Genomic DNA, 461373 nt, shown 5'->3' with positions numbered 1-461373 from the left:
GATATTACTGAATTAGACAATGTGGAGTTACCCTCCAGCTTTACGCTATATAGTCAGACAACCAAATCCGTTGATAAGTTTTACGAGATTAAAGAAGAACTGATCAAACGCGGATATGATGTCAAAGCTAATGATACAATCTGTCGTCAGGTGTCAAACAGATACGAAGATCTGGGTGACTTTGCACGTCAGTATGACAAGATCGTGTTTGTCTCCGGAAAAAAATCATCTAACGGCAAAGTGTTGTTTGATGTTTGTCAAAAGGCAAATCCTAACAGCTATTTTATCTCCGGTACAGATGAGATCGATAGCAGCGTCTTTGCTGAAAATGACAGTGTCGGTATCTGTGGTGCGACTTCTACACCTATGTGGTTAATGAAAGATGTACAGAAAGCGATAGAAGCACTGTAGTGTCCCGTCATGAAAGTTTCATATTCTCCTAATAAAGGCGACTCAACCTTTATTTATCCTTATTTTTGTTGGCTATGACTAAAAAAGCAACCAAAGGCATTCTTCTGGTTCAACTTGGAACTCCTGATTCTCCTAGTACTCCGGATGTTCGTAAGTATCTGACCGAATTTCTGATGGATGGTCGCGTAATTGATATTCCTTATTTCAACCGTATGTTACTTGTGAAGGGAATCATTGCTCCTACCCGTGCACCCAAATCCGCAAAGGTATATAAGACAATCTGGGATAAAGAGACAGGATCTCCGTTAATGTATTACAGTGTACTGCAGGCGGAAATGCTACAGGAGCAGTTGGGAGAAGAGTATCATGTCGAGTTGGCCATGCGTTATCAGAATCCGTCTATAGAGCAGGCACTCCAAAAGATGGAAGGCATGTTTTTAGAGTCTATCCGGGTCATTCCGTTATTTCCTCAATACGCTTCTGCGACTACAGGATCTGTTATTGATAAGGTCATGGAATTAATGCGCAAGTGGCAATACTTTCCTGAAGTAAGTTTCGTTAGTAATTATTGTGATCATCCGTTAATGATCGATGTGTTTGCAGACCATGCTAAAGCATTGGATTTGTCTCAGTATGATCATTTTCTGTTCAGTTATCACGGACTTCCTGTACGTCAGTTGGGAAAAGTAGATCCTACCGGTACCTTAAACTGTCCGGATACAGGTTGTGACTCATGTAAAGCAGAGGTGAATCCGTATTGTTATCTGTCACAATGTTATGCAACTTCCAGAGCCATCATTCATAAACTGGGGTTACAGGAGGGAAGTTATACGATTTGTTTCCAGTCGCGTCTCGGTAAAACACCCTGGATACAACCCTATACTTCAGATGCCTTGCAGCGTCTGGCGAAAGAAGGTGTAAAGAAGCTGCTTGTATTCAGTCCGGCTTTTGTCGCCGATTGTATTGAGACGCTGGATGAGATTCAGGTGGAATATGCTCATGAATTTAAGGCCGCGGGCGGAGAAGAAGTTCATTTGGTCGAAAGTCTGAATGATGATCCTAAATGGATAGAAGCGTTGAAAAATTTGGCGCTCAATAACAAAAATTAAAGCAATAGAAGATGTTGATTATTAATGCCGTCATACTTTTTATATTAGATTTTTATATTTTTTTCGCACTACATGCTACAAAAATTAAACTGGTACATAAGAAATGGTTTGGTTATGCGTGGTGGGCATATTCTATCTTGTTATTAACCGGCGTATTTATCGGTATGAAGTATAATATTCCACTTACCTACCGTTCGATTATACTGGTTGCATTTTTTCTGACAGCTACCTGTAAATTCTTCTTTTTTCTGGTTATCCTGATTGATGACATCAGGAGAGGAGGCGTATGGATCTCGAGATTACTGAGACCCATCCGTAAAAAGGAGCAGCTGGAAGATCGGATCAAAGAAATAGAAAAACCTTTGCCGGAGGAGGCTAAGAAAGGGATTTCGAGATCAGAATTTTTAATGAAATCCGGGATTGTTATTGCTTCATTGCCTATTCTGCCTTTAGGCTGGGGGATAGTTTCCGGAGCGTATGACTATCGAATCCGCAGAAAAAAACTTTATTTACCCAATTTGCCGGCTTCCTTTCATGGCATGCGTATCGCACAGATTTCGGATGTGCATTCCGGAAGTTTTTATAATAAAAAAGCAGTTACCGGCGGTATAGATATGTTATTGGGAGAGAAACCTGATGCCATCTTTTTTACTGGTGATCTGGTTAACAATGTGGCTTCAGAAATGCGGGATTATCAGGATATCTTCACCCGTGTCAAGGCCGATTTGGGTGTGTTTTCAACCTTAGGTAACCACGATTATGGAGATTATTATTACGGCAAGGAAGATTCGCCTGCAAAAAGAAAAAATCTGCAGGATGTAATCGATACGCATAAAGTAATGGGTTGGGACCTTCTGATGGATGAAAACAGAACATTAAAGGTTGGTAACGAAGAGATTGCGATAGTAGGTGTTCAAAACTGGGGGACAGGCCGGTTCCCGAAAAAGGGAGATCTCAAAAAAGCGCTTATGGGTACTGAAGAACAACCTGTTAAGTTGCTTCTTTCTCATGATCCTTCTCATTGGCGCGCAGAAGTGCTGGATACAGATGTAGATGTTATGTTTGCAGGTCATACACATGGTATGCAATTTGGTGTGCGAACTGAAAACTTTCAGTGGAGCCCGGTCAAATATATTTATAAGGAATGGGCCGGACTTTACAGAGAAAAACAAAATAAGCAGCTCTATGTCAACGTTGGCTATGGTTTTCTGGGTTACCCGGGACGTGTGGGGATACTTCCGGAAATTACCATTTTTGAATTGATCAAAGGAACAAAACCTGTAGTTTAAGAGCTCTTCTGAACAGGATTTTTCCTGAGCTGATTTAATCACGGTTTGTTATTTTTTTAATAATTTATAGTAACTTATTTGCTTCATAAATTTAACTTTACATATTGATGTAATGGTCAAATTATAAAGTAATTGTAAGTAATGAATAACCTAAATCTATCCTTTGCTGATATTCCGCACAGCAGAACTAATATGCTGACAGGAGAGAAAGTCTTGATTTCTCCTCACCGTAGTAAACGCCCATGGCAGGGACAGATAGAAGATTTGCCGGCTGACAACAGGCCTGCATATGATCCGAAATGTTATCTGTGTCCGGGTAATGTGCGTGCAGATGGAGCGATAAATCCACCCTATAAAGAAAGCTTTGTCTTTGTTAATGATTTTTCGGCATTACTGCCGGATACGGCATCAGGAGCTGAAGATGAAGAAGGATTATTAGTCGCTGAAGCAGAAAGAGGTATCTGTAAGGTGATCAGTTTCAGCCCCAGACATGATCTTACATTGCCGGAAATGAATATTCCATCGATTAAAGCTGTGGTAGATGTATGGCAAAGCGAATTTGATACTTTATCGCAAGAGGAGTGGATCCGGTATATCCAGATATTCGAAAATAAGGGGGCCATTATGGGCTGTAGCAATCCACATCCGCACGGTCAGATCTGGGCACAGGGGAGCCTTCCTGTCGAAATCCAGAAGGAAACAGAACAACAGCGCTTATATTTTGAAAAAAAAGGTGTATCTCTGCTAGGGAACTATCTGCAACTGGAACTCCGGAAAAAAGAGCGCATTCTTATCAACAATCCACATTTCGTAGCGTTGGTGCCATACTGGGCAAGCTGGCCTTATGAAACCATGATTATCAGTAAGAGACATACACAGTCTATAGCTGACTTTACTGAAGAAGAAAAGCTGGATCTGGCCACAACTCTGCAGGAGCTCACGATCCGGTATGACAACCTGTTCAAAACATCATTTCCTTATTCCGCAGGAATGCATCAGGCTCCGGTCAATAGCGGAGACTATCCGGAGTGGCATTGGCATATGCATTTCTATCCTCCGTTATTGCGTTCTGCAACAGTCAAAAAGTTTATGGTAGGATATGAGCTTCTCGCTAACCCACAACGTGATATCACTCCTGAATATGCAGCAGAAAAGTTAAGAGAATTATCCGACATCCATTATAAACAACAAAGTAACTAAGATGAATATCCAGAATATCCAAGATAATTTTTATAATCATTTTCAGCAACACAGTTCAATTATTGTTAAATCTCCGGGACGCATTAATATTATCGGAGAGCATACCGATTATAATGATGGTTTTGTGCTGCCTGCAGCGATCAATAAGGCTGTGTATGTAGCCGTCGCACCGAGACAGGATAATGAAATCTGCCTTTACGCAGCAGACTTCCGGGAGATGTTTCAGGTGTCTGCAGCAGATCTGCAGCCTGCTGAAAAGGGATGGCCAAATTACATTTTAGGCGTGGTGGATCAACTTCAGAAGCGGGGATTACATGTCGGAGGATTCAATCTATTTATTGACGGAGATGTACCTGCAGGAGCGGGGCTTTCTTCCTCTGCAGCAGTAGAGTGTGCCACAGCTTTTGCTTTAAATGAATTGTTTTCGCTTAATCTTTCGCGGATAGATATAGCCAGAATAGGGCAACTTGCTGAACATACCTATGTCGGTGTAAAATGCGGAATCATGGATCAGTTCGCTTCTGTACTCAGCGAGAAAGATCAGGTATTCAGACTGGATTGCCGTTCTTTAGCATATGAATATTTTCCTCTGGAGCTCGGTGATTACATGATATTGTTATTGAATACGAATGTCCGACATTCACTGGGAGACTCTCAGTACAACAAGCGTCGTGAAAAATGTGAACTTGGCGTTTCCTTGATCCGTGAAAGATATCCTGAGGTAAAAAGCCTTCGGGATGTTACAGTAGAGATATTGGATGAAGTGGTGAAGAACAGAGATGAGGATGTGTATATCAAGTGCAGGTATGTTGTCGAAGAAAATCTTCGGGTTGTGGCGGCCTGTCAGGCGATGGAAAAAGGGGATTTGATCTCTTTAGGACAACATATCTATGCTTCACATAAAGGGCTTAGTAAAGCTTATCAGGTGAGTTGCGAAGAACTGGACTTTCTTGTAGATACTACTTATGCATATCCTGATGTATTAGGTGCACGAATGATGGGTGGTGGCTTCGGTGGCTGTACGATCAATTTAGTAAAAAAAGACTTTTTAGACCAATTTGTAAAGGAAATCAGTGCATCATATCAACAACAGTTCGGCGTATCGCTTACCCCTTATGTGGTCGAAACTGCAGATGGTACTACTCGTATAGCCTGAAATTGTAAAAAATAAGATTTCAAAGGCATTTCATACCCATGAAATGCCTTTTTTATTATCGTATTGCTTCTATAATTTGGTTAAGTAAAATAAAATGCCAATTTTAGTTAAAAGAATATTCTTGTATCCTAAATTGATCAATCTATTTACAAAAACTCATTTTAATTCAAGTGAAAAATCGGATATCTGCCTCTGGCAGTCAAGGTTTTGTCACCTTCTAAAACAAATTATATACGAATGAAAATAAGACTCCTTTTTTTCTTGCTGTTATGTACTACAGTAACCGGATGGGCACAACTTAAATCTCCTGCAGAATTTTTGGGATACCCTGTCGGGACTAAACTGACTCCACACTGGAAGCTGATCAGTTATTATAAACATGTGGCCGAACAGAGTCCTAAAACAGTGCGCATGCAACAGTATGGCACTACAAATGAGGGGCGACCACTGTATGTGGCATTTATCTCATCAGAATCTAATATAAATCGTCTGGAAGAAATCCGCCAAAACAATCTAAGGCTGGCTCATTCTTTAAATGATGGAAAACAAGCCAATGAACAAACTCCGCCTATTATCTGGATGAGTAATAATGTTCACGGGAATGAATCGTCATCTGCCGAAGCATCTCTGCTGACACTCTATGATCTGGTTAATCCGGCAAATCAGAAGGCTCAACAGTGGTTAGAGAAGACGGTAGTCGTTATCGATCCTTGTCTTAATCCTGACGGGACTGACCGGTATGTCAATTGGTATAATAGTGTTGTCGGTGATCAGCTGAATGCCAGACGTGACGCCAGGGAACATCATGAGCCGTGGCCAGGAGGACGACCAAACCACTATTATTTTGATCTGAACAGGGACTGGGCCTGGCAGACGCAGGTGGAAAGTCAGCAACGGGTTGCCTTTTATAATAAATGGTTGCCACAGGTGCACGTAGATTTTCATGAGCAAGGAATTAATAATCCTTACTTCTTTCCTCCTGCAGCAGAGCCATTACATGAAGTAATCACTCCATGGCAGCGAGCTTTTCAGGAAACAATAGGGCGGTTCAATGCCCGTTATTTCGACGAGAAAGGCTGGCTGTATTTTACAAAAGAAAGATTCGATCTGTTCTATCCCTCTTACGGAGATACCTATCCGACGTATTCAGGTTCTATCGGTATGACGTATGAGCAGGCAGGTAACGGGTCTGCAGGTTTGGGAGTGGTCACGGATGAGCTGGATACGCTGACACTGGTAGACCGGGCAATACATCACCATGCTTCCGGAATTAATATTGTGCAGGTATCCGCTGAGCATGCACCTAAACTGATCAAAGAGTTTAGAGATTTCTACAATCAGGCTGTAAGTGGTAAACTCTCTTCTTATCAGTCCTACGTCATTAAATACGAAGATAAGCATGCTGCAAAGCTGAATGCCTTGCAGACTTTCCTCAAGAATAATGATATTCAGACCTATACCGCAAAAGGAAGTTTTAAAGGATATAACTATACCACTGCAAAAGAGGAAAGCTATTCCTGCACTGAAAAAGATCTGGTGATCCCTGCAAATCAACCCAAAGCAGCTCTGATCCGGGTATTGTTTGAACCGCACGCAAAATTGAATGATTCAGTTACCTACGATATCACGGCATGGGCGATGCCTTATGTATATGGATTGGAAGCATATGCTACCAAATCTCCTGTTGCGCTTGGTAAGCCTTATGAGAGAGATAGTATTCGTAATCAATTATCCGCAACAATGGGCTATGCAATGAAATGGAATGGTTTTGCCGTTGCGCAGATTACTTCCGAACTGCTGAAGAAAGGTTATGCTGTCAAATATTCGGAGGAATCCTTTACCATTGGCAATGAAGTTTTCCCTTCCGGATCTGTCGTGATTCTCAAGAAAGGGAATGAGAAATTCACAAATAGCATTGCTCAGGAATTAACGGTGTTGGGAGACCGGTATCAGATTCGTATTTATAGTCTGCAATCCAGTTATGTAGATAAAGGACGCGATTTCGGTAGTCCTTCAGTCGTGAAGATCAAAGCACCTAAGGTTGCGATGTTTACAGGAGAGGGAACCTCTTCCATTAATAGTGGCGAAATCTGGCACTATTTCGACCGGCAATTAAAGTACCCGATTACATTGATCAATGTCGGAGATTATGACCGGACAGACTGGTCAAAAGTTGATGTGTTGATACTTCCTTCCGGTAAATATCCATTCCTGAAAGATAAAGCACAGTCCGAGCAGTTTACAAAATGGATACAGGCCGGAGGTAAAGTAATCGCTATGCAGACAGCGGTTGACCAGCTCAGCAGTCAATCGTGGAGTTCGATGAAATTAGTAAAGAAAGATACCATACTGCCGACTACACCTAAAACGACTGTCAAATATGGCGACAGGGAACGAAATGCACTGACAAACTATACTGCTGGTGCTATCTTCAAATTGACGATTGACCCTACCCATCCGCTTATGTTTGGATATGAAAGCTATTATACGTTAAAACAAGACGATAAGATCTACCAGTTTGCGGGAAATGATAAAGGATGGAATGTGGGATATATCGGAGAAAATGCCAGAACAAGTGGTTTTGTAGGGGAGAAACTAACAAAATACCTCAAAAACGGGGTTGTATTTGCTGTACAAGCTGTAGGAAAAGGATCAGTAACCTATCTGACAGATGATATTATCTTTCGAAACTTCTGGGAGAATGGTAAATTGATGATGGCTAATGCCACATTCTTTGTCGGTAACGCGCAGTAATAATCAGGGTAACATATCCTGGTTGTCCATTCTTTAATGTAATTAAGCGTCTGCTGTTTCTTTATACAGCAGACGCTTAATATTTTAATACTATACTGAATATTTCCCTTGCAGATCTTATTTACTCATATCCCGTAAAAGGTCAAGTGCTGCGCTAACACTGTAAATGTTTTCAAAAGCAATACGGAGCTGCCCTTTTACTTCTTTGAGATTACAGATTGTAGGGTTAGTTTGTACAAAAGCCAGTACTTTACCAAACTGATCGGATTCAAAATAAGATGATTTCGGATTATTAAGGAAAAAGCCTTTAAGTGTGTTTTTCTTGTATGAAATTTTTTCTAGACCAATCTGCTTGCCATACCATTGCAGACGCAACGTATTAAACAATTCAAATACCTCACGGGGAATGGGCCCGAAACGGTCTTCCATAGAGCGTGCAAATGCAGTTAACTGTTCTTCGTTTTCCAGTTTGGACAATTCCGTGTACAGATTATAACGTTCTGAGATATTGGTTACATATTCATCCGGAATAAGGACTTCCAGATCCGTGTCGATCTGTGTAAAGGATACATATTTACGCTCTTTTTCGTCAGCGAAAAGATCTGTAAACTCATCGTCTTTAAGCTCCTGAATAGCTTCATCCAGAATTTTATGATACATTTCAAATCCAATTTCAGCGATAAAACCAGATTGCTCGGCACCAAGCAGATTTCCTGATCCGCGTATATCCAGATCACGCATGGCCACATTAAATCCTGATCCGAGTTCCGAAAATTCTTCAATAGCTGATAATCTCTTATAGGCTTCTGAAGTAAGGGTTGATAACGGAGGGCTTAATAAATAGCAAAATGCTTTTTTATTGGATCGCCCAACACGTCCCCGCATCTGATGCAGGTCACTCAGACCAAACATATGTGCATGGTTGATCATAATAGTATTGGCATTAGGAATGTCAAGCCCTGCTTCAATAATGGTGGTAGCTACCAATACATCAAACTCATGGCTGATGAATTTTAGCATTACATCTTCCAGGTCATCGCCTTCAAGTTGGCCGTGAGCTACACCTACGCGGGCTCCCGGAACTAACTTTTGGATCAGAGCACCCAGTTGTTTCAGGTCTGCAACACGATTGTGGATAAAGAATACCTGCCCTCCGCGGTCCAGTTCATAACTGACAGCTTCCTGAATAAGGGTTTCATTAAACACGTGAAGCTCGGTCTGTACCGGTTGTCTGTTAGGCGGAGGTGTGGATATAATGCTAAGATCACGCGCTCCCATCAGTGAAAAATGAAGTGTGCGCGGTATCGGAGTTGCTGTAAGAGTCAGTGAATCCACATTTGCCCGCATTACTTTGAGTTTCTCCTTGACAGAAACACCGAATTTCTGCTCCTCGTCAATGATCATCAGACCCAGATCTTTAAACTTCACATCTTTACTGACCAGGCGGTGAGTACCGATAAGGATGTCTATTTTTCCTTCAGTCAGTTTTGCTAAGGTTTCTTTGATCTGTTTAGTGGTCTTGAAGCGGTTGACGTAGTCAATATTGCAGGGGAGGCCTTTCAATCTTTCTGTAAACGTCCGATAGTGTTGCAGCGCCAATATGGTTGTAGGAACAAGGACAGCGACTTGCTTGCTGTCTGCTACAGCTTTGAAAGCTGCACGAATAGCTACTTCCGTTTTACCAAAGCCCACATCTCCGCAGATAAGGCGATCCATAGGATGCGGAGATTCCATATCACGCTTCACGTCGGCTGTAGCTTTTTCCTGATCCGGAGTGTCTTCATAGATAAAGGAGGCCTCCAGTTCATTTTGCAGATAGGTATCCGGGCTAAATGCATTTCCGGTCTGAGCTTTACGCTTTGCATAGAGCTTGATCAGATCCCTGGCTATATCTTTTACTTTACGTTTGGTCGTTTTCTTTAATTTCTCCCAGGTATCGGTTCCCAGTTTGTTCATTTTGGGAACTGTGCCTTCTTTTCCGGAATATTTTGATATCCGGTTAAGAGAATTGATATTGACGTAGAGAAGATCATTGTCTGCGTATACAAGACGGATCATCTCCTGCGATTTGCCGTTGACATCTACTTTTTCCAGACCGGCATATTTTCCTACCCCATGATCGATATGGGTGATATAATCTCCCGGTTTCAGATCACGAAGTTCTTTCAGCGTAATGGCTTGTGTACGCTCATAGCCTTTCTTGCGCTTATACTTATAATACCTGTCAAAAATCTGATGATCTGTGTAGCAGGCCAGTTTCAATTCATCATCTCTAAATCCTTCCCGCAGAGCTTTATGCACAGGGATAAAGGTGACTGTCTTATCCAGATCTTCTATGATAGTGAAGATCCGCTCAATCTGCTTGGTCGAATCTGAAAAAATAAGATTCTGAATATGTTGTTTTTCGTTCTCTTTGAAATTGTGAAGAAGGAGGTTGAAATCTTTATTAAAAGAGGGTTGCGGATGGATATCAAAAGTAATGGTCTGATCTGCTTTGTAGAAAAACTGCTTCCCGAATTCTACTATTGGAAAATCATGGAGCATCGCCGCCAGATTTCGCTCATCACTAAGGCTATATTCCGGATTGATCCATTCCGGATTTTGTGTTTTTTCCTTTTCTGTCAGTGCTTTCCAGAATTGATTTGCTTTCTTAAACCCGTCTTTGACAATGTCTGTCAGAAACTGAATATCCTTTACCCAGATAACGGTGTCCTGATCGATATATTCCAGAAGTGAGATATGTTGAGCGCTCAGAAACTTAGCCTGTACATTGGGTACAATCGTGACAGTATGTATCTTACTGACCGATAGCTGATCTTCGATGTCAAATGTTCGTATACTTTCTATATCGTCCCCAAAAAACTCAATCCGATAGGGCTTGTCATTAGAGAATGAAAAGATATCAACGATACCTCCTCGTATAGCAAACTGTCCCGGTTCGTAGACAAAGTCGACGCGTTCAAAATCGTATTCGGATAAGAATTCATTTATAAATTCTATGGAGAGCTTACTGTTTTGTGTTATTTCAAGTGTATTTTTTTGCAGGTCTTGTCTGTTAATGACTTTTTCTGCAAGCGCTTCCGGATAGGTAACTACCATTTTTGGTAGCTCGGAGGCATGGTTCAGTGCACTAAGTGTTTCGGCACGTTGCAGAACATGTGCAGCATCCAGCTGTGTAAAATCAAAAGCTTTGCGGAAGGAGGAAGGGAAGAAAAGGACCTGTTTGTCCAGTAAACTTTCGAGATCACTCAAAAAATAAGAAGCTTCTTCATGTGTAGGCAGAATAAAGACGTAGGGGCGTTCCTGTAAATAATAGGACGCAACGGCTACCACCGCATCTGATGATCCGACAAGACCTTTGAGTTGAACTTTAGGGTTTTTAGCCTGAATAGCTTTTGTCAGTGCTTGTGTTTGCCCGCTCTGACCATATTTTTCTAATATTTCTTGAATTCCCACGCGCGAAGTATTTTGACATCGCGAAGTTACTTAAAATGTAGGGTTTGACTAAATTTTCACCTGAAAATTAGTCACAATCCTCATTAATTTTACGTAAAACCGTTCTTTTATTTTTGGGCTCATCTGCTCATGATAAAACAACATATATCCTATATCAGGCCTGTTTTACAGCTCAGTCTGCAGCTTAAGATCACGTATATAGCTATGAAGAGCGCTTTTGGTAGCCACATCAAGGATACGTTGTAAATCTTCTCTGAAGTCAAACTGCAGATCCTCATGTAGCTTGTCATATTTGGTCAGTACATGCTTAAGGCGTCCACTGATATATTTATGCAGCTTGTGCGCAGCAGATTGATAAGAAGACTGAAATAGCTCCGGATATCCTTCGATCGCACGGCTGAGAATGTATATCCTGAATTCTACTTCGCTGACTTTGTCTTTAGTCACCTTTTCGTGCTCATTGACCATTCCGCTGGCTTGTTTGACCAATCTGTTGAGGCCTGTGAAATTGCTGAAGTTGGGAGAGCCGCCAACTTGTGAGGTGCCGGTATTAAATAGTTGCTGCAGCTGTGCACGCAAGCTGATAATTCGATCCTCCAGATCATTTTCATCTTCGAGGAGTTGATAATGAAGTTGTTTGATTAACATTTTGTCCTTACTGATGAGCCGGACCAATAGTTTATCTTTTTCCTTTTGCGGAAGATTGAGTACGGCTTTTTTGAGTTCAGGATCCTGATGTAGTGACATAATAATAAAGGTAGATATAAATGAAATAAAGTGCTGTAATTTTTATCAATTAAGTAGGTGTTGTCTGAAATTTAATATAAAATGAAAAGTAATGTAAGGATAATCACTAATATTTATAAAAAAGGATAATATATTTGTATCTTCCTTAAGAATATAATATTAACCTGCTAATAATAATATGTCGTGAAGTTACTGTATTTGCTTTTTCCTTTTTTGATAGCTGGTTTTTATGCGGAAAGTCAGGAATTAAAATTACAAAGTTTTACTACCCGTAAACAACAGCTTGAATCTATACTGGCTACAGAACATACACTTCCTGCAGATACGTCCCGGCTTAAGACCTATCTTCTTCCCATTATCCGGCAGGCAGATAAGGACAGGGACTCCAGTTTGAGGGCTGCCTATTATGGACTGATGGCTGATGGCTATGCCTTGTTCTATGATGATATCAATCCTAAGAGTACACAATTATACCTGCAATCTATACATACAGCTTCTGTCAATAAAAAACCGGATGTAGAGCTCTGGGCGATACTCAATTATGCTCATTATCTGTATAATTACAGAGATATGTCTGCCGCTCTTCCGTTATTTATGCAGGCAATTGATCAAATTGGTAAATTAAAACAGGAAAGCATTTTGATTCCCTGTGAATCATTCAGGCATATCGGTTATTTCCTGGGGACGATCGGCGATTATGATGAGTCGATTGTCTATCTGAAAAGAGCGGAAGAATATGCCGCTGCCCTGTCCTGTGACAGAGCTGCTCTTCAGGATAATATCGGCCAGTATCTGTTGAAAAAGCAGGATACGGTAAGTGCAGAAATGTATTTCAAAAAAGCAATGTATACGGCAAGGCGGGTAAATGATGAGGTGCGTTTGGGTAAAGCAATGGGCAATATGGCACTTATTTATCAGGGAAGGGGACAGATAGATAAGGCTATTCGTTTTGTACAACAGGATCTTGTCTACTCGACCAAATATCAGAGTGATCAGAATACAATGTATGCATTGATATTGTTAGGTAAGCTGTATCTGGCCAACCACCATATTTCCGGTGCGGAAAAAGTGATCAGTGAGGCTGAAAAATATGCTGTGGCCAAACCTTATTTTAAGAGATCCGAATATGAGATTGTACGTCTGCGGCTGGATATTGCCTTGATGCAAAAAGATGTACAGGAAGAGTTAATAGCACGCCGGAGACTGGCGGTGCTGGATGATTCTCTGGCCAATTCGGATGGGGATATGATCCTCAGGCAGACCAGATGGCTTGCACAGAAAGAAAGATATGCGCACAATATCGAACTTGCTCGTCAGAGCTATGAGAAAGAGAAGTTTAAAAAGGGAACTTATTTAGTTCTCGTCGTTATCTTATTGATCATTATAGCGTTGATCTTCAATATTTTTAAGCGGAAGAATAAAGCACGTCAGGATAATTATGACAAGCGTATCCTTCAGCTTCAGGTTGAAAAGGTGCTTTCAGATCAAAGACTATTGAAAGCGAACGAGACTATGGCTTCTTATCGAAGTTATATGGCTGAAAAAAATGAACAAATCGATCTGCTTGCCAAAGAAATAAAGGAGATCAGTAAATCATCTTCAGCTTCTTTAAAACAGCAGAAAGGTCAATTGCAATCCTTGCTGGACTCTCATCTGATGACTGAAGAAAACTGGACCAATTTTAAAACTGCTTTTCAAAGAGAATATCCCTTTTTTATTCAGCAATTGCGTAAAAATTATCCGGAACTTACAGAGTCTAATCAGCGTATTATACTGTTGCTGAAGTTAGGCCTTTCCAATAAAGAGATGTCTAATATGTTGGGCGTTACTGTAGATGCAGTGAAAAAATCCAGACAACGGTTACGTAAGAAACTGGGGGAGAAATCAGACGATCTTTTCAATATTGTGTTTGATCGGGATACTTCAGATTCAGACAACGGTTAGCGTAATATTTTTGTTGATAACCATTCGTTTACAAGACAGACACAGAAAATTTTCAGTAGAAATGAGTAGCTTTAGGTCCAAACCTGATCAATTGATATGAGAAAAATATTTCTTCTTTTACAGTTCTTTTTTACAGTTGCTGTATGGGGACAAGAGTCCAAAAATTTGCGTGTTCTTCAGTTTAATATATGGCAGGAAGGAACAGTTGTGCCGGGTGGTTTTGAAGCTATAGCAAATGAAATCGCACGTTTGAAACCCGATCTGATTGCATTTAGTGAAGTGCGAAATTATCACGATACAAAATTTAATGAGCGTATAGTCGAAGCACTTGCACAAAGAGGTCTTACCTATTATTCTTTTTTTAGCAATGACAGCGGCCTTCTGAGCCGTTATCCGTTGGCTTCTTACGGACGTGTGGGTGATGACAGCAAATTTAAAGGAACTATACACAAAGCTGTTGTTTCTCCTTCGGAGGGAAAGACGATTGCATTTTACACTGCTCACCTGGAGTATACGAAAGGCGCAAATTATCTGCCACGAGGTTACCATGCGGATACATGGGCAAAACTTGAAGCACCTATTGTAGATGCAGACGCTATTTTAGCTAACAATAATTCATCCAGTCGTGATGAAGCTATTCAGATTTTCATGGACGATGCTGCGAAAGAAATCAGTGTAGGACATGAGGTAATCCTTGGAGGCGATTTTAACGAACCGTCTTATCTGGACTGGACCGCTCGTACCAAAGATAAATATGATCATAAGGGGTTGATTATTCCCTGGACGATTACCAAAATGCTTGCTGAAGGAGGGTTTCAGGATGCATTTCGTAAAGTATATCCAAATGAAGTAACTCATCCCGGTTTTACTTTTCCTTCGTACAATAAAGATGTTGAGATCAGTAAGCTGGTGTGGGGAGCGTCGGCCGATGAGCGGGACAGGATTGATTTTATCTTTTACAAATCAGGTCAAAGGCTAAAGCCTGTCAAGGCTGCCGTTGTCGGCCCTAAAGAATCTATCTTGAGAGGAGAGAAGACAACCGAAGTATCAAAAGACAAATTTATACTACCACTGGCTGTATGGCCGACGGATCATAAAGCATTGTTAATAGACTTTCAATGGAAATAATAAACAAAGAGGCTGAAAAATATTTTTCAGCCTCTTTGCTTATTATCCGATTGGGTTTTCTTTAAGATATTTTTCCCATTTCCATGAACTGGACATCATTTCTTCAATACCTAATTCTGCTTTCCATCCCAGTTGCTCGGCAGATTTAGTAACGTCTCCCCATACTTTGATGATATCTCCTTCACGACGCGGGCCGATTACATAATTAAGCTTCTCTCCGGATACACTTTCAAAAGCTTTAATAGCTTCTAATACCGTATACCCATTTCCGGTGCCTACATTGAACACATCATATTTGCCATTTGGATTTCCTTTTTCAAGAAGTTTAATAGCCGCAACGTGTGCCTTTGCAAGATCTATCACATGAATATAATCACGTACGCATGATCCGTCCGGTGTGTCATAATCGCCTCCGAACACGGTTAATTTTTCTCTTTTTCCAATTGCTGTCTGTGTGATAAACGGAAGCAGGTTTTGAGGTACTCCTATCGGCAATTCACCAATCAGTGCAGAAGCATGTGCACCTACCGGATTGAAATAGCGCAAGGCGATAATGTTGTAATTGTCGTATGCTTTGGCCGTTTCTTCGAGTATTTCTTCTGCGATCTGTTTCGTATTTCCATATGGAGAAGTTGCTTTCTTGACAGGCGCACTTTCAGTAACAGGCAGGGTGTCCGGTTCTCCGTATACTGTACAGCTGGAAGAAAATACAAAGTTGACAGGACTGTTGCGGTATGTTTCCAAAAGATTGATCAGCGAAAAGAAATTGTTGTGGTAATATTTCAATGGATCAGCGACAGATTCACCCACCGCTTTGGAAGCTGCGAAATGTATGATTCCTCTGATATCCGGATTCTTTTTGACAAATTCAGATACAGCATCTGCATCGCATAAATCAAACTGGTGAAATTCGGGCCTGCTGCCCGTTATCTTCTCAATCTGATCCAGAATAAGGATGTTTGAGTTAGAAAGGTTGTCAATAATTACAGGTGTATATCCTGCGTTGAATAATTCTACTACAGTGTGCGAACCAATATATCCGGTTCCTCCTGTTACAAGTATTTTGCTCATTATCTATTATTATAGTATGTAAAATCTTTATGTTCTAAATGCGTTAGCGGTAGAGTACGGTAGTATGCTATGGTTTGTTCCAGTCCTTGCTTTCTGGATATGACCGGCTCCCAGTTTAATATTCTTTTTGCCTTACTGATATCCGGTCTCCTCTGCTTGGGATCTTCGGCAGGGAGTGGCTGATAAATAATCTTACTTTTGCTGTTTGTAATCAGCAGGATCTCTTTCGCCAGTTGCTGTAAAGTGATTTCTTCCGGATTTCCGATATTGATCGGGTCTGCACAGTCAGCGTGCAATGTTTTGAAGATTCCTTCCACCTGATCACTGACATAGCAGAATGACCGTGTCTGTTGACCGTCCCCGAATACTGTCAGATCTTCTCCTCTCAGCGCCTGAGCGATAAAGGCGGGAACTGCCCGTCCGTCGTTGAGCCGCATACGTGGTCCAAAGGTATTAAAAATGCGTACAATACGGGTTTGCAACTCATGGAAATTATGGTATGCCATAGTCATTGCCTCCTGAAAGCGCTTCGCCTCGTCATACACTCCTCTGGGCCCCACGGGATTGACATTTCCCCAGTAATCTTCTGATTGCGGACTCACTGTCGGATCGCCGTAGATCTCTGAAGTGGAAGCCACCAGTATGCGTGCATTTTTGGCTCTGGCAAGTCCGAGTAAATTATGTGTACCTAAGGATCCTACTTTCAGTGTCTGAATCGGGATACGCAGGTAATCCACAGGACTGGCAGGTGAAGCGAAATGCAGGATATAATCAAGGTGTCCGGGAACATGGACAAATTTGGAAACATCGTGGTGATAGAATTCAAAATGATCCAATTTATACAAGTGTTCAATATTGCGTATATCTCCTGTGATCAGATTGTCCATGCCGATAACGTGATAATCTTCCAGAATAAAACGATCACAAAGATGAGAGCCCAGGAAACCTGCTGCTCCAGTTATCAGAATCCGTTTGCGATGCTTATTTTTCACTTCTATCCGCTAATTCAGAAAGGGTTTAATATCTTTGACCAAGATAAGCAATAATTTGCGAACATGCGTCTGATCTATTCTTTGGGAATCCTACTTTATGGCAGTATTTTACGTCTGATAGCACCTTTTCATACGAAGGCGAGACTATGGACTGAGGGCAGGAAGGACTGGTATCTGCGCATGAGTCAAACGGTTGAAACAGGTCAAAAACACATTTGGTTTCACTTTGCATCTCTTGGTGAATTTGAGCAGGGAAGAGCCGTTTTGGAAGAGATAAAAAAAAAATATTCTGACAAAAAAATTATCATAACTTTTTATTCTCCTTCGGGATATGAGATTCGCAAGAATACAAATCTTGCTGATTATGTGTTTTATTTGCCAGCAGACACTGCGGGGAATGCAAAACGGTTTACAGATCTTATACAACCTGAATTTGTGGTATTTACCAAATACGAGTATTGGTATTATTACTTTCAGGAGCTGGCACAGCGGCAGATTCCGTTGCTGATGATTTCTGCAATTTTCAGACCTGAGCAGATTTTTTTCCAGCCTTATGGCGGTTTTTTCAGAAAAATTCTGGAATGTGTCAGCTATTTTTTTGTTCAGAATGAAGAAAGCCTTCACCTGTTAAAGGAGAATGGTTTTCGTAATGTCGGTATAACCGGAGACACCCGTTTCGACAGGGTAATACAGTTGCCGTTACAGAAAAAGGAAATACCTGAAGTGGCTCAATTTGTGGCGGATCATCCGGTATTGATTGCGGGGAGTACCTGGCCGGATGATGAAGTATTGTTACATGATCTGGCCGGCCAATATGGAGAATGGAAGATGATAATAGCTCCACATGAGATTCATGATAAGCATATTCAATCTATTCAGGAATTATTTCCGGCAGCCCTTAGATTTTCCGGTTTCTCTGTATATTCTCCTGAGGTTATCCGGAGTGCACAAGTGTTGATTATTGACAATATCGGGATGTTATCTTCGCTATACGGATACGGAAATGTCGCTTATATAGGCGGAGGCTTCGGAGCAGGCATACATAATACACTGGAAGCCGCCACTTACGGAATACCGGTGATCTTTGGACCTAAATATCATAAATTTCAGGAAGCGAAGGATCTGATTGAATGCGGAGCCGGTTTTTCAATTTCCGGTACAGCAGAGCTACAAACTGTTTTTGCTGAATTTCAACAATTAGAAAAACGGGTGTTTGCAGGAGAGGAAGCCCGGAAGTACGTGCGTCAGCGTGCGGGAGCGACAGCCGTCATCATGAAGTACCTGATCTGTAAAAAACTGCTGTGATCAGATTCTCTGATTTTAAAAACCAGTAGTGAGTAGTTCCGGGATATACATACTCACTACCGGACTATAGCTCAATATGAGGTACTGCTAATAGTAAACAAATCTTCTTACACCCGCAATATGTCTGGACAGGCGCATGACCTGCTGCGCATATCCATATTCATTATCATACCAGACATATAATACGATACTATGACCATCTGCTGATACGATAGTGGCCGGAGCGTCTACAATAGAGCATGATGAATTGCCTACGATGTCAGAAGAAACCAGTTCTTCATTAACAGCGTATTTGATCTGTTCTACAAGATCGCCTTTTAGCGCTGCGGCTTTGATCAATTTGTTCAGCGTCTCTACATCAGTTGCTTGTTTGATTTCCAGATGTAGAATAGCGAGAGATCCGTTCGGGACAGGCACCCGGATTGCATTGGAAGTAAGTTTGCCTGCTAATGAAGGGATTGCCTTGGATACCGCACTGCCGGCACCTGTTTCTGTGATGACCATATTCAGTGCTGCAGCACGGCCTCTTCTGAATTTTTTGTGCATATTGTCCACCAGATTCTGATCATTGGTATAGGCGTGGATTGTTTCAATATGGCCTTTGATTATCCCCAATTTGTTTTCGATAATGTGCAATACAGGAGCGATAGCATTTGTTGTGCAGGATGCTGCAGAGTAGATTGCCGTTTTGCTGATATCGATTTCATCCTGATTGATACCGTAGACAATATTGGGCACAGCTTTGCCGGGTGCTGTAAGCAATACATTTGCTGCGCCTTTTGATTTGAGATGACGGCTGAGCTCTTCTGCATTACGAAAAGCTCCTGTATTATCTATAACCAGAGCATTTGAGATCTGGTACGCTGTGTAGTCTATTTCTTCAGGTGCCTGTGCCGACAGGATATATACGGTCAATCCGTTAATAATAAGGGCCTTGTTTGTAATGTCTATCTCTACAGTGCCTTCAAAATCACCGTGTATGGAGTCGTGCTGCAATAAAGCAGCTCTTTTGCGAAGTGTGGTTTCGTTGACCTGATCTCGCGTTACGATTGCACGCAGCCGTAGTTGCTTGCCGGAACCGGCCTTGGCAATGAGTTCGCGTGCCAATAGTCTTCCTATTCTTCCGAATCCGTAGAGGACAACATCTCTTGGCGTAATCTCTTTGGTCTGATGCGCTTTGCAGAGTTTGCGAATCAGAAAATCATGAAGATCGGTTGGTGCGATGCCTTCATTCTTCATTTCCATTGCCAGTGTTCCTACATCTATCCGCGAAGGTGGAAGACGGAGATCTTGCAGAGTATCTGCCACTGCCAGACTATCAAAGATACTGATGTTGTTTTCTGCAAAGACTGTCGCTTCATGGTGAAGGTTAAGAATGTGACTGTTTTGTCTGTCAATCAGTTGATTTCTGAAAAGCACAAGTTCAATCGCTTGTTCATACCATAGCCGGCTGATAATATTGATGAAAGTTGTAGCAGCTTCCGTTTTTTTTGTATAGGAAGAGATTTCCTGTTCAAACAGAACTTTTGAGGACATAATTAAGGTTTGTTTTGTTTAAAAAATATAGGGTTATTTATTGCCTACAAACCTAATAAATAATAGTGTTGAAAATGATTTAAATTACATATTTGATAAAAACGAACCTTTTTAGCAGTGTTTATTTTGTTATTTGTCAATAATTTAGTGTTTTGTTGTCTTTATGGTAATTTTTTATTGATTTTATGATACGCTCCCGACCGCAAAAAAAGACCCGTATCCAACGGAGTACGGGCCTTAACTAAACTAAACATATAACAGATCTTTACTCATCCCGGAGACTATTTGCAGGATTGCGTCTGATAGCCCTTATGGCCTGTATACTTGTTGTAATATATGCGATAAGAATACCTGCAATACTTGCCAGTATAAATACCCATGGACTTATGGAGATACGAAATGAAAAATCTTCCAGCCATTTTCTCATAAAATAAAGCGCAATAGGGGTGGCAATTACAGATGCGATCAGCACCAGCCATATAAAATCTTTAGTCAACAAGATAAAGAGTTGCTTGTTTTTTGCTCCAAGGATCTTGCGTATGCCGATTTCCTTTGTCCTTTGATAGGAGGTCAGTGTGATCAGTCCGAATAATCCCAGACAGCTGATAAAAAGTGTAATCGTTGCCGAGATATTAATCAGTTTTGCTGTTCTTCTGTCATCTTCATACATATCTTCTATTTGCTGTTCATAGAATTTGTATTGAAATGTTTGATCCGGATAGCTGTTCTTCCATTCCTTTTCCATGACTTTAATAGCAGATTCCCATTCACCTTTATTGGCGCTGGAAAGTTTGATGCTGATGTTTGATAAATTGTCCGGCTTACCATAATAAAACGCAATCGGCCCCACTGTGCTTCTGAAATCAAACTGATTAAAATCATTAACGACACCTATTATGCGTATATCCTTATCTGATCCATCTTTCAGCAATTGTCCTACTGCTTGCTGTGGTGAATCAAAACCATAGCTCTGAACTGCTTTTTCATTTATAATGATGTGCCTTGAACTGTCACTGCGATCAATAAAATTTGAACCTGCAAGGATATTGAGTTTATAAAGATCCAGATAAGACTCATCGATAAACTTTAAGTTGATCTGTGTCTGTAATTTAGTAGTATCTACCATGCGGTAGTAGGTATTGCCCCACATAGAACTGCTGAATGGGGTGTGACCCAATGCTACGGAAGCAAATTCCGGATGTTTTTTAAGCGCCTCTGCATAGGTACGAGGATTCGTGACGTCTTTTTGGGAGAGTCTGTGAGGAATTTCCTGAATAATTACTGCTTCATGATCGAAACCTAGGTTGGCATTAAGTGCATAATGCAATTGTTGCCCGATAATGATAGTACAGATAACAAATAGCTGGGATATTGTAAACTGGAAGATAATGAGAACTTTTCTTAACCAGATTTTTTTTCTGCCTTCACCTAATGAAGATTTAAGAATTTTGACGGTATTGACTCTCGTGCTGAGCCATGCCGGATATATACCGTTGATCAGTGTCAGCACTACTATAAAGATGATTATAAAACCTGTAACTTCTCCAGCGCTTAGAAAATCCGCTATATCTGTTGGAATAATATCTTTAAAGGTATGATTAAAGAAGAGAGAAAACGGGATCGCTATTACAATGGCACAGACCAGCGTCACAAATGTTTCGGTAAAGAAAATCTGCATAATTTTATAACTACTCGCTCCGAGAGATTTCTGAATGCCTATTTGTTTTGCACGTTTAGGCAATTGTGCTGTGGTGAGATTAATATAGTTGATACAGGCCAGTACGATCAGAAAAATGGCAATACTTAATAATACGTATAGAACAGACCTATTTATAGAATGTGCTCCGTTATTGGCTGAAGGAGTGAAGTGCTTATCTTTTAAAGGAAGCAGTTCAAACCAGCCCTCATATTTATATTTATTTTTTAATTCTCTTGTTTCTTCATCCAGCTTTTTGTTGATAGCCTGAAGTAATCTTTGTTTTTTATTTTCTGAATTTACCTTTACAAACAATTGATGGTTAGAGTTTCTTGCATTCCAATCTTTACTTTTGAGTTCTTTTTCCGGAATCGGAAAAAACTCTTTTCCTTCAAAACTGGACGGATAATCCAGATCCCGGATCACACCCGATACTGTATATAGCAGACTGTCATTATAGACAAGCACCTTTCCTATAACCTGTTGCGGATCTGTATCTTTGAAATAGTAAGCTGCTCTGGAAGCTGTGAGTACAACCTCATTTGGAGACTTCAGGACATCTCCCTTGTTTCCGGCCAGCCATTTATAAGCTACCAGGTCAAAATAGGATCCGTTCGTTGAGACCAGCAATGTGGGAGATGTAAAATCTTCTTTATTTTGCTCCGTATTTACATTATAGAAATATCGTACGTATACAGGCACAGTCAGTTCTATCTCCGAACGTTGATCTTCGAGATAGGATGAGAGCGGGAGGGGAACTCCTCCGAAATTATTGCTGACACCCTCGAACCGGGAGTAAGACATAATCTGATAGATCTGATCGAGATCCTGATGGTTGCGGTCAAATTTGAGCTCATAATCGATGATTCGGGCAATGGAAAAACAGCCGGCAATTCCAATGGCCAAACCCAAGACATTCAGTACAGTAAAAAGCTTTTGCCTCCAGAGTTGACGAAATGCTAATTTTATAGATAACCAGTTCATAATTGTAGTGTTAAATAGAATTAATTATTCGTCTCTCAGGTGGTTCACAAGTTTCTGATGTAGCAACTGTCTGGTCTGCAGGGACACAACCAATGCTGTAATGGTTAAAATTCCAAGGGCTACAATCCCGAAAACCATCCAGGATAATGGAATTCTATATGCAAATTTGTCCAGAAAACGTTGCATGATGTAGGTCGTAACAGGATAGGAGATAAGTATGGAAATACCAGCTATTAGCATAAATTCTTTTGAAAGAATACCTGTAATAGCACGATTAGAGGCTCCCAGAATTTTACGTATTCCGATTTCTTTTTTCCTTCTTTCGATTTCAAAAGCTGTCAATCCAATAAGCCCGAGGAATGAAATAATAAGGGATAAAACGGTAAAAAATGATAAAATCTTGCTTAGATTCTGCTCTGTCCGGAATTTGGAATCATATTGCTCTGACACAAGTTCATATTGAAGCGGATATTCAGGAGAAAAGGTCTTGAATATTTTTCCGATTGATTTGATATTACTGTCAGTAGAATTGTTTTCATTCATCCTGACCGTCAGAATACCTAAATAGGAAGCAGGACCAAAGATGACAATCGGTTCTACCGGTTGATAAGGGGAATTGATAACGAAATCTTTTATCACTCCGACTACAGTCCATTTTTTGAAATTATCGTCGATGACAGCACCTAACGGCTCTTTGAGATTCATTGTTTTGACTGCCGATTCATTCAATACTGCAGAAGTGGAGTCAGCAGGATACTTGTTAATATCAATATCTCTTCCCTGTATAATGGTCGTACCTGTCGTTTTGGTGAAATCTTTATCCACACCAAACCGGTAAATAGAGGTTTTGTCATTCTCCGGACGCTCCGGCCAACTGATAGCAGTGGAGCTGCTCCATGTCCGGGACATCGGAGAACCTGTCCGTGTAATAGAAGTCGCTGCACCGGATTGGAGGATAGCATTGCTGATAAGTCCGGCTTTTTCCAGTTCCGATTCATTAAGGTATATGGTCAGTAAAGGATCTTTCTCAAAATTTAAAGGACGCTGTCCGGCAAATTCGACCTGTTTGATAATAAAAAGTGTTGAACAGATCAATACGACTGAACAGGTAAACTGAATGGTGACCAGAATACTTCTGGGTGTAAATCCGGAAGAAGAGGCAGAGCCCTTCAAAGCACGCTGTGTCTGCAGTGACGAAAGATAGAATGCAGGATAACTGCCCGCCAAAACACCAGTTACTATAATGAAAACCACTAACAGTATCCATGGTAAAGGGTTCGTGTAAGGAATAACAAATTGCTCCTCAATCATTTTTTCATAATGAGGGAGAAGTATTACAGTCAGTATAATGGCTATGATCGTTGAGAAAAAGACAATAAGAATGGATTCTATCAGAAATTGTCCTATAAGCATCTTGCGGGTTGCTCCCATAGTTTTGCGGATAGCGATTTCTTTTCTTCTTCTCTCGCTTCGTGCTGTACTCAGGTTCATAAAATTGATACAGGCAAGGACAAGTGTCGTTAAAGCTATAAACCCCATAATGTAGAGGTTGTCTATTCGTCCACCGTCATTCTTTCCGTTTTTGAATGAGTTATACAGGTAACTTTGCATAAATGGATACAGCACCACCTCCAGTGAAGAACTCTGGTCATGCTCTTTACTGATGTTTTGAATTTTAGTGTTGACTTTGTTTAGATCTGCTCCTTCTTTGAGAAGTACATACGTACTCACGTAGCTATTGGTCCATGGTCGTGTCGATTGATCATTGTATCCCAGACTTGCTCTGAGATTCCAGTCTGCCAGAACTTCAAAATACACAGAACTGTTTGACGGGGGATCCTTGACAACTGCGGTTACGGTAAGCGGATATTTGTTCTGCATTAAAATAGTGCGTCCCAGAGGATTTTCATCTCCAAATAATTTGGTTGCAGTTTTTTGTGTGACTGCAATCTGATCAGGTTTGTCAAACGGGATTTTGCTGCCGCTGATAATTTCAAAACTGAATATTTTGAAAAAAGAAGAATCCACAAAAGTGACAGGTTGATTCAGGAGTCTCTCTCCTAATTTAAAAGTAAGGCTGTAACCGTTATCAATGCGGCTACTGGACTGGACTTCGGGATAATCCGCTTGTAAAGCAGGACCCAGGGGTTCAGAAGTAGCGGATCCGATCTTTATTTCTCCATTAACATCCCTCTTATGCTGAGCAATATAAATCCGGTCTTTACGGGCATGGAACTGATTATAGCTTATCTGGTGTTGAATCCAAAGTCCTATTAATAAAAAACCTGTAATACCGATAGCAAGACCAAATATATTGATAAAGGTGTATGCCTTATATCTGGCAAGAAACCGAAGGGACGTTTTGATATAATTTAGAAGCATATTTTTATAGGTGATGTATGATTTGATGTATTATTCGTCTCTCAGACTATTGATAGGGTTGGAGTTTGCTATTCTGATAGCCTGAAAGCTGACTGTCAGCGCAGTTATCAGAACTCCGATTACAGCGGCAAAAAGAAATACCTCCCATCTGATCTCTGTTCTGTAAGCAAATCCCTGTAACCATTTTTGCATGATCCACCATGAAAATGGCGTAACTATTATAAGAGAGAGCAGTACGAGTTTCAGAAATTCGGAGGATACTAATTTTACAATCGAAAACATAGATGCACCAAGTATCTTACGGATCCCGATCTCTTTGACCCTTCTTTGTATCACTAGTGAAGACAGTGCAAATAAGCCCAGTCCTGATACTAGAATAGTGGCAACGGAAAACAAAGTCAGGATTTTTAGTGTGCGTTCTTCTGTGCGATAAAGTCCGTTATACTCTTCCTCGAGATAGTGATATTCAAAGGGTTTATCTTTGCTGAACTTTTTCCAGGTATCTTCCAGAAACCCCAGTGTTTCCTGTGTATGCTCAGTATCCTTTAGTTTGATCATCAATTTACCAAACCAGCTATATTCTACGAATAGCACGATAGGCCCTATTTTTTGGTGAAGAGACGCAAAATTAAAATCTTTTGAAACGGCTTTGATTTTACCTTTTCTACCGTTAAGGTTGACAGGTTTGCCTATAGCTTCATCCGCTTTCAACCCTAATTGATCTAATGCGGTTTTATTAATAATAAAGGCATATTCAGGCGCTGTATCTGTTGTGCCGGAGCGGGTCACATCGCTTTCGTTAAAGCTTTCTCCTGCCATAAGTTTTATGTCAAAAACAGATAAGAAATCTTTTTCGACAGGAATACCCGTGATATTAATGCTTTTCTCAGATGAATTGATGTTGGTTTCCAGAGTATAACCACCATTAATGTTGACCGGAGAATCATAGGAAGCCGTTACTCCTTGTATATTATTGTTGCTTGCAAGCGTATTTTTAAAAGATATCAGATTAGTGACTGCAAGCTCGGAGGCATCCAGTACGATTACTTTTGAACGGGCTATCCCAGTATCTTTGGATTGCAGATAACGCATCTGTCCGTTGACAATAAGTGTAGAAATAATAAACAGTAGGGATAAGCTGAACTGAAATATGATCAGAATCTTACTTAGTAAAGCTCCTTTTTTACTGTTCGAAATCTTTCCTTTCAGACTGTCCGTGGGTTTGACAGAAGACAATATCCATGCTGGTGCTCCGCCTGAAATAAAGGAAATGCACAGAAACAGGAGAATAATGATCAGGATGAACCACCCTCCCTTCCAGGATTCCAGACTAAGCTGTATGCCTGTATAACTGTTGAATACCGGAATAAGCAGAATCGCTCCGACAGTACCCACTAACAAGGCAATAAAGGATGTAAAGAAGGATTCGGTCACGAATTGTGTAAAAATGTGTTTTCTGGAAGCTCCTATTACTTTTCGTACGCCTATCTCATGAGCTCTCTCACTGGACTTGGTCATAATAAGATTACCAAAATTGATACAGGCAATCAATAGTAAAGAGATAGCAACTACAGAAAGGAGATAGATATAGATCTGTTTAGGACCACCCATTACCGACGAATGCAGCCTTACATCAAGCAACTTTTGTAAAGGGAATTTCGCCTGATAGCCAGCTGCAATCTCCTCTGCAAACTGTTCTTTCAGATAGTTGTCTATCTTGGACTGTACAGCAGCGATATCATCGGGAGATTTGAGCAGGAGATAGGAAATGTCATTGGCGGCTCCCCATGAAACATTTTTAAATCTGGATAAGGAATGGTAAGGTCCGATAATATTGAACTGTATCTGGGAATAAGAAGGAATGTCTTTGATGACACCTGTCACTTTCCACGGTGTATTATTCATAGTCAGACTTTCTCCCAATGCTTCCTCCTCTCCGAAATAGCGTTTTGCTGTAGATTCGGTAATAACGATAGAATTTGGCTCCTTGAGTGCTACAGCCGGATTTCCTTTTATGAAGTCGAAGCTGAAAACGTCAAAGAAAGGTTCGTCTGCAAAGACAAGGCCATCTTCGTTGAATACTTTTCCTTTGTACTGAACGGGTACTTTATGTTCTTCACTTCCCCGCTTATAGAGCCGCACACCTTTTTCAATCTCCGGAAACTGCTCTGCAAATGCCGGTACAGCAGCATTGGGTGTCCACGGAGTTTCTGTAAATTCCTCCTCTGAAGGGGCTTTATAACCAAAGGACATAAAGACAATCCGATCAGCTTTTTTATGAAAACTATCAAAGCGGAGTTCGTTTATAATATATGTTCCCAGCAAAAAGAAACAACATATTCCCAGAGCAAGACTCACAATACTGACGAATGAAGTCGTTTTATTCTTGAGCAGATTTCGCCAGGCGAGTTTGAAATACGTGTACAGCATGATGTTTAGAATTGAGTTTCCATTATTACTTCTCCGTCCAGCATGCGGATGACACGATGCGCAAATTTGGCGTCATGCTCACTGTGTGTCACCATGATTATGGTCGTGCCACTTTCATTGAGTTCCGTCAGTAGTTGCATGACTTCATTACCATTGTTCGAATCCAGGTTTCCTGTAGGTTCATCGGCAAGAATAAGTTTGGGGTTGTTAATCACAGCTCTTGCTACAGCCACACGCTGTTGCTGACCTCCTGACAATTGCTGTGGAAAATGGTTTCTGCGGTGTGCGATCTGTACTTTTTCCAATACTTCCTCTACCCGTTTTTTTCTTTCAGCAGCGGGTACGTTGGTGTATATCAATGGCAGCTCAACGTTTTCATGAACTGTCAGCTCATCAATCAGATTAAAACTCTGAAATACAAAGCCTATAGCATGTTTGCGCAGGTCAGATCGCTTGCTCTCGTTGAATTTTGCAACTTCCGTTTCATTAAAAAGATAGCTGCCTTCCTCAAAATCATCTATCAGGCCCAGTACATTTAACAGGGTCGATTTGCCACAACCGGATGGACCCATTACGGCTACAAATTCACCCTCAGCTACATGGATATCAACATTATTAAGCGCTAATGTCTCGATCTCATCTGTACGGTAAAATTTCTTTAGTTGATGTATTTTAATCATTATTTAGATATTAGAGTGTTAATTACTTTTGAATTTTTAATTCCTGTACCTTGTCGTAATTTTCATAACTCGAGGTAATCACTTTATCTCCCGGTTTCAATCCTTTGAGGACTTCATAGTATTCCGGATTTTGCCTTCCCAGTTGTATATCTGTGCGATAGGCTGTACTCCCATCTTCGGATAATTTAAAGATCCAGTTACCTCCGCTCTGTTGATAGAATCCCCCACGGGATAATAACAGGGCTTTAGTCTCATCACTCAAAGCGAGCTTGATCTGTAATGTCTGTCCTCTGCGTATACCCTGAGGAATTTCTCCTACAAACTCCATGTCCACCTGAAAACGTCCGTTGTTGACCTGGGAATATACCTTTCTGACCCTTAGTGTATAGGTCTTATTACTGATATTTATGCTTCCCTGCAGATCATTATATATTCTGGAAATGTAATGTTCATCGACATCAGCCCTTACCTTAAAACCGGTAAGCACATCGATCTGTCCCAGACGCTCTCCTGAATTTTTATTTTGCCCGATTTCAGAATCAAAGGAGGTCAGTTGTCCGTCTACCGGCGCCCGCACAACCAGATCATCTACTTTCTTTCGCATAAGCTCCAGAGCGCGCTGTGTACGTTCGTACATCTGTCTGTCTTGTTTCACCTTTTGATTGGTCGATAGCGAATCCTGCTGCAATATTTTGCGTGTTAATTCCATTCTTTCCTTTTGATAAAGATAATCATTGACTGTTTTTTGGTATTCCTGAGAGCCAATTGCTTTTTCTTCAAACAATTTTTTATTCAGCTGATATATCCTCTGTGCTTCTTTAAGCCCGTTTTCAACATCGGCCAGCTGATTCCGGTTATTGATCGATACTTGTTGTGCATTGGTCTGTGCGATCTGAGATTGGGTTAGGAGATTCAGAACGGATGTTTCCTGATTGACCAGGCTGAGTTCCTGATCCGTATTGGATAAGCGCATAATAGGATCTCCTTTTTTCAGAAAAGCTCCGTCTTCAACATATTTTTCTTCCACACGTCCTCCTACAGACGCATCAAGGAATATACTGTTAATCGGTAATACCGTACCGTTTAAAGGAATAAATTCCTGAAATGTATCTTCTTTTATTATCTGTATACTCAACCGTTCAGCCTTTACATTCAGATTGCTTTTACCCCGGATAAGATAGACACTGAAACCGATTAAAAAAATAAGTAAGAAAATGCCGGCAAGCATCAGTAGTCTTTTGCTTGTCCATGTTTTCTTTTGTATGACTTTATCCATATAGTATGTTATCAATTTTATAATCCTGTATATTCTTTAGTAAACGATGTGCCAATATTGTAACTATTTAAATGTCAGTGTTTTGTTTGTTGTTTGGAATGTTTCAGGTGTTCGATATCGGTCAGTTTCTGTTCGCCAGCGCACATGTTTTGATTTTCTTTGCCGGATTGAAGAAATAAGATGTTAGCCTTAGGATAAAATAAAAAAAACACATATGTTGTAAATGGACTCCTTAAATTTTATATTTATAACAATAATTGAAAATAATCTATAAAATGAGTAAGTCTGATAAAAATAAAAATACAGGATTTGATTTTGAATTTTTAGAGAAACTGATCGTAGGCATAGGAGAAGTATCTCAGATTACCGGAATTCCTACCAGACAAATCCGGTATTGGGAAGATAAGAACATCATCAGTAGTCTGACAGAAGAGGAGGGGAAAAACAGAAGGTATGACTATAAGAATATTAAAAAGATGTTGCTGATCAAAGAATTGATGGAGGAGGGTTATACACTTGATGCCGCTGCGGAGAAAGTCAGAAAGCGTATTGTCCTTATTGACGAAACCTTCGGGAAACTAAAGAGTAAAGCAAAGTAGACGATATGTTAAAAAAGCCGGGAGAAGAATTCATTTTTGAAAAATTTGATCAGGATGATTTTGAATTATACTATTCATTAGTGCGTGATGAAAAAGTAATGGCTATGATTACAGAGCGGGCTATTCCCTTGTCAGAAGCTAAGGCAGATTATGAAAAGATTTTAGGGATAAATGGTTTACACTCTTCTTTTGGCTATTTCAAAGTTAAGACAGCTAAAACTCGGGAATTTGTCGGTTTAGCTAAACTGGAGGTCATAGCGGGAGACAGTACGGAGGCGGAACTTGGTTATATTTTACTCCCTTCTCATTGGGGAAAAGGCTTTGGAAATCAGATGGCCAGCGAGATGTTAATGATAGCAAGGAAAGAACCTCAAATCAATAAGGTTACGGCCATTATTGATCCTCAGAATATTCCATCCAGAAAAATTCTGGTCAATAATGGGTTTGTTTCAGAAGGGTTCAGAGATTATGACGGACTTCCCGGAGAAATCCTGAGCCTGGTATTTTGACGAACTTTCGAAATTGTCGTCCGACTGTCCGCTAACGGACAGTTTTTGTCCGATGACGAACACTGTAATATTTTGATTTTGATATAAGGTATTGATTTTTAGTCGTTTATTCTTTTGGCATATGCTGTGTGTAAGAGGATTGTATTACACATTCTCATTACTTATACAGCATATTTATGCATTACAGATATATTGTTTCGGTATTATATTTTTTGGTAGGGTCAGGTTTTGCTGCTTTGGGTCAGGTACGTGATCTGCAATCCTGTATTTCTCAGGCTTTGCAATACAATCTGGCCGTTCAGCACAGCGAGATAAAAGCGCAGCGTTCTTCTATCGCCTATACCAGATCATGGCAGGAACGCCTTCCTACATTGAATGCCCGTCTGGGACACGGAATCAATGAAGGAAAAAGTATAGATCCCTCTACTAATCAGTTTATCAGCAAACGCTTTACTTCCGGTAATCAGGAACTAACGACCTCTATGGTGCTGTTTGATGGACTGGGGATGTTGTATGATATACGACAACAGTCCAAAAGATGGGCGGCTGATCAAAAGGATCAAGAAGGGGCTTTAATTGCTTTGAAAATGGATGTTATACTGGCGTATATACAGGTGCTGACATCAAAAGATATTTTGCAACAGGCAGAAGTTAACATCGAAACAACCCGGGCACAGCTTCAAAGATCGGAGACACTACACAAACAGGGTGCAATTGCACCGGGAGATTACTTTGATATCAAAGGTCAGTATGCTGCAGAATCTTCCTCTATTAACGGATTAAAGAAAACACTTTTCGACAGACGTATCGCTCTTTCGGGATTTATGAATATAGCAGAGAGTGAATTGGGAGAACTTGCCCCTTTGGAAGGTCAGACAAATGATATGGATGTATTGACTGCTGATGCAGATCAGTTATATCAGGAGGCACAAGATAAACTGCCCGACTTTCAGTCTTTACAGCTCAAAACGGATGCAACAGAATATGCTGTAAAATATGCTAAGTCGGCTTATTATCCACGACTTACGTTTGGTGCCGGTCTGAATAGTCAATATGCAGGGACTTCCAGTGATTCTTATCTGCGTCAGATTGATAATAATCTGGGTAAATATGTTTCATTTGGTCTTAATATTCCGATATTCAATGGATTTAAAGTTCGTAATCAGGTGAAACTGGCCCGGTTGGATCAGCGGAGTCAGCAGGTAGAAAACGATCAGAAACGTCTTGAGCTTCGTCAAAATACCAGCAGAGCAGTTTTCGAATATAAACAGTCTTATGAAAATATTGCATTATTGAAAAGCCAGGTTACAGATTATAAGGAATCTTTCAGAATTGCACAGGTTAGGTTTGATGAGGGCGACATAAATTCAGTGACTTATATTATTGCAAAAAATAAATATGAACAAGCTTTGTCACAGCTTACAGTATTACAATATCAGGCTATATTGCAGCAATATACATTAGATTACTATCAGGGAAAACTTGGGTTTTAAGGTGATCTGCAGAGAAAACTGCGGGATTGGTTTTTTTTCTTTTACTTTTTAGTCTTATTTTGAAATATGAAAAAGTCGACCATAGTGGTTGTAGATGATGATAAGGATCTGCTTACAGCAGTACGATTGTTGCTCAAGCCTCAGGTAGGTGAAGTGATCATCGAACATAATCCGGAAAAAATATTATCCATATTGGCTAAGAAAAGTGTGGATGCTGTGCTGTTAGATATGAACTTTAAAAGCACCATCAATACCGGTAATGAAGGTTTGTACTGGTTGTCCCGGATCAGGGAAGAATATCCGGTATTACCCGTTGTCATGATCACGGCTTACGGTGCTGTAGATCTGGCGGTCAAATCTCTCAAAAACGGAGCCTCTGATTTTATTGTCAAACCCTGGCAAAACGAGACATTGCTAAAAAGCCTGGAGGAAGCACTTTCTGTAAATAAGGCAAAAAAAGCAGATGTAAAGGGTATCTTAAATTCTTATACATCGACTCAGCTGCTTGGAGAGTCTGAGATCATGCAGGATCTGTATTATAAAATAAGCAAAATAGGTCCAACGGATGCCAATATCCTTATTCTGGGAGAAAATGGAACTGGTAAAGATGTCATTGCACGGGAGATTCATAACCGGTCACTCCGATATCAGAAGAATTTTATAAAGGTAGATGTGGGGGCGTTGACAGATACGCTTTTTGAGAGTGAATTATTCGGACATAAAAAGGGGGCATTTACCGATGCACGTGAAGATCGGAAAGGACGGATAGAGCTGGCTCACGAAGGAACATTATTTCTGGATGAGATCGGAAATATCTCCTTACAGCAACAGGCCAAATTATTGACCGTACTCCAGAACAGGCAGGTTACGCCTTTGGGAAGTAATCATGCTGCAGACGTAGATATCCGGTTATTGTGTGCCACAAATATTCCTATCCGGGAACTGGCCAACGAAAGCCGGTTCAGAAAAGATCTGATCTACAGGATCAATACGGTCGAAGTACAGGTTCCTCCGCTGCGGGAAAGAGGAGAGGATATCATGCTGCTGGCCACACATTTCCTGAATATATACGCCAAAAAGTACAATAAGTCTGTAGCTGATTTTTCGGATGAATCTGTATACAAGCTGAATGGTTATCACTTCCCGGGTAATGTAAGAGAGTTGCAGTACAGTATTGAGCGTGCGGTCATTATGTCTGAGACGGATAGGGTGGAGGGGAAAGATCTGTTGTTCTCCCCCTTAGAGAACTCGGTCCAACCTGTCGTATCCGGGAGCAGTGAACAGAATCTGGAAGTATTGGAAAGAAATACAATCAAGAAAGTGATCGAAAAGTATAATGGTAATATCAGTAAGGCTGCCCGAGAACTGGGGCTTACGCGTTCGGCATTATACAGACGATTGGAAAAGTATAACCTTTGATTATGACACGCTTTAAATGGTGGATAGCATGTAGTTATGTATTGCTTATAGGGTTGGGAGCAATATGTTGCTTTGCCCTGATGTCTGAATGGTATCTGCTGGCATCTCTGGCCGGTTTATTAGCTATTGTCACTTTCACCGCCGGACTGAAAGCACAATTTGAGATCTATGATGTATTTATGGATTTTGTACAGTCTACCAGGCAACGCGATTTCACACGCTATTACGTTACAAAAAAAACAAGCTCTACGAAGCGCAGGATTCACGAGACCTTCAATGAGATAAATGCCGCATTTAAAGAAATTACGGTATCAAAAGAATTGCAGTATCAATATCTCAATCAGATTGTGAATATGCTTGACACAGCTATCTTTACCTATTATCCGGATAAGGATAAAGTGATCTGGATGAATGAGGCTTTTAGGGTTATGTTTGATATTCCTTATGTAGGAAAGTTCACTTCACTGGAAAAGCGGAATAAAGAACTTTTCAGGATTATTAATAATCTTCAGCCCGGACAGCAACATATTGAAGCGGTATCTTCTGCTAAAGGTAAGGTCAAACTACTTATGCAATTGTCCGAACTGGTGACACAGGAGGGGCGGTGTCAGATCGTGGTATTTCAGAATGTCAACGAAGCTATTGATGAGACAGAGACTAAAGCCTGGCATAAACTATTGCGTGTGCTGACGCATGAAATTATGAATTCCATTGCTCCTATTTCGTCCCTGGCAGAGACGATGAGCCAGCATCTGGATCACCTGGAGCCGGCAGAAGAACTGGAAGATGTACGTATAGGTGTAGATACTATTCGCAACAGAAGTGAGGGGCTGTTGAAATTTGCAAAAAGTTATCGTACAATCAATAAGGTGGATAAACCCAAAGTGCAGGAAATCATGGTCTCTGATCTTTTTGAAAATATTTATCAGTTGCTGGAGCCGACCTTTGTACAGAAGAATATTGAATTTGATGTGATACTGAAACCTACCCGGATTCAGTTATTTGCAGACGCCAATCTGGTGGAGCAGGTGCTTATTAATCTTGTTCTCAATGCTATGGAGGCTGTAAAAGATGTAGAAAAACCATACATCACCATGTCCGCAATAGAGAAAGGCGGTAATGTACAGATCCATGTCAGTGATAATGGAATCGGTATAGATACGGAACTCATGGAAAATATCTTTACACCGTTCTTTACCACACGAAAAACAGGAAGTGGGGTCGGTCTGACATTGAGTAAACAGATCATGCTGATCCATGGAGGCAATATTCTGGTAGAATCTGCGGTAGGTAAAGGCAGTACATTTACTTTGCAGTTTTGAAAGGAAAACATGCAGCCACATTTTAGTAAAGTAACCGCTAATCTTCTTCTTCCAGAAACAGCTCGGATGCGATATGGTCGGCAATAAGTTTTCCCTTTGCTGTAAGATAATAGTGTCCATCCTGCAGGCGCACTTCTCCTTGTGCGATAAAGGGTTGGATCGTATTCGTGAGCTGCTTAAGGGTATCTGATCCGAATGCTTCTTCGATTTTGGCAGTATCCATTCCCCACATAGTACGCAGCGAAGTCATAATATATTCATTGACTTTGTTTTCGAAACTCAGCTGTTCGACTTCAGCAACAGGTGTTTTTTCAGATATACCTTTTATGTACAATGCATTATTAGCAATATTCCAGGATCGGTTATCTCCGTTAAAGGAATGAGCGGAGGGACCTATACCGATATAAGTATCGCCTTTCCAGTAGCTGGAGTTATGTCGGGCATATCTGTCAGGTTTTGCGAAGTTGGAAATCTCATAATGCTCAAATCCGCTGTTTACAAGTTTATCTATCAGGATTTCAAACTGTGCGGCAGACTGAGATTCATTCATGGCCGGCGATTTACCTTTTTTGATAAAATGATCCAGAGCTGTTTGTGGCTCTACCGTCATACTGTACGCAGAGATATGTGGGATTTCAAATTCCAGTAATTTATCGATATTGGCATTCCACTTTTGATCAGTCAGCAGCGGATAACCGTAGATCAGATCTGCTGTTATATTCTCAAATCCGGCATCCTGTACTCGCTTAATTGCCGCATCTGCTTCACTGGCATTGTGCGCACGGTTCATCCAGCTCAGATCTTCTTCGTAGAAAGACTGTATGCCTATACTGAAACGATTGATATCTGTATGTCGGAGCTGCTGTACTTTTTTATGATCCAGATCATCCGGATTGGCCTCTAGAGTAATCTCTGCATCTTCAGCAATGTCATAATACTCGGATACAGCATCAATGAAAGACTGTATATGTCCTGCATCCAGAATAGACGGCGTTCCTCCGCCGAAATACAGGGAGGTCAGCTTTTTGGTATCTCCTGACTGACTACGTAATTCCAGTTCCTGTCTCATTGCAGCCATCATTTCGTCCTTGTATCTGAGGGACGTAGAAAAGTGAAAATCACAGTAGTGACAGGCTTGTTTGCAAAATGGAATGTGGAAGTAGATACCCGGCATTTTTTGTATAAATCTTTTCCAAATATAAGCTAAAATATAGCTTTGATAAGGACTAATAATAAATTGCCTTCATTTTACACCGGAGTGCTTTTTTCTGTTGATTAGTTCTTTTAATCCTTGTCTATTCGCTGTCTTCTATTTTGTTAAGAATAGACTCATCCCCGTACAAAAATGCTGTTCTATGCGTGTTTATTAGGGATGTTGCAACTCATTATCATGCAGTATTTGCCTCATGATCTCATCCAATATTGTTTAGCACAATCGATTGCTTAAATTACGCAAACGATTTCGTTGTTTTAGCATGCCGGATTATCCCCATTCTCTGTATATCATTGTTCCATCAGTTAACCTAGTAATCACCATTTCTTAATAAACGGAACAGGGTGAACTAACTAATTACGAATATAACCTAAGTATGCACTTATGATGAAAAGATTCTATTGCTTTTTAATCTTAGTTTTTCCTGTATCTTTCCTGCAAGCAGCCGATTTTCCGGAAGGATATACTGCAAATACTAACCGATATCTTTTACAGGATACCGTGAGTACCGATACGCTCCTTCTTCAGCGGCTTAATCCTACAGCTGTCAAATTGGGGACTGCTGATTCGGTACATATTCAGACGGTTTCTACATTTCCTTTCCACAGTGTAGCTCAATATCTCAAAGGGGAAGTAGCGGGTGTGTACGTTCAGGAAAATACCGCTGAACCTGGGACAAACAGAAATATTGTCTTACGCGGATTGGCAGCACCGTTATTCTCCAATAAGGATATCAACGCTTCCCAACCCACTATTTTTGTCAATGGCGTGCCGCTGACTCAGGAAAATAACTTTTCGTATGGTATTCAGAAATACGATTACAACAGACTTGGGCCGGGAACAGATTTCGCAAGTATCTTTAATATCAATGCGATAGAATCTATCGAAGTCATTAAAGATCCGGCCAAATTAGCTGCATTGGGACCATTGGCTGCAAATGGTGCTATCTGGATCACAACTAAAGGGGGTAAATCAGGACCGAGTGAAATCAGTCTTAATTCTTACTACGGAATGAATACCCGAAAATCTGTCACTCCGGTCAATGCACAATATGAGAATATGTTCAGACAGCAGTTTTACTCCAAATATGGAACAGAACAAGACCGGCTCACGTACCCTTCTTATCTGGGAGATTCCACAAATGTAAATTACTATGGTCCGTCAAACTGGTCCGAAGAATATTATAAAAATCAGCCTTTATATTCTATTGACTTATCTTTAAGAGGAGGTTCAGACAGAGCCAATTTTAACTTTCTGGGCGGTCATACCAGTAATACTTCCAGTGCAGATGCTGCTAATTTCAAGCGTTATAATGCGACTTTCAATGTCAATATGGCACCGGCTGAATGGTTTAATTTTACAGCATATGTCAATGCTTCCAGAGTGGAGCGTAAGCGTAACCGTTCTTTAAGGGACAGAATTTCGGAGACGGGATATTTGCCTGATCTGAGTATCCCGATGTCACCCAATCGTGATGTATATGCACGTTACCTGAAGGAATTTGACAAAAACGTGGATGGTAATGTCATGAATGCTGTGCAGGCTTTTATATCGGCAGATTTCTCCATACTAAGCAATCTTCGTTATACTACTAAATTCTCAATCGACTATAACGAGGGATTAAGAGATGTGTTTTATGCATCTTCCCTGATGGATGACAACAACTATGTCTCCAATTACAACGGTTATAACCAGCGGTACAAATTTGATCATGCTCTAAATTACAAACTTGGAAAAGATACTGATCATCAGTTAGATCTGACTGCAGGGATGGAATATATGGAAGACCTGTACCGGTTTACATACACCAAAACGTATGATGGGCCTAATGATTTCATCAAGTTAAACCTTAAAGAATCTACTCTTCCTACTTACAGATATACGAATCGTGAGGACCTGAGAGTGTATTCCTTTTATGGAAATGCAAAATATAAGTATAAAAATCTTTTGGATCTGAATGCTGTATTGCGCTATGATGGTTCATCTACAGTCCAGAAGGACAACAGATGGCTGTTCACGCCGGCAGTGAGTGCAAAATGGAATGTGAAAAATCAGTTCTTCACTACGAATGACGGGATTAATGAACTTTCGATCAAAGCCGGATGGGGAAGAATCGGAAAATTACTGACCATCAGTCGCTTTGCAACAGGACCTCAGTATGCAACCGATCTTAACTGGAGTACAGAAGCCGGACTGGTTTCATATAATGGCTTCGCAGCTATCTCAAGACCATATACATTAGGCTGGGTAGGCTATGATGTAGCATGGCCATATACAGATCATTTTAATATCGATCTGGAAGGTTCATTCTTTTCAAACCGGTTATCTGCGGGAATCTCGTTATACAATAAAGATGACAAAAATCAGATCGCATCCATTCCTGTCCCGGCTGAATACGGATATACAGGTCGTTATATGAATGGTCTGAATGTCAATAATAAAGGGGTGGATGTTGCTTTGGGATTAAATCTGCTGACCAACCCGGACAAACTGCAATGGTCAAGTTCATTTAATTTTAATATCAACAAAAATACCCTCAAAGCCCTTCCTAATAATCTGCAGACATTAATTGTAGGTGATCGCAAGCTTGAAGTAGGAAAATCTGTTGATCAATTCTGGATATATCAGAATGCAGGTATTTACAATGCAGAAAGCGAAATCCCGGTTAATCCGAATACAGGACGTAAAATAATGTTTCAGGGCGTCGAAATGAATGCGGGTGATGCCAAATGGATAGATCAGAACGGAGACTATGATGTAAATGAAGATGACAAAATATTGGCAGGAAATGCAATGCCTAAGTTTGTCGGAGGATGGAGTAACCAGTTCAGGTACAAAAACTTTGATCTGGGTTTTCAATGGTATTTCGCATTAGGACATAAAGCATTGAATCAGCGTGTTTCCAATCGTTACGACTTCATCAACAACGAATCTAACAATACCATTAATTCTGTAAAGGAGATTTTTCACTGGCAGCAGGATTTTGATATCACAAAATATCCGATTTACAACCCATGGAGCAGCAGTGTACCTTACCGTGTAGATCAGGATCTTTTTCTGGAAAACGCATCCTTCTTAAAATTAAGATCTGTCTCTGTAGGATATGAAATAGCGGGACTTAAAGAAAAGGTCAAAAGACTCAGAAAAGCGTATGTGTATGTAACAGGAACAAACCTGCTCACCATTACCAAATTCACAGGTGTAGATCCTGAACTTATAGACTTTAATGGCTATTACTCCGGGTACGGACTTCCGTTATCACCGACATTTACGCTGGGTTTCAAGTTAGATCTCTAACCAATTGATTACGATTTTATGAAAAGATATTTTAATAAAAAGAATGTTTCCTGTTTTTTGATGTTGATGACAGGGTTGACAGGAATGATAACCATTTCCTGTGAAAATAAACTGGACATCGATGCTGCGAATGTTGCTTCTGAAACAAAACAATGGACGGATATTTCAGATACCCGCTCTTCGTTGATGGGGTTGTATGGCCTTACCAGAGCCGCATTACAGGATAATAATGCACATTGGGTTTATGGTGAGATGAGAGGTAAAGATTTTGTGTCTTACAAACGCTCTGATCTGGAGGCCGTTTACAAAAATGATTTAAAAGCATCGTATCCAATGATCTCCGCATTGTCAAACTGGAGAAGATTTTATGCTGTGGTAAATGCAGCTTCCATCTTCATAGAACGTGCTCCGGAGGTATATGCAAAAGATGAACGCTACACAGAGTTGAATCTTAAATATGATATCGCACAGGCACGTGCTATTCGTGCATTTGCCTATTTCTACATGGTTCGTATCTGGGGAGATGTGCCTTTGCTGACCAAATCCTATGATGACGGTAAATTTACAGAATTCGGAAGGACAGATCAGGCTTCCGTACTGGCTTTTGCAAGTCAGGAATTGTTAAAAGCGGCAGAAGATCTGCCTTACCTGTACGGGGTGAATCTACAGACCTATTACGGGGTCACATCCGTAGAATGGAGAGGTGTATTATTCAACAAGCTGACAGCGTATGCGCTCTTGGCACATATTGCGGCATGGCAGGGGAAATACATTGATGCAGATGTGTTTTCAAAATTTGTTTTGGATAATTACGGTAAAGTAGGCTTGTTCTATTCCAATATTTCTCAACTGACGGGTCGGACAGGAATTTTCTCTTCTTCAGAAAAATATTCGCAGTTGCTTAATTTTCAGTCCTCTTATGCCTTTAATGAGGCAACAGCTACCGGGCATATCGAACAGTTGACGCTGGCCAAGCCGTTGACAAACAAGACTATGCCGGATATTTTTGTCCCTAAGGACAGTGTGATTACCATTTTTAATGACCCTAATGATACCCGTTTTGGTATTGACACGATCTCAGGGCTGACAAGGACCAATTACTTTACAAACTTCAGTGGCGAGATTCCGATTTTCAGTAAGATCAAAGTGATCAGAGACGGAGACGGAGACAGTGATTTCAATATTTTCGGATCTAATCTGGTTTTCACCCGACTGGAAGAAATCACGCTGTTAAGAGCTGAAGCCAAAGCAGCCTTAGGAGAGATCAGTGAAGCCCGTACACTATTGAATGTGATCAGAACAAGCCGTGGATTACCGGCTTTTCATGAAGGAAGAACAGAGAATATTGTTGATGTAATCTTCGAAGAAAGACGGAGAGAGCTGATGGGTGAAGGCTGGAGATGGTATGATATCATTCGTTTCAATAAGCTAAGGAAAAAAGATTCCAACGTCGTAAAACTGATAAATGATGGAGGAATTTACTGGCCTATCGCTACAGATGTGCTAAGGAACAATTCACAACTTGTACAAAATCCATATTGGAAATAAAGATTATAACCACCTCATATTATGATTAGAATTCAACATATCTGGTTTGTATTCGCGCTGTTTATATTGACTGCAACCGTTTCCTGTGAGAAAGGTGACGAATACTATAAGGATTATCAAAACAATACCAAGGTTTATGATGGTACTATACTGAAGTATCTGGAAAGCCAAAGGGGAACTTATGATTCCTTGCTTCTGGTGCTGGATCGTGCGCCCGGACTTCGCTCCAAACTGATGGGTACAGAAAAATTCACATTTTATGCGATGACCAACCGGAGCTTTGAGATTGCCGTGAAGGCTCTCAATGCTACCCGTAAGTTGACAAATAAAGCACCTCTATATCTGGAAGACGTAGATCAGTTGGAGCTGGACTCCCTGATGGGAAGATACATCTTTGAAGGTGAAGTAACTACAGAAACACTGTACCCCTATATAGATGGCCTGAAAGCCAAAAGTATCTATGGATACGATATGCATATGTACTATAATGTCACAAATGCTTCCGGCTTTGTTTCCGGAGGACAACAGGAAATCGAGTTTAGCGATGTCAACAACTCCATTTTCAAAAGATATTGGCAAACGACGACGACGACTGCAGTCAATCTGAAGACAACTAACGGAGTCATTCATTTCCTGTCGGCAAGTCACGATTTTGGGTTCAATAAGTTCACTTCTAAGTTTTCTCAATAATGTATATGAATAGAAATTATATAAGCAATACGATAAAAGGCGCTTTAGTTCTGTTATCTGTTATACTACTCTCTTCGTGTAATAAAAATCTGCCGGATCATCTGGATGCATTGGATAATGATGTGACATACACTACCACTACTTATGAGCCGGTATTAGGAAGAACCACTTTATTCAATAATAATGTGAATGTGGGTAAAAATTCTACCCTTCCTTTAGACTTTAAAATTTACAGTATCCGTACTGCTGACGGAGATCCTGCACCGGAACTAACCAGTAAATTTCCTGTCAAAGTATGGAAAAAAGCGTATACAGGAGCTGAAACTACATTGGCTGAGATCGAGAGTAAGCGTGAAGTGCAGTACAGACCTCTGTTAGAGATCCAGGAAAAATCCGGAGAGATCACGATGTGGAATCCGGGAAGATCCAGCTTCGTAAAGAATAGTCCTGATCCGGGTTATGTTTTCGATGTAGAGATAAGTAATACTGGAGGTCGCAAATTTGCAAGAAATCTGAAATTAAAGCCTTACAAAGAAAGACCTTACGAACCATCAACCATCGATCCTGCTACAGGATTGTCTCTTCGTCCGTATGTGTTTCCTTCTTTAATGGTCAATACCGTTGGCGAACGCACGGGGCAGTTTCTAGGCTTTGGAGATATGGTTGTTTATTTCTTTAAAAATGAAGAACAGGCCGGAAATTCCCTGACCTTCAGTTTTGTAGATTCTTTAAACAATTATATCAATCCGGATAAGTTTAATGCTACAAACTGGGAAAAACTGATTCACGGATTTGATATGGTCAAGACCAATCAGAAAGTAACGTATAAGGTTGCTTATCCTATTCCATTGATTAATCAGAGAACTGACTATACGAATATAGATGGTACAAGAGCCAGCGTGACCTTTGCATACAGACGACTTGGTTTCGGAGGGGGCAGTGTGCTGGCAAGACTAGGGTTAGATTTTGCAATTTTTGAAGAAGGCAATTGGGAAATTCAATTCCGTTTTACGGGCGAATCACCAAGATTTACTAATGAATAACCCCCAACTTATTAATCAGAAATTATGAAAAGTATATATATTATTTTATGTTTTGTGTGCACGTTCTGTAGTTCCGTTGCTTTTGCGCAGAATGTTACAGTGAGGGGGATTGTGAAGAATAGTGCAAATGGCGAAACACTAAGTGATGTCTCTATTTTGATAGAAACACCAAGAAGAGCAATCGGTACTTCCGGAAGAGACGGATCTTTTGCCGTGACTGTTCCTGCGAATTCCACATTGTTATTTACATTTCAGGGAACACAGGTTCGCCAGAAAATAGAAGCCGGAAGAACCGTGTACAATATCAACATGGCTATTAAGGAAAATGTGATAAACGAAGTAGAGGTGACCGTAGGATATCAGGCACGTAAGAAGACATCCTTTACAGGATCTGCAGTAGTCATTTCCGGAAAAGAAATACAGGATCAACCCGCTGCAAACTTTACCGATTTACTACAGGGAAAGGTTGCCGGACTTAATGTACAGTTGAATAACGGTACTCCCGGAGTTCGCGGATCCATGGCTATCCGTGGTATTTCCAATATCAATGTGCAGGGATCGGGAGATAATGCTTTCCTGACACCCACATCTCCTTTGTTTGTTATTGATGGTATTCCGATCGAAGATAACGCAAATTACGAATATGGTTTTCAGTCGGCAGGCCCTGGTATCAGTCCTATAGCCATGATTCCTACTGAAGATATTGAAGACATTACCGTATTAAAGGATGCACAGGCAACTGCACTTTACGGATCAAAAGGTGCATATGGTGTAATCCTGGTGACGACCAAGCGCGGACGTTCTAAAGTGCCGATTGTATCTTACGAGAGTAAACTGTTTATTAATGCGGTACCGGGATTGAGAAACGTAATAGGAGGAAAAGGGGAACGTTATCTTCGTTTGCAACAGATACTTGGTTACGATTCAACCTATAATTCTGCATTGCAGCATATCAATGATTCGCCCATGCTGGCGGACAGTTTGAACGCTTTCTATAATAACTCTACAGACTGGCAATCCTATTTTTACAGACCGACTGTCAATAATAGCCAGAATGTGAATATATCCGGAGGGGATCAGGCCTTCAACTATAAAGTGAACACCGGCTATTATGATGAAAATGGTATTATCAAAAATACTGGATTTACACGCTATTCTCTTCAAATGAATATGCAATATATGCCTTCTTCTAAATTTAGATTAATGGCATATCTGAACAGCTCTTTAGCTAAAAACAGTACAGGATCAGGCAATGCGCTGCAGCAGTCGGGTGTCGGCAGCTCGGCTAATACTTCTTCTCTGTTGCCATCACCGTCCTTATTTACAGGGAGTAGTGATGCACTGGCAGCCCTCAATGTCCTCAATGACAGTAAAACCGGTAATCTCTCTTCTCAGGTAGAAATTCAGTATGAGCCTATACCTGGTGTACGGGCGTCATCTACGCTTAATTACAATTACCTCAGAGGGACACAGGATCGTTTTACACAAGGTGCTTTGAATGCGGATAAATCTGAAGTGTACTCTTATAATGACAGGACCAATACATTGTACAATAGAAATCTATTGGCCTATAACAAGACGTTTGCTGAAAAACATAATCTGAGTGTATACGGGTTTGCTGAATTTGAAGTGGTAAATAAGAGAGGAGATGAAATGAGTATTACGGGTACACCAAATGATCAGATAACAGTCGGATTAGGATATGATACCCGCAATCAGAAAGGTGGAACATTATATAAAATCACACAGGAAAAAAGAACGGTCGGTTATGCCGGAAGTTTCTCATACAATTACGATGAAAAATACTATATAGATTTTACATACAGGGTCGACGGTACATCTACTACAGGAGGGCTCAATCCGTGGACATATCTTCCTACAGGAGGACTTCGCTGGAACTTCAGTAACGAAAAATTTGCTGAAAACTGGGATTGGTTATCGCTGGGATCCATAAGAGGTACTTGGGGTAAGAATATCATCCCCGTAGGTACCATTTATGATGTGTATGGTAAGTATTTTCAGGATGGCAGAACCTACAATAACCAGCCCACCGTATCTATTGATCTAGGAGCGATACCTAACGTGAACCTGCAGCCACAGACGAAAACAACACTCAATTTGGCTACAGACTGGGCCTTCTTCAATAACAATCTGACATTCACATATGAGTATTATTACAGCCAGAGTGATAAAATGTTAAGGAAAAAACTAATATCTACAGAGAATGCGTTTGAAGCGGTTAATTCCAATGAGACCAGCGTTGTTAACAGAGGACATGAATTCCAGTTTAACTACAGACCACTTAACAACAAAACATGGTCTCTGTCCTTCAACGGAAACTTTGCCATCAACCAGGATATTACAGCAGCATTGCCGGATGGTGTAAGGCAACTGTTGATCAAAGATGAATCCAACTATTATCAGGATATTCTTTACCAATTGGGAACCAATACATTATCTAACGTATTATTTCACTACAGAGGTGTTTACAGAACAGATGATGATGTGCCTGTAGATCCGCGTACCGGAATGAAATACCGTACCGGCGGAATCTTTGGTGCAGACAGAGAATTCAGAGCAGGTGATCCGATATGGACCGATCTGAATGGTGACTATATTCTGGATGAAAAAGATCTGGTTGTAGTTGGTAACTCGCAGCCTAAAGTAACAGGAGGTTTTGGTGCATTTATTAAATACAAACAATTCTCCCTGCAAACAAACTTTGTTTTCACAATCAAACGTGATATCCTGAACAATGCGCTGGCGGATCGTTTCAGAAGCTATTCTAACCCCAGAGGACTGGTTACTTATGACGGCAATGGCAAACCGATTATGCCGGGAGCATTAGTGCCGCTTAGTCAGTACAATATCTGGACACAACCGGGAGATGATGCCTATTACCCGAATCCGTTTGATTTTATCCGAAATGAACTGAATGATTTTTACAGATATAACCAAACCCTGTTCCAGGAAGACGGATCATATCTGAAGTTCAATTCGGCAACATTTTCCTACAACTTTGACAGAGAGTGGACCAGACGTATGGGAATTTCAGGTGCCCGAGTTTATTTCTCCGGCAATAATATCTACACATTCTCGAAGTATTCAGGACCAGATCCGGAGTTAGTCTCCGATTTAGGAAGAGACTCGTCAAAGGGATATCCGAGAGCACGTAATTATACATTAGGTTTAAGTGTCCAATTTTAATTCAGAAAATTATGAAACGATTATTATACATAGGTTTTACGCTGATTACCACATTATTTGTGACATCATGTGGAAAGGACTTTCTAAATGTAACACCAATCGATAACCTCTCCGGTAATAATTATTGGAAAACTAAGGCCGATTTTGAACAATTCACAGGAGGGATCTATTCCACTTTCAGAGAAGCGACAATGCGTCAGATCTTTTTTCCGGCTACCGGAGATTTCAGATGTGCGCCTATTAACAGAGCTCCCGGATCCAACGGTGCTGGTGCGACATTCAATCATCTGACCTATTTAAAGTTCAATGATCTCAAAAGCTTATTCGCACAGTATTATAAACCGGAGCGCGCATTTGGAGAGAACAATGATTATTTTGGTTTTCAGCAGGTCCGTAAATGGAATAATTTTTTCCTCATGGTACAGAAGGCCAATATTCTGTACTACCAGTTAGAGAATGTAGAAAGCGGAATCCTGTCTGAGGCGGACATCAAAAAATATAAAGCTGAGGCGGTATTTTTACGTAATCTGGCTTATTTCTTTATGGTCAGAGTATGGGGAGACGTTCCGTATTATACACAAGCTTTTCATAGTACCCCAAGTCCCCGCGTAAATTTTGTAGAAGTATTGCAAAAAGGTATTGCAGATATGTCTGCCCATTATAAAGATCTGCCCTGGACATACGAAGATCAATCTATTGTGGCGATACGGGCGATGAGAGGAAGTGCTATTGCGCTGATGATGCATATGAATATGTGGGTAGCCGGATTTTCATCCAACAAAGCTCCGTTTTATGAAGCTACAGCAGCATTGGGAAAAGAAATAATGGAAGAAAATGGTGGCGCTTATACCTTATTACCACTGGAAAGAACCAAGGAGATCTTTAAAGGTCGTACTAAAGAAGGGCTATTCGAAATTGCACAAAACTTTAACTACGGAGAGTCTTTCCATTTGTCATCTACTTTTTCTGACTATGTATTGCGTGCACCAAATAAGGTTGTTACACGGTCATATATCTATTACTCCAGTAAGTTCTTGGAAAAACTTTATCCTCCTGGAGAGCGTGATCTGAGAAAATCATACTGGTTTGACGAATTTATGTACAATACAGAAGGTCAGTTTCAGATGTTGAAATTTGTCAATGTCTTTATGGAAGAAGGGGAAGATAACAACCCGGATGATAATCAGGTCGTTTTTCGCTATAATGATGCTATCATGCTGCGCGCAGAAGCATTGGCAGAGCTGGAAAGAGACGGAGAAGCCAAACTGGTTATCAATGAGGTGCGTAGAAGAGCCGGAGCTAAAGAAGCTGCTTCTGAAAATGGAAAAGACCTCAAAGATCTGATCTGGTACGAACGCGCCAGAGAATTGATGGGGGAAGGGCATTGGTTCTATGATCTGGTACGAACCAGAAAAGTCATCAACGCCGAATATACAGAAGCGCCAATGTCTGTAGATGCTTTTAATAGAGGAGGATGGACCTGGCCTATCGATCAATCTGCTTTTGCAAATAATCCTTTTATGACATACAATGCTTATTGGAACTAATCAGATAGAAATTATGAAACTAAAGAATATATTTTTTCCGGCCATTATTTTTATAATCATTGGTCTTAGCGCATGTAAAAAAGAATATTACGAAGAGACGGGGAAGCATGATCCTAACTACAATGGTACCATATGGCAATATCTGCAAGGCCGCAAAGACCTCTTTGATACATTGACCAAAGTAGTTGAATATGCGGGGATGAAAGACATTCTTGACAAAGAGAGTGTTACCTTCTTTGCTCCGCCTGATATGAGTATTGTGAAAGCGATGAAAGAACTCAATGAATATCTGGTAAGTCGCGGTCAGGATACGGTCACATCCTACAAACAGGTAGATCAATCTGTCTGGAAAGATTTTCTGGGTATGTATATCATTAAAGATAAATATGTATTAAAGGACTTTCCGCAATTGGATACAATTAATCTGGAAACTTTTGGCGGGCAGGGATATACGAGCTACTCCGGCAGGGTAATGAATATAGGGGTATTGTATAATGATACCAAGACTGTAAATTCTAACGGCGATATACAGATCATTAAATATAGCGGTTACAGACAGCTTTACCTTAATTATGTGGAGAACTATTCGTCATCTAATAATCTATTCAGTATGACAACAGGACCTGTTGCTACTTCCGATATTCAACCGACTAACGGAGTGCTCCATGTTCTGCAGTTCAGCCGGCATATTTTTGGATTTCAGCGTCTGGATTTTGTAAGAGCAGCAGTAGATAAAGGAATCAAACCTCTAAACTAATATTGACCAAGATGAAATACAGATATATACAGATTTTAGGAAATCTCCTTTTATTCATGACAATTAGTTCTATCCTAACTGTCGGATGTAGCAAAGATAATTTAGTCGGGGAGAATCCGTATGCCGGTGGTAAAGAACCTCTGGGCGTATCTTTCAAAAGTAAATATGCCGATCCCGAATCAGCATTTCCCGGAGATTTAGTGACATTTGAAGTCAAAGGATTGAAACAATACGAAGGAAAATTTGACTTTTTTATAAACAGTACAGCTGTTGGTATAGAAGAGCTGACAGACTCAACAGTCACGATCAGAATTCCTGAAAAAATCAGTTCAGGAGGAGCAACGATCAAAATAGGAGAACAGGTGTTCTTTGGTCCTACACTTAAGATAGAAGGAAGCGTCTCTATAGATGCAACATTTGACATTATCAACGGATTCAATAATACTGTACTCGATATTCTTTCTGATGGCGGAGGATATATTGTTGCGGGAGGATTTACAGATTTCGAAAAGTCAGCGACAAAAGCTAACCCTATCAATGGGTTACAATTTTTGAACAGTAATGGAAAAGCCAGTACAAATATGACTTTCGGAAAAGGAGTAAATCCATTTGGGAATGTCAACTCAATACTGAAGATGAGAGATGGTTCCTTTATTATCGGGGGCAATTTTGTAAGTATGAATCAGAGAGAAGCGATGAAAATTGCAAAGCTTAATTCAAAAGGCCAGCTGGATACCGTGATCGTAGAAGTTATCAATTCGACTGAAGACAAAAAGAACGATGTTGATACCGTATCTGCCTTTAATGGTGGAATAGAGTCCGGAACAATACTCAAAACATTCGTTACTGCAGATAATAAGATCATCGCCGTAGGAAACTTTGACCGCTATTCTAAAGTGGATTATACCTATTCATCCCGCAAAAATTATCGCTATGTCTATACACCTGTACGGAACGTGTTCAGATGTGATGCAAACGGAAAGCTGGATTCAACATTCGTATACAATAATAAAGGAGCAAACGGAATTGTAACCAGTGCCATTCAACAGAATGACGGAAAGATTGTTCTCGTAGGACAATTTACAACATATAATGACAAGCCTGCTAAAAATATTGTCCGTCTTAATCTGGACGGCACTGTTGACGAATCCTTCAATGTAGGGTCAGGGGCAGATAATAGTATTGTAGAGATAACATATGATTCGGCCAAAGATAAAATTGTACTGTCCGGTGTATTTAAAAACTTCAATGGTACAGTGGCTAATAATGTAGTTTTCCTCAATACAAATGGTAGCGTAGATCAGTCGTTCCGTATGCGTGAGGTTGAAGGTGGTGGTGTAGTATACGCCAAGATCCTGAGTTACGGAAAGGTGCTGGTAAACGGATCATTCAAGAAGTATGATGGTATTAACAGATCCAATCTTTTGATCCTAAATATGGACGGATCTGCCGATCAGCGCTATAATCATATCGGTAGTTTCAATGGTGTCATTTACGATGCTGTAGAGACGACTTCTGCTCTTGGATTACCGGCAGTAATATTAGGAGGATTTATATTTTCTGTAGATGGAAAAGCAACAGGGAATATTGTAAAATTAGAGTTAAACCCAAATCTGAACTAACATGATGAAAAGTAATATGTTTGCAATCTACGCAAAAAGAGTATGCCGGATCGGATCTGTCATTGTTGCTTCTGTAATCGTAATGAGCTGTAATAAAGATTTTCCGAATCTGTTAAACGAGCAGCCGGTCAATCAGAATACGGAAGTCGGAAAGCCTAAGGTACTTTATATCATAGTGGACGGGTTAAGAGGAAATGCAGTACTCAGTTCAAATGTCAAAAATCTGACTTTGATGCAAAAAAATGCACTTTACACGTTCAATGGTCTTACGGATTATAAAACAAATCCAATGACCAATGAGATTGGTTGGGCATCCATGCTGACAGGCGTGTATCAGGATAAGCATAAAGTCACTTCTTCGGATTTATCAACAGTAGATTTAAAAGATTATCCAACCGTGTTCACAAGGTTGAAAAGCATAGATAAGGATGCAACTTCCAGTGTATTTGCATCGTCGGATCCATTAGTGACATATCTCGGAGGAGCAGCTACTGCTAAAAAGGGATTTGCAGGAAATGATGAGGAAATGAGTAAAGCCGGACTGGAAGAATTAAAATCCGGAAAATCAGATCTTATCGTTATGCAGTTTCACGGAGTAGATGATGCCGGCCAGAAGTCATCTTATGAATCGACTGATGCACAATATATCAGTGCAATAAATAAAGTGGATCAGAAAATTGGAGAAGCTGTAGAAATCATCCGCAACAGACCCAGTTACAGCAGTGAAAACTGGTTAATTATTGTCAGTTCATCCAAAGGAGGGAAAGTTCTTGATCCAACCAACGATCAGACAGTATTTGGGGATGCAGTGAGAAACACATTCACGATGTTCTATTCCCCAAAATTCAGGCGTAAGCTTATCGCCAAGCTGAATACCACAGATATGCCTTTTGTGGGTAATGCAGTAGGTCTTACTTATGGAGAAGGAACATCGACATTAGCTACACTTGAAAATGCTTCCCAGTATAATTTTGCAAATAACAAAAACTTTACTGTGGTATTCTTTTTTAAATATAATGAAGCCAATGCGGTCTGGAATTATCCTGTTTTCTTCTCAAAAAGGGAAGAAGGATTTGGCGGAGCAGGTTGGAATTTCTTTGGTGAGAGCGGCAAGTGGGGATTTAACTCCTCCATCGGAGGGCAGGTCTTTGGACCAGTCGTAAATGACGGGAACTGGCATGCGGTAACTGTTGTTGTGAATCGGACAACCGGATCTATAAAAGCCTATACAGATGGTGTATTTAACAGTACAGCTACAACGAATGGCAATAATCTGGATAATACAGCACCTCTGCGTATCGGAAAAATACCCGGTAGTTCTAACAATAGTGCAAGATTTACCCTTTCTAACTTACAGATTTATAATGTGGCCTTTACAGACGAACAGGTTAAAAATCTGTCAGGGATAACACAAGTCGATCCGACACATGATCAGTATGCCAATCTTATCGGATACTGGCCGGGATACAGTGATGTAGGTACGGCAAGATTGAAAGAAAAAAGTGGTAAAGGGGCAGATTTTGTATTGACAGGCAGATATGACTGGCTGAATTTCAGTGATAAGGTAGATTATTTCAGATCACCTCTGGGTGGGGATTTTTATCATATGGTTCCTAATTCTGTAGATGTGCCTTTTATGATCTATCAGTGGTTTGGAACAAGTGATATTTATCAGTGGTCGCTGGACGGAAAAGGCTGGACACCTAACTATATATTGGTAAGAGATTAAGATCTAATGCTAACGATTAAAGAACTTATTATGAAAAAGAGCAATATTAAAATATTCATAGCATTGTGCATAGGGACTTTATTATTGTCCTGTAAAAAGTATGGATATGATTTCCAGGATGGGCATCAGGATGGAGATCAGGATCCTTCAGCAATAGATACTACAATGTTTGTCGCAGACAAAAGCTTGTACGATCGTGCCCGTGTATTTCCGGGTCTGGTAGGGGAGAATGTACCACGTATCAAAGATACAACTGTCATCATAGACATGAATAAGAATGTCATTTCCTCCAGAGACTACAAGATCAGTGTAGCTCCTCAGGCCATATACAGTACAGGATTGTATGCCCCTCCCGGTGAAAATGTCAAGATCACCGTACCGGAGGGACTTATCGGACTGACTGTGCAGATAGGAGCACACATGGACAATCTGACTGGGAAGGAAACATTAAAACGGGATCCGGTGATCTATACCGTTAAAGAGCTTGCTCCGGGAGTCAACTATGTGCGTAATCTGTATGGTGGTACCATATGGGTACGTTCCAATGTGGCGCGTCCAATCCCGGTAAACTTAAAATTCAGTGGTCCTGTAAGAGCTTCAGATTTTGTTCACGGACAGAGCGATATTGCAGCATGGAAAAAAGATGTATTGGCGAATAATGTTCCGTGGTTAGAAATCCGGGGTAAACATATGGTGATGACAGTTCCGCGTGCGAATGTAGTTACTTTCATTAATCAGGGACGATTCAATGATCTTAATGAGGTAATGGCCGAATGGAATATCGTATATGAGAAAGATTATTACGACTGGATGGGACTGAGTGCCACCGCTGCAGAAGTGAAAAACCGTTATCCGGAATTTCCTCAACGTGTTGTACTGGATATACAACCTTCGCTGGGATATGCACATAGTGGTTTCCCTTGGGTAGCACAGAATGATCTGCAGTGGTTAGATGAGCTGACCAATCTGACGACCATACACAATGGTAATTCATGGGGATCTTATCATGAAGTCGGGCACAACTTTCAGCAGACTTCTACATGGAGCTGGTCAGATCTTGGAGAAACATCCAATAACCTGTTTATTTTTAACGGAGGACATAGAAGAGGTAATGCAACTATCCTCAATTTTCACCCGGCACTAAAGACAGCTATACCAACAGCATTGACTTTTGCAGCTTCACTGACAGGAAAGAATTTCTCTAATCTGGATGGAGTAATTGCCGATGGAGAAGCTCCGTTTTTCAGATTGACACCTTTCCTGCAGCTATTTGATAAAATACAGGGAAAAAATGGAGAATCCGGATGGGCATTTATGACTTATTTATATAATAAATCCAGAAATTCAGACTATCAGTTCTCATTGGATCAGGCTAAAAGAGATTATTTCTACCGTTCATTATGTGAGTTTACAGGCCGTGATTACTACCGATTTATGGTAGCATGGGGAATGGCGGTCAGCAACGTAGCTAAGAAAGAGATGCGTGCCAAATATCCGCCAATGGAAATGACGACATGGACATACGACCCTATTAAAAAGACGGGAGGCAACTCTGCAATGAATCCAAAGTATGATCTGCCATCAAGTCCTTTTGAGTATACCTCTAACATGGCTACAGCAACTAATGAGAGTACCGGGAAATTTACGGCTATCAATGATGGTAGCATTACAACTTACTGGCACACCTGTTACAGCAGTTGTAATCCTGTTACTTCACTTCCGGTTACCATTACCATAGATATGAAAACTGCCGGAGAAATCAGAGGATTCTTTATTCAGAACAGACAAGGAAATACATATGCAACGCGTGTCAAAGTATATACCAGTGCCGATAATATCACCTGGACACAACAGGGAGACTATAAACTGGCACAATCAAGTGAAGCTACGGCACAACGAAATGCAAGAAGAGATTTTTACTTCCCTGCTTTAGTAGAGCCGAGATACATAAAATTTGAATTTCCGGATAAAAATCTGGGAGGTGAAAATCATGTGGCTTTGGCCGAGTTGGGTGTTTTCTTTGATATTAATTAATGACTATTATGAACTGTAAAAATATATACATCTCTTTTGCAACAATAGCATTTGCTTCCTTGGCACTGCTTTTCAGTTGTTCAAAATATGACAATCCCGGGCCGAATTTTGAAGAATATGAACTGCCACCGGATACCGTTGTACAGCGCAAAGTATTATTAATCTCTATAGATGGTACCGTAGGTAAGGAATTGAAAGAAATCATGCCCGAAACGATCAAATCTCTTATTCCTAACAGTAAGTATTCTTTCAGAGCAATAGTCGGTGAAAATACAGGTGATGCACCTACCTGGACGAGTCTGATGGTTGGTCAGACTTCAGCGACACATCATATCAGTAATGACGATTATTTACCTGAGCAGGGAGAGGATGAACATGCGGAATTAGTTTATCCGACTTCTTTTATAAACAGAATTGAGAAACTAACGCCGGAGAAAAAAACATATGCAATTTCTCAATCCACCGGTTTAGCTAATGTTTTGCTGCTGGACGCTGATGAAAGTGCTTTGGCGGCAAATGATGAAGATGCCAAAAATAAGGCCGTTGATTATCTGAAAAACAGAAATGTAGACATTATGGTTTTGCAGCTTACAGATGTCATCAAAGCGGGAGTAAATTCCTCTTTTTCGGCAAGTAGTCCGGAGTATGTGGCAGCAGTCAAAAAAGATGATCAATATGTAGGAGAAATTATCAATGCCCTTAAAGCAAGAGCCAACTATAAATACGAAGACTGGTTAATTATCCTTACATCCAATCACGGAGGTACGGGGAATACGTATGGAGGAAGCTCTTTCCAGGAGCGTAATTCTTTCACATTATATCATAATCCCAATTTTGCTTCCTCAGAGCTTAATGGCGAAATGATCACTCCTGTCAATTTCTACGGTTTCGATGGCAGTGAAACCAATTCACCGACAGAAGGAGTAAGAGCACGGAATGCGAATATAGGAACTACAGAAGATGATTATAATCCTGCTAAAACCAAGCAACTGACCATTGCAGCTAAAATCAAGATCAATAAGAATAAAGCACGGGGTGATTATTATTTTGACGTTCCTCCCTTCCTGAGTAAGACAAATGCCAGGACCGGGCAGACGCCGGGATGGTCATTCTTTAGAAATGGAAACGGTGTTTCTTTCTTTACAGCGGACGGCAGCGTAAAAAATGAAATGAAAGTAGATAATATATCACGTAACGGAGAGTGGGCACATATCACAGGAGTTATATATCAGGAAGGTGAAAATGTAGTGTCTAAATTTTATCTCAACGGAGTATTATCCGCCACGCAATCCAATAAAATGGATATTACAAAAGTATTATCCCCTAGTGCACTGACATTCGGTTTTCAGGGATCTACTTTCTTCAATCAGTATGTGGATTTCTATATGTGTGATGTCATGATTTTCAACAAGAGCCTGGAAGAAACAGAAGTGCGGGCTCTTGCCAATAAAATGGGTATTGCAGAAAGCGATTCCTATTACGCTAACCTGAAAGGCTACTGGCCGATGCAGGACAATGACAAGAGCGGCAAATTTAAAAATGCTATTTCCGGAAAACCTGATATTACCCTTCAGGGAAAGTACAGTTATAAAGTTTCGGCGAATACCTTACCTTTTGTAGATGCAAATAAAAGTATACTGTTTCAGGATATTGACATTACTCCGCAGGTCTATTACTGGATGGGAGTAAAAACTCAGGATACATGGAAATTGGAAGGAAGTGTTTTCTTAAACAAATTTGAAGTAGAGTTTTTAAAATAGACCATTATTAAAGACAACCAATTATGAAAGCATATATTCAACACCTATTTATTCTCTTTATCTCGGGACTGCTCCTGTTCACTTCCTGTAAACAGGATGAACTGATCTTTCCGGATGTTGTTCAGACAGAGGAGACGGTTACCACTACAAGACCAACCGCTCGCCCCAATAATCTGACGCTGTTCAGCAATTACAATCAGCAGATAGAGATCTTCTGGCCTGCTGTGAGTGACAGAGTCAAAAAGGCAACGGTTACCTACCAGGAAGCATCCGGAACAAAGTCCGTAGATGTCGTGAGTTTCGACAAACCTACAGTACTGGCTGTAGAACAGGAAAAAGAATACAGTATTAATATTGTCTATTACACAGCAGACAATACACCGTCAAAAACCAGTACAATCAAAATCACCTCCAAACCATTTGAAAATGAATTCAAAGCAAAAGGAGTTACCATGTTGGCATCTCCGGGAGGAGTCAGGTTTATATTTCCATCTACTACCGCAAAACAATTTGAGTATAAGATAAAATATCAGGCTGACGGACAACCAAAGGAAAAGGTAGTTACAAGCAGCGATCTGGATGTTATTGTAGAGGTAAATGGGCTTAGTGATGAAACCAAAGCCTATGAGTTCGATGTTACAGTTACTGATAAGGTGCTTAATCTGACTTCCAAAAGCTATCCTTACAGTCAGAAACCGGGCATTCTTCCTTACAAAGAGATTGCAGCGTCAATATCGATGTCAGGCTATTTCAATAAAGGGCAGATATTCTGGAGCAACGGAAGTGGTAAAAATGTTAATTTTGAAATCAGTTATTCATTAAACGGTACACCTCAAAAGCTAACGATCCCGAATACAGCTGTTGAAAACGGGAATTATATTTTCGCTATCAATTCTGCTGCGACAGCCATAGCCGTTAAAGTCACTGGAGAAGAAGGTTTGAGTACCGTTGTCAACGGATCAGTTGCACCAAGTCAGCTTAAAGCATTCAATACTGCTGATGCACGTAAAGGATGGACGCCATATGCTTCTAATTCAAATTCCACTTCCGAAGGTCCGCCATCCTTTATGCTGGATGCCAGCACATCTACCATATGGCATACACAATGGTCTACGACGACGACTTCTTCGCATCCGGCAGATCAAAAGTATCCTTTTACTTTGATCTTCACCTTTACGAAGACAAGAGCAGCCTCAGCCTCAGGACTCTTTAATGAGACTGCCCTCAGAACTCCGGCAGCTCCATTTGATCCGATTGTTGTAAAAGAAATCTCTTTACTTCACAGAAGTGCCAGTAACAGAGTAGTGAAAGATGTAAGAGTCTATGGAATAGATCTGCAGGGAAAAGAGATAGACTTTGGACAGTTTACATTGTCTAATACCGTGCAGGAGACCAAGCTGGCATTGAATAATAATGAAATTCTTAAAGCCGTAAAAATAGTCTGTCTCACCACATTCTCGACTACCAACCAATTTGCCAATTTCAATGAAATCTACATAACAGGTTATCCTGAAAAATAGATCTATTCTCAATAATCAGTTAATAAGTAAGGCCGGATATTCCGGCCTTGCTTATATCATAAGATCTTGCAGAATCCGAATGGATAGAACAGGGATACATCAGTTTGGGCTTACTTTAAAGATTTCAGATATGTCAGCACGAATTGATCAGCTTTTTGCAGAAAGATCTCCGTACGATCACATACAAGGTATAAATTATGCCCGTCAACCTCATAACTCGGAGAGTCTCTGAATTGTCGGAGACTATCACTTAGATTTTCTATTATTCCTCGTTCTTCCGGAACACTCAGACAGAAAATCTCCTCAGCAATGGGCGTTATGCATGACATGAGGTCGAACAGATAGACCAGATCTTTGACAGGAGGAGAATATCTTAACAGAATCAGAATCATGCCGAGGCAGATCTGTTCCAATGCAAGACTAAGCATTACAGCTACAGCTTCGTCATATCCGCAACCACATCCCTGTGAAGCCGAGGCTAACAGCCCTTTTGCATTGTTGTAGCGTATTTTCCAGATCTGTTCATCTGTTTTGTGTAGTACTAGTGGTCTTATCTCATGTGGATCAATATCAATAGAGTGTTTGTTATCCGTTACCCATTTTTCGGAACTGACTAAAATATGTTGATAAAAGGAATTGTTGTAATTTGCTTTTTCTCCCAACTCGTCAAGAGATTCACAAACCATTATAACCCGGATATGCTCAGGAAGTATGCTGTTGACTTCAGCCTGCTTTTGAAGGAATTCTTCTCTATGAATTCCGTTTACGACAAGTAAGTAGTAATGATGTAACTCTGTACTTTCAAGACGACTAATAACAGGGTTGCTTGCCCGTTGAGACCGGATAAGATAACTGAAGCAATAGATATGTAAACTATCCATAGAAGAGCGGATTGCTTGTATAATAAGCTCTTTATGCGTAGAAGCAGGATTTTCAGAAGGAGTATTCATATTGATTATAGATTGATAGTGGATAATGATGTCCGATGCAGAAATATATTAAGCCTCATCGGACAACAGCCTGATTCCAAAAGATGATTACCTGGTAACCTCTTTGATAAGATAAAGGATAGCCATAGCAGAATACTATACAGCATTCCTATCCTGTATGTCGTAACAGGACATGGAGTTGTATGACATATGCAATAAGAAGGGAGGGCGTTGATCCGCTATTCGGGTCTGTAGACCAGGCGGATAATAAAGAGTATCATTGAAGTCCTAATGTAATATGGTTCTTGGAGTAGGACTTATCTTCCTGAGGCATTCACTTGATCAAAAGATGATATAATTGATGTTTTTATTCCATTAGATTTATTAAGTTATACGATAGAGGAAATGAGATAATAACAACAGATACATCTGACAGATCTTCTGATTGTTTGGATTTTAAGTTATTTTTTGTACTTTTCATGAATGAAATATTTTAACTGGGTTGAGAATTTGTTTCTAAAACTAAGTTAGGATATTATTTTATCTTTTTCAAATAAAAAGTCAAAATAATGACTAATATTAAAGAACGTATTTTGGAGATAGCGGAATTTAAGAAGATTAACAAGGTTGATTTCTTTAAAGACCTGGGGCTTTCTTATGCTAATTTTAAAGGAGTGCAAAAGAATTCGTCTTTAGGTTCGGATACTTTGGTTACTATTTTAGCTAAATATAGTGATATAAATGAAGCCTGGCTTCTCAAAGGAACCGGAGAAATGCTTAAGGATGGTATCGGCGTAGCGCTAGATGATCCGGATGGATATGTGAGTATGCGGCATATTGACTCCACCATTGAAGCACTGAATAAAGTTGTTGAAACTCAGGAGATCACGATCAGGTCACAACTAAAGACCATAGCTGCCCTTGAAGCACAATTAAAACAACTACAAAAAAGAAAATAAAAAAACAGGGCTTTTAGAAAAGCCCTGTTTTTTTATTTAACAAAATTATTCTTCAAAATTCCCTAGAGAATAGGAGTAATCGTAATGTTTCTGAATTCAATTGGAGCATGGTCACCTTGAAGATAGATAGGTCCCGGTTCACCCTCTTTACTATCCAGAGCCCCTCCCGTGATACCAGGTATCTCTTGATTACTGATAATAGTTTTGCCATTAGCCACTATAGTTACCAGACGACCACGCAGAGTGATTTCATATTTCTGCCACTCATTAGGGCCTAAAGTCACCATCTCATTTGGAGCAATGAAACCATATACACCACCGAAATAAAGTGCTCCCGGATGTTTGTCTTTCGGACTATCTTCAATCTGAACTTCGTAGCGTCCGCGAAGATAGATACCACTGTTCCCACCTTCCTTATATCTGAATTCGGCAGTCAATTTAAAGTCTTCGAATTTTTGATCACTGATCAGGTTTGCACCCGCCTTTTCACTTGTCAGCACACCATCGACCACCTTCCATTGGTTTTCCGGTGCAGATGCTTTCCATCCGGTCAGATCCTTACCATTGAAAAGTGCTATAGGAGATCCCCACTTCACTTCCCCTGTACGATTCAGGTAAGGAGCTTTTACTCCGGTAAATGTAAACTTCTCATTCTTATTTGTCGTTACAGTACCTTTCAGATTGCCCGCATCCAGCTGACCCTCTATTGTAAAATCACCTTCGCCGCCTTCCCATTGAGGAGGAATAGCAAAGGAAAACTTACCATCTTTCAGAATAACATGAGAGACAGGGCGCTGACTACCGCTGTCGCCAACATAAGCACCTACCAATGTATTGAATCCCGAAAGTTTAATCTCAATCCAGGAAGGAGCCTCCTTGCCGTTTTTATCAACAGTAAGATCCCATCTGCCGATAAGGTCTTTGTATTCTTCCGGAATAGTCTGTGTCGCAGGATTGTGCACTTCTTCTTTGGCTACTGAATCCTGAGTAGCAGAACCATCTTTGGCAGTTGGATTACAAGATACCAGACCGGCACTGATTGAAGCCACAGCCAGAGCGCTGTACATAAATTTTTTGATCATTTTTATTGGTTTTTGGTCAACTAAAATTATTTAATGATGTATTCGGTTCCTCAGTCACGGATAGGTGTGCCGAATGAGGCCTTATACAAATCTACAAATTGCAGATGCCTTTTAATAACTTCGATCGTAACTTTTATATATTATTCTTCAGAATGTGTACCTCACTTCCATTAAATAAACATCGCCTCCCTGAGAATAGAAGAGGCGATGTCATCAGAGGTTACGGATTATAATATATTGCACTTATATCGTTCATGTTCTGCTATTTCAGGAGATTCTGAATAAAAGGGAGCATTTCAGGATGATCGAAATCAACACCTCCTATATGTTTTGTTACCATCTTTCCCGATTTGTCAATGATAATAGTTGTAGGGATCGAATTAGTGCTGAACTCTTCAGGTAAATTACCCTCTACAATATAATTAGGCAGGCTAAAACCCTTTTCCTTGATATAGGAGGTTGATTGTTTTAATTTGCCATCCACATCCATCATAATAAATACAATGTTGGGATTACTTTTAAGTTTATTGTAAAGATTGTTTAGAGAAGGCATCTCCTTTTTACACGGAGGGCACCATGTGGCCCACATATTTATAAAAATTACTTTGTTGCGTATATCCTTTAACACAATCTTTTCGCCTTTTGCATTTTTAAATACCGCATCAGTCTTTCCTAGAGCCTGTATCTCTGTCTTGCTATCCGTATAGTCGGGCTCTGTTAAAGGAGTATTCTCTGTTTTCAGTTCGTTAACCTGATTGCCCAATGCGTAGAGGCTGATTCCTGTGATCAATACCAAAGAAGTCATGATCCCAAGAATAATATGGAATGTTTTTTTGTTCATATAGAATATCAATAGAGTTGATTAATCAACGTAATAAATAAAGTGAAATTATACCGGATGAAAAGTATGATTAGGCTAAATCAGCAGGGTGCGGTTTAAGAGATAGGTGGGAGTGGGAGAACTGTAGTATCCAGCTGCGGTTGTATATTGTTTTACCGGAATGGCACGACAAAGTGAACCAAGGTCGTGAAAATAACGGATAATGGATGGAGCAAGGAAAGTAGGGGAGGAATGGCCGCTATGTGATCGCACACGGGTCATATTTGCACAGGTGACAGAGATAGTGCCTTTAGTCAGAGCGGTAGTTGTACCACCTGAAGGAAGAGCAATGTCTTCCTGATGGCTGTTCAGCGCTTTGATAGCCAGTTTGAAAGGACAGGAGCTGAATACACTGATAAATAAGATGAAGACCATATAAATAATGATCTTTGCCATATTTGTGTATTGTCTGTTATCTCTTCCTGACATGATAATAAAGATATCAAACCCTTTATATAAAGACAAATTGTAAGCCCTATTTTACAAACAGAGCTTACAAAAAGCTGTTCATTATTTTACTTCAAATACATTATTGGTATCATTGACATCGGCCAGACGGGCTGTTACATCAATGGTTGCCTTTTTTACAGCTTTGGAGACTTTAAACGTATAAATTGGTTTAGTCCAGAACCAGTCTTCCAGTACTGTTCTCTTGATACCCTGATAGACTGAAAAATTTTCAGCAGGTTTTTCTCCCCTCATCTCACGTAACGGAATATAGAACAATTCTTTGCTGCCATCCTGATATTCGACCAATACATCCAGAGGCATTGCGAAATCCGATTTATTGATCAGGTTGATTTCATTGTTTTCACCAGGAGTAATTGCATAGTCAATCTTGCGGGTCGTATTGATAAACAAATTAAAGTACCACTTCAGATTGATACCAGACACCTCCTCCGCTACGCGTTTGAAATCATTCGGAGTAGGATGCTTGAATTTCCAGAGCTCATAGAATTTTAAAAATGTAGCTTCCAGATTCTGCTGCCCAATAATATAACCCAGTTGTTCAGCAAGTACCTGACCCTTATTGTAAGCCTCATTGCTGTATGCATAGTTTGTATTATAATAATCTGCTAACAAGCTGGCAGGCTCTTCCTTACCGGACAGTGCCAGTTTAATATAGCTTTTGTATGCAGGAAGAACCGGATTGTCCGGCATAGGATTGGTCTTTTTGAATAAATGCTGAAAAGCCAATTCCTCGATATAACTGGTAAATCCTTCATCAAACCACTCGTCTACCGTCTCATTGATTCCGAAAAGATGCTGATACCAGGAGTGTGCTGCCTCATGGTAGATAACTCCTACCAGACTCTCTAATGATCTTTCACCAGTCACTAATGTCGTTGTACCATATTCCATTCCGCCGTCACCACCTTGTACCACAGTATAAGTAGACCATGGATATGCACCAAACTTGCTGCCGCAAAAATCAAAAAATGCGGTTGTATATTCCATCGCACGCGTCCAGCTTTCAGTGGTTTTAGCTCCGGGTTTATAGACCAGATATACATCCACGCCACCTTTGCTGCGCGCATGATTTACTAAGAACTGCTTATCCGCTGCCCAGGCAAAATCATGAATATTCTCTGCTTTGAATCGCCACGAAGCCTTACCTTTTGTCGACTGGACTTTAGCATTTTTGACATATCCTTTTACCTGATCCGGATTCTGTAAAGCGCCTGACCCCCCGATAACGTAATCCTTGTCTATGTTGATGGTGACATCAAAATTGCCGAAAGGCGCAATAAACTCACGTGCCACATACTCATCGAGATGCCATCCGAATTCGTCAAACTGGGCCATCTTCGGGTACCATTGCGTCATAGAAAGCTCAACACCCTCTTTTGAATTACGACCGCTGCGGCGGATTTGTTCAGGTATCTGCGCTTCCCATGTCATATCAAAGGTAGTGGAAGAATTAGGTTGTATCACTTTTGCAAGAGTTACTTCCAGTATAGTTCCGTCTACTTTGTAAGTAGTACCCGCGCCGTCCTGAGTCAGAGACTTTATCTTTTGATAACCAATCTGGTCAGGCTTTAGTGTCGCTATGCGGCTTTGGTATACCGGTTTTTCTTTCGTGCCGATATTGCTTGTCATCCGAGAATCCGGATCTGCAATATTTGCTAAACGATAATCCATCATACTCCCCGGCTGGAAAGCATTGAAATATAGGTGAAAATAAACTTTCTTAAGTTCCTGTCCGGAATTATTGGTGTACAGCAATTTCATTTTTCCATCATATTGATAAGATTTCTCTTTTACATCAATAACCATGGTGTAATCTACTTTTTGGTCCCAATAACCTTTACGTTGAGCAAATGCATTGGTACATAGCAATGCAATAAGAAATAAGAAGTACAGTTTTTTCATTATAAATGATGAATCGATTAATACTGCCAAACTTACGAAAAACCATTTAATGATGAAGTGCAGGATGTCTTCAATATGTACAATTCTTTCATTGGGGAGAGTAAAAGGCAATCCGGAAGCTTTCACAGAATTTAGCGAAGTCCTTCGCTTACCCTTCAGAACGAATTACATATTATAGTACTCTATATTATGATGTTGAATAAATTGAATCATAGCCTGTAATTCATCTTCATTCTGAAATAGTTTGTTTCTCCAGAAGCGGTATGAATGACCTTTACGCTGATATATAATCAATAGGTTTCCGCCTGATCGGGGGAGATTGCGGATATGAGAGATATTCGCCAGTGGCAGCTCTATATGTTTTTCACTTTTTATGATAGTCAGTTTCTGATCATCAAATGTCCAGTGAGAAGGAATACGGCTGTAACGTACTGCCAGAAAAATAACCAAAGGAATGGACACTAAAGTGATCAATACTTTGACGATTTCCTGAAAGGGAGTGAATGCAAGTAAAACAGCGATTAAAGTAATGCCGCCAAATATAAGAGCCATGTACTTGGCGCGGTGTAATGTTGAAATGTAATACGTTTGATCAGACATATATGTCAAGTTACTTTGGACAACCCCTTAAGGAATAAAAAAAGTGCCAAGTTTATAGGATTGGCACTTTTTCAGGTATTTTTATTTTAATCTTCTTCTTCCATATTCACGGTTTCACCTTTTTGATTGATATAGAAAGAATTTTCATGTTCATCAGTGACATAGGCGACTCCGTCCGAAAAAGCGCTGGCCAGACGGTATTTAAACGGAATCAGCACCTTACCATGCTTATCTATATATCCGTGAAGATTATTTTTTTCAGCAACGAGGATATCATTATCTATTCCTACTTCCAGATAAGTGTATCCGGCTAAGGTCGGATTTGATTTGTTAAATTCCTGAAGATAATACTTTGAATCCTGCATACCTATAAAATAGCTGTCCCTTATCTGAATAATACTTTCATAGGTAAATGGAAATACAATCTCATTTTTGAGATTGATAATACCCATCTTATTATCTTTCATTGCAGCAGTGAATTGCCCTTCAAATTCGTTGAGATATTCATATTGAGCCGGAATAAGAACTTCCCCCTCACGGGTTAGACAGCCATAGAGATTGTTTTCAGTGTATATAACAGGGCCTTCTGCCGTCCATAGCAGACTTTCATATCTGAACGGGATCAGGACCTTACCTGTCAGATCGATTGCTCCGTATTTTTCATTTGAATCGGACGCGATCAGAACATCCTCTCCTGTCACCAGGAGTTGGGTATAAGCTGCCGGAATAACGATATTACCTTCCAGATCCTGCACACCAAACAATTCGGTAGTTTCATCCTGAAAAGAAACCAGTGAATCGCTAATATAATTGTCCATCATAGCACTGTCAATGGTAGCATCCATAACAGAATCATTCCAGGCTTCTGTTTGAGGATATACCTGTTCCTGCTCTGTATAATCGGAAGGAATTTCAAATACTTTAGAGTCGTTTTTTACTTCCTTGACAGCAGAAGCCTGCAAGCCAACTCCATTGATGGTCATTAAAAGCATTGTTCCCGGAATTTTCTGAAGATATGTATTATCTCTCCAAAACAGTCTGGGAAGATCTTTGGTATACCATATTTCTGCTGTAGGGTCAAAGCCGTCTAATTCGTCAATTCCGGATAAATCAAAAGTAAGTGTGGCTTTGTTACATGTATACCCCAGAATCTGCTTTTGTTCCTTATCATCAAAAGATAAAGTACCAACTATAGAATAAGCATTATCAAATGTTTTTTTTACAAAAGTTTTATATGTCGGACGTAATAAAACAGTTTCTTTTTTAGCAATATCGATAAGCTCTATCTTAGCATTTTTGTTTTTGCCCTCAACCCGAATAAAATCTCTATTATAGATAATATCATTAAGCAGGTCTCCGTCATTTCCTATCATACTGATTGTTTGAACCGTTCCTGATTCACTTTCGGATAATTTCTTCTTTTTCTCCGCTAATCTGTTTTTAAATTCTGCAGATGTAAAAAAAATATATTTAATATTATATGTAGGGGACTGAGATTGTGCCGAATAGCTTACAAGAAGCAAGGCTATTAATAAATAAAATTTATTCATGTAGTGTGGTTCAATTCCAAGTAACAAAAGTCTTGTTAAATAGCGAATAAAACAAACGTTTTCGTGAGCATTTGCGATATTTTATACCGCTAAAGTTACAGTTTCTGTAATCAAAATCGCATATTTGGAATATAATACCTAACCATGATGAACAGATACCTGCTAATTTGTTTTTTTATTTTGATCAACAGCATCTCAAATGCACAAAATAAACCGAATATTCTGATTATTATTTCAGATGACCACTCTTTTCAGACTATCGGAGCATATGGTTCTGCCGTAGCACATACTCCGAATATTGATCGTATAGCGAAAGAAGGAACTGTCTTTGACCGTGCCTATGTTACAAATTCGCTTTGTGGTCCCAGCAGAGCGACATTGCTTACCGGAAAGTACAGCCACAAAAACGGCTTTAAGGATAACGAGAATTCACATTTTGATCATAGTCAGGCTACATTCGTCAAAGATTTACAGGGAGCAGGTTATCGCACAGCCTGGATCGGCAAACAACATCTGGGAGCCAAACCGCAAGGGTTTGACTATTACAGTATACTGGATGGTCAGGGGCATTATTTTAATCCCGTTTTTATTAATCAGGGAGACAAACGCGAACAGATAGAAGGATATGTTTCGGATATTGTGACCGAGAAAGCGGAGCGATGGTTAGATACCTTGAATAAAGATAAGCCATTCTGTCTGATATTAGGCCATAAAGCTACTCATCGTTCATGGCTGCCTGATCCCAGGGATTTCGGAACCTATGATCAGGCTGAAATTCCGTTGCCGGACAACTTCTACGATCAGTATGACAAAAGAAAAGCTGCAGCCGTACAGGAGATGAGTATTGCAAAAGATATGTTGCTGCCCTATGACCTGAAGATGTATCCTACAAAAGAGGATATGCGAAAAGATTATGATTTTTCCCGCTTTACAGAAAGTCAGTTTGAGAAATACTATGCTTACTACAAACCTATTCAGGACGATTTCTACGCACGCAAACTCTCCGGCAAACAACTGGAAGAATGGAAGTACAGACGTTATATGATAGATTATCTTAATACGGCCGCTTCTCTGGACCGGAATATAGGCGAGGTGCTGGATTATCTTGATACGCACGGACTGAAGGATAACACGATTGTAATCTATCTGTCTGATCAGGGATTTTATATGGGAGAACATGGCTGGTTCGATAAACGTTTTATGTATGAAGAATCTTTTCGTACACCTATGGTTGCACGGTATCCGGGAGTGATCAAGCCCGGCACACATACAGAAGCCCGGGTAATGAATATCGATATTGCTCCGACTTTATTGGAAATTGCAGGGGTCAGAATACCGAAAGAAATACAAGGCAAATCATTCTATTCTGTACTGAAAGATGCGAAGAAACCTTTCAGAAAATCCAGCTATTACCATTATTATGAGAACGGTACACACGCTGTATCTCCGCATTTTGGAATCAGCGATGGTAAGTACAAGCTTATCAGATTCTATAAAAGAGTAGAATCATGGGAATTATATGATCTGGAAAAAGATCCTCATGAAATGAATAATATCTACGCAGACAAGTCATCCGAGGCAATTATCGGCCGGATGAAAAAGAAACTGCTTGCAGAAATCAGACAGGTAGAGGATAATGAAGCAGAAGCTATTTTTGAACAAAAACTATGAGTGTGAAACATATATGCAGTTATATCAGTCTGACTGTTTTCCTTTTTGTGGGTCAGCAGATACAGGCACAGGATAAACAAAAACCTAATGTACTGATGATCTACGTGGACGATCTGGGCTATGGCGACCTCAGTATCTATGGCGGGCAGGATATAGAGACACCTCATCTGGATGAATTGGCGACCTCCGGAATAAGATTTACAAATGCGCATGCTGCAGCCTCTACCTGTACGCCGTCCCGTTATGCACTGATGACCGGTAATAATCCTTATCGTGCTAAAGGTACCGGTATCTTACCCGGTGATGCGGCACTTATTATTCCTCAGGATAAAATCACACTTCCCAAAGTATTTCATCAGCAAGGCTATACTACAGGGATTGTTGGGAAATGGCATCTTGGATTAGGAGAACAGGTAGAAAAAGACTGGAACGGCAAGATTGCACCCGGACCATTAGAGGTTGGATATGATTATTCCTTTATCTTCCCGGCTACAGCAGACCGTGTTCCCACAGTTTTTCTCGAAAACCATTACGTACTTGCAGCAGATGCTAAAGATCCTATACAAGTAAACTACCGGCAAAAAATCGGGAACGAGCCCACAGGAAAAGAAAATCCGGAATTACTCAAACTGCATGCTTCTCCTGGTCAGGGACATGATAATACTATTGTAAACGGAATAGGACGCATAGGCTGGATGACAGGAGGAAAGGATGCCAGATGGGCAGATGAAGAGCTAACACTGACATTTTTTGAAAAGGCGAAGGAATTTATCAAAACCAATCAGAAGAAACCATTTTTCTTATGTTACAATGCTACAGAACCTCACGTACCGCGTATGCCGGCAACCTTATTTAAAGGCAAAAGCAAACTCGGGCTTCGTGGAGATGCTATTCTCCAGCTGGATTACACTGTGGGACAATTGGTACAGGAGCTAAAAAATAACGGTCTCTATGAGAATACTATCATTATTTTTACCAGTGACAATGGTCCGGTTTTAGATGATGGATATGCAGATCAGGCAGTGGAGAAATCCGCTAATCATGATGCATTCGGCGGATGGCGAGGCGGCAAATACAGTGCATTCGAAGCAGGTTCACGTGTGCCCTTTCTGGTGAGCTGGCCTGCGGTCATCAAAGGAGGGCAACAGTCAGATGCACTGATCGGACAAGTAGACTTGCTGGCTTCGTTTGCCGGCCAGTTAGGAGTTTCTTATCCCAAAGACCAGGCTGTAGATAGTCAGAACCAATGGAAAACTTTAATAGGAACAGACAAAAAAGGCCGGACCTATCTGGTAAAAAGTTCCGGAACGTTTTCCATTATACAGGGCGATTATAAGTATATCAAACCGCGAAAAGGAGCCAAAATTGACAAAGCTGTAAATATCGAACTGGGTAATGACGAGCAACCGCAGTTATATAATCTGCGTACCGACAAAGCGGAAAAGGAGAATATAGCTGCTAAGCATACAAATAAAGTGAAAGAACTGGAGCAATTGTTACAATCTCAGCTATAATGATAGTTTGATTTCTGACATTGCAAAAATCTTCCCAACTTTGTGTCTATGTCCTTCTCAAAAAGATTAATTGCCTGGTATGATCAGCATGGACGTGATTTGCCCTGGCGACATACACAGGATCCTTATATCATCTGGTTATCTGAGATTATTTTACAACAAACCCGTGTAGAGCAGGGAATGCCTTATTTTATGCGGTTTTCAGAGCAGTATCCCACTGTTCAGGATTTCGCTTCCGCAGATGAGGATCATATACTCAACCTGTGGCAAGGTCTGGGGTATTATTCCCGGGGACGAAATATGCATAAGGCTGCGCGAATGGTTGTTTCTGATTTCGCAGGAATTTTTCCAACAGCGTATGATGAGGTTATTAAGCTTCCCGGAGTAGGAGAATATACTGCAGCAGCAATTTCATCCATTTCCGCAAATCAGGCTAAAGCAGTACTGGATGGGAATGTTTTCCGTGTATTATCCCGGTATTTTGGAGTAGAAGTCGAAATCAATACTCCGGCAGGAAAGAAGGTTTTTACCGAACTGGCAAATGAAATGCTGGATGCAGATGATCCTGCGCGGTATAACCAGGCTATTATGGATTTCGGAGCTATGCAATGCAAACCCAAATCACCAGCCTGTGGTATCTGTATCTTTAATCAGGAATGCGTAGCCCTGAAAGAAGATAAAGTACATCTGCTACCCCTTAAAAAGAAAGGAAAAGGCAGCAGAAACAGGTATTTCCATTATTTTATTATAGAAGAGGATGATAAGATTATGATGTCCAGACGTGGTGAAGGAGATGTATGGCAGAACCTGTATGAATTTCCGATGATTGAAACGACAGAACCGCTTTCGGGACTCGATATTCTGAAAGATGAGCGTATAAAAGAATATTTTTCGGAAGATCTTTCCCTTGAATTAAAAGGCAATGTAATCAAACATATACTCAGTCATCAGAATATTTATGCACAATTCTATAAAGTCAATAATCCTTCAGCATTAAAGTTGAAAAAAAAGTCTTGGAATTATGTATTCTTAAAAGATTTAAATAAATTAGCTCAACATAAGTTGATTTTTAGTTTTATAGAAACCAACATTAGCTAATTACTAAACACCTAAATTTATATCATGTCAGGCATTAACAAAGTTATCTTGGTTGGGCATTTGGGCAAGGACCCTGAAATCCGTTACTTAGAAGGCAACGTCAGCGTTGCCAGTTTCCCGTTAGCAACTTCAGAAACATTCAACAAAGATGGTCGAAAAGTAGAACAAACAGAATGGCACAATATCGTGATGTGGAGAGGCCTGGCCGATGTTGCAGCCAAATATTTGAACAAAGGGCGTCTGGTATACATTGAAGGACGTCTCAGAACGCGGACTTATGAAGATAAGGAGGGGATTCGCAGATACACTACAGAAGTAGTAGCTGAGAACTTTACTTTACTAGGTCGTAAATCTGATTTTGAACAACCAGCTCAGGGTGGAACCACTGCTGCGTCGGCAGATAAAGCAGTAGAAAATAAAGAGCAGCAGGTTGACTTTAAAGAGTTAGATGATGACAATGACGGACTACCGTTTTAAAAGAAAAGAGACGATATAATGTTACTAAAGGATTCTGCTAAAACAGGATCCTTTTTTAGTTTGTATGTAAAATACAGCGTTATCCTGATCAGGTGTAAATCTTCAGTTAGACGGGTAATATGACAACCAGGTGTCGGTATTCGTAAAACTAATGCGCAATCAATACCGATGTCATTTTAACTTTTTTAATTTTTGCTGTATCTTTGGCCTTATGTTGCAAGATAAAATAAAGCAGTATACTGAAGAGATCGAGCAGTTCAATCCGCAGACTTCAGCTGATGTAGAAAATTTCAGATTGAAATTTTTGGTTTCCAAAGGAATAGTCAAGAGTTTATTTGAAGAATTTAAGGCCGCTCCTGCTGATGAAAAGCGTGTTTTAGGTAAAGTACTAAATGATTTCAAACAACTGGCTGAAGGTAAATATCAGCAGGCACAGGAACAATTTGGTTCCACAGGAAAAGTAAGTCAGGCTAAAGCTGAAGGAGATCTTACCCTTCCGGGCGATGGCTTTACGTTAGGTGCCCGTCATCCCTTATCTCTGGTTAGAAAAGAAATTGTTGAAATCTTCAAGAAGCTGGGTTTTATCGTTGCAGAAGGGCCGGAGATCGAAGACGACTGGCACAATTTCTCTGCACTGAACTTCCCGCCCGAACATCCGGCAAGGGATATGCAGGACACTTTTTTTATCAAAAAACAAGATGGTAATGATATTGCTCTTCGTACGCACACCTCTTCTGTACAGGTGCGTCTGATGGAGGCTGGTCAGCCACCGTTCAGAGCTATTATGCCGGGACGAGTATATCGTAATGAAGCTATATCTGCACGTGCACATTGCTTTTTTCATCAGGTAGAAGGACTGTATGTCGATGAGAATGTATCATTTGCAGATCTTAAGCAGACCCTGTATCATTTCGTACAGGAACTATACGGAGAAGGTACAAAAGTACGGTTCAGACCGTCTTATTTTCCATTCACAGAACCGTCGGCCGAGATGGATATTTCATGCACCATTTGTAAAGGTGCCGGTTGCCAGTTATGTAAATATTCCGGCTGGGTAGAAATCCTGGGTTGTGGTATGGTTGATCCTAATGTGTTGGAAAACTGTGGTATAGATAGTACTAAGTATTCCGGGTTTGCATTTGGCATGGGTATAGAACGCATCACAAATCTGAAATATGAAATCAGAGATTTACGTCTGTTCTCTGAAAATGATGTTCGTTTTCTGAATCAGTTCCAAACAGAAATTATATAAATGAAAGCATTGCTCAGACTTGGTATAGTTGCATGTATTACTTTATTAGTATACTCCTGTTCTAAGGGAGGTTGTAATGTTGTACCAAGTGTGAGTGTGCACTATAGATTCAGTCAGTCAAGCAATCCTAAGCTGTTTGCTGCGGGAGGAGCAGATGTGATTAATGGAATCGGTGTTGCAGGTGTTATTGTATACAATACGGGCAATAATACCTTTATTGCTTATGACCGATGCAGCACAGTCAATCCGGAACAGCGAAACAAGGTGGTGCTGGATGAAAACCCAAATGTTGCAAAAGATCCGGTGAGTGGTGCTAAATGGCTCTTGCTGGATGGATCGCCGCTGGATATTGCAGAATGTCCGCTGAAGCCCTATTATGTGATGAAGCAAGGTGAGACCTATATTATCCAAAATTGATATATAATGGAGCCTGAAAAAATAGTTACATCCATAAAAAAGGCTGCCAGAGAGCTGTTCAGACGATACGGCTACAACAAGACCAGTGTCAACGAACTGGCAAAAATGGCCAATGTTTCCAAAGCCACCGTCTATAAATATTTTATCAGCAAGGAGCTTATTCTCCATGCGATCCTGATGGATTATATCCGTGAAAATGTTAAGGACATTCTTGATAAAAATGTAAATCAAAAAGATCTTTCCACTTTTCTGGCCAATACCATTCTGCGTGTCAGTCGTCTGACGTATACCGTATGTAATGAGTTTGTCGGATGGGAATTTATACGGGAATCTGCCAACGCACAGGAATATCTAAAAACCCTGTCTGAAGATCTGGAATTTTTACTGTTGAGCTCATTTATACAGAATGAGGCTATCGCCAGCGAAGTTCCTGAAGAAAAGCTAACCTTCCTTATCAAGACCAGTAAAAACGTCGTTTTTTCATTTGCTTTCACGGCGGTATCTGATGCTGACGTTCGCAAAAATTTTATTTCTTTCCAAAAAGAAATACTCCCATATCTTGTACAGGCAGCATTGATCTAATCTGCTTCCAGTTATGATCGCATTGAAGGTCTGATTATTTCCGGTAAAAACTGTATTTTTGCGCCTATCATGAGAAGAAGAATTCCACAAGAGAAAAAGTTTATTTCGGATATTGCTGTTATTGATATCGCTGAAGAGGGAAAAGGGGTAGGTAAAACCGATGAATTAGTGTTGTTTATTGATAAGGCCATACCCGGTGATGTAGTAGATGTGGAATTGATCAAGAAAAAGAAAAATTTCGCTGAAGCGAAAGTCGCAGCACTTAAGAAGGCTTCCGAATACCGCATAGATCCCTTTTGTGAACACTTCGGAGTATGTGGTGGTTGCAAGTGGCAGCATATGGATTATAATGGCCAGTTGAAATTTAAACAACAGACTGTTGATAATGTACTTGCACGAATAGGTAAGGTAGATACTTCGCTTATGGAGCCTATTTTGGGATCCGGAGAGACCGAGTATTACCGGAATAAACTGGAATATACATTCTCAAATAAAAGATGGCTGACTTCTGTAGATGATGCTAATGAGGGACTGGAAATGAATGCACTGGGATTTCATGTTCCCGGACGTTTTGACAAAATTCTCGATATAGATCATTGTTATTTACAGCAGGATCCTTCCAATGCTATCCGTAATCATATACGTGCATTTGCGATAAAGCATCAGATTTCTTTTTATGACCTCCGCGAACACGCCGGAGCATTGCGTAATCTTATTATACGTACGGCTTCTACAGGAGAATTGATGGTGATTGTTGTATTTGCCTATCCGGAAGAAGGACAGGTAGATTTACTGATGAATGATATAAACAGTAGTTTTCCGGATATTGATTCTTTGCTGTATATCATCAATCAGAAAAAAAATGATACCATCTTCGATCAGGATATTCACATCTTCAAAGGAAGAGATTTTATCTATGAAGAGATGGAAGGATTAAAATATAAAATCGGACCAAAGTCATTTTATCAGACAAATTCACTTCAGGCATACGAATTGTATAAGATTACAAGAGAATTTGCAGGATTGACAGGAGATGAGTTAGTGTATGATCTTTATACAGGTGCAGGTACTATTGCCAACTTCGTTGCCAAAACGGCACGCGAAGTGATCGGTGTCGAATATGTACCTACAGCTATTGAAGATGCTAAAATCAATTCCGCTATCAATCAGATCGGCAATACAAAATTCTATGCCGGCGATATGAAAGATGTGCTCACAGCAGATTTTATAGCCGAGCACGGAAAACCGGATGTTGTCATTACAGATCCTCCGCGTGCAGGCATGCATGGAGATGTGGTACAACGATTGCTGGAAATGGAAGCAGACAAAATTGTATATGTAAGCTGTAACGCTGCTACACAGGCACGTGATCTTGCATTATTGAATGAAAAATATACGGTGGATCGTATCAAGCCTGTTGATATGTTTCCGCACACGCAACACGTTGAAAATGTGGTGCTATTAAAATTGAAAAGGTAAGCGTATGGATTTGGAACAATTATTGAAAAATCAAGCCGGAGGAGACGGACAGAAAGAACAGAAAAGTCCTTTGGACAGTCTGAAAGTAGATCTTGATTTTTATGCAGAATCAATCAAAGAAGTGGCTACAGAAATGCTGTCCGAAGGATATACCCTGTTCCCTATTTTTGTAGCGCATCAGCATCAGGTGAGTGTGGGAGAGGTGATCTTAGATAAGACTGATCTGGATACCAAATGGAGTATAAATGCCTCTTCTCTTGAAGAATTTGTAGAAAGAGGGTTGATAAAAGAAGATCGGAAAGCTTATTTTGAGCGTACCTACAAAAAACCGGAAGACTATATGTGTCTGTTTGTAATTGTGCCGGAAGGAGCGAATTTTGTATTCTATCCGTACAAATAATCCGTTATATTCTTTTAGGTATTTTTAACATTTTGATTTATTAAAGTATTGTTACTTTTAGCCTGTATGTATAAGTTAACAAAGTATAAGTTTGGATTTTATCTGTTGATTCTTTTCTTTGGATTCAATATCCAGGCATCTCATTCCCAGACCATGAGTCAGGTTAGCGGTTTGGTTATGGAGAAAGGAACCGGTACCAGACTCTCAGATGTTAATGTTACCAATCTGCGTACCCGAAGAGTGGGTATTACAAATAATTTTGGAGTCTTTAATATAGATGCATCTGTTGGAGATAGTTTATACTTCTCAAAAATCGGATATGGACCGGTGAAGACAATTCTGTATAGCAAAGATGATATTCTGATAGATATGCAGGCCGGGATCAAGCTGGAGACAGTTGTCGTCGAACGTATGACCAAGGAAGCGGAAATGAATAATATCATGCGCGATTATGAGAAGAAAGGTATTTATAACGGAGGGAAGAATAAGACGATGACCTATCTTGCAAGTCCCGCTACAGCGCTGTATAATCTTTTTGGCCGTGAAGCAAAAAATGCAAAACGTTTTCAGGGATATATGGACAGGGAGATCGAAGAAGCCAAAGTCGACAGAGTTTTTACCCGGTCTACAGTCACCAATATTACTGCCCTGCAGGGAGAAGATCTGGAATCTTTTATGTCTATATACCGGCCGTCTCCCGATATGGTGCAACACTGGGGACAGTATGATATTATGAATTATGTCAAAAAATCGTTCGAAAAGTTCGAAAAAGATGGACGGCCGAAGCCCGAGCGACTTCCGAGATTAGCAATTCCTCCACAGGAGAAATAAAAAAAATAGAATGAAAACCTTGTTGATCATAGATTTAACAAGGTTTTTTTGATTACTGGTATATTTCAGAGCGATTTTGGCATATGCTTTGTTTTGATAATATACACAACACACAGGATTGGAATTAGTAAAAAATATGATTATGAAAGTAAATAAGAAAATAGCTGTTTTTGGTTTGACATTAGCTACCTCTGCAATGTTATTTGGAAGTTGTTCTACTATTCAGAACATGAACAGTACAACTAAAGGTGCCGCTATCGGTACTGCAGGTGGTGGTGCCCTGGGAGCGCTTATCGGAGGAAAAGCTGGTAATACAGCAGTAGGTGCAATTGCCGGTGCAGTAATCGGTGGTGCAGCAGGTGCATTGATCGGTAAAAAAATGGATAAGCAGGCTGCTGAAATCGAAAATACAGTAGCTGGTGCGGAAGTAATCAAATCTGATGAAGGTATTATCGTTAAATTCGATGAAGGTATTTTATTTGATTTTAACAAATCTGATCTGAAAGCTTCAGCAAAAACAAACATCAGCAAATTAGTTGCAACATTGAATAAAGAACCTGATACCAAAATTTTGGTTATCGGTCATACAGATAACGTTGGTTCATTAGCGGCTAATCAGAAAGTTTCTGAAGCTCGTGCAGCAGCAGTAAAAACATATGCCGTTTCACAGGGATTGAACGGTGGTCGTATCAATACAGAAGGTAAGAACTACTCTGAGCCATTGGCAAGTAATGATACAGATGCTGGTCGTGCTGAAAATCGTCGTGTAGAGATTGTTATCGTAGCAGGCGATAAAATGAAACAAGAGGCTATTAATGCAACAAAATAAATAGTACTTTTTAAACTTTTACCGGAAGGGCATTGTCGCGAGGATAATGCCCTTTCTTTTTGGAATGTTAAATTTTAGTCAAAGCTTGTTTATCCTGCCAATATGTCACGTTTTGTGATTTTTTATTCCTAACTTTGTATTCTTTGAATTTTGACAATGATAGATTTATCACATAGCACTAAAGAGCATGACGAATCCCGTCAGGGAGAGGCTTTGCAGTTGGAGGCAAGCGCAGAAAATAGTAACGGAAGAAAACTTTATATCGAGAGTTATGGCTGTCAGATGAACTTTTCTGACAGTGAAATCGTAGCTTCTATTTTAATGGATAAGGGTTTTGAGACGACTAAAGACTTCAATGAAGCTGATGTCGTATTTATCAACACCTGTTCTATCCGTGAAAATGCCGAAACCCGCGTGCGTAATCGTCTGAAGGAGTTTGAATTTGCAAAATCCAAAAATCCGGGCATGATCGTAGGCGTATTGGGCTGTATGGCTGAACGTTTGAAATCTAAGTTCTTAGAAGAAGAAAAACTGGTCGATGTCGTAGTAGGACCGGATGCATACCGTGACCTTCCCAATCTGATCGAACAGGTCGATGACGGAGCAAAAGCTGTCAATGTATTGCTTTCCAGAGAAGAGACCTATGCAGATATTAATCCGGTACGTCTGAATACCAATGGAATTACAGCTTTTATTTCTATTATGAGAGGCTGTGACAATATGTGTTCTTTCTGTGTCGTACCGTTTACGCGTGGTCGTGAGCGTAGCAGAGATGTTGATTCCATTATTAAAGAAGCACAGGACCTGTTCAATGCCGGATACAGAGAAGTCACTTTATTGGGGCAGAATGTAGACTCCTATAAATTTACTGCTCCGGTAGCCGAAGGAGAATCTCCGGCTGAACCTGTTAATTTTGCTCAGCTACTGGCCAAAGTAGCGGATGTAAGCCCACTGTTGCGCGTTCGGTTTTCGACCTCCCATCCTAAAGATATTACAGACGAAGTATTACATACCATGGCCAGATATGAAAATATCTGCAATTATATACACCTTCCTGTACAGTCCGGTAATTCCAGAGTGTTGGAGTTGATGAACCGTACATATGACAGAGCCTGGTATATTGATCGTGTTGATGCGATTCGTCGTATTCTGCCGGAATGTGGTATTTCTACAGACGTTATCACAGGATTCTGTACAGAGACAGAAGAAGAACATCAGGAAACACTTTCCATGATGGACTATGTCAAATACGACTATGCATATATGTTTGCATATTCAGAAAGACCGGGCACACTGGCGGCCAAACGTTATGAAGATGATATTCCGGAGGAAATCAAAAAACGTCGTTTGACAGAAGTTGTAGCTAAACAGCGTTTACACAGTCATTACCGCATTCAGAATTTTGTAGGTAAAGTGCATAAAATACTGATTGAAGGATATTCCAAAAGATCAGATCAAGACTTTGCCGGACGAAATGATCAGAATGCAATGGTCGTATTCCCTGTAGATAATCGTTATAAAGTCGGAGATTATGTAAATGTAATTGGAGAGTCTTGTACTTCAGCTACTTTACTTGGTCGTATCGTAGAGTAACGAAACAAAATTAATCTTCAAATTTCTTAAAGAAATAAAACTGTGGATAATCAAGATATAAAAAACAGATTTGGTATAATTGGCAACTCTCCTTTACTCAACAGAGCAATCGATGTGGCCAGACAGGTCGCTCCCACAGATATTTCCGTATTGATTCAGGGAGAGAGTGGTAGTGGTAAGGAAGTATTTTCACACATCATACATCAGTTAAGTTCCCGTAAACACGGCCCCTTTATTGCCGTCAACTGTGGAGCTATCCCCGAAGGGACAATTGATTCAGAGCTTTTTGGCCATGAGAAAGGATCTTTCACAGGAGCACATGAAGCACGTAAAGGATATTTTGAAGTCGTAGACGGAGGTACCATCTTTTTGGATGAAGTGGGCGAATTACCTTTAGGTACTCAGGCGCGTTTGCTGAGAGTTCTGGAGACCGGAGAATACATCCGTGTCGGATCTTCAAAAGTTCAGAAAACAAATGTGCGTGTAGTGGCTGCTACAAATGTGGATATGTTTGAAGCCGTAAAAAAAGGTAAATTCAGAGAAGACCTGTACTATCGTTTGAATACCGTTCCATTGCGCATTCCCGCATTGCGGGAGCGTAAAGAAGATATTAATCTGCTTTTTAGAAAGTTTGTCGTTGATTTTGCTGATAAGTACCGCAGTCCGGGTGTACAACTTACAGATGATGCGCAGCAGTCGCTCATGAACTACAGTTGGCCGGGGAATGTGCGTCAGCTAAAGAATATTGCTGAACAGATTGCGGTTTTGGAAAAAGAACGTATTGTAAATGCGGCTATCCTTCAGAATTATCTTCCTGCAGAGCATTCAAATTTGCCGGTTTTCGTGCCTCAAAATGCACCAAAAGATGACTTTTCAGAACGCGATATCTTGTATAAGGTATTGTTCGATATGAAAAAAGATATGGTCGATCTGAAGAAGCTTGTGGTCGAATTAATTCAGAAAGGAGTTAATCCAAGTACTTTTGATCAAAATTCGCCTTACATCAATCAATTGTATCAGGAAGTGCAGCCTGCATCATCCATGCTGGCTGAGCAATCCGAATCCTCATGGACGATACACAATGCGCGTCCGGCTCATTCGCCTAATGTTGACTTCAATTCGTATGAAACACAGGATGTGGAAGAAGTGGAAGAATCTCTTTCATTGACAGAAAAAGAGTCCGACCTGATCAAGAAAGCGTTGAAAAAGCATAAAGGTAAGCGTAAAGCTGCTGCTCAGGAATTGGGTATTTCAGAGCGGACACTCTATAGAAAAATTAAAGACTTAAATTTAGATTAATACTCGACCCGATGCGTAAGTTAAAGCAAGTCTATCTAAATCTGATAATAACGGCAGCTGTAATGCTGTTTACCGTTTCCAGTTGTGGTGTAAAATATAGTTTTACAGGAGGTTCCATTCCTGCGGATATGAAAACTGTAAATGTACAGTTCTTCGAAAATATCGCACCTATGGTATATGCTACATTGAGTCAAAACTTTACGGAGGCTCTCAAAACCCGTTTTCGTAATCAGACCAGACTTAGTCAGGTCAACACAGGCGGGGATGCTATCTTCGAAGGATTTATCACAAATTATACAATTACGCCAGCTGCTGTGGAGGCTCGTACGGATATGGCAGCGTTGAACCGGCTGACAATCACAGTCAAAGTAACTTATACAAATCAGAAAAAACCGGAAGATGGTTTCAGTGAGCAGACTTTCACACGTTTCAAAGATTTTTCAGGAACGGTTCAGTCGCAGGAAGAGGGATTGACGAAAGATATTATTGAAATGCTGACGGAAGATATATATAACCGCGCATTTGCGAATTGGTAGCCGATACATTATGGAAAATACAAGTAAGTCTAAGGTTGAAATATTTCATCAGGCATTGGTAGATCCCGGACAACTTCCGGCTGAAGATCTGCAACGCTTAGTGGAAGAATATCCTTATGCGCAACCTATTCGTTTTGCATATGAGCGTCAGCAGTTTCTGTCAACAGGAACCTTGTCGCACAATTCATTAGCATTATTGTATGCTCCCAATGCAGCCTGGTTATCCGAATATGTAAGCAGACAACCTCTCTTTGTACCGGAGTTGGAAGCAGAATCGGATGGCTACATTGCCTTTGAAGATCTAGACCAGCTATCTGCGGAACCAGAAGAGGAAACGCTTAGTACAGATAACGAATCCTATATTGAAACAGAGGAAGAAACTGTTCCGACCGAATATGTGGAGGAGGAAGATATAGAAGAAGAGCAGGTGGAAGTTGTAAATGACATACAAGAGGCTCAGCTTGAAAAGGAGTATTTTCCGGAGTTTCAGTTATCCGATGAAGAGATTGTACCGGATCCACAGGAGGAAGGAACGACCGAACTTGAAAAAGAATATTTCCCTGAATTTCAGCTGTCCGGTGAAGAAATTGTACAGGTTTCTTCGGAAGAAGAAGAAAGAGTCAGTCTTTATCATGATGATCTGATGCCTTATAGTTTTCTGTGGTGGTTACACAAGACACGTTTGGAACATGCCGGTACGTACAGACCATTTGCAGAAGTCAAATTGCCAAAACCGCAGAAAGGACAGTTTGATCCGTCCAAATTGGATGAGCATATTCTGGATCAGCAGATTCGCGAACATGTTTTCCGTTCACAATCACCTGAAGCAAAATTGAGCGAGGAAGTAAAGCATAAGCCTGTGCAACCTCTTCCGAAGAAGCTGGATGATGTTATTGAAAAATTTATTCGTGAAGAACCACAGATTAAACCTCCTCAGGCCGATCAGCTGAACATGGAGAACAAAGCCAGAAAAAGCGCCGAGGATCAATTTACGCTGGTTACCGAGACATTAGCGATTATTTATGCAGATCAGGGCTTGTTTCCGAAAGCGATTGAGGTGTATAAAAAATTAATTTTGAAATTCCCGGAAAAAAATGCTTACTTTGCTGGCCGCATTAAAGAATTAGAGCAAAAATTAAACTAAATAAATAATAAAAAGAAATGCAAACATTATTAATTGTCTTGATCATATTAACCAGTGTACTGTTGGCACTTATGGTGTTGATTCAAAATCCAAAAGGAGGAGGTCTTTCTTCAGGATTTTCTGGAGGATCAAATTTGATGGGCGTAAAGCGTACAGGTGACTTTCTGGAAAAAGGAACATGGACATTGGTCATAGCTTTAATGGTATTTTGTCTGGCTGTCAATATCCTGGGCCCGTCTAAAGGCGGAGCAGCTTCAAAGGGTGGATTAAGTGATCAGATTGAAGCTCCGGCTCAGCAAGGTCCTTTAAATCTGAATCCTGCACAGCAACAACAAGCACCTGCTGCAGCTCCTGGTAAAACAGATTCTGCAAAGTAATAGTCTTTTAAAGACAACAATATTCAAGCCCTGTTCAACATGAACAGGGCTTTTTTTTATGTCATCTGTGGCTGACATCATGACACTGAAAAAAACATCTCTGTCAGAAATTTCAGGCTTTTTGTGAAAAATTGACAACAAAACTTTAAAAACATCCTTTGGCATAATTGATGTTGACTTGTTCATGTAAACTTTTACATAAACAATCAATTAAAAATAATAGGAGAATAATATTATGGCATTAAACATTAAACCTATCGGAGACAGAGTGGTAATAGAAGCTGCTCCTGCAGAAGAAAAAACAGCATCAGGTATTTATATCCCTGATACGGCAAAAGAAAAACCTCAAAGCGGAACTGTTGTAGCTGTAGGTAGTGGTAAAGTAGACGAGCCTCTAACTGTTAAAGTTGGCGATAAAGTGTTATATGGCAAGTATGCAGGTACAGAGATTACTTACGAAGGAAAAGAATATCTAATTATGCGTGAAGCTGATATTTACGCTGTTCTTTAGTCTTTTAATTTAATAACAACATCAGAGTAAAAGGGATAATAAGGCAACATCTTCTTATCTAAATACTAATAATCTAAAATAAAATGGCAAAACAAGTAAAATATAACGTTGAAGCTCGTGACGCACTGAAAAAAGGTGTAGACACATTGGCAAATGCTGTAAAAGTAACATTAGGTCCTAAAGGTCGTAACGTAATTATCGAGAAAAAATTTGGTTCACCGGCAATCACTAAAGATGGTGTGACGGTAGCTAAAGAAATCGAATTGAAAGATGCGTTGGAAAATATGGGCGCGCAAATGGTGAAAGAAGTAGCATCTAAAACAGCTGATCAGGCTGGTGATGGTACGACTACAGCTACAGTATTGGCACAGGCTATCATTGCTCCGGGTATTAAATCTGTAGCAGCTGGTGCTAATCCGATGGATCTGAAACGTGGTATTGACAAAGCTGTAGCTACTGTTGTGGCTAACCTGAAATCTCAATCTCAGGTTGTAGGTCAGGACAACAATAAGATCAAACAAGTGGCTACAATCTCAGCAAACAATGACGAAGTAATCGGTTCATTGATCGCTGAAGCAATGGAAAAAGTAGGTAACGATGGTGTTATCACAGTAGAAGAAGCAAAAGGTACTGAGACAGAAGTAAAAACTGTAGAAGGTATGCAATTTGACCGTGGTTACTTATCTCCGTATTTTGTTACTAATTCTGATAAAATGGAAGCAGAATTGGATAACCCTTACATTCTGATCTACGATAAAAAGATCAGCAATATGAAAGAATTGTTGCCTGTATTGGAAAAACAAGTACAGACAGGTAAACCATTATTGATCATCGCTGAAGATCTTGACGGAGAAGCATTGGCAACATTAGTTGTTAATAAAATCCGTGGTTCATTGAAAGTTGCAGCTGTTAAAGCTCCGGGATTCGGTGACCGTCGTAAAGCAATGTTAGAAGATATCGCTATCCTTACAGGAGGTACGGTTATCTCTGAAGAAAGAGGATATAAATTAGAGAACGCTGAGCTTTCTTACTTAGGACAGGCTGAAAAAGTTGTTGTTGATAAAGACAATACAACTGTGATCAATGGTGGCGGAAATGTTGAAGATATCAAAGCCCGTGTAAACCAGATTAAATCTCAGATCGAAACTACTACTTCTGATTACGACCGCGAAAAATTACAGGAACGTCTTGCTAAATTAGCAGGTGGTGTTGCCGTTCTTTACGTAGGTGCTACTACTGAAGTAGAAATGAAAGAGAAAAAAGACCGTGTTGATGATGCTTTACATGCTACTCGCGCAGCAGTGGAAGAAGGTATCGTTGCTGGTGGTGGTGTTGCATTTATCCGTGCAACAGAATCTTTAGCTAACCTGAAAGGTGAAAATGAAGATGAAACTATCGGTATTGAGATCATCAAACGTGCTATCGAAGAGCCTTTGCGTCAGATTTGTAATAATGCAGGTGTAGAAGGTGCGGTAGTCGTACAAAAGGTAAAAGAAGGTACTGCTGACTTTGGTTACAATGCACGTACAGATAAATACGAAAACCTGATCGGTGCAGGTGTTATCGATCCGACTAAGGTTTCACGTGTCGCATTGGAAAATGCAGCTTCTATCGCTTCTATGCTATTGACTACAGAATGTGTCCTTGCAGATGAGCCTGAAGAAAATGGAGCTGGCGCTGGTGCTCCTCCAATGGGTGGCGGCATGGGCGGAATGATGTAATATCATACAGCTATATATAAAAAGAGGGCGTTGCAGAATTCTGCAACGCCCTCTTTGCGTTTATTCTTTTTTATTAGTGATGCCCTCTGAATCTGCGGTAATAAATGTCGTAATCTTCCGGAGAATAACTCTTTTTAGTTCCCCACTCCTGTAGTTCGTTATTAAAATAGAATAACCAATATTGTCTGTAGATTGTTGTCGAATCTATGACAACTTCAGGTTGCCACGTATAGTATTCATGAACCTCTAAGATGCCATCATCGTACTTTTTTGAGGATACAATAGCCCCTGGTCTGCCTATTTGTTTGATTACATCCTCTTTAACCATGCCTACATGTATTTTGGTGAAATCAGGTCCCGATCTTCCGGATATCATTGCACAGCTTCCAAAAATAAAGAGAGTAAGCAGTATCAAGACTGCTCTTAAAAAAATGAAGTTAGATAGTTGAATCATAATGTGTAAATATAACCTATGTTAATATAGAGTATATTTTCTGTAAAAAGTTTAATCTTAAAAAAATAATTAAATACTGTTTTTCTTGATTACATCTTTTAAATGATCCATAGTAATAGGTTTAATAATAAAGTCGCTCATCCCCATCTGAAGATAGTTGGAACGGTCGATTTCTAAAGCATGGGCAGAACACCCGATGATTACAGGAGCTTCTTCCTGACGTTGGTTGTATAGCTCCAAAATCATTCTGGTCGCCTCTATTCCATTCATAACAGGCATCTGAATATCCATGAGTATAATGTCAAAATGTTCTTTCTGAACCTTTTCTACAGCCTCTAGTCCATTCTCTACAGCATGATACGAATATTGCAGCTTTTCCAGCATTTTACAAAGTACCAATTGATTGATTTTATTATCTTCTACAACAAGAAAGCGTTTTTTTTCCATGAATGATAAGTCTGGGTTTTGTTGATATATTTTTTGGGGAATTTGGTTGTGGGGAAGTAATACCGGCAGCCGGAAGGTAAATGTAGTTCCGATCCCATACACACTTTCTACTTCAATATGTCCACCTAATATATGCAGTAATCTTTGACAGATTGCCAGCCCAAGTCCGATTCCTTTATTGTCCGGGATCTGTGGCTCTTCAATCTGTGAAAACTGATCAAACAGGCGGGAAATATTTTCTTTTTTTATACCGATTCCGGTATCCTTTACTTTGCATTCAAGGACATATTTATCATGGAGTAGTATATAACTGATATATAATGTGATACTGCCCTTAAGGGTGAATTTGATGGCATTGCTTAATAAATTTAACAGAATCTGTTTGAAACGGGCCTCATCTGTAATGAGTTCAGCAGGCGTATTTTCCGCCATCCGGATATTCAGTGTTAAATCTTTACTTTTCAGCATGGGATCAATGACATGCTTCAGAGAGATCAGGCTTTGATGTAGATCGAATGAGGTATAATTTACTTCAAACTTATTGGTTTCAATCCTGGAAATATCCAGTAAATCGGTAACCAGATCAGAGAGAATATGGCTGCTGGCCTGAAGATTTTCTATAAGTAATTGTTGGTTTTGATCCAGTTTGGTTGTTTTCAGAAGATCGATAGTCCCTATAATACCGTTAAGAGGGGTTCGTATCTCGTGGCTCATCGTCATGATAAATTTTGATTTAGCCTTTGTTGCATCTTCTGCCAGCTGCTTGGATATGATTAGTTCTTTCTGTGAAAGCTTCAACATCTTTTTCTGAAGGAGCAGTACCTTTTTTTCATATTCGTAAACCCTTTTATAAGAGGAGATCATAATGGTAGAAATCACCAGAGTCAGCACAAATGAAAACAGCATATCCATATGTTTTTCCTGCTGGCTGGCATAAGGCACAATAAATTGAGGAAAAAAATGATCAATGACCAGACAAAAAAGAGAAACGATGAGAAAGAATGTACCAAACCGTAATCTGTAAGGATCGGATAAGGAGAGCAGACCTGCCATAAGATAAAATACAAAAAATAGTGGTATGCTACTGTCTAAACCGTTATTCAGCGCCCATATGACAGCAAGACATCCGGTTAAATAACAGAAATACCAGAATTTAATGCGTTCTGTTGCTTTATTCTGAAGGGCCAGCTTCAGAATATACAGATGGAGCGATATTACAGTCACAATCAGAAGATTGATGCCAATCGGAAACACAATATTCAGATTGAAAATAATATTGCTTACCCCGCTGACGATAAGGCATATGCTCAATATCGCGAGTTGTTTGTTTTCTACGCTGATTTTTCGTGACCTGAAGTTATATTTCCCAAATAAATTCAACATGTTGCAATAGGTTGCATAAGTTTAGAGGTCGTTGATTATAATATATTCCTCAAAATTGTGAATATAATAATACTGATACTGAGCAGAATCATCGCACGATAACCAAACAGCCGGTTTCGCCATTTAAACTGTTGCGCTGTAAGAGATGGCCTGGTAATAAAATATAAATTGAGGAATAAATAGGGAACGGCAAAGAAAAGTAAGGGATTAAAAGCAAATGCAGCTTTAAAATCTGCATGTAAAATTGCATGAATAGCCCGTTGACTTCCACAGCCGGGGCAATCAAAGCCAGTCAGACTTTTAACAGGGCACTTTGGAAAAAGTGCGTATTCCTGAGGGTCGTATGTTCTGTAAATATAGATAAATACTCCCCCCAGAAACAAGAGGATGGAAGCCAGTAAGTATTTGTTAATACGAATAGTCACTGTTAGTATCCAATGTGGATCCGAAATAGGCCAAACCTCCGAATATTGCAATATAAAGTATCCAGAATACAACACACCCAATCAGTGAAATCGTAATCCATTTTTTAGCACTCGCCGAATCTGCCTGTGCACCAGCTTTATCCCCTCTGTAGAACTTATTCTCTACTTTTGCTGCATATATAATTGCTGGTATTCCTAAGGGCCAGCAACACAATACAGTGACAAGAATGGATTCAATAAGGTATGTTTTGGGAGGTTGTTCGAATAAGGAGGATGGAGGTGTAAATTGACCCCCGGTTCCTGCATTATGCTGAAAAGTCGGTTGGGCAGGGGCAGAAGGTATCTGTGGCGGAGCTGAAAGACTCTGACTCTCCTGTTTCAAAAGTTCCGCCAGTTCAGGCAATTCACCGGCTTTTTTCCAATCGGTCAATTCCGGAGTCCACACATAAGTGTCTGCAGTTATATTTTTTGTTTTAAGTTCTTCCAAAGAAAAAGGCCCGAAACTGTTAACCCCATCGGTATAATGATATTTTTGCATATGTATTGTGGATCAAATTAATTAAGTGATTGAAGTTATAAAGATTAATTCTACTCTACAAGATTAAATGCGAAAAATAAGTATTTTAGCAGTATGCAGTATAATCCGGTCGTTGTTGTAATTATCATCTTTATAATAGGAGTAGTGCTAGTGTACTACGTCATGAAGAATGTGTCCAATAAGAAAGTTGTTGTTGATAACCAGTCTGTTAGTCTGGATGAAATTCAGCAAGTACTTCAGGAGGAAGTCGAATTTTACAGGCGGTTGAAACCGGATGAGCAACTCAAATTCTGCAACCGTGTTTCTTATTTTTTGAATACGACCAGGATCTCTGCGGAGAAAGGAGTACAGATCGTCAATGCAGATAAGATACTAGTCGCAGCAAGTGCTACTATTCCCTTGTTTCATTTCGAAAACTGGTCATACGAAAATCTGGATGAAGTCCTGATTTATCCGGGAACGTTTAGCGAAAAATTTGATACAGAAGAAGGAGATCGCAATATCCTTGGGATGGTGGGGGACGGAGTCCTGGGACGGAAGATGATATTATCGTTATCTGCACTTCGTAATGGATTCCGCTCAGGGAGTGGTGAGAATACAGCGATACACGAATTTGTGCATCTGATTGATAAAGCGGATGGAGAAACAGATGGTATTCCGGAATATCTTATTCCAAAATCACTGATCCATCCCTGGCTGAAAGAGATGCATAAAACCATCAGCATGATCAAAAGGGATAAATCAGATATTCGCGAGTATGCAGCAACTAACGAAGCCGAGTTTCTGGCTGTAACTTCTGAGTATTTCTTTCAAAAACCAAAACTGCTGAAGGAAGATCATCCGGATCTGTTTGAATTGCTTACGGAGATTTACGAGAAAAAGGACGCATAATTTCAATCTTACATCAATCGGATGCATCTGCTGCGGAAAGGTTCTCCGATTATTTATTATGCAGCGCTGATAAAATATCAACTAAAAACGGGAGAAGTAATTCTACAATCACGTCTCCCGTTTGTTTTAAGGTTTTCCGGGTCTGATTAATAGCCTGTATTTTGTTTCAGATTAGGATTGACCGCAATCTGCTGACTTGGGATAGGATATACCAGTGTCTTCGGATCTGCATCTGCAGCTTTTTCCTGCCATGCCAGTAAAAATTTTCCAAAGCGGATCAGATCCTGTCTGCGCCAGCCCTCCCAATACAATTCGCGGGCACGTTCATCCAATAAGGTATCTAAAGTTATAGTCGTAAAAGAGCTTACACCTCGTTTCGTCCGTATGCTGTTTACAAGAGCAAGCGCATCTCCCGGCGCTCCAGTGCCACCTCTTAGTATGGCCTCTGCCTGCATCAGCAACACATCCGAATAGCGAAATACAACCCAGTCGTTATTTCTTTGTCCTGTAACCGCATAATCAAATGCATATTTCATAGGACGTATACCTGCAGTCTCAAGAGTGGCTCCGGAAGTACGTATGGTAACTTCACGAGTGAACACAAGTGGCGCATTAGCCGGATTTCTGGCCATTAGTGGTCTGTTTGTAGACCAGTTATATTGTTGTCCTGCAAAGAATCCTACATTCTGGCGATGATAGCCTTTACTCTTGTTGGAAGTTGTATCTGCCGGATAATCATAATAGATACCTCTTCTTTCATCAGAATCCGTAAACTTATCGTAATAGTCTGACAAAGTACACCAGCCATTCCAGCCTCCGGGATTCATATTGTAATGAGCAATCGTATTCCATGTTCTGTCCACATTACCTCCTCTTTCACCGTTTTTGTTAAAAAGAGTATAGATATTCTCAGTAGACTTTACATCATTGTCAGGAGCAAAATTGTCAAAATATTTTCCTGCTGCAGAGACACTATAGGCACCTGTTGCAGTAATTTCTTTTGCCAGGCTAATGACCTGATTCATATCCTCTGCCGCGAAAGAAGGGGCCTGTCTGTTGAGAAAAGTTCCTTTGTTCAGGTAAATTTTCATCAGGAGGACTTTAGCTGCATTTTTATTCGCCACATAAGCCTCTCTTGGACCATTGGCAGGCAGACTGCTTATTATTTCATTCAGGTCTTTTACCATATAATCTATGGCTGCCTGTGGTTGTAATACATCAGGTGGAATTCTGAAGTCTTCGACCGAAGCGCCCTCACGTATAGGAACTACACCATACAGATCCAGCATATCGAACATAGCCAGGGCACGGATAAACCGGGCTTCTGCTGCCTGCTGTGCGCTGGGTTTGTAGCGCAATACATTTCCTGCATTGTAAATCGTTGTGCCAAGGCTGACAAAGGTATTGTTCATATAGCCATTGTCGGCATTCCAGGTGTGCAGGTGAATGGCACGATGCATCCCGTTATCATCCCAGTCACCGCCCCGGGTAGGAGCCATAGCCGCATCTGTAGATACTTCCTGCATCACCCAGCGCTGTTCCTGTTGATAAGGCGTATTCAACGAATTGTAAGCCGTTACCAGTAAAGCCCCGGGTTCTACATTAGACGTTCCTTCCTCCAGTTCTCCCTTGAACTCTTCATTCAGCTTTGTACAGGAAAATGTACCTGCCACCATTGAACCCGCGATTGTTATATATATTAAAGATCTTAATTTCATCTGTTTGTGTTTTTAATGATTATCAATTATGAGGTGATACATGTCTAAAGTGAGAAATTGACTCCAAAAAGAATATTTCTCGCCGGCGGATAAGGCAGATACTCAATCCCAAGAGATGGAATACCATTGTTAGCACCGTCTGTATTCACTTCAGGATCGAAACCTGTATACTTCGTTATAATAAAGAGGTTCTGTCCTGTTAAAGAAACATTCAGATTTTTTAATGTTTTACCAATATCACCCACACGATAGCTCAACGTCAGATTGGCCAATTTCAGGTAATCGCCTTTTTCCAGAAATCTTGTAGAAGGAGCCGATGAATTGGATGTAGATTCTTTAACTGAAGTATCGAAAAATGCCGACCCTATATTTCTGGAAGACAAGTTACTTAGCCCTAATGTTGTCGCAGCTGTATTGTTGAACAGATAGTGTCCCATCGCTCCATTCAGATTGGCTGCCAGAGAAACTTTCTTGTAAGATACATTGGTCGAAATACCCAATAAAGTAGTAGGATTAGGACTATTCGAATAAAACTTGTTAATAGCCGGATCATTTGCACTGCTGATACTGCCATCAAGTCCGCGATACATACTCATACCTGTCTGCGGATCTATCCCCTGATAGTCTGCCAGATACCATACATTCAGAGGCTGTCCGTTAACCATTCTTTGTCCCAATACTCCTGAAAATCCTTGTCCTCTGAGTGCTCCGGTTTCATAATAACCGACTAATCCGCTTACGCTGTTTTTCAGGAAAGTAGCATTTCCGGTGAGATCCCAGGTCCAGTCCCTACTCTTAACAATAGTTCCTGTTAATGAAATTTCGACCCCCTTATTTACAATTTCACCATCCAGGTTTACCCATATACGACCTGCAGGTGCCGGTTGAGCCAGTGTCTGCTCGAATAAAGCATCTGTAGTCTTTTTATTGAAATAATCGATCGATCCGTAAATACGGTTGCCCAAAAATCCAAAATCTATACCCGCATTGAAGGTAGTGGATGTCTCCCATTTTAGATCATCATTACCATAATTGGCCTGACTGATACTTTGATTACCAAAAATAAGTCTGTTTAATGAAGCTCCGGAAGGAAACTCCTGATTTCCGGTTTTACCCCATCCCAGTCTTAGTTTCAGCTGATTCAGATTCCCATTGGATTTGAGAAATTCTTCCTCCGCAATATTCCAGGCAAGTGCCAGAGAAGGGAACATTGCATATTTGTTGTTTTCTCCGAATTTGGTCGAACCATCTCTTCTTACTGTAGCGGTAAACAGATAACGATTCAGATAATTAACACCACCACGGGCAAACAGGGATTGCAGCTGATTAGTAGGACTCCTATAGGATGAGATCTCACGCGTAGCAACAGGAGAATACTGCATATAGTCAAAATAATCAAGTCCCATATAGCGAAATCCTCCGCCGAAAGATATGTTATTGTTGAAATTATAATCCAGGTATTCATAACCAACTACAGCATTTACATTCCAGTCAGAGTTAATCTGCTTGTTATAAGAGAGCATATGTGTCATCTGGAGATTGGTCTCTCCGTTATTTGAAATAAATGCCTGTTCATTATTTACAGCAGAAGGGTCAATAAGGCCTGCTCTGTACATTCCCTGGCGGTTACCGGTTTGTCGCATGGCACTATAGATGAAGCGGTACTCCAGATCATCCGTAATTTTGTAATAAGGAGCGATATTAACGACCATAGTGTTTGTTACGGCCAGATCTTTAAATGCTTCAATACTTGTCAGGGGGTTGCGGGTTGTTGTACTTACAAAAGTCAGATTTCCCTGATCATCCCTGATCGGCCGCGTGGGGTTCCATTGCAGCGCTTGTGATATTACGTTACCTTCCGAACCCACCATGGCATTGATGGGTGCATACTTGTTATCCATTTGGGTAAGGAAAACAGAGAAATCGAGTCCCAGTTTTTTGCTTTCCAGGAATCTGAAATTACCGGTAAAGTTGGCGGTATACTTCTTTAACTGAGATCCTTTTATAATACCATTTTGGTTTAAATAGCCACCAGAAAGGCGGTATTTGCCATGTTCAGTACCACCGGACACATCAGCATAATAGTTTTGAGTGACAGCATTGCGTGTAATTGCTTTAAAAGCATCCTCTTCTGCTCCGAAATCCGCATTTGCAGCTTCAGAAGGCGTGTAATAGTTTAATGCTTCGCGGAATCTTGCGGCAGTCAATACATCCGGATATTCACGCATGCTTGAGATGCCTGTTGAAGCACCGACAGAGACTTCCGGTGATCCTATTTTTCCTTTTTTTGTGGTAATAATGACAACCCCATTGGCACCTCTTGACCCATAGATAGCAGTCGCTGAGGCATCTTTAAGAATGTCCATACTTGCTATATCACCCGGATTGAGATAGGTGAGGGGATTACCCCGGTCTGACGAAAAACCTCCGCGTCCTTCCGGCAAAGGAGAATTTCCGGACATAGGAACACCATCTAATACAAATAGCGGATTGTTGCTTGCCCGGATAGATGAATTTCCGCGGATACGTACCGTAGTGGAACCTCCCGGTTGCCCGGTGTTATTGATCACCATTACGCCCGGAGTTTTTCCCTGTATCAATTGATCAGGGCTGGTCATCAGCCCTTTGTTAAAGTCTTTTGCCCCAATTGTTACCATAGCACCTGTCAGATCTTTTTTCCGGGCGGTTCCATAACCGATGACCACTACTTCATCGAGTCCGTGATCCGCATTTGGTTCCAGTGCTATTGTTATATCGTTGCCGCTGATAGGCACGTCTTTAGTAAGATATCCGATAAAAGATACTTCAAGAGACTTTGCGTCAGTGGGTATTTCTACAGAGAAATCCCCGCCCGCATTTGAACTTGTGGCTACCGTGCTCCCTTTAACTTTAATCGTAGCACCAGCAAGCGGACTTGCATTTTCATCTACAACCTTTCCCGTCAGGACTCTTGTCTGAGCAACAACGATAAATGATACGAACAGTAATGACATCGTCATCATGCATTGTACAAGTAGTTTTTTTTTCATACATTTTTTGATTGATGGTTTAATTGAATACTTATCCTTAAGCAACCAGATGACATATCCTCCCAGATTGAATCAGGGAAATATATAGTTCATCTTTACTTTTTTATAATTGATTAAATACTACTCAGCAGATGTTCTGATCGGTTATTGAACAATACTTTCAATAATCAACACATCAAATGTGCATTCGAATTATGGTTATCCTTAAACTATTGCTACAGTCTTCTGTCAGCAGCTAACGGATTGAAAAACAAATGCCCAGATATCTTCCGGTAAAATTTTACGGCAAAGCATACGTTTATATTTGGTTACTATAATTACATAAAAATCAGCAAAGCAATGTTGTAAGTTCAATCACAGCGTCTCAATTTTATATCATATCGTATCAGCAAAATTATTTTTTGTCCTTTTATTGGTTATTTTAGCTTAAAGGAATCTAAATTGGAAAGGCGTATTTTTAATTGTGTGGTCTATATGCTGCTTGTAATGAGTACTGTACAGGCACAGCCCACCTATTTTAAAAATTACCAGACTAATGACGGACTTTCTAATAATACCATAACCTGTATTACACAGGACCGGCAAGGCTTCTTATGGTTTGGCAGCAGAAATGGTCTGAACAGGTTCGATGGCAACCGGTTTAAAATATTCAGACACGATGTATCTGATTCGCTGAGTATAGGTAGTTCATCTATTCTGAGCTTACTGACCGACAGAAAAGGACTGATGTGGGTAGGAACAACGCAGGGCGTCTATCTTTACAATCCTGTAAAGGAGAATTTCAGACTTTTCAATAAAATACCTTTGGGAGAGGTCAGAATCATAAAAGAATCCGGTGGTTTTATCTGGCTTACTTCCAATAACAAACTTTACAGATACAATCCGGATGATGCTGCGATAGTGCCGGTTGAACATGACAAAGGTGAAATTATCGCAGCTACATGCAACCCGGATGCCGGGCTCTGGATTGTCAATAGCAAACATGCTGTAAAACGTTATAGCCCAAGTCTTAATAAATTCATAGAAATCAATCTCCAATCCATACACGAAAATATTCGTTCCAATATCAAAACCGTATATGGTATCAATGATTCTCTTCTGATTATCGGAACGACAAATACAGCTTATTTATTTGATTTGAAAAAAGGGAAACCGGTTGATTTGTTTGCGCAGGTATTCCCCAAAAAAGTAATTCAGATCAATAGTATTATCCATCAGTCTGCATCCGTATTCTGGCTTGGAACAGAGACCGGAATTTATACCTATGATTTGGAGACCGGGAGTATTCACCATATAAAAAAGGATCTTCTTAACCCGTTTACGATATCAGATAACGTTATTGTGGACTTTTACAGAGACAAAGAAGGGAGTATGTGGACAGGGACATTCTTCGGTGGTTTAAATCAATATATCAATCAATTTGACAATTTTAAGAAGTATCTGTCTGGCTCCGGGAAATCTGCACTTTCAGGAAATATTGTACATGAGATTATTAAAGATAAGTATGGCAATTTTTGGGTGGGTACAGAAGATGGCGGACTTAATAAAATCGATTCCAAATCCGGAATCATTCAGCATTTCATTGCGGATGGAAAGTCCGGAAGCATCACGCTCAACAATATTCATGGTCTGGCGATCAGAGATGATGAATTGTGGGTAGGTTCGACGTCGCACGGGCTCGATATTTTAGATATAAAAACCGGAAAACTCAGGCGCCACTATAATGAGATCGGAGAGGGGGCGCTGCAAAGTAAGTTTGTTGTATGTCTCTACAGGACAAGAGATAATACGATGTTATTGGGAACTGATCGCGCATTATATGCCTATGATAAGAATAGTAAAGGATTTAAACTTCTTCCTCTCAAGTCAGCGTGGATACAAGGTATTCATGAAGATGCAGACGGACTGCTGTGGATCAATACGTATGGAAGTGGTGTGTTGATTTATAACCGGAGATCCGGCGCTGTACAACAGCTGTATAGTGAGCCAGGAAAACCGAATACATTAATCAACAACTATGTAAACGGGTTATTGGAGGACAGTAAAAGGAATATCTGGCTCTGTACAGAAGGCGGACTTTCAAAGTATGACAGAAATGGTCATTTTACCAATTATTCGTCTGAGGCAGGTTTGTCTTCCAATCAGGTTTTTAAAGCTTTGGAAGACGATAATAATACGATCTGGATATCTACAGGTAAAGGCCTGGTCAGACTGGAGGAGAATAAATCAAAAAGTGTTATTTATACGGCCAGAGATGGTCTGCCAACAGAACAGTTCAATTACAATTCTGCATTCAAAGATACAGACGGGACGTTGTACTTTGGAACAATAAAGGGAATGGTAAGTTTTAATCCGGCCAGATCCATTAAAAACCATTTTGTACCTCCGATATTGATTAGCAATATACAAATCAACAATGCGGATGTTGCGGTCAGAGCAGATGGATTTCTGAGACAATCTATCTCCATGTCAGAAGAAATCAGACTCACCTATGATCATTCCAATCTCAATTTTAATATTGCGGCATTGAGCTATGTATCTCCCGAAAGCAATGCATACCGCTATATTATGGAGGGATATGACAAAGGCTGGACGGAGATGACCGGTAATCAAAAGATTTATTATAATAAATTACCTCCGGGCTCGTATACATTTAAGTTCACGGGCTCCAATAATAATGGAGTCTGGAATAAGGAGGTAAAAGAATTACGAATCATTGTTTCGCCTCCCTGGTGGTTTTCTACCTGGGCATATTTGCTGTATATATTGACACTAGGAACTATTGTTTTGCTGGTTCTGAGATATTATTTTCTATGGATCAAAGCGAATAATACACGTAAAATGGATGTATATGAGCGGAGAAAAGAACAGGAGATTTACAACCTGAAACTGGAGTTTTTTACCAATCTTGCACATGAGATCCGGACACCGCTTACACTGATACGGATGCCGCTGGAAAAGATCATACGCACACAAAAAATTGTAGATAAGGAGACTGTCAGGGACTTGAATCTGATCGAGAAAAATACATTACGCCTGATCCGCCTGACCAATCAGTTATTAGACTTTAGAAAAGCAGAAAACAATAATATGAGCCTTACTTTTACCAAAACGGATATAAATGCATTATTGTCCGAAGTATTTAACGATCTGAATTATCTGGCAAAAGACAAATCATTGCAGTATGAACTTTCTTTACCGCGGATAAGTCTGACGGCTTATGTGGATGAAGAAGCATTTAGAAAAATACTCACGAATTTGATTCATAATGCAATCAAATATGCTGACAATGAAGTAGGGGTAAAGCTTCTGCCTTTCAACAGTGATGATATCATGTTTAACATTGAATTCAGAAACGACGGAAAGATCATTCCGCCAGATAAAAAGGAAAAAATATTTGAACCTTTCTACAGAATCAATGATACAGAAAAGGATACAGGCACGGGTATAGGACTACCGCTTTCCCGCTCATTGGTTGAGTTACATAAAGGTGTACTGTCACTGGTCTATACAGAGGAAGACCGAAACCTGTTTTTGCTTTCCTGTCCTATTTTACAAGATCAGTCTCTGGATATAAAATCGCTCGATGATGAAGCTACAGAGCAGGAATACAATACAGATGACCAGGATAGCTATGAGGACACAGACAAGCCGGTTATTCTGCTCGTAGAAGACAATAAGGAAATACTGGCGTATCTGAATAAGGAATTAAAAGTCAGTTATACAATTCTGAGAGCCACTAACGGAGCTGAGGCTCTTGATATTCTCGACAGTAACAATGTACAGCTGGTCCTGACTGATATTATGATGCCGGTCATGGATGGTTTAGCTTTGTGTAAGCGGATTAAGTCAGATATTCTTTACAGCCATATTCCGGTGATTTTTCTTACAGCTAAAAATGCACTGGAAGCCAAAATAGAAGGAATAAAGATCGGAGCAGATGCCTATATCGAAAAACCATTTTCAATGGAGTATTTACTTGTACAAATACGCAATACGCTAAAAAACCGAATGATTATCAGAGCATATTTTACAAATTCACCGACCTCAAAATTGACTGAAATCAACGTTTCCGCCAGGGATAAAGACTTTATCAGTCAGCTCAATACTGTTATTTACGACAATATCTCGGATATTGATCTTAATGTAGAAGAGCTGGCCAAATTGATGAATATGAGCCGTCCTACTTTATATCGCAAGATTAAGGGACTTTCTGATCTTACGCCTAATGAACTGATCAATATATCCCGATTAAAAAGAGCTGCAGAGTTGCTTCTGCAAAAAGAATATAACATCAGTCAGATAGCGGCCATGGTTGGTTACAGCATACAGTCCAACTTTTCGCGCGATTTTCATAAACACTATGGCATGACACCAAGTGTATATATTGCTACCAGTGGTTCAGAAGATTCCGGATCATAAAACAGTCCTTATTTTGATTTTTTGAGTTGGAAAAATGACAGGTCCGATTGAAGTATCTGATACGTACTGTTCAATTCTTTATCATCTGTTACGAAGCGTAAAGTGGTATCATTGACAATGTTCCACGTGCCTGAAAATTGCAGCGTATCATTAGGGATGTTTTTCTCACCAAGGGTTGATCTCCCATCTTTATGTCCATATTGAATGATCTTCGTAAGCCTGATTTTCCGGTCATTACGGAAATCCAGATAATTGAATTTACGTATTACCCCTTCAGGTAAATTATCAGGGCCGAAACTACGCAGGTAATTATCTGTATATTGTTCATACAAACTGTAAAAGTTTTGAAATTTGGAGGTTGTATACAGTTCTCCCAGTTTAGAATGTACCAGGTACAAGGTGTCCAGTTGCTTGTTTGCGCTTAACAACCAGTCTCCATGTAGTATTTTGGGTATATTGATCTTTTCATCTGTTTTCCTCAGATAAATATTTCCTATCTCCATTTTAGCACCTTTGCTTCTGCCGCCGCCAAATGTGCTGAACATTTCAATCGCATCAGATTCATATCCGGCTTTTTCTATGACCTCTCCTACATGCAGAGGCGGAGCTTCCATGTAAAACATTTCAGTAAGAAGAAAGGCATTGTATCTCCGCTCCGGCAAAATAAAGTTTCCCAGACTATCTGTTACGACTTCTCCGACATTACAGTCAGGGATAGGATTGTTATCGTAATCCATCACTTTTCCTGTGATCTCCGGTCTGCTTAATCTGGAAATACAGGAGGTGAGCAAGACACAAGTCAATGCAGACACAATACTAAACAGGCGCTTTTTGTTCATCTCGTTTTTATGGGTGAATATGTAACTCATCGTAGCAAACAAAAGATGCTATGGTTGTAAATTTACTGCTTTCATTTGCTGTTTTATACTATTCCTGATAATAGGTTTTGAATTTCTGTAATTGCAAATCGTACATAATAGCCAGTTTTACATCTTCAGCCCGAAGAATAATTCCATCTGCAGGAGCCGGTGTAAGACCTGGAGTATTCATAATAACTTTTGCTCCTTTTTTGAAAGAATTAACCTTCATCTTATCGGAATAATTCTCTGAGAATGCCAGATACTTTTCCTGCGTCGCTGTATTTGTACAAATAATAAGCAATCTGCTTTTTTGCATTTCATTGTTATCCGTAATAATGGCGACATCCTTTTTGCCGTCAGCATCAAAATCGCCAAAGCAAATGGTAGATCTGGCTCTTTCCGCATTTTGCGTAATCTTATAGGTGGTCCCGTTGCTGTAAGTCTCGGAAAGCAGCAGCTTTTTAGTTTTCAGATCGAGCTCACTAAATGGTGAAAGGGAAAAATACTGTCTGTATTCTTCATATTGAGATTCCGAAACAAGTATTTCGCTATTTATGGGCAGAGCTGTCGCGGAAAAAGAACCTGAAGATGTCCGAAGGTAGATAAAGGATTTTTCATCATCTGAGCGTTCATCATTTACAAATACTTTATCACCGAATCTGAAATGACGCCCGTTAACTGTTGCCGGTTGGATAACGTAGCGCTCACTGTAGGCTGTCGGTTCTTCTTCAGTTTCGGAAGGGAGAGGATTCTGTTTGATAATCTCTCTTTTAGTGCTGTCGGATAACAAGGTATCCATCTTTAAGCTGTCAGTTTTTTCCTTTTTTACTGTCGCTAAAGGCTTCCTGTTGTCTTTCTTATAGAAAAAATAACCGGCAGAACCGCCTGCCAGTATGAGCAGGATTATGATCACGACAATCCTTTGTTTACGACGGTTCTTATATGATAATATAGGTTTCTGATGTTCCATAATGTTCTTTTTATTTAGGTATTTCCCTGATCATCTCCGTCTTTGCCTGACTGTCAGGTAGCGCATTTATAAATCCTTTTATTAACGGTAAAGCATCTTTTCGGTTCGCAAATGTTTGTTTGAGTTTTTTTGCAATTTCCTGAAATGTAAGCGTCAGGAAATCGTCCTGAAGCAGATTTGCTGTATCTGTATGGAGCTTCTCTGCATCAAATACTGTTGAAAATAACGCTGTCAACTCTGAAAGTAAAGATCTGTTATGCTGTTTGGACTTGCTCCATTGGTCCAGATATTCATCCAGAGCCAGATAGAATATGATTCTTCTTATTCCTTGATTTTGTCTGTAATCCTTTGTGTTTGGATTATCCCGCACCCAATTTTGTGCCATCGCTTCTGCCTGAACTGTATCCTTCAGCATATATTTTCCCCGGATTTTTTCCTCCTCACTCAAACCGGGGTATGCATAGAGCAGCGACTCAAAATTCTTTTTGTACGCAGGTTGCAGAGACAATATTTCATTCATACGATTTAATGTACTGATCCATGTCCCCTCTCTTTTGTGAGCTGTATTCATAAGTGTCATATACAGGCTGGTCATACGCTGCCAGTCAGGTTGAATGGGAATATTCTTGAATACTTTCAAGGAAATTTCGTACAAATAGGATTGATACAGATTGCTGCGTTCATCATCCATATTGATATTTTTAGCGACTGCTGTTGTTATATCGTATGATCTGAAGAATATTTCATAATGTTCAATAGCTTTAGTCGGATCACCTAAAGTCATATAACTTCTGGCATACAGGCTTTGCACATCTGCCGGCAAAGGAATACGTGCATTATCTAATATCTGAATACAGGCATTTGTTTTTCCGGCATTATTTGCATGAGAAGCTGCATTGAATAGCGTCAGATCGGTCTCTTCTGTTTCCAGAGCCCGCCGGGCATAGTCATAAGCCCTTTCCCAGTCCTCCAGATTCGCATAGGCAGCACTCAGGTTTGTAAAATACAATGCTTGCTTCTGTGGTGCATATAAGATCGCAAGTCTGAATTTTTCTTTGGCCTTATGATAATCTTTCAGATGGTAATAAGTGGTTCCCGCATTGTTGAGATACCGGCCGTTTTTGGGTGCAATCTGTAACAGTTCCTCATACAGACTGGCTTTTAAAATATTATCCTGCTGTTGGGATGCGTTTTCTATTTCAGCTTCCAAAGCCTCCATACGTACACTGTCTTCCTTGCTGTATTGTGCAAAGACAGATGACAGTGTCATCATAAGTATATACGTAAGGATCAATTTCATATGATACATGATGAACAAATATAAAGCCGCCTCTCTGATGTGAAATGGACCGATCCATATCTGTTGCCTTCGGGTCTATATCTGTTATAATCTGTCCTTTATTTGAAGGATACACAAATATGATGGTATCCCACACGTATATAAGGCGAAAGCCATCAAATATTTACCCGTTATTCTTTCGGAAGTTTTCTATTTTTACTTTTAAATCAATTCCATATAAATTCGGTACAGAAAGCTAAATAATCTGAATACAGTTGTTTTTAGCTTAGTTATAACGTATTACTTATGATTGCAAGAAAAGCATATTTTATTTTTCTGATTTTATCTTTACTGTTTGTCTTTTCTTGCAGGCAAAAAGAAGAAAGTAGGCAGGATGAAAAGGTAATAGCGAATGCTATTCCTCAAAAAGATTATCTGTCTCTGATTATTGCGATGGATACATTATCCTCACTAGAATATAAAAAAGTGGTTAAGCGTGAATACGACCTGCTGAATCACAGTGCAGATACGGCGAATAATCCGTTCTACCATTATTTCAAGGCGAGAATGTATATGCAGGATAAGCTGCGGGACAGTGCATTGATGGAATATGAGAAGATGACCGGGAAAAGTACAGATGATGATATTGAATTATTGAAAAAAGTCAATATTCTGGATTATACAATCAATAATGGTGTGACTGTGAGTGCATCTGTTATGAAGAAGATCCTTAATGTACTGGAAGCCTCGGAGCGTCAACACAGTCGTTTTATATACCGTTTTTATGATCTGTTAGCCAAGGCTTATTTTCAGAATGATAATGAAAAGGAATCCTTGGGTTATGCGGAACGTTATTATGAAAAGCATCCGTATAAATCACATCCTGTAATTGAACAGCGCTATTATGATATTTCATTTCTGCTGGCCTCCGGCTTGGGAGATTACGAAAAAATGAAGCTGTATAATGACAAGGCCCGCAAGCTCGCAAAAAGTATACACGATAGTCTTGCTATAGCCCGTACATATGACAATGAAGCCCAGGTATATGTACGCCAGATGAAATACGATAAAGCACTGGCCAGTAGCCGGACTTATTTTAATTACCTGAAGAAGACCAATAATCTGAATGATATTGCTTATAATAATCTGGCTACCAGTTTTATACATAACAGACAACCGGATTCGGCAATTTATTATTATAAAGAAGCTATTTCTTTTGCTAAAAAGAACCCTTCCGGAAAACAAAAGCCGGTTTATTACCGCGGGCTGATCAATGCATATAAGATGGTGGGAGCTTATGTGGAGGCATTGGGAGTCGCTGAACAGGCTTATGATCTGGAATTGAGTAATCTGAAAGAGATTGATGCTGTAAAAGTTGCAGAAATACATGAAAAGTATGAAGCGGAGAAAAAGGACCGTAATATCGCCGAACTCAGTAACCGGAATGTACTGAATGAAAAGATCATTCAGCAGCAAAGATGGACACTCATACTGGCTTCCCTTGTATTCATTGGTATATTGTCATTCCTGTATATCATCCAGCGTCAGTATCGCCTGAAAGAAAAGAACAAACTCCTGCAATCAGAAAATCAGCGATTGAATATTGAACAGAAGTTACTTCAGGTACAGCTCAATCCTCATTTTATTTTCAATGCCATTGCAAATTTGCAGAGTCTTATTGCGACCGGAGACAGCAAGGAATCAGTACGTTACCTGACGGCTTTTTCAAGATTGCTCCGCAATGTACTGGAACAAAACAGACAAGACTTCATTAGTCTGGAAGAGGAAATCACATCGCTTCGGAATTATCTTGAACTGCAGCAAATGAGATTTGTCGGGCTTTTCGACTACGAGATCAGTGTTGATGAGGATACTTCTGCAGAAAATACATTTATTCCGCCCATGCTGATCCAGCCGTTTGTTGAAAATGCAATAGAACATGGTTTCAGAAATATTCCGTACAAAGGCTTGTTAAAGTTATCTTTTAGTGTCAGAGACCAGCAGATGCAGATTAGTGTGGATGATAACGGTACCGGATTTACTGAAAAAGGTAAAAGCGAGCATAAGAAACAGTCTCTTGCGAGCATTATACTTAAAGAAAGATTAGAAGTACTCTTTAAATCCAAAGGAGAGGAAGCAAAATTTGAAACACAGGATAAAAAACAATTTGGAGAAAATGGAGTAGTAGTACATATTGTGATTCCTGAAATGAAAGATTAACCTGAACAAAAACTAAAAATATATGAAACTTTATATTCTTGAAGACGAAACACGAATTCTGCAACATCTTTTAAAAGTTGTTCGGAACATCTCCTATGTACAGGTAGTAGGAACTTCTGCGGAAGTTTCCAAAGCTGCCAAAGAGATACCTGAACTGAAACCTGACCTCATTCTGGCGGATATCCGCCTGAAGGACGGAGACAGCTTTCAGTTGTTTGATGAAATTGGCAATGAAAATTTTCAGGTGGTGTTCCTGACCGCTTATGATCAGTATGCTATACAGGCGCTTAATATGGGTGCCTTTGGTTATCTGCTCAAACCTATAGATGAGACGGCTCTGGAAGAAATTCTGGATAGATGTTATCATCACCGTACTCAGGAACATTTCGATCGGCAGCAACTGGAAATTGCACGGCATCATTATACAAATCAGGGCGTAGCGAGTACAAAACGTATTGCACTAAAAAGTGTGGAATATATTGAAGTCGTGCCTATTGAAGATATTATGTATTGCAAAAGTGATAAAGGATATACCACTTTTTTCCTGAAGGATAAGCGCGAAATCCTGGTCTCAAAAGGACTGATTGAGTATGAAGGAATATTGGTGCCTTTTGGATTTCTCCGTTGTCACCAGTCCTATCTGGTCAATTTTCACTATGTGATCAAATATTACAGAGAAGGATTTTTGCAGATGCAAAATAATCAACAGATACCAGTGTCTAGCCGTAAAAAGGAAGAAGTACTGAAATATCTGGAGAATATCCTGTAAAATGATATCTGTAGTATAGATATTAAGCGTATGGTTCGCATTTCCGGTTTGTAATAATCCATCGTAGGGGATAGTTTTTGTGTGGATATTAGAGTTTTATCTGGTATATGGTCATAATTTCCGTTGATAATTTAGAATTATTGAACTTTTGATTGCGTGTATATAAAAAGCGTAGAGTCGGCATCATCTTTTCCGGTCTTTAAATATTGCTGGGTTTTCCAGACTGTACGTATAGTGCTAAAGTCTGCTTTTTGCAACAGCTCTATATCTTTTTTAGGATAATTTATATCGAACTTGAATTTGATTGTGTTTGCTTCATTCATAATGCTTGCAGGGTATCTTTCTTGTCCATCCTGTGTAAAAACAGTTTGATCAAAGTCACCATCAAAGTTTAGGAATACACTTCACGGTCTCAACAGACGGAATGCCTCCTGATAACACTTCTGCAGATTGGGAATTGTCTAGGTCATAAGCTGCGTGAAAATAAAATCGAATTCTCCGTCAGCAAATGTTAATTGTTGTGCATCCTTTATTGTAAGTGATAGCTTGTCTAAAACGTATAAGATACATATCTTGTGTAAGAATTAACAGAATGTAAGATGGTAAAACAGTGGAATTCCTCCTTTAATTATGAGACTGATGCATGTCAAGAGAAGGATCGACAGATTGCCCATAAGGCTATACTTGAAATATTTGGTAATATTCACCCACTCAGTTTAGGATTGAAAGAGTCCATCCGAGAAAACAGTAAACTTATTTACTGTAAAAAGAAACATATTCTTACTAATTTTAACGAAGTCCATAAAAATATATATTTTATAGTACGTGGAGGAATCAGGACATATTTTATAGATAAAGAAGGTTCCGATATCACTTCTTGGTTATTATTTGAGAATGATTTAGCCGTTTCTGTCTTAAGTTTTTTTAGCCAGAAAATAGGCTTGGAGGCAATGGAAACAATCGAAGATAGTATTTTGCTTAGTTTGAGTCATACTACACTAACAAAAATGTATACAGAATTTATTGAATTTAATTTCATAGGTCGTATTCTGACCGAACAGTATTATATTCGAAGTGAAGAAAAAACTAATGCTTTTCGAATTCTAAACGCTTCAGAACGCTATCTGGATTTACTAAAGAAGCGACCTGATATTATCAACAGAGTCCCTTTAGGATATATTGCTTCTTATTTGGGTATTACCAACTCTACACTTAGCCGTATCAGACGGAGAAGATGATTGTTTAGATAATAAAAAATTTTCTTTTTGCTTTTTGTCAAAAAAAGTATATTTTCTTCTGTGTAGTTTTGTGTGCGCATATGTTAATATTTTAAGTATGAAAAGAAGGAGTTTTGTTAAAAAGACATTGATATTTAATCTTTATTTAGGATTGGGTATTCACATGGTATCTTGTATTAAAGATGAAAATGTTAGGCCATCAGACAATTCGGCTAATAAATCAGAAAATCTTGATGTTCTCAGGGAAAGATTAGGAGCCGAAAGGATCATTTATATTACTCAAGAACAGAAAGAGATTGAATTTGGAAGAAAAATTAGTAGGCAAAGATTTAGAATACAATTAGATTCTAAGCTCTATAAAAGTTATTCAAGATCTGAACATATTACTAGAAGAAGAGACATAGGGACTTATATAGTCGGGGTCTTAGTTCAAAGAAAAGCTATCAATGTAGATAAGCTTCGGAATACAAAATACTCCAATACTCTTGAATTTATTGCGGAAGATATTGTTCGCATAAACTATTCAAATCCTGCGCCTCTTTTAAAGTCCAGAAAGCAAAAATGTATCTTGAATTGTATTCAGAAGGATAGTCTCTTTGCTAATAAAATAAATCTTCACAAAATTAATATTTAAAAGTTATGAGTCCTTATGGAACATCTAATCCCGACTATCTTCTAGATAATATAAGTTTAAACCAAGAGGCATGTGATGGTTTGGGTTACTGTCTTCCTGCATGCCCTATGATGTCCCTTTCATTGGTTGAAGGGTATGTTAATGGTTACTTCAATTCCCAAACACTCTTTGTAGATCTTGGTACGTGTATTATATGTGGCCTCTGTGCTGAAGTTTGTCCAAATCAAGCTATAGATGTAGATGTTCCGGGAGGTGGTGGAAGTTCTACGCCAGGAGGTACAGATAACGGAGGAAGTGGTGGCGGTAATGCATCTGGGAGTAATTTCAACGCTTTAGGACCTACTAATCCTATTAATCTCGAGAAGGATCTTGATTGCTTTGATAAAGTCCCTTCCAATAATAATACTGTTTATAAAATTACAATACATGTACATTCTGCACATGAAGGATATCCAACACAAGAATACTGGCAAGGTGACCCTGGCCATGCATATATCACAATGGAAAAGAGTAACAATGCTAATGTGCATAGGTTGTCATTTGGCTTTTATCCGAAGGAAGATACTTGGGTGACGCCAACTAAAAATGCAGTTGCAAGTGGAATTGGTGAAGAATCATCAAATGATCTTAGGCGTAGTGATATCCGATATACGATGATAGTAAATGAGCAGAGTTTTAATAATGCAAAATTCAGTGCTATCGTAAATAGTAATAAACCATATGATTTGAATGATTTTAATTGTACTGATTATGCAATTGAGGTATTTAATGCGGCTATGCAAAATGGAGAAAAGCTAAATGTGCTAAATAGCAATATAGGTTTTACTACACCAGCTGGCTTGTATAGCAACTTAGACCAATTAAGACAAAATGGTAATACAAAAATTTCAAAGTCAAAGTTCTATCTTCCCTTTAGCAATTCTTGTAATTAGTATTTATATAAAACCGAAATGCAGATGCTTTCCATATAGCAAATATTATTTGTTTTGCTATCTATTAATGTAGTGATGATAACTAATTTATATTATGCCTAAAATTTATACTTAATTGTAAAAATAAAGAAATGAAATATATCAAAAGATCGCTCTTAGTATTTATGGTAATTATTATTTTTAGTAATCTGCCATTTGTTGACAAATTGGTGCTTAAAACAATTGATGGAAATACTTTTAGATATTCTAATCGTAATGGAGCTTATACCCGTGTGCAAGGTTTTGACTTTAAGGACGGTTATTTTAATCCGCGGATGATTCAGCGGTATGTTGAACAAGAAAAACCATTGGCAGAAAATAAAAAATTATATAGGTTATATAAAATCAATCCTTTATGTTTTTGGAGATGGGGGTATTATTATGCTTCAAGTAAAGATTTTGAATACTTGGATTGGGAGGAAATTGAACCTACAAGAGTTTCATACCATCCTGATGGTAGATGGCAAGATTTTTAAGATATATAGTATCCATAGCTATAGTAACAAGCTTCTTTTGAAAGTTTTGTTTTCTATTGAATGGCAAAGCAATATTCTACGAAAATAGCCCAGTCAAGTAATATTTTTCAAAACAACGTCCAAATGGCATAAAACCAAACGATATACTAATCGCTTATGATGTTGGCTCAGGGAAGATATTGTCTGTCTATAAAGCCAGCTCTTTTCCTCAGAAATGTACGGAAGATGATATTTTAGAATATCCATGATTAGAAAGATTGCCTTGGTATGTAGAAGCGGAGAATGTTACTCCCGATTTTGGGAGCCGATGGTTTAGTACTAATTTATACATCTGCGCTATTTTGCGGGAATATTTAGATAAGTTTCCAAACGAACTCATTACCTCAGTAGGCGATAAAACACTTGGGAGACTTAATTTTGGTAAGGATAAACTAAAGCTTGCCTTAGGTTTTGCGCGATTTGTTATGGAAAAATAGTTAGGACAACGGTTTCCGCATCACAAAAATAGATATGTGATTCGAAGGTTGTCAAATTGCTTCAAGAAAAATGAAAATGGATAAAAGATGAAACTTTTCTTTGCCATAAACTCCTGTACAGTCATCTTCATAAATCCCATATAGGTTTTCATTGGTGTCGTATCTTATATCTCTAATGTCAATTTTCTTAATCACATATTTTATGGGGTTAGGTTCAGTATCCCATACTATTGAAACCGTTTCCCCGGTATTAAACGCATTAACTGGAGCATCGAGGTTCTCTCTTTTTATATACATTAATCCATCTAGGTCTGCGGTTGAATAACATCTACCGTCAGAACAGTTAAAAACAAAACGAGGATAATGCTGTAACTCGTTAATTTTCATTCTTTTATATTTTTATAAAGATAACAGTTTTTTTAAAAAAGCGACAAGTTTTCTTATAGGGTTTAGGAATTATACTTGTGCAATGGTTATTTAACGGAGTTTTTCTTTGAGGTAACCTCGTTACGGATTTTCTGCGCGAGCCCTTTTACCTGATGCATCGCATTTCTGACACGTGTACCTGCTGCTCCATTGCCGTTTCGTAAAATTTTGCCACATCGTCTTCGGTAGTGACAATCAGTTCTTTCTTTATTAAGATATGCCCATTTACGTATAACTGTAGTTGAAATGAATAGAAATTAAAAAACAATCTCAGGTAAAATCTTTAAAAAACCATTTATCTTACAATTTTTAGGGCAGTCTCTCCTTTAGGAATATATAACAACATGTCTACAAATGTTCTTCTACTCATACCATTTTTATCATCTTCGTACCCCAGCAAAGACTCGCCCTTATTGATTCCCTCTCTCGGTTCCAACCGAACCATTCTTCCGTCTCCGTAAAATCTTAAGATATAATTTTCAAGCGGAAAAAATGTCCTTGAATTTTGTTGTGAGCCTGATAACATTGTCATCACAGACTTCGCTTTTCTACCTTTTGTTGTTTGGAATCTTGTGATGATATCTTCGGAAAAGTACATAGACTGATACCACTCCGCATCAGCCTTCAAAAAATGCGAATTTAAAGCATCGTAATCATTTCTTTCAAACGCTGATATGATCTGTTTATAAAAATGGAGAACCTGCTGTTCTAGTTGTTTTCTATCCAATTGAGTTAAATCTTTTCCATTTTTCCATCCCTCAAGCCGATAGGGAACAGAGGCATTAAAACTGATGTCTCTTTTATAGGTTTGCAATTTCGTCAGATCAGTCGTTTCATCAGCAGTTTTGTACGACAAAATTTCTTTTGATATGTTTTGGTGACCATCTTTTCCCCAACCTGTTTTTTCTATTTTAAGGATAAATTTACTTCCGTTTTCAAGATACGGTTTGCGCACGTTTTGATGATCGTAACCTGGATAAAGCTCAAGAGTAATGAGCTGCTTCCCACTTTTAAGAATATACGGATTGATATCCAGTCTTACCATTCCGGAGATTTTGTCAAAATTGGAATAAACAGGACAGCCATTTATCAGAATACTGAAGCTAAACAAACTTTCTACCTCAAGCTGATACAATGGTTCTTTGTTAAATCTGTGTACTTTTTCCGAAAGGTAACTAATCCGGTTTGCGGTTGACAATACACTATCTTTTATCTCCTGCGCATATCCATAACCAGAGCACACTGTCAATAAAAGCACTATAACTATTCTTATCATATTTTTCGTATTACAATCTTACTGATCACATTGCCAGAATACAAAGTAAACGGGTATTTATCACTTTCAGGAAGATCTTTTAAAATTCGTCGTAGTTGGTTTAATATCCGCAAAAACTCCACAATCAGGCTCCTTAGATAACCATTTAGCTTTAAGCAGTCAAAGATTAAAGTGAAATAAACTGTCAGCCTTTATATTTTGTTCAGAATAATCGGAGGTTTAGATAAAAAAGTGATTTTAAATGAAAAAAGCACCAATCTGATATGATTGATGCTTTTTCTGTAGCCCGTAGGGGAATCGAACCCCTGTTTCAAGAATGAAAATCTTGCGTCCTAACCCCTAGACGAACGGGCCTTTTTGTGTTTCGGTGTGCAAATATAGAAACATCATTTTATTATCCCAAATAAAATTGAAAATATCTTACTATTTTTTTTAATTATAACCTCTTTAATCAATTTTGTGTATTTTAATGCGTTAAAAATCAATGATCATAGCGATATAGAAATATGAGAAATAGAAATTGGGCAAGTCTGGCCGTAACTATATTGATGGGATGTTCCTATCAGGCACAGGCGCAGGACATTGCTTTAAATAAAGCCTTGCAAGTGAATTGGAAGATTGATGATACAAAGTCTGTTGATGAATCGTCCAGATCCATGTTTATAGTTAAGAATGTAAGCAAGAAACCGGTGAATCTTAAGGATTGGACATTAATGTTCAATTATTTGTTTTTGGTAAAAGAAGACAAAGGAAATACCAATTACAGGATAGAGCACCGCAACGGGGATCTTTATGCTTTACAGTTTCTTCAGTCCTCCTATCAGGAAATAAATCCGAATGACTCTTTAATAGTATCCTTCGATGCCATTGCTCCTTTACGTAACACAAGTAAGGCTCCGGGAGGATTATATTTCATTAATCAGAAGGGCAAAATATATGATGTCCCTCAATATGCCGTATTAGCACCTAAGCGTACAAACACTGAGGTGTTGGAGATATTAGGTAAGCAATATGAGTTCAATACAAAGGGCAATACCCAACAAGGGCAACTGATCTTACCGACTCCATTATCTTTAACCAAAAGTGCCGATAAAACATTTGCCTTGCCTTCAAAGCTGACTGTTAAGGCCGATCTTTCTTTCCGGACAGAAAGTAACCTTTTTGTTAACGATTTGAAAAATCTGGGCTACAAGTCTTCACTATCTTCAGGAAATGATGCTGCTGTCCGTTTGGAGAGAGCAGAGGGGATGGAGGAAGAAGAATATACATTGACTGTTGATGGCAGTGGCATCCTGATCCGTGCCTCATCTGCAGCAGGAGCATTCTATGGATTGCAGTCACTGAAATCTATACTTCCACCGGTCTCGAATAATGCGGACATTACGTTAGCACATCTTCAGGTAAAGGATAAACCCCGCTTTAAGTATCGCGGATTTATGATGGATGTATCCCGTAATTTTCAGGATAAGCAAATGGTGTTGAAGATGCTGGATGCTATGGCTATGTATAAACTGAATGTTTTTCATTTTCACTTTACGGAAGATGAAGCCTGGCGAATTGAAATTCCTGGACTACCCGAACTTACTGAGGTAGGAAGTCAGCGATCGGCATCCTTTGCGGATGGCCTCTCTTTACAACCTGCATACCGATCAGGAGCAGCCGGTAAAGGAAGACAATATTATACGACAAAAGATTACATTGAAATCCTTCGGTATGCAAAGGCCAGACATATTACCGTGGTTCCGGAAATCGAAACTCCGGGCCATGCGCGTGCTGCGATCAAGTCCATGCAGGCACGCTATGAAAAATACATGAAGCAAGGTAATCAGGCTGAAGCAGAAAAATACCTGTTGTATGATTTACAGGATAAATCCGAATACAATTCTGCCCAAAACTGGAACGATAATGTAATGAATCCGGCTTTGCCATCGACCTATACTTTTATTGCAAAAGTAGTAGATGAACTCAAAGTGATGCATAAGGCTGCCGGAGTAGAATTAAAGACTATTCATCTCGGAGGAGATGAAGTACCTGTAGGTGTTTGGGAGAAATCTCCGAAAATTGCGGAATTAATGAGTCGGGAAGGGATTAAATCTGTCAATCAGGTCTGGCCATATTACGTCAGCAAGATCAATAATCTGGTTCATGAAAAGGGATTGATCATGGAAGGCTGGGAAGAAATGGGAATGCATAATGAAGGAAAGGGAATGGTTGTCAATCCTAAATTGGCAGATCAGCGTATTCAGGTAGACGTCTGGAATAATCTTATTGGCGGAGGACAGGAAGATCTGGCGTATAAATTAGCCAATGCAGGTTATAAAGTTATATTTGCCAGCGCGAGTAACTTCTATCTGGATATGGCCTGGACACCGTTATTTGAAGAACCGGGACTGAACTGGGCTGCTTATATCAACCTGAGAGAAGCCTATTCATTTGCACCTGAAAACTTCTTTTTAAATGTATTGGAGATCGCAAAGGGAAAAGCAAAAGGAGCTGCATATTTTAAACCGAAGGAAAGACTGACTGCTGCAGGCAGAAAGAATTTCCTGGGTGTAAAGGGAGCTCTTTGGGCGGAGACAGTAGAAAGTCCTGCGCATTTGGAATACCTGATTTTTCCGCGTTTTATGGCAGTAGCAGAAAGAGCATGGTCTCCGGAAAAGAAATGGGAAGTGACAGATACGTATGATGTCAGGGATTTTGACAAGGATTATGCTGCATTCTCAAAAAAGCTGGGTGCTGTAGAATTACCCAAACTGGATAAACTAAACGGAGGGTACCAGTATCGTATGCCGGCAGTCGGTGTCAGGATCGAGAATAATAACGCATTGATAAATACAGAATACCCTACAGGAAGTGTTCGTTATACCACAGATGGTACAGTACCGACAAAAACGGCTGCTACAGTGGAGAATGGAATGCTTAAACTGGAGAAGGGGAAAACATATTCCTTACGAGCTTTTAGCTCTACAGGAAGGGAAGGAAAAGTAATCAGGTTTACTTACTAAATGAAAAGGGCTCTTGTTAAAAGAGCCCTATTTTATGAGGTAAAGAATTTAGCGATATCTGCCATATCAATATCTTCATGTGAGGCATTATATAGGGCTTCAGTTCCTTTTATGACCAGTACCTGCGGAGACTCATGTCTGATGTTCCATTTCTCGGCAATGGCATTAGATACATCACGGTGTGCAATCAGATCCAGATAAAAAATGCTCGCACCTTCCGGCAGTAAATCTTCATTGAATTCCAGCGATCTTTTAGCCATGCTGCTTACCGGGCATCGTGTACTGTGTTTGAATATCGCATGGATCTGGTTATCTGCTATGATTTCGTCCAATTGGGTTACTGATGTTATGTTTTTCCAGTTCATATTACAAAAAAAGCTAAAGAGTTGTAAACTTTGTTAATTCCATATCAACAAAAGCAGCTACTGTGCTGAATATAACACTTTTGCTGTTGTCGGTGAGTGATTTGAAAGTCGTAGGAAGAATCAGTCCGTCACCTATATCCTTAAAATTGTCTATCAGATATTGTACGCTGTCATCTTCTGCATTGAGTTCCCAACGACGAATTTTACCACTTTCAGAATTAAAGAAAAGTTTGCCATTTAGTTTTACATTAAGATCTGTTGTCGAGTTGACAGTTACCACGGTTAACTTCTCTGCATCCACGATCTTTTGTTGAGCATCTCCTGTTTTGAATTGCTTGCTCCCTAAAACGGTAGGCAGAAATAGCAATGATACATCCTGTTTAAACTGTCTGACGATGAGCGGGTAATTTTTAGCTGAAAAATTATCCAGATTTGTCTGCTCTACTTCATTGACATACAGCTTACGTATCTTATTGGTTCTGTAGTTAAATAAAAGTGTAATCTCGTCTCCTGAAGAGGTCGCTCCTTCAAATCTGCAGTCGCCGTTCTGTCTGTTGATCAGAAATTTGCGTGGATTTTCAATAAATGTAGAGGTGTTATTACCTGCTGCTGAAAATAAAATAAAATGAGTTTCATCCCATTTGCTTTTTCCTCCGATTCCTTCCCACAGCTTGTTTACAGTAGGAGTAGTATCCTGTCCGTAGCTGAGTTTGGAAAATAAAGAAGATGATAAAAGAAGGGTGAAGTATAATAATATTCTGAATGCTTTCATATTATATTCAAATTGAGTGTATGTGTTATCAATCAATGTAACAATTAATAACACATCTGTGTAACCACCGTAATGCGGTTATCTCGTTCTGTGCTTTTTCTTAGGGTAAGAACTATATGCGGCACATTGCTGTGTCGATGAACAGGAAGACAGGATAGTGGATCCGATAAACAGAATTCCAACTGCTAAAATAAAGTAACGTTTCATCGTTTCTGATCTTTTAATTCACTATGCATACTTTGCACTGATATGTGCCATTTGGATAGCAGTAATCGCTGCTTCTTCTCCTTTATTCCCATGAATTCCACCGGCACGATCCAGAGCTTGCTGCAGATTATCTGTGGTCAATACGCCAAAGATTACTGGTTTTCCATATTTCAAAGCGGCATTAGCCACACCATTGGCTACAGCATCGCAGATAAAATCAAAATGTCTGGTTTCTCCCTGAATGACACATCCGAGGCAGATAACGGCGTCAAAATCTTTATTTCTCAATAAAATGTCCGCACCGGAGATCAGCTCATAGCTTCCGGGTACTTCTACAATCTCAATATTGCTTTCCAAAGCATTGTGTTTCAACAGTCCTTCAACGGCTCCGTTTAAGAGTGCACCGGTTACCTGAGCATTCCACTGAGATACTACGATCCCGAATTTAAACTGCTTTGCGTCACCGACCTGTATATGAGAAAAATCGGATAAGTTTTTAAGATTACTTGCCATATAAATACAAATATAATGAAAAAGGCTGCTATTAGCAGCCTTTAAATTTTTAGTACCAGAGTTAAAGCCTGTTATTGCTCAGCTTTTACACGAGCGATCAGACCTTCGATCATCGCTGCTTCCTGGCTTTCAGGATAACTGCTTTTGATCTTGGTATAAGCTTCTTCAGCTTTTTTATTTTCTTTTAACTGCTCATATACCAGTCCTAATTTTTTGAGGAATAAAGGAGCTGTGTATGAGTTGTCAGCTTTATCAGCCGCTTTTTTGTAAAAAGTAGCTGCTTTATTATAGTCTTTTTGTTCAGAATAGGCGTCTCCTAACATTCCAACAACAAGTGGATCCAGGATCTCACTGCCTGTATCAGAATATTTTTCAAGCGCTTCGATCGCTTCAGCAAATTTGCCTTCTCTCAAATACAGACCTCCAAGGTATGCATTTGCAATATTAGCAGATTTGGTGTTGGAATATTCTTCAGCAATTTCTTTGAATCCCGGATAAGCTCCGTCTCCGGAAATTGCTCTTTTCTGTAACGAATCATCTGTGGAAGCAGCATATTCTTCTGCTTTGAAGATCTGGTTAGCAGCTTTTTCGGCACGAGGAGCCAAATAAAGTTTTTGATATCCAAAATATAACACTACCAATACAAGGATACCTCCAATTATGAAAGTAAGGCTTTTTTGGTTTTCAACGAAAAATGAACCTTTTTGAGGTTTATATGCAGATTCCGCTGCACGGGTTTGATTATTTGACATTTTCAAAAAATAAAATTCGGAACGCAAAATTACACTTTTAAAAATTATTTGCAAGTGTTTTAGATTTAAATTATTAAGGATGATTAAGTTATTGAATCTGAATATCCTTTTTGTCTAATGCCTCATAAATGGAGTTCTGACTCTTGAATTCCGGTACAATTTGCTTCATCTGTCGGACAATATTAGTCTCGTTTTGTGTCTTAATAATAGTGAAAAGAGTATCTAACTCGCTTTGTACAAATGCAAAATCATTTTCGCGAACCTTGGCGATCATAATCTTTTCATGATGTGTAGCCATTGTGTTTTCCAGATCATTCAGCAGTTCTTCGTAGAGTTTTTCACCCGGACGCAGGCCTGTAAACTTGATTTCAATGTCCTGATTTGGTACAAATCCGGATAATTTGATCATTTTTTCAGCCAATTCGACAATTTTTACAGATTTTCCCATGTCGAATACAAATATCTCACCTCCGTTACCCATATTGCCGGCTTCAATAACCAGCTGACAGGCTTCCGGAATAGTCATAAAGTATCGGGTAATCTCCGGGTGGGTCACTGTTACAGGTCCCCCTTTTTCGATCTGATCTTTAAACCTTGGAATAACGGAACCATTGGATCCCAATACATTCCCAAATCTGGTCGTAATAAAGCGGGTATGTTTCTTTTCTGATCTCTCCAGATGGTTATTCAGGGATTGTACATATATTTCAGCGATTCTTTTCGTTGCGCCCATGATATTAGTCGGATTGACCGCTTTGTCAGTCGATACAAATACGAATTTGTCAACTCCGAAATCTACGGCAAGATTGGCCAGGTTAAATGTTCCCAACACATTCGTTCGTACCCCCTCAATAGGATGGTTTTCCATCATAGGTACATGCTTGTAGGCGGCAGCGTGATATACAACATGTGGCTTGAACGTATCGAACAGATTCTTCATACGTTCATAATTTTTCACATCCGCTATAAAACTGTGATATACCTGATTTTTATAGAGATCCTGAAGATCCAGTTGCAAATTATGAAGAGGAGATTCGGCCTGATCGCAAAGGATAATCATTTGCGGATCGTATTTTCCCAGTTGTTTTGAAATTTCGCTTCCTATAGACCCGGCAGCTCCAGTTACCAGCACACGTTTACCTTTCAATTGCTCCAGAATATTATTGTTGGATATCTTGATAGAATCACGCTCCAGCAGGTCTTCTATTTTTATTTTTTGAATCTGATTGGGATTAAGATCTCCGTTAATAATTTTTTGTACAGGAGGTAATGTTAATACATTGACATTATGCTCCAGACAGATATCTGTAATCTCATTCTTGCGAGTGGCAGGTATATTGGGAGATGCAATGATAAGCTCTTCCACATTTAGTTTGGGGATCAGCTTGTCCAAATCATCAGGTGAATAAATTTTGATACCATCGATTGATTTTCCGATTTTCTGATCACTGTCGTCCAGATAGCCGATAATAGTATTTGCAGCTCGCAGATCATGATCCATCGTTCTTTTGACAGCAATACCCAAATCGCCCGCTCCGAATACCAGTGTATTCTTTTTACTGTCCTGTGCTACTTTGGTGTATTGAAAAAATACTTTTATAGAGGTTCTGTAGATGAAAAGGCAGACAAAAGCGAATAACGAATACAGAATAATAAGATTAGTCGGTAATATCGTTGGTATACGCATTGCAATCAGGAATAATTTGATTGCAAACAGTACGATTACAATAAACAATACTGTCGATAAGAATCTTATGGAATCTACAGCACTTGTGTAGCGGATAATGCCCGTATGTGTTTTGAAAATCAAAAAAGCAACAGCCGTTATAGACATGCAATACATAAACTCCATTGCCAGCGCCGGTCTGTAAAATGCTTCCAAAGAGAAGTTATAAAAGACAGAATAGGCTAAAAAGAAGGCAAATGAAGCACAGGCAATATCAAAAAGAAAAATTATCCAACGAGGGACAATGCTCAGTTGATTGACTGAATTTAAAATTTTCATGTGTTAGGGGGTGGGTAAAAATTTATACAAATCTACTTTTTTTAATAACCAAATTACATTTTATATGCTAATATTGTACCATCTTATTAAAAGCGAGCATATTTATTGTAATAAACCTTAATAAATACCTAAATTAGTGACAGATAATTTTTGAATAAATGGGTAGTATTTCCAAAATCGCTCAACAGGCAATGATGCAGCCTCAGGAGGCATTAATGACTGTTGGCAAATCAAAAAACAGTCTTACAATCGGCATTCCGAAAGAAGTGTCCTTTCAGGAGAACAGGATTGCCTTGACTCCGCTGTCTGTTGCGTTATTAATTGAGAACGGACATAAGGTCATTTTAGAATCTAATGCCGGTGCAGGATCTAATTTTTTAGACCAGCATTATAGTGAGCAGGGGGCATTGATCGTGTATAGCAGCGAGGAAGTGTATAAGGCCGATCTGATCATTAAAGTTGCCAGTCCGACCTTAGAAGAGGTCAGTCTGATGAAAACAGGGCAGGTATTGTTTTCCTCCCAGCAGCCATCTATGATGGATTTGGCTGTATTACAATCCCTGATCAAAAAGAAAGTCACAGCATTATCCTATGAGTATCTGCAGGATGAAGGATGTCATCTGACAGTGGTTCGTGCAATGAGTGAGATTGTAGGGGCTACAGCCGTACTTATAGCCGCAGAGTATCTTAGTAATGTATTTGACGGAAAGGGACTTATGCTTGGAGGAGTTACCGGTGTCCCGCCTACAGAAATGGTTATTATCGGAGCAGGTACTGTAGGTGAATTTGCAGCACGTACAGCAATTGCGCTTGGGGCGCAGGTCAAGGTATTTGACAGTTCTGTATACCGTCTCAGACGACTGCAGAATAACGTAGGCAGCAGAGTATTTACTTCAGTCATCCAGCCCATCGTATTGAATAAGGCGGTACGGTCCTGTGATGTCGTTATTGGCGCATTAAGGGCTGTAAATGGTCGCTCACCCTGTATAATCTCGGAAGAGACCGTTTCGCAAATGAAGCCCAATTCCGTACTGATTGATGTGAGTATCGATCAGGGAGGATGTTTTGAAACTTCAGAAGTGACCAGCCATGATAAACCTGTTTTTCGTAAATATGATGTGATTCATTATTGCGTGCCCAATATCGCTTCCAGAGTGGCCCGTACAGCTACGTATGCACTTACCAATATTTTTTCGCCGATCTTACTTCAGATTGGTGAAGCAGGAGGGATGAACAAAATGATCTGGGCCAATCAGGGAATACGCAGTGCCATATATCTGTATCAGGGCAACCTGACCAATAAGGATATGGCCAATAAATTTAATCTTCCTGCCAAAGATCTGGATCTTATTATTGTTTCCAATCTGTAAGTCTATGAAAATCTTAATTGTAATAAATCTTGTATTGATGATTGCTTTGCGTGCTGTAGCCCAGGAAAAGATTCCCCTTTATCCGGAAGGAATTCCAAACAGTAAAGGAGAAAATAGTGAAGAGTATCAAAAAAATATTCCTGAATTATTTATCTATAAGCCTACTGTGGCAGATAAACATGTAGGAATATTAGTTATACCCGGAGGAGGATATGCCCATGTAGCGATCGGGCATGAGGGGCATGATGTGGCTCGTGAATTAAATAAAAACGGCTATACAGCTTTTGTGTTAAAATATCGGTTACCCAGCGATCAGATTATGAAAGATAAGAAGATCGGGCCCCTGCAGGATGCACAGCGCGCTATGCAGCTGATCCGGGAGAACCAACAAGTATTGGGAGTTGACATTCGCAAACTCGGTGTAATGGGTTTTTCTGCAGGAGGTCATTTAGCTTCTACATTATCCACGCATTACAGAAAAGCATATATTGCCAATGACCTGAATACCGATCTCAGACCGGATTTTTCGATTCTGTGTTACCCTGTGATCTCTATGGATACCACTATTACACATGCCGGTTCCCGCAAAAATCTGCTTGGGCCAAATCCTGGGAAAGAAGATGAGATTTTATTTTCAAATGAACTTCAGGTTGATAAAAATACAGCTCCAGCCTTTCTGATGAGTGCAAAAGATGATAAAGCTGTGCCAGTTGAAAATATGTACCGTTATCAGCGGGCATTACAAAAATATAAGATTCCCAATGAAGTGTTTACCTATGAAAATGGTGGACATGGATTCGGACTGAACAACAAAACAAGTGAAGTAAAGTGGTTGGCACCTTGTCTGACCTGGCTGGAAAAATTAAAATAACATGAAACAACTTGTCCTATTATTGATATTGACAATATCTGTCCCTGTATTCGGACAGGAATGGAAAGTAAAGATTGGAGAGCAAACTCCCGTTTTTGAATGGAAGGATAAAAAGGAAGAACGGAAAGACATAAGTATGCTCAAAGGCAAAGTTGTTCTGATCAATTTTTTTGCTACCTGGTGCCCACCTTGCAGACAGGAATTGCCCAGAGTCGAAAACGAAATATGGGCTAAGTACAAATCCCGGGCGGATTTTTCCTTATTGGTATTTGCCAGAGAAGAAGGTTGGGATAAGATAAACCCTTTTATGAGCAAACAGCAATATACGTTTCCTGTTTTTCCGGATCTGAAAAGAGAAATATTTTCCAAATATGCAGATACAGGGATTCCGCGTAATGTTATCCTGAATAAAAAAGGAGAAGTAGTGTATCAGTCAATCGGCTATACCGAAGATGAGTTTAGACATCTGCTGACTGTCCTGGAATCTGAATTAGCCAAATAAAATCAGAAGCTGATATACTTGTCAATGGAGATATCAACCGATGCTCCTAAATCCTATGAGGAGAAAAAAATTATTAATTTTTAGGCAACAAAGAGCTCTACTCTAATGCTTCTGGAAAAATAAAACACCTATTTTAATTGTAGTTATATGAGAAAAAAATATGCAATGAAAGGACTTAAAGACTACTTCTCAATGACTTTTTACAATGTGGAAGAAAAGGCTATTTCCAGAGTTTGTATACGGTACCAAAAAGGCTATTGATTGAGTGAATGCAAAGGGGTACAGTGTAGGCACGCTATGTTATAGGAATGTGTTCTAGTAAAAAAAATCGAATAACTAATTTTGTTTAATTTTATTTAAAATTATTTAATTCTTTTTAAAAAAATATTTATATTTAACCAATTATATAAACTTAATAGATTTTAAATTATGAAAAAGACTATTTTTTATTAAAAACAACTCTTCAATTTGTCGCAGTTTGTTTATTTTTTATGGCTTGCCAAAAGGATGTAGACAATTCTGTAGATATAGTTGCAAACGAAATTTCTTTTAAGTCTGGAAGCAAAATATCACTGCTACAAGAATCTTTAAAAGCAGGTATATATCAGATTGATGCCGAATTATATGATAATAAAATTATATATACCACAAAAATTGCACACACTTCAATGTTAAATGGAAATAAAGTGGATTTTTCAAACTTTGCTATTGAATTAAGTAATGGTAAATTGATCTTAGATAATGACTATTCAATTTTTCGAGTTGATGGTGATTTGTTTTTGAGCACACCTCTCTATAGTGGTTTCATGAAAGATGGTAACGATGATAAACTTATAGACACTAAAACGGCAGCTCTGATTCTATTTTATAATGAAATATCGGAAAATTCGAAAAATATTGAAAAGAAAACATACTCAGTATTTTTAAATCAATTTGATAAAGAAGTTCAAAATATTACATCAAAATCTACCCTTAAAAAAGCTGGAATTCCGTTCATTACTCGAGGATGTGGAATGAACCATGCCATAAAATTCGGTTTTAGCGCCTCATCTGCGGAATTATCTCTCAAAACTGAATTACGTGAAACTAGGTTTTATGAAGGATGTGTTGTTGTAACACCTATAGAGGTATCTTGTTATACTGACAAATACATATGTGTAGCCACACAAACGTTCTATTGTAAAACTTGCTAAAATAAATATAAAAATGAATACTCTATTTATTAATATTGGTTTTATAGAATCAACGATATTAATCGTAATATTTGTAGCAACTCTTATTAGTGCTCTTTATCTCATCATAAATAACGAAAAAGGTGCCACAAGGATTTTATGGATGTTTTTTGTTTTTATTGCCCCGATATTAGGTCCAATAGTTTATATTATTTCTTATTTTCTATCAGGTGTAAATAAAAAAAATAATTATCAGCAGTAGAAAGTGAGGCTTTATCATAAATGAAAATTACGATTGAAATCAGAATTAAATTTTTTCTCTTTTCATGTAGGCTAATAAAGCTTCAAAATTTTATTTGGTACCAAGTTGGTAAAATAGACTTTTGATACAGTTTCTTTCGTAGAAGGCTTCAAAGTCGTGGTTGGATTTTCGCAAAAACGCTAATAAACCCGCAAGCGATTCAACGCATTATTGAGATTTGCCTTTTCAAACTTGAACGGTAAAAAATTATCCGATGCAATCAAAGATAGTTACAAAGGGGAAACTGCAATTCACAAAGATGCTGTAAAATTCATTCTTATAGTTATTACCAGAAATCATGAAGAAACTTGCCAATGAAACTATTTTCGAATTAACAAAATAATCAGAAGCTGATATACTTGTCAATGGAGATATCAACCGCTGCTCCTTTTTCGATAGAGGAAATAGGATAATCAATCAGGTGGAGAGATACGTGCTCATTGCCCACAGTGAGTTCATTATAGAATCCTCTGAAGCGAATATCTTTAACCTTCAGCAAACCGGAAGTATTGCTTTTGACTTTGATCCATTCCTGATGGATGGCAATTTGCTGTGTCGTCTGAATACCTATTGCATTCGCCTGTTCCGGAGACAGAAGATTACTCTTAGCCAGCAATTGTGCTGTATACGAATGTGTGGGATTATAATATAATTCTTCAGGGCTTCCCTGATCAACAATTTTACCCTTTTTCATCACCATCAGTCTGTCTGATAGCGAAAGTACTTCTGCAGGGTCATGGGAAATCAGGATAACGGTAAGGCCTGTCTCTTTTACAATCTGCCTGATATCCTGCTGCAGATTATCTCTGAAAGCGGCATCTACCTGATTGAACGGTTCATCCATTAACAGCACCTCCGGTTCATTGATCAGGGCTCTCGAAATAGCTACTCTTTGCTTTTCACCACCGCTAAGATCCGCTACCCGCTGATTCGCAAGATGTGCAATGTTCAGTTTTTCGAGCACTTGCTGTGTTTTATCCTGCTTGCGTTGAAGATTGGTGTTGGAAAGTTGCGAAGCAACATTATCCCATACTTTAGCATACAGATTAAGATCATCGAAACCCTGCGAGACCAATTTCATAGCCGGATGCCCCGGTATTAATTTGTCCTTTCGTGTGGGTACAAGCCATCCCCGGTAACGTATAGATCCGGACTGCGGTTCCAGTAGCCCGTAGATCAGCTTAAGCAATGTACTTTTTCCGCTTCCCGACTCCCCGATAATGGAAGTGATCGCACCTTCATTAACACTGAAGTTGACGTGATCTACAGCAATTATCTTTTCTTTGTTCTCGAAAACACAGGACACATTTTCCCCATATACCAAAGGTAGTCCGGGCTGTTGTACGTCTGAGGGAATAAATTGACAGGATGAAAGCTCTTGCATAAAATAAAAGTGTCGAATTTTAATTTAAAATTCGACACAAAATTACGTTTTATTTATGGGGTAATCAATTATAGGAACAAGGTTAAGCCAAATGTGAAGTTATTAAGACCTTTCTGATTCGGACTGTTTTCAAAGACATCATTGAAATAATACTTAGTGAAAAAGCCTACGTCCCGGAATCCGGCTCTTACGAAAGCACCATACTGAAAGGATTGAAGATTGTAATCATCACGGAATTTTTGTTTTCCGTTTTCTTCACTTTTCAGGCGTTGAGATCCTTTCAATAATACTCCTCCTATAGGTCCAAATGCTAATTTAAGTCTGTCCCCGTTAGCCATTTTTCTACTTCTCAGCTCAAATGTCAATGGAATACGGAGATAAGTAGATGTTAGTCTGTTTTTTTCAATATTCACCTCATTTCTATCCAGTATTTCATAATCCAGAGGAGTCGTATTTTTTTTCAATATCACGTTTTCTTTGAGTCGTGTGTAATTCCACTCAAAACCTGTAGAAATATACATTCTGAAATTATCATTCATCCGCACACCGAACTGGGCAACATCAAATCCGAAATTAGTTGTCTTTCCTTTTTTATAGTTCAGGAACTGGTTGTCATCCGATAGCGTAAAACTGCCATTGTCTATCATTCTGGAAAATCCCCAGTCTACACGTGCGAATGTAATACCGTAAAAAGTTCTGGGATATACAATATGCGATTCTTTATCACCTTTTCCTAAGGTATACGAATGCTTGTGTGTTTTAGCTGACGGGCGTGCCTCTTCTGTCTTTGTGGAATCTGCTTCCTGTGCATGTGCCTGCATGCCTGAAAATAAAAGCAGGCAACTAATGGTTAATATATGGATTGGTTTCATATGCTGTATAATTTATTGTTATTGTTTATTTTTCTTTCTGTTTTTGGTAATATATTGAATACTCAGAGATCCTTCTTCATCTGTATCAAAGTGTAGTTTTTTACCATCCGATCGGTCTGCCTTTCCGATCAGTGAATTGAGGATCGTTCCGATACCGAATGTTTTCTGCTTCTCCGGTTCATGGCTTGCCATCATTGTTTCTTCTACTTCCGGACTCTCGATTAATGCCTTAAGAGGCGGTACATCGGTAACACTTGTTGTCAGGTCAGGTAATGAAATATTGCTCGGTACGGTATCCATCTGCTGAAGATTCAATGCCAGCAGATGAGTGCTTTCATTAGTTGTACTTATTTCTATCTGCTGCGGGCGCTCAGCAACCTCTCCTGGTATATCTCCCTTTTTTTTACTTGACTTCTCCTGTACGAATGCGAATCTTTCATTATCCTTTTTCTCTGTCAGAATCGGGTCTGATGGTATGGATTCAACATCCTTACTCCATTCTTTGTCCTGAGGAGGTGTTGCATGATGTTCGGTCAGGTGTTCCGACTCTTGTTCACCCTGTTGAAAATACCAGGTAGAGAATATTCCTGTCGCCACGATTGCGGCTGCAGCTGTCCATTTCCAAAGCGGATAAATACTTGTTTTTTTGATTGTAACTTCTTCTTTTGGCAGCTGTTGTTCAATCTTGTCCCAGATGTCGGGACTTGGTGTTGATTCTGCATTTTCAAGCTGCTCCCTGAAGAGTTTATCCAGTTCTTTATCTGTCATCTTTCTGTTTCCTCCAGTTTTTGCAGTTTATCTTTAAGCCATGTACGTGCTCTTGATAGCTGCGATTTTGAATTTCCTTCACTTATATGGAGAGATTTTGCAATCTCATGATGTGTGTAACCCTCTATGGCGTAAAGATTGAAGACCGTTCTGTAACCCACAGGTAGCTGCTTGACTAGCTGCATAAGATCCTGATAGGCGGATTGATCCGTTCCGATAGAACTCTTTAGCATATGTGCCTGGAGATTTTCATCAATGTCACAGAAGCTAACTTTGTTTTTTCGATGAATCTCTATAGCTGTATTTACCATTACCCGTCGGATCCATCCTTCTAATGATCCTCTTTCGTCAAAGAGGTGATGTTTGGCAAATACTTTTATAAATCCAGTCTGTAACATATCTTCAGCTTCCAGAGTGTCTACGGCGTAGCGTATACATACAGCATACATTCTGGGAGCAAAGTGTTGATAGAGCAATGATTGCGACTTTCGGTCCCCCGTTTTACATTTTTTCCATACTTCATCAATGTCATGTTGTTTCAAGGTTTTTATCGGTTTGTTATAAAGAAGACGTGGATTAGGATTAAAGGGTTGCGTCAGGATATAAAAAAATCAGGAAATTAATTTAATAACCTGATTCTTAATGTTTTATTTTACCTCAATGCTGCGGATATATTCGTCGATGGCCGCTATATGTATAGCTCTGGCATCTTCCGGCAGCAGATTGGGTATCTTTTCAGGCCATTCGATAAAGCAGTAATCGCCGGAATAAAAGTATTCCTCATATCCCATATCGAAGGCTTCCTGTTCATCTTTTATTCTGTAGAAATCAAAATGATATACATTGCCTTGCGGGTAGCTGTATTGGTTTACAATAGAAAAGGTCGGACTGGAAGTGCTGTCCGTGACACCGAGTTGCTCGCAGATAGCTTTTACAAAAGTTGTTTTGCCGGCCCCCATACTTCCATACAAAAGAAACACCCGGGTATCAGCAAATGCAGAAAGTATTTGGCTGGCAGCTCCGGGTAATTCAGATAAGTTTTGAACATGCAATTTCATGTTTCAAAAATACTTATTTGGACGAATACGTTGCAAACGGGATAATCATTTCCTCCAAAGAAATACCTCCATGCTGGAATGTACCATGAAAATAATTGACAAACTGATTGTAATTGTTCGGATATACAAAGTAGATGTCCTCTTTTGCAAATACAAAAGTTGAGCTTACATGCAACTTTGGTAATTGAGCATCGTGTGGATTTTTGATCACGAATACATCTTTGTCCTGGTAATTAAGGTTTTTCCCCTGTTTGTATCTCAGGTTGGTGTTGGTATTACGGTCGCCGATTATTTTACTTGGTTTTTTGACCCTGATTGTTCCGTGATCTGTCGTGATAATCACCCTTACATTGCGTTGGGATAACCATTTCAGTGTCTCCAGCAAGGGAGAGTGTTCAAACCAGGAAAGCGTCAGAGAGCGGTATGCCGCTTCATCATTGGCCAGTTCGCGGATCATAGCCATATCTGTACGTGCATGGGAAAGCATATCAACAAAGTTGTAGACCAATACGTTCAGGTCATTTTGCATGAGGTTGTTGACATTTTCATAAATATCTTTCCCCTGCTCCAATGTTAGTATCTTATGATAGGAATGTTTGATCTCCCGACGGTAAAGTCTTTTTATCTGATCTGCCAGAAATTTGTCTTCGTGCAGATTTTTCCCGCCTTCGTCTTCGTCATTCTGCCACAGATCAGGGAATCTCTTTTCCATTTCCAGAGGTGTTAATCCACTGAAAATAGCATTTCGTGCATACTGGGTAGCTGTTGGCAGGATGCTAAGGTAATGATCTTCTTCATCCAGACGGAAATAATCCGTAATAATATCGTTAATGATCTTCCATTGATCATACCGCAGGTTGTCAATCAGAAAAAAGAAAGTCGGTTTGTTTTCCTGCATTCCGGGAAATACTTTTTTCTTAAACAGCTGATGTGAGAACACCGGGCCTTCATCCGGATTTTTGATCCAGTTGATGTAGTTTTTCTCAATAAATTTTGAAAATAACGCATTTGCCTCGGATTTCTGCATCGTCAGAATTTCATGCATATTGGAATCTTCCAGTTTTTCAAGAGAAAGTTCCCAGTAGATCAGTTTTTTATACACATCTGTCCATTGGTGTACATCCAGATTATCATTGAGGATCATACCGAGATTACGGAAATCCTGCTGATACGCCATAGATGTCTTTTCACTCACCAGTCTTTTATTTTCTGTGAACTTTTTGATGGTCAGAAGTATCTGTTTCGGGTTGACCGGTTTGATCAGATAATCATCAATCTTACTTCCGATAGCATCTTCCATAAGGTGCTCCTCTTCATTCTTTGTGACAAGTACGGTGGGGATGGACGGATTGATAGACTTTAATATGGCCAATGTTTCTAATCCGGTAAGTCCTGGCATGTTTTCATCGAGAAAGACCAGATCGAAAGGCTCATTCCTGAAAGCCTCGACAGCATCGTGACCATTGTTGACTGTCTTTACCTTGTAATCCTTTTCTTCTAATAACAGAATATGGGGTTTCAGAAATTCAATTTCATCATCTGCCCAAAGTATATGTGTTTTTTGCATGAGAATTTTCTTAATTGATAATCACAAATCGAATACATAGGATTCTGTGAAGGATTCAAATTACTCCAAATGTATGTAGAATATAATCAAAATTATAACAATCGATTTGTCATAGAGTTACGAACTTACCGCTTTTGGGACTTTATTTGTTGTTTTTTAACATTTCTTAACGGGCAACTCCGTATCTTTGCACTATCTTAGCTTCGTAAGATAATAGTATCTACCTCTTCCTTAATATATATCGGAGATGGTTAATTTTATTTCGCTCAGATTATTTTTTAAATAAATATATACGTGCAATCTACATTGAATAAGAGAAAAATAGTCAACGATCCGGTTTACGGATTTGTTACCATTCCTTCGGGATGTGTATTTGACCTTATTCAGCATCCTTATTTTCAAAGACTGCGCTATATTAAGCAGGTGAGTATGACTCATCTGGTCTATCCGGGAGCGTTACATACACGTTTTCAGCATGCTATAGGAGCTATGCACCTGATGTCTCTGGCTATAGATACATTAAGGAGTAAAGAAGTCCGGATCTCTCTGGAAGAAGAAGAGGCCGCTTTGGTCGCGATCTTATTACATGATATCGGACACGGACCTTTTTCCCATTCTCTGGAACATACTATTATAGAAGGTGTGTCCCATGAGATGCTTTCTTCTTTGTTGATGGACAGGATGAATGATGAATTTGGATGTAAACTGGACCTTGCGATTACTATTTTCAATAATAAATACGAAAGAAAGTTTTTTCATCAGCTTGTTTCCAGTCAGCTGGATACCGACCGCATGGATTATCTGAACAGGGATAGTTTCTTTACAGGGGTTTCAGAAGGAGTCATCTCTTTTGACAGGATTATCAAAATGCTGAATGTGCATAATGATGAACTGGTCGTCGAACTGAAAGGTATTTATTCGGTAGAGAAGTTTTTGATTGCAAGAAGGCTTATGTACTGGCAGGTATACCTGCACAAAACAGTTATCGGTGCAGAGCAAATGCTTATTAAAGCATTGAAAAGAGCGAAGGCTTTAAGTGATCAGGGTGCTGACTTGTTTGCTACACCGGCATTCTCTCATTTTCTGAAGAACAGAATCACAAAAGATAATTTTTTACTGGACGAGTCACATTTACAGTGGTTTACTCGTTTGGATGATACAGATATTATGTCGGCTATTAAAACTTGGGCTGATCATGAAGATAAAATCTTAAGTATGCTGTGCCGCAAATTGATGGCCAGAGATCTGTTCAGGACGGTTATGAGCAATGAGCCTTTTTCAGAACAGGCTGTAGAAGCGGTGAATCAGGCCGTAATCGATTACTTCGGAATTACACAAGATGAACTGGAGTATTTTGTCTTTATACAGGAAGTGGAGAATAGTGCATACAGCCCTTCACAGGGAGGAATAAAGATTGTAGATAAACAAGGAGAACTAAAAGATATAACAGAGGCATCAGATCTTTCAAATTTGGAAGCTTTGGCCCGGAAAGTACGAAAATTCGCTATTTCATACCCAAAAGAGGTTGGATATCCCCGGATAAAGTAAAAACTTAAAGAAAAATTAACAAAAAGGCATACATTTGTACAATGCAATTTTCTGCGCAACAAATAGCAACATTATTAAAAGGCAATATCGAAGGTAATCCGGATGTTGTGGTGAGCCAGTTGGCCAAAATTGAAGAGGCGCAGTCAGGCGATCTTTCCTTTTTAGCGAACCCAAAGTACGAAAACTTTATCTATACGACAAATGCTTCTATCGTTATTGTAAATGCTGATTTTACGCCGTTAAGCGAAGTTTCCTGCACGTTGATACGCGTCAGGAATGCTTATTCCTCTTTTTCGGAGTTATTGTCCTACTATAATATGATGAAACAGGATCGTTCAGGAAGAGAAGAACCTGTTTTTGTACATGATTCCGCCAGCATTGGTGAGCATGAATATCTGGGCGCTTTTTCGTATATCGGAAAAGATACGACTTTAGGTAAACAAGTGAAAGTATATCCGCATGTATATATTGGTGATAATGTACAGATCGGTGATAATGTAACACTCTTTCCCGGAGTAAAAGTTTATTCAGACTGTGTTATCGGTAATAATGTAGTCATACATGCCGGTGTTGTGATCGGGAGTGACGGATTTGGTTTTGCCCCGCAGGAGGATGGTACGTATAGTAAGGTGCCTCAAATAGGTAATGTCATCATAGAAGATGACGTGGAGATCGGTGCTAATACAGTGATCGACCGGGCGACTATGGGATCTACTGTTATACGTCAGGGTGTTAAACTGGATAATCTGATTCAGATCGCTCATAATGTAGAGATCGGTAAGAATACCGTTATTGCTGCGCAGACCGGAGTATCAGGAAGTACCAAGTTGGGAGAACATGTTGTACTAGGCGGACAGGTTGGTGTGGTAGGACATATCACTATTGCAGACCGGTCGCAGGTGCAGGCACAGTCCGGTATCAATCGTTCAATTACTGTAGTTGGCAAAAAATGGGGAGGTTCACCAGCGACTCCTTATCAATCTCAATTGCGTTCACAGGTCATTTATGCAAGATTGCCCGAACTGGAAAAAAGAATTTCCGAGTTAGAGCAATTGCTGCAGATGCAAAATATAAAATAAACAAAAAGAAAACTCAATATTGCTTAATACAGAATGTTAGATATGAATGTAAAACAAAGAACCATTAAGTCTGAAGTTTCGATTTCAGGTGTTGGTTTGCATACTGGAAAATCTGTTACCCTTACGATCAAACCTGCTCCTGAGTACCATTGGTACAAATTCAGAAGAGTAGATGTCGAAGGGGCTCCCGTTATCGCTGTAGATGCGGATAATGTAACAGATACTTCTCGTGGTACCACCATTTCTCAGAATGGAGCTAGTGTCAGCACCATTGAGCATTTGATGGCCTCTTTGGTTGGTTTACAGATTGATAATGTTTTGATTGATATTGACGGACCTGAAGTACCTATTCTGGACGGAAGTTCTTCTCCGTTTGTCAAACTGTTTGAAGAAGTAGGTTTTCAGGAACAAGATGCTGACAGAGACTTTTATGAGATCAAATCTAATATCCATTACTCGGAAACAGATCGTAAGGTCGAGATTGTAGCAATGCCTCTGGATGGTTATCGTCTGACGTGTATGATAGACTTTAACTCTCCGGTTTTGGGCAGTCAGCACGCTTCTGTAAGTAATATTGGTGAATTTGTTAGAGAAATATCAGCTTCACGTACGTTCTGTTTTCTTCATGAGTTAGAGACACTGGTCAATCTTGGCCTTATTAAAGGTGGTGATCTGTCCAATGCAATCGTGATTGTAGACAAAGACGTCGATAAAGAAGAGCTGGATAAGCTTGCGCATTTATTTAACCGTGATGATATCGATGTAGCGAATGAAGGTATCCTGAATAATATTCAACTTCGCTATCAGAACGAGCCTGCCCGTCATAAACTTCTGGATATGATCGGTGACCTGGCTTTGGTAGGACGTCCTCTGAAAGGTCATATTATGGCAGCACGTCCCGGACATGCCGCTAATGTTGCTTTTGCGAAAAAGATCAGAGCCGTTATTAATAAAGAGAAAAACCGTAAACATGTAAAGGTTTACGACCCGAATATGACGCCTGTATATGATACAGTGCAGATTATGAATATATTACCCCATCGTCAGCCGTTTTTGATGGTGGATAAAATTCTGGAATTGACAGAAAACCATGTTGTAGGGCTTAAGAATGTAACTATGAACGAAGATTTGTTTATGGGACATTTTCCGGGATCACCTGTATTTCCGGGTGTTCTGCAGATTGAAGCTATGGCACAGACAGGAGGGATCCTTGTATTAAATACGGTTCCTGATCCTGAAAACTGGTTGACACTGTTCCTGAAAATTGAAAATGCAAGATTCAAAAACCAGGTTGCTCCCGGTGATACCATTATTTTCCGTTGTGACCTTATGGAACCGATACGAAGAGGTATAGCGCGCATGAAGGGCATAGGAATGGTAGGAGAGAAAATTGTTAGTGAGGCAGAGCTAATGGCTCAAATTGTAAAAGTAAAGTAAGATGATACAGCCTTTAGCTTATATACATCCTGAGGCACGGATAGCCCAAAATGTTGTTGTAGAACCTTTTACTACGATCCACAAGGATGTTGTAATAGGAGAGGGTACCTGGATTGGGTCTAATGTGACCATTATGAATGGTGCACGGATAGGAAAAAACTGTAAAATATATCCGGGTGCTGTTATCTCAGGAGAACCGCAGGACCTCAAATTCGAGGGAGAAGTTACGGTGGCTGAAATCGGTGACAACACTACTATCAGAGAGTGTGTGACGATCAACAGAGGTACAAAAGACCGCTATAAAACGGTGATTGGCAAGAATTGTCTGATACAGGCATACAGCCACATTGCACATGATTGTATAATTGGCGACAACTGTATTTTTTCAAATTCAAGTACTCTTGCAGGTCACATTACCATCGGAGATTATGTTGTACTGGCGGGTATGGTCGCCGTACATCAGTTTGTGAAGATTGGTTCGCATGCCTTTGTTTCCGGAGGTTCTTTGGTCCGTAAAGATGTGCCACCGTTTATCAAAGCCGCACGTGAGCCGATTACCTATGCCGGTATTAATTCTGTGGGACTTCGCAGAAGAGGGTTCTCAAACGAACAGATAAATGAGATCCAGGGTATTTACCGTGTTCTCTTTATCCAGAACGGAAATCTTTCCAAGGCGCTGGATATTGTAGAAACAGAATTTAAAGCTACTGAAACCAGAGATGAAATCCTTACGTTCGTTCGTAACTCGAATAGAGGTATTATCAAAGGATTTGGTCAGGGAAGAGCAAGTTTGTAATTGTATAATAAAGTATAAAGTGTTTTGAAGATAACACTGCAAGACATCGGGAGAAGGTATAATCGGGACTGGATTTTCAGGCATATCGATTATACCTTTTCTGTTGGACATAAGTATGCCGTACTCGGCCCTAACGGATCCGGTAAGTCTACTTTACTCAAAGTTCTGTGTGGCAATCTGACCCCTTCTGAGGGTAAGATTATCTATCATCATGAGGAAACAGAAGTTGCTGTAGACCGGATTTTTCATCATTTATCTATTGCGGCTCCTTATATAGAACTGATAGAAGATCTCACTCTTCATGAAATGATAACCTTTCATTTCAAGTTCAAGAATTTTCAAAAAGGATTTGATCAGGATTCCCTGCTGGATTTATTAGGACTCAATGCTTCTATAAATAAAGAGATCCGGTATTTTTCTTCCGGAATGAAACAACGGGTCAAACTGGCATTAGCATGTTGTTCAGATTCGGCACTTGTATTTCTGGATGAACCCACCAGCAATCTGGATGAAAAGGGTGAAGCCTGGTATCTGGAGCTTATAGAAAAAACGATTAGTGATGACCGCCTGCTGATTGTCTGCTCTAATCAGGCAAAAGAATACAGTTTTTGTGATCAGCATATCAGCATCAGCGATTATAAAAATAATATATAACGAAGGCTAAAGCTGCCTGAACGTTGTATACGGTACACATACGTATACTAAAAAGTCCTTTTCGCGATTCAAACTATTTTTCTTGTCCTTAATTTTTATATACAGCAAGAATTTTTGTAGTTTTGTCGTCTTAAAAAAACAAAAGAAGTAACATGGCAAAAGCATCTGACGTAAAAAGTGGAAATGTCCTTCGTTTCAATGGTGAATTAGTTGCTGTTGAAGAATATATACACCGTACTCCGGGAAACTTGCGTGCTTTTTATCAGGCAAGAATGCGTAATGTGAAAACCGGTAAATTGGTTGAATATCGTTTCCGTGTGGATGAATCTGTAGAAATTGCACGTGTAGAAACGAATGATTATCAGTATCTGTATGAGGACGGAGAATTTTATGTCGTAATGGATAACAGTACTTACGAACAATTTAATATTCCGAAATTTTTATTTGGTAATTCGGCACGATTCTTGAAAGAAGGAATGAGTGTAATTGTGGCATTCGAAAGTGATGAAGCAATTATGGCGCAGGCTCCGAAAAGTGTTGAATTAGAAATTACATATACAGAGCCGGCAGTAAAAGGAGATACTTCTACCAATGCTTTGAAAAATGCAACTGTGGAGACAGGAGTAGAGATTAAAGTTCCTCTTTTTATTAATCAGGGAGATAAAGTAAAAGTTGATACACAGAGCGGTGATTATATCGAGCGTGTCAAATAAATAAAGATTTTAGGTTTAGGTTGATTATTCGGTCTTGTTAGCTCCCAGCTGCAAGGCCGTTTTTTTTGAAAGTAACTATTATGACTAAACAGGAATTAAGACAACTTTACCGGTCTGAGCGTCAGCAATTGTCAGTTGACGAACTTCGGACATTTAACCATCAGCTTCTGGCCCACTTAAAGGGGTTCGACTGGTCAAAATGTCAGTATTGTCATGTCTATTTACCTATTGTCCGTAATCAGGAGCCGGATACACTGGCCTTCATAAGCTGGATGCAGGAAGTTTTTCCATCTGTCAGATTGGTGATTTCGCAGAGTCATGCTGAAGACCGTTCGATGTCTCACTATCTCCTGGATAATACGACAACCTATCTGGAAAATAAATGGGGTATTCCTGAGCCTGTCTCAGGCACTCGGGTAGATGAAATGCTACTTGATGTGGTATTAGTTCCTTTACTGATCTGTGATCAAAGCGGAAACAGGGTAGGGTACGGTAAGGGATTCTATGACAGGTTTCTGAAGAAATGCAGACCGGATGTGCAGAAAACAGGACTTTCTTTTTTTGAACCGGTAGAAAAGATATCGGATGTAGATCCGTATGATATCGCTTTGGATTACTGTATTACACCCCGACATGTTATTTATTTTAAGTCTGGAGGGTAAAGTTTACTATAAGTCTTCACGTAATAGCTGGCCGGGACGCCAGCTGATGCAGGGCTGAGTAAAAAAAGAGTGGGCTTTTAAAAGCCCACTCTTTTTTAATATAATATCCTGAACTTGATGGTATTATCTATTTTCTTGAGCTGTTTGATCAGATCCTTTTCATATTCTACATTCAGATCTGTGACAGCATATCCGATTTCACCACGTGTCATCAGAAACTGAGCAACAATATTAATGTTGTTCTCTGCATATATATTATTTATCTGTGCCATTACACCGGGTACATTTTTGTGAATATGCAGCAGACGATGTGCTTTGCTTAATTTCGGCAAAATGAGATTTGGAAAATTACGGCTCTGATCGGTATCCCCGTTATTGATAAAATCGGCCATTCTTCTTGGAATAAATTCCGAGTTCCTTTTTTTACCTTTTTTGTCATCAAATACCACAATTCCTTTTTCATTGCATATATTTTTACTGATATGTCCTCTGATATCTCCCAAAAAGCCTATTGTTTTTAGCTTGTCAGCGCGGCTCAACTGTTCATCAGATACATCTACATCCGGTCCTAAAAGCAACATGCCGACATCTTTGGTGTATTTCTCCTCAAAGCTGTCTTTTATACGGATTGAAAATCCGTCTCTTTTCAGGATATGTGCAGCTATTTCGGGTACATCACCGACAATAAGACATAAGATCCTGTTTTTAGGATATGATATTGCTCTGGGAAGATCATTCACATACAGAAACTCATCAAAACTTGGTGTTACATGGTCTGCTTTTTCAGTAACACTTTGTCTGGCTATATTTTCAGTGAATGCAAAGAATTTTTCAATGAGACCCGATTCTTTCAGCTGAAAATCCGAATAGCCGTCACCGATACCGAAAATACGTCCGTCGATTTTCAATTCCTGCAGTAATTTTACCTTACCGCCTTCATCTGACAGCGGGTTGTTTTCATCATAGCCGATGATATTTCCTTCCTGGTCAAATTTAAACGTGTTAGCGTAGATGTTTTCCTTCTTGATATGGTAAGGGGTGACCACTGGTATAATAAACTCTTTAAAGCCTCCTGAAACGATCCATGCGGTGTCCGAATTCTGGTTGAAAAACTCACGGTTACGGCTAAATGATCTGGAAACTTTCTTCTTAAGATGAGAGACGAGTTTGTCTAGATGGCTTTTGTTGGCTTTCAGCAGTTTGATTCTTCCTGCAAGGCTTTCACGGAAGGAGATTTTACCTTCCATTGCCAGATTGGTATAACCTTCGATCTGTTGGTATATCTTTTCTTGATCAGGATGACCTTCTAGTGATATCCTAGCGAGTTCATCCAAGGCTTCGACTTGCGTAAATGTACTGTCAAAATCAATGATGTAATAGTTTTTCACTGTTTATTCGGTTTTAGTTTGATATGTTGAGGTAATTTCTTTGAGCGTTTCGTCCAGTGGCTTGAAGCTGTATTGAGTAGCTTCAATAATTTTTTTATTGGAATAAGCCAGTTTTGCGGATGACGCCCGGGCAGAATCTTTGGTGATTGCCGGTGGTTTATTATTAAAGTAGGAGACAAATTTTGCTGCCCGCCATGCGATGCTCAGCAGCGTTGGTGATGCTGCTATAGTTGGCTCTGGCTTCTGCATCAGTATGCTGATGCGATCCAGCAGCGCTTTATTTGTCAGGTTTTCCGTGTTGAGAATAAAACGTTCACCGGAGATTTCAGTTTTATTCATCAGAATGATCATCAGTTTTGCGACATCTTCCACATCGACTACTCCCACACTTCCGGTCGGATAGACTTTTAAGCCTTTATCTACCAGAGAAAAAATCGCTCCCGAGCCTTTTTTACCTGCAGTGGCACCTATGATCACAGAAGGATTTACAATGACAGCATCCAGTCCTTCTACTACACCTCTCCATACTTCAAGTTCACTTTCATATTTAGAAAGCGAATATTTGGATATTTTCGAATCATATTCCCATTTGTCCTGCTCGGTTACCGGCTGCCTGGATTTACTTGTGCCCAATGCTGCAATAGAGCTGACATGCACAAGTCTGGCGCTGTGCTGCAGACATAGGTTGACGATATGACGGGTGCCTTCTATATTGACTTTCATCATTTGCGAAGCATCTTTTGGCTGATAAGAAATCATCGCCGCACAATGAAATACATGTGAGATTCCTTCAAAAGCTTCTTCAAGCGCAAAATAGTCGTTAATGTCAGCGTCGACCCACTGAATAAGGGAAGATGATTTTAAGTATTCCGGAATGACAGATTCTGATCTTTTGGTCGCCACCACAGCGACACCTTCGTCGATGAGCTGCTTGATAAGTGTCGATCCTAAAAATCCTGTTCCTCCGGTTACTAATATCACGGTTTAAGGGTGTTGATAAAATAATGTTTTCAAAAGTAAGCTAATAAATGGATATTTGCGAAATACTCCCTACATTGTTTCACACAATTTGTTAAATATTGTAGGTAAAATAACAACTTTATGTCTTTATCCGTATTCTTTTCTCCTGTTTCCGTTAATCAATTCTCTGCGAAAGATGGTTTTTACAAATCTCAGTTTGGAGACAGTATCGTCGCCTTTGAAGAAAGTTTTCCGGAGCTGGAAGGAGATGAAAAGCCTCAATTGGTTATTTTCGGAGTAGAGGAAGAACGTGGAGCGGTGAATAATGCCGGAACTGCTCAGGCTCCGGATGAAGTACGTAAACATCTGTACCAGCTTTATCAGGGTGATTACAAAATAAAGATTGCGGACCTGGGTAATATTAAGGCCGGTAATACCATTCGCGACACCTATTTCGCTGTTAAATCTGTTGTAGAAGAACTGGTGAAAATGGATATAGTTCCCATTATTATCGGTGGAGGGCATGATCTTACTTATGCTCAATATATGGCTTATGAGAATCTGGAACAACGCGTTGAAGTTGCTATAATAGATCCCCGCTTTGATCTGGATCAGGAACAGGTCGAGCACACTCCGCTTAATTCCCAGACTTTTCTGAATCATATTATTCTGCATCAGCCGGATTATCTTTTCAACCTTAATAATATCGCGTACCAAACTTATCTGGTCAGCAAAGAATCCGTCAACATGTATGACAAGTTATTCTTTAATGCTACCCGTGTAGGTGCCATTGCTGGTAAGATGGATCAGTCGGAGCCTTTGATCCGCGCAGCGGATATGGTAAGTTTTGATATCGGTGCTATCCGTTCTTCTGAAGCCTGTGGCAATGCCAATACCAATCCCAATGGTCTCTTTGGTGATGAGGCTTGTCAGTTGGCACGCTATGCAGGGATGTCAGACAAATGCAGTTCTGTAGGGTTTTATGAGTTTAATCCCAAATATGATCCGCGCGAACAGACTGCTATGCTGGTTTCTCAGATGATCTGGTGCTTTGTTGATGGCTATTATAACCGTAAGCAGGATGCGCCTTTAGTACCGAAAGCATCCTATATTATCTACCGTACGACTTTGGAATCTATGGATCACGAGTTGGTATTTGTGAAAAGTAAAAAATCGGATCGTTGGTGGATTCAGGTGCCTTACTTTGGTTCCAAGTCTGTCAACGAGCGATATTATCTGGTTCCTTGCCGGTACGAGGATTATCAGTTGGCCGTATCCGGAGAGATGCCCGATCTGTGGTGGAGGACTCATCAGAAGTTGCAGTAATTCAATTATAAAAATAATATACAAATCGATGGTCTGCAAAGGCCATTTTTTATATCAGGAAATAGTATGGAGTGGATGTTAGTGACGATCATAGCGCTGTTGACAATAGTGCTTGTCGTCTTGTTCTTGAAACGTAAAGAGGGTTCTGGAAAGGAAGATTATGAGCAGTTACGTCGTCAGAAGGATGAAATGGCTTTGGAATTAGCCCGCAGTCAGCAACGGGAAGAAAATCTTATCGGCGAGCGTGCAGACCTGAAAGAAGAACTGGAGAAAGAGCGTGGCGAAAGGCTGAAAAGTGACCGTGCTTTGGAGAGTGCTCATGCCTATTTGCAGGCACAACAGGAGAAGCTGGAAGGGCAGAAGAAAGAGATAGAAGAGACGAAAAAACAATTTAATCTGGAGTTTCAGCATATTGCCAATCAGATTCTCGAAGAGAAGACCCAAAAATTTACAGAGACGAACCATAGCAGTATCACGCTTCTGCTTGATCCGTTGAAAGAGAAGATCAAGACTTTCGAAGAGAAAGTTGAAAAGACTTATCAGCATGAATCTGCGGAAAGAAATGTGCTTAAGGGGGTGGTCGAACAGCTGATGCAGCAGAGTATGCAGATCCGTAACGAAGCCAATAACCTGACAAGGGCCCTGAAAGGAGATAGTAAGAAGCAGGGTAACTGGGGGGAAGTGATCCTGGAGCGGGTGCTGGAACGTTCCGGTCTGCTCAAAGATCAGGAGTTCCGGTTGCAGGCTTCTGTCATTGATGAAGACGGAAAACGCTTGCAGCCGGATGCTATAATCGATCTTCCGGATGATAAACACCTTATTGTAGATGCTAAAATATCACTGGTAGCTTATGAGAAATGGGTGAATGCGGAATCAGAGGAGGAGCAAAAGATATTTGCCAGACAGCATATTCAATCTGTAGAAAATCATGTGCGGGAACTTTCTGCCAAAAATTACCATGAGTTATACCGTATTCAGTCTCCGGATTTTGTACTGCTCTTTATGCCGATAGAATCGGCGTTGAGTATGTCCGTTCGGGAAAAGCCGGATCTGTTTAGTGATGCCTGGGATCGTAAAGTGGTCATTGTGAGTCCGTCGACCTTACTTGCTACACTGCGAACGATAGCCAGTATGTGGAAGCAGGAACGTCAGACCCGGAATGTACTGGAAATAGCACGTGAAGCCGGTGCACTGTATGACAAATTTGTTGGTTTTCTGCAGGATATGCAACAGGTAGAAGGACAATTGCAACGCGCAATGGAACGTCATCAGGAGGCAACAAAAAAATTAGGAACCGGTGCAGGAAATATCATCAGACGGGTCGAGAACCTCAAAGAACTGGGTGCAAAGGCAAATAAACAGATTGACCGGAAGTATCTGGATGAAGAAGAATAGTAAAAGAGAATTTTTTATAAATAGTTATCCCTTTTAGCATATCTTATTACATATAATATGCTAAAGGGGATAGTTTTTAGTAGCCCATTGCCGTATCATCGCCTCGTGGATCTGCTCCTGTCTGGAGTTTTCCGTTAGGCAGTACAATAATATTTTCTACACGTCCTATTCTTCCCCGTGGAGAAATTTTATATCCCTCCTGCTGCAGTTTCTGACGCACGGCAGGTGATATTGCTTCTTTTTCCACGTCGATCTGATCAGGCAGCCATTGGTGATGAAATCGGGAAGAATTTACCGATTCCTGTGCATTCTGGCCAAAATCAATAACATTCAGCAAGGTTTGAAATACCGAAGTAATGATTGTAGATCCGCCGGGTGTGCCGACTACCATATACAATTTACCCTCTTTTTCGACGATAGTGGGTGTCATGGAGCTCAGCATTCTTTTATTGGCCTGTACTGCATTCGCTTTTCCTCCTACCAGACCATAGATATTGGGAACTCCGGGTTTGACCGAAAAATCATCCATCTCATCATTGAGCAGGAATCCGGCTCCTGCTACGAATACACGTGAGCCGTAGGATGCATTGAGGGTAGTTGTAATTGAAACGGCATTTCCGTCTTTGTCAACAATACTGAAATGCGTTGTTTCTTCTGATTCGTAACCTGGAAATTGAGCTGCCCGGACAGCTGAGCTGGGGGTAGCTTTTGACAGATCTACACTTTTCATGCGATTGGTATTGAATACGCTGTCGGTCAGTTCCGCAACCGGAACCTTTATAAAATCAGGGTCGCCCAGATACCGGGCTCTGTCTGCATATATCCGGCGTTCGGCTTCCACCATTACCCTTATGGTAGAGTCAGACTGAAATCCCCATTTTGATAACGGAAATTGTTCCACAGATTGTAACAATGCGACCAGAGCCGGACCTCCACTGGATGGAGGAGGCATACAGATAATCTTATTTCCTCTGTAGTAGCCTGTAACCGGAGTACGCCAGATAGCTTCATAATTCTGGAGATCGGTATGCGTCATTATCCCTTTTCCACGCCCCATTTCTGCCACGATCAGGTCGGCAGTTTTGCCTTTGTAAAATCCGTCACGTCCCAGATCTGATACACGTTGTAATGTTTCTGCGAGATCTTTCTGAACAAAAAGATCTCCCTTTTTCCAGATCTGTTCCTTCAGTATGGGTGCGCCTAACGGGTTATATTTCTGGAAACTACTTTTGTATTCATTGAATTCATTAGCCTGTTTCTCCGTGATACGAAAGCCTTTAGCTGCAAGTTCTATTGCAGGAGCCAGGAGGGCGGACCATTCCAGTTTGCCATATTTTTTATGGGCTTCTGCCATCCCGGCTACAGACCCCGGAACACCAGCTGCCAAATGTCCGTATACACTCAGATCTTCTATTACATTGCCGTTGGCATCCAGGTACATTTTTTCTGTGGCTCTGGCCGGAGCTTTTTCCCGAAAATCCAGGGAATTAGTAGCACCAGTATGATCTCTGTAGACCATAAAACCACCTCCACCGATATTACCTGCATTGGGGTATACCACAGCAAGTGCAAATTGTACAGCGACAGCTGCATCTACGGCATTTCCACCTGCTTTCAGTATAGCTACTCCCACAACGGAAGCAAGAGGGTGTGCGGTCACAACAGCGGCTTTTGAGAATGTATTTGCACGGTAAACCTGTCGTGGAGCATGACATGAGGTTAAGATAAAACCCAGAATAAGGATATGGAGGATTCTTTTTTTCATCCGTTTGATTTGTTATTTAAAAGGTGATGAAGGTTTGGAGCATGTATGTCCTAATTGATTATCTGATCTAAGGTAAGAAATTTTTAAACTGAATAGCTTCCTGAATTTTTTTTCGTATCTGTGGCTTTTATGAAATATTTATTGATAATGCATGCTAAGGATTTCATTATACGCTGCAGGATTATGAATCCAGGGAATATGTCCTGATCTTGTAATCGTAACGAAGGTGGCGGTTGGATAGCGGTTGGATACAAAATCCTTACTGGCTTTGTAAATATCATGTTCACCATATGTAACGGTTATCTTAAAATCAGGATTTATTAATCCGGTTAATAAAGGATACTTTACAATTTCTTTTCGTGTTTTATTAATAGGAGCCGCTTTCAGAAGATCCAGATCTGCATTGACATTTAGACTATCTTTTTGCACAAATTCTTCATTATAGTTAATCATCACCTGTTTGAAAAGACGTTTGTAAGCTTTTTCGCTTCCCAACATTCCAAGCAGACTATTTGTTCCCATCTGTGTCCATTTCCATCTGGAGGTTTTGGATTTGTTGAACAGCAAGACTTCTTTTTCCGTCATTTTCCATTGCTCATTAGTTCCTGAACCCGGACTGCATAAGAACAGGCTTAACAAATTGTCCGGATATTTTTCGGCATAGACCTGTGCATAGAGTCCACCCCAAGAGTGTCCCCATAAATGAAATTTGTCGATTTTATAGAATTGGCGAACAGCTTCTATATCACTCAGATAAGCCTCCATGGTATAATTTTTACTTTTGCAAGGTGATTTTTTTGTTCCCCTTTGGTGAAAAGTTATAATCTGAAAACGTTCATTTAACATATTAATGACCTGAGTTAGATCTCCCGGATAACCAGGACCTCCATGCAATAAAATCAATGTTGGTTTATCAGGATTTGCGTACAGTTCAGAGAATATCTTATCTGTATCATTAGCTACTAAATTTGTATTCATCTGTATATGTTGTGTCGGAGGTTGATTTGAGATTAGTTTTCTTTCCACTGCTTTATTCTTCTTTTTCAGATCTATTACACCACCCAGTCTAAGTTGTACAAATATCGAATTGATTGGATCGGTGAAAATAGAGGGGTTTTTATCGATTCCGTTTTTCCATGCATCATTTTTGTTTAGTGATAAATTATATCCGGTCTTGATACCATAAAATAAACCGGATTGATTAGTCAGCGAAAAATTCAAGGAGGGGACAATAGCTGTGCTACTTTTTGTAAAATAGGTCGATTGATTGTTTTTGATGTCATCTCTTATTATTTTATTATTCAAGGATGCAAGTCCTATAGCTGGTTCAAGGTGCCATTTCCCTGATGGAAAGAGATTGTATCCTATAGAAAGAGAGGAATTGATACCAGAGAGGGTTAATTTGTTCTCTACATTTGATTTTCCTCCATTTAGGAATTGGAATTCTGTTTCTAAAAAGAGATTCCTGAAATAAATACTGCTGCCGGCACCCAAAGCACAGGTATTGATACCTGTGCTTAAGTTTGTATTGAACTGAGAAGCAGAAGTGTTGAACTGTGATCCTGCAATTGCGCTTAATTTTAGCTGTTTCTTACTTTGGCCAAAAACAGTGTTAGTGAGCAGCATGACTAGTGCTAATTTGTACCATTTCATTTTTTGAAGTTTTAGTAAATGATTGATACAAATATCTCTTTGATGAAATATTAAAAAGTTATCATTTGATAAAAGCGTACAAATTACCGGGATAATTCATTTCTTAGTCTGCTAAATGAAACATGGGTGATGCCAATATAGGAGGCTATAATGTTGTGTGCAACTAAATTTTCAATGTTTGGGTATTTTTTTCGTAATGTCAGCAGTCGTTCTTTGGCATTAAAAGAACGAAAAACAACTTCGTTATAGAAATGGTTAGCTAATTCTGTTTCACTGATATGTCGTCCGAAAGCCTGGAATTCTTCCTCGGAGTACCGTAGTTTGTCTAGCGCCTTTACCGGAATAACAGCGATGACAGCATCAGTCAAGGTTTGCAGACTGAATATGTTTCTTCCTTTATTCGTCCGCGCAAAATGAGGCGTAATGACAGATTCAGACATATAAAATCCCGTAGTGACAGTCCCTGTTTTTTCAGAAATATTGTAACGATGGGCGACCCCGGAGAGCAATAAATATTCAGACTGATTTCTCATTCCTTCCAGAAATATGTTTTCGTTTCTTGGCAATTTCACAATTTCTGAGCGCTGTATAAATAACTCTTTTGCACGAGTGGATTGAATCTTGAATTTATGCAGCATGCTGATGAGTTTGTTTTCCATGTCTGAAAAAAAATAATGTGTTATTAATTTACATGTATCGGCTCAGCTTACAATGTAAATGAAATTTACCTAAAGTGCAAAAAATTAATTGACTTACAGGTTGTGAAAAACTCATTTTGTAGTATACAGACATTCAGGCTAAATAGGATGAGAAAATGATCTGACCATTCGAAAATGCATAAACATGCACGCTAAAATTTTCATTCTCTTCAAAGGCTCAGAAATTACCGGCCTTCCTTAATAGTAACTAAACGAAAAGATAACATGTATCCAAAAATTAGTTAATATAAACTTCCTTACTTCGTGACATTGTTAGAATCATAAATTTAGTTTGTATATTTAGTATTACTATACCAATTTAAATTTAAAAGTATTTAAAAACTATGAAAAACGAGCCTAAACCAGCTCTTGACCGATATTGGAATCGGTCAAGGATCGCTGTTGCTTCCAGCACCTGTTTTCTGTTGCTAAGCTTATCATTTCACCCGGAACGAGCCTTTTCAAGCTCCTTTATCACTACTTCTGCATTTGTGCAGACACCTGTGCGGGGAACGGTAGCAGATAAAAGCGGAAATCCGCTTGTTGGTGCAACAGTAACAAACCAAAACAGCAAAAAGTCTGTTCAAACAGACGAAAGTGGAACCTTTTCAATTGATGCTCGTCCGGGAGATGTGCTTAAAGTATCTATCATCGGATTTGACGGACAACAGATTTCTGTAGGAGAGAGCCGTACGGTTACATTTACCCTTGAAGACAACAGTCAGATACTGGAAGATGTGGTCGTCGTGGGGTATGGCAGGCAGAAGAAAGTGAATCTGACAGGAGCTGTCAGTCAGATTGATTCCAAAGTCCTGGAAGACCGCCCGGTCTCCAATGTGACTCAGGCCTTACAGGGTGCTATGCCCAATGTAAATGTCAACTTCTCCAATGGAAGACCCGGAAGTGAAGGGACCGTGAATATCCGGGGATTTGCTTCGATCAACAGCAAGAATGCTTCGCCGCTGATCCTTATTGACGGAGTCCCCGGTAGTATCAATAATATCAATCCGCGTGATGTAGAGACTATTACTGTCCTAAAGGATGCGGCTGCCATATATGGTGCAAGAGGTGCATTCGGGGTGATGCTCATCACCACGAAAAAAGGTAAAGCCGGAAAAATGAGTATTAATTACGGTAACAATTTTGCTTTTTCAGGACTCACCGTAAGTACAGATTTTATAACATCCGGATATGATGCCGCCATTCTGAATGATGAAGCTTTCATCCGGGCGACAGGTAACAGCTACACCGGATATACAGAAGCGGACTATGCAGAATTGCTGAAACGTAAGAATGATCCTTCACTGCCGAGTGTGGTTATTCAGAATCGTAATGGCAAAGATCAGTACGTCTATTATGGAAATACAGACTGGTGGGATTATTTCTATCGGGATGTACAGCCTTCTCAGGAACATGCCCTGACGATGACCGGAGGAACGGATAAAATCGATTTTTATCTGTCCGGAAGATTGTATGAGAAAAAAGGTATTATGCAGTTTAATCAGGATAAGTTCAATTCTTATAATCTGAGAAGTAAGATCGGTGCACAGCTCTCCAAATGGCTGAGAGTAAGTAACAATTCACAGTTGAATTATAAGAATTATACCTTCCCGGGCTGGAACTCAGGAGATAAACCTGAGGAGTCGAATAACAATTTTATTTCGACTACAGTACATGCATTGCCTTCCTATGTTCCGGTCAATCCGGATGGCACGGCAACCTATCGTACCGAGCTGAATAATTATACGGTAGGTGATGGTATTTTTGCCGACCTGTTGTATGGTAAATCACGTGGAGGTAAAAAAGAACATGAGTTTGTCAACCATCTGGAAGGTGTGGCTACCATTATGGATGGTCTTACCGTTACAGGAAATTATACATTCAATTATAACCCTGTTCAGACATTTGTAAGACGTACGCAGGTTCCCTGGTCGATTTTTCCGGGTGTAATTAATTACCTTGGAAATGATCGTTTGACAGAAAGGCAGATTACCTATACCAAACATGCTATTAACCTGTTCGCCAATTACAATAAGACAGTTGGTCAGCACAATTTTGGAGCTGTATTAGGCTACAACAGAGAGCAGCAAAAATGGGATGCTATCGGTGGCGTCGTAGACGGATTGTTGTCAGAAGATCTGAATGATTTTGATCTGGGCTATGGCAATATGCAGACTACCGGCGGAAGCCGTACATGGGCACTGGAAGGATATTTCGGAAGATTCACATATGATTATGCCGGTAAATATCTGTTTGAGATGAATGGCCGATATGATGGTACATCTAAATTCCCAAGTAAGCAGAGATTTGGATTCTTCCCTTCTGTATCTGCAGGGTGGAGAGTAACGGAAGAGTCGTTTGCAGAAAATCTGAAACAGTATGTAAACGAATTCAAACTCCGTGGTTCGTACGGAGAACTGGGGAATGCACAGGAAGCGGATGAATATGGTTACATCTCGTTGATGAACAGTGGCCGGTCCAATTATATCACAGGAGGGGGAAAGACACAATATATATCTGCCCCTACCCCTATATCCAGTAATCTGACCTGGGAGCGTACGAATACGTTGAACTTTGGTACAGACATGGCTTTTCTCAACAGCCGTCTGAATGTGACTTTTGATTATTTTATCCGCAAGACGCTGGATATGCTGATTCCGGGACCAACATTGCCTGCTGTATTCGGAGCGGCTACTCCGAAGATGAATGCAGGAGATCTGGAAAACAGAGGCTGGGAACTTGCTGTAGCCTGGAATGATTCCAGAACATTGGCTGACAAACCCTTTAAATATAATTTTTCAGTAGGTCTGTCTGATTCTAAAGCTAAAATTACCCGTTTTGACAACCCTAAAATGTTGCTGAGTAACTATTACGTAGGGCAGACGCTGGGTGAAATCTGGGGATATCGCGTAGATGGTTTATTTGCTTCTGATGCAGAAGCTGCCAGCTGGAAAATCAATCAGGACTATGTAGATGCTGTTCGTCTGTCTGCTCCGGGAGAGTGGTCTAAGCTCAAAGGCGGGGATGTCAAATTTGTAGATGTAAACGGAGATGGTGTTGTGAATCAGGGGGATAATACGCTTAGCAAACCTGGAGACCAGGTGATCATCGGGAATGATCGGGCCCGTTATACATTTGGTGTAAATCTGGGTGCCAGCTGGAATGGATTTGATGTATCGGCATTCTTTCAGGGAATCGGACGTCAGCATTGGTATCCGGGAGCTAATTCAGATAAATTCTGGGGGCCTTATTCCAGACCTTATTATTCCTTTGTGCCGAAAGACTTTGCAGACGATGTGTGGACTCCTGAAAATCCAAATGCTTACTATCCGCTTATGAGAGGATACATTGCCCTGAATAACAGGGGATCGCTGAATGTGAAAAATGACCGTTATCTGCAGGATCTGGCTTATATCCGGCTGAAAAATCTGACTATTGGCTATAGCCTGAGTGATAAGATGCTGCAACGTGTCAAACTATCAAGAGCAAGAGTATTCGTATCCGGAGAGAATTTCTGGACAGCGACCAAATTGAGATCCGATTATATTGATCCGGAACAGGCAGCGCAGGAAGTAAACGGCAGATCGTACCCGCTTTCCAAAGCATTTTCGTTTGGTATTGACTTAACTTTTTAGGCTTAACATCATGAAACTATATTCATATATTTTAGTTGTTGCAGGATTGATTGCGGTCACTTCCTGTGAAAAAAATTATCTGGATCGCTCTCCGGAGGATAAACTGACTCCGGAAAACTATTTCAGATCAGAAAATGATCTGGCATTATACTGTAATTCGTTTTACAATTCTCTGCCTGATGCAGAAGGCGTGTATAATGAGGATATTGATAACATTGTAAAAAATACCCTGCCGGATCAGGTGACAGGTAAGCGTCAGGTACCGGTGAGTGGTGGTGGCTGGAACTGGGATAATCTGCGGAATATTAATTTCTTTTTAGAGAATTACAACCGGACATTAGCGCCTGAAATAGCGAATAAATACGGAGCAGTAGCCCGCTTCTTCAGAGCCTATTTTTACTTTGATAAAGTCAAGCGGTTTGGAGATGTGCCCTGGTATTCTAAGGCTATCGATCAAAACGATATGGAAGCTTTATTGAAGAAAAGAGATTCCAGAACACTGGTAATGGATTCTATTATAGCGGATCTGGACTTTGCCATAGCGAATCTGAGTACTACCAAATCATCAGAAAAAGTAACCAAATGGACGGCTTTAGCTCTGAAATCCCGTGTAGCATTATTCGAAGGTACTTTCCGTAAATACCACACAGACCTGAATTTGCCGGATTCCAAACGTTTTCTGGAGCTTGCAGCTGCAGCTTCCAGGCAAGTGATGGACGGCAATGTCTACAGCATCTATCAGGGAACAGACAATATGGGTTATCAGCAACTGTTTTCATCTGTCAATGCTATTGACGGTGAGATCATACTGGCCCGTAAGTATAGTGACGGATTGCAGATCTGGCACAATGTCAATTATTATACCATCACGGCTTCCTACGGTAAGCCGGGGCTCAATAAAGATCTTGTCAATACCTATCTGATGCGTGACGGTTCCCGTTTTACCGATAAACCTGGATATGCAACGATGTCCTTCTATCAGGAGACACAGAATCGTGATCCGCGTCTGTCACAGACCATCCGCACACCTGGATATAAGAGAATCGGTGGTACAGCGGTGCAAACACCTAATTTTGGTAATTCGGTGACGGGTTATCAGCTGATCAAATTCGTTGGAGATGTCAGATATGACTCCTATAACCGTTCTGAAAATGATATGCCTTTGTTTCGTTATGCTGAAGTACTTCTAAATTATGCAGAAGCAAAAGCCGAACTGGATGATCTGTCTCAGGCTGATATTGACAGATCTGTCAAATTACTTCGTGACCGCGTGTCTATGCCCAATATGCTGCTTTCAAATGCAACAGCTAATCCTGATGCTTATCTGATGGCACAGTACCCGAACGTAAAGGGAAGCCAGACAGGTGCCGTACTGGAGATCCGTCGCGAAAGAAGAATTGAGCTGGTGATGGAATCTTTCCGCTGGGATGATATTATGCGCTGGAAGGCAGGTCCTGTTCTGACCCGCCAGTTTAAAGGGATGTATTTCCCTTCTACAGGACAGTTTGATCTGGACGGAGACGGCAAGATGGATGTGTGGATATATGAGGGGAATAAGCCTACAGCCTCCGGTATTCAGCTTTTAAAACTGGGAAGTGAGATCATATTGGAAAACGGAACTTCGGGTAATGTAATTGTCAATGCACACATTGCAAAAGTATTTGATGAAAAGAAAGATTACCTCTGGCCGATACCGACTCAGGAGTTGCAACTGAATGAAAATTTGGTTCAGAATCCATTCTGGGAATAGCTATATTTGAATAACCTAAAAGACCGGTTTATAACCAGCCGGTCTTTTTGATACCTTAAATCTATTATGAATACAAGAAGATATTTTCTAAAATCAATGGGCGTTGCTTCGGCAACATTTGCATTATCTGCTCATCAGCAGGCATTCGCACAGACTATACAACAACAGGATTTTGATTTTCGGGTGAGACCTTATCTGCAGGATTTGCAGGGAGATCGGGTGACAGTGATGACCCATATCAATCGTAAGGGCTTTACCTGGCTGGAAGTCAGAGCACAGGGCGAACAACAGTTTCGGAAAGTAGTACAGTCTGAAGACGGACTTATTAATGCCAATACCCTCAGTACGGTGCTGACTATACACGGTCTTCAACCCGGAAAGACATATGAGTATCGGGTATATTCAAAGGAAATCCTCACGTTTGAAGCCTATAAAGTCGTGTATGGCAAAGAGATAAGCAGCCCCTTATATGCATTTAAAACCCCGGATGAGAATAGTCAGGCTACATCCTGTGTGATCTATAATGATGTTCACGGAAGAGCACATTCCTACGGACAGTTGCTGGATAGTGCTGGTAAGCCGGAATTTGATTTTGCCATTCTCAATGGAGATATGTTTGACTACGTTACCAATGAAGAAGACCTTTATGATAAATTGCTTACTCCACTGGGAGAGCGGTTTGCCAGCGAAAAACCGTTTTTTATGCTAAGAGGTAATCATGAAACAAGAGGTGCTTATTCGAGAGATTTTAAAACCTTTTTCAGATATGAGGACAACACGTATTACGGAACATTTCGCAGAGGGCCGGTCTCCTGGCTGATGCTGGATACCGGAGAGGATAAACCGGATACAGCAGAAGTTTATGCCGGCGTAGTGGACTTTGATCAGTATCGTATTGATCAGGCAAAATGGGCTGAAAAAATAATGGCTTCAGATGCATTCAGAAAGAGCACTTTCCGGGTAGTAGTTATGCATATTCCGCCGTTTTATTCCGGGGAATGGCATGGACCAATGGAAGTACAACGTTTATTTGCGCCCTTATTTGATAAATATAAAGTGGATGTCGTGATCAGCGGACATACCCATACTTACGGGTTTCATGAAGCTACGGCCAAGCACTCCTATCCTGTCTTTATAGGTGGCGGACCTAAAGAGGGAAACCGTACACTTATTCATGTTAAGGCGGATAACCGGAAACTGGAAGTAAATATGATTCTGGATAATGGTACCAACGTCGGGACATACAGCAAAACACGCTGATAAAAACTTTTTAAAAGCACAAAACAACGAAGGGATATCTGCATCAGATATCCCTTTTTTTATAGCACAATAATGATTACTGTGTTATTGTTATTTTGGTTTACTAATAACGGATTCCGTTATCTGATATTGTATAGCAGATATGAGGAATCTCAAGGAGTTTAATCGAATTGAATAATTTTTTATATTTTCTTTCTGCCTAATGCTTATTTAGTAAATGTATTAATACGATGTTAGCTGTAGTCTTTTTGTTTTAAATTACTATCTTTACCACATTCTATACTAAGTAGACATATCATCAAACCTTTATTCTAAAGGTTCTTTACAACTGTTATATACAGTTGCGGTTTCCTATTTATATCATTTTATTTTAATTGGGCGTTTTCTACGCAAAACTTAGTATGAGAAAAACTAATTTAATCAGTTCATCTATTGAACGTTTTTATAATAAAGCATCCGAAGAGGACAGACTTTCTAAAGGAATGGGCATCTTCGAATTTGAGAGGATTAAATCCCTCATGGAATTACATTTAAAACCGCAATCTATCATTCTTGATATTGGTGGAGGTACAGGAAAATATTCCGAATGGTTATCAAAATTGCAACATCAGGTTTATTTGGTAGAACCTATTGACAAGCATCTTCATATTGCAAAAGAAAGATCCAGCAAGCTAAAGAATAAGTTTCAGGTTATCAAAGGCGAAGCCCGTAAACTGGAATTTCCGAATAATTTTGCAGATGTGGTTATCTTACATGGACCTCTGTATCATCTACAAAAGGAAGAGGATCGGCTTCTTGTGATAAAAGAAGCAAAAAGAGTTGTAAAAAAGGGCGGAATTATATTGGGCTTCGGGATTAATTTCACAGCTTCTACTTTAGCAGGTTTATTAAACGGACTCATTTACAAATCCTCTTTTCTTGAAATGTGCAAAAGTGAATTATTGACCGGAATCCATAATCCTCCGGATGATTTTCCTTGGTTGTTGGCAGAAGCATTTTATCATAAACCCTCAGAATTTAAAAATGAATTTTTAAAATGTAATTTAAAGATTGAGAAGATATATGCTGTTGAAGGAATTATTTGGCTTGACAGTAATTTCTTTGCTAATATGTTGGATGAAGGAAGAAAGAAAGTGCTGAAAGAGCTTTTGTCAACAACAGAGAATGAAGAATTCTTATTGCCTTTTAGCCCTCATATGATGATTGTAACCACAAAAGAAGTTTAATTTTAGTAAGAAAATGGGTTGTATTCTTCATCAAAGATGGAAAATCTCTAATGGAAAAGTGAATTTTCTATTAATGAAATTTCCGGATAAGTTCAGAATAATCGGATTTGAACCGGCGAATGTGAATGTTAGTAATCTTAGCCATTTTTCAAATGCATTAATTTTTAACTCTCAAAAAAATAATGAGATTTTTGTAATTGATGATTTACCATTAATGTGGAATGTAGATCAAAATATATTATCCGGAACGCCAGATTTTTACTGGAAAGTTTATCAAAAGTTTCAAAATTTCTGGTTGAATAATACGGAAAAGAATGAAATTGCAAATTTTGATAATGATAGAATTTATTATCCAAATAAGTCTCATGGTGTAGATATGGTTAGGGTATCGGGCACGAATAATTACTATGTGCGATTAAAGACCAGGACAACTATTAATGCAAATAATGATTATCAGGATGAGGTTATATTATATCCTATCAAATTAGCGGATATTCCAAAATATAAATTTACAACAGAGTTTCTGGTCAGTATACCGAATACAGACGGCGCACAGATAGGCCCTGCATTTTAAAAAAATCTAAAGCATGGATACATTCGTTTATTATTGTATATTCATGCTTTAGTTTATATAGTCTCAAATGGTGTCGAAAGCGATAAAATCTCTTTATTATGTACTGTTACTACTGCTCTCTCTTACAGTAACCCGTACTGTAGTATCCGCGCAGAACAATATTGATATTTCTGTTTACCCTAAGGTCGATCTGATTAACAGCAACTGGTCTATCGCCGGAAATATGGAAGGTAAGAATCCGAATATTCTTTCAGAGCTGACCTGGAAGGATAATGTGGCGTGGGGTGCAGGGACCCGGTTTTCTGTCATTTTGCATCCGCGAATTAAGCTTACCTTGCAGGCGGAACATAGCTTTATTGTATCCGGTACTGTCCGTGATGTGGATTATTCCGGAGACAACAGAACCCTGGTCGATAGAGATATGACATACGATAGCGGAGAAGGGAATGTGTCTTTTGCTACACTGCAACTCAATTATCTGCTCTGGAGAGGCGGAATAGATGTAGAAGGCTATGTATTTCCTCAATATCAATATACCTCATTAACGATGATTGATCCTACTCTGGATCTCAGAAGTACATATAAAAGTAAGCTGCTGGGAGGCGGTATAGGTCTAAAGTTGGGCAAAGTGATAAATCCAAAATGGAAAATGTCTTTAAGTCCGCAGTTTGCTTTAAATAAGTATACTGCTGTTGCCAATTGGAATCTGAGAGAGGAATTTGCCCACCCGGTGAGTTTTAAACACAAGATTGATGCTCCTCAATGGTCCGGAGTATTTGATGTGACTTACAGCCCTTCGTCTAAATTTTACTTTTTAGCTTCTGCACGATATAATAGTCTGCTAAATGCTAAAAATGGTACAGATCAGTTATTCTACTCAAATGGAGAATCGACACATACCAGATTAAATGAAGTCGGATCTTCTATTGCTACATTTTCTTTAGGTGCCGGCATTTTGCTGAATTAATAAAATAAAAAGGGAGTTGTATACTTACAACTCCCTTTTTATAAAATATATTCGGATTACTTTGCGTATTTCTTGTATTTAATAGTATAAGTACCAACACCATTCGCTGCAACTACTTTATCTGCCTGTAATACATAGATTTCATCTGCTTTTTCTGAAAAATCAGAACCTTTATAAAGTACGACATATCTATTTTTGATCGGTGTTACTGTGTAACCATTCTTGTGATCATAATATACCCAAGTTGGAGCAGTCAGAGGGGCGCCTGCGCTTGTTGCATCTACTATTAAAGACGGTGTTTCTTTCAATTCGACTTTCTTCAGTATTTCTAAATTGATAGCATCTACAGATGTATTCTCGCGATCAAAATATCCAAGCTTGTACGTGTTTGGGTGTGAAGGTTTTAAAGTGCTTCCAAATATATCAGACATATTAATTGTACTGTTAATACTATCTGTCTTAGTATTTGTATTAAGATTGTAAAATCCTTTTGCAGATGCAGATGCAGCAATTGTAGCTGTCTGCACAGTTGCTTTACTGTCTTCGAGTACTACCGGTTTAATTTCTTTATCATCATCTGAGCAGGAACTAAATCCAAAAGTTGTTAGCGCTAAAAGTGAAATAGCAAAACTATGTTTAAGGGTTTGAGTAAATTTCATTTTTTAAAAATTATTTAGGATAAGATATTTGCATTAAAAGGTTGTCCGAAAGAAGAAAATGTTTGCTGAGCTGCAGTAATAGCTTCTTCGATAGCTGACGACTCTGTTACTTCCGCATTGATGATTCCAGTAAACTTAGCCCAGTTTTGGTGCGATTGTTCCCCATAGCCATTGAAGAAATTAAAACCTGTTTCAATGCCTCTTTGTTGCAGCATTTTCACAATATAGGGTCCACCCATAATAGAGCCTTCCAGCACGTATAGTGCGCCTATAGCCTGTGTTGCATTGTGCAGAGGAGGAAGAACTACTGAAGGAAGTTCTGTCAGCGATCCGCCCAGCGCTTCAATATCCTGTGCAATATGAGATGCATTTCTTCTCCCAGCATAATAAGATTTCAGACTTTCCGGTAATAAATGGTCGATCTGCTGTTCAATCCCCGAAAAGAATACATAGAAATGCTTTAGCACATCAGCATAGTCTGCGTTGTTTTCAATAGCCTTTAGTTTATACACAACAGTTTTTTCTAATTCCTGATGACCTTGTTTTGTCGCTTCTTTGATTTGCTCGTTTAACATATCGTATTAATTTTTAGAATAAATTACTTGGTTTTTAAATTTTTGGAACCGTCTTCCTGGACGAAATATTTGAATGTAAAGTATGGTGCAGGCCAGTTCAGATCAGTGACAGCTGGTGGATTGCCTTTATAGATATTGACAATCTGTAGTTTGGCATATTTTCCGTTCGTTAATCTGATTACATAAGTTCTGTTAGGTACTACAGCTACCAGATGATTAGTGACATTGTAATCATACCAACCTTGGGAGTCTTCGTTTATTATCATCCCAAAATCATTGAGTTGACTCTTGTCAAAATCAGCATCACTTGGAGCTGTACTGACTCTGTCATAGGATTCTTTGACCAGTATCACCTTATGTCGTGATGTATTTCCAGACGCGGGATTTCCATTTAACTGACCATTATTCACATACAGCGTACTGTTGTATAAGCCGGAGAAAGCAATATCCCAATCTGTTCCTTTAATATATTTAGCTGAATCGGCTGCTGTTTTTAACCAGGTTTGTTTCTGGTCCGAAAAGCGGAAGAGAAAAGTATGGAAATCACGCTTTTCCTTCCCGGGAGCGCTGTTACCTACAGAAGCGTCTACATCTCCTGCCAGGTCAGCAATCACTGTACTGGTACCATCACTCAGTTCGACATTAGGGCCGTCATTGGATTTGGAACAGCCTGTCCATAGAGTCACTGCTGTAAAGCAAATAATAGCGTATCTGAATTTGTTCATCATTAGTGTTTTATTAATCTGTAAGATACCCCTGCAATCAGTGTCCTTCCGACCTGACCGGGGATGAGATAATTTATATAGTTGGATAAGTTTTCCCCGTTCAGCCGGATCGTTAACGGAAGCTTATCAAATTTCTTTTCTATAGTTGCATTGTAGAGGATATGGTCATTGACAAATACATCATACCTATCTATAAACTGGTTGCCGTTTGCATCTCCGAAAGGATAACGGCCTCTGAAATTAGCTCTGAGGTTGAGGGTCAGATTCCAGGGTTTGAAGGTATACATAAGCCCCACATTGAATTGATGTCTCGAGCGGTTTTCGAGTCCCCAGTAATCTTTTGCTGTAGGAGCGTAGGAGTTGCCTGTAGCTGGATCGTGTATATTCTGATTGTAGGGCCAGTTCCCTGCACGTATACTGTCTTCTACACTCAGATCTTTAGCGATAAGGTATTGATAGCCTGCATTGACTGTCAGATGCTCTAAAGGTTGAGCTGTGACTGTTACATCAAAACCTTTGTTGACTGATTCAGGCAGATTCTGGTAAGAATAAACGGCCATATTCCGAGTGCCGGTAGCGACCTGTATGCTGTTGATCTGGTTTTTGAGTTTGTGGTTAAAATAGCTGCCTTCTACCGTATATTGTTTACTGATCTGCCATGTAAATCCGGCATTGAACGATGTATTCTTCTCTGCCTGAAGATTGCGGTCTAATTGATTGACTACATATTTTCTGATTTCCGAAATCTCGCCGGCTTCCTCCATTTTTGTCAATGTTTCCCGTAATACTTCATTGCCTATGACATAATAGTTAGCGGCAGGATTATAGAATACCTGATATCTGGATTTAAAGTCGGGCGCTTTAAAACCGCTTCCGATACCAGTTTTCAGGATCAGTTGCGGGATTACAGTATACTGAAGTCCTAAGCTGGGACTTAGTTTTCCGCCAAATCCTTCCGTATTGTCATAACGGAGTCCTGCTGTTAGCCTGAGCTGCTCCAGAAGTTCTTTGTTAGCCTGAGAATAAGCAAAGTAAGAGTTCTGGCTACGTGCTGCAAAGTTATTGACAGCTTCCATATGTTCCTGATTAAATCCGGCTCCGAAAGTTGCATTAAAGGTTTCACTGGTATATGCAACCTGCTGTTCCAGGCGGTGGATGTACTGGCTAAACTGATCATTAGTCAGCGTTGCCTGCTGTTGCTGCGTCCGGACATTGATATCAGACTTATAGTAAGAGAAATAATAAGTTGATAATGATTTCCACTGTTCATTAAATCTTTTGTCAAAATAGACCGAAGTGTTGAAATCATGTTCGCGTTGTCTGTCCTCTGTCGCATAATCCTGACTGTAGACCCGCGTCATATCCGAAGATCGGGTATTCAGTCTGGCATTCCATCCGATGTGCTGCTGATCACTTCCGACCTGATGGCGCACTTTTCCCTGGACAGCCATGTTAGTATACGGAGGAACGCTAGTTCCCCCTTCCATATATTGTTTATTGTTATTAAATCCATTGGTGTGATAATAATTTGCAGATACAAGAGCAGAGCCCTTACCGTTATTAAATGATGTTTCTCCTTCCAGTGTGGCATCCAGAATCTGGAAACTTCCATAGTTGAGACTAGCATGCAATTGAGGGGTGATCGCTCCCAGACGGGTAATAATATTGATGGCACCGCCCAAAGCATCGCTGCCGTAGAGACAGGAAGAAGCCCCTTTTATAATTTCTATGCGTTCGATATTGGCCACCGATATGCGGGACAGATCAAAGTTTCCCGAGTTGCGTCCCAGCATAGGCTGTCCATCGATCAGGATCATAATATACTGACTTGAGAATCCCTGCATCTGCACACCTACAGAGCGTGCACCACCGGAAGTATTATTTACAATAGCAATACCGGTCTGTTCTTTCAGTATCTCATCCAGTCTTCTGCTACCCATCAGCTCGATTGTTTTACGATCTATTACCGTTACAGGCATGGCTGCATTGGCCGGATCTATAAGCGTCGGTCTGGCTTTATTGGTCTGCGTGATAGCGACTTCATCCAATATCCTGTTTGATTTTCTAAGTACAAATTCGCGTTGTTCGCCGCCGGTACCCTCAATATATACGGACCCTGTGTCCGTTACGAAACCAATGGCTGATATACTGTACTGATAGGTGCCCTGAAATAGCTTGTTAAACCTAAATACTCCTTTTTCATCTGCTGAAACTACAATATGATCCGGCTCCAGAATAACAGATGCACGAGACACAGGATGACGGGATTCATCAAGGATTACTCCTGTGAATATGCCTTTTTTCTGGGCTTGTGCAAGCTGCGTATTTCCTGCAACAGACATCATGATGAGAATAAAAGAAATAAAATACTTCAATTTTTATTTGTAATAAATCTAAATAACTTTGCAAGTATCATCAAACTTTGGCATAAAGTATTTATGTTATCTGTAATTTTATTTGTTTGTTCTGTATTTTATTTTGTTCGAAACGTATTTTATTGTTTTGGTAAGAAGAAGTCCAGTTGCTTGTAATTAATTGTTTATCAGTTTGTTGTTTTTAAAATTTAGTTGTTTTCACATTCTCTTTCAGATGTATTCTTAAGCAGTAATCTATTTGGAATTGGTTTAAATAAAGAGTTGCTTTGTTCTATTCAAATACATGAAAAATATCAAATCATATTAATATGCAGAGGTTAAACATTTTTTTTATTGCACTTATACTGTTGTTTTCCGGGGAGGTAAGTCTTGCTCAGCAATCTGTTCCCAAACGTATTGTCAGTCTCAATGGTACGCTTACGGAGGTAGTGGATGCGCTCGGATTAAGTAAATCTATCGTTGCTACAGATGTGACAAGCGATTATCCTGCATATGTAAAGTCACTTCCAAAAGTGAGTAAGAACAGATCTGTATCTGCAGAGGGTGTATCTGCATTTCGTCCTGATCTGGTATTGGCTATAGAGGGTGAACTCAGTCCGGATTTACAGAACCAGTTAAAAGCGCTGAAAATAAGGGTAGCATTAATAAAGCAGGAATTTACCGTTAACGGCGTAGTACAATTAGTCAAATCAGTAGGTAGTGCTGTAAATATGAGTACACATGCTAATACTCTGGGGGCACAATTGCAGAAAGATATCAATCAGGCCGTTGCCGCTTCGAAATCCAAAAAAGCAGTAAAGACAATGTTTGTCTATGCGCGCGGTGCCGGAGCGATGAGTGTGGCCGGAGATAATACAGCCGTCGACGCTGTTATTAAACTGGCCGGAGGTCAGAATGCATTGAAAGGTTTCACCGGATTCAAAACGTATAACACGGAAGCATTAGTAGCGGCCAATCCGGACGCTATTTTACTATTTGACTTTGGTCTTTCGAGTCTTGGCGGAAAAGAAGGTATTCTCAAAATGCCGGGAGTCAATCTGACGACAGCCGGTAAAAACAAACGGATTGTGACGATGGACGCCACATTGCTTAATAATTTCAGCATTCGTCTGCCACTCGCGATCCGTACATTGCACGAAAAAATATCGGCTAATTAGTATGTCCGGAATGAAATATATCCTGATTTACAGTTTGCTGAGTATACTACTCGTTCTGGTACTGATCTTTTCCCTGGGTATGGGATCTATACGTATCCCGAGTCAGGATGTGGTCGTGATCCTCTTACAGAAGCTACATCTTTTTTCCGACAGACCGATGGATGAACTGAATGCGAATGTTATCTATCAGATACGTCTGCCACGAATTTTGCTTGGCGTACTGGTCGGAGCGGCATTGGGTGTAAGTGGAGCTGCTATACAGGGTGTATTCCGAAATCCGCTTGCCGAACCGGGCCTTATGGGTATCTCTACAGGCGCTTCACTATTTGCAGCTATTGTCATTTCTTTTGAAGCTGCGCTTGCAGCAGCGGTATCTGCAGCATTCAATTCGTATATGCTGGCCTTTGCGGCTTTTCTGGGAGCCTCATTAGCAGTGTTCTTCGTATACCGCATTTCTATTACGGATGGCAAACCTCATATTGCAACCATGTTGTTGGCTGGAATTGCTATTAATGCATTTGCAGGAGCACTTACCGGATTACTGAGTTATCTGGCGACGGAGCAACAGCTTCGTTCCATTACCTTCTGGTCTCTGGGTAGTCTGGCCGGGGCAAACTGGGATAATATAAAAATTTTATTTCCTTGTGTGCTCCTTCCCATACTAGCTTTACCCTTCTTCGGGAAGAAGTTGAATGTATTTGCCTTAGGTGAATCACAAGCGGAGATGATGGGCGTCAATACTGGAAAGTTAAAGGTACTGGTGATTACTTTTTCTACATTGGCTGTAGGAGCTGCGGTCGCCTTTTCGGGCGTTATCAGCTTTGTAGGACTGCTGGTTCCACATGCCATACGGCTTGTAGGGGGAGTTGATAATCGCTATGTACTGGTTGCTTCGGCACTGGCAGGAGCGCTGGTTCTTACCTTGTCAGATCTGGTCGCACGTACCATTATTCAGCCGTTAGAACTTCCTATAGGAGTGATCACGGCGCTGCTGGGGACACCAGTGTTTTTATATATATTGATTAGGGATAAAAGTAAAATGTAAGTATGATGATGTTGCAGGCACATTCTTTATCTTATCAGGTCAAAGGAAGAACCATTGTCAGGGATTTTGATTTTTCCGTTTCTGAAGGCGAGTTCTTAGCGATCATCGGAGCAAACGGGGCAGGGAAGACATCTTTGCTTCGTCTCATTGCCGGTGATTTGAAACCTTCGGAAGGAGAACTACTATTCAAAGGCAAGCCGGTAAAGAATTACAAACTAAAAGAACTGGCTTTACACCGGGCCTTGCTTCACCAGTCGAATGCCATGAGTATGCCCTTTACTGTCGAAGAGATTGTAAGAATGGGGCGTTATCACCTCTCAACTTCAGTTGAGCAACACGAAGTAGCGGTAGCGGAGACCATGAAAATATGTGCTGTAGATCATCTGGCAGATCGTAAGATCCAGCAATTATCCGGAGGGGAGCAGCAACGTGTACATCTGGCACGTGTATTAGCGCAGGTATGGGATCAGAAGAATGTATTGCTTTTATTGGATGAGCCCATCAGCAGTATGGATATGCAGTTTCAGCATAAAACACTGGCTATTGCAAAGGCACTCACGAAAGTGGGCTTTACGGTTGTGGCTATTCTGCATGAGCTTAATCTGGTTGCTCAATATGCAGACCGTGTACTGATGATGAAATCAGGCCGCAAATGGTGGGACGGGGCGCCTATGGAAGTCCTTACTCCGCAAAATATATTTACCATATTTGGCGTACATTCTCAGGTTTCTATTATCCCCGAAACCCTGACACCTCGTATAGATCCGCTGACAGTCGAATTTACGGCTACAGCATTCAATTCAAATTATAAACACTACCAGCATATGGAACTTAAATTAAAATACGAAGCATATAAAAAGGAAAATCCTAAAGCACGGATCTACGATTGTGCCAAAGCTTTGGGGGTGAGTGAAATGCAATTACTGCTGACCCAGCTTTCGGATGATGTCGTTCTGTTACAGCCTGAAATGCTTTCCATTTTACAGGAGATAAATCAGCTTGGCTATGTGATGGCTCTGACCCGCAATGAAAGTTGTGTACATGAACGTAAAGGTGTATATCCCGTACCCACAGCGACAGATCATGTGCTGTTATTCAATGACGAAGATATAGATCTCCGTATATTTCTGAGCCAATGGCAATACGCATTTGCCGTACGGATGGGCGCACTCTACGGTTTGCAGTTTTTTGATCAGAACGGTACAGCTGTACACAAAATATATCTGACGGAGGAGAGCGACCATAAAGCTTATCACCGTCTTGTCGGCAGATTTAAAGCTGCAGATCAAAACTACTTTACACTGGAATCAGAAAAAGAATATGTAGATGTTCATATCCCGGATACGGAAGTGGATGTGACAGGTTTTCAAAAGGACTGGTTAGCTATGAAGGACAGCCATGAATTTTTTGGAATATTAAGAAAATATAATCTCAAACGTACGCAGGCTTTGCGTCTGGCTCCTGAAGGCAGAGCTAAGCAAATAAAAGTAGAGTCTTTGGCTGAACGTATAGAATCTGCCGGTACTTTACAGGTGCCGTTGATGATCTTTGTTGCCAATAAAGGTTGTATTCAGATCCATACGGGACATGTAGACAAGATCGCCAGGATGGCAAACTGGTTTAACGTGCTTGATCCCAAATTTAATCTTCATCTGAATACAGATCAGATCCGGGAAGTCTGGATAGTGAGCAAGCCATCTACAGACGGAGATGTACATGCCCTCGAGGCCTATGACAGTCGTGGCGAACTGATTGTTCAGATTTTTGGAAAACGTAAGCCTGGTGTGGAAGAATTGCAGTCCTGGCGGGATTTGGTAGCTGTCAGAGAGGGAAGTACGTATTAACCTCTGACAAGTTCACTCGGAAGGATTCCGTAATATTTTTTGAAAGCATGTGTGAAGCTGGCCTGGTGTTTAAAACCCACTTTTATCCCCACTTCATACATGTTTTTTTGTTCCTGTATAATTAAGCGCTTGGCCTCCTCCATACGGATGCGCGTGATGTAGTTGTATATTGTCGTACCGAAATGCTGCTTAAATCCGTTCCTGAGTTTAAATTCATTCAGCAATACCAGTTTTGAAAGTTGCTTGTGTGTAGGCGGGCTGACAAACTGATTTCTCAGTATACGCAATACTTCTTCCAGTTTCTGGATATCTTCAGCCCTGAGGCTGTCATCCAGCTTGCCTCCCACATGATTGAACTGCTCAAACTGCAGCATAATCAGTTCCAGTACCCGGGCATTGACAAAGATCTGCTTGAGCTCATTTTTGGTCGTGGTGGTGCGCAGATCTTCTATGATCTTGATCATCTCTGCAGTAGCAAAGAGATCATCCTCTACGATAGAAGTAACTGTTTTGCTTTTCATACGCTCTTTGAAAAGCGCATGTAAAGGACTCGGGATAGTCACCAGATTATTGTAGAACTCCGGTGTCATAATCAGCAGAAAATACAGGAATTGTTGTCCCGGCTCTACCTCATGTTCTTCGTAAAGAGAGGGAATATAGCGGATATTATGCTTACTGAAGGTATAACCTCTTCCGGAATCATTTTTGGAAAGAATAAACTGGCTGACAATAGCCTCACTGTCAATTTCGGATATAATTTTGCTCTGTTGCGCAAATCGCATATCGGCCTGCAGGATAAAGATACCCCGGCTTAAAATCTGATACGTAGAGATATCAATCGGGAACTTGTTGATGGCTATATGTTTTTCCGAAATTGCGGTCTGGGCAAGCGGATGCTCGGGCAATTCCTCCCAGAATAACCATTCGTTATGTTCCTTTATTTTAGCCTTGATAACCATCCTTATCTACAAATATAATCTATTTGTATTTATTCTAAATAAATCCTGCTGTTAAAACTTTGTTACTTGAGCTTTTCGTTGTTTTTATGGCGGTCAGCATCCCGTATAGATTTCTTTTCCAGGTTCTTTTGCAGGGCATCCGTCAGATCTATTCCTGTCTGATTTGCCAGACACATAAGAACAAACAGGACATCAGCCATTTCGTCCGCCAGATTCACTTCTTTATCCGACTTTTTAAAAGACTGCTCTCCATATTGCCGGGCCATTATCCTGGCCACTTCACCTACTTCTTCCATCAGCATAGCTGTATTGGTCAGTTCATTAAAATAGCGGATTCCTGTAGTATTGATCCACTGGTCAATGGTCTCCTGTGCTTCTTTGATCGTCATGATAGTGTTGATTTAAAAATTCAATAATATCCTTTGTAAATAGTTTTGGTTGTTCAAAATGAATATTGTGTTCAATCCCCGGATACCTTTTATGTATTACCCAGGGTTTGAACTGCTTCGTAAATATACGGTTCTCCTCATCGAATGGTAATGGATCAGTATCCGAACAGGCTTCCATAAGTAATACAGGGACACTCAGGTTACGATAGATAATCATCGGATCTATAGACGTTATAGAACGGGCAAACATGGGACTCTTGCTGGGTCTAAGCACTATGTTTTTGAAATCTTCTGCTGTGGAAAGCCCCAGAAACGGTTCCAGATCTTTATAAATAATCCACTTGTCCTGTTTATTTCTGGAAATCCAGGAGAGGAGTTCAAATTGTGGGGACTGATCCGTTGAATCTTTTAAAAAGTCAAAAGCAGCCTGTTGGGAGTCAAACTCCTGCAGGTAAGGATTGCTTTGTGAAGAAAGAGCAGTCTGTTTTTGAATAAGGCTGTCTAATGTAGCATCACTGAGTCTATGAAAGTAACTGTTAAAGGCGACAGTGCCGCCTTCTTCAAGAATAAGTCCGCGAACGCTGGAAGGATAGCTGTCATAAAAGGCTGTCGCTATGTAAGCACCTCTTGAAAATCCGCCGATATACGCTTTTGAAATGTTTAATTCGTTCAGGAGAAAATGTACATCATCTGCCGCATGATAAAGGGATACCTCATGTGCCGGAATCGGGGTCTGCCCGTGTCCGTAATAATCCATCGCAATGACAAAATATCCTGCATCTGCCAGCTGAGGGGCAATGGACATCAGCTCATATGCATTTGTCAGACTGCCGTGCAGCCATACGACAGCCGGATTCTTGCGGTCGCCCCAGCTGAGATAATGAAGACGTATGTTTGGAGTTTGTATATAATTACCGTGTCTGGCTTCATAGGCGGTATAAAGCTGATGTGCCTGAGTATATGAGCTCAGGCCAGTCTGTTGCTGAGATGTGGCAACCAGATGAACAGATATCAGGGCCATGAGGAGGAGTAAAGGCTTCAGACAGATATGATATGACATTAGAAATTATCTTTATCCTGTGTATTCATAATGATCGTCACAGGGCCGTCATTGCGAAGGTCAATTTTCATATCAGCACCGAAAATACCGCATTGTACTTTTTTGCCTAGCAACTGGGACAGAAAAGCCGACATGGCTTCGTACATCGGAATAGCTTTATCCGGACGTGCAGCACGTATAAAGGATGGTCTGTTCCCTTTTTTAGTCTGTGCAAATAAAGTGAACTGGGAGATGAGCAAAATATTGCCATCAATATCCTGTACAGATTTGTTCATGAGCCCGTTTTCATCAGAGAAAATCCGCAAATTGACAAATTTCTGTGCCATCCATTTCATATCCTCTTCTGTATCTGCATCCTCGATACCAATCAGGATCAACAGACCCTGATCAATTTTTCCGGTGACGGCATCCGCTACTGTACATGATGCCTGTGTTACACGTTGTATTACTGCTCGCATCCTGCAATATTAATAAAAATCATAAGACAAGCATTCAAAAGAGACAAGGCCTGACGAGTTTTTAAACAAAACCCGACTCATCAGGGTATCTGATTGTACCTGCCTTCCAGTTTCCAGAAGTCGCTCAGCTGGTCGATAGATACCGGTTGAGATTTCCATTCGTTAAGGACAAGAGAGATCTCCGTTCCGCTTTGTTGAAATTTACCAATGAAAAAATCTTCTTTGCTAAAGTATAAGCCAAATTTGTCTGCCAGCGTATGCAGATTATCAACCTGCAGCATGCCGAAGAACAGAATGTTGTTTTCTTCATTATTAGCCTCTATATGTTTGGGTATAAAGTGACTGTTTTCTACAGCGAGATAATTTTCCTGACCGTATAGAGGAAAGAAGATTTTGGGAATACTTTCGAGGTTATGGTGTAATTCTTTAGCCAGAAATACACGTTCACGGGAAAGGAAAGGAATGCCTGCTAAATTTTTTGGTGGAGCAATGGAAGTATTTGCCTCAAAATAGTCGTTGAAATTGAGAATTTCATTCACAGAAAGCTTTTTGTCGATCAGATTGCTGAGTGGTATGCTAAAATAATTTGCAATTTTGAGCGCGATGTCTATTTTTGGTTCAGCCCGCATTTCTTCATACGAGGAAATGTTACCTCTTGTTAAGTTAAACAATTCTGCAAAAGCCTGCTGACTGAGGCCTTTTACGTTTCTTAACTTTTTAATATTATAACCTATATTCGACATTTTTTGAAAAAATATGTAAAATTAATTTGCAAAATATTTTTGCATTATTTAACTTTATGCAAACAATATGTGCAATATATAAAAAATAAATTATGAGCTTCTCAAAAATTGAAAAATATATCACAGAAACAGGATATAAGATTGTTCATAAAAATGAAGATGAAGGAGTCTTTGTTATAGAGAATGAATTGGATGGTATCCGCAATTTAATTGTAGGGGTAGCTATGCCGATTATCATTTTTGAACAATACCTGTTTACAATCCGAAATGAGAGTCTGGAGATGTTTAAAGAGTTGCTTGTAAAGAATCGTGATATTATTCACGGAGGATTTGCGCTGACAGAGGATGGTGAGAAAGTCATTTATCGCTATACCCTTCAGATTCATAATCTGGACCTCAATGAATTTCAGGCGGCATTGAGTTCTCTGAGTCTGTTGATGAGCGAATATAAAGAACAGTTAATTAGTTTTTCAAAACATTAAGATAATGAATATTTTTAAGAGAATTTTCCGGATAGGACAGGCAGAAATCCATTCGGTAGTAGAGAAGATGGAAGATCCCATCAAAATGACGGAACAGGGTATCCGTGAAATGAAAGATGATCTGGCGCAGGCTTTAGAGGCATATGCCAAAGTAAAAGCACTGGCTATCCGTACGGAGAATAATACGGACAAGAAGCGTGCAGAATCAGCTGAATTTGAGCAAAAGGCAATTTTGCTGTTGCAAAAAAATCAAAAAGGAGAACTGTCCGCTGAAAAGGCAGAGTCACTTGCTAAAGAAGCCTTATTGTTGAAAAACCAACTGCTGGCTGAGGTGCGTGAGCTCGAAAAGCAGACTGTTATTCACAAAGCTTCTGCTGAAGAAATTCAGAAAAATGTAGATATCCTGAAGTTCAATATCTCTAAATGGGAAAATGAGCTGACAACACTCAAGGCACGGGTAAAAGTGTCTGCAGCTACTAAGATGGTAAATAAGCAGTTGGCAAATATTGATTCCAACAGTACCATCAGTATGCTGGAGCGGATGAAAGAAAAGGTAGAAGAAGATGAAGCGCTGAGCCAGGCATACGGAGAGATCGCGAAAGGCAACAAAACGACTCGTGAAGAAATTGACGAAGCAATCGGTGGTCCTGAATCCGTCAGTAATGAACTGGATGAGCTGAAACGGCAGCTGGGAATTACACCGGACAATCCGGCATAGTATACAGGAGCCGTCTGCTGGCGTTGCTTCCAAAAAGATAAAGTAAGACCGGAATAGCGTATCTGCTGGAGAGGTGCGATCTGCCGGGATAATGTTTTGAAGGTTTTACTATCTTTTGGAGATCCGGTGAATACAAGATAAATTAAAAAACGATGAAAGAAATTATTGACCTGCTTTTTAACCCCCTGTCCAATGCAATAATGACCGCATTGACAGGTATTTCTCTGATATACTGGCTCTTCACCATGCTGATGGGCGACGGATTTGATTTCGGAGATACCCATGTCAATATGGATGTTGCGGCAGATGTGCCGGATACGGATGTAGCAGATGACGGTGCTGTAGACGCCGATGCTGAACCTTCATTTTTCACTAAAATGATGGATTACATCAACATCGGAAAAGTACCGATAATGGTGATCGTCACGCTTTTTAAATTTATTGGCTGGATCATAACACTGGTTTCATCTCTCGTTTTTCATCTTGCGGAATACGGAACCAAATCTGTTTTGATTCTGATTCCCGTATTTATTGTGACCTACTTTATCCTTCACTGGGTTTCAAAACCGCTGGTCAGAGTATATGCCAATGTCGGATACAATGGTGAAGAAGCACTTGACCTGATGGGAAGGGTAGGTAAGATGAAATCGTCCATAGAGGGAGAGCACATCGGTTCTGCAGAGTTTGTGATTCAGCAGGATGTAATCCGGCTGAATGTGGTGAGCAACGACAAACAAAAGATCAGCTACGGAGACCGGGTCATTATTGTAGATGAGTCGGCAGACAAAAAATATTATTACGTAACAAAAGATATTAACTTAGATAACATTTAATCACTAAAACCAAATTAACCAATGACTAGTAATACACTTTTATTTATAGACGGATTGACTATGGTGGTCCTCCTGGGTATCGGTATAGTCTTTTTCCTGATCTTTGCTTTTTTCATTATCCTGAGCATGTTCTACAAAAAAATCCCGCAGGGGAAAGCCATTGTCAGGACAGGTATCGGAGGTACAAAAGTGGCTTTCAATAAGGGGATGTATGTCATTCCGGTATTTCATAAAATGGAGATCATGGATATCTCTGTCAAGAAGATTGAGATTAGCCGTATGCAGCAGGAAGGGCTGATCTGTAAGGATAATATCCGTGCAGATATAAAGGTTGCCTTTTTTGTCCGGGTCAATAAGTCCGTCGACGATGTGATCAATGTAGCGCAGAATCTGGGATGCGAGCGCGCCAGTGACCCGGAGACCTTAAAAAGTATTTTCGAATCGAAGTTTTCTGAAGCATTGAAGACTGTCGGGAAGAAGTTTGACTTTATTGAACTCTATGAAGCGCGTCGCGAGTTTAGGGATGAAATCCTTAATATCATTGGTACGGATCTGAATGGTTATATCCTGGATGACTGTGCTATCGATTACCTGGAGCAGACGGAACTCAAATTTATGAGTCCTGAGAATATCCTGGACTCGGAAGGTATCAAAAAGATCACTGAATTGACAGCAAAACAGAATATGAATGCCAATCTGATCCGTCGTGAAGAAGAAAAAGTAATCAAAAAACAGAATGTAGAAGCACGTGAGGCAATATTGGAACTGGATCGTCAACTGGCAGAAAAAGAAGAGCGTCAGAAGAGAGAAATTGATAATATCCGTGCAAGGGAAGAAGCCGAGATCGCTAAAGTGCGTGAAGAAGAACGCTTAAAATCCGAAACGGTCCGTATTTCGACAGAAGAATCCTTAGCTGTACAGGAAGAAAATAAACTCCGTCAGATCATTATTGCGGAAAAAAATAAACTCCGTACAGATGCTGTAGAAACAGAGCGTGTAGAGAAAGACCGTGCACTCGAAGAGACGGAGCGTCTGCGTATTGTGACATTGGCCCAGATTGACAAAGAGCGTTCTATTGAGACCGAGAAAAAAGGTATACAAAATGTCATCAAGGAACGTGTACAATTAGAGAAAGGCGTAATAGAAGAACAACAAGGGGTTAAAGATCTGGAAGTATTCCGTGAGGTGGAGCGTAAGAAACAAGCCGGAGTGATTCTGGCATCGCAGGAAGCAGAAGAAAAATTAATTGCTACAGTAAAAGCTGCTGAAGCTGCTAAAATAGCGGCAGAACAGGAAGCAGAGAAAAAAGTAATCGATGCGGAAGCAGCACGTAAAATTGCAGAGAAAAAAGCACAGGAGTTGCTGATTGAAGCAGAGGCTAAAAAAGAAGCTTCTTCAAAAGAAGCTGAAGCAAGAAAAATCATTGCGGAGGCGCAGGCAAAAGAAGAGGCTGCAATCGGTCTTTCGGAGGCAGAAGTAATGATTGCTAAGGCCGAAGCAGAAGAACGTCAGGGAACAGCTGCAGCGACGGTAATTGAGAAGAAAGCCGAAGCAATGCGTAAAGAAGGATTAATGCAGGCGGAAGTCGTACGTGAGAAAGCATTGGCAGAAGCATCCGGTATCGAGGAGAAAGCAGAAGCGATGAAGAAACTGGACGGTGTAGGTAAAGAGCATGAAGAGTTCAAATTGCAGTTGCAGAAGGAAAAAGATGTAGAACTGGCACACATCCATATTCAGAAAGATATTGCTCATGCACAGTCCGCAGTACTGTCTGAAGCACTCAAATCGGCGAAGATCGATATCGTGGGGGGCGAAACGATGTTCTTCGAAAATATTGTCCGTCAGGTGTCTAACTCCAAAGGGTTTGATCATCTGATTGATAACTCCAAACATGCATTGGATATCAAGAACTCCCTGATAGGACCTGATGGCAACGGAGATCTGGCCGAAAAGATCAAAGGACTGGCTGATAAATATGGTATCTCATCCAATGATATCAAGAATCTGACTGTTTCTGCTGCATTGATCAAACTGCAGCAGGCGGCAAAAGAATCTAATGATGAGGAAAATGCCGGGTTTATAAACTCACTGTTTGGAATGGCCAGAAATCTGGGTATATCAAATAAGAAGCTGGGACTTTAATAGCATAAACATGTTGTATCCGAGGTGCATTCTTCTACGGAAGGGAGTGCCCGGATACAATCTGTCAACTCATTTAGAAAGAGGTTATTAATACTTTTTTATCTGGTGAGAAGACTCTTTATCAAAATGGTAGAGAAATAGAATTTAAAGAAATCAAATAATTCGAAGATTTCTACTTTAATCTTATGGAAGGAAAAAAAGATTTTCAACAACATAACAATACATTGGATTCAGGGGCTTACGAAATCATAAGGAAGCGTCTTCTGGCTCAGCAGGAAGATCTTTCCGCGCGGTTGCGGGAATTGAATCAGGCCAGAAAGGAAGTTTTTAATTCCACCAGTTTTGTACTGAAAGCCAATCAAAGAATCACGACCGATAACAATTGTGTAGCGCGCGGGATTATTGCTTTTGATAAGCTCTGTATTTTTGGCTATAATGTACATTTTGGATTGCGTACTGAAATACAACTGAATGATGTATTCAGTATATATCTGTTCGAGAATGATCAGTTCGTAACCCAGCCCCTGGATCTTATTAATGATCCTGATTTTGTGGCAGATTATCAGAATCTGTACAAATATTACCGGGATTCTATCTTTTCGAAATTTCGTCGTACAGAGAACTATCTGTATATGATATTTCAGACGAGTAAGAATGCGGACGATCTGAAAGCTTTTAAATGGCTGATCAAAGATGGGAAACTGCATTACCAGGATGACAGAAGTATACATGAAGTCAAAAAGCCGGCTCAGCATGAATTTGAATGGATAAAGACGACACTTGAAGACAGAAGATTGGGTAAATTTCCGCATATCTCCATTCTGGATAAGGTCTTTATAGAAGCACTGCATGGTGATATTACCTTCAAAATAGAAAATAATACAGATAGTGGCAAAGGGATTTACGCAGAGAAAGTAACAAATCTCGATCAGCAGCTTGATGATGCAGAATACTATTATGCCGATCTGGGCAACCTGATTGCTATCCGTATCAAACCCTATCAGGAAGAATTCAGAGCCTTTATTTTCAACCTCAGAACTAAAGAAGTTGTCAATCTCAGGTCTCTCAATGAATCGGCTATCCTGCTGCCTGACAATCAGGGGATAATCTTCTCCAACGGATACTATCTGCAGAATGGAACAAACAAGACATTTGATGCACAGCTGGATGATGTACAATTTCTGAGAAAGATCGCTTCTCCGAACGGAGAAGATTTTCTGTATGTCTTTGTTCAGGATAAGAGCAATACTTATATCCTGATGTCCTACAATATTATACAGCAATCTGTAGAGACACCGATTATCTGTAACGGATTTACCATCTTCAAAGACGGGAGTCTGATTTATTTTCGTACCGAAGCCGAAGCTACACGACATCATCAGGTGCAGATATGGGAAACACCATATATGGCCGTACTGAAGGAAAATGAATCCCGTAAGGATGACCCTCTGTATAAAGTAGGCAATAAACAGATTGTACAGGCTATGGCGGAAGCCCAGGAAGTAGTACAACTGGTAAATAAGGAAGATTCATACGAGGGTCTTTACGAAGATATTCTTAAAAAGTCTAATGCACTGCTGGACTCCTATTTCTGGGTCCACGACGATGCATTGATGGATATAGGGGCACCTTTGACGCAGATCAGGGAAGTGGCCAATACCGCTATCGATGAGTTTGTCAAAGTACAGGCACAGCGCAAGCATGCAGAAGAAGTCATGCAGGTAACTTCCAAAAAACTGGAAGAACTGATCTTTAGTGTAAACAGTACGGTATACGAATCGCTGGATCAGCTCGTGCTACATCTGGCAAATGCGCGCAGACTGCAGGGAGAAATTATTGATCTCAAGAATGTGAGATACATCGATTTGACTGCTGTTGATAAGCTGACCGAGCAATTGGGTGCAATTATTGCCGACTTATCAGATAAAACTGTTGCTTTCTTATTGCGCGAAGAAGCCCTGGCTCCATACGAAGCAAAAGTCAATGACCAGAGAGTAAAAGTCGATGCTATCACAAAAGTGTTTGATGCACAGTCAATCGAAGAAGCCAATGGCACGATATCGGGAGATCTTGAATTATTGATTGATATCCTGAATAGTCTTAAGATAGAAGATGCTACGCAGACCACTAAAATCGTAGAGAAGATTTCGGTTATATTCTCTATGCTTAATGAGGTGCGGGCACAACTGACACGTAAACTCAATACACTCAAAAGCCAGGAGGCAGTTGCCGAATTTTCGGCCCAACTGACCTTGCTGGAGCAATCCGTTGTAAACTATCTGGAACTGTCCACATCTGCGGAAAAGGCAGATAGCTACTACACCAAAATAGTCGTACAACTGGAAGAACTGGAAAGTAAGTTTTCAGGCTTTGATGATTTTGCACTTAAGATAGCGGACAAAAGGGACGAGATCATAAAGGCATTCAATACGAAAAAAGAGCAATTGGTCGAGCAGATCAATAAGCGGACTTCCTCGCTGGAACAGATTGGCTTAAGGGTATTGAAAAATATTGAAAACAAATCAAAAACACTGGCCTCCCGGGAGGATATTCTGAGCTTCTATGCATCAGATCTGATGATTGATAAAGTACGTCAGCTGGTTTCTGAACTGCATACACTACAGGATGTCTCCAAAGCAGAAAATCTGGAAAATCAGCTTAAGAAATCTCAGGAAGATGCGTTACGTACACTTCGTGATAAGTCTGAGCTATATGTAGACGGGGAAAACATCATTGCATTAGGTAAACATAAGTTCACAGTAAACAATCAATCTCTCAGTCTTACTTTATTAAGGAAGCAGAATGAACTGTTTTATCATCTTACGGGTACAGGATTTTATCAGCCTGTCAAAAATATAGAACTGGCCAATTATCAGGATGTATGGGATCAGGAAGTAGTCTCTGAAAATGCAGTAGTCTACCGTGCTGAATATCTGGCTTATCAGGCATTTTTGGCTTCAGGACAGCCTGATTTTAATGCGGAGCAGTTTATTAATCAGTATGTTGAACAAAAATATACCGAATCCTATATCAAAGGAGTGCATAATGTGGATGCGCTGCAACTGTATACTGTCATCAAACAGATGGATGACAAGCTGGATCTGCTGCGATATAATGTACATGTGCGATCTGTGGCCTGTTTATTCTGGCATAGTTTAGCCGAAGATGAACTGCAGAAATTAACTGCATTGATCCATAGTGCAGGAACGGTGTTAAAGACATTTCCGCAGACAAACCGCTTTCAGTCGGTGATCGATGATATCCTTTTCAGATTAGAAAATTGGGAAGCTCCTGTTGCATTAGAGCGCGAAGAGAAGCAAAAGGTAGCAAATTACCTGTTTAGAACATTCGTCAGGTATGATAAATTTGCGATGAGTGAATCCGCTCACCTGTTGCAGCAGGCATTTGTACGGTTTCTGGAAGATAAGAAACTGTTAAAAGCGTTTGAAGCCGATCTGGATCATACACAATTCGATCTTTTGGATCGTTTTTATCTTATCCTGAACTGGCTGCATTCTTTTGTTGATGAGCATGTCAAATTTGAGGCCGACCGAAAATATCTCGAAGAAGCGGCTACAATTCTGTTGTTTCCAAAAGATGCCTACGAATGGATTTATGCGAAAGATACAGTAGTGATCGAGGGATTAAAGGGCAATCATCCGGTTCTCGATCAGGGAATCTATACCCTGGATTACCATCAGTTTATAGAGAAACTGGAAAATTTTGCAGCAGTAAGTGTTCCGCGTTTTGAAGCCTTTTCCAAATGGAAGGATGAACTTGGGAAGTCGTATGAAAAACAACTGAAGATCAATGAATTTGAGCCGAAAGTGCTGACTTCATTTGTAAGAAATAAACTGATCAATGAGGTTTACTTTCCTTTGATCGGAAACAATCTTGCCAAGCAGCTGGGCGCTGCGGGAGACAACAAGCGTACTGCCCGTATGGGTATGTTGCTGCTTATCTCTCCTCCGGGATACGGAAAGACAACATTGATGGAATATCTGGCTAAAATCCTGGGCTTACATTTTGTGAAAGTCAACGGGCCGACTATCGGACATTCCATTACCTCGATAGATCCTGTAGAAGCCAAAACATCCGGTGAAAGGGAAGAACTCAAAAAGATAAACCTTTCTTTTGAAATGGCCGATAATGTCATGCTCTATCTGGATGATATTCAGCATCTGAGTGCAGAATTCCTGCAGAAGTTTATCTCTCTGGCAGACGGACAGCGTAAGATAGACGGCATCTTTGATGGTGAGAGCAAAACCTATGATCTGCGGGGTAAACGTTTCTGTATCGTTATGGCCGGAAATCCGTATACTGAAAGTGGTTCGAAATTTCAGATTCCGGATATGTTGGCAAACAGAGCAGATGTCTACAATCTGGGAGATGTAATAGGCGATACTGCACATCTATTCAATCTGAGTCTTATTGAAAATGCTGCCATTGAAAATCCGTATCTGGAAAAAATAGCAGGTAAATCTTTTCAGGATTTTTATGCTTTGATCGGGTATGTGCAGCAGGGGAGTGAGCAACTTCCGGATCTGGAAGGCAATTACCTGAAGCAGGAGATTGATGATTTTATACATGTGTTAAGACATATCCTTAAAATCAGAGATATCGTGATTCGTGTCAATCAGCAGTATATTCAGAGCGCAGCTATGCAGGACAGTTACCGTACCGAACCTGCTTTCAAAATGCAGGGATCCTACCGTAATATGAGTAAGCTGGTTGCGCCTGTATTACCCATGATGAATGATAAAGAGATTGACCAGTTGATTCTGGCACATTATGAAAGTGAATCGCAGACCCTTACAGCAGATACAGAATCAAACCTTCTGAAACTAAAAGAGGTGGCCGGGCTGATCACGGATAAGGAGCAGCAGCGACTGGACGAGATCCGTGAAATTTTCAGAAAGAATAATAAGCATGGCGGTATGGCTAAGGATGATAAAGTCTTTGCACAGCTGTTAGAATTTAATGAAAATCTGGAAGGTATAATCCGAGCTATCAAAGGTAATTAGATATAAGAAAAGGGGTATTTTCAACTGGAAAATACCCCCTTTCTTATTCCTGTCCGCAGGATGCTAAAGAGCGAAGTGTCTAAAATCTGACATTAAGTCCCAGCATAAAATTAGTCGTTGCCTGTGGTGTGTAGAAGTTATAATAAAGACGATCTTTATTATCATCCAGGTAGCCCCAGGTATATCCGCTGGTTTCATATTTTTCATTGAAAATATTATTGATACTCAGACTCAGGTCAATTTTCTGTATTCCCCACATACTGAACGTATAATAGGTGCGAAGATTGTTGACAAAGAAAGCGTCAATACTTCTTTCTTTTGCAGAAGAATTGTCCAGATACTGTCTGGATACATACTTGGATGCAAGTGCAAAAGTCAACGGTGTTATCGGACTGTAGGCCAGTTCATTTGAAAGGATAGCGGAAGGGGACAAAGCAATATTAGTTTTGTTGTACTGTATAGTCTCAGCACCGAGATACTCCACAAAATTTTTGATTTTATTCTGACTCAGACCGGCAGTTGCTTTCCATGTAAACTGGTCGGAAATACGCCATGCACCGTCAAATTCGAGTCCTATACGGTAACTGTCCGGTACATTCTGCCTGATGGCAGATCCCACGTCGTTAATAGCTCCTGTAGGGATAAGCTGATCTTTATAAAACATACCGTAGCCATTGATGCCGATATTGAAGTATTCATTTCTGAGACGGTATCCAAACTCCACATCCTGCATCTTCTCCGGCTTAGGATCTGTTCCGCTGGTATTCTCTACGAAATCCTTACGTACCGGTTCTTTGCTGCCGTAGGCATAGGAAGCATATACGTTAGATGTTGAATTAATCAGGTAAGTAAAGCCAACCTTTGGATTGACAAAGTTGAATGTAGAATGAAAGTCCATGTTTTTGATCTTGTCATCATTTCCGCGGATCTTGTAATCTATATTACGGTATTGTACATCAGCCATCAGCAGCCAGTTGCCGATCTGATAATCTGTTTTCAAAAACACACTCAGGTCATTCTTTTGCGCATCACCTGCATAGTATTTATACCCGGGAGTACTTACGGTATCATACCTGGCCCACATGACCTGCCCGTAGTGATCACCTTTATACTGATTGTAAGCGCCGCCCAGTGTAAATTTAAGGTCATTGCTTGGATTGTAGTTCAGCGAGTAAGTTGCTCCGTAGAAATAATTGTCCAGCCAGCGGCGACGGATAAGATCTGTTTTCTTGTATGTCGTATTACCGATTGTGATGTCCGGAAGGCCGTATTTGGCTAACTTATCATTTTCTTTAAATTCTTCATAGTACCCGGCTCCACGTGTGTAGTGAAGAGCAGTATTCAGAGTCAGCTGGTCATTTATGAAATAGGTATAATGTAACTGATGGTGCGTCTGGGTATAATTGTCCGTTTGGTTATCATATGTATAGATATTGTATCGACGATCTGCCTGCAGCAGACGATTGATATCCTCCGGTTTGGATAATTCCATTGCTGTTGCATAATCACCCAGAGCTGCACGATCACCCTTTATTAACGGTTCAGGCGTACCATACCAGGCCTGATAGGTCTTTTCCTTACCGGAAAAGACGATTGCTTTGATAATATGCTTTTTACTGTAGTATCCTCCATCGATATAAAAGGATTTTAAGTCCGAAGAAGCACGTTCGATATAACCATCACTCAGGATGCGCGATAACCGGGCATTGAATGCAAACTTATTATTGATAAGCCCCGATCCGATCTTGAGTGTATTTTTCCAGGAATTGTAGGATCCGAATGAATTATTAAGTTCTACATATGGATTTTCTTCTAAAGTATTGGACTGGATATTCAGAGACGCACCAAAGGATCCGGCGCCGTTGGTAGATGTGCCGATTCCGCGTTGTATCTGTATATTCTCTACAGAAGATGCAAAGTCAGGCAGATTTACAAAAAATGAACCCATACTTTCAGCATCATTCAGCGGAATACCGTTCAATGTTACATTTATACGTTGGTTGTCAGATCCTCTGATCGTCATATTCGTATATCCTATACCTGCCCCGGCATCCGACCCGACGACAACCGAAGGGGTCTGATCCAGCAGATAGGGGATGTCCTGTCCCAGATTATTCTTAGCAATATCCTCTTTACTCAGGTTTTTATACGTTGTGGCTGAGTTGTTTCGCGCACGGGTGGCCTGTACCAGTACTTCTTCCGTATGAATGGAACGGGGTTCTATTTCAATCGTGATTTGTGTCTGCTGACCTGCGCGAACTGTTTGTTGTACAGTGTTGTATCCTATATAGCTCACTTTAAGAAGGTAGTCATCAGACTGCAGATTTGTGAATTGTACGATACCGGTACTATTGCTTGTCAGTGTCTGTTTGGTGCGGCCGGTCAGGGTGACGGTAGCATCCTGAAGTGCCGTAGATTTTAATTTGTCCTGAACTTTTACAGTCAGTGTCTGCTGTGCAACAGTGATAGTTGTGAGTGCGCAGAGCCACAGAACAATGATTAATGATTTAATCATGATAATAAAGATGAATTTTTTTGAGTTAAACAAACTATTGCAAGGGGCTACAACAGTGTTACAATTTAACTAACCTTTTCCCTCCGCCAGCATTATCTGGATCAGGTGCACAAGAATACTCTTGTTGGGTATAATCTCAGCCTTAATTCGTGTTCATAGAACAAGGCACCCCTATTTGATGGTTCGAAGGTAGCAAAATTAATGATGAATAATGAGGTATATGTTAAAATAATGTGAAAAAAAAAGCTTGGCACGGTTCTTTCTTTTTATTTAAAAGTTTTATTAGTAGGCTTTAGTTTTTCTTTTATAGTACGATTTAAAAAATTGTTTATTATCAGGGATTTTAGAATAAATTGAGTACTTTTGTGTATCACATTAAGTAAAACCTCCTACTCTTAGGACATTTTATAAACAAAGAAAAATGGTTAAATATTATTCTGGCGATTACGTATTGCCGATTACTAATCTGCCTATTAAGCGGGGTGTCGTTGCTATTGACGACTCCGGGGTGATTCAAGGGGTGTATGCCAATGATGCTGTAGAATTGGTTGGTAAAAAGATCGAATTGTTAAATGGAGTCTTGATACCAGGATTTATTAATGCACACTGCCACATTGAATTGTCTTATCTTAAAGGCGCGATTGCGCAACGCACTGGCCTTCCCCAGTTTATCAGTGCGGTGATGACATCAAGAAAAGAAAATGAAAAGACAGTTATTAAACACATCGAGAAAGCTGACAAGTTGATGTATGACAATGGTATCCAGGCTGTAGGTGATCATGTCAATACTTCTTTTTCCGCTGCTGTAAAGGAAAGAAGCAGTATTAAATATCACACCTTTGTCGAAGCAATGGGATTAAACAAAGATCAGGTCGAATCCCGGCTCGAAGAGGCACAGGAAACAAGATATCATTTTAATGACACACACTCTTCCATTACTCCACACGCACCTTACTCTTGTTCCAAATTACTGTTAAAAGCTTTCAAAAAAATTACCCAGGGTGATAGCCTTATCAGTATTCACAATCAGGAGAGTGAAGCGGAGAATAAACTTTTCCGTTATAAACAAGGTGAGTTTCTGAAGTTTTACGAACAGATCGGATATAATATTGCTGACTTCAAAGCACAAGCCCGCAATTCGATCCAGTCGTATCTTCCGAATCTTCCTGTCCGTAACAAACTGATGCTCGTGCATAATACCTATACCTCCCTGAAAGATCTGGACTTCGTACGTCGTATGGATCGTGAAGTTGTATGGTGTTTTTGTCCGAAAGCAAATCTGTACATTGAAGGAGCATTGCCTAAAGTGATGAATTTTGTCAATGATGATCAGAAAATTGTGTTGGGTACAGACAGCTTTGCTTCTAACGATACACTGGATATTCTGGAAGAATTGAAAGTTATACATGAGGCGTTTCCAGCATTGGAATTTACGAAAACGATTACTTGGGCTACTATTAACGGAGCTGAGTTCCTGAATTTTGATGATAAGCTGGGTTCTTTGGAAGTAGGTAAAAAACCGGGGTTGATCCTGTTGGAAGGCATGGAAAACCTGAGATTGACTTCCAATGTAACTGTTCAACGAATAGCGTAGCAATTCCTCAAAATCTTCTGTACTTTTGTTTCTGATATGAAACATTGGAATATTTCTGTTAGGGGAAAAGTACAGGGGGTTTATTTTAGACTTACGACTAAGGCGGTCGCTGATCAATTAGGGGTAAAAGGCTTTGTGAGTAACTTGCCTGACGGATCTGTATATATAGAAGCCGAAGGGGATGACTTTGCTTTAGCGTCTTTACTTGAGTTTTGTGAAGAAGGACCCGAAAGAGCAGAAGTTGCGGAAGTCTCCGCAACAGATGGCGAATGGAAAGGCTTCAGGAATTTTGAAGTATTAAAGAAAGTCAGTCATTAAAACTTAGATCGTTGTCAGTTCTCAAAAAATTTGCCGGTCAAACGATGATTTATGGATTGAGTACCATCTTTTCGAGGTTACTCTACTTCATCATGACCCCGCTGTATGTCAGTAAATATCCGCCGGCAGCATATGGGATATTTACGAATATGTATGCCTGGGCTTCTATGATCAATGCCGTACTGGCATTCGGAATGGAGACCACCTATTTTCGTTACCTTCAGAAAGTAGAAGAGAAGGATAAACAACGGGTATTTAATAACAGCTTTATTGTTATTGCTTTTTTCGCACTGCTGTTTCTCATCAGTGCAAATGTATTCTCCGGGCAAATTTCCGCTCTACTTAACAAAGGACAGTTTGATCAGGACTACCAGCGATATATTCAATATTTTGCAATTATCCTGACGGCAGATGCACTTGCCGTTGTGCCTTTTGCCAAACTCCGTTCACAAGGCCGACCTGTTCGCTTTGCTATCATCAAACTGGTCAATATCCTGACCATGATAGGGCTTAACCTGTTTTTCATTCTGATCGTTCCAGTAATAATATCAGATGGGGGAGTCGTCGGAGAGTGGTTTGCCGGATGGTTTAAGGATGGCTGGATCGGATATGTCTTTATCTCAAATCTGGTAGCGAGTGTGCTGACTCTTGTCCTGATGTTACCAGAAATGAGACAATTTAGCTTTCAGCCGGACAGGAAGCTGATCAAAAGCATGCTTTCCTATAGCTTCCCGATTCTCATTGCCAATATCTCTTTTATTATCAATGAGAATCTGGATAAGATCGTAATGCCGATGTATCTTCCGAAAGAAATCGGAGACCGGGATAATGGTATATATGGAGCGGTATCCAAACTGGCGATGTTCCTGAGTATTTTTGTACAGGCATTCCGGCTGGGAGCAGAGCCGTTTTTCTTTTCGTATTCAAAGAATGCTAATGCGCGGTCTACCTATGCTTTTATAATGGAATATCTGGTCATTGCGATGATGATCGTGATGGTGGGTATATCTGCTAATATAGAGTGGCTCAAATTTTTTATCAAGGGAGATGCTGCCCATCGTGAAATTTTCTGGTCCGGACTGTTTATTGTTCCCTTGCTGCTGTTTAACTACGTGCTTCTCGGGATATATATGAATCTGTCTGTATGGTACAAGCTGTCTGATCAGACGAGATATGCACTTTATATTTCAGGAATAGGGGCATTGATTACGGTTGTTGCCAATTATTTTCTGATTCCCAGGTACAGCTATGCAGGAGCAGCCTTTGTTACTTTTCTGGCTTATGCGTCTATGGTGATCCTGTCTTATATCTGGGGACAGAAAAATTATCCTATACCCTATAAAGTCGGGAAAATGCTGGTATATATGGTGATAGGTGCCGGAATTACGTATCTGTCTAATTTTGTATTTGACCGTAATCTGATTATTGGTAACGGATTGTTTGTGGTATTTCTGGCCGGTATTTTTATTGCAGAGCGCAAGAAAATAAAAGCTGTTCTGAAACGATGAGTATATTTTCCCTCTCCTTTTTAAGGATTGAGTTAGGGAGAGGTTCTTTTAATCTAAGAAAATTTGCTGATTAAATAATTTCCTCAGCAAACTGATGCTGAATTTCATCCAATACCTCATGAATTTCATGGTGAGACTGAAGCCCTACTAATTTCATTCTGTATTCTTTGAAGTTGGGAATGCCTTTGAAATAATTGGCGTAGTGTCTGCGCATTTCAAAAATACCTGTTTTTTCACCTTTCCATTCAATAGATTTGGTGAGGTGTGTGCGGCATACTTCTACACGCTCAGCAATAGTAGGGCCTTCCAGACGCTGTCCGGTTTCAAAGAAATGCTTGATTTCTCTGAAAATCCACGGATATCCGATAGAGGCACGACCGATCATGATTCCATCTACTTCAAATTCTTGTCTCCATGCAGCGGCTTTCTCCACCGAATCTATATCTCCGTTTCCGAAGATCGGGATCTTGATACGTGGATTGCGTTTTACATCTCTGATCATAGACCAGTCTGCCTGTCCTTTGTACATCTGTGCGCGTGTACGCCCGTGAATAGAAAGAGCTTTGATCCCTACATCCTGAAGACGTTCAGCGACTTCGTATACATTCTTGGTATTATCGTCCCATCCCAGGCGGGTCTTGACAGTCACGGGAAGGTGAGTAGCTTCCACTACAGCCTTTGTCATGGCGACCATCTTATCTATATCCTGAAGAAGGCTGGAACCCGCTCCTTTACAGACTACATTTTTAACAGGGCAGCCATAGTTAATATCAATCAGGTCAGGGTTTGCCAATGAACATATTTCAGAAGATTGACGCATATGCTCGATTTCTGATCCGAAGATCTGAATTCCGATAGGTCGCTCATATTCAAAAATATCCAGCTTCTGTCTGGACTTGGCCGCATCGCGGATCAGCCCTTCAGAAGAGATAAATTCCGTATACATCATATCTACTCCATTTTGCTTACAGACATAACGGAAGGGAGGATCACTCACATCTTCCATGGGAGCTAATAATAACGGAAAGTTACCTAAATCAATATGATCACCAATCTTGACAGACATCTTTTGAAAATTTTTCCAAAGATACGCAATTTTAAATTTCTAACGTAAAAGTGATCTGTTCAGATACAGATATGGCAAATGGCGGCTGTATAGTAAGGATAATAATGTATTACAGAAAAAGCTCCGACAGAAGGGGAGATTTGTAAATCATCCTTTTTGCCGGAGCCTTGTTCGTATTTCTGTATCCTACAATCTGTTTTTAATATCCTCGCTACTTGTACTTCTGTCTTTTCCGGAAGAGAAGTCCCCTCCGAACCGGTAAGTAAAGGTCAGCAAGGCTGAACGGCTATCACGGTTGATCTTTCCGAAGGTGCGGATGTCCGTGTAATTCGTCTCATATCGACGTTGATTAGTCATGAAGATATCGTTAATCACCAGCTTTAGCATAGCTTTGTTCCGGAGAAAGTTTTTCTGTATTCCGCTGTACACCAGACCGTAGCTTTTTAGCTCGTGAACACCGACTGTCATCCCTGAAGTATAATTGCCACCTAGCTCAAATCTCCAGTTGTGCGGCAGCGAAAAGGTATTCTGCCCGTTGAATGCTAATGTATTCCCGGCTCTTATACTTAAAGATTGGCCCATAGGAAGTTCATACTTATTGCGGTAGAAGTTACCAAAATATGTAGCAGTCCACCATTTGGTAAGTTGCAGGGGAACTGTGAGTGATAGCCCCATATTGGTAAATGTTCCGAGGTTTGCCGGGCGTTCAAAGACAGTGTTGGGTTCGGATGGATCACGACCTACGATCTCATTTACAACATCTTCCGAATGGCTGTAATTTGCAGTCAGGATATATTTTCCCAAAAGGGTATAACCTAACTCAAATGAATTGGCAAAGGACGGATTTAATCTGGAATTACCTTCGTAGTATGAAAATGGATCTGTGTATACTCTGAAAGGATTCATATCCCAGAAAGAAGGACGTTTTACCCGTCTGCTGTAATTAGCCTGCATTTTATGCTGATCGTTAATGGAATAGGTTAAAAATACAGATGGGAACAGGTTAAAATAGTTTTTAGTGAATGTTTTATTTGTGGTTAGCTGTTCGCCCTTTGTATCTGTATATTCTCCACGCAAACCGATTTGTGTATTGAATTTACCCCATTCTTTATTTACATTGATATATCCGGCCTGAATGCTTTCATGATAAATAAAATGATTGCTTGTTTTCAGATCCGGTACATATTGACCCAGCTGAAGGGTGTCGTAGCGCAGGTCATTTTCTGTTTTTACGAGACTTCCTTTATATCCGGCTTCGAATTTCAAACCGTTTTCAAAAGGTAATGTATAATCTAATTTCCCTACATATACCTTGTTCCTGGAAGGGATATCACCTATACGACCCGATACCGGACGGATTTGCTGCTGGGCTTCGTCGTTGTAAGTGGTAAGGAGGGACTGATCCATTTTGGAATAATGGTATACATGGTCCAGATCTACGGTTAGCTGATGACCATTTTCATTAAACTTGTGTACATAATTAATATTATACAACATGTCTTCCCAGCGTTCGCGTCCTTCCGTTAGGGTGTTGGCTCGCCATAAGAGCTTTTGAGTGGCCGCATTGCTGAAATCATTTTGCGTAGGTTCGTATTTCGGAAATTTGCCAAATCCACCGTTGACAAGAAAACCGATGCTGTTTTTAGGAGATAAGATAAAATCAGCTCCGATGCGGAAATTATTAGATCTCAGTTTCGGTTTTTCCAGATTGGTCTGTTTCGAAATAAATTCAGGTTCACCGGACGTATTGTCCAGCAGATAACGTGTCAGTTCCATCCTGTTCTCCAGATTTTGATAGTACTGATTATAGATAGCAAAAAAGTTTGTTTTGGAAGTCCGGTAATTCAGGTTGATACTTCCGCCGAGCTGTGCACCTCTTCCCGCCCCTCCGTTGAGATTTACTGTCCCGTTGAATCCTTGTTTCAGGCCTTTTTTAAGCACAATATTTATAATGCCACTCTCGCCCGCTGCTTCATATTTAGAAGAAGGATTTGTCATCACTTCAATCTTGGTCACATCCAGTGAAGAAGTACTGCGAAGAAGATTGGCCAACTGATCTGCAGACAGATAGGTGAGCTTGCCATTGATCATGACAGATGCATCAGACTTGCCTTTGAGCGTTACTTTTCCATCAGCGGATACGGATAGTCCGGGTATTTTATTCAATAATTCGAGACTTGAACTTCCGTCAGAGAGAGCAGAGTTTTCGATATTGACAATCATTTTATCTGTCTGCTGCTCAATAAGGTTTTTTTTCTTTTCAATAATTACTTCATCCATAACATTGGATTTGCTAACTAGCTGGATAATACCCATGTCATGATTGTTGCCGGGAGGATTAATATTAAAGCGGTTTCCGATATGATCCTGATGAGCCATACTCTTGATGGAGATATAATATTTTCCTGATATAATATTTTTAAACGTAAATGTTCCGGTACTATCCGTTACCGTTACTACAGTTTGGGTTACATTCTCTGCATTATGCAGACTGACCGTCATATAGGGAAGTGTCTTTTCTCTATGATCGACCACTTTCCCTCTGATACTGAATCCGGATTGCGCAAAAGCCGGTGAGGCCTTTACTAATGCTGCGGCTATAAATAGAAATAGTATATATGTAGATCTCATGATATGGATACGTGCAATTCGTTGTGGTACGGACAAGATGTTAGGGTATAAAAAATACATCAGGTCGCCTGTAATACAGTTTTTGTTCTTTTGTTTGAAGTTCCCCGACGATTGTTACGGGTGGTTGTTTTCTTGCTTTTTTTACCCCACCAGATGTAAAATCCGGTTATAGGCAGACTGGCACAGATAAGACTGGCCAGGAAATAGAGGATCTTGGTGGTCATACCTCCGATGAATCCGGTATGCAAAGCATAATTGTTACGCATCAGCCATTCTGTTCTGTTAGAATCTTCCATCTTTTTCTGCGTACGCGGGGTGAGCGCCAATGTTTCCCGATCAAAAGAGAGATCCCTCCAGCTACCCGCATGCATATCCGTGCAGGCATATATTGTCTTATCATCCCCTTCCGGAATGTGTATGATCACAGCCTCTTTATTGTGTAAGGCAATCTCCTTTCGTACTGTAAACCATATCTTGTCTACTTTTTGAAGATCTTCTGCGTGTGAGAATGTGATTTTCTGTTCCTCATCTGTTTTTTTGACTTCCGTTTTTGGTCTTGGAGGGTAACCACCGCTCAGCCATACGATAGATTGTCTCATCCAGGGGAAACTCATTACTAATCCCGTCAGCGACATTAAGAGGGCAAGAAGTAAAGAATAAAAGCCCAGTACATTATGCAGATCGTAGTTTATTCTTTTGAAGCGGGCTTTCCAGTTGATAAAGAAACTTTGCTTTGCTGATCTTTTATTCCATTTTTTTGGCCACCAGAGTATAATTCCTGTAATAAGGAGAGAAAAGAAAATAAGTGTGCTGTATCCTACTACTTTCTTTCCTATTTTACCGGGAAACCACAGATGACGATGGCCCTCGTCTATAAAATGGAAAAAATCTTCATGATGTGCTGTTGCCAGTACTTCTGCGTTATAAGGATTTACGTATAAGATACTGTCGCTATCATGCAGACTGACTTTGACAGACTTATTAAGCCCATTGTACCAGAAGCTTTCCGCTTCTTTTTCAGGAAATGCTTGCTTTATACTTTTGTACAGCACGGAGGGAGGAAGCTGCTCGTCGGCAGTTTTCTCTTCTACAGCAATATAATCTGTTGTCCACATTCTGATTTCCTGTTCGAAAACCAGTACGCAACCGGTCAGACTGATGAGGACTACAGGTATTCCGGTTACTATTCCTAACCAAAGGTGTAACCATGCATTGAGTTTACTTAATCTTTTTTTCACTTATTTCTTTTATAAACCGGGAGATAAGGACTTCTCCCGGTTTGAATGTTAATGCTATTGATGTTAATATTTTAATTTGGGCACAATTCCTAATTCAATGATTCCGGTTTTTACCGTATATACTTTCCCTACTGTAATGAAAGGACTTATGTCTTCAAAACCATTCATTATTCTGTCGCTGTAATTCAATATTCCTTTACCCAAATCGTCAGATGTATTATTGACCTTTAGATTGATCGTCTCACTACGTTGCTGATTCGTACTTCCGGATGCTTTTGTGGTTACACCAATCTTAAATATGGAGAAGCCTCCGGAAACTTCCCAGTTACCGGAATAAGAAGAGGATGTATAAATGTTTTTCTCTGAAACAGATCCGGGATCTATTTCTTCTACATAGAAGCTCCAGGTGTCACCATATTTATAAAGATCCCATTCGATAATGGGTATTGGAGTAGGAAGGTAGTATACACGTGGTTTATTGGTAACAGGATCATTTTTAAATATTTCATTTGCTTCCACACTTATGACCTTGCTGGTACTTTCCAAACCTCCGTTTTTGTTAATAAAAAACACGTGAATAGCGATTTCCAAGACTCCGTCGGTCCAGTCTCTTTGGTCATCTATGACGTAATTTTTGGATAAATCTGATGTAAATGAAATGGAATTTATACATTCAATATAGTTCGCTACGAAGGCTCCTTTATCCGTATTTGATTTAATATTGTAATAAATATAATCACGTTGAAAATCCGTATAGGTTTGTCCGGCAGTCATGAGTTTTACATTGTCTACTCTCCCGTAGTAGATACTGGATGGTGAAGCCCAGTTTATCCCTCCCGCAGGGTGAATGAAATAGGATTGATGACCGATTACCTGATCTGTGAGCTGATATGTTCGTTTTGTATTAGCTGTTGTCTTTAACAGCAAAGGGCCATTGTTCTTCTGAACGGAAGATAGCTCTGCTGTAGCGGATGCATTGTAATCTTTATTGATAAAGGAAGAATCCAGAAATACAAAGTCACTAAGATGAGTACCTGTGACAGCGCTGACAGCCATTTTTTTTGATGAGGTGTGAGCTTGTAAAGTGTTATCGGTTTTTCTTTTTTCTATTCTTTCATTATCCTTCACCACTATGACCGGAATATCTGGCTCGGTGGTGTAGCTCAGTTTTATTTCAGCATTTTTACTGTTGTAAGCAATGATGTTATCCCCTTTTATTTTTCTATCCAGATCTCGGACAGCTACAACAGGTACCTGATTCTGTACATTCCATCTGGTTGCACCAAAATTTTTCAGATCCGGAATATAAATCGTTAACAGCGGGTTGCTTTCTAACGCTTCCAGAAATTGTTGAGGATCTTCTGCATATTTAGAAATGGCTGTACTGAAAATCTGATCGTTATTCAGTTTTTTATCTTTTATTATCTGATACAGCACATCATAGTCATTATCAAATTTCTTAAGAGATTCATTTCTAAGAAATGATCTGATGTTTTCATCTTCAACTGCTTTTGCTAATACTTTTGCAAATAGTGTATTGACTGGCTGATCAGCCGAATTTTGTGTCGTGTTTACTAATCCTGACTCCTGTTTGGAACAAGAATTAAACATACAGAGCAAACCTGTACAAATGATAATTAAGTATTTCATGATAGTATTGTTAAATATTGATTAATGAAACTCTTGTATATGTTTGGATAGGTTGATAATAAAAGCAGTCGCATTTAGTGAATACTGCTGCCTAAGGATAGGGATAATCAGGTCGGGGTAATCTGCCCGATCCCCGACCTGATTTATAAACGATTATTTCAGATTGTATAATACCGGAGTGTCATCTGTACCGCCATCTACTTTAGCACCTTTGGTCAGCTTATCTGTTTTGGAATCGTAAGACCAGATATAGATTGCATCCGCTTTTGGATCATTTACTGCAATGTAAGCGACTCCATTATCCACTACTGCAGATGTAGAGTTTAACAACGGAGGGAAGTCCAGTCTGCGAATGATCTGCTGCGACCTTACATCTACAACATAGTATTCCCACATCGCAGCGTACCACCAGTCATCTTTTGTTTTGACCATGTTTGCAGCATCTTTGGCATTTGCAATAATCACTTTGCCATTTCCAAGATTTGCTACTCCAAGCTGGTGATCTCCATTCAGACTTTTGCTTGTGTTGAAGAAGTAGTTTTTATCAAATTCTGTTTCACCGTTTTTGATCCGGAAGAAAGCTGTCGGTAAGTGAGGTTTTCCACCACCTAACATTTTCATTGGAAGAGAAAGAAGGTATGTATAGCCTTCATCACTGAATTTGTGGAAATATCCGTTTCGTATAGCACCGATCGGAGCGGAGCGACTTTCTGTACCTGTGATCTTAAAGTTATCAAAGGTGTTGATATCCATTGTCGCGGTATAGGAATTATCTAAAGTGGTATTTGTTTTCAGATCTTTCAGTGTAAGTGTCACAAGCATCTTGTTACCTTGAGGAATAGCCGAATTAATACCTATACTGTGATCTGCCGGAATCTGCGTACCTGTCTGGATTTTTCCGCTTTTTAAGATTTCAAGAGTTGTCGCGTTCATGATTGCAAATTCATCTCCGTTACGTGTACCGAATGCTAATGTATTATCATCAATCCAGGTATGCCATCCTAGGTATGGATAAGAAAACTTTGTAAAAGGCACAACCTTTTCTGTAACCAACTCACCGGATTCAAAATTGTATTTTCCGAATTTTGAACCTTCCGGATCCAGGTGAAAGAAATACTTACCCTTTTGGATCTTATTTTCTGACCAGGTAAATATGCTTGTTACATCTGTACCTTTTCCTACAGGCGATATGGTACCACTCATCAAATCCTTTATCGGAAGTAAGTAATAACCATTAGTTGTGCTGTACGTAATAGCATAATTTGCTTTTGAATCCTGCGGTTCGGTAGTGCCTCCGTCAGATTTGCTACATCCTGTCATCGAAGCGGTAGCCAGACTTAATCCGGCTAACATTGCCAATGAATTTTTAATTGTACTGATCATCTTATTTTATGTTAAATAATTATTATTGAATGCTGTATCTAAGTTTCACGGAAAAGGAACGTCCCGGTTTTTGTTGTTTGAAAACATCATAAGCTATCTGATCTGTCAGATTTTTACCTTCCAGTGTGATATGATATTTGTTGTTTTTCATTGAATAGGTTACGGCGAGATTGTTTAACCACTGTTCCGGGATATAGTCTTTTGTTTGTTTACCTCCCAGTTTGGACCAGCTCAGCGAATAACTGTTGACAAACTGCAGGTAGTAATTGACAACCAGTGAGCTTTCTTTGGTACCGAATGGATTGCGGAACAGTGCACTGACATCTGCATTTCCGTATAACCAGGGTTCATTTGGCGTGCGGCTTCCATAGGTAATATCTACTCTGTTTTCTGTACCTTTTATATACTTTTCTCTGTTTTGAGCATTATAATAGCTCATGTTTACCATCGCTTTCAACCAGCTTTGGTATGTGTATTTTGCTTCAAAATCGGCTCCGTTTATTTTGACTCCACCCTGGTTTTTTGATTGGCTTTTACTTCCGTTGCTACCTTCTTCATATTGCTGGGAAATAATGTAATCCTTTGCATTTCTGTAGAAAGCCGAAGCATCGAAAGATAGGCTGTGGTCTCCGAATGCAGTGTTGTAAAAGAGATTGACATTGTAATTGTCACTGTTGGCTGGTTTCAGATTCGAATTGCCTTCAATCTCTAACCCATTCCCGTATAACTCGGTAAATGTTGGCAATCTGTATGCATGTTCATAAGATGCCTTGATTCCAAATCCACCGAATATGGTATAAGAAGATGCAATTCCATAGCCCGTAAAGCTGCTGTTTTCCCGGGTACTTTTGCCTGAGACATCATCAACCTTACCCGAAAGGGTATAGTTCTTTAAAAAATAGCTGTTGACCCATTTATCCCCGAACAGGTTTTGCTGATAATTTAATCCGAGTATATGTCTTGCTATCTTATTAGTTTTATTGTAGTATTGATTGTACGGGTCAATTTCATTAAATCGTTCCCGTTGATTGATATTGAGGTTGTAATTTAAATTAAGGATATGATTCTTTATGGGAGTATAATTCAGATTAGCCTGAGTGAGTGTATTATAGGATTTATCATGTGAAATAGACTTAGTTGAATTAAATTCTCCGGCATTAGGACGATATTCCCGGGCCTTGCCATCCCAGAAGAAGGGTGCATAAGAACTTGTATCTGTGATGATTCCCTTGCTGATATTAATATTTGAGAACAAGGTCGCAGAAAGGTTATCAATGAATAATCTGTTCTTACGATAACGTATGCTCGGAGTTATACTATGAGACTTATTGTCCACCAAGCCGATCACTTTCTCCTGTGTAGCTCCGGTCTGCTGCTGTTTGTAGACATCATTATAAGTGATTCCCAATACAGCAACATCTGCCCATTTTTTATCTGCTACTCCTACCTCTAATTGACCCATTGCCGAACGGTACTGGTCGTGGAATCTTCTTGCAGTAGCTAAAGTGTCAAAACGGGAATCGTCCTGAAGATTGGGTACAGTCAGGTAAAAATTTGCTTTGGGATTGGATTTCATGAGATAGTCGTTGTCCGAATAGTTATAGTAAGAGTTTACATTAACCATAATTCCGTTTTTATCCTTAAACCCGCCACTCACAGCTGCCCGGTGTGTGTTGAATGAACCATAGCTGTAACTTACATCCAGAAACTTTTTCTTATCCCGGTTGGTGACGATATTTACGGCTCCGCCGAGAGCATCTGATCCGAGGTGCGCCGGAATAACACCTTTATACACTTCTATACGCTCCGCAATATTGACGGGCATATTATTCAATGTCATACCCGATCCGAAGGATTCAATAGGTATTCCATCAATGAAAAATTTGATATAATTGCCGGAAAGGCCATTTAAAGAAAATGTGAAATCTGAGCCTAAGCCGCCCTGTTCACGAATCCGAACACCGGTACTTCTGTTTAAGATCTGATTGATATCTGCGTTTGTATTTGCATATTGTCTGGTCTCAATAATATTGACATTAAGACCTGTCTCTTTGATTTTTTTTGATTGTGTTTTTCCGTTAATATTGACTTCCGAGAGTTGGTTGAGGTCCTTTTCTAAAGGAATGCGCAATGTTGCAGGTATTGAAGCCGTATTGATTTTGACGCTTGTCTTTTTGAAACCTACTGCAGAGATAAGGAGAACATGCTGGCCATCTGCTAATCCCGAAATTTTAAAATCTCCGTTTTCAATAGATTTAGTGCCGATAGTTGAATTTTGAATTTGAATACTTGCATCAGGAATTCCTTCATTTGTATTATTGACAATACGTCCTTTTACTTCATTCCGCTGTTGAGCTACACTGATCATCGATATGGAGGCAAAGATGATATACCATACCGTTTTTAAATACGACATTCTTATTTAGATTAATTATATATAAGATATGTTGCTCTTCTGCGGATTTACCGAAGGCTACATACAAACTTATTTTTAAATTAAAATGTAAGTAGTTGCTGCTTAATGATATGTATGCATTATTTTTTAGGAAAAATAACTGTTTGGCGGGCTATAATGGAACTATCCCATTCGGTTGAATAAAAAAAGCATGACCATTGGCCATGCTTTTCTTTTGATCGGTTTCAGGAGAATTTTGCAATGTATCCTACAAACTATCCATACGCAGAATAAAGTCTACACGTTGAGAGAGTCCGGTGCCTTTGCTGATTCTGGCTGCTGGTATATCATACACCCAGATACTATGTGTATCTGTAGAATCATCTATTCCGATATATGCCTTATTATTTTGTACGATCACAGATTCTTTTCGGGTACCTTTATCAAACGGAAGGTCAAGTTTGACCATATCTCCATTCCTAAGATTGACGCGGTAATATTCAAAATGGTAAGTGGAATGGTGATCCTGAAAATTATGATAACGGTCTTTACGTTCACTGCGGATCAGTGCTTCCAGATTACCCAGATACCACATTCCATAAGCATGATTGTTTATCTTTTCAGAGATATTGATCATATAGTCAGGGTCTATCTTATTAGTTTTAGCATCGATTCTAAAGATTGCAGTAGGTTTTTTTAGATTATTGCCTAATGCTATTCCCGGACAGCTCATAAAGTAGAAATCTTTATTTTCATCTTCAAAACTATAGGACTGGACTGTATTGATGCCGCCGGGATATGTTGAACGGAAATCTTTCTGAATACTGTTTATCTGCATGGTCTGAACATCTACGGTAGCTACATACATCGTATCTATCGTTGTGTAATCATTCTTGGCCATGGTCTTGTTAAAGGAATAACCAATAAACATTTTGTTGTCCCGTATATAGTTAAAGCCGATAGATAAAAACGGAAATTCTTTATTAGGAAAGGTCACAGGAATAATTCCGGAAGATAAGATACGGAACGACTTTGTATCTATTTTGTAATATTCCAGTCTGGAGTAAGTCCGGTCATCGAGCGTCAGCAATAGCAATGTATCTCTGGCAATCCAATACTTATTTTCGATATGTTTGTCCTGCATAGGGATGGAAGCTACCTGCTGAAGTCCGTCAGTCTGCAGGGAATATTTATTAAAGCTGTTTTGACCGCCATCCATATGATAATAAAAACCATCTTTGATAATAATCGACCGGTCAAATGTACTGTTCGGAACTGTGATCATCTGTTCGGAATCGGTTACGGAGTTTGACGCTAAGCTGTCAAGTGTCATAATGGCGTGACCGCCATCTTTAGTCATCAAATAAAGGGAGTATGTTCCGTCCGTTTTGATTGTAGATTTTGTTCGGCTGCAGCCGGCTGCGAGCAGGGCAAGAATAATTAAAAGATTGTAGACTGATATCTTTATAGCGGACATATTCTCGACTAAGAAATATTAAATTGTATTTTTAACTGGTTCTGTAAGATAGGAGATAAGAAAGTCAGTTCCTGCTTTGTCAGTACAATATGCTGGCAGCTTTGATTTTGATCCAATAAAATATAAGTTTCTCCCGATTTAAGTTTGATCCGGTGGTTTCGGTCACACACATTAAGAATAATATCTTTTTTGGGCGTAAACATAATATCTCCTTTGACATCCAATTCCCCTGTTTCTGTATTGATACGTGCAAAAGATTTTTTAGAGAGCGTTATATTATAGTTATGCTCATCATAATTCCGGATCTGATCTCCGGAGAGATTATCAAATGTAAATCGGTTTGTAAGAGAAGGCTGATTATTAATAAGTATTGCCCGCACGCCGACAATAGCGATCAGTATAGCTGCAACTGCTGCCCAGGTACCGGGATGAAATATGCGTAAGTTTTTCTTCCGCTTAATATCCTGTCGGATATTCGACCACATTTCTGCTTTTACCTGTCCCGTATTCTCTACAGATTTTATGTCACCTTCTATCTCCAGATCATCATTTTCCAGCCATTGCTCTACTAACCCCTGTTCTTTTTCAGAACATAAGCCGAGATGATATTTTTCTAAGAGCTGTTTGCTGATCATGCAGATAGTGATACTATGAATAGATAAAGATAAAATTATTTTATGTAATCCGACAAATGAGTTTTTAATGTAGAGAGTGCCCTGCTGATATGATATTCTACTGCTCTTTCCGAGATATAAAGCCGGGACGCAATCTCCTTGTTTGTCAGGCCTTCGTGCCGGCTCATCTTGAATACATTCTTGCATTGATTTGGAAGAGATCCGATCAGGTTGTTGATCTTACTTGACAGCTCCTGTACTTCTACAGAATTTTCATGGTACTCCTCTTTGTAAGCATTCAGAATCACCTCATGGTGTTGCTGGCGTGTCACTTTATTGCGTATATATTCAAATGCTTTTAACTTTACAGATCGTATCAGATAACGCTCCACTTCCTTAAGTTCCAGTTTATCCTTACGTTCCCAAAGCGATTTGAATACTTCCTGTACGATCTCTTTCGCAATCTCTTCGTCCTGGATGGTTTTCACGCAAAAAAAGAACAACTTTTCCCAATGATCGAGATAAAGTTGTTCAAAACTCTGATGCGTAATAATGAACTTTGTTTCCTCCAAAATCTGATAGATCAAATACGTGAATAAAACGTACCCGTCTGCAAATATACTTTATTTAGATTAGTTATAAATAATAATTATAATTCTTTGACAAAATTTGAAATCGCTACTGAGGGATTTTCAGTTTTCATAAAATTCTCCCCAATCAGAAAAGCTTGAAAACCAGCTTTTTTAAGATTTTTTATGGTTTCAGGATCGGATATTCCGCTTTCCGAAACCTTAATGTACTGCGAAGGAATCTTATTGACAAGATCATAGGAATGATCCAGAGAGACCGAAAAATCTTTCAGATTACGGTTGTTTACGCCTATAGCATCTATCGTATCGAAGATACTACGGTTCAATTCCTCTTCGTCGTGTACTTCCAGTAATACATTTAACCCCAGTTGCTTGGCATAGGTGGAGAAATCCTGGATCTCCTCTGTTGTCAGGCAGGCGGCGATCAACAGAATAATATCAGCTCCATATGCCTTAGCTTCAGCGATCTGATACTTGTCTACAATAAATTCTTTTCGTAACAATGGAATGGTCAAAGCCTTCCGTGCTTCTGTCAGATCATCAAGTGTCCCCTTAAAGAAATCAGTGTCTGTCAGTACAGATATGGCGGAAGCTCCTGCAGCCTGATAACCGCTGACGACCTCTGTCACAGATGACACCCCATTGATAAGACCTTTGGAAGGAGAAGCTCTTTTATATTCAGCTATGATACCTGTTCGTTCCGGATGCAGGATGCTGTCTCTGAGTACATAGCAGCTACGTCTGAAGAGCGGATAATTTTCAAGCTTTTCCAGCGGAACTTTGGTTTTAGCCTCTGCTACTTCCGTTTTTTTACGCTCAACGATTTTATCTAATATAGTCATGTTAATACTTTAACCAGTTTTCGATTAATATTTTACCATTTTCTGTCAGGACAGATTCCGGATGAAACTGCATGCCTTTTACATCCAGTGTCTTATGCGAAAGAGCCATAATAGTTCCGTTTTCATCTAATGCCGTAATATGCAGACTTTCCGGCAGTGATTCTTTCTCTACTGCCCATGAATGATAACGACCGATCTTTGATCCGTTCGGAAAATCCCTGAATAATGATTCTTCAGGATCCGTTACAATAATATCTGTGGCAACTCCGTGCAGAGGTTTTGTCATATTAAACAATTTGCCACCAAAGACCTCTGCAATGGCCTGCTGGCCCAGACAGATACCCAGTATACTTTTATGTTCTGCATATGTACGGATGACATCCAGCAATAAGCCCGCTTCTTCAGGGATACCCGGTCCCGGTGATAATAAGATCTTATCAAATGCTGCTACATCCTCAATCTTGAATTTGTCGTTTCTCCACACTTCATATTCTTGTCCGCATTCTTGTAAAAGATGCACCAGATTATAGGTAAATGAGTCGTAATTATCGATTACTAATACTTTGCTGCTCATTGAATTTATTTAATTCTTCGTTTATAAAATAATTTACAATATCACTAAAAATGCCTTCCACAAAGGACGCTTTCAGTCCAAAACCTTTAGCCAGTTCCAGACGGTCCTTTAGCATTTGGTTGACACGCTCTTCAGCGATTACTTCTTCGGTGCTGTTTTTAAATTCAGCTGCTTTTGCTACATAATCCTTGCGGAGAGCGATCAGTTCCAGGATGCGATAATCAATCGTATCGATAGATGAGCGTACATGAGCAAGATTTTCACAGTATTCTAAAGGCCTGATCATAATGTTTCTGCTAATTCCAGCGCTTTTCTCAACGCTGCTATTTTGTTATTTACTTCCTGCAACTCCATTTCAGGGTCAGAGTCGAGTACAATGCCTCCGCCAGCCTGATAATGTAAGAGGTTTTGTTTACTAAGAAAGGAGCGGATCATAATAGCATGATTGAAGTCGCCGTTAAATCCCATATAACCTATTGCTCCGCTGTAAAAAGATCGCTGCTGTCCCTCATATCTGTCGATGAGTGTCAGGGCCATATGTTTGGGAGCTCCGCTTAGTGTACCGGCAGGGAATGTATCTCCCACCACATCAAAGGGATTGATATTATCTTTCAGTTTACCCGTTACTTTGGAAACCAGGTGAATAATATGCGAATAATACTGCGCTTCTTTGTAAGAGCGTACTGTCACCTGATCACAGTGTCTGCTCAGGTCATTTCGGGCCAGATCCACCAACATTACATGTTCAGATGTTTCTTTCGGGTCATTTTTTAATGCTTCCGCGATTTTCTCATCTTTTTCCATATCTCCGGTTCGTTTGAATGTACCGGCAATAGGATAGATTGCAGCTTCACTTTTGCGGATAGTCAGCTGAGCTTCGGGAGATGATCCGAAGATCTTGAAATCCCCATAGTCAAAGTAAAACAGGTATGGAGAAGGGTTGATAGAGCGTAATGCACGGTATACATTAAATTCGTCACCCAGAAAAGGTGTTGCAAATGCACGGGAAGGAACAATCTGAAAGACATCTCCACGTTGAATGTGCTTGATCATCTTGCGAACAAGCTCCCGGTGTTCTTCATTTGTGCGGTTAGACGTTTCTTCTCCGTTGGTACGGAAATCATATTCCGGAAAGTTCTTGTTCTTAATCAGGTATTCCATTTTTTCCAAACCGGATTCTTCTCCATTGAGAAGATGTTCAAAAATATAGAGCTGATTCCGGAAATGGTCAATAGCGATGACATACTTGTACACGTGATATTGTAAAAACGGAATGTCACGTTTAGGGTCAATAGCAGTGGTCAGTTTGATATCCTCGAAATGCTCAATGCAGTCAAAAGTAAAGTAACCAAATAATCCATTCGAAATGACATTGACTTCGGGAGTTTCAATCTGACTGAACTTTTCTCTGAAAAGGGAAATTTCACTTCTCAAATCTATTTCATCGGCCTTTTTATATTCGACCTCCTGATTCGGATAGTGTATTTCAAGATTTTGTTTATTCAGTCTGATGCCTGCCAGTGGCTGGCAGCAGATATAACTGATATTATTGTCTCTGCTGTGATAGTCCGAGCTCTCCAGCAACAGACTATTAGGGAAGGCATCCCGGAGACGCAGATAGATACTTACCGGTGTCGTGGTGTCTGCCAGTATCTTTTTAAAATTCGTTTCGAAATTGTATAACATGTATGCTCTATTTTTTTCTAATTTCCAGTAAAAACAAAAAACCCGACGTTTTCTGCGTCGGGTGAACTTCCATAAGTGGTTTTGGTTGATTATGAAATATTATGACAATACATTAGCACCCGATGCAATTTGCTCCAGGCCACCACCACGTATTGTTTAATTGAATTGTCAACATAATATCACAAATTTATAAAAAAAATTCATAATGCAAATTTTATGTGACAAAAAAATAAAAAAAAGCCTTTTTCGTTAGTCATTTAATAAATCCGGACGTCTTTCTTTAGTTCTTTGTAACTGCTGTTCGTCTCTCCATGCTAAAATCTTAGCCTCATTACCGCTCAATAATATGTCCGGTACCTTGTGACCCCTCCAGTCTGCAGGACGCGTATAGATAGGAGCATCCAAAAGACCATCCTGAAAAGAATCAGATAGTGCTGATGTCTCGTCGGACAAGACTCCCGGGATTAGACGAATAATGGCATCGGTCAGAATAGCTGCCGGAAGTTCTCCTCCTGACAGCACATAATCACCAATGGATATTTCTTTCGTAACATAGATATCACGTATGCGCTGATCAATACCTTTGTAATGTCCGCACAGGATCATCATATTCCCTCTTGTCGAAAGGGTATTGGCAATCTCCTGATTCAGCGTTTCACCATCCGGACTCATAAAGATAATCTCATCATAATCACGCTCAGCCTGCAGATGTTCAATACATTTTGCAAAGGGCTCGATCTGCATGACCATGCCCGAACCTCCACCATATGGATAATCATCCACAGACTTTTGTTTGTTGGTTGCATAGTCTCTCAGATTGTGAACAACGATCTCGGCCAGGCCCTTCTTTTGTGCCCTCTGCAGAATAGAATGTGCAAAAGGACTTGTCAGTAAATCAGGTAATACCGTAATAATATCAAAACGCATGCTGCAAAGATAGTGAATCGCTGCACAAGAGGGAATAGCCTGTAAAAATTAGCAAGATAATGCCGGATTATAAAGTCATTAATGTATAGTATGAGGAGAGAAATGTGATTTTTTAAGAAGAATATTTTGGTATTTAAGAAATAATTTAAATCTTTGCAGCGATATTAATGGTTTAACCCTTTTAAAACGAAGAAAAAATGTTTGTACTACATTCTACAGCTTTAGCTTCATCAGCAATTGGAATTGCTGAGGCTCTTCTTCGTGCTTCTTTCTCCTCTTAAGATTACTTAACGAAATATAAGAAAAGGCCCGAAGATCATTCGGGCTTTTTTGTTTATTCCGGACCCTTCACAGATTTTCCCGAATGGATATGAATCAGGTCGACTCCGATCGGCCGACAGTAACGCCTGTGGATCATTGTATCCACAGGTATCGTATTGATTTGAATAAAAAATAACATGGGAAAGAAACTTTCCGGGAAGGACCTTATCAAATTGGGCTTCCCACAGAATAATGCAATAAATATTGCCTTAGGGCAAATACAACGCTATAGAAAGCGTGATAAAAAAGAAGCAATACTGGCGGATGCCAGACAGGTACTCCTTTCGCCCGAACAATTTCTGGGTGATGGAATATGGGGCAAAGTAGCGGAAGGACTGGTCAGACCCGTCGAAGTACGCTTGCAGCAACTGAGAACTTCAAGAGTTCCCTTCAGCATATTCGGGGAGAATGAAATCGACGAACAGGCAAAACGCCAGCTCTATGATGCATTGAAGCTCCCTGTAGCGGTTAGCGGAGCATTGATGCCTGACGCGCATTCCGGTTACGGACTGCCGATAGGCGGAGTTCTGGCAACAGATAATGCCGTGATTCCGTATGGTGTTGGTGTAGATATCGGTTGTAGAATGAGTCTCTCTGTCTTTGATCTGCCTGCGAGCTATCTGAAAGGCAAGAGATTCCAACTGACGAATATGCTTTTAGAACAGACCTGCTTTGGGATGTATGAGACGCATAAGAATAGGGCAGATCATGAGATCTTTTCCCGAAAGGAATTTCAGGAAATACCACTTCTCAAAAATCTGCTGGGTAAAGCCTGGAAGCAGTTGGGGACTTCGGGAGGCGGCAACCACTTCGTCGAGTTCGGGGTAGTAAATCTGGACAATCCAAGACCGGAGTGGAAACTCCCGGCGGGTGAATATGTAGCCTTATTGTCTCATAGCGGCTCCAGGGGATTAGGGGCCAATATCGCTAAACATTATACCTACCTCGCTGCAAAGCAATGTCCTCTGCCGCGGTCTGTACAACATCTGGCCTGGTTAGATCTGGATACACATGATGGCCAGGAGTATTGGATGGCCATGAATCTGGCTGGTGACTATGCCAGTGCCTGTCATGATGATATTCACCGGCGCATAGCTAAGGCTTTGGGTAAACGTCCGGCATTTAAGGTAGAGAATCATCACAATTTTGCCTGGAAACAGCTGATCGACGGAAAGGAATGTATAGTACACCGTAAGGGAGCTACTCCGGCAGCAAAAGGAGAGCTGGGGATTATCCCCGGATCTATGACTGCTCCGGGATATATTGTGGAAGGGAAAGGAAATGAGAGTAGTTTGCAATCTGCATCGCATGGGGCAGGAAGACTCTTGTCGAGGGCTGCATGTAAAGCTTCATTCACATCTGGTCAGGTGCAAAAGCTACTTAAAGATTCCGATGTAGAGCTTGTAGGGGGAAGTGTGGATGAAGCCCCGATGGCTTACAAAGATATCCGCAAAGTAATCGCACTTCAATCCGAATTAGTGGATATACTGGGGAAGTTTACACCCAAAATTGTGCGGATGGATAGATAGTAAAATAAAGCAAGTGTCTGAAAAGAAATCCTTTTTGGATACTTGCTTCAAACAAAAAATAAAATGGACAAAATAATAGGCGTCACCGCAGGACGCGGCCCCGAAGAATGCAGTTGGGTCGTGGCACAGGTGATCAAAAAAATAATACAGGAAGCAGCCACTTTTGATGTGGAGGTTCGGGTGCTCGACCGGCAGGAGGGAAGTATAAACGGAACTGTAATTTCTGCAAGTCTGCAGATCAGCGGAGAGAATTGTATGGCATTTGCCGCTTTATGGACAGGTACGATCCAATGGATCGGGAAAAGTGATTTCCGAAAATCACATAAACGCAAAAACTGGTTTATTGAGGTCTTTGAAATTAAACAATCTGCCTCGTGGATATTTGATGAGAAGGATGTCGGGTATCAGGCCATGAGAAGTTCTGGAGCGGGAGGACAGCATGTCAATAAGGTGAGTTCAGCGGTACGGGCCACACATATCCCTACAGGAGTATCAGTGGTATCCATGGATAGCCGGTCGCAACATCAAAATAAGAAAATCGCAACAAAACGGTTGCAAAAAAAAGTTAACGAATTGAATCTTCTGCATTGGAAGGAAGACGAAAAGTACAAATGGTTTAATCAGATTCAGGTGGAACGTGGAAATGCGATCCGAACCTTTGTCGGAACGGATTTTAAATCTGAGAAAGTTGATAAGTCCTACAAGGCAAAGCGAAAGGCTCAAAAACAACGTTTCAGACAGGAAATGAAAATAGAAAAATACAACAATGAAAGCAATTGATAAATATTTGTCTCAGGCACTGGACAATTACCCTTATTCGCTGACAGAGACAATAGAATCTCTGGAGTATGCCTTGTCTTATGATGAGACCAATACAACAGCGCTGTGTCTGACGGGTCGGCTATACGCAGAACAGCTGATGAATTATGAGGAAGCGAAGAAATATTTTCAGGAAGCACTGACCTACAATCTTTATGCACTGGAGATATATCCTCATTTTGCACAGACACTTATATGGAATGATGATTTTGAAGAAGCACAAAAGTTAATAGATTTTGCATTAACCATAAAAGGAATTAATAAGACGGAAATACTGCTGAAGCAGGTACAATTGTTAGAAAAGCAGATGAAGGTAAAGAAGGCGCTCAGATTGACAAAAGATTTGTACTTCACAAATTGTTATTCTTCTTATGATCAGGAAATCAAAAACGCAGAAACGAGATTAGAAGATAAACTGAAAAGGGATAAAAAAAAGAAAAAGTAAGATTTTTAGATTGATAATCATTGTTTTATATTTTTTTTATTCCGGAATATGTAACATTTTGCAATGTGTGTTACTAATTCCATAAAACGCTAAAACATTTGAATTATGAAAAGAAATAATATGAAAAATCTGGTTGCCTTTATTGCAGTTGTCTGTTTTTTGATTAACTCTGCTTTTGCACAGACATCATCTGTAAAGGAGAAGTCATTGCTGTGGAAAATAGAAGGAAAAGATCTGAAAGCACCATCTTATCTGTTCGGTACAGTACATATGCTGGCCAGAAAGAATTTTGAAATGTCAGCGAAAGCTACTGATGCTATGGATAAGACGTCAAGAGTGTATCTGGAAATCAACATGGCGGCGCCAAATCTTGCAGAAGAATCTCAAAAATACATGATGAGTCATAAGACAATATCTTCACAGATCAAGCCGGAAGAAATAGCCCTGGTAGATGAAGTCTTAGGGAAAAAACTCGGTCTTACTTTGGCTCAGGTGGATAAAGTAAAACCTATGTTTTTGATCGCAATGATTATGCAAAAATCCTTCACGGAACCTATGGCTTCGTTTGAAGAAGAAATTATTAAACATACAAAGCAGCAAGGCAAAACAATAGAAGGCCTTTCGAGTATTGAAGAACAATATTCTTTTGCAGATAAGATCTTTGAAACATCCGATTTCCCTTCCTATCTGAAGTCTATGGATGAATTTGATATTCAAAGTATTCTATCTCATATATATCAACTTTATAAGGACGAAAATATTGCAGGTATGGATGAGCTGTTATTAAAATATACTTCATCTAATCCGGAAACGTACCGACAATTGTTACCGGTTCGTAATCGCCTGTGGGCAGATCGTATGCCTGCATTAATGAACGAGACTCCGACTTTCTTTGCTATAGGCTCCGCACACCTGTCCGGTGAAGAAGGCGTGATCAATCTTTTGCGTCAGAAAGGATACACAGTTACACCGGTCTATAATTAAGACCTCCATTTCAGATGAAAAGATAAGGTATGATCTGAAAAACTTTCATCAAGAGGAGTTCGAAACCGGATTTAGCAGTGATGTTGACTGCATGTAGACATATCCGATATAAGGCGAAGCTGTCTAAAAAGTCAAGTCAAACCCTTTGAGAATTGCATATCTGAAATGATGCTATAGGGAGATACATATAAAATCGTATACAATTGGGGCCATCCAACCTTTTGGACAGCCCCAATTGTATTGTAGTGGCCTTGTTATAACTTTTTTTAAGATATCTTCACAGTAGAGATTAATTTTTATTTCCTCCGAATAATTTAGCCAGTATCCAGATCAGAAGGGCTACTACTACAACTACCATGATCACTCCGGACCATACACCTGCTTTGAAAATTCCTTCGATCGCAGCACAGCTGGTCAGAAGGCTTGTCATTAAGATAACTAATGTTATTGGGAATATTCTGTTCATAGGATTCATATTATTTGTCTCCTAATAACAAATGAGGTACTGAAAAGTTCTGGTAAGGCTGTTTTTTAATAATGAGACGGTGGGATCAGTTTGCGATGTATTACTCTTTTAAAGCAGCATGCTGCACTTTTTTAATGGAATGACATCAGCGTATATATAACAAACAGCCCGTAGTGTGTTGTACCTACGGGCTGTCGTGATTTTAATATTACTAATACTTAAAGGTTATTCAGCTCTAAGGATTTTAGCGGCTTCAACCATAGATTCCAAAGCTGCTTTAGTTTCCGGCCATGCACGGGTTTTCAATCCACAGTCAGGGTTTACCCAAAGTTGTTCTGCAGGAACTACAGCCTTAGCTTTGCGTAATAAGTTGACCATCTCATCTGTACTTGGTACACGAGGAGAGTGGATGTCGTATACACCCGGTCCGATATCGTTAGGGTATTTGAAATCACCTGCGAAAGCATCCAGTAATTCCATTTGAGAACGTGATGTTTCGATGGTGATTACGTCAGCATCCATAGCTGCAATATCCTCAATAATGTCATTGAATTCAGAGTAGCACATGTGGGTGTGAATCTGTGTATCATCGTCTACATTAGATGAAGAAACGCGGAATGCACGTACAGCCCAGTTCAGGTAATCCTGTTGATCAGCTTTACGCAATGGTAATCCTTCGCGGATAGCCGGTTCGTCGATCTGAATAATTTTGATTCCAGATTTTTCCAATGCCTGTACTTCATCCAGGATCGCTAATGCAATTTGGTATGTCGTAGTCGAGCGTGGTTGATCATTACGGACAAATGACCATTGTAAGATCGTAACAGGACCAGTCAACATTCCTTTTACAGGACGGTTGGTCAGAGATTGTGCATATGCAGACCAGCGTACAGTCATATCTGCAGGACGGTATACGTCACCGTAGATAACCGGAGGTTTCACACAACGTGAACCGTAAGACTGAACCCATCCGTTTTTAGTGAATGCATATCCGGCCAATTGCTCACCGAAGTATTCAACCATGTCATTACGCTCGAATTCTCCGTGTACCAGTACATCGATATCTAATTGCTCCTGAAGACGGATAGTACGTTCTGTCTCTTCAGCGATTTCTTTGTCATATTGTTCTTGCGTGATACTTCCTTTTTTCAGGTCTGCTCTCCATTTACGGACATCTTTCGTTTGCGGGAACGAACCGATGGTAGTTGTTGCAAATGAAGGTAAGTTAAATTTAGCCTGTTGTGCAGCTTTACGGTTTGCAAATGGTGAAGTACGGGTTGCATCATCATCTGTAATGTTTGCAGTACGTTCTTTTACTTCCGGTTTATGGATAAGGGGAGAAGTACGGCGGCTTTCAGCAGCAGCTTTATTTGCTTCAAAGCGTTCAGCTGTTTTCGCATCCACTTCACCTTCAGCAAGAATAGCAAGGTCTTTTACTTCTGCTAATTTTTGTTTAGCAAATGCTAACCAGTTTTTAACTTCTTTTGGTAAAGACTCTTCGTTGTCTTCATTATCCAAATCAAACGGCACATGTAGCAATGAGCTGGAAGGAGCAACCCATACACGGTCTTTACCTAATGCATCAACAGCTTTTTTGATCTGACCTAATGATTTTTCATAATCATTTTTCCAGATATTACGGCCTTCCACAACACCTAATGAAAGTGTTAAAGAAGCGGGAACTTTTGCTAAAACAGTATCCAGTTGATTTTCTCCGCGTACCAGATCTAAGTGTAGAGCATGTACAGGAAGATTTAAAGCAGTTTCCTCATTATCACGAAGCGCTTCAAAATAAGTCGCTACAATAAGTTTGATACCTTTAGCTGCTGCGGATAGTTTTTCAAATACCGTCTGATATAAAGCGCGTGTTTTGCTATTGATATCTAAAGCAAGGAAAGGCTCATCAATCTGTACATATTGTGCACCTGCTTCTGCAAGTTTGCCAAGAATCTGTTCGTATACAGGGATCAGGTTTTCGATAAGGTCGATACGGTCAAATCCTGCTTCTTTCTCTTTTCCTAATAACAGGTAAGTGATAGGGCCGATCAGTACCGGTTTGGTCTCGATACCTGATGCTTTTGCTTCATTGTATTCGTTTAAGAATTTTTCAGAAGTCAATTTGAATTCCTGATTCTTTGTAAATTCCGGAACGATATAGTGGTAGTTGGTATCAAACCATTTGGTCATCTCCATTGCCGTTACATCGACACCTTCCTGCTGGAAGCCACGTGCCATTGCAAAATAAAGATCCAGATTGTAGTTACGATCGATTTTATTCAATAAAGAATTGTAACGCGCAGGAATAGCACCTACTGTCAAAGATAGGTCTAACACTTGGTCATAGAAAGAGAAATCATTGGAAGGAATAAGGTCTATACCCGCATCTTTTTGAGTTTTCCAGTTTCCTTCACGGATTTGTTTTGCTGCATCTAATAATTCCTCAGCACTAATCTTTTTTGCCCAATAGGCTTCATTGGCTTTTTTCAATTCGCGGAATGCGCCCACACGAGGGTAGCCTAAATTGTTAGTTAATAACATAAAAATGATTGTTGTTTAATTTTTCTTAACTCCATAAAACTACTTTGCTAAAGAGGAAGGACACCAGATGCAGTGACTTCGGCTTATCTTTCCCTCCTGTGTCCAAGCGGGGTAGAATTTAGCACCTTGTCAAGTGACAGGTTGCTAAGGCTTCTTCGGGTCTAGTCCCTCGGCCTTTCTCTATAAGCGATGCTAATATCGGGATTAGGTTTCTAAATCCCAAAAATATTTTAATAAATCGTCAGAATAGTCTGCTGTTGATCAGAATTGGACGCTTGCAGACAGTCCGGTTTGTTTTCCATTATAAAAAGGTGTGACGACTGTAACAGAAGAAGAGGGATTATGCTGCAGGTGCTTGTCCACAAGAGGGAGTAACCAGTATCCTATCTTGGTACTGAGCATGCCGATACCTGCTCCCATGACTACGTCCGAAAACCAATGTTTATTATTGTACATTCTGAAAAATCCGGTTCCGGCTGCTACTGTATACCCTGCAATTCCATACCAGATAGACTGGTCTTTATACTCCTGCCATAATAATTCTGCTCCGGCAAATGCTGTAGCAGCATGTCCGGAAGGAAAAGAATTATTCGCAGAGTTGTCCGGACGCCAGACATTGCCTGTACTTTTGATGGTATATACAGTTGTGGCCATAATGGCATAAGATACACCTGAAACAAACAGCCGCTCTTTGAGGTTATGCCGGGCTTTTATGCCTGCCAGATCCAACACATAAATACTAAGTAACGGTGTGTACTGGCTAAAATCATCTATGGTAAATTTTTCGTCTATATTTTTTCGCAATACATTGTTGATATCATTGTCCTGATGAATAAGGAAATGGCTTTCCCTTGAAATAATACCATAGGTCAGTAATCCTGCAGGCATCGCAATTTCCTTGTAAGGGATTTGTCTCCAAAAGCTTTTTTTGAGAGTCGTATTTTGCAGGGTATCGCTGTATTGTTTGGTTGTGTCTTGTTGTGCTGGCAGCGATTGGCCAGAACATATTAGCAGGATAAGAAAAGTAATGACAGTGCGCATTAATGTCATAGGAATTCGTTTGTAAGTGTGATAACAACCACCGGGGTGGCTGGATAATCTTATGGATAAAAACTCAGAATACCTTCATATACCAGATTATGATCCTGTTAATGAAGATGATGTTAGTGTGTGTTGCGATTTAAGGATAATTATTGCCTCCTGAAATCATAAAATTAAGAGACAATAATTATCTGTATGTTTTTATATTTTGTTAGCTGACGAGCAGCTTGTAACCTTTACCGTGTACATTGACGATTTCTACACTCGGATCCTCCCGCAGGTATTTGCGGAGCTTACTCAGGAATACATCCATGCTTCTTCCTGTGAAGTAATTGTCATCGTGCCAGATTTTTAAAAGAGCCTCTTCGCGGGTAAGGACATCATTTTTCTTCAGGCACAGTAAGCGTAGTAATTCTGCTTCTTTTGTTGACAGTTTCTGCTGTTGACCCTTATAAGAAATCTGCTGACTGGTATAGTCAAAGAAGTAATCTCCGATTTCAAACTTATCCGCAGTTTCTTCTTCTTTATCTCTGGAGCTTCTTTTCAGAAGAGCATTTATGCGAAGTAAAAGTTCTTCTACCCGAAATGGCTTTGTAATATAATCATCTCCGCCTAATTCAAATGCCTGAGTTTTATCCTCCATCATTCCTTTGGCAGTAGCATATATCACAGGCACTGTAGTGTTTGTTTTGCGGATATCTTTTCCAAGCGAAAATCCATCTTTTTTGGGCATCATGACATCCAGGATACATAGATCATACTGGTCTTTATGGAAGGCGACAAGCGCTTCTTCTCCATCCTGACAAAGTGTGACATCGAATTTACCTTTCAGTTCCAGATAGTCTTTCAGAAGCTCACCCAGATTAGGATCATCTTCCGCTAATAATATTTTTTGCATAATTTGCATATTTTTCTGATTGATAATAACTGTTGCCGGAGCAGCAGCATTTCTAATTATAATTTGTGCCCTTTCAGTGGCAATGTAATATCAAAATTTGTGCCCTTATCCTTTTCACTTTTCACCTGTATCTTACCGTCCAGACGTTTGATAATATCATTTACATAACTCAGTCCGAGACCAAACCCTTTTACATTGTGAATATTACCTGTAGGAATCCGGTAAAACTGATCAAAGATCTTCTGCTGCTGGTCGCGCGTCATACCGATTCCCTTGTCACTGACGGATATCACTATCGTATTTTTATGGTTGTGGGTTCTGACGGTAATATGCGGACTGTCTTTACTGTATTTGATGGCATTGTCGACCAGATTAAACAGTACATTGGAGAGGTGTAATTCGTCACCGATCACGACATCATCCTTTGCCTCCAGAAAAGTTTCCAGTGTGCCTTTGGATTTTTGAATCTGCAGCTGCATGCTGTCCAGTACCGCATTGGTCAGGTCATTGATCCGGACATCCATGCGGTCTATTTTCAGATTCTCTTTTTCCAGTCTGGCGATATTGAGTACCCTTTCAATATGATCTCCCAATCGGACATTCTCATCGTAAATAATATTGGCCAGGCGATTTACTCTTCTTTCGTCTGCAATTATTTCCGGATCCCGGAGAGACTCACTCGCAATCATGATGGTCGCTACAGGAGTTTTGAACTCATGGGTCATATTGTTGATAAAGTCGGTCTTCATCTCTGAGATTTTCTTTTGACGGAAGATCGTGGTCAGTGTATAGGCAAAGCAACCGATCAGTAACACAAGTAAGGCTCCCATCGGAAAGAAGAGGTATCCCATATTGTCCATGATAATATTACGCTTGTCCGTAAAGGTAATGGTCAGTTTGCCGGGTGCATTTCCGACATCTCCCTGAAACAGCAGCGTAGAGTAGCTGTTGTGCTTCTGAGGTTTATCCAGTTCACCAAGTGTATTAATATTGTACAGAATACTATTATTCTCTTTGACTTCAATATTGAATTTAGAGTTAATATCCCTGTTGGAAAGTTCCCGTGTAAGCTCTTTCTTGAGGAAACTAACATCGATACGACTCTTTAACGGACGTTTGGAAAGCTCCATACTGGCAGCAAAATCTTCAATTACATCATTTTTCTTACCGCCGATTACGGCGATAGAGTCATAGAGATTGCTGGCATCATCAAGTTGAGACAGTTTGAGTTTATTCTCTAAGGCATGTATACGAAGTGCAATCTTCATATCTGCTTTTGGGGGTAATGTCTTGATCGTAAAATCCAGTGAGTTTAATTCATACGGGTTCAAGAAAGCAAGGTATCGGCAGCTATCGTCTTTTGCTGCAATACGCGCGATTTTATCACCCACTGCATATACCTCGATGGAGTTGCCAATAGAATTGTCCTCATATACACCTTGCGAAATCAGAAGCTTGACCAGATAATTGTATTTTTTGCGCCGGATATACGTTTCATAAAACCAGTTTTCCAGAGGTACTATGATCGGATAGCTCATTTTGAGCACATCTTCTGCATCTTTAAACTTTTGCTGGACTTCATACTGCTGAAGTCGAAGGGCTTCGATCTGCTTCTGAATATTGATCTGGTCTTCCAGGCGTTTTTGTTCACGCTCATACTTAACCTGGTTATTTCTTTGCTGGGTTTTGGCAAAAGCCATAACCTCGTGTTTCTCTATTTTAGAGGCAACTGTCGCCAGAGAAGCATTGACCGATTCATCGAAGAGTTGTGATTTCTGACGGAAAGAATCGCGTATAAAAAAGTATTGCATAGCCATTACTCCGAGCAGAGCAATAGACATTAATCCGATAATGACAGTAATACTTCTTTGTTTCATTTGTTACAAAAATATAAATGCTTTACCTTCAAAACTTTCATTTAACAATATTTAACAGGCAATGTAGCGTATTATGATTTGGAATTGAGAATTGTTGCTTAATTTTAAGGTAATACATTTCACATGTTATGAACTTGAAATATAGCATATTTACAGCACTTTTCCTAAGCATTTGGAGCTATTCTTCTGCTCAGGATTTTAAGTATCAGGAGAAGAAAGGACGTAAAGTTTTTCCGGATCAGCAGCTCCCGTTATTGGATACAGTAAAGAGGTTGCAGGTGTATCCTGTGAAGCCAGATGAGGTGAAAGACAGAAAAGGGGAGATCCCGACGTTGAAGTTATATGGCAGGGATTCGGCCCGGATGCCGGGCACAAAAAAACTGGATGAGCTGGATCAGCAACCCTTAAAAGAGGCGTATAACTTTCGCCCCCTGTTACTAAAGGATTCTCTGCTAAAAAAATAAGGTGGCTGAATATTCAACCACCTTATTTTTATTTATTTTACTTCGGATACCCGGATTGTATTTGTTCTTCCTTTTTCGCGGAGCGGTGTTGAAGATGTGTTGATTACGATCTGTCCCGGAGATACCAGATTCTTTTCTGTAAGCAACTTGTTTACATCCTGAATTGTACCGTCAGTACTTTCAAATTTTTCATATACAAATGCACGTACACCCCAAACCAGACTTAATGATCTCAGCAGGTTTTTATTTCCTGTGAAAATGTAAATATCTGCATCCGGTCTGTAGCTTGAGATTTCAAATGCAGTATAACCTGAAGATGTCATCACGGCGATAGCTGAAGCTTTTGTTTTTTCAGCCAGGTATATCGATGAACCACAGATCGCATCAGGGATCTTTGTCAGATCTGTATGTTGATCACTCTTGTCACTGTAGTAGTTGTATGATGTCTGTTCTACATGCACAATGATTTTAGCCATTGTTTCGATAACGATTTCCGGGAATTCTCCTACGGAAGTCTCACCGCTAAGCATTACAGCATCTGCACCATCCAATACAGAATTGGCCACATCGTTGACCTCTGCACGTGTTGGACGAGGAGTAGTAATCATACTTTCCAGCATCTGTGTAGCAATGATAACCGGTTTGGAAAGGTCACGACATTTTTGAACGATGATTTTTTGCAATCCCGGAACTTCTTCCATTGGCATCTCAACACCCAAATCACCACGTGCAACCATGATCCCGTCTGTCGCTTCGATGATCGCATCGATATTTTCGATCGCTTCAGGTTTCTCGATTTTCGCAATTACACGCGCATGACTTCCTTTTTCTTTGATGATCTTTTTACACTGGTAGATGTCTTCTGCCGAACGTACAAAAGACATAGCGATCCAGTCTGCACCATGATCAAGAGCAAAGTTCAGGTTGTCCAGATCTTCTTCTGTCAGTGAAGGGATTGATACTTTTGTATTTGGAAGATTGACACCTTTTCGGGAGGTCAATACACCTCCGTGAACAACCTGGCAGAATACAGTATCTTTATGGTTGGTAGAGATTACTCTCAATTGTAATTTACCGTCATCCAATAAGATAATCTCATCTTCCTTAACATCATTAGGGAAGTTTTCATATGTGATGTAGATACGTTTCTCGTCACCGATCAGTTCCTGAGTAGTGATTTCTACCTCAGAACCGTTGATTAAGATAGCGCCTCCCTCTTTCATTTTACCGATACGGATTTTGGGTCCTTGAAGATCGGCAAGAATAGCTACGTTAAAGGGATGTTCATTGTTGATTTCGTTGATTGTGTTGATCACTTTCAGGTGATCTTCCTGGCTTCCGTGGGAGAAGTTAAGGCGACATACATCAACACCTTTGGCAATCATATTTGTCAAGACAGTTTTATCTGCTGATGCCGGCCCAAGTGTTGCCACAATTTTGGTCCGTTTTTGAATTTTCTTCATGTAATATTTTGTTTTAAAAACTACTTATATTCCTGTTTGCGGTTACCCTTCTTTTTACAAAGGATAACGTCTTATTTGAAGTTTATAATTTATAGTGTAGTATGTACACTCTTCTTTCAAGTGCGCTAAAATATGAGATTTTCTTTAGATTTCAATATTTTAGGCATTATTTCTTTTACCATTATGACATCATTTATGCGATTCAGATTCTGAATAAGGAGGCGTAAATCTTCTTCATGTATAAAGTTTTTGATGACCAGAAAAAAGTCAAAATTTGCTATTTCAGGTATTAATAAACCGCCTTCCTGGCTTCTGTTATTAATAAGATAATACTCGTATTCATAGTCGATATCGCAATATCTGTAGATGGCAAAATGATGTTTCAAAGCGGGCTTTTTGCCTTTACTTTTTTCCTGTATGATGTGGTATTCATACTCTTCTTTTCCCCCTTCTTTCATATTCCCCTTGTGGTCAATATTACTTTCTTTACCATATACAAACTGGAGGCCTGTAGTTTTGTTGATAAAATGACATAATCTGTAGTCCCGTAAAGGGGAGCTAATACCCAGAAGAACAAAATCCAGTTCTTCTTCCATGTCCATTTCCAATTTAAATACAGTTATTTTATTCAATTTTGCTGAGATGTTTTATACGAAATTAGTATAATTTCACGTATCTTGCGGCTATTCTATGTAAAATTTGCATTAACAAAGTAGAATATTTGTAAATAAAGCCAAAAGTTAGTATTATTGGATACGGTTAAGTATTAGTCTTTTACAGTTTGAATATTGGATTAACATGCTTACTTTTGCTGCGCCAAAAAATCAAAAAGATTTGATAATTGGTGAAATTTATTTTTCTTTGCACAGATTTATTAAACAATTAAACTATAAAATCATGTCAGATATCGCTTCAAGAGTAAAAGCAATTATCGTTGAAAAATTAGGTGTTGACGAAAACGAAGTAACGCCAGAAGCTTCATTCACTAATGATTTAGGTGCTGATTCACTTGACACAGTCGAGTTGATCATGGAGTTTGAAAAAGAATTCAACGTAGCTATTCCTGATGATCAAGCTGAGAACATCGGTACAGTAGGTCAAGCAATCGCTTATTTAGAAAAAAACGTTAACTAACTAATTTAATTAGGCCAATCATCATAAATGGAGCTTAAAAGAGTAGTAGTAACAGGGTTAGGCGCTCTTACACCACTTGGCAATACTGTCCCGGAATACTGGGAAGGATTGATAAATGGTGTAAGCGGTGCTGCTCCTATTACAAGATTTGATGCATCAAAATTTAAAACCCAATTTGCGTGCGAAGTAAAAGATTTCGATCCGCATGATTTCATGGATCGTAAAGAAGCACGGAAGGTAGATCCTTTTGTTCAATACGCCATGGCATCTACGGAAGAAGCTATAAAAGATGCAGCATTGGATTTTGAAAAACTTGACACTAATCGGATAGGAGTCATCTGGGGTTCGGGGATTGGTGGATTAAAAACGTTTTTGGACGAAGTTTCGAACTTCGCCACAGGAGATGGAACACCTCGTTTCAATCCTTTCTTTATTCCGAAAATGATCGTGGACATTGCTCCGGGTCATATCTCGATGCGTTATGGATTACGCGGACCAAACTTTTCGTGTGTGTCTGCATGTGCATCTTCCACTAATGCAATGATCGACGCATTCAATTACATTCGTACCGGTCTGTGTGATATTATCGTTTCCGGTGGCTCTGAAGCCATTATCAATGAAGCGGGCATAGGCGGATTCAATGCATTACATGCATTGTCTACCCGTAATGACGATCCCAAGACAGCATCCCGTCCTTTTGATAAGGACCGTGATGGATTTGTCGCAGGTGAAGGTTCGGGCACGATTATACTGGAAAGTCTGGAACATGCATTGGCACGTGGAGCAAAAATTTATGCTGAAATTGTAGGAGGAGGAATGAGTGCAGATGCAAATCATATCACCGCACCACACCCGGAAGGGTTAGGCGCAAAACTGGTGATGTCAAATGCTTTGCGTGATGCCCGGATGGATGGACATGAAATTGATTATATCAATGTGCATGGTACGTCTACACCTCTTGGAGATATAAGTGAAACAAAAGCTATTAAAGAATTATTTGGGGATCACGCTTATGAATTAAACATTAGCTCGACCAAATCGATGACAGGACACCTTTTAGGTGCTGCCGGTGCGATTGAGTCTATTGCTTCGATCCTGGCTGTCCAGAATGATATAGTACCTCCAACAATCAACCACTTTAACGACGATCCTGAACTGGATAATAAATTGAATTTTACATTCAATACGGCGCAAAAACGTGTGGTAAATGCAGCAATGAGTAATACTTTTGGGTTTGGCGGGCACAATGCTTCCGTTATTTTCAAAAAGTATCAGCCCTAATTGCCTGTGTGGATTGTAGAGGGATCTTGTAATGGTAGAAAGAGGTTCTTTCCTCTCATCCTTTTTTGAGTAGCATGCCCTTTTCGCGGATTTATAATTTGTATTTCTCGCCGCATAGAGCTTATGTGCGGAAGCTGAAAAACCTATTGGGGTTTGTCCCTGAAAACGTACGGCTATACCAGATGGCCTTCAGACATAAGTCTGTGGCTACCGCTATAAAGGAAGGCGCCAAAAACAGCAATGAACGATTAGAGTTTCTGGGTGACGCAATCTTAGGATCTGTCGTCGCCGAGTTACTGTTTAAAAAATACCCCTACAAAGATGAAGGATTTTTGACCGAGATGCGGTCAAAAATCGTCAGTAGGGCCAACCTTAATCAACTTTCCCGAAAACTTGGTTTGAATGAACTGATTCAGTACGACGCTCGTATGATCAGTTTTCCGAATAAGCAGGGATCTCTGCTGGGGGATGCTTTTGAGGCGCTCGTCGGAGCAGTATATCTGGACAAAGGCTATGCATTTACCAAAAGTTTTCTGCTGAACAGAATTATCAAAACCCATGTTGATATTCAGCTGCTTGAAGTAACGGAGACCAATTTTAAAAGCCGATTAATTGAATGGTGTCAGCATCTGGGCAAAGACGTTCAATTTCTTCCTACCGCTAATCCTGAAGGAGAATCTTCCAAGATGTTCAGTATAGAAGCGATTGTCGAAGGAGAAGTATGTGGCATAGGCCGGGACTTCAATAAAAAAAGTGCCGAAAAGCTTGCTGCAGAAAAGGCCTGCGAATATCTCAAGATATTTGAGACCGAGTAACCTGTAAATTCTAATTTCACCGCAGGTGTTTTCATAAAATTTCATATTTGTATAATTTGATTTTCAATGGTCATATGGGAATATCCAAGCTATGTTCATTGATATTTGTGCAGCCTGTATTACATGGATATTTCATTTGTATACCTTACCTTTGCCGTGATATGGCAATAGTAAAACCTTCATTGGCTAAAGGCACGCGTGATTTTTCACCTGCCGAAATGGAAAAACGTAATTATATTTTTAATACGCTGAAATCCGTATTCCGTAAGTATGGATATCAGGAAATTCAGACACCTTCTTTTGAAAATCTACAGACATTGACCGGTAAATACGGTGATGAAGGTGATAAATTGATTTTTAAAATCCTGAATTCCGGAGATTATCTCAGTAAAGCTCCTGATGCTCTTTTAGCAGAAAAAGCTTCTAATAGTCTGATTCCGCATCTTTCGGAAAAGGCATTGCGATATGATCTGACGGTGCCATTTGCCCGTTATGTCGTCATGCGTCAGCATGAAATCAGTCTTCCTTTCAAACGTTTCCAGATTCAGCCGGTATGGCGTGCAGATCGTCCGCAACGCGGACGCTACCGTGAATTCTATCAGTGTGATGTGGATGTGGTCGGTTCGGAAAGCCTGCTGAATGAAGCCGAATTTATTCTGATCTATCAGGAAGCGCTGCGTGCACTGGGTCTCAAAGATTTTGCAATCAAGATCAATAACCGGAAGATTCTTTCGGGAATTGCGGAAATAATCGGCAAACCGGAGCTTATCGTAGATATGACTGTTGCCATTGATAAGTTGGATAAAATAGGGCTGGAAGGCGTAAATAAAGAATTGCTGGAAAGAGGATTTACAGAGGCCGATCTTGCTATCCTGCGCCCGATCATTTTGCTGGAAGGATCTACTGCTTCTAAAATAGAGCAGCTTCGTTCGGTGCTGGCAAAATCAGAAACAGGACTCCGTGGTGTGGCAGAACTGGAAGAAGTGTTTGCGTACCTCAATCAGCTGGATGTATCCGGAGAAGTATTTGATAAATATGTAGAACTGGACATCACATTGGCCCGTGGTCTTAATTATTATACGGGTTGTATATTTGAGGTGAAAACTAACGAAGTGTCTATGGGGAGCATCGGTGGCGGAGGTCGCTACGATGACCTGACCGGAATGTTTGGTCTCAAAGGATTGACCGGTGTAGGGGTGTCTTTCGGTGCAGACCGTATATATGATGTATTGGAAGAGCTGAATCTGTATCCACAGCATGAGTCTGATAATACCAGATTGTTAATCGTCAATTTTGAGAAATCTATAGAGGCATTTACACTTCCGTTGCTGAACCGGTTACGTCAGGCAGGGATTGCAGTGGAACTGTATCCTCAGGCTGTCAAACTCAAAAAGCAGATGAGTTATGCCGACGATAAACGCATACCTTACGTGCTTTTGGTAGGTGAAGAAGAAGTAAATACCGGACAGCTTTCTTTAAAAAATATGAACAGCGGTGAGCAGCAAAAACTTTCAGAACAAGAAATAACGGCATTACTTAGCAAATAGAGAACTGACTCAGGGATCGGCCAAGACAAATAGACCGGTTACCGGGGTCTTGAAAAAGAAATCGGACAGCAGGAAGCAAATCATCCGATTTTGAAAAGCGACCATTTGAGAAAATATCAAATGGTCGCTTTGATTTTACAGAAAATATTCAAAAGGAAATCTGCTGTTATTTAGCTGTTAAATTTTGTTAATCAATCGTGCAGAGCGTAATTAGAATGTTTTTACACTGTAATAAAATTGCAGTCTATGACAAAAATGTTGTAAATATTGATTAGATTTGTAGTCAGTTAAGTCAGAAATTCAATACTTGAAAATGAGTTCAACACCTATAACAAAAGAGACATATTTAGAGTGGTATAAATCCATGCTACTCATGCGTAAATTCGAAGAAAAAGCTGGTCAGCTTTACGGTCAACAAAAAATTCGTGGATTCTGTCACCTTTATATCGGTCAGGAAGCAGTAGTAGCTGGTACCATGTCGGTAATCGGTCCTGAAGATTCATTGATCACAGCATATCGCGACCATGCTCACGCATTAGCTAAGGGCGTATCTGCAGATGCTTGTATGGCTGAATTATATGGTAAAGCAACTGGATGTTCAAAAGGTAAAGGTGGTTCTATGCACTTTTTCTCTAAAGAGCACAAATTTATGGGTGGCCACGGTATCGTAGGTGGTCAGATTCCTTTAGGTGCAGGTATTGCATTCGCTGAGATGTACAATGGCACCAAAAATGTTAACGTGTGTTACATGGGTGACGGCGCTGTTCGTCAGGGAGCTTTCAACGAGACGCTGAACATGGCTATGTTGTGGAAACTTCCTGTGATTTTTGTTTGTGAAAACAATGGTTATGCAATGGGAACTTCTGTACAGCGTACGACTAATATGATCGACATCTACAAAATGGGACATGGTTTTGACATGCCTTCAGCAGCTGTTGACGGAATGGACGTAGTGGCGGTTCACAATGCTATGGATGAAGCTGTTCAACGTGCACGTGCAGGCGAAGGTCCGACTTTCCTGGAAATCCGTACTTACCGTTATAAAGGACACTCTATGTCAGATCCTGCTAAATACCGTACTAAAGAAGAATTAGAAGAGTATAAAGGCCGTGATCCGTTGTTGTCTACTAAACATGCGATTCTGGAAAATAAATATGCTGATGATGCCTGGTTTGCAGAGGTGGAAGCTGATGTGAAAAAAGTGGTAGAAGATTCTGTGAAATTTGCAGAAGAGTCACCATATCCGGATGCTTCAGAAATCTATAATGATGTTTACGTACAAGAGGATTATCCTTTTGTAATGGATTAATTGATAATTACTTTAACTAAATATAACGAAGCAAACAAATGGCTGAAGTAGTAAAAATGCCTAAAATGAGTGACACCATGACTGAAGGTGTTATCGCAAAATGGCACAAAAAAGTTGGTGACAAAGTAAATTCTGGAGATCTTGTTGCAGAGATTGAAACAGATAAAGCTACAATGGACTTCGAATCTTATCAGGAAGGAACATTGTTATATATCGGACCCAAAGAAGGTGAAGCTGTAGCTGTGGATGCAGTGATCGCTGTGCTTGGGGAAGAAGGAGAAGATTTTCAGGCATTGCTTGACGGATCTTCGGACGCTTCTGCAGCTCCTGCTGAGGATAAGAAAGAAGAAGCTAAAGAAGAGACTCCTGCATCAGAAGAATCTTCTTCAGCAAGTGTGTCTGCAGAAGACCTTGGTGTCACTGTAATCACTATGCCGTTGTTGAGTGATACCATGACTGAAGGTGTCATTGCTCAATGGAACTTTAAAGTTGGAGATACCATCAAATCTGACGATGCTATTGCTGACGTGGAAACAGATAAAGCGACCATGGAAGTGACTGCATACGCAGACGGTACTTTATTATATGTTGGTCTTGAGGCCGGACAGGCAGCGAAAGTAAATGATATCATTGCTATCGTAGGTCCTGCAGGAACAGACGTAACACCTTTACTGAATCAAAAATCTGCAGCTCCTAAAGCAGAATCAAAAGAAAGCAAAAAAGAAGAAGCTCCTAAGGTTGATGCTGAAAGTGCTCCTGCTGAAACTGCTGGTTCTTCTGCTGATGATTCAAGAGTAAAAGCATCTCCTTTGGCTCGTAAAATTGCTAAAGAAAAAGGAATCAATCTGAATGATGTAAAGGGTTCTGCAGATGGTGGACGTATTGTAAAGAAAGATGTAGAATCCTTCGTACCTTCTGCGAAGCCTGCTGCAGCACCTGCGAGTACAGGAGCAGCACCTGCTACCGAATCTAAAACAATCACATTGCCAACATATGTAGGCGAAGAAAAATATACAGAACAGCCGGTATCGCAAATGCGTAAAACAATTGCACGTCGTCTTTCTGAAAGTTTATTTACAGCTCCACACTTCTATCTGACTATCAGCATCGATATGGATAATGCTATCGCTGCCAGAACACAGATTAATGAGGTAGCTCCTGTAAAAGTATCCTTTAATGATATTGTTATCAAAGCTGCTGCTGTAGCCTTGAAAAAACATCCTGCTGTAAACTCCTCATGGGGTGGCGACAAAATCAGATTCAATGAGCATACAAACATTGGTGTTGCAATCGCTGTTGAAGATGGTTTGTTAGTTCCTGTGGTCCGTTTTGCAGATGGTAAATCATTATCGCACATCTCTACTGAGGTTAAGGATTTTGCGCAAAGAGCGAAGTCTAAAAAATTACAGCCTTCAGATTGGGAAGGTTCTACATTTACGGTATCCAATCTGGGTATGTTTGGTATTGATGAATTTACTTCTATCATCAATTCCCCGGATGGAGCAATCCTTTCTGTAGGAGCGATCCAGGCTATACCGGTTGTTAAGAACGGAGCTGTAGTACCGGGTAACATTATGAAACTTACTTTGGGATGTGATCACAGAGTAGTGGATGGTGCAACCGGAGCAGCGTTTTTACAAACATTAAAATCATTGATCGAGAATCCGGTAAGATTATTAGCATAATCCGGATCTGTCAACAAATAAATAGGAGCCACTTTAGCAATAAAGTGGCTCTTTTATTTGTCCATTACATACTAAATTGTTATTTTTTGGCATTATAGATATATACCTCAAAAATTTAAAGAAAAACTTGTGAAATTGATTGTTGCGAAAGTCCTATTAGGTGTAAGTATTATGAGTTTGATCGGCTGTACATCTGCCGAAGAACGTAAAATTAAAGATGAAAAAAATCAGGCAGAACAAGATAGTATACGGCTTCTGTATAACCCGAATGAAGCGGATAAGGCAGTAGACGCTTTTATGCAGAATCTTCATAAAAAGGCTGGTTTCAATGGTAATGTGCTAGTCGCAAAGAAAGGTAAAATCATATATGAAAAATCGTTTGGATGGGCCAATTATTTATTAAAGGATAGCTTAAATATTCAATCTCAGTTTGAACTGGCTTCCGTTACGAAGCCAATGACTTCGATAGCAATCCTGAAATTGGTAGAAGAAGGGAAGTTAAAACTGGATCAGACAGTAAATGATTTCTTTCCGGATTTCCCTTATGAAGGAATTACGGTAAAAATGCTGTTGACGCACCGTTCAGGACTACCTAATTATGTTTATTTTGCGGATGGTGTATGGAAAGATAAAAAGAAAGGGATGAGTAATATGGATGCTATCCGTCTGCTGACGGAGCATAAACCCGGAAGATACGGAAAACCAGACGGCCGTTTTCATTATAACAACAGCAATTTTATGGTTTTAGGGGCTATCATAGAAAAAGTTTCTAAACAGGATTATGCTGTATTTCTAAAGGAGAATGTATTTGATCCTGCAGGAATGAAACATACTGCAGCTTATTCCAAAGCTGTTTATGAAAAAATACCTGTCAAAGTAATCGGTCATGATAAGATATGGAGAAGATCTGTTGTACAGAATTTCCTGGATGGCCCGTTGGGTGATAAAGGAATATACAGTACGGTAGAGGATATGTTCCTTCTGGATATAGCGCTGCGTGAAGGCCGGTTATTAAAACAGGAAACACTGGATTCGGCTTATGTACCCCGAAACGACCCGAGTAAAAAGGGAGCATTCGGATACGGATATGGATGGAGAACATTTAATCATAATGATCAACAGGTGGTGTATCATACTGGATGGTGGCACGGATTTCGCAATCTGTATGTACGCGATCTGAAAAATGATGTAACCATTGTATTATTGTCCAATATGACCAACGGTAGCCTGGTCAAACTGGATGAATTGTACAAAATTCTGGGGATGCCTATTCTTCGGAAAAATGCATATAATGCGGATGGCGATTTTATGGTAGATTAACAACTAACAGATAGTACAATCGTATGAAAAAGACATTAATAATAGGGGCCAGTACTAATCCGGAACGATATTCATATAAAGCCGCTCATATGTTGACAAGGTTTGGACATGATATTGTCAATGTAGGATTGAAGAAAGGTGTTGTTGCCGAGCAGCCGATAGAACCTGCGGAGACTATACATACCGATATTGATACCATAACCATGTATATGGGCGCCCAAAATCAAAAACCGTTATACGACTACATCCTGAAAACTGCCCCCAGACGTATTGTCTTTAATCCCGGAGCAGAGAACTGGGAGCTGGCACAACTGGCACAAAAGAAAGGTATAGGGGTAGAAAATGCCTGTACATTGGTTCTGTTAAGTACAGGTCAGTATTAACGATTTTTGAACTGGAGTCTGTACATACATATATGTCTCCAAAGAATATAGGTCTGCCGGGATAATCACCGGCAGACCTTTTAATAATATATGCTGACGTGAGTTTTGGGTCTTATTTTATATTACAGATGGTTTTTTATCCATCCGGGAATAGCTTGTGCCTCTATAGTCTTACCGGTGCGGATACTGGCAAATGCATTAGCTGCGTCTGTTGGTGGAGAGACCAACAGTTTAGCGGTGAAGTGGCACTAAGTAGCAGAAGTATATGTTTGCCAAATAAGTCTTTAACCTCTCTCCCGGTAAACCGGGATCTCTCCTTGGAGAGTTCGGTTTAACCTTTATCCTTGTTTTGGCGCACGCATGAGCGTAGCGGTGCTTGAGTCTCTACCCTTTGTATCAGGATGGATTGGAGTCATCCTCTTTTGTATAATCTGAAGGATTTGACCCAAAATGTTTCTTAAACTCTTTGCTGAAATACTTCCGGTCGCTGAATCCTACTTCATAGGCTACTTCAGTGATAGAATATAATCCTGTCTTTAACATTTTAGCAGCCTGATTCATCCTTACCGATTTGATAAAATTGATCAACGAGAGGTTGGTGATCGCTTTCAGTTTTTTGTGAAGTACAGGTTGGCTCATACCCAGTTCTTTACATAAAAATTCTACGGACAGATTTTCGTAGGGAAGATTGTCAATAATGATTTTTACAGCCTTGCTCAAAAGTTCATCTTCCTGCTGTTTATTCTTCGACCTTTTCTCAATAAACTTGTCCAGGCTGAACGATTTCCGGTTCTTTTCTGCCAGCGTAAGAAGATTGCGAATAGTGAGCAATACATAATCTCTGTCAAAAGGTTTGGTAATATATGCATCTGCTCCTTGTTCTAAACCTTTGATCTGTTTATCTATGCTTCCTAAAGCAGTGAGCAGGATAATAGGGATATGACTTGTTTTCGGTTCTGACTTGAGCCTGTTGCACAAATCCAGCCCGGATAATCCGGGCATCATAATATCACTTAGAATAAGATCCGGAATCTCTTCTTCGGCTTTGGCTACACCATCGAGTCCGTTGTAAGAAACGTATACCCGATATAGACCGGATAACATGTCAACCAGTAAATTGCTCAATTCCGGATTATCTTCTATGATCAATAGAGAAAGATTACTGTGCTCTTCCACAGGATTTCGGTTGTGACTTTCAAAAGGAGCTACTGCAAAGATTTTGTCTTTGTGGAGGATATTTACATGATTTTGGTTTTGAAAATGCTCTGTTCCTTTTTGCAGTTTGATCGTGAAGATGATTTTTGCCTGATAGCTGTTTACCTCCTGTTGCTGATGTGCCTGTATGTGTCCGCCATGTAATTGTACAATATGTCGGGACAATGCCAGTCCTATACCTGTCCCTTCATAGTTAATCTGGCTATCGGTCGTACGAAAGTATTGTTCAAATATTTTGTCAAGGTTGTCCTGAGGAATAGGTAGTCCGGTATTGCTGATATTTATTTCTACCTCTTTCTGATCCTGCATCAATGCAATGGAAACTTCTCCTCCGATATTGCTGTATTTGATGGCATTGGAAATAAGGTTGTAAATGACTTTCTCAAATTGAATCCGGTCAAAGTATATATCTGTCTCCATCGTATCCATCTGTGTGGTAAAGAGTAAATCTTTTTCCTGTGCAAGTTCGGTAAACACACTGCTGATTTCTGACAGAAATGGTTCCAGACTATAATTATAGACATTCAGTTGTAAGGTATTCTCTTCTATTTTTCTAAAGTCTAATAATTCATTTATCAGTGATAGAAGCCGGTTGGTGTTTTTCTCAATTCCGAGTAATTTGTGTTGTACATCCTGTGAAACTGCTGAGCTCTTGAGTAATTGTTTTAGCGGATGGATGATCAGTGTCAGCGGAGTACGTATCTCATGGGAGATATAGGAGAAGAAATTGATCTTAGCATATTGATCTTTTTCTGACTTTATCAGAAGAGCACGCTCTATGAGGAATCTGTTGAGAAAATATATAATCACTACCAGAATCAAAAAGTAAAGGATATAAGCCCACCAGGTTTTCCAGAAGGGTGGGTGAATGGTAATATAGATAAAACTGACATCAGACCATATGCCATCATTATTTGCGCCCTTGATCAGAAGCGTGTAACTGCCCGGACTCAGGTTCATGTATGTCGCTGTCGGAATATCTGTATAAATCCAGTCCGGATCCAGTTCTTTAATCTTATATGCGAATTGATTCTTATCGGAGCGGTCAAAATTAAGGAGTGCGAAGTCAAGAGAAAAAACGTTTTGGTCATACCTGAAATCCAATCGTCTGAGCTGACTGATTTCTCTATCAAGAAGCTGAGTTTTATCTCCGATCTGTACAGGATTGTTGAAGAGACGGAGATTTGTGAAAAGTACTTTTTGTTTCTTTCTGTTGTAAACGATTTTGGACGGATCAAATCTTACCAATCCATTTAATGTGCCGAAAAAAAGCTCTCCATCCTTACTTCTCAGGTATGAATTTTCATTGAACTCATCAGAAGGAAGACCGTCTGTAGTAGTCAGCAGGTGTTCTTCTCTGGTTTTGAGGTGAAAGGAGATTAATCCTTTTGGTGTCGTTATCCACAGGTTGTCCCCGGCCTTGATTACACTTAAGAAGGTAGATACATTTTTGACTGGAACAAATGAAATACTTTTTTTGGAAATATCGTATCGTATTATTTTACCGGTATTACTTGCGCACCATGCTATGTTATCTTCTACAAATATGCTCTTTATGGAAATGTCTTTTGTTCCGTCCACAAGAGTAAAGTGATCCTGTGATGCCCATTTTATATAGAGTCCTGATGTGCTGCTTACCAGCAGGTCCTGCTGAGGTGTTTCTAAAATGTTGGTGACAAAAAGCTTTTCAATTTCAGGATAAGTCTTGCTGATTTTTCTGTTAGATTCATCATACAGGTAGAAGCCGGCATTTGTTCCGATCCAAAGGTTGTTTTTGCTGTCTTTGCATATGGCATATACATTGTTGATAAAGTTTGTTCTTCTCTTTTCATCCAATAGGAAAATATCAACGTGACCCGTTTTTCTGTTCAGTATATTGAATCCGCCATTGTAAGTCCCGATGTATATACGATCATTATGATCCAGAAAAACATCCTTAACAAGGTTGGATGATAATTCCTTATTAATTGTCTTGATAGATCCGTCGGCCTTACTTATAAAGTTTAATCCCTCTTCTTCCGTTCCAACCCAGTAACCGTCCTGGTCCTCAGCCAGACTGCTGATAATATTACTGCTGATGGAATTGGTCATCCCCATTGGTTTATAGATACGAAATGGGTTTTTGGAAGGGTAGATCAGATTAATCCCGCCATAATAGGTACCGACCCAAATGATCTGTTGTTGGTCACGGTATATATCATAGATCGAATTCTGACTCAGGCTGGCAGGATTATCTATCTGATGTTTGTAGGTCTGCAGCTGATGGCTTTGTACATCCAGGGCAGTCAGTCCTTTAAGCGTTCCTATCAGGAGCTGCCCGTCATTGTCATAAATTAGCTTTCGGATCCGGTTACTGGCTATTGTAGAATTCTTTTCATTCCACTCCCTGAAGGATTGATCCTTCTTATTATATAAAATCACCCCGGAATCAAATGTTCCAAACCAGATATGGCCGTTGTCTATGAGTATGCTGGTGATATAATCCTTATGCTCTTTGTAGATCTTTTGGACAACAGGTGTCAGCACATGACTTTTCCACTTGTCGTCAAATTCATATACGGCATCTATAGAGCTGATAAGCACGTTTTTAGTTTTTTTATCTTCAGTAATGGCTTTTATATGTTGTCCATTTAGCAATTGACGGCATAGAGTATCTTTCTGATTGATGGATATCAGGTTTAACCCTTTGTCTGTTCCGATAAGAATATCCGAATTGTGCAATACCCGAATCGTGGTGATATTGGTACTGGTAAGCTTTTGCGTCTGCGTATAAAATTTTCCGATCTCCTGATTATAAATAAAAAGACCTGTGCCTGTGCCAATAACAATATTATTATTCGAATCGACTGCCAGAGCTGTAATGTAGGGATTGCCGTTAAGACGATTTGCTCCTACATACGATTCAAATTTGACAGCATCATATTTATATAGCTGAGCTCCGCCTCCTATCCACATAAATCCGTTTCTGTCCTGCACTATGGTTAGAATAGGTGTCCGGTACAATCCCTTTTTCTGATGGAGGTGATTGAATTGTATCGGATTCTGAGCAGCACATAAAGTCACACCCGCCCCTAAGAGAATAGCTAATATAAACAGTATAAGAGCAAAGACTTTTTTTGTCAGTTCCATGGAGATAAATGTTGTCATAGATTTTTACGGAATCGATGTACTACTGTAGATTTATGCTGTAAATCTACATTTTAATGAATTACTACCCCTATATTTTTTAAAAAATACCCCTTCTGCACCAAGCTTCCGGTCTAATTTTGGTCTATAAGCCTGGTTATATTATAACCTATTGACAATTATAAACTATAAAACAATTATTATGAATCACATTTACAAATGGCTCGCCCTATTGTGGCTGATCAGTATGTCTGCTATTACATTTGCACAGCAAAAGGTAATAGTCAAAGGAACGGTTAAAGATACTCAGGGTCTCGCTCTGGCAGGAGTGACTGTATCTGTTAAAGGTACAAATACGGCCACTTCGACTACAGCTGAAGGAAACTACCAGATCACAGTAAATACAAATGATGTACTTATCTATAAGTATGTAGGGCAAAATGCAGTTGAAGAACCTGTTAACGGACGTACCGAAATCAACGTAACACTATCCGGATCAGAGTCTGTCATCGATGAAGTAGTCGTTGTAGGTTACGGTACACAATCTAAAGCAAAGCTCTTAGGTTCTGTAAGTACGGTAGATTCCAAACAGATCGAAAACAGACCTGTGACGAATGTATCTACCGCTTTGAGCGGTCTGGCTTCTGGTGTGCAAGTGAAGCAAAGTACCGGCCGTCCGGGGAGTGATGGTGCTAATATCCGGATCAGAGGGGTAGGAACGATGAATAACTCCAGCGCACTTGTCGTTATTGACGGTATAGTAGGGACGATGGATGCTGTAAATCCAAATGATATTGAAAGTATCTCTATACTGAAAGATGCTTCATCTGCTTCTATATATGGAACACGCTCAGCTAATGGGGTAATCCTGATCACAACTAAAAAAGGTAAGGCAAATCAGAAAACACAGCTCAGCTACTCCGGTATCATGTCCAGAACAACTCCTATGGGAAGCCCGAAATTTGTGTCGGACTATGCGACACATATGGAGCTGATGAACGAAGGAACTTTTAACTCGGGCGTATCGGCTAAATATGCACAGTCTACTATAGATCTATGGAGAAAAGCCAATGCTGATCCAAATGGGGTATTAGCTCCTTCCGGATTGCCTAATCATATCGCTTATCCTAATACCGACTGGACGGATTGGATTTACAGTCAAAACTGGATACAGAGTCATAATATTTCTGCTGTCGGAGGATCAGAGACCACGACATATGCTATTTCAGGGAGACTCTTTGACAATCCGGGAATTATGAAGAATACAGGCGCTAAGAAATATGAACTGAGAACAAATATCAGTACAAAGATCGGTGATATGATCACTGTGGGAACAAATACGTTCGCATCTATAGAAAACAGAGATAAAGCTGCTGTACCCACACTTTATAATTTTCTGAGACAGTCCACGCCGGGCGTATATCCTATGTATGAAGGCAAATTCGGAGGAGCAGTAGCGAGTGAAGAGTCTGTACAGTTGAACAACCTTTTACAATATCTGTATGATCCGCGGGGGATGGATAAAGTGTCGAACTTTAACTCCACTCTGTTTGCAAATGTAAACCTGATGAAAGGTTTAACATTTGAAACGAAACTGAACTATCAAACCCGTTTCCGCGAAGAAACAGCGAACAGTATGCCTTCTGATAAATATAATTTTGCGACCAATACTATTGTTTTCCCGGGAACCACAACAGCTAACCTGACCTTATCACAATCTTTTAATAAGGACTATACCGTTACTATTGATAATGTATTACGCTATCAAACAGCTATTGATAAACATAATATCGGAGCATTGATCGGACATAATGAATTTGAATTCAAGTACTATACATTTTCTGCTACTAAAAAGGGGGTGATAGACCCAACTATTACAAATATTGGTACGGGTAATGAAATGTCCGAAATTAACGGAAATGAGTATGCGTATGGTATGCGTTCATTTTTCGGAAGACTTAATTATGATTATGACGGACGGTATCTTGTTGAATTTAACCTGAGACGTGATGGTTCTTCCAAATTTGGAAAAGACAGACAATACGGTACGTTCCCCTCAGTTGGTCTGGGATGGAATGTTTCCAGAGAATCCTTTATGGCAAGAGTTGAGCCTTATTTTCAGAATATTAAGCTGAGAGGTTCATGGGGTAAACTGGGTAATGACAGGAATAATGCAGATCCTAATCTTGAGAACTACTTTCCTGCAAAAGCTTTCTATGGCAATACACAATATTCCTTCGGAGGTACACAAGTCGGTGCTTTGGAACTTAGCCGCTTCGGAAACTCATTATTGGGCTGGGAGGAAACCGAAAATAAAGAAGTAGGTCTGGAGTTTTCTACATTTAAAAATAAGGCATATGTAGAATTGAGCTACTACAATAAACTGACTTCCGGGATCCTCATTCCTGAACAATTGCCACTGACAACTGGTACTACAGGAGCTCCGATTGTGAATTCGGCCTCTATGAAAAATTCAGGTATAGAACTGAATGTCATGTGGAAAGATAAGATCGGAGAAGTACGGTACAATATCGGAGGTAATATTGCCTACAATAAAAGTTCTGTCGAAAAATTAAAGGGACAGTTAGTTAGAGGATGGACTGAGGTGAATGGTGTAAATACATATACATCAAATATCGGCAATGTCTCTAATGCTGTTGGAACAAACCAACGCAATCTGGAAGGCCATCTTTTCCAGGAGTATTTCTTGAGAAAAAGATATAACGGAGACGGAAGCTATTATCATGCCGATGGATCCGTAAACGTGACAGGTGGTCCCCGTGATGGAATGATCCGTACAGAAGATGATTACAAATGGGCGCAGGCGATGCAGGCCGCAGGATACAAATTTGCTCCGGTCAATGTATTGGGGAAATCACAGTTGTACTACGGTGATTTTATCTATGCGGATCTGAATGGAGATAAGGTGTATGGTGATGTAAATGATCAGGATTTTACAAATACTTCTAATATTCCCAAATATGTATACGGTATAAGCCTTGGCTTTGAATATAAAGGCTTTGATCTGCAGATGATATGGGCCGGAGAAGGAAAATTGCAGTATTACTGGAATGATGAGGGATACAATAATAATATTGTCAGAGACGGAAATGCTATTGCACAGCGTATCGCTGAAGATCATTATTTCTATGATCCTGCTAACCCTTCGGATCCCAGAACCAATATCAACGGAAAATTTGCCAGATTGAAATATAATGGCGAAGCGATTAATAATGCCGCAAATGACTTCTATCTATATGATGCAGATTACATCAAGCTTCGTAATCTGCAGATCGGATATACCTTTAACAATAAACTTACCGAGCGCTTGCGTATCCGCAATCTGAGAGTTTATTTTTCAGGAGAAAACCTGTTGATGTTTACCAAATTCCCCGGAGCTGACCCTGAGATAGGTGCAGGAGCCAATTATCCTACAATGAAGCAATATGCTTTTGGTCTAAACTTTGGATTTTAAAAAATGAATGTTATGAAACCGATAAGGAAATTCGAAATATTGAAAAATCATTTATTTAATAAACGTAATAAATGGAGTATAATAATCGCAGTAGGATTATTAAGTACTGCTACAAGTTGTAAGAAAGATTTGCTGGATGCAACATCCAACACTCAAGTCCCGGAAGATAAAATGTGGACTACAGATAATTTTACGGATTTAGGCGTAAATGGTGTTTATCAGGCACTGAGACAAGGTATCAGTACCGGAGGGACTAATCACAGAGAGTTGTATCAGTATGACAGGTTGTCAAATACACTCATTCCCAGGGATGCTGATCCGCTGTTGAATGCTACTGCCAACCCGTCTACCGCTATATTCGGAGATGTATGGAGAGAGTTGTATGAAGGAGTTCACCGGGCCAATGATGCGATATACGGAATAACAAATATATCTCCGTCAGCGGCTGAGAAAAAGGCAAAACTATTGGCCGAAGTGAAATTTTTAAGAGCATTTCATTATTACAGACTGAATCAGTTATATCGTGGAGTACCTATTTATGATACACCAATAAGCTACAATGAAGCTACAAAGCCAAGGAATACGGAGCAGGAAGTCTGGACTTTTGTCCTAAAGGATCTGACAGATTGTATCAATGAACCTAATCTGCCGGCTAAGTTTCCTGCAGGAAGCAGCAATTTCGGACGCATTACAAAATCTGCAGCTTATGCATTACGCGGTAAAGTGTATATGTATCTGCAGGATTGGGACAAAGCTATAGCCGATTTTCAGGCAGTCAAGGATGCCGGACACAAGTTGTTCGCAGATTACAAAACATTGTTTACAGCCGCCAATGAGAAATCAGATGAAATGATCTTCTCTATTCAGAATATTGCTGTAAACGGATATGGTTCCACGACTCAGTTTTATTTCGGATCCCGATCAGCTTTCGGTTCCAACTGGGACAGTTATCTGGTGAGTCCGGATTTTGTAGACTTATACGAGAACAAGGATGGCAGTAAATTCAACTGGGACGATATTATCGCAGGCTACAACGCAATGGATCCCGCAAAACGTGAAATTTACTTTGTGCGGAATAATGTTCAGCAAGTTGCAACGGCCAATAACAAGCCTGCGAAGTATAATGATCTGGTTGCAAAAGGTTTGGATTTTGGACGGTATCTGAATAACGGAAATGAGGAGAGACTGAAAAATGCATATGCCAATAGAGATCCTCGTCTGTCAGCCAATATTATTCTTCCTTATTCTACGTTTGTTGGTATGAATGGAAGTGCTAATCAGACTTTCACGTCTCGCTGGCCACATATTGAACAGTTGAATAATGTCTTTGATCTGCGAACGGATATTGAGAGTCAGTTTTACTATTTACCCAGAAAGTTTGTGTATGAAGGAGGAGCTCCTCCGATTCCGAACCGTACCTCCGGAGATATTGATTACCCTGTGATCCGTTATGCTGATGTATTGCTCTTATGGGCAGAGGCACTCAATGAGAAAGGGGAGACCGGTACTGCAGCAGATAAGGTAAATGAAGTAAGAGCCAGAGCAGGTGTAGGATTATTGAATAGTTCGGCTGCAACTACTGTTGCCGGAAAAGATGATTTGAGAGTCCGTATTCAGAATGAGCGACGCAGAGAATTGTTTGCGGAAGGAGTAATCTACTTTGATGAGCTTCGGTGGAAAACATTGAAAACTCAGGTATTTGCGACCAAGAGCGGAAATAAACAACCCTGGGGAGCTGTAGTAAACCCTTATACGTATCTGGGAGATCAGTTACTGGTATGGCCGATCCCTGAAACTGAAAGACAGCGAAATACAGCGCTGACACAGAATATCGGCTGGTAAAACTGTAATTAAATGTCTGAAACACAGATGTTACAATATCCGTGTTTCAGACATCTCTATCTATGAAAAACTTGATTATATTGATATTTCATATGTCCGTTTATCGGCAGATATCAATAAACCATTAATGTAAACACTAAAAATGAAAAGAAGATCATTATTGCAGTTGCTTGGAAGTATAGGGGTAGGAGCAATGATTCCGACAGTGTCGGCAAAAGCGGATAGAACAGCATTGAGCATAGCGCAAAAAGGGTTAAATGACCGGGAATATTGGGTTTCCCTGTTGGATAAGATGGCTGCCCCGATACTGGATAATATCAGCAAGCAACAGTTGCGTAAAATCATGCCCATGGAAGTAAGCCCTGTTTTTGATTCACGGGATCCGGGTGTAGGCTATCTGGAGGCTTTTGGTCGGCTGATGTCCGGTCTGGCACCCTGGTTGGCACTTCCGGCAGATAATTCGTCAGAAGGACAACTTCGCGAGAAAAGAAAAAAACAAGCTTTATTAGGTATTCAATACGGAATGGATCCGAATTCTCCGGATTATTTCACATGGAACACCAAATCTTCACAGCCGCTGGTGGATGCTGCATATCTGGTTCAGTCTTTTATGCGCGCACCTAAAGCGCTATGGGAACCTTTACCAGCCGGTACAAAGGCAAATGTGATTAAAGAACTGAAAGGCTTACGACGTATAAAACCAAATGAAAGCAACTGGCTGCTGTTTGCAGCTATGACAGAGACATTTTTATATAAGATCGGTGAGGAATGTGTACGTGAAAAGATCGACTATGCAATTCATAAATTTGATCAGGATTGGTATGTCGGTGACGGATGGTATAGTGACGGAGCATCCTTTAGTTTTGATCATTACAATGGGTATGTTATACATTCCATGTTAGTAGATGTGCTGCGGGAGAATATACCTGCAGATAAAAAATACCAAACGCTGTATGACAGGGCTTATAAAAGAATGCAGCGATATGCACATCATCTGGATAGAATGATCTCTCCGGATGGTTATTTTGTAGTGGTGGGGCGTTCGTCAACCTACAGGAATGCCGCATTTCAACCTCTGGCTCAGCTTATCCTTGAGCAAAAATTACCTGAAGATCTTACCTATGGTCAGTTGAGAGCCTCATTGACCGCTGTTAAAAGACATGTTTTTGTTGAAGGGACTTTCTCTGCAAAAGGCTGGCTAACGATGGGGCTGGTAGGAGACAGACAAAGCAACCTGGCAGATTACTATACTAACGCAGGTAGTATGTATATGGCTTCCTTATCTTTCCTGCCGCTGGGATTACCTGCTGATCATGAATTCTGGACAACCCCTGCACAGGAGTGGACTTCCCGGAAAGCCTGGAAAGGTGAGCCATTTCCTAAGGACTATCATGTTACATATTAAAACCGTATTTCTATATTATGAACTTAAAAACAACGCACTTATCCCCCTTAATTTTATTTGTAACACTCGCGCTAACGTTTTCAGCTCACGCACAACAACGTAAAGCATCTGATAAATTCCTACTTACAGAAGCATTTGTTAATGAACAACTGCAGGATGCGGCTAAACAGATCAAATTTTTAGAATCGAATATTAAAGAATCGGATATCCCTACAACATACAAAGACGGTAAATACGTCAATTGGGGGTCCGGCTGGTGGTGTTCCGGATTCTACCCTGGCACAGCGCTCTATCTCTATGAAGGTACGCAGGACAAAGGCTTATTAGATATAGGTTTGTCCAAACTCAAGTATCTGGAGAAAGAAAAGAATAACAAAACGACACATGATCTTGGTTTTATGTTGTTCTGTAGCTTTGGTAATGCGCTGCGACTTACAGGCGATTCCACGAAATATAAAGAGATACTGTCCACCGGAGCAGAGTCTCTGGCAAGTCGTTTTAATCCCGTTACGAAGACAATCCGTTCCTGGGATGGTAAGCAGTGGTCGTATCCTGTCATAATTGATAATATGATGAATCTGGAATTTTTGTCTCAGGTTTCAAAAATAACAGGTAATCCTAAATATTTAACTATAGCAGAGACCCACGCAAATACCACATTGAAAAACCATTTCAGAAAGGATTACAGCTCATATCATGTCGTAGATTATAATAAGGAAAGCGGTGAGGTCATTGCCAGAAAAACAGCTCAGGGAGCTTTTGATGAATCCGCATGGGCAAGAGGACAGGCCTGGGCATTATACGGATATACCATGATGTATCGGGAGACAAAGAATAAGAGCTATTTAAATCAGGCACGTCATATTGCAAAATTTTATCTGAATCACCCCAACCTTCCGGCAGATCTGGTACCCTACTGGGATTTTGATCAGAATAAATTGCCTGCAGATAGTAAATATATCCCGTATAAAGATCTGAGGGACGTATCCACTGCTGCAATAGTTGCTTCAGCTCTGCTGGAACTGAGTACATATACCAAAGCAAAAGAAAGTCAGAATTATATTACACAATCTGAGAAAATGATTCAAAGCCTTTCAGGCGCACCATACAAAGCGGCTTATAAGGATAATGGCGGATATATTTTGAAGCACAGTGTAGGTTCAATTCCGCATAATACAGAGATTGATGTGCCTTTGACTTATGCAGATTATTATTACATAGAAGCATTGATCCGTTACGACAGGCTATTGAAAGGCATGCCGGTCATAAAAGAATAACAAGTGTAAGGTTAACAGGTATATATGAATTGTTAAATTATAATACGTATATTGTATACTCGATTACAAGGCTGATCTGACTATGTCAGCTTTGTAACTTAGTTATATAAATAAGCCTTCCAAATAAATAAGCCTTCCAAATAAACCATTTTATGAGAAATCTATATAGTTTACTATTCTTGATTGTTGGTTTGATTCATAATATTGAAGCGCAGCAAACTTCTGTATACCAGCCAAAGATTCAGCTTGCAAAACTGGGACAGACCATTTACGAAGGAGTTTTCACAGGAAACGGTCTGCTCGGAACGATGACATATCTTTTAAAGGATAGTGTCGTACGGATCGATCTGGGACGAACGGATGTATATGATCACCGCAGGGATAAAGAGAATATACTGGTCCACAAAGCCCGTCTACCAGTTGGTCATCTGGAATTGCTGCTGGAAAATGCCCGTATTACAGGGAGTCAGGGAGAGATGAATCTTACAGAAGCCAATGCAACAGCCGGAATAACTACCAGTATGGGAAATCTGCTCATTAAATCGATGACACTGTCTCAGCATAATATTATCCTGATTGAAGTGGATGATAAAGACTTTACAGGTCACTACAAGCTTTCATGGAAAGGAGAACCGGCCATCAGTCCGCGTACCTTTTTTGTAAAAGGTACAGCAGAAGAATACGATCCTAATCCCAAGGCAAAGGAAATGATACAGGGAGATTTAGTAATCTACAACCAACCGTTGAAAGCCGGGGGAGGTTATGCCGTTGTATATAAAACACATCAGGTAGGAAATGGTAAATATATTGTTGCAAGTATCGGGTATAGTCAATCTTCGGACACATATGTGAAAGAAGCAACACAACTTGTTGAAGGATGGGATCTTAAAAATCAAAAGGCGATACAAATCCATCAGCAATGGTGGAAAAACTATTTTGCTCAATCCCGCTTACAGATTCCAGATATAGAGATGCAGCAATTCTACCAGATGCAGTTGTATAAATTGGCTTGTGCTACACGTAGTGACAAACCTGCGATTGATCTGCAGGGGCCTTGGACAACTCTTACTCCTTGGCCGGCATATTGGCACAATCTAAATATTCAATTGACCTATTCGCCCGTCTATACCGCCAATCATCTGGATATTTCACAATCCTTGCTGGGTATGATCAATAAAAATGTCTCAAATCTGTCAAAGAATGTGCCTGCGCCATACAGAAGTGATGCAGCAGCGATCGGAAGATTGTCCTCACCCGATATGTTAAGTCCTGTTCCGTTAACATTAGATGACAAAACGGATATTTCAGCAATAGCACAGGCCGAGTTGGGTAACCTGACCTGGATGTTATATTATTATTATCAGCATTACAGGTACAGTATGGATCCCGAAACAGGAAATGCCTTGTTTCCGATTCTTAAGCGTTCCGTCAGTTATTATTTACACCTTCTAGAGAAAAATGAAGAAGGGAAATATCACATTGGAGTGAAAACATATTCTCCTGAATATCCCAACGGGTATGGGTATGATACCAATTATGATCTGGCTATTTTGCGTTGGGGGCTGAATGCGCTGATTTCTATGGATAATGATTTGCACAAACAGGATCCGCTTCTCACAAAATGGAAAGATGTGTATTCCAGTTTAATTGATTTTCAAAAAGATCAGCACGGATTTATGATTGCCAGAGATATATCTTATGCAACTTCACACAGACACTATTCGCATTTGATGATGATCTATCCGTTTTATGAGATCAATTGGGATCAACAGGAAAACAGAGCTCTGATCCAGAATTCCATTGATCACTGGCAAAGTATGAATACTGCATTGCAGGGATATTCCTATACCGGATTAGCTTCTATGAAAGCAATGATGGAAGATGGGGACGCAGCAAGAAAAGCGATAAAAACACTGTTGAAAAAATACGTCAAGCCCAATACATTGTATGCAGAATCAGGACCTGTTATCGAAACCCCTCTGTCAGCCATGACCAGCATACAGGAAATGTGCCTGCAATACTGGAACGGGCAGGTGAGAGTCTTTCCGGCAATACCAAATGACTGGCAAGATGTGTCATTCGAAAATTTCCGAACCGATGGCGCATTTCTCTTATCTGCAGTAAGGGAACATGGAGTAAATAAACAGATCACTATCCGTAGTGAAAAGGGAGGAAGAATAAAGGTCAGACCTAATCTGTCGGGCAAAATAAGCTGGAAGAAAAAAGGTAAGGTGAAACTGATTAAAGAATCTGATGCTGTTTATGAATTTGAAATGGACGCAAAGGCAGAAGTAAAATTGATTACAAATTAATAGTAAATCTGTGTCAGGACATTCTGCTCATCTCTTACTGCCGGCCATTATTTCACGATAACGATTTCGTAATAATCTATGGGCAGTTCATAAAATATCAGATATATTTATCGGGAAAAATCAAAATAAACCTGTTATCAACATATGTTTGTTAACACCGATACATAAATTTTAAACTGAATTTTTTAAACATGAATGTTAAGTCACAAGCCCTTGCTTTAGTTATTCTCTCCATCTCTGTAATATCGCCTTCTTTCGGTCAGAAGAAATCTGCTCTCCGTTTGAGCTCTTCCTTTATTGAAGAGAACCTTAAAGATGCAGCTAAGCAGATTAAAGTGCTGGCAAACCAGACCCCTGAAGGTAAATTTCCAAAGACCTTTGAAAACGGGAAAGAAGTATTTTCGGGATCAAGCTGGTGGTGTTCCGGTTTCTATCCGGGTACGTTGTTATATTTATATGAAGGAACCGGAGATAAGTCCTTGTTAAATTACGCAGAGGAGAAGCTGAAGTTTCTTGAAAAAGAGAAAAATAATAAGGGTACACACGATCTGGGATTTATGTTGTATTGCAGTTTTGGAAATGCATTACGCCTTACCGGTGACTCCAGCGATTATAAAGAGGTATTGGTCACCGGAGCGAATTCGCTGTCTTCACGTTATAGTTCCGTCACGAAAGCCATCCGATCCTGGGATCACGGATCATGGAAATATCCTGTGATCATTGATAATATGATGAATCTGGAATTCCTGACTCAGGTTTCCAGAATCACTGGGGATCCCCGATATTATAATATCGCCGTGACGCATGCCAATACTACGTTAAAAAATCACTTTAGAAAAGATTACAGTTCTTATCATGTGATTGATTATGATCAGGAAACCGGCAAGGTGATCGCCAAGAAAACACATCAGGGAGCCTTTGATGAATCGGCATGGTCAAGAGGGCAGGGCTGGGCACTCTACGGCTATACCATGATGTACCGTGAAACAAAAGATAAAAAGTACCTCAATCAGGCACGAAATATTGCAAAATATATATTGACAAATCCCAATCTTCCGGCGGACCTGATCCCTTACTGGGACTTTGATAAGGATAAGATCCCTGCAGACAGCAAGATGTATAAGAATAAAGATCTGCGCGATGTGTCCGCTGCGGCTCTGTATACTTCAGCACTGTTGGAGCTTGCGCAATACACAAAAGGCAAAGAGTCTGCGGGATACATAGAAAAAGCAGAGAAAATCCTGGAAAATCTCTCCTCAGCTCCTTACAAGTCAGCCTATGGCGAGACCGGAGGTTATATACTGCAGCACAGTGTAGGCGCTATCCCACTTAATTCAGAAGTGGATGTACCACTGACATATGCTGACTATTATTATGTAGAAGCATTAGTGAGATATCAGCGTCTGCTAAAAGGTGATCCCATTATTAAGGAATAACAGTTATTTCTCTTTGAATATTATAGCGGAAATTTTGGAGGCAAAGTTTCCGCTATTTTTTTTGCCGGGCGTATGGGAAAAAGGAAATGAAAAAAATAATTCACTAATTATTTGATAGTTAAAGAAATGTTTGTACTTTTGCAATCCCTTTAATGGGGATAGTATGTCTTGAGCGAAGCCCTACTGCTTCGAAGGACTTTAATTAATTAATTTATAACATGTCAGGAATTATTGGTAAAAAAGTAGGAATGACCAGCCTGTACAATGAAGAAGGAAAGAATATTCCTTGTACAGTAATTGAGGCTGGACCGTGCGTGGTTACGCAGATACGTACGGAAGACAAAGATGGCTATTCCGCTGTTCAATTAGGCTTCGGTGAAGCTAAAGAAAAGAACACGACAGCATCTTTAAAAGGGCATTTTGCAAAAGCAAACACAACGCCTAAGCGTAAGTTGGTAGAATTTAAAACTTTCCCAGACGAAAAACAACTTGGTGATGTAGTTGACGTTACTATTTTTGAAGAAGGCGAGTACGTAGATGTAGTCGGTACTTCAAAAGGTAAAGGTTTCCAAGGTGTTATGAAGCGTCACGGATTTGGTGGTGTAGGAGGTGCGACTCACGGTCAGCACAACAGACTACGTGCTCCAGGTTCATTAGGTGCTTCATCTTGGCCTTCACGCGTATTCAAAGGTATGCGCATGGCTGGTCGTACAGGTGGTGATCGTGTAAAAGTTCAAAACTTACAAGTGTTGAAAGTTTATGCTGAGCAAAACCTAATCGTTGTTAGTGGTTCCATTCCAGGAGCTAAAGGTTCTTATGTAATCGTAGACAAATAGGAAGATGGAAGTTAAAGTTTTAAATTTATCAGGTAAAGAAACAGGTGCCAAGGTGCAACTTCCTGAGTCGGTATTTGGGTTAGAGCCTAACGATCATGCGATTTATTTAGATGTTAAACAGTATTTGGCTAATCAACGTCAAGGTACCCACAAATCTAAACAACGTAACGAAATCGCGGGTTCTACTCGTAAATTACACAAACAAAAAGGTACAGGTGGTGCCCGTGCGGGTAGCATCAAATCTCCATTGTTTAATGGTGGTGGTCGTGTATTCGGTCCTCAACCTCGTGACTACAGTTTCAAATTGAACAAAAAATTGAAACAATTAGCACGTAAATCTGCATTAAGCTACAAAGCACAAGAGAACAATATCGTTGTTTTGGACGCAGTTAGTTTTGACACGATCAAAACAAAAAACTACGTTAGTTTGGTAGCTGCATTAAATGTTGCAGACGAAAAAACTTTGTTGGTATTGCCAGCATATGACAATAATGTTTATTTATCAAGCAGAAACTTGAAAAAAGCAAAAGTAGTATCAGCTGATCAGTTGAATACATATGATGTATTGAACGCTACTAAATTGTTATTGACAACAGATTCTGTTAAAACTTTGGAGGAGGCATTCGCTAAGTAATATGGAAATTATCAAAAAACCTATCTTAACTGAGAAAGCTTCAACCCTAACGGAAAAATTTAACCGTTACGCTTTCAAAGTGGATCACAGAGCAAACAAAATCCAAATCAAAACGGCTGTAGAAGCTATGTTCGGCGTAACAGTAGTTGCGGTTAACACTGCAGTAGTTGCTGGAAAAGCAAAAAGCCGTTACACAAAAGCAGGTTTTGTTTCAGGCAGAAGCCCTAAGTATAAAAAGGCCATCATTACAGTTAAAGATGGTGAAACTATTGACTTTTACAGTACTATATAATTAGAAATGGCAGTTAAAAGATTCAAACCGGTTACCCCAGGTACGCGCTTCAGAGTAGGCGCAGATTATTCTGATGTAACTACAAACGTTCCTGAAAAATCGTTAGTAGTAAAAATCAAGAAATCAGGCGGTCGTAATAACTCCGGTAAAATGACTATGCGTTATCTCGGTGGGGGACACAAAAAAGCATACCGATTAATAGATTTCAAACGCGATAAAAAAGATATCCCTGCAACAGTAGCTACAATCGAGTACGATCCAAATCGTACTGCACGTATTGCATTATTACATTATGCAGACGGTGAAAAACGTTACATCATTGCTCCAGCTGGATTAACAGTTGGTCAGACAGTGGTTGCAGGTGAATCAGTAGCCCCAGAAATTGGTAACACTTTACCATTAGCAAAGATTCCTTTGGGTTCTATCATCCACAACATCGAATTGAACCCTGGTCAAGGTGGTTCTATCGCTCGTAGTGCTGGTACATACGCTCAGTTGTCAGCTCGTGATGGTAAATATGCTATCATCAAATTACCTTCGGGTGAGACACGTATGATCTTATTGACATGTGTTGCTACCATTGGTTCAGTATCGAACCAGGAGAAATTTAACCAGGTATTGGGTAAAGCAGGTAGAAAACGTTGGTTAGGTCGTCGTCCTCGCGTTCGTGGTGTGGCTATGAACCCGGTAGATCACCCTATGGGTGGTGGTGAGGGCCGTACTTCAGGAGGTCACCCTCGTTCACGTAATGGCGTATTAGCTAAAGGCTTCAAAACACGCTACAAGAAGAAAACATCGAATCGTTACATCATTGAGAGAAGGAAAAAATAATGGCTCGTTCAATTAAAAAAGGTCCTTATATCGATCACAACTTAGAAAGAAAAGTTCTTTCTATGAATGAAACTAACAAAAAGTCAGTTATCAAAACATGGTCTCGTAGATCAATGATTTCACCTGATTTTGTTGGCCATACCTTCGCAGTGCACAACGGGAATAAATTTATCCCTGTTTATGTAACAGAGAATATGGTTGGTCACAAACTTGGTGAATTCGCGCCTACGCGTACATTCAGAGGTCACGCAGAAAAGAAAAAATAATAGGTAATGGAAGCAACAAGAAAACTTAAAAAGTCTGTTTTAATTAAGCAGCGCAAAGAGCAGGAAAAAGCTCAAATAGGAGGAGCTTCTACTGCCAAATTATTAAACTGCCCTACTTCTCCGCGCAAAATGCGTTTAGTAGTGGACTTAATCCGTGGCGAAAAAGTAGAAAACGCTTTATATATTCTTAAGCACTCTAGCAAAGAAGCTGCAAGCCGTGTAGAAAAATTATTACTATCGGCAATCAAAAACTGGGAGGCTCACAATGAAGGCCAGTCAGTAGAAGATAGCGCTCTATTTGTAAAAGAAGTGTCTGTAGGCGGAGGTCGCCAATTGAAAAGATTGAGACCTGCACCTCAAGGCCGTGGTTACAGAATTCGTAAACGCTCTAACCATGTAACTTTGGTAGTAGATAGTTTAAATAACGTAAACAACTAATATTTAGAAGAATGGGACAAAAAGCAAATCCAATAGGTAGCAGATTAGGAATCATCAAAGGATGGGATTCTAATTGGTTCGGAGGCAACAACTATTCCGATAAATTGGTTGAGGACGAAAAAATCAGAAAATATCTTTCTGTTCGTATCGCAAAAGGTGGAGTAGCAAAAGTTGTTATTGAAAGAACTTTAAAACGCATCACTGTAACTGTACATACAGCACGCCCGGGTATCGTTATCGGTAAAGGCGGTCAGGAAGTTGACAAGATCAAAGAAGAGTTGAAGAAACTGACTAAAAAGGATGTTCAAATCAACATTTTCGAGATCAAACGTCCTGAGTTAGATGCTAAATTAGTAGCTGAAGGTGTAGCTAAGCAATTAGAAGCACGTATTTCATTCCGTCGTGCAATGAAAACAGCTATCGCATCTACAATGCGTATGGGTGCTGAAGGTATCAAAGTAATGTGTTCTGGTCGTCTTGGTGGTGCTGAAATGGCACGTACTGAGCAGTACAAAGAAGGAAGAACTCCTCTTCACACATTGCGTGCAGATATCGATTATGCATTAGCAGAAGCATTGACTACTTACGGTAAAATCGGTGTTAAGGTGTGGATCTGTAAAGGTGAAGTATACGGTAAACGTGACTTGTCTCCTAACATCGGTCAGACATCTAACGTAAAAACACGTGGTGGAAACGAAGGTGGTGAACGTCGCGACCGTGATAACAACAACCGTAAAGGTGGTCGTGGTGGAAACAACCGTGGTGGAAACAACAACCGTGGTGGCGGAAACAACAACCGTGGTGGTGCAAATAGAGGTTAATTAAGTTTAATAGATTACAACAAATGTCCGCCAGCTGGCGGATTAAATAAAATACGAACATGTTACAGCCAAAAAGAACGAAGTTCAGAAAGATGCAGAAAGGCCGTATGAAAGGTAACGCTTCACGTGGAGCAGAGTTAGCTTTCGGGTCATTCGGTATCAAATCACTGGAGCCAGCATGGATCACCAGCCGCCAGATTGAGGCAGCGCGTATTGCCGTAACACGTTACATGAAACGTGAAGGTCAAGTTTGGATCCGCATTTTTCCTGACAAACCTGTTACCAAAAAACCTGCAGAAGTGCGTATGGGTAAAGGTAAAGGTGCTCCAGAATACTGGGTAGCAGTAGTACGCCCAGGCCGTATGTTATTTGAAGCAGAAGGTGTGCCTTTGGAAGTTGCCAAAGAAGCTTTACGCCTTGCAGCTCAAAAACTTCCGGTTCAAACTAAGTTTGTGATACGTAGAGATTACGTTGAAGCATAAAAATAGTTGGTAATGTCAATAGTTTAGCCTTACGGCCGTTACCCGTAAGGCATCATATAAACAGAATTGATAACCCAGCATAACAACTGAAACAAAATGAAAAATTCAGAAATTTTAGAATTATCAACAGAGGAATTATCAGCTCGTCTTTCAGAAGAAAAAGCTGCCCTTAGCAAATTGAAATTTGCACATGCTGTTTCTGCAATTGAGAACCCTAACGTAATCAAAGCAGCTCGCAGAACAATCGCTCGTCTTAATACAGAGTTGAGTGCTCGTAAAGCTGCCGCTAAAAAAGAAACAGCCTCTGAGGCATAAAATTTAAGTCGAAATGGAAAGAAAATTAAGAAAAACAAGAATCGGCTTAGTAGTTAGCAATAAGATGGACAAGTCTATCGTAGTGACTGTAGAACGTAAAGTGAAACACCCTATCTACGGTAAGTTCGTTAAAAAAACTACTAAATTTAAGGCTCATGACGAAGAGAATACCTGCGGTATCGGCGATACGGTATTAATCATGGAAACACGTCCATTGAGCAAAACTAAGAATTGGAGATTAGTAGAAATTTTAGAAAGAGCTAAATAATGGTACAACAGGAATCAAGACTAAATGTAGCGGACAATAGCGGTGCTAAAGAAGTTTTAGTAATTCGTGTATTGGGCGGTACGCGTAAGCGTTATGCATCGATCGGTGATAAAATTGTTGTTACCGTGAAAAGCGCTTTACCTTCAGGAAACGTGAAAAAAGGTTCCGTTTCTAAAGCAGTAGTAGTTAGAACGAAAAAAGAAATTCGTCGTAAAGATGGTTCTTACATCCGTTTTGATGACAACGCTGCAGTATTGTTAAATAATAATGATGAGCCACGTGGAACACGTATCTTTGGCCCGGTTGCCAGAGAATTACGTGAGAAGCAGTTCATGAAAATTGTATCACTAGCACCGGAGGTTTTATAATTATGGCACAGAAAACAAAAACAACTCACAAAATCAAGATTAAAAAAGGTGATTTAGTGAAAGTTATCGCTGGTAACTCTAAAGGTGTTCAAGGAAAAGTATTACAAATTTTGGTGGATGCTAACAGAGCTGTAGTAGAAGGCGCTAACATCGTTAAAAAACACACTAAACCAAGTGCGGCTAACCCTAATGGTGGTATCATCGAGAAAGAAGCAGGTATTCATATCTCTAACTTAGCGTTGATCGATCCTAAAACCGGAGCACCTACACGTGTAGGCCGTAAGGTTAATGAAGATGGAAAAATTGTTCGTGTAGCAAAAAAATCAGGGGAGGAAATTAAATAATGACTTACGTACCAAGATTAAAAGTGAAATATGCGGATGAGATCCGTACTGCACTTAAAGAAAAATTTCAGTATAAAAGCGTTATGCAAGTTCCTAAACTTGAAAAAATCGTTATCTCACAAGGTATCGGTGGCGCTACTGCTGACAAAAAGTTAATTGATAATGCTATCGCTGAGTTAACCCTTATTTCAGGTCAACAGGCAGTTGCAACTAAATCGAAGAAAGATATCTCAAACTTCAAATTACGTAAAGGTATGCCTATCGGCGCACGTGTTACTTTACGTGACAACAACATGTTTGAGTTCTTAGATCGTTTGATCGCGGTATCTCTTCCTCGTATCCGTGACTTCCGTGGTATCAATGATAAAGGTTTCGACGGTAGAGGTAACTACAACTTAGGTATCACTGAACAAATCATCTTCCCTGAGATCAATATTGATAGAATCAATAAAATCCAAGGTATGGATATCACATTTGTGACTAGTGCAAATACTGATGTTGAAGCTCTTGAATTGCTTAAACAATTCGGTTTACCATTCAAAAATCAAAATACGAACAACAATGGCTAAAGAAGGATTAAAAGCACGCGAAGTAAAACGTGCAAAATTGGTAGCAAAATATGCTGATAAACGTGCTGCCCTTAAAGCAGCCGGAGATTACGAAGCATTAGATAAATTGCCAAAGAATGCTTCTCCGGTACGTTTACACAACCGTTGTAAACTAACTGGACGTCCTAAAGGATATATGCGTCAATTCGGTATCTCTCGTGTAACTTTCCGTGAGATGGCTTTAGACGGAAAAATCCCGGGAGTAAAAAAAGCTTCTTGGTAATCAAAAAAAATATTTACTTTTGCCCCGGTAAACCGTAAACTGGTTTACCAGGGTTTTTTGTTTTGCATTTTTTAACCGACAAAAGGTCTTGGACTTAGGAAAGTCCGTGGAAACCATTGTCAAAATTTTATTATATAATGAATACAGATCCAATAGCGGATTACCTTACACGAGTAAGGAATGCCATCAAGGCCAACCACAGGGTTGTTGAAATTCCTGCATCGAACCTTAAGAAAGAAATTACAAAAGTTCTTTTCGACAAAGGTTACATTGCTAACTACAAATTCGAAGACAGTGCAGTTCAGGGAACAATCAAAATTGCATTGAAGTACAATCCAATTAGCAAAATTCCGGCTATTCGCACATTGACTCGTGTGAGTAAACCTGGTTTAAGAAAGTATGCAAGTGTTGACAACTTACCTCGTGTTTTGAACGGACTGGGTATCGCGATCTTATCTACTTCTAAAGGAGTAATGACAGATAAAGAAGCCCGTGTTCAGAATGTTGGCGGAGAAGTTTTATGTTACGTTTATTAATCTAGGAAAAACACACAGAGATGTCAAGAATTGGAAAAGCGCCAGTCGCTATACCTGCTGGAGTAACTGTTGCGGTGTCTGACAAAAACTTAGTTACCGTAAAAGGCCCAAAAGGTGAATTAACACAACAAATTGATCGTGACATTAAAGTTGCTCAGGAAGATGGTAACATCGTAGTAACTCGTCCAACAGATCAGAAAAAACACAAAGCATTACACGGATTGTACCGTTCTTTATTGAACAACATGGTAATCGGTGTTACAGAAGGTTACAAAACTACACAAGAGTTAGTCGGTGTGGGTTACCGTGCTTCAAGTAATGGTAATACATTAGAGTTAACATTAGGTTTCTCTCACCAGATCGTTTTTGTATTGCCACAGGAAATTAAAGTATCAACTACTGCTGAGAAAGGTAAAAACCCTACTATCACATTAGAATCTATCGACAAACAACTGATCGGTCAAGTTGCAGCGAAAATCCGTAGCTTCCGTGCACCAGAGCCATACAAAGGTAAAGGTATCAAGTTTGAAGGTGAAGTTTTAAGAAGAAAAGCAGGTAAATCAGCTAAAAAATAATAACCATGGCAGGACATAAATCAAGTCGCAGAGAGCGAATCAAAAAAGGAATCAGAAAACACCTTGCTGGATCAGCTGAGCGTCCACGCTTATCAGTTTTTAGAAGTAACAAAGGTATCTATGCTCAAATCATCGATGACGTAGCAGGCGTAACACTAGTTTCAGCTTCAAGCGTATCTAAAGATTTCGCAGCATCAGGTAACAAAGTAGATCAATCTAAAGCTGTTGGTAAATTGGTGGCTGAAAAAGCAGTCGCAGCAGGTATTAATAAAGTAGTTTTTGACCGTAATGGGTACTTATACCATGGCCGTATCAAATCTTTGGCTGAAGGTGCTCGCGAAGGCGGTTTAGACTTTTAATCAAAAGAAGAAATGGCATTAAGCAATATAAAAAGAGTAAAATCAAGCGAGATTGAACTAAAAGATCGCTTAGTAAGTATCCAACGTGTAGCAAAAGTTACTAAAGGTGGTCGTACTTTTAGTTTCTCAGCTATCGTAGTAGTTGGTGATGAAAATGGTATCGTAGGATACGGACTTGGTAAAGCTAAAGAGGTAACTGAAGCAATTACTAAAGGTATCGACGACGCTAAAAAGAACTTGGTAAAAGTTCCAATCATCAAAGGTACTGTACCTCACCCTCAGTATGGTAAATACTCAGGTGGTTCAGTATTGATCAAACCAGCAGTTCACGGTACAGGAGTACTAGCCGGTGGTGCAATGCGTGCAGTATTGGAGAGTGCGGGTATCACAGACGTATTGGCAAAATCATTAGGTTCTTCTAACCCGCATAACGTGGTAAAAGCAACTGTTGACGCTTTGGCTAATATGCGTGACGCTTATACAGTGGCACAGCACCGCGGTGTCGATTTAAACAAAGTATTTAACGGTTAATTATCATGGCAAAAATCAAAATCACCCAGATAAAGAGCGTTATCGACAGAAGCGAGCGCCAAAAGAAAACTATTGAGGCATTAGGTTTGAAACGTATCAACCACTCAGTAGAAGTAGAAGCTACACCATCCATCATCGGAATGGTAAGAAAAGTGAATCACTTAGTAGCTATCGAAGCAATTTAATTTTGACTTTGGAAAGAGCATCACACTCTTTCCATTGCATTTTTATTTATTATCTCATCGTTAGGACCTGTTTAGTGAGAGCGAAGGCCTGACACAATTTAGTTTTAAAATGAACTTAAGTAATTTAAGACCAGCAAAGGGTTCAGTAAAGAGTAGCAAACGTATCGGTCGTGGTACAGGATCAGGCCGTGGTGGTACATCTACACGTGGTCACAAAGGAGCGGGTTCCCGTTCTGGTCACAGTACTAAAATCGGTTTCGAAGGTGGTCAAATGCCTTTGCAACGTCGTGTTCCTAAATTTGGTTTCAAAAACATCAACCGCGTAGAGTACAATGGTGTAAACCTTGACGCTGTACAGGCTCTGATTGAGAAATTCAATTTGACAACTGTAGACTTTGAAGCATTAGTAGCTCACGGTTTAGCATCTAAAAATGATAAAGTAAAAATTTTAGGTCGTGGTGAGTTAACAGCTAAAGTTGAAGTTAAAGCACACGCTTTCTCCGCTACTGCTCAAAAAGCTATTGAAGCAGCTGGTGGTTCTATCGTTAAACTTTAATACATGAAGAAACTAATCACAACCTTAACCAATATTTGGAAAATTGAAGATCTGCGCAATCGTATTCTTAATACATTGCTTTTTCTTCTGATTTACCGTGTTGGATGTCATATAGTATTACCAGGAGTTAACCCTGCTGCTTTAGCTTCAGGCCACAAAGAAGGCCTTTTAGGGTTGTTGGATATGTTTGCGGGAGGATCATTCTCCCGTTCAGCTATTTTTGCTCTCGGAGTAATGCCTTATATCTCGGCATCCATCGTTGTCCAGTTACTGGGCATTGCGGTACCTTATTTCCAGAAAATGCAAAAGGAAGGAGAGTCTGGTCGTAAAAAAATGAACCAGATTACTCGTTATCTGACATTGGCAATCACACTTGTTCAGGCTGTCGCTTACGTGAAAACGCAAATCGAACCAGGTGCAAGAATAATTGCTGATCCGATGTTTACGATCCTTTCTACTTTTGTTTTGACTGCAGGTACTTTATTCGTGATGTGGCTCGGGGAGAAAATTACGGATAAGGGTATCGGTAATGGTATCTCATTGATTATCATGGCAGGTATTATTGCACAATTACCAAGTGGTATTACAGCAGAATGGGTAACGCGTATGAGCCCTAACGGTGGTGGACCTATTCCATTGTTGTTGGAGTTCCTTGCTTTATTCTTTGTTGTTATATTTACCATTTTGATTGTTCAGGGTGTTCGTAAGATACCTGTACAGTATGCTAAGAAAATCGTAGGTAACAAGCAAGTAGGTGGTGTAAGACAGTACATTCCTTTGAAAGTGAATGCTGCTGGTGTAATGCCAATCATTTTCGCTCAGGCGATCATGTTTGTGCCTATGTCATTAAGCCAGTTTTTCCCTGGTATGCAATCTGACTTTTTAACTTCATTAAGTAACTATACTTCTGTAGCGTACAATGTGACCTTTGCAGTGTTGATCATTGCATTTACATTCTTCTATACAGCTATCATGGTTAACCCTCAGCAAATGTCTGAGGATATGAAGAAAAACGGAGGTTTCATTCCCGGAATCAAACCTGGATATGATACGAACCTGTATATCGACAGAGTGATCTCTAATATCACTTTCCCGGGGGCAGTGTTTCTTGCTATCATTGCAATATTGCCGGCAATTGCGAGTTTATTTGGAATCAATAATCAATTTGCCCACTTCTATGGAGGTACGTCATTGTTGATTTTGGTTGGTGTGGTATTGGATACTTTGCAACAGATCGAAAGCCATTTATTGATGCGTCATTATGACGGATTGATGAAAACAGGCCGTATCAAAGGACGTTCTACGTCTGCGACGGTTGAAGGTATTGATCAGTCAGCAATATAATTTTCTTTAGCATGTCTAAAGTATATTACAAATCAGAGGATGAAATAGAGCAGGTGCGAAAATCAGCAGATGTGCTGTCGCAGTTGCTTGGTGAAGTGGCCAAGGTTATCAAACCTGGTATCACCACCCTGTCTCTTGATAAATTAGCTTATGATTTTATCCATGATAATGGCGGAACGCCAGCGTTTCTCAATTATCATGGATTCCCATACTCACTTTGTATTTCTGTTAACGATCAGATAGTTCATGGGTTCCCGAGTGAGTATGTCATAAAAGACGGTGATTTGGTTTCTGTGGACGGAGGTGTTAACCTTAATGGTTTTATCAGTGACTCCGCTTATACTTTCGGAGTAGGTGAGATCAGTGCAGAAGCACAACAGCTGTTGGATGTGACAAAAGAATCATTGAATCGCGGAGTTGCACAGGCAGTGGCGGGAAAACGAGTAGGAGATATCTCTTCAGCAATTCAGGAATATGTCGCTCCTTATAACTATGGTATTGTCAAAGAACTGGTAGGTCATGGTGTGGGTTTCCACTTACATGAAAAACCTGAAGTGCCAAACTATGGTAAAAGAGGATCCGGACCTAAATTGGAACAAGGATTGGTCATTTGTATCGAGCCGATGATCAATGCAGGAAAAGCCGGAGTGAAATTCTGGGATGATGGCTGGACAGTGAGTACTGTCGACGGAAAGTTATCCGCACACTTTGAACAGATGGTCGCAATTCGTAAGGGAGAACCTGATGTATTGTTAACATTTGAACACGTAGAGAAAGTTTTGAACAAAAAGTAATTGATTTACAATTATTTTTATTTATCTTTGCACTCCTGTTTGTGCAGGCTATTTAACAGTTAATAATCAAGAATATATGGCTAAACAAGCCTCAATAGAACAAGATGGAATAATTAGAGAGGCACTTTCTAATGCAATGTTCAGGGTAGAGTTGGAAAATGGGCATGAGATTATTGCTCACATTTCTGGTAAAATGCGTATGCATTATATCAAAATTCTTCCTGGAGATAAAGTAAAATTAGAAATGTCTCCTTACGATTTAACTAAAGGACGTATTACTTACCGTTACAAATAGGTAATACAGGCTTGGTTTACAGCTTTTAAAAATATAGATCATGAAAGTAAGAGCATCAATAAAAAAACGCAGCGCGGATTGCAAAATCATCCGTCGTAAAGGAAAAGTTTTTGTAATTAACAAAAAGAACCCTAAGTACAAGCAACGTCAAGGGTAATTATTAAAAATAATCGCTTAATAATATATGGCAAGGATAGCAGGTATAGATTTACCTAAAAACAAAAGAGGTGTGATCGGCCTTACTTATATTTTCGGTATTGGTCGCCAAACAGCGGCTTATATCTTAGATAAGGCAGGAATCAGTGAGGACGTTAAAGTTCAGGACTGGAATGACGATCAATTGGCAGCAATCCGTACAATCATCAATGATGAATTGAAGGTTGAAGGTGCTTTACGTTCAGAAGTTCAATTGAACATCAAACGTCTGATGGATATCGGTTGTTACCGTGGATTACGTCACCGTAAACATTTACCTGTTCGTGGTCAACGTACTAAAAACAACACCCGTACCCGTAAAGGTAAACGTAAGACAGTTGCAAACAAGAAAAAAGCTACTAAATAATAATTAAGAAATGGCTAAAACTAAAAAAGCTACAAAAAAACGTATCGTTGTTATTGAGCCTGTTGGTCAAGCTCACATTAACGCAACGTTCAACAATATCATTGTAACTTTGACAAACAACCAAGGTCAGACTATTTCTTGGTCAAGTGCTGGTAAGATGGGCTTCAGAGGTTCTAAAAAGAATACTCCGTATGCAGCTTCTCAAGCAGCTTCTGACTGTGGTAAAGTTGCGCATGACCTGGGATTGCGTAAAGTTGAAGTATTCGTTAAAGGACCTGGTGCAGGACGTGAGTCAGCAATCAGAACATTACAAACTGTAGGAATCGATGTGACTACTATCAAAGATATCACTCCACTTCCACACAACGGTTGTCGTCCTCCAAAACGTAGAAGAGTTTAATAATTTTAAAGATAAGATTCGTCAGCTATAGGTTGACTGATACTTTAAACGAAACAAAAAATGGCTAGATATACAGGACCTAAGTCCAAAATTGCCCGTAAATTCAGAGAGCCGATCTTCGGCCCAGATAAAGCGCTAGAAAAGAAAAATTATCCTCCAGGCCAACACGGTCCATCAAAGCGCAGAGGAAAACAATCTGAATATGCTATTCAGTTGTTAGAAAAACAAAAAGCAAAATACACTTACGGTGTATTAGAGCGTCAGTTTTCAAACTTATTCGTGAAAGCTGCAGCTAAACAAGGTATTACAGGTGAGAACTTCTTGAAATTGTTAGAAGCTCGTTTAGATAACACTGTATACCGTTTAGGTATTGCACCTACTCGTGCTGCTGCCCGTCAGTTAGTATCTCACAAGCATATCACTGTAAACGGTGGTGTTGTTAATATTCCTTCATACAGTCTGCGTCCGGGTGACGTAATCGCTGTACGTGAGCGTTCACAGTCTCTAGAAGCTGTAACTACTTCTGTTGAAGGAAGAAAGATTAACAAGTTTGCTTGGTTAGAGTGGAATGCAAATGAATTCAAAGGTACTTTCTTAAGTTACCCTGAAAGAACTGATATTCCAGAGAACATCAAAGAGAACTTAATCGTAGAGTTATACTCTAAATAATAAATAAAATAGGATCATGCATAATCATTCGGTTATGCATTATCCTATTTGTATACATAAGTATTATTACAAATAAAACTTTAATAGAAATTAAATGGCAATTTTAGCATTTCAAAGACCGGATAAAGTTATCATGCAAAAATCTACTGATTTTGATGGTACGTTCGAATTTCGTCCATTAGAACCAGGATTTGGCGTGACAATTGGTAATGCTTTGCGCCGTATTTTATTGTCCTCATTAGAAGGATATGCAATTACGTCGATAAGGTTTTCAGGAGTTTCTCATGAATTTTCTACTATTAAAGGTGTAGTAGAAGATGTAACTGAGATTATCTTGAACTTGAAGCAGGTTCGTTTCAAAAAGACTGGTGAACAAGGTGATAGCGAAAAAATATTTGTAGTAATCAATGGGCAAGAGCAATTCTTAGCCGGTGATATCACTAAATTCTCTAACAATTTTACAGTTCTTAATCCTGATTTTGTTGTTTGCAACATGGATAGCTCTGTTACTATTGAAGTTGAATTGAGCGTTGCTAAGGGACGTGGATATGTTAATGCTGAGGAGAATAAAGTAACGGACGGACCAGTAGGTCTGATCGCGATCGACTCTATCTTTACTCCGATTAAGAATGTTAAATATACCATTGAGAACTACCGTGTAGAACAAAAAACTGACTACGAGAAATTGTTGTTAGACATCACTACTGATGGTTCTATCCACCCAGAGGATGCTTTGAAAGAAGCAGCTAAGATTTTGATCCAACACTTCATGTTATTCTCTGATGAGAATATGCTATTGGAATCTCAAACAAAAGAAGAGACTAAAGTAGTAGACGAAGAAATCTTACATATGCGTAAGATTCTTAAAACTGAATTAGTAGATCTTGATCTTTCAGTTCGTGCATTGAACTGTCTTAAAGCTGCTGACATTCGCACATTGGCAGAGTTGGTTACATACGACGTTGCTGATATGTTGAAATTCAGAAACTTTGGTAAGAAATCTTTAAGCGAAATCCAGGAATTGGTAAAATCGAAAGGTTTATCATTCGGAATGAACTTGTCTAAATTCAAGTTAGACGAAGAATAATAATTAATTTAATTAAGCGACCTGTTGCATAATTCCCCTTTGCGGGATAGAAGAGCCTGAGGAAACAATAAAAGATAATTTTTATAATACTCTTTTTAATATTCCGGGACTTTATTCAGAAAAAGGACGGTATGCATAAACAACATTAAAAAAATGAGACACGGAAAAAAAGTAAATCACTTAGGCCGCACTGATAGCCATAGAAAAGCGTTATTAGCAAACATGGCTACATCATTGATCAAACACAAACGTATTACTACTACTTTGGCTAAAGCTAAAGCATTACGTACTTATGTTGAGCCTTTGATCACAAAATCAAAAGACGATACAACTCACTCACGTCGTACAGTTTTCTCTTACCTGAAAGATAAAGATGCTGTCACTATCTTATTCCGTGAGATCTCTGAGAAAGTAGCAAATCGTCCGGGTGGTTACACACGTATCATCAAAATGGAAAATCGTCTGGGTGATAATGCTGAAATGGCATTCATCGAGTTGGTAGACTATAACGAAGTATACGGAGCAACAGCTGCTACGGAAAAGAAAACTACTCGTCGTCGTGGTGGTAAGAAAAAAACTGAAGCTGCAGAAGGAGCTACTGAAGAAAAAACAACAGCGAAAAAAGCTGCAAAAGCAGAAGTTAAAGCTGATGATTTGACTATCGTAGAAGGTATCGGTCCTAAGATCGCTGAGATCTTGGTGGGTGCAGGTATCGACACATTTGCAAAATTAGCTTCAGCAGAAGTTTCTAAAATCGAAGAATTACTAGCTGAGGCTGGGTCGAACTACAACACTGCAGTTCCTACTACATGGCCTGAGCAAGCACAATTAGCTGCTGATGGTAAATTCGAAGAATTGGAAAAACTTAAAGCAGAATTAGACGGCGGCAAGAAAGCTGAATAATTTCAAGCCATAACGGTACATAAAAAAGTCCTCTTATATTCAAGAGGACTTTTTTTGTGTCTTTAATTGTCCTCAATTAGTTTTTACTTATTTATATTTGTATCTCATTCTGGGGTGGGTACATCCTTATTTTTACTTAAATCATAAATGGACTTATTTAACGTTTATCCCATTAATCCGATCAACATCGTAAAAGCAAAAGGTTCTACGGTGTGGGATGCAGCAGGAAATGCTTATTTAGATCTGTATGGTGGACATGCAGTCATTTCTATTGGACACACTCACCCACATTACGTGCGACGATTGACGGATCAGCTTAATGAGATAGGTTTTTATTCCAATTCCGTTGAAATCCCGATTCAAAAGGAGCTGGCGCATTTACTGGGAGAGGTGTCCGGCAAAACAGACTATCATCTGTTTTTGTGCAATTCAGGAGCTGAGGCAAATGAAAATGCATTGAAACTGGCTTCTTTCTATAATAAACGTAAAAAGGTAATCTCCTTTACCAAGGCATTTCATGGACGTACATCTCTGGCGGTGGCTGCGACGGACAATCCGAATATTGTAGCTCCTGTAAATGAAACGGATAATGTGGTCTTTCTTCCGTTTAATGATGAACAGGCTCTGCAGCAAGCTTTTGACTCCTATGGAGATGAAATATCTTCTGTGATAATAGAAGGCATACAAGGCGTTGGAGGTATACAGGAAGCTTCTGTTCCATTCCTGAGATTGATCAGATCTTTATGTGATCAGCATAATGCGGTATTCATAGCAGACGCAGTGCAGTGTGGCTATGGACGTACTGGATCTTTTTACTCGCATGATTATGCCGGTATCGACGCGGATATATATACTATGGCCAAAGGTATGGGGAATGGTTTTCCGATAGGTGCGATCAGTATTGCTCCGAAGTTCAAAGCTGTCTTTGGTATGTTAGGCACTACATTCGGTGGAAACCATCTTGCATGTGCAGCCGCAGTGGCTGTGCTAGAGGTAATAAAGCAGGACAACCTGTTAAAAAATGCGGAAGAAGTAGGTCAGTATCTGATAACAGAGCTGAAGGAAATAGACAGGATCAAAGAAGTAAGAGGAAGAGGTTTAATGATTGGTATAGATCTTCCGGAAGAATTGTCTACGCTCAAAAAAGAACTTCTGGAAAAAGAGAAAATCTTTACCGGTGAAGCTAAACCGAATGTGATCCGTTTACTTCCTGCATTGAACATAACAAAAGCGCATGCTGATCAATTTTTGGAAGCATTTGACAGAAGATTAAAAGCCCTTTAGAATAATAGCATATGAACAAGTTTTTTTCAGTAGACGATATCCCGAATCTCTCCGAGGCTGTTAAGGAAGCATTAGCTTTAAAGGCTAATCCAAATGCCAATGAAGAGCTGGGCAGACATAAAACACTGGGCTTAGTTTTTCTAAATCCGAGTTTACGTACCCGTTTGAGTACCCAGAAAGCAGCAATGAACCTGGGTATGAATGTCATGGTCATGAATATGGATAAAGATGGCTGGGCTTTAGAGACACAGGACGGTGTGGTAATGAATGGTACTACGGTAGAGCATATCCGTGAGGCAGCTGCAGTCATGGGTGAATATTGTGATATACTGGGACTGCGTTCTTTTCCAAAGTTGAAAGACAGAAAAGAAGATTACAGCGAAGATCTGTTCAGCAAGTTTATGAAATATTGTGCTGTACCCGTTGTTTCTTTGGAAAGTGCAACCCGACATCCTTTACAAAGCCTGACAGATCTGATTACGATCGTAGAACATTGGAACAAGCCGGGTAAACCGAAAGTCGTGTTGACATGGGCTCCTCATGTGAAAGCATTGCCACAGGCTGTGCCTAATTCATTTGCGGAATGGATGTGCAGAGCTCAGGAAGAAGGTCTGTTAGAGTTTACGGTTGTACAACCGGAAGGCTATCAGCTCGCGAAAGAATTTACGGAAGGAGCTACTGTTTCTACCAATCTCAAAGAGAGTCTTAAAGATGCGGACTTTGTATATGTCAAGAACTGGTCTTCATATGAAGATTACGGCAAGGTATATCCGATAGAAGAAGACTGGATGATGGATAATAAGAAGTTAAAACTGACTAATGATGCTAAGGTAATGCATTGCCTTCCGGTAAGACGTGACCTTGAACTGTCTTCCGAAATTTTGGACGGACCCAATTCTCTTGTTATTAAAGAAGCAAGCAACAGAGTATGGGCTGCTCAGGTAGTTATCAAAAGAATGTTGGAAAATTTAAAGAAATAAAACGAAAGCAATAAGTAGACTATGGGGGTTAGTACGCTGAATATTATAAAGATTGGTGGTAATGTAATTGATAATGAGCAGGATCTGAATGATTTTTTGGAAAAATTCTCTGCGTTATCCGGAAAAAAAATATTAGTACACGGTGGTGGAAAGATCGCTACAAGATTGGCTACAGAGTTAGGGATTGAAGCTAACCTGATTGATGGCAGAAGAGTTACTGATGCTGAAATGCTGAAAATCGTCACAATGGTTTATGCAGGTCTTACCAATAAATCCATTGTCTCTAAACTACAAAATTTGAATTGCGATGCATTAGGACTTAGTGGTGCTGACGGAGATACGATCCGTACGATGAAGCGACCTGTCAAAGACATCGATTATGGATTTGTTGGAGATATCATGCACGATTCCATCAATACAGGTTCCATAAAGAAAGTATTGGAAGCTGGGTTTGTACCTGTTTTCTCTGCTATCACGCACAATGGTGTCGGACAGTTGCTGAATACGAATGCAGATACCATTGCATCCGCTTTGGCAGTTGCATTGGCAGATTTGTATGAGACTTCGCTGATTTATTGTTTTGAAAAGAATGGTGTATTACGGGATGTGACAGATGAAAACTCTGTTTTTGAACGTATAAGTGCCAAAGATTTTGAACAACTTAAAAAAGAAGGCGTGATCCATACCGGAATGATTCCTAAATTGCAGAATGCCTTTGATGCTATCCGTAAGGGTGTAAAGCATGTATACGTAGGTAATGCAAATAATCTGCATCTGTTTCAGCAGAGCCATTTCGGGACCTGCCTGGTCGCTAAATAAGAAATAAATCAACCTACAACCATGAGTAAAATAACAATTATCGGAACAGGAAATATCGGGCTTTCCCTTGCAAAAGGGCTCGTTAAATCAGGAGCTTATCCGGCTTCTGCTATTACATTGACGAGAAGATCGTTGTCCGCACTGGATAAAGAGAAGCAAGAAGGCTTCGGGGTGAGTGATAACAATGCTGCAGCTATTGAAACTGCGGATATTATAGTTCTTGCGGTCCTGCCTCAGCAACTCAGGAAAGTGATGGAGGAGCTGGAACCAACTATCGGTGCTCACCAGCTTATTGTTTCTGTAGTTTCAGGCGTGTCCTGTGCAGATGTGAAAGCGATATTAGGCAGTACTATACCTGTGGTACGTGCTATGCCAAATACCGCAATTGCTATCGGGCAGTCTATGACTTGTATCGCTACCGATAATGCCAGCGAACAGCAGTTGGAACAGGTGCAGCAACTCTTCGAAACGGTAGGAGCTGTAGTGGTGATCAACGAAGATCTGATGACCTCTGCCACAGCTTTGTGTGCCTGTGGTATTGCGTTTTTCTTACGAAGTATACGTGCAGCATCCCAGGGTGGTGTAGAAATCGGATTTCATGCGCATGATGCTTTGAAAATGGCTATTCAGACTGCCAAAGGTGCTGCTGATCTTTTACTGCAGACACAAAACCACCCTGAAAGTGAGATTGATAAAGTAACCAGTCCCAAAGGCTGTACAATCGCAGGGTTGAACGAAATGGAACATAATGGATTCAGTTCTGCTTTTATAAAAGGGATAAAGCTTTCTGCTGCCAAAGCCGGCGGATTATATAATGAGTAATATGCTGACCCTGATCGATAAAAGTATTCGTCTGTTGCAGGAGCTGATTCGTATTCCGTCTTTAAGCAGGGAGGAAGCCGATACTGCAGATCATATTCAACGCTATCTGGAGTCATATGCTGTAAAGACGCATCGAAAGGGAAATAATATCTGGGCATATAACCGCTTTTACGATGCCGGTAAGCCTACTATTTTGCTGAATTCACATCATGATACAGTAAAACCGAATCCCGGATATTCCAGAGATCCTTTTCAGGCTGAGATTATCGGTGATAAACTTTTTGGTCTCGGGAGTAATGATGCAGGCGGTTGTCTGGTATCTCTTATTGCCGTATTCCTGCACTTTTATGAACAAAAGGATCTGCGATATAATTTTTGTTTCGCAGCGACAGCAGAGGAAGAAATCTCAGGACTCAACGGTATATCTGCTATCGTAGAAGATTTGGGAAGTCTGGATTTTGCAATAGTAGGTGAACCTACACTTATGGATCTCGCCATTACCGAAAAGGGCTTGATGGTGCTGGACTGTGAGTCAGAGGGTGTAGCCGGTCATGCTGCAAGGGAAGAAGGTGTAAATGCTATTTATGAAGCAATGCCGGATATCGAATGGTTCAGAACTTTTCGTTTTCCTAAAGAATCAGAAAGTCTGGGTCCTGTAAAGATGTCAGTTACTCAGATAAATGCGGGTTCCCAGCATAATGTAGTGCCGTCAACCTGTTCTTTTGTGGTCGATGTGCGTACGACTGATGCTTACAGTAATGAAGAAACGCTGGCCATTATTCAGCAACATGTACGATCATCTGTCAAAGCAAGATCTACACGTCTTACTTCTTCTTTTATTCCTAAAGATCATCCGGTTGTGAAAGCCGGTACAGCATTAGGACGCCATACGTACGGTTCGCCGACGATGAGCGATCAGGCATTATTACGTATACCTTCTTTAAAACTGGGACCAGGGGATTCTGCACGTTCGCATATGGCAGACGAATATATTTATGTCCATGAAATAGAACAGGGAATTCCTCTCTATATACAGATATTAGATCAAATCGTACATTAAAAAAAGCGCCATTAATATTTACTAATGGCGCTTTTTGGATGTATTTCTTTTTTTAGATCAGACTGATCTGTCTCTTAATACTTTCCTCCAGCGAGATGATAGTCTCTGTGCGCTGAATACCTTTTACAGATTGAATATCCTCATTCAGGACTTTACGTAAGTGTCCGGTATCCCGGCAGATAATTTTCGCAAAGATACTGTATTGACCTGTACAATAATGTAACTCAACTACTTCTTTGATTTTCTTTAATTGTTCTACAGCATCGGCATATTGAGATCCTTTATCCAGATAGATACCTAAGAATGCAGTGATATCAAAACCTACTTTTTGAGGATTGATAATCAGATTAGAACCACGGATGATTCCAAGTTCTTCCATTTTTTTCATACGAACGTGTATGGTTCCGCCGGAAACAATTAATTTTTTAGCTATTTCGGTGTACGGAATCGAAGCGTCCTCCATTAATATGGACAAGATCTGGATGTCTAGTGTATCTAAATCGTAGTTGGAATAATTATTTTCCATAAATCCTGTATTTGTGTTTAAAATATGTCTTTGTTAAGATCTTTATATATGTGACAGGATGAAAGATCGTAGATTTCTACGGCTTTCATCACAATTAAATTGTAAGTTTTTCATTCAAAAATATCCTGGTCTATATGTGGTTAGTACTACAGGTGATTGTTTTTAAGTCCCTTTCAACTATAGCGTATTCTTTTTTCAATTCTTTTATTTGATATTCTTGATAATTTTACAAAAATAATAAGATTTTTGGTTATTGAGGTATTAATTTCATAATTAATATGTCATTAGTTTAAAAAAATTACTAGTAGTCCAAGTCTATTAAATCAGTATATTTATAAAAAATACAGGCATGGAATACGATGACGTAAAGATATCAAGGAAGAAGCCGATATTTCCGGTAGGATCCGGACTGCATAAATATCTGAAAATGTACCAACGGGATGGTAAATTGCCTATCGCCTATAAAGATTTATTAACGTTTACAGAAACCGTTCCCGTAATGGATAAATACGGAAATGATACCTTTTGGGAAACACCCCTGTATCCGCCGTATTTACAGGATCAGTTGTATGAAGGACTCAAAATAATCTATGCACAGCTCAAAGCTTCCGGAAATACCCGAATAGTCCAGCACAAGTATATAGATCGTATAGAGTACTGCGCATTCGGAAATACGAGACCTTTCCGTATCCGTATTGTCAATCGGTTGAACGATGTATACGATTACTTTTATATAAAGCAGGCGGATGCCTCGCGCATCTATGGATTGGAATTAGAGGAAATCTTGTCTCCCAATCAGGTCAATTATCTGGTTGATCACGAAACATTGGTCGAAGAGCATATTGTAGGTATTCCCGGAGATGTATTTACTAAATCCCGAATGTACTCCCCGGACTATAATATGACCCGTATTGCCAAGGAATTTGTAAAATTCAATGAAAGATGTATTATTACCTTACTTGGAGATATGAGGGCTTACAATTTTGTGATGCAGATTACACCAGATTTTGACGATTTCCAGTTCCGTATACGGGCAATAGATTTTGACCAGCAGTTTTATGAGGGCAATCCTAAAGTATATATGCCCCAGTTTTTTAAAGAAAATTTCCCGTATGTGAAGATCTGTATGGATTATCTCAATGACCGCACTGTATCTCAGTATCAACAGGAAGAGCGATCATCTATTGTACACAGGGTAAGAAGCGAGCGTCATCGTATCGCAGACCTGCGTGATGCTTCCAAGACCCAACAACTATCTTCAGTAGAGAATATCAACCGTCTGAAAGAGGGATATGCCGAATTTCACGATAATAAGCAGTATCTCAAGTGTAAGTCTATGACAGATATCATAGAGCTGAATGTGAAGAATGTGATCCGGCAGGTACAGTTATAAATCTATTTGACACGTTTTTCGTTGTCTTTGATAAAAGCTTCCCATCCGCTGTAACTTTTTGATGTTCCGGAAGAAGACGTATTTTGTTGGAAAGAGTGGCAGACCGCAACTGCCAGGCCATCTGTGGCATCAAGAAATTCGGGAGTTTCGTTAAAGCTCAGTAAAGTTTTTAGCATGGCTGCGACCTGTTCTTTTGTCGCATTACCATTACCAGTCACGGATTGCTTTATCTTACGGGGAGAATATTCGAAGATAGGAATATCATGATTCAGTGCTGCTGCCATAGCTACCCCCTGAGCACGACCCAATTTGAGCATCACCTGAATATTTTTACCATAAAAGGGAGCTTCAAGGGCTACACAGTCAGGTTTGTATTCTTCGATAAGAGCAGAAGTCTTCTTAAAGATACGCTGCAGTTTCAAGGCATGATCGTCAAGGTGTCCCATTTTAATAACACCCAGAGAAATAAGGGATATTTTTTTGCCGGTTTCCTTTAACAATCCATAGCCCAACACCACAGTTCCCGGATCAATTCCCAGAATAATACGCTCTTTAGTCTTTTCCTTTTGCATGCTGGTACAATATTACGTTTTTCTTTTGTGAATTAACTTAACGGGATGTCATTAAAAATTAGTAAAATTGTGCCGTTCGCAACAAACTATTTTGACAAATAATACCCGGAAATATCTCAATTTAATTATCAAGATTGCTGTTCTGCTATTAGCGGGGTGGTATATATATTCTAAAGTCAGCAATCAGCATAATCTTTATGAATTCAAGCTCCTGATGAAAGGACTGGACAAAAATCTGGTTACCGGAGTATTGATTGCTGTTGTTTTCCTGATGTTCTGCAACTGGTTTCTGGAGATTGTAAAATGGAAGTTTATCAGCCGGCGTATCGAACAGATCAGTTGGTGGAGGGCAACGGAAGCTGTTTTTTGCGGTCTTACATGGGCTATTTTTACACCAAACCGGATAGGAGAGTATGGCGGTAGGGTGATGTATTTAAAAGCAGAAAACCGTGCATCCGGAGCAGTAGCGATGGGAGTCGGGCATTTTGCCCAGCTAGTACTGACCAGTATATTCGGGGCGCTGAGTATTGCCTGGTTTATGACGACATTTCTTTCTTTACAACCTGGGATGAAGATTCTTGCATGGGCGGCAGGAATAATCTATTCAGCTGTGTTTCTCCTAATTTTCTTCAATGTACACTGGGTGGACAAACTGGTTCGCAGAATTAACTTTCTTAAAAAAATACAACCTTTTTTTTCCGTTCTCGAAGACTATAACAGACGTGAACTTTTTGTTATTCTTGGGCTGTCATTATCCCGGTTTATTATCTTCACTTCACAATATATCATCCTGATGGAAGTAATTCTTCCGGATTTACCATTTTTATCAATGGTTTTGATGATTTTTATCTTGTTTTTTATACAATCTGCCGTACCTTCGCTTGATTTATTTGATTTTAGTGTCCGGAGTTTTGTTGCCAGTAATTTATATAGTTACATTACTACACAGGAGATTGCTGTTATGGCCATTGTTTCCTGTATCTGGTTTGTCAATCTGATTTTACCGGCGATTCTGGGCTCATTTTTTGCAATAAAAGTTAATTATTTAAGTGATAACAAGTCTTAGCGTTTTTCTCATTATAATGACCATCGTGTATGTCGCTTTAGTGCTGTATATGCGTAATGGATGGGCTTCTATTTCTACGTTTGTGACTTCGGATGCCACTCCTTCTACAACTGTTTCGGTATTGATTGCGGCACGCAATGAGGAACAGGTCATCGAGCGTACCATCAATTGCTTATTGAATCAGGATTATCCTAAGGAATTGTTGGAAATCATTGTTATCGATGATCATTCAACAGATCGTACGGCTGAGATTGTGAGGCTCTATGCCGTTAAAGGGGTGAAATTGCTGCAGATGAATGAGAGTGATAAACTGAATTCATATAAGAAGAAAGCTATTTCTAATGCTATTGATATTGCACAGGGTGAAATTATTGTCACTACAGATGCCGACTGTCGGATGGGACGTCACTGGTTGTCTACCGTGGTCGGTTTTTTTGAGGAATATGATTCCTATATGGTTTCATCACCTGTTGTGTATTCGGAAGAAAAGAATCCGTTTGAAGAAGCACAGACTCTGGAATTCCTCTATCTGATAGGATTAGGAGCTGCAGGTATCTGTAATGGTCATCCTACTACCTGCAATGGCGCAAATCTCGCGTATAGAAGAGATGTATTCTATGAGATGGATGGTTTCAAGGGTATTGATGATCTGGCATCAGGAGACGATGAACTGCTCTTGCATAAAGTTGCCGAAAAATATGCTGATAAAATTGGATTCTGTAAATCGCCTGCAGCTATCGTATATACAGATGCTAAGCCTAATATGGCATCTTTTATCAGTCAGCGTAAGCGTTGGGCTTCCAAAAGCACACGCTATAAAAATAAAAGTGTGATCGTATTAGGGGTGAGTATCTGGCTGTTCAATCTGGCCATGATCCTGAGCGGATTACTGGCATTTCTGTTCCCCTCAACCTTAGGTGCGTTGATCTTTGCCGTTATTTTAATCAAGTTTGCTGTCGAATTATACTTTATGAGACCTTTATGTGAATTTGCTAATCGTACAGATCTCTTAAAGTACTTACCTATACTCACTGTCGGACACATTATATACCTTGTGTATATCGGTGTTGCCGGTAATATAGGTAAATACGATTGGAAAGGACGGATAGTTAAATAGGATTTAACTTCCCTTTACCTTAGCGCGAATTGCCAATTCAGCCTCTTTCACGATTTCTTCAGCAGTCCTTCCTGCCGGTTCTATAGGCTGGAGAATTTCCCACGACATTTTTGTAAAAGGATTCAGCGGAAACATACCGTACTTTACCATTTCATATGAACCATTTATTGCGATAGGGACGACCAGTGCGGTTGGATTTTTCTTTAATATAGTCGCAATACCTCCTACAGAGAACTCTTTCATTTTTCCGGTTTTGGTACGTGTACCTTCCGGGAAAATAAACACAGACCAGTTTTTGGTCTTCATATTGTTGGCTAATTTTAGAATTTCACTGATAGACTGTTTTGAATCTTTTCTGTCAATATTGGCGGCGCCTCCATATTTGAGATTATAGGAGATACTCGGAATATTAGCCTTTGCAAGTTCAATCTTCGAAATAAATTTAGCATGATATTTACGAAGGAAGAAAATCATCGGAGGAATATCGAACGGACTCTGGTGATTGGCAACAAAGATAATAGGCTGTCCTGTAGGGATATGATGCTCATTAATAAATTTTACAGGATTGAAAAGTAGAAAATTGTCACTCAATAGCGTAAAATTTAACAGATCTACACTGCGTTTGTGCGCACTATATCCGCCTAATTTCAGACATAGCCATTGGATAGGGTGAAATATAACCAGTTCCAGGGCAAAAAATAAATAAAATATAGGTGAAAGAATATATCCAAGAACTTTTCTCATTTGTTGTGTGTATTTAATGCTGCAAACTTAGATAAACTTGCTTTTATATGCAATTATAATAATAGAGCAAGTATACGCAAGTTACTGATGTAAAATTCAATTGCCAACGTTAAAGTATGAATGACAAAAGAGAATGTAATGACTGTAATATTGAGTTTTTGTTATTATAAGTTTATGTATTGTTTTGAATTATTTATATATGTATTAATAATATTCATTTTTATATGAATAAAGTTTATATTTGTATCAATAATTATAGATACAAAAGTCAATATAGTATTACCTGAGTTGTTTGAGAAGAACGATTAGTGATTTCCGAACCATACAGTTATGATTTAAAAAAATAGAATGAAAAAAATACCTGTTACCTGTCCCAGCTGTGATGCCAAGCTTAAAGTATCCAAGCTAGTTTGTGAGGCTTGTGAAACAGAAGTTGTTGGCAAATTTTCACTTCCTGTTCTTATGCATCTTACCGTTGAGGAGCAGGAATTCGTACTGGGATTTCTGTATAACTCCGGCAGTCTGAAAGATATGGCCAGAGATCTGGGAAAGAGTTATCCTACAGTACGTAATATGCTGGATGATCTGATTCAAAAAATAAAAAGTTTAGGATATGAGCAGTAAGTTTAAGGAAGTACAATCTTTTTCACAATGGTGGCTGTGGATATCTCTGTTAGCTTTATTTATTCCTATATATAGTGCCGGTGCATCCCTGTCTTTTTCGGAAAATTGGTACAAGATGCTTATGGAAATTTTGACTTATATACCATTCTATATCTGGTTGGCACTGGTTGTGTTTTTTGTGGCGATTAAGTTGCGGACAGAAATTAGTGATAATGGAATATTCGTAGACTTCAAACCATTCTTATGGAATAAAACCTACAGGTTTGAAGATATCCATACGTATAAAGTCGTGAAATACTCCATTTTTGATTATGGAGGCTGGGGTATGCGGATTTCATCCGCCGGAATAGCCTATACTACAAAAGGTAAATACGGGCTTAAAATTGCCTTGAAGAATGGAAGTCAGATCTTAATAGGGACGCAGCGCCCGGAGGAGCTAAGCAAAATTATGGATGAATTTCTAAAATCTAAAAAAGCAGATGAAAGCAGGTAAAATATATCTTAAACCTTTTGATGATTTTTCTGAAAGATCATTATTTATTACGGGTGTCATTTTTTACTTTTTGGGAAGTCTGTTCGCCTATTTTTACCACATTAAGTATAATGGTTTTATTAATATACGATTTGGTGAAAGCACAGCATTATACTTTCCGTTTATTAATAATTTAGTTAATACGGTACTTCCTTCGGTGATATTGTTTTTGTTTGCGAAAATGATATACGCAAAAACAAGGTTTATTGATGTCCTCAATACAGTTTTGATAGCAAGAATAGTTATTTATCTGACCTCAGTTCTTGTTGTACTGGATAAATCCAAATCTGCTACCGAAAAAATTACCAAAGCAGTTGCAGCCGGAGATATAAAGCTGGAAACAGTTTCGAAATTAGATCTGTTTTTAGTGATATTTATTGGCCTGTTTTCGTTGTTGATAATGATCTATTATTTCTATATACTTATTCAGGGTATGAAAGTTGCAATGAATAATAAAAAGATAATTGTCAATGGAGCTATTGTGATTATTTTTTTAATAGCTGATTTGATTGTACAATTTTATTTTCCGTATTTCTAATGAATATTATAAAGTATATATATACTCTTTTCTTTATTTCGATGTTACCTGTAGCTTTCGGGCAGAATATCATAGGTACCTGGAAAGGTTCTCTGGATGCTTCGGGGCAGGAAATTCCTTTGGTTTTTCATATCCACCAGAGCAATGGCAAATTCTCCGGAAAAATGGATAGTCCACGACAAGGAGCAATAGGATTACCGCTCAGTGAGGTATCATTCGAAAAGAATCAGGTTACCTTTAAGATGGCTTCTGCCGGAATAGTATTTCAGGGAGAGCTCAGCAAAAATGTAATCACAGGATTGTTTCAGCAGGGGGGAGGTAATATTCCGCTGCGTTTGACCAGAAGTCTGGATACAGTTACTGTAATAAAGCGTCCGCAGGAGCCGGAAGGTCCGTTCCCGTACAAAGAAGAAAATGTGACCTTTGAAAATCCTGTATCCAAAGTAACATTGGCGGGTACTTTAACCCTACCTGCAAAGGGCCGGAATTTTCCGGCGGTTGTTCTGGTAACAGGAAGCGGACCGCAGAACCGGGACAGTGAGCTGTTTGGCCATAAACCTTTTAAGCTGATTGCCGATTATCTGACCCGCAGGGGATTTGCAGTACTGCGCTATGATGACAGAGGAGTAGGATCATCTACCGGATCATTTGGTACAGCTACGACACGTGACTTTGCAAATGATGCCCGCGCTGCAATCAATTTTCTGAGAATACGTACAGATATCAATATCCGAAAGATAGGAGTCATAGGACATAGTGAAGGAGGGATGATTGCACCTTTATTAGCATCTGAAGATAAAGATATTGCATTCATCGCTATGCTGGCGGGACCTGCTATTGCTATAGATTCATTAATGGTTTTGCAGAATTATGCTATTGGAAAAGCTTATGGCATGTCTGAAGAGAAGCTGCAACAGGCAAAGGCGCTCAATAATCGTGTATATAAAGTTTTGAAAAGCAATCTTTCGGATGAAGAGGTAAAGAAACAACTGGCGGATGTTGCAGCCAATGATAAAGCGCTTTCTGAATTTACATCCAAATGGTTTCGGTATTTCATCCGTTTTGATCCCGTTCCTGTATTGAAAGCAGTCAAATGTCCTATATTCGCAGTATATGGCGGAAAAGATTTACAGGTTCCGGCTGAACAGAATCTCAATTCGGTGTATAAAATTTCGGAAGCCAATAAACATAAGATGGATTTCATAAAAATGTATCCTGACCTTAACCATCTTTTTCAGCATGCACATACAGGATTGATAAATGAATACGGGGAATTGGAAGAAACATTCAGTGAGGATGTCCTTAAAGACCTTTTTTCCTGGTTAAAACAGGTTACGAAGTAGGTTCCCGCATAATTGATGACTGTATTATTGATGTGACACATAGATAAATTACATATTTTTACTACAACGTTGTATATGTGTCTTTAGATAGAGTAACCAAGTTTTTCATTCATAAGATACGAATCCACATACAATGGGTTTGCCGGCTTTATTTTCGAATAGATGTTGGGTTGATTATATTTGTTAGTCAAGAATATGGCTCAATTGCATCGAATGAGCCATATGAGAAAAACCTAATAAATAACATATACTGATATTAAAAATGATGAAGCTGAAACATTTCTATTGCCTGCTCTTGCTGACAATTTTTTCACAAGCAACTTTTGCCCGGGAGGTTATTCCGTTTAATAAAGAGTGGTCATTCAAGAAAGGACCTTTTACAACCGATCCGCTACAATATGCTGATATATTCACAGGTAAATGGCAAGCCGTTTCAGTACCTCACACCTGGAATGCTGTAGATATGCAGACTGTGAAAGACAAGTTTTATACAGGTGATGCGTATTACAGAAAAGCATTTAAAGCCGATCCTTCCTGGAAAGGAAAGCGTGTATTTATTCGTTTTGAAGGTGTTAATACCAATACAGAAGTTTATCTCAATACTGCTCCGGTTTCATTTTCAGCAGAAAAGAATGACGTCGTTTACAATAATTCGACTGTAAATGGTAAGTACAATATTGTAGGCAGACATAACGGGGGGTATTCCGCATTTACGTTAGAATTGACGGATATGTTGAAATATGGACAGGAAAACGAAATATTAGTCAAAGTAAATAATGAAGCACGTCCGGATGTTATTCCGGTAAATCATACGTTATTCCCGATGTACGGCGGTATCTACAGACCGGTTGCATTGATCGTTACGGAAAAAGTCAATATAGCGGTCAATGACTTCGCATCTCCGGGGATCTACATACGACAGGAGAATGTTTCGAAAAAATCTGCCGATGTAGAGGTAAAGGTGAAGCTGGAAAACAAAAATCATGATGCCCAGAAAGTAGAAGTGGTTACAACCGTATTTGAAAGAGATGGTACGGTTAAAGCCAAACAAACCACTCTTTATACGATATTACCGCAGGGAAGACAGCAGGTATTACAACGTATAGCTATCAGAAATCCGCACCTATGGCAGGGTCTGGAAGACCCTTATCTTTACAAGCTGGTCACTCAGGTCTTACAGGCAGGTAAAGTTGTTGATGAGGTTATTCAGCCTTTAGGTTTGCGACATTTTGAGCTAAAAGCAGGAGACGGCATGTACCTGAATGGTATTAAGACTCCGATGTATGGTGTGACTCGTCATCAGGACCACTGGGGCAAAGGATCGGCATTATCCAATGCTGATCATGATCAGGACCTCGCTATTATTAAGGAAATTGGTGCGACTACTATTCGTCTGGCACATTATCAGCAATCTGAATACTTTTACGCCAAATGCGACAGCATCGGCTTTATTATCTGGGCAGAGATACCATTTGTCAACCGTGTGACTACTCAGGAAGAGAATAACGCGAAACAGCAACTGACAGAATTGATACGGCAGAATTTTAATCATCCTTCCATTTACGTCTGGGGACTGCACAATGAGGTCTACAGCCCGCAGGCATATACAATAGAACTGACGACCAAGTTGAATGATCTGGCTAAAACAGAGGATCCGGATCGTTATTCTGTTCAGGTAAGCGGATACAATGTCATTGATCATCCTGTTAACAATAATGCAGATATACAGGGTATCAACCATTATTTTGGATGGTATAATGGTAAAATACAGGATGTGGAGCAATGGGCAGATAAGATTACGAAGGATTTTGCCGGATATAAAATTATTTTTTCAGAGTATGGAGCTGAGGCAAATCCAAAACATCAGCAGGAAGCAGTAGGAGATATTGGTAATCAATGGTCTAATCCAGCCTTTTTCCCGGAAGAATTTTCAACCAAATTTCATGAGATTCATTGGGGTGTAATAGCTAAACATCCGGTATTTGTGGCCTCATATCTGTGGAATACGTTTGATTTTGCTACACCAATCACTTTTCAGGTAGAGCCACGAAACTATAAAGGAATGGTAACTTTTGACAGGGCATTGAAGAAAGATCCGTTTTACTGGTATAAGGCCAATTGGAGTAAAGAACCGGTACTTTACCTGACACAGCGCAGAGTGGTGGAAAGAGGGAATCAGATTACTCCTGTTACGGTATATTCCAACATCGGTACCCCGCAGTTGTTTGTCAATGGCGAGGAAATTAAAACCTTCCGAAAAGGATATACAGACGTTCACTATATTTTTGAACAGGTAAAATTAAAAGAAGGAGAAAATATTGTGGAAGTCAAGGGGCTGAAAGACGGTAAAGCTTTTGAGGATAGAATAACCTGGCATTATGCAAAAGATAATGCTAAGTCTTCGGAGAAAGACGGACCAAAATCAAATAAATCAGAGCATATCGGTCTCTGATGTAATTCAAACAAAAAGCCAGACATAATCGTCTGGCTTTTGTTTTATTATATGTGCTCTTATTAGGGAGTTGTATTGGATACGGGTAATATTTTACCGTTATAATACTTGCTTCCGTTTTGTGCGAATTCGGCAATATATCTACCCATTTCAAAAGCCAGTGTACCTGCTTCTACGCCAGGAAAGGCTGTCTCAAACATTTCGGTCTGGGATGATCCAAGTGCGAGGCAGTTTACTTTGATACCCTGCTCCTTAAACTCTTCTGCCAGACATTCTGTCAATACGCCGAGAGCACCTTTACTTGCTGAATAGGCAGATAGTCCCGGGAACTTTACAGAACCCTGAAATCCTCCCATACTGCTTATATTGACGATATGCCCTCCGTTTTTCATCAAAGGTGCTACATGCCGGATCATATTTACATGTCCCAATAGATTGGTCTGAAGCATTGTCGCAAAGTCTTCTGCACTGGTTTCCAGAAAAGGCTTGTAAACCAATGCTCCGGCATTATTGATCAGAATATCTACACTGTCAAACTTAGACTGAATAAACGGAATCAATATTTCCGGATAATTATCATATACAATGTCGAATTGAGCCGGATATAGTTTTCCGCCATCGTAATTCAGGGAAGAAGCAATTTCATGTAATTTTCTGAGTTTATCTGCAGATCTTGCTAAAGCGATGACATTATTCTCTTTATTTGCTGTCAGATCGAGGACTGCTTCAAATCCGATTCCGCTGCTCGCTCCTGTTATAACTATATTTGCCATAATAATTTAATCTTCTTCTATTCTGCTCTGCTCAACCTCTTCTGCTGATGGTAACTTTTCTTCTCCAAGACCTTTCGGGTTGAAGACATAATAAGCACCGGACACTGAAACTAAAGCAGAAATAATATAAAATAATAAACTGATCAATACTGCAAGGTGCGAATCCAGATAAAAGATCTTTGCTCCCCACATATACACAATCTCACGCATACCCAGACCTCCCACTGAAAAAGGAATAATAGCAACCAGAGAAGAAGCCAGGAAAAGAAAAAGATAAGGAGAAAACTTTCCTTCAAATCCCAGTGCGTACAGGATCATGATCGCAGATAGAACCTGCATGGACTGCACGCCTATCGCTTTGATATGTGTTCTGAAAAACCGAGGCTTAAAATCCGGAAAAAACTTCCATATTACCAGATAATAGACTATCGTACCCGAGATAAAACATGCTGCTGTAAGTGCGTTTGGTATTTTCAGCTGAGGCATGAAGATAATCAGAGCAGATATAATCAGACATAGCGCCCATAGTCCGCTCAGACGGTCAAAAAACAAAGCGCTTAGTAATTTCCGGCCTTTGATTTTGAATTTTTTACGAAGAAAATAGATCTTATATCCGTCTCCTCCGATACCCCCGGGCAGAAAGAGATTATAAAATAAGCCCAGCTGATACAGTTTGAAGTTGTATTTTTCACTTACGTCCAGACCTATTCCTTTTAGAAAACTAAGTAATCGTGAAGAAGAAATAAAGATAGAAAGGAGGAAGGCTAAAAATGCGAGAAATAAAAATAACGGATTACTATTGCGGATGGCTTCTACCAGGTCTTTTATATCGACTTTGCTGAATACCCAGTATAAAGCTCCTATAGTGACAACAACTTTGAGTATATTTTTAAGGATATTCCAGTACTTCTTTTTGTTCATGTGTATGTAAAACTAATCACTTTCAGAGATTAGCGGCTCAAAGGTAATAAAAACTTAAGGTCCTTTAAAGGAGATTACATATTAAACATTGGATAAATTCGGGTGTAAAGCATAATCAGATACCCGATAAGCATTAATGCTGAAAGTGAAAAAAGCCAGTTGATGTCTGTTTTTTTATACTTCTCTTTAAGCATGGTTATCAGCAAAATAACGAATATGGTGAAAAGTAAAAATGGGAATACCAAAAACCATTTATGCTCAAAATATACATAAGATTTGTCCAGTTGCTGAGATTTTCCGGATAAAAATGGAAAAGCTGCAAGTCCCAGAATGATAATGAACAATCGCAATAAAACTTTTGCAACCAATTTGCTTGTGGTATGATTTTTGGAATGCTCGTTCATGGTGTTGTAATTTGTATATTTGCAAACATACAAAGATTGATTTATATAATTCTTAAACTATGCGTAAACATATTTTGACTTTCGTAGCGATCCTAGCAGGTGTTTTCTTGTTTTCATCGTGTGGAGCACAGAGAAAGACAACGTCTTCTTCAGGTAGCTCAAGTTCTTCCAGTACAGAAGTAAATGACGGACCGAGTGCCTCTCAGTGGAAAGGTGGTGTAAAGGGTACATGGATTCTTAATACCATTACCCGTGAGAACATCCCTGCAGCTTATACCATTAAAACTGTATTTGAAGAAGCTCCTGCAGAGTGCTTTGAAGGAAGTGTATGGAATTTTCCATCGAATGGTAAAGGAAGTATAGAATTTACAGCAGAAGGTACATTGTGTGCTAAAGGAGCTGTACGTAATATTGTATGGTCAATTTATAATCCAGGAAAAATGGGTGGTCAGCCGCAATTTCAGTTCAAAAAAATCTATTCAGGAGATAAGGCAAGAAATGTTACAACAGGATACCGTATGGACCTGTCCTTTTCTGACGGAGAGAAACTAGTGATGAAAATGCCTGTTGATTTGGACAATGGTACAGGTTATTTAGTCTTCAACTTTTCAAAAGCTGTAAGATAAATAGCTGATAACAGATAATAATACAAGGAACGCAGGCGCTACATGGCCTGCGTTTTTTTGTGCTTTACTGTCTGTAATTTGTGCAGAAAGACTCTTTTGCAAGTTGTCAGTGCAGAAAAGAAAAAATGGCAGTGGGAGACTAAATTTATTGTTTATTGTGTTGTAACATATATTTTTTGCTTGAATGGCCTAAATTGGAACATTTTTTGCTGTTGTCAAAGATGCAAATCATCCATCTATGAAAGCAGAAATGAATGGTAATTAATAATTATGGAAATGGTAGATGAAGTAAGGGAAAAGGAAAAAGAGGGACAAAGAAAAAGAGATAGTTCAAAGATTTATTTTTTTATAATCGCAATAGCTGCTTTGCTGGCAACTAATATCTATTTCTACGTAAAGTTCAGGTCTTCCGGTGAGAAAGTTTATACACTAACGGTGCAGAAAGAAAGTCTGCAGATTGAGATAGATAGAATAGAAGCAGAATTAGATAATCTGAATGAGGAGAATGTTGCTTTAAGTGAAGCGATGAAAAAATCCGAATTACAGGCACGTAAAATTATTGCAGATCTACGTAAGGAGTTAGAAGCAAATGTGCTGACTACAGAGCAACTCAATCAGGCACGGAAAATAGTAGCTTCCTTAAAAGTTGATGTCTCTGGATTGAAAACGGATATAGCCGATCTGAAAGCGAAGAATGAAATGCTTGAAAAAGAGAATGAAATTCTCAATAGTAAAGTTTCTGAGGGCGAATCAAAAATTAGTGGTCTGACGGCGCATAACTCCGACTTAAAAGATAAAGTAACAACAGCCTCTGCTGTAAAAGTATCAAATATTACTATCAATGGTCTGCAGGAAAAAAGAAAGGGACGTGTAGAAGTAGAGACCAGAGCCAAGCGCGTAGATAAGTTAGAGATCAATTTTACTATAGCGGACAATACGCTGGCTAAAACAGGAGCAAAGGAAATCTTTGTAAGAATTATTAATCCTCAGGGTAATCTTATTGCACAGTCAAACGACATTTTCTACGTACACGGAGAAAAACTGCAGTACACGTTTAAAGAAAGTATCAACTTTACAAACAACGGAGAAGAATACAAGTTTCTATGGCAGGAAGAGAGTAAAGATTTTGCTAAAGGCGCTTATACGATATTGCTCTATGCAGACAATGCTATAATGGGCAGATCCAGTGTAATACTGAAATAATAAAGGCCGTTAGTACAAAACTAAACTAAACAGTAAAAGGGCTTTGCATGTATGCAAAGCCCTTTTTATTTGTTAATAGGAGCAGCTATTATAGAGCTAGCGATTAGATATCCTTAATCATCGTATAGTAGAACGGGATATGTACAATAAATACAGTTCCTTTTCCGGGAGTAGTTTTGAAATCTATAGTTCCTCTCATACCTTCGATGGTTTGTTTTACAAAAGCCAGGCCCAATCCTGTTCCGGAACTCTTGGTTGTAAAGTTTGCCTGGAAAATCTTAGGTAATGCCTCATCCGATATTCCGTTTCCATTGTCAGTAATATGTATTTCTACCATTTCATTAGGGTTGGCATATATCTCAAAATCAATTTTGAGTTTTCTGCGACCCAGACCGGCTTCAATTGCATTTTTGATAAGATTATTAAAGGTTCTCAGCAACTGATCCTTATCCCCCAATACAAATATTTCATTAGAATCAGCATGATTGGTAACGCTGATCTTAGCCTGCGTATTTGTACTGTAAAATGAAACAGATTTGTTGATTTTTTCAATAATATTCACCTTTTCAAACCGGGTATCCGGAAGTTTGGCAAATGCTGAAAATTCACTGGCAATATGGGATAAGCTGTCGATCTGTTCAATAAATGAGGTGGAGATCCGATTAAAGCGTTCCTCAAAGCGTGGATCATTTTCCTTGTAAGATCTGGACAATTGCTGAATTCCAAGTTTCATGGGAGTCAGTGGATTTTTGATTTCATGAGCGATCTGTTTGGCCATTTCTCTCCATGCAGCCTCCCGTTCTATGCCCATCAGCTTTTTGGAGTTCTCCTCGAGTTTGATCAGCATAAAGTTGTATTCTTTGACCAATGCGCCGACCTCGTCATTCCGCTGCCAGAAGAGTGGTTCATTCTGTTTACCCACATTTGTCTGGGACAATTTCTTCCCTATCATTACCAAAGGAGCAGTAATCTTATTGGAGATATACACCGCAAAGAAGCCGAAGGCAATAATAATGATGGTGTAGATATTGATCAGCGTATTGAGCAAAAGATTGATACTGGTACTTTCTTCCTTTTTGGATGCAAAATAAGGGATATTCAGGTAATAAGCGATTTGATAATCGGCATTACGGATACTTGCATAGCTGGATGAAAATTCAAAATCGCCTACTCTTTCCGGTTCGATTGTCTCCGTCTTTTTGATTAACGATAATTTTTTGTACGCTGTAGGGTTGATAAAAGTCGAGAAGAGCTTCAAATCATAGATCTTCGGCTGAGAGGAATAGATGAGCCTTCCATTGCGATTGAACAAGGTAAAATCGGTGGTCATGGCCTGGGATAGAATATTCAGATAGGACTCTACTGTTTCCTTACTATTCATACTCTCTGCAGAGTTCATCATATTCTCCAGTTTCCTGGAGACTTCGGCAATATATTTTATACGATTATTTTCTCTTTCATGACTCAGCCTCGAGTTGATGTTGTAGAAGGCCAGTGCACCTGATATGAGGATTGCAAAAATGATGGATACGATAAATATGGTCTGGATCCTTGTACTATACTGTATTGTATTTTTAAGGATCATAAAATGATATTTAATACTCTTCAGCCTGAAGGATTTCTGGGTCATCGTCTGTATCAGGTAGATCACTATATCGACAACACTAAAGAATACAAACAGAAGTACAAAAAAGAAACAGGTAACAGCCAGATAGTCATAGAAATTCTGATTGGCCCGACTGATCACCAGCGTCGTATGGCTATCCGGGCGATACATAAGGTGAAAATAGTCTCCCGGTTCGTCGATCTCTATAAACTTGCCTACTTTGTCAGGGAATTTATTATCGGCACTGGGATAGGTGTATTTACCGTATTGGGTCACCAACTGCTTATCTTTATACAGCGCAAAAGAATTATTCAGAAAGGACTCCTGTTGTAACGAAGTGGTACGGCTGTCCGATAAAATCTCCGGGTAAGGCAGGATATAACTGAAGGCTCTGTTCTTAAGATTTAAGAAGATATTAGCAGTAGTATTGTCTCCCAAAGGCAGATTTAAGGTCATGAAATATTCATGTGTACCCAACTCACTTTTCACACGATAGAAGCTCTCTGTTACTTTGATAGAATTATTGATGACCTTCTCCCTGTACTCTTCAAATTTATTATTTGGATAATTATCAAGAGGGATGTTATTTGCATAGTAGTACCCGTTAAAATCAAACTTAGAAAGGTATCCGCTGAGGTATTTTTTCTTAATGAAGTCTGTTATTTCAATTGCGTTCTGCTGATTTGCAGAAAGTCGAAATAAGTGTTGTAGTTGCTCATCATTTTTCATGGATTTCTCAATATCCATAAATAAGGAAATGGCATTGGTGTCATCTTCAGCCTCCAGATTACTCAGTACCAATTTCATGCTCTCCAGTTTTTTGATTTTCATGTATTTATCATGATTAATGGAAGAGAAGAGAGCAACTATTACAAGTATGACAATATAGAAGGAAAAGCGGTACTGTCCCAAAGCGTATTTTCTCAGAAAAATAAGCAGTATCAGGATACCAAGAAGAACATTATTGATGCTGTTTTCTCCCAGTAAGGCATATACAATCATAGAGAATATCAATACAGCCAGTTGAATGTTTAGCTTGATACTGACCTGTTCGAATAACTGATCAATAAGCCGCAAAAGAATATCGATATAAAAGAACAGAGATAGTATCGCCAGACAGAGGTTAAACAGGTTTAACCAGCTGTATTTACTGAGATCTGCTATTTTTGAAAAATCATAACTCACAATAGAGGTATGTGTGATCAGACTGCCCAGATGCTTAAAGAGCAGGTTGTAGAAAAAGTAAATACTGAATACAAGAAGACCGGATACCAGATAAGGAATAATCTTCTTTTTCAGCTGAGGTGGCAGAATAAGTTTGTCCGAAACAGAATGTATAAATGCGAGGCACCAAAGGCAACTCAGATTGGTTAATGTAAGTGCCCACAGGTTAGGGAAAACAGAATTGTATGCGTAGTACTTCGGGTCGAATATTCCCAGGCTGGAGTGCATCGCCAGCCAGTTACTCTGCAAATCGATGAAGCGGAGGGAAGCCAGAACAGATACAAATATAAAAACCCCAAGCCAGGCAAAACCTTTTTTAGCCAGATTCAGACAGATATTATGGGTAAGGATAATAAAACAGAACATCGCAGATACCCAGCAAATAAATTGCAGAAAGATAAATACATTATCATGTTTTCCACTCTTTAGCTTTACCGAGAATAAATAGGTTCCATCCTTGCTATAGACATTCTGTATGTTCTGTATATCTGTATAGTCTGCTATCTCCAGATTAGAGTCGTCTATGAGCTGCTTATTGAAGGTGTTTTTCAGGTACTCATTATTACTGTTGAATAAGCGCTTGACGAGGACAAGAGCGAGTATATTGACATCGCCTGCAGTTTTCTTTTTTACGACAAAGGACCGGTTGTTTTCGATCATGTAAGTCGTATTTGACTTGAGTCCCGCATCTGTAATAGGTACATAGACATCCGTACTCCAGAGCACAGGTTTACTGTCTTTGTACAGATATAGGAATACGCCTTTTTCAGATGCAAATTTTTCCAGTATATCTGCCGATTGCAAAGGGAACTGTTCCACATTTTTAAACGTCTTCATTATAGTGGAATCTGCAAACAGATCCTCAATGATACTTTCTTTTTTGTGGATATTAGCGGTAAGCTCATTTTTATCCAGCTCCAGCATATCTTTGTCCGTAATAGTAAGATGTATCGTGAGGGCTGTGCCCATGAAGGAGATGGTAAGAATAAGAAGGAGTATACGTATTTTCGTCGTTAATTGCACAGCTATATAAGATTTACGTAAGTAAATATAAAAAAAAGTCCCCACATACTTTTATGTGAGGACTTGTGTATTTTACCTGAAAAGGAATTCTAGTTGTGAATATCTTCTTCTCTGAATAATTTTGCTGTTAAATATTCACGATTCAATCGTGCAATATTTGTCAGTTTGATACCTACAGGACATTCTGCTTCGCAGGCTCCTGTATTGGTACAGTTACCAAATCCTTCAGCATCCATTTGATCTACCATAGCCTGAGCGCGTTCATAGCGTTCTGTCTGACCTTGTGGTAACAATGCAAACTGAGAAACTTTTGCAGAAACAAAAAGCATTGCTGATGCATTTTTACAAGCCGCTACACAAGCTCCGCATCCGATACAGGTTGCAGACTCAAATGCTTCATCCGCAATTCTTTTAGGAATAAGGATTGCATTCGCATCCGGTACACCTCCGGTATTGACATTTACATATCCTCCGGCTTGTTGGATACGGTCAAATGCGGTACGGTCTACAGCAAGGTCTTTCAATACAGGGAACGCAGCCGCACGCCAAGGCTCGATGACGATTGTTTGTCCGTCATGGAAACTACGCATGTGCAATTGACAGGTTGTTGTTCCTTGTTTAGGTCCGTGAGGACGACCATTAATAACCAATGAACACATTCCGCAAATTCCTTCGCGACAGTCATGGTCAAAATAAATAGGATCTTCACCTTTACGGGTTAATTCTTCGTTAACAATGTCAAGCATTTCCAAGAAAGACATATCGTCAGCGATATTATTTGCCTGATAGGTTACGAACTGACCTTTTTGTTTATCATTTTTCTGACGCCATACCTTCAGCGTTAAATTCATATGTGCACTCATGACAATATTTTTAAGTAATGAATAGCGAACGGCGGTGCCGTCCGCTATATCTACTATTTATAACTTCTTTGTGTTAATTTAACATTTTCGAAAATTAACTCTTCTTTGTGAAGAACCTCTGGTTGGTTTTCGCCTTTGAATTCCCAGGCAGAAACATACGTGAATTCTTCATCATTACGTTTCGCTTCACCTTCTTCAGTCTGACTTTCCAGACGGAAGTGACCTCCACATGATTCTGAGCGGTTGAAAGCATCGTCTACCATCAATTCACCTAATTCTATAAAGTCAGCAACACGGCCGGCTTTTTCTAAGGACAGATTAAGCTCTTCGTTCTCTCCTAATACAGTGACATTAGACCAGAATTCTTTTTTAAGTTCCTGGATCAAACCTTTTGCTTTTGTCAGTCCTTCTGCTGTACGAGCCATACCACAGTATTCCCACATGATTTTACCCAGTTCTTTGTGGATATCATCTACAGTCTTTGTTCCTTTCAGTGAAAGCAACTGTTTGGTTTTAGCTTCTACCTCTTGTCTGGCTTGCTCAAATTCCGGACGCTTGTCGTCTACCGGTGCAAAACCTAATCCTGAAAGGTAATCACCCACAGTATAAGGAATTACGAAGTAACCATCAGCAAGACCCTGCATTAATGCAGATGCTCCTAATCTGTTTGCTCCGTGATCAGAGAAATTACATTCTCCTAATGCGTACAATCCAGGGATAGTCGTCATCAGGTTATAATCAACCCATACACCACCCATCGTATAGTGAACTGCAGGGTAGATACGCATTGGTTGTTTATATGGATTCTCATCAGTGATCTGATAGTACATGTCAAATAAGTTACCATATTTTGCACGTACTGTATCTTCACCAAGACGTTTGATTGCATCCGCAAAGTCAAGGAATACAGCTACTCCGGATTTACCAACACCACGACCATCATCTACCGCTTCTTTAGCATTACGGGATGCAACGTCACGAGGAACAAGGTTACCAAATGAAGGGTATTTTCTTTCCAGGAAGTAATCTCTGTCGTCTTCTTTGATGTCAGCTGCTTTTAATTCTCCGTTACGAAGTTTAGCCGATAATTCCTGAGTTTTAGGTACCCATACACGACCATCATTACGCAGTGACTCCGACATTAATGTCAGTTTAGACTGATGATCTCCTGTTACAGGAATACATGTTGGGTGAATCTGTGTGTAACAAGGGTTAGCGAAGTATGCACCACGCTTGTGTGCTCTCCATGCTGCAGTTACATTACATCCCATAGCATTTGTAGACAAGAAGAATACGTTACCGTAACCTCCTGTACACAATAATACAGCGTGTCCTGCGTGAGACTCAATAGCTCCTGTTACCAGATCACGCGTGATAATACCTTTAGCATGACCATCCACTTTTACTACATCAAGCATCTCATGACGGTTGAACATTTCAACTTTGCCCTTTTTGATCTGACGGTTTAATGCAGAATAAGCGCCTAATAATAATTGTTGTCCGGTCTGGCCACGTGCATAGAAAGTACGGGATACCTGTGCACCACCAAATGAACGGTTGTCTAACAAGCCTCCGTATTCGCGGGCAAAAGGAACTCCCTGAGCTACACATTGGTCAATAATATTTACCGATACTTCAGCCAGGCGGTATACGTTTGCCTCACGTGCACGGTAGTCACCACCTTTGATTGTATCGTAGAATAGACGGTATACAGAGTCACCGTCGTTTTGATAATTTTTTGCTGCGTTGATACCTCCCTGTGCTGCGATAGAGTGTGCACGGCGTGGAGAATCCTGATAGCAGAATGCTTTTACGTTATATCCCAACTCAGCTAATGAAGCAGCAGCAGAAGCTCCCGCTAAACCTGTACCAACAACGATAATCGTGAATTTACGTTTGTTAGCAGGGTTAACTAACTTAAGATTGAATTTATGATTTGACCATTTTTGGGCTAAAGGACCCGCTGGTACTTTTGAATCTAACATATCTCTATTATTTTATTTTGATAGATGTTTGCTTTCGCTCTTATCTTAAAATAGTTTATTTAGCAAAGAAAAAATATAAAGGCATGGCTGCAAATCCAATAGGGATAAGTACACCGAATACCCAGATACCTAAAAATCTAACAATTGGAATATATTTTCTGTGATTGAATCCAACGGTCTGAAAAGCCGATTGAAAACCATGTATCAGGTGAAAAGATAATGCTGCCATTGCTACTACATATAATAATACTAACCATACGTTTTGGAAAGCATAATCTACCTGTTTGTACAGGTCGCGTGCTTGTATCGTCTGTACACCATCTTTGACTTCTATACGGAAATCAGTGAATTCAGACTGGCTTAATTCTTTGGAGGTGGTCACATTGGTGGCCAGATCTGTTTTGTATTCTATATAAGGAGTCTGATCATTGTGATATTTCCACCAAAAGTTTGCCATGTGCGTAGCGATAAATACCAATAATACTGTTCCTAAAATTCCCATGTTTCTGGAATTCCACGCACTGTTAGCTGCTCCGTCGTACTTTGCGTACCCAATCGGGCGCGCTGCCTTATTTTTCAACGTCAATACCAATGCATAAATAGCATGGATAATAATAGAAGCATAAAGTAAATAAGAAACTACTTTAATAGGTGCAAAATGGGTCATGGTGTATGCGTATTGGTTAAACGCAAGACCTTCATCACTCTTAAACAGTTGTAGGTTTCCTATCAAATGGACGATCAAAAACGTACATAGGAAAAGTCCTGTTAAGCTCATGATCAGTTTCTTCCCCAACGAAGAACTTAAAACTGGCTTTGATTTACTCATTGTCCTTGTATTTTAATTTAATACGCAAAACTATCTATTTGCGTCATAAAAATGTAAGCAAGACCGTAAAAAGTACTAATTTAGAATTGTTCTAAGTTTGTGGACGACAAAAGCCCGGTAAACCGGGCTCTTATTATCGTTTTTGAGGTCTTGTGACCAGTGTTTTTTCTACAAGAAATTGTATCCTACACCAATTGACCACATTTTGATCTTGTCTTTGTTGTCACTAAGACTGGACAATCCATGTTCGTAACGAAGGTCTACAGTGAACTTGCTTATGTCAGCACCTATACCACCGATAATACCTGTTGATGCTTTTTTGTAATTCGCAAAGTCGGTGTATTTACTCAATGATCCGCCTTCACTTACTTTGAATGCAAATACCGGACCTGCCTGAAATCTTACACCGATAGGGCCTAATCCGACACGTGTACCTAACAATACAGGGACATCAATTGTCGTCAGATCAAAAGTTCCGTTTTCTGTGGATCCGTTTTCGGTCTGATATTCACCTTTTATTTTCTTTCCGGTGAAATAAGCCTCCGGCTGAACATGAAATCCTGCAGCACCAACTCTGGCCCACAAACCTGCCTGATAACCTGTTTTTGTATCCGAATTAAGCCATTTGCCTTCAGATTTCAGACTGGAGAAATTCAGTGCTCCCTTAACCCCGAATTTTAAACTTGGGATCAGCTGAGCATTTGCTGAAACGACTAACATCATAGAGGCAACTAAACTGAGTATAAACTTTTTCATAAAAAATGTATTTTTTGTTATAATTTTAATTTTTATTACTTTTCAATCTACGTACAAATTTTAAACCAAAAATGGCAACTATCAAAATAAGCGATTCCGATTGGGAAATCCTAAAGGTAAAGTTAAAAAGAAAATATAATAGTTTGACGCAGGAAGATCTTCTGTACAGAGAAGGACAGGAGGAGGAGTTGGTACAGCGACTGGCGAAGCGTATCCGTCGTAATACGGATTATATACTGTTTACATTGGGAAAAGAGCTGGAGGACTTAACGAGTAATCGTTTGTAGGTATGGAGGAGATTAGTTGGGCAGACTTTGAGAAAGTTGATTTAAGAGTGGGGACAATTCTCGAAGCTGTGGATTTTCCGAAAGCCAAAAAACCTGCTTATCAGTTGGTCGTAGATTTTGGTGAAGAGATCGGTATTCGCAAGTCCAGTGCACAGATTACAGTACATTACACGAAAGAGAGTCTGATCGGCAGACAAGTCGTGGCAGTGATCAATTTTCCGAAGAAGCAAATCGCTAATTTTATGTCGGAGTGTCTCGTAACAGGATTTGCAGATGAGAATGGAGATATAGTATTGACTGCTGTTGAGCGTCCGTTGCCTAACGGATCGAGGTTGTGTTAGTAAATCAGATATGAGATATATTAATTTTGAAGAAGGTAGCAACATAGATCCTGATGAGTTTTATATGAAGGCTGCTTTGACTCTGGCAAAGAAAGCGTATGAAGAAGACGAAGTCCCGATAGGTGCTGTCATTGTAAGTCAGGGGAAAATTATTGGGAAGGGATATAATCTGACAGAACGTCTTAATGATGTGACCGCGCATGCCGAAATGCAGGCTTTCACAGCAGCATCCAGTTATCTGGGCGGCAAGTATCTGAAAGATTGCACCTTGTATGTCACTGTAGAACCCTGTGTGATGTGTGCCGGTGCATCCTACTGGACGCAGGTATCGCGAATCGTGTACGGAGCTCCGGATGAAAAAAGAGGCGCTTCCAGATATGGTAAATTATTCCATCCAAAGACGGAAATCATATCCGGAGTATTGCAGGAAGAATGTGCAGAATTGATTACATCATTTTTTCGTCAGAAAAGATAGGACAAATCTCATTTCTTGTCAGTAATCAAAACATATCCTCAATCTAAACGTTATATTTGTATACAAATCAAGTAAAGTATTAAACTATTAAATTTATAAATATTATGGCATTTCAATTAGAAGCGTTACCATACGCATCGGACGCATTAGAACCACATATTGACAAAGAAACCATGGAAATTCACCATGACAGACACCATCAGGCGTATGTTGACAATTTGAACAAAGCTATTGCAGGAACAGATGCTGAGAATTTATCACTAGAAGAAATTGTAAAAAATGTTTCTAAATATAGCCCTGCAGTGCGTAACAATGGTGGAGGTCACTTTAATCACGGTCTTTTCTGGAGCGTGTTAGGTGCAAATGCGGGTGGTCAGCCTACAGGTGAGCTTGCAGCTGCTATCGATGAAACATTTGGTTCATTTGACGAATTAAAGAAAAAACTTCAGGAAGCAGGTGCAGGACGTTTCGGTTCCGGTTGGTCATGGTTGATCGTAGGTGCTGATGGCAAATTAGCAGTTACTTCTACACCTAATCAGGATAACCCTTTAATGGATGTTGCTGAAGTAAAAGGAACTCCGGTATTGGGTATAGATGTGTGGGAACATGCTTACTACTTAAAATATCAAAACAAACGCCCGGCCTATCTGGAAGCAATTTTCAATGTGATTAACTGGGATGCTGTCGCTGAAAGATACGCAGCAGCTAAAAAATAATTTCGCTGAACAGCGACTAAAGTAAAGCGATGGATATCCTCCATCGCTTTTTTTATACTTAATTTATTGCTATGAAGATAAAATGTGTAAGTAAACATATTTTGCTGATTGTACTGTTGGCCACATTGTTTGCCGGTTGTCATTCACCTAAAGCTGAAAAAATATCTTTTGAGTACCTTCCTTCTCAAGCCCGAAACAGCGAACACGATACAGCTACTTTTGCTGCAGGATGCTTCTGGTGTATTGAAGCACAGTTTAAGGAATTAAAAGGTGTAGAACAGGTGGTGTCTGGTTATAGTGGAGGACACGTTAAAGATCCGACGTATACTCAGGTGTCATTGGGAGGTACAGGGCATGCAGAAGTGATACAGGTGGTGTATAATCCTCATATCGTGTCCTATGATCAGCTTTTACAAGGGTTTTTTCTGGCACATGATCCAACTCAGCTCAATCGTCAGGGAAATGACGTAGGAGAGCAATATCGCTCTGCGATATTTGTACATGATAAAATCCAGCTGGATAAAGTGCGGTACTATATCCGAAAAATGACCGATGAAAAGCTTTATGATAAACCGATCGTTACACAGGTTGAACCGTTCACAGTGTTTTATAAAGCAGAGGATTATCATCAGAATTACTATACAAACAATCCAGATGAAGCTTATTGTCAGTATGTCATTAAACCGAAATTGGAAAAGTTTAAACACATTTTCTCCACTAACCTTAAGCATACTCCTTAAAGGTTGACAGTCCATAGTTTTTGCTGTAATTTTATAGTGTAAATCAGTGTGTTACTGAATAAAATTAAATACTTATGTTAAAAGGATTTTTCAAAGTTCCTGTTCCTGTTAATGAACCGGTATATACTTACGCTGTCGGAAGTAACGAGCGTAAATTATTGAAAGCAGCTATTGAAGAAGCGCGTTCAAAACAAATAGATGTCCCGATGTTTATCGGAGGGAAAGAAATCCGTACGGATAAAAAGATCAATATCACTCCTCCGCATGATCATCAGCATGTATTAGGACAATATAGTGAAGGTACCAAGACGCATGTTACGGATGCCATCAATGCTGCTCTGGCTGCTAAAAAGGATTGGGAAAATCTGGCATGGGAAGATCGTGCTGCTATTTTCTTAAAAGCTGCTGATCTGATTGCAGGTAAATACCGCTATAAGCTGAATGCAGCTACCATGCTGGGTCAGTCTAAAAACCCGTATCAGGCAGAGATTGATTCGGCATGTGAGATTGTGGATTTTCTACGTTTCAATGTACAATACATGAGTGAGATCTATGCTCAGCAACCTCCAGTGTCCGGAAAAGGAGTATGGAACCGTCTTGAGCAGCGTCCTCTGGAAGGATTCGTATTTGCTTTGACTCCATTCAACTTTACGGCTATTGCAGGTAACCTGCCTTCATGTGTTGCTATGATGGGAAATGTGGTTGTATGGAAGCCTTCCAATACACAGATCTATTCGGCAAATGTATTGATGGAGATCTTCAGAGAAGCAGGTCTTCCGGACGGAGTTATTAATCTTGTATTTGTTTCCGGCCCGGATGCAGGAGATATTATCTTCAAACATCCTGATTTTGCAGGTATCCATTTTACAGGTTCTACAGGGGTTTTCCAGAATATCTGGAAAACTATCGGTGAAAACATTCACTTATACAAAACATACCCTCGTATCGTAGGAGAGACCGGTGGTAAAGATTTTATCCTGGTACACCCTTCTGCAGATCTGAAAGTGACCAATACAGCTATAGTACGTGGAGCTTTTGAATATCAGGGACAAAAATGTTCGGCAGTATCCCGTGTATATATTCCAAAATCATTGTGGCCTGAACTAAAGAAATCAATGATTGCTGATATTCAATCATTTACTATCGGTGGTACAGAAGATTTTACAAACTTTATCAATGCCGTTATTGATGAAAAATCATTTGATAAATTGGCTAAATACATTGACCGTGCTAAAGATTCCGCTGATGCAGAAATCATAGTTGGAGGTACATATGATAAGTCAAAAGGCTACTTTATCCATCCGACAGTTATCGTAGCAAATACACCTGACTACGAGACATTATCTGAAGAACTGTTTGGTCCGGTATTGACTGTCTATGTATACGAAGATGCGAAGTGGGAGGAAACTTTAGAGTTAGTAGATAAAACATCCATCTATGCGCTTACAGGATCAGTAATTGCACAGGATCGTTATGCAATCACACAAGCTACTCATGCTTTACGTAATGCTGCGGGTAACTTTTATGTCAATGATAAATGTACAGGAGCTGTAGTTGGTCAACAACCATTTGGTGGTGCAAGAGGTTCGGGTACGAATGATAAAGCAGGATCAATGATTAACTTGTTACGTTGGGTCTCTCCACGTACGATCAAAGAAACATTCAATCCGGATACAGATTACAGATATCCTTTCATGGAAAAAGGAGAATAATAAAGAAGAAGTTGAATTCAGTAGAAGAGCTGGTAAATTTATTTTTACCAGCTCTTCTTATTTATTTAGCGTGAGCTTTAGATTTTATTTTAAAATATAGGGTAGCACTAATTAGTAGAAGTATATACTTGTCATATTAGTCTTTAACCTCTCTCCCGGTCAAACCGAGATCTCTCCTTAAAAAGGAGAGAAGAACAGTCCGGTCAAACCGTTGTCACTGTTCTGACGAATTAGCACAGCACTGCTTGTGCCTGAACCGATAAAAGTAGCGGGCACAAGCGGACGCTTGCGCCAGAAATGGGTCTCTATAGTCTTACCGGTGCGGATACCGGCAACGCACTAACTGCGTCTGTTGGTGTCTCCACCAACAGTATAGTCGTAAACTAGCAATAATTATATGCTTGTCATATCAGTCTTTAACCTCTTTCCCGGTAAACCGGGATCTCTCCTTAAAAAGGAGAGAAGGACAGTCCGGCCAAAGCTTTTATCGGGATCTGATATCCGACATGCTTCATATCACATAAAATTATGTTTATTTAATCACAAGTTCAGCATATACCGGTCTGTGATCAGACGCGTAAGACTCTTCTATTACCGTGTGGTTTTGGAATTTAGGATTTTTGCTTTTATTGACCATGATAAAATCAATTTCTCGGTTAGGATTCACTTCCGGAATAGTAAATCCGTTAGGAACTTCGCTACGTTTAAAGAAATCTCCTAAAATTTTTATAGGTTCCGATTGCGGTTGTGCATTAAGGTCTCCTACAAGGACAACGAGATGTTTTGTGTCCTGAAAATGATTGACTATAAATTTAGCCTGCGCGATTCTGTTTTCTTCTTTTAAATCTAGATGTGTATTGGCAAAAAGAATTTCTTTGCCTGAAGGAATTTTGATTTTTGCAATACCCAGACTTCGCATTTCACTTTTGACAGGCATAGGCAGTTCAAGTCGTTCGGTATTGGTAATTGGGAATTTTGAGAGAATCAGCGTTCCGTATTCTCCTTTTTCCAGGTCGATTCCTTTCGAAAAGAAGTAATATTTCATTCCGGCTAATTCTGCCAGTTTTTTAGCCTGATCAACATGCTCCGAACGGCCTACATTTACATCTATTTCCTGTAGTCCGACTACGTCCGCTCCGGATGTACGGATCACTTTTGCGATAGCTTCAAGATCGATAATACCCGGTTTGCTGGGCGGATTGCCGTGGTGAATGTTGTAGGAAAGAATCTTTAAAGGCTGCTGTCCGAATACAGGGGAACAGAGATTAAACAGAAATAAAAGGAGAATAAGGCTGTATTTATTTTTCATGATATGAGGTTGTGAAAAATAAATATAGCCATTCTTTTGGAATGGCTATATGAATAAATTATAACATAATCGTGACTGGAAATGTTTTATTCCGGTTCGACAACAGCTTCTACACCGGATACTTCTGCTTTGATTTTTTGTTCTAGCTCATCCATCAGATCCGGATTGTCCTGAAGTAATGATTTTACAGCATCACGGCCCTGTCCAAGCTTGGTGTCTCCATAACTGAACCAGGATCCTGATTTTTTAATGATATTGTACTCCACACCGAGGTCGATGATCTCACCAACTTTAGAGATACCTTCCCCAAACATAATATCAAATTCAGCAATCCGGAAAGGAGGAGCAACTTTATTTTTTACAATTTTTACTTTTACACGGTTACCGGATACCTCATCTGAATCTTTGATCTGTGAAGTACGGCGGATATCCAGACGAACGGATGCATAGAATTTAAGGGCATTACCACCTGTTGTTGTTTCCGGGTTTCCGAACATTACACCAATTTTTTCGCGCAACTGGTTGATAAAAATACAACAACAGTTAGTTTTGGATATGGTTCCTGTCAGTTTACGCAAAGCCTGAGACATCAGACGGGCCTGTAGTCCCATTTTGGAATCTCCCATTTCTCCTTCAATTTCACCTTTAGGTACTAATGCCGCAACGGAGTCAATGACGATTACATCAATAGCTCCTGAGCGGATCAGGTTGTCGGCGATCTCCAGACCCTGCTCACCATTATCCGGCTGAGAAATCAGCAGGTTCTCTACATCCACACCCAGTTTCTGTGCGTAATATTTATCAAATGCGTGCTCGGCATCGATGATGGCTGCAATTCCGCCTTTTTTCTGTGCCTCTGCAACTATATGTGTCGCTAATGTTGTTTTACCTGAAGATTCCGGGCCATAGATCTCGATAATACGGCCTTTTGGTACACCTCCGATTCCCAGTGCAATATCCAGACCTAAAGAACCTGTAGAAATAGACTCAATCGGTTCCACCGCTGAATCACCTAATTTCATGATCGTACCTTTACCGTACGATTTTTCTAATTTATCTAAAGTAAGCTGTAAAGCTTTTAATTTGTCTTGGTTGCTCATATTTTTAGTAATTATTAATCAAAAATACAGATAAAAATGAAATAATCAAATTTAAAATGCTAATATAATTAGTTTTATGATGTTTTTAGTATTAAACGATCTGTTCCTTACCTGTATTTAATTTCCGGTGTGTGGTTTTTAGAAACTGAGTTTCATAATATTTACACATATAAGTAATAGGGCAAATCTCACATTTGGGTTTTCGTGCAAGACAGATATAGCGTCCATGCAGAATAAGCCAGTGATGTGCAACAGCTATCGTTTCCTCCGGAAGAAATTTGACCAGCTGTTTTTCTACAGCAAGAGGAGTAGTCGCTCTGCTGGTCAGGCCAAGTCTGTTACTTACCCTGAATACATGCGTATCCACCGCCATTGCAGGTTTATTGTAGACGACAGAAGAGATTACATTTGCTGTTTTGCGACCTACACCCGGTAATTTGATAAGATCTTCGATTTGTTCGGGCACCTCACCGTTAAATTTTTCAATAAGCATATTGGCCATTCCGACCAGGTGTTTGGCTTTATTGTTGGGATAGCTTACGGAGCGGATATAACTGAAGACTTCGTCAACAGAAGCTACAGCTAATGCTTCTACTACCGGAAAGCGCTCGAAAAGTGCCGGAGTTATCTGATTGATCCGCTTATCTGTACATTGAGCCGACAGAATAACAGCAATGAGAAGTTCATAAGGATTGCTGTAATTTAATTCGGTCTGTGCATCAGGATTGTGAGTAGAAAAATATTCTACAAAGGCACGGTAACGATCTTTCTTTAACATATCCAAAGATACAAAAACCTTTACCTTTTAAAAAAACAAGGCCCGGTGATGTTACCGGGCCCTGATGTTTAAGATACTTAATCTTTTTTCAACGATTTGGAATACGCTAAAATACTTTCAATTGTCTTGCTGTTGGGATTTTTAGACAAATTCTGAAGATTGGATTTTAGCTGAATCTCAAAAATATCGTCCTGATAGTTAGTCAGATCTTTATCTTCTGTTGTGTAAGTATCTTCTTTAATTTTTGTAAAGTTTTCTACCATAAGCTGAGCTAAATTTGTTTGTTATCAACTTCTTATCAAACGTAAGATAAGCAACTTATAGTATTTTATATCACAAAAAAATTATTTTTTCTTCTGTGACAGATATTTATCTGCTTCGGCAATAGCCTGATATGCGTTCACAACACCGCCTGTAACACTGATTTCATCCAGATATACTTTTTTCTTGCTGCCGTCTTCAGCTTTGATAGATACTTTTTTATCCACTTTAACAACAGATTTCATAATAATATCTTTTGTCTCTTTAGCTGTCAGCTGCGGATAATAAGAACGGATCATAGCGGCAAGACCTGCTACTACAGGTGAAGCCATACTTGTACCTTGTTGCTCTTTGTATAAAGATCCGGGCATAGTAGAATTGATTTTTACTCCGGGAGCAAATACATCTACAGTCTTATATCCGTAATTGGAAAAATCTGCTACCAGATTATCATCCTGATAAAGTCCGCTTGCACCTACTGTGATCCAGGCATCCGCTTCTCCCTGAATAGCATCCAGGCTATCTGTATAGTATTTTGTAGGGAAGTTTTTGTGGATATCTACATCCTGCCCATCGTTACCTGCAGCGTGTACTAACAATACATCTTTAGAGATTGCGAATTTGACGGCATCATCAACGGCTTTTTTATTGTAAGCATAACTTTTTCCAAAACTCATATTGATGACTTTAGCACCATTCTCAGCAGCGTAGCGGATTGCATTTGCTACATCTTTATCGCGTTCATCACCATTTGGGACAGTTCGTACAGCCATTATTTTCACCTGATCTGCTACACCGTTGATCCCGATATTGTTATTGCGTTTTGCTCCGATGATACCCGCTACGTGTGTGCCGTGCTCTGCGTCCGGACCGGTTACATCAGCGTTTCCATAATAGCGCTCTGTCGCATCGTCATAATTATCACCAATGATATGGCGCGGATCAAACTCTTTATTCAGGTGATATTTGACCTGATCTCCATAGTATGTTGCGGCCTCTCCTAATTGTGTATAAAACTGGGATACTGATCCTTTTTCTTCCTGTATACCTCTTTTAGCAATACGTAAAGCCATTTTTTCCTGATCGTTGGCAGGCGAATAAGCTTCAATATCTGCTAATGTCAATGTATTGGTATCTTTACCTATTTTTTTGAAGATAATTTCTAACTGATCTTTCAGTTTGACATAGTTTAGTTCGCCGAACTGTGCTTCCTCCAGTTTTTTTGCATATTCGCTTACCATACCCTGATAAGCGACAAATTCTCTTCTTTCAGCAGCACTTAAAGGAGTACTTGGTAATACGGAAATATATTTGGGCTCATACTTACGGATAAGACGAGTCAGCTCCAGATTGTCATGGTTGACATTTTTTCCGTTGGCATTTCCGATAAAGTTCCAGCCATATTTATCATTGATGTAACCGTTTTTATCATTGTCTTTACCGTTATCATTATTGTCTTTGGGATTGATCCAGAGTACATCTTTTAGGTCTTCGTGTTTGACATCCACGCCACCATCTATAACAGCGACAATGACAGGCGTAGCTTTTCTTCCTTTCAACAATGTCTGATAGGCTTTTTCTGTACTGATTCCCATTACGCCATCCTGCTGGAAATCAAGATTAAACCAGTTTTCAGGGGTCTTTTGATCCTTTTGTGCAAACGAAAGAACTGGTAATGTACCAAAAGCTAATATAATAGCTAATTTTTTTAATCTCATAGTCGCTTATAAACGTTTATTTCTTAATTAATGATCTACAAACAAATATAGGGCAATAATCTGAAGCAAATTGTTAATTTTTTCTAAATCGGTAAAACTTTTCGGTTATCTTTAATGAGTTTTCATTTTATGGGTTTCACAGACCTGTATTTTGTCAAAATACTAATTTCAAAATTCTATTTATGATCAGAAAAATTACCATATGGACAGGAGCTTTAGTCGCGCTATCCTCTTGTTCTTCAAATAATAATATGTCAGAAAACAAACCATTACAATGGCCGGATGTCACTGCGCCGGTCGCTGCTATCAAACCACACCAACGTGTCATTCATGGAGACACCGTTACGGACAACTACTATTGGATGATCGATTATTTTAAAAAGGGACCCGATTCTTCTAATGTTGTCAGTTATCTTGAGGCTGAAAATGCCTATACAGCTGCTGTAATGAAGCAGACAGAACCCTTTCAGCAACGCCTGTTTGATGAACTGAAAAGCAGGATTAAAGAAACTGACGAATCTGTTCCGTACTTCAAAAACGGATATTATTATTATACACGTACATTAGAAGGACAGCAATATTATAAATACTGCCGTAAAAAAGGTAGCCTGGATGCTCCTGAAGAAATACTGCTGGATGTGGATGCAATGGCAAAAGGACATGCTTATTATGCTGTAGGTGGTCTGTCTGTGAGTCCGGATAACAAATTATTAGCCTACGGTGTGGATACAGTGTCACGTCGTGAATATATTGTGCATATAAAGAACCTGGAGACTGGAAAGATCATGAGCGATCGTATTTCGCGTACAAGTGGAGGTACAACATGGGCAAATGATAATAAAACTTTGTTTTACACAGCCAAAAATCCGGTCACATTGCTCAGTGAGAAAATAAAAAGACATACGCTGGGCACAGATGAAAAAAGTGATGTCACCGTATATCATGAAAAAGATAATACCAATTACATTGGCGTGAGTAAGTCCAAAAATGGAAAATATATAATGATTTATAGCGGAGGTACATTATCTTCAGAAGAATATATTCTGAATGCAGACGATCCGAACGGAGTATTCAAAATCTTCCAGCCGCGCATTAAAGATGTACTCTATTCTGTAACGGCATTGGAAGATAGATTTTTGATCGTCACCAATGATAATGCGAAGAATTTTAAGGTTATGGAATGTCCACTGGACAAGACCGGAAAAGAAAACTGGAAAGAGATGATCCCTCACCGTGCAGATGTACTGGTCAGTGACATTGATGAATTCAAAGATTTCCTGGTGATTTCCGAGCGTAAAAACGGACTGACACAATTAGCTGTACGGAATCTGAAAGATGGTAAACAGCATTACCTGGATTTTGGGGAGGCAGCTTATACAGTTTCTCCCAGTACAAATGTAGAATACAATCTGAGTACGGTACGTTACGGGTATACGTCGCTGGTGACTCCTTCTTCTACCTATGAGTATAATATGGAGACACATGAAAAGAAATTACTGAAACAGCAACCGGTATTAGGTGGATACGATGCGGGTAACTATACTACCGAACGCATTTTTGCAAAAGCAAAAGATGGTACATCCGTACCTATATCCATTGTATACAAGAAAGGATTCAAAAAAGATGGTCAATCTCCTCTGTTGCTCTATGCTTACGGTTCCTATGGAGCATCTATGGATCCGAGTTTTTCATCTACCCGGTTGAGTTTGCTGGATCGCGGATTTGTATATGCCATTGCTCACATCAGAGGAGGTGAGGAGATGGGACGTCAGTGGTACGAAGACGGTAAAATGATGAAAAAGAAAAACACCTTTACCGATTTTATCGATTGCGGACAATATCTGATAGATCAGCAGTATACAAGCAAAGGTCATCTGTACGCTAAAGGTGGCAGCGCCGGAGGGTTGTTAATGGGAGCTGTGGTGAATATGGCACCCGATCTGTGGAACGGTGTAATTGCTAATGTTCCCTTTGTCGATGTTGTCAATACCATGCTGGATGAAACGATTCCGTTGACGACAAATGAATACGATGAATGGGGAAATCCGAATACAAAAGCTGCATATGAATATATGAAGAGCTATTCACCCTATGAGAATGTAGAAAAAAAGGATTACCCGAATATGTTGGTGACAACAGGACTTCATGATAGTCAGGTACAGTATTTCGAACCGGCGAAATGGGTAGCCAAACTGAGAGCAACCAAGACGGACAAAAATATTCTGTTGCTAAAGACGGACATGGACTACGGTCACGGAGGAGCATCCGGAAGATTTGATTACCTTAAGGAAGTGGCGCTGGAAGACGCGTTCCTTTTTGCTTTGGAAGGTATCACCAAATAGCAATACATAATAAAAGGCAACCATTGGTTGCCTTTTATTATTAAAAAAATATCAGTAGCCTATTTATTATGCAGGCTGTCCAGTTTTTCTTCCCGTTCGATTTCTCTTGAATCCAGCTGGTGCTGACGATAGTTGTCTATTGCAACTTTACTGGCTTTTTGAGAAACTATAATGCCGATAATAGCAATGATCGTCACTATAGATATCCCCCAGACGTATTTTTTCTTGTCTTGTTTGACAAGCCAATACATACAAAAGATATAAGGTACTGCGAAAAACAGATAAAAGATAATGCTGGGCGTATCCATATAAACTAAATTTAAGGTGTATTGCACCTGTTTGCAGACGCAAAATTATCGAAAAATAAGCATTTAAAAAATTTTACGTTTACGGACCGCTGCTGATGACCTGATGTTGACATGCAGTTTCTTATCCTATTTACAAAATCATAATGCTACGATTGCAATTTGTACATGTAAAAATTTCAATTTTAGAATATGGAGAAGTTTGAAAGAGGGGATGGTATGGTCTTGGAAATCAATATATTCTTTGAAAATCATAATTCAGTAAGGTTTTGGATTTTTTTCAAAAAAACGATGCGTTTATTGCATAAAAGAAAAAAATAATTTTATACATTTGCGCAGTCAATAACAAAGACATTTTTTCATTGCATATGAACAGTAAAAAAACAATAACTCAATCGTATTTACAACCTTTTGAAAGGTTTGTGAGCAGGTTGGTTTATGCTTTTTTATATATGGAATGTCCCGTTATTCGCTTCCGACGACCTATACTGCCTCGAGCTTGATAAAGAGGCAGGCTACTTCCAACAAATAAAAGGTTCTTCCTGCTCGAAGATCCGGGTTTCAATTTTTTTTGTTTATTTACTGACAAAACTAACATTTAGTTGTTGTTTTATTATTTGGGGTCGTTTCATTCATGACAATTTCAGATTTTTTAATTATTCCGGCCAAACCAGAACATACACACTATGCAGAGATCATATGTGATGAAATGTTCGAATCTGCGAAAGCTCGCGGTACTGGTATTGCACGTCGTAAACCGGAGTATGTGGCGAACAAGATGACGGAGGGTAAGGCTGTAATTGCATTGCACAGAGATGGCAGATGGGCCGGCTTCTGTTATATTGAGACATGGAGCCATGGTGACTATGTTGCCAATTCAGGTCTTATTGTTAATCCTGAATTTCGTAAAGTGGGACTGGCCAAAGCAATCAAAAAACGTGTCTTTGAATTGTCCCGAGAGAAATATCCGCATGCCAAGATTTTTGGACTGACAACGGGACTGGCCGTGATGAAGATCAATTCGGATCTGGGATATGAGCCCGTAACCTATTCTGAACTGACAACAGATGATGAATTCTGGAAAGGCTGTCAAAGCTGTGTGAACTATGATATACTGGTCAGTAAAGAACGGAAAAACTGTATGTGTACAGCTATGTTGTGGGATCCGGTAGAGAAGGAACGCGAGTTGAAAGAAAAGATACAGCGTAAAATGGAAGCGAAAGAACGTTTGGATCGTATTGCCAAAAAGCAATCCCTATTGAAACGTATTGAAGCGAAATTGTGGAAATCCACAAAAAAAATGGTGATGGCGGTTTTTCCATATCATCGTAAACCTGCAAAAGGATTTTAATTTTTATATTATTGCTGTGCATCTTCACGTTGAAGAATGGAAAGTATATAATTTCAACAATAATGAAAATAAGATTGAGGTACTTCTGACTGTAGTCAAAGGGAAGTCTTTCATCGAAATTTCATATATAATAAAAAGTAAAAAGGACACATGAAAAAAGTAGTTTTAGCATTTAGCGGAGGATTGGATACTTCATTTTGTTGTATTTATCTTACCCGGGATTTAGGTTTGGAAGTTCACTCTGTAATCGTGAATACAGGTGGTTTTTCGGCTGAAGAGTTGGCGACAATTGAGAAGCGCGCATACGAATTAGGCGTTAAGTCACATGCAGTAGTGGATGAAACAGAAAACTACTACCGGGACAGTATCAAATATCTGATCTTCGGCAATGTATTGAAAAATGCTACTTACCCTTTATCCGTTTCAGCAGAACGTGTGTGTCAGGCTACAGCAATTGCTAATTACGCTAAAAAAATCGGAGCAGAATGTGTCGCTCACGGTTCTACAGGAGCCGGAAACGATCAGGTACGTTTTGATATGATCTTTAACACCCTGATTCCTGGTGTGGAGATTATTACACCTATCCGTGATCTTAAGCTAAGCCGCGAAGCCGAAATCGAATACCTGAGCAAACATGGTGTAGAGTATTCTGCTGAAAAAGCTAAGTATTCTATCAATAAAGGTATCTGGGGTACTTCAGTAGGTGGAGCAGAGACATTGACTTCTAATCAGTATCTTCCGGATTCAGCATGGCCTACTCCGGTTACCTCATCTACTCCGCGTCAGGTGACTATCGACTTTGAACACGGCGAGCCTGTAGCACTGGATGGTAACAAGATTGGTGCTGTACGCGTTATTCAGGAACTTCAGGCTATTGCACAGCCTTACGGTATCGGACGTGATATTCACGTAGGTGATACGATCATCGGTATCAAAGGACGTGTTGGTTTTGAAGCAGCAGCTCCTGTTATTCTGATCAAAGCACACCATACTTTAGAAAAACACACGTTAACAAAATGGCAACTGGCATGGAAAGATCAAATAGCAGGTTTCTACGGCAATTATATGCATGAAGGACAGATGCACGATCCTGTGATGCGTGATATCGAAGCCTTCCTTGCAAGTTCACAATCTACAGTCAACGGACGTGTATACATAGAACTGAACCCTTACCGTTTTACAATTCTTGGAATTGATTCTCCGAATGATCTGATGTCTAATAAATTCGGAACGTACGGAGAGATGAACAATGGCTGGACAGGAGACGATGTAAAAGGGTTCTCTAAGATTTTCGGGAATCAGACATTGATCTGGCATAAAGTGAATGCAAAGTAAAAAAGCATAAGACGTTAACGCGAAGCAGAAGTCTGTCGCAATACAAATGAAAGAATGGAAAAGATTAAAGTAGGAATTGTAGGATCTGCAGGATATACGGGCGGAGAGCTTCTTCGGGTATTGATCTATCACCCACATGTAGAGATCGTATTTGCTCAGAGTGCTTCTAACTCGGGAAATAAAATTTACGATGTGCACAATGACCTGTTCGGAGATACCGAACTCGCTTTCTCGTCAGACATCTGCGATAATATAGACGTACTGTTCTTATGTGTTGGACATGGTGATGCACGCAAATTTCTGGATGCCAATATTATTGCGGAGCATGTGCGTATTATTGATTTGTCACAAGACTATCGTCTGCGCGCAAATACTGACTATCAGCACAAACAATTTGTCTACGGGCTACCGGAGTTAAACAGAGATCTGATCAAAACAGCTCATTATATTGCTAATCCGGGCTGTTTTGCTACCAATATCCAACTGGCATTATTACCATTAGCCGGACAGGGATTACTACCGGATCAGATCCATATCAATGCGACTACCGGATCTACCGGTGCGGGACAAAAACCGGGTGCAACGACTCATTTCTCCTGGCGCAATAATAACTTATCTGCTTACAAATCCTTTGAGCATCAGCATTTGCAGGAGATCTCTGAATCACTGGATCAGTTGCAAAACGGATTCTTGCCTATTTCTGATAAAACACTGTTGGATCGTGCCGCAGAAAAGATCAATTTCGTCCCACAAAGAGGAGATTTCACAAGAGGCATTTTTTCCGCTATCTATGTAGAATCTGATCTGAGCGAAGAAGAGGCATATAAGCTGTATGACTTGTATTATGCCGGTCATCCGTTTACACATGTGAGCCGTGCAAATGTAGATCTTAAGCAGGTAGTCAATACGAATAAGAGCATTATTCACCTTGAAAAACACGGGAATAAATTATTAATCCTTAATGTAACCGATAATCTGCTGAAAGGTGCTTCCGGGCAGGCTGTTCAGAATATGAATCTGATGTTTGGACTGGATGAATGTGCCGGTCTCCAACTAAAGAGCGTAGGATTCTAGATATTTTCAAAACTGTAAATACAGAAGAGCGTCTGGCATAAGTCAGACGCTTTTTTATGTACTCGCATTTCTTGTTTTCATAATAAACCTTAATTTTCCTTGTAGTAAAATCATCCGATACCTGTATTTTATCGATAGCGTTACCGATAACGCTACCGGTGTTTTATTTGTCTGTTTAGTCGTTTTTATAGCAAACATCCTCTTTCTTTGAATATCAGATAGCGCTAGCTATTGGAAATATTCACCCAAATTAATAAACAGATTATGATACAATGTAAACCATTTAACTTTGTATTCTTGTTAGGACTCCTGCTGATTTTTTTCTTGTCAAACCCTTCAGGTGTGTTGGCTCAGGAAAATGATACGCAGATAAAAGGAGTGGTCAAAGACGCTTCTACTCAGTCCGTAATTGCAGGAGTATTAGTTAGCAACCAGAAAACCAAACAGCAGACCAGCACAGATGCTTCCGGTGCTTTCAGCATCAAAGCAAATGTAGGAGATGTACTGAGATTCTCCTTTCTAGGCTACGAACATGTCAACGTTCCGGTTACGGCAATAAAATCGATAGAAGTCGCTATGACAGCGAGCAATTCTATGATAGATGAGGTGGTCGTGACAGCACTGGGAATTAAGCGGGAAGTCAAATCCCTGACTTATGCGACTCAGCAATTGTCTGGGTCTGCAGTAAATGATGTGCGTGATAATAGTGGTAACGTAATGAGCAGCCTGACGGGGAAGGTTGCCGGAGCCGTTGTCACTACAGCAGCTACAGGACCGGGAGCTTCGGCCCGTGTCGTGCTTCGCGGAAATAAGTCTATCAGCGGCAATAATAATGCACTGATCGTGATTGATGGAGTTGTTTTTGATAACTCCAGTCAGCAGCAGGCTACCGGAACTACTTATAACTACGGTACAAGTGATGGAGCTGCCAACATCAATCCGGACGATATCGAATCTATCAATATCCTAAAAGGACCTTCTGCAGCAGCTTTGTACGGTAGCCGCGGAGCGAATGGTGCTATTGTCATTACAACAAAGCGCGGAACGGCAGGACGTTATCAGATTGACTATAACGGGAGTGCTTCTTTTGACCAGGTAAATATGCTGACCAAATTTCAGAATGTCTACGGAAGAGGAAACGGAGGCGTGTATGCGGATAATGCTGCAGAGAGCTGGGGGACAAAAGCACAGACCTACCAGAGTAATGTAAGGGACTTTTTTGAGAATTCAGCTACCTTCAATAATACGGTCAGTACCTATGGCGGAACCGAAAAAGTACAGGGATATGTGTCTTATTCTAACAGTAAGATCGGAGGAATTGTACCCGGAAATAAGTTGGGCAAGAACGCTTTGAATCTGAGAGTCAATACCGAACTGATCCCGGGCTTGAAAACGGATGTAAAACTGAATTATCTAAATCAAAAAATAGATAACAGACCTCGTCTTGGAGATGCAGGCACACCTATCGAAGCTTATATTATGCCCAGAGATATGACATCGGATGAACTTGGACAATACGAAACCATCAATCCGGCGAATGGCCAGCCTATACGTAAGTACTGGACGAATTCTTCCATTTATGACAATCCGTACTGGAGTACAAACCGCACTTCTGTAGATGAACAGCGTGACCGTATTACCGCTTTAGGTTCGGTGACTTACGAATTTACAGATCGTATTCGTCTAATGGGAAGAGCCAGTTTTGACAAGTATATCGATAAGACCTATGGTAAATTCTATGACGGTACCGTTTCATTGGGAGATGTACGTAAAGGAGGTAAATATTATGAGACCAACGCCAGATACTGGGAACGTAATCTGGATGTGCTCCTTACAGGTGACCAGGATCTGTCAGAGCAGATTAAACTGAATTTTACGGCAGGAGCGAGTGCACTGACACGTAAATATTCCATAACGCAGGATATGGCCAACGGCTTGTCTATTCCAAATCATTTTTCTTTGACTGCTGCGACCACACCTGAATTTCCGATCGTACAGGATTACGAAAGAAGGCTCAACTCTGTATACGGAAGTCTGCAGTTCGGATTTTTTGATTACCTGTTTCTGGATATGACTGCACGTAACGACTGGTCTTCAACATTAAAATCTCCACATAGCTATTTCTATCCGTCTGTAGGTGTTTCAGCGGTATTCCATGAGGCTCTGAAATTGCCGGAATGGGTAACCTTCGGAAAGGTCAGAGGATCTTATACTATCGTTGGTAATGATGCTGAGCCCTCTTTACTTAGACAGTTATATCTCTTCTCACAGGGAGCCGGACAAGGTTTTATTTCGCGGTCACCAAATAAATCTATTGAAGACCTTAAGCCTGAAAAAACGAAATCTCTGGAAGTGGGTCTGGATATGAAATTCTTTGATAATCGTTTAGGATTTGACTTTACCTATTATAAAGCGAACACAATCAATCAATTGTTGTTTATAGGAATGCCTATGGCCAGTGGATTTAGCCGTCAGTATATTAATGCCGGAGACATCCGCAACAGTGGTATGGAACTGCAACTGAATGCGACACCTGTTCGTAAAGCGAACTTCTCCTGGCAGACAGGAATTAATTTCTCCGCCAATACCAATAAGGTGATTGAGTTGAGCGAAAAGACAAAGCAGGTAAATGTCACGGATAATACAAAATATGCAACAGTCGTGGTTAAAGAGGGAGAACGCTATGGCGATCTGTACGGACATAAATGGAAAGTGGATGCTGCGACAGGTAAGTATGTTGTAGGTGCCAATGGCCTTCCGATCGTAGAAGCCAATAAAAAATTAGGCAATTTTAATCCGGATGCACTAGTAGGATGGAGCAACAGCTTCAGTTATAAAAACTTTCAGTTGAATACCCTTATTGATGCGCGCATCGGAGGTGAAATTGTCTCCGGTACGGCAGCTTATCTGGCCGCTTTCGGAGTCGGTGATTTCACAGAGAATGCACGTGAGGGCGGATTAGTACTGGATGCTGTTACAGAATCCGGTGCAGCCAATACAACAGCCATCACTGCACAGCAACTCTGGACTACGGTGTCCCAAAACGGACGGGATGCATGGGGTGAGTTTTTTACATATGATATGACCAATGTAAGGTTACGTGAAGTAGCACTCTCCTATAAATTCAAATTGAAAGAACAGCATTTTATCAAAAATGCGCAGGTATCAGTGACAGGTAGAAACTTGTTCTTTTTCTACCGTGGTAAATCTACCCTCAATATCCCGGGAATCGGAAAAAGAAACAATCCGATAGATCCTGAGGCAGCATTGGGAGCCGGAAATTATCAAGGTGTTGAACTCGGACTTCCGCCATCGGTAAGAACTTTTGGTATGAATGTAAAACTGACTTTTTAAAGGAGAGAATATCATGATTAAGAGAATATATAAAATATATGTACTGGCAGCCTTAGGTTTAGCTTCATGTACGAAAGATTTTGAGGATATCAACAGAGATCCCAACAAGCTGACAGGAGTCGGACAGCGTGAAATGCCCTTTATGTTTGCAAAAGCGCAGTCGTCTTCGGCACTTAACCGAAGTTTCTATCAAACCGTACAGAATCTGGGCGCAGATCTGTACGCCCAATATTTCGCACTGACCAGCACATCATTTGCTACAGATCGCTATGCATTGGTACCGGATTGGCAAAGACGATTCTGGACAGTTGTATACGTTGATACTGCTCCGCAGCTTAAAAGTATATTAAGTAATGCCGAACCAAATTCGGGAGAAGCGGCTTTGGCTAATATCCTCTGGGTATATGCATTTCACAGACTGACAGATCACTTTGGACCTGTCCCGTATTTTGATGCTGCAGAAGCAAAAGATGTTATTCCATATGATCCTATGGACAAAATCTATGATGATTTTTTTGTTCGACTAACGAAGTCCGTTGCGGATTTAAAAGCTCTGCCTCCCGGAACAAAGGTTTTTGAAGGGTATGAACTTATGTATAACGGGAATACAGATTACTGGGCTAAATTTGCAAATTCACTTCGGCTGCGTCTGGCACTGCGTATCTCTAAAGTCAATCCGGCAAAAGCCAAAGCAGAAGCAGAGGCCGCTATTGCTGCAGGAGTCATGACAGTCAATGATGAAAATGCTTTACTGCTGAAAGCACTTGCTGGGAACGATACAAATGGTTTGTCACAAGTAGCTGCATGGAATGAATTTGCTATGAGTTCTACCATTGCTTCTTATCTTAAAGGATATGAAGATCCGCGATTGTCCATATATTTCCAGCCTTCAGTCCTTACCAATTCATTTAATAGTCTTCGTAATGGCCTCACAGCAACAGATCTGGGTAATCAGCGCAACAGACCTGGCTCCAACTCCAATGTCGGAACGTACTGGGCAACCAAAAAGGCAGATGGTACTTTTGATGGCAATCTGATCAACAAATTTCACATTATGTGTGCAGCAGAGTCTTATTTCCTTCGATCAGAAGGAGCTTTAAATGGTTGGAATATGGGAGGGACAGCACAGGAATTGTATGAACAGGGAATAAAACTGAGTCTCCAGCAGTGGGGTGTCACCGATGCTACGCTGATCAATACGTATGTTTCTTCTGTAAAGACTCCTGCGGCTCCGGGCGATTTTAATAATTCTCCTGCTGTAGCGCAGACTCCGGTAAAATGGTCGACAAGTACAACAGAACAGCGGGAGCAGATCGGTGTACAGAAATGGTTGGCTATCTTCCCGAATGGTATGGAAGCATGGGCCGAATACAGAAGAACAGGATATCCAAAAATGTATGATGTCGTAAAATCTGATAGCCCTGACCTGCCTCAAGGCACATTTATAAAGCGTATGCCTTATCCGCTGACAGAAGAAACCAGTAACCTGGAGGAACTGAACAAAGGGCGGGCACTACTGGGAGGTAAGGATAATGCGGCAACTCGATTATGGTGGGATGTAGATTAAGTACAGGCAGTATAATGCAACACTGTTTTATTGTTTTTATGATAATGTTATTTTCAATGCATACACAAGCTCAAAATTCGATTCCACGTTTGTTTGAATCCGCAAATATACCTGACCCTGTCGCTTTGCCATTGACAACCAAAGCTGCAGAAAAAGCTTGTAGACATTGGAACAGACCGCTGTTGGAAAGAGAAGATGTAATTCATGTAATCCGGGAAAATACCAATTTCAAAATTCAGGAGAACAAAAATGTGCGTTACGAGATCGTAAACTCCCTGGAGCGTCTGGGATTTACAATACAGACTATCCTGTTTGAGAGCAGGGAAGGTGTCTGGGTGCCCGCAAGTCTGTATGTCCCGAAAGGAGAAGGACCATTTCCTGCCGTTGTCAATAGCCACGGACATTGGAAAGACGGAAGGCGTACAGATATAGCGCAGCAAACTGCACAGTTACTGGCCAGCAATGGATATGTATGTCTTAATATGGATGCCTGGGGTGTAGGCGAGCGTGGTTCGGAACATACGCATGAATACCACGGTTCCAATCTCGGAGCCTCTTTGATGAATGTTGGAGAGACCCTGTTAGGGTTGCAATTGTCGGATAACAGGAGAGGAGTAGATCTGTTATGTACGCTTCCTTATGTTGATGCGGACCATATCGGTGCAACAGGGGCGAGTGGTGGAGGTAACCAGACGATGTGGCTGGCTGCGACAGATGACCGTATCAAGGCAGTTGTTCCTGTAGTGAGTGTGGGTACATTCAGATCATATGTCATGAACAGTAACTGTGTATGTGAATTAATGCCAGACGGGCTCACGCATTTAGAAGAAAGTGATGTGCTGGCTGCGGTTGCACCACGTGCATTGAAGATACTTACAGCCATTCAGGATGGGAATGCAGCCTTCGCTCCGCTGCAAATGTTAAAGACCTATAAGCAGATCTCAGGTCGTTTCACGGAAAAGCAGCTGGCGTATGAACTGTTTAATTCCGGACATGATTACAATACGGATATGCAGAGGAGTATGTTAAACTGGTTTGATACACACCTCAAAACCAATACGACAAAAAAACAGGATCTTACTGTTGCACCACTTGTGTCTGTCGAGGACTTATCCGTATTCAAAGGAGATAAAGCATTCCCTTCTATTGTGACGACCAAAGATTATATCAGGGTAGCGGGACAAAATTTGCACAAACAATTAGAAAGTGTACAACATATCGACCGGAAAGAAAAACAGACACAACTCTTCAGTATGCTGTATCCGGGACAAAGAGATATTGTCCTTAGGAGGTATACGTATAACGCGAGCAAAGGCTGGCAACCTCTGCTGTTGGAAACCCGGCAAGCGCAGTTTATTCCCCTGTTCTATCGCCTGCCAAAGAATCAGACTAAAGGATTTAAACTGATTATATCTTCAAAAGGAAAACAGCAGATTGACGCTGTGAAACTGAGTGAACTGGAGCAGCATGGGTATGGTATTATTGTCTTTGATCTCTATGCCGTGGGAGAAAGGTCCTCACAGACAGGCGATCATATTGACGGACAATTACCCAGATTCCATACGGTTTCACGTGCCTCACTCTGGTTTGGAGAACCAATGATGGGCATATGGAGCAATGAGATTGCTATGGTGATCAAAGAGGTACAGCAACTATTCCCCGATCAGCCGATAACTCTTCTGGCAGATAAAGAGGCAGCACTGGCTACACTTTATTACACGGCATTGTCCGATCGGTCTTATTCTGTTGAACTGAATGAAGTACCTATTAGTTATGTATGGGATGAGGGAAAAAATGCTGACGCATTTAATATGGCTGTCCATGTTCCCGGCATCGTTTCTTGGGGAGATCTGCCAATGCTGTTGGCTTTGAGCAATTCAGAATTTCACCTTTCTAATGTAGTTTCTATTACCGGTGAGAAAATAAGTAATGAAGAGTGGGGAACATACCTTTCCTGGCTGAAGATCCTAAAACATAAATTAAATACGAACGGAAAAATTTCACGAAACTAACAACACACATATATGCGTACAGACAGAAGATCATTTTTGAAATTATCAGGGTTGGCCGGGGTCGGCTTGCTCAGTGGCTGTAGTACCGGAACTAACCAGACTACAGAAGCAGATAGCAAACTTGGACATATTCTAAAAGAAGCAGAGAAAGAGTACAGCTCCGGATTTAATATGTCGGGTTATGCAGCACCACGACTTGATGTCGTGAATATCGGATTTATTGGTGTAGGAAACCGAGGGTCAGCTGCGGTGGAACGTATGAGCTATATCGAGGGGGTATCAATAAAAGGAATATGCGATGTAAGAGATGAAAAGGCAAATGAAGCCAAAGCCCGTATAAAAGCAGGCAATCATGAGGCTCAGCTATATACCGGATCGGATGAAGCCTGGAAAAAAATGTGTCAACGGGAAGATATATCCCTTGTTTATATCGCTACACACTGGGCTACACATGCTGAGATGGCTGTATATGCTATGGAACATGGCAAACATGTCGCTCTGGAAATTCCTTCCGCGACCTCGGTGGAAGATTGCTGGAAGCTGGTGATAACATCCGAAAAGACAAAACAGCACTGTGTTATTCTGGAGAACTGCTGCTATGACTTTTTTGAATTGCTTACGCTCAATCTGGCCCGTCAGGGATTCTTTGGAGATATTGTGCATTGCGAAGGAGCCTATATTCATGATATTCTGGATAGTTTTTTTGACGAAAACAAACGCTATGATTTTTGGAGATTAAAGGAGAATGCACAGCGCAACGGAAATCTGTATCCTACACACGGACTGGGTCCGATTTGTCAGGTGTTAAAAGTCAATCGCGGAAACAGGCTTGAATATATGAGTTCGATGTCTTCCAAAGATTTTATGCTGGAGGCCAAAGCCGAAGAAATGGCCAAAACTGATCCTCGGTTTAAAGCTTATGTGGGTAAGCCTTTCCGTGGTAATATGAATATATCCAATATAATGACAGCTTCCGGAAGTACAATTATGCTGCAGCATGATGTCTCCACACCCAGGCCGTACTCCCGTCTGCACCTGATTAGCGGAACTAAAGCATTTGCACAGAAATATCCCTTGCCCGGTAAGATAGCGGTAGGACATGAGGATTTTATGGGTGAAGCAGAAATGAAAAATCTGGAAGATATACATACACCCGGACTGGTTATGAAAATCGGAGAACTGGCAAAAAAGATAGGCGGACATGGAGGGATGGACTTTATGATGGATTGGCGTCTGATTGATTGCCTCAGAAACGGACTTCCGATGGATATGGATGTCTATGATGCGGCGGCATGGAGTGTGATCGGGCCGCTCAGCGAATGGTCTGTTGCAAATAGTTCAAAACCCATTATGATACCTGACTTTACAAGAGGAAACTGGAAGAATAACAAGATACATGATATTGATCTGCATACTGGCGGAACAACAGGCGTATTAAATAACTAAACTACATATAGAAGGAGTAATTGTGAAAATTGAAAAACTAGAAAATCATCAGGATTTGGGCAAACGCGCAGGTCAGATCGGAGCAGAAGCCATTAGACAAGCTATCCGTAAACAGGGATATGCAAACATTATTTTAGCGACAGGACAAAGTCAGTTTGAGACTATTCAGGAATTGGTTCGGGCGGAAGACCTGGACTGGTCCAAAGTGAGAATGTTTCATCTGGATGAATATATCGGATTGCCGGTCACGCATCTGGCAAGTTTTAGAAAATACCTGACGGAGCGGTTTGTCAGTCATGTGCCGGCTCTTGCTGAGGTGGTGCTGATCGACGGCGAGGTCGTACCCGCTGAGGAGGAATGCCAGCGTCTGGCCCGAAAAATAATGGATAACCCTATTGATGTCGCCTTTGTAGGAATCGGAGAGAACGGACATCTGGCTTTTAATGATCCCCCAGCAGATTTTGAAGAAACATCACCTTACATTGTCGTTAATCTGGATAAGCAATGCCGGCAACAGCAGTTGGGAGAAGGATGGTTTCCTTCCCTTGAGGATGTGCCTTTGCAGGCCATCAGTATGTCTATCAGTCAAATTATGAAATCGAAGAAGATTATCTGTGCTGTACCGGATAGTCGAAAAGCACAGGCTGTAAAGGATTGTCTGAGCGGAGAGGTGTCCAATATGCATCCTGCGAGTATTCTGCAGCAGCATCCGGATTGCACCTGTTTTGTGGACAACGGATCAGGAGCATTATTGCCATAAACAGGAACTTATGACTAATAAACCCCTTAATAAAAGAGATACCGCTATTTCAGTCGGCATAATAGGGATGATGTTTTTCATCTTTGGATTTGTGTCCTGGATAAATGCGATACTGATTCCTTATTTTAAGATCGCCTGCGAGCTTACCAATTTTCAGTCGTATCTGGTTGCATTTGCCTTTTATATTTCCTACCTGGTCATGTCTTTGCCTTCTTCTTTATTGCTGAAGAAAATTGGATTTAAAAAGGGAATTATGGTTGGATTCTGGACTATGGCATTAGGCGCATTGATATTTGTACCTGCAGCATACAGTAGAGCTTATCCTGTCTTTTTACTGGGATTATTTACATTAGGAGCCGGCCTTGCTATTTTACAAACGGTAGCAAACCTGTATATCACTGTGGTGGGCAATAAGGAACGTGCCGCACAGCGTATAAGTATCATGGGTATATGTAATAAAGGAGCAGGTATACTTGCTCCTTTAGCCTTTTCGGCGGCGATACTACGTCCGACAGATGGTGAACTCTTCCGGCAGATTCCATTGATGAGCGATGTTGTGCGGGCGGCTGTACTGGACGAGCTGATTATGCGTGTAGTAATACCCTACACCATAGTGGCCTGTGTTCTCTTTATTATTGGAATAGCTGTTCGTTATTCTCCTCTTCCCGAACTGACTTTGGAAGATGATACAGATAATAAAGCAGGGAAGAAAAATATTCTGCAATTTCCACACCTGGTATTAGGAGCTATAGCGATTTTTCTGCACGTAGGGACGCAGGTTATTGCTATTGATACAGTGATCAGCTATGCCGATACCATGGGACTTACGCTTATTGAGGCTAAAGTATTTCCTTCGTATACCCTTACTGCAACTATAATAGGTTACCTTCTAGGGATTGTTGTTATTCCGAGGTTTATCAGCCAGCGTAGTATGCTGAAGATTTGTACCTTGACAGGATTACTGTTGTCTCTGTCTATACATCTTTTTCACGGTCAGGTAGACTGGCTGAATCACCATGTAGATATTTCGATCTGGTTTGTCGTGCTTATCGGTCTGCCAAACGCTTTGATCTGGGCCGGAATATGGCCTCTGGCACTAGACGGGCTTGGTAAATATGCAAAGGAAGGATCAGCCTTACTGATTATGGGTTTGTGTGGAAATGCTATTCTGCCTCTTATCTATGGGGTAGTGGCAGACGTAAGTAATGTGCAGACAGCGTATGCCGTATTGATTCCCTGCTTTTTGTATTTGGTATTTTATGCTTTTATCGGACATAAAATCAAAAACTGGTAGAGTCTCCGGTCGGATGAATACATCCGGCTGTTTTATAACCTTAAAAAAACGAGCGAGATGCAGACAAAAATAATTAATGCAAAGCTGATATTACCGGATCGTATTATTCCCAATGGCTCTCTGCTGATCCGGGAAGGTAAGATTGCAGAGATCCATGAATCTCCTGTAGAATCTGATAACGAAACCGTAATAGATGCGGAAGGAATGTATGTAGCACCCGGATTTATCGATATACATGTTCATGGAGGCGGCGGTTTTGATATAATGGATAATACGGTAGAAGCCTTTCTGAGCGTTGCTGCTACCCATGCAAAATATGGGACTACCGCCATGTTGCCTACAACGCTCACCAGCGAAACTGCTGATTTGATTGATTTGTTCCACGTGTATGAGCAGGCATTGGTTCAAAATAAAGATGGTGCACGTTTTCTCGGACTTCATCTGGAAGGTCCGTACTTTGCTATGAATCAGCGTGGAGCACAGGATCCGCGTTATATCCGAAATCCGGATCCTGCAGAGTATGAACCTATTCTACGAAATTACTATCATCTTATAGCCCGATGGAGCGCAGCGCCGGAATTGCCCGGAGCATTGATGTTTGGAAAAAAAGTACGGGAAAAGGACATTTTGCTTGCATTAGCTCATACAGATGCAGTATATGCAGAAATTGTAGAAGGATTGGAATCGGGATACAATCTGGCTACTCATCTTTATTCCGGAATGTCCGGTATGACCCGTAAGAATGCGTACAGATATGCAGGTACGATAGAAAGCTGCCTTTTGCTGGACGAGATCCATGTAGAAATCATTGCAGACGGTGTACACCTTCCGGCTCCGTTTCTACAGTTGATCCATAAGACAAAAGGTACCGAACGTATTACATTGATAACCGATGCAATGCGAGCAGCAGGAATGCCTGAAGGCAAAAGTGTATTAGGAAGTTTGCGAAATGGTTTGGAAGTGATTGTAGAAGATGGTGTAGCTAAGTTGCCGGATCGCTCTTCTTTTGCCGGAAGTGTGGCTACTATGGACAGACTGATCCGTACGATGTTGAGTGAAACTTCAGTAAGCCTGCAGGAAGTGATCCGTATGGTCAGTATCAACCCTGCCCGTCTGATAAAAAGAGATCAGGAGATAGGATCAATAGCGATAGGTAAGGATGCTGATCTGGTGCTTTTTGATGAAGAGATTAGTATCCACAGAACCATTATTCAGGGCAGGTCTGTTTACGAAAAGAAGAAATAGTCCTTCTACTGTAAACTTACTGAATCCCGGACAATCAGTCTTCCGGGCAAAATGACATCTTTAGATTCATAATTCCGGTTTTTAATATGTTTGATAAGCAGTTCACAGCTTCTCTTTCCAATTTCAAAAGCCGGTTCTTCTATAGTGGTAAGATTAGGTTCCACAACACTGGCAATCGGATCGTTCGTAAATCCAATAACACCAACTTCAGCCCCCACCTGTATATGATGTTGTTTTAATGTGAGAATTGCTCCTACAGCTTTGCGGTCGTTCACAGCAAAGATCGCATCGGGTCTTTGCGTTAGTGCCAGTAGCTTTTCGGTGTCTTCAGATCCATTATTCTGCGAAAAACCGGAGTGTATAATATAATCAGATCGTACAGGAAGTCTGTGCTGTTCCAATGCCTTGAGATAGCCGTTCAGACGTTGTTGGGTGAATTTTAGTTCTTTAGGTCCGGCAATATGAGCAATCCTGCTATATCCGTGTTTTATAAGATAATTCGTAGCATCATAAGCGCCCTGAAAATCATCCTGCAATACTTTTGAAGCTGTACTATTCATAGGAGCACGGTCAAAGAATACGATGGGCACACCATCATTTCTGAGTCGTTCAAAGTGGTCTTCCAGAAGCGAATCTGAGGAGATAGAAATCAGAAGGCCATCCAGACTTGTTATAGCCAGATTTTCCAGAAGATCGCGTTCCCGTTCAGCATGATCATTCGTTACATAAAGGATAACATTGTACCCAGATTCATACGCCTGCTCCTGTATACCAGATATAACTGTTGAAAAGTAATAGTTCGTGATAAAGGGGATCACAATCCCGATATTCTTGGTGCTGCCTGATGCAAGAGCTGCAGCATTTTTATTTGGTTTGAAATTAAGTTCCTTTGCAAGTTCCAGAACCCGGTTTCGGGTTTCAGGATTTACGTCATAGGTATCTCGGAGTGCTCGAGAAACAGTGGAGACAGATATATTAAGGATGTCTGCGATTTCTTTAATACCAATATTCTTTTTCATGACCGGTTTACTAAATTCTAATATAACAAAACATCTTTAATTTATAGAGGCTCCTAAAGATTAAGAAATCAGAATAATGATATTCTTTGCCGGACAAAGGAAAGGATATACAAAAACAGGGTTGTATCGATTATTCAATACAACCCCGTTTCATTTATAGAAAAATTAAATTCTACTTTTCTAACAATTTGATATCTCTTTCGATAGATACATTGTCACCTGTTACGGCTTTACCATCTTTATCGACCAATGTCAGTTTGATCTTGGCATCACCCAAAGGAAGACCTTTGATCTCGTATGGTGTCCACTGGTCTAATGTGAAATCCTGTCCGTTTACACTGGCGACAACTTTATTGCCATCAGCTGCCAACGTTGTATTCACTACATAAAAATCTAACAACAGATTTTTAGTGTCTTCACCTTTATATTCTCCTTTAGGTCGACTGTAAAATAGGGAGGCCTCTTTTGGAGTTGGAAGTTCCGTAATCTTTCCTGTATTATCGACCTTGAATTTTACCAATTTGTAAGCATCAGCTGATTTGATAGACTCATGATAGGAACGTGAAAGGAACGAAAGCAGATAATGCTCAGAATTAAGCGCTACTGTTACCGAATTTTCAGGTTTATATAATGCTGCATAGGGTTTGTTATCCAAAATAAAATGAATATGTTGCCCTTCATGCGAATTGGCCATATGATCTGCATGTTCGTGAGCAGTCTGTTCAGTAAGTTTGAAATTTTCTACCGCGTATTTAACAGTTATTTTTGCAGAATCAGCTCCTGCTTTTTCAGATGTAAGAGATGCGATTTTTAAGGTAGCACCCGGAAATTCTTTAGAATGACCTACAGGAGTGACAGTAACTGCAGCTGTCTTTGACGTATCTGACATAGATGTAGAATCACTGCTGTCTCCGCCTGTAGTCTTTGCCGGATTATTACACGAAACTATAGTTGCTCCTACAGCAACAATAGCCAATGTCGATTTCCAAGATTGTTTTTTCATCTTAATAAATTTATAATTAATGATTACGATAAACTAATTTTAAGGATCAGTGACCCTATTTAGTTAAAACAATAAATACAGAAAAAGGTTTCAGAAATAATTAACCAAATACAATATCTAAACTCTCAAAAATAGCTTTTTTGGCCTTTTCAAGATCTTCTTCTGTATGAGCCGCCGATATAAAACCTACTTCATATCCTGAAGGTCCCATATAGATGCCTCTGTTCAGCAATTCGCGGTGCATAACCTTATATTTTTCCATAGAAGCGGGGTCAATTTGATCTGCACGACGGATTTCCTTATTGGTCGTGAATGCAAACCAGAATATCGAACCAATAGTCGGAATATTTAATTCATAACCATGCTGGTCTGCATATTCCTGAATAGCCTGTACAAATATTGCAGTTGTAGCAGCAAGTGACGTATAGAAATCCGGTTGAGCCAATATATTCAGGGCTGCAATACCTGCGGACATGGCAACCGGGTTGCCGGATAAAGTACCCGCCTGATATACATTTCCATCGGGCGATATACAGCTCATCAGTTCTTTTGAAGCTCCGTAAGCTCCTACCGGCATACCTCCGCCGATAATTTTACCGTAGGTGATAATGTCCGGTTGAATATCATAATATGCCGCAGCGCCTTCGAAACCTAAGCGGAAGCCGGTAATGACTTCATCGAATATCAGCAAAGCTCCGTTATCTTTAGTGATCTGACGTAAGAAATTGATATAAGCTTTAGTTTGAATCAGTAGTCCGTTATTTGCCGGAATACCTTCTATGATCACTGCTGCGATCTGATCTTTGAACTGCTCGAAAACAGTTTGTAATGCTTTTTCATCATTCAGGGCAATTACAATGGTTTCATCTGCAAAAGATTTTGGAACCCCGGCAGAAGATGTCTCGCCGAATGTCACTAATCCTGATCCGGCTTTAACCAGTAAAGAATCGGAGTGACCATGATAGCAACCCTCAAATTTGACAATTTTGTCTCTTTTTGTATAACCACGTGCCAGACGTATTGCCGACATGACAGCTTCTGTCCCTGAACTTACAAAACGGATCTTTTCCAGATACTTATTATTGGATAGGATTAGTTCCGCTAATTCATTTTCTAATGCTGTCGGTGCACCAAAACTCAATCCTTTTCCTAATTGTGCCGTTACCGCTTCACGCACCTGAGCATTGTTATGCCCTAAAATAAGCGGACCCCAGGAGCAGCAAAAGTCCACAAACTCATTGCCATCTGCATCCCAGATATGTGCTTTATCACCACGCTCAATAAATAAAGGGGTACCATATACGGATTTGAAAGCACGAACAGGCGAATTTACGCCTCCCGGAAAATATTGTTTTGCTTTTTCAAATAGTTCTGCAGATTTAGCCCTTGAAATATCAGGGTAGGATGTATTACTCATATCGTTATTCTCGTTGTTCGTGTAAAATTATTCAATTATTTGTGAATTGGAAGCCCAATTTTTCAAGTATGTAAAAGCTGTGACAAATAAAAAGGGCTTTATGATTTACATAAAAGCCCTTTTTATCCCCTTATAGAGATAAATTGTTTATAAGACGACTTTATCCAGAACAGGTACTTTCACTGTACTGACTTCTGTTTTGATTTCGTCGTTTAGCTGTTCAAAAATAACGATACTGTTACTGCCTTTTTTGAGATAAGGTGCGGGAATATATAAGGTGTGCTGAGGTCCGGTTTTCCAGTATCTTCCGATATTGATACCGTTAATAAATACAATACCTTTTCCCCACTTTTCCATATCAATAAAAGTATCTCCGATCTCCTTTAAATCGAAAGTACCCTGGTACAATACCGGCTGACCTGTGAGTGCTGCGATTTTCGAAGCATTTGTTTTTGTATTCTGAATTGCTGCAGTCTGTTTGCCTGCCAGATCAGGTACTTTGTCCATTGGTAATTGTTGCATAGTCCAATCTCCGGTGATTTCCATGTCATTGATAAGCACAGGGGAGATTATACCCTTATGATTATGAATCATTTCTGAACCATAATTGATTCTTCCCATATTCTCGACCAGAATCTGTAAGGTGGAATTAAAAGGAATGTCAATATCCATTTCGTAATTTTTAAACACCCGGTTTAGTTCACCTACTTTTGTACCATCGATATATACTACCGCAAAATCTCTCAGACCGTCAATTTTCAATTTTCCATTTATAGGTTGATTAAACTGTTTGCTATACAAAACATAGCCATTTGCCTGATTCAGTTGCTCAAAGTTAAGTGGAGTCTCATTGATCGTTGTCTTTCCTGACTTTGCGTAATCAAAAACATTCGCTACAGCAGTAAGCTTAATGGATGGAATTTCAATTACCGGATTTGCTTTAGGTACGGCCGGTACAGTATAGTCCGCATATTTCTGTATAACCGTCCGGATAGAATCATATTTTGGAGTGGCCCACCCGGCTTCACTGATTGGCGCATCATAATCATAACTGGTAATATCCGGTTGTATATCAGATTTGTTATTGTAATTTGCTCCTGAAGTGAAGCCAAAATTAGTCCCGCCATGTACCATGTAATAATTGAAGGAAATGTCATTTTGCAGATATTTCTCTGTTTGACGTGCTATTCTGCCCGCATCTACCTTTGCAAAAGGTTCTGCCCAGTGATCTAACCAGCCGGGATAAAATTCCGCTACCATATATGGCCCCTGATTATTGTTGTACTGATCCACTACTTTCTTAAGATTGGAAATGTTGTTTTCTCCGTTAGCGGTTGGTAAAGCTCCGGGGATGGCACCTCCCTCAAATAACCAGCTTCCATCTGAAGTAAATAAAGGAACATTGAACCCCGCTTCTTCCAGTTGCTTTTTGATCTTCGCGTTATAGGCTTTATGTTCTTCTAAGGGAATATCTTTACGCTGGCTGACATATGATCCGAATTCATTTTCGGCTTGAACCATTATAATAGGTCCTCCATTTGTAATCTGTAAACTTCCCACCTCCTTCGCGAGACGGTCAATGTATTTTTTTGTATACTCCAGAAATTTGGCATTGTCACGTCTTATTTCCAGACCGTCTATCTTTTGAAGCCACCACGGATATCCGCCAAAATCCCATTCTGCACAGGCATAAGGACCTGGACGAAGAATTACATGTAGCCCCACTTCACCGGCTGTTTTTATAAAAGCAGCCAAATCATGATCCCCCTCAAAGTTCCAGTTGCCGGGACTTTCTTCATGGAAATTCCAGAATACATAAGTAGCTACCGTATTAAGACCCATAGATTTGACCATTTGCAAACGATGTTTCCAGTATTGATGCGGAATGCGTGCATAATGCATTTCTCCGGATAATATTCTGGTTGTCTTCCCGTCATATACAAAATTTCCATCTTTGATCTCGAAAGTATGCTTTTTTTGAGCCTGAACATCCTGAAATGCAATGGCGCTCATGAAAGTGGTGGTGAGAACGGCGTAGCAGAGTGCCTTTTTTATTAACTTCATCTTTAGATTGTGATTAAAGTACTTAATTTACCTCTTTTTTGAGGTATTTATATGTAATGTTAAGGAAAAGTGTTGTTTTGACCAATGGTAATTTGAAAACAAACGTTTGCGCCATCTATTTGTTACATTAATCTTGTTGATAATGCTTGACGCATGGGTTTAGGGATAGTAAAAGTGTTTCTTTTATACTATTTTGTTGAGCAATAGCTCAATTTTGTGTCCTGATTGTAATAATCATTACTTCAAAACGATAGTGTTTTTGAATGGCTCCCGGACTCTTAAAAATGAAAAAGTCCGGATTGTATTCCGGACTTTTCTATAACTGTAAATGCTGTAACTATTTAAGCCAGCCTTTTTCTAAAACCTCTTTGGCATGATAAGTCAGAATTGCAGTTGCGCCTGCACGTCTGAAACTCAATAAGGTTTCCATTATCGAACGTTCGGCATCTAACCATCCGTTTTGGATAGCCGCTTTCAACATGGCATATTCACCACTTACATTATAAGCTGCAATAGGAAGATCGAAGTTGTCCGCTAATAATTTTATGATATCGAGATAGGGAAGACCCGGTTTTACCATAAGGAAGTCAGCACCTTCTGCCGCATCAAGTTGTGCTTCAATAAGCGCTTCTTTACTGTTTGCAGGATTCATCTGATAAGTTTTCTTATCTCCATGTTTTGGAGCCGAACCCAATGCATCCCGAAACGGACCATAAAACGCAGAAGCGTATTTTGCAGTGTAAGACATCAGTGAGACATGACTGAATCCATGCTGATCCAGATGTTCACGAATATATCCGATACGTCCGTCCATCATATCAGAGGGGGCAATGATATCGGCTCCTGCCCGAGCATGAGCTAATGCCATCTTTCCTAATACATCCAGCGTTTCATCGTTAAGAATTTCGCCGTTTTCGACGATTCCGTCATGCCCGTCACTGCTATAAGGATCCATCGCTACATCTGTAACGATACATGCTTCGGGAAAGTTCTTCTTTACTTCAGCGATGGCACGCAGATACAGACTGCCATCTCTATAGCTTTCTGTAGCATATTTGTCCTTTAGTGATTCTTCAATGTTAGGGAATAAATCAAAGGATTTTAAGCCCAGTTTCAGACAACTTTCCACCTCTCTTAACAGGTTATCTATGGAATAGCGATAAATACCAGGCATAGACGAAACTTCAGTTTTTTGCTGGTTGCCATCTATGATGAATAAGGGGAAAATGAGATTGGACGCGTCTAAACGTGTCTCTTGAATCATGTCGCGGATCACGGCTGATTTACGATTTCTTCTCGGACGTTGTAACATGTTATATGTGTTTTAGAATCAAAGACAAGAGATAAAAGAGAGTCTTTTGTCTGACAGACTCTCTTTTACTTTTGAGTTTTTACTTTTGAATTTAATATTTCAATCCGAATACAGCCTCTGTCAGACCGATTTCATCAGGCGAATAGGGTGTTACATAAGGTAATCCCATTTCGGCTATTTTGGCACCGGTAGATTTACCTATAGAAATAATCTGTTGTCCCGGTTCAATCAGATTGTCGATAAAATAGGCTTCAACATTACTTGGACTGGTAAAGATCAGCACTTCAGCTGTGGTAGCGGCGACGTTTTCATCAAGTACAGTTTCATAGACTGGCATGTCAATGATTTTTGTGTCTGCACTCATGGCTTTCTGTATGGTTTCTAATGAATCCTTAGCTCTTGGGAAAAGTACCGTCTGTCCATTTGCTATTTTGGCAAACTCAAGGCCAATCTCATCCGTATGGATTCCGAAATCATCTCCGGAGAAATCAGCGACACGGTCATATTTGCGCAATGCCTCTTCGGATCCTCTTCCGACTACACCTATCCTGGTATGTTTGCGTAACTGCGGATCCAGTGAAAAGAAATGATCAATACCATTTCTACTTGCAAAAAATACCCAATCCACATGTTTTAAGATAAAAGGATCTAATTTATTAATGATCGGGTAGATGCGGATCAGAGAACGGGCATCAAGCTGGATATTATGCTTGGCCATCGCTCTGGCGAAATATGTATTTTCATCTATATCCCTTGAAATAAAGATAGACGATGGAAGTTTGCGGTCTTTGGCAAATTTTGTAAAGATCTCTTCTGCCATTCCTTCCGTAGAATCACGCTGGATATATAACCTGTCCGGAAATTCGTCACTGGTCTCTGCGACAGAAGTCCAGGCTTCATATTTGCCTTCACTCTTGCGGCAATAGCATCCCAGAGGGGCATGGCATCCGGCGTCAAATAAGTTGAGTACTTTGCGTTCTACAGCTATTACTTCAGCCACTTCCTTATTGTGAATGACTTGTAACGCTTCAAATAACTCCTGGTCTGATTCACGTATCTGTATGGCCAGCACACCTTGTGCAGGAGCAGGAATCAGTTCAACAGGAGGGATTTCCTCTACATAAAAATCCGATAGATCCATGTCAATACGTTCTACACCAGCTTTAGCCAGGATAATCGCATCATAATTTTCATCTCTCAGTTTCTGAATACGTGTCTGAAGATTGCCACGGAGATCATCAAATTCTAGATCAGGGCGTAAGGATAAAAGCTGTGCTTTTCTGCGGTTAGAAGACGTTCCTACTGTTGCATTATGCTTCAGCGAAAGACGCTTCTTGATATCTACACAGTCCTTTAATACGATCAGCAGTTCGGCCGGACTTTCCCGTTCAGAAACTGCAGCAATAATTAATCCCGGAGGATTGACTGTCGGTAAATCTTTGTGAGAGTGAACAGCCAGATCAATCGTAGATGACAATAATTCTTCTTCCAGTTCTTTGGTAAAAAAACCTTTGCCCTCCAGTTTGTCCAGACGCAAATGCTGTATAATATCTCCCTGAGTCTTGATTACTTTCAATTCAGAGTCAATCCCCGCTGCTGCAAGTCTGTCTTTAATGTGATTTGCTTGCCACATAGCGAGTTGGCTTCCGCGTGTTCCAATGATTAATTTTCTGTTCACGTTAATTAACTATATTAAATAGATTTAGAATAAGAAAGCACAAATTTAGCCAAATAGATGTATAATGCCGACATGCCTATGTCAGATTAAGTCAATTTTTGTAAAAATTAAAAGGAAAAATTATCGAAAACTAATTGTTTTCAGCCTCTGAAGTTTTGACAAGAATTTCTTTTGCCATTACCATAGGAACTTTGATGTATTTCTTTTCCATATAGTTGATGACTTTTTCCAGTACTTCTCTCGCCTGAGGATCCAGTTTGCTAAGATCCTGAGCAAACACTTCATTAATCGCAAAAGACTTGATTTCCTTGATTTTTTCAGGAACCTGTCTCATAGCGACTTCCACACGACGCTGCTTGATAATAGGAAGAAATTCTTCAATATTCTGCTTGATGATACACTCTGCGCTGGTCAGCTCATCGTAACGTTCCTGAATATTTTTTTCAGCAATAGCCTGCAGACTGCTTACTTCAATATAGTGGATAGGGTGATGCGCTATTACTTCGGCATCGATATCATTGGGAATAGCCAGATCCACAATGATTTTTTTGTCTGTTTCGCCGTTAAGTAAGGATTCATACATAGCATTATTAACGATAGCATCCGGAGCACCGGTACAAGTGATCAGAATATCGAAGCCATTTTTATAGTTACCTAACTCGCTCAACGGATATACCTGTGCATTTAGTTCCTGCGCCAAAGTATAGGCATTCTCTACCGTACGGTTGAAAATAACAAAATTTTCAAATTTATGCTTTTGCAGATATTTCGCCAGATTCTGATTTGTCTCGCCGGATCCGATAACAAGGATGCGGGGATTGTCTGTCAGCTTAAGCTCACGAAGCTTACGATAAGCTAAGGATACTACTGAAATAGGATTACGGGAGATCTTCGTGTAAGTATATACCTCTTTGGCGGTCTTGATCAGACGATCCATCATCAGGCGCAGAAAATCTCCTGTGAAACCCGCTTCGCGACATCTTTCATAGGCTCTTCTTACTTGTGAAAGGATTTCCTTCTCACCCACAACCAGACTCTCAAGGGAGCACGACATGCGAAGCAGATGGTTTAATGCATCCAGTCCTTCATAACGGTTTACCTGACCCAAGTAACATTGAAGACGTTCCTGAGGTACACAGAAGTTTAATTTTTCCATAAACTTCGCAACAAAGTCATCGCTCAGCTCGTATGCTCCGTAAAATACAAATTCAACACGGTTACAGGTACCGATGTAAAAAATCTCTGGGATATCAAGACTGTGCTTTAAGTTGATTAACCGACTCTCCAGTTCCTCATTACAGATTACCAGATTGCCAAGGTCTTTTAACTCGACGTGCTTGTGTGTAAATGCTATAACTTTTAAATTCTTCAAAGCTGAATCTCGTTGCTCACTATTTTAGTAGTGCAAATGTAGTCTAATCGGCTATGTATTATGTCAAAAATCTGTCAAACGGATGAATTTAGAACGATTATAAATAGTGTTAAATATTTGTTAAAATTCTATTAATCAATTTGTTGTATATTTTTTTCATTTAAAAATGTGATGTCAATCATTTAAATAATCTGGAACAAAAAGCATTTATCACTTTTGTTACCCGGCAATTGACAATAAGATGACTGTTTTGATAGTTTTTTGTAACGATTTCTTTTCTTCTGATTATGCCGGACATATGCGGACTTCAAACTTTAAAACTGGAGCTAATTTTTTACAATAAAAGATTGAATCCGGTAGATGATAGATCGGGAAAGTATCCTTAATTTTGCGGTAAAATAAGAAAGAAATTATGCTAATCATTCGAAAGAATTTTGCACTTGCAGGTGTGATCCTGTGTTTATTATCCGGGATGCTACCTATGCTGAAGGTTCCTATCAAAGGTAACTGGAATCTGTATCAGACAGATGAGGCTCTGTTTTTTATTACCTATTGTATCATTGGAATTACAGGATTGTTGTTTTTTATTCGTCAGCTCAAAGGCTATCGTTTGATGACCCGCATCGCTGCAGGCTGGTATCTTTTAAGTATTTCAGCAGTGTACTTTAAGATCAATAATTATTTCGGATGGAAGTTTGCTGACGGATTGCTATCCAAAGCCATTCATATGCGTTGGGGATGGATAGTATATCTCGTAGGCATATTATGTTTATTGATAAGTACCAGACAGCTGAAACAAGCTGAACAAAATGTATAAAATAAGCCCGGATTTCCGGGCTTATTTTTTTTGTGGTCTGTTAGAAATAAAATGCGATTGCAATTTATCCAAACCTATGTTTTCCTCTTCTTTATCCAATACATAATGCCAGACCTTCTCCCGGAGTGTGTCGTTCATCAGCTTCGCATTCGTCAGATCTACAGGACGTACCCGTTGCTCTTTCTCTATTGGCTGATTTATCTTCTGTGCCGATCGGCTGTGTTTGATGATCTGAAAATGAAAATTCGGCCAATTGCCAACAGCTGAAAAGTTGCCGGAGAAAAACTGTACAGCATCATGCGGACTCACTTGTCCGGCAAAGATTCCTTTTGCTTTCGCATTGTTGATTTCAGATACACTCACCAAAAGTTCATAAGAAGTCTCATTGATGATATGCAATTTTGCCAGACCCTCTTTCTGGTCACCGCTTACTGCAAGCAGAATCCCTTTCTCAACGAATTTTGAAGGCTCTGTTATTTTGGTTTCTGTAACCTCATCATCTTCACGGTTCATATTGCCGTGGACCAATGTGATTTTGCTGGTCAGGACAGGGATTTCAAATCCTGTTTCATCTGTTACGCCCACTATATCATTATCCTGGAAAGATGTCACGTGGCCTTCTATCGGCTCGTCAACAAATCTTACCAGATCTCCGATTTTAAATTTCATATGTATATCATTTGTTTTTTCAATTGTCCTCCGCCAGCTGACGGCTTCAGACTTTATGTATTTGTACTTGAATAGTCTGCTCTAAGTGAACAGTTTGTTTTTTATCTTGGCAACTTGTCAATGACCTGTAATAGTCGTTCAAGATCCTGTGTGTCATTATATAAGTGAAATCCTATACGTATACCTGTCCCACGGGGAAAACATTTAATACCGTTGTTCATTAAAGTCGTAAAATGGTTGGGATCGATCTGTAAATTGAAAATAGTACTGTGGTTATTCCTCCTTTTTACAATATCCGTCAATAGATTTCTTTTTTCGAATTCCTCTCTTGCATGCGCCGATAACCGGGAAGTATAAGCTGCTGTATTCTGGATGCCGAGCTGATCAAAAAACTGTAAAGATTTCTGAAGTGTACCCTGAGCCAATGTGTCTACATGACCGGGCTCAAAGTATAACTGTAATATACTTTTTCCTTCCCACATTTTTTCAAAGACAGGCTTCTGTTGTTGAGCTGTCTGGTACAGTTTGTTTTTCAAGGTATCATTCAGGATGAAAAAACCATTTCCGAAACCAGAAAGCAACCATTTATATCCGCTGGTACCTATTCCGTCAAAACCTGATGTTTCAAAATCAAAAGACGCTGTGCCCAGATATTGGGTGCCGTCACCAATAATCAACAGATCCGGATGGGTCGCTTTCAGCTCCTGTATAAAAGAAAGATCGATTTTGATGCCTGAGATATACTGAACAATGCTGCATATAAATACATCGGGTTTGTAATGACGAATAGCTTCCAGAATATTCTGTTCCATATTTTCATCAATATTCACAAAAGTATGGTCAAACCCGCGGCTGATAACAGGAAAGTTAACAGAAGGATAATCTTCATTCAATAACAGGATACGTACATCAGCAGGAAGACCGTTGAGTATGACATTAAAACCATGTGAAAAGTTTGGCGTACAGTAGATATTCGATGCTGCCGTATGGGCAAAGTCAGCTATAGTCTGCTTTACCTGTTGAATAAATGCCCCTTGTTGTTCTCTTAATACAGTGTCCGTCATATGAAAATCCATATCATATTGAGCTCGCCATTTTTTTATTTCTTTGCTAATAAGACCGGACCCCGGAGTTGTTAAGTAGCTGATATTTTCAGGAATATCAAAATATGATTTGTATTGCTGAGACATGCGTTTAAGTGTTAAGTATATTTAGATAGTCTTCCTGTGAAATCATTTCGCCACCCATGGAAGCGAGATGATCCGTATGGAATTGGCAATCTACAAATTTGAGATCAAAAAACTGAAATAAATGAATGAGAGCTGTCTTGGAAGCATTCGGCACTTTAGAAAACATACTTTCTCCGCAGAATACCTGTCCGATCAGTACACCGTATAATCCACCGACAAGCTGGTCCTCCTGCCATACCTCAATAGCATGTGCATAACCTGATTTGTGAAGCCCGATGTATGCATCAATCATATCAGCGGTGATCCATGTGCCATCCTGATCCTTGCGTTCTATCTTTGCGCATTGACGGATGACCTGTTCAAAGGCTGTGTTAAGCGTAACTTTAAACTCTGCTTTACGCAATACCTGCTTCATACTCTTGCTGACTTTTAATCTTTCAGGAAAGATCACAAAGCGTTCATGAGGAGCGTACCACAGGATCGGACTGTCATCACTAAACCAGGGAAAAATACCGTTGCTGTAGGCGAGTAACAGGCGACCAGGACTTAAATCGCCGCCAACAGCCAGCAAACCGTCCTCTTCGGCATACTTGGGGTGAGGAAAACTCAGATCCTGATCATCTAATTGAAAAATCATATACTAATCCCATAAAAAAACCAGATTGTTTAATCTGGTTGTCTTGGTTCCTTACTGATCTCGTCAAAGATCTTGTCCATATGTTCTACATATTCATTGGTATCATCGAGGAAGAACTCAAGTTGCGGAACTATCCGTGCCTGGTTCTTTATCCGTGATCCAAGTTTATATCTTATTTCTGAGGTTTTTGTGCGTATTGCCTTGATATCTTCCGGAGCTGTTTTTGTATTTAAGAAACTCAGATATACACGGGCTATTGCCAGATCAGGAGTTACACGTACGCGAGTTACGGTAATGAAAGCGCCTGGTGCCCAGTTGTTACCGTCGCGTTGGAAGAGTTCTGCCAAATCCTGCTGAATGACTCCGGCAAACCGTTGCTGTCTTTTACTTTCTGTAGCCATAGTTGGAAATTGAGATGATAATATACAAAGATACGGTTTAATTTTGAAAAGTCTTTTTGAAGCCTTTCAAAAACAAAAAAGGCTTGTCGTGGGTGCTGACAGGCCTTTTGCTCAAAATTAGTTTATAATTGGCTAGGTTGTAATATTTTTTTCAAGTTTTAAGACTTTTGGGTCTATCATAGTTGGTTTACTTTTGTTTTGTTGAAAAAGGTGAGTGCTAACTCATCCGATCCTTTTTCTCTCTTTCCATTCTCCCTTTGTTGTCACAAACATATGGATATAAATTATTTGTACAAAGTCTTTTTTTAAAAAAAGTAACCGCTCACTCACTAACTGTTTTTAGATAAATTTCAAAAATAACCCTTAACATAGCGTTAACATGGTTTTTACGTTGTTTGAACATGTTTTATTCAGAGGTAAAAATCATGATTAAAAAATAATAAAGCAGTGTATGAGGTTACTATGTTCTCCATATTTCTGCAGATCTGTCGGTTGACTCTCCTGTGTAATCCTCATTTTCTATGTATTCTTACATCCGTACACAATCAGAATCTTAGATATCACAAACAAAAACGTAAACATCGAATTGCATTGTTTTATTTAAATTTCAAATGGTATTTTTGTACACCTTAAAAAAGATAAAAGCATGAAGATCTGGCAAAAAAATATTGATGTGGATTCCCTGGTAGAAACATTTACGGTAGGTAACGATCGCGTAATGGACTTGCAGCTGGCGGAGGCTGATGTATTGGGTTCATTAGCACACACCCGTATGCTCAACAGTATAGATCTGATGTCAGATGAAGATCTAGCTGTAGTTCAGAAAGAACTGAAGAATATCTATCGTGAAATTCAGGAAGGTAATTTTCAGATAGAAGATTCGGTAGAAGATGTACATTCTCAGGTAGAAATGCTACTTACGCAAAGAATAGGGGAGGCCGGTAAAAAAATACATTCAGGAAGATCCCGCAATGACCAGGTACTGGTAGACCTTAAATTGTACTTCCGTTCGGAAATTCAAAGCATAGTACAGAATACAACACACTTCTTTGATCAATTGCTCTCGTTGAGTGAACAATACAGACAGGTATTGATTCCGGGATATACACACTTGCAGATTGCAATGCCTTCTTCCTTCGGACTTTGGTTTGGGGCATACGCAGAGAGTCTTGTTGATGATCTGGAACTGATGAAAGCGGCATGGAAGGTGTGTAATAAAAATCCGCTGGGTTCTGCAGCCGGATATGGCTCCTCTTTTCCGTTGAATCGTACACTTACAACAGAGTTGCTGGGGTTTGAGGATCTTAACTATAATGTTGTATATGCACAGATGGGACGAGGAAAGACAGAGCGTATTCTTGCTCAGGGGATGAGTGCAATTGCCGCAACACTTGCTAAGTTTGCAATGGATGTAACCCTCTACATTAATCAGAATTTTGGTTTTATCTCCTTTCCGGCACATTTGACCACAGGATCCAGTATTATGCCGCATAAGAAAAATCCGGATGTGTTTGAATTGATACGTTCCCGTTGCAATAAGATACAGGCATTGCCCAATGAGATTGCTTTGATGACCACTAATCTTCCGTCAGGGTATCACAGAGATCTGCAGCTGCTGAAAGAAAATCTCTTTCCGGCTTTTAAATCATTAAATGAGTGTCTGGAAATTGCTACCTATATGTTAGCAAATATCTCCGTCAAAGAAAATGTATTGGAGGACCCTAAATACGATTATTTGTTTTCGGTAGAAGTCGTCAATAATGAAGTGTTAAAAGGTGTTCCGTTTAGAGAAGCATATAAAAATATTGGATTGGCTATTGAAGAAGGCACCTTTCAGCCTTCAAAAGAAGTAAATCACACACATGAAGGAAGCATTGGTAACCTGTGCAACGATCATATAAAAAGGATGTTTGAACAGGTTAAGGCTGATTTTGGTTTTGAAAAAGTGGATAACGCTTTGCAGGCGTTAGTAAAATAAAATCTCGAATAGGAGAATAATACAGAAAGGCTTCAGGAATTTTATTTCTGAAGCCTTTTCTTTTCAGAACCTCACCCTAACCCTCTCCTTTCCAAGGAGTGGGAAATATTTTGATATAAATGGTGTTATATTATTTTTGGATCGAAAATTTAAAATGCGTTTCTGAAGTAAATACTTCTCCTTTTTTCAGTGAGGTAGTCGGGAATTCCGGTTGATTGGGACTGTCGGGATAGTGTTGAGTTTCCAGACAAAATCCTGCATAAGGCAAATACTTGTGGCCTGATTTTCCGATATCATTTCCGGTCATCCAGTTGCCGGTATAAAGCTGTACGCCTGGCTCTGTTGTCAATACATCCATTCGTATTCCGGAGTCAGGGGAGAATACAGAAGCGCATGGACTTGAAATGGGAATAGCGTTTACAAAGCAGTGATCATAACCTTTGGCAGCAATCAGCTGTTCATCATTTGCTGCAATATCCTGTGCTATGGTCTTGAACTCTCTGAAGTCAAAAGCAGTGCCTTCCACGGGTATAATAGCATTTGGAATCTGATGCTCATCTACGGCAAGATATTCGGTGGAATTGATCTGTAAGTGATGATTAAGAATATCGCCGTTACCTTCACCATTGAGGTTGAAGTATGTATGGTTGGTGAGGTTAATAACAGTATCCTGGTCAGATTCTGCACGGTACTTGATGATGATCTCATTTTCATCCGTCAATGAATACGAAACGACAACACTCAGGTTGCCGGGAAAACCTTCTTCCCCGTTTTTCGAAACATAATAGAATTCTACATAAGATTCCTGATTCATTCTTCTGTCCCACACACGGCGATGAAAACCTTCTACTCCACCATGAAGAGAATTGATCCCGTTATTCTGATCCAAAGTATACGAAGAGCCGTTTATTTCAAATTTGCCATTGGCTATACGATTCGCAAAGCGGCCTGCCGTAACGCCGTGATACTGCTCATCCGCTTCATAATACTTTTGAATAGAATCAAAACCCAGTGCAACATCTCTTAAGTTTCCTTTTTGATCCGGAACTAAAATACTGACTATACGTGCGCCATAATCACTTAATGCAACCTGCATTCCTCTGGCATTTTTCAAAATAAAGAGATGCGTATTTTTGTCCTTAAGTTGACTTTCAAAATTTTTGGAGGAAGGTAGTTGATATATCATGATTGTGGGTTCTAAAAAATTAGTCTAATTTAAGTATTTTTAAAGTGTAAAAGAAACATTGATCCAGGTTGTTTGTACACAGCCGGCCCAAACGGCACAATGAAAGAGGGTCCCTTCTGAAATAATTCTTATCCTATAAATTCAGGAGACAGATTTGTCTCCTGAAAACTTTTATTAAAATAAAGTCATGTTCGGATTAAGGATTTGCACATCAGGGACTAAATATTTAAGTTTGTGTTAAAGCCGATTGTAAATGGATACATATAATAATCCGATTTTGGAGCAGTTACCCGCACATCTTAAAAAATATGTTGTGCCTCAGCAATACGAAAGATACACGCCCGTTGACCAGGCCATCTGGCGCTATGTGATGCGTCAAAATTATGCTTATCTGAAAGATGTAGCTTATTATCCTTACATTCCGGGGCTGAAAAAGGCAGGGTTGACAATAGAACGTATTCCGGATTTGCAGGCTATGAATGACAGTTTAAAGCAGATTGGCTGGGGAGCTGCTACGGTAGACGGATTTATCCCCCCATCGGCATTCATGGAATTTCAGGCACATCGTGTATTGGTTATTGCTGCAGATATTCGTCAGCTCGAACATATCGAGTACACACCAGCTCCTGATATTATCCACGAATCGTCCGGTCATGCACCCATTATAGGTGAACCTGAATATGCTGAATATTTACAATATTTTGGCGAGATAGGCGCGAAAGCTATGTTTTCAGCTCAGGATTTTGCGTTATATGAAGCGATCAGAAGTCTTTCGATTATCAAAGAAAAGAATAATGCCACCAGCAAGGAAATAGAAGAAGCAGAGTTACACCTGAAAAATATTCAGGAGAATATGGGCGATCCTTCTGAAATGGCTTTACTAAGCAGGCTACACTGGTGGACAGTCGAATATGGGCTCATTGGTACCCCCGATGTTCCGAAAATTTATGGTGCCGGCTTGTTATCTTCCATAGGAGAAAGTGCTTCCTGTATGCGTAAGGAAGTTCCGAAATTACCTTACAGTCTCGATGCGCTGAATTATGCATATGATATAACACAACCTCAGCCCCAATTATTTGTTACGCCGGATTTTGTACATCTGAGAAACGTATTGGATGATTTCGCCAATACAATGGCTTTCCGGATCGGAGGGAAGGATAGTCTGGATAAAGCCATTGCCTGTCAGAATGTATGTACAGTTGTATATAGCTCAGGACTGCAGGTTTCAGGAATATTTCAAAAAGTAAATGATGATCATGCCTTGTCCTATATTAAGTCTGCAGGACCTACAGCCTTATCCTGTCAAAATAAGCAATTGGAGGGGCATGGTAAGAACTATCATCGGGATGGTTTTGGTTCTCCGGTAGGACTGTTGAAAGATAGCGACGTTGCTTTAGAAGATTTTACGGAAGAGGAATTGGTGAAGTATGATATTGTTGTAGGCAGGGAAACCGTACTCACCTTTGCTTCAGGTATTGAAGTGAGAGGTGTAGTTCAGTCTGTTCTTCGTCAGCATGGAAAACTGATTTTGGTGTCTATGGCGCCATGTCAGGTGGTAGAGATCAGCAGCTGTCAGCTGTATTTTGATCCGGAATGGGGGACATATGATATGGCTGTGGGTAAAGAAATTGTATCGGTATATTGTGGTGCTGCGGATAAGGACGCATTTGAACAGAAGTCTACTGTTTCCGAAATAAAAACGCTACATCAGGTATACGATGAACAGACCATAACCTTGCATCAGATTTATGCCCGTATCAGAAAGGAACGGGAAAGCAAGGCCTTATTGCAAACATTGACAGGTCTCTGTGCCGAACTCTCAGACCACTATCCGGATGACTGGTTGGGCCTTTTAGAAATTCTGGAAATAGCAATTAAAGAACAATGGGTAGATCTTGCTTCTTCGGCAGAGGGTATACTCCTGAAATTACAGGAAAAACATGTTCATCTTATCAAATTAATTCATGACGGAATACGATTAGCAAAAGATGATCATGTTGGTATATTACTGACCGAGTAACAGGAGCTGCCAGGCTTTCTGCAGTTCTCCGGTATCCAGTAATTTGGCGGCTTGTGTATGGAGCTCTTTTTGGAATCTGACAGGATCATCTTTCCATTTTTCCAGAGAAGACAAGGTCTTCTGGTCTGGTGATGTGTTACCTGTTGGAGAAAACTCTGGTAATACCTCAACATTTGCAAGCATACCCAAATGATTCCCTGTGAGAACAGTAGAAAAGCGAATACTTTCAGGGAGCTTGTCTATTCCTATACCAAGGTTGCGCAGAGGTTTGGGGACTTTAAAGAGACTTTCCTCAGTTACGCGGCAGTACCAGTCACCGCCCAATCTCGCGACAAGATCCAGTTTTGCCTGATCAACCTGATTGTCACTGTCCAGCAAGTCCTCGTGTATATGCATGCATACCACCTCCGCAAGGACAAGATTGCCGGCTCCGGGATCATCACTCAGCGCGATGATGTCTTTTACCTTACATTCAAGCTGTACAGGCGATTCGGCAACCCGGGGAGGTCTTACATATGTGGAAGGCAAAGCTGTAAAGCCGGATTTTTCAAATTCATTGATTCCCTTTGCATATTCCGTACTGGCAAGCGATTGCTGCTGTACCATATCGTAGTTGACAATATTGATAACGACCTCTTTTACTTCTTTTATGTTTTCAAGCGTATGCTTGGTTGTTCCGTCCCGCATTCTTCTCAAAGGTGAAAACACACAAACAGGAGGTTGGTGGGACATTAAATTGAAATAGCTGAAAGGGCTGAGGTTGACCTGACCGGTAACATCTACCGTACTTGCAAAACATATGGGACGCGGTGCAATGGCATATTTGATAAGGTTATCAAAAATAGCCTGTTGCTGGATGGGATCTATTACTTTGGTTTTGATATCGGACATGAGCTATTCAATTAATAATGAAAAATATAAAGGCTAGTAAAAAAGGATATTTTAATATTTATTTATAGGATCAAGAACAACAGTATTATCCAACTGTCCCAATCCTGTAACCTGCATACTGATATGATCTCCCGGTTGTAGCCATTGTACCTGATAATTCGGGTCATTTCGCTTTCCGGTACCATTGAGTTCCAGAAAGCACCCTGTTCCGACAGTTCCTGATCCGATAAGATCTCCCGGGAAAACCTCGACTCCGTAAGATACACGCTCTATGATTTCTGCAAAGGTCCAGTTCATATCTGCCAAATTTCCGGCAGATACCTGTTTTCCGTTTACTGCACAACTCATATGCAGATTGTAAGTATCTCCTGTATGGCCTTCAGGTGTTGTAACCTTATACGACTCCAGTTCATCTTTTGTGACCAGATAAGGGCCTGTCATTGTTGCGAAATCTTTCCCTTTTGCCGGACCCAGGTTAAGTTTCATTTCTTCCATCTGGAGATGTCGGGCACTCAGATCATTCATAATCATATAGCCTGCTATATACTGATCCGCTTCAGAGGCAGGTATATTCTTTCCCCGTTTATTCAGTACGACGGCTACTTCAAGTTCAAAATCAAGTTGATCAAAATGCAGGGGCATACAGGATACGCTGCCGGGTCCCATGATAGCGCGATGATTCGAAAAGTAAAAAACAGGAAACTTATCAAACTCCGGAATCATTTCCAATCCGCGATTACGTCTGGATGTTGACACATGCTGGCGAAAAGCATAGGCATCCCGAAATGAAGATGGATAAGGTACCGGGGCTAATAATTGAATATGACGTGAGTCAAGTGCAATGTTGCTGAATTTTCCTTTTTTAGCAAGTTCGACCGCCCTGGACATCGCCTGTATACTTTGCTGACCTCCTTCCAGAAAATCGTTCATAGATACAGGCAAGCCCGGGTCCGTCTGACTGCAGATGTAGATCTGGTCATCTAAAATAAATCCGAGTTGCTCCTTGTTGTCATATTCGCATGTTACAAGTCTCATATCAAAATATAGCCGTTAAAATCATCATAAATAAGGAATATGGAAGTAAATATAATGATGATCTGATTTATTTGTGCAATATCTAAAAAAGATATAGTAAATAAATCTTATATTTGAGATAAACTTATATACCAGTTATGAACATCTTTGGACTACAGTACCTTACGGTATCCTTGGGCATGATCGCTTTAGTAAAGGCGATGATTGCAGATGTTGTTTTTGCCCAATATTAGGCATTTCTTTTCTTGCGCCAAATAATCCTTTGGCAGGTTTAACACTATATTGTTTCATATTTTTAAAATAGACTTTATCATGCCAATTTATCATCAATTGGGAAAAGTCCCTCAAAAAAGACACACTATTTTCCGGAAACCAAACGGTGAACTGTTCTCTGAAGAACTGGTGTCAACTCATGGCTTCTCCAGTACGTACTCTCTGGTCTATCATTGCTATCCGCCAACATTAGTGAAGCAGATCCGGGATCCGTATGATGTATCTCCACGCATAGCGCGTGAAAAGCATCTCAAACACACCAGTCTGAAAGGTTTTAAAGTACAACCTAAGGATGATTATCTCGAAAGCCGTACACCTGTACTGGTCAATCAGGACCTTCATGTATCACTGGCAGCTCCGAGACTCTCCATGCTGGATTACTTCTATAAAAACAGTCAGGCGGATGAGATTATCTTTATACACGAAGGTAGCGGTGTACTGAAAACAGGCTACGGAAAGATCCGGTTTGAATATGGGGACTATCTTGTCATTCCGCGTGGTGTTATTTATCAGTTACATTTTGACAATCCTGACAACAGATTGTTTATTGTAGAATCTTTTTCTCCGATCCGGACACCTAAACGTTACCGGAATGAATTCGGACAGCTTATGGAGCATGCTCCGTTTTGTGAAAGAGATATCAAACGACCGGAAGATCTGGAAACGATAGATCAGACCGGCGAATTTGAAATCAGAATCAAAAAACAAGGGCTAATATACCCCTATGTGTATGGCAGTCACCCCTTTGATTTTGTGGGCTGGGACGGATATCATTATCCATGGGCTTTTTCTATTCACGATTTTATGCCTGTCACCGGAAAACTTCATCAGCCTCCTCCGGTACACCAAACCTTTGAGACCGAAACGTTTGTGTTATGTAGTTTTTGTCCGAGATTATACGACTATCACCCGCAGTCCATTCCTGCTCCGTATAATCACAGTAATGTAGACTCCGATGAAGTATTGTATTATGTGGACGGAGATTTTATGAGTCGTAAAAGTGTGGAACGCGGGCAGATCACCCTACATCCCGGAGGTATTCCGCATGGACCACATCCGGGAACAGTGGAGAAAAGTATAGGACAGACAAAAACAGAAGAACTGGCAGTCATGATCGATCCTTTCAGGCCGTTGATGCTGACAGAAGAAGCATTAGAAGTTGAAGATCAGGAATATTATAAATCCTGGATAGGTTAGAAATTAAAAATATCAGCATTATGGCACAGACTTTTGCAGAAAAAATAGCTCTGGCGCAGGATTTCCTGCCCATCAACGGAACAGATTACATTGAATTCTATGTAGGCAATGCCAAGCAGGCAGCACATTATTATAAAACAGCATTCGGATTCCAGTCGGAAGCCTATGCGGGGCCGGAAACAGGAGTGAGAGACCGGGCTTCCTATGTATTAAAACAAAATAAGATCAGACTGGTGCTGACGACCGCACTGCGTTCTGAGCATCCTATAGCCGAGCATGTCAAAAAACATGGTGATGGGGTCAAGATCCTTGCACTTTGGGTAGATGATGCGGCCAAATCATTTGAGGAGACGGTAATGCGTGGTGCAAAACCCTATCATGAACCTCAGGTTATGAAAGATCAGCATGGAGAAGTTTGCACTTCAGGAATCTATACGTACGGAGAGACCATCCATATGTTTATAGAGCGTAAAAATTATAAGGGCACATTTATGCCGGGCTATGAAGTCTGGCAGAGCGACTATCAGCCGGAAGAGACCGGATTGCTGTATATCGATCACTGCGTCGGTAATGTGGGATGGAATAAGATGAATGAAACGGTAGAATGGTATCAGCATGTGATGGGATTTGTAAATGTGCTTTCTTTTGATGACAAACAGATCAATACGGAATATTCTGCCTTGATGAGTAAGGTGATGAGTAACGGAAACGGATATGTGAAATTTCCGATTAATGAACCGGCGGAAGGCAAGAAAAAGTCCCAGATTGAAGAATATCTGGAATATTATGAAGGAGAGGGTGTGCAACATGCAGCATTAGCAACAAAGGATATTGTAGGCACTGTCAAAGCGCTTAAAGCGAGAGGAGTAGAATTTTTGGGTGCTCCGCCGGAAGCATATTATGACATGTTGCCTGATCGGGTCGGCGTGATTGATGAAGAAATAAAAGTGATTCAGGAACTTGGTATACTGGTCGATAGGGACGATGAAGGGTATCTGCTTCAAATATTTACCAAACCTGTAGAAGACAGACCTACACTTTTTTATGAAATCATACAACGTAAAGGAGCACAAAGTTTTGGAGCCGGAAATTTTAAAGCACTGTTTGAGGCGATTGAAAGGGAGCAGGAAAAACGGGGAAATCTGTAGACATATTATTTTTAAAAATCAGCCAATTTATGAAAGAACTTTTGCAGGCTTTTGAGCGTAAAAGGCCCGAAATTATATTTGAATGGAAAGACAATGAGACCGAAGCTGAAGGTTGGGTCGTGATCAACTCCCTTAGGGGCGGAGCTGCGGGCGGAGGCACCCGTATGCGGGCCGGTTTGGACCGGAACGAGGTCGAATCCCTTGCCAAGACTATGGAAGTTAAATTTACCGTCTCCGGTCCGGCAATCGGAGGAGCCAAATCAGGAATAAATTTTGATCCTTCCGATCCCCGTAAAGAAGCTGTACTCGACCGCTGGTTTAAAGTCGTCACGCCTTTACTGAAAAACTATTATGGTACAGGAGGAGATCTGAATGTCGATGAAATACACGATGTAATACCATTAACAGAACAGTACGGACTGTGGCATCCGCAGGAAGGGGTGCTGAACGGACATTTTAATGTTCGCGAAAAGGATCGTATACATCAGATCGGACAGCTGCGGTATGGTGTTTCCAAAGTATTGGAAGATGCGGCCTTCAGTCCGGACCTGAAGCGAAAGTATAAAGTAGCAGATATGATAACAGGTTACGGCGTGGCAGAATCTGTGAAACACTTTTACAACCTTTACGGAGATACCTGTGGCGGAAAACGTGCCATTATTCAGGGTTGGGGAAATGTTGCCGCTTCAGCAGCCTTTTATCTGAGCAGACTCGGCGTGAAAATAGTCGGGATAATTGATCGGGCTGGCGGACTAATCAACAAAGATGGGTTTACGGAAGAAGAGATTACTACGCTTTTTCTGAATAGAAAAAAGAATGAACTGCATACTCCGGATCTGCTGCCCTTTGCACAGATCAACGAAGAAGTCTGGAATATCGGTGCAGAAATATTTATTCCGGCAGCAGCTTCCCGTCTGGTCTCAAAAGAGCAGGTCAGTCAGTTAGTGGATAACGGGTTGGAAGTCATCGCATCAGGAGCGAATGTGCCTTTTGCAGACAGAGAGATATTTTACGGGCCGGTGATGGAATTTGCAGATCAGCAGGTGGCAGTCATTCCTGATTTTATTGCCAATAGCGGAATGGCAAGAGTCTTTGCCTACCTGATGCAGCCAAATGTGGAGATCAGTGATGAAGCGATTTTTTCGGATGTTTCTGCTATTATTTACAATGCGCTGCAAAAGATCCGCAAAACAACAGCTGCAAGGACACATTTATCTTCTCATGCTTATGAAATCGCATTAAAAGAATTGGTATAAATCTCGTTTCAGTAGCATTCATAGCGAAACCTTTTGCGTTAGAAACAGTATATTTGCGCTATGTCTGAAAACATGCAAATGAATTGGAAACAGCTGCTCTCCGCTAAACGTTGGGGGTACGAAGATCGTGTTAATAAAGATCATTTAGAGGCTCGTTCAGAATTTCAGAGAGACTACGACAGATTAATTTTTTCATCTCCATTCAGAAGGTTGCAGAACAAAACTCAGGTATTTCCATTGCCCGGAGCAGTGTTTGTTCATAATCGTTTGACTCACAGTCTGGAGGTAGCAAGTGTAGGCCGTTCGTTGGGCAGACTCTTTTATGCAAAGATGAAAGAAACAAACCCTGATGTAGACGAAGACTATCCGTTTTTACAGGAAGTCGGAAATATTGTATCAGCAGCTTGTCTGTCGCATGATCTGGGTAATCCCGCTTTCGGGCATTCCGGAGAATCGGCCATCTCGACTTATTTTACAGAAGGAGAGGGGCGCAAATTTCAGGAGCAGGTCTCTGCAGAAGAATGGGCAGATCTGACCCATTTTGAAGGTAATGCAAATGCATTGCGCATATTGACTCACCCTTTTAACGGGAAAGATGACAAAGGTTTTGCACTGACATATACTTCTCTGGCATCTATTGTCAAATATCCCTGTGCGGCTATTGACGGACATGTAAAAAAGAATCATCATCGCAAAAAGTATGGTTTTTTTACGGCTGAGCGGGAGTCATTCGCTAAAATAGCAACTGAGTTGGGATTACTGCAGGATCCGACGAACCCTAAAGGATACCTTCGTCATCCTTTAGTTTATCTGGTAGAGGCCGCAGATGATATCTGTTACAATATTATCGATCTGGAAGATGCACACCATCTCAAGATCCTGTCTTATAAAGAAGTAGAGGAATTACTTTTGCCTCTTTGTGGCGGTGAAAACCTGCGCAACCGGCTGGATAGTCTTAATGATACAGCCAGCAGGGTAGCTTTACTTCGTGCAAAAGCAATCAATACCTTAATCCACGGATGTGTAGATGTGTTTTTCAAGGAACAGGATAAATTTCTGGCAGGTACATTTCCAATGGCACTGATGGATGCACTGGAGGATGATGTCGTGCAACAGATGAAAAAAATATCCAAAATCTCTGTTGCGCAGATTTATAATGCGCCTACTGTTGTTCAGATTGAAGTGGCTGGTTATAAGGTTATGAATGCTCTATTGGCTGAATTTGTACCTGCTTACCTCAAAAAGAATAAAAATGGCTATGATCAGAAGTTGGTTGCATTGGTTCCAAACCAGTTTTACACAACTCAGGATGATGCATATTCCAAGATACGTTCTATACTGGATTATGTATCAGGTATGACCGATGTATATGCCATCGATTTATATCGCAAAATAAAAGGAATTACCATTCCTTCCATAGATTAACGAATAATGATGTAAGGAGAGGGCAGGTAGAAATGTGTTATACATGCTATATTGTCCTTTCCTTATCCTTTATACTAATAGCACAATACAAAATACATGAAAGTAGTTATCGCGGAAAAACCGTCTGTTGCAAGGGATCTGGCTCGTGTTATGGGAGCCAAGGAAGTGAATGACGGCTATATTTCGGGTAATGGATATGCATTTACCTATGCGTTTGGCCATCTGGTGCAGCTATGTACGCCGCAGGCATATGGTTTTCATACCTGGTCGGTTTCTAATCTGCCTATTATACCTGCGCAATTCAAGCTGGAGTCTAAGAAAGTAAAGAAAGACGGTAAGCAAATGGATGACGGAGGGGCTTTAAAACAGTTGAATACGATTAAAGGGTTGCTGGATAAAGCCGAAGAGGTGATTGTAGCGACGGATGCGGGGCGCGAAGGAGAATTGATATTTCGTAATATTTATTATTATCTGGGCGCAAATGTTCCCTTCAAGAGATTATGGATTTCCAGTCAGACAGATAAAGCGATAAAAGAAGGATTTGCCAATCTCAAAGAAGGAAGCGAGTACGATAGTCTTTATATGTCTGCAAGGTCGCGTTCCGAATCGGACTGGCTGATCGGTATCAATGCGACACAGGCTATTACTCTGGCTGCCGGCAATCGTGGATTACTGTCTCTGGGTCGTGTACAGACGCCTACACTCGCGATGATCTGCTCCCGTTTTATCGAAAATAAAAACTTCAAACCGACTGCTTTCTATAAGATCCAGGCGCAGTTTGAAAAAGAAAATATCAAGTTTAAAGCCACATCTAACCGAATAGATCAGAAGGATCTGGCAGAGGAAACACTGGCAAAACTAACCGTTGGAACTTCGGCCAAAGTGACCAAAGTAGAAGGAAAGGAAGTAAAAGAACCTCCTCCTTTGCTGTATGATCTGACCAATTTACAGCAGGATGCCAATAAGAAATACGGATATTCTGCCGATCAGACACTCAGTATTGCACAGACCCTCTACGAAAAGAAGGTGATCACTTATCCACGTACAGGCAGCCGCTACATCGGAGAGGATGTATTTGAAAAAATAGAGGAGCTTTTCCAGCATCTTGCAGATACTGCTGAAGAGGGGATCGCAACAATAAGCCGAAATCTGATTGGTGCCAAACTCAATAAGCGCTCTGTAGATGATAAAAAAGTAACAGATCACCATGCCCTGCTTGTTACGGATGAAAAACCTTCTGCTATGCTTAAGGAGCAATCCAATATATATAATATGATTGCTAAACGTATGGTGGAAAGTTTCTCTGATGTGTGTCTTAAGGATATCACTACCGTCATCATGGATGCAGAAGGAGTGGAGCTGATCGCCAAAGGAACAGTTATCAAGCAGTATGGCTGGAGACTGTCTGCGGATCAGCTGGAACAACCGGAGGACGATAAGAAGGATAATGATGATGCAGATACTGAAAACGCACAGTTGCCGAAGCTTTCAGCGGAAGAATTACTGGAAATACTGGCGTTGGATCTGATGGAAAAATTTACCAAGGCCAAACCTATCCATACAGAAGCTTCTCTCTTAAAAGCAATGGAAACTTCAGGTAAGGAGATCGATGACGATGAGATGCGCCAGGCGATGAAGGACTGTGGATTGGGTACACCTGCTACACGGGCTGCGACTATTGAAACGTTGTTTCAACGTGATTATATCCGAAGAGATAAGAAGAAACTGATTCCTACCGATAAAGGACTGGCCGTGTATAACCTGGTGAAAGACAGGGCTATCGCAAAAGTGGAACTGACCGGTAAGTGGGAACAGAAACTGGAAGAAATGCGTGCAAATAAAGTCTCCTATGATGTGTTTATGAAACATATCAAGGACTTTACGGTCCGTATCACTAAAGAATTGCTGCAATTGCGGATTTCACTGACACAGGATGTGGAACCACCCAAACAGACTGTCTCTATAAAATGTCCTAAATGTGATAAGGGCAGTATGATTCTGTATGAGAAAGTAGCGCAATGTGATCATTACGCAAGAGGTTGTGACTTCAAAATATGGCGAACGCTCTCCGGTGTCACATTGGAAGAAAAGGAAATGAAAAATTTACTGGAGAAGGGGAAGACCAGCGCATTGAAAAATCTTCAGGATAAAGGAGGTAAAAAAGTAGACGGTGTTTTGGTTTTTGAAAATCTGAAAGTAAGTATTGCATAATCATTCCTGATCAGAAGAGATCCTTTAGCATTTCCCAGGTACGTTGCGGGTTTGAAGCAATCAGATAAATCATTTTAAAAATTCCGTTTAAGCATTCCAGAAGTACCATAAATACTGGAATAAGGAGATAGGACAGCTTGCTGTGTTTGTATTTGAGTGTATGTATATTCGTCAGCTTCTTCAGCATTGGCATTATATCTTCTCTATAATAATAGAGTAACAATGCTATAAAGAGCAGGTAAAAAGACAGACGGAAAGTAAAGGCTATTTTGAAACTATACGGCATAATAGTAAGATCGATGATCAGAATGTTCACTATTATGGGAATAAGCATTAATGCCCCGATAATGACAGTTCTTTTATAAAGAAGCAATAATGCGGCTATAATCTGTGAAATTCCGATAAAATATTTAAAGGGTTGGTGATCAAAAAGATACCAGCCTGTTTTGAAGAGCGAAAGATCTTTTATGGGAGTTGCCAGTTCCTCAGTTGTCAGATTCCCAAACTGACCCCCGGAAAGTTTACCGATACCATAGGATAGAAAAATAAATGCTAATAAACAGCGGATAGAAAGAATAATAAGATCTAAAGTCTTTTCCTGATTAATTCGTACTTTCATTATTTATAACTGGTTTGTAATTAACAGATAGATGCCGGAAACTACAACATTCCATAAAGAATTAAAAAAAATGAGATACCGCTGGCGTAGAATCCAACACATACCGAATGCAAATCACGTTTTCTACAGGTTGAAAAGGTGGACAAAACTTATGGAAGCCTCTCTGTGGATAATTAAGTGCAGTATGTAAAGGAATTCTTGACAGTATGTAAACTTTTTTATATTGGAAATAGGCTACTTTTGTATCCTTATGTCGACAACATTATATAATCCTTTTAAAACATTTAAGTTTGATAATAATACCTGTTTTCTGACAGGTCAGCCTCTGACGTCAGCAGACGAGCAGATTCAGGTCTTTCCGGTATGGATGATGCGGGCTTTTGATCTGGAAGAAAAGCCGTTCAAGATGTTGGACGAAAATGTAGTGACATATAAATCATTAAAACTTCCATGCAGTGCTGAAGCTGCATTGACCATCGAAAAAATGGAGTCGGAGGTGGAACGTGCTTTTGCCGAAGGTTATACTGCTGTTAAAAGTCTTCCTCCTGTTACTCTTTTTCAATGGATGGCAAAAATTGTATACGGAGTTGTATTTAATGAGATTCAATCAGGAATACGCCAGCAGGTGTTATCCGGAGAGGATATGAATTTTTCACAGGCGCTTGTGCAGAAATTTAAAAATCTGCATGCAATGTTACAATCCCTGCTTATACCTATGGAGTTTGAAAATACGTTGCCTTTTTCACTGGTTGTCGTGCCTGTAGATAACCCTCCTCAAACCTTCAACTACCGGGATGAGATAAATACTTTGATTTTTTCACTTCGTATGAATGATTTTGGACTTATTGCCTGCTTACAGGATAATGCTACCAATAATATCTATCATGAAGAGGCGTTACAGTTGCTGGCAGACAAACAATTGCACCCTATACAATTTGAAGAATTAGCAGCACGATATTTTTATTCTGCATATCTTTTCAACAGACTCCCGGAATATACGTACTTACATACGCCTGCAATGGTGTATGTAGAACCTATGCCGCTGGCTGATATGTCGATGAAACCTATATTTGATCATTGGCAGGTGAAGACTTACGGGCAGGTATTGGAAAACTTCTGGAAACCCTGGGGCTTTATATTGTTTGAGATTATCAAGGATCCTGAACATCCGATGAGTTTCATTGCGAATGAACAGAACGCCTTTATTCCGAATACGGAGATTACCCTTCCGTTAGCATAATATAAAAAGTCCCGATCACATGCAGCGATCGGGACTTAGCTGATTTATTAACAATTATACTTTTTTGAGATCTTATTTTAAGATTTCACGGGCTATGACCAGACGCTGAATTTCGGAAGTGCCCTCATAGATCTGTGTGATTTTTGCATCCCGCATCAGACGTTCGACATGGTATTCCTTGACATATCCATATCCTCCGTGGATCTGTATTGCTTCAATTGTTGTTTTCATTGCGACTTCTGATGCGAATAATTTGGCCATAGCAGCTGCTTTACCATAAGGTTGTCCGTTATCTTTGAGCCAGGCGGCTTTATGAATAAGGAGTCGCGCAGCTTCTATTTCCATTTCCATATCAGCCAGTTTGAATTGAATCGCCTGATGTTCGGAAATCGGTTTACCAAATGTCTTCCTTTCCTTAGCATATGCCAGTGCGAGTTCATAGGCTCCCGCCGCAATACCCAGTGCCTGTGCAGCAATACCTATACGACCTCCGTCAAGTGTTTTCATGGCAAATTTGAATCCGAATCCATCTTCACCTATACGGTTTTCTTTAGGTACTTTGACATCCGAAAACATAAGAGAGTGTGTGTCTGAACTGCGGATACCTAGTTTATTTTCTTTCGGGCCTATGGTGAAGCCTTCCATTCCTTTTTCTACAATCAGAACATTAATACCCCGATGACCTTTGTCTGGATGTGTCTGAGCAATTACGAGGTAGTAATCTGCATTTCCACCGTTAGTAATCCAGTTTTTTGTTCCATTCAGCAGATAATGATCTCCTTTGTCCTCTGCAAGTGTATGCTGTGAAGTCGCATCAGATCCCGCTTCAGGTTCTGACAACGCAAAAGCGCCTAATTTTTCACCGGAGGCAAGCGGATATAAATACTTATTCTTTTGTTCTTCCGTTCCGAATGCATCTAATCCGTAGCATACGAGAGAGTTGTTTGCAGACATGATGACAGCTGCTGAAGCATCAATCCTGGCTAGCTCCTCCAGCACGAGCGTATAGGCGATTGTACCCATGCCGGCACCACCATATTGCGGATCGACCATCATGCCCATAAAGCCAAGTTGTCCCATCTGCTTAACATGTTCATAGGGAAATTTGGCCAGTTCATCACGCTCGATCACACCCGGTTTAAGATCCTGTTGTGCAAAGTCACGGGCAGCCGCCTGTATCATTTTATGTTCTTCGCTTAGTTCAAATATCATAACGCGCTCATTTTTGATGGTTTATATCCAAATATATTAAAAATATATTATGCATGCATAGTAAAATTTTATTTTTTATCTCTTCATTGTCACAATTTGGAGTTGAAATTTGTTTATAAAATAAAATCTACTATATTAGTAGGGTAAACAGGTTTTTAATTTAATAACATTAAGAAATTATGAGTTTAAGATTAGGAGACGAAGCCCCGAATTTCAAGGCGCAAACAACAATAGGAGATATTGATTTTCATGATTATATCAAAGACAGCTGGGTTGTATTTTTCTCACACCCTTCAGATTATACACCGGTATGTACGACTGAGCTGGGCAGGACTGCCAAACTTAAATCAGAGTTTGATAAAAGAGGGGTGAAGGCACTTGCTTTGAGTGTGGACAATCTGGAAGACCATCACAACTGGGTAAAGGATATTAATGAAACGCAGGATACGACAGTCAATTTTCCGATTGTAGCGGATGTCGATCGTCATATTTCTGAGTTGTATGATATGATCCACCCCAATGCTTCAGCTACTGCAACAGTACGTTCTGTATTTATTATCGGACCTGATAAGAAGATCAAACTGACCTTGACTTATCCGGCATCTACAGGACGTAATTTTGATGAAATACTACGTGTGATTGATTCCTTACAGCTTACCGCTGATTACTCTGTAGCTACACCTGCAGATTGGAAACACGGAGAGGATGTGATCGTTGTACCGGCTATCAAAACAGAAGATATCCCGGCTAAATTTCCAAAAGGATTTAAGGAAATAAAACCTTATCTGCGTACAACTCCGCAGCCGAATTTGTAGCAATTACGATCATCATAAATGCCTTTCATAGTGTCTTAATTTATGCACAATGAAAGGCATTTTTATTTGCTGGAACTACCATCTGCCCCCGGCTCCTCCTCCGCCACTTGACCCGCCTCCGAAACTTCCTCCCGATGAGCCGGACGAACCCGAAGAGCCGGATGAACCGGAAGATCCTGAGGAACTGCTTCTGACTTTTTTAGGTATAGTGACTTTGCCTAACTCTATCTCATACCTGCAATTTCTGCAATCCTGTTTTTCTATACCTGTGCCTGAGCTGGAATAAGTGGCTGCTGTTATTGTTTTGACATAAGGAGTGTGGAAGGTAAAGAAGTGACATTTGGGACACTCCTCATAGGAAGAAGCCTCTTCTCCGTCAAAACTATTCACCTGAATTTTTCCGGACAATGTGTTTTTCCAGAATTCGAAAATTTTGGAATTGACCTTTTGTTCGGTTCTCTGACCATCGTTCAGATATTTTGTAAGTTCCTTTGTGCTGATTTCATCCTTATTTATTCGTTTCCATTGTCCTGACTCATCCGGAGGAATAAAGCGGACTTTTACTTTATTTCTGAATTTGGATACCGCAAACAGGTCAAAGAAAGCTAGCGGAGCGATCAAAGGGATCAGCAAAGTTCGTGTTGAAAATTTGGAAAGGGCTGTGGACTTACTTTCATCATCCTGGTACGAATCGCTGATGAGTGTTCTTGATTGGTTGTACTTCATGGCCAGAATCAGACTGCCCAGTATCGCTAAAAATATAGGAAGATTTTTTAGTTTAAAAACTTCCTCCAGATTATTAAATCCAAATGCAAAGATAAAGACACTGAAGAATATCAGTATTCCGAAACACCCGCAACCGCTTACAACGGGATGTAGTCCTTTTTTGATTTTAACCCTCCCAGATACGGATTTGGTAATCCATCCGAGATAGAGGTATACTATCAATACGATTAATAAAATGATCCCTGCTTTATTTAAAAGTTCAGCATGTTTGAACCAGAATGAGTTATTACGTTTGAGTATAGAATCCAGTTCCTTTACCGAATCAGGAGCAAACAGAGATTGCTTAATGGCCTGCATGGCAGCTATAACTCCGGCATCATAGTCTGAATTGCGAAAATGAGGAACCAGAAAAGATTCACCTACTCTTTTGAGATAGGCATCAGGAAGAAGAGCTTCCATTCCGTAACCGGTTATAAAACGATAATAATGTCTGTCCGTACCAATAAAAAGCAGCAGGCCATTATTTGCTTCCTTTTTACCGATCCCCCAGGTATTAAAAAGACGGTGCGCAAAAGCAAAGTCATCATCTCCTTCAAAATCACGGACAACAACTACTGCGATTTCAGCTTTTGTCTTTGCTTCAATTTCAACTGCCATCTGATTTATTTCAGATTCAGCAGCACTGCTGAGTATGCCGTTTGGATTGCTTACATAATAATTCTGTCCGTTCTCTTTAGGATTTGGAATCTCCTCTACAGTATATTGAGCCTGTGCAGTCAGGGATCCGAAAAGGAGGAAAGCATGGATAACTATACAAGATATGGTATAGAATAAGACATGCATGAAACTCTTGTTGTTTTTCATTTGGTATTACTTACTTCTCTAAGAATCCGATCATTTATTTCGGGGGTGTTGGTTATTTCTTCACAATTCATATATAATACGAAAGAAACATAAATGTATTGTACTTCACCGAATATAAAAAAAACTGAAACATAAATAACAAAAAAGAGCTTCATCTTTCTAAGGATGAAGCTCTGTTCGTATTATAAAGGTATTTTTAAAAGACTTTTACCATGTAAATATAGTCTTGCAATTGTTTGATCTGATCTGTTCTTGATAAGTTGGACAGACTATTCTTTTTATTTAAAACGATGTCTCCGTTTAATGAATTAGCGGGGATTTCATTTAATGCATCTAACAGGATTTTAGTTTTAATTGCAAAACCTGCACCGTCAAGACCAGTTTGTTTACCGCTGATAATACCGATGATATTTCCTTTATTATCCAGTACCGGACCTCCACTGTTACCAGGATTGACCGGAATAGATATTTGATAAGCGATGGTGTCGCCGGCATATCCGGTTGCGGAACTCAGATATCCCTGTCCGTAGACCGCTTCATCACGAGGGAATCCGATAGTATAAATATCTTCTCCTAAATCTGAAGATCTTGATTTGAAGGTATAAGGGATACTTTTAAGCTTTCTGAAATTACTGTCATTAATATGCAGAATAGCCAGATCTTTTGCTGCATCCGTATAAATAACACTTGCTCTGAATGAATCTCCTTTGTTATTCTGTAAGTGGATGGAGTCAGCACCGTTGATCACATGAAAATTGGTCACAACATAGCCGTCTTTAGTCACCATAAAACCTGTAGCTCCGTAGTGACTGTCTACTTTATTGTTGATATCTTTTTTCTTGGTGTCGATATTGCGTAATGCTGCATTATGTTCGTTGACATTGCGCTTTACATTATTCATATCTCTACGCAGAGCACTGTAGTCTGTCGATGCTTTCTCCAGATTGGTATAGTATCCGCTCATCCATAAAGTCGAGAATACGGATATAATAGCAACAGCTGCGGCTACGGCGATATTTAGTTTAAAGCGTGCCTGAATCGGAACAACAGGCGTTTCTTTTGTTTGTGTTTTATGTTTATGACTGCGGTGGTAGGATGCCGATACATTTTTTAGCTGATTTTTGAAATCCATGCGAGCCGATACAGACTGCATATCGCTGATAAATATACGGTGTTGTTGAAGCTGGATACTGAAAGTCGGATTTTCAGCACAAAATGCTTCAAAGGACACGCGCTCTTCCGTGGTCATCTCATTTCGAAGGTATCGATCTGCGAGGTCATAAAATTCTTGTTGACTCATCATTGCCATGACACTGGTCCTTATTATTATATTAGTTACAAATTAATTCTCACTCTGAAAAAAATACTTTTTCAGCCTTTGCAGGCATTTGTATTTTTGAGTTTTGGCATTGTCAGTATTCGTATAGCCGAATTTTTCACAAATGTCCTGCATCGAACGATTCAGGATATAAAAATCATGAAGAATCGTTTTACAGGGCTCTCCCAGTTTGTTCATGGCTTCTTCCATTTGTGCAAATCTGAGATCCAGCTCTTCGTGTTTATCGATGTCATCTTCATATTGAAGGGTATCTTCATAATCACGAATGTCATTTGTTGCATATCCTGCACCATTACGATTGAGCTGCTTCAACCATAGTCTTCTGCAAATCGAATACAGATAGGTTTTAAGTTTACTTTTCAACTCAAAATCTCCGTGTGATACTTTATCATAAAGCACTATTACAGCTTCCTGAAAAATATCTTTCGCTTCTTCCTCACTACCATTATTCTGGATAATCATATGGCTGATACTGGGATAATATAACTTGTAGATTGCATCTAAAGCTAAATGATCACCAATCAGAATTCCATCGATTATTTCCTGGTCATTTTCCGGAGTGAATGATTTGCTAAACTTACTCACCTATTAATACCTTTTATAACTAATAGTAACCCAACTACTTTGATGAATTTGAAACTTTTAACGAAAAGCATGTAGTTACTCATTCCAAACGTACACTATTTTTTTTAAAATGGATAGGATTATTTGGGCATTTTTTGAATTAGAACGGTTAGTATTGCCGGAATGTTGTGTCTCAAAGATTTATTTTTTAACAGTGACTTTTGCCACATTTGTCACTTTTCGCAAATCCTGAATATACAACCGGCTCTAATCTTTAAATTCAACAGATAAATCGATTTATCAAGTCTTTTTATTATCTTCAATCTGAAAACAAACCTATAACACTGAAATTCTAAATGCTGTTCAGTTTTTAGAATTAACATGATCTGCCTATGAAAAAGAAAATTTCCTTATTTGCCTGTCTTAGTTTTATGACTTTTGGCTTTGCCCAACAAAATCCTGTGATCAAAGGCTGGTATGCTGATCCGGAAGGTATTGTATATAACAATACATACTGGATATTTCCGACGTATTCTGCTCCATATGAGAAGCAGATCTTTTTTGATGCTTTTTCATCCAAAGATCTGGTTCATTGGGATAAGCATGAACGGATATTGGATACGGCTGCTGTCAAGTGGGCTAAAAAAGCAATGTGGGCCCCCAGTGTAATTGAAAAGGGAGGAAAGTATTATCTGTTCTTTGGGGCAAATGATGTGCATCAGGGAGAGGTAGGAGGGATTGGAGTCGCGGTGGCGGACAAGCCTGAAGGTCCTTATAAAGATGTATTGGGTAAGCCTCTTATACAAGATATTATTAATGGTGCACAACCCATTGATCAGTTTGTCTTTAAAGATAAGGATGGCAGCTATTATATGTATTACGGAGGGTGGAAACATTGTAATGTTGTGCGTCTGAAGGATGACTTCACAGGTATACAGCCATTTCCGGACGGACAGTTATATAAAGAAGTAACTCCTGAAAACTATGTAGAAGGTCCATTTATGTTTATTCATAATGATAAGTATTATTTTATGTGGTCTGAAGGGGGATGGACCGGACCAGATTATAAAGTCGCCTATGCTATTGCCGATTCTCCGTTTGGGCCGTTTGAAAGGATCTCTACTATCTTAGAACAGGATTTGACGATAGCTGTCGGAGCAGGTCATCATTCTGTGATAAAAGCTCCTGATGCTGATAAATACTTTATGGTGTATCATCGTCGCCCTATTGGTAAAACCGGTGCGAATGAAAGAGAAACCTGTATTGATGAATTGAAATTTGATAAGGATGGCTATATCTTACCTGTAAAAATGACGTCTGCAGGCGTCAGTCATCCCTTGAAATAAGGTAAGTATAAAAACTTTCAGCAGAAGTTGTGTCTGTAAAGATCGGAACAGTGAGAAATGACTTCTATTTAAAGCAAAAAAAAAAGCATCCACATTATGTGGATGCTTTAAAAGCGGTCTGGACGGGACTCGAACCCGCGACCCCATGCGTGACAGGCATGTATTCTAACCAGCTGAACTACCAGACCTAATTTTTTAATTGTAATAAAGAACAAATTTGAAGTTTTCACTTCATTTGAAGCGGTCTGGACGGGACTCGAACCCGCGACCCCATGCGTGACAGGCATGTATTCTAACCAGCTGAACTACCAGACCTCAAATTTTTAATTAAATAAAGAACATTTATGAAGTACTACTTACTTCTTTTTTTTTAGCGGTCTGGACGGGACTCGAACCCGCGACCCCATGCGTGACAGGCATGTATTCTAACCAGCTGAACTACCAGACCTTTTTCCTTCCTGAGAAGGTGTGCAAATATAGCGTTAATTTCTTTATTTGCTAATAATTTTTGAAAAAAAACTACTCTACAGTTCCCTCTTTCATCTTTTCTGCATTCTCAGCAAACTGTAATGCATCGATAATTCCTTGAATATCACCATCCATAACAGCAGGTAAGTTGTACAATGTTAAACCAATACGGTGTTCGGTAACTCTACCTTGCGGGTAGTTATACGTCCGTACTTTTGCCGAGCGGTCACCTGTAGATACCATTGTTTTTCTTTTTGCTGCAGTATCGCCGTGTTTCTTCTGAACTTCCAGCTCATACAATTTGTTACGGAGCATCTCCATCGCCAGTTCTCTGTTGGCCAGTTGTGAACGCTCTACCTGACATACCACTACGATTCCTGAAGGTTTGTGTGTTAATTGTACTTTGGTTTCTACTTTATTTACGTTCTGACCACCGGCACCTCCCGAACGGGATGTCTGCATTTCAATATCTCCGGGATTCAATTCTACGTCTACATCTTCTGCTTCCGGTAATACTGCAACTGAGGCTGCTGATGTATGTACGCGACCCTGCGTCTCTGTATCCGGTACACGTTGTACACGGTGTACTCCTGATTCATATTTTAACTGGCCATAGGCGTCGTCTCCGATTACTTTAAGGATGACCTCTTTATAGCCTCCTGAAGTTCCTTCTGTGACATCCATCACTTCATTTCTCCAGCCTTTAGTTTCGAAGAAGCGGGTATACATGCGGTAAAGATCTCCTGCAAATAATGCGGCTTCGTCACCACCTGTTCCTCCACGAATCTCAATAATCGCATTTTTAGCATCTTCAGGATCTTTTGGAATAAGCATAAGACGAATTTCTTCTTCTTTCTCTTCTTTCTGTCCATACAGTATGTCCAGCTCTTCTTTGGCCATCTCTCTAAGCTCCTGATCTTTCTCGTTTGCCAGAATATCTTTATTTGCATCGATGTTGCTGACCATGTTTTTGTAAATATGGTACTGATCAACAATTTTACCCAAATCTTTATACTCTTTATTCAGTTTGGCAAAACGTTTCATATCACTGATTGTATCAGGATTGCTTAATTCAGCTTCCACTTCCTGCCAACGTTCTTTTATAGCTTGTAATTTGTCTAACATAAAATCAAAATATGACGACACTCCGGCCAGCGGCTAAGATGTGTCTTTTTTTAGTGCACAAAAATAAGGAAATTTTGTCGCTTTTTATAAGTTATATTAATGGGAAGAAACCACCTTTAACCCTATTATCGAAGCGATTAAAGTGAAAATGAAGAAAACTCTCCAAAAGTCAACGGGTTCTTTAAAGAAAAAGATGCCCATGAGTACAGTGCCTACTGCACCTATTCCTGTCCATACAGCATAGGCCGTTCCCAGCGGTAATGTTTGTGTGGCCTTCATGAGTAAGCCCATACTGAGAAACAAAGAGATCAGGAAGCCCAGGTACCACAGATACATCTGCGTCCCCGATGTTTCTTTTGCTTTTCCCAGGCAGGTCGTAAAACCTACTTCAAATAATCCTCCGATGATAAGAATAATCCAATTCATAATCTGTCTCTAAATATGTAGGGCAAAGGTCTGAATTACAAATTTAAATCGGAGTCTTTTTACAATTTTTTTAATTGCTGAATTGCGCTTATGCTGTTGTAGGCTCACTATTCCACTGCAGCAACTCTAACGTTGTGCCATTCCAAACCGCATAGGATTTACCTTTGAACCATTCCCCCAGATTAATAATCTGACTTTCTGAAGAAAGCGGAAGATAGTAAGAAAGGTGACGGTGGCCGAAAATATAGAAATCAAAGTGTTGAGTGTTTTCCAGTTGTCTGGCATATTGGATCAGCCACTCCTTATCTTCGCCCAGAAAGATCTCATCTATATCATTGGCCGCTCTGCTGGATCTGGACCAGCGCTGTGCTATTCCGATACCCAGATTAGGATGCAGTCTGGCAAATAGCCATTGACAGGCTCTGCTACGGAATATTTTTTTTAGAATCTTATATTTTTTATCTCCATCTCCCAAACCATCTCCATGATGTAAATAGAAGGATTTGCCATCTCTGATTATTTCAAGCTCATTATCTATAATATTCGCTCCAAGCTGATCCCGCAGATATCCAAACATCCACATATCGTGGTTTCCTTTGAAGAAGGTGATTTTTACTCCTTCGTCTGCTAATTCAGCTAATTTTCCCAGAAAGCGGATGTATCCTTTAGGAATCACGGACCGGTATTCAAACCAAAAGTCAAATACGTCCCCCATAAGATAGAGTTCTTTTGCATCGGATTTGATGTGATTTAACCATCTTACTATCTCATGTTCACGGGCAATTGATTTTTCTTCAGGATAGGAACCTAAATGAAAATCGGATGCGAAATAGATATTTTTTCTGTCAGACATTTGTTCAAAACTACCTAAATCAGTCTAATATTCAAATTCGGACACGGACTAAATTGCAATCCTGGCCTCACATCCAGAAAGGAAAGGTCACATTGACAACCTGATCATCTGCACTCCGGATAGAAAGTGAAATTAAAATCCGCCTCCTGCGGGTGTTGAGTTCGCACATAAATTAGTAGATTTGTGGTAATAGCATTAATGTATAAGCAAATTTATGATGAACAAGAAATTAGGATTGATCTTAATGGTGTTAAGTATGACCGCATTACAGCAACAGCATGTTTCGGGGCAGACCGGGCCTCAGGTAAAAGCTTACCCTTCAACACAAAAGGGTAATGTAAGCGATGATTTTTTTGGTGTTAAGGTTGCAGATCCTTACCGTTGGTTAGAAGATGACCGTTCTGCTGAAACAAAAGAATGGGTATTAAGTCAGAATAAAACAACTTTTGATTATTTGAATGCAATTCCTTACCGGGATGAACTGAAAAAACAATTGACAGATATATGGAATTATGAGAAAGTAAGCACACCATTTGTAGAAGGGGCATATACTTATTTCTATAAAAATGACGGATTGCAGCAACATTCTGTTCTGTATCGTAAAAAAGGAGATAAAGGTAAAGAAGAAGTTTTCCTTGATCCTAATACATTTTCGAAAGACGGATCTACATCTTTATCTGATGTGAGTTTTTCAAAAGACGGTAGTCTTATGGCCTATTCTATCTCTGAAGGTGGTTCTGACTGGAGAAAAGTAATCGTTCTGAATACAAATGACAAGTCAACGGTAGGGGAGACGCTTATCGATGTTAAATTTTCCGGAGTTGCCTGGAAAGGAAATGACGGATTTTACTATTCCAGCTATGACAAACCAAAAGGTTCGGAATTGTCTGAAAAGACAGATCAGCATAAATTATATTATCACAAACTGGGTACTGCACAGTCTTCTGATAAATTGATCTTTGGCGGAAGTGAAACACCGAGACGTTATGTGGGAGCCTATCTGACAGATGACGAAAGATTTTTGATCATTACAGCTGCAAATACCACCACAGGAAATGAGCTTTATTTTAAAGATCTGTCCGATCCGAAATCAACAATCAAAACTGTTGTAGGTGATTTCAATTCCAATACTTCTATTATAGACAATATCGGGGATGTATTTTTTCTGAAAACTAATCTGGATGCACCGAATAATAAGTTAGTAAAAGTAGATAGTAAAAATCCAACAGCAGCTAACTGGAAAACTGTTATTCCGGAAACAGAAAATGTATTGAGTATTTCAACAGGTGGAGGCTATATTTTTGCCAATTATCTGAAAGACGCGATCTCTGTTGTGGAGCAGTATACGTATGAAGGGAAAAAAGTCCGTGCGATCGAACTGCCTGGAGTCGGTACGGCTTCCGGATTTGGCGGAAAGAAAAAAGAAAAAGATATTTATTTCAGCTTTTCAAATTATATCACACCATCATCCAGTTTCAAATTTAATGTAGAGTCCGGTAAATCGGAGCTTTATATTAAACCTAATGTTAAATTTAATCCGGATGAATATGAATCTAAGCAGGTATTCTATACCTCCAAAGACGGAACGAAAGTGCCGATGATCATTACTCATAAGAAAGGATTGAAGCTGGACGGTAAAAACCCGACTATAGTATATGGATACGGAGGCTTTAATATCAGTCTGACTCCGGGATTCAGTGTTGCTACTGCAACATGGCTGGCAAATGGCGGAGTATATGCCGTTCCGAATTTACGTGGCGGAGGTGAATATGGTAAAAAATGGCATGATGGCGGTCGTCAGTTTAATAAATTGAATGTGTTCAATGATTTTATCGCTGCAGCTGAATATCTGCAACAAAATAAATATACTTCCCCGGAATATACCGCACTATCGGGAGGTTCTAACGGAGGGCTGTTAGTGGGAGCGACAATGACGATCAACCCGCATGTTGCCAAAGTAGCATTACCGGCTGTAGGTGTACTGGATATGTTGCGTTACCATACCTTTACTGCGGGTGCAGGATGGGGATATGATTATGGAACCGCTAATGACAGTAAAGAAATGTTTGAATATCTGAAAGGGTATTCTCCTGTACACAATGTGAAAGAGGGAGTATGCTATCCTGCTACATTAGTGACTACAGGTGATCATGATGATCGTGTTGTACCTGCACATTCCTATAAGTTTGCGGCAGAGTTGCAATCAAAACAGAAGTGTGCTAATCCTGTCTTAATCCGTATTGAGACAAAGGCAGGCCATGGTGCAGGGCGCTCTACAGATGTGGTGATCAATGAGACTGCAGATAAGTTTGCCTTTACCTTGTGGAATATGGGAATCACTACTTTGAAGTAGCAGATTCTAATATGATATAAAATATCAAGGGCCGCCCGAAAGGCGGCCCTTGATATTTTATATGGACTTTGTTACCAGGTAGGCTGTCCGTTCCGCATTTTGTCCAGGTTGACCTGTAATTCGGCTTTACTGTCATCATCAGCTGCAGCGACTGCTTTCTCCTGAGTGGTAATAGCCTCATCTTTATTTCCCTTTTTGTAGAGAAGATTAGCATAAGTATCCAGATAAGCTGCATTCTCATCTCCTGCCTCCAGTGACTTTTTACTCCAGGCAAGTGCTGATTCAATACAGGCTTTATCTTCACAATTCTCAAATATTGTCCATGCAAAGGAATTGAGCTGATTAGCATCAACTTTAGAAGTATTGATATACGTATTTACAGCATCTTTGAAAGCAGGCCAGTCTTTTTTGCTAAAGTAGAATTGTGGTTTGAAACGTACAAACATACCCGTCATATCTACTTCAGGATGGCTTTTGGCAAGTTGTTGCTGTACATCATCCAGGTTGATGTTTTCATCCTTCTTTACAAGTGGTAATACCAATTCGCGCATCAATACCACTGCCATGGTACTGTTTGCACTTCCTTGTCCCAATACCGCATCTATCTTTGCGATATTGTTTTTTATTAACTGATAAGATTTGGAATCAGGAGTAGTTGCACTTTTAAGCAGAATGTCTGCATTTTCTTTCTGAAACAATTCCTGTTCAGACATAGAGTTAATAATCGCAATCTGGGCTTTCTTTAATGTTTCCTGATCATAAGCATTTTCTGCTGCTACCGCTAATTTCCGGGCAATCTGCACATCATCCGGTTTTGCTTCAAATTTACTAAGCAATGTATGATACTGAGTTGAAGGATCGAGGCCTTCTTTTGCTTTTGCTATGAACTCATCTGCCTCTCCGCCACCTACGATACGGTGTACTAATGTTCCGTTCGGATCGAAAATAAGGAAGGTTGGATATGCTCTGACGTTGTACTCTTTTTCAAATCTGCTGGCTTCTGCATACCATGCCTTTATATCCTCGCTGTCATCTTTTGTCTGATCCATCTGTATTTTGGCATTGATAAAGTTGGAATTAAAAAAATCTCCGACTTTAGGTTGCGAAAAAATGGTGTTTGCCATGTATTTACAGGGGCCGCACCAGGTCGTAAAACAATCAACGAAGATGTGTTTGTTTTCTTTTTTCGCTTTTTCCTTGATTTGATTCCAGGAGAGACCGTGTTCGAATTTGATTCCTGATTCTTGAGCAAAACTCAAAAGCGGAGCCAGAAGAAATAGAATAATTAGCTTTTTCGTTTTCATATTGTTTAAATTGGGTAGTCAGAATAGATCTGAAGTTCAGAATGAATGTAGAAAATAATATATACAAAAAAAAATCTCCGGCTATATTATATGCCGGAGACTTTCTTTATTCTGACTAAAAGTGGATTAGAATACTATTCGATTTACCCATTGTAACGAAATTATTCATCAATTCTATACTCAACTGTTTAAGTTACCAGGTGGGTTCTCCTTTTCGCATTTTATCAAGATTAGACTGTAATTCGGCTTTACTGTCATCATCAGCTGCAGCGACGGCTTTCTCCTGGGAGATAATGGCCTCATTTTTATTTCCCTTTTTGTAAAGAAGATTGGCATAAGTATCCAGGTAAGCCGCATTCTCATCTTCTTCTAATGACTTTTTACTCCAGGCAAGTGCTGATTCAATACAGGCTTTATCTTCACAATTCTCAAAGATTGTCCATGCGAATGAATTGAGCTGATCTGCTGTTACATGAGAAGTGTTGATATAAGTGTTTACTGCATCTCTAAAGGCTGGCCAATCTTTCTTACTAAAGTAGAACTGTGGTTTGAAACGAATAAATTTATCCGTCATATCAGCTTCCGGGTTGCTTTTGGAAAGCTGTTGCTGTAACTCATCTAAGTTGATATTTTGATTCTCTTTTACCAGAGGTATTACTAATTCATTCATCAGTACGGTCGATATTACATTGTTTGCGCTGCCTTTTCCTAATATTGCATCTATCTTTCCGATATTGTTTTTTATTAACGGGTAGAATTTAGAATCCGAAGTAGTTACGCTTTTAAGTAACATTTCTGCATTTTCTTTCTGAAACAATTCCTGTTCAGGAAGAGAGTTGAGAATCACAATTTGTGTCTTCTTTAATGTTTCCTTATCATAAGCATTTTCTGCTGCAATGGCTAGTTTGTGTGCCGTCTGAACATCATCGGGTTTTGCTTTAAATTTACTGAGCAATGGATAATACTGGGTTGACGGGTCAAGCCCTTCTTTTGCTTTTGCTATAAATTCTTCGGCCTCTCCTCCTCCGACTATACGATGTACTAATAATCCGTTAGGATCAAAAATGAGAAAAGTAGGATAAGCTCTGACATTGTACTCTTTTTCAAATCGACCAGCTTCTGCATACCATGTTTTTATTTCTTCATTATCATTCTCTGTTTGATCCATCTGTATTTTAACATTGATGAAATTAGCGTTGAAGAAGTCACCTACCTTAGCCTGTGGGAAAACATTATTTGACATATACTTACATGGACCACACCAGGTCGTGAAGCAGTCAACAAAAATATGTTTGTTTTCTTTTTTCGCTTTTTCTTTGATTTGACTCCAGTTGAGACTATGTTCAAATTTTATTCCTGATTCCTGAGCAAAACTCAGAATCGGAAATAGCATAAATAGCATTATTATTTTTTTTACTCGCATACCATTTAGATTTATTTTTTTCAGTTAATTATTATTGACCATGAATATATAAAATAATGTTTATATAAAAAAAATATCCCGACATTTTATATGTCGGGATATTTACTTATTTAAGCTAAATGGAAGTTAGAATCCCATTTTTGATCGCAATTCTTTTTGAATTCCGTTTTTATGGACAAGTAAAGATGTTGTTTTGTAACGTACAAATTCTTTTGTCACATATAAATATCCTTTGTAATCGTTTGTTACACCCCATGAGTTTTTAACGATGTAGTATTCTTTGCCGTTTTGATCTTTAACAAGTCCAACGATGTGCATACCGTGATCATCTGTAGTTGTATAATCGTCAAATGCAAGTTGTCTCTGCTCAGGAGTGATTTTCGCTTCCGGTTGAGGACCTACGAACATCGATTGTTTTTCTGCATCAGTCATATCTTCAAAAGCTTTCTCCGGAACATAAGCAACTCCGTTTTTCCAGCTGAATCCTTTTTCAGATACATCTGTTGCCCAGGCAACTGTATATCCGTTTTTTAAAGCATTATCAACAATCGTAGTCAGATCGTTCATTTGAACATTATAGAATCTGTCAAATGACCAGTTGTCGGGAATCAATAATACAAATTGTTTGTAATAAGGGTGATCTGTGACCGAAGCCAGACCGATGTAATCATCCGGATTGATTCCGATTACCTGATCTGCAAAGGTTCTGGGTGTATATGACTTGCCCTGATAATCAAATTTTTCAGGCACTTCTCCCAGGTAAGAATCCATAGCTGCAGTATATGCTTTCTCCCAGTTTGGAGTCAGTTTCTTTGCTTTCACAAATGTGCCTAACATAGCGTCAAGCATATTGGTCATTTCGCCGATATTATTACGCTTTGATCCGTAGTGTAAGCCTGTATAGACTTCCTGAGGAAGTGCTCCGTATTTACGGTAGGCATTTAATACATCATGGAACTGACCACCTTCACCCAGTGACAATCCTCCATGAAGACGTACATATGTCTTAGCTTTTTCAAGATAGGTATTTCTGGCACTGAAAATCTGAGAGATTTCTACAGGCTTCTTACCCATACGTATCATTTCAGATTCTAAGAATGAGTTGCCGGAATACGACCAACAGGTACCTGAAGAACCCTGATCTTTAATAGATGTGTTAGCCAGGTTGATTACTTCTGTAAAAGTAAATCCAGCCTTACTGTTATCATTCTGATTTGCTTTTAAAGCATTAATTAAATTGTCTTGTGCCTGTACCTGAAAGGATGCTACAAATAATGATGCGGCCAGGACAAGTGATTTATTCCAATTCATATTGTTGTATTTTATATTATAATTTAAGGCACGAATTTAACTTTATTAATGACAATTGCTTCATATCTAATGTAAAAATATTACAACATAGCAGGAGCACAAAATCCGGTAATCACAGAAGGCACCTTCAAGGTGCCTTCTGTGATTATTTTAAAGCGGGGTCGTCTTTCTTCTGCGGAAAGAGGAGCGAGGCTATGACACTAATGGCCAGTATACTGATAATAATAATCAGCGAATGAGTTGTTGTAAATCCAAATTTTTCCAACCAGCTGTGCAGCAACATTTTCAATCCGATAAAGACCAGAAGGAAGGCCAGTCCGACTTTCAGATAATGGAATTTGTGGATAATGTTGACTAAAAGGAAGAACATAGAGCGTAATCCTAATATGGCAAAGATATTGGAGAAAAATACGATATATGGATCCTTAGTTACTGAAAAGATCGCTGGAATGGAATCTACTGCAAATATCAGATCTGTAAATTCAATCACCAGTAAAACAAGGAATAATGGCGTTACATAACGTATTCCGTTTTCGAAGTGAAAGAAATTTCCGTGCTCGATTTTAGGGTATACCTTGAAATATTTAGAAGCAAATTTTACCACCGTATGGTTTTGAGGATCCACCTCTTCTTCCTGATTCCGGTTGATATACATCGTTATACCCGTATACACCAGGAATGCACCGAATACATATAGGATCCATCCAAATTTAGCAATCAGTGCAGCTCCGAGGAAAATAAAAATACAACGTAGTATGATGGCGCCTAAGATGCCCCATACCAATACTTTATGGTAATATTTTTCCGGAATACCAAAAGAGTGGAAGAGCAGAACCATGACAAAAATATTGTCTACGGACAGGGCGTATTCTACGACATAACCTGTTATGTATTCTAATGAGAGGTTATTATTGTAAATCTTTAAGCTGGCAGCAAGGTCATTGGGGTTGATTTTGATATTGTGATAATGCTTGGCTATGACTTCCTGCAGCCTTGCAATATCATGTACATCATGGAGCTGATTCCCCCAGATTCTTAATACAACGAAAAAGCCTAATGCAAACAGTACCCATATCACGCTCATGACTGCAGCGGTGGTGAGGGAGATAGGTTTGTCCCCTTTGGAGAATAAACCTAAATCAATGGCTAACATGAGGATAATAAAAAGAATAAATCCTCCAAAAAACATTAATTCGTGACTCATATTTATTTTTTTCGTTCAGTAGTGTATCTTACCAATTGTTCCAGCCCGGTTCTGTAAATACCCTCCGGAAAAGAGTTTAATATTTCGAATGCTTCCTGCTGATACTGAAACATTTTTTCGGTAGCATAATCAAGACCTCCGCTGCTTCTTACAAAAGCGATTACTTCGGCTACTTTCTTATTATCCTCATTATGATTTTTAACGAGATTAATGATACGTCTTTTCTCCGATTTATCTGTCTGGCTCAATGCATAGATAAGTGGCAAGGTCATTTTTTTCTCTTTAATATCATTTCCGAGAGGTTTGCCGACATCATCCAGTCCAAAGTCAAACAGATCATCTTTTATCTGAAAAGCGATGCCTACTTTCTCACCGAAAGCATGCATTTTTTTTACAGTTTCTGCATCTACATCTGTAGATGCTGCCCCGCAGGCGCAACAGGATGCAATGAGAGATGCTGTTTTTTGTCTGATCACTTCAAAGTACACCGACTCTTCTATATCCAGTTTCCGTGCTTTCTCAATCTGCAACAGTTCCCCTTCGCTCATCTGTTCTACGGCTTCAGATACGATTTTAAGAAGATGAAAATCATTATTATCTACGGAAAGCAAGAGTCCCTTTGATAATAAAAAATCACCGACCAATACAGCAACCTTGTTTTTCCATAGTGCATTGACCGAGAAAAATCCTCTCCTTTCATTCGCATTATCCACTACATCATCATGTACCAGAGATGCAGTATGCAGAAGTTCTACGAGTGAAGCTCCCCGAAATGTAGATTCGTTGATCGATCCGCATAGTCCTGCCGAAAAGAAAACGAACATAGGTCGCATTTGCTTGCCTTTACGCTTTACAATATAATGCGTAATTCTGTCCAGCAAAGGAACAGAGCTTTGCATGGATGCCTTAAATTTATGTTCAAATGCCGCCAGTTCATTGGCTATAGGCTTCTGTATATCGTTTAACTTTAGCATGTATGATGGTTAAAAACCATGATTTGGATACTTTTTTTGAAGTCTAAAGATAAGAAATAGATTATAATGATTCTATAGTATTCTCTAATTCCTGATACCAGGTTTCTCCATACTCACGGATAAGGGGATCTTTCAAAAACTTATACACAGGAACCTGTAGTTCTTTCCCGAAGGAACAAGCATCTTTACAGATATGCCATCTGTCATAATGCAGTACATCGAACTCCGGATAGTGTGTTGTACGAATAGGGTATAGGTGACATGAAATGGGTTTTTTCCAGTGGATTTCACCTTGCTCATATGCTTTTTCAATTGCACATTTTGTTACTCCGTTTTCCCAGGTGACATAGGCACACTCTTTATTGCCGTCTACACAGGTTGTTGTCAGGTCTCCGTCCAGGTCGATGACATGAGTGCCCTGTTCTTCGACAGCCTGGATGCCTTTCTCGGTCATGTAAGGCTTTACTTTTGGATATATTTCTGCCAGGACAGCCAGTTCACTCTCTTTAAGCGGAGCTCCTGAATCTCCTTCTATACAGCTCGCGCCTTTACATTTGGAAAGGTTGCAAACAAAATCATTTTCAATCAAATCTTCGTGTACCAAGACACTTCCTACTTCTATCATGATGTTATTTTGAATAGCTTACTCGTTGACCTAGTTTATATTTCAAACCTTCAGCTTTGGTAAGTTCCATGGTGATCGAGCCGATTAATATTTCGACTTCAGCTTTTACCGGAATACGATTTCCATCGTTTGTGACCCAAAGATACAACTGACTGTTTTTCTTAAAAATACGTCCGGGTTTTATCTCAGGGCTAAATTTTATACATTCTAATGTGCCGAGCTTGGTTTTTACGTCTTCTACTCCCAGATATTTGATACCCAGAGACGCCATTTCATCATTCAGAAAATAAGTGATTCTGAATGAATCACCGATCTTCAGCTTAGAAAGGTCCAGATTGCGTGAAAAATAATAAGCGGACAGTAAATCGAAGGTCTGTGGAGTCGGGCTTTGGAAAGTCCCTTTTTTACCCTTTGCAGATTGCTTCTTATGATCGAATGTTACGTAGTCTTGTCTGGTGTAGCTTCCTTCGTGAATATCCTCTGTATACAGGTACGGGAGGAATGTACTGCCATCTATATAAGAATTGTACTTGTTTTTTACGGTATAGAGTACGGAGAATGCTCCGGATGTGGATCCAAAAGCTGTCAATTGAAAGGTTTTGGGATTACTGAACCGAAGTTTGGAATCGGACACCATCAGGGAACCTGTGGCAGCAGATACGATGCCGTACCGGAGTTTGTATTGTAGCTTTTCTCCAGCCTGATAGGATGATTCTTTTAAATACGGGAGCATCTGTGCCGGTGCATTTGAAATGCAGTATAATGCAATAATAAATAAGGTAAAGATTCTTTTCATATATCAATTAACTACAATCAAATTTTAAAAAAACTACATTAAGGCTTTCGCTTGAAAACCGGTACCGTGGAGCATGGTTCACCGTACATAATACTTTTTGCAACTTTACTTAATTTTACTGTAAATGTCACAAATGCTGACTCCGGAATATGCACGTCACCACAGCCTTTTACAACAACACGCTGATCCACAAACTGTGACATATCCAAAGTTGCTAACTTTTCTTGAAATAACTGGCTTTCCAGTTCTTCTTTTGTTCCAAAAATAATAGTTTTTGCAAAAGGTTCAAGTTTATTTGCTAATAACATGATTGCCCATGTCGGGATAATGGCATCTGTCGAACAGGTGATGGCCACATGTTTGTCTGTATATGTTGTCCAGTCCTTTTCTTTAATAAATTCTCTAAAGTCTTTTTCCTTTAATATCAATCCATGAAAAAGATTATCCTTGATATCATATTCGGTGAGCTCTCCTGTGGGAGCAAGGCTTGCCAGATCAAAGGTTATGAGTCCGCTTTGCGCTACTTTATTAACGATATTTTCTTGAATTTCCATGATCATAAAAATAAAAAAGCCGGACAGTATCTGTCCGGCTACAAAGTTACTTAATTATCTTCTAAAAGAATCTAATGCGATTGTCATCAATCTTAGCTTTATCCTGAAGAGCTTTGAAGATTGAGTTCCACGAACGTTGTGCTTTAGAAGCGATCAACTGTTTCTGCTGTGCTTTGATCTCCGTTGCTACCTGGTTTTTAGGATTTACAAATCCGTTTACCTGTACCACGTATACACCCTGGTTGCCTTTGATTGCAGTAGAAGGTTTGTTTGGCTGTAAACCAAATACAGTTCCTACAACCGCATTTTCCAATGCTACTCCCGGGATAACAGGATTTGCTAATACAATATTTTCAACCTGAATCGGAGATTTTCCTAATTTCTGACCAACCTGATCGATAGAAGATGCCCCTTTCAAAGCATTTTCTGCTTTTTCTTTCAGTTGTCTGGCTTTTACCAGGTTTCTTACCGGAGTCTCAATATCTGCTTTGATGGCTTCCAAAGGAAGAATACCTTTAGGCTGAATATCTGCCAGACGGGCAACGATAAAAGTATGATCTGTTTCATAAACTTTATCTGTTACGTCTCCTTTTTTAGCTTCGAATGCCCATCTCAACAATTCTCTTGGCACCTCATTACCATCCAGAGTATTGTCCATTGCAGTGACACGTTTTGCCGTTGCATCTTTCAATCCTTGTTTGGTAGCTACAGCTTTGAAATTATCTTTGTCCAAAGCGGAGAAGAAACTGTTAGCTTTTGCATAAGCTGCATCAATTGTTTCTTTACCACTTGAAATAGCTTTATCTACAATAGCAGCTTTAACTACCTTAGAGTTTCCTACTTGTTTTTCGATTTTTACAATGTGTACACCGAACTGACTGTTTACGATCAATACATCTCCGGTCTTGCCTTCAAATACTGCTTTGTCAAATTCAGGAACCATTCTTCCTCTTCCAAATGTTCCCAGATCACCACCGTTTGCTTTGCTGCCTTCATCCTGGCTGAATTGAATTGCCAATGGACCGAATGCTTCACCTTTTGCAATCAGATTCTTAATCGAGTCTGCTTTGGCTTTAGCTTTATCAACACCACCTTCTGCAGTCGGGTTTAATAAGATGTGACTTGCTTTTACGGAATCAGGGCTGAAAGTCGCGTCTTTGATTTTAGCGATTTCGTATACGCCATTTGAAAGAAACGGACCTACTGTAGCACCTACCGGAGCATTGAACAATACCGAATCAAGAGCAGGGCTTACCTGACCTTTTTTCAGATAGGTGTACGGATATTTTGTGTCTGAATTTACACTTGCAAATAAAGAGTCATTGGTAGATGCAGCAAGATCAGCCTTTAATTTCTGAACTACAGCTAATGTCGCAGCTGTATCTCTTTGATTAGGGCGTCCGTCTACAAGTACATACTCGATAGCGCGTGTTTCTTCAGGGTTTTTGAATGCATTTTTGTTTTCATCGTAGTACTCTTTGTAGTCTGCATCTGTCAATTTGATATCTGCATCTTTGATAGAAGAGTAGTCTAACAATACATATTTAAAGTTTGCAAGCTTGTTACGTTGAATATAATCGTCATTTGCTTCCAGAGAAGTGACGTAAATGCTGTTGTTAAGCAGGTTGGTGTATTTGGTTCCCATACGCTCGTCACGTACACCTTCCAGTAACATTTCCCATTGTTGTTGCATTTCAGGTGTACCTTCGCTTTTCAATCTGCTCAGGAACATGTTAAGTTGTGCTTTGTCAAACTGACCTGTCTGAGGGTTTGTGAATGCCTGAACGATCTGATAAGATGGGTTTGGACCATTTACCAATGCATTCAATTCATCTTTGCCTACTGACAAGCCGATTTTTTCAACTTCCTGTTTTAGAATTTCTTTGGTTACAAATTGATTCCATACTTGCTGAACGGCATAATTTTTCATTTGCGGTGTGAGGCTTCCTCCACCCATTTGTTGTTGGAACATTGCTGATGCTTGTTCAACCTGAACATTGAAATCAGGGTAGCTGATTGATTCTCCATTGACGCTTCCTACCTGATTCTGTGTGCTAGCCCAGAAGGGTGCTCCAGTACGTACAACGTCTCCTAACAAAAATGCAACAATTGCAATACCGATCACGGTTACGATCAAACCCGCACGGTTTCGCAAAAAGGTCATTAATCCCATAGTTTATAAACTGTCTTTTTTATTGTTTAAATGCTGATTTTTAGTTTAATAATTCACCTACACTAAAAACGAGGTGCAAGATACAACTTTTACTAAAAAAAGCGTAATATTTTATTGTTGTTGAAAACTATTCTGCTACTTTTCATGTTTTACACCGTCTAATTACCAAAAGACGGGAATGCAGAGTTGTCCTGAATGTAGTATAAACCCGTTGCATTCTGAATCCGGACATCTTTAAAGTCGGCATCTGATGTAAAGGATGATCCCTGAAGATTACCTCTGCCGTCTTTGAAAAAACCTGTGATCATCACGTGGTTATAGAATGAATCGGAGTTTTCATCATAAATAAGTTCTTCTGTTTTGATGATTGAACCGTCAATCCGGGTTATGACGACATTTTTTTTGAATGTAGTTGTTTTTTCTTTTTCCCGCTGTATCGCATAGTCCGATACAATCTGCTGACTTTCTTTTCCGAGGGCATCATAAAACACAATTTTTACGCCTTTAGGGAACTCGTAGTTACTGGTGGTGTCATGGTGTACGCGCATCTCCGGACTGGTCAGCACAGCTTTTACAAGGGCTGAGTCGCTATAGGTAATCGTGACACCGTAAGAGATATCCACGGCCTCGCCTTTTTTCATATTGGCGATGCGGTCTACTTCTTTAAGATCGGGCTCGCAGGAGTGTAATAAGATTGCCCCTAACCATAATATTATCGATAGGGGCAGTGTATGTTTTAATATAGAAATGAATGCTGTCATTAGCAATCGCTACTAATCATAATTTCTTCGTGAAAACCACTTGTCGTTGAGGGTAAATCCAATATTGAAATTGATATAACGCTCACGTACAAGGTTGTTTGATAAGGTACCCATCTGTCCGAGTTCTGCCGACACATTGATCTTAGAGAAAGCGCGGGAATAAGGTGTAGACGGAAGAGGAAGACCCATACCTAAAGTGATCGCCATATCTTTGATATCAGTACCATTGATATTCATCTGTGTCTTATCGTATCGGAATCCTATACGGTAATCAACCAGATTCAGATAGCGGATAGATGAAGGGTCAGGTGTAAATTGACCACCTATGGCCACTCCGTAGCTTTTTCCGAGTTGTTGTTCGCCTTGTCTTACCTGAAAATCTGACCAGTCAGCATATTTGAAGTCTGCACCTACCAGCCATTTGTTTGATTTCGCAAGCGTAAATCCCACGTTGTGCTTCAAAGGAAGATTGATATTTCTGGATCCTTTTTCATTGATGTATGAAGTATCTGTTGCGATATTCTCAACATCCGAAAGACTTGGCTGTGTACGGGTAATGAGTATGGTTGATTTGTCTTTGATTGTATTATTCAGGGAACCTGAGTATCCTACTGTCAGGTTTAGTTTGTTGCCTAATGATTTAAAATATTGTACCCCATAGTCCAGCGATGCACCAGAGAATGAGCGGATATTCTTTTGTGTCGTGTTATAAGCACCTAGGCTATACGGAAACTCGATTTTAGAGATATCTGTCAGGTTACCAAATATATAGCTCACATTCGCACCTATGCTGAAACCTTTGAAAGGACTTATTCCGTATCCGATGAATGCTTTATTCAAACCTCCTTCACCTGAAAGTGTACTTCTGTAAGACAGGGTATCCAGAGTTTTGATATTATTGTAAGAATAACCTACATCTGAAAAAGGCATAAGACCTAATGCTATACCACCTGCTTTACCCAAAGGAATACCCATGGTGATATGACTGAAAGCAAAATCTGCAGTATTATCTGCAGCACTTCCTTTTTCCAGCTGGGTTACATTTCCATAGAGTCCGGCATCAAAGATTGTATGGTGAAATCCACTGTATGAAGCCGGATTGGCTATGTTCATCGTGTTTGTCCCGCCAAGATATCTCAAACCTGTAGAAATTCCTCCCATTGCTCTGGTTTGCGGGAGTAGATCTAAGCGCATTTGACCAATGCCTAATTTGGAATAGGGAGATGCTGAAGTCGACTTCTGAGCATATACTGCTGTGCCGCAAGACAGGATACCTAATGCAATAAATAATGTCGAAGCTGTCTTTTTCAGCCCTTGTATAAAGTGTTTCTGCATGTTAAAAATTGATATTGATGCTCCAATTCCCGTCTATGCTATTGCATATTTTTCTATAATCCGGGAGACTGTCTGCAACACGCTTGTTCAGAGTGCCTAAACAGGAAACTCTGTTATCTTCGAAAAGACGATCATATATTAAACAAAAAGCAAGACCTTTACTGGCAACTTTGTGTTGATCCGAATATAAGGTTTTGAGATACATATCCGTGCTTATGTTTAACAACAATTTTTGTTTTTTCAGTGATCAAATCCCGATATATTGCTGCTTGAATGTCAGCAGTATCCTGATTTTTTCAGTTACAAAACTATCTATTTTTTGATTATTCCGTAAGTTCTATTTGTTAAAAAAGGTTAAAGCTCTTATTTTCAGTTTTTTACATAAACTGAAAGTAGATAATTGCTAAGATAATGATCGCATAAAGAGACTCATATATCCATTTATTTTTGGCGTAAGTAAAATAGTAAGCTAAATAAATGGTAATCGGCGGAGCGCAAAGTAAAAAGTGACTTTCAGAAATGATCGGATTAAGGTAAAAAGATCCGATAGCCAAAAGTAGCATGAAAAACAGCAACTGGAAGGATTTCCTTACATGGACTATACTCTTGAAAAACTGATCTTTCAGGATGAGTAAAAAGAGTATTAAAGCAAAAATAATCGGTACCAGTACGAGATAATCATGAAAGTCCATATGTAAGGACTTGGGAAAGGAATTCGTAAACGGTTTGAATATTCCGAAAAACTGATCTATATGCCCCAGCCAGTAATAAATAACTCCGATAATAAAATATACGGTACATAATCCCAAGAGTGTAGCTATCCATTCTCTCCAGTTGAAGGTTCTGAAAATAATCAGACTTATCCATAAGAGGATGAACATTACAATAAACGGAAAGTATACCAGACTTCCGATTCCGACAATCATACCCAGATCAAACATGATTCCTTTGATATCCTGATGGTGGTAGATGTTAAACAATTTGCTAAGCATCCAGATAGATATAAAGTTACAGATGAGTGTGGGAGACAGGACTAAAAAAGGAATGAACAGACTGGCCAGTGTCATATACATTAATGCGGTCACAAAACTCGGTTTGCCCAGAAAATTGAAGTTATTCATGAGCCTGTTGAGTAAAAATGCCTGTACCAAGGTAAGTGCAAGGGTAGTCAGCACATTGGATTGCGGTGCCAGCGTCAGTCCGAATTGTAAGCCTAATAGATTGTTGAGCGCAGGCTCAAAGAGCATGGGAGTGAGTTCATCCGGCAGATGAAGAAATACACCAAGACATAACCCGAGGCCGATTACCGCAAGTAATACTATGTTAATAGGTGTAAATTTTCTGAACTGATTGATGATCATTGATCCGGATCTCTTTTATATTTGGCGCTTCGTCTTGTTGATTCAGGGCGTTGACTTTTATTTGTAAACGCCCTGAAGAGATTACTTTTTAGTATTTTTCTCTAATTTGCTAATTCTTTTATCCAGCATAAAGAGATAGGCTGCTACCCCTAGAAAAATAAGAAGCAGAACTAAGACTACAACCCAGATTTTTCCGGAGCTTCTCAGTCCTGTAGCCATTTCGATTTCACCTTGTGCTGAAGCATACAATGACGTGCACAACATGAAGAATATAGATAGAATAGTTTGTTTCATGATCCTTACTATCGATTAATTAATTTCATTGTTAAATTGTTCCCGTTCGATTAGTCTTGCTCTGTAACGGAGTGATCCGATCCATACACCGATCAGACTCCATCCAAGACCGGCTGCATACAAGACTGGTCTCAGGTTGTTATCCAGATCTATGTCACTGAATGTTGAATTACCTCCGTTTCCGGGATGCAGTGAATCTGTAAGTCTGGGTAACACATATAGCAAAACGATCATGACCGGAAAGGCAAAGATGTTGTATATAGCGGATATTTTAGCTCTTTTTTGTTCCTCGTCAAGTGCATTCCTAAGCACAAGATACGCCAGATACATGAGCGTAGCAATGGCCGAACTGTTTAATTTAGGATCTTTAGGCCATGGATCTCCCCACGTGATATTTGCCCATAACATACCGGTTCCTAATCCCAGAAAGCAAAAAATAATGCCCGTATTCACTGCTTCTACAGCAATCAGGTCGTATTTCATATTTCCTGAATTGAGGTATTTGACACTATAAATGACAGAGATAAGGTAGAGGGTGAGCATCGCAAACCACATCGGCACATGGAAATATACATTTCGGATGCTTTCATGGAGTATTGGGAGAGTAGGGACGGGGCCAATTAATCCTGCAACGATGGATGCTGCTACTAAAACTACGGCAAGGATTTTCCACCAATTTTTTCTCATTTCAATTCTAAATTTTGTACTATTTTAATCTCTCCAAAGGTAAGGAAATAACAATAAAGAAATCGTAACAGTTATCACATTAATCGCAAGTAATACTACAATATGATCCAAACTCTCGCTTCTTTCCAGGCCGTCCATTGCATTTTTTGACAAACGTATGAGAACCAGTAACAGCGGGATGATTACAGGGAAACTAAGGATAGCCATCAAGGTACTGTTGTTACCTGCTTTGGAACTGATGCCTGACACCATCGTAAATACGGATGCAAAGCTGATGCTACCCAGTATAACCGAAATAAAATAGAAGAGGGGATCTGCAAGCGGATTGCGGAAGATTATAGAATATACACTGAACGCTATTGCAGACAACAGGATCATGACCAGTGTGTTGTAAATAATCTTGGAAAGAATGATTGCTTTGGCGTCAACTATGGAGTAATAATAAAGCTGACGGCTGGTGCTTTCCTGTACAAAACTTCTGCTGATGGCATTAATAGATGCAAAAAGCATAATAATCCAGAAAAGTGCATTCCAAACAATGGGATCTACGGCTGTAAATGCCTGATAACAGACAAAAACCGTAGATACCACGTAGAGTAAGATGCCATTGATAGCGTATTTGGAACGCCATTCTAACAGTACATCTTTATATACTAAAGTCTTAACTTGTTGAAACAAATTCATTCGCTACAAAGATACTAAAAATCGAATGTGAATAGTGTAGCGAAACAATTATAGCCTGAGGCTATATCAGATTATGCGTTGTCGATATTGGATTTTGCTTTTGAAGCTCCTTCATCAACTTTATTCGCCATGTTGTGCGCTGCACTACTTGCTTTTTCTGCCAGATCTTTACCTAAATCTTTAGCTTTACCTTTCAGTTCCATGATTTCATCTTTTGCAGATTGTGCAAATTTAGAAGCACGTTTAGCCTCTTTTTTAGAAAGATCTTTTAGGGATTTTGTCAAACTTTTGATGCCGTCATTCGCACGATCCATCTGTTTCTTTCCATCCTCTGTTGCTAATAAATAGTAAGCTGCTGTACCTGCTGCTAATCCTAATAATGCAAATGCCAAAATACCATTTTTATTTTTCATGATTTCATGTTTTTAATGTTGTCAACTCTATTGTTATCTATAGGTATTAACAATAGCTACACCAAAAAGTTTCGACACATAAAAAATTAACATTTTTTTACAGTTGCTCTTTTTGGGAGGACTGTAAGGAATACAGGTGATGGTAAAGTCCTGAACCTTTGCTCATAAGTTCCACATGATTACCCATGTCAGATACGATTCCATCTTCGACAACAATGATCCTGTCAGCATTGATTACCGTTGAAAGGCGGTGTGCAATAATGATGGAGGTTCTGTTTTTCATAAGCTCTTCTAAGGCTGTCTGTACCAGTCTTTCGGATTCTGAATCTAATGCTGAAGTGGCTTCGTCCAGTATGAGTATGGCCGGATCTTTTAATAATGCACGCGCAATAGCTATACGCTGGCGCTGACCGCCTGAAAGTTTTACTCCACGTTCGCCCACAAGGGTATCATATCCTTCCGGAAATTCCATTATAAAATTATGTGCATTTGCTCTTCTTGCTGCTTTGATAATCTCTTCAGCATCCGCATCCAGCTTACCGTAACCGATATTTTCTCGGATGGTGCCTCCGAATAAAAGCACATCCTGAGGCACTATGGCGACCTGATTACGGATGTCAGTCAGTAAATAATCTTTAGATGGCACGCCATCATAGAGGATCTGGCCACTGTCGGGACTGTAAAACTGAAGGATCAGTGAAGCTATCGTTGATTTACCCGTTCCGCTTGGCCCGACGATGGCAATTTTCTCGCCGGAATTGGCATCAAAAGAGATATCCTTAAGGATCTGATTGTCTTTACGTCCCGGATAGGTAAATGCTACATTCCTGAAGGTCAGATGACCGTCAATCTGTCTTTTGATCGTTTTGTTTTCTTCACTTAGCGTGATATCTTCCTGTTTTTCATTCAGGATTTCGATGACACGTTCGCTTGCACCCAATGACCGTTGAATATTAGCGTACAACTCCGGGAAACTTCCCATGGAACCTGCCACAAACATAGAATAAAGAATATAAGTTGTCAGATCTCCTACTGAAATTTCTCCTGCAGAAACTAATGAGGCACCATACCATATCACCGCAATCACGGCTCCGAAAATGCAGAAAATAATGAAAGATGCAAACATGCCGCGGTAAGTAGCACCTTTTACAGCAAGACCGATTACCGCATCCAGCTTGCCGGAGTACCTTTTTGTCTCATAATACTCATTGACAAAAGCTTTCACATTGCTGATGCCTAATAATGTCTCCTGCACTATACTGTTGGAGTCTGCCAGCTGATCCTGTGCCTGACGGGAAAAATTACGGATAAAACGTCCGAATATTAATGCGGTAACAACCAGAATCGGCAGAATGCAAAGATTCATCAATGCTAACTTAGGTGATACTGCAATCAGAAGTACTACTCCGAAGGCCAGACTGATAACCTGGCGCAGGGTCTCGGCCAGTGTCGTTGTCATGGTGTCCTGTATTTGTGCCAGGTCGGAGGAAAGACGACTGTTAAGTTCACCTACCCGGCGGTTTGCAAAAAATTCTATCGGAAGGGTAATTAACTTGTTATAGGTATCACGACGGATATTGGCTAATGCTTTTTCTGCTATTTCAACAAATAAACGTATTCTGAAAAAGGATATGATAGATTGAATGAAAAGAATCGAAAAACTGATACCTCCTATATAGGCAATGTTATTGTGCAGCCAGGGGTAAGTTTTTTTTCCTTGAGCAGCATCAATCATTGCACCTAACAACGCCGGAAAGGTGAGCATTGTCAAACTTGAAATAATTAAAAAAGCCATACCAAAGCCGAATTTTACACGGTATGGTTTGATATACGAAAAGATTTTGCTTGCCTTGTGTAGTAACTCTTTGTTTAGTTTGGGCTTGGGTAAATCTTCAGATTGCGTATTACCGCTGTTCAATCTCGCTCTCGCCATTTTCTATTGCCTATAAAAAAAATCTATTTGCAAAAGTAGCCATATTATTGTGTGAGCATATCACGCTTTCGTCACTTTTTGTTGTTGAACCTGCTTATAGAGTTTATAAAGGAAGAAAATGAGGCCAAAAATAACGGCAATAGCCAGATAAAGCAGAATGTTTCCACTGTGATCACTGTTTTCCAGGCTATCCATTTGTTTCTTCAGTGCTTCATTTTCATTCTGCAGTTTGTTGATGGTATTCATATAGGCCGTGACCTGTCCGTCATACTCAGTAGCCAGTTTCTGAAATTTCTCTCTTTCAAAATCTTTCAAATCCAAAAGCCTTTTGGTCTCGATAAAGATATTGTTGTCTGTGGTGACTATTTCTTTCAGGATATCGATAGACTTCTGCATATCCCCCTTAGACTTAAAGAGTCCGAATATTCCGGTTTTTTTCTGAAGGCTTACATCGTATTCTCCGAATTTGACACTACGGTTGTGAAGCAGTTCATTTACTTTCTTACGTTGTATTTCATAAGAAAGCGTATCTGAAGAGATCTGTTGTGCATGTACAGCCGGTACATAGGCCAGCAATAGAGCAACATAAAAAATGAGGTGTTTTATTTTCATGTATTATTCTATTTTTCGGATTTGAAAAAACGTACTGTAATCCAGGTGTTAGTGCATGTTACGGCTTGTGAAACTCAACCCGGATCGCTTCATCCTGAGATAATCCCAGGAGCTGACTAGCATTTCCTTTGTTGATCGCTATCTCCAGAAAGTTGCTGATCCCGAATAGACATAGCTTCTCTCCCTCGGAAACTTCATTATAATGCCAGCTCATTTTGTCGATGGTCTCATTACGTTTAAAGTATAACGTAAATCCGCGGCCAGCTTGTATTTTGTTGAATAAATCTTTGCTGATATTGCTGATCACATTTCCGAAAGAGTCGATATAAGAGACATGTCCCTTGATTGAATTCTGGTCAAAGATAGGTTGAAAAGTAGCTTTTTCTATCGGTTTGTCTATAGGGATGCCAATCTCGCTCATCTTTCCTCCTTTGGCAATATGACAGGTTGCTTTGGTGAGGATATCCGCCAACGGAAAGTGGAGGTATCTCAGATCCTGCATAATATCCAGCTCTACCACTTCTTCTGCCTGATTTTCTCCCAATATAATGCTGAAGATACCATTATCTGCCCCGACAAAGAAGTGCCCGTTGTACTTCATGGCAATGTATCTGGAGTCCTCCTGAAAGACGGTGTCAATCCCGATGAGATGCACTGTGTTCTTAGGGAAATAGTGATAGGCATTCTTTAAAACGAAAGCAGCATGCTGTACATTGAAGGACGGGATTTCGTGGGTAATATCTACAATACGAACATCAGGAAGCTGAGAGATTATACTCCCCTTCAAAGCAGCTTGGTAAAAATCTTGATATCCTAAGTCCGTTGTTAAAGTAATAACACCCATATAACCGCAAAACGTATTTTGTCTCTAATTTATCCTGATCTTGGCGGCCTTCCCAAAAATAGCTCGCGACATCTGTTGAATCGAAATATTTTTTCGATAAGGACTACAAAAGTAAGAGTTATTTACTGGAATCATAGTTTAGAATCAATTAATCTTTATCTTTTTTTAAATGGTACAGATAGTTTGTACTTTTGATTGATCATTTGCAAAATACTAAAAAAATATCGAAGTTTTTGAATGTATTTTGCATACTATGCCCGCAAAAAATTAGTACATTTAGTGCGAAATAAGGATTGTATGCCTGCGTCTTTATTTTCTATGGTTACATGAAAAATATATTAATTTGAACGAATTACTGATAACACTTGAGGAAGTCAATTTGGTCACTCTGTGGGGGACTCAAAATGAGAATTTTGAATACATTAAGAAGCAATTTCCGAAGATCAGAATGGTAGCCAGAGGAAATGAACTGAAAGTATTGGGAGAAGAACAGGAACAGCAACATTTTAAAGGCGCATTTGATCAGATCTTGTCTCACATGGAACGATTTCATAGTCTGTCTGTATTGGATCTGGAAGAAATCATAGGCGTAAAACATCCTGTGGCGGAGAAAAAGGCTGACGGTTCGGAAAAGAAACAAGAAGGTGCACCGGCTTTTAGCGGAGAGCCTATTGTGTATGGTCCTAATGGAATAATTGTACGGGCACGTACGCTTAATCAGCGTAGAATGGTGGACAGTATTTCCAAGAATGATATCTTATTTGCAATAGGTCCTGCCGGAACCGGGAAGACTTATACGGCTGTTGCTCTTGCTGTTCGTGCGTTGCGCAACAAAGAGATCAAGCGTATCATCCTGACACGACCTGCAGTAGAAGCGGGGGAAAATCTGGGTTTTCTTCCCGGCGATCTGAAGGAAAAAGTAGATCCTTATCTGAGACCTCTGTATGATGCACTGGATGATATGATTCCTGCTGAAAAGCTGAAGGGATATCTTGAAAACCGGACTATTGAAGTGGCGCCTCTGGCTTTTATGCGCGGGCGTACTCTTGATAATTGTTTTGTGATTCTGGATGAAGCACAGAATGCTACGGATATGCAGCTGAAGATGTTTCTGACGCGGATGGGTCCTACGGCCAAATTTATTGTGACCGGTGATATGACACAGATTGACCTTCCGAAGAAAAATCAATCCGGATTATCTACAGCGGTGAAATTGCTGGAAGGAATAGAGGGGATAGATATGATTTATCTGAGCGGGGGAGATGTCGTTAGACATAAACTGGTGAAACGTATATTAGAGGCATACGGAGATATTTAGTAATTGTCTGTCAGCTGGTATCGTTTGCTGAAAGAGATTACTGAGGCAGTTTAACGCTGCTATTTTTACTTATGAATTTTTATTTTGAAATGAACGCAATAAGAGAAACAAATTTTAATTTCGAAAACCAAACTGCTTTTTACAGAGGTAAGGTACGTGATGTATATACGATTGCAGATCGTTATCTGGCAATGGTTGCCACAGATCGTATATCTGCATTTGATGTTGTATTGCCTCGTGCTATACCTTATAAAGGTCAGGTGCTGAATCAAATAGCGGCGAAGTTTTTAAAAGCTACAGAAGATATTTTGCCTAACTGGGTGGTAGAAGTACCGGATCCCAGTGTGACGATTGGTAAGATGTGTGAGCCATTCAAAGTAGAGATGGTGATCAGAGGATACCTTTCGGGACATGCATGGCGTGAATATAGTGCCGGCAGAAGAGAAGTGTGCGGAGAGAAACTAGTTGAAGGACTTAAAGAAAATGATAAGCTTCCCGAGCCCATCATTACGCCGACCACAAAAGCTGCAGTAGGTCATGATGAAGATATCTCCCGTGCAGATATTCTGAAAAAAGGTATTGTAAGTGAGGAAGATTATATCCAGCTTGAAAAATATACGAAAGCTCTGTTTCAGCGTGGTACGGAGATCGCAAAAGAAAGAGGTCTGATTCTGGTGGATACCAAGTATGAGTTTGGTAAACGTGACGGCGTTATTTATCTTATAGACGAGATCCATACACCGGATTCTTCCAGATATTTTTATGCTGATGGATATGAAGACCGTCAGTCAAACGGTGAGCCGCAAAAGCAATTGTCCAAAGAATTTGTTCGGAAATGGTTGATTGAGAATGGTTTTCAGGGAAAAGACGGGCAGCAGGTACCTGAAATGACGGATGAAATTGTAAATTCTATTTCCGAGCGATACATTGAACTATATGAGCATATCACAGGAGAACGTTTTGAATATCCCAAAGAGGGAGAGGTGCTGGGTAGAGTAGAACATAATATTTCTACTGCATTAAAGACGCTGCCCGAAGCAGGGAAATAAAATTGGACATAAAGGTATCTGTCTCCACGGTACACACCAAAGTGACAGGCTGTAAAAGGGAATTCCTGTAAATGAAGGATAGTCTTTAACGTAAAAAATTGGGTTTATGAAATATACAATTGATAAGCATGACCGATATATTGTAATCGAACCGTTAACGGATGTGCTGAACGCTGAAAAGGCAGCAAAGTTGAAAGCTGAACTTTTATTGCGTAATACTACCGGCCAACGCAATATTGTGTTGGATCTGTCGAATGTACGTGACGTAGATGAGGAAGGTGTTCGTATAGGTATTCTGGCCAACAGGCTTTGTCATACGATAGGAGGGTTGTTTCTTTTGGCAAATGTAGACTCAGCAGTACTGGAAGTACTGGAGATGTCTCATTTGCATCAGACACTGACTATAGTAGATTCCGTGAAGATTGCCGAGGATATGATCTTTGCGCATGAATTAGAAATGGACTACAGAGGGGAGAAAGATTAGCACATGAAGTTTGAGGTTTTGATTTTGGGGAATAGCTCCGCTACACCGATGTACGAACGTCATCCTTCGAGTCAACTCCTCAATTTTAATGAACAGTTTTTTCTGATCGATTGTGGAGAAGGCACACAGATGCAACTATTCCGCTACGGTATCCGTAGCAATCGCATAGGTCATATATTTATCAGTCACCTGCATGGTGATCATTATCTGGGACTCGTCGGACTATTGTCTTCCATGCACCTGGTTGGCCGCAAGTCTGACCTGCATTTATATGGCCCGGCACCTCTGAAAGAGATACTGGATGTACAGTTCAGACATTCGGATACTCAACTACGGTACAACCTGATCTTTCACCCTACCAATCCGGATAAAGAAGAAGTCATTCTGGAAACTACTGCTTTCAAAGTAAGTACGTTTCCGCTTACTCACCGCATTCCCTGTACAGGATTCCGGTTTGATGAAGGAAAGCGTTCTCCGGCAATAATAGCAGAGCTGGTAGAACAACTGAACATTCCTAAACAATACATAGGCGGAATAAAAAGAGGACTGGATTATACCGCTCCCGATGGAAAAGTATATAAAGCTGCAGAGCTGACCATACCGCCGCCACCGTCGAGAAGCTATGCTTATTGTTCGGATACGGTACGTGTGCCGGACTACTTAGCAGCAATCAGCAATGTAGATCTGTTGTATCACGAATCTACTTTTTTACACGAAATGGTCGACAGGGCCAAAGAAACATTGCATACCACGGCACAGGAGGCAGCCGAAATTGCGAAGGAAGCAGGTGCACATAAATTGCTTCTGGGACATTACTCTGCAAGATACCGTGAATTACAGCCATTATTGGAGGAAGCACAGCACGTTTTTAAGAATACCCAGCTTTCAGTTGAAGGTAAATGGTTTTCTGTATAGTGTTTTTGTGAATTTTTCCTCATATTTACGGCTCTAATTTTTTTTAAATGGATAATCCATTCAACTTAACCGACTTACTACGGGATAATATCAAAAATCTCGTACCTTATTCTTCTGCCAGAGATGAATTTAAAGGAGAAGCATCTATACTGATTGATGCCAATGAAAATGCCTTTGGATCACCTTTGGATCATAATTACAACCGTTATCCCGATCCGTTGCAACATCAGGTCAAAGATAAACTTTCGCGTATAAAAGGAGTTCCTGCAGCAAATATGTTTTTAGGAAACGGAAGTGATGAAGCTATCGATATTTTATTCCGGGCCTTTTGCCGTCCGGGTGTAGATAACGTTATTCTTGTTCCGCCAACCTACGGGATGTATGAAGTATCTGCCAATATTAATGATGTGACTTTCCAAAAGGTCAATCTGACGAAAGAATACCAGCTGGATCTGGATGGGATACAGGAGGCTGTAAATGCACAGACCAAGCTTATCTTTATTTGTTCGCCAAACAATCCTACAGGAAATGCTATTAACCGTAAGGACATCGAGCTGATCCTGAATAACTTTCATGGTATTGTAGTGGTGGATGAGGCATATATCAATTTTTCACAGACCCGATCATTTACACAGGAACTTGCTGAGTACCCTAATCTTGTTGTCCTGCAGACGCTTTCCAAAGCCTGGGGGCTGGCTGCATTACGTCTTGGAATGGCTTTTGCCAGTAAAGAGATTATTGAAGTATTCAATAAAATAAAGCCTCCTTATAATATCAATCAGGCTACGCAAGATATTGTACTGGAAGCGCTGGATCAGGTAGATCAGGTGAATGCCTGGATCAAAGAGACCGTTGCTGAACGTGAATTGCTGGTGAAAGAACTGGTTAAGATCGGATATGTACAGTATATTACTCCGTCGGATGCCAATTTTATCTTAGTCAGAATGGATGATCCAAGAGGCTTATATACCTATCTTGTAGGGCACGGTATCATTGTGCGCGACCGCTCCAAAGTAGAACTATGTGAGGGCTGTCTGCGTATCACTGTAGGTACTCCTGAAGAGAATAAAATACTATTAGAAAAAATGACTGCTTTTGCAGGCTAATTATATTATCATGCCAAACCATATCAAGCGCGTATTATTTATTGACCGAGACGGAACATTGATTCTGGAGCCTGAGGATGAGCAAATTGACTCTTTTGCCAAATTAAAATTTTATCCCGGAGCATTACAGTATCTTCCCCGTATTGCTAAAGAACTGGATTATGAACTGGTTCTTGTGACCAATCAGGATGGACTGGGAACAGATTCTCATCCTGAAGCTAATTTCTGGCCTGTACATCAGCTGGTGACGGATACTTTTGCCGGAGAAGGAGTCGTATTTGCAAAAGAACATATTGACCGTACTTTCCCACACGAGAATGCTGCTACCCGCAAACCGGGTATTGGTATGCTATTGGATTATTTTGATCCGGAGAAGTATGATTTGCAGCATTCATTTGTGATTGGTGATCGTGTAAATGATGTGAAGCTGGCTCAGAATCTGGGTGCAAAAGCAATCTGGCTGCGGGCAAATGATAATCTCGGTGTGACTGAGAACCTGCAAATAGAGGCCAGTGCAGTTGCTTTGGAAACAAAAGACTGGAAAGCGATTTACGAATTTCTGAAGCTAGGTTCAAGGACAGGAGAGCATCATCGTAAGACGAATGAAACGGATATTTATATCCATCTCAATCTGGATGGATCAGGTAAATCAGATATTGATACCGGATTGCCATTTTTTGATCACATGCTGGATCAGATTGCCCGTCACGGAGCAATTGACCTTACTGTAAAAGCAAAAGGCGATCTGCATATAGATGAACATCATACGATAGAAGATACAGGGATTGCTTTGGGGGAAGTCTTTTTAAAGGTTTTGGGTGATAAGCGCGGTATTGAACGATATTCCTACACTTTGCCCATGGATGACTGTCTTGCGCAGGTGGCGCTGGATTTTGGAGGACGCAACTGGATTGTGTGGGACGCTACATTCAACAGAGAGAAAATAGGTGACATGCCTACAGAAATGTTTTTCCATTTCTTCAAGTCATTCTCTGATGCGTCCAGATCTAATCTCAATATCAAAGCCGAAGGTGAGAACGAGCATCACAAGATCGAAGCCATCTTCAAGGCATTTGCTAAATCAATCAAAAAAGCGGTGCGTCGTGATGCGGATAACATGCAGCTACCAAGCACTAAAGGTGTTTTGTAGAATTATAAAATAAAAAGATATGATAGGAATTATCAATTACGGGGCAGGGAATATATTTTCATTGACAGCGGCACTGGATAGAGTCGGACTTTCGTATATGATGATCAACCTGCCTGAAGAGATCAATCAATGTGATCGTATTATTATTCCGGGAGTAGGACATGCGGGTGCTGCTATGCAGAAGCTGCGGGAATCGGGCTTATCTGAACATATCCATAAGATAAAAAAACCGGTATTGGGAATATGTGTAGGTATGCAGCTGATGACGGATTTTTCGGAAGAAGGTAATGCCGAATTACTGAAGATCGTTCCGATCCAGACGTTACATTTCAGAGAACGTATAGCGCAGAAGGTTCCGCATATGGGCTGGAATAGCATATCGCCTTCTAAAGGTAACCCGCTATTCCTCCATATTGAAGATAATGCGTATTTTTACTTCGTACATTCGTATTTTATTGAATATCACGAAGATTATACCATTGCAAAATGCGAGTATGATGTTCCGTTTTCGGCAGCAATGTCAAAAGGAAATTTTTATGGAGTCCAGTTTCACCCTGAAAAATCGGGTAAGGCCGGAGAGCAGTTATTATTGAATTTTTCAAAGATAAATTAGAAACAAAATATTTTACTATGTATATCATACCAGCAATCGATGTATTGGACAAAAAAGTAGTTCGTCTACGCGAAGGAAATTATGACGATGTAACGACTTACGATATAAGCCTTGAAGAACAAATAGACAGATACCATGCAAATGGTACTGAGTTGGTGCATATCATCGATCTGAATGGTGCAAAGGGAGATTTCAGTAATCAGGAATATTTATTCAATATCATCCGCAAAACTGAAATGAAGATTCAATACGGCGGAGGTGTCCGTAGTATCGAAAAAGTAAAAGAACTGATTGATGCAGGTGTATTTCGTGTCATCGTAGGTACGCAGGCCATCACTAATCCTGAATTTCTGGAAGAATTAAGCACGCTTAATGAAGGAAAAATAAAGTATGCAGATCATATCGTTATAGCGATAGATGTACTGGATGAGGTGATCAAGTATTCAGGATGGCTGGAAAGTTCGCCCATCAAACTGATCGAATATATTGATAAGTGCCTGGCATTGGGTTTCTACCGTTTTCTGTGTACAGATATCAGCAAAGACGGCAAGTTAGGCGGTGCAGGTGTCGAATTGTATAAGAAACTTTTGGATCATTCGCCTATTATTAAACTTATCGGTTCAGGAGGTATCAGTTCCATGGACGATATCCGCAAATTGCAGGAGCTTGGGAGAATGGAATCCTGTGTGGTAGGAAAAGCTATTTATGAAAACCGTATTTCGATCGAAGAGATTCAGGATTGGAATTTGAAATCTTTAATCAGTTTTTAGTACATGTTAGCAAAGCGAATCATTCCTTGTCTGGATGTGAAGGACGGTCGGACGGTTAAGGGGGTCAATTTTGTTGACCTGCGTGATGCCGGGGATCCTGTTGAACTGGCGTATGCGTATTCTGAACAGGGGGCTGATGAACTGGTTTTTCTTGATATTACGGCTACACATGAAGGCCGGAAAACGACTATAGATTTAGTAAAAGCGGTCGCCAGACAGGTAAATATTCCGTTTACCATTGGAGGCGGAATCAATGAGATCCGTGATGCGGAAGTCCTGTTGAATTCGGGAGCAGATAAGATTTCGATTAATTCAGCTGCCGTGCGCCGTCCGGAGCTGATCAATGAGATGTCGGCTGCTTTCGGAGCGCAGTTTGTAGTTGTAGCAGTAGATACCAGACATACAGAAGGTCAAAATTTTGTTCATCTTAGCGGCGGTCGTATCAAAACGGAAATCCAGACAGAAGACTGGATTCGTGAAGCTCAGGACCGGGGAGCAGGTGAAATACTGTTGACTTCAATGGATCATGACGGCACTAAAAATGGATTTGATTGTGCATTTCTAAAAAAAATTAATGCTATGATCAGTATTCCTCTGATTGCGTCCGGAGGTGCTGGAAATCAAGAGCATTTTACGGAAGTATTTCAACAAACAGGAGTCGATGCCGCATTAGCAGCTTCGGTTTTTCATTATGGAGAAATTTTGATTCCTGAATTGAAAAATACGTTAAGAGCCAACGGTATTACTGTCCGGTAAAATGATAATACGAAAATTAAAAGTAAAAGATACAGGAGCTATTTATTTCAATAGGTCCGAAATTATCGGTTGTACTATTTAATTTTAACTTTTTTAAATTAAAAGATGCTAGATTTTTCTAAAAGTGACGGACTTGTTCCGGTCATAGTACAAGATACACAGACATTAGAAGTGCTGATGTTGGGGTATATGAATGAAGAGGCCTGGCAAAAAACGCAGGCAGAAAGAAAAGTAACATTTTTCTCCAGAAGTAAGAACAGGCTCTGGACAAAAGGGGAGGAAAGCGGGAATTTTCTACATGTGGTCAGTTATCATATTGACTGTGATCAGGATACACTGCTGATCAAAGCACGCCCTGACGGACCGACTTGTCATACGGGAAGCCGTAGTTGCTTCAAGACAGAATACGATCAGAATTTCTTATTCGAACTGGAACGTATTGTGAGTAATCGCTTTGAGCATCCTTCTGATGAGTCCTATGTTAACCGTTTGCGTAGCAGAGGGATCAACAAGATTGCTCAAAAGGTAGGAGAAGAGGCGGTAGAGACTGTTATTGCAGCATTGACCGAAACCGACAAAGAATTTATCGATGAGACTTCTGATTTGTTGTTTCACCTAATCGTATTGTTAAGAGAAAAAGGATTTTCATTGGAAACGATTGCTAAAAATCTGGAATCCAGACACCAATAAGCAAAGTTATCCTTACATGACATAATAGTCTTCAAAGTGCCGTACATTTGTGTCCGGCACTTTTTTTATGAATAGAATATCTACGGAGTTGGCAACTGTGCTGACAGGACATCAGAATCAAATATTTGCGATAGAAAATGGTTTCTTTCCGCATACTTTATTTACCGCAGGTAATGATAAAGGGGTGGTGGAGTGGGATCTGCAGACTGGTGCATTTAAGCGTATTCTTTGTGCTGTAGGTGCATCTGTATATTGTCTTTATCTTATTCCTGATACTGCTTATCTGGCCATAGGTCTTCGTGACGGCTCCATTATGATTGTAGACGTAGATGCTCAGAAGCTGGTGGTTCGTCTCAAAGTGGACAAAGGAGCCGTTTTCAGTATCAAAGCCTTAACCCATAAGCAGGAATTAATTGCTGTAGGAGAGGATGGTCAGTTGTATGTGTGGAATCTTCTTGATTTTAACTTAATATACCAGTTCAGGATTTCAGAAACCATTATCCGTGTGATTGCAGTATCTGCTAATGAAAAGCAGCTGGCATTTGGGGATAAAGCAGGTAATATTCATCTTTACGATGCGGAAGCTTATCATCTCCTTGCTAAAGTGCAGGGGCACGATATGCCTGTCACCTCTTTATCTTTTGATCCGGAAGGCCGGCATTTATTTTCCGGTGGAAGAGATGCCAAGCTGGTGGTCTGGAATACTGCTGATCTTTCTCAGCAACTGTCTTATATTCCTCATATGTTTACCGTGTATGGTATATTGTTTCATCCGACAGCGCCTGTTTTTGCAACAGTCAGCAGGGATAAGACGTTTAAGATATGGGATAAGGAAACGTATGGTCTTCTGAAGAATGTGAGTCGTGATAAAGGATATGAAAGTCATCACCTGTCTATAAATGTTGGACTGTGGACAGCAGACGGTGAGTATTTTATTACAGGAGGAGATGATAAAATTGTACGTATCTGGAAAGTAAGTATTTAAAAGTTGTTTCTATTTCATAAAGATTATACTGTTTTTTTTCATCTAAAAACATCCATAATTGTTGGATGTTTTTCTTTAAACTTTTCACAAAATCCTGCAGGATAAGGTCCTAAACCAACTATATCTTTTTTATAGAGACGGTGTTAATGTGAATTATACACTGAAACGTTTTCGTAAATTTTCAGCATTATCTTAATCCAAGATGAACCATCAAATACTATATTTGATTCGTTGAAAGTAATCACACATAACTAATTAAGAGAATCAATTTCATTTACGTGGCCTTCTGGTAATTTTCTAAACCGGATAGTCAATAACCTGATCATTGTCAGTTAAATTTTTCATATCTGAAAGCTCAGGATATAGCATCGGGATTGAAATTCATAAGAAGAGATTACATAGACAACACACACTAGCTATATTATTTTAACGGAATCAACAGGTTGTACTGAATTAGATCTGTTTTTGTTAATAATGATCAATAATATCAAGTTCCGCAGAATGAGCTGCGAATAAAAATGATTGTAATAAGTTTTAAGTACAACTATGCTGTTTGCTTGCGTTTATTCTGTTTAATCTTTTATAAATACAATTTCACACTATAAAAACTTAAATAATGAAACATTTAAATGGGCTATGTTGCCTACTCCTTATTCCATTTTTTTTTGGCTGCAGTAAAGATCTGCTCAAAAAAAGCGATATTGAAACCGATATTTCATCAGGACCATTGAATACGACACAGTTGATGGCTGGTGGCCCTGTTGACAGTACATCTTTCCTTATCACCAATTTCGGGGCTGTGGGAGATAAAGTAACGCTTAATACGAAAGCTATTCAACGTGCAATTGACTCCTGTGCCACCTCTGGCGGAGGATTGGTTGTTGTTCCAGCAGGTAATTTTCTTAGTGGGACGATCCACCTGAAAACAGGTGTGACTCTTCACGTTCAGTCAGGGGGCACGCTCTTTGGAAGTCCGAGAGCAAGTGATTATCCCCTAAATACATCGGTATATCATAGCACTAATAACCGGGCATTAATATATGCAAAGGATGCAAACCATATAGGTATCAGTGGTACAGGTACTATAGACGGGCAAGGGAAGAGTTCCGAGTTTCAAAACAACGGCAAAGAGGATGGTACACGGCCTAAGATTATTGAATTTGCCAACTGTGATGATATTACGGTAAAAGATATTAATCTAACAAATGCTGCATATTGGACTCAATATTATGTTTATTGCAGAAATGTAGTGATAGATCATATTAATGTATATAGTTTCGCAAACTTTAACAATGACGGTATTGATGTTGATAGTCAGAATGTAACAATAAGAAATTGTACCATCAATTCTCAAGATGACGGAATTTGCCTGAAAAGTGAGTCTCCGGTAGCCTGTAGGAATGTGACCGTTGACAACTGTACTATAACAACAAATTGTAACGGCATAAAGTTTGGAACAGCTTCTTCAGCAGGATTTAAAAATATTAAGGTACAGAACTGTAAAGTATCAAAACCACCCCTTCATCTGTATCCAAGAGTTTATGGTCAATCGGGAATTGCAATAGAGGCGGTCGATGGAGGAGTAATTGACAGCGTACTTTGTGATAATATTCAAATAAGCGGTGTGGAAACACCAATTTTTATTAAACTTGGAGACCGAAGCCGTAAGAATCCTGATGGACTAGGTTTGCCAGGGAAAATGCAGAATGTTACGATTAGTAATGTTACAGCACGTGGCGAATCTAAGATGAGTAGCTCCATAACCGGATTTCCGGGATATTATGTAAATAATATCGTCTTAAAAAATGTTAGTTTGACAAGTTCGGGAGGGGGCACTACTACGGATGCTAACCGTGTAGTTCCTGAAAACCAAAAAAATTATCCTGAGAATACTATGCTGGGTACTTTACCTGCATACGGATTATATATCCGGCACGCTAAAAATATTACACTAGACAATGTTACTACGAGCTATTCATCAAGTGATGTCCGTCCTGCGATCTATACCGAAGATGTTCAGAATGTAGGAGCAACCAGTCTGGAGATGAAACCACCTGCAAACGGTGCACCTTTTTTCAAATTTGTTACAACTACAGGACTAACAGGAGATTTAACTGTTCCGGATCTGACGATAGGAACATATGAAATGGTCTCTGCATTAAATAATACGAGTCTGTTAGACATGCCGGGAGTTGGTGAACCCTCTCGCGGAACTAAAGTACAATTATGGGGAAGTAATGCTCAGCAAAAATGGAAATTTGTTAATGTTGGCAATGGATATTATAAAATACTGCCGGATCCTTCAACTACAAAAGTATTAGATGTTTCGGGAGGTAGTAATGTGGATGGAACTCAGATACAGGTTTGGGATGATGTAAATGTCAATGGACAAAAATGGAAAATCTCTTCAACAGGCAGTGGATACTATACCCTTTCACCAGCCTGTGCTCCATCATCACTATTAGAAGTATTGAATAGCAGTACAACTAATGGAGCAAAAATACAGATTTCCAAAACGACTAATAATAATAATCAAAGATTCAAACTTGTGAAATATTAAGAACTGAATAAGTCCCTTATATTATGCTATAATTCATTAAATAATATAAGAGGAGATAATCAGGTTTATCACTGTTTTTTTATCTAAGTAAGTTTGGACAATGTTCCATTCCTGACGCCAAGAATTATTATCTTTCTTGGCGTCAATGGTTTTGAATATCTCTGAAGTTTATGTTGTCAAACTGGTAAAATGGATTTTAATTACAAATATCTGCTTCTATAAAGAATCGTTAAATTTTTTAAATGTTTTTGGTTAGATTTGGTTTGTTAGAATTATTACTAACCTAACCGGATTAAATATGGAATATTTGGGGTTTGCCTTAATTGTCATTGTTATTTATTTTATTGTAAGTACCAAAAATCAATTAAAGGGCCTTAACGAAGGGCTTTATAAATTTCAGGAGCATCAGTTTGAACTCCAGAAGAAAATGGATCAGATCATACGGAAACTGGATGAATCTGATCTTCCTATTGCGGGAGATTCTGTTGCTCCTGCAGAAGAAAAAACTGAAACTCCAGTATTGCAGACACCTGAAGTCGATATTCCGCCACCTATTCCTCAGGATATAACGGAGAGTATAAGTGAAACTGAACCTGAGCTTGTGCTTCCGGCATTACCTCAGGAACCGGAAGAAGTAACAGGGCGATATGAGGTGGGAAGTCTGGTCAATACGAATCCTGAACCTACGGATGTGTTTGTTCCAAATGAAGTTTCTGATTATGTAAGTCCTGTTGATGGACCTACCCTTAGCTGGTTTGAAAGATTCAAACAAAATAACCCGGATCTGGAGAAATTTATCGGTGAAAACCTCATTAATAAGATCGGGATACTGATTCTGGTATTAGGTATAAGTTTCTTTGTCAAATTTGCAATTGACAGAGACTGGATCAATGAAGCAGGGCGTGTGGGGATAGGTATATTCTCCGGAGGTCTTCTGATGGGGGTCGCGCACTTTCTACGCCGAAAATTTGCAGCCTTCAGTTCTGTATTTGTGGCAGGAGCGGTCAGCGTATTCTATCTGACGATTGGAATTGCATTCCATGATTATCATCTCTTCAGTCAATCGCTGGCATTCGGAATAATGGTGCTGATTACGGTATTCAGTATCTTTGTATCATTGCTTTATGACCGTCAGGAGCTTGCTATCTTATCAATTATCGGAGGATTTGCAGTTCCGTTTATGGTGAGTACCGGTCAGGGTAATTATCATGTACTCTTTACCTATCTTTCTATTCTGAACATAGGAATGCTTAGCGTATCGTATTTCAAAAGATGGAACTGGGTCAATTTTGTAGCTTTTGTGGCGACTTTTATGATCTATGCCGGATGGTATTTTCAGACGGATTTTACCAAAGAGGCTACTTATGCCGGAGCGTTTGGCTATCTGACGCTGTTCTTCCTTATTTTTAGTCTTGCCTTTATTATCAATAATGTCAGGTTCAAGAACAAGTTTACCAAGTGGGAACTTATTATTATCCTGGTGAACACATTCCTGTATTTCAGTTTCGGTCTCGCTATTCTATCTGTTTGGAATTCGGACTATAAAGGACTGTTTTCATTAATACTGGCTGTGTACAATCTTGTATTTGCGGTGACCATATACCGGAAATACAAATTGAGCGAAGAGATTGTATATCTCCTGATTGGTCTGACTTTGCTGTTTGCCGTTGTGACTATTCCAATCCAGTTTAAAGGCAACTATATTACTGCGTTCTGGGCTTGTGAAGCTGTGATATTACTCTGGCTGGCGAAGAAGTCAAGGTTTACCATTTACTATGCGTTCGGAATAATCCTGCAGGTATTGGTCATCCTCAGTTTATTTATAGACTGGACCATTGATTATGTGCCTTCCGATACAGTGATGGCTATAGGGCTGAATGAGATATTCCTGACCGGACTACTTGTCGTTGCTTCTTATTATGTATCCTATCGTTTATTTAAGCAAAGTGATGAAGTCGAACGTCTGAGCTTTAATGTGGATTTTAACCCTGTTGATTACAGGCGGATAGTAGTGGGTGTGGCAATTGCACTGAGTTACGTTGTTTTGATATTAGAAGTCTCTTATCAGGCTTCTAACCGGATGTCTAATGACGGGTCTGTAATGGCATGTATTGCCCTGACACATTTTGTTTTTGCGTCCGTACTGGTTTATTACGGGACTAAATCTGATACTCCTGTACTGCCCCGCATCTTATGCTATGCGCTGATTATATTGAATATTGCAGCATATCTGGTATTTGTACACCGTATTCCTTTTATAGAAACGTTGAACCGGCTGAATAAAGTAGAAGGCAGGTATCTTGCTTTCTTTTTACACTATCCGATTCTTATCTGTCTGATCTTCCAACTTTACCGGATGGTAAAAGACACTATATTAAATGTTGCTAATACATATTTCAGACATAAGCTGCTGGTGTGGCCACTTGTATTTGTACTGGTATTTATATGCAGTGTAGAGCTTAGTGTTCATACTCTTGCGTTCGCTGAAACTTTTGATATTTACCATTCACGTGAGAATATGGTATTCAAGGTTATGTTCCCTGTGGCATGGGGAGTACTTTCATTTGTGTTTCTGATATTGGGGATCAAACAGGACTGGAGAATGTTGCGGATAGCAGCACTTTCTCTGCTGGGTGTTACTATTCTCAAATTATTTTTGTACGATATTAAGGATGTATCCGAGACCGGTAAAATCATCGCATTTATATTACTGGGTGTACTTATTCTGGTTATCTCTTTTGTGTACCAAAGAATTAAAAAACTAATTGTAGTTGATAATAAAGAACTTCCTCATGAAGAGAATAGTTAGTATTTTTTTAGGCTGCCTTTTTGCAGTTATCCAGGTGTATGGCCAGCAATACAGTGCCACATTGGAAGGAAATAAAAAGGAGGGATACTATCAGTTTAAAATCCCTTCAGGTATTCGTTCTGTCATTGGTAATGATATTTCAAAAATCCGAATCAGAGATAACGGGGGGCAGGAAGTGCCGTTTGTAAAATTTGTGTATGCATCTGCAGGGGACAAATTTATACCGTTGACTATCGTCAAAAAAGAAACTATAGCGGATAGTGTGACCACTCTGGTCATCAAAAATACAAAACTGGAAACCTGGACTTCAATCTCTTTACGAATTGCAAACAGCAATAGCAGCAAGAGGTATACGCTGACAGGTAGTAATGACTCAGTAAATTGGTTCAGCCTTTCAGAGAATCAGTTGTTGGACAATCTGGTCGGATCGGATCAGACCTTTAAAGATCAGGAAATTACTTTTCCACTGAATAACTACAGATATCTGAAGATTATGATTCGGGATAAAGGTTCCAGTCCGATCAATGTGCTAGAGGTAGGACGTTATGAAAGCGTCAAAACAGCCGCCACATATCAGCCTGTTCAGGGAGTTAAATTCGATATGAAGTCAGAAAATAAAAATTCTATTCTTCATGTGATGTTGCCTGACTTTCAGATTATTGATTATGTGTCTTTGTCTGTTTCTGATCCGAAATTGTATCAACGTAAAGTATCTGTACTTGCCAGTCAGCTGGTGCAGGTGAAGCGTAACAGATGGGAGGATCAGCTTGTGGAGATCGGACAGTATGAATTGAGTCCGGCTAATACTCATATGGTAATCCCCAGTCTGTTTGTAAAGGATTTTTATATTCAGATAGAGAATCTGGATAGCCCTCCGTTGCGAATTGATAGCCTTTCTTTGGGACAAACAGCTTTAAATATTGTTACTAATGTTGCAGCAGGCAAGCAATATAGCATCGTTATAGACTCTGCTTTTAAAGCTCCGGATTATGATCTTTCTTTATTTAAGAATAATGCCAATGATCAGCTTCCGGTATTGACGGTAAGCAAGTTGAAATCAATAAAACCGGGAACCGGAGATATTAAGAATGAGGCCTGGAAAAAAACTTTTGGTAATATCCTGCTATGGGGTGGGATGGTCATCGCTATCATTGTGATATGCTATTTTGCCATTGGTTTTTTAAAAGATGTTAATAAGAAGTAAGAACAGAAGCTATAAGCTATTATTTGTAAATACTTGGTCTGAATTACGCAGTTATAAAAGAGAGAATCTTTTCTAAATATAGGGCATCTTCCTGATCGAATGAATTCAGGCTGTCGCTATCTACATCCAGGACAGCAATGATTTTTCCGTTTGCACGTACGGGTATAACTATTTCTGATTTGGATAGCGAGCTGCATGCGATATGTCCGGGAAATTTATCTACATCAGGGACAATAAGTGTCTGTTCATTTGCCCAGGCTGCTCCACAAACACCTTTTCCTTTTTTTATACGGGTACATGCTACCGGTCCCTGAAAGGGACCTAAAACTAATTCTTCACCTTCGATAAGATAAAACCCAACCCAAAAGAAACCAAACTGTTCTTTGAGTGCAGCGCTGATATTCGCAAGATTAGCGATCAGATTAGATTCTCCACTGATTAAAGCCTCTATCTGAGGGATTAATCCTTTGTACTGTTCTGCTTTATTTCCTGTGAGTATATTTAGATCTTCTGCCATATTTGTTGTTGCTCCACAAAATTACAAAATGTTTGGAGTATTGTGTTTTTTAAAATTAAGATTTCATAAGCATTGCTTTGTTTACTTTTTGTTGCCGACATGATGTGAATACGTTTTGTGGTTAAAACTGATCCAGTCCAGCGATAGAGCTGCTTTTTTGTCAACATCGGTATACACTAAGAATATATCAGCTTTACCTTTTGGCGGATTGATTTTACAGGATAAGATCTGATATTGATTCGGGCCTTTACTTTTATTTGCAACGGATTTTATTGTACCGATCAAGGGACCGCTTATGCTACCTGTACGTACTTCCAATTTACCTTTTGGTGACAGACCTGCTAAGTGTGCAGTAAACTGTTTGCTGCTGCCGGTCATGTCCACATTTGCAAAACGAATCCAACTGCCATTATGCATTCCGGCTATTTCAAAGCCACCATCAGCAGATGATTGTTTACGGGTAAGGCTTTCTTTTTCATAAAACCATTCGGCTTCTATTTTAGGCCAACCTGCATCATACTGTCCAACTCCATTAGTAAAGTGCTTGTCCAGAAAGTCTGTGTCCGTTACAAGGCGCCCCTGATCATCAAAATGGCAATAGGTAATAATCGTTGATCTGAATTTGTAACCTTGTTTAAGGTAATAGCACCATGCATGGTAAAATTGTCCTTTCCACCAGAAAAAACTGCTGTGAGCGAATACACCTAAATGATGACCTTTTCCAGTAGATCCGGCTCCTGTATAAGGGCCATATATGTTTTTGGACACCGCATATTCCGTTCCCCAGCTCAGGTAGTAGGTATCTTTATATTTGAAAATATAATTTTTATCCATCCAACCGCCGACTTTTTCCCATCCTTCACCTGTGATTGTGATAGGTTTGGGTGTTTCAGCAAGCGATATCATATCATCATTTAGCCTAGCGATATGATAGCCTCCACCTTCTTTGTCTCCATATACCAAATAGGGTGTTTTGTTTGGATCATCGTCTGTAATAATGGTTGGATCGTGCATAGGTGCGACCAGAGGTTTGCCCAGTGCGTCGATATATTTCCCATCAGGAGAATCGGCCTTCATTACGCCTATACTTCTTTTCCTGTCCGAAAAATAGAAATAGTACTTTCCATTTCTTTCAGCGGCATCTCCGGCCCAGCAGTCTGTAGACTGTGCTCCCATATAATTATCTTCAGGGGAGATTACCGTTTCGAGCTTCCAGTTTATCAGATCTGTAGTCGAAAATATCCGCCAGTCTTTCATTACCCAGGTCGTATCGGTTGGCTTATCATCGTGTCCCGAATAGAGGTATATTTTATTGTTAAAGACTCTTATATGAGGATCTGATATTCCTGGAATACCGATAATCGGATTTTGAGCCCTTACAGAGTTGCTTATCAATAGCGTCAGGCCTATTAGTGCTATATTTATTAATTTACTTTTTGCCATAGGGATCAATAGTTATAATACTGCCGTCTTTGTTATATTTTAGTTCGGTTACTTTAATATTTCTTAGATGAGTTTTGCCTCCAGATAGCTCTGTATCATGATAATACAACCACCATTTATTTTGGAATTCAACAATGGAATGATGTGTCGTCCAGCCTATTACAGGTAGCATAATTACTCCTCTATAGGTGAATGGTCCGTAAGGCGAATCGCCTGTTGCATACACTAATTTATGTGTATCGCCAGTAGAATAGGAGAAGTAATATTTTCCATTGTATTTATGTATCCATGAACCTTCGAAGAAGCGTCTGTCGTGGTCTTCACTTCGTATAACATTACCTTTTTCGTCCAATATAACTACATCTTTTGGTTCCTCTGCAAATTGCTTCATATCGGGAGTTAGTCTGGCTACTTTGGCTGTAAGTGCCGGTTCTTCATCTTTTTGTCCGTCTTTACTGTCGGAAACATTTTTATCATATGTACCGCTTTTCCAACGCTGTAACTGTCCCCCATGGATACCTCCAAAATACAAATAAAAGCTGTTGTCATTATCTTTAAATACGGCCGGATCTATACTATAACTTCCTTTGATAGGTTCTTTTTCGGCCTTAAAAGGACCTTGTGGGTGTTTGGATGTGGCGACACCAATACGAAATACTCCTTTCTTATCTTTTAATGGAAAATAAAGGTAGTAGGTATGATTGCGATATGCCACATCGGGTGCCCAAAGTTGCTTACCTGCCCATAGAATATTCTCAACAGCTAATGCTACTCCATGGTCTGTGACTTTTCCTGTAGGACTATCCATGGACAATACATGGTAATCTTTCATTTGAAAGTGATCACCACTATTGTTTTCAGCAACATCTGTTTCTATATCGTGCGAACCATAAATATATATTTTGTTATTAAAAACATGGGCAGAAGGATCTGCTGTATACATATTCCGTATGAGCGGTTTTGATATCGAGTTTTCAAATTTTGGTTGTTTTTCCTGAGCATATAGTGAAAAATGCATGTAAAAGAATATTCCTATAAAAGGTAATAGTGGAATTAATCTTTGGATTTTTTGCTTTCTCATGATTATTAATTTTATAAATTAAATTTTTGTTAATACAAAGGATATAGCAGGCAAATTGTTAGGCAGTTCTTTAGGTAAGGTAATCTCAATTCTGTTTTCCGTTTTTTTCCAAGCAACTTTTTCACCTGTCTGCAGACATTTTATAACTGATCCTTCTGCAGGCTCATTTCCTTGCCATGTTAGTGTTGAGGGGATAGCCTTACCTTCTTCCAGATTTGTGATTGCATATATTTTTGTACCGTCTTTACTTTGGGTAAACCAGGTATTGCCCTGATGATATATTTCAGTATTGCGTGTATTGTATATGGCTTCTCCGTTTCTGGATGTCCAATTACCTATTTCTTCCAGTCTTTCAACGATGCTTTGCGCTATTGTTCCATCCGCCTTGGGACTAAATCCAAGCAATAGGGAACCTCCTTTAGCTACAATTTCTACCAGAGTATGAATGACTTGTGCGGATGATTTAAAGTGTTGTTCATCTGTAGGGACGTAAGACCACCTTTTTCCTAAAGTAATACAGCTTTCCCATGGATGGGACATTTGCGCTTTCGGAATACCCTGCTCTGGCGTCTGATAGTCTTCGTATCCGGTGCCTGGAGTTCCTCTTTCTATAATTAAAATTCCTGGTTGTTTGCTACGCGCTATTTCAGCTTTCTTTTTCATTCCCCATTCCTGACCCCATGCGTCAATCCACAGTATATCTACATTTCCATAATCACCATTCGTCAGTTCGGCCACCTGATTGTTTGTAAACTGAATAAATTTATCCCAACGTTCAGGATATTCCCTGGTATTGTAATTTTCCCCACCATTGCTCGTCGGATATTTATCCCACCAATAGTAGGAAGAATGCCAGTCCGGTTTAGAATAATAAGCACCAACCATATAACCTTGTTTACGAAATGCCTCGAAAAAAGACTTCAGTATATTAGCATTATGATTATTCTTATATGCCCCATGCATAATGGAAAAATTGGTTTGTCTGGTGTCGAACAGGTTAAATCCGTCGTGGTGCTTTGACGTGAATATCAGATATTTCATTCCTGCTTTTTTACCAAGTATTGCCAGCTTTTCCGGGTTGAGTTTTTGAGGATTAAAGCTGTTGATTTGTGAAAAATATTTTTGCTTGAAATCGGAGTACTCTATAGTAGTATCTCTTTGTACAAAAGGCATATTGGTCAGCGACCATGAAGAACCTTGATTGGACAAACCGGTTGCACCTGCCTCCGTATATAATCCATAGTGTATAAACATTCCGAATTTTAAATCCCGCCATTGTTCCAGTTTTTTTATTACTGCCGGATCTGTAGGTGTAACATAGGTTTCAGATTTTGCCTGAATAAATTCTTGTGCTGATCCGGGCCAGCTGACACTAATGTATATGAGGATGAGTATCAATTTTATTTTTTTCATATGCTAAGCCAATATGTCATGGTATGAGTATATTTAAAGTAAAAGACCGTATAATATTTCGCTTCTAATTGGATTTTGAGGTTAAAATTATTCACTTAAAAAGGTGAAACAGATACTAAAGTCAAATAATAATTTAATATTCTCTAGTTATGGTAAACAAGCATTAAAGTGACTGAAGCGATCTAATTTAGTTGTGTGATTTTGCATTTGTATAATGCAACCGATTGCAATAATATATTAAATATTACTTGAAAGCAAATTTTTATTGCGAAAACGATGTAGATTCTGAGTGTATCATCTTCTGTGGAATCATATACAATCAGAGATGGGATCGCTACTATGTAACAATCCCATTATTATACTCATGTAATGATCATACCTGAAGCATCACTATTAGTTGATTCTCTGGCGGATATTATGCATTTATCTGGGTACGATTTCAACTTTTATTGTTTTTGTTGTGGAGATCTCACCAAAACCAGTATCATTTTGAGAATAGAAAACCATCTCATAAGAGCCGGGTTTGGTAAAACTGTATGTAAAATTGGCCTTTGGTGATGCATAAAAACCTTTGGATACATTCTCAGCATTCTCCGTTTTATTTTTAACTGAAACCCCGTAATCCGGCAGGACTCTTTTTAAATCTATGGGGCCGCTTACAATCCAGCTTTCTGTTTGAAGGGATGTTGTTGAGTTTGTGTTTCCGCGTATTGTAAAACTTTGGGTACTAAAGTTTGAGGAAAGGCTTTGACCGATACTTGTATTGCCGCTACTGCCTCCTGTTAATGTCCATTTTAAAAGGGGATTGGTTACATTGACAGTTCCCCAGCCGGGACTTACTGTATAGCTTGGAAATGCTGTAGGTATAACAATAGCTGAGGTTAACAAGGTGTAATATGTATCACCCACATAATGACGCAAGTCGATGTTGCCTACTGTCCACGTACCTTGCCCGGCTCCTGCCGGCGCGGTATATTTAAAAGCTAACCAGATTTTACCTGATCCGGTACTTGCTTCCGTGTTCAGACTAATATCTCCGGATTGCATATTGCTGTTTCCCGTTGCCCAGGTCACCCTGTCTGAAATATCTTTCCACTTGGCTAAAGGTATAGCAATCGAATCTTTGTTATTAAACTGTGTATATAGAATAGAGTCCGTAGTATACAACAGTTGTAATTTGTCCGTGCCTGCATTTCCCCGGTTAGTATAAAATCTTAACGTATTATTTGGTGAAGGATCTGTTGTCTTATTTCGGTTTATATACATACGTCCTGTTTCTCCTGAGTAAAAAGTAATGCGATCGGGATTGCCTGAAAATTTAAAATTAAGCGTATCATTTACTTTAAACTTTGTAGTCTTAATATCTGAATTATTGAATATATCTACATCAAAACTAATCGGATTGGGCGATATATTTTTTTCGCATGAGATCAGTAGTAACACTGATAGGAATCCCATTATTTTTTTTATTGATTTCATATCTTATCACATTTAAATAGCTGTTTCTATTATTTAATATCCCGGATTTTGTGTTATTCCTTTATTTACCTGTGTTTCGCCTGAGGGAATCGGCCATAGTAAGAATTTGTTTCCTCCGGCAAGTGCATTCAATGCGGCACGGTTAGCATTTGTTAGATTTCCATCGTTGGGTATTCCTTTCGTATTGTTGAAGTTTATAAGTTCCTGCATTCTTTGCAGATATATTCCCCATCTGATAAGATCTGTTTTGCGAAGTGCTTCAAAACAAAGTTCTCTGGCTCTTTCATCCTGTATCTCTGATAATGTAAGTGTTCCTGCTGTCAGATCAATAGCCGGATCCGGTGTATTCAAGTCTTTGCCATATGCTCTTCTCCGTACCTGATTAATGGCATCCAGTGCTGTCTGTGAGGGACCATTCAACATGAATTCAGCCTCACATATCATCAGTAAAATATCCGCATATCTTAAGATAGGAAAATTAATTTGAGTGGACCAGTTGGGTTTGGTATTAAAGCCAGGACCTAAAGGTTCATATTCTCTTCTCCATTTACCAACGGAGCGGTTTAGCAATTGGGTGGATGCATTGTAAAAGGAGCGGCGAGGTGCTCCTGCAGCACCTCCGTCTCCCTGATTAGCATAGGGCGCTATAGCCCAGTCTCGTCTGAGATCTCCCGGAGCATATTTGCTGTACAGATATTGTTGAGCATTGATAGTGGGCGCAGTTCTGCCGTAGATAGGGTCATTGTTCGCATTTTGAAGTCCGATTTGTGAGCCTATATATCCTGTTTTACCTGCGGCTATACCTTGTATAAAATAATCTGCTTCCCATATACTTTCTCTTACATCGTAGCGATTAGTCACTTCATTTAAAAAGATTTGGGCATAACCATTATTGGTATAGGCAGGATTACCATTCGTCGCGTTATATTGCAGCGGTAATCCCCTCAAATTGACTATATTCGGATTGGAATCTTTGTCCGTAAGTAAGGTGTGAAAACCTGAAGCCTGTACTTTTTTAGCCCACGAAAGAGCATCTGCATACTTGGCTTTATCATAAAGCGGATATCCTGCCATCTTCAGGCATACTCTGGCCAAAATGCCCTGAGCCGCCGATTTTGAGACCCTGCTGGATGCAGATTTTAATTCCGGGGCGTTAATATCCGCAAGATCCGGTTCAGCTTCCGTCATATCCTTTAATACCTGTTCGTACACCTCTTTTTCTGTTGCACGTGGAAAATTTACCTTATTAGGGTCTTTGCTGGCTTCAATTTTTATGGGTATACCACCGAAATACTGAGCGAGTAAAAAGTGATAATATCCCCGCATAAATTTAGCTTCTGCCTTTACTGTGGTGATGAACTTAGGATCCGCTGTAGCTCTATCTGCATTTTCAAGCAATAAATTAGCTCTTTCAATACCTGTATAACAATGTTGCCAGAACGCATTTATCTTGTTATGTGTGTAGGTCTGAAGATTCATAGCTACATCGTTGGCTATACCTGAAAAATAAGTGGCGTACCCTTCATCAGTAACTCCTTGAGACTGAATGGATAGCAGTTCCCCGTACACCTCGTAAAGCCCTAAAGGACCGTATACACCTGCGAGAGCAGAATTGAGTTCTTCTTTTGTGGTGTAATAGTTAGTTGGTGTTACAAAATCCTGTGGAGTGGTCTCCAGGAACTTTGTACATCCGATACAGGAAAACAGAAAGATGTAAAAGAAGATCTGTATTGCCTTTCTCTGACCATTCTGATACAGTGCAGAGAAGAATTGGATTAAATATTTCATATGTATATATTTTTTAAAATCATGTAGCATATCCACATTATACTTGTTGAAGTTAGGTCAACCTATGTAATAAGGATATTTCATAATTCTTTTATTTATTAAAATTTTGCGTTTACTCCAAAAGTAATTGTCCTGGCCTGCGGGTAACCGCTCCAATCAAATCCCGGTGTGAGCACATTATTGTATGTACTTATTTCAGGATCTAAGCCGGAGTATTTTGTCCAGGTAAGTATGTTTTGCGCGGATATATACAGCCTTATATTACTCATTTTTATTCGTGTCATTAATTTTGCGGGCAAATTGTATCCAAGTGAAACGGTTTTCAGGCGAAGGTAGGATCCGTCTTCTATAGTTCTGCTGGAGTACCGGCCGCTTGGTCCTGCACCACCGGTTCGGAAAAGTGTACTACCTGTATTTTCAGGTGTCCAGCGGTTATTGTAACTCTCAAACTGATTAAACAGAGGAGTATTATTGATATTACCTTCAAAAATGATACGGTTTGCATTTTGAATATTGTTTCCATAACTCCATTGGAAAAACAGATTCAAGTCAAAATCTTTATATGAAAAGTTGTTCCCAAATCCACCGGTATGAATAGGCAAACCACGTCCGATTACGGTATAATCGTCTGCATCAACGATACCATCCCCATTCAGATCTTTGAATTTGATATCGCCGGGTTGTATCGCTGCCCTGCTGTTGCCGTTTGTTGGTACATTATCTTTCAGAACCCAGTGACTTCCTTGTCCGGGGAATCCTGCAGATGGATTGAGTGCTGTTGTGTAATTGAAATCTTCATACTGATATACGCCATCCCAAACCAAACCATACATCTGGCCGATAGGTTGTCCGATCTTCGATATATAAGATGGTGTATTTCCAAACTGACCATCAAAACCTGTCATGGAAGATATAGCCTCCTGATTGGACGCTAAGGAAAGAATTTTGCTTTGATTCCAGGAAATATTGAAATTACTTGTCCAGCTAAAATCAGTCGTTTTGATATTTGTGGTATTGAGAGCTATTTCAAGGCCCTGATTCTGCATACTTCCGATATTTTTATAGACAGTTCGGTATCCCTGTACCAATGGAACAGACGCATTCAGTAGCAGATCCCGGGTGCGCTTCCGATACAGATCTGCAGTAAGTGCGATACGACCTTTAAAAACGCTTAAATCAATTCCGAGATTGCTCTGTTCAGTTGTCTCCCAACGGAGCTGGGGATTACCGAAAGAACCGGCAGATGCAAAAGGTGGAATTTCATTCCCAAATACAGCACCATCTGAACTATGAGCAGTGACAGGCGTACTGATTACTATACGGGAGTATGTAACAAAATCATCAACCCGATTATTACCTGTCTGTCCGTAACTTGCCCTCAAAGCACCGTTGGATAACCATGTTACATCTTTAAGAAATCTTTCGTTAAAAAAGTTCCATTTGACGGCACCAGACCAGAAACTACCCCATTTATTACCCGGACTGAATTTGGAAGATCCGTCTGCCCTGTATGATACGGTGAGGAAGTATCTTGAGTCATAGTTATAGTTGGCTCTTGCCAGCATGGATGCAAGTGTCCAGTTTGACCTAGAAGAAGGAATCGACTGCGGAGTACCTTGCGAAAGTCCGGCGACACCTAATTCGGCTTTAGGTAATTTTACTGCTGAAGCTCCGTCTAATGTGTAAAGTCCGCCTTGCTCGCTAACCACACCTGTCAGGATTAGATTATGTTTTTGTGTAAACGTCTTGTTCCAGGTAAGTATGTTTTCGTTAGACCAACCGGTAAATTGTGTATTGATTACGGAACCGTTTACGCCATATGTAGAACCATTGGCAGTGAGTGGACTTCCTTCTGCGGTCTGCGTATCGTTAAACTGTATATCTTTACCAGCCCAGCTATTAATGCCTCCGGTAATACGTAATTTCAGATCATCGAGAAAGTTGATCTCAACATATGAATTGGCATTGAGAGAGTTCGTAACATTATCCCGTACTCTGTGTTGCTGATTAATTAACGGGTTAATAATATACTGATTCGCGATACTATTGGTATTCCATTGTGCGGGATCTAAAAAATCATTTTCGAGATCAATTGTCTGCTTTCCTTGAGCGTCTAATGGTGCCATAGGACGATATCCCCACATGGTATAGAAAGGAGACATCTGTGCTGTAAAATAGCCACTTATACTCGCCGGTACGGGAGATCCGCCCCATCCTTTCTGATTCGAATAGTTTACATCTGCTCCAACCTTGAATATTCTGGAAATAATCTGTTCCAGATTTATTCTGCCCTGATAACGGCGAAATCCCGAATTGATCAATACACCATCCTGATCGAATATACTTCCGGATAGTGCATACTTTGTTTTGTCTGATCCGCCACGCATACTTATATCATAATTTTGCATAGGACTTTTCAGAAACATACTTTTTTGGAAATCTGTGCTTTTGATATTTCTGTAATCATCAATTGTGGCATATCGTAAATACAGGGAATCTGTTACTGTACCCGGACCTGAAATACCTGTAACCGGATTGCGATATAAAGTATTGCTTAGTATATCTCTTTCTGACTGATATCTTAAGAATGATTCAGGATCCATCAATTTCATTGTTTTTCCCATCTTCTGCCAGCCATAACTTGCATTGAAACTGACAACAGGTGGTCCTTCTTTCCCTTTTTTAGTAGTGACCATAATGACACCATTAGCTCCTCTGGCTCCATAAATGGCAGTTGCTGATGCGTCTTTAAGAACTTCTACGCTTTCTATATCATTTGGATTAATGGCAGTAGCATTTGCATCTTCCATCGGAAATCCATCCACGACCCACAAAGGAGAATTGCTCTGGCTTATTGAATTATTTCCCCGGATAACGATGTTGGGCGTGCTTCCGGGTTGTCCGCCGGGAGCACTGACAACAACTCCGGCAACACGACCGGCCAGTGCATCTGTGAAATTTCCAACCGGAGCTTTCTGCATATCTTCTACAGAAACTTTCGCGATAGAACCTGTCAGATCAGAGCGCTTTTGTGTACCATAGCCTACTACTACCACTTCATTCAGACCGGTCTCATCCGCCTGTAGGTTGAAGGATAACCTGGGATTATTAGCTTTAACAGTAATATCCGTTTGTGTAGGCATATAGCCTATATAAGATATTTGTATTGTATACACACCTCGTGGTATATCTTCAAATAAGAATTCTCCTTTCTTATCAGAAGAGGTTGTTTTTTTAAGTTGAACAATAAGAACAGAAGCGCCCTGTAAGGGTGTTCCGTGTGAATCTTTGACAATTCCACGAATAGTTTCTTTAGTCTGGTATGAAGTACTGGCTTCGCTTGTCATCGCAGATAAGACTAATAGAAAGGTCAGGAATGCCGATAAAGAAAACTTTTTTAAAATATGACTTTTCAGCATTGAAATCATATTTGAAGTGACAATTTTATGGCCACTTGCAAATTGTCTGTTGAGTAATCTTGAGGATATCTCATGTTTTAGGTGTTTTTTTTGGCTCATAATACTAATCGTTAATATGGTATTGGTTATATATGTTATCACGAATTTCACTTTTCATACTTTGAAAAGATCATTTTTTGATGTATCTGTGAAATGGTCCTGCTTTTATTATTGTGCAATTTGTATCAATAATAAAGCTGTTTATACTTATTTATATTGTTGATATCTGTATATAAGATACGAGAAACAAGTCCGGTCAATAAGTATAATGTCATGATGTACTTATTTTTACCATTCCCGATAATTATTAAAAATGAGTGATATAATTGGTTTATTTTGTTTAGTGCAACCGATTGCAATTATATATTAATTTTTCTTTTACAGCAAATCTTTTTTGCGAAAACGATGTAGTTATAGATGGCTATAATTGTATGAATACCGGTAATCAGCAGTTGAAATATTGTGACAACAGGAATAATAAAACACAAATGGGATTGTTACAGAATAACAATCCCATTTGTGTATTGATATTATTATCGTTATTGGAACATCACTCTTAGGTTGATACCAAAGTTGGTGTATGATGTTGCATAATTCTGAGAAGTATATGGCCTTACGGAATTCGTATTGAGGAACAGGCGTATATTGTAGGTCTGATTCAGCATATAATCTAAAGTTGGGTTGAAGCTGATACTCTTATTACCTGCAGATACTTCCGAACGGTTGAGGTCAGATCTGTAGACCAGTGTTTTGCGATCATTGATCGCTACGTCCAGCTTAAAGTTAAGATCATTATTCATCTTTCTGTCACTGAACCATCCGAACGGCAATCTGAAGTTGTTCTTTCTGAATCCGACTCCCAGTACAAAAGCTTCTTCGGTCAATATAGCCATCTGACTATTCTGCAGACTGAAGTTCACATTACGGTTTTTGCGGTATTCTGATGTTGCTGATATATTGTTTTTGAATCGTGCATCCAAACCTACGAGTGGTACAAACTGATCAATGATGGAGATCTGCTGGAACTGATTTTTAGGCAGGAAGTTGTTATTGATATCTCTTTCTGAAGGTGCACCTGCATTTTCTTCATAGCGTATCACGGAGCTGTATCCGCTGATTGTATATTGCGAAGCATAGCTATGCAGAACCGTAAGGGATGAGAATACATCACTCAACCCAGGCAGTTTGCCTAGTCCGTTATAGCTGACGCGCCAGTTAGGAAGCGGTGTACGGGGGATACTGCTCAGCTTATTTTTATTGATATCTTTTCCAAGGTAAGTAGATAAGAATGCATTCACGACTACGTCTTGCTGTGCTTTTCCATAACCATCGGCATAGAAATCTGCACTTTGTCCTACAGAGTTTGCATTGGTCTGGGCAAGTCGTTGGGAGGTGACCATCCGGTTTTCTTCAAATTTTTGGAACAGGTCCTGATGGTTTTTGAATGCTGTCGTAATGGCGATCTGCGTAATGCTGTAGTTACCTGTTGTAAATGGCGTAACACGCTCAAATGTTCCTGATCCGGAATTATATTGAACAGTAGCTGTATAGTTATAGTTATCTGTACGGGCAGCTGTAAGATCTATCCGAAGTCCCTTGATAGGTTCGAGGTTGGCGACCAGAGAGAGGTTTTCTGCAAATGACCGTGTAAACAATTGGGTCTGCAGAGAATCTGTTGATAACCAGTTATTGTTGATGGCTTTCTGCAGGATATCGCTTTGGCTACCGAACAGGAATCCCCAGCCCGGAGCATTGGCTTCAAAATCATAACCAAAAGCTTTTGTTTTCGGAAGATACCCAGGCAGGTAGGTTCCCTCCATTTTAGTATAGGCCCCGTCAATCTTGCGGATAGAAGTCAGGAGCTGAATAAAGAAGGCTTTTGAACCTTTTGCATTACGTCCTGAATTACGTCTGATAAACCCAAATTTGTTATAGAGACCAACCATATTCAGCGATGGGTTGATCTGTATTGTGCGGTTATTCTGAATACTGTTACCTACATTTATATCCGGGCTGCGCAGCGATAATAAAGGTTCACTTTGCCATGTAAACTGTGCTCCGTACCGGGTTATCACATTCACCCAATCCATGTAAGGTAGTTTGGAGATTGGCAACGTATATGCAATATTCAACATGTGGTTGTAATCTGTGGTTCTTCCCATTTTCCAGAAGTTGTTCCACATGGTATCTCTTTTTATTCCATTCAGCCGGCCATCTGGTTCATCAATGATGGAGTAGTTCGTCGCATTGAAATCCAGACGCAGGGATTTGCTCAGATCCCAGCTGATTCCGTAGATACGGCTCATGTTGAAGTTTTTATTGTACAATGTCGGTAATACGTTGTCAGAAGTATTATCCCGGATTGTATTTTCACTGTATACCCGATTTACATCTATTCTGAAATTGATCAGCGATGGAACAAGGTTAAAATTGATGTCTTTAATCAGTTTGAGGTAATCGGATTTAATGACATTCTTGAAAGGCTCTATAAACTTGACAGAAGGATTACTGTAGTTGTAGTCCAATGCTGCGCGATAGTTACGCTGAATAGAGGAGGCTACTGAGAAATCTCTGTGATTGTATGCTGAGTAAGCGTATGTCGCACTGAAGTTTTCAATGTCCCATGGTCTGATCGGCTTCTCGTTGTTAGTCCTGATCTTACGCACATTGGTCAGACTGAAACTCTTACGCGTTGTATAGTCTTGCACCAGTCTCATTAATGAATCCTGCTGATTACGCGACATATTGGCTAATGCAGAGTTCAGTTCGATATCCGGATTCAAGGGATTGTATTCCGGAGTAGATGTCTGTTTAGAATAGCTGAAATAAAACGGTATGACCAGTCCGTAACTTCTAGGGAAAAATTTTCCCAGTTCAGCATTAGACATCAGGTCAAAATACAGATCTTCCGAACGACGGCGTTCATTCATTCGTTGAGATAGGAATCCGAACCCAATTGTAGATTTAGTTCCCGATACAGAGACGTTTGCAAAATCTGCAAGTTTTAGATTCAGACGAGCTGTCGCTGCCCAGCCCCCTTTATCATCAAAGTCTGTAAGGCGAAGTTCATTAAACCAGAATGATCCTGTAATGTTGCTTCCATCATCGGCGGAGTTACTGGTCGAACTGCCTTTTAAAGGGTTTCGTACCCCCATCATATAATAGCGGACTTTACTGATATCCGGAGCTCCCAATACAACAATACGATTGTTGCCATCCATATATTCAAATGGCACATCCAGCGGCCAGGGCTGACCGTTTAATGTTGCTTTGCTACGGGCCATCTTGGCATCCTGGAATAAACGGATCTGGATATTCATCCGGTTTTCATTTGGCCAGATCAGATCCGGTGAGGTCGCGCCATATGGCGTGACGGCCAATGGCATATCGTATTCGTAGTAGTTGTATTTATCATCAGTCCCCACACGCAGAAATGCACGTGCATCTCCATTCCTGAGGTTCATTCCTTCTGCATGGATAAACATTTCAATACGGCCATATGGTCTGAAGTCATGCGAAGTGGTCTTGAATGTTCCGCGGCCATACCCGTCACGGAGATTGATCACGTCGAGACTAAGGGCTTGTTCATTCAGTCTTACATTGTAATTGTTGTTGCTCCAGTCGACCTGTCTGTTGATGCCCGGAGGCTGTATGTACGGTATAGGATCTCTTTTTCCGTTTTCTTCGACATTGATATTGGCTACATCGAAAATAGAGTTATCAGAAGCAACGACACCCATTGAGTAATCACTGATGACTTTGGAAGGGTTGTTTTCCGGATTGTATCTTCTCCATTCTCCTTTTACAAACTGAAGTTTGGCGAGACGCACTATTGCCGTATCTGTAAAGTTGGTCATGAAGGTACGGATGAAACGGATTGATTTGAAATCCTGTACATCCCCGAATTTGCTTTCATATTGTGTCAATGGAATACGGAACTTATACCATTTGATATCCTGCTGCTGGCCATTAGCCAGAGTTACTTTTGTGGTTTGTTCATCTACGATATGATTTTGACCTACAATCATATCCTGTTGTCTGATGGAGATGCGGTACTGGTAGTACTCGTCGATCTCATTCATATTGTTGTCCCGGTTTACATCTTCTCCGTCAGGAAGTAATGTACTGGCCGAAGTCGGTACGCCAAAGTCACGTTGGGATTGTTCATTTGTTTTGGAGTTACCGTCGACACCGTTGTAACGCTGGTACCTTTTCAGTATTCCTGCTGATTGCTGGTCCATTTGCTGACTACGGAAGTACATGTAGTTGTCACTGGAAGGGTCATTCTGTATTTCGGCTAAAGCTGTAGGATTTAATACTCCCTGAAGCTGTGATAAGAAACTGCCATGAAATGATGACTCGTCGGCGTCACTCAGTCCGTCCAGACCGACATCCTGACGTTGACGACTTTCGCTATCGCTGTCAAATGCCTGAATAACCGGTTGGTTTTTCGTAACACGTCCCCAATTGGTCTGATCTACCTGAGACAGATCTCCTACCGGAGATAATGCATTTTCAAGAGATTTGCGACCGTCTTTTAGAATATCTTCTGATATGTTACCCAGATTGAAGTAAATGTCACCGCCATCTTTATTTGGGTTTGTCAGCACAGGATCCATCATCCACATTTCTAAGAATTCGATATTCTGAGCTTCGAAATCTGTATTGTCGATCTTTCTGAACATACCCCCCCAGCGGCTTTTCGGATTGGCTAATGTACCGTCTGCATTTACTCCTGTAGTTGTATAGTTGTACGGGCCTCTCAGATTAGGATAATAGGCAAAATCCAATGTCTGTAACCAGTCATTCTGGCCGGAGCGTGTATCTTTATTAGGGAATACCTCTTTTTCTCCGACCTCTCGTACACGGTGATCACTTAGTTCGGCAGTCGTGATATTGGTTGGTGTAAGGCTGTTATTCCGGTAAAAAATCGGGTCAATGTTATATACCGCCAATAATGCGCGATTATATCCGTACCGGAGATCGTCACTGAGATTGGATTCTGTAAAGAGGCGTGGAGTTCCGGAGATCTGCCAGCTATACTGATTTTTGAGGTCAATGTAAGACACACTGTTTTCAAAATCATCTATGTAGGTCGTTCCTGTAGTTCCGTTCTGGGTATCCAGTCCTCTGGGGTGTCCGGGTATCAATTTTGCAAACTCTCCGTAGAAGGATATATTGGATTCTTCTTTGGTACTCAGGAATGGCAGTTTATCCACCATACGGGTCAGCCATCTGGAAGGAGCATTATAGGTCAGATCTGCTCCCAACATGGTGTTGGACATTGGTTCTTCACCAATATTCACTTTTTCTGTCAAAGGCTTTTCGGTCAGGTTCATAATCGTGGCACCTACCTGAAGCTGGTCATTCACGAGGTAATCAAACCGCCCGCCCATCAATGTCTTTTGCTGAAGATTGAACATGGCATCATCTTCTACAGTCACCCGTATCGGTTGCCCGGAGAGCATCAGTGCTTCATTGAGTATACGAAGACGTCCTATCTCATAGTCGATCGTATAGTCTACACCTTCCTGCAGAAGAGCTCCGCCTGCCATGACCTGAATAGAACCTCTCGTAATGTTGTAAGCACCGATTTGGTATTCCGTGCCCATTGCCGAATTGTATCTTCCTTTTATGCGGTATCTGTTTTTGTTTGGAAATTGCTGTTGAGCTATAACTTTGGTCGAGTCATATAGTTCCGGATAGGTGTATTTATCAATCAGTGCCTGTTCAGACCCTGTGATAAACTGGCTTGCGAGATCCCGGCCGAATGGTTCGACGACAGGGAAGATTAATTTTCCTTTTTTAGGTTCAATGGTAATATTTTCCAGATAGTCGAAATATCCGTCAGGGGACTGTGCCTGTTGTTGATTGAGCCGGTCGAGACCTGTCAGTTCAAGCCATGTTTTTTCCGCCGTTCGCTGCCCTTCATAGATCGCTGGTCGTTCTGTTCCTGTTTCGTCTTCTGTACGGTAGATTTGCAGGATAAAGTTTGAATTGGAGACATTGTAAGCACCGAGAGCATAGATGTTTTTCATCATCAGGTCCCAGATTGGCAGCTTGGGTTTTAAGGTCTCGTTCTTCAATAATTTTGTATACAGCATCTTCGGATTGGAGGGCGTCACCGGAATATCGGTACTGAATTCACCCACCTGATATTCTCTGCCGTTTGCCGTATAACGATACGCTACGGAGAGAACCTGATCTGCATTGAGCGGAAGATTTAAGGAAATATATCCGAGTTTTCTGTCTATGGTAAAGTCTCTGTTCTCAATCAGCTTACGTGCGTAAGTCATCTTGGCATAGTTGTCGTTTGCTCCTGAACCGGCAAAAAAACTCTGAACAAATGTCCCGTTTGACTGGCGGCCGTTATCGCCTAATAAAGACAGCAGGTTGTTGGATACGGTTGCACTGTTTTCATTCGGAATACCGGTGGAAGGGAGTCTCGAACTTCCCGGGCTGATGAGGTTATTATAAGGTTGATATTCTCCTAAATCCATCAAGGCCATGACATCACGGGCATCTTCATAGGAATTGGAACGGTTGCTTAACCATACCTCCACCTGCGAAATATTGATGTTGGTATTGATAATAGGAGCAAGAGCCAGCGTACGGTTATAATTTTCTCTGAAGTATTGAGACAAGAAATAGTGCTGATTGGCTTCGTAGTTGTCGGCCTGTAAGGTATATTCACTTTCCTGAGCACCGTTTGTAATGGTAATCTCTTTTTGTCTGGAACGCTGTTGTGAGAGTAATCCTGTGAAATTGAGACGTCCGAATTGAAGTTGTGCCTTTACCCCGAATAAGGATTGTACACCCTGAATAAGTGTAGAGTTGAGAGGCATGGAGACATTACCGATTTCCAGGCGGCGTAAGATATCATCGTCTTTAGCTACATAGTCAAAACGTATCTGATTTTCAAAATCAAACTGTGCTGTCGAATTAAAATTGGCGTTGATCTTTACACGTGTACCGATATGACCGGTTAGGTTCATATTGATCTGCTGGTCAAAGTCAAAACCCCATTGCTTGCGTCTTGTTTCATCAAACATGGGATTCGCATTGTTATTATATTGTCCCATGAGGGTAATATCCGCGCTTCCACGTGGAATAAGATCGATTTTATTTCCACCGAAAATACGTTCAAAAGCCGGACTTTCGATTTCGATAACCGGAAACAGACGACGACGGCGTTCTTCTGCCAGATTTTTGTCTGCTAATTCTTCCCAGTAATTTTTCTGTGATCGTCTGGCTTCATAGTCACGGAATTCAGGAAGGGTCAGATACAGAGGCGGACGATATTGTTTGGCTCCCAGATTTTCTTTGATGATATATTGTCCGGACTTGGTGTCATAAATAATTTCCCGTTTGATATTGTTCGGGTGCTCCAGAGAAAACGGATTGTATTGTTTATGAATATTCAAAAACGGATGATCCTTAAACCGGTAAGGAATAGCAGTAGAATCCTGCTCTTTCTGCGCAGGACGAATGGTTTGCCCATTTGTTTGCCCGCATAAAAAAATCAGGGAAATAGCAAAGATTAAAGCGTAAATGTTTGTCTTCAAATGGCAGCCGTTAAATTTTTCACAACAGATTAATTGATCTCGTTATATAACTATTATGCAAATATCAACTATTTTATATAACAAAGCAACCATTATATTCTTAGTTATGAGAAACATAATGAATAATAGGTATGTGGGTTTAATTAAGTGTAGAGATAAGCCTACAAACGTTTTAAGGCTAGTTTTATAAGTTGTTCAACAGAAAGGTCAGGTTCTGTGTTAATAATGGTATTTAAAACCTTCTCGGCCTGATTTTTAACAAATCCGAGCATGATGAGTGCACTGAGTGCTTCCTCCGGTACGGACTGCTTGGTTGCGACAGGAGAAATAAGAGCATCCGGGCCTTGTTTCTTGAGTTTATCCTGTAATTCCAGAATCAGACGTTGCGCTGTTTTGGGGCCGATTCCTTTTATTTTTTGGATCACTGCCACCTGTCCGTTAATAATAGCAGACTGGATTTCTTCGGGAGTGATGGAGGAGAGGATCATACGACCCGTATTGGGACCTATGCCGGATACGGATATGAGATGTTCGAACAATTGGCGTTCGCCTTCTGTCGCAAAACCAAAGAGAGTCTGCGAATCTTCACGTACCTGGAATGAAATAAATAATTTACAGTTTTCCTGATCTTTGATCAGTGCAAAGGTATTGAGTGAAATATGGATATAGTAGCCGATCCCGTTTACGTCTAAAACAACATGGGTAGGGGCTTTAAAAACTAATTTACCGTTAAAATATTCGTACATATTCAAGTAAGATTCAAAAGTAAAAACCTAAAGGTATGTTTTTAATCTTCCATATTCAAAAGCAATGAAGACTGCCTGCCATTTGAAAGTTCTTGCGACAGACAGTCTTCAATGGTTATATTATTGTCTTCCTTTTTGGTAAGATTGTACATCTACTACGGCGATAGTCACCATGTTGACAATCTCACGAACAGAACTATCCAGTTGTAATACGTGTACTGGTTTGTTCATACCTAATAGGATAGGACCTACAGCTTCTGCATTTCCAATTTCCTGAAGCAGTTTATAAGCGATATTTCCGGACTCCAGATTAGGGAATACTAAAGTGTTAGCGGCATGACCGTTTAGATTGCTGAAAGGGAAATTTGCTGTCAGTAATTCAGGGTTCATAGCAAAGTTTGCCTGTAAATCACCGTCTACGATGATGGACGGATATTGATCGTGAAGTAACTGAGCTGCTTTACGCACTTTCTGAGGCGTTTTACCATCGTTAGATCCGAAATTAGAGTATGACAATAATGCAATACGCGGCTCAATACCCATCTTGCGGATAGCTTTGTCCAATAAGACTGTGATATCGACTAACTCCTCCGGACAAGGATCTACATTTACAGTTGTATCTCCGAAGAAAACAGGTCCTTTTTCAGTCAGCATCATATACATACCTGCGATCTTGCTGCCTGGTTGTGCACCGATGACATGAAGTGCCGGTCTGATGGTCTTCGCATAATTCTTGGTCATACCTGAGATAAGCGTGTCCGCTTCACCAAATTCAACCAGACTTGCTCCGAAGTAATTGCGATCCAGTAACATTTTTTCAGCATCCAGTCTTGAAAGACCGCGACGTTGTCTTTTCTTGTACAGGTGATCCGCAAATTTCTGATAACGTTCTGATTCGATTTCTTCTACAGGATCTATGATTTCCACACCTTCCAGTTCCAGCGCATAATCATCAATCAATTTGTTGATTTTAGCTTTTTTACCTAATAAGATCGGAACTGCAATACCCTCTTCTTTGACAATCTGTGCTGCACGAAGGATTTTATAATTATCTGCTTCAGCAAATACAACACGCTTAGCATCACGTTTGGCCACCATAGTCAGATCGCGCATAATGCGGTCATCTTTCCCCATGCGCTGACGCAAATCTTCTTTATATTTATCCCAGTCTGTGATTGGCATACGGGCTACACCGGATTCTATTGCTGCTTTAGCTACAGCTACCGAAACTTCCGTAATCAATCTCGGGTCGTTTGGTTTTGGAATGATATAGTCTATACCAAATTTTAAATTGTTGGCATTGTACGCCTGATTTACCGCTTCCGGAACGGATTGTTTTGCAAGATCAGCAATCGCTTTTACGGCAGCAATTTTCATTGCTTCATTGATGCCTGTTGCTCTTACGTCCAGTGCACCACGGAAGATATATGGGAATCCAAGTACATTGTTTACCTGATTAGGATAATCTGAACGGCCTGTACCCATGATAATATCTGAGCGTGTCGCTACTGCCAGGTCATAAGCGATTTCCGGATTCGGATTAGCCATTGCCAGTACGATCGGTTTGTCTGCCATGGATAACAGCATTTCTTCTGTCATCACGTCTGCTGCAGAAAGGCCGATAAATACATCTGCATTTTTCAATGCATCTGCCAGCGTGTGGATATCACGGTCTGTCGCGAATTCTGCTTTCATTTTATCCAGATTCTCACGGTCACTGCGGATTACACCTTTGCTGTCCAGCATGACGATGTTCTCTTTTTTAGCACCTACAGACATATACATCCCTGTACAGGAGATCGCTGCTGCTCCCGCTCCGTTAACGACGATCTTTACTTCTGAAATATCTTTGTGCTGTAATTCACAAGCATTGATCAGAGCCGCACCCGAAATGATAGCTGTACCGTGCTGATCATCATGCATTACAGGAATTGACATTTCTGCTTTCAGACGTCTCTCGATTTCAAAACATTCAGGAGCTTTGATATCTTCCAGATTGATACCTCCGAAAGTAGGTTCCAATGCTTTAACGATATTGACAAACTCATCGACATTTTTGGTGTCTAACTCAATGTCAAAAACATCGATGTCAGCAAATATTTTGAACAACAGACCTTTACCTTCCATTACTGGTTTTCCGGCTTGTGCTCCGATGTCACCCAGACCTAATACTGCAGTACCGTTACTGATGACTGCGACAAGGTTTCCTTTTGCTGTATATTTATAAGCATCTTCTTTGTTAGCGGCGATAGCCAGACATGGCTCTGCTACACCAGGGGAATATGCTAATGATAGATCTCTCTGTGAATTCGTAGGTTTTGTAGGCACTACCTCGATCTTGCCCGGACGTCCTTTTGAATGGTAGTTTAAGGCTTCCTGCTTGCGATTAATTTTACTCATTATACACTATACTTATTTCAGTTATTTACTTATTTAAGGCTACAAATGTAATCTTCTTTTTCGGAGAACAATATTTTTAAGGTATTAAACTTCAAAAAATCCGGCATTTGAACGAATTTTTTACTTCAGGATGTCGAGTAAGCCGAACATAGACTTGCGCATAGCCGATCCCGATCCCTCATAGTTATTGACTAACAGGGTAAAGGTATATTCCTGTCCTGCTTTGGAGGTGTGATATCCGGTATACCCCAGTACACCTCCTATAGTCCCGCTTTTCATCTTCATCTCATTGTATGTGGGCAGACTTTTGTAAAAAATGTCATACCAGTTACGCGTTTTGGCGTAGTTCATTATTTTAGCCATTGCGAGTGAAGTTACTCTGTTTTGCGGAGATAATCCTGAACCATCAACGATGTTAAGTTCCCCTTCCGGGATATTCAGTTTTGCCTTCCAGAATTTTTTCACCATATCTGCCGCATCAGCTGTCTCGATCTTTTGTCCGCTATACATACCAATGGTTTTTAATAATGTCTCTCCGTACAGATTGATACTTTTCTGATTGAACCAGTATACGATATCCTGCATCTTCGGCGATTCGTGCACATCGAGTTCTTTTCTGTCTTTCGCTATAGTTTCACCTCTTTCTGACAGCTGTTTGCCGGTAAGAGGTTCGTTTTCGGTCAGTATACCGGCTCTTCGCAAAGATTTTTGCAATTGAAAAGCTGCATCGAATGCCGGATCGGGAACTGCAATTTCTATTGTTTTTTTAAGATCCAGACCATATGTGCCTCTGATATAAATCCGGGTTGAATACGGGGCAGAATAAGCGTATACATTATCTCCGGATCCTTTTGAACCTGTTAATGTTTCATTGTGAATGTCTAAGTAAGAGGAGTCCACAGTAAGCGAGGTTAGTGTCGCCTTTGAACCTGCAGTATTTCCGGCTTTAAATTGTACACCGACACTGTTTTCTCTCCAATTGAGCCCCGATACTCCTGCGCCATAGTAATTGCCGATGTCTGTCCAGATCCATCCTCCCGGAACGGTATTGCCATTGAAAAACCGGTCATCACCGATAATACTTCCTTCTACGCATTTGATCCCTGCATTCTGGATGGCGTAGACCCATTTATTCAGTAACGTCTCTTCGTTCATTCCTTCAAACCTCGAGCTGGCCAGAGTGGGGTCACCTCCTCCTTCAATAACAATATTTCCTTTTAAAGTACCCAGACTGTCAATTTCGCCCGTGTAATACAGCTTTGTTTTGAACGTGAAATTTGAACCCAAAAGATCTAAAGCTGTAGCTGAGGTGATGACTTTGAGTGTGGAAGCTGTAGGAAGTCCGGTCTGGCCGTTTTTAGAAAAGATAACATTTCCTGTTTTGGAATCTAATACGGTCAGTGATGCTATGCCATACCTGAGATTGGCTTGCTGTTCAAAAGTGCTGTAAGCTTGCTGAATTGCCTTCGGGTCCTGCGCAAAAATATTGATCATGAATGTATTTGCACAGAGTGTCAGGAGTAGTGTTCGAAAAAATAGTCTCTTCATAAATCAATAGAATGTAAGACAAATATAACATATTGAAAATTGATGGGTATGATTTTCATTCGTTTTTAAATTGTCAAAACTTGATTACTCGTTTCGTGACTTATTGTTGAATTGCCTAACTTGCCTCCTTAAAATATAAATACAATGAATCATCTAGAAAAATTGGCTGCAATCCGTGGATTAATGAAAGAGCAGGGAATTGATGGCTACATTATTCCTTCTTCTGATCCGCATATCAGCGAATATTTGCCGGAAAGATATAAATGCATCGCCTGGGCATCGGGTTTCACAGGTTCTGCAGGTACATTAGCGATTACTCAGGATTTTGCCGGGTTGTGGACTGACTCCCGTTATTTTGTACAGGCCGATGAACAATTAGCAGGTACAGGATTTGAGCTTGTCAAATTAAAGGTACAGGGGAGTGCGGAGTATGCCGACTGGATGGCTGAAAAGCTGCCTTCTGCGGCTACTGTTGCCTTTGACGGTAATCTGGCCTCTCTGCAGGTGGCTCAGGCAGTGCAACAGACATTAGAGCCTTTAGGTATCCGGGTAAATGGTCAGGCGGATCTGCTGTCACCACTCTGGACAGATCGTCCTTCTTTACCGCTGGCTCCGGCTTACTTACTTGAGGAAGAGATCACAGGTCAGTCTACTGCTTCCAAGCTGGAAGCGGTACGTAAAGCATTGAAAAAAAACAGAGCAGAATATCATCTGGTTTCATCGCTTGACGATCTGGCCTGGCTGTTTAATATTCGTGGCCAGGATGTACCCTGCAATCCAGTAGTACTTGGATTTGCATTGATATCAAGCTCTAAGGCAACTTTGTTTATTGAACCCTCCAAACTGAATGAAGCTGCGGTATCTTCTTTAGCTCAGTCGGGTGTTGAAGTTCGCTCGTACGAAGAAATATTCAGCGCCATAGATTCTCTGACAGATACGACTATCCTTATTGATCCTAAGCGTACATGTTTTGCAGTGTACGACCGTATCCCGGATACAGTCAAGATTATCGAAAAACTGAATCCATCAACTGCGCTCAAAGCGATCAAGAATAATACGGAAATAGCCCATACCCGCCAGACCATGATCAATGATGGTGTAGCTATGACAAAATTTTTTAAATGGGTAGAAGAAAATATCGCTTCCGGTATGCTGACCGAACTTTCCATTGCAGATAAGCTGAGAGGATTCAGAGAAGCTCAGGAAGGTTTTGTGGATGTGAGTTTTAATACCATAGCAGGATATCTGGAACATGGTGCTCTGCCTCATTATTCCGCAACGGAGAAAAGCAGTTCTACACTGGAAGCAAAAGGACTTTTGCTGGTAGATTCAGGAGGTCAGTATAAAACGGGCACTACAGATATAACAAGGGTAATCTCTCTTGGACAGATTACGCAGGAAGAGAAAGAAGATTATACAATTGTATTGAAAGGTACAATAGAAGGTTCGCAGGCTATATTTCCGGTAGGTACCCGCGGATATCAGATCGATGCCATTACACGTCGCCCTATCTGGCAAACCCTGCGTAACTATGGCCACGGAACGGGACATGGAGTAGGATTTTTCTTAAATGTACACGAGGGACCGCAGACATTCAACCCTTCTAATATAGATGTACCAGTAGATCCGGGAACTATTACTTCTATCGAACCCGGATTGTACAGGGTGGGAAAACATGGTATTCGAATTGAAAATCTGGTCCTTACTAAAAGCCTGGAATCGAGTGAATTTGGGGATTTCCTCAATTTTGAAACATTAACTATCTGTTATATTGCTACAGATCTTATCGAAAAATCCTTGCTGGATCAATCACATATAGACTGGTTGAATCAATATAACCAATGGGTATATGCGCAAGTCTCTCCAAGACTGGCAGAAGAAGAAAAAGTATGGTTAGCTGAAAAGTGTAAGACTATCTAATCTTTATTGACAAAAAGCTTCTGCATTTTCGCAGGAGCTTTTATTTTCTTAAAATTTACTGTTATCCAGTGTTTTATCTGACTTTTGCCTGTAAAATTTATTGAAAAAAACGTTATTTCGATAAATTTTACGGAAATTATGTAATGCTATTGAGTATTAAGGTCTTTCATTTACTTTAGTACTTTAATATTTGATAATAATTATAAACTTACTTTCACGCCTGTCCGGCAAGAAGTTACACATTAACATAAATAACAAAATCAAGATGAAACATGTATTTTTCACTTTGTTGGCTATTCTCTTTTTGGGAGGAGTAGCTGAGGCGCAGATTCTGAATCCTGTAAAATGGACTTACGCTGCAAAAAAAATCAATGATAAAGAAGCTGTATTATATATGAAAGCCCAGATTGATAAAGGCTGGCATATCTACTCCCAGAATATGGCCGAGGGCGGTCCTGTGAAGACTAAATTTACCTTCAAGCCGGGGAAGGAATACGGTTTGATCGGAAAAACACTGGAACCAAAATCTATAGCAAAGTTTGAAGATACCTTTAAAATGACTGTCAATTATTTCGAAAAAGAAGTTATTTTTCAGCAGAAAATAAAGCTTAATGCAAAATCTCCGGTAGTTCAGGGTACTGTCGAATTTATGGTATGTGATGATAAGCAGTGTCTTCCTCCTGAAGAAATTGAATTTAAAATAGCAATTAAGTAGCTGTTTGAATCTTAATTAAACAGTTTAATAAGTAAATTGCCGACCAATTAATCTATAAGGAATCATGATAAAAACCTTAAAATCAATTACACTAGTTGTATTTGTCGCTTTGTCAGGTAACGTTGGCTTTGCACAATCACAAAAATATGAGTGGAAGGAAAATACGGAAGGTGGATATAAATACCGCTACGTAACAAACGATCCTACACAGTCCCGTTTCTACACGTTAAAAAACGGTTTAACCGTTATGCTGAGTCCAAGTAAGAAAGTGCCTCGTATACAAACCTATGTTGTTACGAAAGCAGGCAGTAAGACCGATCCTAAGGATCATACCGGACTGGCACATTATCTGGAACACCTTCTTTTCAAAGGTACGGATAAGTACGGTTCCAAGGATTGGGCTCAGGAAAAGCCTCTGTTGGATAAGATCAGTGCATTGTATGAAAAATATAATTCTACTACTGATGAAACTCAACGTAAAGAGATCTACAAAGAGATAGACCAGGTATCAGGAGAAGCTGCAAAGTTTGCGATAGCCAATGAGTATGATAAGATGATGAGTGGTATGGGTGCTGATGGTACCAATGCATATACTTCATTCGAACAGACCGTATATGTAGAGGATATTCCGAACAATGTGGTAGACAAATTTTTAGCTGTGCAGGGCGAGCGATTCAGAAATCCTGTATTCAGACTTTTCCATACAGAGCTGGAAGCTGTCTATGAGGAGAAAAATATTGGACTTGACAATGATGGCCGCAAAACGATGGAAGCTATGTTTGAAGCCATGTTTGCAAATAATAATTACGGAAAGCAAACGGTCATTGGTACAGTCGAACACCTGAAAAACCCTTCCTTGAAAGCTATACGTGAATATTTCGATACTTACTACGTTCCGAATAATATGGGGGTAGTCATGTCCGGAGATTTTGATCCGACAGAGATCGTCAAAAAGATAGATGCTACTTTCGGATATATGCAGCCTAAAAAAGTACCTCTTTATACCTTTGCTGCTGAAAAACCAATTACACAGCCTATTGTCCGTGAGGTAAAAGGACCCAACGCAGAATTCTTGTGGTTAGGTTTCCGGTTTCCGGGAGCAGCTACAAAGGATGCACAAATGTTAAACCTGATGGGGGATATTCTGGCAAACGGTTCTGCGGGTCTGATCGATCTGGATCTTGTCAAATCTCAGAAATTATTAGGGGCAGGAGCTTTTGTATATTCTTTGAAAGATTATTCCATGTTGATCCTTCAGGCAAATCCGGCTCAGGGTCAGTCTTTGGATGATGTAAAGCAACTGGTATTAGCAGAATTAACGAAATTAAAGAAAGGTGATTTTTCGGATGATCTGATCACATCAATTATCAATAATGCGAAAAAGGGGCAGATTTCCCGTAATGACAGTTATTCTGCAAGAGCAAACGAGTTAGTCGATGCTTTTGTGACTGGTGTAGACTGGACTTCTCAGGTGAGCTATCTGGATAATTTATCTAGAATAACCAAAAAAGATATTGTAGACTTCGCTAACAAGTATCTGAATGACCAGAATTACGTAGCCGTCTACAAGCGTCAGGGAGTAGACGACAAAGTGGTAAAAGTCGTAAAACCAGCAATTACCCCAGTTTCGGTAAACAGAGAAGATCAATCCGACTTTTTGAAAAAAGTGGATATGATGCCGGAGAACGCCATCCAGCCCGTATGGTTGGATTACAGTAAAGATGTGCAGAAAGCTAAATTGTTTGATACAGATGTGTTAGCTGTTCAGAATAAAGACAATGAACTGTTCAGCCTTATTTATCAGTACAAAATTGGTAAATGGAACAATAAACTTCTCTCTCTTGCAGCGGGTTATTTAGAGTTTTTGGGTACAAAGGACAGAAGCAGTGAAGACTTCAGTAAGGAATTCTATAAGTTGGCTTCCAGCTTTTCGGTCTCGTCCGGAAATGAAGAGACAAATATTTCTATATCCGGATTGAACACAAATTTTGATAAGACTGTGTCTCTGATACAGGATCTTGTTAAAAATTGTGTCGTTGATCAGGCTGCTTTTGATTCCTATATAGCAAGACTGAAAAAGTCCCGTATCAATGCTAAGGAAAATAAGGGGACGATTATGGAAGGACTGAAAGCGTATGCGAAGTATGGAGCTAACAATCCTTTTAACTATACATTTACGGATGCAGAGCTGGATGCTATTAAAGCAGAGGATTTGGTTCGGTTGCTACACGATTTCGCAAATATGAGACATACTGTTCTGTATTTCGGACCAAAGACTTCAACTGCTTTAGTGGCTGAATTGAAGCCGCTGAAAGTTGACCGGAGAGCCTATACAGAAGTTCAGGAAGGAACCAGATTTACAGAGTTGCCGATAGACCGTAATCAGGTATTGTTTGCTAATTTCAATATGAAACAGGCTGAAGTGTACTGGCACAGAAGTTCGGAATTATATAACAATACCCTGTCACCGACTGTAGCGTTGTTTAACAACTATTTTGGTGGCGGTATGGGTAGTATTGTATTCCAGACTATCCGCGAATCGAAAGCTTTGGCTTATTCCACTTACGCCTTTTACGGACAGCCTTACAAAAAAGAAAATCATTATATGGTGGGTGCTTACGTAGGTACACAAGCAGATAAATTTAATGAAGCTGTAATCGGAATGAATGAATTGCTTAATGATCTTCCGGAATCTTCCAAAGCATTGGAAATTGCGAAGGTCAGTCTGACGAAATCACTGGCAAGTGATCGCATTACAAATTCCGGTATTCTGATGAGTTACCTTTCGGCTCAGCGTCTTGGAAATACGACAGATATACGCAAAAGTATTTATGAAAAAGCTCCGTTGCTGAACTATGCTGATCTAAAGGCATTCCATGCTAAGGAAATGAGTCATAAGCCGTATGTATACTGTGTAGTGGCTCAGGAAGATAATATAAAAGATGAAGATCTTCAAAAACTTGGAGAGGTTAAAAAACTAACCTTACAGGAGATTTTCGGATACTAATACGATCTGTTAAGATTGCAGGCAACGGATGTAACCCGTTGCCGAATGATGGATAAACGGAACTTCTAATCGTGTGGACACACGATTAGAAGTTTTTAGAATAAACAGCCTTTCTATTAGACTGTTTAACTAAGCCCGGATGAGTCTCTTGTAACCAGTAGAGGCGGAAGAACAATTTTTTCGATGGTATTTTTAGCCAGTTTTTTATTGGTGATTTTTAAAAACAGGTTTGCACATTCTTTTCCCATCTTAACTGCCTGCTGATCTATCGTCGAAAGACTCGGAGTTATAAATTCTGAAAAGGTCTGATTGGCGAATCCAATGACACCTACTTCAGGAGGGGTAATATGAAGCTGGGACAATTCTTTGATAATCCCCAAGGCCGTAAAATCATCACCACCAATAATGGCATCAGGTCTTTGCTTTAATTGCATCATCTTGCGTGTGCCTTCCATACCCCCTTTGATAGACATCTTATCGAGAATCGTCAGTTCTTCCTGATAAGGATAATTATGCTCTTTCAATGCTCTTTTATAACCTTCAAACCTGGCCTTGAAAATCTGAATTGTAGAATCTGTAGAAATGTATCCGATCTTTTTATACCCCTTTTCAATAAGATGAGTTGTGGCCATATAGCCGGCCTTTTCGTCGTCAATAGAGACGGAGGGAAGATCTAAGGTATCATGTACCCTGTCAAACAAAATAACAGGCATACCTTCCTTATGAGCTTTATCCAGATGCGTGAAATCATAGGTCTCCAGAGAGGGGGAAATAATGATTCCGTCGACCTGTGCTTCCAGCAATGTACTTATGCCGCTTAATTCAGATTTATAAGATTCATTAGTCTGATATAACAGAACGTTGTAGCCTTCCTGCTGAAGCGTTTGTTCCAGGCTATTGATCACTGCCGAAAAAAACTGAATTTGTGCACTTGGAATAACTACTCCTATAATATTGGTCTTACCCGAACTTAAGGAAGAAGCCAGTTTATTGGGACGGTAATTAATCTTCTTTGCAAATTTCCAAACGGTTTCTTTGGTTTCTTTACTTATTAAGGTGCTGTTGTTCAGGGCTCTTGATACGGTAGATGTCGTAATGTTGAGCGCCTTGGCTATATCGTAGATAGTAGGTTTTTTTTCCACTTTGATTAAACTCTTTTTGTAAATATAAAAAAATATAAATACTTTTATGCAAGCGGTTGCATTAGCCAATTATAAATTATATGTTATTATTAGGAATTGATTTAGGAACCTCCTCTATAAAAGTGTCGGTAGTATCTGCTGATACGCAGGAAATCATAGTGTCGGTCAGCTATCCGGAAGAGGAAGCTGAAATTCTTTCGCCTCAGGCAGGTTGGGCTGAACAGTCCCCTGAAGTGTGGTGGGATTATACAATTAAAGCTGTTCTCAAAGCTCATGAAAGTAAAAAATATGATCCACGTGAAATCAGAGCGATAGGATTATCGTATCAGATGCATGGACTGATCGTGGTAGACAAGCAGGATAAGGTCTTACGAAATGCTATTATATGGTGTGACAGCCGGAGTGTAGCCATCGGGGAGCGTGCCTGGGAGGATATGGGCAAAGCACAAACGCTTAGACAGCATCTCAATTCACCCGGAAATTTTACGGCATCCAAATTAGCCTGGATCAAGCATAATGAACCTGAGATTTATGATCAGATTGCAAAGATTTTGCTACCGGGAGATTTTCTCACCATGAAGTTTACAGGAGAGATCAATACAACAGTAAGTGCTCTATCGGAAGGAATATTCTGGAATTTCGAAAAAAATGATGTTTCTGCAGCAATCCTGGATTATTTCGGATTTGACCGGTCACTTATTCCGGATATAAATCCGGTTTTCAGTCACCATGGTACTGTAAAACCTGAAATTGCAGCATTATTAAACTTGTCAGCTGATACTGTTGTTTCCTACAAGGCCGGAGATCAGCCCAACAATGCGCTTTCACTCAATGTATTGAATGCCGGGGAGGTAGCTGCGACAGCCGGCACTTCAGGTGTTATTTATGGGGTTAGTGATGAACTGACATTTGACCCCCAATCGAGAGTAAATACATTTGCTCACGTCAATTATCTGCCGGATGATATCAGGACGGGTATTCTGCTGTGTATAAATGGTACAGGTATACAGAATAGCTGGATCAGAAAAATGATGGGAACAGACCTTTCTTATAACGAAGTAAATGTGCTGGGAAAACAAGCACCGGCAGGAAGTAAAGGATTAAAAATATTTCCTTTCGGGAATGGTGCCGAACGAATGTTGAATAATAAGCTTATCCACAGCCACATCCAGCAGATCGATTTTAATAAACACGGTAAAGCCGAGATTGTACGTGCAAGTCAGGAGGGGATAGCTTTTGCATTCCGCTACGGACTGGATATTTTACGTGAAAATGGTTTACATCCTTCTGTTATCCGGGCCGGACACACCAATCTCTTTCTTAGTCCCTTATTCTGTGATTCATTTGTGAATGTCACGGATACTCCTGTAGAACTGTTTAATAATGACGGAAGTGTGGGGGCTGCATTAGGTGCCGGAATCGGAGTGGGCTACTATAAAGAGTCGAAGGAAGCTTTTCAGCATATGAAGAAAATCAGCACGATAGAACCGACTCAGGCTGCGTTATATGAAGAATTGTATCAGGAGTGGAAAATGCTGCTAAGCAAACTGGATGTTTAAAACGTTAACGGGACTCATTGACTGTTGCTGTTATCCTAAGTTAAAATAAAAAATAATCACATTAAAATAGAAATAATAATGAACTACATCAAAGGACAAAAAGAATTTTTCGCAGGTATCGGACAGATACAATATGAGGGTTTGGATAGTGACAATCCGTTTGCGTTTCGTTGGTATGATGCTAATCGTATCGTACGCGGAAAGAGTATGGCAGAACACCTGAAGTTTGCCTGTGCATACTGGCACTCATTTAATGGAAACGGAGCTGATCCATTTGGCGGAGCTACACACATCTTTCCGTGGGATCAGAAAGCGGACGCTGTAGACCGGGCAAAGGATAAAATGGACGCAGCATTTGAATTTATGAGCAAAATGCAGCTACCTTACTACTGTTTTCATGACGTTGATCTGGTGGATTATACTAATGATGTCGCTGAAAATGAAAGAAGATTACAGGCTGTTACAGCTTATGCGCTGGATAAGCAACAGGAAAGCGGAATCAAACTTTTATGGGGTACAGCCAACTTGTTCAGTCACGAACGTTATATGAATGGGGCTGCAACAAATCCTGACTTCCATGTGCTGTCACATGGTGCAGCACAGGTAAAGGCAGCTCTGGATGCAACGATTGCTTTGGGCGGTCAGAATTATGTATTCTGGGGCGGACGTGAAGGCTATATGTCTCTGTTAAATACAAATATGAAGCGAGAACAGGAGCATCTGGCCAAATTTTTACATCTGGCCAAAGATTATGCCCGGAAGAATGGTTTCTCAGGTACTTTCTTTATCGAACCCAAACCCTGCGAGCCGACTAAACATCAGTATGATTACGATGCTGCAACTGTAATAAGCTTCTTACGTCAGTATGATCTTATGGATGATTTTAAACTTAATCTTGAAGTCAATCATGCTACCCTGGCTGGTCATACCTTTCAGCATGAGTTGCAGGTAGCTGCTGATGCCAGACTTTTAGGATCTATAGATGCTAACAGAGGGGATGAACAAAACGGATGGGATACGGATCAGTTTCCGTACAATATCAATGAACTGACAGAATCTATGCTGATTATTCTTGAAGCAGGCGGATTTCAGGGTGGAGGTATCAATTTTGATGCGAAAATCCGCAGAAATTCTACAGATAGAGAAGATTTGTTTTTTGCTCATATAGGCGGGATGGATCTGTTTGCAAGAGCATTGCTGATTGCAGATAAGATTTTAGAAAAATCTTCTTACCTTCAACTTCGAAAAGAGCGATATCAATCATTTGATACAGGTAAAGGTGCTGAATTTGAAAAAGGAAATTTATCTTTGGAGGATTTACGCGATTTCGCTGCAGCAAATGGAGAACCGGAAGTGAAATCAGGTAAGCAGGAGTTTCTGGAAAACCTGATTAACAGATATATCTGATATTCCGCTTTTTAAATCTAAACCATTATAAATTTATGAGCAATATATTATCAACAAAGGATTACATTGTATTCTTTATTTATTTTATCATCGTTGCATCGTACGGTCTTTGGGTTTTTTATAGAAAAAGAGCAAAAACCGTGGGTGGAGAATCCAAAGATTATTTCCTGGCGGAAGGTTCATTAACGTGGTGGGCAATAGGCGCATCGCTGATCGCTTCCAATATCTCTGCCGAGCAATTTATCGGTATGAGCGGATCCGGATTTAAGATGGGGCTGGCCATTGCGACTTATGAATGGATGGCTGCAATTACATTGATTGTGGTTGCTGTTTTCTTTATTCCGGTATATCTCAAAAATAAGATCTTTACGATGCCGCAGTTTCTGAATCAGCGCTACAACAGTACAGTAGCCATGATTATGGCTGTTTTCTGGCTTTTACTGTATGTTGTCGTAAATCTCACCTCTATCCTCTATCTGGGAGCACTGGCTGTGAGTAGTATTTCAGGATTGAGCATTACCTTTTGTATGTATGCCATAGCTGTTTTTGCGATTATTATCACACTGGGGGGGATGAAAGTAATCGGATATACAGACGTAATACAAGTCTTTTTTCTGATTCTGGGTGGTCTTGCCACGACTTATCTGGCCTTAAATCTGGTTTCAGAGCATTATGGTAACGGTCAGGGAATATTACACGGTTATCATATGATGACAGCAAAGGCTTCTGAACATTTTCATATGGTGCTGAAACCTGACAATGAGAGTTATCTTGATCTTCCGGGTTTATCGGTACTGATAGGCGGGATGTGGATTGTGAATCTTAACTATTGGGGATGTAATCAGTATATCACGCAGCGGGCTTTAGGAGCCGATCTTAAAACAGCCCGTAGCGGTATTCTGTTTGCTGCTTTCCTGAAGTTGCTGATGCCGGTCATTGTCGTACTGCCTGGAATTGCAGCCTATGTCATGTGGAAAGACGGATTGTTCCAGAATGAAATGATGCAGGGTGGAGAAGTGAATCCTGACAGAGCATATCCCGTATTGCTGAATTTGCTGCCTTCCGGCCTGAAAGGACTGTCTTTTGCAGCATTGACTGCTGCTGTAGTAGCTTCATTAGCCGGTAAAGTAAATAGTATTGCCACTATCTTCTCTTTGGATGTATACAAAAAGATATTTGATAAAAATGCTTCTGAGAAAAAGCTGATCAGTGTAGGGAAAATTACAATCATTGTCTCTATGATTTTGGCTGTAATTATTGCTCCGCATTTAGGAATAGATAAAAAAGGTGGTTTTCAATATATTCAGGAGTATACGGGCTTTGTATCGCCGGGTATATTTGCGATGTTTATTCTTGGTTTTTTCTGGAAAAAGACCACATCCAATGCTGCTCTTTTTGCCACAATAGGAGGCTTCTTCTTTTCCGTCTTTTTTAAATTTCTTCCAAATTTTGCTGACCTGTCATTCTTAAGCGCATCTAATTTTGCGATATTGAACAAAGCATCCGGTGTGTATGAAATACCGTTTATAGATCGTATGGGTTTTGTTTTTGTGATCTGTATTATCGGAATGTATATTATCAGTAAAATTGAAAATGCAAGAGGAATTGTTCCCAAAGGGCTGGAGATCGACACAAAGATGTTCAAAGTTCATACAGGTTTCCTTGTTGGCGCACTCATTGTAATTATGGTTACAGCAGCATTGTATACCATCTACTGGTAAACATCTGAACAAAATAAAATAGAAAAGGGAACACGTTGATGTTCCCTTTTTATTAGTCCATTGGTGTATAATAAAAATGAAATGAAAAATCACAGTTATAAAAGGGTTTTATGCTCATTAACACTGTTTTTTGTTGGATTTGTAACATGTTTGCAGGCACAAAACAGTCTGAAGCTGGAATATGATAAACCTGCCGGAAACTGGAATGAAGCCTTGCCCATTGGCAACGGACGATTGGGAGCAATGGTTTTCGGCCAGCCTGATCTGGAACAGATTCAGCTTAATGAAGAAACGATCTGGGCTGGCGGACCGGGAAATAATGTGTCTAAAAATGCTTATGATAAGATTCAGCAGATCAGAAGACTGCTCTTCGAAGGAAAAGCTAAGGAAGCGCAAGACCTTTCCAATGCAACCTTTCCACGACCGGCTCCGACGGGTATTGACTACGGTATGCCATATCAGACATTTGGTGACCTGCGGATAAGTTTTCCCGATCATAAACAGTATAGTTCGTACAGCAGAGAACTGGATATTCAGGATGCAATTACACGCACACGCTACAAAGCAGGAGCCGTTAACTATACCCGAGAGGTGTTTGCATCTTTGAAAGATGATGTTGTCATCATAAAACTTAGTGCCGATACAAAGAAAAGCCTATCCTTTTCCATAGGATTAACAAGTCCGCATGATAACACCCATATTACCGTAGAAAATAAGCAATTGACCTTAAGCGGTATCAGTGGTTCTCATGAAGGTAAGACCGGCCAGATTCAATTTACAGGTATAGTTCGTCCTATCCTTAAAGGCGGAAAGCTGATACAGAAAGATAATCAGCTGGAAGTGACCCATGCAGATGAAGTCATCCTGTACATTTCCATTGGAACTAATTTTAAAAATTATAACGATATCACGGGTAATGCAACTGCAAAGGCACTGAATATATTGAATAAAGCCTCCGGCAATAAATATGGAAAGGCTAAAGCAGATCATATTCAGAAATATCAGCAGTATTTTAACAGAGTCAGTCTGTATCTGGGAGAAAGTCCGCAATCCAAAAAAATGACAGATATCCGCATCCGGGAATTTGGCGGAGCGGATGATCCGGAGTTGGTGACCTTATATTTTCAATTCGGACGTTATCTGCTGATCAGTAGTTCTCAACCCGGAGGCCAGCCCGCAACTTTACAAGGCATATGGAATGACAAACTTTCTCCGCCATGGGACAGCAAGTATACTGTCAATATTAATACAGAAATGAACTACTGGCCTGCGGAAGTCACGAATCTCAAAGAATTACATGAGCCACTGTTCGCTATGCTCAAAGATCTGGCTGTAACAGGACAGGAAAGCGCAAAGGAACTGTATCATGCCCGTGGATGGAATATCCATCATAATACAGATCTGTGGCGTATATCGGGTGTAGTTGATGGTGGTTTCTACGGCATGTGGCCTATGGGAGGAGCCTGGTTAAGTCAACACCTCTGGCAGCATTTTCTTTATTCTGGAGACCGCTCTTTCCTAAAGGAGTATTATCATGTACTGAAAGGGAAAGCCTTATTCTACCTCGATGTTTTGCAGGAAGAACCTACACATCAATGGCTTGTAGTCGCTCCTTCCATGTCTCCGGAGAATTCTTATCTGCCCGGAGTAGGTGTCAGCGCAGGTACTACTATGGATAATCAACTTGTATTTGACGTTTTTCACAATTTTATTCAGGCTTCTGCCGTTTTGAAACAGGATGCGGATCTGCGTGATTCTGTACAGGTGGCGTTAGACCGGCTTCCTCCTATGCAGATCGGTCAGCACAATCAGTTACAGGAGTGGCTGCAGGATCTGGATAAGCCTGCAGACAAACACAGACATATCTCTCATTTGTACGGATTGTTTCCTTCCGGGCAGATATCTCCTTTCCGGAACCCGGAATTGCTGGAAGCAGCCAAAAATTCGATGATCTACAGAGGGGATAAATCTACGGGATGGTCTATGGGCTGGAAAGTCAACTGGTGGGCGAGATTACTGGATGGCGATCAGGCATATAAGCTCATAAAAGACCAACTCAGCCCTGCTCCAATGGAGGAAAGCGGACAATCCGGTGGGACCTATCCGAACCTGCTGGATGCACATCCGCCTTTTCAGATTGATGGTAACTTCGGCTGTACTTCGGGTATTGCTGAGATGCTGCTGCAGTCTTATGACGGTAATATTTACCTTCTTCCGGCTTTACCCCGCGCGCTTGCAAACGGTAAGGTGACAGGATTGAAAGCCAGAGGAGGATTTGAAGTAGATATGGAATGGAAGGATAATAAAGTTAAAAAGGTAGTTATCCGCTCAGCTTTAGGAGGCAACTGCCGCCTGAGATTGAATATTAATACGCATCTCTCAGGAAATGCTGAACTGAATCCTTCAAAAGGTGAAAACAGCAACCCTTTCTATCTGGTCAATGCAATCAAAGCGCCTTTGAAATCTGAGAAAGCAACTCTTAAGGGATTGGAGGTACCTTCTACTACGCTTTTGGATTTTGATACCAAAGCCAATGGAATATATACGTTTGTAGCGCAATAACCGTAAGATTTAAAAAAAATACTTCAGTATAATAACCCCTGATCCGGCAAATTCTGCCCGATCAGGGGTTTCTGTTTATTATCACCGTATGTTGTCAGGGAGTTGAAGAAGACCAGTTAAGGTGATGTGTTATTGCCTAAAGCGGATAAGCTGTTTCGCTTTTAGTTTCTGAAAGCACAAAGTAGGTTTGGACGGTGCTGACATGCGGTAGTACTGAAAGTTTATGCCTTAAAAACTGATGATAAGCATCCATGTCCCGTGTGGCTATCCGGAGCATAAAGTCATAGGAACCTGCCATCTGATAACATTCCATTACTTCCGGAAATTTAGCTACTTCCCGCTCAAACTCATTGAGTACATCTGCAGTATGTGCCTTCAGAAAAACCTGTGAAAAAGAAATTAAGCCCATTCCAATCCTATGTCTGTCGAGAATAGCTACCGTTCGCTTTATGTAGCCCTGTGCTTTTAATTTTTTGACACGTTCGTGTATTGCCGGAATAGATTTGTGAAGCTGAAAAGCTAATTCCTTATTACTCAGTGTGCTGTCCTTCTGAAGGATGCGGAGGAGCTTTAGGTCGGTATCATCAAGAGCTGACATCTTTTCTTTTTATTGATTTGATACCAATATATGTATTGTTTCTGAATAAAAAACTATTTTATTTAAATATTCCTTAAATTTTATTGTTTTTGATGCTATCTATTGAATAATATATTGTTTAAAGTCAATTTTGCTTTTGTTTTAGAAGCCGCTACTGCCTATAAGAATTATGATTTTCCGATCCTCAATAAATCAAGAGGCCGGTCTGTATAGTAAAGTTAGATAATATAAAGCAAATGAAGTTAAAATCAATAAGTGAATGTCTTTCACCAGAACTGGATAGCAGATTTACACACTTATGGCACCTGGTAGGTAACACTCCTATGTTGGAGCTGCATTATACCTACAAAGGTAAGCAGGATAAGATTTATGTAAAATGTGAAAACTACAACCTGACAGGTAGTATTAAAGATCGTATGGCTTTGTATATTCTTTATAAGGCCTATATGAATTGTCAGATTCGTCCGGATGATGTGATTGTAGAAGCAACAAGCGGCAATACAGGTATTGCATTTTCAGCCATTGGTAAAGCTCTTGGGCATCAGGTCAAAATCATTATGCCCAATTGGCTGAGCAAGGAACGTATTGATATTATAAAAAGCATGGGCGCGGATATTCAGCTTGTGAGTAAGGAGGAGGGAGGTTTTCTCGGCAGTATACGTATCAGTGAGGAACTGGCTGCGGGGGGAGGGGTATTTCTTCCCAGACAATTCGAAAATCAGTTTAATGCGGAAGCGCATGAACTGACTACAGGAAGAGAAATAGCTTTACAACTTTCATCTCTGGGTCTGGTCGCAGATGCTTTTGTTGCGGGTGTAGGTACCGGCGGTACGGTGATGGGTGTAGGAAATTATCTGCGTGTGCAGAATCCTAATGTGCGCATACATCCGTTAGAACCGGCAGAAAGCCCTACTTTATCTACAGGCCATAAAGTTGGTTCGCATCGTATTCAGGGAATTTCAGATGAGTTTATTCCGGCTATAGTCAAGCTTGATAGTTTGGACAACGTTATTAATGCCTGTGATGGAGATGCTATCATCATGGCTCAGAAGCTGGCCAGAGAACTGGGACTTGCAGTTGGAATATCTTCCGGAGCAAATGTAATAGGAGCGATCAAGCTGAAGGAAGAAATGGGACAGGATGCTACTGTAGCTACGCTGTTGTGCGATGACAATAAAAAATACCTGAGTACGGATCTGGTACGTGATGAACCTGTTAAAGAAGGTTATATATCTACTGATCTTAGTTTTACAGGATTTCATCCTGTATGCCGTTTAGAAAAACCTCTGTTTGGTAACACGCTAAAAGAATACAATAATATGTAATGTTTATTAAGGGATTCAACTCAGGATGATGTATTCATCCTGAGCGAATCTGATGATTAAACCACCTGATAATAATCAACCTAAACCTATAACCTAATTTCATTGCAAATGAAAAATATTTTTAAATGGACCATCTGGATTATGTTACTGATACCGGTGGTCTCTCTGGCGCAAGAACTGGATTCTGTATCACTGGAAGGTCTGGAGTTTGTTGAGATGGAGCCAACAAGCGATTCTTCTTCTGTTACTGGTTCCGATACAACGAAACATGAAGATGCTTTACCAGTGTCGCAGGTTCCAAAAGCTGCAGACTCTTTGTGGAGTATATTTATTGCCGGACTGATCGGAGGTTTTACAGCATTTCTGATGCCCTGTATTTTTCCGATGGTTCCACTCACCGTTAGTTTCTTTACCAAAAAGGCGGGAAGCAGAGCGAAAGCAATTGGACAGGCATTACTATATGGACTATTTATCATTATCATCTATGTAGCATTAGGGATGATAGTGTCTATTGTGTTTGGTTCGGATGCACTCAATGCACTTTCCACAAACGGAATATTTAATTTCTTCTTTTTCCTTTTGCTGGTTGTGTTTTCAGCATCTTTCCTGGGTGCATTTGAAATAACATTACCAAGTTCGTTTGTCAATAAAATTGATGCTAAATCTGATAAAGGTGGATTAGTGGGCTTGTTCTTTATGGCATTCAGTCTGGCTGTAGTTTCCTTTTCCTGTACCGGACCTATAATCGGGACATTATTGGTGGATGCAGCATCTAAAGGAGACCGTGTCGGTCCGGCTATAGGTATGTTAGGTTTTTCTGTAGCTCTGGCTATTCCGTTTGCACTCTTTGCTATGTTTCCTTCCCTGTTAAAATCAATGCCAAAGTCCGGTGGATGGCTCAATAGTGTAAAGGTTGTGCTGGGATTTTTGGAACTGGCTTTCGCGCTGAAATTTTTATCCAATGTGGATCTGGCTTATCACTGGAACTGGCTTGACAGGGAAGTATTCCTGTCCTTGTGGATTGTGATCTTCGGACTCATGGGATTATACCTGATCGGAAAGATTAAATTTTCACATGACAGTGATCTCCGGTTTCTTTCCGTTCCCAGAACGCTGATTGCCGTTATCGTCTTTTCTTTTGTGATGTATATGGTTCCCGGATTATGGGGCGCTCCTCTGAAGTCGATCTCCGCATTTCTGCCGCCTTCTGCCACCCAGGATTTTGATCTGACAACAGGCATATCTTCAGGTTCCCTATCGGCACATGACGGCAAAGTCAAGAAATATGCAGAGATCTTTCATGAAAGAGGTACACCAAAAGGTTTTGATCCTTACTATGACTACGCACAGGCATTAGAAACTGCAAAAGAGATCTATAAACCTGTATTGATTGATTTTACAGGTTGGAACTGTGTTAATTGCAGGAAGATGGAAGCAAATGTATGGACGGATCCGCGTGTCGCAAAGTTGCTGAAAGAGGAATTTGTAATGGCAGAACTTTTCGTGGATGATAAAACAGAACTGGCCGCAGATGAACAATATGTATCTAAGTTTAGCGGTAAATCCATCAAAACGATTGGGAATAAGAACAGCGATTTTCAGGCATCCACATTTAATAGTAATTCACAACCGTTATATGTTATCGTTGATCCGAATGGAAAGGTTTTGATTCCTCCAACCGGAGCAGACTATAATATAGATAACTATATCAAATTTCTGCAGGCAGGATTGAATCAGTTTAAGAAGTAGTCAAAAAACAGTGTACTCAATCTATTTCAGCTTGAGTACACTCATTAAAAAAATAAGCAAATCTTCCTATTAATTTCTTACGGGTGCTGTACCAAGAGATAAGTCGATATCAGGTGAAATCATCATTGAAGGTAATCCTGATTGTCTGATATATGCAGCCAGTTCGTAAGGAGAAGAAATAGTATTTGGTAAATAAATATCTAATTGTTCAAATATTTGTTTTGTCAAATGCGCACTATTGTAACTATCGATTGAAAATTGAGGGGGTATTCCGTTATTATATAATGTATTGAGAACGCCGTTTAATATAAGTTTCGGTAATGTAAATTTTACTTTTAAAACATACAGCATTTCGCTGTTGTCAAAATATACGGAAGGAACAGACTGATATGTATAAATGGGTATATTGGCAGGATAAAAACCAACTGTTCTGCTTTTACCATTACTCTCAAAGCCAAAAAAACATGTCCCGTTCATTCTGTTAGCTCCGTCACTCAGCAAGATGTATACTGTAAAGTTTGTAGAACTATATTGATTAAATACACTCAGTTCGCTCTCCAGACTGGAAATGGAATTGACACCGAATACATTAAGAATTAATACTGGGTCAGATTCATATGGATCGTAAACTCCTCTCTGTACCACAGGGTATGAATTATTCTGTTTACAGAACAGTTTTTCATGATATAATTTAATGGTTTCTTTATTTTTAAGGTTCAATAAATAAGAGTTTCCCGGACATTTAAAATTTGCTACATACCAATAGGATGTTTGCCAAACACTGACACAGCCCTGATCATCCAAACCATAGGTTATTTTACGCTCTGTATTTCTACATGATACGTTTATTTCTTCAGGAGGATAAGTGGCCTTTTCAGTCTTAAGAGGCAGAGCTTCTTTTTCGGAGATATTACTGTCTTTTTTACATGATACCGTTACAAGGATTAATGCAAAAGATAATGCATAATAGATGGCATACAAAACAAAATTCTTTTTCATAATATTTAAGTTTTAATAAATTGATTTTATGAAATAACATTTTGTAGAGCATATTGTTTTTGTTAAATGAATATTTTAAGAAAATTTGTTTCTATTAATGACTTAAAATAAAAACATCCTTATAGTTTAAGAAAACTATAAGGATGTTGTACAACCATCTTATTTTATAATTTATGGTAATAAGAATCATCTAATTTATAAGATCTATTTCATTACCCTAAGATCCAATTCTAATCAATGGTTATAACGGACCGTCATCTCCATTTCCTTGTCTCATTGGAATAATCCCCTCTTCTTTATTAACAGTAACACCTGCAGGGGGGACTCCAAGTTCTTATTGATTGTGCTAAATTATGAGCAAAATTCCCACCTGTAGAAATAATAGGTAACGGTAGGCCGATTTTACTAAACGCTTCTTTGAAAAGATGATATCCTTTAAAGAAACCATAACTATAGGAGTGACTTATCAAAGGAGTCTGTCTGTTAGTTAGATAATTTAAAAATGGTCCCAAAAAGGTTGCTGTTTTTGATATGCTATATGTATATGCTAATCCGCTTGTGTTTGTAAATACTCCGGGATAGTTTGTGTATCTCATGACGGAGTTTGTATTAGGATAAAAGGCAACAGATCTGCTATAACCTGAGCTCTGAATACCTAAAGATATTGCTCCCTCATATAGCCCATATTCTAATACATACAAAGTAATTGTTGAGCCGCCCATTTCTGATGCTCCTGCAACCTCATCAATCATACTATTTGTTGTAGTTCCATATTTCAGTAATGGAATCATATAACTTGGAGTTCCTGCATCAGGGTTTACTTGTACTGGGGTTATAGCTTATTCTAATAAAATTTCTTCATCACCGGATTGATAAGGAGCATAAATAAGCAGGAATGTAAGCATTTCATCAGTGGATGTCATGTTGCCTGTAGAGTATACATATTTTGGTGGCGAATTAGGATTTTGTGGATTGTTGGCTGTGTTATCAAACGTACCAACGATATTAATTGTAGAGCCAGCAGGTACTTTAACTAATTTTTTCATTCTATACATTTCCTGCCATTCAAAATTCCATTTAGGAATATGTATAAGTGGTATGGTATCATTCTGTAAAGTAACTGCAAAAGCTTTAAAATCTTTTCCTAAATAATGCATGTGTGGCCATACATATAACAAGGATTGATCTTCAGGTGTTCTGATTTTTAATGAAAAAGTAGACTCCTGATCAGGCGGGATTACAAAGCGAGGATATATATCTTTTTCACCAATTCCTCCTGAACCCAGACTTATAATACGAACAGGTCTTTTTGCCGGAGTTTTCTTAAAATATAGATTAACACCTATGGTAGATTGCTCATCAGCAGCAGTAGCAGAATAGTGAACTGTAAATATTACAACTCCTCTTTTTGGGAGTGTCCAGCCAAAATCCTTAGGATAGTATTCAACAGAGGCACCAGGTATCCATCCTGTATAAAATACAGGTCTGTTTTGAAAGGGCTCATATTGCATAAGTTTTTTCATATCCGTTTCTTCTGCATTATCAATATAGGGATCTCCCTGATACAGATCTACAGACATATCTGGAACTGAACTGAACATATAGTTGACGTGATGAACTACTTTTTTATTATCGCTGTAAAATTCTACACCTTCAATATTTTTGTCTTCCAGTAATTCAAATGGAACTTTAAAAAGGACAAATCTTTCTTTGTTATTACCTTTGACAATAAAAGGTTTGTTGATTTTTAGTGTCAGGTCAGGTTTTCTATCAATGGGAGAAGTTGTTTTTGATAGCGTATTTTGTTGTTTTTTACTTCCTTGTGGGGCTCCTTTGTCAATCCATTTGATTATTTTCTCTTTTTCTTCTCCGGATAACTGTCTGTTATTCGCGAAATCCTGATAATGTGAATCCGGCATCCATGGTGGCATGTAGTTCGATTGAATAACTTCTTTGATCATGCGGGTTCTCTTTTTTACATCCTGATAAGTTTCAAGAGAGAACGGGGCTTCACTATCGGTAGATTTGTGGCAGGAAGCACATTTAGTTATTAAAATTTGTCTGACATCCTGATAAGTCTGAGCGCTTATATTTTGTACAGAGAGTAAAGCTAACAGGAAAAGGCTTAAAAAGTAGAGGAATTTTAATTTCATTGTTCGATATAGCATCCAATAGGTTTTATATAGTCAGATTGAATATTTTTATTGTTCAATAAGCTTTCTATAGCATTTTCAAGATAGTTGATAGTAGGCTGTTGTTTAGTTTTTCCAAGTTTGACTGCCCAATCATCTATAGCCCCGTGGTACATGATTTTTCCTGATTTGTCAAGGAGAAAGACCTCCGGAGTAACTGTTGCCTTTAGGTGTGAAGTGAGGTTGAACTTTTCATCTTTAATCAACATGTAGTTGATATTGTATTTGTCCTTAAAGTTTTTGTATTCTTCAGGACCGTGTTCTTTTCCAGGAAATACACCGACAAAATTAATTTTGTCGGTGTATTTGTTATAAAGATTGGATATTGTTAATGTATATTTTTGGCTTAGAGGGCAATCGCTTGAATAGAATATAAAGACATGTGGTTTATTATTGAGATTCAGAAAGTCATAATCTTTATTTTGTAATGTCTTCACAGCATTTATTGACGAATATTCCAAACTTAATTGTGCTCCAGTCAAATTTTTTCCGAAAAGAAGAAAGATTACTATTATAATGTATCTCACCTTATTTATCTTAATATATTACTATTCTTTAATTTTATCTAGCCAATTTACATATTTTCTATTGAACATCCCACCAGACACGGCCTCTAATATCGTTTGGTGTACCAAATCCCGGAATATTAATCATATCATCAATAGCCTTATTGATGTTTTCAGCATTCATATTTGTAGGGAATGGTCGAGCAATAGAGAATCTTCTTGGCATTTCCAACACAGAACCAGAACTGGTGAAGACTTCTGCTTTGAAAAGATTTCCATTGACAGAAGGGTAGCCAGTGCGCTTTACTAATGCCCAGGCTTCATTATTATTTTTGAAGTAATTGATATATTGCTGAATACATATTTGTTCAAGAGCATTTGCCTGATTAAATACAACACCTGCACTTGCTTTGTACGTTGTTACTTCTGCAGGAGTCAATGCCTGATAACCTGTTATTTTTGCTGTTGATGCAGCTTTATCATGTTCAGCCAATGCAGCGTCTATACCTTGATAATACAAGTTTTGGACATCTGCAGGAGTTCCGTAAATACTGCGTTGAGCAAGCTCAGCTCTCATAAACAATACATCAGAATAATTTATTATCGGGAATGTCATGTTTCCATTATTCGGCGTACTATTGAAATAGCTTGAACGGATAGATGACGGCAATCTTGCTCCGGTTACATCTTGATTATTGAATTTGTATGTTATAGCCGTAAAGTATGTTGCCTTTGTCGGATCTAATGATGCATCAGGGCTGATATACTGTCCGCGATATAATTGTCCATCCCAAACAAAACTAGCCGGGATTTTACCTTGTGCCTGAGCAGCTTCAAAACGTTCTTTTGTAAAGTGTGATGGTTCGTAGTAAATACGGATACGCGGATCACTTGTTTTCCACATAAAATCTACCATGTTTTTCGAACCTGAAACTGTTCGTTGGTTAGTCGGATTATCTTCAGCTCCTGTGAATCCGCTTCTGGCAATAAATTTCCAGGATTCACTGTCATTGCTGATAACTCCGGCAGGGTCGGCCAACACTTCTGCAGCGATTGCACGAAGCTTTTCAGGATTACGCTTCATCAAGCGCATAGCTATTTTTAAACGGAGACTGTTTGCCGCTTTAATCCATTTTGCCGCATTTCCATCATAATAGATGTCATAGCCAGCCAAATTTACTTGTGGAGCAGAGGTAGGAGCCTTCAGCTTTTCTACGGCAGCTTTTAATTGTGCGTCCAGCATATCATATAGTTGCTCCTGTGTATCATACTTAGGTGTTAACAGAGGAGGTGTTGTATAACGAGCCCTGAATGCCTCAGAATATGCTATGCTCCCATATACATCTGATGTATACCATGCGAAGTAAGCGAGAGGAATATCTACAATAGCATTAAGATGTGTATAAGAGGCTTGCTTATCTGCCGGAAGTTTTTTAATAACTTCTTTGATATCGAACAATCTGTTACCTACACCATTGTAAAACATATTCCAGCGGACACCAATATTGCCAGAGGCCTGATAAGAGCCTTCGGTATTACCTGCTCCAATAGAAAATGTTTGTGACCAATAGTAAATACCTAGGTAAAGATCATAATAACGTTCCCTTCCATTGTTATGAATGGATAATAATCCAGTGGGAAGTTCATATTCTGGTGGAATATTCAGTACAGCATCCGGATCTGTATTCAATTCCGAAAATTTATCTCTTCCACATGAGGCTGCGATTGCTATCACAAAAAAGAGGGTTAATATTTTGATTGTATTTTTCATTTCTGTAAAATTAAATTTTGGTTACCTACACACTAGAAACTACCATTGATACTAAAACCAAACCGACGAACATAAGGCATTGCCGATCCTTCATTCATAGCACCTGAACCACTGTCATTAATACTATACGGATTAAAATTATCAGGGGCACTGTTGTATATAAAGAATAAATCATTACCATATACTCCAACTCGTAATCCGTTCATTTTTAATTTTTTAGCAAATGTTGACGGAAGATCATAGTTTAAGCTAACTTGTTGTACTGAAACCCAAGAAGACTCATACATAGAACGTTCTCGGATACCACTGAACCAGGAGTGTGAATTACTGTAATACGCTGCTGCACTGGCCGGACGCATATAACCAGCATCTACCGCTTCTTGATGTGACATACCTGAGATGTCTACGACTTTACCACCGAAATTTACTGTAGTTCCTTGTTTATAAATACCATCAAGAATAACCCCGTCGTTTCTGGCAACTCCTGCAGCGGTTGTAAATGCTACACCTCCAAATTCTTCTGAACGACCAGGTAATGTACTTTTCAAAGTACCCAACCATGAACCAAAGTCTTTTGTTGAAGAATACACCATTCCGCCATATTTAGCATCTACTGCGACTACCAATTGGAATGTTTTGTAGTTGAATGTATTTCTCCAGTTACCTAAGAATTTAGGTAGTATAGAGCCTAAAACCGGAGCTTTATCAATTCCTTCTGTGTAATTCGCTGCGCGTTCATATATTGTGGAAGTTCCGTTAGGAGATGAAAGTACCCGCTTACCGTTAAGAGGACTTTCTATTGGATTTTTAGATCCATCTACAGCCTGATACTTAGCATAGGCATAGGGAGCTATAACTGTTCCGTAATCTCCTCCTACTTTAGCAACAGCCTGATAACCATCTCCTCCGCCAACTCCGATGTATTCCAATCCGAAAGGAAGAGATAAAATAGTATTGCGGTTACGAGTATAATTGAAACGAGTATCCCAAGAGAAATTATCTGTTTTAACTGGTATACCAAATAAAACCAGCTCAATTCCTTTATTGCGAACCTTACCACCATTTAATAGAGCAGCAGTTACTCCTGATGTGCTTTCTGTAACGAAACTGATAATCTGATCTTTTGAATCTTGAGAATAGTATGAAATGTTAGTTCCTACTCTGTTGTTCAGCATTCTGACTTCAAGACCAGCTTCGTATTTGGTTGTGCGTTCCGGGCGTAAGTTCTGATTCGGTAATGTATTACTTTGGTAGCCATAGTTAAGAACAGATCTGCCTAAGTAGTCGTTGTAAGCTCCTCCTGTTGAATATGCTCCTGTATTTGTGGTATATGCCCCTGTTCCATTACCAGTCTGTACATACGATAGTCTAAGTGCACCATAGTTGAATATAGGTAACTTGTCCTTAAACGTTTCATTAAACTTCCAGATAACATCAGCTCCTGGATAGAAATAAGAATAGGTTCCGTGTCCGTCATTGTAGACTAAAGAAGAATTCCAGTCATTACGGCCATAAATATTTAAAGTTACATCATCACGGTAATCAAAAGAAGCCTGATAAAAGAGAGAACCTAAATGTCTTGCATTTGGTTTTTCTTCACCAGCAATTACTCGGTTTCGCGAGTTACTCAAGCGGTATATGTCAGGATAGATTGCACCGTCAATACGTGCGTTTTGTCCTTTCGAACTGAAGCTATAATATTCTCCACCTCCTAACAACATCATGTTGAAATCATTTATTTTCTTGGTGTAGTGTAAAGCTCCCCGAAATTGTGAAGTAAATCTACTGCTCATGCTGGTTGAATATTCCGGATTTGCATATGCAGAGTCACGACCTCTGGTTCTGTTTTCATAATTGCTTCCAAGGTAATTTATATTTACAAAACCTTGAAATTTCAAATAATCTGTAAAAGGAACCTGTACATCAATGGAACCACGTACGTTATCATCATTAGTAACACGATTATTCTCATACAAATTGTATAATACGCTTGAAAAACCAGTTTCATCTGCTCTGTTCCAGCCTCCTGTCGCAGCTTTATAGTTATCCATCCAGTATTTCGTGTCGTAATAGCGTGGCATTCCTGATACAAAATTGACTAATACACTTCCTGCAGACGTATTACCTGACAACATTGCATTCCCCGCTCCAACGTCTGCTGCATTACGAGCTTCACTTTTCACATAAGAAACGTTTGCATCAACAATTACTTTTCCTAACAGACGCTGAGTTCCACGGAAATTAACACTATTTCTAGTGAAATCATTGTTTGGTGTAATACCTTGAGAACCGTTTCTTGAATAAGAAAGACGGAAAGATCCCTGAGCATTACCACCGGAAATACCTACTGTAGTATTGTTACTTATAGCTGTCCTGTAGGCATCTAACATATTATTAGGTTTAGCAGAAAAAACAATTTCACGACCATCATAATCTAATAATGTCTGTCCATTAAATCTTGGACCGAAATTGAATGCTGTAGCTGGTACCTGAAGTTGACCACTTGGTGTTTTGACAAAGTCTCTGTCTCCACCTGTTGTACCCGGGCCAAATTCATTTTGAAAATCCAACGTTTTATACGCTTGGTCCCATTGCGTATTTTGAGTGATTGTTACACCCAGTCCTCTTTGTGAAAATCCGGTTTTAGTTGTTATTAAGATAACACCACTTTGAGCCCGGCTACCGTATAATGCCGTAACTGCACCACCTCTTAATACAGTAATATTCTCAATATCATCTGGGTTAAGATCTTTTAAGATATTTCCAAAATCCTGACTTCCTCCTCGATTTGGTAACACCATATCCTGATCCATGATAATATTATCAATAACGATCAAAGGTTGGTTGTTGTAAGGATCCAAAGACGCACTACCCCGAATACGAAAGATAGGTGTAGATTGTGGTCCGCCAACTCCCGGCTGAACCTGTAATCCCGGTACCAAACCTTGTAATGCTGTGATAGGATTAATTGCTCCTGTTCTGCGAATGTCTTCTCCTGACACTGTTGTAACAGCTGAACCGATCTGGCTTCTTTTGCGTTCAGCAAAACCTGTTACTACAACTTCATCCAAAGCTCCTTCTTCAGGAGTCAGAGTCACGTTGATTGTGTTGCTGTTGGCCACTTGGATTTCCTGGGCCATGTAACCTACAATAGAAAATCGTATGGTTTCTCCCTTCTGGGCTTGAATGGTATAGCTGCCATCCTCTTTTGTTTGGGTTGCGCGGGAGGTGCCTTTAACAGCTACCGTTACTCCGCCTACATTCCCGGTCGTACTCGTCACTTTCCCTGTGACGGATTGTTGTGCAAATAGACTGGATATCGAAAAGACAGATACCATGACTATCATACAGCATGATGTGTAGAATTGCTTCATGTGAATTAGGTTATTTTCAGGTAATAATAATTACATAAATTTAACACAATGGATATGTAACTTCCAAATCTTTTTAAAAAAAAATAATAAGATCGTGTTTGTTTATGTATTTTTTGATTTAATCTTGGTTAATAAGTAAAGATTTAACAAAGATTTTATTGTGCTTTTCAATAAATAAATGAGATGATGTGAATATTGTAAAAAGAAGTGCTCAGAGCTATTATTTCGAGCACTTCTTTTTATATGAAAGCTGCTTTCATATACTTGTTTAGTGATTTAATAATATTGGATTATTGCATAAATAAACTGCTAAAAGTATATCCTATCCTATCAAGATTTTGAGATAGTTAGGATATAAAAAAGGGATGCCCTGAATGTTAACATTCAGGGCATCCCTTTTTTATAAAGGTATTTTACTTCTCTTCCAGCCAGATTCTGTTTAACCAAAGTGGTTTGATTCCTTTTATCTGAAAGCTGATTTCATAGGCTCCGGCTTTTGGAAATTGCAGTGTTCCGGTAGTATTGTCTACAAATTCATCAACATAGTTATTTTCATTTGGTTCGGCTACCATTTTGCCGGTTGGCGTAATTTTTCCTTCCAATTGATGGCTTCCTTCAGCTACTTTAATTTCTACGTTTTCTTTATTCGGGTTGTGGGAGGAGACGGCTACAGTATAAGTTCCTGCTTTCGGAATATATACTTTCCAACGGATTTCTTTCGGTTGATCTATGATCAGATGAGTAGGTTTGAGACCATCATATCTGACTATTTTAAAGTCCTTATTGATCGTATTGGTGCTGTTTAATGAAAATCCTCCAAATGTCGATTCACCTGCAATATTCTTTTCTAATGTAACAGCCTGCGGAAATTCAAAAGCGACAACAGAAACAAAAGGATTGCTTTGAGAAGAAGGAAGTTTCACATGGATCAAAGGTCCTGTCTGATCGAATGTTAACTTTTCTTTGCTGCCATCTTCTTTCCACAATTCTACGCCTGAAGGAGTGGAACTGATGCCGCTGACACGGAGAATGTGATCCAAAGGCCAGTTAAAGACATGAGCATAGACCATTTGTTTGCCGTTAACCATTTTTGTTGTCAGTTTGCCCCAGTCATGCTGATCTGTGCGAAGCCCGAGTCCTGTATTGCCATATAATGCTTCTCCGTTTTTTGTCAGCCAGTTCCCTAAATCACGGAGCCGGCTTATGCTTTCATAAGGAACTGTTCCATCAGCACGGGGACCGATGTTAAGAGTGAAATCTCCGTTGATACTGACATTACCGATTAGTGAACTGAACAACTGTGTGGTAGATTTCCATTCATTTTCCTGTGCATTATATCCCCAGGAGTGCGCTATGGTACCCGGAGTTTCCCATGGATGAGTAGTATAGGCTGTTCCGAACTGATTATCTCCCAATGTCTCAAAATCAATATTCGGATCTGAAGCCGGTAGTCCCAGTCGGGAATTAATCAGACAATTGGGCTGAAGCTCACGTATTAAAGCAATAGCCTGATCCAGTTGTTCTTTTTTGAAAATGGTTTTTTGATACGGTATCCACATATCAAACCACATAATCGCGATATCTCCGTAATTGGTAAGTAGTTCTCTTAACTGAGGTAAAGCTTTTTCCTGCCAGTACTGATTGAATTGCGCATCGGTGACACGTCCGGTCAATTCCTGCATATGATTCCAGGCATAAGGGTGTTCCCAGTCGATCCAGTGTGAATAATAAAATCCCAGTTTCATGCCATGTTTACGGCAGGCATCTGCCAGTTCCTTGATCACATCCCGATGACTTCCGCTAAGTTTAGGCAGGCTGTAATCACCTATTTTGGTATCCCATATGGCTACTCCGTCATGGTGTTTGGTCGTTATAATAATGTACTTCATTCCGGCTTCTTTTGCCAGTAATACCCATTGTTCGGGGTTGATCTTATCCCAGTCAAACCGGGTTGCAAGTGTGCCGTACTCCTCCTTAGAGATACGGTTGCGGTACCTGATCCATTCCGCATAGTTATTTACATAACGGAGTTTTTCGCCCTTCCATAAACCTTCTGCAGCACTGTAAAGTCCCCAATGAATAAACATTCCAAACCGATCATGTTTGAACCATTCGGTCCGCTTTTCCGGACTGAGCTGGGCAAAGGAGTTAAACGATAAGCTCATAAGTATGGAAAGGATAAGAAATAGTTTTTTCATCAGATCGGGGATTAGGATTAAGCTTTAAATTTAGTTAATTCATATCAGATTTTTAAGATAATATGTTTAATATTCTTACGGTTGTAGGTATACGTAATATGTACCATACCTTTGGTATCCTGTATAATTGTTGGATAACTGAATTCTCCTTTTTCCTGGTCTTCCAATACCAGAATATCTTTCCAGGTGATGCCATCTTTTGAATAGGCAAGCCGGAGTCTGGCTCTGCCTTCCCACCAGTCTTTTCCCGGAATATCGGGATTGTAAACGATCAAAAAACCATTTTTGACACGGATAGCATCGGTAGCCGAATTGGGATTGATCAGATTTGTTTTGGATAATGCTGACCAGTTTTTCCCTTCATCAGAAGACCATGAAGTCATGACAAATCCTTCTTTGCTGCGGCAAAGTACCTGAAGTCTCCCATCGGCATGCTGTAAAATACTGGGTTGAATAATGTTGAACGGGGAATTATGATCAATAGGGTAACTGGTCCATGACTTCTGCTGATCATCGCTGCGTTCCACATGACCCATCCACCGGTCTTCAGTGACCTCCACACTGGATGGAGACAGAATAATGCCATTGGCAAGTTCCAATGGCTTATTTTTAACCGGGCCTAAAATACCCTTTGGCAACAGACTGGCAGATGACCATGTCTTGCCATTATCGGCTGAGGTCTTTACTGCACCCCACCATTCACGGGGATTCGGTCCTACTTTATAATAGAGATACAGTGTGTTGTCTTCTTTTGTTTTAAACAGTACGGGATTCCAGCAGGCATAACGTACCGTATCATGGCTGATTCCATCAGCAACAGAGACCGGAGCAGACCATTTCTGACCGTCGAATGCTGCACTCCAGATGACTACATCCTTATTTCCCTCATGTGTTCCTCCAAACCAGGAAGCCCGGATCTCTCCGGAAGCTGTTTCGGCAAGAGTAGAAGCATGACATTGCGCAAAATATCTGTTTTCTTCAAATAGAAAATCCTTTTTGACCACTGTCGGGTGAATGCTTTTGCAGGAGCCAAATAGAAGTAGAACGACGCTGTATAAAATGAATCTGTTCATAGCTTATCGGATAGAAACGGTGGCTTTTAAAGGAAGATTCTTAGAGGAATTGCCAATCAGTATCCGGTATTCTCCGGGTTCGATTGTCCAGTTCATCTGCTCATCAAAGAAAGCCAGTTCCTGAGGGTCCAGAGTGAAATGTATCTTCTTTGTTTCTCCGGCCTTTATAAATTCCTTTTTGAATGCTTTGAGTTCCAGTACCGGGCGGGATACAGAGCTGAGCAGATCTCTTACGTATACCTGTGTTACTTCAGCAGCATCTACCTTACCGGTATTGGTTACATCTACCGAAAAACGAATAAGTTCCTGATTTGAAACTGCAGGAGTTTCTAAAGTCAGGTTTGTAAAATCGAATGTGCTGTAGCTCAGTCCGAAACCAAAGGGATACAGAGGCTCACCGCTCAGGTGGTGATAATCATCGCCACGTCCTGTAGGATGGTGATTGTACACCAACGGCAGCTGACCTTCATGGACAGGGTAGGTCACAGGCAGTTTACCGGAAGGACTTACTTTACCGAATAAGGTATTGGTTATAGCATGACCTCCTTCTTCACCCGGATACCATACATTGAGGATAGCACCTACTTTATGCTTCCATGCTGTCGTTTTGATTGCAGATCCGCCGACAAGAAGTACTGTTGTCGGTTTATTTAATAAAGATACTTCCTGAATAAATTGTTCCTGATTGCCCTCCAGATTTAGAAGAGCACGATCCTGAAATTCACCTTCGTGTATTCCGGTGGTAACAATAATATAATCCGCTTCTTTCGCTTTAGCTAATGCTTCGTCATAATCTTTTTTGTAATCCGGTAATCCGTAATTCCACACTAATTCAATATGGGCATTGCCACGCATTTCGCGAAACTCTATGCGGATAGGATAGCTTTTACCTTTTTCAAATGTAAACGGAGCTGTGGTGGTTGAGTAACTTTCTTTTTCCCATTTATCCACGATCAGCTTATTGTCCACATAGAGACGGTAACCATCATTTCCTCTTAATCCAATTTCATATATACCGGAGGCAGGAGAACTGATCTGACCTGTCCAGCGGATGCTGTATTGATCCATTTTAAGCTGTTTGTCATCCGGAGAACCTAATGTCCAGCTACAGTCTATTTTTTCATCTGTACGGGTGAATGCTGGTGTTCCTGATATGGATGCATTGTTAAAATACTCACCTTTAAGTCCTTTTGCATTTCCTGAAGTCAGGTAAGAAGGATCTATGATACTCGTGGAGAGTAATTTCATAGTGATACCTTTGGCATACCGGATATCCAGTCCTTTTCCTTTGCCATACTCCTGTATACCCTGCAGTATGCTGACTTTACCATTTCCGGGACCACTGTATCCGCCTAACCGTGCTGCTGTAGCCTCTTCTCCTACGATCAGGATTTTTTTGTAGGATGCATTAATGGGAAGGGTGTGATTCTGATTTTGGAGCAAGACAAAAGATCCTTCCGCAGCTTGTTGTGCAATAGGTTTGTTGTTGATTTGCGTCACTAATTTTTGAATATCTTTCTCACTGACATAAGGTTGTTCAAAAAGACCCAGTTCAAATTTAGCTTTCAATACGCGTGACACAGCATCATCAATACGGGTTTTGGAAATTCTTCCGTCCAGAAAGGGAGGCATAAACAGTTTGTAATGATCGTATTCTGTCTGGAAAATGACATCCAATCCGGCATTGATTGCCTGTGCTGATGCATCCGGATAATCTTTGGCCGTGTAATGCAATACTGTAGATCCGCCAACTGCGCTGGCGTCAGAGATAATAAATCCGTCAAATTTCCATTCGCCTTTCAGTTTGTCTGTCAGCAACCACTTACTGGCTGTGGAAGGACGGCCATCGATCAGGTTGTAAGCGGTCATGACAGAGCGGCTTTTTCCCTGTTGAAATGCTTTTTTAAAAGGCACCAGATGTGTTTCTTCTAAAAAGCGTTTATTCCAGAAAATAGGGTAGGAGTCACGTCCTCCATCTCCGACATTGGCCAGAAAATGTTTAGGTGTCGTAATAATATCCTGTTTTTCGAAAGCACTCACAAAGGCTACTCCCATTACGGAGCTGAGGTAAGGATCTTCTCCATAAGTTTCTTCTGTTCTTCCCCATCTTACATCATTCGCCAGATTGACAACGGGTGTCAGAATTTGTCTGATACCTCTCAGGCGGGATTCGGTAGCAATGGCTGTTGCTACTTCATGCATCAAAGCAGGATCAAATGTAGAAGCCAGACCTATGGCCTGCGGAAAAGCTGTAGCGCCTTCGCGCATGAGTCCGTGAAGCGCTTCATCAAACGGGATAATAGGAATCCCGAGACGGGACTGTTCTACGAAATATTTTTGGATTGCATTGATCTTACGTACAAGTTGTTCTGCACCTTCATTAGCATTGTACTGTAGTAGTTGTCCGGCAGCACCTCCGCCCTGTGTACCGGCACTAACCTGAAATCCGAAGATGCCATGTTTATACTGATCTTTGGGGACATGGTCTAAATCTCCCGGAATCATAAAACATTGCCAGAATTTTTCTTCCGGAGTCATTCGGCTTAAGAGATCCTGTACTCTTTTTTCGACAGGCTGAGCCGGATCTTTGTAAATTGGTTTTTGCTGTCCGAAGCTTACAAATGATTGAAGGAGTAGGGCTGCGGACAGCAAAACTGTTTGTTTTTTCATAAATAGTTGATAGGTGAAAAGCAACGGGTTGCATAAACGGTCAACCCAATTGCTTATGGGTTTTTTATTTTGAAACTAAACGGATAACGGCCGCATAATTCAGAGTGCTATTTGGTTTTTTGATGGTGATTTTATCTGCTGTTTTAGTCCATTTTAATTTACCTTTATAACCTAAGATTTCAACCGATTTGGGATTGAAGTTTTCGGGAACTGTAAATGTAAATTCCTGTGGCATGGTATAGGCCGTATTGTCAGACAGGTGAAATACATTCACAGTCTTATTGTCTTTGCTTTTTGTATAATAATAATCTCCTTCATGGTAGGGAGCAACAGGACGGGTGGCAAAAACAGCACTTTCATTAATCTGCATCCATGCAGACAACTCTTTTAAGCGGTCATATGCTGCCTGATCAAAGTCTCCGTTTGGTCCGGGAGCTATATTTAATAAATAATTACCACCACGGGATATAATTTTGACCAAAGTTTCTACGATCTTTTTGGTTGGCTTATATTGATCATTAGGGACATAGCTGAATGAATTGCCCATTGTGATACAACTTTCCCATGGAATATCCATTTTGTGATCAGGAATAGCCTGTTCGGGTGTGACGTAGTTTTCCCAGGCTCCCGGTACAGTACGATCTACCACAATAATTCCGGGTTGATTTTTACGCGCCATAGTACCGATCCGGTCCATGTCAATATCTTGTTCTACCTTGATTGTGCGCTGCCATTCTACGGATTGATCTATGGTTTTGAACGGACGCACCCATCCTCCGTCAAGCCAGAGTATATCTACTTTGCCATAGTTGGATGTGAGTTCATTAATCTGATTGAAAGTGAAATCCTTGTACTGCTTCCAGCGTTCCGGATATTTGGTCGGATCGTAGTTTACATTTCTGTCTTTCGGTGGGAAATAGGACCACCAGTAGTATTCTGTATGCCAATCAGGTTTAGAGAAGTAAGCACCGATCTTGAATCCGTCTTTGCGGAATGTATTAAAAATTTCTTTTGTTACATCTGCTCTGGGGTTACTTGAAAATGGAGTTTTGGAATCGGTTATCTTATAATCCGATTGTTTCGTATCAAACATGGCAAATCCGTCATGATGCTTGGTCGTAAACACCACATATTTCATACCTGCACCTTTAGCTGCTGCAGCCCACTTTTCAGGATTGAAGGCCGTGGGATTAAAGGTCTTTTGAAGATTTTCATAATTCTTTACGTATTCGTAATAAGACGATCCGTGTTCAGGCTTGCGTTGTGTCCATCCTTCGTCTTCCGGACATAGAGACCAGCTCTCTACAATACCCCATTGGCTATAGGTACCCCAATGCATAAAAAGTCCGAATTTCATGTCCTGCCAGTTTTCCAGATTCTGGATAACCTGCGGATCTGTAGGCTGTTGGTATCCTACCGATACATTATGTTCCTGGCTGAAACCATTTAGCAATTTACTGCTCAGGAAAGCGGTTAATAATAGTGTACGTAATTTCATTTCATATAAATGCTTAGGGGTGATTTTTTATCAACTTTAAAAATACTGATTTTTAACAAAAAAAGCTGCCAATTGGCAGCTTTTTTATGAATTGAAATAGATTTATTACTTAATATCCCAGAATATCTTTGTGTCTCTGGTGTCTTTACTTTTAACAGCCTGATAGTTTACATTGTTGTTTGAAACTTCCGTACTTGGATATGTTAATCTTTTTGGAGGATTAGCATAGTTGACAAGACCTGCAGTCTGGAATGTCAGTTTTGGAAGTTCAGTTCTTCTGTATTCAGACCAGGCTTGCTGTGCCTGTAAATAACCGAAATGTAACCATTTTTGCGTGATAATAAGTTCTAACTTCTTGGTTGCATCTCCGGTAAAGGAAGCTGCCGAATTATCCACAAAGGCAGAGATAATTTCTTCAGTTGGTTTTTGTTCTGTTTTTAATCCCGAAGTATTCAGATTATTAAGGTAGTAATAGAACGTAATGGATTGTTTAACCCCCAGATCATAAGCCGTCTTCGCATCTGCTTCATTACCCCATCTCAGGTGTGCTTCCGCTTTGATGAAATTGACTTCTGAAGCATTGATCACAATACCCGGAGTGGCTACATTATCAAAGAATGTCGCAGAGTCCAGCACTGCATAGTCCTGGAAATTGTTTTCCATGTCTGTTGATGTAAATTCAATAGGCATTGCTTTATACTCTTTGTTTTGGATAAATTTTCCGTCTACTGTTCTTCCGAACTTATCATAGAATACTGGGATCCTCGGGTCATTTGAAGGGAGCATCACTTTATTCAGCATATAGTCTGTTGCATAGTGATTAGGTCCCTCCAATAATGCCTGTCTCAGACTGGTTGTGTTGTTTGTCAAAGGATACAATAAGATATCATCTGCTTTCGGAGAATAATTTGGATTAGCGGATCCGTCAACTAACGGATATAGAGTCGCATTGCCCAGCATTTCCATAATCTCTGTTCTGGCTTTCGTTTCATCCACATTAGAAATTCTCATTAGCAGACGAAGGCGTAATGAATTCGTGTATTTTCTCCATTTCTGGATGTTACCGCTATTCAGAATATCATATTTTGAAAAATCTGCATTGGTGCTGGCTTTTTCAAAATAAAGGTTCAGCGCTTTCAGTTCATCGATAAACGAATAGTATAGCTCTTTCTGGTCATCAAATTTTGGTTTGATGATCGTACTGTTAGTTGGTAAGCTACCTGCTTCACTGAAAGGAATATCACCGAAGTTATCAATCATTTTTGATGCTTCATCAAAAAGAACAACTTTACCTGCATTCAGGAATACTTCCTTGGTTGCTCTTTCTGTTTCAGGAAGATTCGCATAGGCCACTTCCATTGAACGGTAGATACCTAATACACCCGGTGCATAGAAATCTGTCCAGTAATTATATGCATACCCGTCATTTGGCTGATACATGGTATTGGACGGATAGAAAGATGCCGTTTGTGTATATATAGCCTGATTAGAAAGAATGAAAGTTCTGTAATGCCAGTAAGATGGTCTTACGCGGTCATTGTTGAGCATATCCGTGAAAAAAGCCGGAATGTTTGCCTGTGTAGAGGCATCGGGGTTTTGAAATTTATCTTCAAGATCTTTCTTACAACCCGTGAAGGAAAGAAGAGTAAGTCCTGAAAACAAAATATATAATAGTGATTTTTTCATTTTGTAAAGGATTGATGGATTAGAAATTAGCATTCAAAGAAAATCCGAAACTACGGGTAGCAGCTGTAGAACCAACGTCTACACCTTGTGACCACCACTGGTTTCCAACAGGAGATTCCGGATCCAGATTATCTAATGTTCTGTAGAAATAGAATAAGTTTCTTCCGATTAGGGATACACGAAGATTGTTTATTTTAAGCTTGCTTGTGAAAGCATCCGGGATTTTGTATCCGATAGAAAGCTCTCTTAGTTTGATAAAGCTGTTGTCATATACTGCACCTTTTTCATTCCATGAATCTGCTCCCCAACCAAATGTATTCATGTAATACTCTGCTGCACTCAGGTTGACTGTGTTAGGTGCACCTGTTTTTTCACTAACACCCTGAAGCGTTACACCACCTTCTCTGTACGGAAGTGTATTTTCATACTGACCTGCACTCATACCGTATTTCAGATTCTGGGAAACCATTTTTCCGCCAAAACGGTAGTCTGCTGTAAAATCCAGCATAAAGTTTTTGTATGTAAATGTATTGGTCCATCCACCTATTGCTTTAGGAAGAATGTTACCTACATTTTTGTATTGTGTCTTGTCAACAACATAATAACCTTCGTCCGTAATCAGGTTATTACCGTTTGCATCTGTTGCCAAAGGATATACATAGATATTTCCTAATTTTTCACCCGGTCTTGCGACAATTCTCAATGAGCTTTGATCCGAATCATAGAATACCAGTTCGTCTACTCCTTCTGCCAATGATTTAACTTTGGACTGGTTGAAAGCGTAGTTGATACGTGATGTCCAGGTAAATACATCATTCTGAATCGGTGTACCGGAAAGGGAAATCTCAACCCCGTTGTTAGCGATCTCTCCGACATTTAATACCTGAGAAGTTGCTCCGGATGAAGCAGGCGCTGCTAACGGAAGGATTTGATCCTCGATACGGTTGGTGTAGTAACTTGCATCCAATCCAAGTCTGTTTTTCAGGAATTTCAACTCCACCCCGAATTCTGTTTCGTACTTACGCTCCGGTTTCAGATTTAAGTTACCGTATGAATTTCCATAAGTCAGAGAAGGAACAGATCCGTTTATAGTTTGTAATGACGTCTGGTTGTAAGCAATATTTGCCAGATAAATACCTGCATCATTACCTACAATACCATATGAAGCTCTTAGTTTACCGTAGCTGAATGTATCATTTTTCAAGTTGAAAGCATCAGAAAAGATAAAACTTCCACTTATAGAGCCGTAGTTGTAGTTATTGTTCTGTACAGGTAGGGTAGAAGAATATTCAGATCTGTATGTTCCATCCAGATACAGATACCCTTTGTAACCAACATTCAATGATCCAAAGTATGCATACTTTAACATTTCTTTTCTCGTATTAGAAGTGTTAGGTATTGCATAACTGTTGCTCAGACTAAACCAGTTTTCAGTCACCAGACCTGCATTTGTACCGGATGACTGGTCATCATATTTTTCTGAACGGGATTGGAAACCCACGCTGGCAGAGTAATCAAAATCTTCGTTGATCTTGTTGGAATACGTTAACATGGCATCTCCGTACAGAATAGAATAGACTCCTTTTGTCGTCGTATAACCACCCGTACTTTCGGTTGTAGAATTGTAGGCTGTTGGATACTCATTATACTGTTCGTACCGACTGGTAGCTGAAGTAAGGTCATTACCAATTCTTCCGCGGAATCTCAGGTTCTTGATGACATCCCAGTTTAATGTAGCACTCGTTAAGAGACGGTTTTCAGTCTCATCGTAGTTGTTTTTGTACTGTGTCCAGAAGTAATCCATCAGATTGTATGGACGGATGGTATATTTTAAGTCACCAGGTCTTCCGGTTCCGAATCTTGAATATTTATATCCGTCTGCAGTTTCGTAAGCATTTTTTAATGCAGACATATCCTCTGTCCGGCTAAAGAATCCGTCAAAAGAGCCCAATACCTGTCCTAATAAATGAGAACGGTTATGGGTGTTAGTGTTAATGTAGTTAGCTACAATGTCTGTAGACAACTTGTCACTCAGTTTAATAGAACTGTTTAAGTTGAATGTGTTTTTATTTTGCTTACTGCCCGGACTTGTACTCTTATAGTCCATACGGGTAGCACTCAATCTGTAATTGATATTGTCTGTCTGGTTAGAGATACCCACATTGATATTGGAGTTGTAACCCTTATCAAATACATCATAGTAATTGTTTGGTCTTGCAGAATAGGTCCGTACCTGTCCGTCCCACCACATCACTTCCTCACCTGTGAATTTCGGTCCAAAGTTACCGTACGCACGGAAATATGGACGTCTTCCTGATGGGGAATCTGCTGCAGGAATCCATCCTTCTGCTGATGCACCATTTGCGGTATTGGTAGCAGCATCGTATCCCGGACCATATTCATTCTGGAATTTGGGTAAGAAAGCAGCTCTTTCGATAGATCCGTTGTAATTGAAATCAATACCTAATCCTCTGCCTTTTGATCCTTTTTTTGTGGTAATGACAATAACACCACTCGCTGCATCCGAACCATAAAGTGCACTTGCAGCAGCGCCTTTTAAGATAGAGATGTTGTCGATATCAGCAGGATTGATGTCCAGCATACCGTTACCTCTGATGCGCTGATCACCCCAGTAATTGTTGTTATTGGCACCGGAACTTCCGTTTTGCTGATCATTTCTGATAACAATACCATCTACGACGTAAAGCGGTTGTCTTTGATAATTCAGGGAGTTGATACCACGGATTTGCACGTTTACAGCACTTGAGGCACCACCCGGAGCAGTTGTGATTTTCACACCCGGAGCTTTACCATATAGTGCCGATCCAAAGTTGGTATTTCCGGCCTTTGTAATTTCATCAGCTTTGATGTTTGATACGGCATAACCTAATGCTTTTGCCTCTCTTTTGATACCCATCGCTGTAACAACAACTTCCTCCAGTGCTCCTGCATCTTCTTTTAAGGTTACATTAATCGTTTTAGCTGTAGATACCGTAAATTCCTGTGCAGCATAGCCTACGATAGAGAAACGAATAATTTCACCTGCATTGGCCTGAATACTGTAGCTTCCGTCTGTGCCGGTCTGTGTACCACGGGCGGTACCTTTTACCGATACGGTTACTCCGGGAACAGCTCCTTGTGCATCTGTTACTTTTCCGGTAACATTTTGTTGTGCAAATAGATTAGTCACCGACAGGATCGAGACCATTACTATCATGCAACATGATTGATAGATTTGTTTCATTTTATTAATGATTTATTAAGGTTTGCAAATTTGGTAAGTGAATATTCGAATACGATAGATGCTGTGCCGATAAGCTGTGCATTTTTCATGTCTGAAATCTCTAGAACTGTTTTATTGGATATTTTAGGTATACAGAATTCATGAATTGCAGTCTGAATCTGCGGCATCAGAATTTTTCCTGCTTCAGCTCCCCGGCCGCTGATGATTATTTTCTGCGGATTCATAATATGGATCAGGGTTGCGATTCCTTTACCCAGCATATATGCTGATTTGTTTAAAGCCGATATAGCAAGCTGGTCACCGCCAAGAGCGGCATTGATAAGAAGTTGTGCTTTTTGAAGTTGATTTTGTGAATCCTCATATTGAATGACGGACTTTTCACCTGTTGCGAGTCTTTCTTCGAGATGCGCTACTGCTGCAGAAAGGGAAGCCTCTACTTCCAGGCAACCGGTCTTGCCACAGGAACACATTTTTTTACTTTTTGACAAGGGGATATGACTGAATTCGCCCGCATATCCGCTGAAGCCTCTGAACAGTTTGTTGTCCACTATGATTCCCAGACCGACTCCCCAGCCTACATTGATAATCAGGGCGTGAGAGATTTCTTTTGCTTTTCCGAAATTCTGCTCTGCGATTGCTATAGCTGTAGAATCATTCTCTATAAAAGTTGGAATAGCAAATACCCGTTCAAACTCTTTCTTGATATTGAACAACTGAAAATCTTTAAATGAGCCGTTTGTTCCGGATACATTATCTACAAACCCCGGCATACTTACACCAATGCCAAGGATATTATCTGCAGATAAATGATGTTTTGTGAGCAACTCATTAATCAGACTGACAATATTGCTAAAAGCTTCTTCCGGATGATCAAGATGATTTTCAATGGTATGGACGGGAGTTACTTCTTTATTATGGAGATCGTAGACAATTACTGAAGTATAATGCTGATCTATGGCAACGGTTAGAATGTAACAATTTAATTTTGCGTTTAAGGCATAATGGATAGCTCTTCTTCCTCCGGTAGAAGGAGCCAGACCATCCTCAATTAAGAGCTTGTCTTCCAGCAATTCATTAACAATCTTCGAAATACTGGGAATACTCTTGTTGGTCAATCCGCTTAATTCCGCAATAGTGTAGGTACTATTGAAATAAAGCAGATTCAAAAGCAATTCTTTAAGGCCTAAAACGGTCTTTTCCATATTCATTAATTGTTAAAATAATATAGATTCGGCGTTAAAGGTATGTTAAAAAGATATAAACTTCAAATACTTTTTAAAATTTAACAATAAGTATTTTGTTTTTCTGGCATTTTGTTTAATATGTTTTCGTAGAAAAGAGGTGTTATTTTATGAAGTAGGTTGGCCCTTTAACAAAAAAAGGACACCTGTAAGGTGCCCTTTTAATAACGGATAGTAGAAATTAATTAATATCCCACCATACTTTGACTTTCTGCCATTCTTCAGAATTCGTTTGATTATTGGTTGCCAGCAAGGTATTTTGTCTGTTGAATTGATATTCTTTTTCAGCATAATTCAGCCTTTTTATTTTTCCAAATTCATTTTCATACAGATTGTTACTAACCGTAGATTTTGGAGTAGCGTCTGTCTGTCTGGATAAGGCCCATGCATCATATGGCTGTCTGAAATTGTCTAACCAACGTTGAGCATATATCAATTTCAATGCATCCTGTGCTGATAATGAAGTCGAAAATGCAACTTTAGGATTCGCAAGTATGGTATTCAACTCGCTTGTAGTTGGCATAGCAGTAGGTTTGTTTTCTTTCCAAACTGCACTTTGCATCGCCATGGATACCCAAAAGTTGACAGAAGATTTAACACCGTTTTCATATTGGGTTTTGGCATCTGCACGACTGACAGGCCTTCCCAGCCCTTTGACAGCAGCCTCAGCCTTAAGGAAGTATACTTCCGCCGCTGTGATAATAAGTTCAGGGATATTCTTGTCACGACCAAAATAATAGTTGAAGTTAGAAAGAAGATTTCCTGCACCTTTATTTGACCAGTCATCATCTCTGCGTCTATTGTAAGGTTCACCGGCTTCCGTTGTCGCTACATTCTGCTCTTTCGCCACCCATTGGTTGTTTACATTTGTTTCGAAGAAGATTTTAGCTCTAGGATCAAATATTCCGGATCCGTTTGTAGCATTGGAATTGCTTAACATATTCCATGCAGTACTTCCCATACGAAGGTAAATTCCGGAATGAAATGACCATTCTCTCCATTCCCCGGTAAAATTTTGAACTGCAGGGGTAAGTCCTACATTCTCTGTATTCTCTAAAAGTGGTAAAGTGAGAGCTTCCTGAATATGAGGAACAGCTGCGCTGGAATTCACATCATTCATTCTTAATGCATATCTTAATCTTAAGGAATTACCAAATTTTTTCCATTTAGTAATGTCGTTGTTAAATAAAGATTCAGAACCGCCCAGACTGATTTGATCAGCAGATGTACTGAGACTAGCTACTGCATTTTTGAGGTCATTAAGAAGCGATTCGTACAATTCTTTTTGTGAATCATATTTAGGAACATAATTCGTTGGTCCCATATCTCCTTTTCCGGCTTCAGAATAAGGTATATCACCGAAAATATCAGTTATTTTGAAAGTTTTGTACGCTTTCAGGATAGTTGTCATTGCCTGAATATTTTGATATTTGGCTTTATCCGGAGATTCTGATATTAACTTTTCTATCTGGCGAATCCCGATAAGGTCTCTGTAATATTCTTCCCAAAGTTCATTGGAGGCATTTTGCATGCTATAGTTGGAATTTCCAACTGTAGTCCCCAACTGTGTAATAGGATAAATCCATGTGTTTGCAGTCGCCTGCTCCTGAGCGCCTAGTTCCAGACTGGCTACTATACCATTATATAAGCTGTTAATGTCAGCAGTCTGTGCATCTTTCCATGGAGTATTCATTTCCTCGAAATCTTTAGTACAAGATGACATCGAGACTGTTCCTACACATATGGATAAGGCTAGTATTGTATTTAGATAATTTCTTTTCATGATTGACAAATTTTAAAATGAAGCATTTAGGCTAAATCCGAAAGAGCGGACGCCAGGCAAAGCGCCGAATTCAATGCCCTGTGCATTCCCGATACCGTTAATCGCTTCCGGATTTAACTTGTCTGGTAAGCTGGTATATATATAGAATAGATCCCGTCCTATTACAGAAGCACTAAGTCCCTGGAAAAACTTGGTCTTTTGAACAACTGATTTAGGAATCTGATAGGTTAGTCTAAGCTCACGAAGTTTGATCCATGAATTGTCCATAACCGCTAAACTACGTGGCATATTAATACCTGACCAGGCCGCATATGATCCTGCATATTTCCACATATAGTGCACAACTTGTGTGTTTTCTCCAAGTCTGTTACCATTTGGGTCCACTAAAATACCATCCATAATAACACCATGATTGGCAGTTGTACCATCAGGATAAGTATATGCTAATCCGTTTCCATCACGTTCATATAAGGTTTCCGGAGCTTGTCCATTCCCCATTGCTGTAGAATAACTGCCACTCCAGACATCTCCTCCCCATTTGAAGTCCGCTAATGCGTACAGAGAGAAGTTTTTATAACGAAGATTTGTTCCCAGACCTCCGGTAAGTTTAGGGTTTGCATTACCGATGGCAACCTGATCTGTCGTTACTTTATACCGTGTACCTGCCACCTGACCATTTGCATCTAGCACTTGTTCGACTATCCGCTTTCCTGTTTCTTTGTCGTAGGTAAAATCTGTGCCGTAAATTGTACCAAAGTTGTCACCAACTTTTACTTTCATAGTCACACCGTTGATGCCAAACATTTCATCAAGATAGTATTCTTCGATACCGGGAGCTAAGTAGACTAATTTGTTTTTGTTGTGGGCTCCGTTTAATGTTAAATCCCAGGAGAAGTCTTTGGTTTTTACTGGAGTACCTCTTAAGGTGAATTCAATACCTTGATTTTGCAGTTCTCCCGAATTTGTTCTTACTCCTGTTATACCGGAAGAAGGAGCTATATTAAGGTCGATAATCTGATCCGTAGAATTTACTTTATAGTAGGTGAAAGTCAATCCTAAGCGGTTTTGCAGAAAGCTCATATCCGTACCTAACTCATAGGAAGTAGATCTTTGTGGCCTTAATGTACTTGCCGGCAATAGATTTTCGGCTATTCTGCGGGTTGGTTGTCCATTGAAAATTCCTGTTTTATAGATATATGAAGTCTGATAAGGCTTTGTACCTATTGCACTTTTTGCAAAAGCTGCCCTAAGTTTACCATAATCCAACCAGGATGGTCTAGCGTTCCACTTTTCCGTAAAAACATAACTTAGGGATGCAGCAGGGTAATTGTAGCTGCGTGTGTCTTTAGGTAATGTAGAAGCCCAGTCATTTCTGAAAGTTGCTTCTAAGAAAAGGAAGTTGTCGTAGGAAATATTACCGATGGTAAATACAGAGTTTATTTGTTGTTCTATACGCTCCTCTTCAGGTTGAAAGTCAATTGCATTACCTGTTTTATTAATGTTTTTTAAATAAAACAAATACGGAACAGCAAAGGGCCCATCATTTTTAGCCTGCACACCTCTGTAGTTAGAGTACCAGGAACTTGCACCTACTGCAATACTTCCACTAAATTTTGATCCTCCCAGATTATCTTTTTTAGCTGTGGCTAAAAAGTCTAAGTTACGTTCGGTCGTTTTATACAATTCATGTGCATAAGTTCCCTGTACACCTTCTTTATCGGTTGGATAGTTTTTTCTTTCTATTTCGTCTGATGAGAAGTTTCCTGAAGCTCTTCCCATTACACTAAGCCAGTCTGTAATTTCGGCATTCAACTTAATGGTACCTAACAGCTGATCTCTGTTCAGATAAGAGTTGTTCATGAAAGTATTCCAGTAAATGTCCTTTCCATAGCCACCGTATGGATAGCTTAGAGGATATACTGATCCGTCTAGTAGATTTTTGCTTCCGTCAGCATTCCGATAAATGTCCTTTTCCAGATTCTGGTAATCTCTTGACATACCGTAGGTAGAGAATTTTCCCCACGAATTGTTGCTGTTACCCACTTCAGGTGAATTTTTTCTGGAATAATTGATATAACTTGTTGTAACGTCAGCAGTCACTTTTTTAGTGATTTTGATATTACTTCCAAGGTTAAATGTATTATTACTAAAATCACTGTTTGGAATAATAGCAGTATTATTTTGTTTGGTATAAGAGAGTCTGATACTTCCAAGGTCATTTGCTCCGCTGAACGCTACATTGTGCGTTTGTGTATTTCCTGTGCGGTAAAAGGACTGGACGTTATCCGGCTGTGGAGAATATTTTCTTTTTGTACCATCCCACCATGTGATTTCCTGACCAGCCATCTCTGCACCCCATGATGCACCTGTTCCATACCAGCTGAAGTAATCGTATGTATTTTTACCTCCGGGTACCTGACCATGGCTTAACCATTTTTGATCAGTGATTCCTGAATTGGTCCATGGAGCTTCTCCCGGATATCTCAACTGACCATTTCCATCAGTAGGTAATGTTGGTGTTTTTGAATAAAGTGCAATTGCTCCACCATATCCATATTTATTTTGCATCTCCTGAAAACGAAAAGGATCATTAGAGCGGAATGTATAATTATAATCTATTCCAAATCCCTCTTTTAATTTCCCTTTTTTTGTGGTGATCAATACTACACCATTACCTCCACGGGCTCCGTACAGAGCTGCTGCAGTCGGACCTTTTAATACAGTGATGTCTTCGATATCATCCGGATTTATAAAATTTAGTGCAGATCCCCAATCTTGTGAAGCTCCGTTTGCTTTTGTAATGTCATTTCCTCTGCTGGAAATCGGATTATTATCCAGAGGCATACCATCTACTACATATAAAGGCTGATTTGCTCCCGTCAGAGACGCAGCACCACGAATGACTACGCGTTGCGAGCCTCCCTCGACTCCATTTGACAAACTGACATTCATACCCGAAACTTTCCCCATAGCTCCGACTAATGCGTTTGGCGCATTGGTTTTGGTTAATTCTTCTCCTCCTACTTTTTGAGTGGAGTACCCTAAAGATTTCGCTTCTCTTTTAATACCTAAAGCTGTTACCACTACTTCATCAAGTGATCCTTGATTTTCTTCTAATAAAATATTAATCGTTTTAGCAGTTGTTACTGTTACTTCCTGTGCGCTGTAGCCGACCATTGAGAAACGTAAGATGTCTCCCTCTGATGCCTGAATAGAGTAACTTCCGTCCGCTGCTGTTTGTGTTCCGCGGGAAGTTCCTTTTACGGAAACCGATACTCCGGGAACATTTCCACTTGCATCCGTTACCTTTCCTGTAACGGTCTGCTGTGCAAATACGCTTGTTATCGAGAAGATCGATAGCAGCATGATTGTGCAACATGTTTGATAGAATTGTTTCATGTTTTATTGATGATTAATTAAGGTTTACAAATTTGGATAGCGAATATTCCAATACGATACAGGCAGATCCTATCAATTGTGCCTTGTTTTTCAGATCGGATATCTCTACACTTGTTTTTTGTGCTATTCGGGGTATACAGAATTCATTGATTGCGGTTTGTATCTGAGGCATCAGAATCTGACCAGCCTGAGATCCGCGACCGCTCAGGATAATCTTTTCAGGATTCATGATATGGATTAATGTAGCGACTCCTTTTCCAAGCATATAGCCGGACTTGGTAAGTGCCGAAATAGCAAGCTGATCCCCGTTTAGTGCAGATTGTATAAGCGAATTGCTGCTCTCTAACCGGTCATTGGTCAGGTGATTTGCTAATTTGGATTTTTCACCGCTCTGAAGTTTTTCTTCTGCAAATTCAACAGCTGCAGATAAAGATGCTTCGACTTCCAGACAGCCCTTTTTGCCACAAGAACACAGTTTGTTGCTGTCTGAAAGTGGAATATGACTGAATTCCCCGGCATAACCGCTGTATCCTCTGAAAAGCTTATTATCTACGATTATCCCCAATCCAACACCCCATCCTATATTAATAACAAGTGAATGAGAGGTGTTTCTGGCTTTTCCAAAATTCTGTTCTGCTATTGCAATTGCTGTGGAGTCATTCTCAATAAAAGTAGGCAGTTGAAAGCGGTTTTCTATTTCGCGTTTGATATAATACAATTTGGTATTTTTATCCTTGTAAGAACCGTTAGTTCCCTGTTTATTATCCACAAATCCCGGCATACTGATACCTATTCCAAGAATATTATTTTGATTGAATTCTCCATGTTGAAGCGTTTTCTCCATAAGACCTACAATATTGTCGAATACTTCATCATGGTTATCCAGATGATTTTCTATTGTAAATACAGGCGTACGTTCTTCGTTGGAAAGATCATAGATTACAGCAGTGGAGTAATGCTGGTCAATTGCTACGGAAAGAATAAATTTATTTAGATTTGAGTTTATCGTATACTTTATTGGCCTGCGACCTCCTGTAGAAGGTGCTAATCCGTCTTCTATAATAAGGTTGTAATCAGCCAGTTCATTAATTATTTTTGTCGTACTCGGAATGCTTTTGCCAATTAATAAGCTGAGATCGGCAATAGAATACGATTTTTCATAATATAATAAGCTTATAATGAGCTCTTTAAGTCCATAATTGGTCTTTTCCATTTTGACTTAGGGTTATTAATTGGTTCGTAATATTTGAATAAAGTTAATATAAAGAAATTGTAACTTCAAAATCTTTTTAAAAAAAAATAAAAAGTATTTTGATTTTTTAATAATGTTAGGGAATGTTTCCATTAAGGCTAAACAAAAAAGAGAATGGGTTTTTTAGCCCATTCTCCCTAATCTATAACTTTACTATAAGATTCTGAACTTATTTATCCCACCAAACTTTGTTGTAGAATTTGTCATTATCATTTATCTGCTGAGAAATATTTATATTATCTGCTTATTCTTTGCTTGGATATTTGAACCGGTCAAGAGATTTTGGTGGCAGACTTGGATGTGTTGGTCTTTTTTGCATAAAATATATTGCAGCAATATGCTCGTACTGTTTAGTTTATACTGCTTTTAAAAAAAAGGTCCCTCAATATAAAATGTAATTGAGGGACCTTTATACGGTTTTAAGATATCCTTTTTATTTTCTAACAGGAACTTTATTGTATCAGAATGGTCTGTATGTTTATTAATCGATTTTTTATTGTTGTTTGGCCCACCATAGAGGAGAAAGAACCGCATCTGTTTTTCCCAATAGAGATACCGCTTGATTATAACCTTTACTATCTGAATTAGCGAGGCTGGCAGGATATCTCAATCGCTGTGGGAAAAAACTAATTTGATTTGTCATATAATTATTGCTTGATAAAGCTGGTAAATTGGGCAAAGGATTTTCAATTGCCGGATTTTCAAAGAAGGGTAAGCCCAGTCTTCTCTGATCACACCATGCTTCCAGAGGCAACCATGGCATATTTGCAATATACTTTTGTGTTATAATCTTGGTCAAAGCATCATTCTTTACTGTTCCGTTTTTATAAATTGTATTTACAGGGTAGAGAACAGTTGTTGTGCTTGTTGTACCTGTATATCCATCAATAAAATCCATGATATGAGAGGCTCCCGGTTCTGTAGTATGTGTGAATTTTACAGAAGTCCCAGTTCTATTGTAGTCAGTCGAATTCAGATAATCATTGGCAAACTGGGAGACACCCATATATTCAAAGCTTGCTTTAATGCCGTTTTCATAAGCGGATTGTGCAGATATTCCTGTATTCCAGTTTTTTATGGCAGCTTCTGCTAAAAGGAAATATGTTTCCCAACTGCCAAAAAATATCCGTTTGTTATTGCTGTTTCTGAATGTTTGAGCTAATCCTGGTATTTTTCCAATCTGTACTGCCCTAATACCATTGGCAGCTCCTTTTGCTCCAAAATCTCCAATGGTGGATGTACTCCATGTATTTTTAGTATCTATCTCAATATCCCCAGAAGAACGTTGCAGCTTTACTTTGGTTGTCTTTGCATCATCGGTCCATGATGGATAATTAGACCATACGGGACTGTTTATATTCCCTGGAATATAAAAGGTTTTATAAGCTCTCGGATCAATACTATAGGGTAGTCCATCCAAAAAATAACCTGCAGACGGATCGTTTGTCATTACGGAAAAGTGTTCTAAGAATCGTTTTCCGATATAGTTTGCAGGCTTAATGCTGGAATGCATTGATGCATCCAATTGATTTTCAGATTTAATCCCACCTAGACCTATATATAAATTGTTTAGAGTAGAAGATAATACTTGTCCGTTCCATTCTCTGCTCATTACACCTGTCAAAGCATCCCATCCTGGTTTTTCGGCTACCTGAAAAATCTGATTCGCATTAACAATATATTTCTGTGTCTGGGCAGCAGCTTCAAATTCATTTTTAGCTTTCGAAGGGTCTACTTCAGCGATTCGCATAGCTAAACGCATACGCATAGAGTTTGCATACCTTATCCAATTATCCCAATCGTACTGATAGGCCGGATCTAATTTTTTTAACTTTTCCGGGCGAGCGATAGTTGCATCTATTTTTGAAACCGCATCTTTAAGCTCGTCGAGCAAAAAGTAATAAACGTCTTTTTCGGAATTAAATTCTGGATTGGTTCCTTGAAAAGCATTGATTGGTATTGGTCCGAAATTATCAGATAATTCGCTCATTAAATAAACGCGCCATATTCTGGATACCTGAAGCAGATTATTGTTATATTCCTGAGCTGTACCATTTTGAGCTTTTTCATTTGCCATTTGGATAGCTGTATTTGCATGATTTAGCCATTCGGAGATATAGCGCCAATAATCATTTGTCCAGTCTGCATTGTTGCCACCTGTAGCGATACCTCCGGACAAATGCTGGCGCGCAGCTGATTTCCAGTATAGTACAAATACACGTTCTGCGATATGAGGATCCTGCTGAGCAGAGATAATAGAATTGTTTAAAAAATATTCAACCTGAACCTGGTCGCTTGTTGCACTGGTCGGATTGGTATTAATTTCATCAAATTTTGAACATGCTGACAGTGTTAGAACTGATACAACTGTTAATGCTATTTTTGATAATGTATTTTTCATTTTTTTGTGAATTAAGACTAAAATCCTAGTGAGATATTAAAGAAGTAAGATCGGGAGGTTGGAAATGCTAAGTTTTCAAATCCGACAGCATTTGTGCCGATAGCATAGACAGATTCTGGATCTACACCATTTGCGTAGCTTTTTATCATCCAAACATTATTAGCTGAAAGTGAAAGTCTTGCATTTTTAACTATGGATTTTCCTAGAACCTTTTTCGGTAGCGTATAGCTAAGCTGTACATTTCTGAGTCTTATGTTAGAGGCATCGTAAATGTTTTGTTCAGCTATTCCTACATTGCCCGGAGAATTTGTCACCTGATTCCAATATTGTTGATGGCTTACTGCTTTTGTATTCTGAACATAGCCTCCTTTGCCGTCACTCACTACTCCAGGTACAATAAAGTCTGTACGCTCACCATTGACGACTGTTTCTGCAGCCATTCCGGCACGTTGTAAGGTTAAATTGGTGCCGGAGAACAATACGCCGCCAAAACGCGCATCTAGAAGAAAGGAAAGTCCTACGTTTTTATATCCAAATGTATTTGTTGCTCCTAGTAGAGCTGAAGCGCTCTGATTCCCTAAATAATGAATCCCGTCTGCTGCCAGGGGTACTCCATTTCCGTTAACAATAATCTGATTGAAAAAAGGACTGTTTTTGTCTTCTACCCGTGCATATTTTGTCCCGTAAATGGCTCCATATCTTTTTCCGGCTGAGGCTTCTACTTTTATATCGTCAAACCCTGCTAACACCAATCGATCTACCTGTCCGGGAAGTAACTCAATGATTTCATTGATATTTCTGGAAAAGTTGATGTTCATATCCCAACGAAACTTATTCGGGTTTTTAAGAATGTTTGCACCTAATACAATTTCGAATCCTTGATTTTGAATATTTCCTGCATTTGCCATAAATTTTTCATAACCGGACAGACTATTCATAGGTATTTCAATTAGTTGATTGGTTGCATTTGATTTATAGTACGCAAAATCTAAATTAATCCGATCAAAGAGTCTGACATCAAATCCGGTTTCAAATGTTTTTAATAATTCACTTCGGATATTTGGATTAAATAAAGTCTTATTCTTGCTTGCAGTTGTATTGCTGTTAGGATCTTTTCCTATACTATACACATTCAAGAGTTGGTAAGGTTTAAGACTATTACCTGTTTGTGCATATGAAGCCCTTATTTTTGCGAAATTTAACCATTTTGGAGTTTCTCCTCCGATTTTACTGATCATGTCTGTGATCACCAGTGAAGTGCTGACAGAAGGATAAAAATAAGATCGGTGTTCCTTGATTAATGTAGACGACCAGTCATTACGGGCTGTAAGGTTAATAAACCAGAAGTTATCGTAATTCACCTCTGCAGTTCCAAATATGGAATTGATTTGCCTTTTTCTAACTTCTTCTGTAAAGCCAGGATTGCCAACAGCATTATTAATAGTAAACAAATTAGGCACTTCCAACTCACCCGTACTTACCGAAATCGATTTATAATCTTGCTTCATAATCTGACCAAATATTGAGGCTGAACCATTGAATTTCCCAAATAAATTGTCTTTTTTAGCATTTAGACTAACTATAAAATTATTTTCGTAGAAATTATCTGCTCCTGTTCCGTAGTTGTTTTGAAGAGAGGATCCTGTGTATGTTTTGTTATCATATTTTGTACTATATGAATCTGATCCGGCTCTGAAATCTGCATCTAACCAATCGTTGAATTTGTATTTGATCATAGCATTTAGTAGAAAACGATCTCTGCTATCCCGATTTAGTTTATTATTGACAGCCCAAAATGGATTTACAGTTTGTCCTGAATTATACCAAATTTGTTTTGTGCCTAAAGTGTTCATACCTGATTCGAAATCTGTGATATCCATTGTTCCGGGCATGCGTAGAACAGTTGTGTAATAATTTCCTGCATTTGATCCTCCTACAGCCCGGTTGTTGGCCGTTGTATTCATATATTGCACTTTAATATCTGTTATCCATTTGTTTTCAGGACCAAACGTTGAGGTGACTTTGGACATGAGGTTCAACCGGTTTAATTTAACTCCCGGAGTTTTACTGTTGTCATATAAATAGCTGGCTGATGTGATTATACTTGTGTTTTCGCCTAAAGATTTTTGAAAAGCTATATTATGAGTGGTATTTACTCCCGTTTTGAAGAAATTATCCAAATTGTCATATGTTTTTAATGTTCTTTTAGAGTCATCCCAGGTTGTAACTGTTTGTCCTGTTATTAGCGGACCCCAGCTGTTTTCAGATTTTGCGTCATAAATACCGTTACTACCTTGAGCAAATTGACCTTGTAGTCTCGGTGTAATAAAAATGTTTTCAATACCTATTGTTGCAGAATAAGAAATTCCGGTACCTTCACGGGATCTGCCTGATTTTGTGGTAATGAGTATTACTCCGTTGGCCGCTCTGGAACCATAAAGTGCTGATGCGGCTCCTCCTTTTAATACAGACATGCTTTCGATATCCTCAGCTGTTAGGTCTCCAAGACCATTACCCATATCTGCCGAGGGATTCCAGAAATCATTATTTTTAGCTCCGGCAAAGTTTTCCATTGGAACACCATCTACCACAATGAGTGGTTGATTATCTCCGGTTAAGGAATTAAAACCACGTAGTATAATCTTTGAAGAAGAAGCAGGACCATTTGAACCCTTGATAACTTGCAAACCAGATACTTTTCCGGTCAGGGCATTGGCCAAATTGTTTTCGCGGGCATCAATTAAAGTTTCGCTTTTTACTTCCTGATAAGAATACCCCAAAGATTTTTTTTCTCTTTTAATACCCATAGCAGTGACCACCACTTCGTCTAATGTGCTCTCGTCAGATTGTAAGGTTACGTTAATCGTTTTAGTAGACCCCACAGAAATTTCCTGTGAAATGTAACCCACCATAGAGAAGCGTAGCTTTTCTCCCGGAGCTGCCTGAATGGAATAATTTCCATCCGATCCGGACTGTGTACCCCGGGAAGTTCCCTTTATGGCAACGTTTACTCCCGGTAAATTTCCATTTGCATTCGTTACTTTTCCTGTAACGGTCTGCTGTGCAAATACACCTGTTATCGATAGAATCGAGAGCAGAATGATAGTGCAACATGTTTGATAGAACTGTTTCATGTTTGTTATTGATTAGTTAAGTTTGCAAATTTTGATAGTGAATATTCGAGCACAATACATGCTGAGCCTATTAATTGTGCTTTGTCTGTAAGCTCTGATATTCTAATTGCGGTCTTTCGGGCAATTCGGGGAATACAGAATTCGTTCATTGCGGTTTGGATCTGTGGCATCAGAATGGATCCAGCCTGAGAACCTCTGCCACTCAGAATAATTTTTTCAGGATTCAGGATATGTATAAGTGTTGCTATACCTTTACCCAACATATAGCCGCATTTAGCAAGTGCTGATATCGCTAACTGGTCGCCTTCTAATGCAGATTGTATTAAATGATGACTGTTGCCCGGCTTGTCATCCGTCAGGCGCTGGGCTAGTATGGATTTTTCTCCGATTTCAAGTCTTTCTTTTGAAAACTGAATGGCTGCAGATAAAGAAGCTTCCACTTCCAGACATCCTCTTTTTCCACACGAGCAGAGCTTATCACTTGCGGAAAGAGGAATATGGCTGAATTCTCCGGCATATCCGCTATAACCTCTGAATAGTTTATTGTCTACAATGATTCCCAAGCCTACACCCCATCCGATGTTAATGATGAGCGCATGAGAAGTATCTTTGGCTTTCCCGAAATATTGTTCAGCTATAGCTATCGCTGTTGAATCATTCTCGAGATAGGTGGGTATTTGAAATCTGTTTTCAACCTCAAGCTTGATATTGTATAAATTTTCGTTTTTATCTTTAAAAGAACCATTTGTACCTTGGGCTGTATCAACAAATCCAGGCATACTAATCCCTATACCTAAAACATTATCTGAATTATAATTGTCATGTTCAAGCGTTTGCTTTATTAAATCGATAATATTCTGAAAAGCTATATCGGGAATGTTAAAATTGTTTTCAATTTCAAGTACAGGTGTGAGTGCCTCATTCGAAAGATTAAAAATGACAGCCCTTGAATAATGTTGGTCTATAGCTACAGATAAGATGTATTTATTCAGATTGGAATTGATGCAATATGTGGTAGGGCGGCGTCCGCCAGTACTAGGCGCTAACCCGCCTTCTATAATCAGCTGGTTAAAATGAAGTTCGTTAATAATTTTACTTATGCTGGGTATACTTTTTCTTGTTTTTATACTCAAATCAGCTATAGAATGCGATTTGTTGTAATACAATATACTCAATATAAGCTCTTTGTGGCTTAAATTTGATTTTTCCATTTTAGGCTATGGTTATTAATTAATTGCTAGTGTTACAGTAAAGTTAATATAAGTGCATTTAAACTTCAAAATCTTTTTCAAAAAAATATAAAGTATTTTTTGTTTAACTTAATTTATGTTTGTTTGGGTTTGGTTTTAATGGTGTTTTGTCATTCTATTTTTGTTTTTTTTAATGAATTAAAGTGTTTATTGTGTTGTTAACTGCGTTGTTATCTGTGAAGTTGTTGTGGTGTGATGGTAACAGATGCTGTTTTATTGTTCTCTCTTTTCTTGCAATTTGAGATTTTAGTAGTAATTGGTAGGGATATGAAAGTGTTTTGGAGTAGTTGACAAAAATGCATTGCATTTTTATGCATGTTTATTTAGGGAAATGGCTTAAAAAAGTATGTTTTTGATAAATTGTATGTAAGCAAGTCAAATATTTTCTATATTAGCTCTTGTAATCCTATTTTATATCAAACAACCTCTTATTCAAAATAAGAACACACACATTATCCCATGAAACAACGTTATTATTCTCTGGATGTATTTAGAGGAGCTACTGTCGCACTTATGATCATGGTTAATAATCCAGGGTCGTGGGGGCATATGTTTGCACCTCTCAAACATGCGGAATGGCACGGCTGTACACCTACAGATCTTGTATTTCCATTTTTTCTGTTTGCGGTCGGAAACGCGATGTCTTTTGTTATTCCACGTCTACAGGAGGCGGGGCCTGCCGTTTTTTGGCAAAAAGTATTGAAGAGAACGGTTCTTATATTTTTGATTGGTCTGTTTATCAACTGGTGGCCTTTTGTGCAATGGGCTCAGGATACGCTGGTCTTTAAGCAATGGAGTTATGCTGATGACCCGATGCGTGGAGTGCGTATATTAGGCGTATTGCAACGTATAGCGTTAGCTTACTGTTTTGCTTCCATCATTGCTTATTACTTCAGAGAAAAAGCTATCATCTGGATTTCAACCTTTATTTTAGTAGTGTACTGGGCTGTCTGTGCATTTCTGGGAACTCCGGGGGATCCTTACAGCTTACAGGGCTGGTTCGGTACGGCATATGATATTCAGATTTTGGGTGTTGCACATGTTTATAAAGGAGAGGGAGTTCCTTTTGATCCGGAAGGACTTATGAGTACATTACCTGCGATTGTTCAAGTCGTATTGGGGTATCTTGCCGGTACTTATATTAAGAAACAGGGGGAGGTAGATTGGTTATGGAAAAAAGTTCCCGCATCTCAGGAACCGCACTTCAAATTATTGTCTGGATTGTTTGTGACCGGTTTTATTCTGGTTGTTCTGGCCTGGGTATGGTCTTTAGGTTTTCCAATTAATAAGAAGATCTGGACGAGCTCATATGTATTGTATACTACCGGATTGGGCATAATGACGATAGGAGGTATGATTTGGTTTATAGAGGTTCAGGGAGTCAAAAATAGTCTGACACGATTTTTTGATGTATTTGGAAAAAATCCTTTATTCATTTTTGTATTGAGTGGTTTGTTGCCTCGTTTAGTAGGGCTGTGGAGAATACCTGACGGAGTAGGAGAGGATGGTTTGCCTGTGTATACCAACGCACTTAATTGGTTCTACACTCATGTTTGTGCACAACTGCCGGGTCCGCCTGAAGTCGGATCTTTTGCTTATTCTGTATGCTTTCTCGCTTTTATGTGGGCGATCTGCTATATACTGGATAAAAAGAAAATTTATATAAAAGTGTAATTTAAAATTTTAATACCTATCTTTGCAGCCAATTAACAGAATTTTTAACGCTTTAATATTATTCAAGAGATGTATTTAAGTAAAGAGTACAAAGCTGATATCTTCGCAGAATTTGCCGGAGCAGCTACAAACACAGGATCTACTGAAGGTCAGGTGGCATTATTCACTAAAAGAATTGCTCACTTAACAGGGCATTTGAAAAACAACAGAAAAGACTTCGCAACACAACGTTCACTACAGAAATTGGTAGGTAAACGTCGTTCTTTGTTAGCATATCTTTACAAGAAAGATATCGAAAGATATCGTGCGATCATCAAAGGCTTAGGTTTACGTGATATTATCAAATAAGCTTTTAGTAATAAAAAAGATGTTAAAAGAGCCATCCAGTTTTTGGATGGCTCTTTTTCTATAAATAGAATTTAGTGGAAATTCTTCAAAACAAATCAAGAGGAAGGTAGAAATCAGGATGAGAGTAT

The 461373-nt window shown here is 39.9% G+C and carries 372 protein-coding genes, 4 tRNA genes and 1 riboswitch (2 of these 377 only partly in view); of the genes, 202 read left to right on the top strand and 174 right to left on the bottom strand.

The genetic code is table 11. The features are described 5' to 3' along the window. The 6 genes from I6J03_RS07430 to I6J03_RS07405 all read left to right on the top strand — a co-directional run. On the top strand, window positions 1-411 hold the 3' portion of the coding sequence (locus I6J03_RS07430) for a 4-hydroxy-3-methylbut-2-enyl diphosphate reductase (RefSeq protein WP_003008912.1). 438 nt of this gene lie to the left of the window's left edge; only the last 411 of its 849 coding nucleotides appear in the window; its start codon lies off the left edge, out of view; its stop codon occupies window positions 409-411. Window positions 412-485: 74 nt separating this feature from the next. Then, the gene (gene hemH, locus I6J03_RS07425; protein WP_003008910.1) at window positions 486-1520 is read left to right on the top strand and encodes a ferrochelatase; all 1035 of its coding nucleotides are present in this window, start codon (window positions 486-488) and stop codon (window positions 1518-1520) included. An 11-nt stretch (window positions 1521-1531) separates the two neighbouring features. Beyond that, window positions 1532-2809, top strand: a complete 1278-nt coding sequence (locus I6J03_RS07420) for a metallophosphoesterase (protein WP_003008908.1) — start codon at window positions 1532-1534, stop codon at window positions 2807-2809. Between the two features lie 141 nt (window positions 2810-2950). Then, entirely contained in the window at window positions 2951-4009 is a 1059-nt protein-coding gene (locus I6J03_RS07415) for a UDP-glucose--hexose-1-phosphate uridylyltransferase (RefSeq protein WP_003008906.1), read from the top strand. A 1-nt stretch (window position 4010) separates the two neighbouring features. Next, window positions 4011-5165 (top strand): galactokinase, encoded by a 1155-nt coding sequence (locus I6J03_RS07410; RefSeq protein WP_003008904.1) that lies wholly within the window; start codon window positions 4011-4013, stop codon window positions 5163-5165. A gap of 237 nt (window positions 5166-5402) precedes the next feature. Then, on the top strand, window positions 5403-7919 hold the full coding sequence (locus I6J03_RS07405; RefSeq protein ID WP_003008902.1) for a M14 family metallopeptidase: 2517 nt from the start codon (window positions 5403-5405) through the stop codon (window positions 7917-7919). Window positions 7920-8036: 117 nt separating this feature from the next. Here I6J03_RS07405 and mfd read toward each other — a convergent pair whose 3' ends face one another. Both mfd and I6J03_RS07395 read right to left on the bottom strand, forming a co-directional pair. Next, entirely contained in the window at window positions 8037-11375 is a 3339-nt protein-coding gene (gene mfd, locus I6J03_RS07400) for a transcription-repair coupling factor (RefSeq protein ID WP_003008900.1), read from the bottom strand. Between the two features lie 165 nt (window positions 11376-11540). Continuing rightward, entirely contained in the window at window positions 11541-12122 is a 582-nt protein-coding gene (locus I6J03_RS07395; protein WP_003008898.1) for a hypothetical protein, read from the bottom strand. A gap of 183 nt (window positions 12123-12305) precedes the next feature. Here I6J03_RS07395 and I6J03_RS07390 point away from each other — a divergent pair, with 183 nt between their 5' ends. Both I6J03_RS07390 and I6J03_RS07385 read left to right on the top strand, forming a co-directional pair. Then, a complete protein-coding gene (locus I6J03_RS07390) occupies window positions 12306-14066 on the top strand; it encodes a helix-turn-helix transcriptional regulator (RefSeq protein ID WP_003008894.1) in 1761 nt (586 codons plus the stop codon). A gap of 96 nt (window positions 14067-14162) precedes the next feature. Then, window positions 14163-15194 carry an endonuclease/exonuclease/phosphatase family protein gene (locus I6J03_RS07385; protein ID WP_003008892.1) on the top strand — a complete coding sequence of 344 codons (1032 nt, stop codon included), beginning with the start codon at window positions 14163-14165 and terminating at the stop codon, window positions 15192-15194. A gap of 42 nt (window positions 15195-15236) precedes the next feature. Here the strand turns inward: I6J03_RS07385 and galE are convergent, their stop codons facing one another. Continuing rightward, entirely contained in the window at window positions 15237-16265 is a 1029-nt protein-coding gene (galE, locus tag I6J03_RS07380) for a UDP-glucose 4-epimerase GalE (RefSeq protein ID WP_003008890.1), read from the bottom strand. Next, entirely contained in the window at window positions 16265-17257 is a 993-nt protein-coding gene (locus I6J03_RS07375; RefSeq protein ID WP_039990127.1) for a UDP-glucuronic acid decarboxylase family protein, read from the bottom strand. The genes galE and I6J03_RS07375 overlap by 1 nt, the downstream gene beginning before the upstream one ends. A 63-nt stretch (window positions 17258-17320) precedes the next feature. On the opposite strand from I6J03_RS07375, the gene I6J03_RS07370 reads away from it, so the two are divergent. After that, window positions 17321-18562, top strand: a complete 1242-nt coding sequence (locus tag I6J03_RS07370) for a 3-deoxy-D-manno-octulosonic acid transferase (protein WP_003008886.1) — start codon at window positions 17321-17323, stop codon at window positions 18560-18562. Between the two features lie 87 nt (window positions 18563-18649). Here I6J03_RS07370 and I6J03_RS07365 read toward each other — a convergent pair whose 3' ends face one another. The 6 genes from I6J03_RS07365 to I6J03_RS07340 all read right to left on the bottom strand — a co-directional run bounded on the left by I6J03_RS07365 (window position 18650) and on the right by I6J03_RS07340 (window position 29546). Then, a complete protein-coding gene (locus tag I6J03_RS07365) occupies window positions 18650-20098 on the bottom strand; it encodes a glyceraldehyde-3-phosphate dehydrogenase (protein ID WP_003008884.1) in 1449 nt (482 codons plus the stop codon). 265 nt (window positions 20099-20363) lie between these two features. Continuing rightward, on the bottom strand, window positions 20364-22778 hold the full coding sequence (locus I6J03_RS07360; protein ID WP_201694266.1) for an ABC transporter permease: 2415 nt from the start codon (window positions 22776-22778) through the stop codon (window positions 20364-20366). 24 nt (window positions 22779-22802) lie between these two features. Beyond that, the gene (locus tag I6J03_RS07355) at window positions 22803-25160 is read right to left on the bottom strand and encodes an ABC transporter permease (protein ID WP_003008881.1); all 2358 of its coding nucleotides are present in this window, start codon (window positions 25158-25160) and stop codon (window positions 22803-22805) included. Between the two features lie 30 nt (window positions 25161-25190). Then, on the bottom strand, window positions 25191-27590 hold the full coding sequence (locus I6J03_RS07350) for an ABC transporter permease (protein WP_003008879.1): 2400 nt from the start codon (window positions 27588-27590) through the stop codon (window positions 25191-25193). A 5-nt stretch (window positions 27591-27595) separates the two neighbouring features. Next, complete coding sequence (locus I6J03_RS07345; protein ID WP_003008877.1) at window positions 27596-28270, bottom strand: ABC transporter ATP-binding protein; 675 nt, start codon at window positions 28268-28270, stop codon at window positions 27596-27598. A 22-nt stretch (window positions 28271-28292) separates the two neighbouring features. Further along, window positions 28293-29546 carry an efflux RND transporter periplasmic adaptor subunit gene (locus I6J03_RS07340; protein ID WP_003008875.1) on the bottom strand — a complete coding sequence of 418 codons (1254 nt, stop codon included), beginning with the start codon at window positions 29544-29546 and terminating at the stop codon, window positions 28293-28295. Window positions 29547-29821: 275 nt separating this feature from the next. Here I6J03_RS07340 and I6J03_RS07335 point away from each other — a divergent pair, with 275 nt between their 5' ends. From I6J03_RS07335 to I6J03_RS07315, 5 genes are all read left to right on the top strand, one after another. Beyond that, a complete protein-coding gene (locus I6J03_RS07335; RefSeq protein ID WP_003008873.1) occupies window positions 29822-30145 on the top strand; it encodes a MerR family transcriptional regulator in 324 nt (107 codons plus the stop codon). A 5-nt stretch (window positions 30146-30150) separates the two neighbouring features. Next, complete coding sequence (locus I6J03_RS07330; protein WP_003008871.1) at window positions 30151-30654, top strand: GNAT family N-acetyltransferase; 504 nt, start codon at window positions 30151-30153, stop codon at window positions 30652-30654. Window positions 30655-30830: 176 nt separating this feature from the next. Continuing rightward, window positions 30831-32147 carry a TolC family protein gene (locus I6J03_RS07325; RefSeq protein ID WP_201694263.1) on the top strand — a complete coding sequence of 439 codons (1317 nt, stop codon included), beginning with the start codon at window positions 30831-30833 and terminating at the stop codon, window positions 32145-32147. A 66-nt stretch (window positions 32148-32213) separates the two neighbouring features. After that, a complete protein-coding gene (locus I6J03_RS07320; protein WP_003008867.1) occupies window positions 32214-33566 on the top strand; it encodes a sigma-54-dependent transcriptional regulator in 1353 nt (450 codons plus the stop codon). A 2-nt stretch (window positions 33567-33568) separates the two neighbouring features. Then, window positions 33569-34888, top strand: coding sequence for a sensor histidine kinase (locus I6J03_RS07315; protein WP_003008865.1), 1320 nt, complete (start codon window positions 33569-33571; stop codon window positions 34886-34888). 37 nt (window positions 34889-34925) lie between these two features. On the opposite strand, the gene hemW is transcribed toward I6J03_RS07315, so the two are convergent. Continuing rightward, the gene (gene hemW / locus I6J03_RS07310; RefSeq protein WP_081445151.1) at window positions 34926-36062 is read right to left on the bottom strand and encodes a radical SAM family heme chaperone HemW; all 1137 of its coding nucleotides are present in this window, start codon (window positions 36060-36062) and stop codon (window positions 34926-34928) included. Between the two features lie 423 nt (window positions 36063-36485). On the opposite strand from hemW, the gene I6J03_RS07305 reads away from it, so the two are divergent. Genes I6J03_RS07305 through I6J03_RS07250 form a run of 12 tightly spaced genes read left to right on the top strand, consistent with a single transcriptional unit; the run spans window position 36486 to window position 56855 of the window. Continuing rightward, window positions 36486-39398 (top strand): SusC/RagA family TonB-linked outer membrane protein, encoded by a 2913-nt coding sequence (locus tag I6J03_RS07305; RefSeq protein ID WP_003008862.1) that lies wholly within the window; start codon window positions 36486-36488, stop codon window positions 39396-39398. Between the two features lie 18 nt (window positions 39399-39416). After that, window positions 39417-40946, top strand: coding sequence for a RagB/SusD family nutrient uptake outer membrane protein (locus tag I6J03_RS07300; protein ID WP_003008860.1), 1530 nt, complete (start codon window positions 39417-39419; stop codon window positions 40944-40946). A gap of 21 nt (window positions 40947-40967) precedes the next feature. After that, window positions 40968-41636 carry a hypothetical protein gene (locus I6J03_RS07295; RefSeq protein ID WP_002997880.1) on the top strand — a complete coding sequence of 223 codons (669 nt, stop codon included), beginning with the start codon at window positions 40968-40970 and terminating at the stop codon, window positions 41634-41636. Between the two features lie 5 nt (window positions 41637-41641). Next, window positions 41642-42679 (top strand): DUF5007 domain-containing protein, encoded by a 1038-nt coding sequence (locus I6J03_RS07290; protein ID WP_232279757.1) that lies wholly within the window; start codon window positions 41642-41644, stop codon window positions 42677-42679. 24 nt (window positions 42680-42703) lie between these two features. After that, window positions 42704-45886: a SusC/RagA family TonB-linked outer membrane protein gene (locus I6J03_RS07285; RefSeq protein WP_003008855.1), complete on the top strand. Its 3183-nt coding sequence runs from the start codon at window positions 42704-42706 to the stop codon at window positions 45884-45886. Window positions 45887-45897: 11 nt separating this feature from the next. Continuing rightward, entirely contained in the window at window positions 45898-47433 is a 1536-nt protein-coding gene (locus tag I6J03_RS07280) for a RagB/SusD family nutrient uptake outer membrane protein (RefSeq protein WP_201694261.1), read from the top strand. Between the two features lie 13 nt (window positions 47434-47446). Then, the gene (locus tag I6J03_RS07275) at window positions 47447-48190 is read left to right on the top strand and encodes a fasciclin domain-containing protein (RefSeq protein WP_232279756.1); all 744 of its coding nucleotides are present in this window, start codon (window positions 47447-47449) and stop codon (window positions 48188-48190) included. An 11-nt stretch (window positions 48191-48201) separates the two neighbouring features. Further along, window positions 48202-49812: a DUF5008 domain-containing protein gene (locus I6J03_RS07270; RefSeq protein WP_003008848.1), complete on the top strand. Its 1611-nt coding sequence runs from the start codon at window positions 48202-48204 to the stop codon at window positions 49810-49812. Between the two features lies 1 nt (window position 49813). Further along, entirely contained in the window at window positions 49814-51541 is a 1728-nt protein-coding gene (locus I6J03_RS07265; RefSeq protein ID WP_002997869.1) for a LamG-like jellyroll fold domain-containing protein, read from the top strand. A 30-nt stretch (window positions 51542-51571) separates the two neighbouring features. Next, window positions 51572-53575 (top strand): M60 family metallopeptidase, encoded by a 2004-nt coding sequence (locus tag I6J03_RS07260; RefSeq protein WP_232279755.1) that lies wholly within the window; start codon window positions 51572-51574, stop codon window positions 53573-53575. 8 nt (window positions 53576-53583) lie between these two features. Beyond that, window positions 53584-55335, top strand: coding sequence for a LamG-like jellyroll fold domain-containing protein (locus tag I6J03_RS07255; RefSeq protein ID WP_232279754.1), 1752 nt, complete (start codon window positions 53584-53586; stop codon window positions 55333-55335). A 23-nt stretch (window positions 55336-55358) separates the two neighbouring features. Beyond that, on the top strand, window positions 55359-56855 hold the full coding sequence (locus tag I6J03_RS07250; protein WP_003008842.1) for a hypothetical protein: 1497 nt from the start codon (window positions 55359-55361) through the stop codon (window positions 56853-56855). A gap of 110 nt (window positions 56856-56965) precedes the next feature. On the opposite strand, the gene I6J03_RS07245 is transcribed toward I6J03_RS07250, so the two are convergent. Then, window positions 56966-57805 (bottom strand): hypothetical protein, encoded by an 840-nt coding sequence (locus I6J03_RS07245; protein WP_003008840.1) that lies wholly within the window; start codon window positions 57803-57805, stop codon window positions 56966-56968. 548 nt (window positions 57806-58353) lie between these two features. Here I6J03_RS07245 and I6J03_RS07240 point away from each other — a divergent pair. Beyond that, the gene (locus I6J03_RS07240; RefSeq protein ID WP_003008838.1) at window positions 58354-58743 is read left to right on the top strand and encodes a hypothetical protein; all 390 of its coding nucleotides are present in this window, start codon (window positions 58354-58356) and stop codon (window positions 58741-58743) included. Window positions 58744-58805: 62 nt separating this feature from the next. Here the strand turns inward: I6J03_RS07240 and I6J03_RS07235 are convergent, their stop codons facing one another. The 6 genes from I6J03_RS07235 to I6J03_RS07210 form a co-directional block, all read right to left on the bottom strand. Further along, window positions 58806-59825 (bottom strand): 3-keto-disaccharide hydrolase, encoded by a 1020-nt coding sequence (locus tag I6J03_RS07235; protein ID WP_003008836.1) that lies wholly within the window; start codon window positions 59823-59825, stop codon window positions 58806-58808. 262 nt (window positions 59826-60087) lie between these two features. Beyond that, a complete protein-coding gene (locus I6J03_RS07230) occupies window positions 60088-60666 on the bottom strand; it encodes a TlpA family protein disulfide reductase (RefSeq protein ID WP_003008834.1) in 579 nt (192 codons plus the stop codon). 75 nt (window positions 60667-60741) lie between these two features. Next, the gene (locus I6J03_RS07225) at window positions 60742-61134 is read right to left on the bottom strand and encodes a hypothetical protein (protein WP_236586219.1); all 393 of its coding nucleotides are present in this window, start codon (window positions 61132-61134) and stop codon (window positions 60742-60744) included. Between the two features lie 81 nt (window positions 61135-61215). After that, window positions 61216-63078 carry a M1 family metallopeptidase gene (locus tag I6J03_RS07220; RefSeq protein ID WP_039990211.1) on the bottom strand — a complete coding sequence of 621 codons (1863 nt, stop codon included), beginning with the start codon at window positions 63076-63078 and terminating at the stop codon, window positions 61216-61218. Between the two features lie 165 nt (window positions 63079-63243). Beyond that, the gene (locus tag I6J03_RS07215; protein ID WP_232279753.1) at window positions 63244-63678 is read right to left on the bottom strand and encodes a hypothetical protein; all 435 of its coding nucleotides are present in this window, start codon (window positions 63676-63678) and stop codon (window positions 63244-63246) included. Between the two features lie 86 nt (window positions 63679-63764). Then, window positions 63765-65228 (bottom strand): WG repeat-containing protein, encoded by a 1464-nt coding sequence (locus tag I6J03_RS07210; protein WP_003008825.1) that lies wholly within the window; start codon window positions 65226-65228, stop codon window positions 63765-63767. A gap of 144 nt (window positions 65229-65372) precedes the next feature. Between I6J03_RS07210 and I6J03_RS07205 the strand changes: the two genes are divergently transcribed. From I6J03_RS07205 to groL, 18 genes are all read left to right on the top strand, one after another. After that, window positions 65373-66899 carry a sulfatase family protein gene (locus tag I6J03_RS07205; protein WP_003008823.1) on the top strand — a complete coding sequence of 509 codons (1527 nt, stop codon included), beginning with the start codon at window positions 65373-65375 and terminating at the stop codon, window positions 66897-66899. Continuing rightward, entirely contained in the window at window positions 66896-68413 is a 1518-nt protein-coding gene (locus tag I6J03_RS07200) for a sulfatase family protein (protein ID WP_003008821.1), read from the top strand. Before I6J03_RS07205 ends, I6J03_RS07200 begins: the two co-directional genes overlap by 4 nt. 48 nt (window positions 68414-68461) lie before the next feature. Next, window positions 68462-69511 carry an A/G-specific adenine glycosylase gene (mutY, locus tag I6J03_RS07195; RefSeq protein ID WP_003008818.1) on the top strand — a complete coding sequence of 350 codons (1050 nt, stop codon included), beginning with the start codon at window positions 68462-68464 and terminating at the stop codon, window positions 69509-69511. A 24-nt stretch (window positions 69512-69535) separates the two neighbouring features. Beyond that, a complete protein-coding gene (locus I6J03_RS07190; RefSeq protein ID WP_003008816.1) occupies window positions 69536-69988 on the top strand; it encodes a single-stranded DNA-binding protein in 453 nt (150 codons plus the stop codon). Window positions 69989-70199: 211 nt separating this feature from the next. Beyond that, complete coding sequence (gene pheS / locus I6J03_RS07185; RefSeq protein WP_201694259.1) at window positions 70200-71240, top strand: phenylalanine--tRNA ligase subunit alpha; 1041 nt, start codon at window positions 70200-70202, stop codon at window positions 71238-71240. Continuing rightward, entirely contained in the window at window positions 71241-71657 is a 417-nt protein-coding gene (locus tag I6J03_RS07180; protein WP_003008811.1) for a hypothetical protein, read from the top strand. It abuts the gene before it with no gap. Between the two features lie 6 nt (window positions 71658-71663). After that, entirely contained in the window at window positions 71664-72239 is a 576-nt protein-coding gene (locus I6J03_RS07175; RefSeq protein WP_003008809.1) for a TetR/AcrR family transcriptional regulator, read from the top strand. A 69-nt stretch (window positions 72240-72308) separates the two neighbouring features. After that, window positions 72309-73718, top strand: coding sequence for a 23S rRNA (uracil(1939)-C(5))-methyltransferase RlmD (rlmD, locus tag I6J03_RS07170; RefSeq protein WP_003008807.1), 1410 nt, complete (start codon window positions 72309-72311; stop codon window positions 73716-73718). A 4-nt stretch (window positions 73719-73722) separates the two neighbouring features. After that, entirely contained in the window at window positions 73723-74118 is a 396-nt protein-coding gene (locus I6J03_RS07165) for a hypothetical protein (protein ID WP_003008805.1), read from the top strand. A gap of 66 nt (window positions 74119-74184) precedes the next feature. After that, window positions 74185-74949, top strand: a complete 765-nt coding sequence (locus tag I6J03_RS07160) for a hypothetical protein (protein WP_003008802.1) — start codon at window positions 74185-74187, stop codon at window positions 74947-74949. A gap of 136 nt (window positions 74950-75085) precedes the next feature. Then, the gene (locus tag I6J03_RS07155; RefSeq protein WP_003008800.1) at window positions 75086-75778 is read left to right on the top strand and encodes an OmpA family protein; all 693 of its coding nucleotides are present in this window, start codon (window positions 75086-75088) and stop codon (window positions 75776-75778) included. Window positions 75779-75934: 156 nt separating this feature from the next. Continuing rightward, complete coding sequence (miaB, locus tag I6J03_RS07150; protein ID WP_003008797.1) at window positions 75935-77371, top strand: tRNA (N6-isopentenyl adenosine(37)-C2)-methylthiotransferase MiaB; 1437 nt, start codon at window positions 75935-75937, stop codon at window positions 77369-77371. Window positions 77372-77413: 42 nt separating this feature from the next. Continuing rightward, on the top strand, window positions 77414-78670 hold the full coding sequence (locus tag I6J03_RS07145; RefSeq protein WP_003008796.1) for a sigma-54-dependent Fis family transcriptional regulator: 1257 nt from the start codon (window positions 77414-77416) through the stop codon (window positions 78668-78670). A gap of 11 nt (window positions 78671-78681) precedes the next feature. Continuing rightward, window positions 78682-79206, top strand: a complete 525-nt coding sequence (gene lptE, locus I6J03_RS07140) for an LptE family protein (RefSeq protein ID WP_003008794.1) — start codon at window positions 78682-78684, stop codon at window positions 79204-79206. 10 nt (window positions 79207-79216) lie between these two features. After that, a complete protein-coding gene (locus I6J03_RS07135; RefSeq protein WP_003008792.1) occupies window positions 79217-80350 on the top strand; it encodes a hypothetical protein in 1134 nt (377 codons plus the stop codon). Window positions 80351-80367: 17 nt separating this feature from the next. Next, entirely contained in the window at window positions 80368-80727 is a 360-nt protein-coding gene (gene secG, locus I6J03_RS07130) for a preprotein translocase subunit SecG (RefSeq protein ID WP_003008790.1), read from the top strand. A gap of 235 nt (window positions 80728-80962) precedes the next feature. After that, entirely contained in the window at window positions 80963-81238 is a 276-nt protein-coding gene (locus tag I6J03_RS07125; RefSeq protein WP_002997808.1) for a co-chaperone GroES, read from the top strand. 83 nt (window positions 81239-81321) lie between these two features. After that, complete coding sequence (groL, locus tag I6J03_RS07120; RefSeq protein WP_003008789.1) at window positions 81322-82959, top strand: chaperonin GroEL; 1638 nt, start codon at window positions 81322-81324, stop codon at window positions 82957-82959. Between the two features lie 73 nt (window positions 82960-83032). Here the strand turns inward: groL and I6J03_RS07115 are convergent, their stop codons facing one another. The 4 genes from I6J03_RS07115 to I6J03_RS07100 form a co-directional block, all read right to left on the bottom strand. Continuing rightward, window positions 83033-83335: a hypothetical protein gene (locus tag I6J03_RS07115; protein ID WP_232279752.1), complete on the bottom strand. Its 303-nt coding sequence runs from the start codon at window positions 83333-83335 to the stop codon at window positions 83033-83035. A 147-nt stretch (window positions 83336-83482) separates the two neighbouring features. Next, window positions 83483-85243, bottom strand: coding sequence for an ATP-binding protein (locus tag I6J03_RS07110; RefSeq protein ID WP_003008785.1), 1761 nt, complete (start codon window positions 85241-85243; stop codon window positions 83483-83485). Window positions 85244-85278: 35 nt separating this feature from the next. Continuing rightward, complete coding sequence (locus I6J03_RS22910; protein ID WP_003008783.1) at window positions 85279-85668, bottom strand: DUF2752 domain-containing protein; 390 nt, start codon at window positions 85666-85668, stop codon at window positions 85279-85281. Next, the gene (locus tag I6J03_RS07100; protein ID WP_003008781.1) at window positions 85652-86206 is read right to left on the bottom strand and encodes a CD225/dispanin family protein; all 555 of its coding nucleotides are present in this window, start codon (window positions 86204-86206) and stop codon (window positions 85652-85654) included. The genes I6J03_RS22910 and I6J03_RS07100 overlap by 17 nt, the downstream gene beginning before the upstream one ends. Before the next feature lie 93 nt (window positions 86207-86299). On the opposite strand from I6J03_RS07100, the gene I6J03_RS07095 reads away from it, so the two are divergent. Next, window positions 86300-87097: a M90 family metallopeptidase gene (locus tag I6J03_RS07095; RefSeq protein ID WP_003008779.1), complete on the top strand. Its 798-nt coding sequence runs from the start codon at window positions 86300-86302 to the stop codon at window positions 87095-87097. 146 nt (window positions 87098-87243) lie between these two features. Here I6J03_RS07095 and I6J03_RS07090 read toward each other — a convergent pair whose 3' ends face one another. Together I6J03_RS07090 and I6J03_RS07085 are read right to left on the bottom strand one after the other, a co-directional pair. After that, the gene (locus tag I6J03_RS07090) at window positions 87244-88815 is read right to left on the bottom strand and encodes a RagB/SusD family nutrient uptake outer membrane protein (protein ID WP_039990124.1); all 1572 of its coding nucleotides are present in this window, start codon (window positions 88813-88815) and stop codon (window positions 87244-87246) included. Window positions 88816-88859: 44 nt separating this feature from the next. Then, window positions 88860-91844 (bottom strand): SusC/RagA family TonB-linked outer membrane protein, encoded by a 2985-nt coding sequence (locus tag I6J03_RS07085; RefSeq protein ID WP_003008775.1) that lies wholly within the window; start codon window positions 91842-91844, stop codon window positions 88860-88862. Window positions 91845-92330: 486 nt separating this feature from the next. On the opposite strand from I6J03_RS07085, the gene I6J03_RS07080 reads away from it, so the two are divergent. Further along, window positions 92331-96266 carry a hybrid sensor histidine kinase/response regulator transcription factor gene (locus I6J03_RS07080; protein ID WP_232279751.1) on the top strand — a complete coding sequence of 1312 codons (3936 nt, stop codon included), beginning with the start codon at window positions 92331-92333 and terminating at the stop codon, window positions 96264-96266. Window positions 96267-96274: 8 nt separating this feature from the next. Here the strand turns inward: I6J03_RS07080 and I6J03_RS07075 are convergent, their stop codons facing one another. The 3 genes from I6J03_RS07075 to I6J03_RS07065 form a co-directional block, all read right to left on the bottom strand. Then, window positions 96275-97105: a hypothetical protein gene (locus I6J03_RS07075; protein ID WP_039990122.1), complete on the bottom strand. Its 831-nt coding sequence runs from the start codon at window positions 97103-97105 to the stop codon at window positions 96275-96277. Window positions 97106-97193: 88 nt separating this feature from the next. Continuing rightward, entirely contained in the window at window positions 97194-98096 is a 903-nt protein-coding gene (locus tag I6J03_RS07070) for a hypothetical protein (protein ID WP_201694257.1), read from the bottom strand. Between the two features lie 10 nt (window positions 98097-98106). Continuing rightward, the gene (locus I6J03_RS07065; RefSeq protein WP_157600508.1) at window positions 98107-99396 is read right to left on the bottom strand and encodes a tetratricopeptide repeat protein; all 1290 of its coding nucleotides are present in this window, start codon (window positions 99394-99396) and stop codon (window positions 98107-98109) included. A gap of 285 nt (window positions 99397-99681) precedes the next feature. Here I6J03_RS07065 and I6J03_RS07060 point away from each other — a divergent pair, with 285 nt between their 5' ends. Both I6J03_RS07060 and I6J03_RS07055 read left to right on the top strand, forming a co-directional pair. After that, window positions 99682-101595 carry a tetratricopeptide repeat-containing sensor histidine kinase gene (locus I6J03_RS07060; protein WP_003008764.1) on the top strand — a complete coding sequence of 638 codons (1914 nt, stop codon included), beginning with the start codon at window positions 99682-99684 and terminating at the stop codon, window positions 101593-101595. Between the two features lie 22 nt (window positions 101596-101617). Beyond that, window positions 101618-102364 carry a LytR/AlgR family response regulator transcription factor gene (locus I6J03_RS07055; protein WP_003008762.1) on the top strand — a complete coding sequence of 249 codons (747 nt, stop codon included), beginning with the start codon at window positions 101618-101620 and terminating at the stop codon, window positions 102362-102364. A gap of 137 nt (window positions 102365-102501) precedes the next feature. Here I6J03_RS07055 and I6J03_RS07050 read toward each other — a convergent pair whose 3' ends face one another. After that, complete coding sequence (locus I6J03_RS07050) at window positions 102502-102687, bottom strand: hypothetical protein (protein ID WP_003008760.1); 186 nt, start codon at window positions 102685-102687, stop codon at window positions 102502-102504. Window positions 102688-102963: 276 nt separating this feature from the next. Between I6J03_RS07050 and I6J03_RS07045 the strand changes: the two genes are divergently transcribed. From I6J03_RS07045 to I6J03_RS07030, 4 genes are all read left to right on the top strand, one after another. Beyond that, complete coding sequence (locus I6J03_RS07045; protein WP_003008758.1) at window positions 102964-103602, top strand: Crp/Fnr family transcriptional regulator; 639 nt, start codon at window positions 102964-102966, stop codon at window positions 103600-103602. Between the two features lie 97 nt (window positions 103603-103699). Then, window positions 103700-104236, top strand: coding sequence for a hypothetical protein (locus I6J03_RS07040; protein WP_003008756.1), 537 nt, complete (start codon window positions 103700-103702; stop codon window positions 104234-104236). Between the two features lie 5 nt (window positions 104237-104241). Continuing rightward, the gene (locus tag I6J03_RS07035; protein ID WP_003008754.1) at window positions 104242-105168 is read left to right on the top strand and encodes a 4Fe-4S binding protein; all 927 of its coding nucleotides are present in this window, start codon (window positions 104242-104244) and stop codon (window positions 105166-105168) included. Between the two features lie 131 nt (window positions 105169-105299). Continuing rightward, window positions 105300-105683: a hypothetical protein gene (locus tag I6J03_RS07030; RefSeq protein ID WP_003008752.1), complete on the top strand. Its 384-nt coding sequence runs from the start codon at window positions 105300-105302 to the stop codon at window positions 105681-105683. A 527-nt stretch (window positions 105684-106210) separates the two neighbouring features. On the opposite strand, the gene I6J03_RS07025 is transcribed toward I6J03_RS07030, so the two are convergent. The 4 genes from I6J03_RS07025 to I6J03_RS07015 all read right to left on the bottom strand — a co-directional run bounded on the left by I6J03_RS07025 (window position 106211) and on the right by I6J03_RS07015 (window position 108215). Continuing rightward, entirely contained in the window at window positions 106211-106546 is a 336-nt protein-coding gene (locus tag I6J03_RS07025) for a hypothetical protein (RefSeq protein ID WP_003008748.1), read from the bottom strand. Between the two features lie 86 nt (window positions 106547-106632). Then, window positions 106633-106704: a hypothetical protein gene (locus I6J03_RS22905; protein WP_394356940.1), complete on the bottom strand. Its 72-nt coding sequence runs from the start codon at window positions 106702-106704 to the stop codon at window positions 106633-106635. 176 nt (window positions 106705-106880) lie between these two features. Beyond that, entirely contained in the window at window positions 106881-107630 is a 750-nt protein-coding gene (locus I6J03_RS07020; RefSeq protein ID WP_232279750.1) for a hypothetical protein, read from the bottom strand. 513 nt (window positions 107631-108143) lie between these two features. Further along, a tRNA-Glu gene (locus I6J03_RS07015) sits at window positions 108144-108215 on the bottom strand. A gap of 152 nt (window positions 108216-108367) precedes the next feature. Between I6J03_RS07015 and I6J03_RS07010 the strand changes: the two genes are divergently transcribed. Beyond that, window positions 108368-110866, top strand: a complete 2499-nt coding sequence (locus tag I6J03_RS07010) for a family 20 glycosylhydrolase (RefSeq protein ID WP_003008743.1) — start codon at window positions 108368-108370, stop codon at window positions 110864-110866. A 32-nt stretch (window positions 110867-110898) separates the two neighbouring features. On the opposite strand, the gene ytxJ is transcribed toward I6J03_RS07010, so the two are convergent. The 5 genes from ytxJ to I6J03_RS06985 all read right to left on the bottom strand — a co-directional run bounded on the left by ytxJ (window position 110899) and on the right by I6J03_RS06985 (window position 115480). Continuing rightward, window positions 110899-111231, bottom strand: coding sequence for a bacillithiol system redox-active protein YtxJ (gene ytxJ / locus I6J03_RS07005; protein WP_003008741.1), 333 nt, complete (start codon window positions 111229-111231; stop codon window positions 110899-110901). Between the two features lie 13 nt (window positions 111232-111244). Further along, the gene (locus I6J03_RS07000) at window positions 111245-112003 is read right to left on the bottom strand and encodes a hypothetical protein (protein ID WP_003008738.1); all 759 of its coding nucleotides are present in this window, start codon (window positions 112001-112003) and stop codon (window positions 111245-111247) included. Window positions 112004-112231: 228 nt separating this feature from the next. Further along, complete coding sequence (gene ribH / locus I6J03_RS06995; protein ID WP_002997708.1) at window positions 112232-112723, bottom strand: 6,7-dimethyl-8-ribityllumazine synthase; 492 nt, start codon at window positions 112721-112723, stop codon at window positions 112232-112234. A 71-nt stretch (window positions 112724-112794) separates the two neighbouring features. Continuing rightward, the gene (locus I6J03_RS06990) at window positions 112795-113475 is read right to left on the bottom strand and encodes a tetratricopeptide repeat protein (RefSeq protein WP_003008733.1); all 681 of its coding nucleotides are present in this window, start codon (window positions 113473-113475) and stop codon (window positions 112795-112797) included. An 88-nt stretch (window positions 113476-113563) separates the two neighbouring features. Then, on the bottom strand, window positions 113564-115480 hold the full coding sequence (locus I6J03_RS06985; RefSeq protein ID WP_003008732.1) for a polysaccharide biosynthesis protein: 1917 nt from the start codon (window positions 115478-115480) through the stop codon (window positions 113564-113566). 158 nt (window positions 115481-115638) lie between these two features. On the opposite strand from I6J03_RS06985, the gene I6J03_RS06980 reads away from it, so the two are divergent. From I6J03_RS06980 to I6J03_RS22900, 5 genes are all read left to right on the top strand, one after another. After that, complete coding sequence (locus tag I6J03_RS06980) at window positions 115639-116850, top strand: alanine dehydrogenase (RefSeq protein WP_003008730.1); 1212 nt, start codon at window positions 115639-115641, stop codon at window positions 116848-116850. 4 nt (window positions 116851-116854) lie between these two features. Beyond that, window positions 116855-117721 carry an alpha/beta hydrolase gene (locus tag I6J03_RS06975; RefSeq protein WP_003008729.1) on the top strand — a complete coding sequence of 289 codons (867 nt, stop codon included), beginning with the start codon at window positions 116855-116857 and terminating at the stop codon, window positions 117719-117721. 1 nt (window position 117722) lies between these two features. Then, the gene (locus I6J03_RS06970; protein WP_003008727.1) at window positions 117723-118223 is read left to right on the top strand and encodes a TlpA family protein disulfide reductase; all 501 of its coding nucleotides are present in this window, start codon (window positions 117723-117725) and stop codon (window positions 118221-118223) included. A 491-nt stretch (window positions 118224-118714) separates the two neighbouring features. After that, window positions 118715-119416 carry a hypothetical protein gene (locus tag I6J03_RS06965; protein WP_003008725.1) on the top strand — a complete coding sequence of 234 codons (702 nt, stop codon included), beginning with the start codon at window positions 118715-118717 and terminating at the stop codon, window positions 119414-119416. Between the two features lie 13 nt (window positions 119417-119429). Next, entirely contained in the window at window positions 119430-119657 is a 228-nt protein-coding gene (locus I6J03_RS22900) for a PLDc N-terminal domain-containing protein (protein WP_003008723.1), read from the top strand. Between the two features lie 382 nt (window positions 119658-120039). Here the strand turns inward: I6J03_RS22900 and I6J03_RS06955 are convergent, their stop codons facing one another. The 6 genes from I6J03_RS06955 to porX all read right to left on the bottom strand — a co-directional run bounded on the left by I6J03_RS06955 (window position 120040) and on the right by porX (window position 125345). Beyond that, window positions 120040-121080: an ABC transporter ATP-binding protein gene (locus I6J03_RS06955; protein WP_003008721.1), complete on the bottom strand. Its 1041-nt coding sequence runs from the start codon at window positions 121078-121080 to the stop codon at window positions 120040-120042. 68 nt (window positions 121081-121148) lie between these two features. Next, window positions 121149-121952 carry a PorT family protein gene (locus I6J03_RS06950; RefSeq protein WP_232279749.1) on the bottom strand — a complete coding sequence of 268 codons (804 nt, stop codon included), beginning with the start codon at window positions 121950-121952 and terminating at the stop codon, window positions 121149-121151. A gap of 18 nt (window positions 121953-121970) precedes the next feature. Further along, a complete protein-coding gene (locus I6J03_RS06945; protein ID WP_003008717.1) occupies window positions 121971-122720 on the bottom strand; it encodes a hypothetical protein in 750 nt (249 codons plus the stop codon). Further along, window positions 122717-123262, bottom strand: a complete 546-nt coding sequence (locus I6J03_RS06940; protein ID WP_002997682.1) for an RNA polymerase sigma factor — start codon at window positions 123260-123262, stop codon at window positions 122717-122719. The genes I6J03_RS06945 and I6J03_RS06940 overlap by 4 nt, the downstream gene beginning before the upstream one ends. A 105-nt stretch (window positions 123263-123367) precedes the next feature. Beyond that, window positions 123368-123778 carry a tRNA (adenosine(37)-N6)-threonylcarbamoyltransferase complex ATPase subunit type 1 TsaE gene (gene tsaE / locus I6J03_RS06935; RefSeq protein WP_003008716.1) on the bottom strand — a complete coding sequence of 137 codons (411 nt, stop codon included), beginning with the start codon at window positions 123776-123778 and terminating at the stop codon, window positions 123368-123370. Window positions 123779-123791: 13 nt separating this feature from the next. Beyond that, window positions 123792-125345, bottom strand: a complete 1554-nt coding sequence (gene porX / locus I6J03_RS22940) for a T9SS response regulator signal transducer PorX (RefSeq protein ID WP_003008714.1) — start codon at window positions 125343-125345, stop codon at window positions 123792-123794. 294 nt (window positions 125346-125639) lie between these two features. On the opposite strand from porX, the gene I6J03_RS06925 reads away from it, so the two are divergent. The 7 genes from I6J03_RS06925 (at window position 125640) to I6J03_RS06895 (ending at window position 132234) form a co-directional block, all read left to right on the top strand. Continuing rightward, a complete protein-coding gene (locus tag I6J03_RS06925) occupies window positions 125640-126893 on the top strand; it encodes an HD domain-containing protein (RefSeq protein ID WP_003008712.1) in 1254 nt (417 codons plus the stop codon). 41 nt (window positions 126894-126934) lie between these two features. Further along, on the top strand, window positions 126935-127972 hold the full coding sequence (lpxD, locus tag I6J03_RS06920) for a UDP-3-O-(3-hydroxymyristoyl)glucosamine N-acyltransferase (RefSeq protein ID WP_003008710.1): 1038 nt from the start codon (window positions 126935-126937) through the stop codon (window positions 127970-127972). A gap of 42 nt (window positions 127973-128014) precedes the next feature. Further along, window positions 128015-129409, top strand: a complete 1395-nt coding sequence (locus I6J03_RS06915; RefSeq protein ID WP_198137119.1) for a bifunctional UDP-3-O-[3-hydroxymyristoyl] N-acetylglucosamine deacetylase/3-hydroxyacyl-ACP dehydratase — start codon at window positions 128015-128017, stop codon at window positions 129407-129409. Between the two features lies 1 nt (window position 129410). Then, on the top strand, window positions 129411-130205 hold the full coding sequence (gene lpxA / locus I6J03_RS06910) for an acyl-ACP--UDP-N-acetylglucosamine O-acyltransferase (protein ID WP_002997669.1): 795 nt from the start codon (window positions 129411-129413) through the stop codon (window positions 130203-130205). A gap of 24 nt (window positions 130206-130229) precedes the next feature. Beyond that, window positions 130230-130859: an ABC transporter ATP-binding protein gene (locus I6J03_RS06905; protein ID WP_003008706.1), complete on the top strand. Its 630-nt coding sequence runs from the start codon at window positions 130230-130232 to the stop codon at window positions 130857-130859. 152 nt (window positions 130860-131011) lie between these two features. Then, window positions 131012-131572, top strand: a complete 561-nt coding sequence (gene efp, locus I6J03_RS06900) for an elongation factor P (RefSeq protein ID WP_003008704.1) — start codon at window positions 131012-131014, stop codon at window positions 131570-131572. 80 nt (window positions 131573-131652) lie between these two features. Then, the gene (locus tag I6J03_RS06895; protein ID WP_003008701.1) at window positions 131653-132234 is read left to right on the top strand and encodes a 5-formyltetrahydrofolate cyclo-ligase; all 582 of its coding nucleotides are present in this window, start codon (window positions 131653-131655) and stop codon (window positions 132232-132234) included. Window positions 132235-132329: 95 nt separating this feature from the next. Here I6J03_RS06895 and I6J03_RS06890 read toward each other — a convergent pair whose 3' ends face one another. Both I6J03_RS06890 and I6J03_RS06885 read right to left on the bottom strand, forming a co-directional pair. Next, complete coding sequence (locus tag I6J03_RS06890; RefSeq protein ID WP_002997662.1) at window positions 132330-133622, bottom strand: HAD-IB family phosphatase; 1293 nt, start codon at window positions 133620-133622, stop codon at window positions 132330-132332. 3 nt (window positions 133623-133625) lie between these two features. Continuing rightward, window positions 133626-134603, bottom strand: a complete 978-nt coding sequence (locus I6J03_RS06885) for an SDR family NAD(P)-dependent oxidoreductase (RefSeq protein WP_003008698.1) — start codon at window positions 134601-134603, stop codon at window positions 133626-133628. 120 nt (window positions 134604-134723) lie between these two features. On the opposite strand from I6J03_RS06885, the gene I6J03_RS06880 reads away from it, so the two are divergent. Further along, window positions 134724-135908, top strand: coding sequence for a formimidoylglutamase (locus I6J03_RS06880; RefSeq protein WP_003008696.1), 1185 nt, complete (start codon window positions 134724-134726; stop codon window positions 135906-135908). A 66-nt stretch (window positions 135909-135974) separates the two neighbouring features. After that, window positions 135975-137303, top strand: a complete 1329-nt coding sequence (gene rmuC, locus I6J03_RS06875; protein ID WP_003008694.1) for a DNA recombination protein RmuC — start codon at window positions 135975-135977, stop codon at window positions 137301-137303. A 76-nt stretch (window positions 137304-137379) separates the two neighbouring features. Here rmuC and ggt read toward each other — a convergent pair whose 3' ends face one another. The 3 genes from ggt to I6J03_RS06860 form a co-directional block, all read right to left on the bottom strand. Then, window positions 137380-139068 (bottom strand): gamma-glutamyltransferase, encoded by a 1689-nt coding sequence (gene ggt, locus I6J03_RS06870; RefSeq protein ID WP_003008692.1) that lies wholly within the window; start codon window positions 139066-139068, stop codon window positions 137380-137382. A 138-nt stretch (window positions 139069-139206) separates the two neighbouring features. Continuing rightward, on the bottom strand, window positions 139207-140721 hold the full coding sequence (locus tag I6J03_RS06865; RefSeq protein ID WP_003008690.1) for an alpha/beta fold hydrolase: 1515 nt from the start codon (window positions 140719-140721) through the stop codon (window positions 139207-139209). Between the two features lie 83 nt (window positions 140722-140804). Next, complete coding sequence (locus I6J03_RS06860; protein ID WP_003008686.1) at window positions 140805-141380, bottom strand: Crp/Fnr family transcriptional regulator; 576 nt, start codon at window positions 141378-141380, stop codon at window positions 140805-140807. A 383-nt stretch (window positions 141381-141763) separates the two neighbouring features. On the opposite strand from I6J03_RS06860, the gene I6J03_RS06855 reads away from it, so the two are divergent. The 6 genes from I6J03_RS06855 to I6J03_RS06830 all read left to right on the top strand — a co-directional run bounded on the left by I6J03_RS06855 (window position 141764) and on the right by I6J03_RS06830 (window position 150831). Beyond that, on the top strand, window positions 141764-145054 hold the full coding sequence (locus I6J03_RS06855; protein ID WP_003008683.1) for a SusC/RagA family TonB-linked outer membrane protein: 3291 nt from the start codon (window positions 141764-141766) through the stop codon (window positions 145052-145054). A gap of 10 nt (window positions 145055-145064) precedes the next feature. Further along, window positions 145065-146804 carry a RagB/SusD family nutrient uptake outer membrane protein gene (locus I6J03_RS06850; protein WP_003008681.1) on the top strand — a complete coding sequence of 580 codons (1740 nt, stop codon included), beginning with the start codon at window positions 145065-145067 and terminating at the stop codon, window positions 146802-146804. A 66-nt stretch (window positions 146805-146870) separates the two neighbouring features. Next, the gene (locus tag I6J03_RS06845) at window positions 146871-148064 is read left to right on the top strand and encodes a metallophosphoesterase (RefSeq protein ID WP_232279748.1); all 1194 of its coding nucleotides are present in this window, start codon (window positions 146871-146873) and stop codon (window positions 148062-148064) included. Between the two features lie 401 nt (window positions 148065-148465). After that, window positions 148466-149290 (top strand): class I SAM-dependent methyltransferase, encoded by an 825-nt coding sequence (locus tag I6J03_RS06840; RefSeq protein WP_003008678.1) that lies wholly within the window; start codon window positions 148466-148468, stop codon window positions 149288-149290. Between the two features lie 73 nt (window positions 149291-149363). Further along, window positions 149364-149864: a hypothetical protein gene (locus tag I6J03_RS06835; RefSeq protein WP_157600506.1), complete on the top strand. Its 501-nt coding sequence runs from the start codon at window positions 149364-149366 to the stop codon at window positions 149862-149864. A 67-nt stretch (window positions 149865-149931) separates the two neighbouring features. After that, window positions 149932-150831: a hypothetical protein gene (locus I6J03_RS06830; protein ID WP_003008674.1), complete on the top strand. Its 900-nt coding sequence runs from the start codon at window positions 149932-149934 to the stop codon at window positions 150829-150831. A gap of 56 nt (window positions 150832-150887) precedes the next feature. Here the strand turns inward: I6J03_RS06830 and I6J03_RS06825 are convergent, their stop codons facing one another. From I6J03_RS06825 to I6J03_RS06810, 4 genes are read right to left on the bottom strand one after another with little or no spacing between them, the layout of a single operon-like run. Beyond that, window positions 150888-151490: a hypothetical protein gene (locus I6J03_RS06825; protein WP_003008672.1), complete on the bottom strand. Its 603-nt coding sequence runs from the start codon at window positions 151488-151490 to the stop codon at window positions 150888-150890. Window positions 151491-151504: 14 nt separating this feature from the next. Then, window positions 151505-152065 (bottom strand): biliverdin-producing heme oxygenase, encoded by a 561-nt coding sequence (locus I6J03_RS06820; RefSeq protein WP_003008670.1) that lies wholly within the window; start codon window positions 152063-152065, stop codon window positions 151505-151507. Between the two features lie 23 nt (window positions 152066-152088). Continuing rightward, window positions 152089-152790 (bottom strand): HmuY family protein, encoded by a 702-nt coding sequence (locus tag I6J03_RS06815; protein ID WP_157600504.1) that lies wholly within the window; start codon window positions 152788-152790, stop codon window positions 152089-152091. A 2-nt stretch (window positions 152791-152792) separates the two neighbouring features. Then, complete coding sequence (locus I6J03_RS06810; RefSeq protein WP_232279747.1) at window positions 152793-155165, bottom strand: TonB-dependent receptor; 2373 nt, start codon at window positions 155163-155165, stop codon at window positions 152793-152795. Between the two features lie 308 nt (window positions 155166-155473). Here I6J03_RS06810 and I6J03_RS06805 point away from each other — a divergent pair, with 308 nt between their 5' ends. The 3 genes from I6J03_RS06805 to I6J03_RS06795 are packed head-to-tail and all read left to right on the top strand — an operon-like array spanning window position 155474 to window position 159211. After that, window positions 155474-156322, top strand: a complete 849-nt coding sequence (locus I6J03_RS06805) for a heme/hemin ABC transporter substrate-binding protein (RefSeq protein WP_003008664.1) — start codon at window positions 155474-155476, stop codon at window positions 156320-156322. A gap of 1 nt (window position 156323) precedes the next feature. Beyond that, the gene (locus I6J03_RS06800) at window positions 156324-157367 is read left to right on the top strand and encodes a FecCD family ABC transporter permease (RefSeq protein WP_003008662.1); all 1044 of its coding nucleotides are present in this window, start codon (window positions 156324-156326) and stop codon (window positions 157365-157367) included. Window positions 157368-157369: 2 nt separating this feature from the next. Continuing rightward, on the top strand, window positions 157370-159211 hold the full coding sequence (locus I6J03_RS06795) for a heme ABC transporter ATP-binding protein (protein ID WP_201694254.1): 1842 nt from the start codon (window positions 157370-157372) through the stop codon (window positions 159209-159211). Here I6J03_RS06795 and I6J03_RS06790 read toward each other — a convergent pair. The 5 genes from I6J03_RS06790 to I6J03_RS06770 all read right to left on the bottom strand — a co-directional run bounded on the left by I6J03_RS06790 (window position 159208) and on the right by I6J03_RS06770 (window position 162820). Then, complete coding sequence (locus I6J03_RS06790) at window positions 159208-160170, bottom strand: helix-turn-helix transcriptional regulator (protein ID WP_002997607.1); 963 nt, start codon at window positions 160168-160170, stop codon at window positions 159208-159210. The two genes, I6J03_RS06795 and I6J03_RS06790, sit on opposite strands and share 4 nt — an antisense overlap. 62 nt (window positions 160171-160232) lie before the next feature. After that, window positions 160233-160559, bottom strand: coding sequence for a nucleotide pyrophosphohydrolase (locus tag I6J03_RS06785; RefSeq protein WP_003008656.1), 327 nt, complete (start codon window positions 160557-160559; stop codon window positions 160233-160235). After that, the gene (locus tag I6J03_RS06780; RefSeq protein WP_003008654.1) at window positions 160528-161619 is read right to left on the bottom strand and encodes an alpha/beta fold hydrolase; all 1092 of its coding nucleotides are present in this window, start codon (window positions 161617-161619) and stop codon (window positions 160528-160530) included. The genes I6J03_RS06785 and I6J03_RS06780 overlap by 32 nt, the downstream gene beginning before the upstream one ends. Beyond that, window positions 161619-162077: a D-aminoacyl-tRNA deacylase gene (dtd, locus tag I6J03_RS06775; protein ID WP_003008652.1), complete on the bottom strand. Its 459-nt coding sequence runs from the start codon at window positions 162075-162077 to the stop codon at window positions 161619-161621. The genes I6J03_RS06780 and dtd overlap by 1 nt, the downstream gene beginning before the upstream one ends. An 80-nt stretch (window positions 162078-162157) precedes the next feature. Further along, window positions 162158-162820 (bottom strand): helix-turn-helix domain-containing protein, encoded by a 663-nt coding sequence (locus I6J03_RS06770; RefSeq protein ID WP_003008650.1) that lies wholly within the window; start codon window positions 162818-162820, stop codon window positions 162158-162160. A 92-nt stretch (window positions 162821-162912) separates the two neighbouring features. Here I6J03_RS06770 and I6J03_RS06765 point away from each other — a divergent pair, with 92 nt between their 5' ends. The 5 genes from I6J03_RS06765 to I6J03_RS06745 all read left to right on the top strand — a co-directional run bounded on the left by I6J03_RS06765 (window position 162913) and on the right by I6J03_RS06745 (window position 172019). After that, window positions 162913-163302, top strand: coding sequence for a type III secretion system chaperone family protein (locus tag I6J03_RS06765; protein ID WP_002997592.1), 390 nt, complete (start codon window positions 162913-162915; stop codon window positions 163300-163302). A gap of 4 nt (window positions 163303-163306) precedes the next feature. Next, window positions 163307-164020 (top strand): PspA/IM30 family protein, encoded by a 714-nt coding sequence (locus I6J03_RS06760; RefSeq protein WP_115170023.1) that lies wholly within the window; start codon window positions 163307-163309, stop codon window positions 164018-164020. A gap of 152 nt (window positions 164021-164172) precedes the next feature. After that, window positions 164173-164853, top strand: a complete 681-nt coding sequence (locus I6J03_RS06755) for an OB-fold-containig protein (RefSeq protein WP_003008644.1) — start codon at window positions 164173-164175, stop codon at window positions 164851-164853. A gap of 21 nt (window positions 164854-164874) precedes the next feature. Further along, window positions 164875-166995, top strand: coding sequence for a flotillin family protein (locus I6J03_RS06750; RefSeq protein WP_003008642.1), 2121 nt, complete (start codon window positions 164875-164877; stop codon window positions 166993-166995). Between the two features lie 185 nt (window positions 166996-167180). Continuing rightward, window positions 167181-172019, top strand: coding sequence for a DNA repair ATPase (locus I6J03_RS06745; protein ID WP_201694252.1), 4839 nt, complete (start codon window positions 167181-167183; stop codon window positions 172017-172019). Window positions 172020-172098: 79 nt separating this feature from the next. Here the strand turns inward: I6J03_RS06745 and I6J03_RS06740 are convergent, their stop codons facing one another. Continuing rightward, window positions 172099-174534, bottom strand: a complete 2436-nt coding sequence (locus I6J03_RS06740) for a TonB-dependent receptor (protein WP_003008636.1) — start codon at window positions 174532-174534, stop codon at window positions 172099-172101. A gap of 421 nt (window positions 174535-174955) precedes the next feature. Here I6J03_RS06740 and I6J03_RS06735 point away from each other — a divergent pair, with 421 nt between their 5' ends. From I6J03_RS06735 to I6J03_RS06725, 3 genes are all read left to right on the top strand, one after another. Next, window positions 174956-176128: an amidohydrolase family protein gene (locus I6J03_RS06735; RefSeq protein WP_003008633.1), complete on the top strand. Its 1173-nt coding sequence runs from the start codon at window positions 174956-174958 to the stop codon at window positions 176126-176128. A gap of 36 nt (window positions 176129-176164) precedes the next feature. Continuing rightward, window positions 176165-176446 (top strand): acylphosphatase, encoded by a 282-nt coding sequence (locus I6J03_RS06730; protein ID WP_002997581.1) that lies wholly within the window; start codon window positions 176165-176167, stop codon window positions 176444-176446. Window positions 176447-176538: 92 nt separating this feature from the next. Further along, window positions 176539-177954 (top strand): lipopolysaccharide biosynthesis protein, encoded by a 1416-nt coding sequence (locus I6J03_RS06725; protein WP_003008631.1) that lies wholly within the window; start codon window positions 176539-176541, stop codon window positions 177952-177954. 70 nt (window positions 177955-178024) lie between these two features. Here I6J03_RS06725 and dusB read toward each other — a convergent pair whose 3' ends face one another. The 14 genes from dusB to trmD form a co-directional block, all read right to left on the bottom strand. Next, window positions 178025-179020 carry a tRNA dihydrouridine synthase DusB gene (dusB, locus tag I6J03_RS06720; RefSeq protein WP_003008630.1) on the bottom strand — a complete coding sequence of 332 codons (996 nt, stop codon included), beginning with the start codon at window positions 179018-179020 and terminating at the stop codon, window positions 178025-178027. A gap of 186 nt (window positions 179021-179206) precedes the next feature. Further along, a complete protein-coding gene (locus I6J03_RS06715) occupies window positions 179207-181651 on the bottom strand; it encodes an outer membrane beta-barrel family protein (protein WP_232279745.1) in 2445 nt (814 codons plus the stop codon). A 59-nt stretch (window positions 181652-181710) separates the two neighbouring features. Beyond that, window positions 181711-182889, bottom strand: coding sequence for a PepSY-associated TM helix domain-containing protein (locus I6J03_RS06710; protein ID WP_003008626.1), 1179 nt, complete (start codon window positions 182887-182889; stop codon window positions 181711-181713). Window positions 182890-182952: 63 nt separating this feature from the next. Then, window positions 182953-184539 carry a hypothetical protein gene (locus I6J03_RS06705; protein WP_157600502.1) on the bottom strand — a complete coding sequence of 529 codons (1587 nt, stop codon included), beginning with the start codon at window positions 184537-184539 and terminating at the stop codon, window positions 182953-182955. 153 nt (window positions 184540-184692) lie between these two features. Further along, window positions 184693-185922 carry a DUF4374 domain-containing protein gene (locus I6J03_RS06700; RefSeq protein ID WP_003008623.1) on the bottom strand — a complete coding sequence of 410 codons (1230 nt, stop codon included), beginning with the start codon at window positions 185920-185922 and terminating at the stop codon, window positions 184693-184695. Between the two features lie 22 nt (window positions 185923-185944). Further along, entirely contained in the window at window positions 185945-188338 is a 2394-nt protein-coding gene (locus I6J03_RS06695) for a TonB-dependent receptor (RefSeq protein ID WP_039990112.1), read from the bottom strand. 247 nt (window positions 188339-188585) lie between these two features. After that, window positions 188586-189794 (bottom strand): hypothetical protein, encoded by a 1209-nt coding sequence (locus tag I6J03_RS06690; protein ID WP_003008619.1) that lies wholly within the window; start codon window positions 189792-189794, stop codon window positions 188586-188588. A gap of 8 nt (window positions 189795-189802) precedes the next feature. After that, window positions 189803-190429, bottom strand: coding sequence for a hypothetical protein (locus I6J03_RS06685; protein ID WP_003008617.1), 627 nt, complete (start codon window positions 190427-190429; stop codon window positions 189803-189805). 35 nt (window positions 190430-190464) lie between these two features. Continuing rightward, complete coding sequence (locus tag I6J03_RS06680) at window positions 190465-190896, bottom strand: sigma-70 family RNA polymerase sigma factor (RefSeq protein ID WP_232279744.1); 432 nt, start codon at window positions 190894-190896, stop codon at window positions 190465-190467. A 161-nt stretch (window positions 190897-191057) separates the two neighbouring features. Beyond that, a complete protein-coding gene (trpC, locus tag I6J03_RS06675; RefSeq protein ID WP_003008613.1) occupies window positions 191058-191840 on the bottom strand; it encodes an indole-3-glycerol phosphate synthase TrpC in 783 nt (260 codons plus the stop codon). A 1-nt stretch (window position 191841) separates the two neighbouring features. Continuing rightward, window positions 191842-192414, bottom strand: a complete 573-nt coding sequence (locus I6J03_RS06670; protein ID WP_003008611.1) for an anthranilate synthase component II — start codon at window positions 192412-192414, stop codon at window positions 191842-191844. Then, entirely contained in the window at window positions 192386-192700 is a 315-nt protein-coding gene (locus tag I6J03_RS06665) for a chorismate mutase (protein WP_003008609.1), read from the bottom strand. The genes I6J03_RS06670 and I6J03_RS06665 overlap by 29 nt, the downstream gene beginning before the upstream one ends. Continuing rightward, window positions 192697-194100, bottom strand: coding sequence for an anthranilate synthase component I family protein (locus I6J03_RS06660; RefSeq protein ID WP_003008608.1), 1404 nt, complete (start codon window positions 194098-194100; stop codon window positions 192697-192699). Before I6J03_RS06660 ends, I6J03_RS06665 begins: the two co-directional genes overlap by 4 nt. A 249-nt stretch (window positions 194101-194349) precedes the next feature. Continuing rightward, on the bottom strand, window positions 194350-195027 hold the full coding sequence (trmD, locus tag I6J03_RS06655) for a tRNA (guanosine(37)-N1)-methyltransferase TrmD (RefSeq protein WP_003008605.1): 678 nt from the start codon (window positions 195025-195027) through the stop codon (window positions 194350-194352). Window positions 195028-195485: 458 nt separating this feature from the next. Between trmD and I6J03_RS06650 the strand changes: the two genes are divergently transcribed. The 4 genes from I6J03_RS06650 to I6J03_RS06635 all read left to right on the top strand — a co-directional run bounded on the left by I6J03_RS06650 (window position 195486) and on the right by I6J03_RS06635 (window position 199125). Further along, complete coding sequence (locus tag I6J03_RS06650; RefSeq protein WP_003008603.1) at window positions 195486-196877, top strand: RtcB family protein; 1392 nt, start codon at window positions 195486-195488, stop codon at window positions 196875-196877. A 63-nt stretch (window positions 196878-196940) separates the two neighbouring features. After that, window positions 196941-197657, top strand: a complete 717-nt coding sequence (gene prfH, locus I6J03_RS06645; protein ID WP_201694243.1) for a peptide chain release factor H — start codon at window positions 196941-196943, stop codon at window positions 197655-197657. Next, entirely contained in the window at window positions 197644-198141 is a 498-nt protein-coding gene (locus I6J03_RS06640; RefSeq protein WP_003008593.1) for a tetratricopeptide repeat protein, read from the top strand. The genes prfH and I6J03_RS06640 overlap by 14 nt, the downstream gene beginning before the upstream one ends. A gap of 105 nt (window positions 198142-198246) precedes the next feature. Further along, window positions 198247-199125 (top strand): TraB/GumN family protein, encoded by an 879-nt coding sequence (locus I6J03_RS06635; RefSeq protein ID WP_003008592.1) that lies wholly within the window; start codon window positions 198247-198249, stop codon window positions 199123-199125. A 289-nt stretch (window positions 199126-199414) separates the two neighbouring features. Here the strand turns inward: I6J03_RS06635 and I6J03_RS06630 are convergent, their stop codons facing one another. From I6J03_RS06630 to I6J03_RS06610, 5 genes are all read right to left on the bottom strand, one after another. Continuing rightward, complete coding sequence (locus I6J03_RS06630; RefSeq protein ID WP_309485957.1) at window positions 199415-199591, bottom strand: hypothetical protein; 177 nt, start codon at window positions 199589-199591, stop codon at window positions 199415-199417. 225 nt (window positions 199592-199816) lie between these two features. Beyond that, window positions 199817-202129, bottom strand: coding sequence for a 5-methyltetrahydropteroyltriglutamate--homocysteine S-methyltransferase (gene metE / locus I6J03_RS06625; RefSeq protein WP_003008589.1), 2313 nt, complete (start codon window positions 202127-202129; stop codon window positions 199817-199819). Between the two features lie 80 nt (window positions 202130-202209). Further along, a riboswitch (SAM riboswitch) is annotated at window positions 202210-202318 on the bottom strand. A gap of 72 nt (window positions 202319-202390) precedes the next feature. Continuing rightward, window positions 202391-203179 (bottom strand): phosphatase PAP2 family protein, encoded by a 789-nt coding sequence (locus I6J03_RS06620; RefSeq protein ID WP_039990109.1) that lies wholly within the window; start codon window positions 203177-203179, stop codon window positions 202391-202393. Between the two features lie 202 nt (window positions 203180-203381). Continuing rightward, window positions 203382-204077: a response regulator transcription factor gene (locus tag I6J03_RS06615; protein ID WP_003008583.1), complete on the bottom strand. Its 696-nt coding sequence runs from the start codon at window positions 204075-204077 to the stop codon at window positions 203382-203384. Window positions 204078-204124: 47 nt separating this feature from the next. Further along, window positions 204125-205945 carry a sensor histidine kinase gene (locus I6J03_RS06610; protein ID WP_003008581.1) on the bottom strand — a complete coding sequence of 607 codons (1821 nt, stop codon included), beginning with the start codon at window positions 205943-205945 and terminating at the stop codon, window positions 204125-204127. A gap of 128 nt (window positions 205946-206073) precedes the next feature. Between I6J03_RS06610 and I6J03_RS06605 the strand changes: the two genes are divergently transcribed. Next, entirely contained in the window at window positions 206074-206409 is a 336-nt protein-coding gene (locus tag I6J03_RS06605; protein WP_003008578.1) for a hypothetical protein, read from the top strand. Window positions 206410-206441: 32 nt separating this feature from the next. On the opposite strand, the gene pyk is transcribed toward I6J03_RS06605, so the two are convergent. Both pyk and I6J03_RS06595 read right to left on the bottom strand, forming a co-directional pair. Further along, window positions 206442-207872, bottom strand: a complete 1431-nt coding sequence (gene pyk / locus I6J03_RS06600; protein WP_003008576.1) for a pyruvate kinase — start codon at window positions 207870-207872, stop codon at window positions 206442-206444. A gap of 125 nt (window positions 207873-207997) precedes the next feature. Next, window positions 207998-208504: an IPExxxVDY family protein gene (locus tag I6J03_RS06595; protein WP_003008575.1), complete on the bottom strand. Its 507-nt coding sequence runs from the start codon at window positions 208502-208504 to the stop codon at window positions 207998-208000. A gap of 166 nt (window positions 208505-208670) precedes the next feature. On the opposite strand from I6J03_RS06595, the gene I6J03_RS06590 reads away from it, so the two are divergent. From I6J03_RS06590 to I6J03_RS06555, 8 genes are all read left to right on the top strand, one after another. Then, the gene (locus tag I6J03_RS06590) at window positions 208671-209006 is read left to right on the top strand and encodes an acyl carrier protein (protein WP_002997527.1); all 336 of its coding nucleotides are present in this window, start codon (window positions 208671-208673) and stop codon (window positions 209004-209006) included. 27 nt (window positions 209007-209033) lie between these two features. Then, window positions 209034-210287: a beta-ketoacyl-ACP synthase II gene (gene fabF, locus I6J03_RS06585; protein ID WP_002997524.1), complete on the top strand. Its 1254-nt coding sequence runs from the start codon at window positions 209034-209036 to the stop codon at window positions 210285-210287. 74 nt (window positions 210288-210361) lie between these two features. Next, entirely contained in the window at window positions 210362-211102 is a 741-nt protein-coding gene (gene rnc / locus I6J03_RS06580) for a ribonuclease III (protein WP_198137122.1), read from the top strand. Between the two features lie 161 nt (window positions 211103-211263). Continuing rightward, window positions 211264-212649: a histidine--tRNA ligase gene (gene hisS, locus I6J03_RS06575; RefSeq protein ID WP_003008573.1), complete on the top strand. Its 1386-nt coding sequence runs from the start codon at window positions 211264-211266 to the stop codon at window positions 212647-212649. A 313-nt stretch (window positions 212650-212962) separates the two neighbouring features. Further along, window positions 212963-213958, top strand: coding sequence for a pyruvate dehydrogenase (acetyl-transferring) E1 component subunit alpha (pdhA, locus tag I6J03_RS06570; protein WP_003008570.1), 996 nt, complete (start codon window positions 212963-212965; stop codon window positions 213956-213958). 38 nt (window positions 213959-213996) lie between these two features. Continuing rightward, on the top strand, window positions 213997-215643 hold the full coding sequence (locus I6J03_RS06565; protein WP_201694241.1) for a 2-oxo acid dehydrogenase subunit E2: 1647 nt from the start codon (window positions 213997-213999) through the stop codon (window positions 215641-215643). 129 nt (window positions 215644-215772) lie between these two features. Further along, entirely contained in the window at window positions 215773-216963 is a 1191-nt protein-coding gene (locus I6J03_RS06560) for a serine hydrolase domain-containing protein (protein ID WP_003008558.1), read from the top strand. A 23-nt stretch (window positions 216964-216986) separates the two neighbouring features. Beyond that, the gene (locus tag I6J03_RS06555; RefSeq protein ID WP_003008557.1) at window positions 216987-217346 is read left to right on the top strand and encodes a CoA-binding protein; all 360 of its coding nucleotides are present in this window, start codon (window positions 216987-216989) and stop codon (window positions 217344-217346) included. 396 nt (window positions 217347-217742) lie between these two features. Here the strand turns inward: I6J03_RS06555 and I6J03_RS06550 are convergent, their stop codons facing one another. Next, window positions 217743-221708 (bottom strand): hybrid sensor histidine kinase/response regulator transcription factor, encoded by a 3966-nt coding sequence (locus I6J03_RS06550; RefSeq protein ID WP_201694239.1) that lies wholly within the window; start codon window positions 221706-221708, stop codon window positions 217743-217745. 181 nt (window positions 221709-221889) lie between these two features. On the opposite strand from I6J03_RS06550, the gene I6J03_RS06545 reads away from it, so the two are divergent. The 40 genes from I6J03_RS06545 to I6J03_RS06350 all read left to right on the top strand — a co-directional run bounded on the left by I6J03_RS06545 (window position 221890) and on the right by I6J03_RS06350 (window position 253921). Further along, window positions 221890-225162, top strand: a complete 3273-nt coding sequence (locus tag I6J03_RS06545) for a SusC/RagA family TonB-linked outer membrane protein (protein ID WP_003008554.1) — start codon at window positions 221890-221892, stop codon at window positions 225160-225162. 12 nt (window positions 225163-225174) lie between these two features. Beyond that, entirely contained in the window at window positions 225175-227004 is a 1830-nt protein-coding gene (locus I6J03_RS06540; RefSeq protein ID WP_232279743.1) for a RagB/SusD family nutrient uptake outer membrane protein, read from the top strand. A gap of 142 nt (window positions 227005-227146) precedes the next feature. Further along, complete coding sequence (locus I6J03_RS06535) at window positions 227147-228409, top strand: DUF2264 domain-containing protein (protein ID WP_201694237.1); 1263 nt, start codon at window positions 227147-227149, stop codon at window positions 228407-228409. Between the two features lie 17 nt (window positions 228410-228426). After that, on the top strand, window positions 228427-229686 hold the full coding sequence (locus I6J03_RS06530; RefSeq protein ID WP_003008544.1) for a glycoside hydrolase family 88 protein: 1260 nt from the start codon (window positions 228427-228429) through the stop codon (window positions 229684-229686). Window positions 229687-229838: 152 nt separating this feature from the next. After that, the gene (locus tag I6J03_RS06525; RefSeq protein ID WP_003008540.1) at window positions 229839-231998 is read left to right on the top strand and encodes a glycosyl hydrolase family 95 catalytic domain-containing protein; all 2160 of its coding nucleotides are present in this window, start codon (window positions 229839-229841) and stop codon (window positions 231996-231998) included. A 191-nt stretch (window positions 231999-232189) separates the two neighbouring features. Beyond that, a complete protein-coding gene (locus I6J03_RS06520) occupies window positions 232190-233434 on the top strand; it encodes a glycoside hydrolase family 88 protein (protein WP_003008538.1) in 1245 nt (414 codons plus the stop codon). 218 nt (window positions 233435-233652) lie between these two features. After that, a complete protein-coding gene (gene rplC / locus I6J03_RS06515; RefSeq protein ID WP_002997500.1) occupies window positions 233653-234270 on the top strand; it encodes a 50S ribosomal protein L3 in 618 nt (205 codons plus the stop codon). Window positions 234271-234274: 4 nt separating this feature from the next. Further along, complete coding sequence (gene rplD, locus I6J03_RS06510) at window positions 234275-234904, top strand: 50S ribosomal protein L4 (RefSeq protein ID WP_002997499.1); 630 nt, start codon at window positions 234275-234277, stop codon at window positions 234902-234904. 1 nt (window position 234905) lies between these two features. Beyond that, the gene (gene rplW / locus I6J03_RS06505) at window positions 234906-235196 is read left to right on the top strand and encodes a 50S ribosomal protein L23 (protein ID WP_003008535.1); all 291 of its coding nucleotides are present in this window, start codon (window positions 234906-234908) and stop codon (window positions 235194-235196) included. Between the two features lie 6 nt (window positions 235197-235202). Then, window positions 235203-236027 (top strand): 50S ribosomal protein L2, encoded by an 825-nt coding sequence (gene rplB / locus I6J03_RS06500; protein ID WP_002997497.1) that lies wholly within the window; start codon window positions 235203-235205, stop codon window positions 236025-236027. Then, window positions 236027-236293 (top strand): 30S ribosomal protein S19, encoded by a 267-nt coding sequence (rpsS, locus tag I6J03_RS06495; RefSeq protein WP_002997495.1) that lies wholly within the window; start codon window positions 236027-236029, stop codon window positions 236291-236293. The genes rplB and rpsS overlap by 1 nt, the downstream gene beginning before the upstream one ends. Before the next feature lie 6 nt (window positions 236294-236299). Continuing rightward, a complete protein-coding gene (gene rplV, locus I6J03_RS06490) occupies window positions 236300-236731 on the top strand; it encodes a 50S ribosomal protein L22 (protein ID WP_002997494.1) in 432 nt (143 codons plus the stop codon). A gap of 11 nt (window positions 236732-236742) precedes the next feature. Further along, the gene (gene rpsC, locus I6J03_RS06485) at window positions 236743-237552 is read left to right on the top strand and encodes a 30S ribosomal protein S3 (RefSeq protein WP_003008531.1); all 810 of its coding nucleotides are present in this window, start codon (window positions 236743-236745) and stop codon (window positions 237550-237552) included. Window positions 237553-237611: 59 nt separating this feature from the next. Further along, entirely contained in the window at window positions 237612-238034 is a 423-nt protein-coding gene (gene rplP, locus I6J03_RS06480) for a 50S ribosomal protein L16 (protein ID WP_002997490.1), read from the top strand. 96 nt (window positions 238035-238130) lie between these two features. Beyond that, entirely contained in the window at window positions 238131-238349 is a 219-nt protein-coding gene (gene rpmC, locus I6J03_RS06475) for a 50S ribosomal protein L29 (protein WP_003008526.1), read from the top strand. A 13-nt stretch (window positions 238350-238362) separates the two neighbouring features. Beyond that, window positions 238363-238617 carry a 30S ribosomal protein S17 gene (gene rpsQ / locus I6J03_RS06470; protein ID WP_003008522.1) on the top strand — a complete coding sequence of 85 codons (255 nt, stop codon included), beginning with the start codon at window positions 238363-238365 and terminating at the stop codon, window positions 238615-238617. Next, window positions 238617-238985: a 50S ribosomal protein L14 gene (gene rplN / locus I6J03_RS06465; protein ID WP_002997484.1), complete on the top strand. Its 369-nt coding sequence runs from the start codon at window positions 238617-238619 to the stop codon at window positions 238983-238985. Before rpsQ ends, rplN begins: the two co-directional genes overlap by 1 nt. 2 nt (window positions 238986-238987) lie before the next feature. Beyond that, window positions 238988-239329, top strand: a complete 342-nt coding sequence (gene rplX / locus I6J03_RS06460) for a 50S ribosomal protein L24 (protein ID WP_002997482.1) — start codon at window positions 238988-238990, stop codon at window positions 239327-239329. Next, window positions 239329-239898 (top strand): 50S ribosomal protein L5, encoded by a 570-nt coding sequence (gene rplE, locus I6J03_RS06455; protein WP_003008519.1) that lies wholly within the window; start codon window positions 239329-239331, stop codon window positions 239896-239898. The genes rplX and rplE overlap by 1 nt, the downstream gene beginning before the upstream one ends. After that, a complete protein-coding gene (rpsN, locus tag I6J03_RS06450) occupies window positions 239891-240160 on the top strand; it encodes a 30S ribosomal protein S14 (RefSeq protein ID WP_002997479.1) in 270 nt (89 codons plus the stop codon). The genes rplE and rpsN overlap by 8 nt, the downstream gene beginning before the upstream one ends. A gap of 137 nt (window positions 240161-240297) precedes the next feature. Continuing rightward, window positions 240298-240696, top strand: coding sequence for a 30S ribosomal protein S8 (gene rpsH / locus I6J03_RS06445; RefSeq protein ID WP_002997477.1), 399 nt, complete (start codon window positions 240298-240300; stop codon window positions 240694-240696). A 20-nt stretch (window positions 240697-240716) separates the two neighbouring features. Further along, window positions 240717-241271 carry a 50S ribosomal protein L6 gene (gene rplF / locus I6J03_RS06440; protein WP_003008516.1) on the top strand — a complete coding sequence of 185 codons (555 nt, stop codon included), beginning with the start codon at window positions 240717-240719 and terminating at the stop codon, window positions 241269-241271. Window positions 241272-241276: 5 nt separating this feature from the next. After that, window positions 241277-241630: a 50S ribosomal protein L18 gene (gene rplR, locus I6J03_RS06435; RefSeq protein WP_003008514.1), complete on the top strand. Its 354-nt coding sequence runs from the start codon at window positions 241277-241279 to the stop codon at window positions 241628-241630. A 12-nt stretch (window positions 241631-241642) separates the two neighbouring features. Then, window positions 241643-242161: a 30S ribosomal protein S5 gene (gene rpsE / locus I6J03_RS06430; protein ID WP_002997471.1), complete on the top strand. Its 519-nt coding sequence runs from the start codon at window positions 241643-241645 to the stop codon at window positions 242159-242161. 5 nt (window positions 242162-242166) lie between these two features. After that, on the top strand, window positions 242167-242346 hold the full coding sequence (gene rpmD, locus I6J03_RS06425) for a 50S ribosomal protein L30 (protein WP_002997468.1): 180 nt from the start codon (window positions 242167-242169) through the stop codon (window positions 242344-242346). A 109-nt stretch (window positions 242347-242455) separates the two neighbouring features. Further along, window positions 242456-242902: a 50S ribosomal protein L15 gene (gene rplO, locus I6J03_RS06420; protein ID WP_002997464.1), complete on the top strand. Its 447-nt coding sequence runs from the start codon at window positions 242456-242458 to the stop codon at window positions 242900-242902. A 3-nt stretch (window positions 242903-242905) separates the two neighbouring features. Continuing rightward, window positions 242906-244246, top strand: a complete 1341-nt coding sequence (gene secY / locus I6J03_RS06415; RefSeq protein ID WP_002997460.1) for a preprotein translocase subunit SecY — start codon at window positions 242906-242908, stop codon at window positions 244244-244246. Between the two features lie 11 nt (window positions 244247-244257). Then, window positions 244258-245040, top strand: coding sequence for a type I methionyl aminopeptidase (map, locus tag I6J03_RS06410; RefSeq protein ID WP_003008509.1), 783 nt, complete (start codon window positions 244258-244260; stop codon window positions 245038-245040). 76 nt (window positions 245041-245116) lie between these two features. Next, window positions 245117-245335, top strand: coding sequence for a translation initiation factor IF-1 (infA, locus tag I6J03_RS06405; protein ID WP_002997456.1), 219 nt, complete (start codon window positions 245117-245119; stop codon window positions 245333-245335). A gap of 40 nt (window positions 245336-245375) precedes the next feature. Continuing rightward, the gene (gene rpmJ / locus I6J03_RS06400) at window positions 245376-245492 is read left to right on the top strand and encodes a 50S ribosomal protein L36 (RefSeq protein WP_038702005.1); all 117 of its coding nucleotides are present in this window, start codon (window positions 245376-245378) and stop codon (window positions 245490-245492) included. A 27-nt stretch (window positions 245493-245519) separates the two neighbouring features. Beyond that, window positions 245520-245897: a 30S ribosomal protein S13 gene (gene rpsM, locus I6J03_RS06395; RefSeq protein ID WP_002997453.1), complete on the top strand. Its 378-nt coding sequence runs from the start codon at window positions 245520-245522 to the stop codon at window positions 245895-245897. A gap of 10 nt (window positions 245898-245907) precedes the next feature. Then, window positions 245908-246297 carry a 30S ribosomal protein S11 gene (gene rpsK, locus I6J03_RS06390; RefSeq protein ID WP_002997450.1) on the top strand — a complete coding sequence of 130 codons (390 nt, stop codon included), beginning with the start codon at window positions 245908-245910 and terminating at the stop codon, window positions 246295-246297. Window positions 246298-246357: 60 nt separating this feature from the next. After that, window positions 246358-246966, top strand: coding sequence for a 30S ribosomal protein S4 (gene rpsD, locus I6J03_RS06385; protein WP_003008506.1), 609 nt, complete (start codon window positions 246358-246360; stop codon window positions 246964-246966). A gap of 94 nt (window positions 246967-247060) precedes the next feature. Then, on the top strand, window positions 247061-248053 hold the full coding sequence (locus tag I6J03_RS06380; protein ID WP_003008503.1) for a DNA-directed RNA polymerase subunit alpha: 993 nt from the start codon (window positions 247061-247063) through the stop codon (window positions 248051-248053). Window positions 248054-248206: 153 nt separating this feature from the next. Continuing rightward, entirely contained in the window at window positions 248207-248956 is a 750-nt protein-coding gene (rplQ, locus tag I6J03_RS22785) for a 50S ribosomal protein L17 (RefSeq protein ID WP_003008500.1), read from the top strand. Between the two features lie 147 nt (window positions 248957-249103). Then, on the top strand, window positions 249104-250240 hold the full coding sequence (locus I6J03_RS06370; RefSeq protein WP_003008497.1) for an aspartate aminotransferase family protein: 1137 nt from the start codon (window positions 249104-249106) through the stop codon (window positions 250238-250240). A gap of 11 nt (window positions 250241-250251) precedes the next feature. Continuing rightward, a complete protein-coding gene (locus tag I6J03_RS06365) occupies window positions 250252-251220 on the top strand; it encodes a Rossmann-fold NAD(P)-binding domain-containing protein (protein ID WP_003008494.1) in 969 nt (322 codons plus the stop codon). 21 nt (window positions 251221-251241) lie between these two features. Next, window positions 251242-252039, top strand: coding sequence for an acetylglutamate kinase (gene argB / locus I6J03_RS06360; RefSeq protein ID WP_003008492.1), 798 nt, complete (start codon window positions 251242-251244; stop codon window positions 252037-252039). A 21-nt stretch (window positions 252040-252060) separates the two neighbouring features. Beyond that, window positions 252061-252861, top strand: coding sequence for a pyrroline-5-carboxylate reductase (gene proC, locus I6J03_RS06355; protein WP_003008489.1), 801 nt, complete (start codon window positions 252061-252063; stop codon window positions 252859-252861). Further along, window positions 252854-253921, top strand: a complete 1068-nt coding sequence (locus tag I6J03_RS06350) for a M20 family metallo-hydrolase (protein ID WP_003008486.1) — start codon at window positions 252854-252856, stop codon at window positions 253919-253921. Before proC ends, I6J03_RS06350 begins: the two co-directional genes overlap by 8 nt. Before the next feature lie 52 nt (window positions 253922-253973). On the opposite strand, the gene I6J03_RS06345 is transcribed toward I6J03_RS06350, so the two are convergent. Next, window positions 253974-254447, bottom strand: a complete 474-nt coding sequence (locus tag I6J03_RS06345; RefSeq protein ID WP_002997421.1) for an Lrp/AsnC ligand binding domain-containing protein — start codon at window positions 254445-254447, stop codon at window positions 253974-253976. 349 nt (window positions 254448-254796) lie between these two features. On the opposite strand from I6J03_RS06345, the gene I6J03_RS06340 reads away from it, so the two are divergent. Beyond that, on the top strand, window positions 254797-255840 hold the full coding sequence (locus I6J03_RS06340) for a hypothetical protein (protein ID WP_003008483.1): 1044 nt from the start codon (window positions 254797-254799) through the stop codon (window positions 255838-255840). A 2-nt stretch (window positions 255841-255842) separates the two neighbouring features. Here I6J03_RS06340 and ruvC read toward each other — a convergent pair whose 3' ends face one another. Then, window positions 255843-256412 carry a crossover junction endodeoxyribonuclease RuvC gene (gene ruvC, locus I6J03_RS06335; RefSeq protein ID WP_003008480.1) on the bottom strand — a complete coding sequence of 190 codons (570 nt, stop codon included), beginning with the start codon at window positions 256410-256412 and terminating at the stop codon, window positions 255843-255845. Between the two features lie 91 nt (window positions 256413-256503). Between ruvC and I6J03_RS06330 the strand changes: the two genes are divergently transcribed. After that, complete coding sequence (locus I6J03_RS06330; RefSeq protein ID WP_003008478.1) at window positions 256504-257478, top strand: lysylphosphatidylglycerol synthase domain-containing protein; 975 nt, start codon at window positions 256504-256506, stop codon at window positions 257476-257478. A 16-nt stretch (window positions 257479-257494) separates the two neighbouring features. Continuing rightward, a complete protein-coding gene (locus I6J03_RS06325; protein WP_201694235.1) occupies window positions 257495-258595 on the top strand; it encodes a glycosyltransferase family 2 protein in 1101 nt (366 codons plus the stop codon). 3 nt (window positions 258596-258598) lie between these two features. On the opposite strand, the gene I6J03_RS06320 is transcribed toward I6J03_RS06325, so the two are convergent. After that, window positions 258599-259339: a lysophospholipid acyltransferase family protein gene (locus I6J03_RS06320; protein ID WP_003008468.1), complete on the bottom strand. Its 741-nt coding sequence runs from the start codon at window positions 259337-259339 to the stop codon at window positions 258599-258601. Between the two features lie 348 nt (window positions 259340-259687). On the opposite strand from I6J03_RS06320, the gene I6J03_RS06315 reads away from it, so the two are divergent. The 5 genes from I6J03_RS06315 to I6J03_RS06295 all read left to right on the top strand — a co-directional run bounded on the left by I6J03_RS06315 (window position 259688) and on the right by I6J03_RS06295 (window position 264828). Further along, a complete protein-coding gene (locus I6J03_RS06315; RefSeq protein WP_003008465.1) occupies window positions 259688-259963 on the top strand; it encodes a DUF2089 family protein in 276 nt (91 codons plus the stop codon). Continuing rightward, entirely contained in the window at window positions 259953-260456 is a 504-nt protein-coding gene (locus I6J03_RS06310; RefSeq protein WP_003008461.1) for a hypothetical protein, read from the top strand. The genes I6J03_RS06315 and I6J03_RS06310 overlap by 11 nt, the downstream gene beginning before the upstream one ends. Then, on the top strand, window positions 260443-261033 hold the full coding sequence (locus I6J03_RS06305; RefSeq protein ID WP_003008458.1) for a hypothetical protein: 591 nt from the start codon (window positions 260443-260445) through the stop codon (window positions 261031-261033). The genes I6J03_RS06310 and I6J03_RS06305 overlap by 14 nt, the downstream gene beginning before the upstream one ends. Continuing rightward, the gene (locus tag I6J03_RS06300) at window positions 261033-262376 is read left to right on the top strand and encodes an alpha/beta hydrolase family protein (RefSeq protein ID WP_003008455.1); all 1344 of its coding nucleotides are present in this window, start codon (window positions 261033-261035) and stop codon (window positions 262374-262376) included. Before I6J03_RS06305 ends, I6J03_RS06300 begins: the two co-directional genes overlap by 1 nt. 262 nt (window positions 262377-262638) lie before the next feature. Then, window positions 262639-264828 (top strand): glycoside hydrolase family 2 protein, encoded by a 2190-nt coding sequence (locus I6J03_RS06295; protein ID WP_003008450.1) that lies wholly within the window; start codon window positions 262639-262641, stop codon window positions 264826-264828. 62 nt (window positions 264829-264890) lie between these two features. Here the strand turns inward: I6J03_RS06295 and I6J03_RS06290 are convergent, their stop codons facing one another. The 3 genes from I6J03_RS06290 to I6J03_RS06280 form a co-directional block, all read right to left on the bottom strand. Continuing rightward, window positions 264891-265601 carry an SDR family NAD(P)-dependent oxidoreductase gene (locus I6J03_RS06290; protein WP_003008447.1) on the bottom strand — a complete coding sequence of 237 codons (711 nt, stop codon included), beginning with the start codon at window positions 265599-265601 and terminating at the stop codon, window positions 264891-264893. Between the two features lie 6 nt (window positions 265602-265607). Continuing rightward, window positions 265608-266522, bottom strand: a complete 915-nt coding sequence (locus I6J03_RS06285) for a lysylphosphatidylglycerol synthase transmembrane domain-containing protein (protein ID WP_003008444.1) — start codon at window positions 266520-266522, stop codon at window positions 265608-265610. 74 nt (window positions 266523-266596) lie between these two features. Next, the gene (locus I6J03_RS06280; RefSeq protein WP_003008439.1) at window positions 266597-266926 is read right to left on the bottom strand and encodes a hypothetical protein; all 330 of its coding nucleotides are present in this window, start codon (window positions 266924-266926) and stop codon (window positions 266597-266599) included. Window positions 266927-266985: 59 nt separating this feature from the next. Here I6J03_RS06280 and I6J03_RS06275 point away from each other — a divergent pair, with 59 nt between their 5' ends. Both I6J03_RS06275 and I6J03_RS06270 read left to right on the top strand, forming a co-directional pair. Next, window positions 266986-267552 (top strand): lipocalin-like domain-containing protein, encoded by a 567-nt coding sequence (locus tag I6J03_RS06275; protein WP_003008436.1) that lies wholly within the window; start codon window positions 266986-266988, stop codon window positions 267550-267552. 270 nt (window positions 267553-267822) lie between these two features. Further along, on the top strand, window positions 267823-268755 hold the full coding sequence (locus I6J03_RS06270; protein WP_003008429.1) for a hypothetical protein: 933 nt from the start codon (window positions 267823-267825) through the stop codon (window positions 268753-268755). A gap of 103 nt (window positions 268756-268858) precedes the next feature. On the opposite strand, the gene I6J03_RS06265 is transcribed toward I6J03_RS06270, so the two are convergent. The 5 genes from I6J03_RS06265 to I6J03_RS06245 form a co-directional block, all read right to left on the bottom strand. After that, window positions 268859-272608 (bottom strand): sensor histidine kinase, encoded by a 3750-nt coding sequence (locus I6J03_RS06265; RefSeq protein WP_232279742.1) that lies wholly within the window; start codon window positions 272606-272608, stop codon window positions 268859-268861. Between the two features lie 89 nt (window positions 272609-272697). Then, on the bottom strand, window positions 272698-273471 hold the full coding sequence (locus I6J03_RS06260; RefSeq protein ID WP_002997371.1) for a succinate dehydrogenase/fumarate reductase iron-sulfur subunit: 774 nt from the start codon (window positions 273469-273471) through the stop codon (window positions 272698-272700). A 53-nt stretch (window positions 273472-273524) separates the two neighbouring features. Next, window positions 273525-275456 carry a fumarate reductase/succinate dehydrogenase flavoprotein subunit gene (locus I6J03_RS06255; protein ID WP_003008421.1) on the bottom strand — a complete coding sequence of 644 codons (1932 nt, stop codon included), beginning with the start codon at window positions 275454-275456 and terminating at the stop codon, window positions 273525-273527. A gap of 55 nt (window positions 275457-275511) precedes the next feature. Further along, window positions 275512-276285 carry a succinate dehydrogenase cytochrome b subunit gene (locus I6J03_RS06250; protein ID WP_002997366.1) on the bottom strand — a complete coding sequence of 258 codons (774 nt, stop codon included), beginning with the start codon at window positions 276283-276285 and terminating at the stop codon, window positions 275512-275514. A 168-nt stretch (window positions 276286-276453) separates the two neighbouring features. Then, entirely contained in the window at window positions 276454-277041 is a 588-nt protein-coding gene (locus I6J03_RS06245) for a porin family protein (RefSeq protein WP_002997363.1), read from the bottom strand. Window positions 277042-277112: 71 nt separating this feature from the next. Between I6J03_RS06245 and I6J03_RS06240 the strand changes: the two genes are divergently transcribed. The 6 genes from I6J03_RS06240 to pruA all read left to right on the top strand — a co-directional run bounded on the left by I6J03_RS06240 (window position 277113) and on the right by pruA (window position 281312). After that, window positions 277113-277328: a hypothetical protein gene (locus I6J03_RS06240; protein ID WP_003008418.1), complete on the top strand. Its 216-nt coding sequence runs from the start codon at window positions 277113-277115 to the stop codon at window positions 277326-277328. Between the two features lie 2 nt (window positions 277329-277330). Then, on the top strand, window positions 277331-277669 hold the full coding sequence (locus I6J03_RS06235) for a tRNA-binding protein (RefSeq protein ID WP_002997357.1): 339 nt from the start codon (window positions 277331-277333) through the stop codon (window positions 277667-277669). 10 nt (window positions 277670-277679) lie between these two features. Next, window positions 277680-278144: a nucleoside deaminase gene (locus tag I6J03_RS06230; protein WP_201694233.1), complete on the top strand. Its 465-nt coding sequence runs from the start codon at window positions 277680-277682 to the stop codon at window positions 278142-278144. 104 nt (window positions 278145-278248) lie between these two features. After that, the gene (locus tag I6J03_RS06225; RefSeq protein ID WP_003008407.1) at window positions 278249-278860 is read left to right on the top strand and encodes a superoxide dismutase; all 612 of its coding nucleotides are present in this window, start codon (window positions 278249-278251) and stop codon (window positions 278858-278860) included. Between the two features lie 71 nt (window positions 278861-278931). Beyond that, window positions 278932-279600, top strand: coding sequence for a peptide-methionine (S)-S-oxide reductase MsrA (msrA, locus tag I6J03_RS06220; RefSeq protein WP_003008405.1), 669 nt, complete (start codon window positions 278932-278934; stop codon window positions 279598-279600). Window positions 279601-279674: 74 nt separating this feature from the next. Then, window positions 279675-281312 (top strand): L-glutamate gamma-semialdehyde dehydrogenase, encoded by a 1638-nt coding sequence (gene pruA / locus I6J03_RS06215; RefSeq protein ID WP_003008402.1) that lies wholly within the window; start codon window positions 279675-279677, stop codon window positions 281310-281312. 532 nt (window positions 281313-281844) lie between these two features. Here the strand turns inward: pruA and I6J03_RS06210 are convergent. The 5 genes from I6J03_RS06210 to I6J03_RS06190 form a co-directional block, all read right to left on the bottom strand. Beyond that, the gene (locus I6J03_RS06210) at window positions 281845-282621 is read right to left on the bottom strand and encodes an endonuclease/exonuclease/phosphatase family protein (protein WP_003008399.1); all 777 of its coding nucleotides are present in this window, start codon (window positions 282619-282621) and stop codon (window positions 281845-281847) included. Window positions 282622-282707: 86 nt separating this feature from the next. Further along, window positions 282708-283721, bottom strand: coding sequence for a recombinase RecA (recA, locus tag I6J03_RS06205; RefSeq protein ID WP_002997339.1), 1014 nt, complete (start codon window positions 283719-283721; stop codon window positions 282708-282710). Between the two features lie 91 nt (window positions 283722-283812). After that, on the bottom strand, window positions 283813-284499 hold the full coding sequence (gene nth, locus I6J03_RS06200) for an endonuclease III (RefSeq protein ID WP_003008396.1): 687 nt from the start codon (window positions 284497-284499) through the stop codon (window positions 283813-283815). Window positions 284500-284576: 77 nt separating this feature from the next. After that, on the bottom strand, window positions 284577-284762 hold the full coding sequence (locus I6J03_RS06195; protein ID WP_003008393.1) for a hypothetical protein: 186 nt from the start codon (window positions 284760-284762) through the stop codon (window positions 284577-284579). Window positions 284763-284843: 81 nt separating this feature from the next. After that, on the bottom strand, window positions 284844-286478 hold the full coding sequence (locus I6J03_RS06190; protein ID WP_201694231.1) for a S8 family serine peptidase: 1635 nt from the start codon (window positions 286476-286478) through the stop codon (window positions 284844-284846). A 182-nt stretch (window positions 286479-286660) separates the two neighbouring features. Here I6J03_RS06190 and I6J03_RS06185 point away from each other — a divergent pair, with 182 nt between their 5' ends. Further along, entirely contained in the window at window positions 286661-288820 is a 2160-nt protein-coding gene (locus tag I6J03_RS06185) for a S9 family peptidase (RefSeq protein ID WP_003008382.1), read from the top strand. Between the two features lie 59 nt (window positions 288821-288879). Here the strand turns inward: I6J03_RS06185 and I6J03_RS06180 are convergent, their stop codons facing one another. Beyond that, window positions 288880-289128, bottom strand: a complete 249-nt coding sequence (locus I6J03_RS06180; RefSeq protein ID WP_002997325.1) for a hypothetical protein — start codon at window positions 289126-289128, stop codon at window positions 288880-288882. Between the two features lie 631 nt (window positions 289129-289759). On the opposite strand from I6J03_RS06180, the gene I6J03_RS06175 reads away from it, so the two are divergent. The 10 genes from I6J03_RS06175 to nagA all read left to right on the top strand — a co-directional run bounded on the left by I6J03_RS06175 (window position 289760) and on the right by nagA (window position 304563). Beyond that, complete coding sequence (locus tag I6J03_RS06175; protein ID WP_002997320.1) at window positions 289760-290476, top strand: GNAT family N-acetyltransferase; 717 nt, start codon at window positions 289760-289762, stop codon at window positions 290474-290476. A 150-nt stretch (window positions 290477-290626) separates the two neighbouring features. After that, on the top strand, window positions 290627-291811 hold the full coding sequence (gene argG / locus I6J03_RS06170; RefSeq protein ID WP_003008371.1) for an argininosuccinate synthase: 1185 nt from the start codon (window positions 290627-290629) through the stop codon (window positions 291809-291811). Between the two features lie 54 nt (window positions 291812-291865). Then, window positions 291866-292885, top strand: coding sequence for an N-acetyl-gamma-glutamyl-phosphate reductase (gene argC, locus I6J03_RS06165; RefSeq protein ID WP_003008368.1), 1020 nt, complete (start codon window positions 291866-291868; stop codon window positions 292883-292885). 264 nt (window positions 292886-293149) lie between these two features. After that, entirely contained in the window at window positions 293150-296239 is a 3090-nt protein-coding gene (locus I6J03_RS06160) for a SusC/RagA family TonB-linked outer membrane protein (protein ID WP_003008365.1), read from the top strand. Between the two features lie 13 nt (window positions 296240-296252). Continuing rightward, on the top strand, window positions 296253-297806 hold the full coding sequence (locus I6J03_RS06155; protein WP_003008362.1) for a SusD/RagB family nutrient-binding outer membrane lipoprotein: 1554 nt from the start codon (window positions 296253-296255) through the stop codon (window positions 297804-297806). A gap of 56 nt (window positions 297807-297862) precedes the next feature. Further along, window positions 297863-299818 carry an alpha/beta hydrolase family protein gene (locus I6J03_RS06150; RefSeq protein ID WP_232279741.1) on the top strand — a complete coding sequence of 652 codons (1956 nt, stop codon included), beginning with the start codon at window positions 297863-297865 and terminating at the stop codon, window positions 299816-299818. A 12-nt stretch (window positions 299819-299830) separates the two neighbouring features. Then, window positions 299831-301264, top strand: a complete 1434-nt coding sequence (locus I6J03_RS06145) for a Gfo/Idh/MocA family protein (RefSeq protein WP_003008358.1) — start codon at window positions 299831-299833, stop codon at window positions 301262-301264. Window positions 301265-301286: 22 nt separating this feature from the next. Next, entirely contained in the window at window positions 301287-302024 is a 738-nt protein-coding gene (locus I6J03_RS06140) for a glucosamine-6-phosphate deaminase (protein WP_003008355.1), read from the top strand. Window positions 302025-302034: 10 nt separating this feature from the next. Next, the gene (locus tag I6J03_RS06135; RefSeq protein WP_003008351.1) at window positions 302035-303318 is read left to right on the top strand and encodes a sugar MFS transporter; all 1284 of its coding nucleotides are present in this window, start codon (window positions 302035-302037) and stop codon (window positions 303316-303318) included. A gap of 57 nt (window positions 303319-303375) precedes the next feature. Beyond that, a complete protein-coding gene (gene nagA, locus I6J03_RS06130) occupies window positions 303376-304563 on the top strand; it encodes an N-acetylglucosamine-6-phosphate deacetylase (protein ID WP_003008348.1) in 1188 nt (395 codons plus the stop codon). Between the two features lie 5 nt (window positions 304564-304568). Here nagA and I6J03_RS06125 read toward each other — a convergent pair whose 3' ends face one another. The 7 genes from I6J03_RS06125 to hemA all read right to left on the bottom strand — a co-directional run bounded on the left by I6J03_RS06125 (window position 304569) and on the right by hemA (window position 314428). After that, window positions 304569-305582, bottom strand: coding sequence for a LacI family DNA-binding transcriptional regulator (locus I6J03_RS06125; RefSeq protein WP_003008345.1), 1014 nt, complete (start codon window positions 305580-305582; stop codon window positions 304569-304571). Window positions 305583-305754: 172 nt separating this feature from the next. Then, complete coding sequence (locus I6J03_RS06120) at window positions 305755-306585, bottom strand: hypothetical protein (protein WP_003008341.1); 831 nt, start codon at window positions 306583-306585, stop codon at window positions 305755-305757. Window positions 306586-306685: 100 nt separating this feature from the next. Continuing rightward, window positions 306686-308002: a glutamate-1-semialdehyde 2,1-aminomutase gene (gene hemL, locus I6J03_RS06115; RefSeq protein WP_003008339.1), complete on the bottom strand. Its 1317-nt coding sequence runs from the start codon at window positions 308000-308002 to the stop codon at window positions 306686-306688. A 147-nt stretch (window positions 308003-308149) separates the two neighbouring features. Further along, window positions 308150-310066: a glycoside hydrolase family 35 protein gene (locus I6J03_RS06110; RefSeq protein WP_003008337.1), complete on the bottom strand. Its 1917-nt coding sequence runs from the start codon at window positions 310064-310066 to the stop codon at window positions 308150-308152. A gap of 337 nt (window positions 310067-310403) precedes the next feature. Continuing rightward, window positions 310404-311378 (bottom strand): porphobilinogen synthase, encoded by a 975-nt coding sequence (gene hemB, locus I6J03_RS06105; RefSeq protein ID WP_003008335.1) that lies wholly within the window; start codon window positions 311376-311378, stop codon window positions 310404-310406. 91 nt (window positions 311379-311469) lie between these two features. Next, window positions 311470-313056 (bottom strand): hydroxymethylbilane synthase, encoded by a 1587-nt coding sequence (gene hemC / locus I6J03_RS06100; RefSeq protein WP_003008333.1) that lies wholly within the window; start codon window positions 313054-313056, stop codon window positions 311470-311472. A 130-nt stretch (window positions 313057-313186) separates the two neighbouring features. Further along, a complete protein-coding gene (hemA, locus tag I6J03_RS06095) occupies window positions 313187-314428 on the bottom strand; it encodes a glutamyl-tRNA reductase (protein WP_201694229.1) in 1242 nt (413 codons plus the stop codon). 412 nt (window positions 314429-314840) lie between these two features. On the opposite strand from hemA, the gene I6J03_RS06090 reads away from it, so the two are divergent. Next, complete coding sequence (locus I6J03_RS06090; protein ID WP_003008326.1) at window positions 314841-315245, top strand: hypothetical protein; 405 nt, start codon at window positions 314841-314843, stop codon at window positions 315243-315245. A gap of 21 nt (window positions 315246-315266) precedes the next feature. Here I6J03_RS06090 and I6J03_RS06085 read toward each other — a convergent pair whose 3' ends face one another. The 4 genes from I6J03_RS06085 to rbfA all read right to left on the bottom strand — a co-directional run bounded on the left by I6J03_RS06085 (window position 315267) and on the right by rbfA (window position 318142). After that, window positions 315267-315914, bottom strand: a complete 648-nt coding sequence (locus I6J03_RS06085; RefSeq protein ID WP_003008325.1) for a hypothetical protein — start codon at window positions 315912-315914, stop codon at window positions 315267-315269. 101 nt (window positions 315915-316015) lie between these two features. After that, a complete protein-coding gene (locus tag I6J03_RS06080; RefSeq protein ID WP_003008323.1) occupies window positions 316016-317104 on the bottom strand; it encodes an aminotransferase class V-fold PLP-dependent enzyme in 1089 nt (362 codons plus the stop codon). 4 nt (window positions 317105-317108) lie between these two features. Further along, entirely contained in the window at window positions 317109-317741 is a 633-nt protein-coding gene (gene aat, locus I6J03_RS06075; protein ID WP_003008321.1) for a leucyl/phenylalanyl-tRNA--protein transferase, read from the bottom strand. Between the two features lie 29 nt (window positions 317742-317770). Then, a complete protein-coding gene (rbfA, locus tag I6J03_RS06070; protein WP_003008319.1) occupies window positions 317771-318142 on the bottom strand; it encodes a 30S ribosome-binding factor RbfA in 372 nt (123 codons plus the stop codon). A gap of 646 nt (window positions 318143-318788) precedes the next feature. Between rbfA and argH the strand changes: the two genes are divergently transcribed. Next, window positions 318789-320120, top strand: coding sequence for an argininosuccinate lyase (gene argH / locus I6J03_RS06065; protein WP_003008317.1), 1332 nt, complete (start codon window positions 318789-318791; stop codon window positions 320118-320120). A 130-nt stretch (window positions 320121-320250) separates the two neighbouring features. On the opposite strand, the gene I6J03_RS06060 is transcribed toward argH, so the two are convergent. Then, window positions 320251-321306 (bottom strand): aldose epimerase family protein, encoded by a 1056-nt coding sequence (locus tag I6J03_RS06060; RefSeq protein ID WP_003008315.1) that lies wholly within the window; start codon window positions 321304-321306, stop codon window positions 320251-320253. Window positions 321307-321559: 253 nt separating this feature from the next. Between I6J03_RS06060 and I6J03_RS06055 the strand changes: the two genes are divergently transcribed. Next, complete coding sequence (locus I6J03_RS06055; RefSeq protein WP_003008313.1) at window positions 321560-323326, top strand: aromatic amino acid hydroxylase; 1767 nt, start codon at window positions 321560-321562, stop codon at window positions 323324-323326. Here the strand turns inward: I6J03_RS06055 and I6J03_RS06050 are convergent. After that, window positions 323312-324217 (bottom strand): flavin reductase family protein, encoded by a 906-nt coding sequence (locus I6J03_RS06050; protein ID WP_003008311.1) that lies wholly within the window; start codon window positions 324215-324217, stop codon window positions 323312-323314. The two genes, I6J03_RS06055 and I6J03_RS06050, sit on opposite strands and share 15 nt — an antisense overlap. A 51-nt stretch (window positions 324218-324268) precedes the next feature. Continuing rightward, the gene (locus tag I6J03_RS06045; protein ID WP_003008309.1) at window positions 324269-325252 is read right to left on the bottom strand and encodes a fumarylacetoacetate hydrolase family protein; all 984 of its coding nucleotides are present in this window, start codon (window positions 325250-325252) and stop codon (window positions 324269-324271) included. Between the two features lie 312 nt (window positions 325253-325564). On the opposite strand from I6J03_RS06045, the gene I6J03_RS06040 reads away from it, so the two are divergent. The 5 genes from I6J03_RS06040 to I6J03_RS06020 all read left to right on the top strand — a co-directional run bounded on the left by I6J03_RS06040 (window position 325565) and on the right by I6J03_RS06020 (window position 332762). Then, window positions 325565-326722: a homogentisate 1,2-dioxygenase gene (locus I6J03_RS06040; protein WP_039990099.1), complete on the top strand. Its 1158-nt coding sequence runs from the start codon at window positions 325565-325567 to the stop codon at window positions 326720-326722. 20 nt (window positions 326723-326742) lie between these two features. Next, complete coding sequence (gene hppD, locus I6J03_RS06035) at window positions 326743-327870, top strand: 4-hydroxyphenylpyruvate dioxygenase (RefSeq protein WP_003008303.1); 1128 nt, start codon at window positions 326743-326745, stop codon at window positions 327868-327870. A gap of 29 nt (window positions 327871-327899) precedes the next feature. Then, entirely contained in the window at window positions 327900-329126 is a 1227-nt protein-coding gene (locus tag I6J03_RS06030; RefSeq protein WP_201694227.1) for a Glu/Leu/Phe/Val dehydrogenase dimerization domain-containing protein, read from the top strand. Window positions 329127-329186: 60 nt separating this feature from the next. Next, window positions 329187-330551 (top strand): deoxyguanosinetriphosphate triphosphohydrolase, encoded by a 1365-nt coding sequence (locus I6J03_RS06025; protein ID WP_003008299.1) that lies wholly within the window; start codon window positions 329187-329189, stop codon window positions 330549-330551. Between the two features lie 96 nt (window positions 330552-330647). Further along, on the top strand, window positions 330648-332762 hold the full coding sequence (locus I6J03_RS06020) for a type IA DNA topoisomerase (protein WP_201694225.1): 2115 nt from the start codon (window positions 330648-330650) through the stop codon (window positions 332760-332762). A gap of 10 nt (window positions 332763-332772) precedes the next feature. Here I6J03_RS06020 and I6J03_RS06015 read toward each other — a convergent pair whose 3' ends face one another. Then, window positions 332773-333381 (bottom strand): hypothetical protein, encoded by a 609-nt coding sequence (locus I6J03_RS06015; protein ID WP_003008294.1) that lies wholly within the window; start codon window positions 333379-333381, stop codon window positions 332773-332775. A 250-nt stretch (window positions 333382-333631) separates the two neighbouring features. Between I6J03_RS06015 and I6J03_RS06010 the strand changes: the two genes are divergently transcribed. Next, complete coding sequence (locus tag I6J03_RS06010; protein ID WP_003008292.1) at window positions 333632-334621, top strand: hypothetical protein; 990 nt, start codon at window positions 333632-333634, stop codon at window positions 334619-334621. A 72-nt stretch (window positions 334622-334693) separates the two neighbouring features. Here the strand turns inward: I6J03_RS06010 and I6J03_RS06005 are convergent, their stop codons facing one another. Continuing rightward, a complete protein-coding gene (locus I6J03_RS06005; protein ID WP_003008290.1) occupies window positions 334694-335833 on the bottom strand; it encodes an acyl-CoA dehydrogenase in 1140 nt (379 codons plus the stop codon). 179 nt (window positions 335834-336012) lie between these two features. Between I6J03_RS06005 and I6J03_RS06000 the strand changes: the two genes are divergently transcribed. Next, a complete protein-coding gene (locus tag I6J03_RS06000) occupies window positions 336013-336648 on the top strand; it encodes a peroxiredoxin (RefSeq protein ID WP_002997239.1) in 636 nt (211 codons plus the stop codon). Between the two features lie 75 nt (window positions 336649-336723). Here I6J03_RS06000 and I6J03_RS05995 read toward each other — a convergent pair whose 3' ends face one another. The 3 genes from I6J03_RS05995 to I6J03_RS05985 all read right to left on the bottom strand — a co-directional run bounded on the left by I6J03_RS05995 (window position 336724) and on the right by I6J03_RS05985 (window position 340162). Then, window positions 336724-338238: a TPM domain-containing protein gene (locus I6J03_RS05995; RefSeq protein ID WP_003008288.1), complete on the bottom strand. Its 1515-nt coding sequence runs from the start codon at window positions 338236-338238 to the stop codon at window positions 336724-336726. 196 nt (window positions 338239-338434) lie between these two features. Continuing rightward, a complete protein-coding gene (locus I6J03_RS05990; protein ID WP_236586218.1) occupies window positions 338435-339541 on the bottom strand; it encodes a S1C family serine protease in 1107 nt (368 codons plus the stop codon). Window positions 339542-339580: 39 nt separating this feature from the next. Next, on the bottom strand, window positions 339581-340162 hold the full coding sequence (locus tag I6J03_RS05985; RefSeq protein WP_002997234.1) for an RNA polymerase sigma factor: 582 nt from the start codon (window positions 340160-340162) through the stop codon (window positions 339581-339583). A 371-nt stretch (window positions 340163-340533) separates the two neighbouring features. Between I6J03_RS05985 and I6J03_RS05980 the strand changes: the two genes are divergently transcribed. Further along, window positions 340534-341487, top strand: coding sequence for a glycoside hydrolase family 43 protein (locus tag I6J03_RS05980; RefSeq protein ID WP_003008281.1), 954 nt, complete (start codon window positions 340534-340536; stop codon window positions 341485-341487). A gap of 114 nt (window positions 341488-341601) precedes the next feature. Here the strand turns inward: I6J03_RS05980 and I6J03_RS05975 are convergent. The 6 genes from I6J03_RS05975 to I6J03_RS05950 form a co-directional block, all read right to left on the bottom strand. Then, window positions 341602-341675 (bottom strand) — tRNA-Asp (locus I6J03_RS05975). A gap of 53 nt (window positions 341676-341728) precedes the next feature. After that, window positions 341729-341802: transfer RNA gene (locus I6J03_RS05970), tRNA-Asp, on the bottom strand. A gap of 59 nt (window positions 341803-341861) precedes the next feature. Beyond that, window positions 341862-341935: transfer RNA gene (locus I6J03_RS05965), tRNA-Asp, on the bottom strand. Between the two features lie 71 nt (window positions 341936-342006). Next, window positions 342007-343080, bottom strand: coding sequence for a peptide chain release factor 1 (gene prfA / locus I6J03_RS05960; protein ID WP_003008279.1), 1074 nt, complete (start codon window positions 343078-343080; stop codon window positions 342007-342009). Window positions 343081-343176: 96 nt separating this feature from the next. After that, window positions 343177-343506 (bottom strand): DMT family transporter, encoded by a 330-nt coding sequence (locus tag I6J03_RS05955; RefSeq protein WP_003008276.1) that lies wholly within the window; start codon window positions 343504-343506, stop codon window positions 343177-343179. An 88-nt stretch (window positions 343507-343594) separates the two neighbouring features. After that, a complete protein-coding gene (locus I6J03_RS05950) occupies window positions 343595-344359 on the bottom strand; it encodes a UDP-2,3-diacylglucosamine diphosphatase (RefSeq protein ID WP_003008275.1) in 765 nt (254 codons plus the stop codon). A 214-nt stretch (window positions 344360-344573) separates the two neighbouring features. Here I6J03_RS05950 and I6J03_RS05945 point away from each other — a divergent pair, with 214 nt between their 5' ends. Further along, a complete protein-coding gene (locus tag I6J03_RS05945; RefSeq protein WP_003008273.1) occupies window positions 344574-346712 on the top strand; it encodes a prolyl oligopeptidase family serine peptidase in 2139 nt (712 codons plus the stop codon). A 71-nt stretch (window positions 346713-346783) separates the two neighbouring features. Here I6J03_RS05945 and I6J03_RS05940 read toward each other — a convergent pair whose 3' ends face one another. The 19 genes from I6J03_RS05940 to I6J03_RS05850 form a co-directional block, all read right to left on the bottom strand. Continuing rightward, a complete protein-coding gene (locus I6J03_RS05940) occupies window positions 346784-348016 on the bottom strand; it encodes a thioredoxin family protein (protein WP_003008271.1) in 1233 nt (410 codons plus the stop codon). Between the two features lie 193 nt (window positions 348017-348209). Next, window positions 348210-349409 (bottom strand): thioredoxin family protein, encoded by a 1200-nt coding sequence (locus tag I6J03_RS05935; protein WP_232279740.1) that lies wholly within the window; start codon window positions 349407-349409, stop codon window positions 348210-348212. 156 nt (window positions 349410-349565) lie between these two features. Beyond that, the gene (locus I6J03_RS05930; RefSeq protein WP_003008267.1) at window positions 349566-350750 is read right to left on the bottom strand and encodes a C1 family peptidase; all 1185 of its coding nucleotides are present in this window, start codon (window positions 350748-350750) and stop codon (window positions 349566-349568) included. Between the two features lie 145 nt (window positions 350751-350895). Then, window positions 350896-351954 (bottom strand): TerC/Alx family metal homeostasis membrane protein, encoded by a 1059-nt coding sequence (locus I6J03_RS05925; protein ID WP_002997217.1) that lies wholly within the window; start codon window positions 351952-351954, stop codon window positions 350896-350898. Between the two features lie 2 nt (window positions 351955-351956). Then, entirely contained in the window at window positions 351957-352928 is a 972-nt protein-coding gene (locus tag I6J03_RS05920; protein WP_201694221.1) for a polyprenyl synthetase family protein, read from the bottom strand. Window positions 352929-352989: 61 nt separating this feature from the next. Further along, complete coding sequence (locus tag I6J03_RS05915) at window positions 352990-353553, bottom strand: DUF3109 family protein (RefSeq protein ID WP_003008261.1); 564 nt, start codon at window positions 353551-353553, stop codon at window positions 352990-352992. 4 nt (window positions 353554-353557) lie between these two features. After that, window positions 353558-354349 (bottom strand): DUF3108 domain-containing protein, encoded by a 792-nt coding sequence (locus I6J03_RS05910; RefSeq protein WP_003008259.1) that lies wholly within the window; start codon window positions 354347-354349, stop codon window positions 353558-353560. Between the two features lie 38 nt (window positions 354350-354387). After that, on the bottom strand, window positions 354388-354909 hold the full coding sequence (locus I6J03_RS05905) for a DUF2480 family protein (protein WP_003008256.1): 522 nt from the start codon (window positions 354907-354909) through the stop codon (window positions 354388-354390). A gap of 55 nt (window positions 354910-354964) precedes the next feature. Next, a complete protein-coding gene (locus I6J03_RS05900; RefSeq protein ID WP_003008255.1) occupies window positions 354965-357076 on the bottom strand; it encodes a peptidylprolyl isomerase in 2112 nt (703 codons plus the stop codon). 158 nt (window positions 357077-357234) lie between these two features. Continuing rightward, a complete protein-coding gene (gene lptC / locus I6J03_RS05895; RefSeq protein WP_002997203.1) occupies window positions 357235-357837 on the bottom strand; it encodes an LPS export ABC transporter periplasmic protein LptC in 603 nt (200 codons plus the stop codon). Between the two features lie 12 nt (window positions 357838-357849). Continuing rightward, on the bottom strand, window positions 357850-359172 hold the full coding sequence (locus I6J03_RS05890) for a hypothetical protein (protein WP_003008253.1): 1323 nt from the start codon (window positions 359170-359172) through the stop codon (window positions 357850-357852). 377 nt (window positions 359173-359549) lie between these two features. Further along, the gene (locus I6J03_RS05885; protein ID WP_003008249.1) at window positions 359550-360533 is read right to left on the bottom strand and encodes a DUF6427 family protein; all 984 of its coding nucleotides are present in this window, start codon (window positions 360531-360533) and stop codon (window positions 359550-359552) included. Window positions 360534-360614: 81 nt separating this feature from the next. Further along, entirely contained in the window at window positions 360615-360827 is a 213-nt protein-coding gene (locus I6J03_RS05880; RefSeq protein WP_003008246.1) for a CcmD family protein, read from the bottom strand. Window positions 360828-360842: 15 nt separating this feature from the next. After that, the gene (ccsA, locus tag I6J03_RS05875; RefSeq protein WP_002997194.1) at window positions 360843-361514 is read right to left on the bottom strand and encodes a cytochrome c biogenesis protein CcsA; all 672 of its coding nucleotides are present in this window, start codon (window positions 361512-361514) and stop codon (window positions 360843-360845) included. A gap of 24 nt (window positions 361515-361538) precedes the next feature. Next, window positions 361539-362198 (bottom strand): heme exporter protein CcmB, encoded by a 660-nt coding sequence (locus I6J03_RS05870; protein WP_003008244.1) that lies wholly within the window; start codon window positions 362196-362198, stop codon window positions 361539-361541. 71 nt (window positions 362199-362269) lie between these two features. Next, window positions 362270-362611, bottom strand: a complete 342-nt coding sequence (locus I6J03_RS05865; protein ID WP_003008241.1) for a YtxH domain-containing protein — start codon at window positions 362609-362611, stop codon at window positions 362270-362272. A gap of 97 nt (window positions 362612-362708) precedes the next feature. Then, a complete protein-coding gene (locus tag I6J03_RS05860) occupies window positions 362709-364544 on the bottom strand; it encodes an ABC transporter ATP-binding protein (protein ID WP_003008238.1) in 1836 nt (611 codons plus the stop codon). Window positions 364545-364604: 60 nt separating this feature from the next. Further along, window positions 364605-365156 (bottom strand): hypothetical protein, encoded by a 552-nt coding sequence (locus tag I6J03_RS05855; protein ID WP_201694219.1) that lies wholly within the window; start codon window positions 365154-365156, stop codon window positions 364605-364607. Between the two features lie 58 nt (window positions 365157-365214). Then, a complete protein-coding gene (locus I6J03_RS05850; protein ID WP_003008231.1) occupies window positions 365215-366000 on the bottom strand; it encodes an SAM hydrolase/SAM-dependent halogenase family protein in 786 nt (261 codons plus the stop codon). A 343-nt stretch (window positions 366001-366343) separates the two neighbouring features. Here I6J03_RS05850 and I6J03_RS05845 point away from each other — a divergent pair, with 343 nt between their 5' ends. The 14 genes from I6J03_RS05845 (at window position 366344) to I6J03_RS05780 (ending at window position 382409) form a co-directional block, all read left to right on the top strand. After that, window positions 366344-367318, top strand: a complete 975-nt coding sequence (locus I6J03_RS05845) for a PhoH family protein (protein ID WP_003008228.1) — start codon at window positions 366344-366346, stop codon at window positions 367316-367318. Between the two features lie 89 nt (window positions 367319-367407). After that, a complete protein-coding gene (locus I6J03_RS05840) occupies window positions 367408-368367 on the top strand; it encodes a phosphoribosylaminoimidazolesuccinocarboxamide synthase (RefSeq protein WP_039990198.1) in 960 nt (319 codons plus the stop codon). Window positions 368368-368473: 106 nt separating this feature from the next. Further along, window positions 368474-368851, top strand: a complete 378-nt coding sequence (locus tag I6J03_RS05835; RefSeq protein ID WP_003008221.1) for an STAS domain-containing protein — start codon at window positions 368474-368476, stop codon at window positions 368849-368851. Between the two features lie 3 nt (window positions 368852-368854). Further along, on the top strand, window positions 368855-369766 hold the full coding sequence (locus I6J03_RS05830; RefSeq protein WP_003008218.1) for a ribonuclease Z: 912 nt from the start codon (window positions 368855-368857) through the stop codon (window positions 369764-369766). Window positions 369767-369813: 47 nt separating this feature from the next. Further along, on the top strand, window positions 369814-370872 hold the full coding sequence (gene hisC, locus I6J03_RS05825) for a histidinol-phosphate transaminase (RefSeq protein ID WP_003008214.1): 1059 nt from the start codon (window positions 369814-369816) through the stop codon (window positions 370870-370872). Between the two features lie 10 nt (window positions 370873-370882). Continuing rightward, entirely contained in the window at window positions 370883-372022 is a 1140-nt protein-coding gene (gene hisB, locus I6J03_RS05820) for a bifunctional histidinol-phosphatase/imidazoleglycerol-phosphate dehydratase HisB (RefSeq protein WP_003008211.1), read from the top strand. A 19-nt stretch (window positions 372023-372041) separates the two neighbouring features. Further along, complete coding sequence (gene hisH, locus I6J03_RS05815; protein WP_003008208.1) at window positions 372042-372635, top strand: imidazole glycerol phosphate synthase subunit HisH; 594 nt, start codon at window positions 372042-372044, stop codon at window positions 372633-372635. Between the two features lie 17 nt (window positions 372636-372652). Further along, window positions 372653-373405, top strand: coding sequence for a 1-(5-phosphoribosyl)-5-[(5-phosphoribosylamino)methylideneamino]imidazole-4-carboxamide isomerase (locus tag I6J03_RS05810; protein WP_003008204.1), 753 nt, complete (start codon window positions 372653-372655; stop codon window positions 373403-373405). Window positions 373406-373408: 3 nt separating this feature from the next. Further along, window positions 373409-374161, top strand: coding sequence for an imidazole glycerol phosphate synthase subunit HisF (gene hisF / locus I6J03_RS05805; RefSeq protein WP_003008201.1), 753 nt, complete (start codon window positions 373409-373411; stop codon window positions 374159-374161). 105 nt (window positions 374162-374266) lie between these two features. Beyond that, window positions 374267-374851, top strand: coding sequence for a bifunctional phosphoribosyl-AMP cyclohydrolase/phosphoribosyl-ATP diphosphatase HisIE (gene hisIE / locus I6J03_RS05800; RefSeq protein WP_003008199.1), 585 nt, complete (start codon window positions 374267-374269; stop codon window positions 374849-374851). A gap of 67 nt (window positions 374852-374918) precedes the next feature. After that, window positions 374919-375836, top strand: a complete 918-nt coding sequence (locus I6J03_RS05795) for a WD40 repeat domain-containing protein (RefSeq protein ID WP_003008196.1) — start codon at window positions 374919-374921, stop codon at window positions 375834-375836. Window positions 375837-376452: 616 nt separating this feature from the next. Continuing rightward, entirely contained in the window at window positions 376453-378396 is a 1944-nt protein-coding gene (locus I6J03_RS05790; protein ID WP_003008193.1) for an RICIN domain-containing protein, read from the top strand. A 298-nt stretch (window positions 378397-378694) separates the two neighbouring features. Further along, the gene (locus I6J03_RS05785) at window positions 378695-381205 is read left to right on the top strand and encodes a DUF2339 domain-containing protein (protein ID WP_003008192.1); all 2511 of its coding nucleotides are present in this window, start codon (window positions 378695-378697) and stop codon (window positions 381203-381205) included. Next, window positions 381189-382409: a DUF3999 family protein gene (locus I6J03_RS05780; RefSeq protein ID WP_003008190.1), complete on the top strand. Its 1221-nt coding sequence runs from the start codon at window positions 381189-381191 to the stop codon at window positions 382407-382409. The genes I6J03_RS05785 and I6J03_RS05780 overlap by 17 nt, the downstream gene beginning before the upstream one ends. A 43-nt stretch (window positions 382410-382452) precedes the next feature. Here I6J03_RS05780 and I6J03_RS05775 read toward each other — a convergent pair whose 3' ends face one another. The 11 genes from I6J03_RS05775 to dacB all read right to left on the bottom strand — a co-directional run bounded on the left by I6J03_RS05775 (window position 382453) and on the right by dacB (window position 405847). Further along, the gene (locus I6J03_RS05775; RefSeq protein ID WP_003008188.1) at window positions 382453-382926 is read right to left on the bottom strand and encodes a GAF domain-containing protein; all 474 of its coding nucleotides are present in this window, start codon (window positions 382924-382926) and stop codon (window positions 382453-382455) included. Window positions 382927-383007: 81 nt separating this feature from the next. Continuing rightward, window positions 383008-384369: a family 43 glycosylhydrolase gene (locus I6J03_RS05770; protein WP_003008186.1), complete on the bottom strand. Its 1362-nt coding sequence runs from the start codon at window positions 384367-384369 to the stop codon at window positions 383008-383010. Continuing rightward, entirely contained in the window at window positions 384356-385450 is a 1095-nt protein-coding gene (locus I6J03_RS05765; protein WP_003008185.1) for a glycoside hydrolase family 43 protein, read from the bottom strand. The genes I6J03_RS05770 and I6J03_RS05765 overlap by 14 nt, the downstream gene beginning before the upstream one ends. An 18-nt stretch (window positions 385451-385468) precedes the next feature. Further along, on the bottom strand, window positions 385469-386863 hold the full coding sequence (locus tag I6J03_RS05760; protein ID WP_003008183.1) for an alpha-L-fucosidase: 1395 nt from the start codon (window positions 386861-386863) through the stop codon (window positions 385469-385471). Between the two features lie 423 nt (window positions 386864-387286). Further along, window positions 387287-388342, bottom strand: coding sequence for a DUF5017 domain-containing protein (locus I6J03_RS05755; RefSeq protein ID WP_003008181.1), 1056 nt, complete (start codon window positions 388340-388342; stop codon window positions 387287-387289). A gap of 33 nt (window positions 388343-388375) precedes the next feature. Further along, window positions 388376-390130, bottom strand: a complete 1755-nt coding sequence (locus I6J03_RS05750) for a RagB/SusD family nutrient uptake outer membrane protein (protein ID WP_232279739.1) — start codon at window positions 390128-390130, stop codon at window positions 388376-388378. Between the two features lie 98 nt (window positions 390131-390228). Then, window positions 390229-393648, bottom strand: a complete 3420-nt coding sequence (locus I6J03_RS05745; protein WP_003008177.1) for a SusC/RagA family TonB-linked outer membrane protein — start codon at window positions 393646-393648, stop codon at window positions 390229-390231. 479 nt (window positions 393649-394127) lie between these two features. After that, window positions 394128-401153, bottom strand: coding sequence for a T9SS outer membrane translocon Sov/SprA (gene sov, locus I6J03_RS05740; protein WP_003008173.1), 7026 nt, complete (start codon window positions 401151-401153; stop codon window positions 394128-394130). A 161-nt stretch (window positions 401154-401314) separates the two neighbouring features. Next, a complete protein-coding gene (ruvA, locus tag I6J03_RS05735) occupies window positions 401315-401899 on the bottom strand; it encodes a Holliday junction branch migration protein RuvA (RefSeq protein WP_003008171.1) in 585 nt (194 codons plus the stop codon). Window positions 401900-402019: 120 nt separating this feature from the next. Beyond that, window positions 402020-404299, bottom strand: a complete 2280-nt coding sequence (locus I6J03_RS05730; protein WP_003008169.1) for an NADP-dependent malic enzyme — start codon at window positions 404297-404299, stop codon at window positions 402020-402022. A 120-nt stretch (window positions 404300-404419) separates the two neighbouring features. Next, window positions 404420-405847: a D-alanyl-D-alanine carboxypeptidase/D-alanyl-D-alanine endopeptidase gene (gene dacB / locus I6J03_RS05725; protein WP_232279737.1), complete on the bottom strand. Its 1428-nt coding sequence runs from the start codon at window positions 405845-405847 to the stop codon at window positions 404420-404422. 144 nt (window positions 405848-405991) lie between these two features. Here dacB and I6J03_RS05720 point away from each other — a divergent pair, with 144 nt between their 5' ends. The 3 genes from I6J03_RS05720 (at window position 405992) to I6J03_RS05710 (ending at window position 411489) form a co-directional block, all read left to right on the top strand. Next, the gene (locus I6J03_RS05720; RefSeq protein ID WP_201694217.1) at window positions 405992-407767 is read left to right on the top strand and encodes an aminopeptidase P family protein; all 1776 of its coding nucleotides are present in this window, start codon (window positions 405992-405994) and stop codon (window positions 407765-407767) included. Window positions 407768-408032: 265 nt separating this feature from the next. Then, a complete protein-coding gene (locus tag I6J03_RS05715) occupies window positions 408033-408482 on the top strand; it encodes a protein-disulfide reductase DsbD domain-containing protein (protein ID WP_003008162.1) in 450 nt (149 codons plus the stop codon). Between the two features lie 64 nt (window positions 408483-408546). Beyond that, complete coding sequence (locus I6J03_RS05710) at window positions 408547-411489, top strand: M16 family metallopeptidase (RefSeq protein ID WP_003008159.1); 2943 nt, start codon at window positions 408547-408549, stop codon at window positions 411487-411489. Between the two features lie 125 nt (window positions 411490-411614). Here I6J03_RS05710 and I6J03_RS05705 read toward each other — a convergent pair whose 3' ends face one another. Then, window positions 411615-412631 (bottom strand): LacI family DNA-binding transcriptional regulator, encoded by a 1017-nt coding sequence (locus tag I6J03_RS05705; RefSeq protein WP_039990197.1) that lies wholly within the window; start codon window positions 412629-412631, stop codon window positions 411615-411617. An 80-nt stretch (window positions 412632-412711) separates the two neighbouring features. Here I6J03_RS05705 and I6J03_RS05700 point away from each other — a divergent pair, with 80 nt between their 5' ends. From I6J03_RS05700 to I6J03_RS05685, 4 genes are all read left to right on the top strand, one after another. Then, window positions 412712-414190: a xylulokinase gene (locus tag I6J03_RS05700; RefSeq protein ID WP_003008155.1), complete on the top strand. Its 1479-nt coding sequence runs from the start codon at window positions 412712-412714 to the stop codon at window positions 414188-414190. A gap of 78 nt (window positions 414191-414268) precedes the next feature. Continuing rightward, on the top strand, window positions 414269-415597 hold the full coding sequence (gene xylA, locus I6J03_RS05695) for a xylose isomerase (RefSeq protein WP_201694216.1): 1329 nt from the start codon (window positions 414269-414271) through the stop codon (window positions 415595-415597). Window positions 415598-415632: 35 nt separating this feature from the next. Further along, entirely contained in the window at window positions 415633-417318 is a 1686-nt protein-coding gene (locus tag I6J03_RS05690; protein WP_003008149.1) for a sodium/sugar symporter, read from the top strand. 81 nt (window positions 417319-417399) lie between these two features. Next, on the top strand, window positions 417400-419880 hold the full coding sequence (locus tag I6J03_RS05685; protein WP_003008147.1) for a glycoside hydrolase family 95 protein: 2481 nt from the start codon (window positions 417400-417402) through the stop codon (window positions 419878-419880). A gap of 136 nt (window positions 419881-420016) precedes the next feature. Here the strand turns inward: I6J03_RS05685 and I6J03_RS05680 are convergent, their stop codons facing one another. Further along, window positions 420017-420478 carry an Lrp/AsnC family transcriptional regulator gene (locus tag I6J03_RS05680; protein ID WP_003008146.1) on the bottom strand — a complete coding sequence of 154 codons (462 nt, stop codon included), beginning with the start codon at window positions 420476-420478 and terminating at the stop codon, window positions 420017-420019. 236 nt (window positions 420479-420714) lie between these two features. Between I6J03_RS05680 and I6J03_RS05675 the strand changes: the two genes are divergently transcribed. Further along, the gene (locus I6J03_RS05675; RefSeq protein WP_003008144.1) at window positions 420715-421803 is read left to right on the top strand and encodes a PLP-dependent cysteine synthase family protein; all 1089 of its coding nucleotides are present in this window, start codon (window positions 420715-420717) and stop codon (window positions 421801-421803) included. A gap of 108 nt (window positions 421804-421911) precedes the next feature. Then, complete coding sequence (locus tag I6J03_RS05670; protein WP_003008143.1) at window positions 421912-423552, top strand: protein-disulfide reductase DsbD family protein; 1641 nt, start codon at window positions 421912-421914, stop codon at window positions 423550-423552. 69 nt (window positions 423553-423621) lie between these two features. On the opposite strand, the gene I6J03_RS05665 is transcribed toward I6J03_RS05670, so the two are convergent. The 19 genes from I6J03_RS05665 to I6J03_RS05575 all read right to left on the bottom strand — a co-directional run bounded on the left by I6J03_RS05665 (window position 423622) and on the right by I6J03_RS05575 (window position 459184). Continuing rightward, window positions 423622-424551 carry a hypothetical protein gene (locus I6J03_RS05665; RefSeq protein ID WP_003008141.1) on the bottom strand — a complete coding sequence of 310 codons (930 nt, stop codon included), beginning with the start codon at window positions 424549-424551 and terminating at the stop codon, window positions 423622-423624. A gap of 299 nt (window positions 424552-424850) precedes the next feature. Continuing rightward, window positions 424851-425342 carry a hypothetical protein gene (locus I6J03_RS05660; protein ID WP_157600494.1) on the bottom strand — a complete coding sequence of 164 codons (492 nt, stop codon included), beginning with the start codon at window positions 425340-425342 and terminating at the stop codon, window positions 424851-424853. A 48-nt stretch (window positions 425343-425390) separates the two neighbouring features. Beyond that, window positions 425391-426704, bottom strand: a complete 1314-nt coding sequence (locus I6J03_RS05655) for a hypothetical protein (RefSeq protein WP_003008140.1) — start codon at window positions 426702-426704, stop codon at window positions 425391-425393. Next, window positions 426701-427180, bottom strand: coding sequence for a redoxin domain-containing protein (locus I6J03_RS05650; protein ID WP_232279736.1), 480 nt, complete (start codon window positions 427178-427180; stop codon window positions 426701-426703). Before I6J03_RS05650 ends, I6J03_RS05655 begins: the two co-directional genes overlap by 4 nt. Window positions 427181-427328: 148 nt before the next feature. Continuing rightward, a complete protein-coding gene (locus I6J03_RS05645) occupies window positions 427329-429020 on the bottom strand; it encodes a SusD/RagB family nutrient-binding outer membrane lipoprotein (protein WP_003008136.1) in 1692 nt (563 codons plus the stop codon). A 32-nt stretch (window positions 429021-429052) separates the two neighbouring features. Then, entirely contained in the window at window positions 429053-432394 is a 3342-nt protein-coding gene (locus I6J03_RS05640; protein ID WP_232279735.1) for a SusC/RagA family TonB-linked outer membrane protein, read from the bottom strand. Between the two features lie 413 nt (window positions 432395-432807). Beyond that, a complete protein-coding gene (locus tag I6J03_RS05635; protein ID WP_201694215.1) occupies window positions 432808-434592 on the bottom strand; it encodes an alpha-L-fucosidase in 1785 nt (594 codons plus the stop codon). Between the two features lie 44 nt (window positions 434593-434636). Continuing rightward, the gene (locus I6J03_RS05630) at window positions 434637-435665 is read right to left on the bottom strand and encodes a sialidase family protein (RefSeq protein ID WP_201694214.1); all 1029 of its coding nucleotides are present in this window, start codon (window positions 435663-435665) and stop codon (window positions 434637-434639) included. Between the two features lie 3 nt (window positions 435666-435668). After that, window positions 435669-438335, bottom strand: coding sequence for a glycoside hydrolase family 3 N-terminal domain-containing protein (locus tag I6J03_RS05625; RefSeq protein WP_003008128.1), 2667 nt, complete (start codon window positions 438333-438335; stop codon window positions 435669-435671). A gap of 64 nt (window positions 438336-438399) precedes the next feature. Beyond that, window positions 438400-439833, bottom strand: coding sequence for an alpha-L-fucosidase (locus I6J03_RS05620; protein WP_003008126.1), 1434 nt, complete (start codon window positions 439831-439833; stop codon window positions 438400-438402). 105 nt (window positions 439834-439938) lie between these two features. Next, on the bottom strand, window positions 439939-441519 hold the full coding sequence (locus I6J03_RS05615; protein WP_232279734.1) for a SusD/RagB family nutrient-binding outer membrane lipoprotein: 1581 nt from the start codon (window positions 441517-441519) through the stop codon (window positions 439939-439941). Between the two features lie 19 nt (window positions 441520-441538). Beyond that, window positions 441539-444763, bottom strand: coding sequence for a SusC/RagA family TonB-linked outer membrane protein (locus I6J03_RS05610; RefSeq protein ID WP_003008122.1), 3225 nt, complete (start codon window positions 444761-444763; stop codon window positions 441539-441541). Continuing rightward, entirely contained in the window at window positions 444760-445965 is a 1206-nt protein-coding gene (locus I6J03_RS05605) for an ROK family protein (RefSeq protein WP_039990195.1), read from the bottom strand. Before I6J03_RS05605 ends, I6J03_RS05610 begins: the two co-directional genes overlap by 4 nt. Window positions 445966-446185: 220 nt before the next feature. After that, a complete protein-coding gene (locus I6J03_RS05600; RefSeq protein ID WP_081445149.1) occupies window positions 446186-447787 on the bottom strand; it encodes a SusD/RagB family nutrient-binding outer membrane lipoprotein in 1602 nt (533 codons plus the stop codon). 12 nt (window positions 447788-447799) lie between these two features. Continuing rightward, a complete protein-coding gene (locus I6J03_RS05595; protein WP_232279733.1) occupies window positions 447800-451186 on the bottom strand; it encodes a SusC/RagA family TonB-linked outer membrane protein in 3387 nt (1128 codons plus the stop codon). A 13-nt stretch (window positions 451187-451199) separates the two neighbouring features. Beyond that, the gene (locus tag I6J03_RS05590; RefSeq protein ID WP_003008113.1) at window positions 451200-452399 is read right to left on the bottom strand and encodes an ROK family protein; all 1200 of its coding nucleotides are present in this window, start codon (window positions 452397-452399) and stop codon (window positions 451200-451202) included. 532 nt (window positions 452400-452931) lie between these two features. After that, window positions 452932-454839, bottom strand: coding sequence for a SusD/RagB family nutrient-binding outer membrane lipoprotein (locus I6J03_RS05585; protein ID WP_003008111.1), 1908 nt, complete (start codon window positions 454837-454839; stop codon window positions 452932-452934). A gap of 17 nt (window positions 454840-454856) precedes the next feature. Next, window positions 454857-457973, bottom strand: a complete 3117-nt coding sequence (locus I6J03_RS05580; RefSeq protein WP_003008110.1) for a SusC/RagA family TonB-linked outer membrane protein — start codon at window positions 457971-457973, stop codon at window positions 454857-454859. Between the two features lie 5 nt (window positions 457974-457978). Next, complete coding sequence (locus I6J03_RS05575) at window positions 457979-459184, bottom strand: ROK family protein (RefSeq protein WP_003008107.1); 1206 nt, start codon at window positions 459182-459184, stop codon at window positions 457979-457981. Between the two features lie 498 nt (window positions 459185-459682). Between I6J03_RS05575 and I6J03_RS05570 the strand changes: the two genes are divergently transcribed. Together I6J03_RS05570 and rpsO are read left to right on the top strand one after the other, a co-directional pair. Beyond that, on the top strand, window positions 459683-460897 hold the full coding sequence (locus tag I6J03_RS05570; RefSeq protein WP_003008105.1) for an acyltransferase family protein: 1215 nt from the start codon (window positions 459683-459685) through the stop codon (window positions 460895-460897). Window positions 460898-460966: 69 nt separating this feature from the next. Further along, window positions 460967-461245, top strand: coding sequence for a 30S ribosomal protein S15 (gene rpsO / locus I6J03_RS05565; RefSeq protein ID WP_003008102.1), 279 nt, complete (start codon window positions 460967-460969; stop codon window positions 461243-461245). 85 nt (window positions 461246-461330) lie between these two features. Here the strand turns inward: rpsO and I6J03_RS05560 are convergent, their stop codons facing one another. After that, a protein-coding gene (locus I6J03_RS05560; protein WP_003008100.1) for a hypothetical protein crosses the window boundary here: on the bottom strand, window positions 461331-461373 show its end. It continues 530 nt past the right edge of the window; only the last 43 of its 573 coding nucleotides appear in the window; its start codon lies off the right edge, out of view — the gene reads right to left on this strand; it ends in the stop codon at window positions 461331-461333.

Source organism: Sphingobacterium spiritivorum, from assembly GCF_016724845.1.
Classification (GTDB): domain Bacteria; phylum Bacteroidota; class Bacteroidia; order Sphingobacteriales; family Sphingobacteriaceae; genus Sphingobacterium; species Sphingobacterium spiritivorum_A.
Note: the sequence above shows the minus strand (reverse complement) of the source record. Positions and strands in the feature narration are given on the sequence as shown.

Coding starts and splice junctions, on each gene's coding strand:
- I6J03_RS05640 (WP_232279735.1), bottom strand. CDS start 432,394: ATGAAGCAATTCTACACATCATGCTGTATGATAGTCATGGTATCTGTC.
- I6J03_RS06290 (WP_003008447.1), bottom strand. CDS start 265,601: ATGGCAAATATAGTTATAACAGGAGCGAGCAGCGGAATCGGATTTGAA.
- I6J03_RS06770 (WP_003008650.1), bottom strand. CDS start 162,820: ATGTCGAATATAGGTTATAATATTAAAAAGTTAAGAAACGTAAAAGGC.
- I6J03_RS06850 (WP_003008681.1), top strand. CDS start 145,065: ATGAAACTATATTCATATATTTTAGTTGTTGCAGGATTGATTGCGGTC.
- I6J03_RS06180 (WP_002997325.1), bottom strand. CDS start 289,128: ATGGATACGCCCAGCATTATCTTTTATCTGTTTTTCGCAGTACCTTAT.
- I6J03_RS07420 (WP_003008908.1), top strand. CDS start 1,532: ATGTTGATTATTAATGCCGTCATACTTTTTATATTAGATTTTTATATT.
- I6J03_RS07065 (WP_157600508.1), bottom strand. CDS start 99,396: ATGAAATTGATCCTTACGTATATACTTATGATGACACTGTCATCTGTC.
- I6J03_RS06805 (WP_003008664.1), top strand. CDS start 155,474: ATGCAGAGGTTAAACATTTTTTTTATTGCACTTATACTGTTGTTTTCC.
- I6J03_RS05670 (WP_003008143.1), top strand. CDS start 421,912: ATGAAAAATATTTTTAAATGGACCATCTGGATTATGTTACTGATACCG.
- I6J03_RS06835 (WP_157600506.1), top strand. CDS start 149,364: ATGAAATTTCCGGATAAGTTCAGAATAATCGGATTTGAACCGGCGAAT.
- I6J03_RS06050 (WP_003008311.1), bottom strand. CDS start 324,217: ATGTCCGATATCAAAACCAAAGTAATAGATCCCATCCAGCAACAGGCT.
- rplB (WP_002997497.1), top strand. CDS start 235,203: ATGGCAGTTAAAAGATTCAAACCGGTTACCCCAGGTACGCGCTTCAGA.
- I6J03_RS07370 (WP_003008886.1), top strand. CDS start 17,321: ATGCGTCTGATCTATTCTTTGGGAATCCTACTTTATGGCAGTATTTTA.
- I6J03_RS07030 (WP_003008752.1), top strand. CDS start 105,300: ATGAAATATATCAAAAGATCGCTCTTAGTATTTATGGTAATTATTATT.
- I6J03_RS06175 (WP_002997320.1), top strand. CDS start 289,760: ATGACAATTTCAGATTTTTTAATTATTCCGGCCAAACCAGAACATACA.
- I6J03_RS06040 (WP_039990099.1), top strand. CDS start 325,565: ATGCCAATTTATCATCAATTGGGAAAAGTCCCTCAAAAAAGACACACT.
- I6J03_RS06605 (WP_003008578.1), top strand. CDS start 206,074: ATGAACTTGAAATATAGCATATTTACAGCACTTTTCCTAAGCATTTGG.
- I6J03_RS06565 (WP_201694241.1), top strand. CDS start 213,997: ATGGCTGAAGTAGTAAAAATGCCTAAAATGAGTGACACCATGACTGAA.
- I6J03_RS06030 (WP_201694227.1), top strand. CDS start 327,900: ATGAAAGAACTTTTGCAGGCTTTTGAGCGTAAAAGGCCCGAAATTATA.
- I6J03_RS07045 (WP_003008758.1), top strand. CDS start 102,964: ATGGTAAAACAGTGGAATTCCTCCTTTAATTATGAGACTGATGCATGT.
- hemW (WP_081445151.1), bottom strand. CDS start 36,062: ATGCCGGGTATCTACTTCCACATTCCATTTTGCAAACAAGCCTGTCAC.
- I6J03_RS06090 (WP_003008326.1), top strand. CDS start 314,841: ATGCTAATCATTCGAAAGAATTTTGCACTTGCAGGTGTGATCCTGTGT.
- I6J03_RS05790 (WP_003008193.1), top strand. CDS start 376,453: ATGAAACATTTAAATGGGCTATGTTGCCTACTCCTTATTCCATTTTTT.
- I6J03_RS05660 (WP_157600494.1), bottom strand. CDS start 425,342: ATGATTCCATTACTGAAATATGGAACTACAACAAATAGTATGATTGAT.
- nagA (WP_003008348.1), top strand. CDS start 303,376: ATGCAGACAAAAATAATTAATGCAAAGCTGATATTACCGGATCGTATT.
- I6J03_RS05700 (WP_003008155.1), top strand. CDS start 412,712: ATGTTATTATTAGGAATTGATTTAGGAACCTCCTCTATAAAAGTGTCG.
- argC (WP_003008368.1), top strand. CDS start 291,866: ATGGAAAAGATTAAAGTAGGAATTGTAGGATCTGCAGGATATACGGGC.
- rplO (WP_002997464.1), top strand. CDS start 242,456: ATGAACTTAAGTAATTTAAGACCAGCAAAGGGTTCAGTAAAGAGTAGC.
- I6J03_RS06295 (WP_003008450.1), top strand. CDS start 262,639: ATGATGAAGCTGAAACATTTCTATTGCCTGCTCTTGCTGACAATTTTT.
- I6J03_RS06325 (WP_201694235.1), top strand. CDS start 257,495: ATGACCATCGTGTATGTCGCTTTAGTGCTGTATATGCGTAATGGATGG.
- I6J03_RS06735 (WP_003008633.1), top strand. CDS start 174,956: ATGGTTAAATATTATTCTGGCGATTACGTATTGCCGATTACTAATCTG.
- I6J03_RS06665 (WP_003008609.1), bottom strand. CDS start 192,700: ATGATCAGGCCTTTAGAATACTGTGAAAATCTTGCTCATGTACGCTCA.
- I6J03_RS06610 (WP_003008581.1), bottom strand. CDS start 205,945: ATGAAACAAAGAAGTATTACTGTCATTATCGGATTAATGTCTATTGCT.
- I6J03_RS06155 (WP_003008362.1), top strand. CDS start 296,253: ATGATTAAGAGAATATATAAAATATATGTACTGGCAGCCTTAGGTTTA.
- rplV (WP_002997494.1), top strand. CDS start 236,300: ATGGAAGCAACAAGAAAACTTAAAAAGTCTGTTTTAATTAAGCAGCGC.
- secG (WP_003008790.1), top strand. CDS start 80,368: ATGCAAACATTATTAATTGTCTTGATCATATTAACCAGTGTACTGTTG.
- I6J03_RS07280 (WP_201694261.1), top strand. CDS start 45,898: ATGAAACGATTATTATACATAGGTTTTACGCTGATTACCACATTATTT.
- I6J03_RS06760 (WP_115170023.1), top strand. CDS start 163,307: ATGAATATTTTTAAGAGAATTTTCCGGATAGGACAGGCAGAAATCCAT.
- I6J03_RS06795 (WP_201694254.1), top strand. CDS start 157,370: ATGATGATGTTGCAGGCACATTCTTTATCTTATCAGGTCAAAGGAAGA.
- I6J03_RS07205 (WP_003008823.1), top strand. CDS start 65,373: ATGATGAACAGATACCTGCTAATTTGTTTTTTTATTTTGATCAACAGC.
- I6J03_RS05950 (WP_003008275.1), bottom strand. CDS start 344,359: ATGTCTGACAGAAAAAATATCTATTTCGCATCCGATTTTCATTTAGGT.
- I6J03_RS05755 (WP_003008181.1), bottom strand. CDS start 388,342: ATGAAATCAATAAAAAAAATAATGGGATTCCTATCAGTGTTACTACTG.
- I6J03_RS05760 (WP_003008183.1), bottom strand. CDS start 386,863: ATGAAAAAAATAAAATTGATACTCATCCTCATATACATTAGTGTCAGC.
- hisH (WP_003008208.1), top strand. CDS start 372,042: ATGATAGGAATTATCAATTACGGGGCAGGGAATATATTTTCATTGACA.
- I6J03_RS05865 (WP_003008241.1), bottom strand. CDS start 362,611: ATGAAAAATAAAAATGGTATTTTGGCATTTGCATTATTAGGATTAGCA.
- I6J03_RS05990 (WP_236586218.1), bottom strand. CDS start 339,541: ATGATGAGTCAACAAGAATTTTATGACCTCGCAGATCGATACCTTCGA.
- rplE (WP_003008519.1), top strand. CDS start 239,329: ATGACTTACGTACCAAGATTAAAAGTGAAATATGCGGATGAGATCCGT.
- I6J03_RS05655 (WP_003008140.1), bottom strand. CDS start 426,704: ATGAAATTAAAATTCCTCTACTTTTTAAGCCTTTTCCTGTTAGCTTTA.
- I6J03_RS05900 (WP_003008255.1), bottom strand. CDS start 357,076: ATGGGATTAATGACCTTTTTGCGAAACCGTGCGGGTTTGATCGTAACC.
- rpsH (WP_002997477.1), top strand. CDS start 240,298: ATGAATACAGATCCAATAGCGGATTACCTTACACGAGTAAGGAATGCC.
- I6J03_RS06020 (WP_201694225.1), top strand. CDS start 330,648: ATGAAAGTAGTTATCGCGGAAAAACCGTCTGTTGCAAGGGATCTGGCT.
- rplC (WP_002997500.1), top strand. CDS start 233,653: ATGTCAGGAATTATTGGTAAAAAAGTAGGAATGACCAGCCTGTACAAT.
- argH (WP_003008317.1), top strand. CDS start 318,789: ATGAAGATCTGGCAAAAAAATATTGATGTGGATTCCCTGGTAGAAACA.
- I6J03_RS06590 (WP_002997527.1), top strand. CDS start 208,671: ATGCTTACTTTTGCTGCGCCAAAAAATCAAAAAGATTTGATAATTGGT.
- metE (WP_003008589.1), bottom strand. CDS start 202,129: ATGTTATTAACTAACAATTTAGGCTACCCTCGTGTGGGCGCATTCCGC.
- I6J03_RS06650 (WP_003008603.1), top strand. CDS start 195,486: ATGGGAAAGAAACTTTCCGGGAAGGACCTTATCAAATTGGGCTTCCCA.
- I6J03_RS07000 (WP_003008738.1), bottom strand. CDS start 112,003: ATGAAAGCATTCAGAATATTATTATACTTCACCCTTCTTTTATCATCT.
- rpsD (WP_003008506.1), top strand. CDS start 246,358: ATGGCTAGATATACAGGACCTAAGTCCAAAATTGCCCGTAAATTCAGA.
- I6J03_RS06535 (WP_201694237.1), top strand. CDS start 227,147: ATGAAAAGAAGATCATTATTGCAGTTGCTTGGAAGTATAGGGGTAGGA.
- I6J03_RS07265 (WP_002997869.1), top strand. CDS start 49,814: ATGATGAAAAGTAATATGTTTGCAATCTACGCAAAAAGAGTATGCCGG.
- rplW (WP_003008535.1), top strand. CDS start 234,906: ATGGAAATTATCAAAAAACCTATCTTAACTGAGAAAGCTTCAACCCTA.
- I6J03_RS06315 (WP_003008465.1), top strand. CDS start 259,688: ATGAAAAAAATACCTGTTACCTGTCCCAGCTGTGATGCCAAGCTTAAA.
- I6J03_RS05890 (WP_003008253.1), bottom strand. CDS start 359,172: ATGCAGAAACACTTTATACAAGGGCTGAAAAAGACAGCTTCGACATTA.
- I6J03_RS06695 (WP_039990112.1), bottom strand. CDS start 188,338: ATGTCGTATTTAAAAACGGTATGGTATATCATCTTTGCCTCCATATCG.
- I6J03_RS07340 (WP_003008875.1), bottom strand. CDS start 29,546: ATGGATAAAGTCATACAAAAGAAAACATGGACAAGCAAAAGACTACTG.
- hisC (WP_003008214.1), top strand. CDS start 369,814: ATGGATAATCCATTCAACTTAACCGACTTACTACGGGATAATATCAAA.
- rpsO (WP_003008102.1), top strand. CDS start 460,967: ATGTATTTAAGTAAAGAGTACAAAGCTGATATCTTCGCAGAATTTGCC.
- I6J03_RS07095 (WP_003008779.1), top strand. CDS start 86,300: ATGCAGTATAATCCGGTCGTTGTTGTAATTATCATCTTTATAATAGGA.
- I6J03_RS05765 (WP_003008185.1), bottom strand. CDS start 385,450: ATGAGAAAGCAAAAAATCCAAAGATTAATTCCACTATTACCTTTTATA.
- I6J03_RS05775 (WP_003008188.1), bottom strand. CDS start 382,926: ATGGCAGAAGATCTAAATATACTCACAGGAAATAAAGCAGAACAGTAC.
- I6J03_RS06280 (WP_003008439.1), bottom strand. CDS start 266,926: ATGAACGAGCATTCCAAAAATCATACCACAAGCAAATTGGTTGCAAAA.
- I6J03_RS06820 (WP_003008670.1), bottom strand. CDS start 152,065: ATGTTAAACGAGCAAATCAAAGAAGCGACAAAACAAGGTCATCAGGAA.
- I6J03_RS05940 (WP_003008271.1), bottom strand. CDS start 348,016: ATGAAAACGAAAAAGCTAATTATTCTATTTCTTCTGGCTCCGCTTTTG.
- I6J03_RS07245 (WP_003008840.1), bottom strand. CDS start 57,805: ATGAATACTCCTTCTGAAAATCCTGCTTCTACGCATAAAGAGCTTATT.
- I6J03_RS07040 (WP_003008756.1), top strand. CDS start 103,700: ATGAAAAGAAGGAGTTTTGTTAAAAAGACATTGATATTTAATCTTTAT.
- I6J03_RS07255 (WP_232279754.1), top strand. CDS start 53,584: ATGAACTGTAAAAATATATACATCTCTTTTGCAACAATAGCATTTGCT.
- rplR (WP_003008514.1), top strand. CDS start 241,277: ATGGCAGGACATAAATCAAGTCGCAGAGAGCGAATCAAAAAAGGAATC.
- proC (WP_003008489.1), top strand. CDS start 252,061: ATGAGTAAAATAACAATTATCGGAACAGGAAATATCGGGCTTTCCCTT.
- I6J03_RS06380 (WP_003008503.1), top strand. CDS start 247,061: ATGGCAATTTTAGCATTTCAAAGACCGGATAAAGTTATCATGCAAAAA.
- I6J03_RS05730 (WP_003008169.1), bottom strand. CDS start 404,299: ATGAGTAAAATTAATCGCAAGCAGGAAGCCTTAAACTACCATTCAAAA.
- rplQ (WP_003008500.1), top strand. CDS start 248,207: ATGAGACACGGAAAAAAAGTAAATCACTTAGGCCGCACTGATAGCCAT.
- I6J03_RS06080 (WP_003008323.1), bottom strand. CDS start 317,104: ATGTCTCAGCAATACAAATCATATTTTGATATTCCTGAAAATATCAGC.
- I6J03_RS07315 (WP_003008865.1), top strand. CDS start 33,569: ATGACACGCTTTAAATGGTGGATAGCATGTAGTTATGTATTGCTTATA.
- I6J03_RS06530 (WP_003008544.1), top strand. CDS start 228,427: ATGAACTTAAAAACAACGCACTTATCCCCCTTAATTTTATTTGTAACA.
- rpsC (WP_003008531.1), top strand. CDS start 236,743: ATGGGACAAAAAGCAAATCCAATAGGTAGCAGATTAGGAATCATCAAA.
- I6J03_RS06840 (WP_003008678.1), top strand. CDS start 148,466: ATGAGAAAAACTAATTTAATCAGTTCATCTATTGAACGTTTTTATAAT.
- I6J03_RS06915 (WP_198137119.1), top strand. CDS start 128,015: ATGAATGTAAAACAAAGAACCATTAAGTCTGAAGTTTCGATTTCAGGT.
- ytxJ (WP_003008741.1), bottom strand. CDS start 111,231: ATGAACTGGAAAAACATAACATCAGTAACCCAATTGGACGAAATCATA.
- I6J03_RS06210 (WP_003008399.1), bottom strand. CDS start 282,621: ATGAAAAATAAATACAGCCTTATTCTCCTTTTATTTCTGTTTAATCTC.
- hisF (WP_003008201.1), top strand. CDS start 373,409: ATGTTAGCAAAGCGAATCATTCCTTGTCTGGATGTGAAGGACGGTCGG.
- I6J03_RS06620 (WP_039990109.1), bottom strand. CDS start 203,179: ATGACATTAATGCGCACTGTCATTACTTTTCTTATCCTGCTAATATGT.
- I6J03_RS07240 (WP_003008838.1), top strand. CDS start 58,354: ATGACTAATATTAAAGAACGTATTTTGGAGATAGCGGAATTTAAGAAG.
- xylA (WP_201694216.1), top strand. CDS start 414,269: ATGAACTACATCAAAGGACAAAAAGAATTTTTCGCAGGTATCGGACAG.
- lptC (WP_002997203.1), bottom strand. CDS start 357,837: ATGACAGCATTCATTTCTATATTAAAACATACACTGCCCCTATCGATA.
- I6J03_RS07270 (WP_003008848.1), top strand. CDS start 48,202: ATGAAATACAGATATATACAGATTTTAGGAAATCTCCTTTTATTCATG.
- I6J03_RS05575 (WP_003008107.1), bottom strand. CDS start 459,184: ATGGAAAAATCAAATTTAAGCCACAAAGAGCTTATATTGAGTATATTG.
- I6J03_RS07260 (WP_232279755.1), top strand. CDS start 51,572: ATGAAAAAGAGCAATATTAAAATATTCATAGCATTGTGCATAGGGACT.
- I6J03_RS05995 (WP_003008288.1), bottom strand. CDS start 338,238: ATGAAAAACAACAAGAGTTTCATGCATGTCTTATTCTATACCATATCT.
- galE (WP_003008890.1), bottom strand. CDS start 16,265: ATGAGCAAAATACTTGTAACAGGAGGAACCGGATATATTGGTTCGCAC.
- I6J03_RS06685 (WP_003008617.1), bottom strand. CDS start 190,429: ATGATCAGCAAACAGCTCTTAGAAAAATATCATCTCGGCTTATGTTCT.
- I6J03_RS06690 (WP_003008619.1), bottom strand. CDS start 189,794: ATGTCCGCTATAAAGATATCAGTCTACAATCTTTTAATTATTCTTGCC.
- I6J03_RS07385 (WP_003008892.1), top strand. CDS start 14,163: ATGAGAAAAATATTTCTTCTTTTACAGTTCTTTTTTACAGTTGCTGTA.
- I6J03_RS05690 (WP_003008149.1), top strand. CDS start 415,633: ATGAGCAATATATTATCAACAAAGGATTACATTGTATTCTTTATTTAT.
- I6J03_RS06010 (WP_003008292.1), top strand. CDS start 333,632: ATGTCGACAACATTATATAATCCTTTTAAAACATTTAAGTTTGATAAT.
- I6J03_RS06285 (WP_003008444.1), bottom strand. CDS start 266,522: ATGAACAAAAAGAAGTACTGGAATATCCTTAAAAATATACTCAAAGTT.
- I6J03_RS22900 (WP_003008723.1), top strand. CDS start 119,430: ATGAATACTCTATTTATTAATATTGGTTTTATAGAATCAACGATATTA.
- I6J03_RS07295 (WP_002997880.1), top strand. CDS start 40,968: ATGATTAGAATTCAACATATCTGGTTTGTATTCGCGCTGTTTATATTG.
- rplF (WP_003008516.1), top strand. CDS start 240,717: ATGTCAAGAATTGGAAAAGCGCCAGTCGCTATACCTGCTGGAGTAACT.
- prfA (WP_003008279.1), bottom strand. CDS start 343,080: ATGTTAGACAAATTACAAGCTATAAAAGAACGTTGGCAGGAAGTGGAA.
- I6J03_RS06740 (WP_003008636.1), bottom strand. CDS start 174,534: ATGATTAAATCATTAATCATTGTTCTGTGGCTCTGCGCACTCACAACT.
- I6J03_RS05685 (WP_003008147.1), top strand. CDS start 417,400: ATGAAAAATCACAGTTATAAAAGGGTTTTATGCTCATTAACACTGTTT.
- I6J03_RS07110 (WP_003008785.1), bottom strand. CDS start 85,243: ATGTTGAATTTATTTGGGAAATATAACTTCAGGTCACGAAAAATCAGC.
- I6J03_RS06540 (WP_232279743.1), top strand. CDS start 225,175: ATGAAACCGATAAGGAAATTCGAAATATTGAAAAATCATTTATTTAAT.
- I6J03_RS05585 (WP_003008111.1), bottom strand. CDS start 454,839: ATGAAAAATACATTATCAAAAATAGCATTAACAGTTGTATCAGTTCTA.
- I6J03_RS06780 (WP_003008654.1), bottom strand. CDS start 161,619: ATGTCATATCATATCTGTCTGAAGCCTTTACTCCTCCTCATGGCCCTG.
- I6J03_RS05920 (WP_201694221.1), bottom strand. CDS start 352,928: ATGCTAAAGTTAAACGATATACAGAAGCCTATAGCCAATGAACTGGCG.
- I6J03_RS06715 (WP_232279745.1), bottom strand. CDS start 181,651: ATGAGATCTACATATATACTATTTCTATTTATAGCCGCAGCATTAGTA.
- I6J03_RS06045 (WP_003008309.1), bottom strand. CDS start 325,252: ATGAGACTTGTAACATGCGAATATGACAACAAGGAGCAACTCGGATTT.
- I6J03_RS06340 (WP_003008483.1), top strand. CDS start 254,797: ATGGAATACGATGACGTAAAGATATCAAGGAAGAAGCCGATATTTCCG.
- I6J03_RS05860 (WP_003008238.1), bottom strand. CDS start 364,544: ATGGCGAGAGCGAGATTGAACAGCGGTAATACGCAATCTGAAGATTTA.
- I6J03_RS05870 (WP_003008244.1), bottom strand. CDS start 362,198: ATGAATTTGTTTCAACAAGTTAAGACTTTAGTATATAAAGATGTACTG.
- hppD (WP_003008303.1), top strand. CDS start 326,743: ATGGCACAGACTTTTGCAGAAAAAATAGCTCTGGCGCAGGATTTCCTG.
- I6J03_RS06145 (WP_003008358.1), top strand. CDS start 299,831: ATGCGTACAGACAGAAGATCATTTTTGAAATTATCAGGGTTGGCCGGG.
- I6J03_RS06630 (WP_309485957.1), bottom strand. CDS start 199,591: ATGAACAGAATATTCCCAATAACATTAGTTATCTTAATGACAAGCCTT.
- rplN (WP_002997484.1), top strand. CDS start 238,617: ATGGTACAACAGGAATCAAGACTAAATGTAGCGGACAATAGCGGTGCT.
- ruvA (WP_003008171.1), bottom strand. CDS start 401,899: ATGTACGAATATTTTAACGGTAAATTAGTTTTTAAAGCCCCTACCCAT.
- I6J03_RS06635 (WP_003008592.1), top strand. CDS start 198,247: ATGAAAAGAAATAATATGAAAAATCTGGTTGCCTTTATTGCAGTTGTC.
- I6J03_RS05665 (WP_003008141.1), bottom strand. CDS start 424,551: ATGAAAAAGAATTTTGTTTTGTATGCCATCTATTATGCATTATCTTTT.
- I6J03_RS06160 (WP_003008365.1), top strand. CDS start 293,150: ATGATACAATGTAAACCATTTAACTTTGTATTCTTGTTAGGACTCCTG.
- I6J03_RS05930 (WP_003008267.1), bottom strand. CDS start 350,750: ATGAATTGGAATAAATCACTTGTCCTGGCCGCATCATTATTTGTAGCA.
- I6J03_RS05630 (WP_201694214.1), bottom strand. CDS start 435,665: ATGAACAGATTCATTTTATACAGCGTCGTTCTACTTCTATTTGGCTCC.
- I6J03_RS06185 (WP_003008382.1), top strand. CDS start 286,661: ATGATCAGAAAAATTACCATATGGACAGGAGCTTTAGTCGCGCTATCC.
- I6J03_RS07080 (WP_232279751.1), top strand. CDS start 92,331: ATGAGTACTGTACAGGCACAGCCCACCTATTTTAAAAATTACCAGACT.
- I6J03_RS05675 (WP_003008144.1), top strand. CDS start 420,715: ATGAAGTTAAAATCAATAAGTGAATGTCTTTCACCAGAACTGGATAGC.
- I6J03_RS05770 (WP_003008186.1), bottom strand. CDS start 384,369: ATGGCAAAAAGTAAATTAATAAATATAGCACTAATAGGCCTGACGCTA.
- I6J03_RS06640 (WP_003008593.1), top strand. CDS start 197,644: ATGAAAGCAATTGATAAATATTTGTCTCAGGCACTGGACAATTACCCT.
- I6J03_RS06120 (WP_003008341.1), bottom strand. CDS start 306,585: ATGAAAAAACAATCTTGGAAATCGACATTGGCTATTGTTGCTGTAGGA.
- I6J03_RS07035 (WP_003008754.1), top strand. CDS start 104,242: ATGAGTCCTTATGGAACATCTAATCCCGACTATCTTCTAGATAATATA.
- I6J03_RS07285 (WP_003008855.1), top strand. CDS start 42,704: ATGAAAAGTATATATATTATTTTATGTTTTGTGTGCACGTTCTGTAGT.
- I6J03_RS06060 (WP_003008315.1), bottom strand. CDS start 321,306: ATGATATATCAACTACCTTCCTCCAAAAATTTTGAAAGTCAACTTAAG.
- rpmD (WP_002997468.1), top strand. CDS start 242,167: ATGGCAAAAATCAAAATCACCCAGATAAAGAGCGTTATCGACAGAAGC.
- I6J03_RS05610 (WP_003008122.1), bottom strand. CDS start 444,763: ATGAAACAAATCTATCAATCATGTTGCATGATAGTAATGGTCTCGATC.
- I6J03_RS05570 (WP_003008105.1), top strand. CDS start 459,683: ATGAAACAACGTTATTATTCTCTGGATGTATTTAGAGGAGCTACTGTC.
- I6J03_RS06110 (WP_003008337.1), bottom strand. CDS start 310,066: ATGAAGTTAATAAAAAAGGCACTCTGCTACGCCGTTCTCACCACCACT.
- infA (WP_002997456.1), top strand. CDS start 245,117: ATGGCTAAACAAGCCTCAATAGAACAAGATGGAATAATTAGAGAGGCA.
- trpC (WP_003008613.1), bottom strand. CDS start 191,840: ATGACTATATTAGATAAAATCGTTGAGCGTAAAAAAACGGAAGTAGCA.
- I6J03_RS06260 (WP_002997371.1), bottom strand. CDS start 273,471: ATGAGTGCACATATGAATTTAACGCTGAAGGTATGGCGTCAGAAAAAT.
- I6J03_RS06275 (WP_003008436.1), top strand. CDS start 266,986: ATGCGTAAACATATTTTGACTTTCGTAGCGATCCTAGCAGGTGTTTTC.
- I6J03_RS07200 (WP_003008821.1), top strand. CDS start 66,896: ATGAGTGTGAAACATATATGCAGTTATATCAGTCTGACTGTTTTCCTT.
- I6J03_RS07355 (WP_003008881.1), bottom strand. CDS start 25,160: ATGCTTCTAAATTATATCAAAACGTCCCTTCGGTTTCTTGCCAGATAT.
- I6J03_RS05855 (WP_201694219.1), bottom strand. CDS start 365,156: ATGAAAATAAAACACCTCATTTTTTATGTTGCTCTATTGCTGGCCTAT.
- I6J03_RS06015 (WP_003008294.1), bottom strand. CDS start 333,381: ATGAAAGTACGAATTAATCAGGAAAAGACTTTAGATCTTATTATTCTT.
- I6J03_RS06660 (WP_003008608.1), bottom strand. CDS start 194,100: ATGTTATACAATTTCGAAACGAATTTTAAAAAGATACTGGCAGACACC.
- rpmC (WP_003008526.1), top strand. CDS start 238,131: ATGAAAAATTCAGAAATTTTAGAATTATCAACAGAGGAATTATCAGCT.
- I6J03_RS06005 (WP_003008290.1), bottom strand. CDS start 335,833: ATGATATTTGAACTAAGCGAAGAACATAAAATGATACAGGCGGCTGCC.
- I6J03_RS07155 (WP_003008800.1), top strand. CDS start 75,086: ATGATTATGAAAGTAAATAAGAAAATAGCTGTTTTTGGTTTGACATTA.
- I6J03_RS07365 (WP_003008884.1), bottom strand. CDS start 20,098: ATGTCCTCAAAAGTTCTGTTTGAACAGGAAATCTCTTCCTATACAAAA.
- aat (WP_003008321.1), bottom strand. CDS start 317,741: ATGATTTTTCAATTAGATGATCAGGATCTGAGTTTTCCTCACCCCAAG.
- rpsS (WP_002997495.1), top strand. CDS start 236,027: ATGGCTCGTTCAATTAAAAAAGGTCCTTATATCGATCACAACTTAGAA.
- I6J03_RS05590 (WP_003008113.1), bottom strand. CDS start 452,399: ATGGAAAAGACCAATTATGGACTTAAAGAGCTCATTATAAGCTTATTA.
- I6J03_RS06025 (WP_003008299.1), top strand. CDS start 329,187: ATGTCTGAAAACATGCAAATGAATTGGAAACAGCTGCTCTCCGCTAAA.
- I6J03_RS05925 (WP_002997217.1), bottom strand. CDS start 351,954: ATGAGTCACGAATTAATGTTTTTTGGAGGATTTATTCTTTTTATTATC.
- I6J03_RS06055 (WP_003008313.1), top strand. CDS start 321,560: ATGGATACATATAATAATCCGATTTTGGAGCAGTTACCCGCACATCTT.
- I6J03_RS07020 (WP_232279750.1), bottom strand. CDS start 107,630: ATGGTAAGACTGGATATCAATCCGTATATTCTTAAAAGTGGGAAGCAG.
- msrA (WP_003008405.1), top strand. CDS start 278,932: ATGAAGATAAAATGTGTAAGTAAACATATTTTGCTGATTGTACTGTTG.
- I6J03_RS07275 (WP_232279756.1), top strand. CDS start 47,447: ATGAAACTAAAGAATATATTTTTTCCGGCCATTATTTTTATAATCATT.
- I6J03_RS07235 (WP_003008836.1), bottom strand. CDS start 59,825: ATGATCAAAAAATTTATGTACAGCGCTCTGGCTGTGGCTTCAATCAGT.
- ribH (WP_002997708.1), bottom strand. CDS start 112,723: ATGGCAAGTAATCTTAAAAACTTATCCGATTTTTCTCATATACAGGTC.
- I6J03_RS05780 (WP_003008190.1), top strand. CDS start 381,189: ATGAAGAGAATAGTTAGTATTTTTTTAGGCTGCCTTTTTGCAGTTATC.
- rplP (WP_002997490.1), top strand. CDS start 237,612: ATGTTACAGCCAAAAAGAACGAAGTTCAGAAAGATGCAGAAAGGCCGT.
- I6J03_RS06970 (WP_003008727.1), top strand. CDS start 117,723: ATGAAACAACTTGTCCTATTATTGATATTGACAATATCTGTCCCTGTA.
- hemL (WP_003008339.1), bottom strand. CDS start 308,002: ATGAGTAATACATCCTACCCTGATATTTCAAGGGCTAAATCTGCAGAA.
- rpsN (WP_002997479.1), top strand. CDS start 239,891: ATGGCTAAAGAAGGATTAAAAGCACGCGAAGTAAAACGTGCAAAATTG.
- I6J03_RS07125 (WP_002997808.1), top strand. CDS start 80,963: ATGGCATTAAACATTAAACCTATCGGAGACAGAGTGGTAATAGAAGCT.
- rplX (WP_002997482.1), top strand. CDS start 238,988: ATGGCACAGAAAACAAAAACAACTCACAAAATCAAGATTAAAAAAGGT.
- I6J03_RS07410 (WP_003008904.1), top strand. CDS start 4,011: ATGAATATCCAGAATATCCAAGATAATTTTTATAATCATTTTCAGCAA.
- I6J03_RS06765 (WP_002997592.1), top strand. CDS start 162,913: ATGAGCTTCTCAAAAATTGAAAAATATATCACAGAAACAGGATATAAG.
- I6J03_RS06545 (WP_003008554.1), top strand. CDS start 221,890: ATGAATCACATTTACAAATGGCTCGCCCTATTGTGGCTGATCAGTATG.
- hisIE (WP_003008199.1), top strand. CDS start 374,267: ATGCTAGATTTTTCTAAAAGTGACGGACTTGTTCCGGTCATAGTACAA.
- I6J03_RS06255 (WP_003008421.1), bottom strand. CDS start 275,456: ATGTTAGATTCAAAAGTACCAGCGGGTCCTTTAGCCCAAAAATGGTCA.
- I6J03_RS07230 (WP_003008834.1), bottom strand. CDS start 60,666: ATGAACAAAAAAACATTCCATATTATTCTTGGGATCATGACTTCTTTG.
- I6J03_RS07025 (WP_003008748.1), bottom strand. CDS start 106,546: ATGAAAATTAACGAGTTACAGCATTATCCTCGTTTTGTTTTTAACTGT.
- I6J03_RS07225 (WP_236586219.1), bottom strand. CDS start 61,134: ATGTCAGGAAGAGATAACAGACAATACACAAATATGGCAAAGATCATT.
- I6J03_RS05580 (WP_003008110.1), bottom strand. CDS start 457,973: ATGAAACAGTTCTATCAAACATGTTGCACTATCATTCTGCTCTCGATT.
- I6J03_RS06300 (WP_003008455.1), top strand. CDS start 261,033: ATGAATATTATAAAGTATATATATACTCTTTTCTTTATTTCGATGTTA.
- ruvC (WP_003008480.1), bottom strand. CDS start 256,412: ATGCAAAAGGAAAAGACTAAAGAGCGTATTATTCTGGGAATTGATCCG.
- dacB (WP_232279737.1), bottom strand. CDS start 405,847: ATGAAGAGACTATTTTTTCGAACACTACTCCTGACACTCTGTGCAAAT.
- I6J03_RS06365 (WP_003008494.1), top strand. CDS start 250,252: ATGAACAAGTTTTTTTCAGTAGACGATATCCCGAATCTCTCCGAGGCT.
- mutY (WP_003008818.1), top strand. CDS start 68,462: ATGTCCTTCTCAAAAAGATTAATTGCCTGGTATGATCAGCATGGACGT.
- I6J03_RS06755 (WP_003008644.1), top strand. CDS start 164,173: ATGAAAGAAATTATTGACCTGCTTTTTAACCCCCTGTCCAATGCAATA.
- I6J03_RS06955 (WP_003008721.1), bottom strand. CDS start 121,080: ATGCAAGAGCTTTCATCCTGTCAATTTATTCCCTCAGACGTACAACAG.
- I6J03_RS07395 (WP_003008898.1), bottom strand. CDS start 12,122: ATGTCACTACATCAGGATCCTGAACTCAAAAAAGCCGTACTCAATCTT.
- prfH (WP_201694243.1), top strand. CDS start 196,941: ATGGACAAAATAATAGGCGTCACCGCAGGACGCGGCCCCGAAGAATGC.
- I6J03_RS06725 (WP_003008631.1), top strand. CDS start 176,539: ATGACCCCGCTGTATGTCAGTAAATATCCGCCGGCAGCATATGGGATA.
- I6J03_RS06975 (WP_003008729.1), top strand. CDS start 116,855: ATGAAAATCTTAATTGTAATAAATCTTGTATTGATGATTGCTTTGCGT.
- I6J03_RS05955 (WP_003008276.1), bottom strand. CDS start 343,506: ATGAATTGGATTATTCTTATCATCGGAGGATTATTTGAAGTAGGTTTT.
- I6J03_RS07325 (WP_201694263.1), top strand. CDS start 30,831: ATGCATTACAGATATATTGTTTCGGTATTATATTTTTTGGTAGGGTCA.
- I6J03_RS05615 (WP_232279734.1), bottom strand. CDS start 441,519: ATGAAAAAATCACTATTATATATTTTGTTTTCAGGACTTACTCTTCTT.
- nth (WP_003008396.1), bottom strand. CDS start 284,499: ATGTTAAAGAAAGATCGTTACCGTGCCTTTGTAGAATATTTTTCTACT.
- rlmD (WP_003008807.1), top strand. CDS start 72,309: ATGAGAAGAAGAATTCCACAAGAGAAAAAGTTTATTTCGGATATTGCT.
- I6J03_RS06750 (WP_003008642.1), top strand. CDS start 164,875: ATGACTAGTAATACACTTTTATTTATAGACGGATTGACTATGGTGGTC.
- I6J03_RS06860 (WP_003008686.1), bottom strand. CDS start 141,380: ATGGAAAACAAACTCATCAGCATGCTGCATAAATTCAAGATTCAATCC.
- I6J03_RS06730 (WP_002997581.1), top strand. CDS start 176,165: ATGAAACATTGGAATATTTCTGTTAGGGGAAAAGTACAGGGGGTTTAT.
- I6J03_RS05680 (WP_003008146.1), bottom strand. CDS start 420,478: ATGTCAGCTCTTGATGATACCGACCTAAAGCTCCTCCGCATCCTTCAG.
- I6J03_RS06965 (WP_003008725.1), top strand. CDS start 118,715: ATGGCTTGCCAAAAGGATGTAGACAATTCTGTAGATATAGTTGCAAAC.
- I6J03_RS06310 (WP_003008461.1), top strand. CDS start 259,953: ATGAGCAGTAAGTTTAAGGAAGTACAATCTTTTTCACAATGGTGGCTG.
- I6J03_RS06350 (WP_003008486.1), top strand. CDS start 252,854: ATGAGTAATATGCTGACCCTGATCGATAAAAGTATTCGTCTGTTGCAG.
- I6J03_RS06235 (WP_002997357.1), top strand. CDS start 277,331: ATGGAGGAGATTAGTTGGGCAGACTTTGAGAAAGTTGATTTAAGAGTG.
- I6J03_RS05645 (WP_003008136.1), bottom strand. CDS start 429,020: ATGAAAAATACAATCAAAATATTAACCCTCTTTTTTGTGATAGCAATC.
- ccsA (WP_002997194.1), bottom strand. CDS start 361,514: ATGAGAAAAAATTGGTGGAAAATCCTTGCCGTAGTTTTAGTAGCAGCA.
- I6J03_RS07115 (WP_232279752.1), bottom strand. CDS start 83,335: ATGATATCCGGAAGATCGGGACCTGATTTCACCAAAATACATGTAGGC.
- I6J03_RS05835 (WP_003008221.1), top strand. CDS start 368,474: ATGAAATATACAATTGATAAGCATGACCGATATATTGTAATCGAACCG.
- I6J03_RS07090 (WP_039990124.1), bottom strand. CDS start 88,815: ATGAAATTAAGATCTTTAATATATATAACAATCGCGGGTTCAATGGTG.
- rnc (WP_198137122.1), top strand. CDS start 210,362: ATGCCCTTTTCGCGGATTTATAATTTGTATTTCTCGCCGCATAGAGCT.
- I6J03_RS06990 (WP_003008733.1), bottom strand. CDS start 113,475: ATGTCAAATAATCAAACCCGTGCAGCGGAATCTGCATATAAACCTCAA.
- I6J03_RS06520 (WP_003008538.1), top strand. CDS start 232,190: ATGAATGTTAAGTCACAAGCCCTTGCTTTAGTTATTCTCTCCATCTCT.
- I6J03_RS06270 (WP_003008429.1), top strand. CDS start 267,823: ATGGAAATGGTAGATGAAGTAAGGGAAAAGGAAAAAGAGGGACAAAGA.
- I6J03_RS05980 (WP_003008281.1), top strand. CDS start 340,534: ATGAAAAAGAAAATTTCCTTATTTGCCTGTCTTAGTTTTATGACTTTT.
- I6J03_RS07345 (WP_003008877.1), bottom strand. CDS start 28,270: ATGATTAAAATACATCAACTAAAGAAATTTTACCGTACAGATGAGATC.
- I6J03_RS06790 (WP_002997607.1), bottom strand. CDS start 160,170: ATGGTTATCAAGGCTAAAATAAAGGAACATAACGAATGGTTATTCTGG.
- I6J03_RS07060 (WP_003008764.1), top strand. CDS start 99,682: ATGATTGCAAGAAAAGCATATTTTATTTTTCTGATTTTATCTTTACTG.
- I6J03_RS06985 (WP_003008732.1), bottom strand. CDS start 115,480: ATGAAAATTTTAAATTCAGTCAATCAACTGAGCATTGTCCCTCGTTGG.
- I6J03_RS05885 (WP_003008249.1), bottom strand. CDS start 360,533: ATGATCATCAATCAGTTCAGAAAATTTACACCTATTAACATAGTATTA.
- I6J03_RS06370 (WP_003008497.1), top strand. CDS start 249,104: ATGGACTTATTTAACGTTTATCCCATTAATCCGATCAACATCGTAAAA.
- I6J03_RS05595 (WP_232279733.1), bottom strand. CDS start 451,186: ATGAAACAATTCTATCAAACATGTTGCACAATCATGCTGCTATCGATC.
- I6J03_RS07330 (WP_003008871.1), top strand. CDS start 30,151: ATGTTAAAAAAGCCGGGAGAAGAATTCATTTTTGAAAAATTTGATCAG.
- groL (WP_003008789.1), top strand. CDS start 81,322: ATGGCAAAACAAGTAAAATATAACGTTGAAGCTCGTGACGCACTGAAA.
- I6J03_RS07070 (WP_201694257.1), bottom strand. CDS start 98,096: ATGGAACATCAGAAACCTATATTATCATATAAGAACCGTCGTAAACAA.
- I6J03_RS06785 (WP_003008656.1), bottom strand. CDS start 160,559: ATGACGATCAAAGAAGCACAGGAGACCATTGACCAGTGGATCAATACT.
- ggt (WP_003008692.1), bottom strand. CDS start 139,068: ATGAAAAAAAGAATCCTCCATATCCTTATTCTGGGTTTTATCTTAACC.
- I6J03_RS05605 (WP_039990195.1), bottom strand. CDS start 445,965: ATGGAAAAGACCGTTTTAGGCCTTAAAGAATTGCTTTTGAATCTGCTT.
- I6J03_RS07050 (WP_003008760.1), bottom strand. CDS start 102,687: ATGAATGAAGCAAACACAATCAAATTCAAGTTCGATATAAATTATCCT.
- recA (WP_002997339.1), bottom strand. CDS start 283,721: ATGAGCAACCAAGACAAATTAAAAGCTTTACAGCTTACTTTAGATAAA.
- I6J03_RS06800 (WP_003008662.1), top strand. CDS start 156,324: ATGTCCGGAATGAAATATATCCTGATTTACAGTTTGCTGAGTATACTA.
- I6J03_RS05710 (WP_003008159.1), top strand. CDS start 408,547: ATGATAAAAACCTTAAAATCAATTACACTAGTTGTATTTGTCGCTTTG.
- I6J03_RS05745 (WP_003008177.1), bottom strand. CDS start 393,648: ATGAGCCAAAAAAAACACCTAAAACATGAGATATCCTCAAGATTACTC.
- hisS (WP_003008573.1), top strand. CDS start 211,264: ATGGCAATAGTAAAACCTTCATTGGCTAAAGGCACGCGTGATTTTTCA.
- rpmJ (WP_038702005.1), top strand. CDS start 245,376: ATGAAAGTAAGAGCATCAATAAAAAAACGCAGCGCGGATTGCAAAATC.
- I6J03_RS06240 (WP_003008418.1), top strand. CDS start 277,113: ATGGCAACTATCAAAATAAGCGATTCCGATTGGGAAATCCTAAAGGTA.
- I6J03_RS07010 (WP_003008743.1), top strand. CDS start 108,368: ATGAGAAATAGAAATTGGGCAAGTCTGGCCGTAACTATATTGATGGGA.
- I6J03_RS07135 (WP_003008792.1), top strand. CDS start 79,217: ATGGAAAATACAAGTAAGTCTAAGGTTGAAATATTTCATCAGGCATTG.
- I6J03_RS07305 (WP_003008862.1), top strand. CDS start 36,486: ATGATGAAAAGATTCTATTGCTTTTTAATCTTAGTTTTTCCTGTATCT.
- I6J03_RS06555 (WP_003008557.1), top strand. CDS start 216,987: ATGAAAAAGACATTAATAATAGGGGCCAGTACTAATCCGGAACGATAT.
- I6J03_RS06855 (WP_003008683.1), top strand. CDS start 141,764: ATGAAAAACGAGCCTAAACCAGCTCTTGACCGATATTGGAATCGGTCA.
- I6J03_RS07180 (WP_003008811.1), top strand. CDS start 71,241: ATGAAAGCATTGCTCAGACTTGGTATAGTTGCATGTATTACTTTATTA.
- I6J03_RS07100 (WP_003008781.1), bottom strand. CDS start 86,206: ATGCAAAAATATCATTATACCGATGGGGTTAACAGTTTCGGGCCTTTT.
- I6J03_RS05625 (WP_003008128.1), bottom strand. CDS start 438,335: ATGAAAAAACAAACAGTTTTGCTGTCCGCAGCCCTACTCCTTCAATCA.
- I6J03_RS07415 (WP_003008906.1), top strand. CDS start 2,951: ATGAATAACCTAAATCTATCCTTTGCTGATATTCCGCACAGCAGAACT.
- I6J03_RS06190 (WP_201694231.1), bottom strand. CDS start 286,478: ATGAGATTAAAAAAATTAGCTATTATATTAGCTTTTGGTACATTACCA.
- I6J03_RS07320 (WP_003008867.1), top strand. CDS start 32,214: ATGAAAAAGTCGACCATAGTGGTTGTAGATGATGATAAGGATCTGCTT.
- I6J03_RS06085 (WP_003008325.1), bottom strand. CDS start 315,914: ATGAAATTTAAAATCGGAGATCTGGTAAGATTTGTTGACGAGCCGATA.
- efp (WP_003008704.1), top strand. CDS start 131,012: ATGGCAAAAGCATCTGACGTAAAAAGTGGAAATGTCCTTCGTTTCAAT.
- I6J03_RS05935 (WP_232279740.1), bottom strand. CDS start 349,409: ATGCTATTTCCGATTCTGAGTTTTGCTCAGGAATCAGGAATAAAATTT.
- I6J03_RS06125 (WP_003008345.1), bottom strand. CDS start 305,582: ATGAAAAAGAATATTGGTATTAAAGAAATCGCAGACATCCTTAATATA.
- I6J03_RS05750 (WP_232279739.1), bottom strand. CDS start 390,130: ATGAAATATTTAATCCAATTCTTCTCTGCACTGTATCAGAATGGTCAG.
- hisB (WP_003008211.1), top strand. CDS start 370,883: ATGCCAAACCATATCAAGCGCGTATTATTTATTGACCGAGACGGAACA.
- I6J03_RS06525 (WP_003008540.1), top strand. CDS start 229,839: ATGAGAAATCTATATAGTTTACTATTCTTGATTGTTGGTTTGATTCAT.
- trmD (WP_003008605.1), bottom strand. CDS start 195,027: ATGCGTTTTGATATTATTACGGTATTACCTGATTTACTGACAAGTCCT.
- lpxD (WP_003008710.1), top strand. CDS start 126,935: ATGCAATTTTCTGCGCAACAAATAGCAACATTATTAAAAGGCAATATC.
- I6J03_RS05620 (WP_003008126.1), bottom strand. CDS start 439,833: ATGAAATTACGTACACTATTATTAACCGCTTTCCTGAGCAGTAAATTG.
- I6J03_RS06225 (WP_003008407.1), top strand. CDS start 278,249: ATGGCATTTCAATTAGAAGCGTTACCATACGCATCGGACGCATTAGAA.
- I6J03_RS07055 (WP_003008762.1), top strand. CDS start 101,618: ATGAAACTTTATATTCTTGAAGACGAAACACGAATTCTGCAACATCTT.
- I6J03_RS06825 (WP_003008672.1), bottom strand. CDS start 151,490: ATGAAATTTACTCAAACCCTTAAACATAGTTTTGCTATTTCACTTTTA.
- I6J03_RS05600 (WP_081445149.1), bottom strand. CDS start 447,787: ATGAAAAGAAATTATCTAAATACAATACTAGCCTTATCCATATGTGTA.
- I6J03_RS06150 (WP_232279741.1), top strand. CDS start 297,863: ATGCATACACAAGCTCAAAATTCGATTCCACGTTTGTTTGAATCCGCA.
- pdhA (WP_003008570.1), top strand. CDS start 212,963: ATGAGTTCAACACCTATAACAAAAGAGACATATTTAGAGTGGTATAAA.
- I6J03_RS06250 (WP_002997366.1), bottom strand. CDS start 276,285: ATGAGTAAATCAAAGCCAGTTTTAAGTTCTTCGTTGGGGAAGAAACTG.
- I6J03_RS07075 (WP_039990122.1), bottom strand. CDS start 97,105: ATGAACAAAAAGCGCCTGTTTAGTATTGTGTCTGCATTGACTTGTGTC.
- I6J03_RS07220 (WP_039990211.1), bottom strand. CDS start 63,078: ATGAAAAAACTGTACTTCTTATTTCTTATTGCATTGCTATGTACCAAT.
- I6J03_RS06670 (WP_003008611.1), bottom strand. CDS start 192,414: ATGAGCAGCAAAGTATTAGTAATCGATAATTACGACTCATTTACCTAT.
- I6J03_RS07175 (WP_003008809.1), top strand. CDS start 71,664: ATGGAGCCTGAAAAAATAGTTACATCCATAAAAAAGGCTGCCAGAGAG.
- I6J03_RS05715 (WP_003008162.1), top strand. CDS start 408,033: ATGAAACATGTATTTTTCACTTTGTTGGCTATTCTCTTTTTGGGAGGA.
- I6J03_RS06705 (WP_157600502.1), bottom strand. CDS start 184,539: ATGAAATACTTAATTATCATTTGTACAGGTTTGCTCTGTATGTTTAAT.
- rpsM (WP_002997453.1), top strand. CDS start 245,520: ATGGCAAGGATAGCAGGTATAGATTTACCTAAAAACAAAAGAGGTGTG.
- I6J03_RS06945 (WP_003008717.1), bottom strand. CDS start 122,720: ATGACAGATAAAGAACTGGATAAACTCTTCAGGGAGCAGCTTGAAAAT.
- I6J03_RS05635 (WP_201694215.1), bottom strand. CDS start 434,592: ATGAAAAAACTATTTCTTATCCTTTCCATACTTATGAGCTTATCGTTT.
- I6J03_RS05785 (WP_003008192.1), top strand. CDS start 378,695: ATGGAATATTTGGGGTTTGCCTTAATTGTCATTGTTATTTATTTTATT.
- pyk (WP_003008576.1), bottom strand. CDS start 207,872: ATGAAGAAAATTCAAAAACGGACCAAAATTGTGGCAACACTTGGGCCG.
- I6J03_RS07360 (WP_201694266.1), bottom strand. CDS start 22,778: ATGAACTGGTTATCTATAAAATTAGCATTTCGTCAACTCTGGAGGCAA.
- porX (WP_003008714.1), bottom strand. CDS start 125,345: ATGCAAAAAACACATATACTTTGGGCAGATGATGAAATTGAATTTCTG.
- I6J03_RS06980 (WP_003008730.1), top strand. CDS start 115,639: ATGGGTAGTATTTCCAAAATCGCTCAACAGGCAATGATGCAGCCTCAG.
- I6J03_RS07165 (WP_003008805.1), top strand. CDS start 73,723: ATGGATTTGGAACAATTATTGAAAAATCAAGCCGGAGGAGACGGACAG.
- map (WP_003008509.1), top strand. CDS start 244,258: ATGTCTAAAGTATATTACAAATCAGAGGATGAAATAGAGCAGGTGCGA.
- lpxA (WP_002997669.1), top strand. CDS start 129,411: ATGATACAGCCTTTAGCTTATATACATCCTGAGGCACGGATAGCCCAA.
- I6J03_RS05720 (WP_201694217.1), top strand. CDS start 405,992: ATGAATCATCTAGAAAAATTGGCTGCAATCCGTGGATTAATGAAAGAG.
- I6J03_RS06345 (WP_002997421.1), bottom strand. CDS start 254,447: ATGGAAAATAATTATTCCAACTACGATTTAGATACACTAGACATCCAG.
- dtd (WP_003008652.1), bottom strand. CDS start 162,077: ATGCGAGCAGTAATACAACGTGTAACACAGGCATCATGTACAGTAGCG.
- I6J03_RS06320 (WP_003008468.1), bottom strand. CDS start 259,339: ATGAGAAAAGTTCTTGGATATATTCTTTCACCTATATTTTATTTATTT.
- pheS (WP_201694259.1), top strand. CDS start 70,200: ATGTTGCAAGATAAAATAAAGCAGTATACTGAAGAGATCGAGCAGTTC.
- lptE (WP_003008794.1), top strand. CDS start 78,682: ATGCGTAAGTTAAAGCAAGTCTATCTAAATCTGATAATAACGGCAGCT.
- I6J03_RS05850 (WP_003008231.1), bottom strand. CDS start 366,000: ATGGGTGTTATTACTTTAACAACGGACTTAGGATATCAAGATTTTTAC.
- I6J03_RS06230 (WP_201694233.1), top strand. CDS start 277,680: ATGAGATATATTAATTTTGAAGAAGGTAGCAACATAGATCCTGATGAG.
- I6J03_RS05910 (WP_003008259.1), bottom strand. CDS start 354,349: ATGAAAAGAATCTTTACCTTATTTATTATTGCATTATACTGCATTTCA.
- I6J03_RS07190 (WP_003008816.1), top strand. CDS start 69,536: ATGTCAGGCATTAACAAAGTTATCTTGGTTGGGCATTTGGGCAAGGAC.
- I6J03_RS05840 (WP_039990198.1), top strand. CDS start 367,408: ATGAACGCAATAAGAGAAACAAATTTTAATTTCGAAAACCAAACTGCT.
- I6J03_RS06895 (WP_003008701.1), top strand. CDS start 131,653: ATGACTAAACAGGAATTAAGACAACTTTACCGGTCTGAGCGTCAGCAA.
- hemH (WP_003008910.1), top strand. CDS start 486: ATGACTAAAAAAGCAACCAAAGGCATTCTTCTGGTTCAACTTGGAACT.
- I6J03_RS07300 (WP_003008860.1), top strand. CDS start 39,417: ATGAAAAGATATTTTAATAAAAAGAATGTTTCCTGTTTTTTGATGTTG.
- fabF (WP_002997524.1), top strand. CDS start 209,034: ATGGAGCTTAAAAGAGTAGTAGTAACAGGGTTAGGCGCTCTTACACCA.
- I6J03_RS06830 (WP_003008674.1), top strand. CDS start 149,932: ATGGTGTCGAAAGCGATAAAATCTCTTTATTATGTACTGTTACTACTG.
- I6J03_RS06195 (WP_003008393.1), bottom strand. CDS start 284,762: ATGGTAGAAAACTTTACAAAAATTAAAGAAGATACTTACACAACAGAA.
- miaB (WP_003008797.1), top strand. CDS start 75,935: ATGATAGATTTATCACATAGCACTAAAGAGCATGACGAATCCCGTCAG.
- argG (WP_003008371.1), top strand. CDS start 290,627: ATGAAAAAAGTAGTTTTAGCATTTAGCGGAGGATTGGATACTTCATTT.
- I6J03_RS05795 (WP_003008196.1), top strand. CDS start 374,919: ATGAATAGAATATCTACGGAGTTGGCAACTGTGCTGACAGGACATCAG.
- I6J03_RS07085 (WP_003008775.1), bottom strand. CDS start 91,844: ATGAAAAAAAAACTACTTGTACAATGCATGATGACGATGTCATTACTG.
- I6J03_RS06245 (WP_002997363.1), bottom strand. CDS start 277,041: ATGAAAAAGTTTATACTCAGTTTAGTTGCCTCTATGATGTTAGTCGTT.
- I6J03_RS06700 (WP_003008623.1), bottom strand. CDS start 185,922: ATGATCAGTACAATTAAAAATTCATTGGCAATGTTAGCCGGATTAAGT.
- I6J03_RS05830 (WP_003008218.1), top strand. CDS start 368,855: ATGAAGTTTGAGGTTTTGATTTTGGGGAATAGCTCCGCTACACCGATG.
- I6J03_RS07215 (WP_232279753.1), bottom strand. CDS start 63,678: ATGTCTGATCAAACGTATTACATTTCAACATTACACCGCGCCAAGTAC.
- I6J03_RS06615 (WP_003008583.1), bottom strand. CDS start 204,077: ATGCAAATTATGCAAAAAATATTATTAGCGGAAGATGATCCTAATCTG.
- dusB (WP_003008630.1), bottom strand. CDS start 179,020: ATGTCTGTCAAGATTGGTGATCATATTGATTTAGGTAACTTTCCGTTA.
- rpsK (WP_002997450.1), top strand. CDS start 245,908: ATGGCTAAAACTAAAAAAGCTACAAAAAAACGTATCGTTGTTATTGAG.
- rpsQ (WP_003008522.1), top strand. CDS start 238,363: ATGGAAAGAAAATTAAGAAAAACAAGAATCGGCTTAGTAGTTAGCAAT.
- I6J03_RS06880 (WP_003008696.1), top strand. CDS start 134,724: ATGTCTTTATCCGTATTCTTTTCTCCTGTTTCCGTTAATCAATTCTCT.
- I6J03_RS07290 (WP_232279757.1), top strand. CDS start 41,642: ATGAATAGAAATTATATAAGCAATACGATAAAAGGCGCTTTAGTTCTG.
- I6J03_RS05810 (WP_003008204.1), top strand. CDS start 372,653: ATGTATATCATACCAGCAATCGATGTATTGGACAAAAAAGTAGTTCGT.
- I6J03_RS07405 (WP_003008902.1), top strand. CDS start 5,403: ATGAAAATAAGACTCCTTTTTTTCTTGCTGTTATGTACTACAGTAACC.
- I6J03_RS05945 (WP_003008273.1), top strand. CDS start 344,574: ATGATGAACAAGAAATTAGGATTGATCTTAATGGTGTTAAGTATGACC.
- I6J03_RS05915 (WP_003008261.1), bottom strand. CDS start 353,553: ATGATAGAAGTAGGAAGTGTCTTGGTACACGAAGATTTGATTGAAAAT.
- I6J03_RS07250 (WP_003008842.1), top strand. CDS start 55,359: ATGAAAGCATATATTCAACACCTATTTATTCTCTTTATCTCGGGACTG.
- hemB (WP_003008335.1), bottom strand. CDS start 311,378: ATGTTACAACGTCCGAGAAGAAATCGTAAATCAGCCGTGATCCGCGAC.
- I6J03_RS07160 (WP_003008802.1), top strand. CDS start 74,185: ATGTATAAGTTAACAAAGTATAAGTTTGGATTTTATCTGTTGATTCTT.
- I6J03_RS06815 (WP_157600504.1), bottom strand. CDS start 152,790: ATGAACAAATTCAGATACGCTATTATTTGCTTTACAGCAGTGACTCTA.
- I6J03_RS06745 (WP_201694252.1), top strand. CDS start 167,181: ATGGAAGGAAAAAAAGATTTTCAACAACATAACAATACATTGGATTCA.
- rmuC (WP_003008694.1), top strand. CDS start 135,975: ATGGAGTGGATGTTAGTGACGATCATAGCGCTGTTGACAATAGTGCTT.
- rplD (WP_002997499.1), top strand. CDS start 234,275: ATGGAAGTTAAAGTTTTAAATTTATCAGGTAAAGAAACAGGTGCCAAG.
- I6J03_RS06845 (WP_232279748.1), top strand. CDS start 146,871: ATGAATACAAGAAGATATTTTCTAAAATCAATGGGCGTTGCTTCGGCA.
- I6J03_RS05880 (WP_003008246.1), bottom strand. CDS start 360,827: ATGAAACAAACTATTCTATCTATATTCTTCATGTTGTGCACGTCATTG.
- I6J03_RS07210 (WP_003008825.1), bottom strand. CDS start 65,228: ATGAATAAATTTTATTTATTAATAGCCTTGCTTCTTGTAAGCTATTCG.
- I6J03_RS07335 (WP_003008873.1), top strand. CDS start 29,822: ATGAGTAAGTCTGATAAAAATAAAAATACAGGATTTGATTTTGAATTT.
- rpsE (WP_002997471.1), top strand. CDS start 241,643: ATGGCATTAAGCAATATAAAAAGAGTAAAATCAAGCGAGATTGAACTA.
- rbfA (WP_003008319.1), bottom strand. CDS start 318,142: ATGGCTACAGAAAGTAAAAGACAGCAACGGTTTGCCGGAGTCATTCAG.
- pruA (WP_003008402.1), top strand. CDS start 279,675: ATGTTAAAAGGATTTTTCAAAGTTCCTGTTCCTGTTAATGAACCGGTA.
- I6J03_RS05905 (WP_003008256.1), bottom strand. CDS start 354,909: ATGATCATGGAAATTCAAGAAAATATCGTTAATAAAGTAGCGCAAAGC.
- I6J03_RS06950 (WP_232279749.1), bottom strand. CDS start 121,952: ATGAAACCAATCCATATATTAACCATTAGTTGCCTGCTTTTATTTTCA.
- I6J03_RS07350 (WP_003008879.1), bottom strand. CDS start 27,590: ATGCTGTACACGTATTTCAAACTCGCCTGGCGAAATCTGCTCAAGAAT.
- secY (WP_002997460.1), top strand. CDS start 242,906: ATGAAGAAACTAATCACAACCTTAACCAATATTTGGAAAATTGAAGAT.
- I6J03_RS06000 (WP_002997239.1), top strand. CDS start 336,013: ATGAGTTTAAGATTAGGAGACGAAGCCCCGAATTTCAAGGCGCAAACA.
- I6J03_RS06865 (WP_003008690.1), bottom strand. CDS start 140,721: ATGAAATGGTACAAATTAGCACTAGTCATGCTGCTCACTAACACTGTT.
- argB (WP_003008492.1), top strand. CDS start 251,242: ATGGGGGTTAGTACGCTGAATATTATAAAGATTGGTGGTAATGTAATT.
- tsaE (WP_003008716.1), bottom strand. CDS start 123,778: ATGAAATTGCATGTTCAAAACTTATCTGAATTACCCGGAGCTGCCAGC.
- I6J03_RS06305 (WP_003008458.1), top strand. CDS start 260,443: ATGAAAGCAGGTAAAATATATCTTAAACCTTTTGATGATTTTTCTGAA.
- I6J03_RS06135 (WP_003008351.1), top strand. CDS start 302,035: ATGACTAATAAACCCCTTAATAAAAGAGATACCGCTATTTCAGTCGGC.
- I6J03_RS06550 (WP_201694239.1), bottom strand. CDS start 221,708: ATGACAACATTTATCTCCATGGAACTGACAAAAAAAGTCTTTGCTCTT.